The following is a 456,265-nucleotide window of genomic DNA, read 5'->3' as shown; positions in this document are numbered from 1 at the left end:
GCAATTCCACGTGTTCAGTCCCCGTCCCCACAGCGTGCTGAAACGCGACACGGTTACGCTTGGCCCCGTGACACCCTCTCAACATGCCCCGCGGAGTGGGGGCGTGTCAACAACCGACACACCCGCGTCCCGCCGCGCCGAGGGTGCGATCGTGCGTTGGGGAGTGACGGATGCCGCGATCGGCATCGTGCTCGCCGCAGCCTGCTCGCTCGGCTGGTCGTGGGTGACCCGCACCGTCGTGATCGACGAATGGCTGCAGGTGCTCGGCGCCTACCTCACCGTCTGGGTGCCGCTCGTCGCCGTGCTCTGCATCGCGGATGTCGCGCGCGGCCGCCGATCGTTCGCCGCCGACTTCGGCCTGCGGTTCCGCCCGATCGACCTGCTCTGGGGGGTGGGCCTCGGGCTCGTCGCCCGCGGGCTGGTGACCCTGCTCGAACTCGCGTCGACGGGCCGCACGTCGCTCGACGGCGGAGTGCTCGCGCTGCCCACCGGCTTCGCGCTCTGGTTCGGCGTCGTGCTCGCGCCGGTCGTCATCGGCCCGCTCGTCGAGGAGACGTTCTACCGGGGGCTCGTGCTGCGAGCCGTCGAGCGGCGCACCGGCGGTCGGGCGCTCGTCGCAGCATCCGTCGCCGTCGTCGTGAGCGCGCTCGTGTTCGGGCTCGCCCACCTCGCCCAGGGCGCGGCACTGTCGCCGACCGCCGCCGCGGTCACCTTCGCCGGCACGTTCGTGTTCGGACTCGCGGCGGGCGCACTCGCGGCCTCGACCCGACGACTGGGCGGCCCGATCATCGCGCACGCGGTGTTCAACGGGCTGCTCGTGCTCGCGATCGTCACCTAGCCGTCACGGCGGGCGACGGATGCCGCGAAGCCGGGGCGTCTCGATCGGTCGCCTCGTCAGTGACGGCCGTTGAGCACGCCGCCCGACTCCTCGAGATAGCAGACGCCGCACAGCGACTCGTAGGTGACGGTCTCGCCGTCGATCGCGACCTGGTCACCGTCGAACACGAACCGGCCGTCGATCGTGCGGCCGTTGAAGATCGCCTTGCGACCGCAGCGGCAGATCGTCTTCAGCTCTTCGAGGCTGTGCGCGACCTCGAGCAACCGTCGGCTGCCCGGGAACGCGACCGTCTGGAAGTCGGTGCGGATGCCGTACGCGAGCACGGGAATGCCCTCGATGAGGGCGATGCGCAGCAGGTCGTCGACCTGCTCGGCCGTGAGGAACTGCGCTTCGTCGACGAGCAGGCAGCTCACGTCGCGCCCGGTCTCGGCCGCCGAGACGGCCCGCCGCTGCTCGAAGAGCGCGCCCACCGAGGCCGTCGGCTCGATCACGAAGTCGACCTCGCGCACGACGCCGAGCCGGGACACGATGTCGCGATCGCCCTTGGTGTCGATCGACGGCTTGGCGAGCAGCACGGTGTGCCCGCGCTCCTCGTAGTTGAACGCGGCCTGCAGGAGGGCGGTGGACTTGCCAGAGTTCATCGCGCCGTAGCGGAAGTACAGCTTCGCCATCAGCGCGCACCGCCCCTGGTGCGACGGACCTCAACCGATGACATGACGAAACTCCACCGTGACATTCTCCCCCGTGACGGCGACCTCCGCCGACAGGCCGACCGCGCGCGCGACCGACGCGAGGCGTTCGATCGAGCGGCGGTTCGGCGGTTCCGCCCCGAACGGGGCGTCGACCGAGATGCGCACCGCGCGCCCTCGGGGCGATTCCGTGTCTTCTCGTCGCACCTGCGCACGGATCGACGCCACCCGCTGCTCGCTCGCCAGCCAGGTGAGCAGCGCCGTCAGGGCGGCCCGCTGGTCGTCGCGCAGGTTCGCGACGGCCGTGTCGGTCTCGACGACCTCGATCGGGATGCCGCGCCGGCGCTCGAGGTCTCCGGCGACATCGGCGAGCCAGGTGGATGCCTCCTCCTCGCGGAGCGTCGACCGGAGCGCCTCGGCGAGCTGGCGCGCCCTCGCGGCATCCGCCACCGAGATGCGATCGACGTTCAGCATCGAGGCGAGGAACGGCAGCACTTCGCGCCGGATCACCGCGACCCGACCATGATCGTCGGCGTGCGCGAGACCGGCCCGCAGTTCGGCGTCGCGCTGCAGCAGCACCTGGTTGGCCTTGCGCTGCCAGGCGAGCGTGATGTGCACGATCGCCCACGAGTATCCCGCCGCGGCCGAGCTGGCCACGACCGTCGGCGCCACGTAGAAGAGCACCATGACCAGCACCGGGAGTCCATGCCAGGCCGGGCCGCCGGCGCCGGCCACGAGCACCGCGAGCACGGCGGTCGAGAGCGCACCCGAGCTGAGCAGCGTGGCCCAGCTGCAGTACGGGGCCAACGAGATCATGAGCACGCCCACGACGAGCGGACCGAAGTCGTCGTAGACGTAGCGGTCATTGCCGACCGTGCTGAGGTACTCCGCGACGGCCGCGCCCAGCGCGAACACGACGACGATCCAGAGCCGTTCTGGCGTGAACGGCGCCCGGGAGGGGCGGGCCGCGAGCGTCGCGGCGATGGCCGCGACGTTCACGAGCAGCACGGCCAGGACCGCCGCGAACGGCGAGACCACCTCGTGCCAGTGCACGATCGTCATGACGATCGCGATCAGCGACGCCACCGCACCGCCGAAGTGCTGCAGGATCGACGAGGAGGTCAGCGCGACGATCGGGTCGATGTCCTTCGGCGCGAGGCGTGCGGTGCTCATGCGCCTCCCATCGGCATCGCGAGCACGACGGTCGTTCCGAGGCCGATCGCCGACCACACCCGGGTCGAGCCTCCCTCGCGCTCGAGACGGGCGACGACCTCGCGGAGCCCGCGGCGCCCGGCCGGCACGCGGTCGACGTCGAAACCGGAACCGACGTCCATGACCGCCACGGTCACCTCGCCGCCGCCACTGCCGAGCACGATCTCGGCTTCGTCGACGCCCGCATGGCGAGCGACGTTGTGCAGGCATTCGGCGACGGCACCGTCGAGTTCGGCCGCGCGCAGCGGACCCAGCAGGGCGAGCACCGCGAGGTCGCCGGTCATCTGCACGTCGAGCCCGTCATCGGCCGCCATCGCGAACGCCTGGTCGAGCACGGCCATGCCATCGGCCGTCACCACCGGATCCGCGATGCGGGGTTCGCCGCCGTGCCGCGCGAACCAGTCCCGTCCGACGAGCAGCGAGAGGTCGTGGCGGATGTCGGCGCGCAGGCGCTCGTCGATCGGGCCGGAGCCGGTCGAGGCGATGGCGAGCAGCTGCACCATCGCGGTGTCGTGCAGGCGCGTGATCGCCTCGAGTTCGTGGTCGCGCCGGGCCGTCGCCTCGCGGACGGCGACGTTCGCGCGCACCAGCGCCGCCTGGCGGCGGAGTCCTGCGCGCCGGGTCAGCCCGTCGACCGCCCGGATGAGCATCACGAATGCCGCGACCGCCGTCGCCGCGATGCTCACGTGGAACGCTGACCCGCTGAGCATCGCGCCGACCCAGACGGCGAGCTGGCTGACGCCGTACGCCACGGCGACCCAGACGCACGCCACGACCGACCCCGAGCCCGAGCCGCCGACGAGCACGAGTGCGATGCACGGGATCGCGACGACCGCGTTGTCGGTGGTGCCGAGGTCGTAGCCGGAGCGCATCGCGAGCGCGGTCATCCAGGCGGTCGCGGCACCGCCCGCGAGCAGGTACAGCAGGGTCGAGGCGAGCGTGCGGCTCAGGGCGACGATCGACAGCAGTCCGATCATGACGAGTGCGAGCCCGGCAGCGATCCATCCGCTCGGCTCGCCGCCGAACGCCATCGTGAGCGCCACCAGTGCGCCGAGGCCCAGGTACACCCAGCCTGCGACGTGCCCGGCGTGCACGATCGCCCGGCCGACCGAGTCACGCGAGACATCGCCTGGCAGCCCAAGCGTCATGCGGACCTCCGTGCTCATGCCGAGTGCATCGGGTTCACACTGGACTCTCCGGATTATCCCAGCATCGCCCTCGCATCACGCAACTGCCGTGCCGCCGACGGCGCGCCGCAGCCCGTCAGAACAGCACGTCGGGCGCGGCTGCGAACTCGGTCTGCTCGGCCGCCCGGCGGGCCGCGAACCGGGCGGTGGTCTGCGCGGTCGCCGCCGAGCGCACCCCGCCGGTGGCGGGATCGTCCTGCCCGCGTACGAGCCCGTGCGCGCGCAGCAGCGGCGCCACGCGGGCCGCCAGCCAGCGTCGGTACTCCTTCGGCGCGTAGGCGTTCTGGCCGTAGTACATCGACCGGTACTCGGGCACGAGCTCGGGATGCTCGCGTTCGAGCCACTGCATGAACCACGGCTTCACGCCGCCCCGCAGGTGCAGCGCCGAGTACACGACGCTCGTGGCACCGGCCGCCTTCGCCTGTCGCAGCGCGTCGTCGAGATGGGCCCGCGTATCGGTGAGGTACGGCAGGATCGGCATCAGGAAGACCGTGCAGTCCAGACCCGCTTCGCGCACGGCCGTGACGGTCGCGAGCCGAGCCTTGGTGCTCGGCGTGCCCGGCTCGATCGACTGCTGCAGCTCGTCGTCGTAGACCGCGATCGACATGGCGAGGTCGACCGGCACCTGCCCGGCGGCCTCGACGATGAGCGGCAGGTCTCGACGCAGCAACGACCCCTTGGTGAGGATGCTGAACGGCGTGCCGCTCGACGCGAGGGCGTCGATGATGCCGGGCATGAGCCGGTAGCGCCCCTCGGCCCGCTGATACGGGTCGGTGTTCGTGCCGAGCGCCACGGGCTCGTGCCGCCACGACCGCTTGGCGAGCTCGCCAGCGAGCACGTCGGCCACGTTCACCTTCACGATGATCTGCCGGTCGAAGTCGTCGCCCGCATCGAGGTCGAGGTACGTGTGCGTCGGGCGGGCGAAGCAATACACGCACGCATGGCTGCAGCCCCGGTAGGGGTTCACGGTCCAGCTGAAGGGCATCGACGACGGGCCGGGCACGTGGTTCAGCGCCGACTTCGCGAGCACCTCGTGAAAGGTGATGCCCGCGAAGTCGGGCGTCTGCACGGAGCGCACGAGGTTGTTCAGGCGCGCGAGGCCCGGCAGCGTTCCGGCCTGGTCGACGCCCAACTCCTGCCCGCTCCATCTCACCCGATCATTCGAACACATGTTCGAATGTCGCGCAAGCGACGCGCCGGGGCATCCGGATCTCGGATGCCGCCGCGCGCCGCCCGTCAGGCCGGAACCGCCGCGCGCAGGGCGCCGGCCACGCGCCCGCTCGAGAGCTCGAGCTGCTCCCCCGCCCACCGGCGGCGCAGCCACCGATCGTGGCTCGCGACCACGACGCCGCCCGGATACGATCCGAGCGCCTCCTCGAGGTCGGTCGCGAGCGCGAGCGAGAGGTGGTTCGTCGGCTCGTCGAGCAGGAACAGGTGCGGCGGCCTCGCGAACACCAGCGCGAGCGCGAGTCTCCGCTGCTGTCCGACCGAGAGCACGCCGATCGGCCTCGACTCGTCGCGCGCGGCGATGAGCCCGAGACTCGACAGCGGCACCTGCTCGGCCCGCCGCTCGCCGAGCGTGCGCTCGTAGATGCGGCGGACCGGGGCATCCGGATCCCCGAAGCGCACGTCCTGCTCGAGCAACTGCACGCGCAGGCCGCGCCGTCGCCTGACCGCGCCCGCGTCGACGCGCTGGGCGCCCGCGAGCACGTTCAGGAGGGTCGACTTGCCCGCCCCGTTCGCGCCCGTGACGAGCAGCCGAGCCGTGGCCGGCACCTGCAGGGAGGCAACCGCGAGCCGACCGGCCACCTCGGCCCCCATCACCTCGACGAGCAGGCCGTCGACCTCGTCGAGCGCGTGCGACCCCTGCGGGATGCCCGCGAACTCGAGCGGCGCCGGCGGCTTGGGCACCTGGTCGCGTTCGAGCACCTCGAGCCTCAGCTCGACGTTGCGCACACGGCGTGCGACCGTGCGATCGACGCTCTCGCCCTTGAAGTGCCTGATGAACTTGTCGTTGTCGGTCGCGGCGCGGCCGTGGGCGACGGTGCGCGCGGCACCGCCGGAGGCCTCGAGGGCAGCCTGCAGCGAGCCGAGCTCGTGCTGCTCCGACACGTACTGCCGTTCCCAACGCTGCCGCTCCTCTGCCTTCACCTCGAGGAACTCGGTGAAGCCGCCGCCGAAGACGGTGCCGCCTGACGCCGCGAGCAGGTCGTCGTGGCTCGCCCGCTCGGAACTCGCGTAGACCGGCGGACCCGAGCGACCGGCGGCAGGACCCGCCTCGACCGCGGCGACCGCGCCGAGCCGGCCCGGATCCAGGTCGACGAGCCCCGTCGCCACCCGGTCGAGCAACTCGCGATCGTGGCTGGCGAACAGCACCGGCCCGCGCCAGCTGCGCAGCGTCGACTCGAGGAACGCCGCGGCGTCGTCGTCGAGGTGGTTCGTCGGCTCGTCGAGCAGCAGCGCCTCCGGAGCGCGCAGCAGCAGCGCCGCGAGCGCGAACCGGCTGCGCTGGCCGCCCGACACCTCGGACACGCGCCGGTCGAGCGGCACGTGGCCGACGCCGAGTCCGCGCAGCAGCTCGTCGCGCCGTGCATCGGCGCTCCACACCTCGGCGTGCTCGGCCGCGTCGAGCGCCAGGGCATACCGATCGGCGGATGCCGCGGCCGCGCGCTCGTCGGGATCGCGCCCGTCGGCGGCCGACGGGCCGGCGAGCGCGGCCGCCGCCTCGTCGAGCTCGCGCTCGATGGCGCGGACCTCCCGGAGCGCGTGCTCGAGCACGTCGCGGAGGCGGTCGGTCGGCGCGAACGCCAGCTCCTGCGAGAGCAGGCCCGTGCGCAGCGGCCGCGTGATGCGGCCCTCGGCGACCAGGTCGGTCGCGTCGCGTGCGCCGAGCGCCGCGACGCCGGCGTCGAACGGCGCGCCCGAGGCCGGAGGAGCGACCACGGGACGGCCGCCCGCGGCATCCGTCACCGGATCGGTCGGGGCGCCCTCGGCCGCGAGCAGCCGGAGCAGCGTCGACTTGCCCGCGCCGTTCTCGCCGATGAGGCCGAGACGCTCACCGGGGCCGACGGTGAAGGCGAGATCGCTGAAGACGCGGCGATCGGGGTAGCGCGCCGACAGGCCGTCGACGCGGAGATACGAGGAATACGAGACGTGTACCGTCATGCGGTCCGCCTTTCACGAATGCTCCCGAACCGTCGACGGATGCCGCGTGCGGGCGATCGGTCGAGCGGTGCACCGCGCGGTGCCGTCGCGCGCGCATGGCAGCGCCGACGGCCCGGGAGCGGAGAGGGATCCCGCCGGGCATTGCCGAGATGGATGCAGCCGTCACCGTCGCGAACAGTGGAATGGGTACACCCGATGTCTACGGCGCCTCAGGCGCGGGACGGTGGGAGTACTCACTTCATAGCGGGGTCGACGATAGCAGACGCCGTCGGTGAATGTACAGCGCGCATGCGCGGCGCGCCCGGCGAGCGTTACGCCGTGACCTGGAGCGCCTTCGCCGTCTCTGCGAGGGAGGCCTCGGCAGCGGCGACGTCGGCCGAGAGCTCGGTGCCGTAGCTCGGGATCATCTCGCGGAGCTTCGGCTCCCACTCGGCCATGCGGTCGGGGAAGCAGCGCGCGATCACGTCGAGCATGATCGGCGCGGCCGTCGACGCACCGGGCGAAGCGCCCAGCAGGCCCGCGATCGTGCCGTCGGCGCCCGTGATGACCTCGGTGCCGAACTGCAGGATGCCGCCCTGCTCGGGGTCCTTCTTCATGACCTGCACGCGCTGGCCGGCCGTGATGAGCTCCCAGTCCTCAGTCTTGGCCGTGGGCATGAACTCGCGCAGCGCCTGCATCTTCTTCTCGCGGTTCGCCATGAGCTCGCCGACGAGGTACTTCACGAGGTCGAAGTTCTTGAGGCCGACCTGGAGCATCGGCCCGAGGTTGTGCAGGCGGATCGAGAACGGCAGGTCGAACCACGTGCTCGTCTTGAGGAACTTCGGCGTGAAGCCGGCGTACGGTCCGAAGAGCAGGGCGGTCTCGCCGTCGACGACGCGCGTGTCGAGGTGCGGCACCGACATGGGCGGCGCACCGACGGCGGCCTTGCCGTAGACCTTCGCCTGGTGCTGGGCGACGAGCTTGGGGTTCGTGGTCCGCAGGAACTGGCCCGAGATCGGGAATCCGCCGAAGCCCCTGATCTCGGGGATGCCGGAGTGCTGGAGCAGCGCGAGCGCGCCGCCGCCGGCGCCGACGAAGACGAACTTCGCATTCACGGTCTTGGGCGTTCCGCCGACGAGGTGCTTGACGCGGAGGCGCCAGGTGCCGTCCTTCTGACGCTTGAGGCGCGTGACCTGGTGGTTCGTGTGGATCTCGGCGCCGCGGTCCGCGATGTCGGTGAGCAGGTACTTGGTGAGCGCTCCGAAGTCGACGTCGGTGCCCGAGACGATGCGGGTCGCGGCGACCTTCTGCCTGGGGTTGCGCTTCTTCGCGAGCAGCGGGGTCCATTCGGCGATGCGCTCGAGGTCTTCGGTGTACTCCATATCGGGGAACAGCGGCTGGTCCTTCAGCGCTGCGACCCGCTTCTTGAGGTACTCGATGTTCGCCGCACCGCGCACGAACGTCATGTGCGGCGCGGTGTTGATGAAGTTGTGCGGCTCGGGCAGCGCGCCGATCGACACGAGGTACGCCCAGTACTGGCGGCTGATCTGGAACTGCTCGTTGATCGAGACGGCCTTGGCCGCGCTGACGGTGCCGTCGGCGTTCTCGGGCATGTAGTTCAGCTCGCAGAGCGCGGCGTGGCCGGTGCCCGCGTTGTTCCACGCGTTCGAGGACTCCTGGGCGACCTCGCCGAGGCGCTCGTAGACGCGGATGGACCAGTCGGGCTGAAGCCTGGAGATGAGGGAGCCGAGCGTCGCGCTCATGATGCCCCCACCGATCAAGACGACGTCGACCGTTTCCGCTGAATTCACGGATTCCAGTGTATGCGCCGCCGAGGGCACCCCAGACCACGGCCGTTCGACGTCGAGACAGTCTCGATTCCGTCGCTGATCGGGGCGGGATCGGCGGGCGGATGCCGCGGGCGGCCGCGGTGCGCGAGGCGGGCCACCCGCGGCATCCGTTCGCTCAGAGCGCCGCGATGCCGCCGCCGATGAGCCCGACCCCCGCCGTGACGAGGCCGATCGTGAGCGAGAGCGCGCCGATCCAGAGCAGGGCGATCGGGCGGCCGGGCTTCTGCGGGTCGGCTCCGAGCACCGAGAGGAAGAAGCCTGCCGGCATGAGGATCGCAGCGACCGGGGCGCCGAGGCGCGCCACCCACATCCACGCGCCGTCGAGGGCTGCGGACTCGAGCACGCCGAGGATCGCGACCGAGAGCACGAGCAGTACGGCCGCGTGCGCATGCCCGGCGCGGAAGAAGTTCTGCTGCAGGCGGTTCGCGGGTGCGAGCCCCCGCACGACGCGCGTGAGGAAGTACCCGCCGCTCTCGACCGTGACGAGGGCGAGCAGCAGCGTGCCGATGAGGATGAGGTCGATCGCGTGGTCCATGCGGGATTCCTTCGGACTCCATGATTGGATAGCAGTGCTCTTCAATATTAGAGAGCAGCACTATCCAATGCAAGCGATCCGCGGAACGCGGTGCGGATCGTGCCCGGAGCGACGATCGAGGAGTCCCGATGCGCATGTCCGCCCTCGCGGCCGAGGCGGGTCTTCCCGTCGCGACCGTCAAGTACTACCTGCGCGAGGGGCTGCTGCACGCCGGCACGGCGACCGGCGCGACGCAGGCCGTCTACGACGACGGCCACGTGCGCCGGCTGCGGCTCGTTCGCGCGCTCGTCGGGCCCGTCGGACTCAGCGTGCAGCAGGCGCGCACCGTGCTCGAACTCGTCGACGAGCCGGGCGGCGACCTCTACTCGACGCTCGGCCGCGCGGTGGGCACCCTGCCGCCCGCGGCCGTCGCCGCGGGCGAGGCGTCGGACCCGTACCCGCGTGCGCGCGCGGCCCTCGCCTCGCTCGGCCAGGTCTACGACCCCGAGTTCGCCGCCGTCGCCCAGCTCGAGGGCGCGCTCGCCGCCGCCGAGGACGCGGGGCTCGCCATCGACGCCGAGCGCCTCGCCGCCTACGGCCGGGCCGCCGCCGACCTCGCGGCGTTCGACCTCTCGCGCATGCCCGCAGAACCCCGCGCGGCGGTCGAGTACACCGTGCTCGGCACCGCGCTCTACGAGCCCGTGCTGCTGGCCCTGCGCCGCCTCGCCCATCAGGACGCGGCGGTGCGCCGCCTGGGCATCGACGGAGCCGACGCCTGACTCGTCAGGAACGAACCGGCACCGCTTCGCTCGACGCATCGAGATCGCGATCGACGGCGACATCGGCGTCGACGTCGAACCGCGCGATTCCGAGCTCGACGGCCTCGCGCGCCCGCTCGAGCGCCTCGGGCCCAGCCCCGGCATCGGCGAGCGCGAGGAGCGCAGCCCCCACGATCGGCACGGTGTCGAGGATCTCGATGCGGGCCAGCGGTGCCACCAGCGCGAGGCCGGCCGTGATGCCGCCGAGGAGCCGATCGTCGCCCGACCGGACGATGCCGCCGCCGAGCACGATGGGAACCGCACGATCCTCGAGCCCGAGTCGCTGCACGCACGCACGGGCGAAGGCGACGAGCTCATCGGCCTGGCGGTCGACGAGCGCCGCCGCCACGGCGTCGCCCTCGCGGGCCGCGGCGAAGATCACCGGAGACAGCGCCGCGAGGTCGCTCGAGTCGCGTCGGCCGAAGTGCAGGTCCTCGATGAGGTCGGTCACCGACGCGACACCCAATCGCTGGACGATCGCGGCGGTGAGTGCGGTGCGCGGGCCCCGACCGTCGACGTCACGGGCCGCATGCCACAGGGCCTGCTCGCCCAGTCCGCTGCCGCCGCCCCAGTCGCCCGAGAGCGCGCCGAGCGACGGGAAGCGCACGTCGGCGCCGTCGGCGCGCACGCCGACGGCGTTGACCCCGGTGCCGCAGACGATCGCGACGGCGTCGGGCTCGTCGGTGCCGGCTCGGAGCAGGGCGTAGAGGTCGTTGCGCACCGACGTCGACCCGCTCGCCCACCCGAAGCCGGCGATCGCGACGGCGTACTGCTCGACCTCGACCGGCAGGTCGAGCCCCGAGACGTAGAGGCCCGCATGCAGCACGGGAGCCGAGCCGGCGACGGAGTCGACGAGCGCGTCGACGATCGCGACCGCAGCATCGAGACCCTCGAAGTGCGGGCTCGAGCCTGCTCCGCGTGCGAAGGCGACGAGCTCGCCGTCGATCGTGAGGGCGACCGCGTCGGTCTTCGAGCCGCCGCCGTCGACCGCGATGACGACGCCGCTCATCGCGCCCACTCCAGGAACGGCGCGTTCTCGGCCAGGAGCAGGTCGGTGAGCTGCACGGCCCGGTCGTGCTGGAGCACGAGCGGGTGGGCGCGCATGGCTCGCAGCACCCGGTCCCGTCCGCCGTGCACCGCGGCGTCGAGCGCGAGCCGCTCGTAGCCGGCGACCGACGAGATGAGTCCGCGGATGTCGTCGGGCAGCGGCGCGACCGGTTCCGCGACGAATCCCCCGTCGCGGAACACGGCCGGCACCTCGATGACGTGGTCGTCCGGCAAGAAGGGCAGCACACCGTCGTTGCGCAGGTTCACGACACGCGAGCGCGAGCCGCCGTCGCGCATGGCCGCGAGGAGCTCGATCGCCGCCTCGGAGTAGAACGCGCCGCCGCGCCCCTCGAGCGCCGCGGGCTTCTCGTGCTGCGCCGGGTCGGCGTAGAGCTCGAGCAGCTCGCGCTCGATCGCACGCACCGCCTCGGCCCGGGTCGGCTCGTGCAGCTGCTCCCGCAGCACCTCGTCGTGCGCGTAGTAGTAGCGCAGGTAGTACGAGGGCACGACGCCGAGCTGCGAGATGAGCGCAGGCGCGAGGTGCACCTCGTCGGCGAGCTCGCCGAGCCGGTGCTGCAGCAGGCCGGGAAGGCGGTCGTCGCCGTCGACGACGACGCTCCGCTCCCACGTCAGGTGGTTGAGTCCGACGTGGCCGAGGCTCACGCGGTCGTGCTCGACGTCGAACAGCGACGCGAAGCGGCGCTGGAAGCCGATCGCCACGTTGCAGAGGCCCACGGCCCGGTGGCCCGCCTCGAGCAGCGCGCGGGTCACGATGCCGACCGGGTTCGTGAAGTCCACGATCCAGGCGTCGGGCTTCGCGTGGGCGCGCACCACGTCGGCGATGCGCAGCACCACGGGCACCGTGCGCAGCGCCTTCGCGAGCCCGCCGGGCCCGGTCGTCTCCTGCCCGATGCAGCCGACCTCGTGCGGCCAGGTCTCGTCGGCGTGACGGGCGTCCTGCCCGCCGACCCGCAGCTGGATCAGCACGGCGTCGACGTCGTCGACTCCGGCGACGAGGTCGGTCGTGCCGATCACCTTCGCGGGATGCCCCGCATGGGCGAGCATGCGCTGCGACATGCCTGCGACGAGCGCGAGCCGCGACTCGTCGGGGTCGACGAGACGGATCTCCTCGAGCGGCAGCGTGTCGCGGAGGCGGGCGAACCCGTCGATGAGTTCGGGCGTGTAGGTCGATCCTCCGCCGACGATGGCGAGCTTCATTGGTCCTCATTCCGTGCGTGGTACGCCCCGCGCACGGTGGCGCGATGACGGGTTTCAGGGTCGGCGAAGCAGCGCGGAGCAGCATCCGCGAGCTGGAGCCGAAGGTCAGGTGGCCAGGGAGATGTCGGCCTCGAGATGGTCGCGGATCTGCTCGACGAGCTGTTGGCGCGCGCCGAGCAGTACCGGCTGGGCGCCGGTCGCGCTCGTGCGGATGGTGAGCTTGGGATGCGCTGCCGGATCGACCCGCTCGGCGACGAGTTCGGCGAGCCGGTCGCCGCCGGCGATGCCGGTCGGTCCGCCGATCACGATCATCGAGGGGTCGAGGATCGCGAGCAGCGGGCTGACCGCGAGGATCACCCGGTCGGCGAGCGCCGACAGTGCCGCCTCGTCGTCGGTGAGGCGCGGCAGCATCTCCCCGAGCGACTCGCCGGCGCCGCCGAGCAGTCGGGCCACAGCCGGTCCGCCGAGCAGGTCGGTGAAGTCGTTGGCGGCCGGTGCGAGCGGGGTCGCCGCCTTGGGGACGGCGAGGTAGCCGATCTCGCCCGCTCCGCCGGACGCGCCCCGGTGCACCGTTCCACCGAGGTCGACGCCGACGCCGAGGCCGTCGCCGATCCAGAAGAGCGCGAAGCTCGCCGCAAGATGCGCCACGCCCGCCGAGCGCTCGGCCATCGTCGCCAGGTTCACGTCGTTGTCGATGGTGACCTCGATGCCGAGCGCCGACTCGATGCGCGCCCGGGACCCGACGGGGGGCCATCCGGGCAGGGTGTCGGTGAACGAGAGCTCGTCGCCGTCGACGAAAAACGCCGCCTGCACGCCGATGACGACGCGGCTGACGGTGGACTCGTCGATGCCGGCCTCGGCGCACGCGGCGCGGATGGCCGAACGCACGTCGCCCTCGGGGGTTCGACCCTCGGGCTCGGTGGCGATCTGCACGATCGGATGCTCGTGGTCGACCGCATCGACCACGACGGCCTGGATCGAGCGTTCGAGGATCGAGATCGCGACGCCGGTGATGCGGTCGGTGCGCACGCCGTAGGTGACCGCGTTCGGGCCGCGCCCGTTCGAGCGCTCGCCGACGGGGTGGATCAGGCCGACCCGCTCGAGTCGTGCGAGCATCTGCGAGGCGGTGGGCTTGGACAGCCCGGTCAGCTCGCCGAGGCGCGAACGCGTGAGCGGACCGTGCTCGAGCAGCAGGCGGAAGGCCGTGCGGTCGTTGCGTGCCGCGAGCCACGTCGGGGTGCCCGGATCGATCTGGTTCATGCAGGCCGCCTTCCTCTGTCTGTCCTGCTCGTCACTCTATCTGAAAAGAATCTTTACTGATTATTCGGCTCACCCGCCGTTCCGCACCTCGTCGCGCAGCAGTCCGAGCCGGTCCGGGTCGGCCGCCGCCTCGAGCAGCGTCTTGGTGTACTCGTGCTGCGGGTCGAGGATCACCTGCTCGCTCGGCCCGCGTTCGACGATCTCGCCGCGGTACATCACGAGGATCTCGTCGGAGAAGTGCCTCGCGGTCGCGAGATCGTGGGTGATGTACAGCACCCCCAGCTGCTCCTGCCGTTGGAGGTCGGCGAGCAGGTTCAGCACGCCGAGGCGGATCGACACGTCGAGCATCGAGACGGGCTCGTCGGCGATGATGAAGCGCGCACCCGGAGCGAGGGCCCGCGCGATCGCCACGCGCTGCCGCTGGCCGCCCGACAGCTCGTGCGGACGGCGGTCGGCGAACCTCGACGCCGGCGAGAGCCGCACCCGTTCGAGCAGTTCGTCGGTGCGCTCGCGGATCTCGCGCGACGACAGCCGCGGGAAGTGGATGCGCAGCGGCCGCTCGAGGTGATGCCGGATGGGGTGGAACGGGTTCAGCGAACTGAACGGGTCCTGGAAGACCATCTGCACGTCGCGCCGGTAGCGGGCGAGGCCGCCGCCCCGAGTGGCGCTCGGGCGCCCGTCGAGCAGCACCTCGCCCGAGGTGGGCTGCTCGAGCTTCGCCATCATGCGGGCGATGGTCGACTTGCCCGAGCCGCTCTCGCCGACGAGCGCGATCGTGCGGCCCGGTTCGAGGGTGAACGAGACATCCTTGACGGCGTGCAGCGTGCGCACGTTGACGCCGCTGCGGAGCCGGAAGTCCTTCACCAGGTTGCGCGCCTCGAGGGTCATGGCCTCGACCGCCGTGCTGCGCCCGCTCATGCCGCACCTCCGGCGCCCGTGCCCGTGCCCGTGCCCGTGCGGATGAAGTCGCCGCGCTCGCCGCGCAGGCTCGGGAAGCTCGAGAGGAGCCGCCTGGTGTACGGATGCCCCGGGCGTCGGTAGATCTGCTCGGCGTCGCCCTGCTCGATGATCTCGCCGTCGAGCATGATCGCGATGCGGTCGCTGATCTCGATGAGCAGCGGCAGGTCGTGGGTGATGAAGATCACGGCGAAGCCGAGCCGTTCGCGCAGTCGCATGATCTCGCGGATGATGCCGCGCTGCACGACGACGTCGAGAGCGGTCGTCGGTTCGTCCATGATCATGACCTGCGGGTCGAGGGCGAGGGCCATCGCGATCATCACGCGCTGGCGCATGCCGCCCGACAGCTCGTGCGGGAAGCTCGAGAGGCGGGCGGGATCGACGCCGACGAGACTCAGCAGCTCGGCGCTCCGGGTCTCGCGCTCGGCCCGCTTCATGGCCGGGCGATGCGTCGCGAACACGTCGTGCAGCTGCTTGCGCACGTTCATGACCGGGTTCAACGAGTTCATCGATCCCTGGAACACCATCGACACCTTGCTCCACCTGAAGGTGCGGAGCGCTTCGCCGTCGAGCCCGACGATGTCGATGTCGGTTCCGGATGCGTCGTGGAACACGATCTCGCCGCCGGTCATGAGCGCCGGGGCCTTCAGCAACCGATTGAGCCCGTAGGCGAGGGTCGTCTTGCCGCAGCCCGACTCCCCGGCGAGCCCGAGGATCTCGCCGCGGTGGAGCGTGATCGACGCCCCGCGCACCGCCTTCACGGGTGGATCGACCTCGTACTCGATCGAGACGTCGCGGGCGGTGAGCACGGCTTCGCCCCTGACGGTCGCGGGGTTCATGGCGTTCATGCGAATGCTCCGGTGTCGGCGATGCCCTTGCCGGCCTTGGCGGCCTTGCGCTGGCGCTTCGCGTTCTCAGGCGCGAGCCTGAGCTTCGGGTTCACGACCTCGTCGATCGCGAAGTTGATGAGGGACAGTCCGGCGCCGAGCGCGGCGATGATCACGCCCGGGGGCACGAACCACCACCAGGCTCCGGTGCCGACGGCCTGCCCCGTCTGCGCGTCGTTCAGCATCGTGCCGAGCGTGATCGAGCCCGTGGGCCCGAGGCCGAGATACGACAGGCCGGCCTCGCCGAGCACCGCGAAGATGACGCCGAAGATGAACTGCGCGGCCAGGAGCGGCACGAGGTTCGGCAGGATCTCGACGAAGATGATGCGCGCGGGCTTCTCGCCGGCCACCCTCGCCGCCGCGACGTACTCGCGGGTGCGGAGCGAGCGCGCCTGAGCTCGCAGCACGACCGCCGACCCGGCCCACCCGGTGATGCCGAGCACGAGCGCGACGAGCAGCGAACTGCGGGCGAGCGGCCCCAGCCCCTCTGCGTTCTGCACGTATGCGGCGATCACCATGACGACGGGCAGCCCGGGGATCACCAGCACGATGTTGGTGAAGAGCGTGAGCACCTCGTCGAGCAAGCCGCCGAAGTAGCCGGCGAAGACGCCGAAGATCACGGCGAGCAGGAGCGCCACGACGCCGGCGATGATGCCGATGAAGAGCGAGCCCTGCGTGCCCCACGCAAGTTGCGAGAAGACGTCGTACCCGAGCTTCGTCGTGCCGAGCCAGTGCTCGGCCGACGGCGGCTGGAGCGCCTCGTTGCTGGAGTCGCGCGGGGGCTGCGCGATCATCGGGCCGAAGATGCCGAAGAGCGTGATGAGCCCGACGATGACGACGCCCGAGATGAGCTTGCCCGAGCGGCTCGGCAGGATGTTGCGGAACCGGCCGCCGCGACTCGCACGGGCCTCGGCGATCGCCGCCGTCGCGCTCACGTCGCGGTTGGTCTCGCGCACCGCCTCGGCCGAGACCGGCGATTGGAACGGCGCGTCGTCACCGGTCGCGTAGCCGGAGTCGTCGACCGCCGGGTCGAGCGTGGGCTGAATGTCATCCATTGTGTCGCACCCTCGGGTCGATGAAGCCGTAGATGAGGTCCATGAAGAAGTTGGCCGCGAGCACCGTGAGCGTGATCACGAGGAACACGCCCTGCATGAGCGCGTAGTCGAGGCCCTGCACCGCCTGGATCATGAGCTTGCCGATGCCGGGATAGCTGAACACCTGCTCCATGACGATGGAACCGGCGACGACGAATCCGAGGGCGATGCCGAAGCCGGCGAGGCTCGGGATGGCGGCGTTGCGCGACGCGTACCTGGTGCGCACGCGGCGGGGGGTGAGGCCCTTGGCCTCCGCGGTGACGACGTAGTCCTCGGACATCGTCGAGACCATCATGTTGCGCATGCCGAGCAGCCAACCGCCCACCGAGGAGATCACGATCGTGGTCGCCGGGAGGATGGCGTGGTAGATCGCGCTGCCGACGAACGCCCAGCTGAGCTCGGGGCCCGCCGGGAACTCGAACACGTCGTAGCCGCCGACGATCGGGAACCAGCCCAGCTGCACCGAGAACACCGCGACGAGCACGAGCGCCAGCCAGAAGTACGGGATCGACTGGAAGACCGTCGTGATGGGGACGAGATGGTCGAGCTTGGTGCCGCGCCGCCACCCCACCCATGCGCCGACGACGATGCCGAGCACGAATGAGATGACGGTCGCGACGCCGACCAGCGTGATCGTCCACGGCAGGGCCGCGGCGATCAGGTCCGAGACGGTGGCCGGGTACCGCGTCGAGGAGACGCCGAGGTCTCCTTGCAGCAGCCGGCCCCAGTACGCGACGTACTGGTCCCACATGGACATGTCCTTCCCGGCCCCGAGGATCGAGGTGATCGCCTGGATCGTCTCCTCGGAGAGCGGACGCCCGCCGCTCGCACGCCGGAGCTTGCCCAGCATGATCGCGGCCGGGTCGCCCGGCAGGAGGCGCGGAAGCAGGAAGTTGAGCGAGATCGCCGCCCACAGGGTCACCAGGTAGAAGGCGACCCTCCGCAGGTAGAAGCTCATGCCGCCGCCTTCCTCGGGTTGGGAGTGGTTCGTTCCATGTGACCGGTCGGCCTACTTCACCGGCGTGAGGTGCGTGAGCACGACCGCGTTGGCCACCGCGAGGTAGGGCAGCGGTGCGGCGTACAGGTCGCCCTCGGTCGGCCAGCCGCTGAACTTCTCGGTGTTGAAGAAGGACTGCGAGGCGTTCAGCACCACCGGGATGTAGGGCAGGTCGCGGGCGATCTCGGTCTGGATGGCCGCGTACGCCTGCTGCTTCGTCGCGACGTCCTGGGTCGCTCCGGCCGCGAGCACCGCCGCGTCGACGGTCGGGTTCGTGTAGCGCGAGTAGTTCTGCCCGACGAGCGGCATCTCGCCGACCTTCGCGGTCGACGTGCCTGCGAAGTACTCGTGGTAGTTCGAGTACGGGTCCGCGACGAGGCTCTGGGTGAGCCCGTAGAGCGCCATCTGGAAGTCGCCGTTCTGGATCGGCGTCCAGTACTCGGCGTCGGAGACCGTGCGGGCGTTGATGCGGATGCCCGCCTCGGCCGCCTGCTCGGAGATGAGCTTGGCGGCGTCGTTGTAGTCGGTCCAGCCGTCGGGCGAGAACAGGTCGATCTCGATCGCCGTGCCGTCCTTGCCGTAGAACCCGTCGGCGTCCTTCGTGTAGCCGGCCGCTTCGAGGATGGCTCCGGCTCCGGCGGCATCCGCCGTCTGCGGGCTGGTCGCGAGCTCGGGGTCGCTCAGCCACTGCTCGTCTCGCGGCTGCAGGGTGAACGAGGGCGAGGACTCGCCCGCGAGGCCGGCGAACGCCTTCTCGGCGATCGTCGAGCGGTCGATGGCGACGTTGATCGCCTGGCGCACGGCCGGGTCGGTCTGCGGGCCGACGCAACCGAGATCCGCGTTGGCGCAGGTCGTGATGGTGGTCGGGTCCTGCTGCTGGTTGAGCGTGGTGATCTCGCCCGAGGCGGTGACGGCGTCGGGGTTCGCGATGAACTGCCCGACCCAGTCGATCTTGCCGGTCGTCAGCAGGTCCTGCGAGGACTGGTTGGAGTCGAGCCCGACGTACTGCACCTGCTCGACGGCGGGTGCCCCGTCGCGGAAGTACTCGTTGGCCTCGACGGTGTACGCCGCGTCGGAGAAGCTCTTCAGCTTGTACGGGCCCGAGCCGACCGGCTCGGGGTTCGTCTCGGCCATGAAGTCGTCGATGCCGGCCCAGACGTGCTCGGGGATGATGTAGGTCGAGCCGAGCGTGAGCGAGGCGCTCGTGAACTGCGGCTCGCTGTACGTCAGCACGACCGTGGTGTCGTCGGTGGCCTCGGCCGAGACGAACTGCTCGGACTTGTTCGAGCCGTAGCCGAACGTGAAGGCGACGTCGGCAGCGGTGAGCGGCTCGCCGTCGTTCCACTTCAGGTCGGGCTTGATGGTGACCGTGAGCGTGCGGCCGTCTTCGCTGTACTCGTAGCTGTCGCCGACCAGCCCGACCGGGGCGTCGGCGGACAGCTGGTTGAAGAAGAACAACGGCTCGTAGATCGCGCCGAACGTGGCGTGCACCGCGGTGTCGACGGCGAACGGGTTGAAGTTGTTGTTGATGGGCGTGGCGCTGCCCGCCCAGACCCGGAGAACGGCGCTGTCGCTGCCGGAACCTCCGGCGGACGGGGCGCATCCGGTCATTCCCAGGGCGATCGCGGCCGCTCCGGCGGCGAGTGCCACCGCGAAGGAGCGTGTGGTTCGAGTCATCTCCGACATTCCTCTCGTGCTTCGTTGCGTGGAAGGTGGTGCAGTGACGCCGCGTGCAGGATCTCGGTGCTCACGCGTTACTGGAAGCGACCCTAACAGAAAAGGTAGTAACTGGAAACAACTCATTCAGTTTCTGTTTCCCGCGCGTTTCGGCCGCGCGACGAGCTCGCGACGAACAGCGCGCAGGTGCACGCGAAGCAGCGCGGTACCGACCATGGTCGGTACCGCGCTGGAGTGGGTGCAGGAGTCCGGCTACTCCGCGAGCAGTGCGGCGAGCGCAGGCAGCTGCGCCGGGTCCTCGAGCGCCGAGCCGACGGCGACCGTGCGCACCCCGGCGTCGAGGTACGCGCGAGCGTTGGAGGCGTCGATCCCCCCGGTGCCGACGAACCGCGCCTGCGGGAAGGGGCCCGCCATCGCGCGGAACCAGGGCACGCCGAGCAGCGACGCCGGGAACGCCTTCATCCAGGTCAGCCCGAGGGCGAGCGCGGCCTGCACCTCGGTCGCGGTCGCCACGCCCGGCAGCGACGGGAGGCCGGCGGCGGTCGAGGCGCGTACGACCTCTGCGTCGAATCCGGGGCTCACGGTGAACGCGGCGCCCGCCTCCGCCGCGAGCTCCACGTGGCGGGCCGTCAGCACGGTGCCCGCGCCGACGAGGCGGCCCTCGGCGCGACCGGCCGCTGCGACCGCGGCGAGCGCCGCGACATCCGCCTCCGACTGGATGGGCAGCTCCACGAGGTCGATGCCCAGGCTCCACGCGGTGCGGGCGAGCTCGAGGCTGCGCGCCTCGCCGAGGCCGCGGAACAGCGCCATGAGCGGGCGTCCGGCGAAGATCTCGTCGAACGCGGCGTTCGAGACGGGCCCGAGCGGGCGATCGCCCGCGACGACCGCGCCCGGGCGGGCAGACGGGTCGGAGACGGATGCCGGGGCGGCGGTCGGGTTCGTGGTCATGTCGGTCCTCGGGAAGTCGGCGGTGTCGGCGATGGTGAGCACGGCGCGCTCGTGACCGGAACGGAGCCGCTCGGCGGCGGGCCGGCCGGCGAGCAGTGCGTGCAGGTGTCCGGCGGCGAACGCGTCGCCGGCGCCCACGAGCTCGACGGCGTCGACGACGAGGGCGGGCACGTGCACGACGTTGTCGGAGCCGACGCGCGAGCCGCCCGGCCCGCCCGCGGCGCCCGTCCCGCCCGAGGCGTCCGGCCCGCCCGGGGCATCCGTCACCGCCCGCTCGAACGAGGTCGCGCCGACCGCGCCGTCCTTGACGACGAGCTCCCGCACGCCGGGCAGCAGCGCGCGCACGGCCTCCGGCGTGGCGGCGCCCCACAATGCCTGCGCCTCGTCGAGCCCGACGAACACGATGTCGGCACGCGCGGCGAGGGCGAGCAGGCGCTCGGCCGCGGCATCCGTCGACGGCCAGAGCGAGGGCCGGTGGTTCACGTCGAAGCTCACCGCCACCCCGGCTGCGGCGGCCGCGTCGAGGATCGCCTCGACGAGGGCGTCGCAGTCGCCGGAGAGCGCGGGCGTGATGCCCGAGACGTGCACGAGTCGCACGTCGGCGATCGGCAACCCGTCGACGAACGCGGGCCCGAGCCGCGAGGCCGCCGAGCCCGCCCGGTAGTAGCGCACGCCGTTGCCCGGATCCTTCACGTACAGGCCGGTCGGCGCGTCGCCGTCGCGCACCACGAGCGCGGTGTCGACACCGCGATCGGCGATCTGGCGCACCAGCCGGCGCCCGAGGGCATCGTCGCCGACCGCGCTCGCCCACGCGACGGGCGTGCCGAGCGCGGCGAGGTGGGCCGCGACGTTCGACTCGGCCCCGCCGGGGTCGAGGTGGAAGCCCTGCGCCGATTCGAGCGGCTCGGCGATCGAGGGCGTCACGAGCACCATCGTCTCGCCGACGGTGAGGACTTCTGGGCGGGGGGTCATGCCCTTATGCTGACTGGTGTGCAGATTCGGTGCAAGCCGGTTGCAGCATATGCAACACAACGCCGCGACAGCGGTCGAGCACCCGAACGATGAGGAGCAGCGGATGCCACGACGGATCGACGACCTCCGCGACGAGGTGCTCGCCCCGACCGACACGGGCCTGCCGGCTCGCGCAGCGGGCCTGACCGTGCGCGAGTTCCTGGCGACCGAGCCCCGCGTCAGCGAGTTCTGGACCCCGCTCACGGTGCTCGACGCCGAGGCCATGCACGGCAACGCCGCGACCATCCAGGCATGGGCCGAGGCGAACGGCATGGAGCTCATGCCGCACGGCAAGACGACGATGGCCCCCGCGCTCTGGCAGCTCCAGCTCGACCTGGGTGCGACCGGGCTCACGTTGGCGACGCCAGGGCAGGTGCGCACCGCCCGCGCGTTCGGCGTCTCGAGCATCATGCTCGCGAACGCCCTCGTCGCGCCGCCCGCGCTCGCCTTCATCGCCGGCGAGCTGGCCGACCCCGACTTCGCGTTCCGCTGCTGGGTCGACTCGATCGACACGGTCGAGGCAATGGAACGCGGCCTCGCCGAGGCCCTCGACGGAACGGATGCGACGCTCCCCCGCCCGATCGACGTGCTCGTCGAGCTGGGCGCGCCCGGCGGCCGAACGGGCGCTCGCACACTCGAGCGAGCCGTCGCGCTCGCTCGTCGAGTCGACGCCTCCCCCGTGCTTCGACTCGCGGGCGTCGCGGGCTACGAGGGCAGCCTCGGCCACGACCGCTCGCCCGCCGCACTGGCCGCCGTGCGCGGCTACCTCGCCGACCTCGTCGCCCTCCGCGACCTGCTGCTCGACGCCGGGCTGCTGAAGCCCGGCACGATCGCCGCCGACGACGTCATCGTGAGCGCGGGCGGCAGCGCCTACCTCGACCTCGTCGCCGAGGCCTTCGCCCCCGCGATCGAGGCGGATGCCGCGGCCGGCCGTCGCACCCGGTGGATCCTCCGCTCGGGCGCCTCGCTGCTGCACGACCACGGGTTCTACCGCGGCATCTCGCCGCTCGACGACCTGCTCGTGCCGGCGATGCGCGGCTACGCCCGTGTCGTCTCGCACCCCGAGCCCGGCCTCGCCCTGCTCGACGGCGGCAAGCGCGACTTCCCGTACGACGAGGGGCTGCCGGTGCCGCTCGGGGTGGCCGCGACCCTCGACGGTGCGGCGTCCGGCCGTGACGCGCGAGGCCTGCCCGCGACATCCGTCACCGCCCTGAACGACCAGCACGCGTACCTGCGGGCCGACGAGCCGGGCGCCGCGCTGCCCGTCGCGATCGGCGACGTGGTCTCGCTCGGACTCTCGCATCCGTGCACCGCGTTCGACAAGCGCCGCTGGCTGCCGGTCGTCGAGCGCGCCGGAAGCGACCTCGTCGTCGACCTCGTGCGGACGTTCTTCTGATGTCCGACCTCGCTCTCGTCATCCGCGACGTCGTCGTCGTCGACGGCGATTCCGGCCCCGGAGCCGAGCAGGCCGAACCGGTCGACGTCGTGGTCGAGGGCGGGCGCGTCGCGCGCCTCGAGTACCGCGGCACGACCCCCGGCGGCACCGATGTCGCCCACGAGATCGACGGCCGCGGCCGCCTGCTCATGCCGGGCTTCATCGACGCGCACGCGCACGCCGACGGCCTGCTGTTCGACCCCGACGTCCAGCTCGCGCTCCTGCGTCAGGGCGTCACGACCGTCATCGGCGGGCAGGACGGCGTCTCGTACGCACCGGGCGACGGCGCCTACGCGAACGAGTACTTCGCGGCGATCAACGGCCGGCACCCGACGTACGCCGGCGGCGGCATTCGCGAACTGCTCGCGTCGTACGACGGCGCGACGGCCGTGAACCAGGCCCTGCTCGTGCCCGCAGGCACGGTGCGCCGTGAGATCTGCGGTCGGTCGACGGATGCCGCGAGCCCCGCCGCGCTCGACGCCATGCTCGCCCTGGTCGCCGAGGGCCTCGCCGACGGCGCCGTGGGCCTGTCGACCGGACTCGACTACGTGCCGGGCGCGTTCGCGACCACCGACGAGCTCGCGCGACTCGCCGAACCCGTCGCCGCGGCGGGCGGCGTGTACGTGTCGCACATGCGCGGCGGCTACGAGGCCGGGTCACAGGCGGGCATCGACGAGATCCGGGCGATCGCGCAGCACTCGGGCGTCGCCGTACACGTGTCGCACTTCCACGCCGAGCCGCACCTCGTGCACGGGCTCATGGCGGGGCTCGCGGCATCCGGCGTCGATGCGAGCTTCGACGCGTACCCGTACACGCGGGGCTGCTCGATCCTCGCGATGCCCGTGCTGCCCGCGTCGATCACCGTGCGCCCGACCGCCGAGGTGCTGGCCCTGCTCGCCGACCCCGACGAGCGCGCGCGCCTGCTCGACGAGTGGTTCCCGACGATCGTCGACTACCCGAGCCTCGGCCCCGACTGGCCCGAGCAGCTCACGCTCGCGCACATCGCCGGGCCAGAGTTCGCGTGGGCGCACGGCCTCACGATCGGCGCCGCCGCCGCACGCGCCGGCACGACACCGGCCGAGTTCACGCTCGACGTGCTCGCGGCCTCGCGGCTCGAGGTCAACGTCGTGATGGCGGTGCCGTACGCCCGCAGCGACGCCGATCTCGCGTCGATCCTCGCCCACCCGCGCGCGATGGGCGGCTCCGACGGCATCTTCGTCGGCGCCCACCCGCACCCGCGGGCGCGCGGCTCGTTCGCCAGGTACCTGCGCTCGCTCGTCGTCGACCAGGGCGCCATGAGCTGGGCGGATGCCGCGGCGCTCGTCTCGACCAGGGCGGCCGACCGGTTCGGGCTCGGAGATCGGGGCCGCGTGCGACCGGGCGCCGTCGCCGACCTCGTGCTCGTCGATCCCGCTCGCGTCGCCGACCGGGCGACCTACGACGCGCCGCTCGCCCTCGCCGAGGGCATCGACGACGTGCTCGTCGCGGGCGTGCCCGTGCTGGCCGACGGCCGGCTCACCGGGGCGACGCCGGGCCGCAGCATCCGTCGCTCAGGCACCGATCGCGTGGTCGCCGACGGGCTCGAGACCGCACTGCGCCCCTCCTCGACCGGAAGGAAGGCCTGACATGTCGCAGTCCGTCACCCGCGCCGCGCGCATCATCGACGCGATCGCCGCCGACCCGCGCACCGTCGCCGAACTCGCCGAGGCGTTCGACCTGCACCGCTCGACGATGTTCCGCGAGCTGCAGGCGCTCGAGGAGGTGGGCTGGGTGCGCCGCCGCGGCAACGGCCGCTACACGCTCGGCACGCGCCTCGCCGCCCTCTCGAAGGAGGCGCTCGAATCGCTCGACCTGCGCGATGTCGGCGCCGAGCACGTGCGTCGCCTCCAGCGGCGCACGGGCAACACCGTGCACCTCGCAGCCCTCATGGACCGGTCGATCGTCTACGTCGACAAGGCCGAGGACGAGTCGGGCGTGCGCATGTACTCGCGCATCGGCAAGGCGGTGATCCCCTACTGCTCGGCGGTCGGCAAGGCGATCCTCGCGAACCTCGACGTGCCGCGCCGCGACGCCGTGCTCGACGGCGTCACCTGGGAGCGCTACACCGACCTCACGATCACGACGCGCGAACACCTCGACGACGAGCTCGTGCGCGTGCGCGCCCGCGGCTGGGCCACCGACGACCGCGAGTTCGAGCCGTACGTCAACTGCCTCGCCGTGCCGATCGAGAGCCCGCTCGGCGTCGTCGGCGCCATCTCGGTCACCGCTGTGCGCATGGTCGCCGACCTCGACCAGCTGAAACGTCACCTGCCCGCGCTCCGCGAGGCCGCCGCGGCGATCTCCGCAGAGATCGCCTGACCCGCCGACCACAGACCGCTGACCACCGACCGAAACCGAAACACCACCGGAGGAACCCATGCCCAAGACCGCCGTCACCCTCTCGAACGCGCCCAAGCCCGCCGGCCCCTACAGCCACGGCGTCGTCGCGAACGGCTTCCTGTACACCGCGGGCTTCGGCCCCCAGGACCCGGCCACCGGCCTCGTCGTCGAGGGCGGCGCCGCCGAGCAGACCCGCCAGGTGCTGCGCAACATCGGCGCCGTGCTCGCGGAGTACGGCCTGACGTTCGACGACGTCGTGAAGGTCACCGCGCACCTCGAGGACCTCGCCGACTTCGCCGAGTACAACGTCGCCTACGCCGAGTTCTTCACCGAGCCCTACCCCGTGCGCACCACGGTCGGCTCGCGCCTCGCGAACATCCTCGTCGAGATCGACGTGGTCGCCGCGATCCCCCAGGGCTGACGCACGGCACGCCGAGACGACGGATCCGGATGCCGCGGGCGGCCGCCCGCGGCATCCGTCGCCGTCGTCGGCGTGGCCCGCGCTCAGGACCCGGCGCGCGAGCCCGCCCTGCGACGCCGGTCGTTGTCGCGACGCAGGTCCCGGTTCAGGCGACGATCGCCGTGGTACAGGATGCCCTCCCAGTCGACGGGCTTCGGAGCCGCCGGCGGCGCCTCGCCCGCGGGCCCGGCCGAACCGGCCGCAGCACCGGCGACCCCCGCGGCCGCCGCACCCGCACCCGGCGCGCCCGCGGCATCCGAAGCCTTCGCCTGCTTGCGATCGGGCACGTAGAGCCAGTTGAGCATGCCCAGCCAGATGTCGACGAACGAGTTGCGGATGCCGATGTAGGCGCGGATCGCGTAGAACGCGAGCACCGCGTTGAACGCCGCGAAGGCCGCGTTGCCCCAGTTCTGCGCGAGCACGTCACGCCAGAGGGTCAGCAGCGAGAACGCGACGATCAGGTACGGCGTGATGACGTAGATCGCGGGCGCCGCCGTGCGGTCCTTGACCTTCGGGGTGCGCACGAACGGGATCTTCTCGCCGGTGAGCGCCTGCTGCATCGACTTCAGCACGCCCGCGAGGTTCACCGGCAGCAGCACGAGGTTGAACCCGTAGATGCGGAAGATGTCCGAGAACCGGTGCCCGCAGTAGCGCAGGTCGCTGCCCATCGCGATGAAGTACGGCAGGGCAGCGAGGAACACCACGGGTGAGAGCAGGCGGCTGTCGTAGGGGTAGGCGAGCAGGAACAGCAGGCCGAAGCTCGCCCAGGCGATCGACGCCATGTAGTTCGTGCGCAGCCACATCTCGCGCACGAGGATGCGTTCGCGGCGGAACCTGCGGTCGCGCGCCTGCTTCCACAGCTTCGGCATGATGAGCAGGCCGCCGTTCGCCCAGCGCCGCCGCTGCACGACGAGCGAGCCGAAGTCGGGCGGCGTCGCCGAGTAGCTGAGCCGTTCGGGGTAGTTGATGAGGGTCCAGCCGTGCGCGCCGAGGTCGATGCTCGACTCGGTGTCCTCGATGACCGTGCGGTCCTGGATGTACGTGGCGATCTCGAAGCCGCCGACCGTCTCGATCTCGACGATGTCCTCGATCGCGCGCTTGCGGATCACGGCGTTCGCGCCCACCCAGAACGTCGCGCCGTAATAGCTCATGCCCTGATGCAGGATGTGCTGCAGGTCGGTCGTGGCCCCGGCGATGCGCTCGATGCGGGTCGGGGCGCCACGGAACGACGAGTACGGCGTCTGCGTCACCGCGACGCGCTCGTTGCCCGGCTCCTCGAGGAAGTACACGAGCCGCACGCAGTAGTCGCGCAGCAGCAGCGAGTCGGCGTCGAGCGTCAGCAGGTAGGTCGTGTCCGGCACGAAGAAGTCGGCCTGCGAGAGGTCCTCCACGCGGCGCAGCAGCGTTCCGGCGGCGGACTCCTCGGTGCGCCACCCCCGGCCCATGAGCCCGATGTACGCGTTGAGGTTCATCGCCTTGTTCGCCTCGTGCGAGAGCGAGGCGTAGCGCTTGCGCTGGAACGACGACGCCTTCACCGAGAAGATGCGTTCGAGCCGAAGGTGCAGCTCGAGCATGCGGTCCGCCGAGGGCAGCGCCTGCTGGTCGATCGCGGCGCGCAGCGCGAGCAGGCTCAGGCGCAGCTCGGAGGCGAGGCCCATGAGCACCTGGTCGACGAAGAACTCGTCGACGTGGTCGACCACGGGCTCCTCGTCGGCCATCGTCTCGAGCCAGACCGCGGCGGACTCGTAGTCGTCGGCGAGGCCCGCCAGCTGCGACGCCGTGACCTGACCGCCGTCCCGGATGCCCCGCTCGAACGCCTCGCGCGCCCCCGCGAACCTGGCCGAAGGGCCGCGCAGCGCGTCCTCGATCTGCCCGGGCAGGGCGAGCGTGGCCTCGAGCCGCACGCGGTCCTCGTCGGTCTTCGGCACCACGGGATCGTCGACGAGCAGCACGACGCGCAGATCCGCGTACTCCTGCAGCGCGGCCGACCAGAGCGTGCCGCGCACGACGCCCGGCTCCTCGGCGTACGAGGGCACGAGCACCGTGATGCCACCCGCGTGGTGGCGGAAGTGCCGGTCGATCTCGGCCCGCGGCACGCGTCGATGATCGCGGAACCGGTAGAGCGCGCCCTGGCGGGCGAGCAGGTACATCGACGCCGAGAACGTCAGGAACGTCACCACGATCAGGTAGCCGATGGCCTCCATCGTGAAGCGGAACCCGCCGGGCGCCTCGATGAACTCGCGGATGATCGTCGTGACCACGTAGATCAGCCAGAAGACCACGGTCAGCACGATCGCGATGCGACCCCAGGCGATCTTCGCCACGCTCGGGCGCGCGTGCACGATCGACATCGGCTCCGATCGCCGCTCGGCACCCCATTGGCGCTTCCGTGCACGCGGAGCGATCTCGTCGTCGGTCATCCGGCCCCCCGTAACCGTTTCGAATGGAACAACGTCTGTAGGATACGATAGGGGGCTCGAGCATGGTGCGTACGGCTGCCCGCTGCCGTTCCACATCCTCAACCCTGCGAGGGCCATGTCGAAGCGATTCCCCGGGCGTCACGTCTCACCCGTGCGCCTGACCGTGCTGGTCGCCGTGATCGCGGCCCTCGTCTTCGCCGGGTTCCAGGGCTGGCGCTGGTTCGAGGACAGCAGGTCGAAGACCAGCGAGCCGTGGTTCGCCGCGTACGTCGACGTCACGGCCACGCCGTTCTTCGCATTCGAGCAGCCGCGCGGAGAGGCCGACCAGGACGTCGTGCTCTCGTTCGTCGTCGCCTCGACCGACGATCCGTGCGTGCCCTCGTGGGGTGCGGCGTACTCGCTCGACGAGGCCGAGACCACGCTCGACCTCGATCGCCGCATCGCCAGAGTGCAGAAGCAGGGCGGCGAGGTGCTCGTCTCGTTCGGCGGGCAGTTGAACGACGAACTCGCGGTCGCCTGCGCCGACGAGTCCCGCCTCGTCGACGCCTACGCCGCGGTGCTCGACCGCTACGACACGTCGGCGATCGACCTCGACCTCGAGGGCGACGCGCTCACCGATGCCGCGTCGATCGAGCGTCGCGCGAAGGCCGTCGCAGAGCTGCAGGAGCAGCGCGCGGCCGCCGGGGACCCCGTCGACGTCTGGCTGACCCTGCCGGTCACGCCAGACGGGCTCACGCCCGACGGCACCGACCTCGTCGCGAAGATGCTGGCGGAGGGCGTCGACCTCGCCGGCCTCAACGTGATGACCATGAACTACGGCGAGAGCAAGCCCGAGACGCAGTCGATGGGCGACGCCTCGGTCGATGCGCTGCAGGCCGCGCACCGCCAGCTCGGCATCCTGTACGACCGCAACGACACGCCGCTCACCGATGCGACCCTGTGGGGCAAGATCGGCGCGACGCCCATGATCGGCCAGAACGACGTGGTCGACGAGGTCTTCACCCTCGAGGATGCCGCCACGGTCAACGCCTTCGTCGTGCAGGAGCGCATCGGCCGCACCTCGATGTGGTCGTTGAACCGCGACGTGACCTGCGGGCCGAACTACTACGACCTCGAGCGCGTGTCGGATTCGTGCAGCGGCGTCGATCAGGGCGACCAGACCTACGCGGAGGTGCTGGGCGCCGACCTCGACGGGCGACCGCTCGCCGGCGTCGGCGCGACGACGGCGCCCGAGACCCTGCCGCCGGTGCCGACCGACGACCCGGCGACCAGCCCCTACCCGATCTGGGACGAGAGCACGTCGTACCGCGCGGGCTCGAAGGTGGTCTGGCGGCAGAACGTCTACGAGGCGAAGTGGTGGACGAAGGGCGACGTGCCCGACAACCCCGTGCTGCAGGAGTTCGAGACGCCGTGGACCCTCATCGGCCCGGTGCTGCCCGGCGAGACCCCGATCCCGATGCCGACGGTGCCGCCCGGCACGTATCCCGAGTGGCAGGGCGACGCGATCTACAACCAGGGCGACCGGGTGCTCTTCGACGGGCTCCCCTACGAGGCGAAGTGGTGGACGCAGGGCGACAGCCCCCGCGAGTCCGAGGTCGACCCCGACAGCTCCCCGTGGGCCGCGATCGACCCGGCCGACGTGACGGCCGCCCCCGTCGACCCGTCGGCGGCCGTCGAAGAGCCTGCAGCCGACCCGACGGCCCCGACGGCGCGCCGACTACGGAGTAGGTCCCTCGAACTGCTGCATCTCGACGAGCTCGCGCAGCTCCTGGCCGTCGAGCACGGCGCGCGCACCGTGACGTCGAAGGCGCTCAGCCGTCGCATCGACCGTCATCGGCACGCCGTAGTAGTACCCCTGCGCGCTGCGCACCCCGATCTCGCGCAGGGCCGCGGCCGAGGCGGCATCCTCGACGCCCTCGACGACCATCGAGTAGTCGAGCGTGTCCCCGAACTCCTGAAGCGCGCGGAGCACCGCGACCTGCGCCGGCTCGGTCAACGAGTCCGAGAGTGCGCGATCGATCTTGAGGATGTCCATCGGCACCCGGACCAGCGAGGCGACCGATGACCGGTCCGAACCGTAGTCGTCGAGGGCGATCAGGATGCCGCGGGCCCGGAGTCGCGCGATCTGGGCGCGCATCTCGTCGTCGGCCGTGAGCACCGAGCGCTCGTTGAGCTCGAGGCAGAGCTGCACCTCGGGGTACTCCTCGACCACGCCTTCGAGGAACCCGCCGAGCTCGCCGGGCAGCATCTGCCCCGCGTCGATGTTCACCGTCACGCATGCGACCGTCGACTCCAGGGAGACGAACCTCCGAGCGCCCGCGAGGGCCCGATGCACGATCTGCTCGGTCAGCTCGTTGAACCGCCCGAGCTGCTTGGCCGCCTCGACGAACATGTCGGGCGAGATCGGCGAGCCGTTGGCATCGCGCACCCTGAGGAGCGCCTCGAACGCCCAGACCCGGTCGGCGATGAGGCTGACCACCGGCTGGAACGCGAGACGGTGCCCGTCGACGTCGATCATGTGCTCCACGACGTCGTTGATGCGGCCCGATCGTCGGGTCGTCATGCCCACGTTGCCCATCCGCGGCGAGGTCTCCTCCTTCGCCGCGCGCTTGACCGAGAGCATCATGCGATCGGCCTCGTCCACGAGTGCGGCGACGTCATCTTCGCGATGCTCCGAGTACGCGACGCCGACGCTCAGGCTCGGCAGCACGGCCATGCCGTCGAGCTCGATGACCTCGCCCGAGCGCGCCAGGAGCCGGTCCGCGATCGACCGCGCCTCGTCACTGGAGGCGAGCGGCGAGAGGATCACGGCGAACTCGTCGCCTCCGAGTCTGGCGACGACGTCGCCCGGCCGCACCGACTCCACGAGCCTGGCGGCCACGGACTGCAGCACGTGGTCGCCGAACCGGTGGCCCAGATGGTCGTTGAGGTCCTTGAAGTCGTCGACGTCGACGTAGAGCACGGCGAGGCCCGTCGCACCGTCGACGCCCCGTGCCTCGTTCGCGGCCTCGAGGTGGTCCTGGAACGCCCGATGGTTCGGCAGTCCCGTGAGGCTGTCCGAGCCCGCACGACGCTCGAGCTGGCGGATGTCGGCCCTCGACTGCATGACGACCGAGCCCATGTGCGCGAGCGAGTCGAGCACGCGACGGTCGTTCGCCGAGAACGCGAGCGCGTTCAGCGGCCGCGTCGCGACCAGGTGCAGCAGGTCGCCCTCGGCGTCGAGCACGATCGCCTCGATCTCGGATTCCGAGGCCCGTCGCGTGCCGAGGGCGACCGACTCGGCGCGCACCGCCTCCCGCGCCAGGTCGACGAGGTGCGCCTCGACGTCGTCGACCTGCGCCCACGGCAGGTCGCGTGCGGCCTCGACGACGTGGTCGAGGCGCACCGTCGCCTCGCGCAGGCGTCGGAGCGGCGCGACGGCGAGGAAGGCCATGGCGCCCGCGACCATGATCAGCGCGGCCACCAACGACGCGGTCGACACCTCCGGCCATCCGACCACGACGCGAGCGAGTCCCCAGACCAGCACGGCCAGGCCGGTGATCATGGCCCAGACCGCGACGAGCCGCACGGGTCGCACCGCCGAGAACCCGACGCTTCCGTCGAGGGTCCAACGCCAGCGTTGGCGTGCCGCCTCCACCGTGAGGATCACGAGCAGGTACACGGCGACGCCGACGGCGAGCGCGATCGGCGGCGGCCACGCGAGCGCGGTCAGCGCCTGCACCGACCAGAGATAGGCGAACGCCGCGAGCGAGGCGACGCCCGCCGCATAACCGGCTCGCACGGGGCTGCGCAGCAGCACCGAGTAGCCGAGGAAGATGCCGAGCCCGAACACCCCCGCCCCCGCGAGCGGCCACTCCGCGGCCACCGTCAGCACGAGCAGCGACGCCGCCATGCCGACCATCGGCACTGCGGCGGTGTCGGCGATCGCGATCCGGAAGGTCGACGCCGCCGCGATGGCCCCCACCTCGACGGCGAGCACGACGAGCAGGGCGGGGTGCAGTTCGACCAGCACCACCTGCAGCGCCCGCACGACCGACGCGACGAACACCACCCAGGCTGCGACGAGGAACGACAGTTCCCACCGCGAGTACCGCGTCTCCCCCATGTCGGCCAGCATAGGCGGCGGGTCAGAGGCCGATGGCCTGCAACTCCGCGTCCATCCGACGGGCCATCTCGGCGTAGCCGTCGTCGTTCGGGTGCAGGCCGTCGGCGGCCATCCACTCCGGATGCCCCTCGATCCAGTGCGACGCGCCGCCGATCCACTCGGCATCGACGCGTTCGGCACCCGATCGCACCCAGCCGATGATCTGCTCGACCGACTCGGGGCGCTCGTCGGTGTACCAGAACGGCTCGACCACGACGAGGCGGGCGTCGGGCAGGCCCTCCGACAGCCTCGCCAGGTCGCCGTCGATCGCGTCGCGGATCTCGTCGGCCCGCGACGGCATCGAGAAGTTGTCGTTCAGCCCCATCGTGACGAACACGAGGTCGGGCGCCGGCTCGTGCGCGACGATGGCCTCGACGAGGTCGGGCGCCGGGCCGCCGAGCGAGGCCGAACGGTTGTTCACGAAGCCGAGCCCGTTGACGCTCGGGTTGAACTCGCGCCACCCCCGTCCGGCGGCGATGATGCTCGACCAGCGCCGCTCCGGCGAGCTCGCTCCGGTGCCGAGCGTGTACGAGTCCCCGTAGAAGGCGACCACGGGGGCATCGGCCGGCAACGCGTGCTCCGGGCGATCGGATGCCGGTGCGCCGCCGCAAGCCGCGAGCAGCACGCCGAGCACCGCGCCGCCGCCGATGCACGCCGCCGCGACGCCGAACGCCCGCCAGCCTCGAGTTCCGCTCATGCGAGTGGTTCGGGGCCGACGGGCGTTCGGATCTTCGGCTGGATGCCGGGCGGGCCTAGACCGCCGCGGGCAGCTTCGCCGCGATGAGCTCGGCGATCTGCACGGCGTTCAGCGCCGCGCCCTTGCGCAGGTTGTCGTTCGAGATGAAGAGCACGAGGCCCTTGCCGTCGTCGGCCGACTGGTCCTGACGGATGCGACCGACGTAGCTGGGGTCGGTGCCGGCCGCCTGCAGCGGGGTGGGCACGTCGCTGAGCGCGACGCCGGGTGCGGCCGAGAGCAGCTCGGTGGCGCGGTCGGGCGTGATCGGGTTCGCGAACTCGGCGTGGATCGAGAGCGAGTGGCCGGTGAAGACGGGCACGCGCACGCAGGTGCCCGCGACGCGGAGGCCCGGCAGCTCGAGGATCTTGCGGCTCTCGTTGCGCAGCTTCTTCTCTTCGTCGGTCTCGAGGTCGCCGTCGTCGACGATCGAGCCCGCGAGCGGGATCACGTCGAACGCGATGGTGCGCGGGAACTTCTCGGCCTCGGGGAACTCGACCGCACGGCCGTCGTGCACGAGGTTGATCGCGTCCTGCGCGACCGCGGCCTTCGCCTGCGCGAGCAGCTCCTCGCCGCCGGCGAGGCCCGCGCCCGACACGGCCTGGTAGGTCGAGACCATGAGCCGCTCGAGTCCGGCCTCGTCGTGCAGCACCTTGAGCACGGGCATGGCCGCCATCGTGGTGCAGTTCGGGTTCGCGATGATGCCCTTGACGGCCTCGTCGATCGCGTGCGGGTTGACCTCGCTCACGACGAGCGGGACCTCGGGGTCCATGCGCCAGCCGCTCGAGTTGTCGACGACCGTGACGCCGGCCGCGGCGAAGCGGGGCGCCTGCGCCTTCGAGAGCGTCGCACCGGCCGAGAAGATCGCGATGTCGAGGCCGGTCGGGTCTGCGGTCGAGGCGTCTTCGATGACGATGTCTTCGCCCTTCCACGGCAGCGTCGAGCCGGCCGACCGCGCCGAGGCGAAGTAGCGGATCGAGGCGACCGGGAAGTCGCGCTCCTCGAGCAGCTGACGCACGACGGCGCCGACCTGACCGGTGGCGCCGACGACGCCGATGTTCACTCCCTGTGCCATGCGTGATTCCCTATCTCTGCGGGTTCGCGGCCTCACCGCGACCCGGACGATCGTCTCTCCAGTGTGCAGGACGCCGCAGCCGGTTCAGCACCGAATGCGGGCATTCGTCCTGTTCTGGCAGCTTTGCCCCGAAATGCGGCAGTCGACGGATGCCGCGGGCGCGCGCCTCAGCGGCCGGTGCCGCCGTGCACGACCGCGTCGACGTCGGAGTCGAGATCGAACGCGGTGTGCACCGCACGCGCGGCGTCGGCGACGCTGTCGGCGCGCGTGACCACGGTGATGCGGATCTCGCTCGTCGAGATCATCTCGATGTTGATGCCGGCCTCGAACAGCGCCTCGAACAGCTTGGCCGAGACTCCCGACGCGTTGCGCATCGCGTTGCCGACGAGCGAGAGCTTGCCGATCTGGTCGTCGTACTGCAGCGACTCGAAGCCGATCGAGTCCTTCGCAGAGGCGAGTGCGGTGAGCGCCTTCTCGCCGTCGGTCTTCGGCAGCGTGAACGAGATGTCGGTGCGGCCGGTGGTGGCCGCCGAGACGTTCTGGACGATGACGTCGACGTTCGCGTTGGTGTTCGCCACGATCTTGAAGATCTTGGCGGCGACGCCCGGCTTGTCGGGCACGCCGACGACGGTGATCTTGGCGTCGGACAGGTCGACGGCGACTCCGGCGATGACGGACTCTTCCACAGCAGCTCCTTCGGGAAGACGCGAGGGGTCGTAGACGATGGTCCCCTCGTTGTTGTTGAACGACGAGCGCACGTGCAGGGTCACGCCGTGGCGGCGCGCGTACTCCACGGCACGGATGTGCAGGACCTTGGCACCCGAGGATGCGAGTTCGAGCATCTCCTCGCTGGTGATGCGGTCGAGCTTGTGCGCCTTCTTCACCATGCGCGGATCGGATGTGAACACGCCGTCGACGTCGGTGTAGATCTCGCAGACGTCGGCCTGCAGCGCGGCGGCGAGGGCGACGGCGGTCGTGTCGCTGCCGCCGCGGCCGAGCGTCGTGATGTCGCGCGACTCGCGGCTGAAGCCCTGGAATCCGGCGACGATGACGATGGCGCCCTCGTCGAGCGCCTCGCGGAGTCGCACCGGGGTGACGTCGACGATGCGCGCGGCACCGTGCGTGGCATCCGTGATCATGCCGGCCTGGCTGCCGGTGAAGCTGCGTGCGTCGTGGCCCATGCTCTTGATGGCCATCGCGAGCAGCGCCATCGAGATGCGCTCGCCCGCGGAGAGCAGCATGTCGAGCTCGCGAGGCGCCTGGATCGGCGTGACGTCGTTCGCGAGGTCCATCAGTTCGTCGGTCGTGTCGCCCATGGCGGAGACCGCCACGACCACGTCGTTACCCGCCTTGCGGGTCTCGACGATGCGCTTGGCCACGCGCTTGATGCTCTCCGCGTCGGCGACGGAGGACCCGCCGAACTTCTGCACGATCAACGCCACGTGGTCTCCAAGGGGGTGGGAGGGGGCGCCGGGAATGCACCTCGGGACGCCGGAACCCCCATCATACGTGCGGCGCGTATACCCCTCCGGCAATGTGACGGCGCTAGAGTTCGGGCATGACCGAGGCACTCGACGAGTGGTCCGAGTTCAATGTCGCGATGGTGGGCGCGACCGCGGCGCTGGCGGGCCTGCTCATCGTCGCGATGTCCGTGAACATCGGCACCATCCTGAAATCCGCCACGCTTCCGGCACGCGCGGCCGTGGGGATCGCGACCCTCGTGCTCGCGATCGCGGTCACGGGCCTGGCGCTCGCGCCCGAACAGCCGAGCGCGGTGTACGGCGGGGTCGTGCTGGTGCTCACGCTGCTCGTCGGCGGCTTCCAGGTGCACGCGATCCGCGTCATCCGGGCCGACTCGAGCGAGCACCACGGAACGCCCGCGCAGCAGCTCGCGAAGTCGATCGTCGGCACGCTGCCCCTCGGCCTCTACCTCGCCGGCGCGATCGCGCTGCTCGCCGGGGCGGTCGTCGTGGGGCTCTGGCTCCTCGCGGTCGCGACGATCCTCGCCATCGCCGCGGCGATCCTGTACTCGTGGGTCGTGCTCATCGAGGTGCTGCGCTGACGGATGCCGCGGGCGGGCGCGCCGCGTTCAGTCCCGGTGCCCCCGGGCCATGTACCACTCGGTGTACTCGCTGGCCCGGCCGTCGGGCGCGAGCCGGATGATCCAGAGGTTGAGGTAGTCGTTCTTGCGGGCCGGATACACCGTGCGACCCTGCACGACCACGAACCCGTCGCGCTCGTGCAGCACCTTCCAGTCGAAGGCCCAGGTGCCCGGCTCGTCGAGGTCTTCGAGCCACCCCGCGACGATCTCGTCGCGACCGACCCGCGGCTTGGAATCGGGACTCGTGAGGTAGACGGCGTCATCGGTGAAGAGTGCGCCGATCGCCGCCGGGTCGTTCGACTCCCAGGCCGCGACGTAGCCCGCGACCCACTCGGCACCCCGGCTCACGGCCATGCCCCCAGTCCAGTCCACGGCGCGCCGCGCGTCAACCCTCGGCAGAACGAACGGATGCCGCAGCCGGCCCGCCCGGCCGGGCGAGCAGGGCGTCGCGGCGAGCGGTCGGGTCAGCCGACGATGCGGCGGCCCTCGAACGCCCGGCCGAGCGTGACCTCGTCGGCGTACTCGAGATCGCCACCGACGGGCAGGCCGGAGGCGAGGCGCGTGACCCGGATCTCGAGGGTCGTGAGCAGCCGGCTGAGGTAGGTCGCCGTCGCCTCGCCCTCGAGGTTCGGGTCGGTCGCGATGATGACCTCGACCACCGTGCCGTCGGCGAGTCGCTGCATGAGCTGGCGGATGCGCAGCTCATCGGGCCCGATGCCGTCGATCGGGCTGATCGCGCCGCCCAGCACGTGGTACAGCCCGCGGAACTCGCGCGTGCGTTCGATCGCCACGACGTCTTTGGCCTCTTCGACGACGCAGATGAGCGTCGGGTCGCGGCGCGGGTCGCGGCAGATCGCACACGTCTGCTGCTCGGAGACGTTGCCGCAGATCTCGCAGAAGCGCACCTTCTGGCGCACGTCCATCAGGATCTCGGCGAGGCGGCTCACGTCGAACTGCTCGGTCTGCACGATGTGGAACGCGATGCGCTGCGCCGACTTCGGCCCGATGCCGGGGAGCCGGCCGAGTTCGTCGATCAGCTCTTGGACGATGCCCTCGTACACGCGCTACCCCCGCTCACCGAAGCCGGGGCGCGCGGGCGCCTCGACCTCTTCGAGGAACGTGGCGCCGAGCACCTCGCGCACGACGGCCTCGCCGTAGCGCTGGATGCCGCCGCCGTTCGCGGCGCTGGAGCCCGCGTTCGGCCGACCGGATGCACGCGTCGCGCGCGCCGGGGCTCCGGCGGCGCTCGACTCGGCTGCGGCAGCGGCGGTCGGGGAAGAGGCCGCCGGAGCGGTCGCCCGCTGAGCCTGCGGCCGACCGCCGCCGAGCTCGTCGGCCGGAGCACCCCGATCGTAGTCGGGGTCGAACGGCGGCTCCTCGTCGAGCGGAGGCGCGTCGGCGTCGGCGGGCACGCCCGGCTCGGCAGATCGGGCTGCATCGCGTGACGTGGGTTCGGCGACCGGCGCGACCGCAGCGGCGGGCGCGACCTCGGCGACCTGCGGTGCTTCGACCTGGCGTGACGCCGGAGGCTCGGCCTCGCGGGTGAGCACCGCGGTCGCGGTCCCGGCTCGCCCGGTGGAGGTCTGCGCAGCGGCGACCGGCTCGTCGCTCGGGATCGCGACCGTGGCCCACGAATCGACGGGCCCGGAGGACGCGGGGTTCGAGGCTCCGGCCTTCGGGGCTCCGGTTTTCGAAGCACCGGCCTTCGACGAGCCGGCGTTCGAAGCACTGGCATCCGAGGTCGGAGCCTGCTGGGCGTCGCGCGTCGACGGCCGGCCCTTCGAGGCGACACCGGCCGGCGCGACGGCCGTCGGCGCGGGTGCCGACGCCGAAGCGGTGGACGGCGCAGGCGCCGTCGACGCGGAGCTCGATGCCCCGCCGTCGCCAGGACGCCCCGCAGGTGCGGGAGGCGTCGGGGCCTGCGCGCCGATGACCCGCGGAATGAACTTGACCTGGATGCCGAGCACCTCGGTGATCGCCGCGCGCAGCAGCTCGGCGGGGCTCTGGGCGCCGGCCGAACCCTTGAGATCGTTCACGTCGTTCTGGCTGGGGAATCCGAGCACGAGCACGTCGTCGTCGGATCGGTAGTCGATGACCTGCGCGGTGAGCGCGGCCATCCAGGCGGTGCGCTTGACGCGCTGGAGCGCGGCGAGCACCTCGGGCCAGGCGTCGCGCATCTGCTGGAGGGTGACCGGCCCGACGGGCTTCGGCATCGGCACGGACACGCGAGCGGGATCGGGTCCGGCGGCCGGTGCCGACGACGCGGAGGCGGCAGGCTCGGATGCCGAGCCGGCCGAGGCCGGAGCGTCGACCGACGCGTTCACGGTCGCCGCCGCGGCCGAGGGCACGGCATCCGCGGAACGGGGCACCGATGCGACCGGCGCAGGGGCAGGGGCCCGGACGGGAGCCGGCGCGGCGGCACGATCGTCGCGCGACGGCTCGCCCGAGGCATCCGTGACCCCGACGCGACGCTCGAGGCGCTCGACGCGGGCGATCGCGCCACGCTGGGTGTCGTCGATGGCGGGCACGAGCACCCGAGCGAGCATGAGCTCGAGGTGCAGGCGCGGCGAGGTCGCCCCGCTCATCTCGGTGAGGGTCTGGTTGACGAGGTCGGCCACGCGCGAGAGCTCGGCCGCGCCGAAGGCGGATGCCTGCGTGCTCATGCGTGCGAGCTCGTCGGCGGGGACCCCGCGCAGCACGGCCGCGGCGGCCTCTGGAGTCGAAGCGGCGACGACGATGAGGTCGCGCAGGCGCTCGAGCAGGTCTTCGACGAAGCGGCGCGGGTCTTGACCCGTCTGCACGACCCGGTCGGCCGCGGCGAACGCACCGGCGGCGTCGCCCTGGCCGATGGCGTCGACGACCTCGTCGAGCAGCGCGCCGTGGGTGTAGCCGAGCAGGGCGACGGCCCGCTCGTAGTCGATGCTCGTGCCCTCGGAGCCCGCGATGAGCTGGTCGAGCAGCGACAGCGTGTCACGCGGCGAGCCCCCGCCCGCGCGCACGACGAGCGGCAGCACGCCGGGCGCGACCTCGACGCCCTCTTCGGCGCAGAGCTGCTGCACGTACTCGAGCATCGGACCCGGCGGCACGAGCCGGAACGGGTAGTGGTGCGTGCGGGAGCGGATGGTGCCCAGCACCTTGTCGGGCTCGGTCGTCGCGAAGATGAACTTCACGTGCTCGGGCGGTTCTTCGACGAGCTTCAGCAGCGCGTTGAAGCCCTGCGGGGTGACCATGTGCGCCTCGTCGAGGATGAAGATCTTGTAGCGGTCGCGCGCAGGCGCGAACACCGCGCGCTCGCGCAGGTCGCGCGCGTCGTCGACGCCGTTGTGGCTCGCCGCGTCGATCTCGACGACGTCGAGCGAACCGCCGCCGCCGCGCGCGAGCTCGACGCAGCTCGGGCACGTGCCGCACGGGGTGTCGGTGGGGCCCTCTGCGCAGTTCAGGCAGCGCGCGAGGATGCGCGCCGACGTGGTCTTGCCGCAGCCGCGCGGGCCGCTGAACAGGTAGGCGTGATTGACGCGATCGGTGCGCAGCGCCGTCATGAGCGGATCGGTCACCTGCGACTGTCCGATCATCTCGGCGAACGTCTCAGGCCGGTAACGGCGATACAGGGCGGTGACCACGGCTCAATCGTAGTTGCCGCGTCCGACACGCGTTCCGGACGTGGCAGGCGTAGCATGCGGTGACCGGAAGGGGGCGTGATGACGGCGACGACGATGACACCGGCACAGCTCACGAGATTCGAGGCCAGGCTGCGCGCCGAGCGCGCCGACGCCGAAGAGCGCCTGGCAGAGTTCGACGACGCGATGACGGCGGTGCGCATCGCGCGATCCGACGCCACCGCCGACGACGAGCACGACCCCGAGGGCCCGACCATGACGCAGGAGTGGTCGCAGCGCACCGCGGTGCTCGCCGACGTGCGCGCCGAGATCGCCGACATCGACCACGCGCTCGCCCGCATCGCCGACGGAAGCTACGGCTTCTGCACGAACTGCGGCAAGCGCATCACCGTGGCCCGCCTCGACGCCCGTCCCACAGCCGAGCTCTGCATCGACTGCGCCCGCCACGTGCGCTGACGACGCGCGCCGCGGCTCGCGGCGAGGTTCGATGGGCGGATGCCGCGGCATCCGTCATCCGGATGCGCGCGTCGCACCAGCCGACAGACCGCTGAACGCCCGGATGAACAGCGGGCTCGCGCCGAGCACGAGGTAGAGGCAGCCGGCGCCGAGGAGGGTGGGCACGAGGCCGACCTGCTCGACCGCGAGCCCGCCGATCAGCGCTCCGAGCGGCATCGAGGCCGCGACCCCGGCGGTCATGGCGCCGAACACGCGCGCCCGCATGCCGTCGGGCACGGACTGGTACATCGCCGTCGCGATCATCGGGTTCAGCATGCCCGCCGCGAGGCCCGAGCCGACCAGCACCGCGAACAGCACCGGCAGCGGCACCTCGAAGGCCATGGCCAGGTACGGCGGCGTGCCCGCGAGCATGAAGCAGACCGCGAACATCACCCGGCCCGACGCGCGGTGGCCGATCCAGCCGAAGACCGCCGAGCCGGTGAGCGCCCCGACCGCGAAGCACGCGATCATCGCGCCGAGCAGTGCGGGCTCTCCCAGCACGTCGGTCGCATAGACGGGCTTCAGCACGGTCATGCCCGCGGCGTCGATCGCGTTCGTCAGGGTGACGAGCAGCACCACCGCGAGCAGCAACGGCGTGCGCACCATGAATCGGATGCCGGCCACGAATCCGGCTGCGGAGTGCTCGGCGTCGTTCCGACCGCCCTCGACGCCATCGTCTGCACCGGCATGCGCCTCGGCGGCCTTCGCCGCCGCACGCGGCACGAACGCGAGCACGAGCAGCGCCGACACGAGGAACCCGGCCGCATCGAACACGAGCGCCGGCATCGGCCCGACGAGCGCCACGGCCGCGCCGGCGATGCCCGCGCCGATGAGGGTCGCGGTGCGCTGCACGGTCGACTGGATGCCGGCCGCGCGGGTCAGGGGCATGCGCGCGAGCGCGGCGAGATCGGGCACCAGCACGGTCTTCGCGGTGTCGCCCGGCGGGTCGAGCAGGCCGCCGAGGAAGACGAGGGCGAGGAGCACGCCGAAGTGCAGTCCGGTCGTGGCCGCGAGCACCGGGATCGCGATCACCGTGACGCCGCTCGCGACGTCGGCGAAGATGCTCGAGACGCGGTAACCGAAGCGGTCGACGAGCACCCCGCCGAACGCGCCTCCGATCACGAGCGGCACGGTCGCGAAGACCCCGGCGACGCCGGCGGCGAACGGGGATCCGGTCTGCTGGAGCGCGATGATCGGGATCGCGATGAGCGCGATCGCGTTGCCCGTGAGGGAGAAGAACTGCGCCGCGAACAGCGCGAGGATCGGCAGGCGGCGGCGCGCGGCATCCGTCGATCGGGGCGCGGATGTCTCGCCGAGCACCTCGGCGTCGCGGCTCACGACTCGCTCCGCGGGAAGACGTGCGTGATCCAGCGCACGGTGCGGGTGCCGGGTCGGCGCTCGCGCCCACGCGCCCACCACTTCTCGTGCACCGCATCGAGGTCTGCGGTGAGCTCGCGCATCTCGTCGACGGTGAGGTGCGCGGCGCCGTCGCTCGAGTCCGACGCCGCGACCCACTCGGGTTCGAGCGAGAGCTCGGCGTCGAGCGCGTCGAGCAGTTCGCGGTGGTACGACTCGAGCACGGTCCGCCGCATGGCCTCGGCCGCTTCGCGGCGCTCGGGGTCGCCGAGGTAGTCCTCGGCGTGCAGCACGGTGATCTGGTGCGCCGACTTCCACCACCGCTCGCGGCCGTCGCGCTCGCGCTCGGGCGCCGGCACCACGAAGCCGTGCTTCGCGAGCGTGCCCAGGTGGTAGCTGATCGACCCGGATGCCGCGCCCGTCGCCTCGACGAGCATGCCGACCGAGTGCGGACCCTCGAGGCGCAGCAGCCCGAGGATGCGCAGCCGCAGCGGGTGCGCGAGGGCGCGCATGGATCCGGCGTCCTGCAGGTCGACGTGTCCGTCGGCCGCCCGTCGCGTCGCCGGGGTGCGCTCCGGGCTCGGCGAACCCGTCGGGCTCGCCCCCGGGTCGTCACCTCGGCTCGCCGCGGCATCCGACATCGGGTTCTCGCGCTCGTCCATGCCCCGATGCTAGTTCAGCAAGACTTCTTGCACAACATTTCTTGCATAAGATCTCGTGCAGAGGTCCGGAGCCGAGTCGGTCGCACTCAGCCCGCGACGACCTCGAAGGTCTGGCGTGCGATCTCGAGCTCCTCGTTCGTGGGCACGACGAGCACGGCCGTGCGCGAGGCATCGGTCGAGATGCGCCTGGAGCCCCGGTCGGACGAGGTGTTGCGGGCCTCGTCGACCTCGACGCCGAACCAGTCGAGCCCGTCGAGCGCCGCCGCGCGCACGGTCGCGGAGTTCTCGCCGACGCCCGCCGTGAACACGATCGCGTCGACCCGGCCGAGCTGCGCCGCGTACGCGCCGATGTACGAGCGCAGGCGGTGCGCGTACACGTCGAACGCGACGACGGACGCCTCGTCGCCCGCGGCTCGTGCGGCCTCGAGGTCGCGCATGTCGGCGTGCCCGCTGAGGCCGAGCAGGCCGCTCTGCGAGTTGAGCAGGCGGTCGGTCGCATCGGCGTCGAGCGAGGCCCGGCGCTGCAGGTGCAGGATCACTGCCGGGTCGAGATCGCCCGAGCGCGTGCCCATGACGAGGCCCTCGAGCGGCGTCATGCCCATGCTCGTGTCGACCGAGCGGCCGCCGTCGACCGCGCAGGCCGATGCGCCGTTGCCGAGGTGCAGCACGATGAGCTTCAGGTCTTCGACCGGGCGGCCCAGGAACTCGGCGGCCGCGCGCGACACGAACCGGTGCGAGGTGCCGTGGAAGCCGTACCGGCGCACGCGGTGCTTCTCGGCGAGCGCGCGGTCGATGGCGTACGTGTAAGCCGCGGGCGGCATCGTCTGGTGGAACGCGGTGTCGAACACCGCCACGTGCGGCACTCCGGGGAACGCCCGCTGCGCGGCCCGGATTCCGGCGAGGTTCGCCGGGTTGTGCAACGGTGCGAGCACCGAGAGCTCGTCGATGTTGATCTTCACGAGCTCGGTGATGACGGTGGGCTCGAAGAACCGGGCTCCGCCCTGCACGACCCGGTGGCCGACCGCGACGGGCGCGTGGTCGTCGAGCGACGGTCCGTTCGCGGCGAACGCCTCGAGCATGACCCCGAACGCCGCGTCGTGGTCGGGTGCGTCGACCGCGGCATCCCACACCACCGGCTCGCCGTCACCGCCCGCCGCCGTGTGCTTCACGTGCCCGTCGGCGGTGCCGATGCGCTCGATCAGCCCGCTCGCGAGCGGATGCCCCGTCTCGACGTCGAGCAGTTGGTACTTCAGCGAAGACGAACCCGAGTTGACGACGAGGACGATGCTCATGACGCGTCGGCCGCCTGGATCGCCGTGATCGCCACGGTGTTCACGATGTCCTGCACGAGGGCCCCTCTCGAGAGATCGTTCACGGGCTTGTTGAGCCCCTGCAGCACGGGTCCGATCGCGACCGCGCCCGCGGATCGCTGCACGGCCTTGTAGGTGTTGTTGCCGGTATTGAGGTCGGGGAAGATGAACACCGTCGCCCGCCCCGCGACATCCGACTCGGGGAGCTTCGTGCGTGCGACTGCAGCATCGGCCGCCGCGTCGTACTGGATCGGGCCCTCGACCGCGAGTTCGGGCGCCCGCTCGCGCACGATCGCGGTCGCACGCCGCACCTTGTCGACGTCGGCGCCCGAGCCGGACTCGCCGGTCGAGTACGAGAGCATCGCCACGCGCGGCTCGATGCCGAACTGGGCGGCCGTGCGCGCCGAGGAGATGGCGATGTCGGCGAGCTGCTCGGCCGTCGGGTCGGGCACGACGGCGCAGTCGCCGTAGACGAGCACGCGGTCGGCGAGCGCCATGAGGAACACGCTCGAGACGACCTCGACGCCCGGCTTCGTCTTCACGATCTCGAACGCGGGCCGGATCGTGTGCGCCGTCGTGTGCACGGCACCGGAGACCATGCCGTCGGCGAGCCCGAGCTCGACCATCATGGTGCCGAAGTACGACACGTCCTGGACCGTGTCGCGCGCCTGCTCGAGCGTGACGCCCTTGTGCGCGCGGCGCCGCTGGTACTCCTCGGCGAAGCGCGCGACGTGCACGAAGTCGTGGTTGGAGAGCACCGCGGCCTTCGAGAGGTCGAGGCCGAGGCCGATCGCGCGCGAGCGGATCTCGATCTCCTCGCCGAGGATCGTGAGGTCGGCGACGTCGCGCGTGAGCAGCGTGGCGGCTGCGCGGAGCACCCGGTCGTCGTAACCCTCTGGCAGCACGATGTGCTTGCGCGCGCTCCTCGCACGCTCGAGCAGGCCGTACTCGAACATGAGCGGCGTCACGACCTCGGGTGCTGCGACGTCGAGCAGGTCGAGCAGCGCCTGCCCGTCGACGTGCTTCTCGAAGAGCGAGAGGGCCGTGTCGCGCTTGCGCTGGGACTCGGCCGCGAGCCGACCGCGCGTCTGCGTGATCGCGACCGCGGTGTCGTAGCTTCCGAGCGCCGTGCGGATGATCGGCAGGCCGGCGCGCAGGCCCTCGACGAGCCGCTCGACCTGTTCGGAGAGGGGGAACCCGCCCACCAGCACGATGCCCGAGATCGACGGGAAGTTCGCCGAGGCGTGCGCCGTGAGCACGCCGAGCAGCACCTCGCTTCGGTCGGCCGGGATGATCACGACCGAGCCCTCGATGAGACGCGTCAGCACGTTCTCCATCGACATGGCCGCGATCACGACCCCGAGCGCCTCGCGGTCGAGCAGGTCGGGGTCGCCCGTGGCGAGCTCGCCGTCGACGGCGGCCATGATCGAGCGCACCGACGGCGCCACGAGCACCTGGTCTTCGGGGATGGCCCAGACGGCGACGGATGCCCCGCCGCTGGCGTCGTGCCCGGCGGCCTCGGTCGCCGGCACCCGGCCCGCGATCGGCCGCAGGGCGGCCACGATGTCGTCGAGACGCTCGGCGTCGGCGCGGTTGACCACGACGCCGAGGAGCGTGGAGTGCTCGCGCGCGAGCTCCTCGACCGCGATCTCGGCGAGCTGGGCGAGGTCGTCGGGCGTGCGGGCCTCGGACTGCCCCAGGTGCTCGGAGCGCTCGCGCCCACCGCCCACGCGGCCGCCGAGCACGAGCAGCACGGGCGCCGCGAGGTTCGCCGCGATGCGTGCGTTGTAGGCCAGCTCGGTGGGGCTGCCGACATCCGTGAAGTCGGAGCCGAGGATCACGACCGCGTCGCAGCGGTGCTCGATGGCCTTGTACCGGCGCACGATCTCGGCGAGCGCCCCCTCGGGGTCGGCGTGCACGGCGTCGTAGTCGACGCCGATGGCCTCGTCGTAGGCGAGGGGAACGACCGCGTCGTGCGCGAGCAGCAGGTCGAGCACGTAGTCGCGCTCGTCGGTCGACCGGGCGATCGGCCGGAACACGCCGACGCGCGTCGCACGCCTCGTCAACGTGTCGAGCACCCCCAGTGCGACCGTCGACTTGCCGGTGTTGCCTTCAGCAGAACAGATGTAGATGCCGTGCGCCACGTTGCAAGCCTATTGGGCGTCGGCTCGATGCCGTCTGGGAGTCTCCCGCGAGGGCCGGGTCGCGCGCCGAGTCGGGCGCCGAGTCGGGCGCCGGGTCCGGGTTCCGCGGGCCCGCGGCCCGGCATGAGAGCGCGTGCACGGAACCGAGCGTTGTTCGCTTATGCTGGGTCGGCCCGTCAGCCGGGCACTCCCCCACCGCGCCGCCTCCCCAACGGCCCGCACCCAGCACAGGACCACCAGTGAACCCCATCGCCCTCATCGGAGCGGGCCCATCGGGCCTCGCCGGAGCCAGAGCGCTCAGCCGCGCCGGCATCCCCTTCGTCGGATTCGAGGCCGGCCCCGACGTCGGCGGCCTCTGGAACATCGACAACCCGCGCTCGACCATGTACGAATCGGCCCACCTCATCTCGAGCCGCACGACGACCGAGTTCGCCGAGTTCCCGATGGCCTCGACGGCCGACTACCCGAGCCACCGCGAGCTGCTCGGGTACTTCCGCGCCTACGCCGACGAGTACGGCCTGCGCGAGCCCTTCCGCTTCGACACGCGCGTGACCTCGGTCGAGCCGCTGCCCGTCGCCGACGGCGATGCGCCCGGCTCGAACGGCTGGCGCGTGACCGCCGTCGGCCCCGACGGCGAGACGACGGGCGAGTACTCGGGCGTCGTGCTGGCCAACGGCACGCTCGCCGAGCCGAACGTGCCGGGCTTCCGCGGCGAGTTCTCGGGCGAGATCATGCACACGAGCGCCTACAAGTCGCCGAAGGCGTTCGACGGCAGGCGCGTGCTCATCATCGGCGCGGGCAACTCGGGCTGCGACATCGCCGTCGACGCGGTGCACCACGCGGCATCCGTCGACCTGTCGGTCCGGCGCGGCTACTACTTCGTGCCCCGGTACCTCTTCGGCAAGCCCTCCGACACCCTGAACCAGGGACGCCCGCTGCCCGCGCCCATCAAGCAGTTCATCGACAAGCGGGTGCTCCAGGCGTTCACCGGCGACCCGGTGCGGTTCGGCTTCCCGAAGCCCGACTACAGGATCTACGAGTCGCACCCCATCGTGAACACGCTCATCCTGAACCACCTCGGCCAGGGCGACCTGCGCATCGTGCCCGACATCGACCGCTTCGACGGCCGCACGGTGCACTTCTCCGACGGCACCTCGGGCGAGTACGACCTCGTCATGCTCGCGACCGGGTACCACCTCGACTACCCGTTCGTCGATCGCGAGCACCTGAACTGGACGCAGGCCTCGCCGAAGCTCTTCCTCAACATGTTCCCGCCGTCGTTCAACGGACTGTTCGTGCTCGGCATGATCGAGGCCTCAGGCATCGGCTGGCAGGGCCGCTACGAGCAGGCCGAGCTCATCGCCGCCTACCTCGCCGCCCAGCGCGACGCGCCCGAAGCCGCGGCGGCGTTCCGCAGGCGAGCGGATGCCGCGTGGCCCGACCTCAGCGGCGGCTACAAGTACCTCGGGCTCGAACGCATGTCGTACTACGTCAACAAGGACGCCTACCGGGGCACCGTGAAGCGGCTGCTCGGCACGCTGCCCGCGGCATCCGTCACCGAAGCGCCGACCGGCTCCACCGCAGCCCAGGAGGCCCGCGCATGAACATCGACGACGTCGTCCTGAACTTCACGCCCGGCTCGATGATCGCCCTGAACATCGTGCTCGGCTTCATCATGTTCGGCATCGCGCTCGACACCGCGCCGTCGGACTTCACGGCCGTGCTCAAGGCCCCGAAGGCCATGATCATCGCGATGATCGCGCAGATCGTGCTGCTGCCCGCGGTGACGTTCGGGCTCACCCTGCTGCTGAACGTGCAGGCGTCGATCGCGCTCGGCATGATCCTCGTGGCGTGCTGCCCGCCCGGCAACATCTCGCAGGTGCTCACCTACCGCTCGCGGGGCAACGTGGCGCTCTCGGTGTCGATGACGGCCGTCGCGAACGTGCTCTACATCTTCATCCTGCCGATCAGCGTGGTGTTCTGGGGCAGCCTCCACCCGACGGCGTCCGAGCTCGTGCGCACCGTGAGCCTCAACGGCTGGCAGATGCTGCTCGAGATCTTCCTCATCATCGGGTTGCCGTTCTTCGCCGGCCTGCTGATCCGGGCCAAGTGGCCGACCTTCGCGAAGCGCGTGCAGCCGTACGCCCGCTGGATCAGCCTCGCCGCGCTCGTCGGATTCATCGCGATTGCGCTCATCGGCAACTGGGCGGTCTTCATGGCCTACATCGGCGTCGTGCTCGTCGCCGTGTTCCTGCACGACGCGATCGCGCTCGGCCTCGGCTACGCGAGCGCGCGCATCGGCGGCCTGCCGAGCCGTGAGCGCAAGGCGATCACGTTCGAGGTCGGCATCCGCAATGCGGGCCTCGGGCTCGGCCTCGTGTTCACATTCTTCGGGGGCATCGGCGGCATGGCGATCGTCGCCGGCTGGTGGGGCATCTGGGACATCATCGCCGGCCTCGCCCTCGCGACGGTCTGGGCGCGCGTCACACGCAAGGCGGATGCCGCGCGCGCGGCATCGCTCGCAGGCGCCTCGTCGGTGCTGGTCGCCGCCGACGGCTCCCGCCCGGCCGACCCGGAGGCCTCCGCATGAGCCGCGTGCTGGTCACCGGCGGCAGCGGATTCCTCGGCTCGAACGCCGTGCGCGCCCTCGCCGCCCACCCCGGCGTCGAACTCGTCGTGTCCGGAGATGTGCGCCCGCCCGCGGCATCCGTTCCCGACGGCGTGGTCGTCGAGACGTGCGACGTGACCGATGCCGCGACGGTCTCGGCCGTCGTCGAGCGGCACGCGATCGACACGATCGTGCACCTGGCCGCGATCGTGAACCCCGGCGGGCTGAGCGAGGACGTCGAGCGGCGCGTCGACGTCGACGGCACCCGAAACGTGCTCGAGGCGGCCGTCGCCCACGGCGTGGCGCGCATCGTCGTGTCGTCGTCGGGCGCCGCGTACGGCTACCACGCCGACAGCCCCGAGTGGCTGACCGAAGACGATGCGATCCGCGGCAACGAGGAGTTCAGCTACTCGCGGCACAAGCGCATGGTCGAGGAACTGCTCGCCGGGTACCGCGAGTCGCACCCCGAGCTCGGCCAGGTCGTGCTGCGCATCGGCACGATCCTCGGCCCGTCGGTCTCGAACCAGATCACGGCGCTGTGGGAGGGGCGGCGCATCCTCAAGATCCGCGGCTCCGAGAGCCCGTTCGTGTTCATCTGGGTCGACGACGTGGTGGGTGCGATCGTGCAGGGCGCGACGGGCACCGTGACCGGGGCGTTCAACGTCGCCGGCGACGGCAAGGTCACCGTCACCGAGATCGCGGAGGCGTTCGGCACGCCCACGCTCGAGCTCTCGCCGGCGCTGCTCGCCGGCGCGCTGCGCGTCGGACACGCGCTCAGGCTCACGGTGCACGACGCCGATCGCGTCGGGTTCCTGCGCTACCGTCCCGTGCTCGACAACGCACGGCTCAAGGCCGAGCTCGGCTACACGCCCGCGAAGACGAGCCGCGAGGCGTTCGACGCGTACCTCGCGGCGCGGCATCCCGAGCTCGCCGCCCGCGCCTAGTCCCCGCCCTGCCCGGGCTTCGAGCGGTCGAAGTCCGGATGTCGCGGCCGAAACGCCGCGCGCCCGGCGACGCCGCACGGCGCGCCGCAGCCACCGTCCGGAGTTCGGCCGTCGGACCCTGCTCGAACCGTGCGTACTTTTCGGGCGCGCGGCTCGGGTAGACTGTCGGAGGCTCCTCACGTGGCGCCATCCAGGCCAACTCCCCCAGGGCGGAAACGCAGCAAGGGTAACCGGGCTCTGGCGGGTGCGTGAGGGGTCACTGGAGAATTCGCCTAGTGGCCTATGGCGCACGCTTGGAAAGCGTGTTGGGTGCAAGCCCTCGGGGGTTCGAATCCCCCATTCTCCGCCACGACGAAAGCGCTCGCCCGAAGGGTGGGCGCTTTCGTCATTCCTGGACACTGCGGATTCGGGGAGGAGCGAGGCGGAGCCGAGCGACGGAGTCCCCCATTCTCCGCAGATGACGAAAGCGCTCGCCCGAAGGGTGGGCGCTTTCGTCGTCTCCGCCCCGCCGACCCGATTCCCATGGGTTTCCCAGCGGGCGAAACCGGGGGGTATTCCGGCCCGGGAACCGCGGAGATCCGCGGATCTCGCACCCGGTGCGGCCGCCAGCGGCATCCGTGTCCTCATTAATGCGGAATAGCGCGGCCACGGGCCTCTCCCGCATGATTTCAGAGATGTCAGCGGCGCAGATGGATACACGGAGTGGGGACGCAGGGGGCTCCTCCATCGTGGCCGGGGCAGTAAGGGGCGACGGCCTCAGGGTGCACACCCTGAGGCCGCGTCGCACCCTCGGCCGCAACATCGGGTTCTCGATCGCGGCCCTCGTGCTGCCGATCCTGGCGGCCCAACTGTGGGTGCTCGATCCGACCGGAGCCTGGTCGGTGGTCGCCTGGGCGGGCGCGATCCTCGCGGCACTGCTCGTGATCGGCTGGATCTCGTACCAGCGCACGCAGGCGTCCGTCAGCCGCTACGGCATCGTCGAGCGGGGTTTCTTCGGCGGCACCTACACGGTGCCCGCGAGCGACATCGCCACAGTGCTGCGCGTGCAGCTCTACCGCGGCAGCAGCCTCGACACGACGCAGGAACTGTTCGTCGTGAACCGCGCAGGGCGCGGCGTGTTCCGCATGCGCGGACGGTTCTGGAACACCTCGACGATGGACCAGGTCGCCAAGATCCTCGAGGTCGATGAGACCGTGCGGAGCGAACCCGTCACGCTCGCCGAACTGCGCGAGACCGACCCGAACCTGCTCTACTGGTTCGAGCGCCGGTCGCTCACCCGCTGAGGTCGAGCGGGGCCGGTCTCGAGACGCTCCGCTCCTCGGCCGACGGCCGACCGGCCTAGCGGGCGGTCGCGATGCCGAGCAGCGGCGAGTTCGGCTTGCTCGAGGGCAGCTCGGCGAACCCGAGTCGGTCGTAGAACGCGCGAGCGTTCACGTTGCCGGGGTCCATGCTGAGGTGCAGACCGGGCACGCCTCGTTCGGCGAGCGCGTCGCGCAGCGTGTCGATGAGCCCGCGGCCGAAGCCCTGGCCCTGTAGCTCGGGCAGCAGGTCGATGTGCAGGTGCGCCGGGTATGCATCGAGCTCGGCGATGAGCATGCGCTCGGGCTTGCGGCCGGAGTCGAGCAGCTCCTGCTCGGTGAACTTCGGCTCGCGACCGGTCGCCGGACCGGGCTCGGGGTGACGAGCGACGAAGCCGGGAGTCCATTCGCGGTTCCACCAGTCGACGAAGGCGGCCGTGTCGGCGACGCCGAGGATGTAGCCGACCGCCCGGCCCGCTCCGTCGTCGACGATGAACGCGAGGTCGGGCTCGTAGGTGACGTACGGCAGCGCGAAGACCTCGGGCATGAGCAGGTCGTCGGAGTAGACGCCGCTCGCGTCGCCGCCGCCCGCGGCGGTGAGCGTGCAGATGCGCGCGACGTCGTCGCGATCCGTGGCCTGGTACGAGCGGATGAACGGATGCCGCGTGGCCGTGGCGGCTTCGTCGGTCGTCTCTTCGTGCACGAACGGCGAGCCTACGGCATCCGGCCGCCGCGAGCTCATCTGCGACGCCGCGTGCCGAAGATGCCCTGCACGACGCTCGTGAGCACGTCGCGCGTGGCCTTCGAGCCGAGCACCTGCTCGAGCACGGACGCGTCCTTGGCACGGGAGCCGCTCGTGCTGCGCGTCGAGGTGGATCGCGTCGTGCCGGAGGTGCGCTTCATCATGCGGTCGTACTCGGCCTGCGCGGCCTTCTCCTCCTTCGCACGCTGCTTCTCGACGGCGGCCTGCTGCTTGGCGAGTTCGGCGTCGGCCTTCGCCTTCGCGGCGGCGTCTTCGGCGGCCTGCGCGGCCGCCGCGGCGGCGTTCATCTTGGCGGTGAGGATCTCGTGCGCCGACTCGCGGTCGACGGCCGCGCCGTACTTCGCCTGCAGGGGCGAGGCCGCGACGGCGGCGTCGATCGCGGCATCCGGAGTCGGCGACATGAGGGCCTGCGGGGCGCGCAGGCGGGTCCACGCGACCGGCGATGGCGCGCCCTTCTCGTTCATGACCGTGACGATCGCCTCACCCGTGCCGAGCGTCGTCAGCACCTCCTCGAGCGCGTAGCCCGACTTCGGGTACGTCGAGACGGTCGCCCGCAGCGCCTTGGCGTCGTCGGGCGTGAACGCGCGCAGCTGGTGCTGCACCCGCGAGCCGAGCTGGGCGAGCACGTCGGCGGGAACGTCCTTCGGGGTCTGCGTCACGAAGAAGATGCCGACGCCCTTCGAGCGGATGAGCCGCACGGTCTGCACGACCTGCTGCAGGAAGTCCTTCGACGCGTCGGCGAAGAGCAGGTGCGCCTCGTCGAAGAAGAACACGAGCTTGGGCTTGTCGAGGTCGCCGACCTCGGGCAGGTCGTTGAAGAGGTCGGCGAGCAGCCACATGAGGAACGTCGAGTAGAGCGCCGGCTTGTCGGCCACGCCCGGCACCTCGAGCAGGCTCACGATGCCGCGTCCGTCGGATGCCACGCGCAGGAACTCCGCGGTGTCGATCTCTGGTTCGCCGAAGAACACGTCGGCCCCCGACTCCGCGAACGCGACGAGCTCGCGCAGGATCACGCCGACCGTGGCCTTCGAGAGTCCGCCGAGGCCGTCGAGCTCACCCTTGCCCTCGTCGCTCGTGAGGTACTGCAGCACGGCGCGGAGGTCCTCGAGGTCGAGCAGGGCCAGGCCCTGGTTCTCGGCGTAGTGGAAGACGAGCCCGAGGCTCGACTCCTGCGTGTCGTTGAGGCCGAGCACCTTGCTCAGCAGCAGCGGCCCGAAGCCCGCGACGGTCGCGCGGATCGGCACGCCCTTGCCGATGCCGCCGAGGGAGAAGAACTCCACGGGGAAGGATGCCGCCTCCCACGCCTGCCCGATGCCGGCCGTGCGCTTCAGCAGCTTCTCGTTGCCCTCGCCGGGTGTCGCGATGCCCGAGAGGTCGCCCTTGATGTCGGCCGCGAACACGGCGACCCCGTTGGCCGCGAGCTGCTCGGCGAGTCCTTGCAGGGTGCGGGTCTTGCCCGTGCCGGTCGCACCGGCGACCAGTCCGTGCCGGTTCGTCATCGCGAGCGGGATGCGCACCTGCACGTCGGGCAGGGCATCGCCGTTCACGAGCGCACCCATCTCGAGCGCGGCGCCCTCGAACTCGTAACCGGCGCGGATCGCATCGACCTGTGCGGCGTCGAGCGGCCCCGCGGGAGCAGCGGAGGGCGCTGCCGCGGGTTCGGCGGTCGCGGGCGGCTCGGCTCCGGCGTTCGCCCCGGGTGCCGGCTCCGAGGGTGCGACGCCCACTGCGGCATCCGTCGCCTGCTGCGCCTGCTGCGCCTGCTGTTGGGCCTCGGCCGCGGCCTGCGCGAGTGCCGCCGCCTCTTGGGCCTTCGCGATCGCGGCCTGCGCCTGCGCCTGCAGCGCTGCCGCTGCCTCGGCCGCCTCAGCTGCCGCCCGTTGTGCCTGCTCGACCGCGTCGTCCCCCATGTCGCCATGCTAGCGACGTACCTCGCCGGGGCGACAGGCCGCGAGTGCGGCACGCCGTGCTACCCCAGCCGCACGGGCCGAGGGAACTGCTCGGGCTTCGTGATGCCGAGGCGCTTCATGCGCGACGCCGAATGCAGGTAGAGAACGGCGAGCGCCGCCGATTCGAGGGTGCCGCCCACCCTCGTGCCGAGTGCCGGCATGCCCTCGAGGCGGGGCGAGGGCACGTCCGCGAGCGCGATCGCCACGCTGAAGACCCCCAGCGCCGCCACGACGATGAACAGGATGCCGAGCCGCCGACTCAGGGTCGGCCACGCCGTCATGCGCCACCAAGGCCGAGGCGGGTCGACGGGCTCGCCCTGCCCGCGGAAGATGCGCACCCCGAGGGCGAACGCCCCGGCCAGCGTGACCAGGTTGACGAGGTTCACCACGAGCGGCGGCGTGTCGATCGCGACGAGGGCGTTGACGATGACGAAGCCGACGATCCACGCGACGGCGATGTACAGCACCTTGAACTCCCACCGCACGATCCGGAGGTCGAGGATTCGCCGCATGGTGTGCTCCGCGTTCGTCGTTCGGTGGGTCACCCGAACCTACTGCACCCGGCACCCGGTTCCGAGTACCCCGAGATCCGACGCGCCAGGCGCAACCGGCCCGCCGGTCACGACGGGAACGGCAGGGCTCGGCCCGTCTCGATCCACGACTTGAAGCTCGAGAGCACGAGCGGCCAGGTCTCGGCGGTCTCGGCCTCGGCGGGGTGCGCGTCGCTCCACCGGTCGTTCGTGAAGGTGAGCTTGGTGAGGTCGTCGCCGGCGGGCTCGAGGCGCCAGGTCATGCGACTCGTGAGCTCGGCATGGTTCTCGCGGTACGTCGGGCCGGGGTGCTCGGTGAGTTGCAGCAGCGCCCCGGGCTCGGCCGCGAGCACCTCGCCGTAGACGTGCACGGTCTCGTCGCCGTCCTGCCCGGGGCCGACGTACTCGTACCCGCTGCCCGGCGTCAGCTCGCCGCGGAGCGCCGAGCCCCACATGACGGCACGGCTGCCCTCCTCGCCCGTGATCGCGTCCCACACGCGCTGCGGCTCGGCCGCGATGTACAGGGTCATGTCGAAGTCGCTCATCGTCTGCTCCTCAGGTCGTTCCGTCGCGACCGTGCGCCGCGACATCCGCAAAGCTACGGATGCCGCAGGCGGGCGTCTTGCACAAACGCGACGTCGGTCGTGCTCGTCATACTGGGGGCATGCAGCGGGGCGGGCCCACGGGCGACGAGTACTGGCGCACGCGCGCGGGCGCGGCCGTGAAGGGCGTGCTCGCGGGGCCGGCCGACGAGCCCGGCATCGCGCCGCTCGCCGAGGCCGCGTCGACGCAGGCGGCCTCGCCCGAGGCTCCGGTGCGCCTGGCCAGACTCGCGCCGTCGCCCGACCTGACCGGCATCGTGCGGCACTTCTGGGTGCCGCGCTGGCGGCTGCCGGAGGGCGTCGTGATCGAGCAGGGCATCCTCGAGTACCCGTCGGCCAACCTCGTCGTCGAGCCGAGAACGGCCGCACTCTACGGCCCCGAGCGCGGACGAGGCGTGCAGCGTCTCGAGGGGGCGGGCTGGGCCGTCGGCGCGCTGCTGCAGCCCGGCGTCGCGCACCTGCTCATGCCGCGGCCGATGCACGCGCTCGTCGGCTCCTCGGTGCCGGTCGAGCAGCTGCGCGTGCACGACCCCGACCGCCTCGGCGCCCCGGTGCGGGCAGCGGCCGAAGCCGGCGACGATGCGGCCGCCGCCGCCGCCTTCGAGGCCTGGCTGCGCGGCCAACGCGTCGAGCTCGACGACCAGGCCGTGCTGCTGCAGCGCATCGTCGAGCTCGCCGAGACCGACCGCACGATCGTGCGCGCCGACGAGCTCGCGGCGGAGGCCGGGCTCAGCCTGCGCGGCCTCGAACGCCTCGTGCACGCCCGGCTCGGACTCACGCCGAAGTGGCTCATCGGGCGCTACCGCATGCAGGAGGCGGCGCATCGGCTCGCGGGGGCCGAGGCTCCCCCGCTCGCAGACCTCGCGGCCGAGCTCGGCTTCGCCGACCAGGCGCACTTCTCGCGGCAGTTCCGCGCCGTCATCGGCCAGACGCCCCGGGCCTACGCCCGCGCCGCGGCCTCGCGGGCCGACGCGGCATCCGTCATCGACCCGACCGGCGTCGGCTGAGCCGCGCGGTCGACCCTGTCGCCGGGCGGACGCGCGCCATAGTGTGGAACCCGTGAGTCCTTCGAAGGGCGAAGCCACGACGATCGATGTCGACGGGCACGAGGTGCGCATCTCGAGCCCGGGCAAGGTCGTGTTCCCCGAGCCTGGCATCACCAAGCTCGACCTCGTGCACTACTACCTCGCCGTCGCCGAGGGCGCGCTGCGGGGCGCCGGCGGGCGGCCGATGGTGCTCAAGCGGTTCGTGAAGGGCATCGGCGCCGAGGCGTTCTTCCAGAAGCGCGTGCCCGAGAACCACCCCGACTTCGTCGACACGGCGACGCTGCACTACGCCCGCGGCACCTCGGCCGAAGAGGCCGTGATCCGCAATCCCGCGGCGCTCGCCTGGGTCGTGAACCTCGGATGCCTCGACCTGAACCCGCACCCGGTTCGCGCCGAGGACCTCGATCACCCCGACGAGCTGCGCGTGGACCTCGACCCCATGCCGGGCGTCGACTGGTCGCAGATCGTCGACGTCGCCATGGTCGCCCGCGAGGTGCTCGAGGACCACGGGCTCACCGGCTGGCCGAAGACCTCAGGCTCGCGCGGCCTGCACATCAACGTGCGCATCGAGCCGCGCTGGGACTTCCGCGAGGTACGGCTGGCTGCCGAGACCCTGGCGCGCGAGGTCGAGAACCGGGTGCCAGGCATGGCCTCGGCGCGCTGGTGGAAGGAGGAGCGCGGCGAGAGCGTGTTCGTCGACTTCAACCAGAACGCGAAGGACCGCACGGTCGCGTCCGCCTACTCGGTGCGCCCGCTGCCCGACGCCAGGGTCTCGACCCCGCTCGACTGGAGCGAGGTCGGGGGCTCGCATCCCGAGCGGTTCACCGTGCCGACCGTGCTCGAGCGCTACGCCGAGCGGGGCGACGCGGCATCCGGCATCGACGATCCCGCCGCCGTGGGAAGCCTCGAGGGGCTGCTCCGGCTGGCCGAGCAGTTGGGCCCAGCCGAGAAGCCGCCGCGAGCCGGAGACGGGTCGGGGCGGCGCGCGTCGACCATGCCGCTCATCGAGATCGCGCGCGCGAAGACGAAGCCCGAGGCGCTCGAGGCCCTCGACCGGTGGAACGCGAGGCATCCCGACGTCGTCGAGCGCCTGCACCCGGCCGACGTGCTCGTCGACGGCATGCGCGGCTCGAGCTCGCTCTGGTACCGCGTGCGGGTCAACCTGCAACACGTGCCCGAGGGTGAACGCCCCGAGCAGGGCGAGCTCGAGGCCGACTACGACCCCTGGGCGGGCAAGACCTGGGGGTGAGCGCCGGTTCCGATCACCCCACGCCCCGCCGCGGCATCCGCTCGCCGATGTTAGCGTTGACGCCACGGAAGGGGACGGCATGACCAGCACGGCGATGCGGCTGCCCTCGACGGGGCGGCTCTCCGACGCGCGCGACCGCCCGCTGCGCGACCTGCGCATCTCGGTCACCGACCGCTGCAACTTCCGCTGCGTGTACTGCATGCCCAAGGCGGTCTTCGGGCGCGACTACGCGTTCCTCGACCGCGACGAACTGCTGAGCTTCGAGGAGATCACGCGCATCGCGCGCGTCGCCGCGGCCCACGGGGTCGAGAAGCTGCGGCTCACGGGCGGCGAGCCGCTGCTGCGACGCGGACTCGAGGAGCTCATCGCCCAGCTCGCCGAACTCCGCACCCCCGACGGTCGGCCGCTCGAGATCGCCCTGACGACGAACGGCTCCGCGCTCGCCATGAAGGCCGCGTCGCTGAAGGCGGCCGGCCTCACGCGCGTCACGGTGTCGCTCGACTCGCTCGACGACGAGCTGTTCCAGGCGATGAACGACGTGCGGTTCCCGGTGGGCCGCGTGCTCGATGGCATGCAGGCCGCGCACGACGCCGGGCTCGGCCCCGTCAAGGTGAACATGGTCGTCAAGCGCGGCCTCAACGACCACGAGATCCTGCCCATGGCCGAGTACTTCCGCGGCACGCCGTTCACGCTGCGCTTCATCGAGTACATGGACGTCGGCACGTCGAACGGCTGGGAACTCGGCGAGGTCGTGCCGTCGGCCGAGATCGTCGAGCGCATCGGCGAGCGGATGCCGCTGGCGGCCGTCGGGGCCATGGCCCCCGGCGAGACGGCGACCCGTTGGCGCTACCTCGACGGCGGCGGTGAGATCGGCGTGATCTCGAGCGTCACGCAGGCGTTCTGCGGAAGCTGCAACCGCGCGCGCATCTCGACCGAGGGGCGCCTGTACACCTGCCTGTTCGCGTCGGAGGGGCACGACCTGCGCGCGCTGCTGCGCGGCGGCATCGACGACGCGGGCCTCGCCGACGCCATGGGCGCGATCTGGGGAGCGCGCGACGACCGGTACTCCGAGGTGCGCGCGACGCTCACGCCCGAGCTGCGGGCCGCGCGGCCGAAGGTCGAGATGAGCTACATCGGCGGCTGAACCGTCGGATGCCGGCCTCCGTCAGGCGCCGCTCCGTCAGGCGGTCGGCTCGGCGGGGTGCGCGCGTCGCATCTCGTCGGCGAGGCCGGGGTTGCGCTCGTCGAGGTGCGCGATGACGTTCGCCGCGACATCCGGAGCCTTGTTCTGGCTGAGCTTCGCGCGCGCGTCGAACCGGTCGACCCGCATGCGCAGGCCGACGGTGCCCTTCGCGACCCGGCGCGTGCCGGCCTCGTCGTCGGCGAGGCTGCGGCCGCCCGGGTGGTGGCGCTCGAAGTGGTCGGTGAGCTTCGCGAGCATCTCGTAGTTCTCGTCGTCGTCGAGCAGCTCGGGCGTGCCGTACAGGTGGGCCGTGACGTGGTTCCACGTCGGGATCACGTCGCCGGCGGCGTACCAGCTGGGCGACACGTAGTCGTGCGGGCCCTGCACGATGACGAGGATCTCGTGCCGCCCGAGCTCGTGCGCGACCTCGTCGGGTCGGCCGAAATGGCTGACGATCGTGATGCCGTCGGCGTCCTCGTCGAGGATCGCCGGGTAGTGCGAGGCCACGAGCCCCGTGCTCGCGGGCGACACGAACGTCGCCCAGGCGTTGGCCCGGATGAGCCGCTTGACCTCTTCGGGATCGGTCATGAGGTAGCGGGGGGTGTGGCGCATGGGGTTCCTCGGCGTTCGATGATCAGCGTTCGATGAGATCGGCGGCGACCCCGGCGAAGCGGTCGATGCCGCCCACGAGGAACACCACGTCGTCGTGTCCGCGCTCGCGGAGCAGCCTGGCGGCGCGCCGCGAACGGAGGTCCTGCTCGCAGTAGACGACGAGCGTGCCGGTGCCGGGCGCGAGTTCGGCGCCCGCCGCCAGCTCGCCGAGCGGCACGAGCTCGCTGCCGTGGATGCGGCGCAGCGCCGCCTCGGCGGGCTCCCGCACGTCGAGCAGCCGCACGGCCTCGCCGCCGCGAACCAGGGCGAGCACGTCGGCGGCGGTGACCCCGCGCGGGGCCGCGGCCCCGGAGAGCGCGGTGGGCGCGGCATCCGTCGACCCGTGCGCCCCGGTCGCCGGAGCCGGCGCGAGCCCGCAGAAGACCTCGTAGTCGACGAGCGACGTGATCTCCGCGGCATCGGCGATGGCCTGGTAGGCCAGCTCGCGCGAGCGGCCGGAGAGGGCGTCGATCGTCGTGACGCGGCCGAGCAGGGGGTCGCCGATGCCGGTGACCAGCTTCACGACCTCGGTCGACATGAGCGCGCCGACCCACGCGCACACGCTCGGCAGCACGCCGCCCTGCGCGCACGAGAGCACCTCGTCGGGCGAGGGCGGCACGGGGAACAGGTCGCGGTAGGTGGGCCCGTGCTCGCGCCAGGCCACGCCGACCTGGCCGTGGTAGCGCAGGATCGACCCCCACACGAGCGGGATGCCGCGGATCACCGCAGCATCGTTCACGAGGTAACGGGTCGGGAAGTTGTCGCTGCCGTCGACGACGAGGTCGTAGCCGGCGAGCACGTCGAGCGCGTTCGCCGAGGTGAGGCGTTCGCGATGGCGGACGACGCGGCATTCGGGGTCGATCGCGGCGACCGTGTCGGCGAGCGAGTCGACCTTCTCGCGACCGAGGTCGGCGACGCCGTGGCTCACCTGGCGGTGCAGGTTCGAGAGCTCGACGGTGTCGTCGTCGACGATGCCGATCGTGCCGACGCCGCTGCCCGCGAGATACGGCACGAGCGCGCTGCCGAGCCCGCCGGCGCCCACGACGAGCACCCTGGACGCAGCGAGCCGACGCTGGGCGAGCTCTCCGAACCCCGGGAGCATGAGCTGCCGGCTGAACCGCGAGACCTGCCCGGCCGACAGCGGCGGGCCGGGCTCGACGAGCGGTGCGGGACTCATGCCGTCATCCTCGCACGGTCTCCGGGCGGCCCGGCCCCGACGCCGGACGACCGTGGGTAGCATCGAGGCATGCCCCTCGTGACCGTTCGCTACTTCGCGGCAGCCGCCGAGGCGTCCGGCGTCGAGGAGGAGCAGCTCGAGCTCGGCGACGGCGCCACGGTCGGCGCGCTGCGCGACACGCTGCTCGCGCGCTACGGCGCGGCGATGGAACGCGTGATGCGCTCGGGCTCGTTCCTCGTGGGCGGGCGCGTCGAACGCGATCCCGCTGCCGTGCTCGGCGAGCAGGTCGACATCCTGCCGCCGTTCGCGGGCGGCTAGGCGCGCGAGTAGCGGCGCGGGCGGATCAGAGCCCGATGCGCTCGAGCAGGCCGTTGCCGAACACCCGGTCCGGGTCGAGCCGCGCCGCGAGCGAACGGAAATCGTCCCATCGGGCGTAGCGCTGCGGCATCCGCTGCGCTGCGAACCCGACGTCGAACAGCTTGCCCCAGTGCGGTCGCGCGTCGAACGGGTCGAGCGCCGCCTGCAGCGTCGGCAGGAGCGCCTCGACCGCGGGCTGGTCGGGCAGCCAGGTGAAGTGGATGCCGACCGTGCCGCCCCCGTATGACGACGAGAGCCACAGTGCATCGGCCGCGACCGTGCGGATCTCGGTCACCTGCAGGAGCGGCGCGATCGAGTCCGCGAGACCGCGCACCGCGGCGATCGCATCGGCGGCCCGCTCGCGCGGCACCAGGAACTCCGACTGCAGCTCGTCGCCGTTCGACGGCGTGAAGCCGAGCTTGAAGTGCGGCAGCCGCTCGAACCACGCGCCGGGCACGCCGAGCTGGTCGGTGCAGTGCTCGGCCGAGACGCCGGGCAGCGGGTGGCGCTTCGCGGTCGCGGGCCGGACGCCCATCTGCGCGAGCACGTCGCGAGGAGGTGCGGATGTCGCGGCATCCGTTCGCTGCTTGAGCCAGAGCTGGTCGACGACATCGGGCTCTCGCCAGGTCGTGAACAGGCTCGTGGAGGTCGCGAGCCCCGTGACGGCGTCGAGATCGGCGAGCACGGCCTCGAGCGGGAGGCGCTCGAACACCGTCTGCGCGACCTCGTAGTTGGGCTCGATGTCGAGTTCGAGCGCGGTGACGATGCCGAGGGCGCCCAGCGCGACCACGGCGCCGTCGAAGTCGGGGTCGCCGCGGCGGAGCCGGAGCAGCGAGCCGTCGGCCGTGACGAGTTCGAGCGCGGCGACCTGGGTCGCGAGCGAGCCGATCGCGTCGCCCGAACCGTGCGTGCCCGTGGCGACCGCGCCGGCCACGGAGATGTGCGGCAGCGACGCGAGGTTGGCGAGCGCCCAGCCCTCGCGCTCCAGCGCCTCGGCGACCTCGCCGTAGCGCAGGCCCGCCGAGACGCGCGCAGTGCGCGCCTCGGCGTCGATCTCGACGTGCGTCGGCAGGCCCGACGTCTCGACGAGCAGGCCGTCGGTGTCGGCGATGCGGTTGAAGCTGTGCCGCGAGCCGAGCGCACGCACGCACGCGCTCCCCCGCCCCGCCGCCACGACCAGCTCCGCGAGCTCGTCGACCGAGGTCGGCCTCGCCAGGCGCGCGGCGCCGTACGCGAGGTTGCCGGCCCAGTTGCGACCGGCAGGGCCGAGGCCCGCGACCCCGAGGCCTGCAGGGTCGTGTTCGGCGGGGTTTCGCTCGGTCATCGTGCTCCTGTCGTGTCGGCGCCGGCTCGCGGCATCCGCTCGCCCGGGGGCGACGTTACCGGCCTGTGCCCGCTCAGCCGAGCGACACGGCCGTCCAAGACACGGGCGGCAGCGTGATCGTGAGCTCGCCGCCGTCGATCGCGATCGACTCGTTCGGGCTCGGGGCGACCCGCTCGGGCTGCTCGAGCGTGTTCTTCGCGTACACGTCGTCGTCGGTGAGCGTGTGGGACTCGAGCACCGAGACCTCGCCGAGGCCGCTGATGTCGACCGTGACGGTGAGCGCCTCGGTCTGCGAGCGGTTCACGAGGAACACGGCCGAACGGCCGGTCTTGGCGTCGTGCGTGGCGACGGCGTCGACGAGCGGCACCTCGCCGTAGGCCTTGGTCGAGTAGGTCGGGGCGTCGAGCTTGAGCTCGAGCGCCTCGCCCTGCGCGAGGCGCGAGGTGATCGAGAACGGGAAGAATGTCGTCTGGCGCCAGGCGATGCCGCCGGGCTCGGTCATGATCGGCGCGATGACGTTGACGAGCTGCGCGAGCGACGCGCTCGTGACCCGGTCGGCGTGCTTCAGCAGCGAGATCATGAGGTTGCCGAACACGACCGCGTCGGCCACCGAGTAGACGTCCTCGAGCAGGCGCGGCGCGACCGGCCAGTTGTCGAGCCCCTCGATCTTGTCGACGCCGTGGAAGCGCTCGATGTACCAGACGTTCCACTCGTCGAACGAGATGTTGATCGACTTCGAGCTGCCGTTCACGGCCTTCACGTGGTCGGCCGTCGCGACGACCGACTCGATGAAGTGGTCCATGTCGACCGCCGACGCGAGGAACGAGCCGAGGTCGCCGTCGCGCTCCTCGTAGTACGCGTGGCACGAGATGTAGTCGACGTCGTCGTAGGCGTGCGTGAGCACGACGCGCTCCCACTCGCCGAACGTCGGCATGTGCGCGCTCGACGAGCCGCAGACCACGAGTTCGACCGAGGGGTCGAGCTGGCGCATCGCCTTCGCGGTCTGGCTCGCGATCTTGCCGTAATCGTCGGCCGAGCGGTGCCCGAGCTGCCACGGGCCGTCCATCTCGTTGCCGAGGCACCACATCTTCACGCCGAACGCGTCGGTGCGGCCGTTGTCGATGCGGCGCTGCGAGAGCGCCGTGCCGCCCGCGATGTTCGTGTACTCGAGCAGGTCGAGCGCCTCGAGCGTGCCGCGCGTGCCGAGGTTGACGGCGAGCATCAGGTCGCTGCCGACCTTGTCGAGCCAGCCCTGGAACTCGTGCAGGCCGACCTCGTTCGTCTCGGTGGAGTGCCAGGCGAGGTCGAGGCGGCGGGGGCGCTCCTCGCGCGGGCCGACCGAGTCCTCCCAGCGGAAGCCCGAGACGAAGTTGCCGCCCGGGTAGCGGATCGTCGAGACGCCGAGCTCCTTCACGAGGTCGACGACGTCTGAGCGGAAGCCCTCGGCATCCGCGGTCTCGTGGCCGGGCTCGTAGATGCCGTCGTAGACGTGGCGGCCGAGGTGCTCGACGAACCCGCCGAAGACTCGGCGGTCGATGCGGCCGACGGCGAAGTGCGGGTCGACGGTCAGGCGTGCGGTGGTCATGATGCTCATTTCAGGATCGAAGTCGATGGTCGGTCGAGGTCGAGTGGTCGGTGGGTCGAGAGGTCAGTGGTTCGAGAGGTCAGCGGGTCGAGAGGTGGTTCGAAGGGCGAGCGGATGCCGCGGCATCCGTCACTTGATGGAGCCGATGGCCAGGCCGCCCTGCCAGTAGCGCTGCAGGAACAGGAACGACAGCACCAGCGGGATCACCGAGATGAACGAGCCCGAGGTGATGAGGTTCCAGACCTGCTCGCCGCCCGCGCCCGCGTTCGAGAGCGCGGTCCAGCGGTTGAGGCCGACGGTCACGGGCAGCAGCTGCGGGTCGGTGAGCACGGCGAGCGGCAGGAAGAAGTTGTTCCACGTGCCGACCACCGAGAGCAGCAGCACGGTCACGATCGCGGGCTTCAGCAGGGGCAGCGCCACCTGGAAGAACGTGCGGATCTCGCCGGCGCCGTCGATGCGGGCGGCCTCGAGCATCTCGTCGGGCACCGCGTCCTGCGTGTAGATGCGCATGAGGTAGACGCCGAACGGGCTGAGCAGGCTCGGCAGGATCACGGCCCAGGGCGTGTTGATGATGCCGTACTGGCTGAGCAGCATGAACGTCGGGATCACGAGCGCCGTGAGCGGCACCATGACCGAGCCGAGGATCACGCCGAAGACGCCGTTGCGCCCGCGGAAGCGGTACTTGGCGAACCCGTAGCCCGCGAGGATCGCGAGGATCGTGGCGCCGATGCCGCCCGCGAACGCGTAGAGGAACGAGTTGCCGAGCCAGCGCCAGTAGATGCCGCCCTGGTGGGTGAACAGCTCGCCGATGTTCGAGAACAGGGCGAACGTGTCGTCGAACCAGAAGGCCGGGCTGCTGAAGAGGCCCGCGGTGTCCTTCGTGGCGGCGACGAAGAGCCACCAGATCGGCACGATGAAGTAGATCGCGAGGATGATCAGGAAGACGTGGGAGCCGATGCGGCGCCCGCCCCGGCGACGGCCGTTCTCGCCGCGCGCGCCGCGCGGGCCGTGGTAGGCGTGGTCGGGCACGCCCGTGACGGTCGTGAGGGCGTCGGCGCCCGTGCCGCGCGACGAATCGGTGTTGAGGATGGCCATCACTTGAGTCCGCTCTGCTTGCGGGTGAGGAAGAGGAAGAGGTACGAGCCCGCGAACACGAGCGCGCCGAGCGAGAACGCGATCGCCGAGGCGTAGTTGAACTGGCTGTACGAGAACGCCAGCGAGTACGCGTACATGTTCGGCGTGTACGCCGCGTCGATGGCGCCCTGCGCGATGTTGCGCAGCACCACCGGCTCGGTGAAGAACTGGAGCGTGCCGATCAGCGCGAACGTGATCACCATGACCATCGACGACGAGATCATCGGGAGCTTGATGCGCAGCGCGGTCTGCAGGCCGTTGGCGCCGTCGATGCGGGCGGCCTCGTAGATCGACGGGTCGATCGAGCGCAGCGCCGCGTAGATGACGACCATGTAGTAGCCCGACCACTGCCACGTGACGATGTTCACGAGGCTGCCGAAGATCGTGCCCGACGCGAGGAAGTCGGGGGTCGGCAGGCCCACGGCCGTGAAGAGCGTCGCGCTCGGCCCGAACTTCGGGCTGTAGAGGAAGCTCCACATGAGGGCGCCGATGACCACGGGAATGGCGTACGGCACGAAGATCAGCAGGCGCGACAGCTTCGAGAGCCACGAGGTCAGCGAGTCGAGCACGAGCGCCGCGAGGAGCGCGACGATCAGCTGCGCCGGGATCATGACGATCGCGAACGCGGCGACCCGGAGCAGGCCCTCCATGAAGAGCGGGTCGGTGAACGCCTTCACGTAGTTGCCGATGCCCGTGAACTTCGTGCCCGTCGCGAGCGTCGACGTGAACAGGCTCATGCCGAACGCGTAGAACAGCGGGAACACCAGGAACAGGGCGAACACCGCGAGGAACGGGGAGACGAAGAGCCAGCCCCAGCGCTGGCGGCGCTGCTCGAGGCGTGATCCGTGGGGCCTGCGCGGGTCGCGACTGCTGCGCGTCGCGACGGGCGGCGGCCCGGCGGTGGTCTGGGTGGTCATGCTCGCTCTCCTCGTCGAGGCGGTGGGCGGTGGTCGGTGGGGCGTCGGCTTCCGTCGGATGCGGGGGCGGATGCCTCGGGGTCGCCCACGAGGCATCCGCCATGCACCGCTACTTCAACGTGAAGCCCTGCTCGCCCGCATAGGTCTCGAGGGAGGCCTGCAGGTCGTCGAGCGCCTGGTCGGAGCTCTTCTCGCCCTGGGTCATCGCGTAGAGCTGCTCGGTGAGCTGGTCGTACGCGTAGTTCTGGAACGGGCTGAAGGTGAAGCCGGTGTAGCCGGCCGCTGCGTCGAGGAAGACGTCCTTGTTGATCTGCTGACCGCCGAAGAACGGGTACTCGAGGTCGCGGAAGTAGTCGGACTCGAGGATCGGCTTCCAGAGCGGGAACAGTGCGGCCTGCTCGATGCCGATCTTCCACGCCTCTTCAGTGCCGAAGACCTCCTTGGCGACGACCGCGGCCGCCTCCTTGTCCTTCGCCTGGCTCGTCACGGCGAACGTCGAGCCGCCCCAGTTGATCTGCACGGGGTTCGCGGGGTCCCACTGAGGGACCGGCGCCGCACGCCACACGGCGTCGCTGTCGGCATCCGAGAGTCCGCTCAGGTAGCCGGGGCCCCAGGCCGCGGCGACGTAGATCGCGTAGCTGCCGTCGACGAGCTTGGTGTTGTAGTCGGCCGTGAAGGCGTCGTCGGTCGCGACGAGGCCCTTCGAGACGAGGTCGTTCCAGTACGCGTTGACCTTCTTCGAGCCCTCGTCGTTGACGTCGATGCCGATCTCGGTCGGGTTCGCGTTGTCGTACTCGAACGGCACCGAACCCGCCTGGGCGAACAGCGCCTGGTTGTACGCGCGGCCGTTCGTCGGGAAGTCGGCGAGCACGCCGGGGGCGCCCGCGTCCTTCAGGGTCTGCGCGGCTGCGGCGAACTCGTCCCACGTGGTGGGGGCCGTGATGCCGTACTGGTCGAGGATGTCCTGGCGGTAGAGCATGCCCATGGGACCGCCGTCGACCGGGATCGCGTAGACGGCGTCGCCGCTCGAGACGTCCTTCCACGCGCCTTCGGTGTAGTCGCCCTTGACGTCGTTCGCGCCGAACTCGGTGAGGTCGACCAGGCCGTCGCGGATCGAGAAGCTCGAGAGCACCTCGGACTCGAGCATGATGACGTCGGGGGCGCCCGAGCCGGCCTCGAGCGCGGTCGAGAACTTGGTGTACTCGTCGTTGCCCTGGCCCGCGTTCGTCCAGCAGATCTGGACGTCGTCGTGGTTCTCGTTGAACAGGTCGACGACGTCTTCGAAGGCCGGGTACCAGGCCCAGACGCTCACCTGCGTGGCGTCGGCGTTCACGATCTTGTTGGTGCAGTCGGTTGCGGAGGTGGATTCGCCTGCGCTGCAGCCGGTGAGGGCTGCGGCCGCGACGGCGACCGTGCCGCCGAGGGCGAGGAGCTTGCTCTTCATCGTGCGGTGCTCTTTCTGTGTGCGGTGGACGACTCTGTCAGGTGCGCCCGGGTTGCTTGCCCGGTTCTGGTTGTACAACGTTGTAAAGTAAACGTTGTAGAGACATGATGCCCAAGGCGTCCGAGCCTGTCAAGTGCAATCGGGACAGCGGATGCCGCCGGGCGGCGCGCTGGCACGGTGGTGCGGCGGGGCGCGGGGAGGCGAGGGGCGAGCGCCGTCAGGCGGCGGGCGCGGAGACCGCGGACTCGCGCTCGGCGATGCGGAAGTCGGCGAGCAGCAGGCGCGGCGGCCCGACCTCGGCGCCCGACGCGATGCGCTCGACGAGCGTGGCGACGGCGGTCTTCGCGATCCACTTCTGCCCGGGGTCGACGGTCGTGAGCGACGGGATCGAGTACCCCGCCTCGTCGAGGTCGTCGAACCCCATGACGGCCACGTCTTCGGGCACGCGACGACCGGAGGCCTGCAGCACGCGCATCGCACCGAGCGCGAGCGTGTCGTTCAGGCCGAAGACCGCGTCGAACTCGGCACCGCGGGCCAGCAGCTCGGTCATCGACCTCGCGCCGTTCGAGCGGTGCCAGAGCGTCGTGTAGCCGATGATCGAGTCGTCGAACGGGATGCCGTGGGCCTCGAGCGCCTCGAGGTACCCCTGCATGCGCAGGGCGGCCGAACCGACGATCTCGCCCTCGTGCGCGCCGACCACGGCGATGCGCCGTCGTCCGGAAGCGATGAGGTACTCGGTCGCTGCGCGCGCCGCCTCGACGTTGCGCATCGTCACGTGGTCGGTCGGGCCGCCGAAGATGCGTTCGCCGAGCAGCACGAGCGGGTAGTCGACCGCGAGGCTCGAGACATCCGCCTCGCTCATGCCCAGCGCGCTGAAGATGAGCCCGTCGGTCATCTTGAGCCGGGGGCTGCGCAGCAGGTCGAGCTCGCGCTCGCGATCGCCGCCCGTCTGCTCGACGAGCACCACGAGTCCGGCGGCCTCGGCCGCCTCGATGACGGCCGCCGCGAGCTCGGCGAAGTAGCTGAGGCCGAGCTCGGGCACCGCGAGCGCGATCGCGCCCGTGCGACCCGACTTGAGGCTGCGGGCCGTGAGGTTCGGCACGTACCCGAGTTCGGCGATCGCCGCCTCGACCCGCTCCTTGGTCGCGGGGCGGATGTGCGGATACGCGTTGATCACGTTCGACACCGTCTTGATCGACACGCCGGCCACGCGTGCCACGTCGTGCAGCGTCACAGCCATGTCGCCTCCTGGGATCCTGCGGGTACTCTACAACGTTGTACCCCAGTGTTGTCGGCGGAGTCGGCCGCGGCGTGGCTCACCGGCTCAACCAGCCGGCCGGTGCCCCGACGGCGGCGTCACGTGCGACTGCGCGAACGCGGCATTCCGCTCCGAGATGCGCGCCAGCCTCGCGAGACGCTCCCGCTCGAGCGGCACGGCGAGCGCCGCCCAGAGCACGAGTGCGACGCCGGCCCCGACGAGCGCCCCTCCGATCGTGTCGGTCAGCCAGTGCACGCCGAGGTACGTGCGGCTGATCGCCATCAGCACGGTGTAGATCGCGCCGGCGACCCACACCCACACGCGCGGCACGATCACGCCGAGCGCCACCGCGATCGTGGCCGCGTTCGCCACATGCCCCGACGGGAATGAACCGTAATCGCTCGTGACCATCATGTCCTCGGGTCGCGGCCTGCCGTAGAGCTCCTTCAGCACCTGCACGACGAGTGCGCTGGCCGCCGACGCGAGCGCGAAGTACAGCGCCGCCCACGGCCGCCCCAGCACGATCAGCGCGATCGTGATCGCGACCGGAACGACGACCACGCCGAGGATGCCACCGCCCAGCGCATTCATGAACAGCGCGAACGCGTCGGCCGCCGCCGAGTGCGTCTCGGCGAGCTCGAGCGACCACTCCTCGTCGATGCCTAGCGGCAGCCCGCCCGCTCGCACCGCGATCACCAGGCCGAGCAGCGCCCCGAGCACGACCGCCGTGGCGCCCGCGATCAGCGGCACCCGGCGGCCAATGCGCCGCACGCGGGCCGCGCGCTGCGGGGGCGAGAGCGCTCCGTCGGGGGCCGTGGCCTGGGCCTCGGCGTCATCGTGCGCAGTCATGGCCCCACGCTAGCGAGGCGACGGATGCCTCGGCGCACGGCACGCGGCATCTGTCGCCGTCCAGGCGGCGCGCCGCCGCAGTGCTCCGCGCGCCGCGCGCGACTTACGCCTGCGCAACTCCGGACGCAACACGCGACACGCCGCGCCGAGGGCCGCGACACGCGGGCACCGGCCGCCGGCATCCGGAGTTCGGCCGGCCACCGGCATCCGGAGTCCGGCCGGTCACCACCGGATCGTCAGCCGCGCGCGGCCGACCGATCAGTCGCTGAGCGGCGGAACCGTGCGCGGCCGCACGAGCAGCCAGAGCGCGGCGATCGCGACGAGGGCTGCGGCGATCTGCACGATCGCCATGGGCACCGCGCTGCCGACGCCCATGAGTCCGATGAGCGGCGAGATGAGCCCGGCGAGGCCGAAGTTCAGCGCACCGAGGAGCGACGCCGCGGTGCCGGCCTCGGCGCCGTGGTGCGCGAGCGCGAGCACCTGCACGGCGGGGAACGAGAATCCGCACGCGAGGATGTAGATCCAGAGCGGGATCGCGGTGCCCCAGAAGCCTGCGCCCGACGAGTCGAGCACCATGATGGCGGCGGCCATCGCGAGGTGCACGATCGTCGTGATCGCGAGGATCCACTGCGGCGCGACCGAGCCGCGCATGAGGCGCGAGCTCGTCTGCACGCCGATGATGACGCCGACCGAGTTGACCGCGAACAGGATGCCGTACTGCTGGGCCGTGAACGCGTAGACCTCCTGGAACAGGAACGACGAGGTCGACAGGTACCCGAACAGGCCCGTGAAGGTCATGCCGCCGATGATCGCGGCGCCGAGGTAGACGCGGTCGCGGAACAGCGCCTTGTAGCGATCGCCGAGCGTCGAGTGGCCGGCGACGTGGCGGCGCGACTCCGGCAGGGTCTCGACGATGAGGAAGGCGACCGCGAGCACGACGACCAGGCCGTAGACGCCGAGCACGACGAAGATGCCCCGCCAGTCCATGACGCCGAGCAGCTGCGACCCGATGACCGGCGCGAGCACCGGCGCGAGGCCGTTCACGAGCGCGAGGCGCGAGAGCATGCGCACCAGCGGCTTGCCGCCGAAGAGGTCGCGCACCATGGCCATGGCCACGACGCCGCCGGCCGCCGCGCCGAAGCCCTGCAGCAGGCGGAAGACGCTCAGCCACACGATGTCGGGCGCGAAGGCCGCGCCGACGGATGCCGCGATGTGCAGCATCGTCGCGAGGATCAACGGCAGGCGGCGACCGACCTTGTCGCTCCAGGGGCCGACGATGAGCTGGCCGAAGCCGAAGCCGATCATGGTGCCGGTGAGCGTCAGCTGCACGGCCGCGGCCGAGACGCCGAGCTCGCTCTGCAGCACGGGGAACGCGGGCAGGTAGAGGTCGACCGTGAACGGGCCGAGCGCGGTGAGCGCGCCGAGCACGAGCACGTAGACGAGTCGCTGGCGACGGCTCAGCAGGTCGCCCGGGTGGGCGGGGGCCTCGTAGTCGGAGGGTCGGAGGATGGGGATGGATGCGGTGGATGACATGGCGGTGTCCAGGCGTGCTCGAGTGCGGCGGCGCACGCCCTCGGACGCCGGGAGACGGGAGACGGCGCCCGGCAGGGCGCCGTCGTGGTTCGATCCGCAGCCCCACGATGGGCTCGAATCGATTCGACTGAGAGTCGAGTTTACCCGATGCCCCCTCCCCCACCGCAAGTGCGAATCGCATTCGGTTTTCGTCGGCGAGCGCCGCGACCCGCAGCCGCGCAAACGAGAACGGATGCCGCGACGCGCCGCCGCGGCATCCGCTCGTCTGGATGCAGGCTAGGCCGCCGGCACCTCGACCGGCTCGGCCCGGCCGGACGGCGCCTGCTCCGCCGCGGGCGCAGCGACCGGGGTCGCCGGCACCTCCGCCGGGGTGGGCGTCGCCGCCGGAACGGCCGTCGCCGCGTGCACCGCCGCCAGGTAGCCGAACACCGCGGCGGGCCCGATCGTCGAGCCCGGCCCCGGGTAGGTGCGGCCCATGACCGAGGCCGTCGTGTTGCCGGCCGCGTAGAGGCCCGCGATGACCTCGCCCGAGGCGTCGAGCACGCGGGCATGCTCGTCGGTCAGCAGCCCGCCCTTGGTGCCGAGGTCGCCGGGCACGAGCTGCACGGCCGTGAACGGGCCCTTCTCGAGCGCGGCGAGATTGGGGTTCGGCTTCACACGGGGGTCGCTGTAGTAGCGGTCGTAGGCGGTCGCGCCGCGTCCGAAGTCGAGGTCGACCCCGCCCCTGGCCAGTCCGTTGAAGCGCGCGATCGTCGCCGCGAACGTGGCCGCGTCGACGCCCATCTTGCGCCCGAGTTCCTCGAGCGTGTCGGCCTTCACCGCGACGCCCTCGCGGAACAGCAGCTTGCCGTCGCCGAGCAGTGCGCCGAACATGTACCGCTGGCGGTGCCGCTTCTCGACCACGAGCCACGACGGGTTCGCCGGCGAGACCTCGTTGCGCTCGAGCAGGTGGTGTCCGAAGTCGATGTAGCTCTCGGACTCGTTGAGGTACCGCGCGCCCGACTGGTCGACGACGAGGCTGAACGGGTCGGAGCGCTCGTTGAGCACGAACGCCGCCTGCTTGCCCGGGACGGGCACGGAGGCCCCCCACCAGGCGTCGTCCATGAGGGCGACGTCGGCGCCCGCCTCGACGCCGGCCTCGATCGCCGTGCCGAGGTCGCCCTCGGCGGCCGACGTGTACCCCCGGATGCCGTGGTACTTCTGCCGCCACTCGGTGTTCGCGGCGAACCCGCCCGCTCCGAGGATCACGCCGTGCCTCGCCCGGACGCGCAGCGCGCCGCCCGGCGCCGCGACGACCGCGCCGACGACCCGGCCGTCGTCGTCCTTCACGAGTTCGGTGAGCGGGGCATTCAACAGGATCTCGGTGCCCTGCTGCTTCGCGATGAACCCGAGCTGCAGCATGAGGCCGCCGCCGAACCCGTAGAGCTTCTTGCCCGTGACGAGCCCGCCGAGCGTGCGGAAGACGAACCGGGCGCCGCGGAAGAACCCGGACCACGACGACCAGGCGCGCATGAGCAGCCAGACGTCGTCGGTCTGCATGGGCGCGGGGATCGAGTCGCCCGTGCGCGAGGTCTCGCGCCAGTCGCCGAGCCGCTTCGCGTCGAACGGCTTGGACTCGATGCCGCGGCCGATCTTGCCGCCCGGTCGGTCGGGGTAGTAATCGGGGTAGTCCTTCGCGACGGCCCAGCGCACGCCGAGCTGCTCGAGCTTGCCCACGAGCTCGGGAATCGTGTCGACGAACGCCTCGCGCCTGGCCTGCGAGCTCGCGGGGCCGATCGCGTCGACCGGCCCGATGGCCGATTCGAGGTAGGTCAGCGCCTCCTCGCGCGAGTCGGCGATGCCGCGGCGCTTCATGACGGGGTTGTTCGGCATCCACAGCCCGCCGCCGCTGCGCATGGTCGTGCCGCCCCAGCGGTCGGTGCTCTCGACGAGGAGCGTCGAGAGCCCCCGATCGGCGGCGGTGATCGCGGCGGTCATGCCCGCGGCGCCGGTGCCCGCGACGAGCACGTCGACCTCGCGGTCCCAGGATCCGGTCATTGCTTCCTCCTTCAACCGGACATCGTTGTCCGGTAGTCGGTTGTACGCTAACACCCGTGCCCGATTCCCGGAAGAGCGAAGCACCGCCCGCGAAGGCCAACCGCGGCCCCGGCGCCGGCCCCGAGAACCGCCGCGCGATCCTCGCCGCCGCCCGCGAGATCTTCGCGGAATCCGGACTGCAGGTGCCCTACAGCGCCATCGCCAAACGGGCGGGCGTCGGTCAGGGCAGCCTCTACCGTCATTTCCCCGACAAGACGGCGCTCGCGCTCGCGGTGTTCGACGAGAACTTCGACGCGCTCGAGGCATCCGTCGCCCTCCCCGACACGACGCTCGACGCGCTCATCGACGACATCATCGACCTCGCCGCCGTCTCGACGGCGCTCATCGACCTCATCTGGCAGCGCCGGCACGAGGAGCGCGTCGCGCACCTGACGACCCGGCTGGCGGGCGTCGTCGGCACGGTCGTCGCCCGCGACCGTGCGGCCGGCCGCCTCGGCGACCACGTCGCCGACGACGACGTGCTGCTCGCGATCACGATGCTCGTCGACCTGCTCGCCAGGACGGATGCCGCGGAGCGCCGCCCGATGGCCGAGCAGGCGTGGGCGATCTTCCGCAGGTCGTTCGCACCGGAGCGGGGCTGACGCCCGCACCAGCCTCGACCGGCGCCGCGCGCGACGGCGACGCCCGCGCCCGCCTCAGCCGACCAGCGGAACGATCGCCGGGTCGACGAGCGGGTCGGCCAGCAAGCCCGCGAAGGCCAGCTCTGCGGCGCCGATCAGCAGGCGGTTCTCGCCGAGCTCGGCGACCCTGATGTCGAGCCCCTCGGATGCCACGGGCAGCGCGTGCGCCGCGACGGCCGCCTCGAGGGCCGCCGGGTTCCACTCGGCGAGCGTCGCGAGGAACCCGCCGAGCACGATGAGCGAGGGGTTCAGCACGTTGACGGCGTTGGCGAGCGCGGTCGCGAGGATGCGCTGCTGCCTGGCGAGCTCGTCGGCGACCGCCGGGTCGTCGGATGCCGCGAGCAGGCCCGCGAGCGTCGGCTCGTCGGCGCTCGCGCGGCCGACCGCCTCGAGCAGGCGCGAACGGCTGACCTCGTCTTCGAGCACGCCGTCGGGCGCGCGCCGGTCGTCGGCACGCGCGATGCCCGGACGGTTCTGGCCGAACTCCCCCGCGTAGCCGTGCGCGCCGCCGACGAGTCGCCCGTCGACGACGAGTCCGCCGCCGATGCCGCTCGCGCCGCCGTTGAGGTAGACGAGGTCGGCGACGCCGCGGCCGACGCCGAAGAGGTGCTCGGCCGTGGCGCCGAGGGTCGCGTCGTTGGCGACCTGCGTCGGCAGGCCGGTTGCGGCCTCGAACAGCGCGCGCACCGGGGCATCCGTCCATTCGAGGTGGGGCGCCCAGCGCACGAGGCCGTCGCTGTGCCGCACCTGGCCCGGAACCGCGAGACCCACGCCCATGAGCCGCGACTTGGCGAGTTCGTCGCCACGCCACCGCGCGATCGCGTCGGCGACGAGCGCGGCGGTCTCTTCGGGGGTCACGAGGTGGTCGACGTCGATGCGCTCGCGCACGACGATGCGGGCGTCGAGGGTCACGGCGGCGACGGTGACGGCGTCGACCTCGGGGTTGACCGCGATGACCTGCACGTCGGGATGCACGGCGACGACGGGCGACGGGCGGCCGACGCGGTTGGTCGGGTCTGGGGCGCGTTCCTCGACGAGCCCGAGGTCGACGAGCTCGGTCGCGAGCGAGGCCACGGTCGATCGGTTGAGCCCGGTCTCGGCCGTGAGCCGGGCGCGCGACATCGGCCCCTCGAGGTGCACGAGGCCGAGGAGCTTGGCGAGGTTGCGGCGATGCACGCCGTCGAACGTTCCCGCGCGATCTGACACGACACCGAGTCTAGAGCCGGGTGCCGAATATGTTGCCCTTGACCGCAAATCAATGTGCCCGTATATTCGAGGCGTCCAGATCACTTTCGACAAAAGTGTCGAAACTTTCGAGAGGTTCAATGATGAACAGACGCAGCATCGGCAGGCTCACCGCCATCGGCGCGGCAGCAGCACTGGCCGTCGGGGCATTGGCGGGATGCAGCGCCGGCGGCGACGACTCCGGCGACGGGAACGTCACCCTGAGCTTCTGGCACAACTCCACCACCGGCGACGGCAAGGCGTACTGGGAGGCGACGGCGGCGGACTTCGAGGCCGAGCACCCGAACGTGAAGATCGAGATCCAGGCGATCCAGAACGAGGACATGGACGGCAAGCTGCAGACCGCCCTGAACTCCGGCGACGCACCCGACATCTTCATGGCCCGAGGCGGCGGCAAGCTCGCCGCGGTCGTCGAGGCCGGCCAGGCGCAGGACCTCAGCTCCGCACTCTCCGACGAGACCAAGAGCGCACTCGGCGAGGGCGCCCTCTCGGCGTTCACGGTCGACGGCAAGCTCTACGGGGTTCCCTCCTCGGTGCTGCCGGGCGGCATCTACTACAGCAAGGACCTGTTCGAGCAGGCCGGCATCACCGAGACGCCGACGACCTTCGACGAGCTCGGCGACGCCGTCGACAAGCTCAAGGCCGCCGGCATCGACCCCATCGCGCTCGGCGCGAAGGACGCGTGGCCCGCCGCCCACTGGTTCTACTTCTTCGCCCTCCGCGAGTGCGGACAGGACGTCATCACGGGCCTGACGGACGACCCGAGCTTCTCCGACGAGTGCTGGCTCCGCGCGGGCGAGGACCTCGAGGACTTCGCCGGCATCGAGCCGTTCAACCAGGGCTTCCTCACCACCACGGCCCAGCAGGGCGCCGGTTCGTCGGCAGGCCTCGTCGCGAACCACAAGGCCGCCATGGAGCTCATGGGCGCCTGGGATCCCGGAGTGATCGCCTCGCTGACGCCCGACGAGAAGCCCCTCGCCGACCTCGGCTGGTTCCCGTTCCCGGCGGTCGACGGCGGAGACGGCCAGGCCGGCGCCATGATGGGCGGCGTCGACGGCTTCTCGTGCTACGTCGACGCCCCGAAGGAGTGCGGCGAGTTCCTCGAGTTCGCCTCGCAGAAGGAGTACCAGGAGGGCTACGCGAACGCCTTCGTCACCCTGCCCGCCAACAAGGACGCGCAGGGCGTCGTGACCGACCCGGCCCTGCAGGAGGTGCTCGCCGCCGTGAACGAGGCGCCGTACGTCTCGGTCTGGCTCGACACGCTGCTCGGGCAGAACGTCGGCAACGCGCTCAACGTCGGCGTCGTCGACCTGCTCGCCGGCAAGGGCTCCCCGCAGGGCATCGTCGACGCGGTCGACGACGCGATCAAGAAGGGCTAGAGGCCGCACCCATCATGAGCGTTCGCACCCACTCCCCCGCCGAGGGACGAGTCGACGCGAGCGACGTCACGGCCGGAGGCGGCTCGCCGTCTCCGGCCGCCGGCCGGGTCGTCACGACGTCGCCCCGCGCCCGACGTCGCCCCCGCGACCACCGCAAGACCGTCGAGATCGCCGTGCTCGTGGGCCCGGCGCTGCTCGTCTTCCTGGCCTTCGTGATCTTCCCGGTCGTCATGGCCGGCTACTACGGCTTCTTCCGCTGGAAGGGGTTCGGGCCGCCGACCGACTTCGTCGGCCTGCAGAACTACGTCACGATCTTCCAGGACCCGTCGTTCCACGAGGCCCTGACGCACAACGGGATCATCCTCGTGATGTCGCTCGTGCTGCAAGGGCCGGCGGCACTGCTGCTCGCGCTGCTGCTGAACCGCCAGATGCGCGGCCAGTCCGCGATCCGCGTGCTCATCTTCGTGCCCTACGTCATCGCCGAGGTCGTGGTCGGCACGGGCTGGAGCCTCATGCTCCAGAGCGAGGGCGCCCTGAACGGGCTCCTCGAGAAGCTCGGCCTCGGCGCGTTCGCGCAGGACTGGCTCGCCGACCCCGGCATCGCCATGTGGACCCTGCTCGGCATCATCACCTGGAAGTACATCGGATTCGCCGTGATCCTCTTCCTCGCCGGCCTCCAGGGCATCCCGCAGGAGCTCACCGAGGCAGCGCAGATCGACGGCGCCTCGTACTGGCAGATCCAGCGCCGCATCACGCTGCCGCTGCTCGGCCCGACGCTGCGCATCTGGGCGTTCCTGTCGATCATCGGCTCGCTGCAGCTGTTCGACCTCGTCTACATCATCTGGGGCCAGTACGTGGCCTCGACCGCCGGCACCTCGACCATGGCGACCTACATGGTCGCGAACGGCCGCAACGCCGGCAACTACGGCTACGGCAACGCCGTCGCCGTCGTGCTCTTCCTCATCTCGCTCGTCGTCGCGCTCGTCTACCAGCGATTCGTGCTCCGCCGCGACACGGCCGGAGCCCTCACCGAACGGACGGACCGATGACCGCATCGATCGCCCTGCCCAGGCCGCCGAAGGCCCGGCAGTCCGGAAGGCTGCCGTGGGGCAGCCCCGCCATCTACTTCGTCGCCTTCGTCGTGGTCGCGCTCATGCTCGCGCCGATCGCGTACATCATCGTCGGCGGCTTCCGCACGAACTCCCAGATCACGACGGACCCGTCGGCGCTGCCCGCGCCGTGGGTGTTCACCAACTACGCCGACGTGCTCGTGAGCACCACGTTCTGGGGCGAGGTGCTGAACTCGACGGTGGCCGCGGTGGTGACGACCGTCGGCGTCGTCGCGCTCGGACTCATGGCGAGCTACGTGCTCGCCCGCTACCGGTTCAAGGCGCGGGGCCTGCTCTACGCCGTGTTCGCGGCCGGGCTCATGTTCCCGATGACGGTCGCGATCACCCCGCTGTACCTCGTCGTGCGCAACCTCGGGCTGATGAACTCGCTCGGCGGCATCATCCTGCCGCAGATCGCGTTCGCCCTGCCGACGACGATCATCATCCTGGTGCCGTTCCTGCGGGCCATCCCCGACGAGATCGAGGAGGCCGCCTCGATCGACGGGTGCTCGCGCCTCGGCTTCTTCTGGCGGATGGTGCTGCCCCTGGCCCTGCCCGGCGTGATCACGGTCGGCATCCTCGCCTTCATCGCGAGCTGGAACAGCTACATCCTCCCGCTGTTCATCCTCAACGACGAGGCCTCGTTCACCCTGCCCCTCGGCGTGCAGGCGTTCGCGTCGCAGTACTCGGTCGACACGGCCAAGGTGCTCGCGTTCACCTCGTTGTCGATGATCCCGGCGCTCGTCTTCTTCAGCATCTTCGAGCGCCGCATCGTCGGCGGCCTCACCGGCGCGGTGAAGGGATGACCGGCACCATGCACCCCTGGCAGGACCCTTCGCTCTCGAACGCCGAGCGCGCGAGCGCCCTCATCGCCGAGCTCGACCTCGACGAGAAGATCGCCCAGCTCTACGGCATCTGGGTCGGCGCCTCGGCAGAGGGCACGGATGTCGCGCCCAACCAGCACGAGATGACGGGCGACATCGACCTCGACGAACTGCTGCCGCGGGGCCTCGGCCAGCTCACCCGCCCGTTCGGCACGGCGCCCGTCGACCCGGGGGTCGGCGCACTGTCGCTGGCCCGCGCGCAACGTCGCATCGTCGCCGAGAGCCGCCTCGGCATCCCGGCGCTCGCGCACGAGGAGTGCCTCGCTGGCTTCGCGGCCTGGGGCGCCACCGCCTACCCCGTGCCGCTGTCGTGGGCGGCGACCTTCGACCCCGAGCTCATCGAGCGGATGTCGCGGCGCATCGGCGACGACCTGCGATCGGTCGGCGTGCATCAGGGGCTCGCCCCGGTGCTCGACGTGGTGCGCGACGCGCGCTGGGGCCGGGTCGAGGAGACCATGGGCGAGGATCCCTACCTCGTCGGAACCGTCGGGGCCGCCTACGTGCGCGGCCTGGAGTCCGCCGGCATCGTGGCGACGCTGAAGCACTTCGTCGGGTACTCGGCGTCGAAGGCCGGGCGCAACCTCGCGCCCGTCTCGATCGGGGCGCGCGAGCTCGCCGACGTGCTGCTGCCGCCGTTCGAGATGGTGCTGCGCGAGGGCCGGCCGCGGTCGGTCATGAACGCGTACACCGACCTCGACGGCGTGCCGACGGCCGCCGACGCGGCACTGCTGACCGACCTGCTCCGGGGGGTCTGGGGCTTCACGGGCACGGTGGTCGCCGACTACTTCGCGGTCGCGTTCCTGCACACGCTGCACGGCACCGCGGGCTCGCTCGGCGACGCCGCGACAGCAGCGCTCGAGGCCGGCATCGACGTCGAGCTGCCCACCGTGCACGCGTTCGGCGCCCCGCTCGTCGAGGCCGTCGCCGACGGCCGGCTCGACGAGGCCGTGCTCGACCGCGCGCTCGGCCGAGTGCTCGCGCAGAAGGCCGAGCTCGGCCTGCTCGACGCGGACTGGGACGCCACTCCACCCGCACTGCGCCTGCTCGGCGACCGCTCCGACGACGCGGTCGCCGCGCGCGGCGCCGTCGACCTCGACCCGCCCGGCAACCGCGCGCTCGCGGCCGAGATCGCCGAGCGCGCCATCGTGCTCCTGCGCAACGACGGCACCCTGCCGCTCGGCGGCCCGAACGGCGCGGCCCCCGACCGCTCCGCCCCCGCGCGCATCGCCGTCATCGGCCCGACCGGCGACGACCGGTTCGCAGTGCTCGGGTGCTACGCGTTCCCGACCCACGTGGGCGTGCATCACCCCGAGTCCGGCGACGGCATCGAGCTGCCGACGCTCGTCGAGTCGGTCCGCGCGGAGTTCCCCGCCTCGACGGTGACGCACGTGCGTGGCACGGGCATCGACGACGGCGACACGTCGGGCTTCGTCGAGGCGGTGGCCGCGGCATCCGGTGCCGACCTCGTCGTGCTCGCCCTGGGCGACCGGGCGGGCCTGTTCGGCCGCGGGACGAGCGGCGAGGGCTGCGACGCCGAGTCGCTCGCCTTGCCGGGCGCCCAGGCGCCGTTGCTCGAGGCGGTGCTCGACACCGGAACGCCCGTCGTGGTGACGCTGCTGGCCGGACGCCCCTACACACTCGGCACCGCACCCGACCGGGCCGCCGGCATCCTCGAGGCGTTCTTCGCGGGCGAGGAGGGCACTCGTGCGATCGCTGGCATCCTCAGCGGACGGGTGTCGCCCTCGGGCCGGCTGCCCGTCTCGGTGCCCGCCTCGGCCGGGGTGCACCCGTCGACGTACCTCGCCTCGCCGCTGGCGCGTGCGAACGGCGTCTCGAGCATCGATCCGACCGCGCGCTACCCGTTCGGCCACGGGCTGACCTACACGTCGTTCGACTGGAGCGAATGGTCGGGCGACGAGTCGCGCACCGCGACCGATACCGCCGCCACCGTGCGGCTGCGCGTGCGCAACAGCGGCGAGCGCGACGGCGTCGAGGTCGTGCAGCTGTACCTGCACGACCCGGTCGCCTCGGTCGTGCGCCCGGTGCAGCGGCTCGTCGGATTCGCCCGGGTGCCGCTGGGTGCCGGCGAAGCCGCCGACATCCGCTTCACCGTGCCGGCCGACCTGGCCTCGTTCACCGGGCGCGACGGCGAACGCATCGTCGAACCCGGTCGACTCGTGCTCTCGGTCGGCAGGTCGAGCGGCGACCTCGTGTTCTCCCACGAGGTCGAGCTGACCGGTCCGGTGCGACGGGTCGACCACCTGAGGCGGTTGCATCCCGACGTGGGCATCGAACCGACCGAGCGGGTCGAGGCGACGGCGGGCGCGCGCGGGTCCGGCTCCGACGGACTCGCCCCGGCCGCGGCCGACGGCGGGGCCTGAGGGGCGTCGGATGGCCGCGATCGCCCGCAATCCGGTGCTGCCGGGGTGCCGGCCCGACCCCAGCATCTGCCGGGCGGGCGACGCCTTCTACCTGGTGACGTCGTCGTTCGAGTACTTCCCGGGTCTCCCGGTGCACCGGTCGACCGACCTCGTGCACTGGGAGCCCGTCGGGCACGCGATCCATCGCGAGCGCCAGCTCGACCTGTCGGGGGTCGCATCGTCGGGCGGACTGTTCGCTCCGACGATCCGATTCCACGACGGCACCTTCTTCGTCGTGTGCACGCTCGTCGGCGGCACCGGGCGCTCGGGCAGCTTCGTGGTGACGGCGACCGACCCGGCCGGACCCTGGTCGGATCCGGCGTGGATCGACGGCGCCGAGGGCATCGACCCGTCGCTGCTCTTCACGCGCGACGGCCGGGCGTGGTGGTGCGGCACCCGATTGGCCTCCCCCGGAGCCTGGCCGGAGCAGACCGAGGTCTGGGTGCGCGAGTTCGATCCGGTGCGCCTGCGGCTCGTCGGCGAGGAGCGCGTGGTCTGGCACGGCGCGCTCGAGGGCGCCGTCTGGGCCGAGGGACCGCACCTGTTCGAGCTCGACGCCGAGCGCGGCGGCGCCGTGCTGCTGCTCGCGAGCGAGGGCGGCACCGAGCGGCACCACGCCGTGAGCCTCGCGTACGGCCCGTCGCCGCTCGGGCCGTTCACCGGCGACCCCGGCAACCCGGTGCTCACGCATCGCCACCTCGGGCGCTCGGCCGCGGTCGCGAACGTCGGCCACGCCGACCTCGTCGACGACGGGCGCGGCGGATGGTGGGCGACCGTGCTCGCCAGTCGCCGCCTCGACGGCGTCGACGGCCTGCAAGGGCGTGAGACGTGGCTGGTGCCCGTCTCATGGGAGGACGGCCGGCCGGTGTTCGCGCCGGGTGAGGGACGCCTCGTCGAGCAGGTCGAGATCCCGTGGGCACCGACACCCGCTTCGGTCGGGGCGGATGCCGCGGCGGCCCGGTCGATCGTCGAGACCGGCTTCGACGGCCCGGCGCTGCATCCCGACCTGAGCCTCGTGCGCACCTCGCCCGGCGTCGACCGGGCGAGCCTCGGCGCGCGCCCCGGACACCTTCGCCTGCGCCCTGCGTCGCGCAGTCTCGCCGAGGTCGCGGCGCACTCGTTCGTCGGCTTCCGGCTCGAGCAGCCTGCGGCGATCGTCACCGCGGAGGTCGAGCGGTCGGGTGCACCTGGACTCGCCTGCGGGCTCGCACTTCGCCAGTCTGAGGCGCGCCACGTGCGCCTCGAGCTGGTCGGGGAGGCCGTCGTGCTCGTGCGGCACGTCTACGGAACCGAGGAGGTCGTCGGCTCGACCGAGGTCGCCGCAGGGCCGGTCGAGCTGGCGTTGTCGATCGACGGACTCACCGGCATCGCTCGCGTACGTCACGCGGGCGGGACCGCCGACGTCGGACACGTCGACCTCCGCCCGCTCAGCAGCACGCAGGCGGGCGGGTTCCTCGGCATCTGGGCGGGCGTCTACGCCGCCGGCGACGGCGGCCCCGGCGCCCACGTCGACGTGGATGCACTGCGCATCGAGTACCCGGACTCCTGAGCGGATCAGGCCGCGGGCGGTGCCGTGCTCTCGCGCACGACGAGGCTCGTGGCCAGGTCCATGCGCGGCGTGGTGGCCGATCGCGCTGCGGCCGCATCTGCCGACTGATCGACGTCGGCTTCTGCCGCGAGGCGGATGGCGAGGCGCGCCGCCTCCTCGCCCATGCGCCGCAGCGGCTGGTGCACGGTCGTGAGCGGCGGGGTCACCCAGCGGCTGATGGGCACGTCGTCGTAGCCGACGATCGACAGGTCGCCGGGGATGGCGAGACCCGCCGCCCGCGCGGCGTCCATGACGCCGAGCGCCTGCAGGTCGCTGCCGGCGAAGATCGCCGTGGGCCGCTCGCCGTGCGGTAGGGCCAGCAGCTCGCTCGCGTGGTTCCGCCCTCCCGTGACGTGGAAGTCGCCGAAGCGGATCCACGCAGGATCGATCGGCAGCCCGGCCGAGTTCATCGCCGATCGGTAGCCGTCGACGCGCGCGAGCGAGCACATCATGTCGTCGGGTCCGGTGATGGTGGCGATGCGACGATGCCCGAGCTCGATGAGGTGGCGGGTCGCCGCGAGTCCGCCCGACCAGTTCGCCGACCCGACGCTCGGCACCTCGGGGGTGGGGTCGCCCGCGGGGTCGACGATCACGAACGGGATGGCCCGTGCGCGAAGCCGTTCGCGGTGCTCCGGCGCGAGTTCGCTGAAGACGAGCACGACTCCCACGGGCCGGCGCCGGATCACGCCGTCGACCCAGTCGGGGTCGGGCGCGTGCCGGTCGCCCGAGACGGTGAGCACGACGCTGAGGCCGTGCTCCTTGGCGACCTGCTCGACGCCGCCGATGAGCTCCATCGACCAGATCTCGTCGAGTTCGTGGAAGACCAGCTCGATGAGGTCCGCCCGCGCCTCCGAGCGGCCCGCTCCTCGCCGCACGTAGCCGCGCTCCTGCAGCTCGTGCTCGACGCGCTCCCTCGTCGCGACCGAGACGTCGGCGCGCCCGTTCAGCACCTTCGAGATCGTGGACAGGCTCACCCCGAGGTCCTCGCTGATCGCGGCGAGGGTCACTCGACGGTCGGCGGTGTCTGCGGCATCCGGCTTCATGTTTCGAATCATAAGGTCGAAAGTTGCGATCGCGGAAGACTTGCGAACGAGCGTCGGACCGGTTTATGTTGTACGTGCCAACAAATCATCGAAGACGCTGAAAGGCGGATCACCAATGGCCAGCGCGCCCACCCGCGACGACAAGTTCTCCTTCGGCCTCTGGACCGTCGGCTACAACGGCACCGACCCGTTCGGCGGCCCCACCCGCAAGCCCCTCGACGTCGTGCACGCCGTCGAGAAGCTCGCCGAGCTGGGCGCCTACGGACTGACGTTCCACGACGACGACCTCTTCGCCTTCGGCTCCACCGACGCCGAGCGCCAGACGCAGATCGACCGCCTCAAGGGCGCGCTCGACGACACGGGCCTCATCATCCCGATGGTCACCACGAACCTCTTCAGCGCTCCCGTCTTCAAGGACGGCGGCTTCACGGCCAACGACCGCGACGTGCGTCGCTTCGCGCTGCGCAAGGTGTTCCGCCAGCTCGACCTCGGCGCCGAGCTCGGTGCGAAGACGTTCGTCATGTGGGGCGGCCGCGAGGGCGCCGAGTACGACTCGGCGAAGGACATCCGCCAGGCGCTCGAGCGCTACCGCGAGGCGGTCAACCTGCTCGGCGACTACGTGACCGACAAGGGCTACGACATCCGCTTCGCGATCGAGCCGAAGCCCAACGAGCCCCGTGGCGACATCCTGCTGCCGACCCTCGGCCACGCGATCGCGTTCATCGACTCGCTCGAGCGCCCCGAGCTCGTCGGCCTCAACCCCGAGGTCGGCCACGAGCAGATGGCGGGCCTCAACTTCGCCGCCGGCATCGCGCAGGCGCTGTACCACGGCAAGCTCTTCCACATCGACCTGAACGGCCAGCGCGGCATCAAGTACGACCAGGACCTCGTCTTCGGCCACGGCGACCTGCACAACGCGTTCGCGCTCGTCGACCTGCTCGAGAACGGCGGCCCCGGTGGCGTGCCCGCGTACGAGGGCCCGCGCCACTTCGACTACAAGCCCTCGCGCACCGAAGACGAGAAGGGCGTGTGGGAGTCGGCCGCGGCCAACATGCGCACCTACCTGCTGCTCAAGGAGCGCGCCGCGGCCTTCCGCGCCGACCCCGAGGTGCAGGAGGCGCTCGAGGCCGCGAAGGTCTACGAGCTCTCGACTCCGACGCTGAACCCGGGCGAGACCTACGACGAGTTCCTCGCCGACCGCTCGGCCTACGAGGACTTCGACGCCGACGCCTACCTCGGCGGCAAGGGCGGCGGCTTCGTCCGCCTCCAGCAGCTGGCCACCGAGCACCTGCTCGGAGCTCGCTGAGCGTCAGGCCTGAAGCCACCCCTGCGCCGGGTTCGACGACTCGGCGCAGGGGTTTTCCCGTACCAGCACCACCTCGAAGAAAGGGGCGGGCCTTGTCGCTCGTCGCAGGGGTCGACTCGTCGACCCAGTCATGCAAGATCGTGATCCGGGATGCCGCCACGGGAGCCCTCGTGCGCTCCGGGCGGGCGCCGCACCCCGAAGGCACCGAGGTCGATCCGGCCGCGTGGTGGGGCGCCCTGCTCTCCGCGATCGGCGACGCCGGCGGCCTCGAGGGCGTCGAGGCGATCTCGATCGGCGGCCAGCAGCACGGCATGGTCGTGCTCGACGACGAGGGCCGCGTCATCCGCCCGGCCCTGCTCTGGAACGACACGCGCTCGGCGCAGGCCGCGCTCGACCTCATCGCCGAGGTGGGCGCCGACGAGTACGCGCGCCGTACAGGCGTCGTGCCGGTCGCCTCGTTCACGGCGACGAAGCTCCGCTGGCTGCGCGATGCCGAGCCCGATGCCGCGGCGCGCGTCGCCGCGGTCGCCCTCCCCCACGACTGGCTCACCTGGCGCCTGCGCGGCTACGGCCCGGTCGGCGAGTCCCCGCTCGGCCCGGTGCTCGACGAGCTCACGACCGACCGGTCGGATGCGAGCGGCACGGCCTACTGGGGCGCCGACGGCTACGACCGCGACCTCTTCGTACGCGCCCTCGGGCACGACGCGATCCTCCCGCGCGTGCTCGGTCCCGCCGAGGCAGCCGGGCGCACGCCCGACGGCATCCTCGTCGGGGCCGGAGCCGGCGACAACGCCGCCGCAGCGCTCGGGCTCGACGCCGCCTCCGGTGACGTCGTCGTCTCGATCGGCACGAGCGGCACGGTGTTCGCGGTGACGGATGCCGCCGTCGCCGACGCCTCGGGCACGGTCGCCGGGTTCGCCGACGCGACGGGCCGATTCCTGCCGCTCGTCGCCACGCTCAACGCCGCCCGCGTGCTCGACGCGTTCGCCCGCGTGCTCGGCGTCGACCACGACGGACTCGGACGGCTCGCGCTCGAGGCCGAGCCCGCGGCATCCGGCGCCGTGCTCGTGCCGTACTTCGAGGGCGAGCGCACGCCGAACCTGCCGAACGCGACCGCGCACCTCGACGGCCTGAGCCTCGCGAGCATGACCCGCCCGAACCTCGCCCGCGCCGCGATCGAGGGCATGCTGTGCGGACTCGCCGACGGGCTCGAGGCCGTCGCGAGCCTCGGCGTCGCGGTCGACCGGGTGCTGCTCATCGGCGGGGCGGCGCAGAACCCGGCCGTGCGGGCGATCGCCGCGCAGGTGTTCGATGCGCCGGTCGTCGTGCCTGCACCGGGCGAGTACGTCGCCGACGGCGCCGCGCGTCAGGCAGCCTGGGCGCTCACGGGTGCGCGTCCGGAGTGGGAGATCGACGTCGCCGCGAGCCCTTCGCCAGACCATCGGCCCGCGATCCGGGAGCAGTACGCGCGCGTCGCCGGGCGCTGAATCGATTCGAGTCCGAAGAAAGTTCCACCGCCGTCGCGAGCCCCCTCGGGGCCCGCGACGGCGCTCTTCGGCGGTGTGTGACAGTCCCATGCGCCAACCCGCGCGGATCCGAGGATCGCGGTCGGATCCGGCGTCTCGATGTGACGTGTCACATCGGTTGATCGCGTTACTCGATCGTTATCAGCGGGGCGGTTCGGCCCGGCTTACAGGGTCGTAAGTTTCCTTCTGCCGAGGTCAGTGCAGACCCCGGCGGTAGTGATTGTCCTGCACACTCACCAGTCAGAAGGGGAGAACGATGAAGAAGGCTTCATTGATCTCGATCACAGCCCTCGCCGGAGCATCGATGCTGTTGCTCGCAGGGTGTTCCAGCAGCGGCGGAGACGGCGGCAGCACCGACTCCGCCACCGCGACCCGCGCCTGCGTCATCCTGCCCGATGCCGCGTCCTCGCCCCGTTGGGAGAACGGCGACCGCCCCGCGCTCGAGACCGCGATCACCGACGCCGGATTCGAAGCCGACATCCAGAACGCGCAGGGCGACACCAGCAAGTACGCCACGATCGCCGACCAGCAGCTCAGCAAGGGCTGCGGCGTCATGCTCCTCGTCGACTACAACGGTGCGGCCGTGGCCGTCGCCGCCAAGGCGAAGGACCAGGGCATCCCGGTCATCGCGTACGACCGCCCGATCGAGGGCGCCGACTACTACGTCTCGTTCGACAACGAGCAGGTCGGAGCGCTCGAGGGCCAGTCGATCCTCGACGGCCTCGCCACGGCCGGCAAGGACCCGAAGACCGCGGTCGTGGTCTACATGGGCGGCGACCCCGCCGACGGCAACGCGAAGATGTTCCACGACGGCGCCGTGAGCGTCATGGAGCCCGCCGGCATCAAGCCCGCGCAGGAGCCCCCGGGAGTCTGGGACGGCGACAAGTCGGCGACCAACTTCGAGCAGGCCCTGACCGCCCTCGGCGGCAAGGTCGACGCGGTCTGGGTCGCGAACGACACCAACGCCGCGGGCGTCATCACGATCCTCGACAAGAACGGCCTCACCGTTCCCGTCTCGGGTCAGGACGCCTCGGTCGCCGGTCTCCAGAACGTGCTCCTCGGCAAGCAGACCGCCACGGTCTACAAGCCGTTCGCACTCGAGGCCGACGCCGCTTCCGAACTCGCCATCCAGCTCCTGAACGGCGAGACCCCCTCGGTCGACAAGAAGCTCGACGACGGCACCCCCTACATCGCCGTCACGCCGATCCTCGTCGGACCCGACGACGTGCAGACCGTGGTCGACGACGGCAACGCCGACGCCGCCGAGATCTGCACGGCCGACGTGGCCGCAGCCTGCACCGAGCACGGAGTCGGATAGTCCCATCCGATCCGGCGGGAGGCTCCGGGGCGTTCAGTCGCCCCGGGGCCTCCCGCTCCCGCACGACCGCACCACGCGGCATCCGCCCGCTTCCCGCTCCCGCCCCGCGCCAGCGCACGCGTACGCACACCCCGAGCACTCGCACCGCAGCTTCCCGGAACAGCGCAGTTCCCCACAGAAAGGACCCGGCATGGACCAGCCGATCATCGAGCTGAGGGGGGTGGTGAAGAGCTTCGGCCCCGTCGATGTGCTGAAGGGCGTGAACTTCACGGCCTACCCCGGAAAGATCACCGCCCTCGTCGGCGACAACGGCGCCGGCAAGTCGACCCTCATCAAGGGACTCGCCGGCGTGCAGCCCTACGACGACGGAGAGGTGCTCTTCAACGGCGAGCCCGTGAACCTCCACACGCCGCGCGATGCCGCCCACCTCGGCATCGAGGTCGTCTACCAGGACCTCGCGCTCTGCGACAACCTCGACATCGTGCAGAACATGTTCCTCGGTCGCGAGGAGCTCTCGGCCGGCACGTTCGACGAGGGCGTCATGGAACGCGAAGCCGCCGAGACGCTGCGCCAGCTCTCGGTGCGAACGGTCAAGTCGGTGCGCCAGAAGGTCTCGTCGCTCTCGGGCGGCCAGCGCCAGACCGTGGCCATCGCCCGCTCGGTGCTGAAGAAGGCCAGGGTCGTCATCCTCGACGAGCCGACCGCGGCGCTCGGCGTCGCGCAGACCGCCCAGGTGCTCGCGCTCGTGAAGCGCCTGGCCGAGCAGGGCGTCTCGGTCGTCATCATCAGCCACAACCTGGTCGACGTCTTCGAGGTCGCCGACTACATCAGCGTGCTCTACCTGGGCCAGATGGTCGCCTCGGTCGAGACGTCGAAGACCACGAACGAAGACGTCATCGGCTACATCACCGGCGCGAAGACCTACGAAGGAGAGCACGCATGAGCGGCGAACAGGGCACCTCGGCTCCGACGTCGACGCCGCCCACCGATTCGACGACGGCCCTCTCGGCGCTCAGCACCGAGGCGCTCATCGGCAGCGGACAGGAGGGCGGCCTGATGGACCAGGTCCGCGCCTGGCTGCAGCGCGTGCGCGGCGGCGACATGGGCGCCCTGCCCGCGGTCGGCGGATTCGTCGTGCTCAGCATCCTCTTCACGATCCTCAGCCCCTTCTTCTTCACCGAGCGCAACTTCGCGAACCTGCTCACGCAGGCGGCCACGCTCGTCATGCTCGGCATGGCGCTCGTCTTCGTACTGCTGCTCGGCGAGATCGACCTGTCGGCCGGTGTCACGGCGGGCCTCACGATGGTGATCTTCGTGGTGCTCATCGCCGTGGTGAACCTCAACTGGGTGCTCGCGCTCGCGATCGCGTTCCTCACCGGCATCGCGATCGGCACGTTCATCGGCTTCTTCGTCGCGAAGGTCGGCATTCCGTCCTTCGTCGTGACGCTGGGCCTGTTCCTCGGCTTCCAGGGCCTCGAGCTCATCATCATCGGCGCCGGCGGCCTGTACCGCGTCGAGACGCCCGAGATCCTCGCGATCCAGAACGGCACGCTCCCGCCGTGGGCCGGATGGGTGATGCTCGCCGTGATGCTCGCGATCTCGGCCGGGACCTCGTTCCTCGACCGGTCTCGCCGCACGCGGGCCGGAGTGCCGAACCGAACGATCGCGCTCGTTTGGGCGAAACTCATCACGATCCTCGTGCTCGGCGGAATCGTCGTCGCGATCCTCAACCAGAACCGCGGCACGGGCTTCAAGGCCATCGAGGGCGTGCCGATCGTGGTGCCGATCACGCTCGCGATCCTGTGGCTCGGCACGTTCGTGCTCGACCGCACGAAGTTCGGTCGGTACATCTACGCGGTCGGCGGCAACGCCGAAGCGGCGCGCCGATCGGGCGTGAAGGTCGCGACGATCCGCTGGTGCGCGTTCATCGTGTGCTCGTCGCTCGCGGTCGTCGCGGGCCTGTTCAGCATCAGCAAGGTCGGATCGGTGGATGCCGCGGCGGGCCGCGACATCGTGCTGAGCGGTGTCGCGGCGGCCGTCGTCGGCGGCGTCAGCCTCTTCGGTGGGCGCGGGCGCCTGATCCACGCGGCGATCGGTGCGCTCGTGATCGCCGTGATCACGAACGGCCTCGGCCTGCTGAACCTCCCGGCCGGCGTCAACTACGCCGTGACCGGCGGCGTGCTGATCCTCGCGGCCACGGTCGACGCGATCTCGCGCAAGCGGGCCGGCGGCTCGGTCCTGCGAACCTGACGCAGGCTCCTCCAAAGCTGAACGGGCCCGTGCGCTGTCCCCGCACGGGCCCGTTCGCCGTTTCCGGCGGTCGATCCGCACGCCTCCGGCATCCGGAGGCCGAGGCGGATGCCGCGGCCGCCGTCGCCCGCGCTACCGGCCCGCCCGAGCGAGCGCGTTCAGCAGCGCCGCCCCCGTGCGGGCGTCGGCGACCGTCACGACGAGCGGCGGGGCATCCGCTCGCTCGACCTCGATGCCCTGGCCCGAGCGGATGATGATGCCGCGCCGCCCGTGCACGTCGAACCGGAAGCCCCAGCCGCCGAACTCGGCGGGCAGCACCTCGACGTCGGCGGCGGTCACGACGGCCTCGAGCGGCACGCGCGTGAGCCGGATGCCGACGAGGGATCGCACCGTGAGCCCCCGCCGGTCGACCGTGACGCGGATCCACGCGGTCGAGGCGAGCACGAGCACCAGCACGAACACGAGCGTCCAGAGCCACCACGACGAGGGCGAGAGCACGAACGGCACCGTCACCGCGACGAGCGCGAAGCCGATGAGCGCGATGACGGGCCACGGCGCCGACGCGGTCGCGGTCCACACGGCCCGCTCGCCGGGGGCGAGGTCGAGCGCGGGGGTCGCCGACGGGGCGTCGGCCGCGGTGCGGTCGGGAGCCGGCAGCGCGCGCCACGTGATCCACCAGACGAGCGCCCCGACCAGCAGCCCGACTCCGATGACGACGGGAGCGGCCCACTGCGGAGGCACCGAGCCGTCGAGCTGCAGGGCGCCGAGGCCGACCATGATGAGCGAGACCATCGCGATCGTCGCCGGCGCGAACGAGGCCGTCGGACGCACACGGCTGAGCAGGCGGGTGGGCCGGCCCGCATGCGGGCGCAGCGCACGTGCGCCCGCGAACGACGCGATCGCGAGCGCCAGGATGAGCGAGAGCGAGATGACCGCATAGGCGAGCACGGCCCGCTCGGGGGAGGTCCATCGGTCGGGTTCGCCGGCCGCATTCCAGTGCACGGCGACCTGCGCGGGCATGCGCGGGATCCAGATCACCTGGATCACCGTCGACACGAGCACGATCGCGAGCGGCACCCACACGACGACGGCCAGGAGCACGCGGCGGTCGCGGCGGTCGCGCTCGCGTTCGGCGACGGATGGGGCGGGGGTCGGGGCGGTCATCGGGCGAGTTCCTCTCTCACGAGCGCCAGGACGGCGTCTGGGGCGATACCGCGCTCACGGGCGGCGGTGACGAGTTCGGCGGCGAGGCGCCTGGTCTCCTCGAGTTTGGGGGCCGCATCGCGCACGACGGCGCCGCGCCCTCGACGCAGCTCGATGAGGCCCTCGTCACGCAGCGTCTGGTAGGCGTGCAGCACGGTGTGCGCGTTGACGTCGAGCGAGTCCGCGAGGTCGCGCGCGGCCGGCAGGCGCTCACCGGCCGCGACGCGGCCCGCGAGGATCTCGCCGCGCACGGCACGCGCGAGCTGTTCGAACAGCGGGGTGCTCGAGGCGGGGTCGATACGGATGATCACGCATTCATTGTTCTAGTTATCACTAGAACAAGTCAAATTTGAGCGACCGCGAACGGCCGCGCGAAGTCAGGCGCGGCCGCGCGCGAGCGCCGAGCCGGCCTCCTCGAGCCAGTGCACGGGTTCGGCCATCGCCGCCGCCCCCGACCCGGCCAGTTCGCTCAGCGAGGCGGAGGCCGTGAACGCGGAGGCATCCGCCGTGATGGCACCGGCGACGAGCGCGACCGGCACTCCCGCAGCGCGTGCGAGGGCCGCGACCTCGGTCGGCGCCTTGCCCGCCTCCGACTGGCCGTCGAATCGACCTTCGCCCGTGATCACGAGGTCGGCACCGGCGAGGGCGTCGGCGAGCCCGACGGCCTCGGCGACGAGCCGGGCACCGGCGCCCATGCTCGCTCCCCAGGCGAGCAGGCCGAAGCCCGTACCGCCCGCAGCGCCCGAGCCGGGCGCGTCGGCGAGCGCCTCGTCACCCCGGACCACGTCGGCGACGACGCCGGCGAACCGGGCGAGGCCAGCCTCAAGCGATGCGACGTCGGACGCGTCGGCACCCTTCTGCGGCCCGAACACGGCCGCGGCCCCCGACGGGCCGAGCAGCGGGTTCGTGACGTCGCCGAGGATCAGCACGCCGCCCGGCGGCAGCGCGCGCAGCCCCGAGAGGTCGACCGAGGCCGCGGCAGCCAGTCCGCGGCCGCCGAGCGGCACGGGTCGACCGTCGCCGTCGAGGATCCGCGCGCCGAGGGCCCCGAGCGCGCCCGATCCGCCGTCGGTCGAGGCGCTGCCGCCGAGTCCGAGCAGCAGACGCGTGGCCCCGGCGTCGAGCGCCGCGGCGATCGCCTCGCCGAACCCTCGCGTGTGGGCGTCGAGCGGCTGCTGCGGCTGCACCAGGACGATGCCGCACGTCGCGGCGAGCTCGACGACCGCGGTGCCGTCGGGCAGGCGCAGCCACGAGGTATCGACCGGAAGCGTCCCGGGTGCGGGCGGCGCGACCGTGATCGGCATTCGCTCGGCACCCGGAACCGCGGCGGCGAACGCGTCGAGCGTTCCCTCGCCGCCGTCGGCCATGGGCCGCAGCACGAGTTCGTCGCCGGGCCGCTCGCGGCGCCAGCCGCGTGCCAGCGCCGCGGCCGCGTCGGCGGCATCGACGGTGCCCTTGAACGAGTCGGGTGCGAAGACGATCCGGGTACTCATAGGCCCCAATCCTCGCGCACGATCGCCCGCTCGTTACGCCGCGAGCCCGATGCCGTCGACGGTCGCACCGCCCGCCGGGTCTGCTCCGGCCGTCGGCACGCGCACCGCGTCGCCGCCGACCCTCCCGGCGCGCACGCTCAGTCCGGCACACCGGCGCGCGGCAGCGCCAGGTACTGGTGCACGAACGCGATCGCCATGCCCCCCTCGCCCACGCCGGCCGCGACGCGCTTGACCGAGCCCGACCGCACGTCGCCCACCGCGAACACGCCCGGCGCGCTCGACTCGAGCGCGAACGGGCGGCGCTCCTCGGGCCAGGATCCGCTCGCCGCGGCATCCGGGCCCGTCAGGATGTAGCCGCGCCCGTCGCGCGCCACCTCGGGCGGCAGCCACCCGGTCACCGCATCGGCGCCGATCATCACGAAGACGACCGTGAACGGGCGCTCGACGGTCGTGCCCGCGGCCCGGTCGGCCACGTCGACCGAGGTCAGTCCGTCGGTGCCGTGCAGCCCGACGACCTCGCTGCCCGTCTCGACCCCGATGCCCCCGTGCGACTCGATCTGGTCGATCAGGTAGCGCGACATGCTCGCCTCGAGCGAGGGGCCGCGCACGAGCATCGTGACGGAGCGCGCGTGCCGCGAGAAGAACAGCGCGGCCTGTCCGGCCGAGTTGCCCGCGCCGATGATGCACACGTCGGCGCCCTTGGCCACGGCCGCGTCGCTGCGCGCGGCGCCGTAGTAGACGCCGTTGCCGAGGAACCGCTCCACTCCGGGCACCGGCAGGTCGCGCCACTCGACGCCCGTCGCGACGATCACGACCGAGGCGCGCAGCGTGTCGCCGCCGTCGAGCACGATCTCGTGGCCGGCACCGCGGCCGCCGTCGGGGCCCGGCCCGGGCCCGCCCGCCGGGCGGATCGTCTCGACCGTGCGCGTCACGACGATCTCGGCGCCGAGGCGCTTGGCCTGCTTCAGCGCCCGGCTCGCCAGATCGTCGCCCGAGATGCCGAACGGGAACCCCGTGTAGTTCTCGATCCGCGTCGACGTGCCGGCCTGGCCGCCGGGCGCGAGGGCCTCGATGACCACAGTGCGCAGGCCCTCCGCCGCGCCGTTCACGGCGGCCGTGAGACCGGCGGGGCCGGCACCGAGGATCACCACGTCGTACTCGGCCGCGGCCGGCTCGACGTCGAGTCCCACCGCGACGGCGACCTCGCGCATGCCCGGGTCGACGAGTCGCACCCCGCCCGAGGTCTCGAGCACCGGGAATCCGGATGCCGCGGCATCCGCCCCACCGTGCTCTGACCCACCGCGCCCCGTGCCGCCCGGCGTGGCGACCTCGGCGGGCGAGGGATCGAGCGGCATCTCGATCGTGACGCGTTCGAACGCGACCTGGTTGCGGGTCAGGAAGCGTGCGATGCGGTGCGTCCTCGCCTCGTTGCGCGGCCCCAGGAGTCGGATGTCGGTCTCGGGCACCTCGGCGGCGATGACCTGCAGCGAGTCGAGGTAGCGTCGCGCGAGCGAGGCGACTCGCGCCGGGACCGACGGCGCCATGGCGGCGAGCGTGTAGAACGCGCCGGTGTCGAGCTTGATGATGCGCGACGCCTGGCCGGCCCGCCCGCTCGCCGGGAAGGGCGTGCTCAGGGTCATCGGCACCTCGCCGAAGAACTGTCCGGGCCTTCGCGTGCCGATGACGCGTTCGTCGCCGTTCACGATCTTGGTGATCTCTGCGCCGCCCTCGACGACGACGAAGAGGGCACGCTCGTCGCCCTCGTGGGCGAAGTACTCCCCCGGCACGAGCCGGATGTCCTCGACGGCTCCGGCCAGGTAGCCGAGCGCCTCGGCCGGCAGCGGTGCGAAGATCGGGATCGCCCGCAGCACCTCGACCGTGATCACGCGGGCACCGCCGCCGCCGTCGTTCCGGGTCTCGTCATCGCCTCGCCGCTCGCTCGCACCATGCGAACGTATCGACGCCGCGACCGGACCGTCAATGATGGTCGGCACCCCTGAACGCGGGTCGCCGTGGGTACGCTGGGACGATGTTCGATCCCCGCAGCATCCCGGCAGATCAGTCCGCGATCGACGCCCTGCGAGGTCAGGGGCTCGACTACCGGCAGGTCGACCACGACGACGAGGCCGCCCTGCTTGCCTGGGTGCAGGCCGAGACCCGCGGGTTCCATCACGCGCGCCCCGAGGCGCCCGAGCTGCGTCGGTCGCTGCAGGTGGCCAGGCAGCGCAACGTGCGCGCGGTCTACGATCCGACCGCGCACGACGCCGCGGTGCCCGTCGCGACGGTCGACGGCTGGCCGTCGGGTCTCAGCGTGCCCGGTGGTCGCAGCGTCGACGCCTGGGCCGTGAGCGGCGTCACGGTCTCCCCGACGCACCGTCGGCGCGGCATCGCCCGCGCACTCCTCGAGGCGCAGCTGCGCTATGCGCGCGAGGCCGGCGCCGCGCTCGCGATGCTCACGTTGACCGAGGCCACGATCTACGGGCGCTACGGGTTCGGGCCGGCGGCATCCGCGGCCACCGTGGTCGTCGACCGCCGCCGCGTGCGGTGGATCGGACCCGAATCGCCGGGGCGCGTGCAGTTCGTCGAGCCGGCCGACCTCATCGCCAAGGCCCCGGCGATCGCCCGTCGCGCCGTCTCCCGCACGCCCGGCGAGATCGATCGGTGGCCCGGGTTCCTCGAGCGCCACCTCGGGCTCTTCGACCCCGAGAGCGCCGGGTCGCGCGCGATCCGCGTCGCGCGCTACGACGACGCGTCCGGCCAGCCGCAGGGCTTCGTCGCCTACACGATCAGCCGCGAGCCGAACGTGCCTGGCGTCGTCGAGTGCGACCTGCTCGTGGCCGCGAGCGACGATGCCGAACGCGCGCTGTGGCGGTTCCTCGTCGAGCAGGACTTCGTGACCGAGGTCCGCGCGCGCCTCCGCAGCGTCGACGAACCGCTGCCGTGGCTGCTCGAAGACCCGCGTGCGGCGTCGATGCACGACATCGTCGACCACCTCTGGCTGCGCGTGCTCGACCCGGTCGTGGCGCTCTCGGCTCGCGAGTACGGCGCATCGGGCACGCTGACGCTCGAGGTGACCGACCCGCTCGGGCACGCGTCGGGCGGCTTCGTGCTCGACGTGTCGGGCGACGGGCGCGCCGAAGTGCGCCGCACCGACGAGGCGCGCAGCGGCGAGGTCCCGGATGCCCCGGGCAGCGCGTCGCGTTCGGGCCGACGCTCCCGTGCGCAGGCCGCGCACGGGCTGCGGCTCGACGTGCGCGAGCTCGGCTCGGTGTACCTGGGCGGCGTGCGCCCCTCGGTGCTGGCCCGCGCCGGACGCATCGAGGAGCTCTCGCCGGGCTCGGTCGCGCTGGCCGACCGGCTCTTCGCGGCGCCCCGCACGCCGCACCTCAGCATCTGGTTCTAGGCGGGGCCTCGGGCATCAGTGGGAGCACTGATGAGCATTCCTCATCTCGGTCGTACGCTCGCCGTGTTCACCCCGTAGATGCCGTGATGGCGACGCGTGCCGTCGCAGCGCGCGGGCCCCACTCTGGAGGGCGAGAGCCATGCAACACGCGAACGCGCACTCGATCGTGCCGCTCAATGTCCCGCATTCCCGCAGTCACGACGGGCGCTTCGGTCGCCTGTTCGGCCGCGGGTACACCACCTGGTCCCCGCCCGGGGCCACCGACGCCGAGAAGGCCCAGGCGATCCGCACCTTCGCGATCGACGAGATGTTCACCGACGACGAGCCTGCCGACAGCCTGACCCCGGTCGGGTACACCTACCTCGGACAGTTCATCGATCACGACATCACGTTCGACCCGCAGTCCAGCCTGACCAGGCACAACGACCCCGACGGCCTGCAGAACTTCCGCTCGCCGAGGTTCGACCTCGACAGCCTCTACGGCCGGGGGCCCGACGACCAGCCCTATCTCTACGATCACACCCGCGTGCTGCACGACGGCTACGCGGGATTCCTCAAGATCGGCCGGGGCGAGTCCCCGAAGGAGCAGGACGTGCAGCGCAACGACGAGGGCATCGCGCTCATCGGCGATCCGCGCAACGACGAGAACCGCATCGTCTCGCAACTGCAGCTCGCGTTCGTCCTGGCCCACAACAGCACGCTGCAGAAGCTGGCGGATGCCGCGGACCCGACCGTGCAGTCCGGCCGCGACCTGTTCGTCGAGGCCCAGCGCATCACCGTGTGGTTCTACCAGTACGTCGTCTGGAACGACTTCGTCTCGCGCATCGTCGCACCCTCGGTGTTCGCGTCCGCGATCTCGTTCGACGAGGACGCCGGCGATGGCGACGGTCCGTTCTACACCGTGACCTACGGCCTGAAGGACGTCTACGACTGGAGCGAGAACCCGTTCATGCCGGTCGAGTTCTCGACGGCGGCGTACCGCTTCGGCCACTCGATGATCCGTGCCGAGTACCAGTTGAACTTCCCGTTGCAGGGCGGCGTCGGCAAGCAGTTCGGCAAGCCGATCTTCTCGACGCCCGGAGTCACCCAGCCGAGCGTGCCCGTGCCCGGTCCGCCCGACCTGCGCGGCGGCTCGCCGCTGCCCGACCGGCACTCGCTGCAGTGGGACTGGTTCTTCGACTTCCCGTCGTCGGGCGGTCCCTTCCCGCAGATGGCGCACAAGGTCGACACGCATCTCAGCAAGTCGGTCTTCACGATTCCGGGCGGGCCGACGCCGAACCCGCTCGCGGAGCTCAACATCCGGCGAGGCTGGCGCATGGAGCTCCCCCCGGCCACCGAGGTCGCCCACGCGCTGCACATCCGCCCGATCGAGGACCTCGACCCCATGGAGGAGTCGCTCTGGGTCTACATCCTGAAGGAGGCGGCCGAGCAGGCCGACGGCGAGCACCTCGGCGCGGTCGGTTCGACGATCGTCGCCGCGGTGTTCTCCGGCCTGCTGCGCGGCGACGCGTTCTCGTACCTGAACCGGGACCCGCACTGGACACCGGCGAAGGAGGTCGTCGGCGGCGTGCCGCTCTTCGAGAAGGTCTCGCCCGTCGACGGCAAGTGGGAGATCACCGACCTGATCAAGGCATCGGGCCTGCCGATCGACGGCGGCGCGGTCAACACGCTGTTCGCCTGACCCGGAGAGCGGATGCCGCGTCCCGCCGCGCATGCGACGGGACGCGGCGCCCTCACGGGCGATCCGGGTCGGCCCGCACCCAGGCGCGCGCCTCGTGCACGGCCTCGCGGACGCCCGCGCCGATCCACTCGGTTCCGCGCACGATGCCGTGGTCGCCGAGCTCGCTCGCGAGGCCGGTGAGCTCGAGCTGCTCCATCACCCGGTCGTTCGACACGACGAGCACGAGGCGTGATCCGGATGCCTCCAGGTCGCCGGCGTAGCGTCTCAGCACCTCGATCGCGGAGAATCCGAGCTGGTCGATGCCGCGCAGCCTCAGGACGACGACCGAGCGCACGCTGCGCCCGTCGACGGTCGGAAGCTGCGATTCGAAATGCGGCGCGCTCGCGAAGAAGAGGCTGCCGTAGGGCTGGAGCGCGAGGACCTGATGCGGCCCGACGTGGTCGACCGGGTCGAGCTCCCGGATGCGGCCGTCGTCGACGAGCTCGAGCTGGCGCACGCGGATCGAGTTCGACTGGTCTGCGACGTAGAGCACGATGCCGAGCGCGACGCCGACCAGCACCGCGAACTGCAACGGGATCAGGAGCGTCAGCACGAACGTGACGGCCATGATCGTGAGCGGGAAGATGCCCGACCGCGCGACGGAGTTCACACGCGCCGGCTTGATCGCGCCGAATCCGACCACGATGAGCAGGGCGGCGAGCGCGGGCATCGCGACGAGTCCGACGATCCCGGAGAAGAGCAGCAGGACGATCGCCATGACGGCGCCGGCGACGAAGAGCGCGAGCCGCGTCTTCGCCCCGCCCGCGACGATGAGCCCCGTGCCCGACATCGAGCCGCCGACCGGCATGCCCTGGAAGAACCCGGCGACGAGGTTGCCCGTGCCCTGCCCGAGGAAGTTGCGCGAGGCGGGAACCGGGCGGCCGTCGGGGTTCGGGAACGCCGCCGCGACCGCGGCACCCTGCACGAGCCCGACGAACGCCAGCGAGACCGCGGGCACGAGCAGGAAGAGCACGTCGTCGAGCCTCGGCAGGACGGGCGCCGGGAGCCCGACCGGCACCTGCACGAGCTGCTGCAGCGTCACGACGGACGCGCCGAACCAGGCGTCGAGCGCCGCGGCGAGCGCCGAGCCGAGCACGATGGCGACGACGAGGCCGAGCGCGCGCAGCCCCGTGCGCTGCAGCACGACGATGAGCGCCACGGTCACGAACCCGACCGCCGTCGTCGGCAGGTCGATGCGCCAGACGTGCAGGAGCAGGTCGAAGGTGCGCGTCACGCGATTCGCACCCTCGGCCGCGTAGCCGGTGAAGTTGGCGAGCTGGCCGAGGACGATGTTCACCCCGACCGCGGTGATGAAGCCGGTCATGACCGCCGTCGGCACGAATCGCAGCAGGCGACCGGCGTTCAGCAGGCCCGCGACGATCATCACGACCCCGGTCATCAGGGCGAGGGTCGACAGCGCCCGGTCGGGGTCGGTGCGCGTCTCGAGGCCGCTGTCGGCCACGATGAGCGACATCGCGCCCGTGGCCTGCACCGCCATGAACATGCTCCCGGTCGCGAACGCCGCTCCGACCATGCCGAACAGGTAGGCGTACAGGCCCGCGAGCGGGTTGACGCCCGCCAGCAGGCCCGCGGCGAGCCCGTCGGGAACGGCTTCGAGGCCCAGCACGAGCCCCGACGAGACATCCGACTTCAGGGTCCGTCGATCGAAGACCGCGCGCACCGGCCGCAGCACGCGCCCGAGTCGGCTGCCGTGGCCTGGGCCATCGGCACCGCCGCCGCCCGCCGGCCCGGGTGCTTCCGGGGGCGGGTGCTCAGTGGGCATCCTGCCTCGGGAAGATGACCTTCTCGACGATGATGATGAGCGATGCGGCGACCGGGATCGCGACGAGCGCGCCGAGCACGCCGCCGAGCGTTCCGCCGGCGACGGCCGCGATGACGACGAGCGCGCCGGGCACCGCGACCGCGCGGTTCATGATGCGCGGGCTCAGCACGTAGGCCTCGACCTGCATGTAGATCAGGTAGTAGATGATCGCGGCGAGCGCCGTCGCGGGCGACGCGGCGAAGCACACGAGCGAGATGATGATCGCGCCCGTGAGCGTGCCGACGAGCGGCACGAGCGAGAGCAGGAAGGCGATGAAGGCCAGCAGGATCGGCACGGGCGCGCCGATGATCGTCAGGTAGATGAGGCTGAGCACGCCGTTGACCGCGCCGAGCGAGAACTGTCCGATCACGTAGCGGCCGACCGACCCGGTGATCTCGTCCGTCACGTCGGTGAAGCTGCCACGCGAGCTCGCGGGCACGAACTTCACCGAGTAGCGCTTCATCGAGTCGAGCGAGGCGAGGAAGTACAGCGTGAGGATGAGCACGATGGTCGCGCCCGTGAACCCGCCGGCGATGCCCGCGCCGACCGCGAGGATCCCACCGCCGAGCGCGCCGAGGTTCGCGGGGTCGGCGATCCAGTCGCCGGCCGAGGCGATGGCGTCCTTGATGGCGTCACCGCTGCCGGTGATGGCGTTCAGCCAGGCCACGAAGTCGCTGCCCTTGAAGTTCGCCACGATGTCGTCCCAGTTCTGGACGAGGTTCGTGGTCTGCTCGACCACGATCGGCACGATGGTCGCGATGAGGCCGACGAAGATGCCGATGACTCCGACGAAGACGATCAGGATGGCACCCCATCGCGCCAGCCCGCGGCGCTGCAGCCAGCTGACGATGGGGTCGAGGCCGAGTGCGAGGAACAGCGCGAGGGCGACGTAGAGGATCACGGTGCCGAGCTGGGCGACGATGCCGCCGAGCACGAGCGCGAGCAGCACGCCGAGCGCGCCGACGAACCCGATCCGGAACGACCTGATCTTCACCTCGGGCGCGTTCACCGTGGCATCCGTCGTGATCTCGGCCGCCGGCGGGACAGGTCGCGGTCGCGGTCGTGCTCGTCTCCACATGGATGCGACGCTACGCGCTGACGCGCCCCGGCGACAGGGTGCCGCGCCGAAAGCAGCTTTGCTTACTTGGTTAGCAGATTGCTGGTATCATCCGGCCGCGCGACGGCACCGAGCTGCGGAGCACGACGCGCACCGGGAATGAATCGGGTACCGCGGCGCTTGTCCTTGGAGTGGGCGGCACCGTGCGCTCGCGGCGAGGAGGAGCATGGCCGAGACGAGTGCGGTCGGATTCCGATCCGAGCGGGGTCCGGTGCTCATCGCCGTGATGCTGGCCACCGGCCTCATCGCGATCGACTCGACGATCCTGGCGACCGCCGTCCCCTCGATCGTCGCCGACCTCGGCGGGTTCGCCCAGTTCCCCTGGCTGTTCTCGATCTACCTGCTGGCGCAGGCGGTCTCGGTGCCGGTGTACTCCAAGCTCGCCGACACCATCGGCCGCAAGCCGATCATGCTCGTCGGCATCGGGCTCTTCCTCGTCGGCTCGATCCTCTGCGGCTTCGCCTGGGACATGACCTCGCTCATCGTCTTCCGCGCCGTGCAGGGACTCGGCGCGGGCGCGGTGCTGCCCGTTTCGATCACCATCACGGGCGACATCTACACCGTGCGCGAGCGCGCCAAGGTGCAGGGCTACATCGCGAGCGTCTGGGCCGCATCGTCGGTCGTCGGCCCGACGCTCGGCGGCCTGTTCGCCGAGTTCGCCTCGTGGCGCTGGATCTTCTTCGTGAACATCCCGCTGTGCCTGCTCGCCGCGTGGATGCTCATCCGCTCGTACCACGAGTCGGTCGGCCGCGAGAAGCACCGCATCGACTTCGCGGGCGCGAGCGTGCTGACGGTCGCGTCGACGCTCCTGATCCTGGCCGTGCTCGAAGGCGGCCAGGCGTGGGCGTGGCTCTCCTGGCAGTCGATCGGCGCCTTCGCCGTCGGGGCGCTGCTGCTCGTCGTGTTCGTGCTGATCGAGCGCCGGGCCGCCGAACCCGTGCTCCCGCTCTGGGTGTTCTCGCGTCGGCTCATCGTCACGACCTCGCTCATCTCGCTCGGCGTCGGTGCCGTGCTCATCGGGCTGACGTCGTACGTGCCGACCTTCCTCGAGTCCACCGCCGGCGCGTCGCCGCTCGTGTCGGGCCTCGCCGTCGCCGCGCTCACGCTCGGCTGGCCGATCGCGGCGTCGAACGCGGGTCGCCTGTTCCTGCGCATCGGGTTCCGCGCGACCGCGCTCATCGGCCTCGCCGTCGCCGTGCTCGGCTCCGCCGCGCTCGTGGCCGCGTCGCTCACGCCGAACGTCTGGACCACCGCGATCGCCTGCTTCATCGTCGGCCTCGGTCTGGGCCTCGTCGCCTCGCCCACCCTGATCGCCGCCCAGTCGTCGGTGCCGTGGACCGAGCGCGGGGTCGTCACGGGCGCCAACATGTTCCTGCGCTCGATGGGCAGCGCGGTCGGCGTCGCGGTGTTCGGCGCCGTGGCCAACGGCGTGATCGCCCGCTCCGGACTCGGCGAGCACTCGCCCGTCGCGATCCACGGCGCCTCGACCGCCGTCTTCGTGGCCGTGCTCATCGCCGCGGTCGCCACGATCGCGGGCGGCCTCGCGATGCCGAAGGCGCACGTCGACGACATCGAGCACCGACCCGAAGCGGTCAGCGCAACCCCGTCGGAGGCATGACCTCGCCCTCGAGCGTGCGGATCCACCGCACCCGCCGTTCGCGGAACTCCGCGCGGGTCGCGAACCGGTAGCGGTAGGCCCGTACGCGCACGAGCGTCGGCGGCCGCCCGTCGAACGGGTCGTGCGCGAGCAGGCGCAGCGTCGCGGCATCCGCCTCGAGCAGGCGCAGCAGGAACACCTCGAACCACGGCTCCCACATGCGCCCGAGGGGCAGGAACCACATCAGCCAGTCGAGTCGCAGGTGATACGGCGCCCACTGGCGCGGCACGGCGCGCACGTCGCCGGGCTTGCCCTTGAACGCGTACTCGTGCCAAGCGTCGTCAGGGGCGTCGGCCGCGGTCGACTCCGTGCCCTCGACCACGATCTCGATGCGGCGCTTCGTGACGGTGCCGAACGCGCCGTAGGCGTTCACGAGCATCCACCGGTTGAAGCTCGCGTTCATGAGCTGGTGGCGCGACACGAGGTTGCGCAGCGGCCACCAGCTGAGCGCGAGCAGCAGGGCGGATGCCGCGAGCACGACCGCGATCCACCAGGGCGGGCTCGCCGCGACATCCGCCCCGCCCGCGCCGAGGTCGGCCGGGATCACGGGGATCACGGCGTGCCACACCCGGTCGGGGATCGCCGACGCCGCGAGCACGACCGTGATCCAGTTGAGCCACGCGAAGTTGCCGGTCACGATGAGCCAGAGCTGGGTGAGGATCACGACGAGCGCCGCGATCGCGCCCACCGGGGCCCCGCCGATCCAGGGCACGAAGAGCAGGAACGGCACGACGAGCTGCGCGAAGTGGTTGCCGAGCACTTCGCCGCGGTGGAACCAGGGCGGCAGCAGGTGCGCCTGCCGGCTCAGCGGGCCCGGCATCGGCTGCGTCTCGTGGTGGTACATGAGCGCGGTGAGGTCGCGCCACTCCCGCCCGCCGCGGATCTTGATCATGCCCGCCCCGAACTCGAGCCGGAACACGAGCCACCACGTGGCCACGACGATGGTGATCGGCGGCGGCACCTGCGACGAACCGAGGAACGCGACCGTGAACAGTGCCTCGCAGAGCAGCATCTCCCAGCCGAAGCCGTAGAACGTCTGCCCCACGTTCACGATCGACAGGTACAGCCCCCAGAGCACGAGGAACACGAGCAGCGGCACCCACGGCGGCCCGAGCTGCGGCAGGCCGACGACGACGGATGCCGCGAGCACCGCGCCCGCGACCGCCACGACCACGAGCCGGCGATCGCTGTAGCCCCAGCGGAACACGCTCGGCCCGCGCAGGCGCCCATGCGTGACCGCGAGGAGGCGGGGCACCGGCAGCAGGCCGTGCTCGCCGAGGAGCGGCCGGAACTGGTTCAGCGTCGAGACGAACGCGACGAGCGCGAGCGCGGCGACCCCGCGCTGCAGCACCTCGCGCGCGACCTCGTAGTCGCGCGCGTCGAACCAGCCGAACGGCTCCACGCCCTCACGCTACGCCCGGCACGTTCGACGGGCGTCGGATCGGCGCATCGGGTCGTCGGGTCGGCGCATCGGGTCAGCGGATGCCGAACCGGTCGCGCAGGGCGAGCCTGGCCGCCCACCACCCGTTCATGCCGTGCACGGCGGGCCCGGGCGGGGTCGCGCTCGAGCAGAGGTAGACGCCGGGCAGCGGCGTTCGCCACGGCGTGGGCGACACCACGGGCCGCTTCACGAGCTGCGCGAGCGTGAGCGCGCCGGCCGAGATGTCGCCGCCGACGTGGTTGGCGTTGCGCTCGGCCATCTCGGCCGCGCTGCTCGACGCCGAGGCGAGCACCAGGTCGCGGAATCCGGGCGCGAACCGCTCGACCTCGGCGGTGATGAGCTCGGTCGCGTCGAACGTCGACCCGGCAGGCACGTGCGTGTACGCCCATAGCGCGTGACGGCCCTCGGGCGCGCGCGTCGGGTCGAACAGGCTCGGCTGCGTCACGAGCACGTACGGATGCCGCGGCGCACCGCCGACCCCGGGCTGCCGGCCGCGGTGCACGGCGTTCTCGGCCGCCGCGATCTCGGCGCGCGTGCCACCGAGGTGCACGGTCGCGGATTCCGACACCTCCGGGTTCGCCCACGGCACGGGGCCGGCGAGTGCGAAGTCCACCTTGGCCACGCCCGATCCGTAGCGGTACCGCCGCAGCGCCCTGGCGTAACCGGCGGGCAGGTGCTCGCGCAGCAGCAGCTCGGGCGTCGTGTCGAGCAACACCACGCGCGAGTCGCGCACCTCGTCGAGGCTGCCGACCGCGGCATCCGCGACGATCTCGGCGCCGCGCTCGCGCAGCTCGGCGAGGAGCGCGTCGGCGATGGCCTGCGACCCGCCGCGGGGGAACCCCCATCCGACGCCGTGGCCGTGCATCGCGAGCAGCAGCCCGGCCCCGGCGGAGGCGAGCGAGGGCATCGGCCCAGCGGCGTGCGCGACGACTCCCGTCAACAGCGCCTCGGCGGTCTCGCCCGAGAACCGCGTGTTCCAGAGCTGCGGCACGCCCTGCTCGAGGGCGCGCAGCCCGAAGAGGGCCGCCGCGACGGGATCACGGGGCACCCGGAGCAGCTGCGACCCGGTGAATGCCGCGACGCCGCGCTCGCGGGCGAGCAACGGCGCGACGAGCCGCCGCCACGCCGGCCCGTCGGCGCCGAGGCCGTCGACCGTGCGGTCGAGGTCGCGCCAGGCGATGCCCGCCCGCCCGCCGTCGAGCGGGTGCGCGTACGAGGCCTCCGGCACGATCCACTCGACGCGGTCGAGCAGGCCGAGCCGACGGAACACGGGCGACGCGAGCGCGGCCGGATGCACGGCGGACCCCACGTCGTGCCGGAACCCCGGCAGCGTGAGCTCGGCCGTGCGCACGCCGCCGCCGAGCGTCGACGCCGCCTCGAGCACGCGCACCGAGAGGCCGGCGCGCGCCATGACGACCGCGGCGACGAGGCCGTTCGGGCCGCTGCCGACGACCGTGACGTCGGTCACGCGCTCAGAACCCGGCGCCGAGGGTGTTCGTGTAGATCCACGGCAGGCGGTCCATGATGAGGCGGTGCCTGGTGCCGTGCGCGTCGGGTCCCTCGTCGGGCACGGCGTGCGCGTCGGGGCGCTCCGCGTCGGAGTCGAACGCCTCGTCGTCCTGCCAGATCACGGCCGTGCGGTCGTCGCTGTAGCGCGAGACGTAGGGCGTGACCTCGCCGCTCGCGAGCTCGGCGAGCGCTTCGTCGACGGATGCCGCGCCGGTCAGCCCGTGCACCGTCACCCAGGTCGGCGGCCACAGCGTCATGCCGCCCAGCGCGTGGCGTTCGAGCACGTCGTCGGGGCGCAGCCACTCGGCCTGCACGACCTCGTCGGGAGCGAGCACGAGGTCGCCCTCGGGCACGCGCGCCGCGAAGAACCACGTCCGGCGCGGCGACGGCGCTCCGGGCGGCGGCGTCCAGTGCGCGAACGGCACAAGATCGTGGGTGGCGAGCACCAGCCCGACCTCCTCCTGCGTCTCGCGCACGGCCGCGCGCCGCGCGGCTCCCTCGTCGTCTGGCGAGCCGTCTGCGACGTCTTCGGGTTCGACCGCGCCACCCGGGAACACCCAGGCGCCGGGATACCTGCCACGGTGCGGGCGCTCGGCCAGCAGCACCTCGACCCCGCGCTCGCCGTCGCGAAGCAGCACGACCGTGGCCGCGTACCCCATGACCCCATCGTCCATCAGTGCGTCGAGCTCGCCGGACATGCTCCCCACCCTAGAACCGTCGGCCGGATTCCGCACCGTCCGACCTCGCCGCGCGCTCGGGCGGGAGCGACCCGCTCGCGCGTACACTTCGGGCATGGCCGACCTGCTGCCCCACCACGTTCGCCGCGGCATCCATCCGTCGTCCGTCTCGCGACTGGCGACCCGCCTGCTCGCACCGAACCCCGGCCCGATGACGCTCGACGGCACGAACTCGTACGTGCTGCGAGCGCCGGGCGCGCCGGGCGCCGTGGTCGTCGACCCCGGACCGCTCGACGAGGGGCACCTCGAGCGACTCGCCGCGTTCGGCCCGATCGAGCTCGTGCTGCTCACCCACCATCACGCCGATCATCGCGACGGCCTCGTGCGCTTCGCCGAGCTGACGGGTGCTCCGGTGCGCGCGATCGACGCGGCGTTCTGCATCGACGCGGAGCCGCTCGTCGACGGGGAGCGCATCACGGCGGCCGGGCTCGTGATCGACGTGCTCGCGACGCCGGGGCATACCGCGGACTCGGCGTGCTTCCTGCTCGCGGGCGACGCGCCGCACGGCTCGATGCTCACGGGCGACACGATCCTCGGCCACGGCACCACGATCATCGCCGACCCCGACGGCGCACTCGGTCCCTACCTCGAGTCCCTGCAGCGACTGCACGCGATCGGCCGCACGTCCGGCGGCCATGTCGCGGTGCTGCCCGGTCACGGACCCGTGCTGCAGGACCTCGGCGACATCTGCGACGAGTATCTCGCCCACCGCGCCGAACGCCTCGACCAGGTGCGCACGGTGCTCGCCGCGCTCGGCGCCGACCCGGCCGATCCATCGACCGTCGCGAAGGTCGTCGACTCGGTCTACGCCGAGACGGATGCCGCGGTCAGGCCGGCGGCGGAGGCCTCCGTGCGCGCGCAGCTGGCGTTCCTGCGCACGCACGGATGACGAGACGGGTCAGGCGGTCTCGTAGGTGAGGCAGTCGGCGTCGTCGGACGAACCGGCCCCGATGCGCACGGCGGCGGCCGTGCACTCGAGCGAGTCGTTGTGCACGCACTCCGAACGCTGGCAGGCGCCGACGTGCGTGATGACCTTGTCGAGCCCGCCCCGCGTGCCGAGCGGGATGAACGTCGCGCACTCGGCATCTCCGACGGAGCCGGCGATCGTGACCGCCGCGGCATGGCAGTGCGAGTGGTCGTTGTACGAACAGCCGCTCACCGAGCACTCGGCGACGGCGGGAAGTGCATCGAGGGTCATGCTCATGGTGGCCTCCACGTGGCTCGCTGGGTACCGAGATGGTACGCCCGGGCTCCGCGGATCCGCCACGCATTCGGGCCGCTTTTGCCCAGATCAACCGCGGTTTTCTTCTTAGGCGAGCCTCACCTATCCGCCTGCCGCGACGCGCGCGACCTGCCGGGGCGGGGCCTTTACCGACGCATCAGCGCGCGCCACAATGGAGGACACGACCTCGAAGGGATGCGCCATGACGATCGAATCCATGATCTGGTCAGTGCTCGGACTCATCGCCCTAGTCGGAGGCGTCGGGCTGGTCGCGGCGCTCCTCGCGCTCATCCGCGCTCCGCGCTGAGTCGGCGCGGCGGCGCGTCGGTCGAGCAGCGCGTCGGTGCGCCGGCGCGTCGGGGCGGCCGCGCAGCGGCTCAGCGCTTCGGCGGCGTGGTCGACCAGAGCGCCAGCACCACGAGCAGCGGCTGGAACCACAGGCGCACGAGACGCGCACGATCCGTCGTGAGCCCGAACGCATCGCGCCGCTCGCGCCACTGCGCGACGTTGCCCGGGAACACCGCGACGAAGAACGCCGCCACGATCCACCCGATGCGGCGACGCTCCTTCGGCAGCACGACGAGCGCCTTGCCGAGCGCGACCTCGACGACGCCCGAGGCGACCACCACGCCGTCGGCGTCCATCGGCACCCATGTCGGCACCTGCGCGCGGAACTCCTTGCGCGCCCAGAACAGGTGGCTCACCCCCGCGAAGACGAGGCCGCCGGCCAGGAGCCAACGGGTGATGCTGCGCGGAACCGTCGAGGTGCGAACGTCTGAGCCCATGCTCCGACGCTAGGCGGGTGCGCGTCGTCTGTCACCCCCTTGGCGGCGAGCCACGACGGCGGCTCGTCGTCTCGGACTCGGAGCCCGGGTTACGCTGGCGGAGCCGCGCACGTCGCTGCCGCGGCATCCCACCCCTGCGCTTTCCGGAGGCCACCGTGCACGAATCGACGACCGCGACGCCCGCACTCCACCGCGAGACGCGGCTCATCATCGCCGGCCGGCCGCCGCACGTGCCCGACCAGCCCATGAACGTGCCCGTGCACCTCACCTCGACCTACGTGGCCGGCGGAGACCTCGAGTACGCGCGGTACGGCAACCCCTCGTGGACGGCGTTCGAAGAGGCGCTCGGCGGGCTCGAGGGCGGCCGAGCCGTCGCCTTCGCCTCCGGCATGGCCGCCATCACCGCGGTGCTCGACCTGGTGCCCGTCGGCGGCGTCGTCGTCGCGCCCCGCCACTCGTACACCGGCACGGTCGCACAGCTCGACCAGCTCGCCGCGAACGGTCGGCTCGAGGTGGTCTACGTCGACATCAGCGACACGGCCGCCGTCGCCGCAGCGCTCGACGACGCATCCCTCGCCTGGATCGAGTCGCCGACGAACCCCGCTCTCGAACTCGCCGAGATCCCGGCGCTCGTGGCCGCGGCCCACGAGCGGGGTGCGCTCGTCGCCGTCGACAACACGTTCGCGACCCCGCTGCTGCAGCGTCCGCTCGAGTCGGGCGCCGACCTCGTCGTGCACTCGGCCACGAAGTACATCTCGGGCCACAGCGACGTGCTCATGGGCGCCGTGGTCGCGGCATCCGACGCGCTCGTCGAGAAGATCACCGCCTACCGCTCGCTGTTCGGCGCGATCCCCGGTCCGTTCGAGACCTACCTCGCGCTGCGCGGCCTGCGCACCCTGCCCGTGCGCCTCGAGCGTGCACAGGCGACCGCGACCGAGCTCAGCGCACGCCTGCACGGCCACCCGGCTCTCGACGAGGTGCGCTACCCCGGCTTCGGCGCGATCATCTCGATCGTCGTGCGCGGCGGCAAGGAGCCCGCCGACGCGCTCGTGCAGCGCACCGCGCTCTGGGTGCACGCCACGAGCCTCGGCGGCGTCGAGTCGACCTTCGAGCGACGCCGGCGGTGGCAGCTCGAGCAGCCCACGATCCCCGACGGGCTCGTGCGACTCTCGGTCGGCCTCGAGCACGTCGACGACCTGTACCGCGACCTCGTGCAGGCGCTCGACTCGCTCGACGCGTAGGCGCCGAACGCCCGCCCCGGCCGAGCCGAACGGCGGGGTCCCTGCCCGTCGACGACCCCGCCAGGCGGATGCCTCAGGCGGCGTCGACCGCCGCTGCCGCACGCGGCTTCTCGGAGATCGCGATCGCGGCGAGCGCGCCGACGACCACGACCGCGGGCAGCAGCCACAGCGCCGACTGGAAGTCGGCGAGCGTCGGCTCATCGGGCAGCAGAGCGCTCGGGATCGACGTGAGCAGACCGCCGATGATGAAGCAGACGCCGTTGACGATCGCCGAGGCGCTGCCGACGAGGCTGCCGGGAACCGATTCGCCCGCGATCGTGAAGCCGAGCATGTGCGCGCCGGCGAAGAACCCGATGGCGAACATCAGCACGAGCGCGAACCCCTTGCCCTCCACCGGCAGGTAGATCACGAGGGCGATGGCGAGCGCCTGCAGGAGCAGGCCCCAGAACGCCGGCCACTTGCGGCTGTGCCAGCGGTCTGAGACGACGTTCACGATCGGCGCGCCGATCGCGAGGCCGAGCCAGGCGAGCGCGGTGAGCAGCGTCGCGAACCCGGTCTCGGCGCCACGGGCCTCCATGATGCGGGGTCCCCAGAGCGTGCCGACCGCGAGCATCGCGCCGAACGACGCGCCGGCGAGCACGGCGGAGAGGTCGACCCGGATGTCGGCGAACGACTTTCCGAGGTCGCGGAAGATCTCGCCGAACACGTTGCCGTGGGCCGCTTCGACCGGTTCCCCGGGCTGCGGCGCCGGGTTGCGCACGAAGGCGAAGAACAGCACGACCAGCAGCACGCCGAAGCCGCCGAACGCGACCAGCAGCTCCTGCCAGGTCAGGTTGTCGAGCGCGGCCAGGATCACGGGCTGGCCGATCGCCGACCCGAGCGAGGCGAAGGTCTGCACGAGCCCGAACATGAGGCCGTACTTGGCCGCACCGAACCACTTGCCGCCGAGGTATCCGGCACCGACGAATCCGAACGACGAGCCGATCGCGAGCACCGTCTGCGCGATCGCGAGCGTCGCGAAGTTCGTCGTGCCCGCGTAGAGGAACGCGCCGACCGCGACGAACGCCACCGCGATCGCCATGAGCGGTCGCGAGCCGAATCGGTCGAGCAGCGCGCCCGAGAAGAACTGCACGAGCGCGAACACCCACGTGTAGATCGAGGCCGCGAGCCCGATCTGCGCGATGGTCAGGCTCGCCGTCTTCTGGATGTCGGGCGAGACGACCGCGTACCCCGTCTGGATCGCGAACAGCCACACGACGAACGTCGTCGCGAGCACCCAGATGAGCCAGGCCTCAGGACCTCCGATGACGCGGTGACCCGAGAACCAGCCCTTCGAGGCGTGGTGGTAGGCGGCGTGGCCAGTCGACATGTCGTTCCTTCCGATCGGTTGGTTCGTCAGTGCCCGTCGCGGGAGTACGCGACGTCGCCGGCGATGTACGTGGAGGCGACGACCCGGTCGTCGCCCATGACGGCGAGCACGAAGAGCTGCTCCTCGAGCGAGCCGACCTGCCCGCTGCGGAACTCCAGCAGCGGCGTGGCCTTCTTGTCGAGCACGACCAGGTCCGCCTCCTTGCCGACCTCGATCGAGCCGATGCGGTCGGCGAGCCCGAGCGCCTCGGCCCCGCCGAGCGTCGCGAGGTAGAGCATCTTGATCGAGTCGAGCGGGTACTGGGTCAGCTGCGCCACCTTGTACGCCTCGTTCATGGTCGACAGCAGCGAGAAGCTCGTGCCCGCGCCGATGTCGGTGCCGAGCCCGACCTTCACCGGGTGCGCGTGGTTCTTCGCCTGGTGCACGTGGAACAGGCCGCTGCCGAGGAAGAGGTTCGAGGTCGGGCAGTGCGACACCGCGGAGCCGGTCTCGTGCACGCGCAGCCGTTCATGGGCCGTCAGGTGCACGCCGTGCGCGAGCACCGCGCCCGGCCGCAGGAGCCCGGCTCGGTCGTAGACGTCGAGGTAGCCGTCGGCCTCGGGGAACAGCGAGCGCACCCACGCGATCTCGCCGAGGTTCTCGCTCACGTGCGTGTGCATGAGCGTGGTCGGATGCTCCGCGAGCAGGGTGCTCGCGGCGGCGAGCTGCTCGGGCGTCGACGTGGGCGCGAACCGCGGGGTGACGGCGTAGTGGTTGCGCCCCCTGCCGTGCCATTTCTCGATCAGCGCCTTCGAGTCGTCGTAGCTCGACTGGGCGGTGTCGAGCAGGTGCTCTGGGGCGTTGCGGTCCATCATGACCTTGCCGCCGGCCATGCGCATGTTGCGCCTCGTCGCCTCCTCGAAGAAGGCGTCGACCGACTGCGGGTAGACGGCGGCGAAGGTCAGCGCGGTCGTCGTGCCGTTGGCGAGCAGCTGGTCGAAGAACACCTTCGCCACGGCATCCGCATAGGCCTTGTCCTCGAACTTCTGCTCGGCGACGAACGTGTAGGTGTTCAACCAGTCGATGAGCTGCGCACCGAAGGCCGCGATGATGCCCGTCTGCACGTAGTGCACGTGCGTGTCGATGAACCCCGCGGTGATGAGGCCGTCGGGGTGGTGGTCGACGTGCGCGTCGGGGGCCAGCAGGTGCTTCGTCTGGTCGTAGGGCCCCACGGCGGTGATCACGCCGCCCTCGACGATGATGAGCCCGTCGACGTGCTCGACCAGCACGTCGGTCGCGAGGAACGGGTCCCCCGTGACCGTGACGACGTGCCCGCGGATCGCGTGGTCACCGGACGTGGAGCTCGGCAGGTAGTACGGCATGACATCCCCTCATGTATCCCGACTTCGCGTCGACCCTATCGGGGTGGCCTACTCGGGGACGGCGGCTCGCCGCGCGGGCCCTCGATCGCGGAGCAGCGCGGCGGCCACGGCCCCGACGACGAGCACGGCCGGCATCAGCCAGAGCGCGGCCTGGTAGTCGGCGAGCTCGGGGTCGGCGGGCATCAGGGTCGACGGGATCGAGGTGAGCAGCCCTCCGATGAGGAAGCAGACGCCGTTCACGATCGCCGAGGCGCTGCCGATGTAGGCGCCGTCGACCGACTCCCCCGCCACCGTGAAGCCGAGCATCTGCACGCCCGAGAAGAGGCCGACCGCGAACATGAGCGCGATCGCGACTCCTTGGGACTCGGTCGGCAGGTAGATCACGAGGGCGATCGCGGCGGCCTGGAGCAGCAGCCACACGACGGCGGGCACCTTTCGACTGTGCCAACGGTCGGAGACGATGTTCACGAGCGGCGCGCCGATGGCGAGCCCGAGCCACGCGAGCGCGGTGAGCACGGTGGCGAAGTCGGTCGAGGCGCCCCTGGCCTCCATGATGCGCGGACCCCAGAGCGTGCCGACGGCGAGCATCGTGCCGAAGGCCGCGCCGCCGAACACGGCCGAGAGCACGACGTCGCGCGTGCCGAAGCAGTGGCCGAGGTCGCGGAGGATGACGGCGATCACGTTGCCGCGGGGGCCGTTCGTCGGCGCGGCGTCGGCGACGACCGGGTCCCGGACGATCACGAGGAACAGGATCGTCAGCAGCACGCCGAACGATCCGAACGCGAGGAGCAGCTGCTGCCAGCTCAGCGCGTCGAGCAGCACGAGGATGACGGGCTGCCCGATCGCGGACCCGAGGCTCGCGGCCGCCTGCACGAGCCCGAACATGAGTCCGTAGCGCGCCGCGACGAACCACTTGCCGCCGATGTACCCGGCGCCGACGAAGCCGAACGAGGCGCCGACCGCGAGCACGGTCTGCGCCGTGGCGAGCGTCGCGAAGTCCGTGGTCCCCGCGTAGAGGAACGCCCCCACCGAGACCAGCGCGACGGCGATCGCGAGCAGCGGGCGGCTGCCGAAGCGATCGAGCAGCGAGCCGGAGAAGAACTGCACGAGCGCGAACACCCAGGTGTAGATCGAGGCCGCGAGCCCGATCTGCGCGAGCGTGAGGCCCGCGTCCTGCTGGATGTCGGGCGACACGACGGCGTACCCGGTCTGGATCGCGAACAGCCACACGACGAACGTCGTGGCGAGCACCCAGACGAGCCACGCCTCCGGGCCTCCGATGCGGCTGGAACGTCGGGGCGGGGTCGTGGCGGCCTGGTCGCTCATGGAGGTATCCAACACCCTGAGCCGGTGCGCCTGCGGGAGGCGCTGCGGGTCGGTGAGGGGCCGGTGACGGGCCCGCTCAGTGGGCGAGCAGCCAGTCGATCGCGTCTGGGACGACGTCGAGCACCGACACGTGCCCGTCGTCGAGGCGCATCCAGAGGGTCGCGTCGGGCAGGTGCGCGAGCATCCACGACGCATGCATGCGCGGCACGACGCGGTCGCCCTCGCCCTGCACGAGCAGCACGGGAACGGTCACGTCGGCGGGCTCGAAGCCCCATGGCTTCGCGAATGCGACGTCGTCGTCGATGAGCCCGTCGTCGCCCCACGACGCCGAGCGCGCGACATCCGCCCCGAGGTCGGCCCAGGCGCCCTCGAGCGCCGCGAAGTCCCCAGGCAGGAACTGCTCGGGGTCGAACTCGTCGGTCACGGCGAAGCGGGCCCGGGCGGCACGACCGTCGCGCGCGGCTCGCAGCCCGCCCGGCGCCTGCATGCCGCCGAACCAGTCGAAGCGGTCGGTGTACGGTGCGAGGCCCGCGAGGGTCGCGACCGAGATGACGCGATCCGGATGCCGCGCCGCGCCCGCGAGCGCATGCGGGCCGCCGCCGGACGCACCCATCGCGTGGAACCGGTCGACGCCGAGCGCGTCGGCCACCGCGACGGCGTCATCGCCCGCCGACGCCACGTCGCGACCGGGATGCGGCGTCGATCCGCCGTACGAGGGCCGCCCGTACGAGATCACGCGCACGCCCCGCGCCGCAGCGGCCGTCACCACCGGGGCGAGCGGCGCACCCGTCTGCGGCGAGCCGTGGTGCCACATGAGCACGGGGCCGCCCGCGGCATCCGGAACCTCGCCGGTGTCGTGTGCACGGAGCACGCGACCGTCGGGCAGCGGCACGTCGAGCGATCTCGTCATCGCCGCCTCCTCGGGTTGGCGTCGGGCACCGGTACGGCCCTCAGCCTAGGCTGGCCGACGATGATCGAACGGTTCCTGCTCGGTGTGCGCATGCTGCTGCGCGGCTTCGGCTTCTGGCGCCGGCAGCCGGGCGCGATGCTGCTCGGACTCGTGCCAGCGGCCATCGTCTGGGTCGTCGTGCTCATCGGGCTCGTCGCGCTCGGCATCAGCCTGCCGACCATCACCGTGTGGGCGACGCCGTTCGCAGCCGGCTGGGTCGAGCCCTGGGCGACGATCACGCGCACGGCCATCGGCGCGGTCGCGTTCGGCGGTGCGATCGTGCTCGCCGCCGTCACGTTCACGGGACTCACGCTGCTCGTCGGCGACCCGTTCTACGAGCGCATCTGGTTCGCCGTCGAGCGGGACCTCGGCGGGGAGCCGACCGGCGACGGCATCGGGTTCTGGCGCTCGGCGCGTGATGCCGTCGCCTTCATCGGACTCGGCCTGCTCGTCTCGCTCGGGGTCGCGCTGAGCGGACTCGTGCCCATCGTCGGAGGGGTGCTCGCGCCCGTGCTGGGCGTCGTGCTCTCGGGGCGACTGCTCGCGTGGGAGCTCACGGGGCGCGCGTTCGAGTCGCGTGGGATCCCGGCCGACGAGCGTCGCGCGCTGCTGCGCTCGCACCGGGCCCGCCTGCTCGGGTTCGGCGTGGCGACGCAGCTCTGCTTCATGGTGCCGCTCGGGGCGATCTTCACGATGCCGGCGGCCGTCGCGGGTGCGACGATGCTCGCCCGCACGGTGCTCGACGACCGATCGCCGGTCGAGTAGCGCAGCGTATCGAGACCAGCGCCGCGAACACAGGTCTCGATACGGCGCCGGCGCGCCTACTCGACCGGCGGGCCTCCGGGCGCGACGCCCTCGTAGAGCAGCACGGGCACCGGCCCGAACGGCATCGAGCGCACGCGCAGGCGTCGCACGTCGGCGCCTGAGAAGCCCGCGGCCTCCAGCTCGGGCTCGGGATCGCGGTTCCAGTGGCAGCCGTGGTCGAACCACGTCGCGAACGGCGTCGCGACGTTCTGCACGGCCCGCTTCAGCGTGCCTCGGGGCGCGGCGACGTGATCGACGAACACGACCCGGCCGCCCGGCACGAGCACGCGGCGCACCTCGGCGACGGCGGCCGCGACATCCGCCACCGAGCAGAGCACGAAGGTGCCGACGACCGCGTCGACCGAGGAATCCGCCAGCGGGATGTGCTCGGCCGTCGCATCGAGCGGCGTCGACGGGTGCCGCCACTCCCGCGCGCGCGTGGCGAGCTCGGCCCGTCGCCCGGCGTCGGGCTCGAGCCCGGTCCATGCGACGTCGGGATGGAACGCGCCGAAGTTCTCGCCGTCGCCCGCGCCGATCTCGAGCACGCGACCGCGCACGCGCCCGATGAACGCGCGTTCGAGGTCGTCGAGGTCGTCGTCCGAGATGAGCTGCACGCCCGGCACGATACCCCGGGCGTCCGACCGCGTCAGCCCCACGCCGTCGCCGCGCCGGTGCCGGTCAGCCGCGGACTGCGCCGCCGGTCGCCGCGATGCGCTTCAGCAGCGGCGGCTTCGCGAGCACCCAGGCGACGGCCATGACCGCGACGGAGACCGCGAACACGGCGAACCCGAGCCAGTCGTCGGCGTCGCGCGCGAGGTACATCTGGTTGAGCTTGCGGAGCACCCCCGTGGTGAACACGAGCACCACGTGCACGAACACGAAGCCGATGAAGAAGAGCATGACCGGGTAGTGCAGCCTGCGCGCGAGCTTCTCGGGGAACGCCCGCACGAGCGCACCCTCGGCGGGCCACACCGACGACAGGCGCAGACCCGTGAGCAGCGCGAGCGGCGAGGCGATGAACACGACCGCGAAGTACGCGATCTGCTGGAGCGAGTTGTAGACGACCCACGAGTTCTCGGTCGGCCAGTCGAGCGACGCGTACTGCAGGGCCGCGGAGATCGCGTTCGGCACGACCGCCCAGTCGGTGGGAACGATGCGCAGCCACTGACCCGTCGCGAAGAGCAGCACGACGTAGACCACGCCGTTGAGGATCCAGAACGCGTCGAGCCAGAGGTGGAACCAGAGGAAGATGCCGAGGCGGCGCGGTGCGCGCTTCGTGCGGGGCCACCGCGTGTTGTCGCGCGTGAAGAACCCGGGCGGGCGCTGCTTCGACCGCAGCTGGAACCCGGTGCGCACGATGAGCAGCAGGAAGAACGAGTTCAGGAAGTGCTGCCAGCCGAGCCAGGCCGGGATGCCGACCGGCGTGCCCGCGGGCGGCTCGACGATGCCCGGGTACGTCGCGATGAAGCTCTCGCCGCCCGGCGTGCCGCGCAACCAGCGCGCGACGAGCACGACGACGACGACCCCGACGACCGCGGCGAGCGCGGTCCAGCCGACGACGCGACGGCGTGCGCGAACCCAGTCCGCGAGACGGGAGGCCTTCGATGTGGTCTCGGTCATCGCGCGGTGGAGTCCTTCCGGAGGGTGGGGTGGCTGCAACGACGATAGCGCCGCGACCTGAGCGTCGCGAAGTCGGGGCGACACAGGCTGCCACAGAGGGCGGCGAGCGAGCGGATGCCGCGGGCGGGCGTCAGCCCTCGAGACCGGCCGCGCGGCGCGCGGCGCCGACGAACGCGGGCCGCACGCGCTCCCAGCCGTCGAGGTAGCCGCCGACCATGGCGGCGTCGCGGAGGAGCACGAGCTGCCCGGCCGCGAGGTCGGGGTCGCTCGCACCCGCGCCGGTGAGCAGCGCCTCGAGGGTGTCGCGGAACCAGGCGCGGTGCTCCGCCACGGCGACGCGCACGCCGCTGCCCGCCTCGGGGTACTCGGCCGCGGCATTGATGAACGGGCACCCCCGCGTGTGCAGGCGCGAGACGTCGTCTGCGAGCCCCTCGATGACGAGTTCGAGCAGCCGCTCGGGGTCGTCGGTCGCCTCGCCCGCACGCGCGAACGCCTCACGGATCGTGGCGTCCTCGACCCCGAGGTAGGCCTCGACGAGGTCCTCCTTGCCCGGGAAGTGCCGGTAGAACGTGGCACGCGTGACGCCGGCCTCGCCGATGATGCGGTCGACGCCGACGGCATGGATGCCCTCGCGATAGAAGAGCTCGGTCGCCGTGGCGAGCAGCTTCTCGCGCGCCACCGAGGTGCCTGAAGAGGTCGTTCGTGTTGCCATGAAGTAAATGATAGAACGATCTTTCTCTTTTTGCTTGACATCCGCATCGGAACGGGTCTACATTCGGGAATACCAGAAAGCAGACCGATCGTTCTACTTACGGAACGGTCACCGCGAACACCGGGACACCGGAACACACAAGGAGCAGGCATCATGACCACCACCGACAAGACCCCGATCGTCCTCGTCCACGGCCTCTGGATGACCCCCAAGAGCTGGGACACCTGGGCCGAGTACTTCGAGGCCCGCGGCCACCGCGTGATCCGCCCGGGATGGCCCGGCATCGACGACCGCGACGTCGCCGACATCCGCTCGAACCCCGAGGCGCTCAAGGGCGTCGGCCTCTTCGAGATCGCCGATCACTACGAGCGCATCATCCGCGAACTGCCCGTGAAGCCGATCATCATGGGCCACTCGTTCGGCGGCGTGCTCATCCAGATGCTCGCCGACCGCGACCTCGGCTCGGCCTACGTCGCCGTCACCCCCGGCCAGACCGCCGGCATCACGACCCTGCCGCCGTCGACCCTCCGCACCGGGTTCCCGATCCTCTCGAACCCGTTCGGTAAGAACGGCGCCAAGCCGATCTCGAAGGCCCACTTCCACTTCACGTTCGGCAACGACCTCAGCCGCGAGGCGTCCGACGCGCTCTGGGAGCAGTACGCGGTGAACTCGTACAACCGGGTGTTCTTCGAGGGCGTGGCCGCGGCGTTCAACGAGAAGGGCGGCGTGACGCACGTGAACTACGGCAAGACCGACCGCGCTCCCCTGCTCATCATCACGGGCGAGATCGACCACGTCGTGCCGCCGGCCATCGGCAAGGCGATCCTCAAGAAGTACCGGGCGTCGGGCAGCCCCTCGCTCGTCGAGTACAAGGAGTACGCGGGCCGCACGCACCGCATCGTCAGCCAGGACGGCTGGCAGGAGGTCGCCGCAGACGCCCTCGCCTGGGCCGAGGCGCACGACACCAACGCCGCGACCGTGTGAGCGGATGCCGCGTCGCACCGCTCGCACCGCACCACACGATGCCCGCACCGGCCGAGCCGGGGCGGGCATCGGCGCGTCGGGCGCCGAGGGTTCAGACCTCTTCAGTCGGCGCGTCGACCGGCTGCAGTCCGACCCGGTCGGGCACGGACATCGGCACGCGAGGCAGCCACGCATGGACATCTGGCCAGGCGCGTCCGGTCGGCAGCCGCCGCAGCAGGGCCGCGAGCGAGGCGTCGGCCGCTGGCCACGGGATGACGCGCGTCGGCGACTCCGCGGCGAGCACGCCGAGCCACCAGTGCTTCCACGTGACGGGCAGCACCTCGGGGTGCAGCACCACGTAGTAGTCGGGCACCGCGATCTCGCGGCGGCCCGCGGCATCCATCGCGCGTTCGATCTCGAGCTCGAGCACGCCGAACGTCGACTGGTCGTCGAAGAACTCGACCCAGGCCGCGGCCACATGGCCGAGCGGGTCGTGGTCGTGCACCACGTACGGCGCCGATGCGGCGGCCGACCAGCGCGCGACCTCGTCGTCGCTCGCGTCGGTCAGGCTGGCCGCCTGCACGTTCGCGAAGCGCTCGAGCGAGCGGATGGCCTGCGACGCCTCGTCGCCGACCACGACCAGGGTCGTGCTGCCGGGTGCCTCCATTTTCGGAGTCTACGTCTGCGTCGCGGGCGCGGCGCCTCGGCGCGCGATTCGACTCCCAACCGCAACACGAACGTCACGCACGAGTCGGCCGAACCCGGCGGACACCGGTCGAGCCCGCACCACGATCGGCGCGGCAGCGGCAGCGGCAGCGGCCGTCAGCAGCGGTTACGCGGCGCGCTCGGCCTCGGCCGCTCGACGCTCGATGGCGACGGCCGCCTCGAGGTAGGGCACGTCGCCGATCGAGCGGACGTGCCATGCCGCGTTCGCGAACTGCACGACCGACGACGACAGGTTGTCGAAGCGCGGATAGTGGCGCGGGTCGTGGCCGGAGATGGCCGCGAGCGTGTGCCGGATGAAGGCCCCGTGGGCGACGGCGAGCACGGGCCGGCCCTCGTGGTCGGCGGCGATGCGGTGCAGTCCGCGCACCCCGCGCGCAGCGACCTCGCGGTCGGCCTCCTTGCCCGGGATCACCCGGTCGGGCCAGCGCGCCGCGAGCTCGCTCGACGTGATGCCCTCTGCCTCGCCGTACTCCTGCTCGACGAGCTCGTCGTAGGTGCCGGTGAACGGCAGGTCGAGCGCATCGGCCAGGATCGACGCCGTCTCGCGGGCACGCCCGAGCGAGGAGCTCACGACGGCCTCCCAGTAGCCGCCGGCGAAATCGGCGGCGGCGGCCCGCGCCTGTGCGCGCCCCACCTCGTTGAGCGGGATGTCCGTTCGGCCCTGCAGTCGTCCGTCGAAGTTCCAGTCGGTCTGGCCGTGGCGGATGAGGGCGAGCATCGTTCCAGCATATGAGCGCACGGCTGAGCGGATCCTGCGCACGCGTGTGCACGAAGCAGGTCGTTGCAGGACCGTGATCCGGCGCGGCTCGAGCTCGCGGATGCCGCGGTCAGTCGGCGTCGGGTGCCATCGTGCTCGTGCCGTCGGAGAGGATCGGCGAGATGAGTCCGAACACGTTGTGGTCGGGGTCGAGCAGGTAACCGACCCGCCCGATGCCCTGCATGTCGTCGAGCGGCAGCGCCTCGATCGCGCCCAGCTCGAGGCCCCTCGCGAAGGTCGCGTCGATGTCCTCGACGCCGATCACGATGTCGGCCCCGGTCACGGGCGCGCCGATCTCGGGCTTCGGCCCCATGCGCTGCGTGAGCCCGCCGTTGATGCCGAGGCCCGGCTCGCCGGCGACGTTGCCGATCGCCCCCTCGCCCGTGTCGATCGACCAGTACGGCACGTCGCCGAACTGCGTGAACTGCCACCCGAGCAGTTCGGAGTAGAAGTCGATGAGCCGCTGCGGCTCCGACGCGTGGATCTCGAAGTGCACCACGAGGCTTGCCATGATCTCCCCCAAGGTTGGCCGGACACGCGCAGGGTTCGCCGGATACGCGCAGGCTACGCCGGACGCGCACCGGCCGCCACGGGCAGTCGAGGAGCACTGGCGGCGGCTAGCCGCGCAGCAGCCCGCGCAGCGTCTGGATCGTGTCGGCCTCGGCCGCCGGCTTGTCGTCGCGGTAGCGCTTCACCCTGGCGAAGCGCAGCGCGATGCCGCCCGGGTAGCGGCTCGAGCGCTGCACGCCGTCGATCGCGATCTCGACCACCGTGACGGGCTCGACGAAGACCGTGTTCGCGGTGCGCCGGGTCTCGATCTCGGGGAACCGCGCGGTCTGCCAGCGCAGCAGCTCGTCGGTGAGCCCCTTGAACGTCTTGCCGACCATGACGAAGGAGCCGGGCTCGCCGAACTCGCCGACCGCGTCGAGCGCCCCGAGGTGCAGGTTCGAGAGCAGCCCGGTGCGCCGCCCCGAGCCCCATTCGCAGGCCAGCACCACGAGGTCGTAGGTGTGCACGGGCTTGACCTTGATCCAGCTCGCGCCGCGGCGCCCGGCGGCGTACGGCGCTTCGATCGCCTTCACGACGACGCCCTCCTGGCCCGCGGCGAGCGCGTCGCGCGAGACCCGTTCGGCGACCTCTGGATCGGCCGTGACCTCGCCAGGGATGCGGTGGTCGGGGGCGATGCGCGCGAGTTCCGCGATGCGCGTCGACAGCGGCTCGTCGAGCAGGTCGCGTCCGTCGACGTGCAGCACGTCGAAGAACCACGGATGCAGCAGGGTCTCGCGCGCGGCATCGGCGCCGAAGCGCGACATCGTCTCTTGGAACGGACGGGGACCGCCGTCTTCGTCGAGTGCGAGCGTCTCGCCGTCGAGGATCACGTCGCGCACGGGGAGCGCCCGCACGACGTCGACGACCTCGGGCAGCCGGTGCGTCACGTCGGCGAGGTTGCGGGTGAACACGCGCACCTCGTCGCCGCGGCGATGCACCTGGATGCGCGCGCCGTCGAGCTTGTACTCGACTGAGGCCTCGCCGGTCGTCTCGACGGCCGCGGCGGCACTCGCAGCGGTCGCGGCGAGCATGGGCTGCACCGGGCGCCCGACCACGAGCCCGACGGCCTCGAGCTCGTCGGCCGTGCCCGTGAGCGCGAGCAGCGCCGTGGCGCCGAGGTCGCCCTGCAGCATGGCCGCTCGGCGCACGCTCGCGGCCTGCCGGTCGGCCGCCTTCGCTACCGCGTCGGCGAGCACGCCCTCGAGCGCGCCCGTGCGCATCTCGCCGAGCAGCGCCCGTGCGATGAACTCCTGCTCGTCGGCTGTCGCGGCCGTGAGCAGGTCGTGCAGCTCGCGCGTGCGGTCGAGGCTCGATCCGGTGCCGGATGCCGCGGCCAGCCGTTCGAACGCGGTATCGAGCCCGTCGATGGTGAGCGTGGCCTCGGCCGCGGGCTCAGTCGACGCCGTGGCCGACGCGACGCCGCGCCAACCGACGCCGAGGCGCCCCTGACGCGGCTTGCCCACGAGCAGGCCGACGGCTGGCACGACCTCGTCGGGCTCGAGCCGGCCCAGCAGGTCGGCGAGCGCCTCGATCTTCGCCAGGCGCGAGCGCGTGGCGGTGACGGTCTGGGCGGTGGTGACGAGCTCTGCGAGCAGCACCCGGCCAGTCTCGCACCGACGTCCGACACCGAGCGATGGCGCGTGCGGCGGCGGGTGCCGTGGCGAGGTCGGATCGCGCCGAGCAGCCGAAGCGGCCGTCGCCCGGCGTGACCCTGCGCGACACACCCCGCGGACGTGGGACTCGCCCGCCGCAGCACGCGCCACTACTCTGGGCGAACCCGTTCCTAGGAGTCGTATGTCCGAACTTCCCGTCTTCACCATCGCCGATCTCGAAGCCCAGCCGCAGCTCGACGTGCCCTCGTTCGTCAACGACGATGCGGTAGACCTCGGCGTCACGGCCATCGAGGTGATCCGCAAGCGGCACCTGAACCTCGCGGTGCGCATCGTGCTGCGCGGCGACGTCGTGTTCCAGGCGAAACTGCGCGAGACCGGGCGCGAGAACGACGAGTGGCTGGCCGGCAAGGCCGCGGTCGTCGAGCGCTTCGGCGAGCCGTCGCTGCTCGTGCGCCGCCGCCATGAGGAGGCCGGCACGCCGTTCGACGAGCGCGACGACGTCGACCACGACATCTACCGGGCGCACGGCGGCTCGCTGCCGATCCGGGTCGACGGCGAGCTCGTGGGCACGATCACCGTGTCGGGCGAGCCCGACGTGATCGACCACGAGGTCGCGACCGAGGCCGTTCGCCGGTTCCGCGCCCGCTGACCGCGCGGGCGGCCGCCACCGGCATCCGCTCGCCCGGCGAACGCGGCGCCGGTCACACCCCGATCGTGAGCGCGGCCGCGTACCCGGCCGAGGCCGATCCCGACATGTTCGCGATCTGGTGGATGCCGCCGTCGTCGCTGAACACGTTGTCGGTCGACAGGCTCACCTGCGACAGGTTGCGCACGCTCTGCTCGTAGCCGGCGGTCGCGTACACGGCGGCGTCGGTCTCCTGCGGCAGCGCGATCTGCGAGGTCTTCACGATGGGCCCGCTCGCGACGGCGGTCGCGACGTCGGAGTACACCTCGAAGTGGATGTGCGGCCAGCGGCCGGTGTAGCAGGCCGGGTAGATCGAGGTGAACGTCACCGTGCCGTTCGCGTCGGTCTCCTGCACGCCGCGCAGGTAGTTCTCGTTCTCGAGCCCGTTCGAGTACAGCGAGTAGCCGCCGTCGCGGTCGCAGTGCCAGAGGTACACGCCCGCGCCGACGAGCGCGCTGCCCGTCGCCGCATCGCGCACCGTGAGGGCGATCGTGAGCGGCACGCCCTGCGCGACCGTCGTCGACGATCCGAACGACGAGCGGATGTCGCTGCGCACGATGCCCGAGTCGTCGAGCACGTTGACGCCGTTCGAGCCGTCGCCGGGGTACGGCCCGCCGGTCTCGTCGGGCACCTCGTCGATCGGGCCGGACGCGGCGGCGGTCGCGCTCGGAGTGGGCGTCGGGGTGGCGGATGCCGAGGCCGACGCGCTCGGCGATGCGGTCGCCGTCGGCTCGGGGTCGGCCGCGCAGGCCGCGAGCAGCGCCGTGAGCCCGACCCCGCCGAAGATGCCGAGCGCGCGTCGGCGGTCGACGAGCGTGCGGATGTCGTAGACGAGTCCGCGGTGGTCCTCGTCGATCTCGTTGCCCTCTGCGTCGATCCAGCGGGGGTCGGTCGTCATGTCCTGCTCCTTCGGGCGGTGGCCTGCGTGCGACCAGTGTGGCCGCGGCATCCCGCAACCCCCTGTGGAACATCCATGGACTTCCTATGATGGTCGCGCCGGATCCCACCCGGGCGTTCGGTCGACGCGGAATGCGAGGGGGTACGCCATGGGGATCATCACGGTCGACCTGTTCATCACGCTCGACGGGGTCTACCAGGGGCCGGGCGGTCCCGACGAGGACGAGTCGGGCGCGTTCGCGCTCGGCGGCTGGCAGGGCCACTACCTCGACGACGAGAACGGCGCCGCGATCGGCGAGGGCATCGACCGCATGGACGCGCTGCTCCTCGGTCGCCGCACGTACGACATCTTCGCCGGGTTCTGGCCGTACCGCGGCGAGGAGCCCATCGCCGTGAAGCTCAACGCGATGCCGAAGTTCGTCGTGTCGCGCTCGCTCACGGATCCGAGCTGGGCCGGCACCACCGCGCTCGGCGACCTCGACGAGGTGGCGGCGCTCAAGGACCGCTTCGAGGACATCCACGTGATCGGCAGCGGCGACCTCGCGCGCTCGCTGCTCGAGGCCGGGCTCGTCGACCGGCTGAACCTGTTCGTCTACCCGGTGGCCCTCGGCTCCGGCAAGCGGCTGTTCGGCGGCGGGTTCGGGGTGCCCGCCGCGTTCGCCCTCGCGCAGCCGCCGCGCGCCTTTCCGAGCGGTGCCCTGCACCTCGTGTACGAACCTGCGGGTCCCGCGGTCACTGGCTTCGACATGTCGAAGTAGGCAGGCCCGCACCTGGCGGGTGCGGTCCCTGCCAGGAACCGGTCATGACCTGCCAATGGGCCCGCGATGCGTGCCGCGGGCCGTGCCGAGTGCCCGAAGATGGTGGGATGCACGCCGGATTCCGTTTCTCCGCAGACCCCGCCGACCTCGACCACGCGCTCGTGCACCGCTGGCTCTCGACCGACGCCTACTGGGCGCTCGGCCGCACGCGCGAGAAGCAGGAGGCCGCGATCGCGGGATCCCGCAACTACGGCGTGTACGACGAGACGACCGGCGCGCAGGTCGCCTACGCCCGCATTGTGACGGATGCCGCGACGTTCGCGTGGCTGTGCGACGTGTACGTCGACCCGTCGGTTCGGGGCAAGGGCGTCGGCGTCGGGCTCATCGAGGGCGTGTTCGCCGACCTCGAGCCGCTCGGGCTGCGCCGCTCGCTGCTGGCCACCGCCGACGCGCACGGCCTCTACGAGAAGTTCGGGTTCGAGCCCCTGGCCGAGCCCGAGCGGTGGATGGTGCGCTGGCACGACGTGCACGACCGGGGAATCGGGGGTGCAGCGTCCACGCCCGCCGAGGCCGACGCCGGCCTCGCGGACCCATCCCTTGCCGACCCGGCCGCGACGCCGTAGCTTCTGCCGCATGGACGATCGCGAACGCGGCCTCGAGCGCCTCGACCTCGTGACGGGCGAGGCGAGGGCCCGAGCGGATGTCGCGGTCGGCCGCATGTTCGGCTCCGAGGGCTACTCGGTGCGAGGCAAGCTGTTCGCGTTCGTCTCGACCGACGGGCGCCTCGTGGTGAAGCTGTCTGAGGCCCGCATCGAAGAGCTCGCGCTCGAGAACATGGTCATGCGCGGCCGGCCCATGCGCGAGTGGGCCGTGGTGCCGTACGAGGCCGGAGCCGATCGGTGGGCCGCGATCGCCGCCGACGCGCTGGCCTTCGTCGACGGGATCACGCCGTAGTCGCGCTGCGCTCAGCGCTGCTCGGCGAGCCAGGCGTCGAAGGTCTGCGTGCCGAGCACGGCATCCGGGCCGGGCAGTGTGTCGCCTCGGCGCATCGCCGCGAACTGCTTGCCGGGCAGCGCGACGGCGAGCACGGGGCCGCGCAGTCCCCGGGCCTTCGCGAGCCGCCGGATCATGCCGGACACGTCCTCGCGCTGCGGCCCGGCGAAGTCGGGACTGCGTCCGGCGGGGCCCTGCTCGGCGAGCTCGACGAGCCGCTGCCCGACCTCCCACGCGGCGACGGGCTGCGTCGCGATCTTCGGCGCGAGGTGCACGCCCGCGAACGAGAGCATGCCGAGCATCTGCTCGGCGAACTCGTGGAACTGCGACGCGCGCATGATCGTGAACGGCACCGCGCCGGCCTCGACCTCCCGCTCCTGCGCGAGCTTGCCCGCGTAGTAGCCGTAGGGCGCGCGGTCGATGCCGACGATCGAGAGCGTCACGTGGTGGCCGACGCCCGCGGCCTGCTCGGCCGCGAGCAGCGTGCGCGTCGTCGTCGTGAAGAACGCCGTCGCGGCATCGGCCGAGGTGGCGTTCGCGTTCGCCGTGTCGATCACGGCGTCGACGCCCTCGAGCGCGGCCGCGACGCCGGTGCCCGCGACCAGGTCGACGTCGTTCGAGCGGGTGAGCACGACGACCTCGTGCCCGCGCTCGCGCGCGGCTTCGACGACGTGGCGCCCCACGGTTCCGGTTCCTCCGGCGACGGCGATTCTCATGGATGCTCCCTTGGCACGAACGAACGTCAGCGGTCGAGGTCGTCGCGCTCGACGATGCGCTCCTCGTTCCACGGCACGGCCCAGCCGAGCTCGTCGAACATGCGCGAGAGCACGAGCGCGGTGAAACCCCAGACGACCCGGCCGCCGACGGTGAACGCCGGGCCGCGGTAGACGCGCCCCTCGTACGTCATCTGCGTGTTGCCGCGGTTCGCGGGATCGAGCAGGTCGGCCACCGGCACCCGGAACACCTCGACCGACTCGTCGTGGTCGACGGCGGCGACCTGCGAGGGACGCGTCCACCAGGCGGGCACCGGCGTCACGAGGTGGTTGCTCACCGGCACCGGCATCGGCGGCAGGGTTCCGAGCGGCTCGATGCCGTCGGGGTCGACGCCCGTCTCTTCAGCGGCCTCGCGCAGCGCACCCGCGATCGGTCCGTCGTCGGACGCCTCGATGCGCCCGCCCGGGAACGCGATCTGACCCGGGTGACTGCCGAGCGTCGCCGCCCGGCGCAGCAGCAGCACGTCGAGCTCGCGCGCGACGGCGGCCTCGCCGGAGCCGTCCAGGGCCGGACGATCGTCGCCGCCGGCCTGCGAGGGCAGTGCGTCGAGCACCCCGAAGAGCACGAGCACGGCCGCCGGGCGCGTGGCCGCGGCATCCGCTCGGAACCTCGGGAAGTCGGGGTGCCACGTGAGGCCGCGAGCGCAGAGCGCGGCGAGTTCGGCGCGCGCACCCGCGAGATCGCTCACGATCGGCGCCCGTCGTCGTCGTTGTCGAACCGCATGCCTGTCATCCTGCCACCGCGGGCGCCGGCCGTCGGCACGAGACGGCGAGCGCGTGGCGCGGGACCGCCCGCGACATCCGTCATTCGGCGATCACCCGGTGAACCCCCGGCGAACTCGCAGCGCAACCCCCAGCCGAATCACACCGCGGAGTCCTATTCTGAACGGATGCTGGTGATCAGCTACAACCTCCGCAAGCATCGCGCGATCTCCGAACTCGCGGCGCTCGATGAGCGCTACTCCCCCGACGTCGTGTGCCTGCAGGAATGCGACACCCTCGACCTCGCCGAGCACGAGGGCCGGCTGCGGCTCGCGCACTCGACCGTGGGCAGCCGGCTCGGACTCGCCGTGTACTACCGACCCGACCGCATCGAGATCCGAGACCTGCGCACGGTCGCGCTGAAGAAGTCGATGCACGACCGCGTGCTGCGGCCCGCGCACGAGCGTCTGCTCGGCGCGCGCCTCTACGACCGCGTGCACGAGCGCGAGGCCATCGTGGCCTCGTTCCACGCCGCACCGCTCACCGCGCTGAACTCGCTGCGCCGCCACCAGATCAAGGCCGCGCTCGGCGAGCTGCAACTGCTCGGGCCGAACCTGCCCACGCTCATGGTGGGCGACTACAACTACCCGATCTTCAAGGACAACCTGGCCGAGAAGGTGCGCGAGGCAGGCTACGACCTGACCCTCAGCGACAGCCGCACGTACACGCGCTACAAGTTCTTCCGCGGGCACTTCGACCTCGCGACCTCGGCCGGCTTCGACATCCGCAAGGTCGAGACCCTGCCGCGCGGCTCGAGCGACCACCTGCCGATCCTCGTCGACACCGAGTACGCGGATGCCACGGCGACCGTCGCCGACGCGGTCGGCCCTGCGGGCGAGGCCGACGTCGCCTGACCCCGGCGATGCCCGAAACCCCCTGAACCGGTGCTTGCCCCGGTGTCGGCGCCGCCCCTAGCCTGAGCACTACCGCCGCGCGAGCCTTCTCGTGCGGCGGGCGAAACGGCTGGCAGATGTCCTCCGCGTTGTACGCACTCGGTCGATGGGCCTTTCGAGCACGGGTGCGAATGCTCGTGCTCTGGCTCGGCGTGCTCGCCGTCTGCTTCACCGGCGCGGCGCTCATCGGCCAGGGCACCGACAACACCTACAGCATCCCGGGCACCGAGTCCCAAGACGCGCTCGACGCGCTCGCCCGCACCTTCCCCCAGGTGAGCGGCGCCACGGCCCAGCTCATCGCGGTCGCGCCCGACGGCGGCGACGTGACGGATGCCGCATTCGAGCAGGCCGTCGAGGCGGCCATCGCCGACATCGAGGCGATCCCGCAGGTCGAGGGGGCGAGCTCGCCGTACGCCACCCCCGGGTCGGCGAACCTCGCGCCCGACGGCTCGGCGGCCCTCGTGCCGATCCAGCTCTCGGTGTCGACGACGTCGGTCACGCCCGAGACGGCCGACGCGCTGCAGGCCGCGGGCGACGACCTCGAGCAGGCGCTGCCCGACGGGTCGCAGGTCGCCGTCGGCGGGCAGCTCTTCGCACAGACCTCGACGGGCATCAGCATCACCGAGCTGCTCGGCATCCTCGTCGCGTACCTCGTGCTGCTCGTGGCGTTCGCGTCGTTCACGGCCGCCGGCATCCCGCTCGTCACGGCGCTGCTCGGCGTGGGCGTGTCGCTCGCGATCGTGCTGACGGGCACCGGGTTCCTCACGATCACGTCGACGACGCCCCTGCTCGCCCTCATGCTCGGCCTCGCGGTCGGCATCGACTACGGCCTGTTCATCGTGTCGCGACATCGCGACCAGGTGCAGCAGGGCCTCGACGTCGAGGAGTCCGCCGCGCGCGCGGTCGCGACCTCCGGCTCGGCGGTCGTCTTCGCCGCCATGACCGTGATCATCGCGCTGCTCGGCCTCGCGGTCGCGGGCATCCCGTTCCTCACGACCATGGGCGTGGCCGCGGCCCTCGCGGTGGCGACGGCCGTCGCGGTCTCGCTCACGCTCACGCCGGCCCTGCTCGGGTTCGCCGGGTGGCACGTGGTCGCGAAGCGGTACCGACCCGGTGCCGATCCGGCGACGGATGCCACGCAGGTGACGGATGCCTCGGTGGCGACGGATGCCGGTGGTCGGCCGGATTCCGACGAGGGCGCAAGCTCCGACGAGAGCGCACGCTCCGACGAGGGCGCAGACCCCGACGAGGGCGCAGACCACGACCGTGCCTCCGACGGCAGCGACGCCTCTGCGGGATCGGAGTCGGACCCCGCGACGGAAGCCTCGGACGCCCGGCCCGAGACGGCCGAGCCGGCGCTCGATCGCGCGCCCGCGGCATCCGCCCCTCGTGGCTTCTTCGGCGGCTGGGTGCGCGGCGTGACGAGGTGGCCGATCGTGACGGTCGTGCTCGTCGTCGGGCTGCTCGCGCTCGCGACCGTGCCGGCCGCGCACCTGCGCCTGGCGTTGCCCGACGCGGGGTCCCTCGACGAGGGCGAACCCGGGCGCGTGACCTACGACCTCATCGCCGAGCACTTCGGCCCGGGCTTCAACGGCCCGCTCATCGTGACGGGCCTCATCATCGAGTCGACCGACCCGGTCGGGCTCATGGACGACCTGGGGGCGACCCTCGCCGCGGTGCCCGGCGTGGCATCCGTTCCCCTGACGACGCCGAACGAGACGGGCGACACGGGCATCGTGCAGGTGATCCCCGAGGGGTCGCCCGACTCGGAGCAGACGAAGGAGCTCGTGTCGACGCTGCGCGCCATGCACGACGACCTCGAGGCCGAGTTCGGCGTCGACCTCTCGGTGACGGGCTACACCGCAGCGGGCATCGACATCTCGGACCGTCTCGCCGGGGCGCTCGCGCCGTTCGGCCTGCTCGTGGTCGGACTCTCGCTGGTGCTGCTCGCGATGGTGTTCCGGTCGATCGTCGTGCCCGTGACGGCCGCGCTCGGGTACGTGCTCTCGATCGGCGCCGCGTTCGGACTCACGAGCCTCGTGTTCGTCGACGGGGTGGGCGCCGACCTGCTCGGCGTGGCCGACGTCGGCCAGGTGATCAGCTTCATGCCGATCATCCTGATGGGCGTGCTGTTCGGCCTCGCGATGGACTACGAGGTGTTCCTCGTCAGCCGCATGCGCGAGGACTACGTGCACCAGGACGCCGCCGGGCGCGATGCGACGGGTGCCGTGCATCGCGGCTTCGTCGCCTCCGCCCGGGTCGTCACGGCGGCCGCGATCATCATGTTCTCGGTGTTCGTCGCGTTCGTGCCGGGCGGCGACGCGTCGATCCAGCCGATCGCGTTCGGACTGGCCGTCGGCGTCGCGATCGACGCGTTCCTCGTGCGCATGACCCTGATCCCGGCCGTGCTCGTGCTGTTCGGGCACCACGCCTGGTGGATTCCCGCGTGGCTCGACCGGGCCCTGCCCGGGTTCGACATCGAGGGAGAGGGCCTCACCGAGGAGTTCGCCCTGGCGGACTGGCCCGAGCCCGGCGACCGGTACGTGCTCGCGGCCGAGGGCGTGCGCGTCGCCGGACACGACGACGACCCGGGCGACGAGGTCGAGCAGGTCGAGATCGGCGACGAGGAGTCGGTCGGGCGCTCGGCCGGTCGGGCCGGGGCGGTCGGGGCAGCCGACGCCGGTGGGACGGATGCCGCGGGTCGGCCGCGCGGGTTCACCGCGCGCCTCGAGGCCGGCGACGCGCTCGTCGTGTTCGGGGGCACCGTCGGCGATCGCCGCGAACTGCTGCTCGCGCTCGGCGCCAGGCGCGGCATCGCCGCCGGACTCCTCAAGGTGTGCGGCCTGGTGCTTCCCTCGCGAGCCGCGACCGTGCGCACGCGCACCGCGTTCGCCGGCCTCGCCGGATCGCGCGGCGCCGAGCTGGTCGTGCGCACGGCGCTCTGGAACACGCGGGACCTCGTGCTCGTCGACGGACTCGACGAGGTCGGCGACCCCGACGTGCGGCGGCGCATCGCCGCCCTGCTCGCGGAGGCGCACGGGCACGCCGAACGACACGGCGAGCGCCCGCTCTCGATCGTCGTCTCGGCTCGCGAACCCGGTGGGGCGAGCGACGTGCTGCCCGCGGCATGCGCCGTGCGCGCGGCATCCGTCACCGGATCGAGCGCCGAGGCCGTGACCGTCGGCGTGGCGGGTGCCGCGGCGGCGGCCGGATCGGACGCGGGCTGATGCCCGGGCGGTTCTCGGCGACGGCCGGCACCGAGCGGCTCTCGCGGCTGGGCGTGATCGGCGTGCTCGTGGCGCCGCTGCTCATCGGCGGCGTGCTGACCTGGGCGCTCACCGAGCCGACGACCTCGCTCGACCGCGTCACGGCCGCGATCGTCAACGATGACGTGCCCGTCACGGTCGACGGTTCGACGGTGCCGCTCGGGCGCCAGTTCGCGGCGGGACTCCTCGCCGGCGGCGCGACCTCCACCCCGGCACCCACGGCCACTCCGTCGGCATCGGCGTCGCCCTCGGCCGCCGCATCGGCCTCGCCCTCTGCCTCCGCATCGACATCGCCCTCTGCGACGCCTTCGGCGCCGGCGACCCCCGCGACCGACGCGGCCACCGCCCCGGTCGACGACGACAGCGGCAACTTCACGTGGGTGCTCACCAACGACGACGACGCGGCGGCCGGGCTGCGCTCGGGCAGGTACGCCGCGGTCATCACGATCCCGGCGTCGTTCTCGGCCGCAGCGACCTCGATGGGCGGACCGGCGGCGCAGGCCAGGCAGGCCGTCATCGAGATCGCGACCACCCCGGCATCCGCGTACCTCGACCCGGCGCTCACCGAGGTCGTCACGCAGACCGCGGTCTCGTCGCTCAACCGCCAGCTCACGGCGCAGTACCTCGGAAACGTCTACGCCGGGTTCAACGAGATCAACGAGCAGATCGGCAACGCCGCAGACGGCGCCGACCAGGTGTCCGAGGGTGCCGCCTCGCTGAGCTCCGGAGCGGATCAGCTCGCGAGCGGCGCCTCGCAGCTCGCGACCGGGCTCCAGTCGCTCGACACCGGCGCGTCGGCCCTCGACGCGGGACTCGGCGAGCTCGACGCGGCATCCCAGTCACTCCCGGGCGACTCGGCGGCGATCGCCGCGGGCGCCGCCGGAGTCGCGGATGCCACGGCGCAGGCCTCGTCGGCCCTGGGCGACGCGACCGCCCGGCTCGCCGCCGTGGTCGCGGAGATCTGCCGGATCCCGCCTGGTCGCCTCTGCAGCCAGGCGCAGGACGCACTCACGCGTGCGCAGGCCGCCGACGCACTCGTCGGGCAGCTCGCCTCGGGCGCGGACCAGGTGGCCACGGGCTCGGCCGAGCTCGCCGACGGCCTCGTCTCGCTCGTCGACGGACTCGACCAGACCGCTGCGGGTGCGGACGAGGTCGCGGCGGGAGCCGCCCAGGCCGATGCGGGCGCCGCATCGCTGAGTGCCGGCGCGCAGTCGCTCGCCACCGGCGCGGACCAGCTCGACACGGGCGCCGCGCAACTGGCCGACGGGCTCGCGAGTGCGACCGAGCAGATCCCGACGTACTCCGCGAGCGACATCGCGACCCTCTCGTCGGTGGTGTCGCTGCCCGTGCTCGCGGATCACGACGCCGCCACGCGCGGAGTGACGTCGGCACCGCTGTTCGCCGTGATCGCGATGTGGTTCGGCGCGATGGTGCTCGCGTTCGCGCGGGCCGCCGTTCCCCGGAGTCGGCTGCTGACCGGCGCATCGTCGATGGACATCGCCCGTCGCAGCCTCGGGCCGACAGTGGGAGTCGGCGCGGCGCAGGGTCTGGTCGTGGCCGCCGTCGTGCTCGCCGCCGTGCCCCTCGGCCCCTCGGAGTGGATCTGGTTCACGGCCGCGAGCCTCGTCGTCGGGGCGGTGTTCGCCGTCGTCAACCAGGGCCTCGCCGCCGTGCTCGGCGGTGCGGGCCGACTCGTCGCGCTCGCGATCGGACTGGTCGCCCTCGTCGCAGGCCTCACGTCGACCGCACCGAGCGCGCTCACGAGCCTCGCGGATGCCGCACCCACCGCACCCGCACGCACGGTGCTGCTCGCGACGCTCACGGCCGACGCCGCTGGCGGCTGGCCCGCCCTGCTGCCGCTCGCGCTGTTCGGGCTGCTCGGCGCAGGGCTGGTGCTGGCCGGCGTCATGGCGCGCCGCGGCGCGCCGCGCGAACCCGCTGCCGACCGGGAGGACGCGGTCTGATGCCTCGGGAGGTGGCCGGGGCAGGACCGCTCCGGCAGAATCGTGCGATGACCGACCTCACCGCACGGCGCCCCGACGATGCCGCCGACCGGCTGCCCTCGCTCACCGCCGTCGAGACACCGTGGGGTGCGTTCGTCGCCGTCGAGGACGACGGCGTGCAGCGCATCCGCAACATCCGCTACGCCACGGCCGACCGGTTCGGCCGGCCGCAGGCGGTCGAGCCCGACCCGGCGTCGTCCGACGACCTGCAGCTCGCCACCATCGCCTGTCCGCAGCCGCCGAGCCCGAGCGCGGCCGTGCTCGGCGACCCCCTCGAGGGCGCGGTGTTCGACGAGGACTGCCTGCGCATCACCGTGACGCGCCCCGCTGACGCCGTCGGCCCGGTGCCGGTGCTCGTGTGGATCCACGGCGGTGCGCACGTCTCGAACGCGGGCGACCTGCCCGGATTCGACGCGTCGGCGCTCGCCCGCGAGCACGGCGTGCTGGTCGTCGCCCCGACGTTCCGGCTCGGCCTGCTCGGCTTCGCCGGCGACCGGCTCGGTGCCGACTCGCGGCGACCTGCGAACCTGGGGCTGCTCGACGTCGCGACCGCGCTGCGCTGGGTGCGCGAGCACGTCGCCGGGTTCGGCGGCGACCCCGAGCAGGTCACCGTCTTCGGGCAGTCCTCGGGCGCCGACGCGCTCGCCCACGTGCTCGCGGCCGACGGAGCCGAAGGCCTCGTCTCGCGCGTCGTGCTGCAGAGCGCGCCGTTCGGCATCCGCACCGATCGCGACGAGATGCAGGCGAAGATGCGCGAGGCGATCGGGGTGATCCCGACGGATGCCACGACCGACGAGATCGGCGCACTGCAGCTCGTCGCGAAGCAGGCGGGGTCGGGCTACGGCCTGCGTTCGGGCATGAGCTTCGGCCCCGAGGCGGGCCAGGCGCCGCTGCCTGCCGAGGCCGAGATCCCCGGGGTCTGGCGCCGCCGTGCGGCCGGGCTCGACGTGCTCGTGACGTGGACGACCGAGGAGACGATGTTCTTCCTCGGCACCGTGCCGAAGCTCGAACGCCTGTTCCGGGTGCCCCTCGTCGGGCGGCTCGCGCGCCGCGTGCTCGTGGGCGCGACCACGAAGCGCGTCTACGCGCGAGAAGGCCGTCGGTTCGCCGAGCTGCTCGCGGCGGGCGGCGCCTCCGTGCAGGTCGGCGTGTTCGACGCGCGCCCCGCGGGCGGTCCGCTCGGCGCCGCGCACGCGATCGAGCTGCCCCTGCTCTTCCCGAACGAGCCGGCCTGGTCGCGCGCGGCCCTGGTCGCGCCCGACGGCGCCGCGACCCTCGTGGCCGCCGGCGCGCCGCTTCGCGCGGCCTGGGTCGAGTTCGCCCGCAGCGGGCGCATCAGCGAGCAGCACATCCCCGTCGGCGCCGGGTGGCGCGGCGGGCTGACCCTGGAGGACGTCTCATGAACGACCGACCCGTCAAGCCGACCACGGTCGACGAGTACCTCGCCGGCTTCGAGGGCGAGCCGGCCGAGCGCCTCGCGGCGGTGCGCGCCGCGATCCACGAGGTGCTTCCGGGTGCCGAGGAGAAGCTGCGCTACGACATCCCGGCCATCGCCGTGCATGGCCGCTATTGGCTGCACTTCGCCGGCTGGAAGCAGCACATCGGCCTCTACCCGGTGCCGCACACCGAGGGCGAACTCGAGGCGCGCATCGCCCCGTGGCGCGCGGCGAAGGACACCGTGAACCTGCCTTACTCGAAGCCGCTGCCGCTCGATCTCGTGCGCGACATCGCCCGACTCGTGGTGGAGCTCCGCGGGGGCGAACGCGACACCTGATCACCGGGCGTCGGTCGAGGCGCCGCTTGTGGTGCGGCCGAGGAGCCCCTATCGTCGAATTTCCCTGAGGAAATCTCGATATGCAGACGTCGCAACGGAACCGTCGGTCACGTGCGCGGTGGTGGGCTGCCCTGGTCGCCGGCGCGCTCATCGTCGCGGGTGCGACGGCGGCGAGCGCAGCGGAACTCGACACGTGGGGCACCTTCGCCGTCTCGGCCGCGGCCCCGTTCACCGGGACCGTCGCGATGCCGGGCAACTTCCCGGCGACGACGTTCACGTCGACCTCGAGCACCGCGACGGTCGTGAGCGGCGCCTCGACCTGGCAGGCCGCGTCGACGCCGGTCGGCGCCGTGTTCGGGTCGAGCCGGGATCGCACGTACCTCAACCAGCGCCCCGCAGCGAACAACGCCGCCTCGCCCGGCGTCACGACCTACACGTTCGCCCGACCCACCCCCGCGTCGGGCTGGGCATTCGTGCTCGGCGACGTCGATGCCGACCAGGTGACGCTCTCGGCGACGGGCGCCGACGGCGAGCCCGTGCCCGTCGCGGCGCTGGGCTACCAGGAGTCCTACAACTCCTGCCATCGCACCGGCGGACCGTCCTGCGACGCGGCCGACCTGAACGATCGGCCGTCGTGGACCGACGGCGGCTCCACCGGCCTGCTCATCGGCAACGCGCGCGCCGCCGACACCGACGGCGCGACCGCGTGGTTCGCGCCGAGCGTGCCGATCACGTCGCTCACGATGTCGTTCAGGTGGCGCAGCGGGTTCCCCGTGTACCAGACCTGGTTCGTCGCGAAGACCTTCGCCGTCGGCGGCACCGTGACACTCGACGACGCGCCGTTGGCGGGGTCGACCGTGACCGTGCTCGACGAGAACGGCACCGTGGTCGGCACGGCCGTGTCGGGCGCCTCCGGCGCATGGAGTCTGCCCGCGCTGATCGCGACCGGGCCGTACCGCGCGGTGGTCGAGCCACCGCCCGGCATCGCGCCGCTGCCCGAGCGCGAGTTCTCGCTCACCGAGTCGGATGCCGAGGGCGTCGACTTCCCGTTCGTCACCCCGCCCCCGCCGATCGCCGAGGTCGACGCCGCGTCGACGCTCCAGGGCGTGCCGGTGAGCCATCCCCTGCTCGACAACGACCTTCCCGGGTCGGAGCCGTTCCCGCTCGTTCCGGACAGCGCTCGCTTCGCGCTCCCCCCGACCGCCCCGGCGGGAACCGAGCTCTCGGCGGACGGCCGGCTGCTGACCGTCCCGGGCGAGGGCGTCTGGTCGGTCACCGCAGACGGAGTGGCGACGTTCACGCCCGAGCCCGCGTTCACCGGCGCGACCACGACGATCCCCTACGCGGTCGACGACACCCGAGGCGGCACGGCGACCGCGAGCGTCACGGTCGAGGTCGCGCCGGTGACGCCTATGGCCACCGACGACCCGCGCGCGACGCCGATGGGTCAGCCCGAGCGGTTCGCGCCGCTCGCCAACGACCTCGCAGGCGATCCGGCGGTGCCGCTCGTGCTCGACTCGCTCGTCTTCGTGATGCCTCAGGGGGCACCAGCGGGGTCGACGCTGAGTCCCGATGGCAGGCAGCTCGTGATCCCCGGCGAGGGGTCGTACGCGATCGGCGACGACGCCTGGGTGACGTTCACGCCGGACGCCGCGTTCTCGGGCGTCGCGACGCCCGTGGCCTACACGGTGGCCGACGCCAACGGCACCGTCGCCACGGCGACGATCACGGTGACGGTGAGCGCCGCCGGCCAGCCGATCGGCACGGTCGACGAGATCTTCACGCTGCAGGGCACGCCGACCTCGGGCCCGCTCACGGCGAACGACTCGCCGTCCTCGGCGAGCGCCGTGTTCCTGCCGGAGTCGATCAGGTTCTCGCTGCCGCCGGGCGCTCCGCCCGGATCGAGCGTCTCGGCCGACGGCCGCACCCTCGTGATCGGCGGCGAGGGCACGTACACGCTGGATCCGGGGGTCGACTTCGCGGTCTTCACGCCGGAACCGGCCTTCGTGGGCACGACGACCCCGGCGCCGTACTCGGTGCTCGATTCCGAAGGGGCCACGGCGAACGCGACGATCATCGTGCACGTGACGCCCGTGACCCCGACCGCGGTCGCGGATTCCACGACCACGGCGCAGGGCACCGCGACGACCGTCGAGCCCCTCGCGAACGACGAGCCGGGCACGGCCGCCATCGCGCTCGTGCCCGCCACGCTCGCGCTCCAGCTGCCGCCGGGAGCGCCCGCCGGCTCCTCGTTCTCGCCCGAGGGCGTGCTCACCATCGCGGGCGAGGGTGTCTACGCGCTGGACGGGGCGGGCGGCGTCACGTTCACGCCGGTCCCGTCCTTCACCGGCGACACGACGCCCGTGCCGTACACGGTCGCCGACGCGAACGGCACGCTCGCGACATCCGTCATCTCGATCTCGGTCGCCCCCGTCGTGCCGGTGCCGTCACCGGATGCCGCGGCGACCCCGCAGGCGACCCCGATCACGGTCGACGTGCTCGGCAACGACCTGCCGGGGTCCGACGCGGTCGGGCTCGATCCGACGAGCGTGCGCCTGCGCGTGCCGGCCGGTGCCCCGATCGGCACCGCGCTCGGCGCCGACGGGAGGTCGCTCGTCGTGCCCGGCGAGGGCGAGTACACGGTCGACGCCGTCACGGGCGGCATCGGGTTCCGGCCCGTCGCGACCTTCGTCGGCGAGGCGACCCCGGTGCCGTACGGCGTCACCGACGCGAACGGCACGACGGCCACGGCGCTGCTCGTGATCTCGGTGACCCCGGTGACGCCGGTCGCCGGCGTCGACAACGTCGTGGCCGAGCCCGGCGAGTCGACGGTCATCGACGTGCTGGCGAACGACGTCAGCGGCAACGACGCGGGCGGCGGCGCTCCGGCGCCGCTCGTGCCCAGGTCGGTGCGCCTGGAGCTGCCGCTCGGCGCCGACCCCGAGGCGCTGTCGTCCGACGGCCGCACGCTCGCCCTCGACGGCGTCGGCACGCTCACGGTCGACCCGACGACCGGCGCAGTCACGTTCGCGCCGGCCGCGGGGTTCTCGGGAACGACGCCCGTCGTGCCCTACACCGTGCTCGATGCGAACGGCACGCTCGCCCGAGCGAGCCTCCAGGTGGACGTCGCAGCCGCCCCGACCGAGCCGCCGCCGACCGACCCGCCGGGCGAGCCGGTGATCCCGCCGAACCCCGGCACGAGCGGGCCAGGCGCACCTGCCGGATCCGGCGACGCGACGGGACTGCCCGCGACCGGCCCCCGAAGCCTCGAGGCGCTGCCACTCGCCGCCGCGCTCCTCGCTGCTGGCCTGGTCGTGCTCGCGTCGCGCCGGCGGCACGCGCCGACCACGCCGGCATCCCCCCGTCGCTGAGCGACGCGATCGGCCGATCGGCCGAGGCAGGTCGGACCCGCCGACCGATGCCGCCGCGGCATCCGCTCGCGAGCATCGGAGCATGGACGAGAACCCCCCAGCCCCGCCTATGCGCCGCCGCCCCGGATGGCTCGCGCCGTCCGGGCTCATCGCGCTGACGCTCGTGCCCATGGCCGCTGGCTCGAGCCGCCTCGTGCAGCTCGGCACCGGCGCCGAGGTCACGGCCGAGAACGCGCGCTTCTTCGACTCCCCCGTGCCGGTCATCGCGCACATCATCGGGTCCACGGTGTTCCTGCTGCTCGGCGCGCTGCAGTTCGCACCCTCGCTCAGGCGGCGCCGCTGGCACCGGCTCGCCGGGCGGGTGGTCGCGCCGGCCGGGCTCGTGTCGGCGGCATCCGGTCTCTGGATGGCCGTCGCCTACGACCTTCCGGCGAACAGCGGCCCTGCACTCATGCTCATCCGCATCGTGCTGGCGCCCGCCATGGCGGCGGCGATCGTCGTCGCGTTCCTCGCGATCCGGCGCGGCGACGTGCGCGTGCACAGCGCGTGGATGACGCGCGCCTACGCCATCGGGCTCGGTGCCGGCACGCAGGTGCTCACGATCATGCCGTGGGTGCTGCTGGTCGGCGAGCCCGACGAGTTCGCCTACACCGCGCTCATGGCGCTCGGGTGGGCGATCAACCTCGCGGTCGCGGAGGTCGTCATCCGGCGACGCGTGCGCATCGGCATGTTCGGCCCGCGCCGACGCCCGCGCTCGGTCGCGACGCCGCCCCCGACGCCCTCCTCGACGGATGCCGCGCACCTATCATGAGGGCATGACGAGCCCCGTGCGGTCGCTGTGGAACGCGCCTGCCGCGGTGCCGCCGCCGCCCCGCCGGGTGTGGCGCGACTGGGCGCTCGTCGGCGTGCTCGTGCCGCTCGTGGTCGTCGAGGCCGCGCTGCGGCCCGAGGTGCCGTGGCGGTGGGCGTGGGCCGCGGTGCTGGTGCTGCTCGTGCCGACCCTGCTCTGGCGGCGCTCGCGCCCGTTCACGATGCTCGCCGTCGCGTTCGGTGCGGGCACCCTGTTCGGCCTGGTCACGGGCGACGACCCGCAGCTCTACGCGACCGCGTACTTCCTGCTGCTCGTCTACGCCGTCATGCGCTGGGGGTCGGGCCGGGCGATGCTCGGCGGCGGCGCGCTCGTGCTCGTGGGCTGGGCCGCGTCGTTCCTGACCGGGCCGCAGGCGCTCGGCGACGTGATCGGCGGCATCGCGGTCGTGGTCACCGTCTGGTCGCTCGGGCTCGCGTTCCGCTGGCGCGCGGGGGCCAGGGCCCGTGAGCTCGACCGCATGCGCCTGCTCGAGCGCGAGCACCTCGCGCGCGACCTGCACGACACGGTCGCCCACCACGTCTCGGCGATCGCGATCCAGGCGCAGGCCGGCCTGGCCGTCGCCGACGCGCATCCGGATGCCGCGGCCGCCGTGCTGCGCACCATCGAGGCCGAGGCCTCGAAGACCCTCGACGAGATGCGGGCCATGGTGCGCGTGCTGCGACGCGACGACGAGCCGGGCGAGCGGATGCCGGCCCCGGCCGCCTCGGACCTGCGTCGGCTCGCGACCGCCGCACCGGGTTCGCCGGGTTCGCCGGGTCAGCCGGGTTCGCCGGGTCAGCCGGGCGAGCTCGAGGTGGCCGTCACGGTCGAGGGCGATCTCGACGGGCTGCCGTCGGCGGTCGGCGCGGCCGTGTTCCGGCTCGCGCAGGAGGCCGTCACGAATGCCCGCAGGCACGCACGGAGCGCGACGCGCGTCGACGTGCACGTGCTGGTGGACGGCTCTGGCGTGCACCTCGAGGTTCGCGACGACGGCCTGCCCGCGGCATCCGACTCCCCGGTGCGCCCCGGGTACGGCATCACGGGCATGGTCGAACGCGCGACGCTGCTCGGCGGAACGTGCGAGGTCGGGCCGATCGGCGGCGACGACCGCGGAGGGCCCGGCGGCTGGCGGGTCGCCGCGGTGCTGCCGCGTTCCGCATGGGCTGCGAGCAGCCGATCTGGAGGAACGACGTGACGATCCGCGTGCTCATCGCCGACGATCAGGAGCTGGTGCGCACGGGCCTGCGCATGATCCTCGACGCGCAACCCGACATCGAGGTCGTCGGCGAGGCGGTCGACGGCGGTGAGGCCGTCGCGATGGCCCGCGACCTGCGGCCCGACGTGTGCCTCTTCGACATCCGGATGCCGGTGGCCGACGGCATCGCCGCCACGCGCGAGCTCGCGGGCCCGGGCGTCGTCGACCCGATGCCCGTCGTCGTGATCACGACGTTCGACCTCGACGAGTACGTCTACGCGGCGCTGCGGGCCGGGGCGCGCGGGTTCCTGCTGAAGAACGCCGGAGCCGTGCTGCTGCGCGAGGCCGTGCACGCAGCGGCACGCGGCGACGCGCTCATTGACCCGAACGTGACCGTACGCCTCATCGAGGCGTTCGCCGGCAGCGAGCCCGAACCGCGGGCGACGCCGTCGACGCCCCTCACCGAACGCGAGCACGAGGTCGCCGCGGCGGTCGCGCGCGGCCTCGGCAACTCCGAGATCGGCAGGGAGTTGCACATCTCGCTCAGCACCGTCAAGACCCACATCGCGAGCGCGATGGCCAAGATCGGCGCACGCAACCGCGTCGAGCTCGCGATCTGGGCGACCGAGGCTCGGCGCGGCACGGTGGAGCGCTAGGCGATCCGCATCGCGCCGCCGTCGAGCGCGGCCCGCACCGCTTCGAGGGACTGCTCGGCGTCGAGCCCCGTCGTGTCGAGGGCGTGCGGTTCGAGCGCTCCGAGGTCGGCGAACTGGCCGTGCAGGTCGCGCACGACCGCCTCGTCGCGCAGGGCGCCGGCCGAGCGCGCCTTCGCCCGCTCGACGGTGGCGTCGACCGAGGGGCGGAGCACGACGTAGTGCAGCGGCGCTCCGACCTCGCGGGCCGCGTCGACGATCGGAGGCAGGAACCACGGCCCGACGACACCGTCGACGACCACGTCGTAGCCGCCGACGGACCAGCTCGCGGCCGCAGCCGCGATCGTCGCGACGACGACCTCGTTCTGCGCATGCGCCTCCGGGAGGTGGGGAGCGACCGCTCCCGACCGGATCGCCGAGTAGAACCGGTCGGTCTCGAGATGCACGGCGCGACGGCCGGACCGCTCGGCGAGCAGGGCTCCGACGGTCGACTTGCCCGAGCCCGACGGCCCGGTGACCACGATGATGTCACCGAGCGCGGCCCGCTCAGGCGCGGGATCCGGGACATCCGTCGCGTCCGACGCCTGGGGCGCGGGTGCGGGTGCCGGTGCCGGCGCCGGCGCCGGCGCCGGCGCCGATGCATCGAGCTCCTGGAACAGCGTGAGCTGCAGGTCCGCGGGCGCCCGAAGTCGCGAGTTCACCGAGCGCCACGGCGTCTCGCGGGGCTCGGCCTCGAGCTCGGCGCCCGCCGCGACGAGCTCGGCCGTCACCGCGGGCCCGTCGTCGACCTCGAGCGCGATCCTCAGCCGGTCGCTCGGCCGGCCCTCGGCTTCGACACGATCGATGTAGGCGACCTGCGCGGGATTCGACAGTTCGAGCGTCGCGCGGCCCGCGTCGAGGATCACGACCCTCGCGCCGCCCTCGCCGTCGTACGCCTCCTGCTCGGTCATGCCGAGCGCATCCCGGTAGAAGGCGAGCGCCCGCTCGAAGTCCTCGGCGTGCACGACGAGGCGCAGCTGTCGGACGCGTTGGGCAGCGGTTGCGGGTGCACCGATCTCTTCGCTGGTCATGCACTCATTCTGCGAGCCCCGCCCGCTCGGCGCGACCGGTCGTCGCGCGCCCGGGCCAGGATCACGCCGTCAGGCCACCGTCGCGCCGGCCAACGACGAGCCCGCAGCAGCGCGCTCGTCGGCGAGGCTTCGCGCAACCGCGGTGACGAACTCGCGCACGTGGGTGACCTCGTCGTCGGTCGGCACCCAGAAGACGGCCGCGGCGAGTTCCGCCACCAGCTCGCCCGGATCCTGATCGACGCGCACGAGCAGGCACGAGACGGAACACCCGGTGTCGACGAGGTGGCGCGCCGCGCGCAGCCGTTGATCGGGCGCGAGCCCGCCGACATCCGTCGTCTCGATGGCCCGCAGCAGACTCGACGCGTCCAGGAGCCGACCGAACTCGTCCCCGTGGAGTTCGGTCGCCTCGAGGAGTCCGTCGAGCCTCCCGGATGTCGCGGCCAGCCGATCGGGTTCGAGGATGCCCTGGGCGACGAGCGCGCTCCTCACCGTGGCGAACCGGCGGATCTCCCACGACGATCGGATCGGCCGCACCACGAGCGATCGCATGCACGATTCGGTGCCGAGGTGCTTGAGCTCGGGATCCCACTCGGCCATCGAGCGGTACTGGTCGACGAGCTGCGCCGCCTCGACGCGGCGCGCCGCCTCGTCGACGATGTGGGCGTGGGCGTCGCCCTGGGCGGTGCGGGACCGTCGCGCCAGGTAGCACGCGTACGAGTAGCGGATCTCGATCTCGCCCGACGCCTTCGTCTCGGCCAGCCACGGCGTGAGGATGTCGACCGGTTCGCGTGTGGGCCGCGGGCCGCGTGCCGGGCGCACCAGGCGCGGCATCGCAGCCGCCCTCGAGCCCGACGAGGGTGTCGGGTCGGCTGCCGCGACGAGCTGCTCGTGGTCGGGGCCGTCGTCGAAGATCACGTAGCTGAGCGCCGCCCGGGCGCGCATGCGCATGAGCACTCCGGCCGGATCGCGACGCGCGTGCTCGCGACGCTCCCAGGCGCGCCGTGCCGCCGCCGGATCGCGTCGGATCGACGTGCGCGCCGCGAGCCAGACCGACTCCCGGCGCGTGAGCGCGCATCGGGCCGCCGTCTCGACGTCGAGCAGGCGCACCAGCGCGTCGGCGGCCCTGCGGATCCGCTCACGGCGCCCGTCGTCGCCCACCGGATGCGAACCGGGCTCGAGGTCGACGAGCGCGGCCCAGTTGCGCGCAGTGGCGACGTAGAGCAGCAGGGTGCGCAGGAGCATGAGGTGCGGCTCGCCGCGCGGAGGGTCGTCGGGATCCGGCGCCGCGTCGGGGTCGGGCACGGGCGTCACCGCATCCTCGTCGCCCTCGGACGACGGGCTGCGTTCGGCTTCCGTCACGACCTCGAACGGCGGGCGGCCCTCGGCATCCGTCGCCCGTTCCCGAAGCGTGTACTCGTGCCAGTCCCGCGGCGGCGCCTGGAAGATCGTGTCCGTGTCGCACACCCACGCCGCCTGGTTCACGACCGGCTCGAGGCGGTCCATCAGCGCCTCCATGGTGTGCCGGTCGCGCGCGTCGACGAACTCGACCTGCACGCGCGTGTACTCCACGATGAGGCTGCGCGGTTCGATCTCGACCGCGCGGTCGAGGTAATGGTCGCGTTCGTCGTCATCGTCGGCCATCTGCGCGATCGCGAGGTAGCCGAGCGAGCGCCAGTTCGTCGCGCGGTAGAAGCCGCGGACGTCGGGGTAGCGGTCGGCCATCGTCATCGCCGTGAATGCGGCGGCCAGCGCGAGGAGCTTGCGATGCTGATCGGATGCCCCGGCATCCGTCGCCCTGGCGAAGCCGCGCGAGTCGAGCCGCAGATGCACCTCGCCGGCCAGGTGTCCGTTGCGGCGAAGGGTCGCGATCGCCGAGAGCGGATCGACCATGGTGACCTGGAGCATCCACGGAGCGGCGTTGAACAGCACCTGCACGACCCAGGCTGCAACCGAGGCGAGGCCGTTGCCGCTGCGGTCGGCGACCGTGATGAACTCGCCGAAATCTGGCGAGTCCTGTCGGTCGACCCGATGACCCGGGTCGTCGGCGTTGAGGTCGCGCATCTGCAGGAGCGCATCGATCGACCATGCGCTGTTCGTCGAGCCGTCGGGCGACATGACGTGCGCGTCGATGCGGGACCTCGTCGCGAGCCCGAACGCGAGCACCACGACCGAGCCGACCGCGAGTGCGCCGCCGACGAACATCCAGACGAACAGCGCGTCCCGTGCGAAGGCGGTCACGATCACCGTCGCGATCGGCGTCGCGGCGACGAGCGCCCAGCCGACGATGCGGAGGCGACGCCCGGCCGCCCTCGTGATGCGCGGATCGCGCACCCACGGCATGAGCGTCACCAGTCGGGCGGCGACGGCGAGCCCGACCAGCCACCCGGCGACCGCGATGCCGGTGTCGGTCAGCGGTGCGAGGTTGCCGTCGACGAACGCCTCCCACCGCGTGCCGACCTCCGCGAGCCAGGTGCTGATGCTGCCGACGCCGACGGAGGCGGACGCTCCCGCACCGCTCGAGCCGCTCGCGCCGCTCGCGCACGCGCTCAGCAACAGGCTGAGCGCACCGCCGATGACGATGGTCGTCGTCGACCGTCGGAGTCGAGCTGTGACTGGGGTGCGAGGTTCCATGATCCGATCCGCCTGCCCAGACCATCCCGCGGGGCCCGCCCGACCGCGTCAGGGCCTGCCCGGAACAGGGCCGGGGTCCGCACTGAGCACGGGCCGACTCAGCCGGCGCGCGACGCCCCCTGCGCGCGCAGCTCGGGGTACAGCTGCTCGAGCGGCGCCGAGAGCGCGGCCTTCAGCGCCCGGCTCGTCTGATCGGCGAGCACCTCGTGATCGCCCGCCTCGAGTCCGTCGTAGATCGCTGCGACGATGTCCGCCGGGCGCTCCTTGGGCACGTCGAGCCCCGCGGTCATGGGGGTGTCGGTGTAGCCGAGGTGCGCGCCGAGCACCTGCGTGCCCTGCCCCGCGAGCTCGAGCCGAAGCGAGTTGGTGAGCGACCAGAGGGCTGCCTTGGTCGCGCTGTAGACATTGCCGCCAGCGTGCCAGCTCAGTGCGGAATGGACGTCGATCACGGCTCCTCCGCCGTTCGCGGCGAGCACCGGGGCGAGCTGCTGCACGATCGCGAGGGGGCCGAACACGTTCGTCTCGAAGATGGCGCGCACGCCGTCCATCGGCGCGGCGAGCGTGGGCCCGGGCAGACTGATGCCCGCATTGTTCACGACGATGGAGACATCGGGCGCGAGGTCCGCCAGCGATGCGACGGCGGCGGCATCCGTCACGTCGAGCGCGAGCGGCACGACGCGGGCATCGGCCCAGTCCTTCGGCGTGCGGGCGGCGGCGTACACGCGCTGTGCGCCGCGATCGAGTGCCTGGCGTACGAACTCGGTGCCGAGTCCGCCGTTCGCACCGGTGATGAGCAGCGTGCTGCCGTCGATGAGGGTCATGATGGGGTTCCTTCCGGGGTGGGGCGGGTGAGCGGGAGCGGTGACGACGCAGCGGATGCCGCAGCCGCGACGGGAGCCGAGGGTGCGCCCGAATCCGCGCGCCGACGGCCCAGGTTCGCGACGGCGAACGAGGCGAGTCCGATCGCGAGGATGAGCGGCGCTCCGACCTCGAGCGCGGGTTGCAGTCCGTATGCCGTGGCGAGCGCGCCGAGGCCGAAGGCGGCGAGCGCCTGCACCAGGTATCCGACGACGTAGGCGGCGGAGATCACCGCGGCGCGTTCGTGCGCGGGGGCGGTGGTCGTGACGAGCCCGAGTCCGCCCGAGAACATGAGGCTGTACCCGCCGCCGGCGACGAGCGAGGCGGCGATGAACGCGGGCAGCGAGTGCGCGACGCCCGCGTACACGAGCAGGCCGAGGCCGGCGGCCGCGAGGGCGGGTCCGATGGTCACGGCGAGGCGCGGCGGCATCCGTCTGGCGAGGAGCGCGACGACCCCGATGCTGATCGCCGAGAGCGCGATGACGGCGCCGTCGACGAACGCATCGGTCGTACGCACGAGGTCGCGCGCGATCTGGGCGCCGAGCGCGAGGAAGATCGCGCCCATGGCGTAGGCGGCGGCGATGCCGAGGGTGCCAGCGACGAACGGTCGCCGCTCGGCCCGCGGCATGCGAGGGGGGCGCGGTCGCCACGATCCGTTCGCCGGGTCGCGGACAGGGCGGGGCAGCGCCCAGACGAAGGCCGCGACCACGGCGGTGACGCCCACGAGCACCCAGAAGCTCAGGTGCATCGGTGCGGGCGCGTACTGCACGAGGAACCCGCCGAGGATCGTCGACAGGGCGAGGCCCGACGCAGTCGACGCGGTCGTGGCCGAGGCGGCGCGACTCGCACCGTCGGCACCGCCGAACTCGACCATCGCCGCAGTCGCGGGGCTGAGCGAGAGGCCGACGCCGACGCCCATGAGCGCCCGCCCGACGAAGATCGAGGCGAGGTCGGGCGCGAGGGCGAACGCGATCGCTCCCGCCGCGACCGCGGCGAGCCCCATGAGCATGACGGCCCGGCGGCCGATCGTGTCGGACAGGTTGCCGAAGACGATGAGCACGGGCACGAGCACGAGCGGGTAGACCGCGAAGATCGCCGTGGTGACCGTGGGCGGCACGGACCACTCGGCGGCGTAGAGCGGATAGACCACCGTGGGCGCCCCGCTGGCCCAGAGTGCGAGGCCGGCGACGGATGCCGCGGTGAAGAAGCTCGCTCGTCTGCCCAGGCTCATCTCGGTCTCCTCTGGATTGGAAAACCCAAGTTAGCATGCTGACTCCGAATATCCTAGTCAGACTGGTAGACTCGCAGCATGTCCGCCGTCGCCCCCTCCCTGCAGCGCTGCTCCATCGCGCGCACCCTCGACGTGCTCGGCCAGAAGTGGTCGTTGCTCATCGTGCGCGAGGCGCTCTGGGGGCGCACGAGATTCGCGGAGTTCCGCGAGCGGCTCGGCATCGCACCCGACATCCTCACCGACCGCCTCGGGCGCCTGGTCGAGGCCGGCGTGCTCGAGCGACGCCCGTACCGCGACGCGGGCGAGCGCGAACGCGAGGAGTACGTGCTGACCGAGGCCGGACACGCCCTCGTGCCCGTGCTCGCCGCGATGGTCGACTGGGGCGACGAGTTCCGCCCGACCGGGTTCGGGCCCGCCGCCGTCTACGCCTCGCGCTCGACCGGCGAACCGCTGCAGCTCGCCTTCGTCGACGCCGAAGGCGTGCGGCACGACCTCGACGACGTCGTCCCGACGCGGGGGCCGGGCGCGCTCGCCTGAGGGCCACGGTTCACGGGCACGGCGCGGCGCCGACCGGGCGCTGAACCCGCCATCCGATCCGGGGGTTGACCCGATGTCCGCGATCGTCGGGCGCTCGTACCGTGCGACCCATGACCTCCACGAGCACATCCACGAGCACCGACGCGTCGCAGCCGCCCGCGACATCCGACCCCACGGGCTCCGCCGAGTCGGCCGACCCCACCGGCGCCGTCGCAGCCGCCGCCGATCTCACCGCGACGGGCCGACCCGCCCGACCCAGGCTCGGCACGCGCATCGCCTGGGTATGGGTGCTGCTCTCGTCGCTCGGCATCGCGGCGTTCGCGGTGGTGCCGTACCTCACGGCCTCGCTGCGAACGCTCGCCGAGCAGCCGTCGGGCGGACTCGCGGCGAACTACGCCGAACAGCCGTGGCCGATCCAGCTCGCGTTCTACGCACACATCGTCGCGGGCGGACTCGCCCTCGTGCTCGGGCCGCTGCAGTTCTGGCGGGGCCTGCGCACGCGGCATCCGCGGGTGCATCGCTGGACGGGCCGCACGTACCTCACCGCCGTCGGCATCGGCGGGCTCGCCGCACTCGTGATCGCGCCCGTGAACGACGCGGGCCTCGTGGGCCTCTTCGGCTTCGGCGGGCTCGGCGTCGTGTGGCTCGTCACCGGCACACTCGCCTACCGGGCGATCAGGCGAGGGGATGTCGCGGGCCACCGCGCGTGGATGATGCGCAACTTCGCCCTCACCTACGCCGCCGTGACCCTACGCATCTGGCTGCCGCTGCTCATCGTGGCGCAGCTGCCCTTCCTGAGCGGCGGGTTCGACTTCGACGCGGTGTTCGCGAACGCGTACGCCGCGGTGCCGTTCCTCTGCTGGCTGCCGAACCTCGTGGTGGCCGAGTGGCTCATCGCGAGGCGCGGACTGCCCGGGTTCCGGCCCGCCGGCGCGCCGAGCCTGCCGTCGCAGGCCTGACCCGCCGGTCGGGCGGCGGCGTCAGACCGTGGGCCACCACGAGGCATCGGTCCACATCGCGAGCTCGCGCTCGAGCGCCGCGCCGATGCGGAACACCGCGGCGTCGTCATAGGTCCGCCCGACGATCTGCACGCCCGTCGGCACGCCGTTCGGGGCGATGCCCGACGGCACGGCGAGCACGGGCACGCGGCCGATCACGTTGAACGGCAGCGTCATGAGCTTCGAGAAGATCGCCCTGCTGTCGGTGCAGGGCTCGTCGGCGGCGAGGCCCGTGGTCGCGATGGTCGGGCAGACGAGCGCGTCGTAACCGGTCATGAGCTCGGCGAACGGCCGGTAGAACTCCGACTCGGCGACGAGCCCCTCGACGTAGTCGCCGCCGTCCGCCGCCGACGCGGCGAACGCGCGCGTGTACGGCATGAGCTGCTCGGCACGGGCCGGGTCGCCCTCGGCGATCGACTCGATGAACGGGCCCATGACCGCGCCGAAGTGCGGCCACGCGGTCGCGAGCACCCGCTCGGGGCCCCACGGCAGCGTCACCTCGTCGACGTGCGCCCCCGCGGCGACCAGCGCGGCGGCGACCTGCCGCGTGTTCGCCTCGACGATCGGGTCGACGTCGTAGCCGCCGAGGTCGAGGCAGAGCGCGATGCGCGTGCCGCGGAGCGGCGCGACCTCGCCCGAGACGGCCGCGATCTCGCGGAGCGAGGCGGCATCGCCGACCCACGGGCCCGAGATGACGTTCTGCAGCAGCGCGACATCCGCGACGCTGCGCCCCATGGGCCCGTCGGCGCAGTACGTGTCGGAGTTGAACGGGGCCATGCCGGGCACGCGCCCGAACGGCGGCTTGAAGCCGACGACGCCGTTGAACGAGGCCGGGATGCGGATCGAGCCGCCGATGTCGGAGCCCGTGGCGAGCAGGGTCGACCCGGCCGCGAGCACGGCACCCGAGCCGCCGGATGAGCCGCCGGGCGTGTACTCGGGGTTCCACGGGTTGCGCGTGACGCCCCAGAGCTTCGAGTGCGTCACGGGCGCGCAGCAGTACTCGGGCGTGGTGGTGCGCGCGTGGATGACGGCGCCGGCCGCCTGGATGCGCTCGACGATGGGGTGCGTCTCGTCGGCGATGTGGCCCTGCTCGAGCAGACAGCCGTCTTCGAGGAGGCGACCGGCGACGGGCTGTTCGTCCTTCAGCATGAGCGGGATGCCCTCGAGCGCCCCGAGCGCCTCGCCCGCCGCGATCCGGGCTTCGGATGCCGCGGCGGCCGCCCGGGCCTCGTCGATCCACTGCTCGGTGACCGCGTTGATCACGGGCTCGGTCGCCGCCGTGCGCTCGAGCACGGACTCGAGCAGGTCGACCGGGGAGAGCTCGCGTCGTCGCATGAGATCGGCGGCCTCGGTGGCGGTGAGCCGGAACAGGTCCATTCGGTGTTGCCTTTCGGGTATCCGTACGCCGTACGGATCCGTACAGCGTACGGACGATACTGTTGCACGCATGGCGTCCCGTCAAGAGGCAACCCGCACCGCGCTCGAACAGCGTCAGACGCTCACCCGCGCCGACGTCACCTCGGCCGCGATCGCGCTCGTCGAACGCGACGGACTCGAGACGCTCACCATGCGACGGCTCGCCGCCGAGCTCGGCTGCGCGCCCATGAGCCTCTACACGCACGTGCGCAGCCGCGACGACCTCGTCGACGCGATCGTCGCCCAACTGATCGAGCGGCTCGCCCTGCGCGAGGTGCCGGGCGAGTCCTGGCAGGACGCCGTCCGACGGACGCTGCGCGCCTACCGCGAGCTCGCCGTCGATGTGCCCCACGCGTTCGAACTGCTCGCGCTCGCGCCGTACGACGCTGCGCCCGTCGCCCCGCACCTCGCGAACGTGGTCGGCAGCCTTGAGCGCGCAGGCCTCGACCGCGAGCAGGCACGCCAGATCCTCGGCATCGTCGACGGATACGCGACCGGGTTCCTCGTCGTGTGGGCGCGCGGTCGCGTAGCACGCAGCGGCGCATCATCCGCCGGCGAGTCGTCCGGCCCCGGTGCCGCGATCGCCCCCGATGTCGCGGGCATGCGCGACCTCGCGACCTTCGACCAGGGGCTCGAGGCGCTGATCGCCGGACTCGACGCGACCCTCGTGGAGCCGGCGACCGCGCCCCGGCATCCGTAGCCCTGCGTGCAGATCTCCGTGTGCTGCACGGATGCGGCGCCGTCGCGCCCGCACGACACTCGCTCCATCAGTCATCACCGGCGGGCCCAGGACCCGCCGAAACCGGATCGAGGAGCACCGCATGACGGACACCACGGCGATCACCGCAACCGAGGCGGATCGCGAACTCAAGGCCAAGCACCGCAGCATGTGGGCGTCTGGCGACTACCCGACGCTCGCCTCCGACCTCATCTGGGAGCTCGGACCGCGCGTCGTCGCCGCCACCGGGGTGCACCCGGGCGACCGCGTGCTCGACATCGCGGCGGGCAGCGGCAACGCGTCGATCCCGGCAGCGGTGGCGGGCGCCGCCGTCGTCGCGAGCGACCTCGCCCCCGAGCTCTTCGCCGTCGGGCGCCGCAAGGCCGCCGAGGCCGGCGTCGAGGTCGAGTGGCGCGAGGCCGACGCCGAAGACCTCCCGTTCGAGGACGCCTCGTTCGACGCGGCGGTCTCGACCGTGGGCATCATGTTCGCGCCGCACCACGAGGCGGCGGCGAGCGAGCTGCTGCGCGTCGTGCGGCCCGGCGGGCGCATCGGACTGCTGAACTGGACCCCCGAGGGCTTCATCGGCCGCATGTTCGGGGTCATGAAGCCCTATGCGCCGCCGCTGCCCGAGGGCGCGACGCCCGCACCGCGCTGGGGCGACGAGGCGCACGTGCGCTCGCTGCTCGTCGACGGCGCGACCGACGTGGTCGCGGTACGGCAGACGGTCGAGATCGGCCGGTTCGCCAGCGGCGCCGAGTTCCGCGACTACTTCAAGTCGCACTACGGGCCGACGATCGCGGTGTACCGCCGCATCGCCGACGACGCCGAGGCCGTACAGGCCCTCGACGACGCGCTCGCCGCGCACGGCGACGAGCAGCTGCGGGCCGACGGTTCCGGCGCGATGCGCTGGGAGTACCTGCTCGTGACCGCCACCAGGCGCTGACCGGGATCCGGCCCGCGATCCGGCGCGACACCGCGAAATGCAGCACACCCGACAGGAGAGGAGACCACCGTGAACCTCAGCGACCACTTCTGGGTCCACGAGCTCCGGATCGCCGACGAGGCGAGCTTCACCCGAGACCTCGAGCACCGACGCATCGCCCTCGAGCGCACGGCCGAGACGGCGAGCGCGGCCGCCCGACCTACCAGCAGGGCGGATGCCGCGGCCCGCGTCGCGACCGGCGCTGGCGTCCGCGCGCGGCTCGCGGGTCTCGTGCACCGGCTCGCCATGCGGCCGCCCGGCCCCGGGGGACCGCGGCCGGCGATCTGACCCGTGCGGCCGCAGCCACGCAGGCGGGCGGCATCGGTGCGTCGAATCGCACTGGTGCCGCCCGCCCGGCGCGGTCCTAGAATGACGCCGTGTCGAACCCGCGCCTGACACCGCGCGAACGCGCAGTACTCGCCGCCATCGAGCGGCGACTGAACAATCCCGAGATCGCCTCCGAGATGTTCATCTCGGTGCGCACGGTCGAGAGCCACGTCGCGAGCCTGCGCCGCAAGCTCGACGCCGAGACGCGCGCCGAACTCGTGACCGCGTCGATCGACCTGCGCTCGGCATCCGTCCGCGTGCCCGACAACGCGTTCATCGGGCGAGAGGCGGACCTCGGGCGCCTCGCCGCCGCGGTCCGAGCGCGGCACTGGGCCACCGTGACCGGGCCGGGCGGGGTCGGCAAGACGCGGCTCGCACTCGAGTTCGCGCGGGCCTCGACGGTCGAGGGCGCTCCCGTCGTCGTCGAACTCGAGCACGCCGAGCCCGCCGACGTCGTCGCACGCATCTCCCGGGCGCTCGACCTCGAGTCCGCGCCGGGCGTCGACGCGCTCGACGCCGTCGCGACCTCGCTCGGCAGCCGCCCCTACCTGCTCGTGCTCGACAACGTCGACCGCGTCGGCGCCGCGGTCGGCGAGGTCGTCGCACGCGCGACCGCGCACGCACCCGGGCTGCGCGTGCTCACGACATCCCGCACGCCGATCGGCGACCCTGCCGAGGCGGTCATCGCGCTCGCCCCGCTGCCCGCGGACGGCGCCGGCTCCCCCGCCGTCGCCGTGTTCCTCGAACGCCTCGGGCCCGGCGCCGTGGCATCGCCGCCGACCTCCGACGAGCGCGAGCAGGCGGCACGCATCTGCGCACGGCTCGACGGCCTGCCGCTGGCACTCGAGCTCGCGGCATCCGTCGCTCGGCACCTGTCGCTCGCCGAGCTCGCCGAACGACTCGAGCACGACTTCGCGACGCTCGACCGGGCGGCACCCGGCGGGCGGCACCGCACCCTCGAGACCGCCTTCGAGTGGAGCTGGGACCTGCTCGACGCCGACGAGCAGCACGTGCTCCGACGCCTCGCCGCCCTGCCGCGCACGTTCGACATGGACCTGGCGCTCGCCGTCACGCACCCGGGCGCCGGCGGCACGGTCATGCGACTGCTCGACCGGTCGCTCATCGTCTCGACCGGCGGCACGCCGCGGCGGTTCCGACTGCTCGAGGTGCTGCGCGACTTCGTACGGGCGCGCACCGACGACGACCTCACACGTGACGTGCTCGAGCGCCACGCGACGTTCATCGAGGCGATCGTCGTGCCGTTCGCCCGCCGCGCGCGACTCGACGACAGCCTCGAGGCGATGCATGCGTCGGAGATCCTCTGCCCCGAGGTGAACGCGGCCGTGCGCTGGGCACGCGCCGCGCGGCATCCGACCGCCCTGCCCCTGGCGTCCTCGCTCGGCGTCGGCGTCGATCAGTACGGCTCGGACGTCGACAGCGTGCGCACGCTCGCCGCGGTCGCGCGCGACGCCGAGGTGATCGCCGATGCCACGCCGCAGCAGCTGCTCGCGCTCGGCATCGCCCTCACGTTCCTCGACCTCGACGCGGTCGCCGAGCTCGCCGAGCGCGCATCGGCCGTCGCCGTCGAGGACCGCGACCGGCTCGCGGCGCTGCACCTGGCCGGCATGGCCGAGGCGTACCTCGAGCACGAGCAGGCCGCGCTCGAACGACTCGCCGAGGCCGAGACGCTCGCCGAGCAGCTCGGCGACCACTGGGAGCTCGCGGCGACCCGCCAGATGCGCGGCGTCGCACTGCGCCGAAGCTCGCCGGAACGCGCCATGGAGGACTTCGCCGCCGCCATGCGCGACTTCGGCCGCGCCGGCGACGCGATGCACGTCAACAACGCGCGCTACATGATCGCCCTCACGGCCGCCGAGGCGGGCATCGACCTCGACCGGGCGGCCGAGCTCGCCGCGGAGTGCGTCGACTACGCCCGCGCCTCGCACAACGAGCACGAACTCGCGCACGCCGCGATGGTGCAGCAGCTCATCGGACGGGCCGACCCCGAGCTCGAGCTCGACGAGCTGGTGCAGGAGTTCCGACGGTTCGGCGATGCGCGCTGCCGCATCCGCATCCTGCTGCTGCAGGCCGAGCGGGCGCCCGCCACGCCCACGCGCCGGGCGATCCTCCTCGAGGCGCTCGACCTCGCGCAGGCCGTGCACGACGAGCATCGGGAGTCCGAGGTGCTCGCGCTGCTCTCGGTCGCGGCGCCCGCGACCTGAAGACGGATGCCGCGGACACGCGTCCGGTGATTGTGCGCCGCCTCCGACCGGAGGATCCTGAACCCATGAGCGATCGTGAGGAATTCCTGGTGTGGCTGCAGAGCGCGTTCGTACCGGCCGAGCGCGCCATGTTCGACGGCGACGACGGCCCGCGCCGTGCGATCTGGTCGGAGTCGGACTCCGTGACCGTGCTCGGCGCGTGGCGCAACGCCGCAGATCGCGCCGAGCTCGTCGAGGCGTTCGAGGTGCTCTCGCGGAGCTTCTCGGACTGCACCGACTACGCCTTCGAGCTGATCTCGTTCGACGTGATCGGCGAGATGGCGTACACGGTCGGGTACGAGCGGGCCTCGGCGTCGATCGACGGCTCGCCCCGCAAGTTCACGCTCCGGGCGACGCAGGTCTATCGGCGCGAACCCGGCGGATGGCGCGTGGTGCACCGCCACGCCGACCAGGTCTGAGTCCGAGTGGGGGCCGCGCCCTCTTCCGACCTCGTCGCCGGTCCGTTCACGGGCGTGCCGGGCTCGTTCGGTCGGGAGCGCCCGGCTCGTACACCGCGAGGCGTTCGCGCAGCGACCCGGCGTGCAGCTCGAACAGATGGCCGTCCTCGTCGTAGAAGTAGATCGACTCGCCCTCGCCGTCGACCCGCGAGCGCGGTGGTCGGAGGTCGAGTCCGAGCTCGGCGATCCTCGACCGCAGTTCGGGCAGGTCGACGCGCTCGACCTGGAAGGCCACGTGGTTGTAACTGCGGGGCAGTCCGCCGTCGCCCTGCATGATCGCGATCCAGGTCGCCGTCGGCCCGTCGCCGACGAGGAAGAACCGCTCCGCCGAGAGCGAGAAGGTGCGCTCGCCGCTGTCGTAGACGCGCTTCGCCCCGAGCACGGTCAGGAGGATCTGCTCCATGCGATCGAGGTCGCGCACGATGAAGGTCACGTGGCTGAGTCCGCTGCTGGTCACCCACCCCACGCTAGTCAACGGTGCCGGTGCGCTCGATCATGACGACGGATGCCTCGCGCTCGGCGCGACCGACGGCCCGAGCTCGCGGCTCGTCAGCCCAGGATCGCCTGTCCCGGCACGCGTGCGTTGCGCTCGGCGGCGTCCGCCGCCAGTTCGAGCGCAGTGCTCAGAGGGTCGCCGCGGTCGAGCGCGGCGAGCAGGCCGCCGAGGAAGCTGTCGCCGCTGCCGGCGGGGAACCGGCCGATCGCCTGCGGCGCGGGCGCCGGGCCGTCGTGGTCGGGCGCGGACGCCCAGGCGCCGTTCACGCCGTCGGTCACGATCGCAGCTACGCCGTACCGTGCGCGAACCGCGGCGGCCGCGGTCTCGGCGTCGGGCAGGTCGGATCCGAGGAGCTCGGCGGCCTCCGACCGGTTCACCTTGACGAGGTCGGCACCGCCGACGGTGGCCCGCAGTCCCGCGCCCGAACCGTCGACGGCGACGTGGGCGCCGCCGGCACGCAGCGCGCCGAGCAGCTCGGCGAGCTCGTCGAGCGGAACGCCGGGCGGGATCGACCCCGAGAGCGCGAACCACGCGCCGGGCCGCGCGGCGGCGACGGCCCGCACGACCGAGACGTACGCGGACCACTCCGCCGCGGTCAGCGCCGTGGCCTGCTCGTAGACGTCGGTGCTCGTCGCGGAGGCCCGCGACTCGACGATCGCGAGGCACGTGCGGGTCGTCGCGGCGAGCTCGACGGGTTCGACCGCGAGGCCGTCCGCGGCGAGCAGGTCGCCGACCCACTCGCCGGTCGGGCCGCCGAGCGCCGCGACGGCGAGCACGTCGGCGCCGAGCGCCGCAGCCGATCGGGCGACGTTCAGCGCCTTGCCACCCGCGACGCGCGTGACGGCGGTCGGCCTGGTGATGTCGCCGACGGCGAGCGCATCCACCTCGTACGTCACGTCGAGGCTCGGCGAGAGGGCGAGCGCGACGATCACGGGCGGGCGCTCCAGGGCCGCACGACGCCGAGGATGCGCGGGCGGCCGTCGCCGAGCACGGCGAGGGCGAGCTCCGAGACCTCGACGGGCGTGTGCCAGCGCGTCGTGCCGTCGGGCTGCTCGTGCCAGCCGAGCTGCAGCACGTCGTCGGGCACGTCGAGGTCGCCGTTCGCGGGGTCGGCGCCGGCGCTCGTGCGCACGAACGCCACGCGGCTGGCCACGCGCTCGCGCAGCGCCCGCATCGAGGCATCCGTCACCGTGCGACCGTAGACGAGCGCCTCGTCGAAGCGGCGATCGCCGAGCGCGGTGCGCAGGGCCGCGGCATCCGTCGCGTCGACGAACAGCGCATGCACGCCCTCGGGCATGGCGCGACTGCGGCCGATGCCGGTCACGTCGGCGCCGCCGGCCACGAGCGAGGTCGCGGCGGGCGCGAGGATGCCTCCGGCGCCCACCACCAGAACCGTCTTCACGGGCGTCATCCTAGAAGGCCTGCGGGCCGACGGCAGCCCCCGAGCCGCCCTGCAGGAAGTCGAGGTCGAGACCCTCGTCGGCCTGCGTGACGTGCTCGATGTAGAGGCGCGTCCAGCCGCGCTCGCTGCCGGGGACCGTGCGAGGGGCCCACCCGGCGCGCCGGGCGTCGAGTTCCTCGTCGGAGACGTGCATGTGCAGCGAACGGTTCGCCACGTCGACCGTGACCGTGTCGCCCGTGCGCACGAACGCGAGCGGGCCTCCCGCCGCGGCCTCGGGCACCACGTGCAGTACGACGGTGCCATAGGAGGTGCCGCTCATCCGGGCGTCGGAGATGCGCACCATGTCGGTCACGCCCGCCTCGAGGATCTTGCGCGGCAGGGCGAGGTTGCCGACCTCGGGCATGCCCGGGTAGCCCTTCGGGCCGACGTTGCGCACGACGAGGATGTCGTCGGGCGTGACGTCGAGATCGGGGTCGTCGGCGTCGCGCAGGTAGTCCTGCAGCGAGTCCCACACGAGCGCGCGACCCGTGTGCTGCATGAGCTTCGGGTCGGCGGCCGACTGCTTGATCACCGCACCGCGCGGCGCGAGGTTGCCGCGCAGCACCGCGATGCCCGAGCCCACGGGCTTGACCGGGTTGTCGAGCGGGCGGATGACCTCGCGGTTGAACACCTCGGCGCCGGCGTAGTTCTCGCCGAGGCTGCCGCCGGTGACCGTGAGCGCGTCGCGGTGCAGCAGGTCGCCCAGCGTCTCGGCGAAGCCCGCGGTGCCGCCCGCGTACTCGAAGTCCTCCATGAGGAACCGGCCGCTCGGCATCAGGTCGGCCAGCACCGGGATGTCGCGCACGAGCGTGTCGAAGTCGTCGAGGGTCAGCTCGACGCCGACGCGGCGCGCCAGCGCGAGCAGGTGGATGACGGCGTTCGTCGATCCGCCGAGCGCCGCGTTCGCACGCACGCCGTTCTCGAAGGCCTCGCGCGTGAGGATCTTGGACGGGCGCAGGTCCTCCTCGACCATCTGCACGATCCGGCGGCCGGCGAGGTGGGCGGCGGTCGCGCGGCGCGAGTCGTTGGCCGGCAGCGACGCCGTGCCCGGCAGCTGCATGCCCATGAGCTCCGACACGCACGCCATGGTCGACGCGGTGCCCATGGTCTGGCAGTGGCCCTGGCTGCGGGCCATGCAGCCCTCGGCCTCGGTGATCGCGGTGTCGTCCATGAGCCCGGCCCGGTACGCCTCGGTGAACTTCCACACCGAGGTGCCCGAGCCGATGTCGGTGCCGCGGTGCTTGCCGTTCAGCATCGGCCCGCCCGTGATGAGCAGCGAGGGCAGGTCGACGGATGCCGCGCCCATCAGGTACGCCGGGGTGGTCTTGTCGCATCCGGCGAGCAGCACGACGCCGTCGAGCGGGTTCGAGCGCAGGGTCTCCTCGAGGTCCATGGCCATGAGGTTGCGCAGCAGCATCGCGGTCGGACGCACGATCGGCTCGCCGGCCGAGGTCGTCGGGAACTCGAACGGCACGCCGCCCGCCTGCCAGATGCCGCGCTTGACGTGCTCGGCGAGCGCGCGCAGGTGGATGTTGCAGCTCGTCAGCTCGCTCCAGGAGTTCGCGATGCCGATGATCGGCCGGCCGCGGAACGAGTCGTCCGGCAGCCCCTCGCTGCGCAGCCACGAGCGGTGCATGAAGCCCGTCTTGCCCTCGGCGCCGAACCACTGCTGGCTGCGCAGGCCTTCGCCCCACTCGTGCGTCGGCACGCCCGTGCGACCCGCGAACGCGGCGTCGTCGGCGAGGCCCGAGCCGGCGTTCGCTCCGGTTGCGGCCTCGCGCTCCTCCTTGCCGAGGTTGCGGGCGCTCATGCGAACCTCGGCAGGTGCTGCGCCTGGGCGGCGATCAGGTCGTCGGCGAGGGCTGCCGCGGCATCCGCGTCGAAGATCGCACCGTCGGCGATCATGGCCTCGACGACGAGTCCGCGGTCGCCCGTGAGCGCCGCCTCGACCGCGAGGTCGACCGAGGTGAGCCGACGCGCGAGGATCGCGGTGAGCGGCTTGCCGAGGTCGGGCACCGAGATCGGGCGGATGCCGCGGGCGGTCGCCACGCCCGGGATCTCGACGGCCGACCAGTCGGGCAGGCCGGGCACCATGCCGTTGTTCACGACGTTGCAGCTGAACATCTCGCGCGAGTCGAACGTGATCGAGCGGATGATGGCGATGAGCTGCTCCTGCTCGCCGCCCGAGCGCTCGAAGATCGACTGGTCGAGCGGCTCCTCGCCGAGCGCCTGGCGCTTCATGCCCTGGTAGCGGTCCTCGCCCCACTGCAGGATCTCGGGCAGGCTGAACGCGTCGATGCCGAGCTTCTTGCCGTAGTAGTCGCCGTTCGCGAACCGCTCCGGGAAGAACTCGACCACGTGCCGGTCGCCCGCGGCCGCGAACGCGCCGTAGCGCTCGAAGAGCTCCCACGCGAACGGGTTGTGCCACGCGGTGGGCGTCTCGTAGAAGATGTTGCCGATGTCGGCGGAGTCGGGCGCCTCGGCGAGCTCGCGGCGCACGCGCTCGCGGATGGCGGGCCAGGCGTCCTGCCCGTCGAGCCGGAAGTCGTAGATGAACGTGAGGTGGTTGATGCCCGCGTAGAGCGTCGACGTGCGCTCGAACGGGGCGTCGATGAGCTGCGCGAGCTCGCGCTGGATGTGGTGCATGCCGTGGCAGAGCCCGACGACGTCGAGGCCGGTCTGCTGGTGGATGGCCTGCACGTTCGCCGTCATCGGGTTGGAGTAGTTGAAGAAGAACGCGTCGGGCGCGAGCTCGGCGATGTCGTGCGCGATCTCGACGAGCACGGGCGTCGTGCGCAGCAGGCGCGAGATGCCGCCGGGCATGATCGAGTCGCCGACGGGCTGGAAGATGCCGTGCTTCTGCACGATCTCGTGGTCGAGCTGCCACGCGGGCCGCCCGCCCACGCCCACGCACGTGACGATGAAGTCGGCACCGGGCAGCACCGCGCGGCGGTCGGTCGAGCGCACGACGCGGATCTGCCCGCCGACGCCGCGTGCGGCGACCATCTGCTCGGCGAGGTCGGCCGCGACGTCGAGCGCGACGGGGTCGACGTCGACGAGCCGGATCTCCCAGCCGCCGAGGTCTTCGGCGCCGATGAGGTCGGCCAGCAGGCCGCGGGTGAACACGGCGGATCCGGCGCCGATGAGGACGAGAACGCGATCGTGGGCCATGGTGCTCCTTTGCGTGGGTTCCAGCGTGCTACGCGGCGAGGCGCGAGCGGTAGACGAAGCGGTTGCGGAGTTCGCCGATGCCCTCGACGCCGGCGGTCACGACCTGGTCGTGCTGCAGGTAGCGGGGCGGGGTGCGGAAGCCGCCGGCACCCGCGGGGGTTCCGGTGAGGATCAGGTCGCCGGGCTCGAGCGTGACGCCGTCGCTGATGAAGGCGAGCAGGGTCGGCACGTCGAAGATCATCTCGGCGGTGTCGTCCTCCTGGAGCAGCTCGCCGTCGACCTCGGCGTAGATGCGGTGGCCGCTGGGGTCGCCGAACTCGTCGGGCGTGACGAGCCACGGGCCGAGCGGCGTGAAGGTGTCGAACGACTTGCCGCGGGTCCACTGCACGTCGCCGAACTGCACGTCGCGGGCCGAAACGTCGTTCGCCACGGTGTAGGCGGCGACGTCGTCGAGGGTCGCGGGCGTGGCGCCGCCGCACCGGCGGCCGATGAGCAGCGTGAGCTCGGCCTCGAAGTCGACGCCCTGCGTGACGTGGTCGGGCACGACGACGTCGTCGGTCGGGCCGGTGATCGAGGTCGTGTACTTGGCGAAGGTCAGGGGCCGCTCGGGCTGCGCGATGCCCGTCTCGGCGGTGTGGTCGACGTAGTTGAGGCCCACGGCGATGATCTTGCCCGCGCCTGCGACCGGAGCGGTGAGCTGCAGGCGGGCCTCGTCGATCTCGGGCCAGGTCGCCGCGACGCCCGTGCGCGCGGACTCGATCGCGGCGAGCGCGTCGTCGGCGTGGTCGATCGGCGCCAGGCGAACGGTCGAGCCGTCCTTCACGACGATGCGGGCGTGGCCGTCGACGACGGTGCGGGCGATTCTCATGGCTCTCCTTCGGGGTGAATCACGAACATACTGTCACAAACAATCAGAAATGAGCAAGAATAAGCACATGCTTGCAAATTCATCTGCGCTGGTGGGCGCCGATCGGCCCACGGCGGGCCCCGTCAGCCTCGCCCAGGGCGTCTACGGCGCCCGTGGAAACCTCGAACTGCTCGCCTGCGACGCCGACGACGGACTCTGGGTGTTCTGGTTCAACGCCGACCTCGACAGCGACCCGCTCGAGACGCCCGACGTGCCGCCGGGCTCGTGGAGCGCCGGCCTGCACTTCGCGGCCGGACACCGCTACGTCGATGCGCTGATCGTGCAGTCCACGCTCGGCCCCGACCACCTCGAGGTGCTCGCGCTCGACGCCGACGGCGTGCTGCAGAGCTGGTACTGGTCGCCCGGCCCGGGCTTCCAACGCCGGGAGACGGATGCCGCGACGCACGTTGTGCGCTTCGCCGCCGTGCACGCGGTCGGCGTGCTGCGTCTCACCGTCGAGGGCGCCGAAGGCGACGCGCACCACCTCGTCTCCACCGCGGCGGGGTACCCCGAGCGGTCGTGGGCGCCGACGGCGACCGGAGCGCCGCTCGCCGACGAGGCATCCGCTCGCGCCTTGATCGAGGCGGCCGGCGCGGCATCCGTCGGCATCGCGCCGGGCACCGCCCGCACCGCAGCCTCGACGCGCGACGGCGGCACGACCGAGCTCACCTGGCGCGACGACGCGGGGCGGATCCGCCACCTGGGCGTGCCGACGCGCGCGTGATGGTGCTCGGGGCCGCCGTCAGGCGACGGCGGCCCCGAGGTCCGTTCCCGCGTGGAACGCGTCAGTTCACGCGGTGGATCATCGTGTTGGCGAACTGGTACCGGTAGCCGGCATCCTTCACCGCGGCGTCGTGGCGCGGGTTCTGCCCGTACGACGAGCCGTGCAGCCAGACGAACGCGGGCGCCTCCTGACCGGTGACGGCCTCGAGCGCGCGCTTGGACTCGACGACCTCGCGTTCGATGTCGGCATCGGACAGCACGGTGTCGAAGCCCTCGTGATGCGCCGTGTGCGGGAACACGACGTGGCGCTTCGAGAGGTCGGCCACCTCGTCCCAGTCCATGGCGATGCGGCCGCCCTTGGTGTCCTCCTCGACGAGCGAGATCCAGTGCGCCCTGGCGAACGCCTCCTGGTGCTCGACGTCGGCGTCGACGAACGACGTCGCGATCGGGAACCAGCCCGTGAGGCCGAGCTCGTCGCAGAGCGGCGCGGCGACGGTGGCCGAGTTGCGGTAGCCCTCGTAGAACACGGGGATCAGCCCGGGCTTGTCCTTGTGCCAGGTGCCGGTCTCGAAGAGCCGGTCGAGGTCGTCGAGCGTGACGGTCGCGTAGTCGCGGGCGAATCCGGCGAGCTCGCGCGCGAGCTCGTCGCGGGCGCCGTTCGGCGTCGAGTGGTAGTTCACGACGCGGATGAAGTGGCCGCGGCGCAGCTGCTCGCGCTGGGCGGTGAACGACGGCTGGGTCATGCGGAGGCCTCCTCGGAGATGGGCGCCGCTCCGGGCGCGAAGTGCGTGTAGGCGACGACCTGCATCGCGGTGATCACGGCGCCCTCGTCCTCGTCGCGCGCGAACGGCACGAGCGCGTCGGTGTAGCGGTCGAAGACGTCGGCGAAGGCGTTGCCCTCGGCGAGCTGCGCGGCATCCGTCGATGCGGGGATCTCGCGGCGCTCGTCGACGAAGCCGAGCACCATGGGGATGCCCTCGCGCTCGAGGCGGCGGTCGTGGCACGCGCGCATGAGGCCGACGATGTCGCCGGCTTCGAGGAGGGCTGCGGCGCTCGGCTCGCCCTCGTGCGAGCTCGGACCGGACACGGTTGCGGACATGGGTGGTTCCTTTCGTGGTGCTGCGCTCAGCGCGTGCGTTCGGGCACGGTCGCCGGCGCGGATGCGGTGGACGTCGCGGACTCCGGCAACGTCGCGGGCGACGAGATGACCTGCAACAGGTGCTCGACGGTCGCGGCGATCGCCTCGCGGGCCTGCTTCAGCGCGGCCCGCGGGTCGGGGCCGCCGCCGAGACGGGCGGTCAGCGCATCGGTGTACGCGGCCGACAGCTGCGTGCCGACGTTGACCTTGCGGATGCCGGCGGCGACCGTCGCGCGGATCGCGTCGTCGGCGACGCCCGACGACCCGTGCAGGACGAGCGGCACGGGTACGGCCGCAGCGATGCGGGCGATGAGCTCGGTGTCGGGCATGGCGGTGCGCGAGGTCATCGCGTGCGAGGTGCCGACGGCCACGGCGAGCCCGTCGACGCCGGTCGCCCGCACGAACTCGGACGCCTCGGCGGGGTCCGTGCGCACGCCGGGTGCGTGGGCGCCGTCCTTGCCGCCGATCTCGCCGAGCTCGGCCTCGATCCAGAGGCCGCGTGCACGGCCGAGCGCCGCGACCCGAGCGGTCTCGGCGACGTTCAGCTCGTACGGCAGGGTCGAGGCGTCGAACATGGCCGAGCCGAAGCCGAGGTCGGCCGACTCCAGCACGAGCGCGGCGTCCTCGCAGTGGTCGAGGTGCAGCCCGACGCCGACGGAGGCGCGCTCGGCGAGCGCCGTGCAGGCGGCCGCGATGGGCGCGAGGCCCCCGTGGAACCGCACGGCGTTGTGGCTGACCGAGAGCAGCACGGGCAGTCCGGCGCGCTCGGCGCCGGCGACGATGCCCTCGGCGTACTCGAGGGTGATGACGTTGAAGGCGGCGACGGCGGGCAGGCTCCCGCCCACCCCCGCCAACAGGCGAGCGGTGTCGGTCAGCATGTCTCGACGGTCACCCCCGCGTCGCGGAGTCGCTGGAGCACTGCGGCATCCGCCCCGTCGTCGACGATCAGGCGCGAGATGCCCGACGTCGGCACGAGCCGCGCGGGCCCGCGCTGCGCGAGCTTCGAGTGGTCGGCGAGCACCGTGAGGCGCATCGCCGAAGACGCCAGCGAGCGGTCGGTCTGCGTCTCGGAGAGGTTCGTTCCGGTGAGTCCCATCTCGGGGTCCACGCCGAACGCGCCCGTGAACGCCTGGTCGATGCCGAACTCGTCGAGACCCGCGATCGTCAGGTGCCCGAGCAGGCTCATCTCCTGCCGGCGCAGCAGGCCGCCGAGCACGATGATGTCGATGTCGGAGTACTGGGAGAGCCGGTTCACGACGGTGAGGCTGTTCGTCAGCACGGTGAGCCCGCGGATGGAGCCCAGGAACGGCAGCATCGCCTCGGTCGTCGTGCCGCCCGTGATGAGCACCGTCGAGTTCGGGCTGATGTGCGCCGCCGCGGCGCGCCCGATGCGTTGCTTCTCTTCGGCGAACGCGACCTCGCGGATCGGCCGCAGGGGCTCGACGTCGTCTTCGACCTGCGCCGCTCCGCCGTGCACGCGCTCGATGAGCCCGCGATCCTGCAGGTCGTTCAGGTCGCGACGCACGGTCGACGTGCTCACGCCGAGCAGGCGCGCCATCTCGGTGACCGAGCCTGCACCGTAGGTGCGGATGTAGTTGAGCAGCTCGCGCTGGCGCTTCGGGCCGAGCAGGGGTTCAGTAACCGGAGACACGATCAACCTCATTCACGATCGACCGGCCCTCAGCCAGTCGGGTCAGGTTCTCGACCACGAGGTCGAGCGTCTGTGCATGATACTGCGGGGCAAGTCCGGCAACGTGCGGCGTGATGAGCGCGCCGGGTTCCGACCACCAGACCGATTCGGCTCCGAGCGGCTCCTCGTCGAACACGTCGAGGGCGACGCCGCCGATGCGGCCGTCGCGCAGCCGCTCGAGCAGGGCCTGCTCGTCGACGATGCCGCCGCGCGCGATGTTCACGACGAGCGCGCCGTCGGGCAGCAGGTCGAGCTGCTCGGCCCCGATCATGCCGCGCGTGAGCTCGGTGAGGGGCACGACGACCACGAGGATGTCGCTTCGACGCATGACCTCCGGCAGGGCCTCCATCGGGAGGATCTCGGCGCGGTCCTCGCCCGGAGCCTGGCGCCCGGTGTCGAACTTCGCGTCGGCGGGCGCCGGAACGCCGGTGCGGCTGAGGCCGAGCACGTGCATGCCGAACGCGGTCGCGAGGCGCGAGATCTCGCGTCCGATGCGGCCGTATCCGATGATGCCGACCGTCGCGCCGGGCAGTTGCCGCGGCGTCAGCGACGAGAGCCGGTCGGCGTTCGTCGGCCAGGTGCGGTCGGCACGATGGCGTTCGATGAGCGGCATCCGATGTGCGAGTTCGAGGATCGACATCATCGCGTACTCGGCCATGGGCACGGGGGCGATGCCGCCGAGCGTGGCGATCGGCACGCCGGTCTGCCAGAGCGTCGTGCGGCGGACGTGGTCGACCCCCGAGGTGTCGAGCTGCACGCACCTGAGCGCGGGCACGGCGGATGCCTCGGGGAACCACTCGCTCGTGTGCAGCAGGTCGACCCGTTCGAGCAGGGCGGGGTCGGGCGTCTCGCCCGCGGCGAGGCGGTGCACCTCGACGTCGGGCAGGCGCTCGGAGAGCTCGGCGAACCAGGAGTCGGGCAGGGGCAGGGTGCTGAGGTACGTGAGGGTCATTTGATTCCCGCCCGGGCGAAGCCCTGGACGAAGTAGCGCTGGAAGAAGAGGAACAGGAGCACCATCGGCAGCACCGAGATGAGGGCGAGCGCCATGATCGAGTTGTAGTCGGGCGCCGTCTGCCCCTTGAGGTAGAGCAGGCCGATCGGCAACGTGAACAGGTCGTTGTCCTTCAGCGCGATGAGCGGCCAGGCGAAGTCGTTCCAGCTGCCCATGAGCGTCAGCAGCGTGAGCACCGCGATGAGCGGCTTGCAGAGCGGCAGCACCACCTGGATGAAGATGCGCAGGTGACCGGCGCCGTCGATCTTCGCGGCCTCGACGATCTCGTCGGGGATGCCGATGAAGAACTGCCGCGCCAGGAAGATGCCGAACGCCGCGGCCGCGCCGGGCAGGATCACGCCCCAGTAGGTGCCGTAGATGCCGATGCCCGAGACGAGCTTGAACTGGGCGACCATGATCGCCTGCACGGGGATCATCATCGTCGCGAGCGCCAGCAGGAACACGACGTTGCTGCCGCGGAACTTGAGCCGCGCGAACGCGTAGCCCGCGAGCAGGTTGACGACCACGGTGAAGGCCGTCACGAAGACGCCGATCACGACGGAGTTGCCGAACCAGGTCGCGACCGGGTACTGGGCGAAGACCTTGTCGAAGTTCTCGAAGGTCCACGTGCTGGGCCAGAAGCGCAGGCCCGGCTCGAACACCTCGCCGCGGGGCGAGAACGCCACGACGACCATCCAGTAGAGCGGGAAGAGCACGATGATCGCGACGAGCGTGGCGATGAGGGTGCGCCACACGATGCCGCGGCGGGCGCCGATGGTGCTGCCCTTGCGTTCGCGCCGACGCTGGAGCCTCGCCGCCTTGCGGTCGCCGAGCATCTCGGCCTCGGAGATCTCGAGCAGTGCTGTGGTCTGGGTCATGGGATGCTCCTACTCGACCAGGTCACGGGTGCGGCTCGTCTTCCACTGGATGAAGGTGAAGATGAGCGTGATGATGAGGATCACGATGCCGATCGCGGCGCCGTAGCCCTGCTCGCGGATCTGGAAGCCGTTGCGGTACGCGTAGGTCACGAGCACCGAGGTCGAGTTGCCCGGCCCGCCGCCCGTCATCACGAAGATGAGGTCGAAGACCTGGAACGACGCGATGACGTTCATGATCAGCAGGAAGAACGACGAGGGCCCGACGAGCGGCACCGTGATCGACCGGAACTGCTGCCAGCGCGAGGCGCCGTCGATGCGGGCGGCCTCGTAGACCTCGGGCGAGATGCCCTGCAGGCCGGCCAGGTAGATGATCATGTTGAAGCCGATGCGCAGCCAGATCGCCACGACGACGACCGAGATCATGGCCGGCACGCCCTGGGACTGCCAGGCGACCGGGCTCAGCCCGACCGCGGCGAGCACCTTGTTGATGAGGCCGTTCGACTCGTAGAACAGGATGACCGCGACCATCGCCGAGGCGACGCCCGAGATGACCATGGGCAGCACGATGGCCGTGCGGAACACGCCGCGGGCCGGCAGCACCGAGTTGAGCAGCACCGCGAGGCCGAGGCCGCCGATCATGACGACCGGCACGGTGAGGATCGTGAACACGATGGTGTTGCCGAAGCTCTGCCAGAACACCGGGTCGGTGACGAGCTTCACGTAGTTGTCGAGCCCGACCCACTCGGGGGTGCCGAAGCCCTTGGTCTCCTGGAACGACAGCTGCACCGCCCAGACGATCGGGAGGAACAGGAACACCGCCATGAGCAGCAGGTTCGGCGTGAGGAACCCCCAGCCGACGAGGGATTCCTTGATGCGGGCGGCGCGGCGCGCCGCCCGCGGGCGGGCGGGCGCCTGGACGCCCTCCCGGCCGCGGGCGGTGGTGGTGGTCATTACTCTGCAGCTTCCTTGATGGCGTCGTTGAGGTTGGACAGCGTGTCCTTCGTCGACTGGCCGCCGATGAAGGCCGCCTCGAGCTGGTCCTGCAGCGCGGTGTTGATCGCGGCCATGGCCGGCGAGGTGAGCTGCTTGACGTCGCTGGGCTCAATGGTCGCAGCCTGGTCGACGAATGCGGGCATCACGTCGGGGCGAACGGCGAAGTCGATCGCGTCGCCACCGAGGTCGGTGCGCGTCGGCAGTTCGTTCGTCGCGGCGCAGAACTCGCTCATCGCATCTGCCGAGACCATGAACTTCAGGAACTCGGCGGCCAGCTCGGGGTTCTTCGTGTCCTTCGTCGCGACGAGGGCGTTGCCGCCGAGGTCGGTCGCTCCGCGCTCGTCCTTCGGCATCGGGATCGCGGTCCACTGGAACTTCGCGAGGCTGTCGACGTCGGGCACGAGGAACGATCCGAGGAACGCCATGGCCGCGGTGCCCTCGGTGAAGAGCGAGTCGGCGTAGGTCGGCGACTTGGTCGACGAGGTCGGCGGCACCCAGTTCTCGGTGAAGAACGACTTGGTGAAGTCGAGGGCCTTCTCGCCGGCGGCCGAGTCGATCTCAGGGGTCTTGCCGTCTTCGCCGAGGAACGCGCCATCGGCCTGGAACAGCCAGCTCAGCCAGCGCGGTGCGCCGCCCAGCTGCCAGTTGTAGACGAAGGGGTACTTGTCGGCGGGGAGCTTCGTGCGGAGGTCGGCTGCGAAGTCGGCGAACTGGTCCCACGTCCACGCGTCGTCCTGCGAGGTGGGCAGGGTCGACACGTCGATGCCCGCCGCGGTCAGCATGTCGGTGTTGACGAGCAGCGCGGAGACATCCGTCTGGTGCGGCACGCCGTAGGGCTTGCCGTCGTACGAGACGGCCTCCCACATCGCGGGGGTGAACTCGGCGACCTCGTCGTCGGTGAACGACGAGCTGAGGTCGAGCAGCTGGTCCTGGCTGGAGTAGACGCCGAGGTTGCCGTAGTCGACTCGGAAGATGTCGGGCGCGTCGCCCGACGAGAGCTGAGCGTCGATGTTCGAGAACATCTGGTCGTACGGCACCACGTTGAGCTTGACCTTCGTGCCCTCGTGCTGGGCCTCGAACTGGCCGATGAGGTCCTTGAACGCGATCTCCTCGGCTTCGCTCCCCCATGTCGTGAAGGTGAGGTCGCCCGATGCGGAGTCGCCCTCGTCACTGCCCCCGCCGCCGAACCCGGCGCACCCGGCGAGTGCCACGGTGCTGGCCATCGCGATGGCGACGGTGGCGAGCATCTTCCTACTGAGTTTCACGCTGCGATCTCCTCTTGTGATCGGAACGGCGAGTCGCGGTGCTGCGCTGCGCCACTTGGATTCAGGTAGTTTGCAACATCCATCCCAATTCGTCAAGAACTTCCATAATCTGCTCATTTCTGATTGAATCTGCGTATATCACCGCCATCAGCGGTGCTGACATCAAGGAACTCGCAATGAATGACCGTGTTGACGGCCCGGGTGAGATCACCCGTGCCGAGCTGACCAGCCAGCCCGACATCTGGGCCCAGGCCCTCGACCTCCCCGCCGAGCAGCTCGCACTGCTGCCCGCGGCCGGCGAGAAGGTGCTCGTCGTCGGATGCGGCACCTCGTACTACGTGGGCGACGCCTACGCGTACCTCCGCAACGATGCGGGCCTCGGCCGGACGCGCGCCGCGATCCCCAGCGAGATGACCTGGGTCGACGACGACGAGCACATCGTCGTCATCTCGCGCTCGGGCACCACCGCCGACGTCGTCGAGGTCGTCGAGCGCTTCCGCGACACGCACCGCATCACCGCGCTGCTCGGCGACACCGACACCCCGCTCGGCCGCCTCTGCGCCGACCGCACCGTGCACCTCGGCTTCGCCGACGAGCAGTCGATCGTGCAGACCCGCTTCGCCACCACCGGCCTCACTGTGCTGCGCTCCTCGATCGGCGCCGCACCCGAGACGCTCGTGGCCGACGGCCGTGCAGCGCTCGCGCTCGACCTCCCGGCCGACCCCGCCACGCTGCGGCACGTCGTGTTCCTCGGCCACCGCTGGGGCGTCGGCGTCGCCTACGAGGCCGCCCTCAAGGTGCGCGAGTCCGCCGGCTTCTGGACCGAGTCGTACCCCGTCTGGGAGTACCAGCACGGCCCGATCTCGTGCGCCGGCGAGCACTCGCTCGTCTGGTTCCTCGACGACGTGCCCGAGTCGGTCGTCGCCGACGTTCGCGCCACCGGCGCCGCCGTGTACTCGAACGACCTCGACCCGCAGGCCAACCTCGTGCTCGTGCACCGCCTCGCGCTCGCGCTGGCCCTCGAAGCCGGGCGCAACCCCGACACCCCGCCGTTCCTGAACCGGTCCGTGCTGGCCACGAGCTGATGCCGCTCGTCACCGTCACGGCTCCGCCGCACCCCGAGAGCCAGCACCTGCTAGGCGCGGTGGCGGATGCCGTGGCGCAGGCGCTCGCGCTCGGCGACGGCGACGTGCTCGCGGCGTTCGTCGCGGCATCCGCCGTCGTCGCGAGCGGAGCGCCGTCGCACGGATCGGCACCGGACGCCGCGCCGACCAGCGCCTGGCCGATCGTCTCGATCCACGGCGGCGACCGCGGCGTCGAAGCGGTCGACGCCGCCTGCGCCGCGGCCGAGTCGGCTGTACGAGACTGGGGTCACCGCAACGCCATCGAATTCGAAGGAGTCTGGACCGAATGGCTCACGCCTCGTCCCCCTCGCTGACCCCGCTGCTCGTGGTCGGCGAGCTCTGCGTCGACCTCATCATCGAGCTCGACGGCGACCTGCGCTTCGGCCAGCACGAGCAGCTCGTGCCGTCGACGACGCTCACCATGGGCAGCTCCTCGGCGATCACCGCGTGCGGCGCCGCCGCCCTCGGCGTGCCGACCAGCCTGCTCAGCGTGCGCGGCGACGACACCTTCGGCAGCTTCCTCGACGCCGAGCTCGCGCGTCGCGGCGTGGGCACCGAGCTCGTGCGCATCGACGCCGAGCTGCCGACCGGGGCCTCCACGCACCTGACGAGGCCCGGCGGCGACCGGGCGATCCTGACCTCGATGGGGTCGATCGGTCGCATCGCGGCATCCGAGGTTCCGGATGCCGTGCTCAGCCGTTTCGGGCACCTGCACGTCGGCTCGTACTTCCTGCAGGAAGACCTCTGGGCGGATGCCGCCGGGCTGTTCGCCCGTGCTCGCGCGCTCGGGCTGACGACCTCGCTCGACGGCAACTTCGATCCGACCGAGCAGTGGGATCGCGGCGTGCTCGGCGTGCTCGCGTCGGTCGACGTGTTCTTCGGCAACGAGCAGGAGATCTGCGGCATCACGCGCATTCACGACCTCGACGCCGCGGTCGAAGCGCTGCTCGACGTCATGCCCGAGGGCGCGGTCGTCGTCTGCAAGCTCGGCGCCGAGGGTGCGGTCGCCGCACGCCTCTCAGGTGGCCAGACGCAGCGCACCCGCGCGGCGACGCCGACGGTCGAGGGCGAGCTCGTCGACACGGTCGGCGCGGGCGACACCCTCGCGGCCGGCTTCCTCGCCGCACGGCTCTCGGATGCCGGCATCGCCGACGCCCTGGCCCTCGCGGTCGCGTGCGGCACGGCGTCGACGCGCGGCGCCGGAGGCGTGGGCGCGCAGCCCGGCCTCGCGGCTGCGACGGCGCTGGCCGCCACGGTCGAGGTCACGGGAGAGGTCACGGCCGAGGTCGGAGACGCGGCGACCGTTCCGTCGCGCGACTCGCGCGACACCTCGCCCTGAGCCTGCCCACCGGCTGAGCTCCGCCGGACGGCGAGGCCGTCCGTCCGTTCAGCGGCCGTCCGCTCAGCGGGCGGCGGTCAGCGGTCGTCCGCTCAGCGGGCGGCGGTCACGCCGGCGGCGAGGGCGGTGCGAGCGCGGGTGAGCCGCTGGCGAACGGCCGCGTCGGTCAAGCCGAGCTGCTCGGCGATGCCCCGGGTCGAGAGGTCGCGCCCGTAACGCAGTTCGACCACTTCGCGCAGCGCGTCGGGCAGCGATTGCACGGCCCTCGCCGTCACGAGCACGCGGTCGCGCTGCTCCCACTCGGCCTCCGCACTGCGGGAGACGAGCCCGAGCGCCGCACCGAGCCCACCGTCGCGATCGTCGTTCACGGCGTCGAGGCCGATGTCGATGCCTCCGACGAACGCACGTTCACGGTCTCGGCGCCGATACTCGTCGGCGACGACACGGCGGGCGATGGTGTCGACCCACGCGCAGATCACGGGCTCCTCGGCCGATCGCACCTCGGCGACGTGCTCGAGCGCTGCCGTCGCCACCGATTGGGCGGCGTCCTCGGCGTCGTGGTGACGCAGTCCGAGGCTGACGGCACGGCGCCGCAGTCGATGCGGCTGCTCCTCGAACATCGCGCGCAGCGTCTCTGCGGGATCGCTGCGCTCCGGGTTCGCGTCGGCGGTCATGGGTGCTCCGCTCGGGTCGTCGGGTTCGACTTCGGGATGCGGTCGAACGGGTTCCGGAGAATCGTGTCACATTTCGGGGTTTGCTCCGTCACCCCTCTCGGAGGCCCCGTGTCGTTCGCGATCCGAGGCGGCCGTCGGCCGGTGCAACGCTGGATGGATCTGGGGGGATCGAGCGCGCCACCGGCCGGCGGCGCTGGGTCCGAGCCGCGGCACCCCGGCCTGGAACGGATGTCGCGTGTTGCCGAAACGGCACGCGCGCGTGCGCTCGGGGCAGCGGGTTCCTACGCTCGAGGGAGCGAGAGGACACGTCACCCATGAGCCACCACCAGCCCGAGCACTCCACGCACGAGCAGCCGGCGCACGAGCACCCGGCCCACGAGCACCACGAACACGTCGACGCGGGCGAGCACGAACCCGACGGCGCCGGTCGTCAGGGCTCGCCCGCGGCATCCGGCACCCGCGAGATGTTCGAGCCCGACGCGTGGGACGAGCGCTACGCGGGCGACGCGCAGGTCTGGAGCGGGCGGCCGAACCCGCAGCTCGTGGCCGAGGCATCCGCCCTGTCCCCCGGTACCGCGCTCGACGTCGGCTGCGGCGAAGGCGGCGACGTGATCTGGCTCGCGCAGCAGGGGTGGCGGGTGACGGGCGCGGACTTCTCGGCGAACGGCCTCGCCCGCGCCGCCAGGCACGCCGAGCAGGCGGGCGTCGCCGACCGCACGGACTGGTGGCGGGTCGACGCGCGTGCGTTCGACCCCGCGGGCCGCGAGTTCGACCTCGTGACGACGCACTTCCTGCACCCGCCCGAGGCGGGCATGGTCGACGTCACCCGCCGATTGGCGCAGGCCGTCGCCCCCGGCGGGCACCTGCTCGTGGTCGGGCACGCGCCGTCGCCCGTGTTCACCCACCTGTCGGCCAGCCACCACGACGCGATGTTCCTCGCCTCGGACCTGCTGCCCGCCCTGCCCGCCGACTTCGAGGTGCTCGTCGCCGAGCAGCGGCCCCGCTCGGCGGTGCGCGACGGCGTGACCGTCGACATCGAGGACGCCACGCTGCTCGCCCGTCGCTCGCGCTGACCTCGGATCGCCCGCCGCCGACCGCGTCGTCAGTCGATGCCGTTCGCTTCCAGGAGCGGCAGCACCCAGCGCTCGACGAGGGCGGGCGGGAGCTCGCCCCGCCGGCGACTGATCACGCGGAGTGCGGGATGGAAGTCCTCGTCGACGCTCACCCGGGCGAGGCCGCCGGTCGTCCGGGTGTGCCGCACGACGAAGAGCGCCGATTCGAGTCGCGTCCGGTCGGTGCCGTCGACCAGCCGATCGACGATCTCGACGACCTGCGGTGCGTGACGAGCGCTGCCGTAGGCGTGCCCGAGCGCCCGGTGCGCGGCGTTCCGCGTTGTGCGCTGGGCAGGTCGAAGGTCCCCGCGCGAACCGAACCAGCGCGCGGCGACGAGCGTCTCGTATCCGTCGACGACGTCGTCGCTCATCACCGAGGACGCGACGGCGTCGACCACCAGCAGCGCGAAGGCCGACTCGCGGGGTGCGGTCCGCGTCTCCCCCGGGGCGGCCCGATTCGGCTCTGCGCTCCCGCTCCTGTTGCCGCCCTGGTCGAGCAGCCGCAGCGCGGCGACCGCGAGGGTCTCGCCCTGCACCCAGGTCGCGGCCCGCATGAACACGCCGACGAACTCCCCGGCGAACCCGGTCGCGGACGCCGCACCGTCGAGCTGCACGAGCAGTCTCGTCACCGACTCGACATCCGAGAGCTCCAGCTCGTGCGCGTAGCGGTCGACCACCGAGACCAGGTACTGCGAGAGGCCGGATGCCGCGACCTGCGTCGCGACGGCGCACGCGATCCTGACCGCGACGCCGGGGTTCCAGACCCCGTCGGGGGCGACGAGCATCCAGCGGAGGAACAGGTAGACGTCGTGGCCCCCGGCGATCGCCGCGACCGACCGCTTCGCGCGGATCACGAGGCGGCGCTGCGTCTCGACGGAGAGTCGCGGCGCGGCGCCCCAGAGCACGGGGTTGCCGCCCTTGCGGTCCCACAACGCGTCGAGCACCTCGCCGAGGTCCCAGTCCACGGCGCCGTCGGAGTCCAGCCGCACGAGCCATTCGCGCAGCACGGCCTGCCGCAGTCGCGCCACGCTCCGGTCGCCGTCGGCGCGCCACGGTGCCATCGCCGCGATGACGCCCGCCGAAGACGAGACGTCGCCGTCCCAGCCGGCGCCGAGGAGTCGGGAGGCCCACAGCACGTCCCCTCCCGGCTGCAGTCGCTCGCCGTCGCGGCGCAGGATCCGGGCGCCGGTGAGCGCACCGATGATGCGGCTGAACACCCCGACCCGCTCCTCGGTCTCGGGTGCGCCGACGAACCGATGCTCGAGGTCCGCCGCCGGGATCGGCTCGCCGCAGGTCGCCGCGAACCGCTCGTCGAGGAGCGCGAGCACCTGCGCGGCCGACCGCACCATCCACGGCGTCGGGCCGAGGCGCTCGGTCACGAGGTCCCAGTACTCGGCGGCGAACTCCCCCTCGGTGAGCCCGAAGCCCAGCCCCCGGTGCCGGCTCATCTCGACCTGGATCCACGCGGGCAACGGCTGGCAGAGCAGCTCCCACCCGCCGTCGCGCTGTTCGCCGGGCAGGCCGAAGTACGCGTTGATCGACGGCCGGTCGCCGACGGGGGCCGCGGTCACGAGGATGTCGCGCCCGAGCTGCTGGGCCACGTTCGTGCGATCGAGGTCGAGCCAGGTGTCTGGCCGCCCCTCGGTGCCGTACTCGGCCCAGAACCTGGGATTGCGGCGATCGTGCACCGTGTCGAAGTGCTCGACGCTCGTCGAGACCACCCACCGCACGCGGTCGCCGACGGTCGACGCGCTGATCGCGTGCTGCAGGGCGGCGGCGAAGCCGGCCTCGACGCCCCACTCGTGGGCGTCGTCCACGACGACGACGGCATGCCGGTCGAGTTCGCCGAGTTCCGTCGCGAGCTGCGCGGCGGAGGTGATCGGGCGATCGAGCACGGCCGATGCGGCTCGTGCGAGCTCGTCCTCGAAGCCCGCCCGGGCCACCGGCGCGACCACGATCACGAAGCGGCCACGGGTGAACAGCTCGTCGGCCGTGCGTCGCGACACCGTCGTCTTGCCGGTTCCCCAGCCCCCGACGACGGGCAGCACGATGCGGTACTCGGGGGCCGCGCACTGCTCGACGAGCCAATGCAGCGACGTGAGCACGTCGGGATCGATGGCGTCGGCATCCGCACGCCGCGCTGCGGCGGCTCGTGAGAGCAGGTCGGGGAGCCTCGCGTCGATGAGCCGCGCCCGCAGGCTCTCGAACGGCATCGTGGCCTGCGCGAGGATCCGGCGCAGCGGCTCGACGTCGAAGACGCCGTTCGATCCCGCGATGATCGAGCGGAGAGCGCGGTCGACCTGCTCGGACCAGCGCCAGGTGTCGAGCGTGCGTGCCGGCTCCTCAGAGGCATCCCAGCCGACGAGCTCGTGGCGGCCGAACTGGGCGTTGGCCATGCGGTCGAGTCCTGCGCGCGACCGCGTGCGCAGCCGATCGAGTTCGAGCCCGCTCGGGGCGTCGCCGTCGAGCAGCAGGTCGATCTTCGCGCCCAGCGTCTCGACGGCGACGGCGGTGCCGACCTGCAGGTCGAATCCCAGTTCGGCTCGGGCGTCGGCGTCGGCGAGCACCGCGGCGATCACCCGCTCGACGATCTGCCGGCACACCGCCCGCTCGCCCTCCGACGGCTGCGCCCGCTCCGCCAGGGTCAGGATGTCGGCGGCGATCGCCGCGGGGTCGGATCGGAACCGGACGACCCGTTCGGCGGTGAGCGGCCCCCATTCGGCGAGCGCGTCGATCGCCAACTGCGCTCCGGTGTCGAGCGCGTCGTTCGGGATGCCCTCGACGGCGATCCATCGCCTGAGCTCGCGTCTGGCGCCCGCGATCGCCGTTCGTGCGACCGGGGGTTTGTGCCCGTCGACCGCGGCCTTGGCCACGACCTCGGCGATCTTCAGGATCGGTGCGGGCACGAGCCCGGAGAGCACGGTCGACGCGATGTCGATCAGCGGAACGGCGACGGCTTCCCTCGGCATTCGACCCCCTTCGATGCAGGCAGACTACCGAAGGCCCGTTGCGGAGGGCGGCGGCTCCGTCAACCCGGTGTCCGTGCCGGGTGATCGGCGTATCGTGACGCGCATGACGCACCCCACGCCGCTGCCGACCGTTCCGGGCCAGGAGTCCGTGTGGGACTACCCGCGCCCGCCTCGCGTCGAGGCCGTCGACGCACGGGTCTCGATCGCCCTCGGCGGGGCGCCGATCGTCGACACGCGTGACGTGCTGCGCGTGCTCGAGACGAGTCATCCGCCCGTGTACTACCTGCTGATCGACGACTTCGTGCCCGGCACGGTCGTGCCGGCGGCCGGCTCGTCGTTCTGCGAGTTCAAGGGGTCGGCCCGGTACTACGACCTCGTCGCCGGCCCGCATCGAGCGGTGCACGCCGCGTGGGAGTATCCGTCGCCGTCGCCCGGGTTCGAGGAGCTCTCCGGGCGCATCGCCGTCTACGCGGGCCTCGTCGAGGCCTGCACGGTCGACGGCGAGCCGGTCGAGCCGCAGCCCGGCGGCTTCTACGGCGGCTGGATCACGTCGAACGTCGTCGGCCCGTTCAAGGGCGGGCCCGGCTCGTTCGGCTGGTAGCGGATCGCCCGACCGGGCGGAGGTGCGGCCCGCAAGAGGCCTGCCGGCATCACCGACCTCCGCCGTACAGGTCGTCGAGCGTGCGCTGCACGAGGGCCTCGGGCAGCGAGAGCCGGAGGGCGATCTCGTCGGCGCCGAGGGCGTGCGCGGCATCCGCCTCGGAGAGCTCGACGACTGGCGCGACGGACTCGACGACGCTCTTGACGCGCTGCAGCACGCTCGCCGACACCGGTTCACGGGCGTTCGGCATCGACGGCCCGGTGCCGTGCAGGTCGAGGAGGTGCATCGCGTCGAGGCCGCCGACGGCCCCCTCCATGCGGCGCACAACTGCGCCCCCGGTGGCGGCGAGGATGTCGGCGCGCCTCGAGCCCGTGAGGCCGACCGACCGGCCGGCCGACCGACCGCCCGGTGAGCCCGAGCGCAGGAGGCGGCGGGCGGCGGCGCGGGCTTCGACGGCCTCGTCGATCGCGACCGGCCTCCAGAGCAGCCACGGCCGGGACTCGAACCGCTCGCCGACGATCGACTCGACGAGCGAGCCCGGCGGGATCACGTCGGGGTCCACCCGGTCGGCGGCGAGCAGCAGGTCCATGCTCGCACCCAGCATCGGCGGCTCCTCGATCAGCCCGGTCACGCCGGCCTCGGGGATGGTCCGGCCGATCGCGAGGAGGTCGGGCATGTCCCCGAACTCGTCGTGCAGTTGCCGAATCGCCGACGCCAGCTTGGTCGCGGTGCGCCGGCTGATCGGCACGTCGCGGTTCGCGGCGAAGGCGAGCGCGGCGAAGAGCCGGGCGGTCGGGGGCAGGCCCTTGTTCAGCATCGCGGACGCCTCGTCGAGCGAGGCCGGCCTCACCCCGCTGCGCAGGAGGGACAGGCCGAGCTCGACCAGCTCGGCCGGGTGGCCCGCGCTGTCGTAACTCGACCTGGCGCCGAGGAGATGCATCGACATCCGTCCCACCTCGGGGCCGGCGATGCCCTGCGGGACGAAGAACGCGATCTTGCGGTCGGCCGCCGCCCAGACGGCGTGCTCGACCGGGCGCCGCCCGTTCCTGGCCCACCGGAGGCGGTAGGCGCCGGGCTCGAGGTCGAGGCGCCACCCCACCGCCCTGAGCGGCTCGCCCTGCCCCACCGGTTTCGGCAGCTCGACGGTCCCGCCCGACCAGTCGCGTACCGAGGGCAACTGCGTGAAGGACGCCATCGACTCGCCGATGATGCCGCGCTGAACGATGACGAGCACGGACTTGCCCGGCAGCGGGGGCGCCTGCGTCAGCTCCCGTGCGATCAGGTCGTCGTGCTCGTCGGAGGTCGGCAGGCGCAGCACGGGCGCCGCAGACGTCAGCGGGATCTCCAGCGTCACCTCGAGGTCGCCGCCCGGCCGGACGAGTACGTCCCGCGAGACGCTGACCCCCTCGAGATCGCCGATCACGGTGTAGGCGCCGGCCGCGAGTTCGGAGGCGACCGAGCCCACACCGCGCACGCCGACAGGTCGAAGGTAGGCGTCGAGCACCTGCAGGTTCGCGCCGGGCGACGTGATGCGCAGGCGCCCGGAGCGGGCGGAGCCTGCCCCGGCACCCGCCGCGGCACCCGCCGCGGCGCCGGCGCCGGCCCCGGCGTCTGCCCCCGTTCCGATCTCAGAGCTGGACATCGCAGTCCTCCCCCGAGACGGTGAAGAGCCCGTCGGCGGCGAAGCCCTTCGTGTCCATGTCCGTGCCCTCGTGCTGCACGTACCAGGTGCCGTCGTAGAGCCACCTCGTCAGGGGGCCGTCGGCGGTGTCCCAGAGTTCGGTCGATGCGTCGGGTGCGACGAGTTCGACGCGACCGGTGAATCCGTCGGGGAAGACGATCCTGACCTTCCGCTTGGTGCGTCCGGGCGGCGGGGTCCGCTCTCCGTCTCGAGCGGCGCCCGCGGCCTTCCTGGTCGGGCCGAAGGTGAGCGTGCCGCTCGTGTGCGGCGGCGGCACTGATTGCTCGCGGCCGGGTCCGAGTGCCTTCGTCCGTTCGGCGACGATCCGCCGGGCGTAGGCGATGAGTCGATCGCCGGTGAGCTCCCCGGTGTCGGGATCCGTCGCCTCGCCGGCGAGCCCCTGCATCAGCGCACGGCTGAAGTGGCCGCGGTACTGCTCGGCGTCGGTCGCCTTGTCCTCGAAGGCGAGCTGGCCGGCGCTCGTCGAGAGCGCGAAGAGGTAGCTCACGTCGCCCGGCGCCCTGGCGGCCCGTGCGAAGCCGGGCGCACCCGGCTCGGCCAGCAGGTCGTAGCCGCGGCAGCAGTCGGCGAGGATGCAGACCTCGGCGAACTGCCCGTCGCGTCGGAACCAGTCGAGGTACTTGTCGAGGCCGAGGTTCGTCTGCCGGCCGGGTTCCGCCTCGGCATCGAGCAGGGCCGAGTCGCCGCCTTGCGGCATGACGCCATGGCCGGCGACGAAGAGGTAGATCCGCGACTGGTCGCGGAGCGCACTGCGCTGGTCCTCGGGCGCCGCGTCGAGTCGGGCGCGCAGGGACTTGTGGGCACTCCAGAGCGCGGAGTCGATCCGTCCCTTCAGCGGGCTCGCCTCGTCGAGCTTTCGCGGGTACGGGCGCGGCGTCAGCATGAGCGACACGTTCTCCCGGGGCAGGCCCCCCTTGTTCGAACCGGTCAGCCAGGTGGCGAACGCCCGGGCATCCGCCACCGGCCCGCGCAGCAACTTGTACCCGCCCGGGTACCGGTTGATGCCGACGACGACGGCGTAGTGGTAGAGGTTCACGGTCGCCGTTCCGGTTCGCCCGGATCCTCGGCGTAGTCGCGGATGAGGTGGACGACGCTCGCGACCACGAGCGGCTCGTTGTCGAACGAGCCGTGGCTCGTCGCGCCGGTGCGGAATCCGTCCTTCGCGCCGTCGGCGCTCGGCGAGAGCACGACGAAGTCCTGCTGCGCGAGGTATTCGCCGACCGCCTTCAGCTTGGCGGACGTGCCGAGCGGCGAGCCGACCAGTTTCTTCAGCCCTGCCGACTTCGAGTCGAAGTAGCGCGCCATGCCGAGCACGGGCACCATGGCCGAAGCTTCCTTCGAGTCGCGCTCGAGCGCACCCGACACGAGGTAGAGCAGCGATCGGGGATAGACCGCGCCGGCGACCCGATCGGCCCGTTCGTGCTCGTCATCCATCGTGAACACTCGGAAGCGATCGATGAGCGGACGCGCGATGGCGAGCGTCTCGGCGAAGTGCGTGGTCGTCGAGGCGGGCGCCAGGAGGAGCACCTGGAACCTCGTCTTCTCGGGCAGCGGCGAGTCGCCCTTCTCGCGGCGGCGCACGACCTCGCGCAGGAGGTTGTCGATGAACACGGCACCGGTGGAGTGGCCGATGAGCGTGATCTTGACGCTGCCGTCGGCCGGCAGCTCGCGCGAGAGCGCATCGAGGAGCAGCCGCCCGCCGCGGTTTCCATCGGCGGCGAACGTATCCGCGGTCTCCTGCTTCATCGCATCCCAGAGCGCTCCGCCCGCGTCGCCGATGTAGAACGCGCGAAGCAGCTCGTCGACGACGGTCGGGTACATGCCGCTGTCGGTGCCGTCGCGGAATCGCCCGACGACGGCGGTGAGCACCTGGAACGCCTTCTTCGCGAACGCGACGATGCTGAGTCCTCCGCGGGCTCCGTCGGGGCCGATGCCCTCGCCGATCTCGGCGAGCACCGCAGGGTCCATCCGGGTCGGCTCCGGCGGCACGTCGGGCACCCCACGCGACCCCTCCTGGTTCATCGCGACGTTGCTGGCGGCGAGGGCTCCCGCGAGCGCCCGGTTGAGATCCTGATCGGTCTGGATGTCGCGGACGAAGGCGTCCTCGTCCTCCGCGGTCAGCGGGGCGGCGTGCTCGGTGGGTTCGTCCGCGAACGGTTCGGCGCCCGCTTCGGGGTCGTCCTTGCGCTTGCGTCTCGCGAGCTCGTCCTGAACGGACTGCTCTGGCGGAAGGGCGACGCCGCGACCCCCGTCGGTCACGCGCGCCTTGCCGACGGCCCACGACACGACTCGCTTGAGCAGTCGGTCGAACAACTCCTCTTTCGCGATCTCGAAGAGGTTGTTGCGGATGACCTCGTACCACCCCGACTGCCAGACGATATGGATCGGATACGCGCCCGCGCCCGTGAACTCCTTTCCGAGGCGTTCGGCGATCTCGACGCCGGACTTCTCGGTCACGAGCCCGCCGTGGAAGTAGATCACGATGCTTCCGGCCGCCACGGCGTCCTGCACGATCTGGTCGACGCCCTCCACGGTCGGGCTCTTCAACTCACCGTCACCGGTGGTACGGATGACGTGCTCTCCCATCGGGAACCCCCAGCAGCGCCCACGGCCGGGCGCTACCCGACCTCATTGCCGGTCGCGGCGATTCGCACGGCCGACGGCGCGCCCGCGCCCCACATCGCGTGTGCGCGCTGTCCGAAGCGTAACGACGTGCTCATTTGCACCACATGTCCCCAGTCCGGGGGGGGTCTCCGCTCATGGAGCATGCGCCCAGACGAGCCCATCGTGCGACGGTCGGTCACGGCCTGACGTCAGGCAGCGTGCCGCCCGCGTGCGGCCCGAGCGGTGAGGGGCCGCAGCGAGACGGCGCGACGACGGTGGCCGGTCGCATGCCCGGCTCCGAGGGGCAGGTCCGCGGATGCCGCGGCGAGCCCGGCAGACCCCAGCCGCTGGTGATCGGCGACCCGCCCGCAGGCACACGGAAGCGCGGTGCGCTCTCCGAGCGCCCCGGTCACGTATTCCAGGTGGGTCGTCATGGCGTGGATCCTGTTCTCGGTCGTGGGCGGTGGCATCCGCCCTCACCCCTAGAGATGCAGCATGCCCCGGATCATGACGCGGGACATCCGGATCCACCCTGAGAAATCCCGCCCGATACAGTCGAATCGGGCGCATGCCCCTTCCGGAAGGAGCCCCATGACCACGACCGCCGCCCCCGCCCTGCGGGTCCGCCCCCGCATCTGGATCGGCCTGGCGATCTGGCTGGGCTACCTCGCACTGGTCTTCACGATCCAGTCGGCGAGCGGCATCCCGTACCAGGAGTGGGGCGACAGCGCGGGCAACCTCTTCTTCGGCGGCGGGCTGTCGCTCATCGTCGCGACCGTGCTGCTCGCGATCACCACGAGCCTGCTCGGCTGGTGGCGTCCGGCGCTCTTCGATCGACAGCGCAGCCGCCACCGGTGGCCGATCCTCGTGCCGATCCTCGTCGCGGTCGCGGCCGTGATGAACCTCGCCGGCACCGATTGGGCGAGCTACAGCGGGGCGTTCCTCGCGGCATCCGTCGTGCTGATGCTCGTCGGGTTCACCGAAGAGCTCGTGAACCGCGGCCTCATGCTCGTGGCGCTCCGCAGCCGCCTGCACGAGGGATGGGTCTGGTTCATCAGCTCGGCCCTGTTCGGGTTGTCGCACTACATCAACGTGCTGCTCGGCGCGCCCGCCGGCGACACGACCATCCAGGTCTTCGCGGCGTTCCTCGGCGGCACCGCGTTCTACATCCTGCGCCGCACGACCGGCTCGCTTGTCTGGGCGATGGTGCTGCACGGCGTCTGGGACTTCTCGGTGTTCGCGACCGGCGTCGGCCACGCGGGCGACATCGCGGCCATCGCGAACGTCGTGTACCTGTTCACCGGCTTCCTCGGCCTCGCGTTCGTCGCCTTCGTGATCCGCGGTTCGAACGAGCGAACGGATGTCGCGACGGCGCCGTCCGCAGGCGGTGCGAGCGTGCCCTCCGCCTGACCGACGAACGCCCGGCCTTCCAGGTGGAAGGCCGGGCGTTTCGCATCGCGCACGATGGCGCGGGTTCGGCGCGTGCGGACCGATGCGTCAGCCGGCCGCGGGCCGCGCCGCGTCGACCTCGGACGGCGCCGTCGCGGCATCCTCGCCCTTGCTCCGGAACGTCCAGAAGACGAACACGAGTGCGAGCACCTCGCCGATCGTGCCGAGGATGAGCCCGAAGGCCGCTCCGCTCGGCGCATGGCCCACGGCGAAGGTCGTGATGTCCCAGGCGCCGTGCAGCGCCATCGCCCAGATGAGGCTCCCCGAGACGCGGCGCACGATGTAGAAGGCGGTGCCGCCGAGGAATGCGAAGCCGATCTGCTGGAGCGTCGGCACCAGCTCCTGCCCGAAGAACAGGTTGGTGGCGTGCATGAGCCCGAAGAGCGCGCTCGTGGTGAACCACACCCACACCTCGCGCACGGTGCCGCGCAGGCTCGTGAGCAGGATGCCGCGGGTCACGAGCTCCTCGTTGAAGCCGACGAGCGCGCCGAGCAGCAGGAGTCCGGCGAGGTAGCCGCCGTCGATGCCCGACCAGTCGACCCCGACGGCCAGGGAGATCACGATCGAGAGCGCCATGAGCGCGGGCGCGATGATCGGCCAGGCGTGCCGGCTGCGACGCTCCTCGCGGAGCGCGGGCTTCCACCAGCCCAGCACGCTCGTCGCGATGACGAGCAGCACGGCCCCCGCGGCGAGGAACAGCACGGGCGCCCGGAAGAGCGTGTCGCCGCTGTCGCCGTACTGGTCGTACGGCACCCCCGAGAGCAGCCCGACGGTGAAGACGACGATCACGTAGGCGATCCAGACGAGGATGCCGATCCACCAGCGGGGTGCGACGCGCATGCGATTCCTTTCCTCCGAGAGCGTCGCCACGGCAGCGACAGCTCAGTATCGCAGCGCCCCCGTGCGGAGGCTCGGAACCGAGCCGGGAGCGCCGGTCGAGTCGGCCTGGTTCACCAGGCGGAGCCGGCGTCGACCGCCGCATCGACCGCTGCATACGCCGGGCCGAACCACGCCTCGCCGTGCCCGGGCAGCACGACGCGCGCTTCGGACGAGGCGATGCCGTCGAGCGACGTCGCCACCCGTGCAGCATCGCGATGGAACATCGAGGGCAGCAGCTGCGGCCCCTGCAACGGCGACGTGCGGTGCCCCGTGACGAACGCATCGCCGACGACGAGCACGCCTTCGCCCTCGAACTCGAACACGGCGTGCCCGCTCGTGTGCCCGTCGACGAGACGCATCCGGGGCCGCCCGGGCACGTCGATGCGGCCGTCGCGCACCGGGGGCTCCGTCGCGCTCGGCACCCCGAGGTCGGCCCGCCCGTCGAGCAACGGCACGATCGCCAAGGCCCAGGGGGCGACGCCCGGCCGCCAGCCGTTGCGCAGCACCTGGCCGGTTCCGACCTGCTCGAACACCTCCCGATGCACGTTCGCGAGCTCGCGCGGGTGAGCGTGCACCGTCGTGCCGAAGTGCTCGGCGAGCCAGGCGGCCCCACCGAGGTGGTCGGCGTGCCCGTGCGTGATGAGCACGACGTCGACATCGTCGGGCTTCACGCCGACCTGGGCGAGGGATGCTTCGAGCAGCCCCTGCTGGCCGACGTAGCCCGAGTCGACGAGCGTGACCCCGTCGGGCCCCGAGTAGACGACCCAGTTCACATGCTCGGTGTGCGCGAAGTGGACGTGCGCGCTCACGCGATCGACCCGCAGGCCGCTCAGCGCCGCGCCGGCACCAGTGTCACCGTCCATGGGCCCTCCCCGAGCATCACGGTACGCGGTCGGCTCGGCGCGCAGACGCTCCGACACTATCCGCCGAGGCAGTTGTCGCCGAGACAGCCCCCGCCACCGCCGGGGTCGACGGTCGCGGGCGGCGGTTTCGGGTCGAACCGATCCGCCGGAACCGGCATCGCGATGGCGATGACGAGGCCGAGGAGTCCGACGGCGCACGCGATGATGATGAGCGCAGGCCGACGGCTGACCACGGCGAAGACGAACCCGGCGATCAGGGTGCCGAACGTCGCCACGGCGGTCACGACGTACAGATTCTCCTGCTCCGGCGTCAGCGATCTGCTCGAACCCCACGTGGAGAGGCCGGCGGCGAGGGCCTCCCAGAGGAGCAGCATGGCGAGCAGCCAGCTCACCGCGATCAGTCCGCCGGAGATCCGCGCCGACGTGCGCCGTTCCCGTCCGAGGAGCGCCCCGGTGAAGGCGATGCCGAACGCGACGATGAGCGTCAGGATCCCGGCGTCGCTCCAGGAGTCGGCGTCGCCCAGCATGGCGGCGAGTCCGGCGTTCGCGAGGCTCGGGATGCCGCGCACGGCGTTCGCGAGCAGGACCGCGACGGGCGCGGCGACCACGATCAGCGTCCACCGCCCACCACGGCCCATCGACCGCAGCCCGAACTGCACGGCTGCGGTGAGCGCGATCCACACCAGCAGGTTCGGGTCGAACAACGTGACGACGAACGGGATCAGGATGTCGATCGAGCCCTCGACCTGCGACGAGGCGACGAGCAGCAGCACGCCGAGCGCGCGCAGGACGACGACGGATGTCACGAGCACGACGGTCTCGACAGCGCGGGTCCGCAGGTCGAATCCCGGGCGCTCCGAGCCGACCGGTTCGTTCGTCCCGGTGTCGTCGGCGTCGGACAGGGCTCCGCTCATCCGCTCAGCCTCCCCCGGCCGCGGCCCTCACGCCTCAGTGCTGCCCCGGAACCGCCGAGTGCGCCGAGGCCCTAGCGCGCCGCAGCCGCCCAGGCCGTGAGCTTCGGATGCCGCTCCTCCGACGTCTCCTCGTCGAACTGCTCGCCGGCGGGCTCGCCGTCGGTCTGCTCGACGTCGGCCACCGGGTCGACCTCGACTCCGCGCTCGTCGAGCACGTCGAGCGGCACGTACTCGATGAGTTCGTTCTCGAGCTCATCGGTGTCGAGGTACGGCACGAGGCGATCGGGGTCGGCCAGTGCGAGTTCGACGACCGCGGCGCCCTTGCCGATCAGCCACGACCGGAAGTAATGGAACCCGTCATCGCTCAGTCCGCCAGAGGCGGCGTACCCGGCGTCCCACACCGACCACCGGTTGAGCCGCACCAACTGCCGCCGGAACTCCCGGGCGAACGCCTCGACCTCACCGTCGGTACGTTCGCTCAGCAGTTCGAAGAGCGAGTCGGGATCGGCGCTGGGCGACTCGGGCGCGGTGCCATCTCGTGCAGCATCGATGAGGGCGTAGAACTCGACTTCGGTCATGGAGCGAACGTAGGGACACCCACCGTCATCGGGCGCACTCCGGCACTCCGGCACTCCGGCACCGCGAATCCTCAGCGCCCCCGCTGCGCGCGTCGGTCGAGCTTCGCGCGTTGGAGCCGCGCCTCGGCGGCGTGGGCGGCGATCGAGGCGAGGTCGGGGTCGCCCGGCGAGAGCGCGGCGCGCAGCGCGTTCCGTTCGCGCGCCGCGCGCGTGAGGTCGGCGGCGCCGACCGCCGTCGCCACTGCCGTCGCGGCGACGAGGATGGCGAGCGCAATCGAAGTCGCGACGCCCGGGATGCCCAGCTCGGGGTCCACCAGGGCTGCGGCAACCAGGAACACGGCGGGCGGAACGAGCGCGGCCATGACCACGCGCGACGCCCAGAGCCCCGCCCGCTGTCCGAGCAGAAGTTGCTCGGCCACCTCGTCCGGCACGCGCCGCGGCGTGCCGTCGGCCACCCACCGCACCGCCGCCCGCTCGGCACGCCGCGTCTGCACGAGCAGCACGACCGCGAGCACGGCGATGAGCGCCACGATGAGCGCGATCGCGATGCCGCCCCAGAGGCTCAGCCCGTCGATGAAGCGCTCGACCGGCTCGTCGAAATACCGTTCGTCGCAGCGCTTGCACGGCTGCCTGAGCCAGACCGAGACGAACCAGAGCACGAGGGCGACGCCGAGCGCGCACACCGCGATGAGGAGCGGGCGCGCGCTCCGGTTCTTCGCCGACGGGAGCAGCCCGGCAGGCGGTTCGACGGCATCGGATGCCTCGCGACGCCGCCACTCGGCGAGGTCCGCTGCCCCCAACGATCGTTTCCAGGTGAGCTCGAGCGCGAAGGAACGGCCCCCTTGCCGTTCCTCGAGGCGCTGCAGGGAGGGCCGCGCGACGAGCCAGGCGAGTACGACGACCACGCTCACGGCGACGACGGTCCAGACCTCGGGGATGCGCCCTTCCTCGTCGAGGAGCGCGAAGCAGAGGAGGAACCCGCCGACCGCCATCGCGATCACCGCGACCGCGAGCACGGAACGGCGTACGAATCGGGCCGGCGGCGTCGCGAGTCGGGCGCGGTGCGCCGCCGACGGCAGTTCGTTCGGCTTCGCAGCCGTATGGCGTTCGAGGAGGCGCAACGCCGCTGCTGCATCGGCGGCGGCGAGGAGGGAGATCGCAAGCGAGATCACCGCCGCGAGCACGAACAACGGCGGGATCGTCGCCCGGAGGAACGCGTCGAGCTCGAGCTCGCGCTCGCGCGAGAGGCTCCCCAGGGCTTCGTCGCCGACGATCGCGGCGATGAGCAGCAACGCCCAGGCCGCCCCGGCGCCGACGGCGAACGCGATCGACAGGTCGGCCGCGGTACGGGCGATCGCCGAAGCGGTCGTGTCGGGCACCTCGACGAACACGAGGTCGCGCAGCTCGTTCTCGGTGCGGATGCGCGCGGCACGCCGTCGCGCGGTTCGGGCCGCTCGCCCCGATTTGGCCTGCCGCCCGTCGGGCCCCGTCACCGTCGCTCCCCCACGCCCGGCGAACCGACGAGACGGGGACGGGGGCCGTCGACCCGATGGTCGGTGACGAGATCGATCGGGCCGGGCATGACGGTCAGGCTATCGCCTGCGCGGCGGCTCGTCGGCGCAGACCGCAGACGCAGGAATCCCGCCCGTGCGCCGGAATCCCCTGGGGGGAAGGGGATTCCAGCGCACGAACGGGATTCCGTTGTCGTGCAGGCCGCGCGGCAGACGGTGGTTAGGCCGCCAGCGGCACCTCGATCGAACCGCCGGTCACGGTCGCCCGGGGAACCGGCACGACCACGAACGAGTCGTCTGCGGCATCCGCTCGCACGCCCTCGCCGTCGCCCAGCGCACCGCTCACGAGCAGGTCGCTGATGCGGTCGTCGATCTCGCGCTGGATCACGCGGCGCAGCGGGCGGGCACCGTACTCGGGCTCGTAGCCGCGCTCCGCGAGGAGCGCCACCGCGGCATCCGTCACCTCGAAGGTGATCTCGCGCGCCGCGAGGCGAGCCGACGTGGCACCCAGCATGAGGCGCACGATCTGCGCCAGCTGCGGCTGGTCGAGCTTCTGGAACAGCACGATCTCGTCGATGCGGTTCAGGAACTCGGGCCGCATGGCCTCGCGCACCTTGCCCATGACGCGCTGACGCACGTCGTTCATCGACGAGAAGCCGTTGGCCGCGGCATCCGTCGACGCGACGAACCCGAGCGCACCCGAGCGCGACGCGAGGAACTCCGAACCGAGGTTCGAGGTCATCACGATCACCGTGTTGCGGAAGTCGACCGTGCGGCCCTGGCCGTCGGTGAGGCGTCCGTCGTCGAGGACCTGCAGCAGCAGGTTGAACACGTCGGGGTGCGCCTTCTCGATCTCGTCGAACAGCACGATCGAGTACGGGTTGCGCCGCACGCGCTCGGTGAGCTGCCCGGCCTCGTCGTAGCCGACGTATCCGGGAGGGGCGCCGACGAGGCGCGACACCGTGTGCCGCTCGCCGAACTCGCTCATGTCGAAGCGGATGACGGATGTCTCGTCGTCGAACAGGCTCGACGCGAGCGCCTTCGCCAGCTCGGTCTTGCCGACACCCGTCGGCCCGAGGAACAGGAACGAACCCACCGGGCGACGCGCGTCGCCCATGCCCGTGCGACTGCGGCGCACGGCCTTCGCGACCGCGGTGACCGCGTCGTCCTGGCCGATGACGCGCGCGTGCAGCTCGCCCTCGAGGTCGCCCAGGCGCTCGCGCTCGGTCTCGGTGAGGCGGTTCACCGGAATGCCGGTGGCCCGCGAGATCACCGCGGCGATCTCGGCCTCGTCGATGACGGTCGCGTTCGGATCCGCGGATGTCACGGCGCGCCCGGTCTCGGTCACCTCGTCGAGCTTGGCCTGCACCTTGGCGATCTCGTCGCGGATGCGCGAGGCCTCCTCGTAGTGCTCGGCGCCGACGGCGGCGTTCTTGTCGGCCTCGAGCTCGCCGAGTCGCGCGATGAGCGCGGAGACATCCGTCTTCACGCCGAGCCGAAGGCGCAGTCGCGCGCCGGCCTGGTCGATGAGGTCGATCGCCTTGTCGGGCAGCACGCGGTCGCTGAGGTACCGCGCGCTGAGCTCGACGGAGGCGCGAAGCGCGGCATCCGTGTACTCGACGCCGTGGTGCTGCTCGTAGGCGGGCTTCAGTCCGTGCAGGATCAGCACGGCGTCTTCGATGGAGGGCTCGCCGACGCGCACCGGCTGGAACCGGCGCTCGAGGGCGGGGTCCTTCTCGATGACGCGGTACTCCTTCAGCGTGGTGGCGCCCACGAGGTGCAGGTCGCCACGCGCGAGTCGCGGCTTCAGGATGTTGCCCGCGTCGGTGCCGCCATCGCCCGAGCCGCCCGCGCCGACGACCGTGTGGATCTCGTCGATGAAGATGATGAGCTCGCCCTTGTTGGCGGTGATCTCGTCCATCGTCTTGGTGAGGCGCTCCTCGAAGTCGCCGCGGTAGCGGGTGCCGGCGAGCATGCCGGGCAGGTCGAGCGAGATCACGCGCTTGCCGAGCAGCGCCTCGGGCACCTGCTCCTCGACGATCGCGCGGGCGAGGCCCTCGACGATCGCCGTCTTGCCGACGCCGGCCTCGCCGACGAGCACCGGGTTGTTCTTGGTGCGGCGGCTGAGGATCTCGATGGTCTGCTCGATCTCGTCGACGCGCCCGATCACGGGGTCGAGCTCGCCGTTCTCGGCCAGCTCGGTCAGGTCGGTGCCGAACTTGTCGAGCATGGGGGTGTCGGACTCGCCATCCGGCGATCGAGTAGGCGCGCCAGCGCCGTATCGAGATCCCTCGTCGTCATCGCCCTCAGTCGCGTACTCCTCGCGGATCTGCTGCGTCAGCGCCTCGGCGGTGACGCCGGCGCGCGCGAGCACCTGTCCGGCAGGAGCATCCTGCCCGAGCACGAGCGCGAAGAAGAGGTGCTCGGGGTCGATGTAGGTCGAGCCGGCCGAGCGCGCCACCTGGTAGCTGTGGAACAGCGCACGGCTCGCGCTCGGGGTGATCGTGGCGGCGTTGATGTCGGCGACGTCGGATGCCGCGGGCAGGCGCGCCTCGGTCGCGGTGATGAGCCGCTCGGGCGCGACGCCGATGCGGGCGATCGCCTGCTTGACGCTGTCGTCCTCCACGATGACGCGCAGGATGTGCAGGGCGTCGAGCTCGGTCTGGCCGCGCTCGAGCGCGAAGCGTCCGGCGCGCTGCAGGATGCCTTGCGTGCGGGCGGTCAGGAACCGGCTGAGGTCGATCGACCGAGCCTGGCGAGCCTGCTCACCCGCGAGGTACCGGCTCAGAAACTCGTCGAACGAGCTCGCACCGGCTTCGGGGTTGAAGTCTTCGGGCACCAATCCTCCTGGAACTTGAGTGGCGTACGCTCAAGTTCAACGTTCCGGCAGCCTTTCTATTCCCAACCCCACTTCACTCGAGCGCCGTGCGAAAACCGTCGAGGCTGCTTAGGTCGATAGCAGGACTCTGTCGTAGCTCATCCCGAAACAGCGTGCCGGTGAGCGCCTTCTTGAACCGTGCCTGTCCTGTCTGGCGAAGAATCCATCGCCCATCTTCGAGATCCAGGACGTGAAGCCCACGTTTCAATCTGACGTCGGTGTATTCACTCAAGTCGAGCAGATGCGCTTCATACCGCACGCCGCTCTGATGCTGGTCGGAGAGGGAAGCCTGAACCAGGTGCACAAATCGGAGATCAGTGAGCAGCGCCATCAGCTCGTACGCTCGTGAACCTCGCTCGGCACGGTTCACGCGGAAGTACACGTATCCACGCTGCTTGACAGCCGTGGAGAGGCTCTCGAGCGCCTGGAGGATGGCTGCTGAGTTCGACTCGTCGACGTCTTGTTCTAGATCTCGCTTCTTTCGCCGGGCGGAGCGTCCGGCTGCAACTGCCACATCCTCTCGCCCGATTTCTCGCGCACGTTCACGAGTTTGACGGGCGACGACGATTGATGAAGCAACCAGATTGAGGTAGTCGCGAGGAACGCCTCCTGACGCAAGCACGAGGCGCGCCAACGCCTCAGGCTTCGCCAAGCTGCCAAGCGAGCCAACCCCTGCCGCAGCGACATAGTTGATCAGCACAGACTCCAAGAAGCGTTGGGTCGGCCCCGGGTCTTCGAGAGTTACGTCGAGATCAACTTTCGTGGCATCGTGCGGAATCTCAAGGCCCATGTTGGTGGATTGCTCGTACACGCGGCTTAGGCGCTCAATGCTGGCGATCTTCATCCAGCCATCGCAGTCTCTCAGCGCACCAGCAAGGTAGTCGAGAAGGACGGGTTGAACAGCCATTGGAACTAGGTAGAAGTCGTCCAAGTAGAGGTAGGCCCGAATCAGACCGTCTCGCAGAACAGCGCGCAGAGCCGTGTTGAGCTCGGGAAGCCGTTGCTCCACAAACTCCTGCCCGCCATCCTCTGCGCTGAGCTCTACTGCGAGTTCGCCTTGCAGCAAACGCAACCGATCGAAGATTTGGCTTTGTGTGTCGCCACCCTGCCGAACAACGCTCTCCAGCAGCATAAGGATCACAGATGCTGCCGCGGCACCTGCTGTCAGGTGCCGCAGGACATGGGCATTTACCCAAGTCGTCGCGTGTCCGCGCCTTTCAGCATCCGCCTTTGCCTCCAGCAGCAAGGCAGTCTTTCCAACACCTCGCCGACCGAAGATCAGCTGATGCCGGGACGCGCTGATCGCCGAGAGGCCAGCTCGAGGGTCCTCCATGTACTTGAGACTTGGGAGAGCATCGGAGGTTCTCGAACGGGCTTCCAGCAGCTGTACAAGCTGGTCTACGTCGCCGCCAGCGAGGCGTCCCCTCGTCGGATCCGCGGTCGAGCCGGTCGGGATCTCGGTTGGCACGGGTCTGAACACAACCACAACCTGGCTTGCATCTTGGCCGACGGAGGCGTTGATCACCTTCTCAAACGCACCTGCAAGACCCTGTGCGGCAGTGAGACTGTCCGCCGGCAAGAGGACGATCAGCCAGTCCTCCCCGGGAAAGCTCCGTTGCTCAATTCGATCGAAACTCAGTCCAGCGTCAGCCAACAAGTCCCGAAGAGTGTCGGTAGTCTCCATCGTCAAACCAATCCGTTGTCGAGTGAAAAGTCTTCGCAAGCGTTCACAAACTCGGACGCGGTGACGTAGAGAGAGCGCGCGTCAGGCTCCCAATCGGGCGCCAGAGCAGGATAGGGATCGTAGTCAGCCTGATTCCTCAAGAGCCGGGCATCAGTGAGCTGGCTCTCGCGGAGCGCAAGCTGATCGAGACCCCCAGGGAGATTTCGTGGCAGAACACTGTGCTTCTCATAGTCATCGCCTCCATGAGACGCGTACGCAATCGCTCGAGCGGCGTGGTACATCGCGTAGTAGCTTCTGCTGATCGACGAGCGAAACTGGAGACCAGCAAGCAAGTTGTCCGCCGCGCTTAAGTGAACCCCTGCAAGGACGAGTCTGTCTGAGGTAATCTGCGCCAGAATCGTCGAAATCGGTAACGGGTAGCGCCCTCTTGGAATTGCGCTGATTTGATCCAGCTTGAGGGTCGATACGTAGAGCATCATCGAATCGCCAACACTAGGCGTAGGCACTAGATTCCTCCCTCAATATGACACTCCCGCACCCGCGACCAAGTCACTCCGTCGGACCTCATGCGCGAATCGACGCCAGGCCGTGTTTCGAGTGACTCAGCAGCCCAATGAACCTATCGATCCCCCACTGGTCACCTCGACGGAATGCCGCCCCCATTTCGAGGGCCAAAGCGCGACCTCTGGGGATAGTGACAGCAATCGATTCACGGCGTCTTGTCCAGCACGTTTCGACCGGGTGGATCGGCACCTGGGCGGGATACGGTGATCGCGGCGGCGCGCACGCTTCGGGCAAGCAGGGAAGCCATCTGCCCTGCTCTCAAAGTCCCGAGCTTGACTCGCGCGTCAGTGCCGAAGGCGTGTTCGCTATGCAGACCATCGATGAGAGCGGCCATAAAGGTGTCGCCGGCGCCGACGGTGTCGACAACGTCGACCTTCACCGCAGGGATCGCCAACTCAAAGCTCGGCGCAAGTGCGAGGCATCCGTCGGAACCGGTAGTCACTACCACGAGCGCAGAGCCCGACAGCGACCAGCGGCGTGCAACGTCGGCAAGATCTTCGCCGGGGTGGAGCCAGGCGATGTCCTCGTCGCTTGCCTTGACGACGTCGACTCGCTCGATGAGGGAGAGCACCCGGCTGCGCACCGCGTCGCGGTCGTCGATGAGGCTTGGGCGGATGTTCGGGTCGTAGGTGATGAGCGCGCGGCCTCGGTGGCGGTCCACGAGGTCAGAGACGGCGGTTGCGCCGGGATCAAGGGTGGCGGCGATGGATCCAATGTGGAGCGCGTCGGCCAGATCGACGCCGTCGGCCTGGATCTGCCAGGCGAGGTCGAACTCGTAAGTAGCGGCGCCTTCCCCGTCGAGGCGTGCCAATGCGGTCGAGGTTCGAGCGGCGGGTTGGTTCTGCACCCTGACATCCGAGGCAGCCAGCCACTCGCGCACGGCTTGGCCGTGAGGGTCATCACCGATCGAGGTGAGCAAGCGTGGGCTGCGGCCCAAGCGGCCGAGGGCCAGGGCGACGTTGGCCGGACTGCCGCCCGGCGACTCGTCGATCGAGCCGTCGGCGCGGTGCACGATGTCGACGAGGGCCTCGCCGACGACGAGCACGTTGGACTTCGATGCCGGGGCCGTCATCGTTTCACTCCATCCGACTCGAGCTCGCGGGACGCGGCTTCCGGTGCGGGCACGTCTGCAACGAGTGCGGAGACCGGGCCGGGCAACTCGGTGGTGAGTTTCGCAGCGATGGGGCCGGCGCCAAGGATGACGAGATTCGAGACCGTCGTCTCGCCGTCGTTGGCGAAGACCTCGAGCAGGGGGCCGTCAAGACTCACGAGCAGGCCCACGGGATCGTCAGCGGAGCCGGGCAGCGTGACGGTGCTCGTGGACGGGAAGTCGGGGTGCACGCCCTCCGTCGCGGCACCGCTCCGGGTGACGCTGAGCACGTGTGTCGACGGATCGTGCGAGACCTCGACGAGGGCGTCGGCGTCGCCTCGCAGCTGCAGTCGTGGGGCGCCCGTCGCGGCGGGATCCCACGCCAGCTCGAGCAGCGAGTGGCCGCTCAGCGTGAACTCGGCCGGCTCGCTCGCACCGAAAACGGTCGAGGGCGTCGCACCTGCGAGCAACTCCCCCACGAACCCCACCGGCTGCTGCACAAGGCGAACCGTGCCGGCAACGGTGCGCAGCGACATCCGCCGCGGCAGTGACATCGCCCCGCGCCAGGGCGAGGAGGGGATGGCGGCCGCGTAGCGCCAGTTGCTCATCCAGGCGAGCATGATGGCCTCGCCGCCGGGGGCGCTGTCGAAGGTGACGCCGGCGTAGAAGTCGCGGCCGTGGTCGAGGCGCGTGAGGTCGGCGGCATCTGACCGGAACACAGCACCGTCGAACGAGCCGATGACGTAGTGCATCGACGAGCCGTCGGGGTCGGGGTCGTCGCCGACGGGGTTCGTGCTGAGCAGCAGCACCCAGCGGATGTCGGCGGGATCGCCGTCGACCGCGAGGGGCACGAGGTCGGGGCACTCCCAGACGACGCCGGTCTCGCCGAGCGGGCCGAAGGTGCTGACGTGCTCCCACGAGCGCAGGTCGCGCGACGAGTAGAACAGCACCTGACGGTCGTCGGCCTCGACGGTGAGCATGACGTAGCGGGTGGTGCCGGCGGCATCCGTGAATCTGATGACCTTCGGGTCGCGGAACGCGCTCGTGCCGCGGTCGAGCACCGGGTTCTGCGGGTCGGGCTGCCACGTGTACCCGCCGTCGCGGCTCGTCGCCATCGACTGCGCCTGGTGGTCGTCGTCGTAGGCGCTCGTGTAGAACGCGGTGAGCAGGGCGCCGCCGTCGGCCGCACCAGAGCCGGCGCCAGAGCCAGCCGGTTCAGAGCCAGAAGCCGTCGCCACCACCGACCCCGAGAACACCTGCTCCCCCTCGCGGTACCGCAGCGCCACCTCGTGCTCGGTCCAGCGCCGCAGGTCGGGGCTCGTCGCGTGGCCCCAGCTCATGTTGCCCCAGTCGGCGCCCTCGGGGTTGTACTGGAAGTAGAGGTGCCAGAGGCCGCGGTCGTAGACGAGCCCGTTGGGGTCGTTCATCCAGTTGCGCTGCGGCGTGAAGTGGAATCGGGGTCGCGGCACGTGGCCGTTCGGGGCTTGCACGTCGTTGCTCCTAAAGCTCAGTCAGATCGAGTGCCGCAGCACCGGCGGGCACGCGATGAGCTTCGGGCCCGACTCGGGGGCGGGCTCGAGGCCGAGCAGCAGCCGCACGCCCGCGGCGCCGAGCTCGTAGTGCGGCAGCGCGACCGTCGACAGCGTCGGGCGCAGGTGCGCGGCGATGACGTCTTGGTTGTCGAAGCCCATCACCGCAATGTCTTCGGGAATGCGCAGGCCGTGCTCGCGCAGCCCGTCGTAGAGGCCCATCGCCACGCGGTCGTTGTGGCAGAACACGGCGGTCGCCTTCGATTCGAGAATCGCGGATGTCGCGGCGTAGCCGCCCTCCTGCTCGGGCGCCGCCGGGAACACGAGCGACTCGTCGAACTCGATGCCCGCCGCGGCAAGTGCCGAGCGATACCCCGCGAGACGCCCGGTCTGCGCGGGCGACGGCGTCGTCGTGTTGATGAACGCGATGCGGCGGTGGCCGGCGGCGAGCAGCTCTTCGGTCGCGGTGCGTCCGCCCTGCTCCTCGTCGGGCACGACCGCGGGCAGCACGTTGCCGGCGGCGAAGCAGTCGACGAGCACGGTGTCGGTCTGGTGCAGCGCCTCGGGCACCTGGATCTCGCGGTGGTACCAGGTCGAGTAGAGGATGCCGTGCACCTGGTGCTCGAGCATCATCGCGATGGCCTCGTTCTCGGCCGCCGCGTTGCCGTCGGTGTTGGCGACGAGCAGCACGTAGCCGTGCTTCCACGCCTCGTCTTGCGCACCGTGGATGATCTGGCCGGCGAACGGGGTCGTCGCGATCGCGTCGGCGACGAGGCCGATGAACCGCGAGGTGCCCTGCGAGAGCGTCTTCGCGAGCGCATTCGGCCGGTAGCCGAGCTCGGCCACCGCCTCGTGCACGCGCCGCCTCGCATCCTCGCCGATGCGCACACCCTGCTTGTCGTTCACGACGTGCGAGACCGTGGCCACCGAGACGCCGGCGACCTTTGCGACATCCCGCATCGTGACCGGCGACCCGTTTCGGCCGTGCTCCGAGGTGCTCATCCCTTGGTTGCTCCACTCTCGAGACCGTTGATCATCGCCTTGTTCAAGACGAGGAAGACCAGAAGCAACGGCGTCACCGTCACGCAGACGGCGGCGAACGTCGCGGTCCAGTCGGTGTTGCCCATCGCTCCGATGTAGTTTTGCAGGCCCAGCGGGATCGTCTTCAGTCCGTCTGAGAGCACGAACGTGTTCGCGAAGATGAAGTCGTTCCAGATGAAGATGCTGTTCACCAGCACGACCGTGATGATCGTATTGGCCGACAGCGGGAACGTGATCTGGCCGAAGATGCGGTACGGGCCGGCGCCGTCGATCGACGCGGCCTCGTACATCTCGCGCGGGATGTACTCGTAGAACGAAGAGAACAGGTAGATCGACATCGGCAGCGCGAACGCGGCCAGCGGAATGATCATCGACATGTGGGTGTCGAGCAGCCCGATCTGCGAGTAGTCGATGAAGAGCGGCACGAGTGCGATCTGCACCGGCACGATGATGCCGAGCAGGAACAGCGCCTTCACCAGCCCGCTGAAGCGGAAGCCCAGCACCTCGAGGGCGTACGCGGCCATCATGCCCGCGACCACGATGAGCACGCTCGCGCCGAGCGTGACGATGAGGCTGTTCAGGATGTTGAGCCCGAGGTTGCCCGTCGCGAACGCCCGCGCGTAGTTGTCGAGCGTCCACTCCGACGGCAGTGCGAAGGCGTTGCCGCCCGCGAAGTCCGATGCGGTGCGGAAGCTCGTGAGGAACAGCCACACGAGCGGGTACACCTGCACGATCACGATGAGCACGATCGTCACCGTCAAGATCGTGCGCTGCACCCGAAGACGAGGTGAGATCGAGCGGATGCGGCGCCGTTCCGGCCCACCGGTTCGGCGGGGCGGGGTCGGCTCGGGCGGGGCAGACGACACGGCCGGCGTGAGCACGGGGGCGGTCATGAGTCATCCCTTCGGCGAAGGATCAGGAAGATGAGGCCGACGGCGACGAGGCACTCGACCACGATGAACACCGAGATCGCGCTCGCGTAGCCGTAGTCGGTGTGCACGAAGGCGGTCTTGTACATGTAGGTCGTGAGCAGCTCGGAGGCCTGTCCGGGCCCGCCGTTGGTGAGCAGGTACGGGATGTCGAAGCCGCGCAGGGCGAACGTGGTCGCCATGATCGTGGTCGTGATCCATACCGGGCGGATGTACGGGAAGCGGATGCGCCAGAACACCTGCCACCACGAGGCGCCGTCGAGGCGGGCGGCCTCTTCGAGCTCCTTCGGCACGGCGATGAGCGCGGCGTAGATGATGAGCATGTAGAGCCCGGTGAAGCGCCAGCCCTCGGGAATGGACACCGCGGCGAGCACGGTGTCGACGTCGGAGAGCCACGCGTTCTGGAGGTTCTCGAGCCCGACCCACGCGAGGATCTGGTTCAGCAGGCCCACCGGCTCGAGCGAGTAGATGCGCTGGAACAGGATGGCGATCGCGACCGTCGAGATGATCGCCGGCAGCAGGTAGACCGTCTTCACGAGCTCGCGCGCCCGCGGCAGTGCCGTGAGCAGGCTGGCGACGATCAGCGCGCCGCCGAGCTGGAGCACGAGGCAGATCGCGAGGTAGCCGAGCGCGTTGCCGAACGCCGTCCAGAAGACATCGTCGCGCGTGAGCATCTTGACGTAGTTGTCGAACCCGACGAAGACCATGTCGGTGATGCCGTCCCAGCGGAACACGCTGAGGAACAGCGACTGGATGATCGGCAGCAGCACGGCCACGCCGTACAGGAGGAGCGGTGGAACGAGGAAGACCAGCACCGACAGCTTCGACCGACGCGGCAGCATCGACGTCGACATCGGGCGGGCCCGCCGGGGCGAGCGCGGCTTGGCCGCACCCACCCCGGCAGTGGTGACCGTGTCAGCCATTGACGTTCTCCGCGAGGGCGGCATCCATCGTCTCGATGAACTCGTCGGGCGTGATGTCGCCCTGCACCAGGAGGGTCAGCTCCTGCTGGAGGCGGGTGTTGGTCGCCGGGTCGAGCTGCGTGTCCCACGGCATCGCGATGCGCGGGCCGACCTCGTTCGCCTGACCGACCGCACGGGAGTACAGCTCGGTCGCGTTGTCGGGAATCGTGGTCTCGACGTTGGTGGTCGGCGAGAGCGCACCGGTCGCGGCGTAGACCTCGGGGTAGCGGTCGAGGGCGAACGCGAGGAAGTCGCGCACGAGCGGGTCGTACGTCTGCGCGTTCACGGCCATGCCGATGCCCGACGGGGTCACGAACTCATTGTCTTCGGTCACGGCGCCGTCGATGGTCGGCAGCGTGAAGTAGTCGACGTCGTCGCGCACGGCCGGGTCGAGCGCATCCGTCGCGAGGTTGCCGAGTTCCCACGTACCGATGTTGTAGACGGCGGCCTTGCCCGAGGTGAAGAGCGCCTGGGCGTCGGCGTAGCCCGTCGACGAGAAGCCCTGCTGGAAGCATCCGGCCTGTCCGAGGGAGTACAGCCAGTCGGCCGCGGCCTTGCCCGCCGGGTCGGCGAACGACGCGTCGCCGGTCTTCAGCTGCTGCACGTACTCGGGGCCCGCCAGGCGGAACGGGTAGTACGCCATGTAGCGCTCGAGCGGCCACTGGTCCTGCCCGTCGAGGGCGATCGGCGTGATGCCCTTCGCCCGCAGCGCCTCGCACATCGCCGGGAAGTCGTCGAGCGTGGCCGGCACCTCGACGCCCGCGTCGGCGAGCAGGGCCTTGTTGTACCAGAAGAACTCGAGCTGGAACTCGAACGGCACCATGTACAGCGAGCCGTCGTCGAAGCGCTGGTAGTTGAGGGCGGCCTCACGGTACTCGTCAGACAGGCCGAGGTCGTCGAGCAGCGCGTCGACATCCATCATCTGGCCCGACTTCGCGAGCTTCTGGGCGAAGGGCGTCGCATCGGTGTCGAACAGCTCGGGCAGCTTCTTCGCCGCCGCGAGCGTCTCGTACTTCTGGATGTACGACGGCCGGTCGGGCGTCGTGATGAGGTTGAGCGAGAACCCCGGGTGCTCGTCGGCGTACTCGTCGGCGATCTGCTGCATCGCCGTGATCACGCCGCCGTCAGCGGGCCGCGACAGCAGCCACGAGATCTCGCGGGGCACGATCTCGCCCTTCGGGTCGACGTCGGTCGGGTCGGCGCTGCTCGCCGCGCCCGCGCATCCGGTGAACAGGAGTGCTGCTGCGGCTGCGGTGGCGGCAGCGGCGAGGAACGCTCGCCTGCGCTTCGGGGTCGACATGATCGGAATCTCCTTTGATCGAACTGCAGGTGGGTGGGGGTGCTGGGTGGTGCTGCTGTGTTTGCTGTGGTGCTGTGTGGGTGATGCAGAGGTGAAGGTCAGGTGGTGGTTGCGACGAGGTCGGCGGTGTCGATTTCGATGACGGATGTCTCGTGCTGGGCGGACTCTGCCTGCTCGCGTGCGAACACCGAGAACTCCTCGACCGTGACGGTGCCCTCGCCGACGAAGAGGCCGACCCGGCCGCTCGCGTGGTCGTAGAGTCGCGTGCTCAGCACGGTCGCGTCGTCGACCGTCGCGACGCAGAGGTCGCCATCGACGATCACGTCGAGCACGTGCACCCCCGGGTCGAGCCGGCACGGGCGCTCGAGTTCGACCGCGAAGGGCACGTCGCCCGAGATCTGCCACTGCTCGGTGCCGGTCGACCGGCGCGGCCACCGGTCGAAGACCAGGCGCCCGCGCCTCGGCTCGAGCCGGAGCACGTAGCCCTCGTCGCCGTCGGCGCTCGCCCGGAGCAGCACGCCGGTCTCGGTGGTGCCCTCGACGATGTCGAGGCTGACTCGCAGGCGGAACGACGACGGGGCGTCTTCGCTCGTCAGGAGGTCGCGGTAGCCGTCGGGTGCGGCGAGCACGGTGCCGGGGGCGATGGTCTCGCCGACCTGCGCGCCAATCTGTGCGCCGGACTCCGAGCCGGGCTGCGCGAACGCGGGCTCCGAGAACGTCTCGCGCAGCTCCTCGGCCGGGTGGAACGCGAGCGCTCCGTCGGCGCGCTGCTCGGCCTCGAGCACCGACATCGTGCCGGCCCACTGCCAGGCGCCGTCGTCGGTCGCGCCCTCGCGGGAGGCGATCCAGCCGAAGAAGAAGCGCCGTCCGTCGCGCTCGGCCGACTTCGCCGCGTAGAAAGCGCGGCCGTCGATGGTGTCGTGCTCGGGCGTGAGCCATGGGCCGTGCAGGCTGCGCGACATCCGGTACCTGGTGGTGAAGGCGTCGCTGAACTCCGACGAGACGAGGTACCACCAGTCGCCCATCTTGAAGACCTCGGGGCACTCGTGCGCGATGTAGCGGCGCGGGTCCCAGAACGGCGCTGCGGGCTCCCAGGTCGTGAGGTCGGTCGAGGTGCACTGCGCGATGACGCCGCGGCGCCGGGCCGGGCCGTCGACGTGACGGGCGGTGATGAGCATGCGCCAGAGCTGCGCCTCGTCGTCCCAGAAGACGAACGGGTCGCGCCAATCGGCGGTCTCGTACCCGGCGGTCGCCCCGAAGGTGTGCGACGGATGCCGCTGCCACGAGTCCATGCCGTCGGTGCTCGTCGCGTGCATGACGAGCTGCAGCGCGAGGCCGTCGTCGCCGACCTTGGTCGGGTTCTGCCCGGTGTAGAAGGCGTGGTGCGTGCCGTCGGCCGCGAGCACGATGCTGCCCGTGTAGATGTTGAAGTCGTCGGCGTCGAGGCCGCCCGAGGCGATGGCCATGCCGGCATCCGTGAAGTCGACCAGGTTCTCAGTGGTGAGGCGACGCCAGGGCATGCCCTCCTTCGGAGTGCGGCGCGTCTCGTGCAGGTAGAAGAGGTGGAACACCCCGTCTTCCTGCCACGGGATGACGTCGCCGATCCAGGCGCCGTTCGGCTGGGAAAACCCTCGTTGGTTCATCGTCACTCTCGCTTGGTTAATCGGTTATCCAGAACCATAACCGGCGAATCAAGGTTGGTCAAGCGGTTAATCACGGAAAGTGAGTCATGTCGAGATGGAGCCGATGCGACCCCTGCCCGCGCTGGATTCCGTCTCGCGCAGCGCCAGCTCGCCTCATCGGCGAGGGGGAACCGGCATCGCGATACCGCGGAGTCCGCTCGCTCGGGCGGGAGCAGAGCGATTGGTCGTGCGGAGTCGAGCCACGTGGTCGTGGCGTCGGCTACGGCGCTGGCTGCATGCACACCGCGTGGTACGAGAGCTCGTGCACCCCGGTCTCGGGCGAATCACGCACCACCAGGATCTCCGTGTACGGGTCCTCGAGCGGGACGCCCGAGAGGTACGCCATCGATCCGTTGTCCGTGTTCGGGTCGTACCCCTCGGCCCTCCAGAACGAGAGGGCGACCCGAGGGAGGTCCTGCGCCGCAACGCCACCCGCGTGAGCTTCGATCGTGACGACGGGCGCCACCCCCCGACCGGAATCGGCGAGGACGCACGATTCCCGTCTCACCTCGGGCTCCCCGAGCACGGCGAGCTCGAGTCGCTCGGCCATCCACGCGAGGTGGGCGAGGCCCTCAGCTTCGACCGCGGCGGGATCAAGCGATTCCTGGAACGCGACGACGGCATCGTGATCGACCCGCCTGACGGCACTCGCGACGACGGCGACCGTCGTCGAGCCGATGACGAGGCAGACCAGGGCCGTCACGAGCGGAGCCCGGCGAAGCATCCTGCGCTGCTTGCCGAGCTGGCGATGACGGATCATCCAGGCGACGATCACGCTGAGCGGCACTCCCAACGCGATGCTCATCGCGACGATCGCATTCGTCAGGTTCGCCGACGAATCCATGCCCTGGAACGCGTACCGGCCTTCGCCGTTCACCACCAGCACGATGCTCACGACCAACGACCCCACGAGTCCGAGCGAAATCCAGACGGAGGCGGCGAGTCCGCGGGTGCGCGGCGGTGCGACGTCGATGTCGCCGTGTTCCTCAGTCGACTCGCCCGGCTCGACGCCCACGTCCTCCACGGCGTTTCCTCTCAACGCCGGGCTCGGCTCCCACGCGGTGGGTCGACGGTAGCAGGAGGGCGCGCCCACGGCGAGACATCCACCGGGTGCACACCGTGCCCGTGTTCGCGACGGTCGGGTTCCGCGAGAAGCCCATCCGCCCCATCCCGATCGACGACCTCACCGACATCCTCGAGGCAGCGGTCGACGGACGGATGCCGCGGGCCACCGTCTCGGTCGTGGGCGCCGAGCAACTGCTGCTGTCGAAGGCCGTGCGGCGCGTGGCATCCGTCACCGGACGTCGCGTGGTCGTGGTGCCGTGGCCGATCTGGGCGCAGTACGCGCTCGCGCAGGTCACCGAGTGGACCATGACGGTGCCGCTCGTCGCGAAGGCCCAGGTGCGCATGCTCGCCGAGGGCGTGACGGATGCCGCGCCGCCCGCCGACCCCGTGCCCGACGACCTGCTCCCCCGCCGCATGTTCACCGCCGAGCAGATCCGCGCGAGCCTGCCCGAGCCGGGCGGGTTCGGGTGGAAGGACCTGCGCGTCAGTCAGTCCGTTCGTTTGCCGGGAAACAGGCAAGACCGGCCCGCAAGACGCTGAGCGCGGCCCGCGGCGCTTGTTGGTCCGTCACCTCCAACCGCGCGTACGCACAGGGCTGGCGGAATCGGCCGCGCAGCCTCTACATGGGATCGCCCCATTCGATGAACGCATGGTCATCTCGATGCTCGGGCTCATCGCGCACTCGTGTCTTCCGATTGGTCCGCGTAGGTCTTGAATTCCGCGGGCAGGTTGTCACGTTGGATGCCGTCGATCGCTGGCAGCGCCAGTTGCCCTCGCGCCGCCGTTACCAAGTCTCCGACTGCTGCGTAGAGACGCGTCATCGGTGAACGACCGTCCGGTCTAGGGTCCACGCCGGTCGACTGAGCTCGGACGAGCTCGTACGCGCGACTCTGAACGCTGACGGCATGCCTTGCGACCGCTGGGCTCGCCAGAAGGAGCAACTGTCCACAACGCATTCGCAGGTCCATCAGCGCATCCCGCAATGAGTCGGAGTCGGAGTCCTCCCGCGCCGTATCACCGGCTAGATGCATGAGGCGCCGTGCTGCCCCGAGATATTCGGCGAGCAATGTGTACGTGTTCTTGTCCCAACGGTGGCGGAAGACACGTCGTTCACGCAGCCATTCCGAGAGGGTCGCGAACAGGAAGGCGACCAGTGCCGCGATCGCCGCGGTGATCATCGTCTCAAGCACGACGGCAGGTTATCGAAGTGCCATTGGCTGGGTCGAGCCAGGGCGTCGTCGACACGCCAATGGTGCCGAGCAGATCGACGCTCGCTCCAAGAACGACAACGCACGCAAGCCAGGTAAGGAGGTACAATATTTGATAGATCGAATATATAGAGGTGACGCATGAGCGCAGGAAGCCTGATCCGCTCGGCCCGCAAGAGCCGTCGACTGACCCAGCGCGCGCTCGGCCACCGCGCCGAGTTGTCGCAGTCGCACCTCTCCCTCATCGAGGGTGGCCGCCAGAACCCGTCGTTCGATGCGGTCGAGCGCGCGCTCCGCGCAGCCGGTCATCGACTCGTCGCCGTCCCGACGGTTCGCGACGACGCCGCGACCGTCGCCACCGACATCCGCTATGCCGTGCGCGATGATCGCGAGGACCGCGCGCTGCGCCGGTTCATCCAGCTCAACGACAACCTGGCCGCGGAGCATGGCGCCACGCGATTCGCGCTCACGATCTCCGAACCCGAGTCCACCGGCAGCAAGCAATGGGATGCCGCGATCGCCGCGCTCGTCGCACACCACCTGGTCGCCGAGAACCTGCCCGTTCCCGACTGGGCGAACAGCGAGACCCGCGCGCTGCGCCGGCAGTGGGCGATCGGTGAAGGCCCGTACACGCTGACGCCGCGGCCCGAACAGGTTCCGCCCGAATTCCTGCGGCGCGGAGTACTCGTCGATGCCGACACTCTGGTGAGCGCATGACGACGCGGTTCGAACGTGACGACCTCATCGACGGGCTTCGGCAGTTGGTCACGAAGCTCCAAGCAGCCGACGGCCCGATCGGTCTTCGAATCATCGGCGGTGCTGCCCTCTCGCTTCGCTACTTCGACCGCGAGTCGACGGTCGACATCGATGCGCGGCCTATCGGCGATGCCGAACAGGTGCTCGCTGCCGGCCAGGCGATCGCCATCGAGAACGGCTGGCCCGACGATTGGCTCAACGCGAAGGCGTCGGGCTTCATCCCCCGATATGGCGTCGAAGCCGAATGGCACACCATCTACGACGATGCGACGGTCGTCATCCAGGTCGCCTCGGCCGAGGCGATGCTGGTGATGAAACTGCGCGCGAACCGCCCTGGCCGAGATGAGCGCGACATCGCCGAGCTCATGGCGATCTGCGAAGTCGACTCGCTCGACGAGGCTGAGTCGCTCTACGAGTCGTACTACCCCGCAGATCTGCTCAGCGACCGCGCCGTGCGCATGGTCGAACGGATTCTGAGCGTCGGATTGCCGCCGAAGGCCGTTGCGCCACCGCAGCCCGACCTCGGGAGCTGAACGGTCCGTCGGTGAGGCGGAACTGGCATGTCGATTGATCACTCGGGGATGAGCGCGGCCTCCCGTCGCGCGCCTGCGAGGATCGACCCATGACCACTCCTGCGCCAGTACCCGTCGACCTCGAGACCTGGCCGCGACGGGAGACGTTCGAGTACTACCGGCACCAGGTTCCGTGCACGTACGCGATCACGGTCGAGCTCGACGTGACGGCGTTCGTCGCCGCACTGCGGCAATCGACGAAGAAGACGTACCCCGCGCAGATCTGGGCGATCGCGAACATCGTGAACCGGCATCCGGAGTTCCGCATGACGCTCACCGACGAGGGCGCGCCAGCGGTCTGGCCCGTCGTGCACCCGGCGTTCACGGTGTTCCAGCCCGAGCGCGAGACGTTCGCGGCCGTGTCGGTCGCGTACGACGCCGACTTCGCCGCCTTCCACGCCGCGGCGGTCGAGGCGCTCGCGAGCGCGTCGCACGCGACCGGGATGTTCCCGCAGGGCGAGCTGCGCGCCGACGCGTTCGACATCTCGAGCCTGCCGTGGACGAGCTTCACCGGGTTCACGCTGAACATCGACGGCGGCTCGAACCACTTCGCACCGATCTTCACCCTCGGACGCTACGTCGAGCGCGACGGGCGCACGCTGCTGCCGCTCGCGCTGCAGATCCACCACGCGTCGGCCGACGGATTCCACACGTCGCGTCTCCTTCGCGAGCTCGAGGAGTTGCTCGCCGAGCCGTCCTGGTTGGGGTGACGGCGAGCCCGCGGCATCCGCTCAGGTGAAATGTTCGGCGACGACCTCGACGAACGATTCCGCACCATGCCACGGACGCTGCGTCGCGAACAGCTGTCGGCGTCGCGAAAGGGCGCGTAGCGTCGGCGCGGAACCGCCGAACCGCGGAACCACCGAACCGCCACGCCGCACGAGGGGGCCATCATGGCGAACCTGCCGATCATCTACGAGACGACGCATCGGGTCGCGTTCTCGGAGCTCGACCCGTTCCAGCACCTGAGCACGGGCAACTATGCGAGGTACTTCACCGATCACCGCATGGAGGCGCTCGCGAAGAACGTCGGCTGGACGCTCGCCAACCTCGCCACGCTCGGCTTCATGACCTGGGTGCGGCGTCTCGAGATCGACTTCATCAGGCCGGTCGACGGCGATCAGACGGTGTCGATCACCTCGTTCGTGCGCGAGTTCCGCGAGCGCGACGCCCACATCGAGTGCACGATGACGGATGCCGCGGGCACGACGCTCGCGACGTGCGTCATGGTCGTGGCCTACGTCGACGGGGCCACTCGGCGGGCCGCCGACTGGCCCGATTCCCTGCAGGAGCTCTTCTTCGCGCCCGCGCCGTCGTGATCCGACCCCACTCTGGACTTATACGCACATAGGTGCGTATACTCCCGAACATGCCAAGACGACGCCCCGGAGTGCTCCTCCCGATCGAGCTCGCGATCCTCGACGCGGGCCTCACGATCCAGCCGCGAGAGGGCTCGTTCTTCGGCTTCGCCCTCGCGCGCACCCTCGCCGAGAGAGACGGGTCCGCATTGATCTCGCACGGCACGCTCTACCGCGCCCTGAACCGCATGGATGCCGCGGGGCTGCTCGAATCCGAGTGGGAGGCCCCCGAGCTGGCCGAGGCCGACGGCCGCCCGCGCCGCCGGCTGTACCGCGTGACCGGAGTCGGCGAGGCCGCCTTCCGTGCCGCCGCCCAGAGCGCCGCCGCCCAGAGCGCCGCCCGGGCTGGGCAGCTCGGCACCGCGACCGGCGAGGCCCTCGCATGACCGGCCGGGGCGAACGCGCGGTGGAACGCGCCTCGCGTGCCACGCTGCACTGGTCACTGCGATACACGGGCGGCCTCGATCCGGTCGTCGCGGCCGATCGGCAGCACGAGATCCTCTCCGACCTCCATGAGCATGCGGCGTGGGCCAACGAGGCCGGCATCAGCGAGCGGGCCGTCGCCCGATCGATCAGGGCGCGGATGCTCCGCGGCATCCCGGCCGACCTCAGCTGGCGTCGCACGCAGCTCACCGGTGAGGAGCGTGCCATGTGGAGCGCACCGCGCGTCGACGGGCTGCTGCTCGCGGCGGTCGCCCTCATCGGCATCGTGCAGGTCGCTGTCGGCGCGTTCGTGGCGGCCCGCCAGACGCGCGCGCTGCTGATCGACGACATCGACTTCATCCCGACATCCGCGGCCTTGACCATCGCACTCGGCTCCGTCGCGCTCGTCGCGACCGTGCTGCTCTGGAACAGGAACACCCGGCACTGGGGTGCAGCGCTGCTCGCCGTCACGGGCGTGCTGATCTTCGCGCAGAGCGTCGAGGCCCTGTACTACCTCAGTGCGACGGCGCTGCTCGTGATCAACGGCGTGACCTGGCTCGAACCGGCGGCCTACGCCATCGGCTTCGGCGTCGCGATCGTCTGCCTCGCAGCCGCCGGCCAGTGGGCGAAGCCCGTGTCCCTGATCTCGGCCGCGCCGGCCCGGAAGGAATCGTGATGGACCTCCAGCACCTGCTCGACGACGAACGCCGGCGCAAGGACCGGCGCACCGGACGACGGATGCCGCGGCATCGCGTCGCGCTCCTGCTGGGCGCGCTCGGGGCGGTCATCGTCCTCGGCACCGGCACGGCGCTGACCGCGGCCGCCGTCGGCTCGATCACCGAGTACGACGAGCTGAACGCGGCCGCGGAGGCGTCGACGCCCGTGTTCTCGCCGCCCGCGTCCGTGCCGCCCGCGGAGCTCGAGCCGGCACCGACGGAGCCGACTGCGACCGCGACTGAGGCACCGGCGGCCGCCGTGGTCGGGGAGACCACCATCGACGGGAACGTCGTCGAACCGGCTCCCGGTGGAATCGCCGTCATCCTCGGGCACACCGTGTACGACGAGAACACCGACCTCGCGCTCATCCCCAGGCCGTCGGCGGAGTACGTCGAGAGGTGGGGGGCGTTCGACGTCGAAGTGAGCCTGATGCAGGACCACCTCGACGCGGTCTGCATGGCCGAGAAGGGGTTCAAAGCCGCGTACGTCCCGCTCTGGGAGACGTGGGAGCTGGGCGACACGATGGAGGTGGTCGATGCGCTCGACGCGTTCAACGAGTCCCGGAATCCCGAATGGCAGGAGGCGTTCTGGGGCGCCGACGACCAACCGCTCGGTGACGCCTACGACTGGCAGCAGGCCGGATGCCACGGGGCATCCGTTCACTACACCGGAATGGACGACGCCAACTAGGGCCGAAGGAACGGTAACTAGGCCCGACGGAACGGTGCGGGGCTTGTCCGACCGCAGTGCGGCAACTAGCCTCGCCCCGATGACTGTTCCAGCCGGCACGATCCAGCCCTACGACATCCGCCACCTCACCGGCCCCGAAGAGATCGACTTCTTCTCCGGAATCCCGTACGCCCTCAACCACGAGCTCGCAGACGACCTCGACGGCGGCCGCCGACGACCCCCCTGGGCCTGGTTGGCGGTGCGCGACGACCACCTGCTCGGCCGACTCGCGCTGTGGGCCCCGGCCGGCGCCGCGACGCCGAGCCAGCTCGACCTGTTCGACGTCGAACCATCGCTGTCCGAGCACGAGCAGCGCGACATCGGCACCGCACTGCTCGAAGCGGCCCACGCCGAGGTGCTGGCGGCGCTCGACACCCCGCCCGAGGTAGCGCTGTACCTTCCGCCCGACTGGCGCGAGCATCCGGCCACCCGTCAGGCCACCGAACTGCGGCTCGAACTGCTCGAGCAGGCGGGCGCGCGCTTCATCGTCGAGCGCCTGCGGTTGCACTGGACTCCGGCCGATGGCATCCCCCAGCCCGACGAGCGCCTGTCGTTCCGGCCGTTCGACTCCGACGACGAGTTCCTCGACCTCACCGCTCGCGTGCTCCCGGGCACCCTCGACGCCCACAGTCGGGGCGAGCTCGTGGGTTCCACACCGCAGGCGGTCGCTCGCGAACAGTTCGACGACGAGTTCGTGCACTACACCAGCCCCCGCGAGTGGTGGCGGGTCGCGACGGATGCCGACGGCCACCCTCTGGGGTTCGTGGTCCCGGCGCGGAACGCCTACAACCACATCGTCGCCTACATCGGCGTGCTGCCCGAGCATCGCGGCAATGGGTACATCGACGGCATCCTCGCCGAGGGAACTCGGGTGCTCGCCGAGGCCGGCGCACCGCACATCCGGGCACAGACCGACGTCGGCAACATCCCGATGGCCGACGCCTTCGCCCGCGGCGGGTACGCGACCATCGAGCGGCTCGTCAACCTCGCCTGGGAGTGACCCGCACCGCCGGGCTCAGGCGGCGAGCCCGGCGACTGCCGCCGCAACGTCCTCGGCGACGAGGTCGGCGTTGAGCGCACCGGCGACGAGCGAGCCGAGCCCGAGCGACACCGAGACGTTCGCGCGCACGTTCACGACGTTGCCGACCGCCCAGACGCCCGCCACCGAGGTGCGCCCGTCGTCGTCGACGTCGACCCAGTCGCCGAGCTCGCTCGTCGTCGTGGCGGCGCCCAGCGATCGAAGCAGCGCGTCACGCGGGCGCATCGTCGGGCCGGTGAAGACCACGCCCACCGCGACGGGGCGTCCGTCGACCTCGACGCCGGTCATCGTCTCCCCCTCGGTCCGAAGGCCGGTGACGGCACCCGATTCGATCCGGATGCCGCGGCTCACGAGCCGGTCGAGGTCGGTTCCGGATGCCGCACCGACGACGTTCTCGAAGTACACGACCCGATCCGACCACTGCCGCAGCAGCTGCGCCTGCTCGACGCTGCGCGGTGAGGTCGCCACGATGCCGATGACGTCGTCACGGTGCTCCCACCCGTCGCAGTACGGGCAGACGACCACGCCGCGCCCCCACTGCTCGCGGAACCCGGGGATGTCGGGCAGCACGTCTTCGAGACCCGTCGCGACCAGGAGCCGACGCGTACGGGCGGCGCCCTCGACCGTGTCGATCTCGATGACGTCTCCAACGGCACGGGCCGCTCGCACCTCGCCGCGGATGAACCGCACGCCGTAACCGGCCGCCTCCGCGCGCCCGCGTTCGAGCAGCACGAGCGGCGAGAGGCCGTCGTGTCCGAGCACGCCGTGCATGTGCGCGGCGAAGCGGTTTCGCGGCGTTCCCGAGTCGATGACGACGACGCGACGGCGTGCCCGCCCGAGGGAGAGTGCGGCACTGAGGCCGGCCGGTCCACCGCCGACGATCACGACATCGGCATCTTCCAGTTCGCTGTGTTCCATGTGTCGATGCTCGCGTTCCGTCGCGGCATCGGCAATGCTCGTTGCTGGAACGGCAACAAGGAGGCGGCGATGGAACAACGCGACGAACTGGCCGGCATCGGCGAACGACTGCGCGCGATCCGCGAGTCCCGCGGCCTCACCCTGCGGGCTGTCAGCGAGGCCAGCGGCATCTCGACGAGCACGCTCTCGCGCCTCGAATCGGGCGCCCGACGCGCGCAGCTCGACCTGCTGCTGCCGCTCGCCCGGCTCTACCGCCTGCCCCTCGACGACCTCGTCGGTGCGCCGCCGCTCGGCGATCCGCGCATCCACCCGCGACCGAGGCTGAAGCACGGCGTCGTCACGGTGCCGCTCTCGGGCGGGTCCGGCCCATGGGAGGCGTTCAAGCAGGTGCATCCGCCGGCGCCCGACACTCCCATCCGCCAGTTCGTGCACCCCGGCTGGGACTGGATCTACGTGATCTCGGGCCGCATGCGCCTGCTGCTCGGCGACGACGACCTCGTCATCGAGGCGGGCGAGACCGCCGAGTTCGACACCCGCGTGCCGCACGGCTTCGCCAATCCCGGTCCCGACCTGCTCGAGGTGCTCTGCCTGTTCAACTCGCAGGGCGCGAAGGTGCACACGCGCGCGTCGGCGTGAGCCTCGGGCCGGCCTCGTGCGGGTGCGGGCTAGCTCTCGTCGCGCCGCGCCCGATGGAGGTCGGAGAGCGCACTCCAGCCCGCATGGTCGCGACGGTCGAGCATCTCCCAGAGCTGTTCCGCCGGGACATCCGGGATGCCGCCGAAGAAGTCGTAGATCGCGTACGCGCTGCGCGTGAGCTCGTCGCGCCGCCGCGTGTACCGCCGTTCGGCGATCCGGAGCGCGAGCAGCCAGCCTCGGAACGCGATGGCGAAGGCGAGGACGATCAGGACGACGGGCGGCCAGAGCATCCGCATCCAGGTCGGTACGGGACTCTCCACGGCGAGGATGACGGGGAGCACCGGCACTCCGGCCACCGCGCCGGCCGACAGCGCGACGACGACGCCGAGTGCGGTGCCGCCGATCTCGGTCAGGCGCCGCGCCCGCAGCGCAGCCCGCATCTCGGGTTCCTGCCCGGGCCGTACCAGGCGGTAGCCGTCGACGATCATGCGCATCCTCTCCCACCGATCCAGACCACGGTATACGCGTGTGGATGCATGGGCGACCGCGTCACTGCTCGACGTTCGGATGCCCCACGACCTCGGCGAGCGCGTTGCCGATGAAGACGGCCGGGTCGGCGCACGTGCCGGTCGTACGACCCCCGTCGACGGTTCCGGTGCCGTCGGGACACTCCCCCGACTTGATGTCGCTGTTGGCCATCACGATGAGCGTCGTGCCGGACTCGAGGTGGTGCTGCAGCACGGTGTTGAAGCCGGGCATCGTGCCGTCGTGGCCGTACCAGCCGAGCGCGAGGCCGAGGCCGAGGCCGTAGGCGCGAGCCTCGGTCTGCGGGGCGGTGGTGCCCTCGCCCGTGTACACGGGCAGCGAGAAGTCGAACGAGTCGATGCGCTGCTGCTGCCACTCCGGGGCGAGCAGTCCATCGCCGGTGACCAACGCCTCGCTCCAGGTGAGCAGGTCGTCGAGGTCGGAGATGACCGAGCCGGCCGTCCAGCCCCATGACGGGTTCCAGTCGGTGGTCTCGACGGGCACGCCGTCATCGACGCCCTGGAGCGTGTACCCGTGGGCGTGCGGTTCGGGGAACGAGGCATCCGTCGGGAAGATCGTCCGGTCGAGGCCCAGCGGCTCGAAGATCTGCTCCTGCAGCACGTCTTCGATCGGCTCGCCCGTGACCTGCTCGATGACCATGCCCAGCAGCACGGTGTTGGTGTTCGAGTAGAAGGTCATGGTGCCCGGTGCGAACATCGGCTCCTCGCCGCGCACGATGTCGACGAGTGCCTCGGGCGTCCAGACGAAGTTCGGGTCGGTGAACAGCTTCTGCTCGAACTCCGCGTCGAACGTGTACGACGGGATGCCGCTGCGCATGGCGCCGAGCTCGAAGAGGGTCGCGTCGCCGTTCGGCATGCCCGGCACGTACTGCTCGATCGGGTCGTCGAGCGAGAGCTCGCCCTGCTCGGCCAGCTGCATGAGCGCCGTGACGGTGAACGTCTTCGTGACGCTCCCCACGCGGTGGTTGACGTCGGCGGCCATCGGCACCGTCTCGTCCCAGTCCTCGAACCCGATCGTCGCGGCCCACGTGCCCTCGGGCGTGCGCACCCCGATGACGGCGCCCGGAGCGCTGATGCCGGCGAACGCCTCGGTCGCAGCGCTCGCGAGCTGCTCGCCGAGCTCTGCACCGAGACCGTCCTCGACGACCACGAGTCGACCATCGGATGCCTCGGCAGAAGCGGACTCCGAAGGTGGCGCGTCGCTCGCGGGACCCGAACAGCCGGCGGCGCCGACGACGAGCGCACCGAGCGCGAGGGTCAGCAGGGCTGTGCGGATGATGCTCGGCATGTCGTTCCCCATTCGATCAAGACCGGGCTGCGCCCTCACTCTATGGGAGGGCACGTCGCGATCGGCCGCCCACCCCCTGAAGTGGGGCCGTCCCGTTCGGCCGCGCCGCGCGACCGCGGCGTAGGGTCGCGAATGGGGGCACGGGCTCCCGAACTGCGTCTTGCGCGAGGCCCGAAGGGCTGGTCATGCGGAACTCCAGATGGGCGGGCGCAGCAGTCGCAGCCGCCACGGTCCTCCTCCTCGGCGGGTGCGCCGCCACGACGGCTTCGGATGCCGCCACGAGCCCGCCCGCGACATCCGCCCCGATCCTCGACACGGAGCTGCGCACGCAACTCGAGGCAGCGCTCGACGAGGGATTCGCGGCATCCGGGATGCCCGGGGTCATCGTCGGAGTGTGGGTGCCCGGTGAAGACGAATGGGTCTCGGAGCGCGGCGTGGCCGAGGTCGGCACCGACGAGCCGATGGGCCGCGACAACCAGCAGAAGATCGGCAGCATCACCAAGACGATCGTCGGAACGGTGATGCTGCAGGTCATCGGCGAGGGCGGGTTCGACGTGAGTCTCGACGACACGCTCGACCGGTGGTATCCCGACTTCCCCGAGGCGTCGAACATCACGGTGCGGATGCTGCTCAACCACTCGAGCGGCATCGGCGAGGCCGGCCGGGCCCAGGTCGACCGCATCTGCGCCGCCCCGTACGCCGTTCCGACCCCCGATCAGCTCATCGCGGTCAGCGCGGAGACTCCGCGCGCCGACTTCGCGCCCGGCGAGGGATTCGAGTACGCCAACGGCAACTACTTCCTGCTCGGCGGCATCCTCGAACAGGTCACCGGCGAAGACCTCGCGACGCTCATCCACGACCGCATCACCGAGCCGTTCGGCATGGACCGCAGCCGGTTCGCGCCCGACGGCGAGGTCACCGCCCCGCTGACCCACGGCTACTCCGAGTTCTGCCCCGAGCTCGGCGAGACGGTCGACACCGTCGAGTGGTCGAACGGCGAGAGCTGGGCGGGCGGCGCCATGGTGTCGACCCTCGACGACCTTCACGCCTGGGGCGAGGCCATCGGTGCCGGCGCGGGCGTGACCCCCGAGCTTCAGGTCGCCCGGTATGCGGATCGCGCGATCATCTCCGAAGAGACCGGATCTGCGTACGGCCTCGGTGCGGGGGTCGTGTACGACGCCGCCACCGGCTGCGTCCTGATCGTCTCCCACGCCGGAGCCGAACCCGGCTACGGCACGAACATCGCGTACTACCCGATGACCGGTGCCGTCCTGGCGATGCTCGGGAACGGCGACGGCGGCGACGGCGACGCTGCGACGGAGGTCACGAAGGCGCTCGCGCCGGTGCTCGGTCCGGTGCTCTACCCGACGCCGACCGAGCCGTGCGCCGCGCCGTGGGGGTGAGGGGCAGCTCGCGACGCGAAACCCTGACGATTCGACGCCCGCGACCGTTCGGCTGACGGCTGTTCGGCTGCGACTGTTCGGCTGACGACTACGCGGCTGCCGCAGCGGCCCCGACGGCGGCGATCGCCTCGGCGGCGACGGCGTCGAACACGGCGAGGTCCCGCTCGGCGCGGGCCAGCACGACCGCGCCTTCGCTCGCCCCGAGGAGCATCGCCGCGAGGCCCGGCGAACGATCAGGTCCGACACCGCCTTCGGCCAGCAGCTCCGCGAGTCTGCCGCGCCACGCCCGGAACACCTCGCCCGCGCGTTCGAGCAGGGCGTCCGACTCGGCGTCGACGGTGACGGCCGCCACCGCGCATCCGACACCGAAGTCGGTCGCGGTGAGCAGGCTCCGCCACATGCCGAAGAACCGCGCCGCGACCTCGCCGGCGGCAAGGCCGTCGAAGTCGGCGAGCTGAGCCAGCGACCGGGTGCCTGCCGCTTCGAGCGCGGCGTGCACCAGCTGCTCCTTGCCCTGGGGGAAGTGGTGGTAGAGCGACCCACGCGGGGCTCCGGATGCCTCGAGCACCTCTGAGAACGAGGTGCCGCGCGATCCGTGGCGCGCCAGGAGCACGGCTGCGCTGTCGATCATGTTGCGACGGGTGTCCGTGGCCATCTGCCCTCCAGAGCCTTGACTATGATGCTCGTCCTAATCTACAGTTATGACGCTCATCATAATCTGAGACGAGGAGCCTGCTCATGCCGATGATCGATCTCTACGCCCCCCGCGGCACCTTCGCCGACACGCATGACGTCGCCGTCCGCGCCGCCGACATCGTGAAGAACGTCGAGCAGGTGCCCGACATCCCGATGTTCCGCGACAATACGGCCGCCTTCGTGCACGAGCTCGAGGCGACCGCGATGTCGGATGCCGCAGGAGCAGGTGACCACGCGCGCGTCCAGGTGCTCACGAACGCCGGAGCCCTCGACCGCGACAAGCAGCTCGCGGTGGTCTCCGAGCTGACCGCGCTCGTGGTCGATGCGTCTGCCGGCCGCATTCCGGCCGAACGCGTCTGGGTACTGCTCACCGAGGCGGTGCCCGGCGGGTGGGGCCTCTTCGGCCACGCCCACACGAACGACGAGATCGTCGAAGCCGCACGCGCCGAGATCGGTCGGTTGCAGTCCGGACGATGAGCTCGACGGAGGTCGGGTTCAGCGTCGAACCGGGCCCTCCTGCAGATCAGCGCGCGACGACGCGACGGCCCGCACCGCGTCGAGCACGGCCTGCAGCGCCGGCGAGTCCGCCTGGCTGCGCCGGTGCACGGCCGACACCCCGCGCGTCGAGGCCGGTCGCACGGTCGGCACGGCGACGAGATCGGGATGCAGCGGCGGACGCCCCATACGAGGCACGAGCGCGACGCCGAGGCCCGCGCGCACGAGCTCGAGGTGGTTCTCGAACTCCATCGACTCGTGCACGATGCGCGGCGCGTTCGAGACGCCGTCGAACAGTCGTCGCAGCCACTGGCGGCAGATGGTCGAGTCGAAGGTCGCGATCCACGGCTCGTCGGCGAGGTCGGCGGGGGTGAGCTCGGCGGTTCCGGCGAGCGCGAGCGGGTGATCGCGCCGCAGGATCACGTCGGCGACATCCGTGAACAGGGGGGTCTCGACGAGGTGATCGGGCATCGCGAGCGCCACGCCACCCCAGCGGTGCACGATGCCGAGATCTCGCTGGCCCGACGCGACGAGCGCGATCGTCTCCCACGGCTCGCTCTCTCGCAGGGGCACGCGCAGGTCGGGATGCTCGTTGCGCAGGCTCGGCAGCACGTCGACCAGCAGCCCGCGCACCGCGGTCGAGAACGCGCCGATGCGCACCTCACCGGTGATCGGGCGGCGAGCGGCGCCGTCGAGGCCGTCTGCTCCGGGCGCACCGCCGGTCAGTTGCAGGTCGGCCTCGATGCGCTCGAGATCGGCGAGCACCGTCGCCGACGACGTGACGAGATGGCGACCGGCATCCGTCAGCACGACGCCGCGGCCCGCGCGCTCGAGCAGCGCGACCCGGGTGCCGCGCTCGAGGCGCTTGATCTGCTGCGACACCGCCGACGGGGTGTACCCGAGCGCATCGGCCGCCGCCGCGACGCTGCCGTTGGTGGCCACGGCGCGCAGTGCGACCACGGCTTCGAGATCGATCATGCAGCAATGCTACCGATTCAGTGGCAGAAATGATTGCTGGTGTTTCCGGATGCCGCGGGCGAGCCTTGAGACATGACGAGACGCGACATGCTGCTGGCCGCCGCCGTGGCCACCCTGTGGGGCTTCAACTTCGTCGTGATCGACTGGGGCATGCGCGGCATTCCGCCGCTCTTCTTCGTCGCCGTGCGCTTCAGCGTCGTCGCCCTGGCCGCGGTCGTCGTGCCCAGGCCGCTCGCGAACTGGAAGACCGTCGTCGGGGTCGGCCTCTTCATGAGCCTCGGACAGTTCGGCCTGCTGTACACGTCGATCGCGCTGGGGCTGCAGCCGGGCATCGCCGCCCTGCTGCTGCAGGCGCAGGTGGTGCTGACGATCGTGGTCGCGGCCCTCGCCCTGCGCGAGCGACCCAACCGCATGCAGACGATCGGCGTGCTCGTCGGCACCGTCGGCCTGGGCGTCGTCGCGCTCGGCCGCGGCGGTGACGCGCCCGCACTCGCGGTCGTGCTGTGCCTGCTCGCCGCGCTCTCGTGGGCGATCGGCAACGTCATCTCGCGTCAGGCTGGCCCGGTCGCGCCTGCGAAGCGCCTCGGCGCGCTGTCGCTCACGGTGTGGTCGTCGCTCGTGGTGCCGCTGCCGGCGCTCGGGCTCTCGGCGCTCATCGAGGGGCCCGATGCGATCGCCGCCGGCATCGCGGCGTTCGGCTGGCGCCCGATCCTCTCGACGCTCTACACCGCGGGCCTCTGCACCCTCGTCGGCTATGCGATCTTCAACGCCCTGCTCGCACGCAACCGCTCGGCGTCGGTCGTGCCGTGGGTGCTGCTCGCACCCGTGGTGGCGATGGCATCCGCCGCGCTGCTGCTCGGCCAGGTGCCGAACGCGTGGGAGACGGCCGGCGGGCTCGTGCTCGTCGCCGGCGTGTTCGTCGCGAACGCGCCGGTGGGGCGACGAGCCGTGCGCGGCGGCCACCCCGGGCGCGACCTGCCTCGAGCAGCCGCCACGGAGTCGGCTCGTACCGCGAGATGACCTGGATGCCGGTCGCGGCCGCGGGCTTGTCGACGGAGCATCCGGCGTCGTACGCGGCCTGCCGTGCAGACGACGGATGCCGCGAAGCCCCCCGACCTCGCGGCATCCCGACGCCGCGGAGTCCCCCCGACCTCGCGGCATCCCTTCGCCTCCTCGAGCAGGTGCGGTCCTACCGCACGCTCTCGAGGAAGTTGCGGGTGCGCTGCCGCTGCGGCGCATCGATCACGGCCGACGCGGTGCCCGCCTCGACGACGACGCCTCCGTCCATGAACACGACCTGATCGGCGACGCCGCGTGCGAACCCGATCTCGTGGGTCACGACGATCATCGTCATGCCCTCGCGCGCGAGCTCGCGCATGACGTCGAGCACGTCGCCCACGAGTTCGGGGTCGAGCGCCGAGGTCGGCTCGTCGAAGAGCATGAGCTTGGGGTCCATCGCGAGCGCCCGGGCGATCGCGACGCGCTGCTGCTGGCCGCCGGACAGCTGCGACGGGTAGTGCCCGGCGAAGTCCGCCAGCCCCACCCGGTCGAGCAGCTCGTGCGCGCGCGCCTTCGCCTTCGCCGACGGGATGCGCGCGATCCCGACCGGCGCCTCGACGATGTTCTCGAGCGCGGTCATGTGCGGGAACAGGTTGAATCGCTGGAACACCATGCCGATGTCTCGACGCTGGCGGGCGATCTGACCGGGCGTCATCTCGTGGATGTTGTGCCCGGCCTGGCGATAGCCGATGAGCTCGCCGTCGACGATGATGCGCCCGCCGTCGATGGTCTCGAGGTGGTTGATGCAGCGCAGCAGCGTGGACTTGCCGGAGCCCGACGGCCCGAGCAGCACGGTCACGGAGCCCTGGGGCACCTCGAGCGAGATGTCGCGCAGCACCTCGTGCGCACCGAAGCTCTTGCGCACACGGCGGATCTCGACGAGCGGGCGAGCGGATGCCGCGGCGGGCACGCCTGCGGGAGCGGTGACGGTCATACGGCTCGGACCTCCTTGGTCACGGGGGCAGGTTCCGGCCCGGGGCGCCGCGAGGCGAGGGCCCGGCGGAGCCGCTGGAACGGCGTGGGCGGAAGGGCGCGGCTCGAGCCGCGCCCGTAGCGGCGCTCCAGGTAGTACTGCGGGATCGACAGCACGCTCGTGAGCAGCAGGTACCAGAGGCTCGCGACGATGAGCAGCTCGACCTGCTTGAGGTTCTGCGACGAGATCATGCTCGCCTGCGTGTAGAGCTCGAGCACCGCGATCACCGAGAGCAGCGACGTGTTCTTCAGCATCGAGATGGTCTCGTTGCCCATCGGCGGGATGATCACGCGCATCGCCTGCGGCAGCAGCACCCGACGGAACGTGTACAGCGGCGACATCCCGAGCGAGGCCGCGGCCTCGCGCTGGCCCTCGTCGACCGAGAGCATGCCTGCGCGCACGATCTCCGACGAGTACGCGGCCTGGTTGAGCGTGAGGGCGAGCAGGCCTGCCGTGAACGCGCTGATGAGGGCGTTCGTGTCGGCTTGCCAGAACACCACGTCGGTGAACGGGATGCCGATGCTCAGTTGCTCGTACAGCAGGCCGAGGTAGCCCCAGAGCACGATCTGCACGAGCAACGGCGTGCCGCGGAACGCCCACACGTAGAACCACGCGACCGATGAGAGCACCGGGTTCGTCGAGAGCCGCATGGCGGCGATCACGATCGCGAGGAACGTCGACACCAGCATCGAGATGAGCGTGATGAGCAGCGTCAGCCCGACGCCGTCGAGGATCCGGGGGTCGACGAGGAACGTTCCGATCGCGGCGAAGTCGAGGTTGGGGTTCGTGAACACCGACCAGGCGAACCAGGCGGCGAGGAGCAGCACGAGGGCCGCGCCGATCCACCGCCACGGTCGGCGCAGCGGGATCGCGACGACGTCGTCGTCGGTGGCGGCGACATCCGCCGCCCGCTCGTGCACGACCGTCACGAGCCCGCGCCCTGGTTGGTCTCGGCCGACTCGACCGCGTACGCGCCGATGTCGTTGCGCTCGAGCACGGCCTGGTAGGCGCCCTCGTCGATGAGCGCCTGCAGCGCCCGGCGGATCACCTCGACGAGCTCGGCGTCGTCCTTCAGGATGCCGATGCCGCTGTACACGGGCGCGAAGCCGGCCGGATTCTCGGGGTCGCGCACGACGTCGAACGTCTCGCCGTCGTCGGTCGTCGCGGCCGCGTACTCGGCGACCACGGCGTCGGCGACGTAGGCGTCGGACTTGCCGGCGCGGAGCGCGGTCTGCGCGTCGAGGTCGCTCGGCAGCTCCGTCACGACGACCGGGTCCGATCCGCAGTCCATGCCGCGGAGCAGGTCGCCCTGCACGGTCGCCTTCTGCACCGAGACGGTCTTGCCGCACAGGTCGGTCTGCGTGGCGATGGCGGTGTCGCCCGCGTTCACGAGGATCGCGAAGCCGCCATGCGTGTAGTCGACGAAGGTGACGGTCTCCTGGCGCTCGGGGGTGTCGTTCATTCCGCTCATGATGAGGTCGTTCTTGCCGGCCTGCAGCGACGGGATCACCGAGTCGAACGCCTGCTTGTTGATCGACACGTCGATGTCGAGCTTCTGCCCGATGAGGCGCGCGAGCTCCGGGTCGAAGCCGACGGCCCGATTCGTGTCGTCGTACATCGCCATGGGCGGGAACGGGATGTCGACGGCGATGTCGAGCCGCCCCTTCTCGACGATCGGGGCCGGCAGCAGCTTCGCGAGCTCCGGATCCGCGGTCGTCGAGACCTCGTCGCCGACGGGCAGGTCGGATCCACCAGCGGCCTGGGCTCCGGAGCCCGTGATGCCGGAGCATCCGGTGAGGGTGAGCGCGGCGACGGCGGCGAATGCGGCGGCGAGCGCGGCCGAGCGGGCTGCGACGGTTCTGGCGGCGTCGGTTCGGGTGGTGGTGCTGGTGATCATGCGGACTCCTTCGTCGGGGTGATCTGGTCGGTGGTCGGCGGAGCGTCTCAGACGAGTGCGTTCTCGAGCGCCGGTGCGTGGGTGGCGAGCAGGTCGTCGTAGGTCTCGCGGCGCGCGACGAGCCGTGCGACGCCGTCGGCGACGAAGACGATCGCGGGCTTCAACGCACCGTTGTAGTTGTTGGACATCGTGTAGGCGTACGCGCCGGTCGCGGCCATCGCCACGAGGTCGCCGACACGTGCGGGCGGCATGGCCGCGCCGTCGACGAGGAGGTCGCCCGACTCGCACTGACGGCCGACGAGCTGCACGGTCTCGGTCCACGGCTCGAGCAGGCGGTCGGCGAGCACGGCCTCGTAGCGCTGCCCCGTGAGCGCGATGTCCATCTGGTCGGCGAGGCCGCCGTCGACGGCGACGAAGGTGCGGCCGGTGCGCTTGACGGTGGTCGTGCGATAGAGCGTGACGCCCGAACGCCCGACGATCGACCGGCCCGGCTCGATCATCAGGCGTGCGCCGGCGGGAAGGTGCGCCTTCGCCGAGGCGACGACCGCGTCGAGGTAGTCGTCGACGCTCGGGGCGACCTCGTCGTACGTGTAGGCGATGCCGAGTCCGCCGCCGACGTCGTAGGTGCCGAACGTGCCGACCGTCGAGATCTTCTCGACCGCCTCGGCGAACTGGGTCTCGTCGAGGATCTGCGAGCCGATGTGCAGGTGCACGCCCTCGAATCGCATGAGCGGGTGCGCCTGCATGCGGCGGATCGCGCGCTCGGCCTGGTCGATGGGCAGCCCGAACTTGGAGTTCGCACCGCCGGTGGCCTGCGACGCGTGCGTCTTCGCCTCGACGCCCGGGATGACCCGGAGCAGCAGCTTCTGGGGGCGCTCGAGCAGCCGCTCGAGCCGGTCGAGTTCGTCGTCGTTGTCGACGATGATCGTGTCGATGCCCGCGTCGAGCGCCATGCGCAGCTCGGCATCCGTCTTCGCGTTGCCGTGGAAGTGCAGGCGTGCGGGGTCCACGCCCGCGGCGAGCGCGAGCCGGAGTTCGCCGCCGCCCGCGATGTCCACCGACAGCCCCTCCTCCTGCGCGATGCGGTACATGCCGACGGCGGGGAGCGACTTCGACGCGAAGAGCACCTCGGAGTCCGGCCACCTCGCCTGCAGGCCGTCGACGAACCTGCGGATCTGTCGCCGCAGGCCCTGCTCGTCGTAGACGTGCAGCGGGGTGCCGAAGCGCTCGGCGAGTTCGGTGACGGCGACGCCCCCGATCTCGAGCACGCCGTCGGCGGTGGCGGTCGCCTCTTCGGGCAGGATCCGCCACAGGTCGCCGAGGCGGGTGCCGCTCGGGTCCGGCCGGTTCGCAGTCATCGTTCCTCCTCTGCGGGCGTCTTCGCCGTCGCGTCGGCCAGCCTAGGAAGATCGGCCCGGCCGCTGGTTGGAGATCTGAGATAGATTCGCGGCATGGATGCAGCGAATCCTCCAACGTCGTGGCCGGCCCTCGTGCCGCGCGTCTCGCTCGCCGAGCTCGTCGACCAGCTCGGACCGAGCACGATCACGGTCATCGGCGGCGTCGCGGCATCCGTCGCCGTCACCGGAACCGAGTTCGTCGACATCGCGGACGAACTGCCGGATGCCGCGGGCATGCTCCTGCTCGCCCCGTCGACGAGTTCGCTGAGCACCGCCCGACTCGCGGCGCTCGCGGCGGCCGCCGTCGATCACGGTGCCGCCGGGCTCGCGGTCAAGTGCAGCGCCGATCGGATCGCCGCGATGGCCGCGATCGCCGAATCGACCGGTCTCACGGTGGTGCGCATCGCCGATCGCATCAGCTGGCGGCTCCTCGACGCGCAGCTCACGCGGCTGCTCGGCGAGTCCGACGCCTCCCTCGCACGCGCGCAGGATCGTGGGGCCGAACCGCTCTTCGCCATCGCGAACGAACTCGCCGAGCACTTCGGCGGCTCGGTCGCGATCGAGGACCTGAGTCGCAACATCCTCGCGTACTCGTCGGTGCCCGGGCAGCTCATCGACGAGTTGCGCACCCACGGCATCCTCGCGCGGCGCGTGCCCGCATCGCCGTACAACGACGACCAGTACCGCACCGTGCTGCGCTCTGACACACCGGTGAAGTACCCGCGTCTCGGCGACGAGGAGCCGCGCGTCGCGTTCGCCGTGCGCGCGGGCACCGTGCCCCTCGGCAGCATCTGGGCGATCGACGCGTCGGGCGATGCCGGGCTCACGCCCGAGCAGGACGGGCGGATGCGTCGCGCGAGCGCGCTCGCGGGTGCGCACCTGCTCGACGACCTGCGCACCCACGCCACGAACCAGCGCCCGCGCGAGGACCGCCTGCGCACCCTGCTCACCGGCATCGACCTGACCGGCACCGAGTTCGCCGAGCTCGGCATCCCCGAGGAGCGCGGTGCCGCGGTCGTCGCGTTCGAGGTGCCGAGCGCCGGACCCACGGCGATCGCGCAGTTGCGCTCGACGGTGATCAGGCACCTCGTGCTGCACCGGCCCGACACGGTCGCGGTCGCCCACCGAGGGCGCGTCTACGCCCTGTTCACCGCGGGCGACGTCGCCGAGGCCGTGCGCGCGTGCGAACCGCTGCTGCCGCTCGTCGACCGCCTCGTCGGCGAGGGCACGCGCATCGCCGTCGTCGACCCGGTGCATCGCTCGGGCGAGGTCGCGGCTGCGCGCGATCTCGCCGACCGGCTGCTCGACGTCACGGCGTCCGACCCGATGCCACCCACTCGGGTCCGCGCCGATCGGGCGGGCTCCGACCCCGGCCTCGACCTGACCCGCGTGATCACCGTGTCTGACGTGCGGCCGCGCCTGGTGATCGAGCGGGCCGCCGTGCTGCTCGCGGCATCCGACGAGCTGCGCGATCCCGCGATCGACGCACTGGTCACCGACCCTGCGACGACCGCGACCGCCGAGACCCTGCTCGCGTGGCTCGAGTGCTTCGGCAACGTCGCCCAGGCCGCCGACCGGCTCGGCGTGCACCAGAACACGGTGCGCCACCGCCTGCGCCGGGCCGAGCAGGCGCACGGCATCCGCATCGAGCGCGCCGACCAGCGACTCGCGGCCTGGCTGCAGCTGCGAGCTGCGGGCGTCGACGCGGGCTGAGCCGAACGTCCCCTGAAGTGGGCGGGGCAGCGGCCCGCCCCCGCGGGATAGGGTCGCGAGTGGAGCAGGCATGCGCAAACCGGGGTGGGCGGTTCTCAAGGGCGCGGTCGCCGCTGCGGTCGCCGTCGTCCTGCTGAGCGGATGCGCCTCCGCGACGCCGACCGTCGCCTCGGCCCCGCCGACCGCCTCCGTGACGCCCTTCGATACCGCGTTGCGCGTGCAGCTCGAGGCCGCGCTCGACGCGGGGTTCGCGGCATCCGGGATGCCCGGCGTCATCGTCGGGCTGTGGATACCCGGCCAGGCGGAATGGGTCGCCACCCGCGGCGTCTCGGATCTCGCCACGAACGAGCCGATGGACCGCGCCAACCAGTCCAAGATCGGCAGCATCACCAAGACTCTCGTGGGCCAGGTCGCGCTGCAGCTCATCGGCGACGGAACCGTCGGGCTCTCGCTCGACGACACGATCGACCGCTGGTACCCCAAGTTCCCCGATGCGGCCGAGATCACCCTGCGCATGCTCATGAACATGTCGAGCGGCATCGGCCCGCCCGGCCAGACGCAACTCGACCGGATCTGCGACGACCCGTACTCGACGATCACGCCCGACGAGATGATCGCCATCGGTGCGGCGACCCCTCGCGAGCCGTACGCACCGGGCGAGGGCAACACCTACTCGGGTTACAACACCTTCATCCTCGGGCGCATCCTCGAGCGCACGACCGGCAGCGACCTGGCCACGCTGATCGACGAGCACCTGCTCAGGCCTCTCGGCATGAGCCGAAGCCGCTTCGCACCCGACGCCGAACTGGCGGAGCCGTTCGACCGCGGCTACTCGGAGTTCTGCCCGCAGTACCCGCAGCCCACCGACACGACCGACTGGACCAACCACGAGGCCTGGGCGGCCGGCGCCATGCTCTCGACGATCGACGACCTGCACACGTGGGGAATCGCGCTGGGCGAGGGCTACGGGCTCACGCCCGAGATGCAGACCGCACGCCTCGAGGACCGCGCCCCCGGCCTCAGCGACACGGGCTACGGGTACGGGCTCGCCGTCAGCGTGCACGTCGATCCCGACTCGGGATGCGTCCTCGACGTGAACCACAGCGGCGCCGAGCCCGGCTACGGTGCGCACGTGCAGTACTTCGAGGGCTCGCGCGCCGTGCTCGCCCTCATCGGCAACGGCGACGGGGGCACGGGCGAGGCGTTCGCCGAGGTGCTGAGGGCACTGATCCCAGTGCTGCCCGAATCGGTCGCGGCGACCTCGAGCACGGCCTGCCTCGGCTGACGGGCGACACCGGCGAGCAGACCCGGCACCGGTCGCCCGCGGCATCCGGCCTTCGTGCCCTACGCCCAGCCGAGCTCGCGCAGCCTCGCGTCGTCGAGGCCGAAGTAGTGGCCGATCTCGTGCACGAGCGTGATGCGCACGCGGGTGCGCAGGGCGTCGAGATCGGCGCTGTGCTCCTGCATGTTGTTCTTGAACAGCGTGATGCGGTCGGGCAGCTCGCCGTAGCCGTAGACCCCGCGCGTCTTCAGCGGGCGTCCGCTGTAGAGGCCGAACAGGCGCGGGCGCTCCCCGATCGGCTGGTTCGCAGTGAGGATCGCGACGTTTTCGAGCCCCCTGACCATCTCGTCGGGCAGCGCATCGAACTCGTCGGCGACCATGCGCTCGAAGTCGTCGTCCGAGATCTCGACCATGCGTTCATTCTGCGCCGCGTGCCGGTGCAGCGGTCGGGTGTTCGCCGTGGGCATGTGCAGGACGGATGCCGCGGGCGGCCGCTCAGTACGTCTGCGCGACGATCGCCTGGGCGACCGCCTGGGCACCGTCGCCCTGGATCTCGTAGAGCGTGCCGCCGATGCTGAGATACGCAGGCGACGAGGGTCCGTCGTCGGTCACGGCGACGACGGCCGCCGCATCCGCCGGCGCATCGGCCAGATCGAACGGTGCGAAGCCGACGTCGCCGTCGGGAGCCCGCAGACGATCGAACAGCGGCGAGAAGCCGCGCGCCGTCGTGATCGTGACGAGCGGCAGCGCGTCGACCCACAGGTCGCAGGTGAACGTGCGCGCCGCGGCGCGCACGGCGTCGCTGAAGTAGGCGGGCGCCTCGGTGGTCGGGTCGAGGGTCTCGTACTCGACGGATGCGTCGGCCGGCACCTGCTCCGCGGCGAGGATGCCCTGCTCGTCGAGCCCGCCGTTGCACACCGCATCGGTCTGCCTGAGCTCGACGGCGGGCCAGGCGAGCTGCTCCGGCGACGCCTGCTGCACCGCGGTGAACGCCGGCCCTGCGACATCCGCGAGCCTGTCGATCATCACGTCGCCGCCGAGCCCCGAGAAGCGACTGCCCGCCCCGGTCAACCCCGCCGCGCTGATGCTCAACACGACCCAACTGTCGCCGACCGGCGCCGAGACGGACCAGCCGCGGTCGCCGCCCGAGACGGAGGCCTCGATGCCCTCGATCGTGCGAGTGTCGGTCGACGGCGCGTCGCCCGCCGACAGCGGCACCCATTGCCCGGCGGCCCCCGGCAGCACGTCGATGCGCAGGTACGCCCAGTCGCTCGGCGTGTTGTACTCGGGCATTCCTGAGCCGACCCGCCATGAGCACGGCAGCCCGCCCGCGCCCTCGAGCAGCACGCCGTCGAAGGCGTCGTAGTCGTTCACGGCGGGCACCGGCTGCGCCGCGACCCCGTCGGCTCCCTCGAGCGTCGTGGCCACGAGGTCGGCGGACGCGAGGTCGTCGCAGGTCAGGAGGGTCGGAGCCGGCGCGGATGTCTCGGGCGCGACCGTCGGCGTCGGGGTCGTGGCGGCATCGTCGGCGAGCCCCACGCATCCGGTCAGGGCGAGCAGCAGCAGCGAGGCGGTGGCGACGACGGCCGGTTTCGGATGCACGGTGCGAGCGTAGTGGCCCGGGCATCGCCGGGGAACAGGGTCTGCACCGTTGCGGCCGGCGAGCACGATGCCGGACCGCCGGCGCGTGACGGCGCCCGCTTCACGGGCGTAGCGTGTGCGGCGACCGGTGAGCGAAGGGGTTTCGATGGGCGGGTCGGGCGACGCGATGCGGGCCGTGGCGTGAGCACCGCGACCTCCGACCAGGAGAACCGGGCCGTGAGCGACCGCGACCCGTCGCGCGCGCACTGGATGGAGCTGTTCTTCGACCTCATCTTCGTCGCGCTCGTGGGGCAGCTCGCGCACGGGCTGCACGAGCATCCGTCGGTCGAGGGGCTGGTGCTCTTCACGGCGCTGTTCGCGTCGGTGTGGTGGTCGTGGGTCAACCTGACCTTCACCGTGAACATCATGCCGTCGCTCTCGAGGCGGCAGCTCGCGCTCGTGATGCTGGCCGCGATGTTCGCGGTCGGGGCGATCGCCGTCGCCGCCCCCGAGGCGACGGGCGAGCGGGCGTGGCTGTTCGCCGCGGGCAATGCGGCGCTGCGGCTCGTGCTGCTCGGCCTCTGGATCGCATCGTCCTGGGGCGTCGGCACGGCCTCGCGCGTGCGCCTGCTCGTCTACAACGGGGTGACCGCGGTGCTCTGGATCGTGTCGATCTGGCTGCCGAGCCCGTGGATCTTCGTGCTCTGGGGCCTCAGCATCGTCGTCGAGGTGACACTGCTCGTCGCGAGCAGCAGCGCGTGGGCGGCTCGCATGCTGCCGCGCATGAACACCGAGCACCTCGCCGAACGGTTCGGGCTGCTCGTGGTGATCGTGCTCGGCGAGTCGGTGCTCTCGACCGTCGGCGCGCTCAACGAGAGCTGGAACCTCGCCTCGGGGCTCGTCGGTGCGCTCGGCCTGGCCATGATCTCACTGCTCGCGTGGTCGTTCTTCATGTACGGCACCGATGCGATGCGGGTCGGGCTCGACGCGCTGCGCGAGGCGGGCGACTACCGGGCGATCCGCGACACCGTGGCGTTCCTGCCGTTCCTCATCGTCGTCGGCGTGACGGCGATCTCGGGAGCGCTCGACCGTGCGATCCAGCATCCGGCCGAACCGCTGCCCCAGGCTTCGGCGATCGCCCTCAGCGGCGGCATCGCCGTGTTCTACCTGACGAACGCCATCATCTCGCTGCGCTTCGGCCGCCCGCTGCGCGCAGTGCTCGGCTGGGCGATCCCGGCGCTGCTGCTGACGGTCGCGCTCGGGTTCGCCGCGGCGTTCTTCGACGCCGCGGTCGCGATCGCCTGTGCGGTGGTCGTGCTCGTCGTCATCGTCACGACCTCGGAGGTCACCAACCGACGGCGGATGCGGGCTGCAGGCTGACCTGCGCCGCCGCAGCCTGCCCGCGATACCACGCGATCTTCTCGTGCAGGTGCCGCTGCTGCTCGAGCAGCAGGTCGATCGAAGCCTGCACCTCGCGGTCGTGGCGCTCGAGCAGCTCGATGCGCTGCGCGAGGGTCGACTCGTCGTCGGCGAGCGCCGTGTAGCGCTTGAGGTCGGCGATGGGCATGCCCGTGTCGCGCAGGCACCTGACGAGCCCGAGCCAGTCGAGGTGCTCCTGCCGGTACGTTCGACGCCCGCCCGCGGTGCGGTCGATGGGCCCGATGAGCCCCTCGCGTTCGTAGTAGCGCAGGGTGTCGAGGCTGAATCCGGTGCGTTCGACGACCTGTGCCGGAGTGAATTCGGCCATTCTTCCTCCCGGGGCTTGAGCTGGAGTGCACTCCAGCATGCACCGTGGAGACATGAACACACCAGCACTCGCCCTCGGCGCCATGATGTTCGGCACCGAGATCGACGAAGACACCTCGTTCGCACTGCTCGACCGCTTCGTGGAGGCCGGCGGCGTATGGATCGACACCGCGGACTGCTACTCCTTCTGGGCGAGCGAGTCGGGCTACGGCGGCCAGAGCGAACTGCTGCTCGGCCGGTGGCTCGCCGCCAGGCCCGGCATGCGCGACCGCGTGCGCCTCTCGACCAAGGTCGGCGCGGAGCCGACGGATGCCGCGGACTGGCCGGCCTCGCGCGAAGGCCTCTCGACGGCGGCCGTGCGCACGGCGCTCGAGGGCAGCCTGCAGCGCCTCGGCACCGATCGCGTCGACCTGCTCTGGGCGCACATGGAGGACCGGAGCGTGCCGATCGAGGAGACGGCGGATGCCTTCGCCGACCTCGTGCGCGAGGGCAAGTCCGTGCGGCTCGGCACCTCGAACCACCCCGCCTGGCGCGTGGAGCGGGCGCGTGCCCGGGCGATCGCGACCGGCGGGCAGCCCGTCGATGCGATGCAGCTCAGCCGCAGTTACCTCGCGCCCCGACCCGGCGCCCAGCCCGAGGGCCAGAACCACCGCTTCGGCATGATGAGCGACGAGCAGGTCGACTTCGCGCACGAGAACGGCCTCGAGCTCTGGGCGTACACGCCGTTGCTGAGCGGTGCCTACGACAACCCGGCCAAGGCGATTCCGTCGGCGCACGAGCACGCGGGCACCGACCGGCGCCTCACCGCGCTGACCGAGGTCGCCGCCGAGCTCGGCATGCCGAGAGGGCAGGTCGTGCTCGCCTGGCTCGTGGGCGGCACGCCGTCGATCCTCCCGATCCTCGGCGGCAGCAAGCTGCACCAGCTCGAGAGCGCCCTGCAGGGCGTCGCACTCGAGCTGCCCGCCGAGCTGCGGGCGCGGCTCGACGCGGCCGAGGCGTAGAGGCGTCGATGCGTAGGCGGGGTCGGGCCGGGTCGGACCAGGCGGGCGCTCAGCCCTGGAGCGCCCGTTCGACCGCCGCGAGCCGCGTCGCCCGATCACCGCTGACCTCGATCACGCGCACGTGCTCGCCGACCAGGTCGGGGTCGTCGACGAGCTCGAGCAGCGCCTCGTCCATCGCCGCGCGCAGTTCGGGGTCCTCGTCATCGCCGACCGGCAGGTCGTCCCGGTGGTGCAGCGGCAGCACGACCAGCAGGTCGACGCGCTGCATCGCCGAGGCCGTCACCTCGAAACCGCGTGCGGACAGCGACGACGACCGTCCGCCACGGCGCAGCGCCTCGAGCGCGCCGAGATAGGCCAGGAAGTCGATCGGCCCGCGCTCGGCGACGACCGTTCGGCCCCCGGCATCCGTCATGAGGCGACGCGCACTCGACACGAGCTGCTCGAAGAACGTCGACGCGTCGGGCTCGTCGAGCGCGTCGTCGACCAGCTCGAACGGGTCGCCCCACCGCTCGAACTCGGGATGCGCGGCCACCAGGTCGTCGATCAGGGTGGTCTTGCCGCTCGCATGGGTGCCCGAGACGACGATGCGCATGCGGGCAGTCTAGGGCGGCCGATCCACGCGTGCCCGCGGCATCCGTCACCGCTGCTCGAAGAAATCCTCGCGACGGATGTCGGATCGGGGCAGGCTCGTTCGTAGCACTGGTGAGAGGCCGCCCACCCCGGGCCGGCCGAAGGAGGAAGCGGCGATGAAGCTCGTCACCAACACCCAGATCACCGTCGACGGCGTGATGCAGGCGAACGGGGGCAACAACCCCGAGCTCGATCCGGGGTTCGACCGAGGCGGCTGGGCGATCCCGCTCGGCGACGAGGAGTCGGTCGGCTTCATCGGCGACTGCTACCTGCGGGCCGACGCGTTCCTCTTCGGACGGCGCACCTACGACCTGTTCGCGAGCTACTGGGGCGTGCAGACCGACCTGGAGAGCCCGTTCGTGCGGTCGCTGAACACGCGGCCGAAGTTCGTCGCGTCCGACACGATCACCGACCCGCAGTGGGCGGACACGACGGTGCTGCCCGGTCGCGGAGCCGACGGCGAAGGTCGTGAGCTCGAGGCCGCGATCCGCGCGCTCAAGGCGCGACCCGGCGGCGAACTGCAGGTGCACGGCAGCGGGCAGCTCATCCGCTGGCTGCTCGAGCGCGAGCTCGTCGACGAGATGGTGCTCATCGTGTGCCCCGTGATCGTGGGCGCCGGAAAGCGACTGTTCCCCGAGGAGGGGCGCGACGTCGCCCTCGAGCTGCTGGAATCGCGCACCTTCCCGACGGGAATCGTCGCGCAGACCTACCGCCCCGGCGGCCGCCCGCAGTATGCATGAGGGAGGCGCCTCGCGTCGGCGCGACCGCACAACGGCGAGCGCCGGCATCCGTCACGACACGAATTCTGGAGGACTGAGATGCAGTACCTGGTATCGGTGATCGACGACAAGACCAATTCGGGCACCGAAGAAGAGGCGGTCGCGATCGACGCGTTCAACGACCGGCTCCGGTCGGGCGGGCATTGGGTGTTCGCGGGCGGGCTCGCCGCCCCCAGCACCTCGACCGTGATCGACGGCCGAGGCGAGCGGCCGGTGTTCACCGACGGCCCGTTCATCGAGTCGAAGGAGCACATGGCGGGCTTCTGGATCATCGAAGCCCCCGACCTCGACGTCGCGCTCGCGCTCATGGCCGACGGGTCGCGGGCCTGCAATCGTCGCCTCGAGGTGCGGCCGTTCCTGGAGCCGGGGTCCTGAGCGACACGCGGGCCGCGCTCGCCCGCGCCCACCGCGACGAGTGGGCACGGGTGGTCGCCTCGCTCGCCCGACGCTTCGGCAGCCTCGACCTCGCCGAGGAGTCGGCGGCCGAGGCGTTCGCCATCGCGGTCGAGCGTTGGCCGGCCGACGGCGTGCCGCCGAACCCGGGAGCCTGGCTCACGACGACCGCGAACCGCAAGGCGATCGACCGCATCCGCCGCGAGCGACGGCGGGACGACAAGCACCGGGAGGCGATCATGCTCGACGGCTCATCCGGCGGGCACGGGTTCGACGACCCGCTCGACGCGGTCGGGGCGGTCGACGCGGCCCTCGCCGTCGACGACGACCGGCTGCGGCTGATCTTCACGTGCTGCCACCCCGCGCTGTCGATGGAGTCGCGGATGTCGCTGACCCTCCGTCTCGTCGGCGGCCTCACCGTCGCCGAGATCGCGCGCGGGTTCCTCGCGCAGGAGAGCGCCGTGGGGCAGCGCATCACTCGCGCCAAGGCGAAGATCGCGGCCGCGCGCATCCCGTACCGGGTGCCGACCGCCGCCGACCTGCCCGGTCGCGTCACGGGCGTGCTCGCGGTGTTGTACCTCGTCTTCAACGAGGGCTACCTCGCGACCGGGCCCGACACCGATCCCGTGCGCGCCGAGCTGACGGGCGAGGCGATCCGGCTGACGCGCCTCGTGCACGCGCTGCTGCCCGACGACGGCGAGGTCGTCGGCCTGCTGGCGCTCATGCTGCTCACCGAGGCACGTCGCCCGGCTCGCGTCTCCCCCGAGGGAGCGCTCATCCCGCTCGGCGAGCAGCAACGCAGCGCGTGGGATGCCGAGCTCATCGCCGAGGGCCACGGACTCGTGCAGGCGCGGCTGGCGTCGGGCGTCACGCCCGGCCGCTATCAGCTGCTCGCCGCGATCAACGCCGTGCACACCGACGCGCCCGAGGCACGCGACACCGACTGGTCGCAGGTCGTCGCGCTCTACGACCAGCTCGCCGCTCTGGACCCGTCGCCCGTCGTCGCGCTCAATCGCGCGATCGCGGTGGGCGAGCTCGATGGGGCGGATGTCGCGTTGCCGGCCGTCGACGCGCTGGCCGATGCGCTCGACGGCTACCACGCCTTCCACGTCACGCGGGCCGAACTGCTCCGCCGGCTCGGGCGGACCGCCGAGGCGCGCGCGGCCTACGACCGGGCCATCGCCCTCGCGGGCAACACGGCCGAGACGGCGTACCTCGAGCGTCGGCGGAGCGAGCTCGACGAGCGACCGTCCTGACCCGGCCTCACGCGCGCTCACGCGCGATCGAGCACGATCGCCGCCGGGAACCGCTTCAGCACCGGACGGAACGGCGCCTTCGCCAGTCGCTGCGCCTCGGTCCCGTCGATGATCCGCGGACGCGAGAGCGCGACCTCCCGGCCCCTGAAACGCAGGGTCGTGCCGTCGGCCGCCACCACGTTGCGCGCCCAGTTCGTCTTCGCACCCCACGGAAGCCCGATCATCACGATCGAGGCCTCGGTCGTCGGCACGACCGCGATCGGGGTCTCGTACGCCGTGCCGCTCCGGCGCCCGCGGTGCCGCACGACGCCCCAGACGGGCATCCAGCGGCGGCCGGCGAGCGCTCGGGCGACCGGCGCCGTCGCGGTCACGAGCCGGCGGGGAGGTCCGCCGGGTGCGGTGCCGGCGGGGACGGCAGCGGCGGGGCGTTCGGGGTGACGGGAGGTCTCGTTCATACCCATGGGACGATCGGGCCGCCCCGAATGTGACATCGCGCGCGGAGCGCCCGACATCCGCTCGCCCCTGCCGTCCGGATCCGCCCTTGCCGTCACACCGGCCGTGGGTGGATCGTCATCTTGTCATGACCGATTTCGCCGACCTGTGGACCGAGCACCGACGCGTCGTGCGCGACGTCGCCTACCGAGTGCTCGGCTCCGTCGCCGACGCCGAGGACATCACCCAGGAGACGTACGTGCGATTGCTCGCCCGGCTCGCGGACCCCGACGCGGCGCCGCTCGACGAGCCGCGCGCCTGGCTGGTGACGGTCGCGTCGCGCCTCGCGATCGATCGGCTGCGCGCCCACGAGCACTCGCGCCGCGCCTACGTCGGCCCGTGGCTGCCCGAGCCCGTCGTCACCGACGAGCGCACCCTGCCCGAGGATCGCGTCACGCTCGACGACTCGGTGCGCATGGCGCTGCTGGTCGTGCTCGAGCAGCTCTCCCCGGCCGAGCGCACCGCCTTCCTGCTGCACGACGTGTTCGACCTCGGGTTCGATCGCGTGGCCGAGGTGCTCGGCGTCAGCCCGGCGAGCGCACGGCAGGCGGCATCGCGGGCCCGCAAGCGCATCGCGGCGCAGGGAGAGGCGAGGTTCACCGTCGACCCGGCCGTCGCCCGGCGACTGTCCGAGCGGTTCGCGCGAGCCGCCTCCGACGGCGACCTCGACGGGCTCGTCGCCGCGCTCGCCTCGGATGCTCGCGGGCACTTCGACTCCGGCGGCATCTACCCGGATGCCCCGACGCAGGTCGTCGTCGGCGCCGAGACGGTGGCACGGCAACTGCTCGCGGGTGTCGGCGGACTCGGCCTCGAGTTCGAGCCCGCGGTCGTGAACGCCGAGCCGGGAATCGTGGCCCGCCGTCGCGGACGGGTCGTCTCGGTGCTCGCGCTCGAGTTCGCCGACGACCGCATCTCGGTGATCCACGGCATCGGCAACCCGAAGAAGCTCGGCCACCTGCAGCCGCCGCGCTGAACCTCGATCTCAGTGCTGCTCCGTGTCGATCTCAGTGCAGTGCACGGATGCCGCGGCCCCACCCCCGCCCTACGGTGCTCGGCATGAACTCAGAAACCGGCGTCCGCGAGACGCCAGAAACCTCACCCGTCCGATCCGCGCGCGCCCTGTTCTGGGTGCCGGTCGCGGTTCCCGTGCTCATCGTGGCCGCCGGTGCGGCCCTCATGGGCGGCGCCGTGACCGCGATCGCCCCACCACCGGCATCCGTCGACTCGCTCTGCACCTCGGCGATCGAGGTGAAGCTGGCGTCGCGCGGGCACACCGGGGTCGACGTCGCCCGGTCGCTGCGGGTCACCGATGCCGACGGCGCCAGGCGGGTGTCGGGGTCGGTCACCTCGGTCGACCCAGCGGGCCGCGTCGACTACGCCGAGCTCCGCTGCGTGGTGCGCGGCGACGGTGCTGCACTGCGCGTCGTGAGTGCCCGCGTCTCCGACTGATCGAACGTCTCGGAGGGGCGGGCCGATGGCGGACCTCGGTTCCGCATGTGGCGGCCCCGGCTTCCGGTAGCACGACGACCGGTGATCGGACACCCCCTGCGGATGTCGGCCGTCGGGCATAGCCTCGGCCCATGACCGTGCTCCGACTCGACAATGTCGCCATTGTGGTCGACGACCTCGACGCGGCGATCGCGTTCTTCGCCGCGATCGGGCTCGAGCTCGAAGACCGGCAGCCGATCGAGGGCGTCTGGGCCGACCGCACCGTCGGGCTCGACGGCGTGCGCAGCGAGATCGCGATGATGCGCGTCGTCGAGGGGCAGGGCCGGCTCGAGCTGACGTACTACCACTCGCCCGCGGCATCCGCGGTGTCACCCGCGAACCCGCCGTCGAACACCCTCGGACTCCACCGCGTGATGTTCGCCGTCGACGACCTCGACGACACCCTCGAACGACTGCGACCGCTCGGCGGCGAGGTCATCGACGAGGTCGTGAACTACGAGAACGTCTACCGCCTCTGCTACCTGCGCGGGCCGGCCGGCATCATCGTCGCCCTGGCGCAACGGGTCGGCTGAGCGCGGTCCGCACCGAACCGAGAAGACCGAACCGAAGCGAACGGAGCCGCCATGGCCGACGTCCTGATGTTCCACCACGCGCTCGGGCCCAACGAGGGCCTGCGCGCATTCGCCGACGAGCTGCGCGCGGCCGGGCACACCGTGCACACGCCCGACCTGTTCGAGGGCCGCACCTTCGAGACCATCGACGAGGGCGTCGCCTACGCCCGCGATACCGGCTGGGGCGAGATCCTCGGGCGCGGCGAGCGTGCGGCCGAGGCGCTGCCGAAGGGGCTCGTCTACGCGGGCTTCTCGCTCGGGGTGCTCCCGGCGCAGATGCTCGCGCAGACCCGCGCGGGGGCGAAGGGGGCGCTGCTCTTCTACTCCTGCGTGCCCGCTTCGGAGTTCGGCGAGTGGCCGGCCGGGCTGCCCGCGCAGATCCACGGGGCCGATGCCGACCCGATCTTCATGGACGAGGGCGACGTCGACGCCGCACGCGAGCTCGTCGAGCACGAGCAGCAGGTCGAGCTGTTCCTCTACCCCGGCGACCAGCACTACTTCGCGGACTCCAGCCTGCCGAGCTACGACGCTGCCGCGACGCGGCTGCTCACCGAGCGCGTGCTCGAGTTCCTCGAGCGCGTGGGCTGACGGGCGAACGACCGCCGCTCGACGCGGGCACCCGACGCCCGGCAGTGAGCTCCGTCAGGGCGCCGGGGCCGGTCAGCCGAGCCCGGCCCGCTGCTCCGCGGCATCCGATTCGCCCTCGACCGGCCGGCTCGACAGCCCCACCGAGCCGCGACCCTCGCCCGTCGACAGCGCGGCCGAGACCGCGACCGACTCGTCGACGGCCGGGTACTGCGGGCGCAGCTGCACGGGGTGGCGCCGGCGCTGCTCGCGCTTGGCCTTGCGCGATGCGGCGATGAGGTTCAGCGCCTCGACGAGGATCGCGAACGCCATGGGCGCGTAGATCAGTGCCTTGTCGATGTGCACGCCGAAGCCCTCGGCGATGAGGAACACGCCGATCAGCAGCAGGAACGACAGGGCGAGCATCTTCACGGTCGGGTGCGCATTCACGAACGTGAAGATGAAGCGGGCCGCGAACAGCATGATGCCGAACGAGAGCACGACGACCGTGACGATGACCACGAGGTTCTCGGTCATGCCGACGGCCGTGATGACCGAGTCGAGCGAGAACACGATGTCGAGGGCCAGGATCTGCGCGAGCACCGAGCCGAACGTGATGCGCTTGGGCGCCCCGCCGTGTTCCTCTTCAGCGCCCTCGAGCTTGTGGTGGATCTCGGTGACGGCTTTGTAGACGAGGAAGAGGCCGCCCGCGATGAGGATCAGGTCCTTCACCGAGAAGCCCATGCCCCAGAGTTCGAAGATCTCCTCCTTGAGCGTGATGATCCAGCCGGCGAAGAACACCAGCACCACGCGGATCAGCATCGCCAGAGTGAGGCCGAGGTTGCGCGCCTTCGCCTGCTGCTCCTTCGGCAGCTTCGACGCGAGGATCGAGATGAAGATCACGTTGTCGACGCCGAGCACGATCTCGAGCACGAACAGGGTCACGAAGACGGCGATCAGGTCGGGCGTGAAGGCGAAGGAGAAGTCCACGCGTTCATGCTAGGTGCGACGAGCGCACGGATGTCGGTGGGTACGACGAGAATCGAGTCGTGGCCGTTTCAGATTCCGATGACCTGCTCAGCGATTGGGACACCGAGTTCGAAGAACTCGAGAGGCTCGACGAGCGCTTCCTCGTAGCCGCGTCGAACGCGCCGGCGTAGCATCGGCCCCATCCAGAGCCGACCCGAGCAATGACGATCGGAGCATGCCATGACCGGCAGCGGAACGGCCGACGACCCGTGGCGGCTGACCACGGCACCGGGCACGAGCACCTACACGATGTACCGCGACGAGTCGGCTGATCCGCCCGCGCTGGTGTGCCAGGTCGGGTCGACGAAGCTGACCTACCGGCTCAGCGCGATCGACGACCTCGCCTCGTGGCTGCGCGAGCAGGGCGACTGGGTCGACCTCGGCGCCGCTGACGAGCAGAAGCCCGCGCAGGCGGGCACCGTCGAGGCCTGGGGCCGCGACGAGGGCAACCCGGTCGGCGGCTGGTACGGGCTCCGCAAGGGGTATCGCGGGCGCTTCGGCATGTACCTGCCCCCGCTGCTCGAGGCTCTCGGGCTCGCCGAACTCACGCACGAGAAGCGCAACAACCGCATCCGCGCGATGTGACGCGGCTCGCGCCCGCCCCACAACCAGCATGACGTCCCGAGCATTCGTCGCCCTCCTGCGGGGCATCAACGTCGGCGGTCGCAACCCGGTCGCCATGCCGGACCTCGTGGACTGTCTCGAAGCCGCCGGGTTCGCCGACGTGCGCACGCACCTGGCGAGCGGCAATGTGCTGTTCACCGCACCTGGCGATCGCACGAGCGAGGCGAAGCTCGAGGCCGCGGTCGAGACCGCGCTGCGCGAGCGCTTCGGGTTCCAGGTCCCGACGATCGTGCGCTCGCGCGACGCGTTCGCCGCGACGATCGAGCAGGCGCCGGCCGACCACGGATCCGACTCGCTGCGCAGCGACGTCTTCTTCCTCAAGGCACCGCTCACCGCGGCAGAGGTCCTCGCCGAGATGCCCGAGCTCCGCGACGGCGTCGACTCGATCGCACCCGGCCCCGGTGCGCTCTACTTCTCGCGGGTGAAGGCCCGCGCCACGAAGACCCGCATCCAGAAGCTGATGGCGATGCCCGTCTTCGCGCAGATGACCGTGCGCAGCTGGAAGACCGCGACGCGGCTGCTCGAGCTGCTCGAGCTGCTCGAGCTGCTCGACGACGGTACCTGAGCCGGCCCGAGCGCCCGAGCCCGTCCGAGCGCCTGGGCGCTTGCCCGCACGGCGACTCGCCTGCCACGATGCAGGAAGCCCCTACGCGACCGACGCCCGAGCGGAGACCCGATGCCCGAGACCCTCGAACGCCCGCCGGCCGATGCCCTCTCGACGCTGCCGGGTGCGCCGATCATCCGCCGCATCCGGCGCCTGCTGGTCGTGGCCGGCGCGACAGGGCTCATCTACGGCGTGCTGGGCACCGCCAGCAAGGGCGGGTGCCCGGGCGGAGTCACGGGCGACGGCGGATTCCTCGATGCGAACGGCGACCCGACCGGCGTCGTGCCCATGTGCGCGACCCTCACTCTCCGGCCCGCCCCGATCGTGTTCCTCGTCATCGTCGCGATCGTGCTCATCGCGATCAGTCGGGTGCTGCGCCGCGCCGGCTCCGAGACCGCCGCACTGCGCACCCTCGATCTGGCGGCGGTCGCCATCGTCGGGCTCACGGCCGCCTGGTGGGCCCTGACCCTGGTGTCGTTCCTCTCGGTCGACGTGCTCGCATGGGACGGCGTCGGTCCGTTCCCGTACCCCGACTTCATGCTCGGCGACATCGACATCGACCTCTCGCCGATGCAGACCGGCACGAATCGATGACGGATGCCGCGGCGAACGCCACGCGTCGCATCGAGCTGAACCTGCGCAAGCCGTGGTTCGCGCTGCACTGGGGCGTGAAGCCCACGCTCGTGATCGGCGGCCGCGGCCAACCGGTGCAGTGGGGACGCGGAACCTGGCAGGTCCCGGCCGACGAGTCGGTCGCCGTCGGCGTCTTCCTCTTCAACCGCATGTGGCGCTATGGCCGCGCGGAGTTCGCGCTCGAACCGGGGCATCCGCCGGCGCTCGAGTACCGGGCGCCCGCGCTGCCCTTCGGGCCGGGGCGGATCCGAACGGTCGACGGCGGCCGCTGAGCGGTCGCAGCCGAGCGGTCGGCGGCTACCCGACCGAGGCGAACACCACCCGGGGTTCGAGTCCGAGGAAGGCGGCGTAGCGAGCCGAGGCGTCGTGGATCGCGTCCAGTTCGGGTTCGGCCAGCGCACGGTGCGGGCGGAGCTCGAACGTCGCCGCCTTCGCGGTGAGCGTTCGACGCATGGCGGCCACGAGCTGCGCGTCCACGAGGGCCATGCCGATTGCCGTCTCGCGTTCGCGCGGCACGACGCCGTCGGCATCGAGCAGCCAGCGCGAGTCCTGGTATCCGCGGTACATCTCGTCGAGCACCTGCAGCAGGTGCGCGGTCGGCCCTTCTTGGGCATCGGATGCCGCGACGGCCGCCTCGGCATCCGCTGCGTGCAGGAACGTGCGCCCGTCGTGCTCGAACGACGCGAGCCCCTCGCCGGCGGCGGAGATGCCTCGACGCACGTCGCCGAGGGTGAGCGTCGCCCAATACGCGAGGTCGCGCTCGGTGGCCGGGCCGTGCGACGTCAGGTAGCGAACGGCGAGCTCGGCGAGCGCCTCGTCGCGTTCGAGCCTGCGGGGCCGGCGCACGCGCTCGGCGAACAGCGCATACGTGTGCTCGCCGTCACGAGGAGCACCGCTGCAGACGAGCAGGTGCAGTTCGAGGTGCGCGAGCAGCAGCATCAGCTGCTGCCCCGTGAGTGCCACGCCTCGATCGGCGAGCGCGGTCGACAGCTCGGCGCGCGTTCGGCCGGGCGTCTCGGCGAGGATCGCGACGACGAGGTCGGCGAGCGCCGTCAACTCGTCGGCGAGCGGCCGCAGCTGCTGGTCGATCGTCGGCAGCACGCGCGGCGCCGTGAGCTCGATGAGCCAGGCCGCGTCGTCGGCGTGCACGTAGTGCCAGGTCGGGCGCAGCACGTGGGTGCGCAGGACGCGCCCATCGGCCAGGGCTGTCTCGAGGTCACCGGCATCCGGCGCCGCCGTGCGCGTCGCGACCGCCCACGCCGACTGCGACGGATTCTCGGCCTGCACGCCCAGCAGCGAGCGCACGACCTGCTCGGCGTCGGCTGCGGGATCGGAGAGGTGCTGCGAACGCAGACGCCGTCGGGCGAGGTCGCGATCGGTGGTCATCCCTGCAGCCTAGGGGCGACCCGCGGAGCGGCGTCCGATCCGCGGGTCGGCGACCGATTCGCGGGTCGGCGACCGATTCGCGGGTCGGCGACCGCAGCGGGGCAGCGGGGTCACGCACCTGCGGCACTCCGCACCGCACGATCGGCATCACGCGGGCGCGTACCTCGCCGCGATGATGCCCGACTCGGAAGCCTGCGCCCCGAGAAGTCGCAGCCCGACCGGCTGCGGGGACCGCAGGCGGATCTCGCCGTCGCCGACGATGAACGGGTGGATGCCCGCGTGCACCTCGTCGACGAGCCCGGCGGCCATGAGCGTCGAGGCGAGCTGTCCGTAACCGTGCGAGATGATCGAGGCGTACCGATCGCGGAGGCCGCGCACCGCCTCGGCGACGTCGCCCTCGATGAGGGTGGCGTTCCAGTCGAGGGGGCCGGTGAGGGTGGTCGACGCCACGTACTTGGGCAGCGCGTTGTAGTGGGCGGCGAACCCGCGGTCGTCGGTCTGGGCGGGCCAGTACTCGCGGAAGAACTCGTAGCTCTCCCTGCCCAGCAGCACGGCGTCGGCGCCGAACACCAGCGCGTCCGACGCGCGTTGCACGCTCGCATCGTCGGGGTCGAACCACTGCTCCATCTGGTCGAACACTCCGTCGAGCGTCATCTCGAACGAGATCGTCACGGTTCCCATGCCCTCCAGCATGCGCCGACGGCGAGCGGATGTCACGGGCCGGCGCCCGCGCTCAGGCGGCCACCGCGTCGAGCCAGGCCTGCCAGCGCGCGGCGGCTGCCGCGGCATCCGTCTCACCGAACAGATGGTGACCGACGCCCGCAGCCCAGTGGCCGCGGAAGAACCTGAGGAGCCCATCGGCGGAGCGCACGCCCAGCGTCTCGGCGGTCACGAAATCGACCACGCCGGTGATCGGCTCGAGTCCGGTCGGGGCGAGGGCCACCGCGTCGCCCACCGCGACGTCCGGGCGACCGCCCCGGGGCGACTCGGATCCCGCGACGCCGAGGTCTGCCAGCATGGCCACCCAGCGCCGGTCGTTGTCGCCGAGCGGCGTCGAAGCCGCGACGGCGATGCCCGGGCGTCCGCTGAAGTGCTCGAGGTACTCGACCAGCGTGTGCCGGTACTGGCGTCCGCCGGCGACCATCGCCTCGTACTCGTCCTCCCAGTCGTCGCCCGGCAGGAATCCGCTCGAGACGATGCGCAGCACCGTGCTCGAGGAGTCGCGCGCCTCGATGAGGAACTCCATGGCGAAGAACCGCCCGTCGGGGGCCTCTGCACCGCGGAAGGCGAACCGGCGACCCGGGTCGTCGGCGACGATCGTCGAGTCCTGCGAGTAGTCGCCCATGCGCGTGCGCACGACGCCCTGCTCACGATCGACCTCGGTGGCCCCCATGAACCACGAGGTGAGCCCCGGGCCGGTCGCGATCGCGTTCCACACGGCGTCGGGCGTGAGCTCGAACGAGAGCTCGGCGGCATCTTCGAATGCGTGCGACGTCACCCCTCGTCGGTCCGGCGCGGTTCGGCGCTCGGGTGCAGTGCGACGACCAGTCGGTAGTCGCGACCTCGCGGTGCCGACCCGTCGTGATAGCGATTCGCGAGCGCCATGACCGCGTCGCCCAGCTCTTCGGCGAACGCGGCGCGATCGGATGCCGAGGCGAACCGGATCTCGCCGTCGAGCGCGAACGTGGCCAGGGGCTTCGAGGCACGCTCGGCGCCCGAGATGATCGAGCCGACGTCTTGCACGAGCCGCGCTGCGAGCGCGAGCAGCCAGCGCGCCGACAGTCGGTCGGGCGCCCGGCTCGGATCGGGGCGGACCGATGCGAGCGCGGACGGCGTGATGACGTACGACGCGGCCTTCGCGCGCATCACGCGCTCGACCATGTTGCCCTTCTTGCGCTCCTCGACGAGTTCGATGAGCCCGTGCTGCTCGAGCGCGCCGAGGTGGTAGTACACCTTCTGCCTGGGCAGGCCGAGCATGGCCCCGAGCGTGCTCGCCGAGTTCGGTTCGACGAGTGCTGCGAGCAGGCGGGAGCGGATGGGGTCGAGTGAGGCGATGGCGGCATCCGGGTCCTCGATGGCGGCCACGTCGGGAAGCGCGACCGGCTCGGCTCTCCCATCGACGAGGACGGTCATGCGCCGGAGGCCCGGGTCTCGCCGGCAGCATCGCCGGCCTTCGGCCGCAGCGTGCGCACCGTGACCCCGTTGGGGTACTCGACCGCGTCGACGAGGTCGAACGCGATGCGCGTCGTGAACAGCGGCAGGCCACTGCCGAGCACCACCGGATGCACCGTGAGCCGGTACTCGTCGATCAGCCCGTGCGACGAGAGGTACTGGGCGAACGCCGCACCTCCCGAGGCCCCGATGGGGCCGCCCGGCAGCGCCTTGAGCCGCGGGATCTCGTCTTCGGGCGCCGCGGTGGCGAGCGTGGAGTTGACCCAGCTCGCGCGTTCGAGCGTCTTCGAGAAGACGACCTTCTGCACGCCGTTCATGACCTCGGCGATCGGCCCGTCGGCGTTCGCCCAGCTCTCGGCCTGGCCCTCGTAGTTCTTGCGGCCCATGAGCACCGTGTCGAGGCCGCCGAGCACCTGCTGCGTCGAGGCCATGAGTTCGGGGCTGAAGTTCGGGAAGACCCAGTCGAGCCCGCCGTCGTCGGTGGCGACGTATCCGTCGAGGGACACGTTCATTCCGAGAGTCACTGTTCGCATGATCGACCTCCGTGTCGGGTGGGCCTCCGCCGGAATCCCCCCGGTCCGTGCTCACAGGACGAGTCTCCTCTTGACAAATGAATTTGTCAAGACAAAATCTCTTGTCTAACCCGGATGCTCACCGCACGGCTCGTGCCGACGCGGTGACGGCCGCGATCACGGGCGGCCACGCTCGGGGCGGCAACTCGTGACCGACCCCGTCGAGGGCGACGAACCGGGCTCCGGGGATGTCCGCGGCGAGCGCCTCCCCGTTGCCGATCGGGAACAGCGGGTCATCGGTGCCGTGCAGCACGGTCGTCGGCACGCGGATCTCCGAGAGCCGCTCGCGCCAGCGCGCCGGCTCGACGATGACGTCGGGCTCCGGCTCGTCACGGTGGCGATCGGGCGACCTGCGCACGGTCGCGGTCCAGATGGCGCGTTCGTGCGCCTCGTCGAACTCCGTTCCGGCGTAGGCGCGGTCGACGTCGACGTGGTACTCGACGACAGATGCCTCGTCGGCCCAATCCGGCTCGGGCACCGGGTCGGCCCACGCGCGCATCATGCGCTCCGAGACCGGAGGCAGGTCGACATCCGGGTCGTACGGGCTCGCCGGTCGGGTGGCGATGAGCGTGAGCGACAGCACGAGTCCCGGATGCTCGATCGCCACCACCTGCACCGCGAACCCGCCGGCCGAGAGTCCGAGCCAGTGCGCCTGCGCGCGGCATCCGTCGACCTCCGCGACCGCCTCGAGCACCGCGATCGCGTCGTCGACCGCCGTGCCGAGCCCGCCCAGCCGCTCTCCCGCACGGCCGCGGGTGGTGCGGCCCGTGCCGCGCTGGTCGTAGCGCGCCACGCGGAATCCGCGCTCGACGATCGCGCCGCAGAACTCCGGCCGCCACCAGTCCATCGAGCACTCGGCGCCGGCGACGAGCAGGACGAGCGGATGCCGGGCGTCACCCGCGACCTCGGTCGCGAGCACGGCGCCGTCGGGACGCTCGACGCGCAGCGCTCGCAACGCGGCATCCGTCACTCCGGCCTGATCGCGCATGCGACCATGATGCCCGGGCGGGCACGCCGCGTCACGGGGTTGCGCAGCGCCGTGCAGGGCCCAGCAGCCCTCCGTCACCGCACCAACGACGCCTCGGCGTCGAGCCGACCCAGCTTGTGCGGGTTCGCGATCGAGAAGATGCGCGTGATGCGCCCGCCCTCGACCTCGAAGCAGATGGCTCCGGCGAGTGCGCCGTCGACCTCTCCACGGATCGCCGGATGCCCGTTCACCCACGTCGGCCGCGCCTCGAACGGCAGCCCGAGCTTCGCGAGCCCGCCGAGCAGGTAGCGGGCGATCTTGTCGGCCCCGACGATGGGGCGGCGCGCGGCGCCCTTCACGAACCCGCCGCCGTCGGCGACCGACACCACGTCGGGCGCGAGCACGTCCATGAGGCCCTGGAGGTCGCCCGAGTTCACGGCCGCGACGAACCGGGCGACGACGGCCTCCTGCTCGGCGCGCTCGACCGTCACCCGCGGTCGCCGTGCGGCGACGTGCTCCTTCGCGCGGTGCGCGATCTGCCGCACCGCCGCCGGGGACTTGTCGACGGCCGATGCGATCTCGTCGTACGGCACGTCGAAGACCTCCCGCAGCACGAACACCGCGCGCTCGGTCGGCCCGAGGGTCTCGAGCACCGTGAGCATCGCGATCGAGACGCTCTCGGCGAGCTCGACGTCGTCGGCGACATCCGGGCTCGTGAGCAGAGGCTCGGGCAGCCACTCCCCCACGTACGACTCGCGAAGGCGCGCCCTCGCGCGCAGGTGGTTCAGCGCCTGTCGCGTCACGACGCGCACCAGGTACGCGCGAGGGTCGCGCACCTCGCTGCGGTCGGTCGCATCCCAGCGCAGCCACGACTCCTGCAGCACGTCTTCGGCGTCGGCCGCGGAGCCGAGCATCTCGTAGGCCACCGTGAAGAGCAGCCCACGATGGGTGACGAACGGGTCGTCGTCGATCATGAGCCAGAGCCTACGACGGATGCCGCGGCATCCGTCGATGCGACCGTCGCGCGCTGCGCGAGCGGGGGCAGCTCGCACGCGTCGGCGTAGCCCTCGGAGTGGATGCCGAGCGCCACGTTCATGCGCGAGCTCATGTTCATGAACGCGACCTTGGCGGTGAGCTCGATGAGCGCTGCCGGCCCGAGTGCCGCGAGCAGCGCGGCCGAGAGCTCGTCGGTGACGGCAGGCGGGGTCTGGCTCATCGCCTCGGCGTACTCCATGACGTCGCGTTCGAGCGGGGTGAACGCGGTGGATGCACGCCAGTTCGGCACCTCCCGGGCCTTGTCCTCGTCGAGGCCCTCGTTGTGCGCCTTGTAGTAGTTGAAGTCGAGGCACCAGCTGCAGCCGATCGTCGCGGCCGTCGCCATCACGGCGTAGCTCGCGAGGTTCCGGTCGAGCTCGTGCATCGCCTCGACCTTGCGGCCGATGCCCATCGATGCCCGCATGAGCGCGGGATGATGCGCGAGCACGCCCATCGAATCGGGCACCCGGCCGAGCATGCGGCGGGCGGCGACCTTCACGACGGCGCCGAAGACTCCGGTCAGCTCGGTCGGGGGGATGCGGGTCTGGGTGGTCATCGTGTCCTCCTGCGATCATCGACGGCCGGGGTTCGGTTCCCGGATGATCCGTCGACATGGAGACACCAGCCGACGCGCGCGTGTGACATCCGTCGTGGAGGAACGTTGGGACGAGGGCCCGGTAACCGTCACACCGTCGACGTGTGCTGCGGTGATGGCGTCGATGAGTCGGGCCGACTCAGGAGTCGACCGGTGCGGCTGCCACCGCGCCGCCTGCGCGTGGCCGTGAACATCGCCAGCAGTTCCGCCCGAGCGAGCCGGTACTGCTGAGTGTCGAGATACCCGTTGTGGCGGGCGACGGTCCACAGGTAGGTCCTCGGTGCACGTTCGGTCGCGCCGCGGTCGATCAGGTTCCCCTTCGATCGATAACTCGACACCGGGAATCCGAGGTAGTCGGTGCGGCGCCAGAGGCTCCGCCAACGCGGTGCCTGTCTTGATTGAAGGTCGCCGCCGAGCAGATCGACCAGCGATGGCGGTTCCTCCGGCGCGGGGATCGGTTGCTGGCGGTCGATCCACTCACGTCGGACCTGCTCCTCCCATGGGTCGAGCGCGAACAGCTTCGGACCGACCGTTCCGTGTACCCCGAGCACCCGGGCTCCGAAAACCTCCGGGAAGAACCTGCTGAAGTATGCGCGGAGCTGCACGCCGTAGGTGAGCAATGCGATGCGCGACGTATCGGGGGGCCCGAGCGGCTCTCCGGCCTCCCGCCGACGCTGGGCCTCCTCCAATTCAGCGCCGTGCATGGCGAAAATTGCCGCGACAGCGAGCGTCGCACCCATCGAGTGCGCCGCGATGATGACCCGACGACCCTCCGAGCCTTCGCCATGGAGCCATTCGCCGAGGCGCTCCTGCATCTCTGGCACGGTGCGCTCCGCGTAGCACGGCGGCGTGAACGGGTGGCCGGCCCGCGGAAAGAAGCAGATGATGTCCCAGACCAATCCGAGTGGTCGTTCGGTGGACGTGGCCGCGTTCGTGACGACCCACGCCACCGCTGCCAGCGAGAGAAGCCCGAGCGCCCAAGACGATAGGTCCGTCAGCCGTTGCCAGAATTCCTGGCCTGCAAGGTATTCGGCGGCGTATGGAACCGCGAGCGGCACCAATGCGACCGCGGTGAGGATCGCGAGCAACCGCAGCATCGGCTCGCCTCGGTGCGCGAGGCTCGCGACTCTTCGCGCCGAGACGACCTTGCGATCCTTCTCGTCATGGTCCTTGAGCCCTCGGGGGTAGTCGGCCGTCGGATCGGCCGTTCCGGCACGATTGCGGTCCGGCGAGGTCGCGGCGTTCGCGGCAGGAGGTCTGAGGGTCGGCACGGTGAACCGCGCATAACGGCGCAGGGCACTGCTGGCCCCGATGGCCACGACGACGATGAGGATGCCGAGGATCGCGACGAGGCTCGCAGCAAAGCGCTGGTAGAAGAGCGGCGGATCGAGCGGTGGTTCACCGGGCTCGAGGATCGCTCGACGGAATCCGCTGATCTTCGGCGATCCCGCGGGCGCTGCGAGCCAGGCGTATGCCCCGACGACCATCAGGCTGGTGATGACGAGTGACGCGAAGAGCGCGACCAGCAACGCGACCGCTGCTGCGTTCCCGTGCCATCCGAGTAGCCTCCTCGCCGTCTTTTCGTGCCTCGAGTGCAAGGTGTAGCCGGCGATCACGGCGAGGAGTGTCAACCCGATCGCGGCGATCGACCACCAGCGCTGCCATGCCGAGCCGAACTGCTCGCGCCAGACCTCCGCCACGACGACCGAGACGAAGGCGCCGGTAAGCAGCACCCACGCGATCGGTCGCTGCCAGCCGTAGCCCCATGTCAGGCTGGCGACGGCGATGAGGGCGCAGATCGTGCTGATGACCCCCGGGGCGATCGCCAGGCCGAGTGCCTTGCCGTCGTCAGGGACATCGGTCGAGTCGGGCATGAACGTCCAGATCAGCCAAGCCAGGTAGGCGCAGACCGAACCGACGAGGAGGACGGACGACCACGCACGCTTGGATCTCGTCGACCACCGGGCGTTGGACAGTCCGGCGGCCGCGGTCATGACCAGCGATCCAGCGAGCAGCGCGGCCCCCGCGAGGACACCGATGAGCGGCACCAAGTGCCCAGCCGGATCCAGCGACAACCAGGACGCCGGGTCCCACTCATGCCCGTTGCCCGCCGCCCCGATCCACGCATCCCAGGCGAGCAGGAACAGCACGAGCGCGATCGATGCAGCGAAGTGCGCACGTTCTGAGGTATGCGCCACCTTCGAACGGCGCCAGAACCCCTTCGATTCGAGCAGCGGCGGGAACTCCCCCGGCTTCGGGCGTTCGCCGCGCATCCAGCGCAGTGCGTTGCTTCGCTGCTTCCGATCCTCCGCGGCCTCCGTCCGGGTGATCGTGTCGGAGACGTCGCGGTTCGGGTCGAACTGTCCTCTCGCCCGCAGCCCGATCAGGTAGATCACGAGGATGACCAGTATCGGGAGGATGCCGAACACGGCGGACCGTTGCAACGGGCCGAGGGCTGCGATGCCGTCGAGCCACCCGGGCAAAGCAGCACACGGCTGGTGATCGCGGAGGCACTGGACCGCGATCAGGTCGACGCTCACCGACATGAAGGCGACGACGTAGAAAAGTGTCTGGAGGACAGCGAACATGCGGATGGCGATCGCTCCGGGCCCGCCGTCCCACCATCGGGAGCTGGCTTCCTCGCCGGGGATCTGGCGTCTGGCCCAGTATGCGAGATTGCACAGCCCGAACGGGAGCACGAAGAGCCAACCGAGGTGCACGAGTGCACGACTGATCACCGCGAGTGCCGAGCCGCCACTACGGGCGAGATTGCCCCACGAGTAGGCCTCGGTACGGAGGTCCGATTCGTCTTCCGGAGGGTCGGCAGCCATCCAGAACGAACCGAATTCGTCGCCGTCGACGCGAACAACCTCGTCTTCGGCGACGCAGAGCATCGCCGCAGGCGGCGCGTTGGCGATCCCGTGGACCCGCAGTTCGAGCACCGTCGGCTGCCGGTTCATCGAACCTCCCCCCGGGGCTGATGACGACCAGATCCTATAACCTGACAAATCCTCACGAGAAGCCCCCAGAGCGAGGGCGCCTGCTCGAGGACGTCGCGGATTCGCTCGTACGGGCTGGACGGACTCGGCTAGGGTCGCCGGTATGAGCGACCAGTCCGATCCGACGCTCGACCCGCCGGACGAACCGGCCGTCGAGGTCGAGACGGGTCTGCGTCACGCGCCGCACCGCCCGCCCGCAGAGCTCGTCGTGGCGGTCGTGCTCGGGTACGTCACGGGCATCGCGCAGATCGTCGCGGGCATCGCGGTGATGTTCGGCCGCTACCTGCCCGACACGAGCGCGAGCGAACGCTTCGTCGTCACCGTCGTGGGGGCCTGCGTCGTGCTGCTCGGCCTGTTCGTGATCACGATCGCCGCCGGGCTCACGCGTGCGAGGCGCGACGCCCGCGTGCTCGTGACCGTCCTGCTCGGCCTGACGATCGCACTCGACGCGGTCATCCTGATCGCCTCGCCGGATCAATGGTTCGTGATCGTGGACCTCGTGCTCGTGGCCGGCGCGATCACGGTGCTGTGGACGGGTCGAACCGCGCGGTTCTTCGCACGTAGCGCAGGTGCACGAACCTGATCACCTCGATGAGCGCGATGCTCACGACCGACACGACGAGCACGAGCGCGGCGGTCACGATCGACGGATCGACGAAGACCAGGAACTCCGTGACGAGCGGCACCGAGTAGACGAGGATCAGGCCGAGCATCATCGACCCGATGATGAGGATCTTCCAGCCGTCGATCGGACGCGAGAGCACCGTGAGGATCCAGAGCCCGATGATGGTCAGCAGCAGCGTGGATCCGGTGCGCAGCTCGTCCTGACCGATGCCGGCCTGCGTCGCCAACCAGCTGTAGACGAAGAGCGCGACCGCCACGACGACGCCCGTCGGGATCGCGAAGCTCAGCGATCGCCGCAGGAAGCCGGGCACGTACCGGCGCGCGTTGGGCATGAGCGCGAGGAAGAACGCCGGGATGCCGATCGTGAGCCCGTCGATGACCGACAACTGGCGCGGCAGGAAGGGGAACTGCAGCACGAACAGGCCGAAGAGCACCGCCAGCCCCGTTGCGTAGACGGTCTTGGTGAGGAACAGCATCGAGACGCGCTCGATGTTCGCGATCACCTGCCGCCCCTCGGCCACGACCCTCGGCAGGTGCGAGAACCGGCCGTCGAGCAGCACGATGCGCGCGACCGCCTTGGTGGCCGCGGCGCCCGACTCCATCGCGATGCCCATGTCGGCCTCCTTGATGGCGAGCGCGTCGTTCACCCCGTCGCCCGTCATCGCGACCGTGTGGCCCGCCTCCTTCAGCGCGACCACGATGGCCTTCTTCTGCTGGGGCGTCACGCGGCCGAACACGAGGTGCCGCTGCAGCAGCTCGGACAGCTCCGCGGGGTCCTCGGGCAGCTGCCGCGCGTCGAACCCGACCGCCGCGTCGAGGCCGACGCTCCGGGCGATGGCCGCGACGGTGTCGGGGTTGTCGCCCGAGATGATGCGCACGGCGACGCCCTGCTCGGCGAAGTACGCGAGCGTCTCGGCGGCGTCGGTGCGGATGCGCTCGCGGAAGGTCAGCAGCGCGACCGGCGTGAGCCCGGCCGGAAGCGCCTCGGCCTCCTCGTCGAGCGGCGACGTCGAGTGTGCGAGCACGAGGGTGCGGAGCCCGGATGCCGCGAGCTCGCGCGCATCGCCCGCGAGCCGGTTGTCGGGGAAGACCATCTCGGGCCCGCCGAGCACCCAGCTGCCCGCGGCATCCGTCGGGGCATCCGTCGCCGCATCCGAACCGGCGGCGAACTCGAAGGCGCTCCACTTGCGAGCGGACGAGAACGGGATGCGTGCGATCGGCTCATGCGAGGGTGCGTCGCGGTACGCCTCGGCGAGACAGCGGGCGGTGGCGTTCGCCTCGGGATCGCCGCCGGCCCATGCGAGCGCGCGGCGCCAACCGTCTGGGGTGACGCCACCGTCGACCGGGTGCTCGGCGTCGAACGCGATGGTGCCCTCGGTCAGAGTGCCGGTCTTGTCGAGGCAGATGAGGTCGACCCGCGCGAGGCCCTCGACTGCGGCGAGTTCCTGCACGAGCACCTGCTGTCCGGCGAGCTTCACCGCGCCGACCGCGAACGCGATGCTCGTCATGAGCACGAGTCCGAGCGGGATCATCGCCACGAGCGCAGCGATCGTGTTCACCGCGGCCTGGCGCCAGTCCCCCGACTCGAACGCCTGCTCCCAGCCGCCGAACACCATGATCTGCGCGTTGAAGACGAGCAGCGCGATCGGCCCCACGATCCAGCTCACGACCCGCAGCACCTTGTCGATCGACGAACGCAGCTCGCTCGCGACGAGCGAGAACTTCTTCGCCTCGGCGGCGAGCTTGTTGGCGAACGAGTCGGCGCCGACCCTGACCACGACGGCCTCGCCCTCGCCGGCGATCACGATCGAACCCGACAGCACCTCGTCGCCCGGCACCTTGTCGACCGCGTCCGACTCCCCCGTGAGCATCGACTCGTCGAGCTGCAGGTGGGCGGATGCCACGACGCGCGCGTCTGCCGGAACCTGATCGCCCGCGCGCAGCACGAGCAGGTCGTCGAGTACGACGTCGGCGACGGCGATCTCCTGCGCGTCGCCGGCGCGACGCACCCGCGCACGCGGCGCGTGCAGGAGCGCGAGCTTGTCGAGGGCGGCCTTGGCCCGGAACTCCTGCACCGAGCCGATGATCGTGTTCGCGATCGCGCTGAACCCGAAGAGCGCGTCCTGCCAGCGGCCGAGCAGGAGCAGCACGAGGAAGCACGCGGCGATGATGCCGTTGAACAGCGTGAGCACGTTCGCGCGGATGATGCTCGCGGCGCTGCGGCTCGACTGCTGCGAGAACGCGTTCGTGCGTCCGTCGGCGACGCGCTGCGCCACCTCGGCTTCGGTCAGGCCCACGGGAGTCTCGACATCCGTCGCGCTCATGGGGCGAGACTACCGGCGGGCGCGCGATCGGGGCAGTGCGGGGCGGAGCGCGCGCTCGGCTGAAGTGGGCTCTACGCGGCCGGATCCGTCGTGTCGTCGATGGTGACGTAGAGCTTGCGAACGGTTTCGAGCACGTGCCAGACGCCGCGCCATCCGCTCGGCATCACGAGCGTGTCGCCGGCGCCGAGCGTGATCGGCGCCTCGCCGTCGACCTCGATCACGACCCGCCCCTCGAGGAACTGGCAGATCTCGGTGTAGCCGTCGCGGGTCGCGGTGAAGCGCCCGGGCGTGCACTCCCAGTAGCCGACGTCGAGCCCGGCACGGGCCCACAGGGTCGCGGACGCCTCGAGCACGCCGTCGGTGGTCGCGGTCGGCTTCGGCGTGCGGGCGCCGAGGTCGCGAGCGAGCGGGTCGAGGCCGGCGACGGTCGCGATCGAAGGGCGGGGTGCGGATGTCTCGGGCATGGAGTTCTCCTCTGCGGGGTCGGAGCGGGGTCGGGGCGGGGTCGGAACGGAGCCGGCGCGAGGTCGAGCCGGGGTCGGGGCGCGCCTCAGCGCCCGGCGACGAGGTCGGCGACGTGCGCGATGGGCGAGGTGGTCGCGCGGCCGCGCAGCTCGGCGCGATCGGCCGCGTGGTAGGCGCCGTAGATCGCCTGCACGGCGAGCCACCGCAGCGGCTCGACCTCCCACTTGCGCGCGCGGTGACCCACCCACGGCAGGCGGGTGAGCTCGGTGTCGTGCCCGAGCACGAGGTCGCGCAGCGTGCGGCCGGCGAGGTTCGTCGCGGTGACACCCGTGCCGACGTATCCACCGGCCCAGCCGAGGCCGGTCGCCGGGTCGTGGCCGACGGTGGCCGCCCAGTCGCGCGGCACGCCGAGCACCCCCGACCAGGCATGGTCGATCGCGGCATCCGCTGCACTCGGGAAGAACCGCGCGAGCAGCGCGCCGAGGCTCTCGATCGTGCGCTCCTGGGTGCGACCGTCCTGGTCGACGCGCGAGCCGTAGCGGTAGGGCACGCCGCGCCCGCCGAACGCGATGCGGTCGTCGGCGGTGCGCTGGGCGTACATGTACACGTGCGCCATGTCGCCGAGCGTGTCGCGCTCGTTCCAGCCGATCTCGTCCCAGACGGATGCCGCGAGCGGCTCGGTCACGATGAGCGAGGAGTTCATGGGCAGCCACGTGCGGTGCTCGCCGTGCAGGTCGGGCGTGAAGCCCTCGGTCGCGCGCAGCACGTGTGCGGCGCGAACGGTGCCGTGCTCGGTGCGCGCCTCGCCCGGGCGGATCTCGGTGACGGTCGTGTTCTCGTAGATCGTGACGCCGAGTCGCTCGACGGCGGCGGCGAGGCCGAGCACGAGCTTGGCGGGGTGCACTCGCGCGCAGTGCGGATGCCAGGCCGCGCCGAGCACGCCGAAGACGTTCACGCGATCGGCGGCCTGCCGGGCGTCGAGCAGCACGAGGTCGGTCGCGGGCCAGTCCTGCTCGGAGGCCGCGTAGCCCCGCAGCCGCGCGAGCTGGGCGGGCGTGGTCGCGACGTTCAGCTCGCCGCCCTTGCGGATGTCCGCGTCGATGCGCTCGACGCCCGCGACCCTGATGACCTCGTCGACGGCCTCGTTGAGCGCGACCTGCTGGGCGATGGCGGCGTCGCGGCCGTGCTGCTTGACGTACTGCGCGCGGCCGCCGGTGACCGAGTTGGTGAGCCAGCCGCCGTTGCGGCCCGACGCGCCGTAGCCCGCGAAGCGGCGTTCGAGCACGGCCACCCTGAGGTCGGGCTGGTCGCGCTTGAGGTAGTACGCCGCCCAGAGGCCGGTGTATCCCGCACCGACGATCGCGACGTCGACGTCGAGGTCGCCGGGCAGGATCGCACGGGGGGTCGGCATGCCGACCTGCTGGAGCCAGAACGAGACGCCGCCGTTCGTCGTCATGGGGGTTCCTTCCGGGGGCGGGTCGCCGAGGCATCCGCGTCGCTGAGATATCCGCCTGTTTTACAACAGTGTTTTGAAACGTAGCGGCGACATGGCAGGCTGTCAACCGAGGCCGACGAGCGGATGCCGCGGCCGCCCCCGACCGCAGAGGAGCGCCCGTGCCGATCGACGTCGACACCGACGAACGCCTCGCCGACATCGCCCGCGCAACGGTCGAGGTCGCGCGCGAACGCGGCACGCGCGCCGTCACCCTGCGGGCCGTCGCCGAGCGGCTCGAGCGCTCGACCGCGTACATCACCAACTTCGTGCCCTCGCGCGCGCACCTCATGGCCAACGCCCTCGACCACGCGCGGACCCAGTGGGACGTCGAGCGCCGCGAGCACCTCGGCGACCTCGTCGGCGTCGAGCGCCTCGCCGCCCTGACCCGCTGGATGTGCTCCTCCTCCCCCGAGGAGAACGTGCTGCGCAGCCTCTGGATCGAGGTCATCGCCGACGTGCGCGGCGCGAACCGTCACGCCTACGAGGTCGTGCGCGGCGTCACGGATGCCACCTACGGCAAGTTCCTCGACGGCGCCGGGCATGTCGCCGCGAACGACGGCGAGCCGGTCGACCACGAGACGGCGGCGCACATCGCCGACATCCTCTACCTCTACTGCCGCGGCTACGAGGTCAAGGCCGTCGAGGATCCCACTGTCTGGACCGACGAGCGCGTGCAGGCCTCGCTCGAACTGCTGCTGCGCACGCTCGTGTTCGACGACGCGCTCTCCCGCTGATCGACCGCCGGCACGTCACGCCGTCGCGAGATGCGACACCTGCTCGGCGACGAGCACGACGGCGAGCACGACCATCGCCGCCCCCGAGACGCGCGAGACCACGTTCAGCGCGGTCGGGCGCGAGCGCAGCACGGCCTTCGCGCCCGCACCGACCACCGAGTACACGATCGCGCAATTGCCGACGAAGATCAGGCCGAGCACCGCGAGCTGCACCGGGATCGGCCACGCACCCGCGGTGTCCGTGAACTGCGGCAGCAGCACGACGAGCACGAGCAGGCCCTTGGGGTTCAGCCCGCTGACGCCCGCGCCCTGCGCGAGTCGCAGCCAGGGGTTCGTCGCAGACCGGGGAGGGGCGGATGCCGCGGGCGGCCCGGCGGCCTCGGCAGGCCCTGCGCCGATCACCGCCACGGTCGCCGCGGCATCCGGAACCGCGAGGACATCCGGAACCCCGGCGGCGATCGTCGCGACCTCCGGAGGCCGCCGCAGCACCCGGATGCCGAGCCAGGCGAGGTACCCGGCCGCGCCGAACGTGAGCACGACGAGCACGAGGGGCAGCGCGGCGACCGCCGCGCCGACGCCCACGGCGACCGCGACGACGGCCGCGAGGTAGCCGACGAGGATCCCGGCGAGGGCGGGCACGATCGACCGGTCGTGCAGGCCCGCGGCGATGATGTACGCCCAGTCGGGGCCGGGCAGCACGACCATGAGCGTCATCATGCCCCAGCAGGCGAGCAGCAGCTCGGGGTTCATCGTGGAGCCTCCTCTCGCGCGACCGGCTCGGTCGACACGACGAACCTAGGCCGGATCGCCCGGAAGAGGCTTCCGAAGTTCACCCCGCAGCGTTTGCTTCGTGGAAGGATTCACCCCATGGACGCGATCGATCGCAGAATCCTTGCCGAACTGCAGCTCGACGGGCGGCAGAGCCTCACCGAGCTCGCCGAGCGCGTGCAGCTGAGCATGTCGCCGACGCACCGCCGGCTGCGCGCGCTCGAGACCTCCGGAGCGATCACCGGGTACCGAGCGGTGATCGACCCCGAGGTCGTGGGGCTCGGCTTCGGCGCGCTCGTGTTCGTGACGATGGAGTCGGCGAACCAGGCGACGATCCCGGCCTTCGACGAGGCGGTCGCGAAGATCCCCGAGGTGATCCAGGCGCTGCGGCTCTTCGGCGACCCCGACTACCTGCTGCGCGTCGCCGTGCCCGACCTGCCCGCCTACCAGCGGCTGTGGGACGAGCGGCTCTCGGCGCTGCCCGGCGTGCGCCGCGTCGAGTCGACCCTCGTGATGAAGACGATCGTCGACGACCGGCCGCTGCCGATCTGAGCCCCGCTCGCTCATCGCGCGGACCCGAATGGTCGCCTCAGAGGTGTCGAGGCGACCATTCGCGTCCGCGCGTGAGGTACTGGGTGACGGTTGCCGGGTGACGGGTGCCGGGTGACGGGTGACGACCGGGAGCGGGTCAGCCGAGCCCGCCCTCGAAGCGCGTCGGGCCGTCGCCGGCGAGGGCGACGCGGATGCGCTCGACGTGCCATTCGGGCACCTCGCCGAGGTCATCGAGCGCGAACCAGCCGACCTCGGTCATCTCGCCGTCGGCGGGGTACGGGTCGCCGTCGATCCACGTGCAGCGGAACACGAGGTCGAGGTAGTCGACCTGGTCGCCGTTCACGTGCGTCGTGCGCGGCATCTGGTGCACCCAGGCGAGGTGCTCGACGCGGATGCGCACCCCGGCCTCCTCGAGGGCCTCGCGTGCCGCGGCATCCGCCGGCTCCTCGCCCGGGTCGACGATGCCCGTGATGGGCGTGAGCGCACCGTTGTCGGAGCGCCGCCCGAGCAGCACCTCGTCGCCGCGCACGACGACCGCGGTGATGCCCACGAGCGGGATGGGCGCGTGTCCGATGTGTCGGCGCAGGTCGAGCACGAATTCGGGAGTGGCCATTCGGCCACGCTACGCGAGCGGATGCCTCGGCGGCACGTTCGGCCGCCGCGGCATCCGCTCGCTCTCCGACGTCATGCCGCGAGCCGCCCGACCGCGCGGGCGCGGATGAGCACGGCCTGCCCGTCGATGTACGACACGGGCAGCTCCTCGATCGCGACGACCTCGATCGTGTCCGGGTCCGCACCCGCGAGCCGCGCTCGCTCGGCGGCCTCGCGACCGGCATCGGCGACGGACTCGCCGCGGTCGCCGTCGGTGCGGTAGATGCGCTCGACCTGGCCGGCGATCTCGCCGAGGGCGGCGCCCACCGCGTTCGCCGCGCCGAAGTGGTCGGGGCGGATGAGTTCGCCCACACTGTCGAGCTCGTCGGGCGCGATGATGCTGCCGCCGCCCACGAGGATCACCGGCACGGGTGCCGCGCTCGGCTTCATGCGGTCGATCGTCTCCTCGAGCAGCTCCCGGATCGCCCGCCAAGCGGCATCGCCGACCCGGCGGTCGATCTCGGGAGCCGAGACGCCGTCGATGCGTGCGCCGCCCACGGCGAGCGCGACGTCGGTCGCGGTGAGCGTTCCGCCGCCGAACGCGAGCGCCTCGATGGGCAGCCGGTAGCCAACGCTGTCGGGCCCGAGGGCGACGACCGGCGCACCCGGCCCGCCATCGCCGACGACGGATGCCGCGGCATCCGCTCGCACGACGGTGCCGCCGCCGAGGCCGACCGAGAGCACGTCGGGCATGCGGAAGTTCGTGCGGATGCCGCCGATGTCGACGGCGTGTGACGACTGGCGCGGGAACCCGCCGACGAGCACGCCGATGTCGGTCGTGGTGCCGCCGATGTCGACGACGAGCGCGTCACGGGCGCCCGAGAGGTGCGCGGCGCCGCGGATCGAGTTCGTCGGCCCGCACCCGATCGTGAGCACCGGGAACTCCAGCGCGTACTCGAGCCGCATGAGCGTGCCGTCGTTCTGGCCGAAGAACGGCTCGGCCGGGATGCCGCGGGCGGAGAGCGCCGCGACGAACCCGTCGGCCATCGACCGCAGCGTGCGCATGAGCGCCGCGTTCAGCACGGTCGCGTTCTCGCGCTCGAGCAGGCCGAGCGAGCCGATGCGGGCCGAGCGCGAGACGGGCACGTCGAGCACCTCGGCGACGAGCTCGGCGACGCGCTCCTCCTGGCGTTCGTCGATGGGCGAGAACACGCCGACGACGGCGACCGCATCGACCTCGCCGCGCATGCGTTCGCACACCTCGCGGATCTCGAGCTCGTCGACCGGCGCGAGCACGCGGCCGTCGACCTCGTAGCCGCCGCCCACGAGGTACGCGTGCTCGCCGATCGCCGCTCGAAGGTCGGCGGGCCACCCCTCGAGGGGCGGCACGGCGGTCGTCGCAGGCGCACCGAGACGCAGCACGCCGACGCGGCCGAGGCCACGCCGTTCGACGATCGCGTTGGTGCAGTGCGTCGTGCCGAGCATGGCGTGCGTGATCGTCGCCGGGTCGACTCCGGATGCCGCGAGCACGGCGTCGATCGCCGCGGCGACCCCGTCGCCCGTGTGCTCGGTCGTGGGCGACTTGACGGACGCGACGACGCGCAGCGCCTCGTCGAGGATGACGGCGTCGGTGTTCGTGCCGCCGACGTCGATGCCGATGCGATGTCCCATCAGGCGGCGTCCTCTCGTGCGGGTTCGGGTGCGGGGGTCGGGGCGGGCGCTGCGAGTGCCGCGGGTGCGGGGGCTGCGGCCTCCGTGGCGGCTCGCGCCGCGGCGAGCGCCTCGACGGGCGCCCAGTCGACGTCGTAGCCGAAGTGCGCCGGGCCGGCGTTCGCGAGCCCGACCTCGGTGCGCCACTTCTCGTTGCACGGCATGCCGATCACGGTCACGCGGGCGCCGTAGCGCAGCGCCTCGGTCGTGATGGGGTGGCCGGTCGCCTGGTCGAGCACCGCGATCAGGTCGGGCGTGACCGCGGCGAGTTCGCCGTCGCGGCGCGCGAGCAGCATCTCGTTCTGGAAGTCGAGCCGGAACGCGTGGCCGCGGTCGCCGCCCGTGCCCTCGAGCTCGGCGGCGCCCTTCGTGAACCCGCCCTCGAACTGGCGGCGCAGGTCGACGACCTTGCCGTCGAAGAGCCGCACGGCGTCGAGCTCGGCGCACAGGGCGGCGACGCGCTCGTCGTCGCGCAGCGCGTTCGCGCCTCGGCCGAGCAGGATCCGCCCGATGCGCCGCGCGACCTCGAGCGTGCCGGGGATCGCGCACTCTCGCACGACGTCGCCCCCGTAGGCGTAGTCGACCATGGTCGCCGCACCGCCCATCTCGATGGTCACGGCGCGCGCGAGCCGCTCCGACCAGACCCCGTCGACGGGCCTGCTCACGACCTCGTTGCCGTGGTGGTCGACGAGCACGGTCGTGCCCGGGCCGTAGCCCGCGAGGTGGAACGTGACCATCTGCGCCTCGGGGAAGGCCCGGCCCATCGCGTCGGCGTCGACGATCGGCAGGCCGCTCACCGCGGCCGCGGCGATCGGGATCATCGAGTTGCCTCCGCCGATCTCGATCGGCATGACCGCGGTCGGCGTACGCCCCGTGACGCGTTCGAGCGCCGCGAGGGCGAGCCCCAGCTCGGACTCGGCCATGATGCGCTCGATGTCGACCGAGGGGGCGCCGATGCCGCCGATGGGCACGACGTAGTCGTCGTCGCCCAGGTCGTCGACGCCGATCACCCGCACGGGTCCGTGCAGGCGGATGAGCCGCTTCGCGATGAGCGAGCCGACGTGCGGGTCGCCTCCTCCGCCGGTGCCGAGCACGGCGGCGCCGAGCGCGATCTCGTCGACATCCGCCTCGGTGATGAACCGCTCGGCGATCACGGCGTCGCCGCGGGTCACGAGGCGACCTCGTCGGGCTCGCGCTCGGCCGGGGCGGGAGCCGCGGCATCCGACCGGACCCGTCGGGCGACGAGCCCGAGCACGAGGTAGGCGACGAAGCCGGCCAGCAGGCCGTCGAGCGCCGGGATCGTGGTGAGGTCGAACAGGCCGAGGCCGAGGCCGTCGGCGGGATGCGTCGCGGCGAGGGCGACGAAGATGCCGATCGCCCAGGCCGCGATGGCCAGCGGATGCACCGCGCGCTCCTGCTCGGCCGGCGTGAACCGGCCCGCACGGTGGTCCACGACGAACGCGGCGACGTACACGCCGCCGAACGGGGCGATCACGATGCCGATGGCCGAGATGAACGGGATGAAGCCGTCGGCCGCGCCGAGCACGGCGATCAGGATGCCGACCACGCCGCCGATGACGGTCAGCACGCGGCGGTTGAGGCGCCCGTCGACCGACGCGAAGCTGAGGGCGGCCGAGTAGATGTTCGAGGTGTTCGTGGTCCACTGCGCGAGGATCAGCACGATCACCGCGGCGCCGCCGAGCCCCAGCAGGAAGAAGATCGTCATGAGCTCGGTCTCTCCCATGACGCGCGCCAGCACGAGTGCGACGACGACGATGATCGAGTTGCCGAAGAAGAACCCGACGAAGCCCGCGGCCATGGCCTGCCTGGGCGTCTTCGCCCAGCGCGCCATGTCGGGCGCCGTCACGACGCCGAGGATGAAGATCGCCATGACCAGCGAGACGGCGCCGCCGAAGGTGAAGACGACGTCGACCGGTGTCGAGAGTCCATCGGTCCCCTGCGTCGCGAAGCCGACGATGACGCCCAGGAGCAGGAGCACCAGCAGCGCGGGCACCGCGAGGGAGCTGAGCTTCGAGATCGAGCGGTACCCCCACAACGCGGTGAGGGCCATGAGGGTGCCGCCGACCAGCGTGAAGATCCAGACCGGGAGGTCGAGTCCGGTGAGCTCGCCGAACGCGATCTGGGCGTTCGAGCCGAAGAAGCCCGCCTGCACCGCGAACCAGCCGAGCAGGCTGAGGCTCAGGGCGATGGCGAGCACGGCGCCTCCGATGCGGCCGAAGACCACGCGCGAGATCATCGCGGTCGACAGGCCGGAGACGGCGCCGACGTAGGCGCACGCCATGGCCATCAGGCCGAGCAGGGTCGAGCCGACGAAGGTCGCGAGCATCGCCGCGCCGAAGTCCATGCCCGCGGCGAGCTCGATGCCGAGGAACGCGCCCGAGAGGTCGATGCCGATCGCGATCCAGACGGCGGCGATCGACCACCATCCCTTGCGCTGGTCGGCGGGGACGACGCCGTGTTCGTAGTCGGTGGTGTTCATGCTGATCCTTCGGGGGAGGATGCGAGCAGCGAAGCGAGGTGGCGCCAGGCCAGGTCGAAGCGCTCGCGGTAGACGTCGGGTGAGTAGTGCGTGAGCTGGAGGAACAGCCCGTCCATCACCACGAGGAAGAGGGCGGTGAAGCCTTCGGAGTCGTCGACGGCGAACCTGCCGTCGGCGACTCCCTGCTCGTGGGCGTGCTTGACCGCACTCGCGAGGGTCGATTCGGAATCGAGGAAGATCTCGCGGAGCCCCGCACCGCTCGCCCCGGATTCGGCGATGGCGGCGCGCAGGCTGAACTCGGCGAGGTCGGGGCGGTCACGGTAGTACGCCTCGATGCCGCCGAGCAGGTGTCCGAGTCGTTCGAGCGGCGGCATCTCGGAACTCGAACGTGCGAGCTCCTCGAAGTACGCGGTGTGCTCGACGGACACCTCGGCGTAGACCGCCTCGTACAGCGCCTCCTTGCTGGGGAAGTGCGCGTACAGCGAGGGCGTCTTGATGCCGACGGCCCCGGCGATCTCGCGCAGGCTGGCCTCGGCGTACCCCTTTCGCGCGAACACGGTGCGTGCTTCGGAGAGGATGTCAGCTCTGGTCATCTGCCTGCCTAACGATCATTAGTTAGGGAGACTGTAGACCCACGGATGCCGCTGCGCAAGCGTTTCGTCGGAGGCCTCGCGCACGACCGCGCCCACCGCGACGGATCACGGCTCGCCCGAGCCGGCCGAACGCGAAGCCCGGGCGCTGCGTGGACGCACGGATGCCGGAACGGCCCGCGCGGCGTATGGTGTGGCACGAATCGCCGTCGCCGGCGCATCGGCGTGACGACCGCACATCGTTGCCGAGAGTGGGAGGGCGACATGGACGAGCACGGCAGAGCCCGGGGCACGAGGTGGATCGCGGTCGTCGTCGGCGCGGTTGCGGGCCTGGCCTGGGCCGGCGCACTGCGGGCCTGGATGGCAGAGCTCGCGGGCTACGAGTCGCAGTTCAGCTGGGGCACCTTCGTCGGGGTGCTGCTGCCCGGCCTGCTCGTCGGAGCCGCGTTCGGGTGGGCCTCGAGCGTCGGATCGAGCCCGACGAAGGCGGAGCGGCGCCTGCTGCGCTGGTGCGCCGCCGCTCCCCTCGCCTTCGCGATCGCACCGCTGCTGCGCCCGGGTGCGGTCGCCGAGCTGTTCACGAACGGACTGGGCGGCGGCGCCGTGTACGTCGCCCTCGCCGCGATCGCGGGCGGCTACGCGCTCGGGGGGCGGAGGACCTGGGCGAGGATCGTGTGCGGCGTGCTCGCGCTCGGCTCCGCCCTCGCGGGCGCGCTGCTCGCCGGTCCGATGGTGCGCGGTCCGATGCTCGCACTCGACACCCCGCGCGGCGCCTGGCTCGCCGTGCTCGACCTCGCGCTCCTGCTCGTGCTCTACGCCGCTGCGAGCATCCCGTTCCGGCGGCTCGCGGCGAGCGCACATGCCGAAGGGGCAGGGCGCGTGAAGACGGCGGAGACGACGGATGTCCCGGCAGCACGTGCTGCCGGGACATCCGCTGATTCGACGCGCTGAGGCGCGCGGTTACTCGGCCCCCGCCTGCGCGCGACGACGACGCAGCACGACCGCGCCCACGCCGAGCAGGAGCAGCCCGCCCGCGACCGAGAGCGCGAGCCACGGGTCGGCCCCGGTGTCCGCGAGCCCGCCCGTCTGGCCCGACGACGCGGTTCCCGAACCCGTGGTGCCCGATCCGCTGCCGCTGCCGGCGTCGACCGCCGTCACGGTCACGGGTGCCCATCCGATGAGCGTGCCGTCGGCCGCCTGGATCGCGACCTTGTGCTCCCCCGCCGGAAGCGAGGCGGGCAGGGTCACCGTCACGACGCCGTCGAGGCCGACCGACGCGGATCCGAGGGAGACCGGGGTCGAGTAGACCGTGCCCCAGACCGTCTCACCCGCGTGCGCGACGCCCACGTTCACGGGGAGCTTCGCCCCGGGAGTCGCCGTGGCCGGCGCCGTGACGCCGCCTCGGTTCGCCTCGGTGAGCAGCGACTCGTCGATCGGCGCCGGCGCGGTGCCGGGGTCCGTCGGGTCCGTCGGATCGGTCGGGTCCGTCGGGTCCGTCGGGTCGGTCGGATCGGTCGGGTCCGTGACGACCGCACCGGGCAGCGTGCCGGTGCGCAGCGCGCCAGGGCGCTCGCCGTCGGCGAACCACCACACCGGGCGGGTCGTGACGAGCGACGGCGCCGGGTCGGCCGAGCTCAGCGACGCGGGAGCGGTCGCGAAGCCCTCGTTGTTGAGGTTCGGCATGCCCGCGGGGCGGGCGACGTGCACGATCGTCGGCTCGGCGCCCGTGAACGCGATGCGCGCGGCCTCGCCCTCGCAGCCGTTGTCGCACACGGCCCAGAGCTGGTCGAGCACGGTGTCGTAGTCGAGGGCCATGACGCCGCCGAGGCCCGGGTCGATCGAGGCGACCTGGGCGAACGATCCGTCGGCGTTCAGCGCGTACGCGTAGACCACGCCGTTGTCCTCGACCGCGACGAAGAACAGGCCGTCGCCGTGGCCGGGGTAGTCGGCGGGGTCGTAGATCGCTCCCGTGTTGGCGTCGACGAGTCCCTTCAGGTCGCTGTCGGCGACCCACTCGACGGCCTCGAGGCCCGTGTTCGCGGCGACCTGCGGAAGCGAGGCGGTGAGGTCCCACTCCTGTGCTGCGACGACGTCGGGGCCGGCTGCCTCGGGGTCGACCGCGAGGATCGTGTTCTGGTTGACGCCCTTGTTCGCGTTGTCCCGCTCGGAGGCGATGTAGATGCGGCCGTCGCCCGCAGCGGTGATGCCCTCGGTGTCGGGGCCGGCCTTGGCGGGGGCGTCGGCGTCGCGCTGGAACCGCACGCGCTTGCCCTCGGTCCACCCGTCGGCGAACGAAGCGCTGCCGTCTGCCGCCACGTCGAGCTTCCAGAACGTGCCGGTGCCGTTGTCGACGGCCCAGAGCACGACGCCGTCGGCCGTCTGCTGGGTGTCGAGGCCCGACGAGTCGCTCAGGAACATCGCCGCCTCGTCGACGACGGTCACGTCAGCCGCGCCGGGCCAGGCGAGCACCTCGGGGTCGGTCGGGTCGGTCGGATCCGTGGGATCGGTCGGGTCGGTGCCGCACGCGTTCGCGGCGCCCTTGGTCGAGGTCGTGCTGTCGGCGAAGGCGCCCGTGCCGTCGGGGCAGCGCGCCCACGTGACGGCGGCGTGCGCCGACCACGAGTACTCCGCGACCGTGGTGCCGGCTGCATTCCGGACCGTCGCGACATCCGCCGCGCCGAGGCCGAACGAGAAGTGCGTCGCGCCGTCGAACACGAATCGCGCGCCCGGTGCGAGCACGGTCCCGGATGCCACGGGCGTGACGTCGGCGGCATGACCCACCGGGTCGTTGTCCATGACGGTCCAGCCGGACAGGTCGACGGGCGTCGTGCCGGTGTTGACGACCTCGACCCAGTCGGTCGCGTCGCCGTTGGACTCGACCTCGTTGATCGCGATCGCGGGCAGCACGCAGTCGTTCGCCGCGCCGGGCGTGACGCGCGCGAGGGCGAAGTCGCCGGTGGCGTCGGGGCAGCGCGCCCAGCTCGCCGCAGCCTCATCGCCGTCGATCGCCGGGTGGCCGTTCCACGAGTACTCGTCGAGCAGGACGCCGGTCGTGTCGAAGAGGCGGATCGAGTCGGACCCCCCGATGCCGATCGCGGCCTGGAACTCGAGGGCCTTGCCCGTGGCATCCGCACCGATGGTCGAGGCCTCGACGACGAGACGCTGGCCTGCCGCGATCGACGAACCCGCTGCGAAGAACCAGCGGTGGTCGTCGCTGTTGTCGCGCACCTCGTAGCCGCTCAGGTCGACGGCCTCGGCGCCCGGGTTGATGAACTCGATCCAGTCCGCGGGACCGGAGTCGATCTCGTTCAGCAGCACCGAGCCGGGGGTCGCGGGTTCCTCGGGCTCGGCGCAGACGTTCGCCGCCCCGAGCGTGACGGCCGTCGCATGCGCCCAATCGCCGCCGTCGGCGCAGCGCGACCAGTCGGCGAGCGGCGCGGTGGCCGCGTAGGCGTAGGAGTCGACGACCGCATCCGCGGCGTCGACGAGCACGACCTCGTCGCCCTTGCCGAGCCCGAACGGGAACCCGAGCGGCGTCGCGTCCTTCTGCAGCACGAGGTACCCGCCCGCCGCGAGCGTCGTGCCCGCCGGGATCGTGCCGCGGTCGACGCGCTTGTCGTCCATGACGGCCCAGCCCGAGACATCCACCGGGGCGGATGACGCGTTGAAGAGCTCGATCGAGTCGACGGTGCCGTGCGAGGCGGTGTCGTAGACGATCTCGTTGACGACGACGCCGGACGCGCCGTCTGCCGCGAGCGCGGCGCCGGGCATCGCGAGCAGGGCGGCGCCGGAGGTCACGGCGAGCGCCGCGACCATCGCGGACGCGCGACGGATGGATGGGGGGAAGGGCATGGAGGGGCTCCTGACGAGATGTGAGGGGTCGCCGCCTACTCGACCGTTCGGCGCTGAACGGAGGGTGTCGACGCGGTGAACCCCCGGGGGCGGCACCATGTCGAGGTGTCGCGGACCCGGGCCCGCCCGGACTCAGCGCAGCACGGACCCGCTGATCGCGAGCGCCGCGCGTCTCGGCAGGAACCGCACGAGGCCTGCGTTGAGCGCATTGCCTCCGCCGGAGACGACGCTCGGCGGGGTGCTGCGTCGATCGAGTTCGCGGAGCGCGAGCCCGACGACCTCGGCCGGCGTCTGGAACCGACCGACCGCGGCGTCCTCGGTGCCGACGACCTCGAAGAACTCCGTGCGCGTCGCGCCGGGGCTCACGGCGAGCACCCGGAGACCCGTGTCGCGCGTCTCATGGGAGAGCGCCTCGCTGAAGCTCAGCACGAACGCCTTGGTGGCGCCGTACACGGCCATGTTCGGGCACGGCTGGTAGGCGGCCGTGCTCGCGATGTTGACGAGCACACCCCGGCCGTCGGAGACGAGGTCGGGCAGGAACTCGCGCGTGATGCCCACGAGCGCGGCGACGTTGAGGCTGACCATCTCCGCGATGCGCGCCGCATCGGCCTCGGCGAACGCGCCCTTCATGCCGAAGCCGGCGTTGTTCACGAGCGACTGCACCCGGATGCCCCGTTCGTCGAGCGCCGCACGCAGCGCGGCGGGTGCGTCGAGCTTCGCGAGATCGAGCGCGATCGACGTGACCCGCACGCCGTGATCGCGCTCGAGTCGCTCGGCGAGCTCGACCAGCCTGGCCTCTCGACGGGCGACCAGCACGAGGTCGGAGCCTCGGCGGGCGAGGCCGGTGGCGAACTCGGCGCCGAGCCCGGAGCTGGCTCCGGTGATGAGAGCGGTCGTGCCGCGGTAGGTCCTGGTCATGCGCACCAATGTAGACAGCGACAGCATTGTTGTCAATGCCTACATGCCGCTAGAGTGATCGGGTGACCGCGCGCACCTACCATCACGGCAACCTCCGACAGGTGCTCCTCGACCACGCCTGGCGCACACTCGACGTCGACGGACTCGCCGCGCTCTCGCTCCGACAGCTCGCGCGCGACGCCGGCGTCAGCCACGGGGCATCCGCGCGACACTTCCGCGACAAGCAGGCGCTGCTCGACGCGCTCGGCATCGCCGGGTTCGCTCAGCTCAACGGCGACCTCGCCACGGCGGCCGCCGGCCCGGCCCCCTTCGAAGAGCGGTTCCGTCGCGCAGGCCTCGCCTACGTCTCGTTCGCCGTCGAGCACCCGGCGATCCTCGCGAACATGTACTCGGCCAAGCACCATGCGGACGCCTCGGCCGACCTCGTGCAACTGAGCCACGCCGGCATGGCCGCCCTGGTCGACCTCATCAACGACGCCCAGCACGCGGGCGCCGTGCTCGCCGGCGACGCCGCCGAGCTCGCACTCGTCGCGTTCGCGGCCGTGCACGGCGTCGCAACGCTCGCCGTCGACGACCTGTTGAACGGCACGTCCTGGCACGATGCCGCCGAGGCCACGATCTCGTTCATCTGGCGCGGCCTCGCCGACCCCACGAGCGCGGTGGGCACATCACGGTGACGAGCACCTCGAGCGCCTCGAGCCTCGCCGTGGAGCCGCTCTCGAGGTGACGTCTCGGCTCAGTCGAGCGCCGGAGGCCGGTCAGGCGCCCGGCGCCCCGGCCGGATCGCCCGGGCCGGCCTGGGCGGCCGCACCCGCTGCGCACAGTCGCCGGCGAACCCAGTCGCCCGCATCCGCCTGCGCGAGCTCTCCCGACCGCACGAGCCGCACGAACTCGATCGCCTCGGCGCTCAGCCGCCCGTCGGCCGTGTCGGGCGCGTCGCGCAGCACGTGCGTCGTGAGCCACTGCGACAAGCGCCCGCCGATGCGGACCGTGACCGCGACGGTGCCGGCGAAGTGGCGCGCCTGCCCGTCGGTGTCGTCGTCGACACGACGGCGGAACCCGCGGCCGCGCAGCCGGTTGCTGCCGCCCGATCCGGCATCCGTGATCCACATCGGGCCGCGGCGCACCCCGCCGATACGCCCGAGCTCCTTGAGGAACCGGCGGTTCGAGTACCCGCGCGCGGCGAGGCGCTCGATCGACTCCGCGAGGGCGGCGCAGGCATCCATCCGTCAACCGTAGCGTCGGGTGCCGTGGCCCGTACGCAACTCCGGATCCGCAGCGCGACCCGCGGAGATCGGATGCCGCTTCTCGGCGTTTCGCGCGCCGTGTCCGGAATCGCGCACGTCGAGTCCCAGGTGCGCGAGCCCCGGGCGGCCGCCACCGGCATCCAGCGCTCAGAGCCCCTCGGCGATCTCCTTGATCGCGGCGAGGCGGCGGTCCCAGGCGGCGCCGATCGCGTCGAGGCGGCGCGCGGTCTCGCCGAGCTGCGCGCCGACCACGCGGAAGCGCACCTCCCGGCCGACGCGCACGGGTTCGACGAGCCCGACCTCCTGCAGCACGGCGAGGTGCTTCGCGATGGCCTGCCGCGTGACGGGCAGGCGCCCGGCGAGGGCCGACGCCGAAGCATCGCCCTCGCCGAGTGCGGCCAGGATCGACCACCGCGTCTCGTCGCCGAGTGCGGCGAACACGGGAACGAGGGTGTCGGTGCTCACGCGCCGCCCTCGAGCAGCGCGACGAGCTTGTCGAGTTCGGAGACCCACCCCTCGGCGTGCTCGGACAGGTTGCGCAGCGGATTCGAGGTGCGGTCGAAGCCGCGCTCGACGACGGTGAGCAGCGTGCCGCCGTCGACGGGCTCGAGCGTGAACGTGAAGTCGGTCGCGTGGTCGTCGAGCTCGTCGCGCAGGTGCCCGAGCGCGTCGTCGTTGCCCCACCGGTACGTGATGCTTCGGGGCGCGTCGACGGCCTCGATCGCGAGCGGCACGCGGCCGTAGCCCTCGAACGTGATGCTCCCCTGCGCCCCGGGGCCGGAGCCGTCGAGCTCGGTGCGGCCGAACCAGCGCGAGATCTGCTCGGGTTCGGTGACTGCACGCCACACCTTCTCGACCGGCGCGGCGATGCGGATGGTGCGACGCACGGAGAAGTCGGCCTCGTCGACGACGGATGCCTGGTTGTCGGTCATGCTCATGATTCTGTTCCCTTCGCTGAATACGTGCAACTCCAGAGTTGCATGTGCATCCGCGATGCGCAACCCTTGAGTTGCACTTTGCTGGGTCCGTGAGATCAGACGCGCCGCACCGGCTGTCGCAGCACCGTGCGCAGCTTCTCGGGTGCCGTGCGCCTGGCGTCGCTGAGGTAGATCTCGTGGTGCGGGCCGTTGAACGTCAGGCCGTGCTGCGGCATCCACTCGTCGTGCAGTCGCGCGAGGGTCGGCGCCTCGTCGTCGTAGGAGCCGACGTGCAGGATCTGCACCGATCGCCCCTCGTCGAGCAGCACGAGCCGCAGCAGGTCGAGCGCCGGACTCGGCTCCGACTTCGCCTTCGCCCCCTTCGCGCGCACGGCGTCGACGGCGTCGGCGACCGCCGACTCGTCGATCCACTCGGGCTGGTGCACGAGCATCGTCCAACTCCACGCCGACTTGTCGCGCGCGACGAACGCCGCCGGGTCGTCGGCTCGCCAGAGTCCCTCGAGCGGCGCGACCGTGAAGTCCCGCCCGACCTCTCGCCTGCTCGCGAACTTCAGCGCGTACGCCACCCCGAACAGCGCCTCGACCGCCTGCACGTAGGCCGCCGACGTGTTCGGATCGCCGTGCCCGTCGACCGCGAGGTACTGCATCGGCGGCACGTCGACGTCGACGAACGCCTTCGTCGACGGGGCGTACAGCGCCCGATGCGCGCGCTTGACGTCGTACTTCTCGGTCGTCGGCTCGGTCATGCCGCCGAGCGTACGCCGCTCCCCGGTCACGAGCTGTCCGGATGCCCCGGATGCCCCGGATGCCCCGGATGCCCCGGATGCCCCGGCCGGCACGGTTGCGGATCGCGGATGCCGCGAGCGGCCGTCAGCGCGCGAGCGCCGTGGATCCGACGACCGCGTCCTCCCACGACATGCCCGTGGTCTTGACCACGAAGGGCCGCATGCCGGCCGCAGCGCCGACCGCCGCGCCACCCTCGGCCTCGCCGGCGCGCCCGGTCACGACACCGGACAGCGGAACGAGGGATGCCGGATCGAGCAGCCCGTCGTGCACGGCCAGTACGACGTCACCGGCTTCGCGGAGGGCTGTCGCGACGTCTTCGACGACCACCGTCGCACGCGCGAGCAGCGCGGAGTCGAGTTCGCGTGCGTCGGCCTCGTGCGAGCCGACGGCGACGACGACCGCATCGTCGCCGAGCACCGAGGAGTCGAAGAGCGGCTCGCGCGCCGTCGTCGCGCAGATCACGAGCCCGGCCTCGGCGAGGGCCCGGGTGACGGATGCCGCGTCGGCCGCCGCGACGAAGTCCGCGCCCTGCAGCACGGCGGGGTCGGCGGGCGCGTGGCGGGCGACGTGCGTCACAGACCCGATCTCGAGCTCGGGGCAGACCTCGCGCAGCGCTTCGACGTGCGCGACCCCCTGCGGCCCGGTGCCGAAGACGACGACGTGCAACGCGCCGAGGTGGTCAGCGCCGGAGGTCGCATCGCGCAACGCGTCGCGGGACGCCGCGCGCGACCCAGCGCGAGCCGCGAGCGCCCGTCGGATCGCCGCCAGCGACACCGCGGGCGTGCGCACACTCGTCAGGGCTGCGCCGTCGAGCACGAGCGCGGGCGCCATGGTGACTGCGTCGAACACGAGGTGCACGCCCTGGATGCGCGGCAGCCCGCGTGACGGATTGCCCGGCGCGACCGTGAGCACCTTCACGCCGACCGCGTCGCCGACGGCAGACGGCATCAGCAGCGCCTCGGCGGTGCCGAGCGGCACTGCGCTGCGCGCAACATCCGTCGCGGGGTCGAACCCGGCGAGCAGCGCGGCCTCGAGCGCCTCGACGGCCGAGCGGTACCCGAGCCGAGCACGGGTGGCCGCGGCATCCAGCACCTCGATGCGGCCGCTCATCGCAGCACGAATCCCGGTACGAGCGGGTCGCGCGGGTCGACCGTGAACGTCGACGTGCCCGTGCGGTACGCCATGCCCGTGACGACGGGCACGACGGCATCGAAGCCGTCGACGACCGCGCGCTCGACCGCCCGAGCATGGAACCGCGAGCCGACGATCGAGTCGTGCACGAGGGTCTCGCCGAATGCGAGCTCGCCCTGCGCCGTGAGTGCGGCGACGCGCGCCGCGGTGCCCGAGCCGCAGGGCGACCGGTCGAGCTCTCCGTCGGCGAAGACCGTCGCGTTGCGCTGGTGCAGGCGCCCGTCGGCGTCGCGCCCGAGGCGCTCGAACAGGATCGTGCCGTAGACCCCGCTCAGGCGCGGGTCGCTCGGATGCTGTGCGGCACCCGAGTCGTTCAGCAGCCACTTGACCTCGCGGCCAAGGGCGATGAGCTCCGAGACGTCGCCCGGCTCGATCGAGAGTCCGACCTGCGCGACGTCGAGCATCGCGTAGTTCGCGCCGCCGTAGGCGAGGTCGACCGTCAGCTCGCCGCGGCTCGTCGACACGTGCAACCCCTCGGCGACGAGCCGGCTCGGCACGTTCACGAAGTCCACGCTCGTGACGGCGCCCGCGCCATCGGTCGAGACGCGCGCGACGACCCGGCCCGACGGCACGTCGATGACGACGTCGGTGACGCCGCTCGGGTCGACCGCGACCAGCCCGGTCTCGACGGCCCACGCGCCGAGCGCGATCGTGCCGTGCCCGCACGCCGTCGAGAAGCCGTCCTTGTGCCAGAACAGCACGCCGAGGTGCGCGCCCGCGTCGTCGGGCGGCGTGATGAAGCCGCCGTACATGTCCGCGTGCCCGCGCGGCTCGAAGCAGAGCAGCCGCCGCAGCCCGTCGACGGCCGGGTCGCCGATCGCGTACTCCCGGCGGTCGGCCACCGTCGCCCCCTCGATCGCCATGCCCGGCTCGGCGATGATCCGGAAGGGCTCGCCCGCCGTGTGGTAGTCGATGGTGCTGATCGGGTGGAGGGCGGCGCCGCCGAGGGCGGCCGCGCGCTGGTGCTGCGTCATCCCCCCATTGTCCAGCCCGGCGCCCGCCGGTGACATCCGCGCCGCTCGGGCGTAGCGTGAGCCGCGACGCGATCCGGCCGAACGTGCCCGGCGCGCCGAGGGGGTCACGATGGCCGAGGTCTCGCCCATCCAGCCGTGCCTGTGGTTCGACAGCCAGGCCCGCGAAGCCATGGAGTACTACGTCACGGTGTTCCCGAACTCGCGCATCCGCTCGATCGAACCCTACCCCGACGAATCCCTCGACGAGCACTTCGAGGGCATGACCGACAAGGTGCTGAACGGCCAGTTCACGCTCAACGGCGTCGACTTCGCCTGCCTCGACGGCGGCCCGCTGTTCATGTTCGACGAGGCGATCTCGTTCGTGGTCTCGTGCGCCGACCAGGCCGAGATCGACCACTACTGGGCGGCGCTCTCGCACGTGCCCGAGTCGGAGCAGTGCGGGTGGTGCAAGGACCGCTTCGGCATCAGCTGGCAGGTCATCCCGGCGAACATGGGCGAGCTCACGAAGCGGCCCGAGCAGATCCAGGTGATGATGCGCCAGAAGAAGGTCGTCATCGCCGAGCTCGAGAACGCGTGAGCGGATGCCGCGGGCGGCCGCCCGCGGCATCCGTCACCGCCTCGATCGCTCAGCTCCTCGCGCCGCCGCCCCGTCGCGCAGCACGGGTGCGTGCCTCAGGTGCGCGCTTCGAGCGCCAGACGACCGGCGAGCAGCACGTAGGTCGCGGCGAACGTGCGCCGCATCCAGGCCACGACGCGCGGGCGGCCGATCACCTGGCTGCGCATGGTCGCGGCGAAGACGCCGTAGATCGCGAAGACGACGAAGGTGACCGCCATGAACACCGAGCTCAGCAGCACCATCTGGAGCGTCGCGTCGGGAGCCGTGGCCGGCACGAACTGCGGCAGGAACGCGAAGAAGAAGATCGTGAGCTTCGGGTTCAGCAGGTTGATGAGCACTGCCGTGCCCGTGACCCGCCAGAACGAGACGGGGGTCCGCTCGGTGTCGACGGCGATCGTCGAGCGATCGCGGATCGACTGCCAGGCGAGGAACAGCAGGTACGCGACGCCCAGCCAGCGCACGATCTCGAACGCCACGGCGCTAGCGTGCAGCAGCGCCGCGAGCCCCGTGATCGCGGCGATCATGTGCGGCAGCACCCCGACCGTGCACCCGAACGCGGCGATCAGGCTGGCGCGCCGGCCGCGCGACAGTCCGGCGCCGATCGTGTAGACGGCTCCCGTGCCGGGCGTCGCCACGACCACGAGCGTCGTGAGCAGGAATGCGATGGTCACCGGGCCCCCTTCGGTCTGGCCCATCCTGCACCCTCGCGCCGACACCCGCCAGCGCGGGCCTGCGCGCCCGGGTCAGCGCCCGTTGACCTTCTCGATGTCCATGACGAGAATCACCCGGTCGGCACTGTCGGCCGGCGCCTGGGCGTGCGGGTCGCCGTAGCGCTGCCCGAGGCGCACGTAGAACGCGCCCTCGGGGTCGGGAATCACCTCGGCGAGCCGTCCGCGGACCTCGACGTAGCGGTGCGGGTTCTCGGGGTCGAGCGCCTCGAGCGTCATGTTCGGGTCGGCCTGCAGGTTGCGGAACTTCGCACGCTTCGTCGTGTGCGTGAAGCGGATGGTGCCGGATTCGGCGTCGTGCTCGAACCACATCGGGTTCACCTGCACGCCGCCGCCGGGTCGCACCGTCGCGAGGTGTCCGAAGACGGGCGCAGCGAGGATGCGGGTGGCGTGATCGTCGAGTTCGTTGGTCATGACAGGCACAACCGGGTGGGCGCCGCGTGCATTCCGCCCGGCGCATGCGTCGCGCTCGGTCAGATCTCGGTGTGGCCGAGGTCGGCCGCGGCGAGCGTGCGCACCACCGGGTCGGCGAAGCCCTCGAACTCGAGCACGACGACCTCGTTCGCCCCGGCTCGCGTCACGGGCGCCGGCACGATGAGCGTGCGCTGCGGGCCGCGACGCCAGTACCGCCCGAGCAGGAACCCGTTGACCCACACGAGGCCCTTGCCCCAGTGCAGCGTGTCGAGGAACAGGTCGGCGGGCGCGGCGAGTTCGAGCGTTGCGTGCGCGAACGCGGGGCCCGCGACGGGCACGGAATCGTGCGCGACTGCTGCACGCTCGCCGACGACGGCGGGCACGCGCTCGAGGTCGATCGGCCGGACGCGCCAGCCCGTGAGCTCGACGCCGTCGAGCTCGACTCCGCCGATGAGGCCCTTGTGCTCGCCGAGGCGCGTGCCGTAGTCGACGCGTCCCTGGTCCTCAACGAGGATCGCGAGCTCGCCGTGCGTGCGAGGCAGCACGATCGAGCGCTCGTGCGCGTCGCGCGACATCACGCCGACGGGCACGCCGTCGAGCAGCACCCAGGCGCGGTCGCGCACCTCTTCACCGACGGTGAGGACGCCGGGAGCGTCGGGCGATCCCTCGAGCGCGGTCGCGAACAGGGCGAGTCCTCGATAGTGCTCGAGCGCATCGAACGTCGGCACGCGATCGTGCCGCTCGTCGACGCCGAGCTCGCCCGCCTCGGCCGCCGACAGCAGCGACGGCCCCACGGCGAGCGGTGCCTCGAGCACGGGCGCCGGAGCCGCGGCATCCGGAACCTCGTCGGGCACCGGCGCGTACCGCGAGATCACCTCGCGGAACGCCCAGAACTTCTCGGTCGGGTGCCCGGCCTCGTCGAGCGGGGCGTCGTAGTCGTAGCTCGTCGTGATCGGCGCGTAACGTCCCTTGTCGTTCGCGCCGTTCGTGAGCCCGAAGTTCGTGCCTCCGTGGAACATGTAGATGTTCACCGACCCCCCGGCGGCGAGCAGCAGGTCCAGTTCGTGGGCGGATGCCGCGGCATCCGTCGTGTGGTGGTGCGAGCCCCAGTCGTCGAACCAGCCGCACCAGAACTCCATGCAGACGAGCGGGCCGGTCGACTGGAACTCGCGGAGCGTCTCGAGGCGCTCGAGCGTGCGCGAGCCGAACGAGCCCGTGAGGTGCAGTCCGGGCAGGCTGCCGTCGGCGAGCATCTGCGGCGTCGGTTGGTCGATGGTCGTGAGCGGCACGGTGATGCCGGCCGCGCGCGTGACGTCGACGAGGTGCTCGAGGTAGCGCTTGTCGGATCCGTAGGCGCCGTACTCGTTCTCGATCTGCACGAGCACCACCGAGCCGCCAGTGTCGACCTGACGCGGCACGACGATCTCGTAGACGTTCCGCAGGTACTCGGTCACGGCCTCGAGGTAGCGCGGCTCCGAGCGGCGGATGCCGACCTCGCGGTCGCGGAACAGCCACGCGGGCAGGCCGCCGTTGTCCCACTCGGCGCAGATGTACGGACCGGGGCGCACGATCGCGTGCATGCCCTCGGCGGCGACGAGATCGAGGAACCGGCCGAGGTCGAGTCCGCCCGAGGCGTCCCACTCGCCCGGGTGCGGGGCGTGCCGGTTCCAGGCGACGTAGGTCTCGATCGTGTTCAGGCCCATGAGCCGCGCCTTGCGGATGCGATCGGCCCACAGGTCGGGGTGCACGCGGAAGTAGTGGAGCGCACCCGAGAGCACGCGGAACGGGGCTCCGTCGAGTTCGAAGTCGGTCTCGCCGATCGCGAAGCGGCTCTGGGGAGGCTGGGCGGTCACGGGGCATCCGTTCTGGGATCGACCGGCTGGGCCGGCGGCGGTGGTGTGGTCGTGCGGTGGTGCGGGTGGTGCGCGGCGGGGCCGGCCGACGAACGCCGACCGACCCCGCCGAGGGTGCTACTCGTTGACGCTGAAGCCCTGGTCGTTGCCGTACGACACGAGCTGGTCCTGCCAGTTCGCGAGGGCGTCGTCCAGGTCGGAGCCGTTGGCGTACGCCTGGCCGACGGTGTCGCCGAAGATGCTGTTCGCGTAGACCTGGTAGGGCAGGTACTGCCAGCCGGTCGAGACGTCCTTCGAGGCCTGCGTGAGCACCTCGTTGATCTTCTGGCCGCCGAAGTAGTCCGACTCGTAGGCGAGGAAGTCGGGGTCGCTCAGCTCGGCCGTGGTCGACGGGAACCCGCCCGACTGCAGGAACACGTCGATCGAAGCCGGGTCGGAGTTCAGCCAGCGCAGGAACGCCGCGGCGAGCGCCGGGTTCTCGGACTGCTTGGTGACCGACTGGCCGCCGCCGCCGTTCTCGGCGGCGACGGGGGTTCCGTCATAGGTCGGCATCGGGGCGACCGCCCAGTCGCCGGCCGCGTCGGGCACGCTCGACTCGAGCACGCCCGGCATCCAGGCGCCGATCACGAGCGAGGCGATCGAGCCGTCGCCGAGGCCCTTGTACCACTCGTCGCTCCAGCCGGGGGTGTCCGAGAGCAGGCCGCCCTCGATGAGCTGGTTCCAGACGCCGGTCCACTTCTGGGTGCCCTCGTCGGCGAGGTCGATGGTCACGTCCGTGCCGTCGGCCGAGAACGGGCGGCCGCCGGCCTGCCAGATCATGCTCGTCGTGAAGCCCGAGTCGCCGGTGTCGGCGGTGATGTACTTCGTCGGGTCTGCGGCGTGCAGGTCCTTCGCCGCCTGCACGTACTCGTCCCACGTGGTCGGCACGGCGATGCCGAACTCGTCGAAGACCTTCTTGTTGTAGAACAGGGCCATGGGGCCCGAGTCCTGCGGCAGGCCGACGAGCTGGTCGCCGACGTTCACGGCGCCCCAGGTCGAGGCGCTGAACTGGTCCTCGAGGCTGTCGAGCCCGTACTGGCTCAGGTCGACGAGCGAGTCCGAGAGGGCGAACTGCGGAATGGCGTAGTACTCGATCTGCACGACGTCGGGTGCGCCGGAGCCGGCCTTGATCGCGTTCTGGAGCTTGGTGTACTCCTCGGTGTTCGTGCCCGCGTTGACGAGTTCGACGTCGACCTTCGGGTAGGCCTTCTCGAACGCGGCGACCTGGGCCTCGGCGCTGGGGGTCCAGCTCCAGTAGGTGAGCTTTCCGCCGGCCTCGAGGGCCGCGTCGAGGTCGGAGGCCGAGCCGCCGGCGTCGGAGCCGCTGCCGCCGTCGCCCGAGGAGCACGCGGCGAGCGTGCCGATGAGCGCTGCGGCCGCGACGACCGAGAGGCCGCGCCTGACCGTGGAACGAGAGATGCGCATGGTGGTTCCCTTCACTTCGTTGTGTTCGTGATGTGCTGTACGGCTCGGGGCAGGACGCTCCGACGAGCGGATGGTGCGGTGGAGCCCGTCGTGCAGTGCCGCTCGGTCACTGCTTGACGCTTCCGGCGCTGAGCCCCGACTGCCAGAACCGCTGCAGGCCGAGGAACGCGACGACGATGGGGACGATCGTGAGCAGCGAGCCCGTGATCACCAGGTTGTAGATGGGCTGCGCGGCGACGCCCGAGGCCTGCGCGCTCCACTGGTTGAGGCCGACCGTGAGGGGGTACCAGGTCGGGTCGCTCAGCATGATCAGCGGCAGGAAGTAGTTGTTCCACGTCGCGACGACGGTGAACAGCAGCACCGTGACGATGCCGGGCGCGAGCAGGCGGATCGAGATCGTGAAGAACGTGCGGAACTCCCCCGCGCCGTCCATGCGGGCCGCCTCGAGCAGTTCGGTGGGCACCGAGTCGACCGCGTACACCCAGATCAGGTAGAGGCCGAAGGGGCTGATGAGCGACGGGATGATGATCGCCCACGGCGTGTTCGTGAGGCCGAGCTGGCTGAACATGAGGAACGTCGGCACCGCAAGCGCGGTGCCGGGCACGGCGATCGCGCCGAGCACGACGGCGAACACGGCCTTGCGCCCCGTGAAGCGGAACTTCGCGAGCCCGTACCCGGCGAGCGTCGCGAGCAGGGTCGCCCCGCCCGCGCCGACCACGACGTAGAGCAGCGTGTTCCCGAGCCAGCGCACGAAGATGCCGTCGTTGTACGTCAACGTCTCCCAGATGTTCTGGAACAGCACGAAGTCGTCGCCGAACCAGAGTCCGAAGCTCGAGAACAGGTCGCCTTGCGTCTTCGTGGCGTTGATCACGAGCCAGATGAGCGGCACGAGGCTGTAGACGACGAAGATGCCCATGAGCAGCGTGAACGCGACCGACTTGCGCGGGCGGAGCGGCGACGAGTACTTCGGGCGGTAGGCGCGCCGGCGGCGGGCTCCGGAGGAACGGCCGGCCGCGGCATCCGTCGTGGTCATGACCTCGGTCATGGTGCTCATCGCTCTTCCTTCCGCGAGCCGCGCAGCTGCACGACGTAGGCGATCACGGCGGTGAACACGCCCATGACGATCGCGACCGTGGCCGAGGCGTTGTACTGCTGGCCGTTGAACGAGAGGTTGTAGGCGTACATGTTCGGCGTGAAGTAGGTCGTGATGATGTTCGGCGCGAGCGTGCGCAGGATGTTCGGCTCGTTGAAGAGCTGGAAGCTGCCGATGATCGAGAAGATCGTCGCGATCACGATCGCTCCGCGCAGTGCCGGGAGCTTGATGCCCGTGACGACGCGCATCGGGCCGGCCCCGTCGAGCTCGGCGGCCTCGTAGAGGTCGGTCGGGATGACCTTGAGCGCCGAGTAGAAGATGAGCATGTTGTAGCCGACGAACTCCCAGGTCACGATGTTGCCGATCGAGACGAGGATCCACTCGCGGGCGAACGGCGTGACGATCGTCGAGCCGAGCCAGTCGTTGAGGTTCGCGGCGAGGCCGAAGTTGTCGCCGTAGATGAAGCCCCACATGAGCACCGCCACGACGGCGGGCACGGCGTAGGGCAGGAAGATCACGATGCGGAAGAAGCCGGATGCGTGCAGGCGGGCGCTGTCGATCGCGAGGGCCGCGACGAGCGCGAGGCCGAGCATGACCGGCACCTGGATGAGCAGGAACAGGGTGACGCGGCCGAAGCCCTCCCAGAACTGCGGGTCGCCGAAGAGCGCGAGGTAGTTCTCGAAGCCGACGAACGCGTTGCCGCCCACGAGCTGCTCGCGGTAGAGGCTGAGATGGATCGAGTAGGCGACCGGCGCGATGAAGACGAGCAGGAACACGACGAGGAACGGGGCGACGAACGCGAGGCCCTTCCATTCGCTGCGGGCGCGGGTTCGCCGGCGGGGCGGCGGTGCTGCGGGTGCCGCGGTCGACCGTGTCGCCGCGGGTACGGACGTCGTTGTCATCGGATTCTTTCTGATCGCCGGGATGTTTACGTCAACATCTCGTGTCGACACCGTAGCATGTTGACGTGAACATGCGCCAGTCTTCTGCAAAGGCGCAGCGAGGGAGCACCCCATGACGACGACCACAGGCCCGGGCACCGCCCCCGGCCGCCGCCGTGCGCCGTCGATGGCCGACGTCGCGCGCGAGGCCAACGTGTCCGGCCAGACCGTGTCACGTGTGTCGAACGGCCGCGACAACGTCGACGCCGCGACGCGCGACCGCGTGCTCGCCGCGATGGCCAAGCTCGGCTACCGCCCGAACAGCGCCGCCAGGGCCCTGCGCACGGGCCGCTTCCGCAGCATCGGCGTCATCATGTTCACCCTCTCGAGCTTCGGCAACATGCGCACCCTCGACGCCATCACCACCGCCGCGAGCGACGCGGGCTACTCGCTCACGCTCATCCCCGTGCCGCACCCCACGAAGGGCGAGCTCTCGGTCGCCTTCGACCGGCTCGCCGACGCCGCTGTCGACGGGGTCATCCTCGTGGTCGAGGCGCACCTGCTCGACGAGTCCGACGTCGAGCTGCCCGACGGCCTGCCCGTCGTGATCATCGACGCCTCGGGCGACGAGCGCTTCCCCGGCGTCGACACCGACCAGGCGCACGGCGCGCGCCTCGCCGTGCAGCACCTGCTCGACCTCGGCCACGAGACCGTCTGGCATCTCGCCGGCCCCGAGCGGTCGTACTCGGCCACGCGCCGACGCGACGCCTGGGCGGCGACGCTCGCCGAGCACGGGGCATCCGCACCGCCCGTGCTCGTCGGCGACTGGTCGACCGAGGCCGGCTACGAGTTCGGGCTCGAGCTCGCCGCGAACCCGGCCGTGACCGCCGTGTTCGCCGCCAACGACCAGATGGCGCTCGGCGTGCTGCGCGCCATGCACGAGACGGGCCGCGCCGTGCCGGGCGACGTGAGCGTCGTCGGCTTCGACGACATGTCCGAGTCGAGCAGCTTCTGGCCGCCGCTGACGACCGTGCACCAGTACTTCGGCGAGGTCGGCCGCCGATCGGTGGAGGCCCTGCTGCACGAGGTCGAGGCAGGCGAACGCCGCGGTAATTCGCTCGTCGACGTCGAACTCGTGGTCCGGCAGAGCACCGCCGCGCCGCGCCGCTGAGACTTCTGCGTGCGCGTTCCGCACGCGCGGACGCGAATGGTCGCCATTCCGCCCGCCGAACGACCACATGCGTCCGCACGATCGGAGTTGCGGCGATGCGGACACGGGCGATGGGCGACGTGGACGTCGCGCAGGCCTGCGGGGCGCACCGCGCGCGCCCGCGGCATCCGCTCGATCAGGTGACGGATGCCGCGTCGGCCGCCCTGCGATAGCGATCGGCGTAGACGCGCAGCAGGTCGCGCAGCTCGGGCGGCGACTCGACCGTGAAGTCCATGCCGAGCATGCCGATGTAGGCCGCGATCGTGTCGAGGCTGTCGGCGCCGGTCACCAGCATCGACTCGTCGGGCGAGACCGCCTCGACGATGCCGACCGCGGAGTGGATGCGCTCGAGCACGGCCGAGGCCGGTGCCGCGATGCGCAGGCGCGCGTGCACGATCCATCCGCTCACCGCGACCTGCCGCATGGTGAACGCCGTGTAGTCGCCGCCGGGCACGAGCCGCGGATCGAACCGGCGCCGCGTGGGCATGCGCGGGCGCATGCGGTCGGCGCGGAAGACGTCCCACTCCCCCGATTCCGGGTCGCGTGCGACGAGGTACCAGCGGCGGAGCCAGGACAGCAGCCGGTACGGCTCGACGAGGCGCGGCACGTCGCTGCGATCGTCGCCGCGGTCGCCGTCGCCACGGTCGCCGTAGTCGAACCGCAGCCACTCGACCGAGCGGATCGCCGTCGCGATCGCGCGCAGCACCTCGGGGTCGACCTCGGGGTCGGGGGCATCGGTGTCGTTGTTCGCCGGAGCGTTGTCGACGACCGTCGCGAAGGCCTCGACGGTGGGTCGCAGGCGCGGCGGCAGCACCTGCTCGAGCTTGGCGAGCGCGCGGCGGCTCGACTCGGCGACCCCGGCGACCCCGGTGGCGGCGCGCAGGCCGATCGCCACCGCCACGGCCTCCTCGTCGTCGAGCAGCAGCGGCGGCAGGCGCCCGCCCGCGCCGAGCCGGTACCCGCCGATGGAGCCGCGCGTCGCGGCGACGGGGTAGTCGAGCGCGCGCAGGCGCTCGACGTCGTTGCGGATCGTGCGCGTGGTGACGCCGAGCCGCTCGGCGAGCTCGGGCCCCGACCACGACGGGCGCGACTGCAGCAGGCCGAGCAGGGCCAGCAGGCGACCGGCCGTGTCCGTCATGGAATCCTCCGACGAGTTCGGTTCATCAGGAACGATACTTTCCGCTATCGACCGTACCGTCGAAGACATGAACAGCGCAGCCGACACCACCGCATCCACGTCCGCCACCGACATCCGCCCCTTCATCGTCGACGTGCCGCAGGCCGACCTCGACGACCTCGCCGATCGCCTCGCGCGCACCCGGCTCCCCCAGCCCGCCCCCGGCGACGACTGGGCCACCGGCACCCCGAACCACTACCTGCGCGACGCCGTCGAGCAGTGGAAGGCGTTCGACTGGCGCGCGGTCGAGGCCCGGCTCAACGCCGTGCCGCACTTCATCGCCGAGGTCGACGGGCAGCCGATCCACTTCATCCACGTCGTCTCGCCGCACGCCGACGCGACGCCGCTGCTGCTCGCGCACACCTATCCGGGCTCGTCGGCCGACTACCTCGACGTCATCGACCGCCTCGTCGACCCGGTCGCGTACGGCGGGCGTGCCGAAGACGCCTTCAGCGTCGTGATCCCGGATGCCCCGGGCTTCGGGTTCTCGAACCCGGTGCGCGAGTCGGGCTGGACCATGTCGCGGGTGGCCCGCGCGTACGACGCGCTCATGCGCCGACTCGGCTACGAGCGCTACGGCGTGCACGGCTCGGACAACGGCGCGATGGTCGCCCGAGAGCTCGGGCTGCTCGAGCCCGAGGGCTTCCTCGGCCTGCACGTGCTGCAGCTCTTCTCGTTCCCGTCGGGCGACCCGAGCGAGTTCGAGCGCCTCGAGCCCGCCGACTACGCGGGCCTCGAGCACATGCAGTGGTTCCAGAAGGTCGGCGGGTACAACACCATGAACGCGTCGCGGCCGCAGACCGTCGCGGCCGGGCTCAGCGACTCGCCCGTCGGGCTGCTCGCCTACAGCGAGCTGTTCGAGTCCTTCGGCAACGGTACGTCGATGGTGCCGCTCGAGAAGATCCTCACGGCCGTCAGCATCGCCTGGTTCACCAACTCCGCCGCGGGCATGAGCCGGGCGTACTACGAGAACGCGCAGGTCGAGGCCAAGCCCGTCGTGAACCACGCCCGCACCGGCGTCGCCGTCTTCGCCGACGACTTCCAGACCATCAGGGTCTTCGCCGAGCGCGACAACGACACCATCGTGCACTGGAGCCGGTTCGCCGAGGGCGGGCACTTCGCCGCGCTCGAGGTGCCCGACGTGCTCGCGGCCGACATCGCGGCGTTCTTCGCGGGGCAGCGCTGAGCGGGCTCGCAGACGCCTGACGAGGGCGAGCGGATGCCGCGGCCACCGGGTTCGTCCCGGCCGACCGCGGCATCCGCTCGCTCCTTTCGGCGTGGTTCGGGCCCCGCTCGGCGCTCAGCCGAGCAGGAGCGGGATCAGCTGGATGCCGATCGCGCTCGCGACGAACCGGTTGCGCCGATCGGCCGTGAGCTCGCCGACCCACCCGAATCGGCCGATGTCGACGAGCTCGACGAACGTCCCATCGTCCGTGCACACGCCGAAGCCCACCCGGAGGCCGTCGTAGTAGGTGCCGGCGAGCGGTTCGCGCACGACCTCGACGTCGGGCCATCGCGCGACGATCGCCGCAGCGACCCGGTCGCCGAGCACGTCGCGGTCGCCGAGCGACTCGCGGTCGCCGAGCGCGTCACGGTCGCCGACGGTATGTCGGCCACCCGACGAGGTGCGTACGATCGCCCGCGGCGCACTCCCGGCGCCCAGCCCGGCCGACGCCGCGGCCTCCAGCAGCGTGCGATACACGTCCAGGTGCGCGAGCACCGCGTCGACCTCGAAGCCGTCATCAGGGCGGGCGCGCCCGGCGTCGGCGAGGGCGAACAGCCGGAAGTGCGCCGTGTGGCCCGCGGCCCGACCGACCGGCTGCATCCGGAGCGTCTGGTGCAGCGTGCAGAGCCGCGCCTCCGCGCCGGGCGCCCGTCGCATCCGAGACGCAGCCTCGAGGGCGAGCACGTTCGTCGGGTCCGACACGACCTCGACCGGGCGGATCGTCGACAGCACGCGGTCCTGCGAGGTGGGCGCGAGCACGGACGTCGAGCCGAGCGGCGCGACCGGCGACAGCAGCAGGGCGTCGTATCCGGATGCCGCGTCGAGCGCGATCGCGTCGAGGGCCACGCTCGTGCGCAGGCCGACGGGCGAGACGGCGACGAGCGGATCGTCGGTCCACTGCGCGAGCAGCCGGGCGGGGCGACGTCGGGCCGCGGAATCGCGCACCTCGGCGAGCAGCCGGCCGCGACGGTCGTGCACGGCGGGGCGAACGGATGCCGCGTGGCGGTCGTCGGCGTTCATCGCCCCATCATGGCGCGTGCCCACGACCGGCGCACGCGGCATCCGTCACCGCGCTGCACGCCGGCTCAGACCAGCGCGAGCGGATGCGGCGCGCCGATGGCATCCGCCGAGCGGTCGCGTTCGGCCGGGCCGGATGCGACGCGCCGGACGGCACCCGCCGAGCGGTCGCGTTCAGCCGCTTCGGAAGCGGCGGTAGCGCCCGATCGCGACCGCTCGACGCGTTCAGCGGGGCGTGGCGCGGCGCGCGGCGGCACGGCCGCACGGCCGCGCGGCGGGCTCAGCCCAGCAGGCCTCGCGCGTTCACGCCCGCGACCGTGCCGCCGTCGACGAGCAGGTCGATGCCGCTGATGAAGCTCGCGACCTGCGGGTCGAGCAGGAACGCCGCCGCGGCGGCGATGTCGTCGGGCGTGCCGAGGCGCTTCGCGGCCGAGGCGGCGACCATGCCGCGCATCTGCTCGCCCGAGTCGCCGGCGAGCTCCTCCTGCCCCATGGGCGTCGAGATCACGCCGGGGCTGATCGAGTTGATGCGGGCGCCGTGCTCGCCCCAGGCGACGGATGCCGCGGCCACGCGCAGCTGGTTGGCCCGCTTCGCGACGCTGTAGGCGGCACCCGGGTTGGGCAGCCCGGCGAGGAACGACAGCGCGAGCAGCTCGTCGGTCGGCGTCGTCGCGAGCGCTGCGCCGAGCTCGGCCGGCAGGGTGGGCGCGGCGAAGTACGCCGACATGCTCGAGATGACCACGCCCGCACCGCCGGGGGCGATCACGCGCGGGAACTCGTCGAGCACGTGCGCGACGCCGAGCAGGTCGACGGAGAGGATGGCCTGCGTCGGCGCCTGCATGGGCGAGAGCCCGGCGGTGTGGGCGACGTGGGTGACGCGCCCGGCAGCGGCCGCGGCATCCGCGAGCTCCGCGACCGAGGCGCGGTCGGAGACGTCGACGCGGCGCGTGACCACGTCGTGGCCCTCGCCCGTGAGCTGCGCGGCGGCGGCTTCGAGCGTCGCGAGGTTGAAGTCGGCGAGCACCACCCGTCGCCCGTTCGCGATGCGCCTCGCGATCGCGAGCCCCATTCCTCCGACACCGATGACGACGGCGACGTCCTTCTGCATGTTGACCTCCATGTCAATAACGAGACGCTGTGTAGCGTAAATCAGCGCGGCTGAGAATACAATCGACGCCGTGCAGCAGAGTCGAACGAGAGGGCGCCCGCGCAACACCGAGGCCGATCGAGCGATCCTCGAGGCGACGCGCGACCTGCTCGTCGCCGACGGCTACGACGCGCTCACCATGCAGGCCATCGCCGATCGGGCGGGCGTCGCACGCCAGACCGTCTACCGGCGCTGGCCGTCGAAATCGCGGCTCGTCGCCGACATGATGCTCGACGGGCGGTTCGCGGTCGGGTTCGAGGCGCCGACGGATGCCGCGGGCGGCCGCGCCCACGACCGGTCGGGCTCGACCGCGCCCGACGCCGTGCGGGCCTGGCTGCACGCCGCAGCGCTGCAGGTGGAGGACGCCGAGCAGGTCGCCGTGATCCGGGCGCTCGCGTCGGTCGCCGCCGAGAACGACGACGACGGCCGCCTCTACGCCGCGTTCACGGCACCCGGGCGCGCGCACCTCGTCGGGCTGCTGCGCGCGGGCGTCGGGGCCGGAGACCTCCGCGCCGACGCGGATCTCGACGCCGCGGCCGACGCCATGATCGGCGCCGTGCTCTTCACCGCGCTCACGCGCACGCCCGCGCGCCCCGGCAGCCTCGATGCCCTGGCCGACGTGCTCATCTCGGGGCTCGCCGCGCGCTGAGCGCCCTGCACGACGCGCCGCTCGGCGCGCCGCTCGGCGCGCCGCTCGTGCGTCGCTCCCCGTTCGCCCCGCAGCCCCGCGGCGGGCGTCAGGCGCGCCGGGCGAGCTCGAGCGTGTAGTAGACGCTGTTCGGGTCGAGCGAGTAGGAGCCGAAGGGCGGGCACTCGGCGAATCCTGCCTTCTCGTAGAGCGCGCGGGCCGGTGCGAAGAACGGCTCGGTGCCCGTCTCGAGGCTGACGCGCGCGTAGCCGCGTGCACGCGCCTCGTCGAGCACGTGCTCGAGCAGGCGGCGACCGAGGCCGCGGCCGCGCGCCGCGGCATCCGTCCGCATCGACTTGAGCTCGCCGTGCTCGGGCGAGAGCTGCTTGAGCGCGACGCAGCCGAGCAGGTCGTCGCCGTCGGCGACGGCCCAGAACGTGATCGACGGGTCGGCCAGGCCCGAGACGTCGAGCGCGTGCACGCTCTCGGCGGGCGACGTGGCGTGCATGTCGGCGAGGTGGTCTTCGAGCAGGCGCAGCACGCGCGGGTCGGTGAGGTCTCCGGGGGCGATCACGAGTTCAGGCACCGGACGATCCTCCCACCCGCATGCGTCGGGCAGGTTTCGCGGGGTTCGCCTCGACTCCCGGCGCCGGTGAGCTCAGACCCTGGGAGCTCAGACCTCGACCGCGACCCCGTCGACCAGCCACACGGCCCGGTCGTGCACGGATGCCGCGGACGCGTCGATCGCGTCGCGCAGGCCCGCCTCGCCGTCGACGAAGTGCGACCAGCCGTCGTAGTGCGCGAACGTCGCGACCCGCGGAGCCGCGATGCCGACGAGGTCGACGACGTCGCGGCCGGTCATGGTGAACCGCAACGGGCCGGTCACCCCGAACCGCACGCCGCCCACGTTCGCGAGCATGACGTCGATCGAGAGCTCCTCGGCCACCCGCCGAAGCGGCCCGAAGAGCACGGTGTCGCCGGTGATCCACAGCGCGACCTGCTCCTCGCCCTTGCGACGCACGGCGAACCCGATGACGTCGCCGACGATCGGGTGCGTCAGCGGCGGCCCGTGCCGGCACGGCGTCGCGGTGATCACGAGCGTCGGCAGGCCGGGGCGCGGCGCGGCCAGCGTGACCGTCTGCCCCGCCACGAGTCCGTGGAGCCGGTCGGCCGGCACCCGACGACCGGGCTCGCCCTGCGCGAGCCGCCCGGCACCGCTCGCCGTGGTCACCACGGCGCCGGCGGAGGGCAGCATGGCACGCCCGGCGTCGTCGAGGTTGTCGTCGTGATGGTCGTGGCTGACGAGCGCGACGTCGATCGGTCCGAGGTCGTCGACGCCGATCGCCGGACCGGCCGTCTTGGTCGAGCCGGTGCCCCAGCCGAACGAGTAGTGCCGGCCAGCGGGGTCGAACGTCGGGTCCACGAGCAGGCGCCATCCGTCGAGTTCGACGAGCACGGTCGGCCCGCCGATGCGCGTCAGCCTCATGCCGCGAGGATAGGCCACGTTGCACGGCCGCGTCGATGCCCAGTTCGGGCGACCGCGTGGTGCATCAGCCCTCGGCCGAGCTTCCGGCGCGCAGGTCGAGACGCGCCGGCCGCCGACCGCGTGAGAGCAGGAGAGCGAGCAGCAGGGCGACCACGAGCGGGAGCACCGGGACGAACCCGAACTCGCCCAGCAGCCACGACGGGCTGTCGTCGAACGCGCCCGGCAGCAGGTCGGCGACGACCACGTTCCACAGCCCGTGCGCGATCGCAGGCATCCAGACGTCGTGCGTGAGCTCCCAGAGTGCGCCGATCGTGAAGGAGAACAACGCCAGGTTCACCGCGAACCAGAGGAGTGCGACCACAAGGGGCCGATCGGTGGGCGCGTACGCCGCCCACAGGATGATCGGCAGGTGGAACAGGAACCAGACCCCCGCGACGACGGCGTTCGCCGCCCAGAACCCCGTCACCCGACGCAACTGCGGCAGGAGGTACCCGCGCCAGCCGAGCTCCTCGCCGAGCGCGAGCGCGATCGAGGTGGGGATGCCGATGGCGAGCGACACCGGGTCGGGCGACGCGTCGCCCGTTCCTTGAAGGATGCCGGCGAGGCCTCCGAGGAGGTACCCGAGGCCGACGATCGCGATGAGTCCGACGGGGAGGACGAGGCTCCGCCACCCGAACCGCCCGAACCGCGGCCGCACGCCCGAGATCGGCCAGGCCAGGAGCGCCGACGCCGCGGGCGCGAACATCACGGCGTAGACGTAGGCCGTCTGTTCGGGGTTCGCGATGACGAGGGTGGAGAGGAGCGCGACGAGCGGGATCAGGACGATGAAGTACGCGATCAGCGCCGCGCGTGCCGTTCCTCGCGTCATGGGATCCCCTCCGGTTGCGGTGGGCCCATCATCTCGGCCGGCGCGCGTGAGGGCAATGGCCGGAGCGGCGCGCCTACGCTCGTGGCATGGAGCGAACGAACGCGAACCCGGATGCCCTTGCGGAGCAGAGCCGGAAGGCCGGCGAACATGCGACGTCGATCGCGACGACGCGCCCCCTCGTCAACTGGCACGACCTCGCCGAGCAACGTCGACGGTTCGGCGAACGCGCCGCCGACGCGCTTCGGAACGGCATGGGCAGTTGGGCGTTCGTCGCCACCTTCATCGTGTTCATGGTCGTGTGGGCGATCCTGAACACGATCGACGGCGTGGCGTGGGACGTCTACCCGTTCATCCTGCTGAACCTGTTCCTGAGCATGCTCGCTGGCCTGCAGGGCGCGATCCTGCTCATCGCGGCGAAACGGCAGGATGCGCTCTCGGCCGCCCTCGCGCAGCACGACTACGACACGAACGTCGCGGCCGCGGCCGACATCGCCGAACTGCGCAAGACCAACCTCGAGCAGACGGCGATGATCCAGGAGCTGCTCGCGTTCCTGCGTGAGGAGCAGGCTCGTCGAGAGTCCGGCGGCGCGGGCGCAGTCGCCGGCAGCGCCGGCGCAGAGACCGGAAGCGTGGGCCGCCCGGAGTCCTGAGCGGCCCGCGCGAGCTCGCCGCTACGCGCTCGCCGCCACGGTCGACCTGGCGTTCGCGAGCGCCCATTCGAGGGCGTGGTCGGCGACCTCCTCCCAGCCGGGCTCGGCGCAGATCCAGTGCGAGCGGCCCGGGAACTCCACGTACTCGGTGAGCGCGGGCGACTTCGCGTAGTGCTTGGCGTTCGACTTGTTCACGCTCGGCGGCATGATGTGGTCCTTCTCGCCGCCGATGAACAGGAGCGGCGCGCGGTCCTTCGCGTAGTCGACCCACGTCTCCTGGTGGCCGGGCTTGAAGTTCGCGATGAGCCCGTAGGCCCAGATCCAGTTGCCGGGGGCGGGGATCGCGAACTCCTCCCAGACGGCGTCGGAGTCCTCGCGCGAGAGCGTGTTCGCGAATGCGTAGTGGAACTCCTCCGGCGTGAACGCGACCGCGCGGTGGAGGTTCGCGGGGTTCTTCAGCGCCGGGAACAGCGACTTCGCCTGCGACAGCGGCGTCATGCGCACGCCCTCGGTGGGCGCCGAATCGACGACGACGCCGGCCGCGCCGAGCCCGCGGGCCAGCAGCAGTTGGGTGAGGGTGCCGCCGAAGGAATGCCCGATGATGATCGGCGGCTTCGGCAGCGCCTCGATCTGGGCGGCGATGTGGTCGACGGTCTCGGGCACGGTGAGCTTCGCGATGAGGTCGGGCTGCTCGCGCAGGGCCTCGACCTCGATCTCGAACCCCGGGTAGGCGGGCGTGAGCACCGTGAATCCCTTGGCCTCGAAGCGCTCCTTCCAGCCGCGCCAACTGCGCGGGGTCATCCAGAGGCCGTGCACGAGCACGATCGTGTCGGGGGCGTCGGGGGTGATGTCGTCGGTCATGAGCGGTGTCCTTTCGAGGCGGTGAGGCGGTCGGGCGGAGAGGGTGCGGGGAGCGGAGCGGGACGGATGCCGCGGGCGGCCGCCGCGGCATCCGCTCGCTCAGGAGTCGATGAAGGCGAGCAGGTCGGCGTGCAGCCGGTCGCGGGCGGTGTCGGGCAGGCCGTGGGCGCCGCCCTCGTACACGAGCAGGGTGGCGCCGTCGACGAGCTCGGCCGAGCGCGCGCCGCCGACCTCGAATGGCACGATCTGGTCGTCGTCGCCGTGGATCACGAGCGTGGGCACGTCGATCTTGGCCAGGTCGGGCCGGAAGTCCGTGGCCGAGAAGGCGGCGATGCACTCGTAGGCGGCCCGGTGCCCGCACGCCATGCTCTGCAGCCAGAACGCGTCGCGCACGCCCTGCGACACGTCGCCCGAGCGGTTGTTGCCGAAGAACGGCCCGTCGGCGAGGTCGCGGTAGAGCTGCGAGCGATCGGATGCCTCGCCTGCGCGGATGCCGTCGAACACCGCGATCGGCAGTCCGCCCGGGTTGTCGTCGGTGGCCAGCATGAGCGGCGGCACCGCCGAGACGAACACGAGCTTCGCCACGCGGGCCGACCCGTGCCGGCCGACGTAGTGCGCGATCTCGCCGCCGCCGGTCGAGTGCCCGACGAGCGTGAGGTCGGTGAGGTCGAGGGCGTCGATGAGGCAGGCAAGGTCGTCGGCGTAGGTGTCCATCTCGTTGCCGTTCCACGTCTGGCTCGAGCGCCCGTGGCCGCGCCGGTCGTGCGCGATCGCGCGGTGCCCGTGCTCAGCGAGGAACAGCGCGGCGGCCTCCCACGCGTCGGCGTTGAGGGGCCAACCGTGACTCAGCAGCACGGGCGTGCCGCCGGATCCCCAGTCCTTGTAGAAGATCTGCGCGCCGTCATCGGCGGTGACGTAGGGCATGGCGCCTCCATCCTGCTGGCGACTCGCGGGTGCGACTCGCGGATGCCTCGATGCTGGCGCGCGGCGGCACGGCACCGAACCACGTGGTGCGCGTAGTCATGAGTCGTCACGCGCGGACCCGCCGGCCGAGGAGGCGCGCAGCGGCATCGCGAGGCCTTCGATCAGCCCGCGGGATACCGCTCCGCGAGTTGGCGGCGCGACGTGATGCCGAGCTTCCGGAACACCTTGCGCAGGTGGTAGTCGACCGTGTTCGCGCTGATGAACAGCTCGGCGCCGATCTCGGCGTTCGTGCGGCCCGCCGAGGCGAGTCGGGCGACCGTCGCCTCCTGCGGGGTGAGGGCGTCGGCCGTGGACTCCCCCGGCACGTGGGCGACGACGTGCTCGCCGGTCGCCTCGAGCTCGCGACGGGCGCGTGCGGCGAACGCGGGCGCCGCGACCCGTTCGAAGATCGCGAGCGCGACGCGCAGCTGCTCGCGCGCATCACGACGGCGCTTCACGCGTCGCAGCCACTCGCCGTAGACGAGGTGGGCGCGCCCGAGCTCGCCGCGAGAGCCGGTCGCGGCGAGATACCCGATCGCCTCGCGGTAGAGCGCGTCGGCGTCGGCGTCGGCCGCGAGGAGCGCAGCGGCCCGTGCCGACACGCCCCTGATCCACGGCGTGCCGCTCACCTCGGCGAACCGCGCCAGCCGGGCCGCGGCGTCGCGCACGGCGGGCTCGTCGCCGCGACCACTGCGCGCGCCCGCCTCGACGAGCTCGGGAAGCTGCTGGTACGTCACCTGCAGGAAGTCCCGCGCGACCATGGGCGCGAGGCGGGCGTACGCGGCATCCGGTCGTCCGTCGGCGAGATCGCGCGTGCTGAGGCCCGTCATCGCGATCGTGTGCGCCCCGACGAACCCGCTGGCGAGTGTGCCCTGCGCCACCTGCTCGACGACCTCGACCGGCGCGCCGGCCCAGGCGAGCACCGCGGCGTTCACGACCTGCTCGGCGTCGTAGCCGATGGCGCGACGGAGCTCGCGCACCTCCTCGACGTAGCGAGCGGATGCCGCGGGGTCGCCGCGCACGAGCTCCACCTCGCCGAGCAGCCACAGGGTCGTGTCGAGCACGCGCAGGTTGCCGGTGTCGCGAGCCGCGGACGCGGTGCGCTCGAGCAGGTCGATGCAGGCCTGCTCGTCCCAGAGGCCCATCGTCAACGCGATGCCGAAGTACCCGAGGTCGAGCAGTTGCGCGTCGTCGGAGGCCACGAGCATCTCGACGGCCGCGCGCATGGGCGGCACCGCCTGCTCGTAGGGCAGCAGGATGTGCGCCGCGAGGCCGCGCAACGCGATCGACCTCGGCCCGTCGGCGACGTCGGCGCCGGCCGCGAGCCGCTCTCCGAGCTCGGGCAGCGTCGCACCCGCGACCGCCCACTCGGCCGTCAGCTCGACCTCGAACGCCCGCACGAGGGCACGCTGCTCGAGCTCGGGCGCGAGTCCGTGGAACAGCTCGGCGGCGCGCAGCAGGTTCGCCGTGCCGCCGAGCACCCCCTCGGCGTCGGCCACGAACAGCGCGAGCATCGCACGCAGCAGGAGCAGGCGGCCCTCGGTGACCGGGTCGGCGGTCGCCGGGTCGATGCGATCGAGCAGCTCGAGCGCGAGCTGCGCGGCACCGGCCGCCGCCGCGGCCTCGGCCGCCGCGATGAGCCGGGCGTCGCGCAGGGGGCCGGGCGTCGTGAGGTCGGCGGCCCCGGCGAGCAGGCGCGCTCGTGAGGCGGTGCCGCCGCGGCCGCCCGCGGCATCCGCCGCCAGTTCCATGCGGTCGGCGACCGCGTCGTCGACGCCCGCCGCGGCCGCAGCCGCATGCCAGACCGCGAGATCGGGCCGCCCGTGCGCGTCGGCCACCTCGCGCAGCATCGCGTGCACCTCGCGTCGCTCCGCGGCGGGCATGGCGTTGTAGACCGCCGCGCGAACGAGCGGATGCCGGAACCGCACGCGTTCACGCACCGACACGAGCCCGGCGAGCTCGGCCGGGCCCGCGGCATCCGCCCCCGCCCCGAGCCGCGCGGCCGCCTCGTCGATGAGTTCGGGGCGCCCCGTGGACTCGGCCGCCGCGATGCCGAGCCAGCGCCGGGTCGGGTCGGGCAGCGCCTCGACCCTGCGCAGGTACGTGGACTCGAGGCGCAGGCCGATCGGCACCGGCCCGAGCGCGAGCGAGGAATCGGTGAGCTGCTGGGCGGTGAACTCCCGGCCGAGGTCGATGAGCGCGAGCGGGTTGCCGCCGGTCTCCTCGGCGAACCGCGTCGCGAGGTACGGGTCGACCGGTTCGTCGGCCGCCCGGTTCAGCAGCTGCACCGACGTGGGCCCGTCGAGCCCGCCGAGCTCGAGCACGGCGACCCCGGCCGCCGTGACATCGACCCGGGCGTCGGGCCGCGTCGCGAGCATCAGTGCGACGGACTCGGCCTCGAGCCGACGACCCACGAACGCGAGCACCTCGAGCGACTCGACGTCGACGAGGTGCGCGTCGTCGATCACGCACACGAGCGGCTGCCGCTCGGCCGCCGCCGCGAGCAGCGAGAGCATGCCGAGCCCCACGAGATAGCGGTCGGGCGGCGGGCCGTCGTCGACGCCCGCCGCGATGCGCAGTGCCGCCGCCTGCCGTTCCGGAAGCGACTCGACGAGCTCGGTGAACGGGGCGCCGAGCCGCTGCAGCGCCGCGTAGGGCATCGCCTGCTCGGCCTCGAAGCCGTGGGCGCGCACCACCCGCGCGCCGACGACCTCGCGCGTGGCCTCGTCGAGCAGTGCCGTCTTGCCGATGCCCGGCTCGCCGCGGATCAGCAGCGCCGAACCGCGCCCGTTGCGCGCCGAACCGACCAGCTCGGCGAGGCGCTCACGCTCGCCGGCACGGCCGAGGAGCGCGGACGGTCTCGTGTCGATGCTGACCACCGTAGTGGAGCGCTCTCACCCAGCGCCATCGCGGGTTTTCGAGGAACGGCCCGCGCCTAGAGCGCCCCGGTGGCCGGCGTCTCGCGCACGCGCCCGCCGCCCTCGAAGACGAGCAGCCGGTCGGCGAGCTTGTCGACGAAGAAGCGGTCGTGGCTCACGACGACGACGGCGCCCGGGAAGTGCGTGAGGGCCCGCTCCATGACCTGCGTCGAGGTGATGTCGAGGTGGTTCGTGGGCTCGTCGAGCACGATCACGGCCGCGCCCGAGAGCAGGCACTGGGCGATCGCGACCCGGGCACGCTGGCCGCCCGAGAGGGTGCCGATCTTCTGCTGGAGGTCGGCCTCCGAGAACTGGAGCATCGCGAGGAACCGGTTCACCGACTTCTTCGTCGCGGTGAACGCGAGCGAGTCGGGGTAGGCGTTCACGGCGTGGCCCACCGAGTCGTCGAGATCCAGCTCGGCGTAGACCCGGTTGTACGACACGAACCTGGCGCCCTTCGCCCAGCGCACGCTGCCGGCATCCGCCTCGGTCTCGCCCGTGAGCACGTCGAGCAGCGTCGACTTGCCCGAGCCGTTCGAGCCGAGCACCGCGACGCGGTCGCCGCGGTGCAGGTCGAACGAGACGCCCTCGAAGAGCGGCTCGCCGCCGAATCCCTTCGACAGGCCCGTCACGGTGAGCAGGTCGTTGCTGACGCGCAGGCCCTCGTAGATGCCCGTGATGATCTGGTCGATCGGGCGCGGCGCCTGCCGCTTCTTGATGTCGGCGAGGCGTCGGGCGACCGCGTTCGAGGGGTTGCGGGCGGCCTCGCGGCGGGCGGCCGAGGCGGCCTGCTCGTAGGCCAGCAGCTCCTCTTCATGCGCGAACTGCTTCTCGAGCATCTTCAGTCGCGACTGCTTCGCGTGCACGTAGGCCGAGTAGTCGCCCTCGTACTCCTGCAGGCGGTAGTTCTCGAGCTCGATGATGCGCGTCACGACCCCGTCGAGGAACTGGCGGTCGTGGCTGACCACGAGCACCGCGCCCGCGAAGCCCTGCAGCCAGTTCTCGATCCACTTGACGCCGTCGAGGTCGAGGAAGTTGGTCGGCTCGTCGAGCAGCAGCACGTCGGGCGCCTGCACGAGGATCTGCGCCAGCGCGGCGCGGTTGCGCCATCCGCCCGAGAGCCGGTCGACCGGCAGCGCCCGGCGTTCGGCGTCGAAGCCGAGGCGCGTGAGCACGGTGTCGATGGTCGTCTCGTACGTCCAGCCGCCGATGTGGTCCATGCGCTCGAACAGCCCGCCCTGCTCGGTCAGCAGCCGCGTCATCTCGTCGTCGCCCATGGGCTCGGCGAGCGCCAGGCCGATCTCGTCGAGGCGCGCCTGCGTCTCGTGCACGTCGGCGAAGTGCCCGCTCAGGATCTGCTGCACGCTCTGCTCGCCGTCGAGCTCCGAGAACTGCGAGAAGTAGCCGATCGTCGTGCCGAGGGTGACGTCGCGCGTGCCGCTCTCGGGCTCGCGTCGGCCGAGCACGACCTCGAGCAGGCTCGTCTTGCCCGTGCCGTTCTTGCCGATGAGGCCCACGCGGTCGCCCTGCTTGAGCTTGAGGAACGCCTCCTTCAGCACGGGTCGCCCGTCGAACTCGATGGCGACGTCGTTCAGGCGGATCAGGCTCACGGGGGTCCTCTCGGTGGCGGCTCGCGTCGGTCGCGGCGGCGGCGATCTCGATGAGCGGATGCCGCGGGCCGAAGTTGCGGCGCCCACCAGCGTACGTGCCGTCGCTCGGCGGCGGCGCCGGGGCATCCGCCACGCACTGCCGTCTTCTCCCCTGCCGGCGGAGGAGATTCGCGCGAGCGGAGGACGCCTCGGCGAGAACGGCCCTCCGCCGGCGCGAATCTCCTCCCGTCCTGTCCCGTCCCGTCCTGTCGCGCACTCGACGCCCGGCCGTGACGATGTCGGATGCCGCGGGTAACGTGTGCGGCGGACGAGAGGGGCTCCACCGATGACCGATGCCCGCGCGACCGCGCTCGAAGACCTTCGCTCGACCCTGACCGGCACGCTCGTGCTGCCCGGCGAACCCGAGTACGACGCCGCGAGGTCGCCGTGGAACCTGGGGGTCGACCAGCGGCCGGCCGCCGTCGCGACGCCGGCCGACGTCGCCGATGTGCAGGCGATCCTCGCGACCGCCCGCGCCACGGGCCTCGGCGTGACGACGCAGCCCAACGGGCACGGGGCGACCGACGCGCTCGAGGGCGTCCTGCTCGTCAGGCCTTCGGCGTTCGACGAGATCACGGTCGACGTCGAGGGCCGCACGCTGCGGGTCGGCGCCGGTGTGAACTGGGGCGCCGCACTGCAGGCGCTCGACGGCACCGGGCTCATCGGCCTCGCGGGGTCGAACCCCGAGGTCAACGTCGTGGGCCTCGCCCTGAACGGCGGGCACTCGATGTTCAGCCGCCTGCACGGGCTCACCGCCCGGTCGATCGTCGCGGTCGAGCTCGTCGACGCATCGGGCGAGGTGCGGCGCGTCACCGACGCCGACGACGCCGAACTCGCGTGGGCGCTGCGCGGCGGCGGCGGGCTCTTCGGCGTCGTCACGGCGATCGAGCTCGAACTGTTCGAGGCCGACGTGCTCTTCGGCGGAGGCCTGGTGTTCCCGTCCGAGAGCGCGGTGCCCGTGATCTCGGCCGCGTTCGCGCTCGCCCGCGACGTGCCCGAGCTCGGCCTCGACGTCGGCATGATGCAGTTCCCCGACCTGCCCGTCATGCCGCCCCACCTGCGCGGCCGCGTCGTCGCGTCCGTCGGCCTCGTGCACGTCGGCGACGAGGCATCGGGGCGGGCGCTCGCCGAACGGCTGCTCGCCGTCGCCGAGCCCATCGCGAACTCGCTCACGGCGTTCACCATCGGTTCGCTCGCGGCCGTCGCCGCCGAGCCGACCGACCCCATGCCGACCGCCGATTTCGGCGCCTCGATCGGCAGTGACGACGACGGCTTCGCGGCCGCCTTCGTCGAGGGGTTCCTCGCAGGCGCTGCGCACGGGCTGACCCGCGCCGGCCTGCGGGCCATGGGCGGCGCGACGGCCGAGGAGCTCGGCTCCGAGCTGTCGGCGGTCGGGGCGGTGCACGCACCCCTGCTGCTGAACGCGGGCGTGCTGCTCATGGGGCCCGCCGTCGACCCCGTGGTGGCGCTTCAACCGCTTCGCGACCTCGACGCACGATACGGCGTGGCGGGCGGCGTGCCGACGATGCTCGGCCCCGGCCCGCTCTCCCTCGCCTATCCGCCCGAGGTGCTCGAGCGGCTCGCCGCCGTCAAGCAGCGGGTCGACCCGTCGGGCGTCATCCGGAGCAACCGGGCGATCACGGGCTGACCGGCGTGCATCGGCTCGATCGGGCGACGGCGCGACGCGTCGCGGTGCACGCCCAGCTGCTCACCGCCGATCGGCCGACCGACCTGGTCGCCATGGTGCACCACCTCACCCTGCTGCAGGTCGACCCGACCGCGGCGGTCGCACCGAACGCCGACCTCGTCTCGTGGAGCCGCCTCGGCTCGGAGTACCGCCCCGCCGAACTCGTCCGTGCGGTCGAGCACGACCGCACGCTGTTCGAGTTCGATGCGCTCGTGCGCCCGGTCGGCGACATCCCCCTGTTCCGGGCCGAGATGGCCGAATGGCCGACCTGGCCGAGGGCCCGTGAGTGGCTCGAGCAGAACGCGTCGTTCCGCCGCGACATCCTGGAGCGATTCGAGGCCTCCCCCGAGCCGTTGACGTCGCGCGAGCTCGACGACACCAGCGTCGTGCCGTGGCAGTCGACCGGTTGGACCCACAACCGCAATGTCGGCCGGATGCTCGAGTGCCTCGCCATGCAGGGCGAGATCGCCATCACGGGGCGCCGCGGGCGAGAGCGGCTCTTCACGATCGCCGGTCGCGTGCATCCGTCGTTCGATGCCCCGCCGGCCCTCACGCTCGAGCAGGCGACCGCCGAGCGCGACGCCCGACGACTCACCGCACTCGGCATCGCGAGGGCGAAGTCCACGAAGATGCCGCTCGAGCCCGTCGACGTCGGCGCCGCCGGTGAGCCTGCCGAGGTCGAGGGGGTGCCCGGCGAATGGCGCGTCGACCCCGCCGCGCTCGACGCCGTCCGATCGGGCTTCGCCGGCCGCACCGCACTGCTCTCTCCGTTCGACCGCCTGGTCTACGACCGGGTGAAGGCGCAGCAGCTCTTCGACTTCGAGTACACGCTCGAGATGTACAAGCCCGAGGCGAAGCGCCGGTGGGGGTACTTCGCGCTGCCGATCCTGCACGGCGACCGACTCGTGGGCAAGCTCGACGCCCGGGCCGACCGCAAGGCCGGCGCGTTCACCGTGCATGCGGTGCACGAGGACGAGCCGTTCGATCGCGCCACTCGGGCGGCCGTCGACGCCGAGATCCGCGATCTCGCCGCCTGGCTCGAACTCGAGCCGGTCTTCGCCGGGCGCTGACCCGGGCCGCCGACGCACGGCGCGAGAGCGGCAGCGCACGAGCGGCAGCGCGCGAACGACAGCGCGAGAACGACAGCGCGAGAGCGCCGAGCTCTAGGCCTCGTCGAGGAAGGCGATCGCGCCGTGGCGGAACTCCCGCGAGACGGGCGCATTGAAGTGGTGGCGCCTCGGCAACTCGAGGAACCTGCTGCCGGGCGTCGCGGCCGCGAGCAGGCGAGAGCGTTCGAGGATCGCGTCGTCGCTGCCCGTGGCGAAGAGCACGGGCTGCCGCGGCGGGTTCGCGACATCGGGATCGGCGTCGCCCAGCCGCATGCCCTCGGCGAGCGCGATGAGGGCGCCGAGGTCGTTGCCCGGCACGCGCTCGGTGAGCATCACGTAGTTGCGCGTGACCGCGTCTTCGACGGGCGTGCCGTGTTCGAGGTAGGCACGTGCCTGGTCGATCTGCAGCCGGGCGAGGGGGCGCCCGTCGGGGATGCCGCCGAGCACGGCCCGATCGACGCGCTCGGGGTGCACGACGGCGACCTGCCAGCCGACGCGCGCGCCGAGGGAGTAGCCGATGTAGTGCACGTTCTCGAGCAGGTAGGTGTCGAGCACGGTCACGACGTCCTCGACGAAGAGGTCCATGACGTAGGCGAGGTCGAGGTGCGGCTTGTCGCTCGCTCCGTGCCCGCGCTGGTCGATGGCCAGCACGCGGTACCCGGCGCGCGTGAGGTCGCGCACCCATCCGGTGATCACCCAGTTGTCGCGCGCACTCGACGCGAACCCGTGCACGAGCAGCACGGTCGGCGCGTCGTCGTCGCCCCACGTGTACGTCGCGATGCGACGCCCGTTGGTGCTCATGACGAACTGCGGGGCTGGCATGTCGGTCATGCCGGGGATGTCTGGCGCCATACGCCCATCATGCCCTGCGGATGCGTTCAGTCGAGATGGAAGACCTCGGGGATCTCCATCCACCACTCGCCCGCAGCGCGCTCGGCGAACGGCCGCTGCAGCGGCTCGCACACCGACCACCAGCGCTGCGTCTCGGGGTCGGCGGCGATCGCGGCCATGTCGGCCTCGAGGTCGTCGCCGACGTACTCCATGTAGGCGAAGAGCACCTCGCCGTGTCGGAAGATCGAGTAGTTGCGGATGTTGCTCGCGGTCAGGCGCTCGAGCACGGCGGGCCAGACGTCGGTGTGCAGGCGCTCGTACTCCTCGCGGTCTGCGGCGGCCAGGCCGATGACCGAGGCGAGGCGCTTCACGCGCGGGCCCCGGCCGGGCGCGGGCGCAGGTGCGAGACGCCGCCGTCGACGTCGAGCGCGGTGCCGGTCGTCGAGACCGAGACGGGGCTCGCGAGGTAGGCGATGGCGGCCGCGACCTCGGTCGGGTCGACCATGCGGCCGGTGGCCTGTCGGGCATCGAGTGCCGCGCGCTCGGCCACGGGGTCGGCGAAGCCCGCCAGCATCCGCTCGACGAAGGGCGTGAAGACGGTGCCGGGGCAGACGCAGTTGACGCGGATGCCCTCGGCCACGTGGTCGGTGGCCATCGCGTAGGTGAGCGCGAGCACCGCGCCCTTCGACGCCGAGTAGAGGGCGCGCTGCGGCAGGCCGTTGAGGGCGGCGATCGAGCTGACATTGACGACGGATGCCGCGGGCGAGCGTCGCAGCCACGGCAGGGCCGCACTCGTGACGCGGGCCATGCCGATGACGTTCACGTCGAGCACGCGCGCCCATTCGGCGTCGTCGTTCTCGGCGACGGTGCCGACGGCACTGATGCCGGCGTTGTTCACCACGACGTCGATGCCGCCGAAGCGTTCGGCGACCGCGGCGACCGCGGCCTCGACCGACGCGCGGTCGGTGACGTCGGCCGTGAACCCCGTGAGCCCGGCGCCGACGGTGCCGCCGTCTGCGTCAGGGGCGTCGAGGCCGTCGAGTGCCCGGTCGAGCACGGCGACCGTGGCGCCGCGCGCGGCGAGCGTCCGGGCGGTCGCGAGGCCGATGCCCGAGGCCCCGCCCGTGACGATCGCCACGAGTCCGCCGAACTCGGCGCCGCCGGCGCCCGTGGCGCCCGTGGCGCCTGCCGTGGCGCTCATGCCTGCACCAGCTTCTGGCTCGCACGGCCGAGGCCGTCGATCTCGAGCTCGACGGTGTCGCCCGCCCGGAGGTACGGGTTGCCCTCGATGCCGAGTGCGACGCCCGCCGGGGTGCCCGTGTTGATGAGGTCGCCGGGGCGCAGCACCATGAACTGGCTGAGGTACCAGATCACGTGCGCGACCGAGAAGAGCATGTTCGCGGTGCTGCCGTCCTGGCGCGGCGTGCCGTTGACCCAGAGGCGCAGGCCGAGCGCCTGCGGGTCGGCGACGTCGTCGGCCGGCACGAGCACCGGGCCGAGCGGGTTGAACGTCTCGCAGCTCTTGCCCTTGTCCCACTGGCCGCCGCGTTCGAGCTGGAACTCGCGCTCCGAGACGTCGTGCGAGACCGCGTAGCCGGCGACGTGCGCGAGCGCCTCGTCGGGCGAGGCGAGGTAGCGGGCGGTCGTGCCGATGACCACGCCGAGCTCGACCTCCCAGTCGGTCTTCGTCGAGTTGCGGGGAATGAGCACGTCGTCGAACGGGCCGACGACGGTCGACGGGTCCTTCATGAAGATCACGGGCTCGGCGGGCAGGGCCGCGCCCGTCTCCTCGGCGTGATCGCGGTAGTTCAGGCCGATGCAGACGACCTTGCCGGGGGCGGCGATCGGCGCGCCGATGCGCAGGCCGGCGACCTCGGCGGCATCGAGCTCGGGCAGCTCGCCCAGCGCGGCCGCGATGCGGGCGACGCCGTCGGCGGCGAAGAAGGCACCGTCGAAGTCCGCGGTGACCGGGCGGGCATCGAACGTGCGGTCGCCGACGCGCACCACGGGCACCTCGCTTCCGGCGTCGCCGAGGCGGGCGAGGGTGAACTGGTCGGTCATGCGGTGGTCTCCGATTCTGGGAGGGAGTAGAACCTGCGGGCGGTTCCCGCGAGGATTTCGGTGCGCTCGGCGTCGGTCAGGTCGTCCACGAGTTCGGCGATGCCGTGCCAGACCTGCGCGTAGCCGCCCGCGATGAGCGAGACGGGCCAGTCGCCGCCGTACATGAGGCGGTCGGAGCCGAACACGGCGAGCACGTGCTCGAACACGGGGCGCACGGTGTCGACCGTCCAGGCGGCCGGGTCGCCGGTCGCGGCGTAGAGCCCCGAGACCTTGCCCCGAACGCGCGGGTTCTCTGCGACCGCCGCGATGAGCGTGGCCCATGGCTGCCAGACACCGGTGCCGAACGCGTCGTCTGCGCCGATCGGCGGCTTGTTGAGGTGGTCGATGACGATGTCGAGTTCCGGATGGCGCTCCGAGATCTCGAGCACCGCCTCGAGGTGCTCGGGCAGCACGCCGACCACGTCGAACGGCACGCCCGCGGCGGCGAGCAGCCCGAGGCTCTCGTCGACGTCGGGGCGGCGCAGCCAGCGCGGGTCGGGCCGGTCGTGGATCAGGTTGCGCACGCCGCAGAACAGCGGGCGGCCCCGCAGATCGGCGAGCCGCTCGGCGGCGCGTGCGGGTTCGTGCAGCGGCACGTAGCCGACGATGCCGCGCACGAGGGGCTCGCGGGCGGCGACCTCGAACATGTGGTCGGTGTCGTCGTCGTTGTCGGCCGACTGCACGAGCACGGTGCCGACGACGCCGGCCGCGGCGAACTCGGGCAGCACCTCGGCCATCTCGATCGTGCGGTGCAGCACGCCGGCCTCGGGCGTGAGCCAGCCGTACTCGGCCCGTTCGAGATCCCACACGTGCTGGTGGGCGTCGATGATGCCGGTCATGCGGCCTCCTCCAAAGATCTGACGAATTCACGGGGCGGATGCGACCGGTCGCCTAGGCTGTGCCCATGACGAGCGAGAACACTCCCGATGCCGGCGCCGGCCGATCGCGCGCGCAGGTCGTCATCGACGGCATCCGTCAGATGATCACGAGTGGCGAGCTCGTCGCCGGGTCGCGCCTGCCGGTCGAGCGCGAGCTCGGAACCCGCCTCGGAGTGTCGCGCGGGCCGCTGCGCGAGGGCGTGCGCGCGCTCGTCATCCTCGGCATCCTCGAGACCAGGCAGGGCGACGGCACGTACGTGACCTCGCTCGAGCCCGGGCAGCTCTTCGAGCCGCTCGGCATGCTCGCCGAACTGCAGAGCCCCGAGAACAGCGTGCACCTGCTCGGCGTGCGGCGCGTGCTCGAGCCCGAGGCCGCGGCGCATGCCGCGCTGCGCATCAGCGACGAGGATCTCGCCGAGGCCGCGCGCATCCTCGATCGCGGCGAGGCGCTGCTCGCGGGCGACGAGATCGACCTCGAGGGCACCATCGACGTCGACACCGCGTTCCATCGGCTGATCGCCAACGCGAGCGGCAACCCGGCGTTCGCCGCGATCATCGAGGCGCTGGTCGGTCGCACGGCCAGGGCACGGCTCTGGCGCGCGATCCACCAGCAGGGTGCCGTGCACTCGACCCAGCAGGAGCACCGCGCGATCCTCGCCGCGCTCGCCGCGCACGACCCCGACCGGGCCCGCATCCGCATGCAGGTGCATGTGCTCGGCGTCGAGGAGTTCACGGCCACCGACTACCCGACGGCACCGGTCGACGAGACGGACGCGGCGGGCGGGGCGACGGATGCCGCGGCATCCGTCGAGGCCACGGTCGGCCCTTCCGTCGAGGCTCGCTGAGCGCTCAGGCATCGCGCAGCAGCCCGCGTTCGGCGAGCGTCGACCAGAGCTCGTCGGGCACCTCGACGGCGAACCGCTCGATGGTCTGCTCGACCTGCTCGGCGGTGCGCATGCCGACCACGACCGACACGACCGCGGGGTGGCGCAGCGCGAAGGCGAGTGCGGCTTCGGGCAGCGTGATGCCGAGCCGCTCGCAGACGTCGGCGATGGCGTTCGCTCGGGCGATGACCTCGGCGGGAGCCTGCTGGTAGTCGTAGCGCGCGTCGGCCGGAGGCCGCGGCCGCGACAGCAGCCCGGAGTTGTACACGCCCGCGGCGACGATGCCGACCCCGCGAGCGGCCGCAGCCGGAAGCAGGTCGTCGAGCGCGCCCTGCTCGAGCAGCGTGTAGCGGCCCGCGAGCATGACGAGGTCGATGTCGTGACGCAGCACGAACTCGGTCGGCATCGCCGACTGGTTCATTCCCGTGCCGACCGCGCCGACGACGCCCTCGTCGCGCAGTTCGATCAGCGCCGGGATGGCGCTCGCGTGCGCCTCGGGGCCGTACGCGTCCGGGTCGTGCAGGTAGGCGATGTCGATGCGGTCGAGTCCGAGCCGCTCGAGGCTCTCGTCGATCGAGCGGCGCACGCCGTCGCGACTGAGGTCGTACCGCCGGCGCAGGTTCGCGGGCACGTCGAAGCCTTCGTCGTCGCGCGCCGCGCCGTCCCACGCGTCGTTCGGCTCGATCAGCCGGCCGACCTTCGTCGAGACCACGTACTCGTCGCGGGGATGCGCCGCGAGCGCAGCGCCGAGTCGCCGTTCCGAGAGTCCCAGCCCGTAGTGCGGGGCCGTGTCGAAGTATCGGATGCCGCTGGCGTACGCAGCGTCGACCGCTGCGGCGGCCTCGGCATCCGTCGTCTCGCGGGCCAGGTTTCCGAGTTGCGCGGCGCCGAAGCCGAGTTCGGTCAGCGACAGGCCGCCGCGCAGCGTGCGACTCTTCATCGAGTTCCTCCAGGCGTGAAAGCAATTGGCTAAAGGTTAGATGATTCGACGCCCTGATGCCATTCCTCTGGCATAATCGACACGAACAGCGCGGATTGGTCTCCTCAATCGGCGTGAATCGATCTTGGAGGATCAATGCTGACCGCCACGTACACGGGCGACCGCGCCATCACGATCGCCGAGGCCGCGCCGCAGCCGCCCGCACCGGGCCAGGTGCGCCTGCGCGTCGCCTACGTCGGGCTCTGCGGCACCGACCTGCACATTCTGCACGGCAGCATGGACGCCCGCGTGCAGACCCCGCTCGTGTTCGGCCACGAGATGAGCGGCACGATCGACGCCGTCGGCGAGGGCGTCGACGGCTGGCGGGTCGGCCGATCGGTCACCGTCATGCCGCTCGCCTGGGACGGCACCTGCCCCGCCTGCCTCGCAGGCAACGAGCACATCTGCCAGAACCTCGACTTCATCGGCATCGACTCCCCCGGCGCACTCCAGGCGTTCTGGAACGTGCCGGCCGACGTGCTCGTCGCGCTGCCCGACGGCGTCGCCCTCGATGCGGCGGCCCTTGTCGAACCCGTCGCGGTCGCCGTGCACGACGTGCGCCGCGCCGAGATCACGGGCGGCGAGAAGGCCGTCGTCATCGGCGGCGGCCCCATCGGCGTGCTCATCGCCACCGTCGCCCGCGCGTTCGGCGCCGAGGTCGCGGTGATCGAGCTCGACGCCAACCGCCGCGAGCAGATCGCCGGACTCGGTTTCGCCACACTCGACCCCCGAGCGGTCGACCAGGTCGCCTGGGTCGAGCAGTGGACGGGCGGCGCGGGCGCCGACGTCGTCTTCGAGGTGTCCGGCGCCGCGCAGGCCGTGCTCGGCGCGACCTCGCTCGCCAAGGTTCGCGGCACCCTCGTGGTCGTCGCGATCCACCCGACGCCGCGCGAGATCGACCTGCAGCGCGTGTTCTGGCGGGAGCTCCGCATCCTCGGCGCGCGCGTCTACCAGCGCACCGACTTCGAACGCGCGGTCGAACTGGTCGCCGACGGCACGATCCCGAGCGACCTGCTCATCACGAAGATCGTGCCGCTCGCCGAGACCCGCGCGGCGTTCGACGACCTCGAGGCCGGGCGCGCCATGAAGGTGCTCGTCGACGTGCAGGCCGGGCAGCCCGGCACCGACGAGGCGACGGATGCCGCGGCATCCGTCGGCTCCGCGGCGCAGGAGGTCGGCGCATGACCGTCTCGTTCGACCTCACCGGCACCACGGCCGTCGTCACGGGGGCCAAGCGCGGCATCGGCTTCGCGATGGCCGAGGCCCTCGCCGAGGCGGGCGCCGACATCATCGGCGTGAGCGCCACGCTCGAGCCCGAGGGCAGCGCGATCGCGGCCGCCGTCGAATCCCACGGCCGCCGCTTCGAGGCCCGCACCGTCGACTTCGCCGACCGCGAGGCCGTGGTCGCGCTCGGCGCCGAGCTGCGCGAACGCGAGATCGGGGTGCTCGTCAACAACGCGGGCACCATCGAGCGGGCGCCCGCGGCGGAGCATCCGCTCGACTGGTGGGACCGCGTCGTCGAGATCAACCTGTCGAGCCAGTTCGTGCTCACGCAGGCCGTCGGCAACGGCATGCTCGACCGCGGCCGGGGCAAGGTGATCTTCACGGCGAGCCTGCTGAGCTTCCAGGGCGGCATCAACGTGCCCGGCTACGCGGCCGCGAAGTCGGGCATCTCGGGCCTCGTCAAGGCGCTCGCCAACGAGTGGACCGGGCGCGGAGTCACCGTGAACGGCATCGCCCCCGGCTACATCGCAACCGACAACACCGCGAACCTGCGCGCCGACGCCGACCGGTCGCAGGCGATCCTCGACCGCATCCCGGCCGGCCGCTGGGGCAGGCCCGACGACCTCGCCGGGGCCACGGTGTTCCTCGCGGCCCCTGCATCGGACTACGTCTCGGGCATCATCCTGCCCGTCGACGGAGGCTGGCTCGGCCGCTGACGCCGTTCGGGCGTTGCGCGGACGCGAATGGTCGCTTCACGGGCTCGTGAGCGACCATTCGCGTCCGCGCAGCACGCGCGTCACGCGCAAACACTCGCTGCACGCGCAGGCACGCGGCTCAGGCGAGCTGCAGCACCCCGTCGACGCGACGCGGGATGCCGCGGAAGTCGTCGCGCAGCTCGACGGGCAGCATGGCCTCGGGCGCATCCTGATAGGCCAGCGGCCGCAGGAAGCGGCGGATCGCGCTCACGCCGACCGACGTGTGCTGCGAGTTCGTGGCCGGCCACGGTCCGCCGTGGTGCTGCGCCCACGAGACGCGCACCCCCGTCGGGTAGCCGTCGAACACGAGGCGCCCGACCCGCGGCGCGAGTTCGGCGACGAGCGCGGAGACGGCCTCGACCTCGTCGGCCTCGCTGTGCACGGTGGCCGTGAGCGAGTCCGGCACCGCGTCGAGCGCGGCGACGATGTCGGCGTCGACGTCGTAGCGGGCCACGACGATCAGCGGCCCGAACGCCTCCTCGGCGACCTCGGCCGTGAGGTCGCGGGCGGCGACCCCGAGCACGGTGGGCGCAGCGCTGAATCCGGCTCCGTCGCCGTGCTCGCTGCCGCGGGCGAGCAGCTCGACCGCGCCCTCGGCGACCAGGCGGTCGCGGATCTCGTCGAACGAGTCCGCGATGCGCGCATTGAGCAGAACGGATGCCGCGGCATCCGTCGCGCGTTCGACCAGGCGTGCGACGAGCGCGTCGCCGTCGGGCCCGTTCGGCACGAACGCGATGCCGGGCTTCGTGCAGAACTGGCCGCTGCCGAGCGTGAACGACCCGAACAGGCCGTCGGCGATGCCCTCGGCGCGAGCGGCCGCGGCCCCTCGCGTGACGACGAGCGGGTTCAGGCTCGAGAGCTCGCCGTAGAACGGGATCGGCTCGTCGCGGTCGGCGATGAGGTCCATGAGCGCCTGCCCGCCCCCGAGCGAGCCCGTGAAACCGACGGCCCGCACCAGCGGGTGCGCGACCAGCGCGGCGCCCGCGCCGGTGCCGTAGACGATGCCGAGCAGGCCGGCCGGCGCGCCGTACGCCACGGCCGCGGCCGAGAGCACCGCGAACGAGCGGGCCGAGGTCTCGAGGTGCGATGAGTGCGCCTTCAGCACCACGGGGTTGCCGCCCGCGAGCGCGGAGGCGGTGTCGCCTCCGGCGACCGAGAACGCGAACGGGAAGTTGCTCGACCCGAAGACCGCGACGGGGCCGATGGGCACGAGCAGGCGCCGGATCTCGGGTGCAGGCCCGAGTGCGGTGGGGCCCCCGTGGTCGATCGCGGCCTCGAGGTATCCGCCCTCGCGCACGGCTTCGGCGAACAGGCGGAACTGGAACGCCGCACGCGAGACCTCGCCGTCGAGCCGCACGGGTCCGAGCCCGGTCTCGCGGTCGGCGACCTCGACGAGCGCCGTGCGGTCGGCGTCGAGCGCGTCGGCGAGGGCGTCGAGCAGGCCCGCCCGCCAGGCGCGGTCGCGGGTCGCCAACTGCGCGAAGGCCGCCTGCGCGGCGCGCACGATGGCATCGGTCTGCTCCGGAGCGGTCGCGTCGAGCGTGGTCGCGGTGACGGCACCGGTGCGGGGGTCGGTGGTGGTGAGCATGCGGGTCTCCGAGATCAGTGGTCGGCGGGGTCGGCGGGGTCGGCGGGGTCGGCGGGGTCGGCGGGGTCGGCGGGTCGGCGGCTCAGCCCAGCAGGCCGCGCGCGGCGAGGGAACGGTAGAGGGCGTCGATGCCGAAGGTCCACGGCTCGGCGTCCGCGGTCGAGCGCACGCGGTTCACGAGCGCACCGAGACGCGGCTCGGCGATGCGCACGAGGTCGTGGTCGTGGTGGGTGAACCCGCGGCCGGGCACGTCGCGATCGTCCACCGGCGCGAACATCGTGCCGAGGTAGAGCACGAACCCGTCGGGGTACCGGTGGTGCTCGCCCACGACCTGCGCCACGAGGTCGACCGGATCGCGGCTGATGCGCGCGAGCTCGCTCGTGCCCTCGAGACGGTAGCCGTCGGCCCCGTCGATCGTGAGCGAGACGACCGAGGCGCGCAGGTCGTCGAGCGAGTACCCGTCGTCGAGCAGTCGGATGAACGGGCCGACCGAGGCCGAGGCGTTGTTGTCCTTCGCCTTGCCGAGCAGCAGTGCGCTGCGGCCCTCGACGTCGCGCAGGTTCACGTCGTTGCCGAGGCTGGCGCCGACGATGCGGCCCTCGGAGCTCACGACGAGCACGACCTCGGGCTCGGGGTTGTTCCACTGCGACGCCGGGTGCACGCCCACGTCGACGTTCGGACCGACGGTCGCGAGCACGGGCGCCTTCGTGAACACCTCGGCGTCGGGCCCGATGCCGACCTCGAGGTACTGGCTCCACCAGCCGCGCTCGAGGAGCAGCGCCTTGAGCGCGGCGGCCTCCTCGGATCCGGGCTTCAGCTCGTCCAGGCTGCCCCCGATGGCGCTCAGGATGTCGCGGCGGATCGTCGCAGCGGCGTCCTGGTCTCCGCGGGCGCGCTCCTCGATGACGCGCTCGAGCATCGACACCGGGAACGTCACGCCAGCGGCCTTGACCACGTGCAGGTCGATGGGCGAGAGCAGCCACGGGCTCGCCGGGTCTCGGGTCTCGGGTGCGGTGTTCGCCACGAGTTCGTCGAGGCTGCCGACGCGCACGGCGCGGCCATCTGGGCTCGAGACCAGCGCGGCGATCGCAGCCGCCGGGTCGGTCGTCTCGGTGAGCGCGCGCATGGTGGGGAAGGCGACCGACACGTCGAGCACGTCGTCGCCGCGCAGGGCGACGACGGCCGGCCCCGCGGCATCCGCGGGTCCGTTCGAAGGTGCGGGCAGCCAGGCGCGACCGACGAGGGTCGCGGCTTCGGCGTCGACGGGCAGCAGGTCGCGGGCGACGGGCCAGGTGGTCATGGGGCTCCTCAACGTCGGTGGAAGGTCGCTGCGCGCTTCGCGGCGAAGGCCGCGCGGCCCTCGTCGGCGTCGGCGGTCGCGAACGTGACGGTCTGCAGGTCTCGTTCATAGCGGATGGACTCGTCCTGCGTCATGTTGAACGCCGCGCGCAGGTTGGCCTTCGCGGTCTCGGCCGCGATCGGCGGGCGGGTCGCGATGACCGCGGCCAGCTCCTGCGCCCGCGCGACGAGGCGCGACGGCTCGACGAGCTCGCTCACGAGCCCCCAGCGCAGCGCCGTCTCGGCGTCGATCGGGTCGCCCGTCATGAGCATCACGGCCGCGTTCGACGGACCGACCGAGTGCGCGAGGAACGTGCTCATGCCTCCGCCGCCGATCCAGCCGAGCTTGATCTCGGGCGCGGCGAAGCTCGCGGTCGTCGAGGCGATGCGGATGTCGCAGCTCAGCGCCGTCTCGAGCCCGCCGCCGAACGCGTAGCCGTTGACGGCCGCGATCACGGGCTTGCGGGCGGCGCGGATCGCGTCGCAGTAGTCGGTGCGGTTGCGGAACTCCCACGGCGTCGCGTACGCGTCGAGCGTGCGGATGTCGGAGCCGGCGCAGAAGGCTCGCGCCCCGTCGCCGGTCAGCACGATCGCGCGGACCTCGTCTGCGGCATCCGCCCACTCGATGACGGCGACGAGCGCCTTGGACATCTCCTGCGTGACGGAATTGAGCTTCTCGGGGCGCGCGATCGTGATCGTGACGACCGCGCCGTCGACCTCGGCCCTGACGTGCTCGTGCTGCGGTGCGGTCATGCGTGGCTCCGTTCGGTGATCGACGCGAGGGCGTCGAAGCTGGCGTTGACGGCGGCGATCGTCGCCGTGGGCGAGTCGCCGTCGAGGATGGCGCGGCGGACCATGGCAGACGCCTCTGACTGGAACGGCGTGAAGCCGGGCACCCGCGGGCGCACCCACGACTGCTCGATCGTCGCGAGCGTGTCGCGGTAGAAGCCGCCGGATGCCGCGTTCACGGCGCCGTCGAGCCAGGCGGAACGCAGGCTCGGCTGCCCGTCGTGCTCGGGGATGAACCCGGCCTGCGCCGCGGGGGACAACAGATCGCCAAGGTGGTCGAGCAGCGCGCGCGACGGCTCGCGGCGGGTCGTGAACGCGATGCCCGTGCCGCCGATCGTCGAGCCGCGGCGTCCGAACGGCGTCGTGGCGGGGGCATCGTGGAAGCGCAGCGTGCCGCCTGCACCCGCCGCGTAGTTCACGTACCCGTAGATCAGGGGGATGTAGGCGATGTCGCGGTCGCGCCGCATGCGCTCGAGCAGCCCGATCGGGTTCAGCTCGGCACTGCCATGCGGCGCGTGGCGCGCGATCGCGGCGAGCAGGTCGATCGCGGCCGTCGCGACCTCCGCGTCGAGCAGCCCGTCGCCCGGCACGGTCGCGGGCTCCCGCCCGAACGCCACGCACACCGACATCAGGCTGAGCAGCGCGTGCGGGCCGGCGAGGCTCAGCGCCACGGGCGCGGTGCCCTGCTCGGCGAGCGCCAGCACGTCGCTCCAGGTGGTCGGCGCGGCGTCGAGCCGCTCGGGCAGGCGCACCGCGACCTGCGTCGCCGCGTCGAGCGGCAGCGCCCACAGGCGGCCGTCGAGCGTGTACGACGGCGTGCTCGGGCCGACTGCCGCCGACCGCAGCCCTGCGACGAACGTCGGCGGGTAGAGCTCGTCGATCGGTCGCAGCACCTCCGCGGCGAGCGCGTCGCCGAGGTGCGGGTGGTCGAGGACGATCACGTCGTACCTCGCGGCGAGCTCCTCGATGGGCGCCGACTCGAAGCCCTCGAGCGAGTGCACGTCCCACGTGATGAGCGGCTCGAGCGAGGCGCCGGTCACGGTTGCGGCTGTGGCTGCGGCTGCGGCTGCGGCTGCGGCTGCGGCTGCGGTCGACCGCGCCTCGGTCGCCGCGGCCTCGAGCGCGTTGCGCCCGCGCGGGTGGTCCCACGTGAGCCCCCGGTACCCGGTCATCAGACGCCGGCGACGGCCGCCGCGGCATCCGTCGCCCGTGCCGCGCCTGACGCGAGCAGCGCCTCGATCGCGGACTCGTCGAACCCGGCCTGGGCGAGCACCTCGCGGGTGTGCTCGCCGACGCGCGGCGCGCCGCGGTAGAGCTGCGGCGGCGTGGCCGAGAAGCGGTACGGGAAGCCGGGCGTCTTCACGGTGCCCTCGGTCGGATGCTCGTACTCGATGAACGTGCCGTTGTGCACGATCTGCGGGTCGTCGACGAGGGTCGCGTAGTCGTTGACGGGGCCGATCCACATGCCGGCCGCGCCGAGCTTCGCGATCCAGTGCGCAGCCGTGCCGGTGCGCAGCTTCGCGGCGGTGCGGGAGTGGATCTCGTCGCGGCGGGTCCACCCCTCGACCTCGCTCGACCAGCCCTCGAACGCGGGCTCCTCGATGAGGCGGCCGAGCTCGTGCAGGTCGGCGAAGGCGAGCGCCACGTAGCCGTCGCTCGTCTCGAAGACGCCGTACGGGGCGCGGATGTAGACGTGGGCGTGCGGTTCGGCCGAGCGCTGCTGCGCCTTGCGGCCGACCGTGAACACCGAGAGCTCCTGCATCTGCAGGGTCGTGAGCGCGTCGAGCATGTTGACCGTCACCAGCTGGCCCTCGCCCGTGCGCTCGCGGTGCAGCAGTGCGGCGAGCACGCCCTCGAAGGCCGTCGATGCGGTGATGGCGTCGGCGAGGTACTGGCCGGCGGGCGACGGCTCGTCGCCGTCGCGCCCAGCCGAGTACATCGCGCCCGACATCGCCTGCAGCAGCAGGTCCTGGCCGGGGCGGTCACGGTAGGGGCCGTCCTCGCCGTAGCCCGAGATCGACACGTAGACGATCGACGGGTTGATCGCTCGGAGTGATTCGTAGTCGACCCCGAGCCGCGCGGCCACACCGGGCCGGTAGTTCTGCAGGAACACGTCGGCCCCCGCGACGAGCTCGCGGAGCGCGGCCTTGCCGTCGTCGGCCTTGAGGTCGAGCGCGACCGAGCGCTTGTTGCGGTTCAACGAGAGGAACGACACGTTGATCTCGTTGCCTGCGGCTCCGCCCGCGGCGGCGTGGCGCTGCCACTCCCCCGTCGTCGGCTCGACCTTGATGACGTCGGCGCCGAGGTCGCCGAGGCGCTGGGCCGCGAAGGGCCCGGCCATCGCGATCGAGCAGTCGATCACCCGGTAGCCGTCGAGCACGCCCCGTCGGTCGGTCATGCTGCCTGCTCCTCGTCATGCACGTTCACTTCTGCTCCTCCCGCAGCGGCGCTGCGAAGCATGGCGTCGATCAGTTCCACCGAGCGGGCCGCCACCTCGACGTCGGAGTTGTTCTCGGTACTCGCCCCGGTGATGAGGTCGATGAACCGGTTGGGCGGCACGACGCACTCGTAGGCGCCGTCGCCCGGCTCGACCTCGAGGTCGAAGCGGGTGCCGTCGTAGCGGTGCAGCCAGGCGCGTTCGCGCTCGGTGTCGAGCATGAGCACGCCCTCGGTGCCGAAGATGCGGATGTCGACCTGGTACGGGTCGCCGTCGGGCACGGTCGCCGCACCCGAGAGCGCGCCGAGCGCGCCGCCGTCGAACGTGACCACCGCCGCGTTGAACAGGTCGACCGCGGCGCCCCCGTTCGACACCTTCGCCATGACGGATGCCGCGCGGAGGCCGCTCAGCCAGAACAGCAGGGCGCTCGAGTGCGTGACCTGTCCGTGGGCGTACCCGCCGCCGCGGGCCGGCGACTGCCAGGTGCTCGGCTCCGGACCGCTGGTCTCGGAGTCCCAGAGCGCGCGGATGTGGTTCGTGTCGCCCGCGAAGAGGCCGCGGGTGGGCGAGGCCATGTGGCAGAGCACGTGCTGGATCTCGCCGAGGTGCCCGGCCTCGACGAGGCGCTTGGCGGCGACCGTGAACGGCTTGTAGTTCCAGCCGTAGGGCGCGAGGAAGTGCACGCCGTGCTCGTGGACCTTCGCGGCCAGGTCCCACCCCTGCGCGGCATCGAGCGTGACGGGCTTCTCGACGAGCACGTGCAGGCCGCGTTCGATCGCCGCGACGGCCTGCGGGTGGTGCAGGTCGTGCGGCGTCGCGACGACCATCGCGTCGAGGTCCTGCGCGAGCAGCTCGTCGTAGTCGGTCGTGGCCATGCCGAAGCCGAACTGCTCGCGCACGGTCTCGAGCTCGGGGCCGATGCCGCAGACGCCGACGAGCTCGACGTCGTCGCGGGCCGCGAAGATCGGGAAGTGGTTGCTCGTCGCCCACCAGCCGGCGCCGACGGCACCGAGCCGCACCCTCGCGGTCATCGGGCCCACCGCCAGGTGCGGCGTCCGTCGGCTTCGACGGCGGATGTCACGAGCCCGCGTCGTTCGAGCCGCTCGAGGTTGCCCGTGACGGGGAAGACCGAGTAGTCGAGCGCGTCGGCGCCCCACGGCCCGAGGGCGGAGCCAGCCTCGCGCACGAGTTCGAGCGTGGTGGCCGGCTCGGTGCGGGCCGCCAGCAACTCGGACATGAGCTCGTCGATGCGCTCGGTGTAGGCCTCGCTCTCGACGAGGAACCGGGCGACGCCCTCGCCCTCGTACACGGGGTAGTGCGCGGTGAGCAGCAGGTCGGCGTCGAGCGCGCGGAACGCGCGCAGGCTCTCGACGTAGGGGTCGGTGTCGCGGTACGTCGGCGGGAACGCCGGGCTGCCGTCGGCGAACAGCACGCTCTCGCCGAGCGTCGCGTCGCCGATGAGCAGGGCGCGGTTCGCCTCGTCGTGGACGGCGACATGTCCCGGGCTGTGCCCTGGCACGTGCAGCACGCGCACGGTGCGGCCGCCGAGGTCGAACTCCTCGCCGCCCTCGACCCGCAGGTCGATCGGCACCAGGTCGGAGACGCTCCGCAGGTAGGCGGTGGTCTCCGGCGGGTCGTCGAATCCGTCGGTCTCGCGGAACTCGCCGTACCGCTCGTCGATGAGGCGCTGCACGTCTTCGACGAGGTCGGCGTCGAGCCCGTGCGCGACGAGCTGCACGCTCGGGATCGCCGCCTTGAGCGCACCGTTGCCGCCCGTGTGGTCGTAGTCGCAGTGCGTGTTCACCGCCCAGCGAATCCGCTCGCGAGGGATGCCTGCGGCATCGAGGTAGGGCAGCAGCGTGTCGGTGATGCTCTCGCGCACGCCCGTGTCGACGAGCAGCGCCGCGTCGTCGCCGACGAGCAGGTACAGGGCGACGAAGCGGTCGCCGAGCGGGGCCTGGATGCGATGCAGTCCGGGTCGGAGTTCCATGGTCTTCCTTCTGCGCTCGAGGGTCAGCGCTCGACGCCATCGAGCACGACTCGCAGGCCCGCGCGCGTCGGACGCATGTGGGGGCCGGCCGGGTCGGCCCAGCCTCCGCCGTCGCGCCGGGCGTCGATCAGGGCCTCGTCGATCGAGATGCCTGCGCCGGGCGCGTCGCTCAGCACGATGCCGCCGTCGGCGAACTCGTGGTCGACGAGCACGCCGTCGGCGAAGTCGAGCGCCTGCACCTCGGTCGTGAGATGGTTCGGCACCGCCGTCATGACGTGCGCGACCGCGGGGTTGGCGTTGTAGCCGACCGGGCTGACCGGAAGGTCGCGGGCCGCGGCCGCGAACGAGAGACGGTGCAGGTGCGAGACGCCCCAGATCGCGCCGGCCTGCACGATGTCGGGCGCGCCCGCGTCGAACAGGGGCCGGAACTGGTCGACGCCCGTGAGGTTCTCGCCCGTGGCGACGGCCGCCTTGATGCCGCTGCTGAGCCGGGCGTGCCCGGTGGCATCCCATCGGCGCAGCGGTTCCTCGACCCAGAGCAGGTCGACCTGCTCCTCGATGGCCGACACGTAGCGCACGGCCTGCTTGAGCTGCCACGACTCGTTCGCGTCGAGCATGAGGCCCGGCCTGCTGGTGTTCACGCGCAGCGCATCGGAGAGGATGCCGAGGCGGCGCAGGTCGGCGTCGAGGTCGAGCCCGCCCTTGAGCTTGCCCGCGACGAAGCCCCGCTCGGCGAACTCGGCGTAGAACGTCGTGAGCTCGTCGTCGTCGAGCGCGATGTCGAGCCCCGACGCGTACCCGGGCACGAACCGGTCGCGCCCGCCGAGCAGACGCCAGAGCGGTTCGCCCGCGGCCTTCGCCTTGAGGTCCCAGAGCGCGGCGTCGAGCGTCGCGAGGCCGCCGTACGTCGCACCGGCGTGCCCGCTCTTGAACACCTGGGCGAGCATGCGGTCGAAGAGCGCGGAGGTGCTCCTCGGGTCTTCGCCGTCGAGCGCGGGGAACAGCCGCTGGAGATCGGCGTGCGAGCCGATGCCCACGCCCTCGAGCCCTGCGTCGGTCTCGAGGATGACGATGGGCACCTCGGTGACGGCCTCGGTGATGTGCCCGTTCACGTCGCCGATCGAGCGGCGCCAGTGGTGCTGTGCGGTGACGGTGCGGTATCCGGTGATCTTCATGGGGTCCTCTTCGTCATTCCTTGGTTCCGCCGGCCGTCATTCCCTCGACGAGGAAACGCTGCGCGAACAGGAAGATGAGCAGGATCGGCGCCACCGAGATGAGCGTCGCGAGGGCGAGCGTCGGCAGCTGGATCACGATGCTCGAGGCCGTGGTCGGATTGAAGGCCGGCACGTTCGCGAGCAGGTTCGCGAGGCCCACCTGCACGGGGATCTTCGTTCCGCCGACCACGAGGAACGGCAGGAAGTAGTTGTTCCAGTTCGCCACGAAGCTGAAGAAGCCGACGAGGGCGATCACGGGCGTCGCGAGCGGCATGGCGACCTGTGCGAACACCCGCACCTCGCCCGCGCCGTCGATGCGGGCCGCGTTCAGCAGGTCGCGCGAGACGGCGGTCGAGAAGTAGATGTAGGTCAGGTACACGCCGAACGGGAAGAACGAGAACGGCAGGATCACCGCGAGCGGGCTGCCGATGAGCTTCGCGGCGCTCAGCTCGAGGAAGATCGGCAGCACGAGGGCGGTGTTCGGGATGAGCATCACGATGAGCGTGGTGACCAGCAGCAGGCGACGACCCTTGAACTCGATGAGCGCGAGCGCGTACCCGGCCGGGATGCTCACGATCAGGGTGATCACGAGCGCGGTGAACGAGTAGAACGCCGAGTTGCCCATCCAGGTCGTGAAGACGCCGCTGCCGAACGCGAACAGCTCGTTCCAGTTGGCCGCGAGCTGGTCGAGGGACCCGAAGCTGAACGGGCCCTCCTGCAGCAGCTGCGAGTTCGTCTTCGTCGGTGCGAGCACCAGCCAGATGATCGGCAGGATGAAGAAGGCCGCGAACACGAGCAGCACGAGCACGACGACGGCGCGGCCGATCCACTGCCCCGGGGTGAGCGCGTGGCGCTCCCGGCGCTGCGGGGCGCCGTTGGTCACGATGGTGCGGGTGGTCAGGTCAGTCACGTTCGAACAGCTTTCCTCGGAAGATGAAGATCGCCGAGAGCCCCAGCGCGACCACGAGCAGCATCACCGAGATGGCGGCCGATCCCGAGAAGTCGTTCTGCCGGAAGGCGTAGAGGTAGGCGAGCTGGTTGAGGGAGTAGTCCTCGGGCACGATGTTCTTCGTCGCCTGCGCGAGGATCTTCGGCTCGACGAAGAGCTGGGTGCCCGCCGCAAGCGACATGACGCCCATGTAGCTGATCCACTTGGTGAGCATCGGCAGCTGGATGTACCACGCCGTCTGCACGGGGCCGGCTCCGTCGATGCGGGCGGCCTCCATGACCTCGACCGGCACGTTGTTGAGCGCGCCGAACATGATGACGATCCACGAGCCCGCTCCGGCCCAGAAGGCGATGACGGTGAAGACCACGGGCAGGTTGCCGACGGCGACCACGTTGATGAGCGACTCGTAGCCCATCGCGTGCAGCAGGGCGGAGACCGGGCTGACCGACGGGTCGAGCACGAAGAGCCAGAGCAGCACGCTCGAGGCGCCGGCGATGGCGCCCGGGATGTAGAAGAGGAACCGGGCGGTGTTGCCGAGCCAGCGCACCCGGATGCCGTGCACGATGATCGCGAGCACGACGACGAGCACGATGAGGCTCACGAGCCAGAAGAGCACGTACAGCGCGACGTGCATGACCGCCGGCAGGAACCGGTAGTCGCCGAAGACGCGCACGAAGTTGTCGAAGCCGACGAAGACGCCGTTGCGCGTGAACGAGAGGTACAGGGCGTAGAGCGTGGGCAGCAGGCCGAAGGCCAGCAGCAGCAGGGTGTACCCGCTGACGAAGACGTAGCCGTAGCGCGACTGCCCCGCATTCACGCGAGACGCGCGCCGGCCCTCCGGCCGGCGCCGCCCCGAGGGGACGGCGTCGACCGGAACCGGAGGTGCGGTGACGGTCACGTTACTCGACCGAGTATCCGTTGACGGTGGCCTCGTTCTCGAGCTCCTGCTGCCATGCGGGCAGCAGCGACTCGATGGTCTTCCCGTCGGCGATGCCGGGGATCACGATCTTCGCCCAGGCGGTCTCGGGGCTCCACGAGGTGACGTTCCAGCCCGACCAGACCTGGCCCGCGGCATCCGACATCACGGTCTTGAAGTCGTCGTTCACGAAGTAGCCGGCCTCGGCCTGCTTGTCGAGCCACTTCTCGGCGGCCGACGTGTACGCCGGGTAGCCCGACGAGGCGTCGACCTGGAACTCGTCGGCGCTCGTGACGAACTCGAGGAACGTCTTGACCGCATCGAGGTTCTTCGAGTGGCTCGAGGCGTACCAGACGCCGCCGCCCACGTTGCCGGCCGCGACGTCGCCGCCGTCCCACTTGAGCGGGGCGCTGACGCCGATCTGCCCGGCGGGCACGGCGAGCGCACCCTGGAAGATCGCACCCGTGTACCAGACCGGTCCGGGCACGCCCACGAGCTTGCCCGCGTACTTCGAGGCGAAGTCGGCGCTGAAGAAGCTGTCCTGCACGAGCGTGCCGTTGGCGAGCATGCCGTCGAGGATCTTCGAGATGCCCTCGGAGTTCGCGTCGGCCGTGTCGGAGTGGAAGACGTTCGCCTCGGGCGACTGGAACACGGGCGACTCGGAGCCGCCGTAGTAGACGTAGGTCATGAAGCTGTCGCCCATGCTGCCGAGGATGTACCCCGGGTGCTCGGCGGCGAGCTTGTCGCCGAGTTCGCCGTACTCCTCCCACGTGGTGGGCACGTCGTAGCCGAACTGGTCGAGCAGCGTCTGGTCGTAGTAGAAGACGGTCTGCGCGAGGTCGTTGCGCAGACCGTAGACGGTGCCGTCGATGGTCGTGTAGTCGAGCGACCCCGCCGCGAAGCCGTCGAGGAAGTCCTGGTCGATGAAGCCCTTGTTGAGCGGCGCGGCGAAGCCCTGCTCGCCGCCGGTGGTCTGCTTCGACGCCCAGATCGCGTCGTTCTGCTGGGTCGAGAACACGACATCGGGCCAGCCCTCGCCGGCCTGGTCCATGAGCGAGATCTTGCTCTGGAACGATCCGCTGCCTCCGGCGTTGCCGTCGTAGGTCTCGAGGTTGACCTCGATGTCGGGATTCGCATCCTGGAAGGCGGTGACGGCGGGCTCGCGCGAGGCGTCGACCCACACGGTGATCGGGCTGTCGGCGACCTGCTCGGCCTGGGTGAAGCCGAGCGAGGTGTCACCGCCGCCCGAGGCGTCTGACGAGCAACCGCTGAGCGCGAGGAGCCCCGCGGTGGCTGCGGCGGCCACCGCGACGAGCCGTGCGGCCCGGCGGTGGGAGGACGAGTGCTGTGACATTTCGCATCCTGTTCTGGTCGGCGTCTCTGACGACATGCACCCCAGGGGGCGGGGCAGAAGTGATTACATCATACGTCTTATCAAGTCCACAAGAGACGTCATAGGTATTACCAATATTCGTCGGTATGCTGTGACCCATGTCCGATACGTACGCTGCGCCGGGGCAGCTCGCCGAGTACCCCACGATCGCCTCGCGCACGCGCGCGCCGCGCCTCGGGGTGACGGTCGTGAGCGCCCTCGTCGACGCGATCGTGCGAGGCGACCTCGAGCCCGGCAGCTCGCTGCCGCCCGAGGCCGTGCTCTGCGAGCAGTTCGGCGTCAGCCGCACCGTCATCCGCGAGTCCGCCAAGCGCCTCGAGGAGAAGGGCCTCGTAACCGTGGCCCAGGGCCGAGGCACCCGCGTGCTGCCACCGGCCTCCTGGAACATGGTCGACGCGACCGTGCTCGCCGCACTCGTCGCCAACGACGCCACGCTCGGCGTGCTCGACGAGCTGAGCGCCGTACGCGCCGCACTCGAGGCCGTCATCGCGCGCGACGCCGCCGCACGGCGCACTCCCGCCGAGCTGGAGCGCCTGCGCGAGGCCCTCGTGCTCATGCGCGAGACCGTCGGCGACGAACCGCGCTTCAGCCAGGCCGATGTCGACTTCCACCAGCGCGTCGGCGAGATCACCTCGAACCGGCTCGCCGACAGCATCGTGCGCACGCTCTTCGCCGAGGCCCGCGAGAGCGCCCGCTTCCACCTGCACAGCGAGCTCGACGTGACGCTGCGCGAGCACGAGCGCGTCTTCGCGGCGATCGAGGCCGGCGACCCCGACGAGGCCGAGGCGGCCATGCGCGCGCACATCCTCGACGCATGGGAGCGGCGGCGCCCGCCGAGCCCCAAGCGCTGACGCCCGCGCGCTGACGCCCGCGCGCGGGCGCCGGCCGCGGCGACGCGGGGCCGACCGCCCGCCGACCCACCGCATACGACGAGAACGGCCCGGATGTCGCATCCGGGCCGTTCCGCGTCAGCGTCGGATCAGCGGCGAGCTCCGGCCTCGGCCATGACCGTCTTGGCCTCCTCGGGCCAGTCCTCCTGGGCGATGCCGTTGAGCTCGACCTCGTCGGTCCAGTACGTGCGGTATTCGGGGAACCGCACGTACCGCTCGTTGCCGCCGGTCCACCAGTTGCCCGTGAACTGCAGGTCGAGGGTGTTGAAGATCTCCGGCCCCTTCGTGTCGGCGTTCACGTAGATGTACCGGCTCGAGTCGAGGATCACGTTCTCGCGCACTTCGATGTACCGCGAGCCCTGGTCGATCAGCATGCCGAAGGTCTCGCGGCTGTCGAAGATGTAGTTGCGTTCGATGAGCGTGCCCGGGCTCGCCGACAGCGTGTAGATGCTGCCGCCGTCGTGCATCTCGTTCTTGGTGTCGTGGATGAGGTTGTACGCCACGTGGTTGTCGCGGAACGTCGTCGGCGTCTCGTACCGCGGCTGGATCTCGTACCGACCTGCCTTCTCGTAGTACGCGTTGCCGCCCGGGTCGTTGATGCCCCAGCCCCAGCCGATGTCGATGCCGTCGTAGGGCAGTTCGGTGAGGGTGTTGTGCGAGATCTCCGCACGGGTCACGTAGGTCGAGAGGATGCCGGCGCTGTCGCGGTAGCTCTGCCCGACCCGGCTGATGGTGTTGTCGACGATCGTGATGTCGCGAACGGTCATGCGATCGTCGCTCGGGTGGTGCGCGTCGGGCTGCACGCCGCCGACGACGATGCCCGACCCTCCGAGGTCGGTGAACTCGTTGCCGAGCACCCGGATGTCGTTCGCGCCGTACCCGACGCCCGTCTCGTGCGCGTTCGGGTCCATGCCGATGCCGAGGCCGACCGAGCCGAGCTGGTCGAACCGGTTGCCGTCGAAGGAGATGTCGCTCGCCGCCGAGACCTGGACCGCACCGGGCACCTGCCACCACTCATCGCGGGTCTGCTCGAACTCCGGGCACCCGTCCTGGCAGGTCGTGAGGTAGTCGGCGGGCGGCGAGTAGTCGCCGACGGCGTGGGCGCCGGACTGCTGGTCGGCGTATCCTTGCTCCGAGCTCGGCCGCAGCCAGGTCGTGTGCGCGAACTCGAGGTTCTCGAACGAGAGCCCCTCGATCGGGTCGTCGTAGGTGCCGCCGACCTCGACGAGCGTCTCGAGCTCGGGCAGGCGCACGTCGACGCCGTCCATCGTCGCTCCGTCGGGCGCCTTGTAGTAGACCTTTCCGGCGGGTGAATCGAGGTACCACTCGTCCGCGTTCGCGAAGAACTCGTACGCGTTCACGAGGTAGAGGGCGCCACGGTTGTAGGGCGACTTCAGCGTGTCGTAGCCGAAGTTATTGTTCTGCCAAGCCGGCTGCACCATCCGGATCTCGTTGCCGATGATGGATTCGACGGGCGAGATGCGGTCGGTGAACGAGCCGAGGCTGACGATCTCGAGGTCGGCCTGGTTGCGGAGGCCGCTGAGGTCGCCGTATCGACCCTGGTCGACCGTGAGACCCGATTCAGTCCACGTGAGCTGTGCACGGTCCTTCTTGTCGGCGGCGAGCAGCAGCTTGGTCTTCTCGGCGGGCTGGCCGTCGACGTAGAGCTGACGCGACTCGGTGCCCGGTGCGACCTCGGCCACCCAGATGTTCTGCTCGGCATCCTGGAGACGCCAGCCGGTCACGCGGTGGCCGCCCGAGAGCACGGCACGCTCGCCGTCGGCGCTCGTCCAGGTCACCGTGTGCCCGTTCGACCCGCCGTCCTTCGGACCGAACCGGAGGGGCTCGTCGAGTTCGTACGTGCCGCCGTCGAGTACGACGCGGACGTCCCGCTTCTTGCCCTTGTTCTTCGCGACCGACTTGGCCGCGTCGATGGAGGTGACGACGATGTCGCCGGCGGGCGCGCCCTTCTTGCCGTGCGGCGCCACCACGATGGTCAGGGCGTCCGTCGCCCCGTCGCCGCGCCCGGCCGTCGGGGTCGCCGAGGCGGAATGCGCGCCGACCACCGCCCCGCTGATGGCGAGTGCCGCAACCGCCAACGCGGCGAGCGACCGTTGAGTGAGCATCTTCATTGATTTCTCCCGGTTTCGTATGTCGAATGACATCATATGAATTGCACCGTAAACCCCTCGAACGGGGGACGTCAACGACGTTGCAGCATGCGCAACACTCGAGAGTCATGAGCTCGCGACGAACTGAGATCAGCTGTGCGGCGCCGAGAACACGAAGCGGCCCGGATGCACATCGCATCCGGGCCGCTCCTGCACGTGGTCGTCAGTCGACGAGCGCGCCCGCCGTCAGGTTCGAGACGACTCCCGTCATCGACGCCGCACGATCGGATGCCGCGAACGCGAGGTACTCGGCCACCTCGTCGAGTTCGGGCAGCCGCCCGAGCAGCGTCGTCGACGCCAGGCCGTTCCACCAGTCGTCGAGGCTCGTGCCACCGGCATCCGCGATGCGCCCGAACATGTCGAGCGTGTACGACTCGGAGGCGTCGCGGAACGCGTGCGGGCGCACGCACACCACGCGCACGCCGGCCGGGCCGAGCTCGCCGGCGAGCGCCCGCGAGAAGCCCTCGAGCCCGGCGCTCTGCGCGGCGTTGCCGATCAGCCCCCGGCCAGTGAGGCGTGCGCCCGGCGTCGAGATCGTGAGGATCACGCCGCCCCCCTGGGCGATCATCGCGCGCGACGCGGCCTTCGCCGTGACGAAGTTCGTCTGCAGGTAGCCCGTGATGGGGTGCAGGTAGTCGGCGAGCGTCGTGTCGGCGATCGCGAGCCCCTGCACGTGGTCGAAGCCGACCGCGTTGAGGGCGATGTCGAGGCGCCCCTCGCGTGCGACGACGGCGTCGACGTGTTCGTCCACCGCCGCCTGGTCCATGGCGTCGACGACCGCGATCTCGACGCTCGCACCGGTCGCACGGATCGCGGATGCCGCGGCCTCGAGCCGTGGCAGGCTGCGCCCCGCGAGATGCAGGCGCACGCCCTCGCGGGCGAACACGCGTGCCGTCGTCGATCCGATCGATCCCCCGCCGCCGTGGATCACGGCGACCTTCCCTTCGAGCAGCATCACGCCGCCTCCTCTGCGTAGCGCCGGGCGAACCCGGACATGATCTCGGTCCATCCCTCGGCGTGCAACCGCACGGCGAGCGCGTCGGGCAGTCGCTCGTGCCGCACCTCGACGAGGGTCCCGTCGCCGTCGGGTTCGAAGCTCACGCGCACGACCGAGTCGGTGCCGTGCGTCGCATCCGACCTCCACGTGAACTCGAGCCGGCGAGGCCGGTCGATCACCATGTAGGTGCCGCCGTGCAGGAATGCGCCCTGCGGGTCGTTCATCGTGATCGCGAACGTCCCGCCGACGCGCGGGTCGATCACCGCCGTCGAAGGCTCGCTGCCGTCGCGTCGCATCCACACGGAGAGCGCCGCGGGGTCGAGCCACGCGTCGAAGAGCCGGTCCGCGGATGCCGCGATCCGCCGACTCACCGTCACGACGGCGCTCATCGGGCACCGCCTCGCTCGTGCGGCTCGTCGCCGTCGGGCACGTCGCCGGTCGACCCGTCGCCGGTCGCGACGCTTGCGATGGCGGTCGGGCCGGTGGCGGCATCCGGCCCGCCGTCGACGGCACCCGAACCGTCTGCGGCCTCCGGCTCAGCCGGCTCGCCCGCGACATCCGTCTCGCCCGCGACATCCGGCTCGCCCGCGACATCCGACTCGTCGGACATGACGAACGCCTCGAGGGCGGCGAGCCGGTCCTCCCAGAACGCCTGGTAGCGCTGCATCCAGGCGACGGCGTTGCCGAGCGACTCGGCCCGCAGCGACAGCACGTGCTCGCGGCCCCGCACCTCGCGGTGCACGAGCTCGGCGCGCTCGAGCACCTTGATGTGCTTGCTCGTGGAGTTCAGCGAGATCGGGAACTCGCGCGCGAGGTCGGTGACCCGTGCCTCGCCATCGAGCAGGCGGTCGAGGATCGCGCGCCTCGTGGGGTCGGCGACGGCGCCCAGCACCGCATCCAGTTGATATTCACCCATGCGGGTGAATATACGCCGACGACCCCCGGGCGTCAACCGCCCGGTGCGCAACTCCGGAGCGACAGGGCGACACGCCGCCGATGCACCCGATCGGGGCGGCGTGTCGCGCAGATCTCCTGAGTTGCGCACGCCCGCCGCGCTGCCCTCGAACGCGGGAGCACCGGACCAGCGCCGTCACCGGTGGCCGGTCGCCGTCGCCGGTCACCGGTCGCCGTCGCCGGTCGCTGGCCGCCGGTCGCCGGCCGCGCCGGCCGCCCCTACAGCGTCGCCCCGACGACCGCCTCGCCCAACGGCGTCCGCAGGTGCAGCACGCGCGCGCCGTCGCGCCGGCTCGCGACGAGCCCGCTGCCCCGGAGCACGGCGAGGTGGTGCGACGCGGTCGAGACCGCGAGGCCCGAGTCCGCGGCCACCTGCGAGGTCGTGCGCTCGACGTGCGCGCCGAGCAGGATCCCCGCCCGCGCCGGTCCGAGCAGCGCACCGAGCGCGTCGGCGGCCGTCTCGGTGTTGCGCGCCCACGTCTCGGTCACGCCCTGCGCCGGGTAGAAGAGCGTGGGCTGCGCCGGGGGTTCGGTGAGCACGGAGCATCCGCGGGTCCAGCTCATGACCGTCGGCACGAGCACGAGCCCGCTCCCCCGACAGTCGAGCACCTCTCGGTGCATGCGCAGCTCGACACGCACGGCATCGTCGCTCCAGTCGACCGACCGGTGCAGCGCGCCGACCATGCCGCCGAGCCCGTCGGTCGCGATGCGTCGGGACCGAACCGCGATGTCGGCGCGCAGGATGCGCTCGAGCTGCGGCCACACGGGGGCGAGCACCGCCGTCCACATCGCCTCGAACGCGTCGGCGAGCATCGCCCGCGCGCGCAGCGGATCGTCGTGCATGTGCCGGATGGCGCGGTGCCGCTCGCCTGTCGATCGCAGGAGCATCTTCGCCAGGTCTGCGCGCATGAGCTCGGGCGGCACCTCGCGCAGGCGGGCGAACTCGTCGGCGGGCTGCATGTCCCACGTCGGCGTCGACGTGAAGAAGTCGGGGAAGTACCCCTCCGCCCCGATGACGGTGCGCAGCAGGTCGAACGGCTCGCGCGGCATCCCCGACCTGACGCTGCGCAACCACCCCCACTGCAGCGGATGCCCCTCGGGCCGCTGGAGCACGCGCATCGCGTTGCAGAGCTCGTGCCCTGGCGAGACCCCGAACCTGATGGCCGAGATGTCATCGGGCGCGAGGCGGAACTCCACGAGGTTGCGGTCCACCGCGTCCCGCCCCGACGCGATGCGGTCCGTCAAGTTTCGATCCACATCGAAATGCTAACGCCGACGGATGCCGCGGGCGGACCCTGTTCTCATCCCAGTCCACCGAATCGAGGAACCCATGACCACCTCATCCACCCCGGCCGAGATCCTCCTCGCGCCGTCCGAGTCCGCGGCCTCCGCCCCCGGGATCGTGCACGCCTCCGAACTGCTCATCGGCACCGGCCGGACGCGACGGTTCGTGGGCATCGAGCACGGATCGGGCATCTCGTACTTCTTCGTCGACTACGAGACCGGTCAGGGCACCGACCTGCACTGGCATCCGTACCCCGAGACCTGGGTCGTGCTCGAGGGCGAGGCGTCGATCACGATCGGCGACCGGCAGCTGACCGCCCGAGCCGGCGACACCGCCACGGTGCCGAGCGGGGTCTGGCACCAGTTCGCCAACACGCGGCCCGAGCGGCTCAAGGTCTTGTGCATCCACGCCTCGCCCGTCATCATCCAGACGTGGGCCGACTGAGCCGGCGCCCGACCCACCGACACCGAAGGGAACACCATGACGTTTCAGGCCTACCTCGACAACATCGAGGCCAAGACCGGCATCACCCCGCGCGCCTTCATCGAGCTCGCCCACGAGCAGGGCTTCGACGAGACCACGAAGTCGGCGCCCATCGTCGCCTGGCTGAAGGCCGACTACGGCCTCGGCCAGGGCCACGCGATGGCCCTCGTGCACGTGATCACCAAGGGCCCGCAGATCAGCGACAAGCACGTCGGCACGGGCACGGCCCACAGCGACCCGAGCAACATGCTCTGGCTCGACGGGGCCGCGACGAACCCGAACCCCTGATGACCGAGATCGACGACGGCGTCGTGACGGCGTTCCGGGCGGGCAGGACGCCGCCCGGCATGCATCGCGAACGCCTGCTGCTGCTCACCACCACGGGCCGCCGCAGCGGCGAGCCGCACACGACGCCCATGATGCGGCTGCCGTTGCCCGACGCCGACCACGTCGTCGCCTCGGCGAACGCCGCGCCAGAGCATCCGGAGTGGTACCGCAACCTCCTCGCCGACCCGCACGAGCACGTCGAGGTCGACGGCGAGGAGTACGACGCGATCGCTCAGGTGCTCGCCGATGCCGAGCACGACTTCGCGTGGGACTGGATCCTCCAGTCCGCGCCGTTCTTCGCCGATCACCAGGCGCGCGTCGACCGCACGATCCCCGTCGTGCGACTGCGTCGGGTGCAGCCGGGCGACGACGCCTGATCCGCACCATCCGGGCCGTGACCGCTCGCGGCCCCGGACCCCGGACGTCGGATGTCGGTGGGCGCTGGCATCGTGGCCGCATGGCGATCGAGGTGCGACCGGCAACCGTGTTCGAAGATGTCGCGACCATGGTGGGGCCCAAGCGACCCGATGCGAACGTGTGCTTCTGCCTGAGCTACCGCATCGGCTCGAAAGAGAACCTGGCGCTGAAGGGTCCGGCCCGCGGCGAACGCGTGCGCGAGCTCTGCGCCGAAGACCCTCCGCCCGGCGTGCTCGCCTACGACGGCGGCGAGGTCGTGGGCTGGGCGGGCGTGCATCCGCGGGCCGACACGAGCTTCTCGCGCAACCGCAAGATCCCGCACGTCGACGACCTCGATGTGTGGTCGGTGTGGTGCATCCGCGTGCGTCCCGGGCATCGTGGCGAGGGCATCTCCCATGCATTGCTCGCGGGGGCCGTCGAATTCGCGCGCGAGCGCGGCGCCCCCGCGATCGAGGGCTACCCGGTCGACAACCGGGGCGAGAAGGTCGACCTCACGATGGCCTACGTCGGCACGCGCAAGCTCTTCGAGCGTGCGGGCTTCGCGAAGGCGGCCGACACCGAGTCGGTGATCAACGGGTTCCCGCGGGTGCTCATGCGCCTCGGACTCGGTACTTGAATCCGATGTGCGAGCCCACGAAGCCGAGCCGCTCGTAGAAGCGGTGGGCGTCGACGCGCGCGGCATCCGAGGTCAGCTGCACGAGACTCGAGCCGAGGGCCGGCGCCGCGACCTCCGTCACCCAGCGCATCATCGCGCCGCCAATGCCGGCGGAGCGCAGGTCGCTGCGCACGCGAACGGCCTCGACGAGCAGGCGCGTGCTGCCGCGCCGCGCCATGCCCGGAATCCTGGTGAGTTGCATCGTCGCGGCGAGCTCCCCCGCATGACCCTCGACGACGAGCAGGTCGTTGCCCGCATCGCGGAGGATCTCCTCGAGCGCGGCCCGGTAGGCGGGTTCGTCGTCCGACGACGCGACGTCGCCGCGCGAGGCGCTGATCGGGTCGTCCGAGAGCAGCGCCATGAGCGCGTCGAGGTCAGCCGGGTCGGCGCGACGCAGCAGCACCGTTCCGGTTCGCGTGTCGAGCGTGGCCGGGAGGTCGAGCGAAGGGAGCATGGGTCCAGTCTGCCGTCGCAACCCCTTGGCTTCGTCGGTGGGGCACGCCACGATGGAGCGATGGACGTCACCGACTGGCTGCTCGAGTCCGACCCCGCGGTTCGCTGGCAGGTCATGCGCGACCTGCTCGACGAGCCCGACGACGTGGTCGCCGCCGAACGCTCGCGCGTCGCGACCGAGGGCTCCGGCGCGCGACTGCTCTCGTTGCAGACCGCCGACGGCTACTGGGGCGGCGAGGCCTACGGCATCGACGGCGACCGGCGCAGCGTCATGTGGACCCTGCAGTCCCTGCGCCGCCTGGGCGTCGATCCGGCGGCCGATACCACGCGCACCGCGATCGATCGCGTGGTGGAGGGGGTTCGTTTCAGCGAGCACGACGGCGGTCGCCCGTTCTTCGACGGCGAGGTGGAGGCCTGCGTCAACGGCGGCGTGCTGGCGGCTTCGGCGTACTTCGGCGTGCTCGGCGACGGCGCCGATCGCATGATCGGGCTGCTGCTCGACGGCCAGCTCGACGACGGCGGGTGGAACTGCGAGCCGATCGAGGAGTCCGTGCGCTCGTCGTTCGACTCGACGCTCTGCGTGCTCGAGGGTCTGCTCGCCTACGAGGCGGCCGTCGGCGATGCGACAGACGCCGCCGTGGTCGACGCCCGCCATCGCGGCGAGGAGTACCTGCTCGAGCGCAACCTCTACCGCCGCAGGTCCACGGGCGGCATCGTGCGCGAGCGCTACGAGAACTTCATCTTCCCGCCGTACTGGGTCTACGACGTGCTGAGGTCGCTCGACCACTTCCGCGAAGCGAGTCTCATCGACGGCACCGAGCCCGACCCTCGCGTCGGTCCTGCCGTCGACCTGCTGCTCGAGCACCGCCGTGACGGCGGAACGTGGGCGGCCGGCGACCCGTGGAACGGCGCCGTGTTCCTCGCGCTCGACGCCGCACCCGGCGAGCCGAGCCCGTGGAACACGCTGCGCGCGCGCCGGGTGCTGCGCTGGGCACGCCCCGACGCGCTCGACGAGCTGCCGTCGGCCGAGTAGTACGCCGCCGAATGCCCCACCGCCGCTCTGCACTCGTCGCGACCGCGCTGCTCGCCTCCGCGACCGGCGTCGCGCTGTGGTGGCGCTGGCTCGCACGACGTCAGCACCACTGGCGCACCGCGTTGGCCGAATCGATCCCGGTCAACTCCGCGTACTGGCGCGAGCAGCGCGCCGGGCCGGGTGAGCTGCTCTACGTCGCCATCGGCGACTCGGCCGCGCAGGGCATCGGCGCGAGCAGGCCCGGCCACAGCTACGTGGGATTCATCGCACGGGCGATCGCCGCGGCATCCGCTCGACCGGTGCGCACCGTCAACCTCGGCATCTCGGGGGCGACGCTGCGCATCGCGATCGACGACGAGCTGCCGGTGCTCGCACGCCTCGAGCCCGACGTGCTGACGGTGTGCATCGGCGCGAACGACATCGCGGACTTCGACGTCGAACGATTCGAGCGGGAGATCCGCGAGCTCTTCGGGGCGCTGCCCGACCATGCGATCGTGGCCGACCTGCCGAGCTTCTACTTCCCGCCCGCGCAGGCGAAGGTGCGTGCGGCGAACCGCAGGCTGCGAGCGGCCGCCGCAGCGCGCGGGCTCGCGGTGGTGCCGCTGTTCGCCCGCACGAACCGCCAGGGCATGTGGGGCGTCTCGACGCAGTTCGCGGGCGATCTGTTCCATCCCAACGACCGCGGGTACCGCATCTGGGCCGACGCGTTCCGACCGGCGGTCGAAGCGCGTCTGGCCCAGTTGCCGCCGGTCGAGTAGCGCAGCGTATCGAGACCGGCGGTGGGCGGCTCTCGATACGGCGCCGGAGGCGCCTACTCGACCGGCGAGGTGCGCGCGGCGGGCGTGGCGACCGCGGCCGACTCCCAGGCGAACCCGTCGGGGTCGGTGACGGAGACGCCGCCGTCGCCGACGAGCACGAGGCGGTGCGAGCCGCTGCCCTCGATCGGCACGCCCGCGTCCTTCGCGAGCGCCTTGCGGGCGTAGAGGCCGAGACGCACGGGGCTGTCGTCCATCTTGAACTCGGCGTAGGCGCCGAAGCTCTTGCCCACGGCGAGGCCCTGCTCGGTGTAGAAGCGCTTGGCCGCGCCGACATCGGTGCAGCCGAGCAGCACGACGATCGCCTCGACGTCGCGCGATGCGGGTGCGGTGTCCTTCTTCGACGTGGTGGCGATCTTCCAGGTGGTGCCGTCGGGTGCCCGCAGGCTGCCGCCGACGCCCCAGATCGACTTCGTCACGGGCTTGACCGCGGTCGCGCCTGCGGCGAGCGCGGCGTCGAAGAGGGCTGAGACGTTCGCCGGCTGCGAGACGACGAGCGAGACGGTGAATCCGCGGAACCCGCTGCTCGCGGCGTCCGATCGACGCACGCGAACGCGGTCGCCGAGCCCGAAGGCGGTGGCGTAGAAGGCTTCGGCGGCCGTGACGTCGGTCGCCTCGATGATGATGTGGTCGATGGTGTTCATGGTGTTCACGCTACGAACCGGCCGGTGCACCCCGCTTCTCGATTCCTGACCGGATGCCGCCGTGCGATCGACCCCGGGAGTCCTGGACGATCTGGTCCGAGGCGGCCGCCTCCCAGCCGAAGTGCGTCAGACTGGAAGTGCGCCGCCGTCCGCGAACCCCGCGCGCGCCGGGCGCAGGAGAACACACGTGACCTTCAACCCCCTGACGGCGTCCGAGCCGCTCGACGTGGCGAGCATCCGCGGCGACTTCCCGTACCTCGCGCAGGAGCTCAACGGCTTCCCGCTCGCGTACCTCGACTCGGGCGCGACCGCCCAGCGGCCCGTGGCCGTGCTCGACGCCGAACGCGCGTTCCTCGAGCACGCCAACGCGGCCGTGCACCGGGGCGCTTCGACGCTCGTCGGCACCTCGACGATGGCCTTCGAAGACGCCCGCGCGACGGTCGCCCGGTTCGTGGGCGCCGGCGAGCGCGAGATCGTCTGGGCCGAGAACGCGACCGACGCGATCAACATCGTCGCGCTCGGCATGGCGGATGCCGCGGCCGGCCTCGGCGGCGCAGAGGCCGACCTGTTCCGGCTCACCGCGGGCGACGAGATCGTCGTGACCGAGGCCGAGCACCACGCCGACCTCATCCCGTGGCAGCGGCTCGCCGCGAAGACGGGTGCGACGCTGCGGTGGATTCCCGTGCACGACGACGGAACGTGGAACGCCGACGACGCGGCATCCGTCATCGGCCCGAAGACGAAGCTCGTGGCCTTCGCGCACGTCTCCAACGTGACCGGCCACATCGCCCCCGTGGCCGACGTCGTCGAGCTCGCGCACCGTCACGGCGCGCTCGTGCTGCTCGACGCCTGCCAGTCGGTGCCCCACCGTCCGACCGACTTCGCGGCGCTCGGCGTGGACTTCGCCGCATTCTCGGCGCACAAGATGCTCGGACCGAACGGCATCGGCGTGCTCTACGGCCGCGAGCACCTGCTCGACGCCCTGCCGCCTGCGCGCACGGGCGGTTCGACGATCACGACCGTGACCATGCAGACCGCCGAGTTCCTGCCGTCGCCGCAGCGCTTCGAGGCGGGCACGCAGCCCGTGTCGCAGGCCGTCGCACTCGCCGAGGCCGTGCGCTACCTCGAGCGGCTCGACATGCGCCGCGTGCACGAGCACGAGGTCGAGCTCGCCGCCCTGCTCGTCGACGAGGTCTCGCGCCTCGACGGCATCCGGCTCGTGGGCAGCGGCCCCGGCGTCGAGCGCGGCGCCCTCGCGAGCGTCGACGTGCCCGGCGTGCACGCGCACGACGTCGGCCAGTTCCTCGACTCGCGCGGCATCGCCGTGCGCGTCGGCCACCACTGCGCGCAGCCGCTGCACCGCCGGCTCGGCCTGCGTGCCACGACCCGGGCGAGCGCCTACGTCTACACGACCGCCGAAGAGGTGCGCCGCTTCACGGCCGCCCTCGCCGAGGTGCGCGCGTTCTTCGGGGTGAACGCATGAGCGACCTGTCCGGGCTCTACCAGGAGCTGATCCTCGACCACTCGAGGCGCCGCGTCGGCGACGGGGCGCTCGCCGACCCGCAGGCCTCGCACCACGAGCTGAACCCGACCTGCGGCGACGAGATCACGCTCGGCATCCGCCTCGACCCCTCGGGTACCACCGTCGAGGCCCTCGGCTGGGAGGGCGACGGATGCAGCATCTCGATGGCCTCGGCCTCGGCGCTCACCGAGCTGGTGGTCGGCGCCGACACCGCCCACGTGCGCGAGCTCATCGACGGATTCCGCGCGATGCTGCGCTCGCGGGGCGCCGGCGAACCCGACGAGGAGCTGCTCGGCGACGCCATCGCCTTCCACGGCGTCTCGAAGTACGTCATGCGCGTCAAGTGCGCGATGCTCTCGTGGGTCGCGCTCGAGGCGTGCCTCGTCGAGGCGGGGGCTTCGGTGCCGTCGACCGATGCCGCCGCATCCGATGCCTCGTAGCGCCCATGCCCTGAGGGGTGTCGACGGTGCGGTGAAGACGCCCAGCCAAGAGGCTTAGGCTCGTACCACCGCCGACGCCGATCTGAAAGAGGTCCCCCCTGCCATGAGCGACGAACTCGAAGTCTTCAACCGCCGCGAGTCCGAGGTGCGCGGCTACGTGCGCGCGTTCCCGGTGGTGTTCGACCGGGCCGTGGGCTCGACCCTGGTGGGCGAAGACGGCCGCGAGTACCTCGACTTCTTCGCCGGCGCCGGCGTGCTCAACTACGGGCACAACAACCCCCTCTTCACGCGTGCGCTCATCGAGTACCTCGAGCGCGACGGCATCATCCACGGCCTCGACATGGCCACCTCGGCCAAGAAGGCCTTCATCGAGGCGTTCGAGCGCCTCGTGCTCGAGCCGCGCGGGCTCGACCACAAGCTCCAGTTCACCGGCCCGACCGGTGCGAACGCCGTCGAGGCGGCGCTCAAGGTCGCCCGACAGGCCACCGGCCGCACCAACGTCGTCGCGTTCACGAACGCGTTCCACGGCCTGAGCACGGGCGCCCTCGCGGCGACCGGCAACAGCCACTACCGCGGCGCCGCGGGCATCACGCTCGACAACGTCACGCGACTGCCCTACGACGGCTACCTCGGGGCGGATGTCGACACCCTCGACCTGCTCGAGAAGATGCTCGACGACCCGGGCTCGGGCGTCGACCTGCCCGCCGCCGTCATCGTCGAGGCCGTGCAGGGCGAGGGCGGCATCAACGTCGCGAGCGCCGCGTGGCTGCAGCGCCTCCGGGCGATCACGGCCGACCGCGGCATCCTGCTCATCCTCGACGAGATCCAGGCGGGCGTCGGCCGCACGGGCGCCTTCTTCGCGTTCGAGGAGTCGGGCATCGTGCCCGACATCGTGACGGTCTCGAAGTCCATCTCGGGCTCGGGCCTGCCCATGTCGCTCGTGCTGCTGCGCCCCGAGGTCGACGTCTGGAAGCCCGGCGCCCACACCGGCACGTTCCGCGGCAACAACCTCGCGTTCGTCTCCGCTCGAGCGGCGCTCGAGAACTACTGGGCAGACTCCGCGCTGGTCGACGGCGTCGCCGCCAAGTCGGCGCTGCTGCGCGGCGAGCTCGAGCAGATCGCCGCAGCGCACCCCGAGCTCGGCTTCGTCGTGCGCGGTCGCGGCCTCATGTACGGCCTCGCGTGCGACGCCGACCGCGGCCTCGCCGCCCGCATCTCGAAGCAGGCCTTCACGCGCGGACTCGTCATCGAGACCTCGGGCGCCCACGACGAGGTGCTGAAGTTCCTGCCCGCGCTCACGATCTCCGAAGACGAACTGCTCAAGGGCCTCGCGATCGTGCGCGAGAGCCTCGCAGCCGCGCTCGCCGGCTGAGACCGAAGCGATCCGCATGGTCGAACGGGCGGTCGTGGGCGACGGATGTCTCGACGGAGACTCCGGCGTCGACGGCCGCCCGTTCGCGTCGTCCGCGCCTGCGCTCGCGGCCGCGGCCGCGCCTTCGCACCCGGCTTCGCGCCCGCGCGTGCTCGGACCCATCGTCGACGAGCAGACCCGCTGCGTGCACTACCGCACCGAGCTCGACGTCGTCGCGATGAAGTTCTTCTGCTGCGGCGACTACTACCCGTGCCACCTCTGCCACGAGCAGGCGGCCGGGCACGCGGCATCCCAGTGGCCCGTGCATCGACGCGACGAGCAAGCCGTGCTCTGCGGGGTCTGCAGCTCGGAGCTCACGATCGACGAGTACCTCGGCGCCGTCGGGTGCCCACGTTGCACCGCGCCGTTCAATCCCGGGTGTGCCCTGCACACGCACCTGTACTTCGAAGTCGTGGACTGAGCGGCCGGCGGCCGGGGCCGATGGCCGATGGCCGATGGCCGATGGCCGATGGCCGATGGCCGATGGCCGATGGCCGACCGATGTTCGCACCGAACGCAATGAGGCCCCTCCATCAGGAGGGACCTCACCGCCGACTGCGTGGGGTCGCTAGTTCAGCGTGAACACCACGGTCTGCACGTTGCCGGCGACGTCGTAGACCAGCATCGTGTTCTCACCGCGCACCGCGCCGAAGACGCCGGGCTTCAGGTAGTTCACGTCGGACCACTGGTTGTCGGACAAGTCCTTGACCTTGCCGTTGATCACGACCCGATCGACCTTGCCCGCATCGAAGAGCTTGTAGCTCACGACGTCGTACGACGCGCCGGTCGCCACCGTGAACGAGGCGCCGTCCTTCACGGTGACCGTCGGCTTGGTCGCGTCGATGGTGAACGCGAAGGTCGAGGTCGTGGAGATGTTCCCGATCAGGTCCTGCGAGTTGTACTTGACCGTGTAGCTGCCGTCGGGCAGTTGCACCGTCGCGGTGTGGGTGCCGCTCTTCGCGCCGCCCGGCACCGCCGTCTGCGTGCTCTTCACGAGCGCACCGTCCCGGTAGATGTTGGCGACGATCCGCTGCAGGCCCGCGTTGTCGGTCGCGTCGACCCGCACCGAGAGCGACGGGAACGGGCCGGCGGAGACCGGGGCGACGAGGGTCGCCGTCGGCCGCTCGGCGTCGCGTGCCACCGAGAGCGTCGAGGTGCAGTCCGCGCAGGTGCCGCCGAGCGTCGCGACCGTCGCGGTCGCCGTGAGCTGGCCGCCCGGTGCAGCCGCCTTGACGGTCGCAGCGAACGAGATCGACGCGGCCGGGGCGCCGACCGGTGTCGCCGGCACCTCCCAGGTGAGCGTCGAGCCTTCAAGCGTCGCGCCGGCCGGCAGCGAGGCCGGATCGATGGCCGCCTGGGCGAGCACGCCCGCGACGTCGACCGCCACGACCGAGGACGCCAGCGGGACGCGGCCCGTGTTGGTGGCGCCCAGCGTGTAGGCCACCACGTCTCCGGCGCGCACCACGCCGGATGCGGGCACGCTCGCGAGCGAGGCCGTGAGCTTCTCGGGCCAGGCCGGCTTGTCGCCCTCCAGGATCCAGTCCGCGTAGAAGGCGGTGAGGTCGCGGCCCGAGAGCTCCTCGGCGAGCGCCTTGAGATCGGCACCCGACCTGCTGGTGCCGCCGTGGCGCGTCTGCCACTCCTCGATCAGTGCGAAGAACGGCTGGTCGCCGATGGCCACCCGCAGCGCGGCCCAGAACTGGGCGCCGCGCGTGTAGGTCTGGTACTCGTACAGCTCGCTCGAGTCGGTCTGCGCGCCGGGTGCGACCGACCAGTTCGGGCTACTCGCCGCCGAGTTGTTCCACGAGTTGAAGTAAGTGAGCTCGGTCGGCGTCGCCCCGGTTCCGAAGCCCTCGCTGGAGTTGTAGTACGCGGGACCCCAGGTGGCCATGCCCTCGTTGATCCAGATGTCCGTCCAGGTGATGGGTGACACGTTGTCGCCGTACCACTGGTGCACGAGCTCGTGGATGAGCGTGTTCCCGCCGACCGATCCCGCGGACGGGAAGAACGAACGGTCCTGCGTCTCGAGCGCGTAGTTGATGCCGCTCGGCACGGTGTCCACGATCACGCCGGTGCTCCTGCCCGGGTAGGGCCCGTAGAGCGTCTCGAGGTTCCGGATGATCGTGCCGAGCTGCGCCTCGCGCGTGCGGATGGTGTTCTTGTTGGCCGCCGAGAGCGCGAAGTCCATGAACGACCACGACGGGATGGTGCTGCCGTCGCTGAGCACGAAGTCCGACCGGATCACGTCGTAGCGGCCGATCGAGATCACCGCGAGCTCCGACGCCATGGGCTTCGTCTGCTCCCAGACCCAGGTGGTGCGCGCGCCGTCGGTCGACGCGGTCTTCGACACGAGCTCGCCGTTGCTCACCGCTGCGGCCTCGGCGGGCGCCGTTCCGGCCACGTTGTTCAGGATCGTCGGGATGTCGAGGGTGAACGTGTACGTCGCCTTGTCGGCGGGCGTGTTGTTGTGGGGGTATCCCGTCATCATGCCGATCGGCTGACCGAGCAGCGTGGCACCGTCGGACGTGCGGTTCCATCCCTCTGAGGAGCCGTCGAGGTCGGTGTGCGAGCTGGGGGTGCCATGGTACGCCACCGCCACCTCGAACTCGCCGCTCACGGGCGTCGCGGGCGTGACGACGAGCTTGTACTTGATGGCGGCGGGGTCGACGTCGCGCGTCCAGGCGGCGTCGACGCCGTCGACGGTGACCGAGTCGACGTCCAGCCCCTCGAAGTCGAGGGAGAAGCTCTTGAGCGGCTGCGGTGCGGTCGCGGTCATGGTGCTCGTCGCCGCGATCGTGCCGGCGATCGTCGAACCCGACTGCGCCGCGTTCGGCGTCCAGGCGATGGCGACGTCGTAGTCGAGCGCGTCGTACCCGCCGTTGCCGACGTTCGGGAACATCGGGTCGTTCGAGGTGCGCGCGCCGTCGATCGGCTCGTCTGCGGATGCCGCAGCGGCCGGTGCCGCGGTGAGCAGCGCCGCCGCGAGCAGGCCGGGCACGGCCAGCGCGACGAACCGCCGTCGTCTGGGGTCGGGAAGGGGTCGGGACGTCATCAGCTCTCCTTCGTCGCGGAGGCCGCGGTTCGGGCCTTCCGATGCCTTCACCGTATCGGCGCCGTATTTCGCCTGCATAGCAGATGTGTTGCGTCGAAGCTGCCCGACGCATGCGAAACACGCGTGAGGGCGTCGTCCCGACGCAGTATTCCGTGCGTCAGGATTTCGCGGGTCGATGGTCCCGCGAGGGACGACCCGGTTCGGCGAACCGCCGCCGGTGAGCCTTCCCTAACCTGAGCCGCCCTCGGTATCGTCTCGATATGGCCATCACGGGGGTAGACGGTCCAGCTTCCGACGCGCTGCTGCGCGTCGGAAGGTTCTTCACGAGGTGGGACGAGACGCCGGATCACCGGGCGGCGTTCCTCGAGGGGGGTCGGCAGGGCGACGCCTTCTACCGTGACCGGTGGAGCCACGACAAGGTCGTGAGGTCCACGCACGGCGTGAACTGCACGGGCTCCTGTTCGTGGAAGGTGTACGTCAAGGACGGCATCATCACGTGGGAGGCCCAGCAGACCGACTACCCGAGCGTCGGCCCCGATCGCCCCGAGTACGAGCCCCGCGGATGCCCCCGTGGGGCCGCGTTCTCGTGGTACACCTACTCCCCCACCCGGGTGCGCTACCCGTACGTGCGCGGCGTGCTGCTCGACGCCTACCGCGAGGCGAAGGCCCGCACCGGCGACCCGGTGCTCGCGTTCGCCGAGGTGTCGAAGAACCGCGAGACGCGTCGCCGCTACCAGCAGGCCCGCGGCAAGGGCGGACTCGTGCGAGCCACCTGGGCCGAGGCGGTCGAGCTCGTGGCGGCCGGCTACGTGCACACGATCAAGGAGTACGGTCCAGACCGGGTCGCCGGTTTCTCGCCGATCCCGGCGATGTCGATGGTGTCGCACTGCATCGGCACGCGGTTCACCCAGCTCATCGGCGGGGTCATGACGAGCTTCTACGACTGGTACGCCGACCTGCCGGTCGCGAGCCCGCAGGTGTTCGGCGACCAGACCGACGTGCCGGAGTCCGGCGACTGGTGGGATGCCACCTACCTCATGATGTGGGGATCGAACGTGCCGGTCACCCGCACGCCCGACGCGCACTGGATGGCCGAGGTGCGCTATCGCGGAACCAAGGTGGTCACGGTCAGCCCCGACTACGCCGACAACACCAAGTTCGCCGACGAATGGCTGCCGTGCCAGGCGGGCACCGACGCCGCCCTCGCGATGGCCATGGGGCACGTGCTGCTCAAGGAGCACTACGTCGATCGCCGCGAGCCGTTCTTCGTCGACTTCTCGCGGCAGTACACCGACCTGCCGCACCTGGTGACCCTCGTCGAGCATGCCGACGGCGGCCTCGTGCCGGGCAAGTTCCTCATGTCCGCAGACCTGCCCGGCGAGGCATCCGCCCCCGAGGAGTCGTGGAAGACGGTGCTGATCGAGGCCGCGACCGGTGAGCCCGTCGTGCCGAACGGCTCGATGGGGTTCCGCTACGCGGAGTCCGGCGAGGGCAGGTGGAACCTCGACCTCGGCGACACGGTGCCCGCGTTGTCGCTGCGCGACGCGAAGCTCGACACCGAGGACGTCGAGGTGCTGCTGCCCAGGTTCGATGCCGCAGACGGGTCGGGCGCCGTGGTGCGCCGCGGCGTGCCGACGACCCGCGTGAACGGCCGACTCGTCACGACCGTGTTCGACCTGCTGCTCGCGCAGTACGGCGTGGGCCGGCCCGGTCTGCCCGGCGAATGGCCCGCCGGCTACGACGACGTCGAGTCCCCTTACACGCCCGCCTGGCAGGAGGACCTCACGGGCGTGCCCGCCGAGGCCTGCATCCGCGTGGCGCGCGAGTTCGCGCAGAACGCGATCGACTCGGGCGGGCGCTCGATGATCATCATGGGCGCCGGGATCTGCCAGTGGTTCCACGGCGACGCGACCTACCGGGCGATCCTGTCGTTGCTGATCCTCACCGGGTCGATGGGTCGCAACGGCGGCGGCTGGGCGCACTACGTGGGGCAGGAGAAGTGCCGCCCGATCACCGGCTGGCTCTCGCTCGCGAACGCGCTCGACTGGGTGCGACCACCGCGCACCATGATCGGCACGGCGTACTGGTACATGCACACCGACCAATGGCGCTTCGACGGCTACTCGGCCGACGCGCTCGCCTCGCCGCTGGCCGAGGGCAACTTCGACGGCATGCACACGGCCGACGCGATCGCGCAGTCGGCGCGGCTCGGCTGGATGCCGTTCTACCCGCAGTTCGACCGCAACCCGCTCGAGGTGGCCGATGCCGCCACGGCCGCGGTGGCGGCGGGCGAGGCGGCCGACGCGGCCTCGTACGTGGCGGCCAGGCTCGGCGACGGCTCGCTCCAGCCGGCCATCGCCGACGTCGACGCCCCCGAGAACTGGCCGCGACTGCTGACGCTCTGGCGCTCGAACCTCATGGGCTCGTCCGCCAAGGGCAACGAGTACTTCCTCAAGCACCTGCTCGGCACCCACAGCAACGTGATGGCCACCGACGAGGCCTCGGTGCGCCCGAACGACGTGAAGTGGCACGACGAGATCCCCGAGGGCAAGCTCGACCTGCTCGTCTCGGCCGACTTCCGCATGACCTCGACGACGCTGCTCTCCGACGTGGTGTTCCCGGCAGCCACGTGGTACGAGAAGCACGACCTCTCGTCGACGGACATGCACCCGTTCGTGCACGCGTTCACGCCGGCGATCGACCCGCCGTGGGAGGCGAAGAGCGACTTCGACCTGTTCCACGCGATCGCCCGCGAGTTCTCACGGCAGGCCGCGACGCACCTCGGCACGCGCAAGGACCTCGTGTCGGTGCCCATGCAGCACGACACCCCCGGCGAGACCTCGCAGCCCGGCGGAGTCGTCCGCGACTGGGCGAGGGGCGACGTACCGGCGGCCCCCGGCAGGACCATGCCGAACTTCGCGGTGGTCGAACGCGACTACACGGCGATCGCCGACCAGCTCGCGACCGTCGGCCCGCTGGCCGACAGGCTCGGCTTCACCACGAAGAACGTCACCTACGACCTGAAGCACGAGGTCGAACGGCTCGCCGGAATGAACGGGGTCATGCTCGGCGGCGCGGCCGACGGCAGGCCCGCGATCGACACCGACATCAAGATGGCCGAGGCGATCCTCTCATTCTCGGGCACGACGAACGGCGAACTCGCCGTGCAGGGATTCAGGACCCTCGAGAAACGGGTGGGCAAGCCGCTCGCCGACCTCGCCGAGGGCTCGGAGGAGAAGCGCATCACGTTCGCGATGACGCAGGCCTCGCCGCAGCCGGTCATCACGAGCCCCGAGTGGTCGGGTTCCGAGACCGGCGGCCGCAGGTACGCCCCGTTCACGGTGAACATCGAGCGCCTGAAGCCGTTCCACACGCTCACCGGCCGCATGCACTTCTACCTCGACCACGACTGGATGCGCGACCTGGGCGAGGCCATGCCGATCTACCGGCCGCCCCTCGACATGCACCGGTTGTTCGGCGAGCCCAAGCTCGGGCCGAACGGCGAGCAGCAGGTGGTCGTGCGCTACCTCACCCCGCACTCGAAATGGTCGATCCACTCCGAGTACCAGGACAACCTGTTCATGCTCTCGCTCTCGCGCGGCGGCCCCACGGTGTGGATGAGTCCGGCGGATGCCGCGGCCATCGGGGCATCCGACAACGACTGGGTCGAGTGCGTGAACTCGAACGGCGTGCTCGTGGCGAGGGCGATCGTCTCGCACCGCATGCCCGACGGCGTGGTCTACGTGCACCACGCGCAGGAGCGCACGATCGACGTGCCGAAGTCGGAGGCGACCGGGCGGCGCGGCGGCATCCACAACTCCGTCACGAGGCTGCTCGTGAAACCGACGCACCTCATCGGCGGGTACGCGCAGCTGTCGTACACGTTCAACTACCTCGGACCGACCGGCAACCAGCGCGACATGACGGCGACGATCCGCCGCCGGTCGCAGGAGGTGACGTACTGATGGATGCAGTTCGCGAGCGCAGCACGGCCTCGGGTGCGAAGCGCCGGGGGGTGAGCCGCTGATGCGGGTGATGGCCCAGATGGGCATGGTGATGAACCTCGACAAGTGCATCGGATGCCACACCTGCTCGGTCACGTGCAAGCAGGCGTGGACCAACCGCGCCGGCACCGAGTACGTGTGGTTCAACAACGTCGAGACGAGGCCCGGACAGGGGTATCCGCGCCGGTACGAGGACCAGGAGCAGTGGAAGGGCGGGTGGGAGCTCAACGGCCGCGGTCGCCTGAAGCTCCGCACCGGAAGCCGGCTCAAGCGCCTGCTCACGATCTTCTCCTCGCCCGTGCAGCCCAAGCTCGAGGACTACTACGAGCCGTGGACCTACGACTACCAGACGCTCATCGACGCGCCCCTCGGCGACGACTTCCCGGTCGCTCGGCCCAAGTCGCTCATCACGGGCGAGGACACGAAGATCACCTGGTCGGCCAACTGGGACGACGACCTGGGCGGCACGAGCGAGATGGGCCACCTCGACCCGGTGGTCGAGAAGGTGCGCCGCGAGTCCGAGGACAAGATCAAGTTCTCGTTCGAGCAGACGTTCATGTTCTACCTGCCGCGCATCTGCGAGCACTGCCTGAACCCCTCGTGCATGGCGTCCTGTCCCTCCGGCGCGATCTACAAGCGCGAGGAGGACGGCATCGTGCTGGTCGACCAGGACCGCTGCCGCGGCTGGCGACAGTGCATCACGGGCTGCCCGTACAAGAAGATCTACTTCAACCACAAGACCGGCAAGGCCGAGAAATGCACCATGTGCTACCCGCGGCTCGAGGTCGGCATCCCCACGGTGTGCTCCGAGACCTGCGTCGGGCGCCTGCGCTACCTGGGGCTCTTCCTCTACGACGCCGACAAGGTCACCGAGGCGGCCGCGACGCCCGACCCGCAGGACCTGTACGAGGCGCAGCTCGACCTGATGCTCGACCCGGACGACCCCGCGGTCATCGCCGCGGCCCACGAGCAGGGCATCGCCGACGACTGGATGGAGGCCGCCCGGCGATCGCCGGTCTACGCCCTCGCGAAGAAGTACCGGGTGGCGCTGCCGCTGCATCCGGAGTACCGCACCATGCCGATGGTCTGGTACATCCCGCCGCTCTCGCCCATCGTCGACCTGCTGAGCGAGCAGGGCCACGATGCGGAGTCCGCCGGCACGCTGTTCGGCGCGATCGAGGCGCTGCGCATCCCCGTCGAGTACCTCGCGGAACTCTTCACCGCCGGCGACACCGACCTCATCACGAGTGTGCTGAAGAAACTCGCCGCGATGCGCGCCTACCTGCGCGACATCACGCTCGACCGTCCGCGCGACGAGTCGATCCCGGCGGCCGTCGGCATGGACGGCGGCACGATGTACGAGATGTACCGCCTGCTCGCGATCGCGAAGTACGACGAGCGCTACGTGATCCCGACGGCGCACTACGAGCGGGCGCACGAACTCGAGGAACTCGGCTGCTCGCTCGACTTCGACGGCGGGCCGTACGAGAACGGCGACTCCGGTCCGTTCGGCGAGGCGAGCGGACGGCCGGTGCCGGTCGCGGTCGAGACGTTCCAGGCCCTCCGCGAGCGGCAGACCTCGGATCGGGCCGCTGACTCGCAGTCGATGCGGGGCCGGGTGAACCTGCTCAACTGGGACGGCAACGGGGCGCCGTCCGGCCTGTTCCCGCCGCCTTCGAAACGCGAGGAACCACCGGGCGATCCGGATGCCGCCGGCGGCCGGTCATGAGTCGCAGCGACGCCCGGCGACGAGTGGTCTACCAGGCCGCCTCGATCTGCCTCAGCTATCCCGACGAGCAGGTCCTCGGCCTCGCGGACGTCATCGGCGACGCGCTCGCGGAGACCGACCGTGCCGCTGCGGCGGCATTCGCGCCGCTGCTCGACTGGTGGGCGGCGACTCCGGCCGCCGAGGTCCAGCGCGGCTACGTCGAACTCTTCGACATGTCGAAGCGCCACGCGCTCTACCTGTCGTACTGGACCGATGGCGACACCCGCCGTCGCGGCGTCGTGCTCACCGAGTTCAAGCAGCGCTACCGCGACGCGGGCGTGGTGCTCGGCGAGACCGGAGAGCTGCCCGACCACCTGCCCCTCGTGCTCGAGTTCGCCAGGCACCGGCCCGACGACGGCGCCGAGCTGCTGCAGGCCTATCGGGCGAGCCTCGAGCTCATCCGCCTCGCCCTCGCCGAACGCCGCTCGCCGTACGCGGGCGTCGTCTCCGCCGTGTGCGCGACCCTCCCCGGGCGATCGCCCGAGGACCGGCAGCAGGCCATGGCGATGGCCGCGGCCGGTCCACCCTCGGAGTCCGTCGGGCTCGACCCGTACGATCCGCGCCTCATTCCCCTGCAGCCGACGGGAGGCCGCTGATGGACGTCGTGCTGTGGGGCATCCTGCCCTACGTGATGGTGGCCGTGCTCGTGGGCGGCACGATCTGGCGCTACCGCTACGACCAGTTCGGGTGGACCACCCGGTCCTCGCAGCTCTACGAGTCGCGGCTGCTGCGCATCGGGTCGCCGCTGTTCCACTTCGGACTACTGGTGGTCATCATCGGCCACGTCGTCGGCCTGCTGATCCCCAAGGCGTGGACCGAGGCCGTCGGAGTCAGCGAGGACATGTACCACGTCATGGCCCTCGGCCTCGGCACGATCGCCGGCATCGCGACGCTCGTGGGCGTGGGCATCCTGATCTGGCGTCGTCGCACGACCGGACCGGTCTTCATGGCGACGACGAAGAACGACAAGACCATGTACGTCGTGCTCGTCGCGGCGATCGTCGCCGGGCTCGCGACGACCGTGATCAGCGTGTTCGGCCCGCACGAGGACGTCACCTATCGCGACACGGTGTCACCGTGGTTCCGCTCGCTGTTCATCCTGCAGCCCGACGTCCAGGCGATGTCGGAGGCCTCGTTCGCGTTCCAGCTGCACACGCTCATCGGCATGCTGCTCTTCATGATCTGGCCGTTCACCCGGCTCGTGCACGCGTTCACGGCCCCGGTGCACTACCTGTTCCGGCCGTACATCGTCTACCGGTCGCGAGACGCCAGGCCGAGCCCGAGCGCAGGCATCCGCCGGGGCTGGGCACCGATCGGAACGCCCGACCGCGAACGCGATCGAGCCAAGGACCGCACCAGAAGGGGAACACGATGACCAGCTCGGCCGCATCGGCACCCGCGGCAGCGCCGCCCGCCCTCGAGGGGCGAGGCCGCAACCTCGGCCTCGCCCTGCTCGCGTTCACGATCACGTTCTGGGCCTGGAACATGATCGCCCCGCTCGGCGTGAGCTACGCGCAGGAGCTCGGGCTGGACTCCACGCAGCAGTCGTTGCTCGTCGCCACGCCGGTCATCGTGGGTTCGCTGGGTCGGATCGTCACCGGCGCCCTGACCGACCGTTTCGGCGGCCGGCTCATGTTCACGGTGCTGACCGCGTTCTCCGCGATCCCCGTGCTGCTCGTGATGTGGGCCGGGGATGCCGGCTCGTACGCGTTGCTCATCGTGTTCGGGTTCCTGCTCGGCATCGCCGGAACGACGTTCGCAGTCGGCATCCCGTTCGTGAACGCCTGGTACGACCCGACCCGACGCGGCTTCGCGACCGGACTCTTCGGCGCGGGCATGGGCGGCACCGCGCTCTCGGCGTTCTTCACGCCCCGGTTCGTGCAGTGGTTCGGGTACGACGCGACGCACTGGATCATGGCGATCGCGCTGGTCGTGGTCGCCGCGGTCGTATGGCTGTTCATGCGGGACGCCCCGACCTGGAAGCCGAACACCGACAAGGTGCTGCCCAAGCTCGCGGCGGCGTCGAAGCTCGCGGTCACTTGGCAGATGGCGTTCCTGTACGCCATCACGTTCGGCGGCTTCGTCGCGTTCTCGACCTACCTGCCGACCTACCTGCACGAGGTCTACACGTACGACCTGGCCGACGCCGGTGCGCGCACCGCCGGCTTCGCGATCGCGGCGGTGATCGCACGGCCGCTCGGCGGCGTGCTGAGCGACCGGATCGGACCCGCGAAGGTGCTGATGATCTCACTCGCCGGCACGGCGGTCATGGCCGTCGTCGAGACCTTCGTGCCGCCGCCCGAGATTCCGGCGGGTGCGTCGTTCGTGCTCATGGCCGGCTTCCTGGGCCTCGGCACCGGCGCCGTGTTCACCTGGGTCGCACAGAAGTCGCCGGCCGAGCGCGTCGGCACGGTGACGGGCATCGTCGGTGCCGCCGGCGGCCTCGGAGGGTACTTCCCGCCGCTCGTCATGGGTGCGACGTACGGCGCGACGGGCAACTACGTGCTCGGGCTGCTGCTGCTGTGCATCGCCGCGCTCGTGGCGCTCGTGTTCACGATCTTCCTCGCGCGGCGCACCCCGAAGGAGAACGCAGCGGGGTAGCGCACGCGGCCGACGCGCGCTCCGCCGACCGCGCTCGGCGGGCGGGCGGTGTCCCTCCGCCGACCAGGAGGATCAGGACTCGGCGTCCGCGAGATGGCGCGCGCCGTGGCTGAGCACCTTGACGACGATGCCGCGGCGGCGCAGCGCCGCGATCGTGCGCACCTCCTCATCGGCCGTGCGGCCGAGCGCGTGCTGGTTGGCGACCACGAGCACGTCGCCGGACTTCAGCGTGCCGAAGAACCGCTCGAGGCGCTGCTCCCAGTTCTCGACGCTCTCGGGCGCCGGGTGACGGAAGTCGAAGATCGCGACGCCGAAGGCCGCGAGGTCGTCGCGCTGCTCGGTGACCGACGGCATGTCGGGGCGGGAGACGACGAGGCCGACCAGCCGCGAGCCCTCGGGCCTGGCCTTCCACCATTCGCCGTCGGGCTGCAGTTCGAGGAAGCACTCGGGGCAACCCTCGGCCTCGTGCGCGTGCGCGTGTCCGGCCGTGCGGCCGGCACCCGCGGCCACGGTCGCGCCGTTCGTCGCGGCATCCGTCTGGTCAGTCATCGCCCGTTCCTCATGCATCCCGACCATTGTCGCCGTTCCGGATGCCTCGTGGGAAGTCGAGTCGCCCTCGATCAGTGCGGCTCGTCGCTCAATCGTCGCAGCAGCCTCGAGAGCGTCGCCTGCTCGTCGCGCGTGAGGGCCTCGAGCTCGACGGCCTCACGGGCGACGAGTCCGCGCATGGCCTCGTCGACGCGGGCCGTTCCCTCGTCGGTGAGGCGCACGAGCACGCTGCGCCCGTCGCGGGGGTTCGGGCGGCGCTCGACGAGCCCGCGGGCGGCGAGGTTGTCGAGCCGGTTCGTCATGGCCGCGCTGCCGATCATGGTCGCAGAGATCAGGTGCGCCGGGCTCAGCTCGTGCGGGTCGTCCTGCCGACGCAGCGCGGCGAGCACGTCGAACTCCCATGACGCGAGGCCGGCGTCGCTGAACGCGGCGGCGCGCAGCTTCGACAGCCGGTTCGCCGCACGACGCAGGCGCGACATGACGTCGAGCGGCGACAGGTCGGCGTCGGGCAGCCGGCGTGACCACGCGTCGATCAGCAGGTCGACCTCGTCGTCTCGCTCGCTCGGTCTGGGGTTCACGCTCTCGACAGTAGCGAACCGCGGGGCCTCGCACTCCTGCCCTGGCCCGCCCCTGCGCCCGGCCCGGGCGCTCACGACGCACTGGCGTGCTGACGCCGAGCGGTCACGATGTGCTGGATCCGGATGCCGGGAACCAGCACATCGCGACCCCTCGGTGGGGTGGGTGCGGCGTGTCGCGCGCGAAGGTGCAGGGCGCCGGGGCCGCCCCGCAGCGAGGAACACGCGTCAGGCGCTCACAGGCGCGCGCAGCGAGAGCGCGTCGAGCACCGTCGTGAGCGTGTCGGGGTCGCCGACGTTGCCGGGCACGACGACGTAGAGGATCTCGCGGCCGTCGTGGGCCCGGAGACTCCACACCGACACGCCCGGCACGACCTGGCCGAGCACGACGGCCGAGGTCGCGCCGATGCCGGTGCGCGCGACCTCGGCCGAGGTGATGCCGCCCTTCGACACGACCACCGAGACCTCGGGCAGCAGGTCGCGCACCGCGGTCGTGAGGGCGCGCATGACGCGTTCGCCGTGGTCGAGGGTGTTGTGCGTCGCGGAGCGCTCGCGCTCGGTCGTGACGATCGCGAGCGGCCCGGCATCGAGGCGGGCGTGCGCCGCGGCCGCGGCCGCGTGCCCGGCTGCGACGGCATCGGCCAACGCCGCGGCGGTGTCGATGACGGATGCCGCGCCCCAGGCGGCGACGACGGGCTCGAGCTGCGCGGTCGCGCCGGCCGTGTGCGAACCGCACACGAGCAGCACGGGGCCGGGCTCGGCGACGAGCGGGGTCTCGAGCAGGCCCCGGCTCGCAACGCCGGCGAGCTCGGCCGCGAGCGGCGCGGCACTGCGCACGACGATGTCCGCGCCGGCAGCGGTGGCCGCTTCGACGGCGCGGGCGATCGCCGAGATGTCCTCGGCCGTGGCCGCGTCGGGAGCGATGACCGTGCCGGGCGTCGCCGCGGCGAGCACGTCGGCGAGCCCGCCGGCGCGAACCTCGTCGAGGCCGACCGTGCGCGCGGCGCGCGGCGACTTCTCGGCGAGGTAGTCGAGCATGACCCCCGTCGTGAATCCGAACACGGGGTCGTCGGCGTACTCGCTCTCGTGCGCGGGCACGTCGACGCCCGCCACGCGCACGTGGTGCACGCCGTCACGCGTCGTGCGGCCGCCGTCGGGGAACGCCGGCACGAACAGCATGATCGCGTCGCCGTCGAGGAACACCTCGGTCTCGGCGAACACGTGGCCGCGCAACGTCGAGTCGCCGCGCAGCACGAAGCGCACGTCGACGCCGAGCCGCTCGGCAGCGGCCTCGCCGTCGGCCCGGATGCGGCGCGTCAGGGCGACCGCCTCGGCCTCGGGCAGGGCGCGGCTGTTGGTCTGCACGTACACGCTGTCGGCCCGGCCGAGCGCCTCGGCGAGCAGGTCGGCGCTGCTCTCGAGCAGCACCGTGACGCCCGTCGCGGACTGCGTGCCCGTGGGGTCGTCGTCGAGGACGATGGTCTTCATGGCGTGATTCCTTCGATGAGCGGAATGGCTTCGAGCGTGCCGAGCGACGACGGTCGCCCGCGCGACGCGGGGTGTCGGTGGGGCGGATGCCGCGGCATCCGCCCCACCGCTCGTTCAGGACGAGCGGGCGATGATCGCGTCGACCTCGGCGCGCTCCTTCTTGCCCCACGTCTCGCGGGTGAGCACGGTTCCGATGAAGCCCAGCAGGCCGCAGGCGAGGTAGACCCACGCGACGCCGCCCCAGCCGAGCGGGATCGCGACGGCCGTGGCGATGAGCGGGATGAAGCCCGAGATCGCCGCAGAGAACTGGTAGCCGATCGAGGCGCCCGAGGAGCGCACGTTCGTGCTGAACAGCTCCGAGAACCAGGCGCCCTGCGTGCCGGCGAGGGAGTCGTGGATGATCGACATCGCGATGATGTAGACGAACACGATGAGGTAGGGCACGCCCGTGTTGACGAGCAGGAACATCGGGAACGCGAACGCCATGAGCGCGATCGTGCCGACGAGGTACACGGGCTTCCGGCCGACGCGGTCGGTGAGCGCGCCGAACAGGATCGTCGTGAAGAGGCCGAGGGCCGCAGCGGTCACGAGTCCGGTGAGCGCGGTCGCGCGGTCGGTGATCGGCTGGTCGCCCGACGTGAGGTACGAGAGCATGTAGGTCACGATCACGTAGAAGCCGCCCGACTCGGCGAGGCGCAGGGCGATGACGCGCAGGATCGTGCGCCAGTCGTTCTTGAAGACCTCCTTGAGGGGGTTCTTCACCGTGAGGCCGGCGGTCTTCGTCTCGACGAACTCGGGCGACTCCGAGACCTTCGCGCGGATGATGAGGCCCGCGACGATGAGCACCGACGAGAGCAGGAACGGCAGGCGCCATGCGAGTTCGTTGTCGAGGTTCGTGGACCACAGGAACACGAGGTTCGCGAGGAGCAGGCCCAGGGGCACGCCCGCCTGCGGGATCGCGGTGTACTTGCCCCGCTTCTTCCAGGGCGCGTGCTCGAAGGTCATGAGGATCGCGCCGCCCCACTCGGCACCGAACGCGATGCCCTGGATGACGCGGATGAGCACGAGGAGGATCGGCGCGAGGAGTCCGACCTGCTCGTAGGTGGGCAGGATGCCGATGAGCACCGTCGAGATGCCCATGAGCAGGAGCGCGCCGACGAGCACGGGCTTGCGGCCGATGCGGTCGCCGAGGTATCCGCCGATCACGCCGCCGAGGGGGCGCATCGCGAACCCGATGCCGAACGTGGCGAAGCCGAGCAGGATGCCGACGACGGGGTCCTCGGCGTGGAAGAACACGGTGTTGAAGTACAGCGCCGCAGCGGTGCCGTACGCCAGGAAGTCGTAGTTCTCGATCGTCGTGCCGACGGCGCTGCCGATCGCGGTCTTGAGCTTGTCGGGCGAGCCGTCCTTGGCCCGCTGCGCTGGTTCGATGGTCATGGTCGTCATGGTCGGTTCATATCTCCCTTGATACTGAAGCCGTTCGGCCTCGAGCCGGCGGGAGCCGAACCGGGGTGACTAGGTTCGGGCGTTCCCGCCGTGAGCGGTGATCTGGTAGAAATCGGTGATGTGGCGTCGCACGTGCTCGGCCGCTGCCGCGCCGTCTCCGGCGACGATGTCGTCGAGGATCTGGCGGTGCTCGGCGCGAACGGTCTTGGCCGTCTCGCGCCAGTCGACGAGTTCGGCGTAGACCTGCACCATCTGGCGATGGATCGCGGTGCGCAGCGAGCCCATGAAGTGGGCGGTGAGCGCGTTGCCGGTGGCCTCCGCGATCCGCAGGTGGAACGCGGCGTCGAGTCGGTTGAACTCGGCGGAGTCGATGTCGGGGGCGTCCATCCGGTCGAGGATGGCTCGGAGCTCTCGGTGGTCGTCATCCTGGGATCGGTAGGCGGCCTCCTCGACGCTCCAGGCCTCGAGCGCGAGGCGGGTCTCGAGGACATCGGTCCAGTTGAAGTGCGCGAGCGCGATCTGCAGCTTGAGCAGGTTGACCATGCCGTCGCCGGGCGTCGAGAGGAGCACAGCTCCCCCGTCGGGCCCGCCGCCACGACGGATCTCCACCACTCCGAGCGCTTCGAGCACTCGCAGCGACTCGCGGAGCGAGGGCCGGGAGACCCCGAGCGAGACTGCGAGGTCGCGTTCGCTCGGAAGGTGGTCTCCCGCCTTCAGCCGGCCGTCGAGGATGCGTTCCTCGATCTGGGCCATCACCTGCTCGTACGTTCGAATGCGCTGCACGGGCTCCCATGCGTCGTTCGCTGCCATGCGTCATCCCCTCCGATTGCCGGAGGCCACGAGCGGTGAAGTCCGGTGACCCCATCGTAGTTTCCATGGTCGGACGGTCAGACCGGATCAGGCCGCGACGACGGCGTGTTCGGCGCGGAACTCGGCCTCGAGCTCGCGGCGGATCTGCACCGCGAACTGCGACTCGTCGAGCTGCACGTCGTCCCACGAGACCGTCTGGTCCTTGGCGACGTCGCGGATGAGCTTGGCGCCGTGCGCGAGGCCCAGGGGCAGCGCGTTGCGGTCGAGCGAGAGGTGTGCGGGCGCGAGCTTGCCGAAGACCGTGTAGCCGCCTTCGCCGTCGAGCGTGTCGCCGGCGCGCAGGTCCTTCTTGGCCGTCGTCACGACGTCGCCGCGGAACCCGGTGGGGGCGCCGGTCGCCTCGTTGCGCAGCACGGCTGCGGCGATCGAGACGCCGAGTTCGAGCCCGATCATGTGGTACGGCCGGTAGAGCGAGCCGTAACGGCCGGTCTCGTCGGTGTGCACGCCGTACTCCTTGAAGCACTGCACGGCGTAGTCGGTGGTGGCCTCGAAGGTGACGTAGACGCCCCAGCGCAGGTTGTCGGGCACCTCGCGCCCGTCGCGGTACATGCTCGACGCGATCTCGACGGTGCCGCGGCGCGTGAGGCTGCCGCCGCGCAGGCGGTTCTCGCGGAACACGGTCGGGAGGTCGTCCTTGCTGGCGGCCGGGAAGAGCAGGCCCTCGTCCTGCGGGATGAGGCCGGTGCCGTTGGCGACGGCCGCCATCTCGATGGCGGACTTGGTGCCGTCGAGGAACGAGTTGAACATCTTGGGGTTGTAGTCGCCGCTCGCGAGCTGCTCCTCGCTGAACCCGTAGTAGTTCCACACGGTGTCGGGCGTCGAGTAGTTGTACTCGGGCAGGTACTTGGTGCCCTTGCCCGCAGCCACGACGTCGAAGCCGACGGTGCGGCACCAGTCGACGAGCTCGCAGATGAGGGCGGGCTGGTCGCCGTACGCCATCGCGTAGATGACGCCCGCGGCCTGGGCGCGGCGCTGCAGGATCGGCCCGACCATGCAGTCGGCCTCGACGTTGACCATGATCACGTGCTTGCCGTGGTCGATCGCGGTGACCGCGTGGTAGGTGCCGACGAGCGGGTTGCCGGTGATCTCGAGGATCACCTCGACGCTCGGGTGCGTGATGAGGGCGGTGGAGTCGTCGATGACCGCGGTGCCGCCGGTGCGGACGGCCTCGTCGAGCGACGCCGCGGCGTAGCGCTCGGCCGGCCACCCGGTGCGGGCGAGGGCGTCCTTCGCCTTGGGCACGTTGATGTCGGCGACGCCGACGACGTGGATGTTGGCGCTGCCGACGGCCTGCGTGAGGAACATCGAGGCGAACTTGCCTGCGCCGATGACGCCGACTCGGATCGGGCCGGCCTCGGCCGTGCGCTGCTGCATGAGCGTGAAGAGATTCACGAACCACTCCTTTGTAGTGCTCCCGACGAGGGCGATGCCAGGCGGAACTTGCGGAAACTTGTATCGGAATGATGGTCAGACCATCACCGTTTCAAGGAGTGTAGGCATTGGTCTGACCATCTGTCAAGCAGGCCGATCAAAGTGGCAGAGCGGGCTCCGGATGCCGTGGGCACGCGAAAGGGCGGGGCGGATGCCGTAGCATCCGCCCCGCCCTGAGCACGCCGTTGAGGCGTCGCGACTGTCCGGGTTACTGCACCGACCAGCCGCCGTCGGAGGCGAGGATCGCGCCGTTGATGTTCACGGCGTCATCGCTCAGGAGGAACGTGATCGACGCGGCGAGCGCCTCGGCGGTGGCCACCGTGGGGATCGCACCCTGGAACGGAGCCAGTCGGGCCGAGCCGACCTCGGACACGTGCGGGGGGAACGGGATGCCCGTGGCGACGCCGCCCGGTGCGACGGCGTTCACGCGCACGCCCTGGAGCGCGTACATGAACGCGGCCGACTTGGTGAGGCCGACGACGGCGTGCTTCGAGGTCGTGTAGGCGTTGCCCGACGCGTTGCCGCGCAGGCCCGCCTCGCTCGCCACGTTGACGATCGAGCCCTTGCCGGCCTCGAGCATGAACGGCACGACGGCGCGCGTGAGCTTGAACGTGCCGGTGACGTTGACGGCGATGACCTTGTCCCAGATGGCGTCGGGGGTCTCGTGGATCGGCGAGAAGTCGTCGTTGATGCCGGCGACGTTCGCGAGGCCGTGGATCTGCTCGCCCGCAGCGGCGACGATCGCGTCGATCGACTCCTGCTTGGTGATGTCGCCGGCGACGGGCACGATCTCGGCGCCGGGGATCGAGGCGGCGAACTCATCGAGCTTCTCGGCCGAGATGTCGACGGCGACGACGCGGCCGCCCTCGCGCGCGATGCGGCTCGCGGTGGCACGGCCGATGCCCGAGGCTGCACCCGTGACGATGACGGTCTTGCCGGCGAAGCGGCCGGAGGTGATCTTCTCGGCCCAGGCCGTCGACTCACCCGACTCCTCGGGGATGACGCCGCCGTTGACCGCCTTGACGAGCTCGTCGACGGCCGACTGGGGCATCTGGCCCTGGCTCATGACCACGAGCTGCTGCAGCGGGAGGCCCGCGATGGGGGCGAGCTGGTCGGTCGAGCCGCCGCCCTGGCCGACGAGGCCCTCGAGCGCAGCCTTGCCCGCGGGGTCGGCGAGCCACTCGGCGATGGTGGAGTTGGCGGTGAGGGCCATGATGGGTTCCTTTTCTACTCCGAACTGGATGCCTCCAGCCTAAACAACATCTGTCGGATATCCGACAATTGTCGGCGAAGTCACGGTTTCGACGTCCAATCGGTGCGAGAATGCGTGAGTGGCGGAATCGACCGACGACCGAGTGGATGCGCGCGTCGAGCGCACCCGGCGGGCGCTGCAGCAGGCGGCGCTCGAACTCGCGCGCGCGGGCCGGTTCGACGACGCGACGGTCGCCGACATCACCGATGCGGCCGGCGTCAACCGTTCGAGCTACTACCAGCACTACGACGACCGCGACTCGCTGCTCGCCGACGCGATCGAGGCCGCCGAGATCGAGGCCGCAGCCTCGGCGCCCACCCCGACCTCGGTTCCTGCGCAGCTGCCGCCGTCGATGATCGCCGCGCTCCGCCATTTCGAGACCGACGCCGACCTCTATCGGCGCCTGCTCGGCGAGCGCGGCTCCCCCATCGTGGCGGCGCGCATCCGATCGCGGTTCGAGGCGCAGGCGCGCGCGGGCGTCATCTCGTCGGGCACGACCGCCTTCGAGGGCCTGCCCATCGACATCGTCGCCGCCGGCATCGCCGGATCGTGCCTCGCGGTGATCCAGGCCTGGCTCGAGCTCGATCCGCGTCCGAGCATCGAGACGGCCGCGGACTGGGTCTGGCGCGTGCTCGTCGGGCCGGGCGAACCCATCTCCGCTCCCGAGCGCGACGGTGCTCAGTCGAGCCGGTAGGCGTCGTACACGACCTCGTGCGGCCCGCGCGCCGCGGCCCCCACGATGAGCTGCCGCTGCAGCTCGGCGAAGGCGGGGGCGGATGTCTCGACCTCCACGTGCAGCCGGAACGTGTACCGCTCGGGCGGCACGATCTCGCCGCGGCCGAGCGCCGCGAGCGCCTCCGGCGATCCGGAGCGGATGCCGTGCGTGCGCAGGTGCAGCAGGTCGCCGTCGCTCGTGCGTGCCGAGTAGCGCGTGTCGATCTCGATCGTGCCGTCGGGGCGCACGACCTGCCAGTCCGCTCCCCCGGGCAGGATCTCGGCGTCGAGGCCGTCGCTGATGCGTCCGCCGGTGATCGGCACCACCCGGCGATGACCGGCGCTCGTCACGCCGTGATCCTCGATGCCGCCGACCAGCACCGCGACGCGGAAGAGCTTCACGAGTCGCGTCGCGGGCGGTTCGACGGCGCTCATGCGCGGGTCCAGACCGGCAGCGTGATCGACGACGGGCGGACCGGTTCATGGAAGACCTCCTGGTTCGCGGCCAGCAGCTCGGTCTCGGTCGCGGCCGGGCCGCCGGTCCCGCCGTTGCGCGCGTAGCGCGGGAATGCGCCCGAGCTCACCTGCACGCGCACCCGGTTGCCCGCCGCGAACCGGTGCGCGGTCGGCCAGAGCGGCACCTCGACCTCCCACGCCCCGTCGTCGGTGCGCACCGGATCGGTGTGCCGCGTGCCCGGCGCACCGATGCGCCGGATCGCGTCGGTCACGCTCATCGAGCGTCCGTCGGGGTGCACCTCGGTGAGGCGCACGAACACGTCGACACTCGGGCGGTCGCTGCGCAGCCAGATCTTCGCGACGGGCGTGCCCGTGACGTCGAGATCCGCGGTGAGGGGCTCGCTCGTGAAGGTCGCGACATCCGCCCGCTGCTCGTGCTCGCGGTCGTCGACCGCGCCGCCGTCGCCGCGCAGCACGGGACCGCCCGTCGAGGGCGTCGGGTCTCCGGCCGGGTCGTAGCGGAACGCGGTCGGCGCACCCGGCGCGGTCGGCGCCTCCTTCCCGATCCGTCCGCCGGCGCCGAGGTACCACTCGACGGGCTCGGTGCCGACGGGCGGCCACGCCGCCGAGTCGTGCCACTCGCCCGCACCCGCGCCACCCGCACCCGGGCCGCCCGCGACATCCGCACCCTGCAGGTAGAACCGCACGGGCTCCGCGCGCGGGTTCGGGATGCCGCGGAACTGCTCGTCCCACATCGCGATCGCGTTCTCGATGTCGGCGATCGACGAGTCGGCGGAGTCGTGGCCCCACGGGCCGATCGTGAGCAGCGGCTGCCTCCCCTGCGCCACGAGGTCTTCATAAGTGCCGATCTGCCACGGCAGGAAGATGTCGTACCAGCCGGTCGTCATGCTGACGGGCGCGGTCACGTTCGCGACATCCGCGCGGTACGACTGCTCGGCCCAGTACGGATCGCGGAGGTCCTCGTGGTGCAGCCAGTCGTCCCACCACGGGATGTCCGCGCCGGTGGCGGCGCGGTCGGCACTTCCGAGCGGCGTGTGCGTCAGCGCGGCCTTGAACTTCGTGTCGGGCCCGATCATGGTCAGGATGATCCTGGCGCTCTCGATGACCGTCATCATGCGGCTCCACGTCAACGAGTTGCCGAGCGAGAACGCGCCGTGATCCCACGTGATCGCGCCGAAGTCGGGCATCGTCACGGCGAGCGACATCGACTCGGCCGCCGTCTCCGGCTCGCCGGCCCGCAGCGCCGCAGCCGTCGCCGACCACTGCGTGAAGCCGAGGTAGCTGCCGCCCGCCGACACGAGGTGGCCGGTGAACCACGGCTGCCTGCGCACCCAGCGCAGGGTCTCGAGCCCGTCGGACGCCTCGTTGCGCTGCGGCACGAACTCGCCGCCGGAGCCGAACGTGCCGCGCACGCTCTGCAGGAGCACCGGGAACCCTCGGCTCGCGAGCGGCAGCGGCAGCCGTGCCCGGAACGCCGAGGAGCGACCGTACGGCGTGCGCATCACGACCGTCGGCGTGCCGGGCTCGATGCGGTCGGGCATGAGCAGGTCGCCCACGAGCACGGTGCCGTCGGCCATGGGGGTCTCGACTCGCGAGATCTCGACGTGCCGGTCGCCGGGCTCGAAGCCCTTGAGCGTGCGGCGCATCATCGCGGCGCCGATGCGGTCGGAGAGGGTGCGTCGGGTCATTCGTCTTCCTTGACGGTCGGGTGGGGCGGGCTCGGGGCGGCGTGCGGGGGCGTTTCGGTCGTGCGGTGCTCGGCTACCCGGCTTCGGTGGCCGAGCGGATGCCGCGGGCGGCCCGCGAGCGATCCTGCAGGGCGTCGCGCAGCCGTTCGAGGGCGGGCAGCGCGGATGCGAGCGCGACGGCGTCGGCCGGATCGAGGTCGGCGATCGCCTCCCCCACGAAGCCGGCGCTGGCCGCGTCGAACCGTTCGAGCAGCCGGTGGGCCTTCGTCGAGGCGCGCACTTCGACGCGACGGCGGTCCGCGACATCCGGCGCCCTTGTGACGAGGCCGGCGGCCTCCATCGACTTCAGCAGGTTGCTCACGGTCGTGCGGTTGAGGCTGAGGTCGTCGGCGAGCTCGACCGGGCTGCGCGACGTGCCCGCCGGGAGGGCGCGCAGCACCTCGATCTGCGCGTCGGGGATGTCGGGCAGGTGCTCTGCTGCCCGTGCGGCTCGCAGCAGGCTCCTCCGCAGCGGCGAGATCAGCCCGCTGAGCCGTGCGACGTCGAGCGCGTCGGATGCCTCGGCGGGGCTCATGCGCGCACCGCGGGCGTCAGCGACGACCGCTCGTTGAGCAAGTCGGGGTGGAACCCGGCCGCGACCTTGTAGGAGTCGGCGATCTGCCGCAGCTCGGCCTCGGGGATCACGTCGTGCACGTCGGCGAAGCCCTGCGGCGCGCGTTCGAAGGCGAGCTGCATGACGCGCTCGGGCCCGAGCCGCCTCGTCATCTCGTTGAGCCTGGTGGTCGCCGGGCGGCGATCGGCCTCGTAGGCGGCGAGCGCGGTCTCGATCGCGGCCCGGCCGGTGGCGTCGGCCCCGCCAGCGCCAGCGGCCGCCCCGACCGCGCCCGCCAGGTGGAATGCGAGCGTCCGTGCGTCGATGACGGCCTGCGACGCGCCGTTCGACCCGTTCGGGTAGAGCGCGTGCGCGGCATCGCCGAGGAGCGTGGTGCACCCGACCGTCCAGCGCTCGAGCGGATCGCGGTCCACCATCGGGTACTCGAGGATCTCGTCGGCCGCGGCGATGACGCCCGGCACGTCGAGCCAGTCGAACCGCCAGTCCGCGAAGAGCTCGACGATGGGCGCCGGATCGACGGCGTGGTTCCAGTCGGCCGTCTCGTCGACGCCCTCGGGCGCGCGCCGTTCGGCGATGAAGTTCACGCGGATCGTGCCGTCTGCTGCACCCTCGGCGCCTTCGTCGGCGGCGCCCTCGTGCACGAGCGGGTAGGCGACGAACTTCTGCTCGGCGTCGCCCGCCATGATCATCGTGCGGCCGTCGAGGTAGGCGGGCACCACGGCCGTGCCGCGCCAGAGCACGAGGCGGTTCCACGGCGGAGCGCCCTCGCCCGGATTGTGCTGCGCGCGGATCGCTGAGTGGATGCCGTCGGCGGCCACGACGACGTCGGCATCGAGCACGAGCTCGTCGCCCGCGGCATCCGCGAAGCTCACGCGCTCCTGGGCACGGATGCCGCCGCCCGCCGCCGCGACCTCGACGCCGTGCTCGACGCCGGTCGCGCGCCACCCGAGGCGGATCGCCTCGTCGCCGAACCGCTCGCGCACGGCCTCGACGAGCAGGAGTTGGAACTCGCCGCGGTGCACCGAGAGCTGCGGCCACCGGTAGCCGGCCTCGAGGCCGCGGGGCTCGCTCCAGACGGGCTGGCCGAAGCGGTTGAAGTAGGCGAGCCGGCCGGGTGCGGTGCCGATGGCGGTGACGCGGTCGCCGAGGCCCAGCTCGGTCAGCTCGCGCACCGCGTGCGGCAGCAGGTTGATGCCCACGCCGAGCGGCCGCAGCTCGGCGGCCCGTTCGACGACGGTCACGTCGTCGAACCCTGCTCGTCCGAGACTCAGGGCGGTCGCGAGACCTCCGATGCCCGCACCGATGATGACGATCTTCACATTGCCTCCTTGCACGTGTGAATTGAGTTTGGAACAAACACAATTCACTGTCAAGAGGCATCTTCGGCACGGGCACGGCCGGGACGGTTCACGCGCTGGTCGAGTGCTCCAGCGACGCGACGGCCAGGTGCGCACGCAGGGGGTGCGCGTCGTCGAGGTGGGCCAGTGCCGCCGCCCCGTCGAGCCCGCTCCCCAGCGGCGCGATGATCTCGACGGCCGGAACCGCCTGCCTCACCTGCTGCTCGAACCGACTGCGGATGCGCGCCGCGCGGAACACGCCGCCGATCGCGGCGAGCCGCGGCCTCGCGTCGCCGCCGGCCTCGCCGACCTCGCGCAGGGCCGCGACGACCGAGCCCGCGAGCTCGTCGGCCGCTCGCCGGCAGATGTCGGCGGCGACGTGGTCGACCGAGGCGAGCTCGGCGACGCGCACGGCGAACGACGCCACGACGCTCACCCGGTGCGGGTCGGCCTGCAGGTCGATGTAGGCCTGCTCGAGGTCGGGCCAGCGGTCGGCGACGAGCCCGCTCAGCACGGTCGAGGGACCGCGGCCGTCGTACGACCGCATCGCCGCGTCGAGCGCCTCGCGCCCGATCCAGTACCCGCTGCCCGCGTCGCCCATGATGTTGCCCCAGCCGTCGACCCGGCGCACCGCGTCGCGACCGACGCCGAGCGTGACCGAGCCGGTGCCCGCGGCGATGACGGCCCCGCGCTGATCCCCGAGCGCCCCGACGAACGACGACACGGAATCGTGTGCGAGCAGCACGCGCCGCACGCCGAACGGTCGCACGGCCTCGAGCAGCGCGTCGGCGTCGGCGTCGGCGCGGGTCAGCCCTGAGACGCCGGCCGCGAGCACCTCGATGCGTCCGGATGCGTCGGCCTGCGTCGCGGCGACCCGCGCCGTCGCCTCGGCGAGCTGCACGAGCAGCGGCTCATGCGTGCGGATGCCGGGCAGCACCGTCTCGATCGACCCGCCCGCGGCATCCGCGACCCGGGTCTTGATGCCGGTCTGGCCCGCGTCGATCGCGAGCACGGAGCCGGTCACGCCGTCACCCCGGCCGCGGTGGCGGACGCGTCGCTCGATGCCTCGGCCGCCCACGCGCGGTACTCGCGCACCATGACCGCTGCCGCGGGTTTGCCGTAGGGGCAGTAGTCGTCGTTCGCGGCCGCATCGGCCGGTGCGTAGAGCGTCGCGGGCCAGTCCCAGAGCATGAGCCCGCGCACCCAGGGGCGCGCACGGCACGCGTCGAACATGGCCTCGAAGTACCGCGCCTGCTCGGCTCCCGACGGATCCCCGACGAGGTTCCAGTCGTTCGGCAGGTCGGCCGAGCCCTCACGCGACGGGCAGCCCGCCTCCATGAAGAAGAACGGCTTGCCGTGTGCGGCGATGACGGGCTCGATGCGGTCGAGCTGCTGCTGCCACGAGTCGATCGGGTAGTAGCCGCTCGACGAGATCACGTCGACCGCATCCCACCAGGTGACGCGGTCCTCCTGGTACTTGTCGCAGTTGTAGGTGATCGGGCCCGAGTAGACGGCCCGCACCTCGGCGATGAGCGCCCGCCAGTGGGCGTCCTGCCCGTCGGCGCGCACCATCTCGCAGCCGATGCAGAGCATCTCGCACCCCTCGGCCTCGGCGATGCGGGCCGCGTGCACGATGAATCGCGTGTACGACTCGAACCACTGCGTCCAGCTCGGTTCTCCGGGCACGTCCCAGTCGAAGAAGCCGATGTGGGCGCGCCAGGTGCCGTCGCCCACGTTCACGACGGGCTTCAGGCACACCTTCAAGCCGAGCGCGTGCGCCTGCCGGATGGCGCCGACGATCTCGTCGTCGGTCACGGTCGGTTCCGACTCGAACGGGATCTCGGTCGAGAACGGCGTCGCCTGCTCGGCCGCGTACGCGAGCGCCGTCCAGGTCACGGCGTGCTCGGCCATGAGCCGCATGGACTCCTCTGCGGCGGGGGTCGACCAGGTGCCGCGCACACCGGTCCAGCCCCAGGTCATGCCGCAGACGGGTTCGCGCAGCAGGTCGCCGCTCACGCGGTCACCAACTGGTTGCCGCTGCGGAGCACGCGGGGATCGGCCACGGCCCGCGCTTCGAGTGCGTCGACGCCCGACACCGTGAACACGTGCGACTCACCGGGCAGCAGGGTCACGAGTCCCGAGTCGACCGAGGCGCGCACGTCGAGCTTGTCGACGAGCAACGTGAGGTCGCGCACGACCGAGCTCCCGGCAGTGACGGTCGCCGTGACGACGCCGGCACCGGCCGAGGCGGTTTCGACCTCCACGTCGGCGGCGGCGAGCGCGCTGTCGCGCGGCTCGGCGAACCACCAGAGCCCGCGCACCTCGCCGAGCGTCACCACGAGCAGCTCGCCCGCGGCATCCGTCGCCTCGGCGACCTCGACGGGCACCGGCACCGTGAGCGCATCGCGCGCCGCCACGTCGACGGATGCCGCGGCGCGCGCGAGCACCGACCCGTCGAAGCCGCGACGCTCGAACACGAGCTCGCCCGACCAGGCGTCGTCGGTGTCGTTGCCGACGATCGCGGCCAGGCCCGGCGCACCCGATTCGGCGGCTCGCGGCTGCACCGACACCACGCGCGGTGCGAACGCATTGCGGATCGCGTGCAGCAGCGGCTTGGCGTGGCCGTCGCCGTCGATCGCGGCCCACGACGTGACCGGCCAGCAGTCGTTCAACTGCCACACCACGGCGCCCGCGGTCTTCGGCCAGTGCGAGCGGTAGTGGTCGAGGGCGCACGAGATCGCGTTCGCCTGGTTGAGCTGCATGGCCCAGTGCCAGGTCTCCATGTCGTTCGGCACGCGGTAGTGGCGCACGAGTCCCGCGGTGAGCTTCGCGTTGCCGTCGATCGCCTTCTGGTGCACGATCATGCCGGGCGACTCGGGGGTCAGCGGGTCGTCGCTGATCGCCCTCGTGAGGGTCGACCACGCGGGCGGGCCCTGCCAGCCGAACTCGGCCACGAACCGCGGCTCGAGGTCGCGGTAGTGCGGCCAGTCCTTCTGGTTCCAGAGGTCCCAGACGTGCATCGTGCCGTGCGCCTCGGCGTTCGGGTGCTCGCCGGCGTGCTCGACGCCGGGCTCGCCGCCGTGCTCGCCGCCGCCGGGGCTGAACGGGCTGCCCGGCGCGTACGGCACGTGCGGAGCGAGCTCGGCCACGAGCTGCGGGAACAGCTCGTGGTAGTAGTACGCGCCCCAGGTCCTGCCGTCGAGCGCGAGCTTCCAGCCCCAGTCCTCGTAGCCCCAGAGGTTCTCGTTGTTGCCCGTGAGCAGCGCGAGCGACGCGTGGTGCGCGAGGCGCACGATGTTGTCGCGCGCCTCGGCGGCGACCTCGGAGCGCAGCGGCTCCTCCTCGGAGTAGGCCGAGCAGGCGAAGAGGAAGTCCTGCCAGGTGAGCAGGCCGAGCTCGTCGGCGAGCTCGTAGAACGCGTCGGCCTCGTAGATGCCGCCGCCCCAGACGCGGATCAGGTTCAGGCCGGCGGATGCCGCCTGCTCGAGCCGTGCTCGATAGCGGGCGCGGTCGACGCGAACGGGGAACGCGTCGTCCGGGATCCAGTTGACGCCCTTCACGAAGACGGGCCGGTCGTTGACCACGAGCTGGAACGGCGTGCCGTCGGCGTCGGGCTCGGTGTTCCAGCGCAGGTCGCGGAACCCCACGCGCCGCGTCGTCTCGTCGAGCACCCATCCGTCGACGCCGAGCCGCACCCGCACGTCGTGCAGCACGGGCTCGCCGTAGCCGACGGGCCACCAGCGCTCGGCCTGCTCGAGGTCGACGCGCACGACCGCCTCGCGCTCGCCCGCCGGGATCTCGACGGCGGTGCGCACGCCCGCGATCTCGAGGTCGACGTCGAGGGCGACATCCGCCCCCTCGTCGTCGGAGCCCGCCGCGCGGGTCACGCGCACGACGGCCTCGACGTACCCGCCGTCGCCGTCGGGCGTCGCCCGCACGAGCACCTCGCCGAACCGGGCGGTCGACCACGACTCGAGCCGCACCGGGCGCCAGATGCCGCTCGTCGCGGTCGCGATGCCCCAGTCCCAGCCGAAGCTGCACGCCGACTTGCGGATCGCGTCGAACGGCGTCGGGTACGGGCGGGGGCGGGCGCCGAGCGCGAGGCTCTGGGCGTTCGCGTGCTTCACCGGGCTGCGGAAGGCGACGACGAGGTCGTTGCCGCCCGCGCGCACGAGCGCGGTCACGTCGATGCGGTGCGTGCGGTGCTGGTTCGCCACCTCGGCGATCGCGGTGCCGTTCAGCGACACGGTCGCGACGGTGTCGAGCCCGTCGAACACGAGCTCGTGCACGGATGCCGCGGCGAGCTCGCCCTGCGCCAGATCGAACGTCGTCTCGTAGGTCCAGTCGACGAGGCCGATCCAGGCGAGCGCCGACTCGTGGTCGTCGAGGTACGGGTCGGGGATGAGCCCCTCCCGCATGAGATCGAGGTGCACGACCCCCGGCACGGTCGCCGGGATCGAGGTTGCGGCGATGTCAGCGGGCACGGGGCCCGACACCGCGCGCACGCGCCATCCGGTGTGCAGGGGTCGCTCGACCCTGGGCAGGTGCTGCTGTGCTGACGAGGTCATGATCTCCGGGTTCACTTGACGGCTCCGGCCACGAGGCCCTTGTAGATCCAGCGTTGCAGGAAGACGAACGCCAGGAAGGTCGGGACGATCACGAGGATCGTGCCCGCCGCGATCACCTCCCACTGTGCACCGAACGGGCCCTTGAAGTTGAAGAGCGAGGTCGAGATCATGCCCTCCGACGGCAGGTAGAGGAACGGGAGGTAGAACTCGTTGTAGATCGCGATGCCCTTGATGATCACGACCGTCGCGATCGCGGGCTTCAGCAGGGGCAGGATGACGCGCCAGTAGATCGTCCACCGGTTGGCACCGTCGATCATCGCGGCCTCGTCGAGCGAGACCGGGATGCCGGCCATGAACTGCAGGAAGATGTAGATCGCGATGATGTCGGTGCCGAGGAAGAGCAGCACGAGTGCCGCCTTCGTGTTGAACAGGCCGAGTCCCGCGATGATCTGGAACGTCGCGACCTGGCTCGTGACGCTCGGGATGAGCGTGGCCACGAGGAAGAGGCCCATGATGAGCTTGCGCCCGCGGAACTGGAACCGGTCGATCGCGTAGGCCGCCATCGTGCCGATCACGATCGTGCCGGCGAGCGAGATGACGAGCACGATCGTCGTGTTGACGAACCCCTCGATCATGTCGCCGTTCGTGAAGGCGATGCCGAAGTTCTCGAGGTTGAACCAGTTCGACGGCGGGGTCAGCGGTCCGGTCGACCCGTACTCGGCCGTGGTCTTGAAGCTGGCGAACAGCACGACCGAGAGGGGCAGGAGCACCACGACCGCGGCGATGATGAGCGAGGCGTACTTGCCGACGCCGGAGAGCACGCGGCTCATGTGAGGTCCACCTTCTCGTCGGGGAAGAGCTTTCGTTGGATCCAGGTGACGATGAGCACGATCACGAGCAGCACGACCGCCATCGCCGAGGCGAGGCCGACCTGCCGGTACGAGAACGCCGTCTGCAGGGTCTGGATCACGAAGGTCGCGGTGCCGTTCGCACCGCCGGTCATGATGAACGGGATCTCGAACACCGACAGCGCGCCGGCGACCGCGAGGATGAACGAGAGCCCGATGATGCGCCGGATGCCCGGGAAGATGATGTACCGGAACTGCTTCCACCGGTTCGCGCCGTCGAGCTCGGCGGCCTCGTACAGCTCGCCCGGAATCGACTGGATCGCGCCGAGGAAGAGCACGAAGTTGAGGCCCGTGTACCGCCACACCGAGGTGCCCGCGAGCGAGTAGTTCGCGATCGACGCGTCGCCGAGCCACTGCGGCGGGTCGGCGAGCCCGAACCATCCGAGCACCGTATCGAGCGTGCCGCCGGGCTGGAACAGGTAGAGGAACACGAAGCCGATCGCCACGCCGTTGATGAGGTACGGGAAGAAGATGACCCCGCGGAAGAAGTTCGAGAACCGCGTGCTGAAGCTGAGCAGCGTCGCGAAGTAGAGGGCGATCGCCATCTGCACGAACGCGCCGACGAAATAGTAGAGGCTCACCCCGAAGACCGAGAAGATGCGCGGGTTCGTGAAGACCTCGACGTAGTTGTCGAACCCGACCACGTTCTCGATCGGGCCGAGGCCGCTCCAGTCGGTGAAGCTGTACCAGATCATGTTGGCCGCGGGCAGGTACGTGAGCAGCAGCAGCAGGCCCACCGCCGTGGCGACGAAGAGGTACGGGGTGAGTCGCGTGAGCCGCGCGCGGCCGGCCGGGCCAACGCGGCGAGGGCCGCGAACGGCGCGGACCGCGCGGGTCGGCTGCGGATCCGTCCCGGGTTCCTGCATCGGCACGACGCCGTGCAGCGGGCCGGAGATCCCCACGGGATCCGGTCCTGTGGTCGACACGGACATGGGCTACTCCTTCGGCTGATGCTGGTTGGTACGGCGCGACGTGCGGCACGGCGTCCGGCACCTCGGCGTGGACGCGAGGTGCCGGACTCCCGTGACTACTCGGCCAGTTCGTCGACCGCCGCACCCCACTGCTCGTTGAGCTGTGCGAAATACGACTTCTGGTCGCCGTCGGCCTGTCCGCGGGCGATGTCGATGAGCTTCTGGCGGTAGATGTTGCCCCAGACGTCGACCTGGCTCTTGTCGGCGGTGTCGCTGAACAGCGATTCCTCGCCGGCGGGAGCCGCCGCGATCTCGAGCAGCTCGACGCCCGAGTCCTGCAGGCCGCTGAGGTTCGCGGGCAGGTCGGCTGCGCTGACGGCCGAGATCATGCCCTGGGTGTCGGTGAAGCCCGAGTCCTCGATGAGCCAGTTCATCCACGCCTCGGCCGCGGCCTTCTTCGACGAGTTCTTGTTGACGCCGAGGAAGTAGTCGCCCGCGATGGTCGCGTACTGCTGGCCGTCGACGTTCGTCGGGAACGGCATGAATCCGACGACGCCCGGGTCGACCCCGGCATCCGTCGCGGCGGCCTGGAACTGCGAGATGGCCCACGACCCGAGCACCATCGCACCGATCTTGCCGGTCGCGAAGTCGCCCTTCGACTGCTCCCAGTTCGTGGTGAGCGGGTCGGCCTCGGTGAGCCCGTCGTGCACGGCATCGAAGAGCAGCGAGTCGAGCGCGTAGATGTCGGTGCCCTCGGTCCACGGGGCCCGGTCGTGCGCCATGACGGTCTGCGCGGTGGGGTCGGCCGTGACCGCGCCGATGATGTTGGTCCACTGCCCGCCGAGCGGCCAGCCGTCCTTGTAGTTCGTGTACAGCGGGGTGACGCCGTTCGCCTTGATCGCGGCGAGGTCGTCGAGGAACTCGTCGGGCGTGGTGGGCAGGTCGGTGATGCCGGCGTCGGCGAAGACCTCGGTGTTGTAGAGCACGCCGTTGGCGTTGCCGCCGAGCGCGAGGCCGTACTGGGTGCCGTCGACCGTCTTCGGCACGAGGAACCGGTAGGTGTCCGCGAGGTCGGCGGCGTCGCCGAGCGGCTCGAAGAAGTCGGCGTACTGATCGGGGGCCACGCCGTTCGGGATGAGCAGCACGTCGCCGTAGCCGTTCGGGGTGCTGAGGCGCGTCTTCACGTCGTCCTCGTAGTTGGTGATCGCCTCGACCGTGACGTTGACGTCGGGGTTCGCCTGCTCGAACTCCGCGACGTACTCGTCCCAGGTGCCGTCGGTCTCGAGGTCGGTGCGGTTGGTGAGGAACGTGATGTCGCCCTTGACCTCGCCGGAGTCGCCGCTGTCGTCGGAACCGCCAGCGGCGCACGACGTCAACAGCAACGTCGCTGCGGCCACGGCTGCGAGGCCGACGTATGCCTTGCGTGATGCCATGTGAACTCTCCCTTGTGTGTGGTCACCCTCGGATCGCTGCTGAGGATGCCCTCGACAGCGGGGGTGGCGAGAGCGAGTGTATGGTCTTCTAAAGCGCTTTAGCAAGTCGGGATGTCATCGCTGTCTTGTTCTGTCGCATCGACTGGACCGGCTGCGTTTCTCGTCATGATCAGTGCTTTACTCGCATCACGGTCTCGCTGAGACACCCGAATGTCTGTTTGAATGTCCTACGACGGACATTCCCCGACCCGCGCCGGAGGGTGCCATGACCGTACAGACCAGGGCGACGCTCCAAGACGTCGCGCGCTTGGCAGGGGTCAGCGCCAAGACCGTGTCGCGCGTCTACTCCCAGCGCGAACTCGTCTCGCCCGAGACCGTCGAGCGCGTGATGGCCGCAGCCAAGCGACTGCGGTTCCGGCCCAACCTGCTCGCCCAGAGCCTGCGCCGCGGGGGCGGTTCGACGACGGTCGGCTTCATCATGGGCGAACTGCTGAACCCGTTCTACTCGACCCTGGCCGCCGGCATCGAGCGAGAGCTGGCCGCGCACGGCTTCACGCTCATCGTCGCGACCACCGACGACTCCGTCGAGGGCGAATCCCGCGTGGCCGACATCCTGCTCTCGCAGCGGGTCGCGGCGCTGCTCATGATCCCCGTGGGCGAGGACCAGTCCTATCTCGAGGGCGAGCGCCAGCTCGGCACGCCCGTCATCGCGATCGACCGCCCCGCGCGCGACCTCGTCGCCGACTCGGTCGTGCTCGCCAACCGCTCCGGCGCCCACGAGGCGACCACGGCGCTCGTCTCCCACGGGCACCGCCGCATCGCCTACGTCTGCAACCCGGCCTCCGCGTACACCCAGACCGAGCGCGTCGCCGGCTATCGGGCAGCGCTGGCGGATGCCGGCATCGCCCCCGATCCGCGATGGGAACGCCTGCTCGACGACGCGTCCGCCGCGCCCGAGTCCGTCGTGGCCGACCTGCTCGCGCAGCCCGAGCCGCCGACGGCGATCATCGCGGGCAACAACCGCGTGTGCATCGGCGCGCTGCGGGCGATCCGCGACCGGCCCGCACCTCCGGCCCTCATCGGCTTCGACGACTTCGAGACCGCCGACATCCTCGGGGTCAGCGTCGTCGGGCACGATCCCGTCGAGATGGGCCGCCGGGCCGCGCGGCTCGCCGTCGAACGCATGGCGAACCCCACCGGCTTCACGACCCAGGTCGAACTGCCCACGCGACTCATCGCGCGCGGCAGCGGCGAGCGCCCGCCCGCCTAGGCCGTGGGCGCCGGGCCGGTCGAGCCGCGCACCACGAGGTGGGGCGTCTCGTCGAGGTACGCACCGCGTTCTGCGCCGTCGATGAGGTCGAGCAGGCGGCGCACGACGTGGGCCCCGAATCCGACGACGTCACGGCGCAGGGCGGTCAGCTGCGGATAGGTGTGCTCGCAGAGCACCGAGTCGTCCCATGCGACGATCGACACGTCGCCCGGCACCGACATCCCGAGCTCCATGGCGACGCTGAGCCCGGTCACGGCCATCACGTCGTTGTCGTAGATGATCGCCGTCGGGCGATCCGGCGATTCGAGCAGCGCCCGGGTCGCGACCCGGCCCGATTCGGGCAGGTAGTCGGTGCGGGCCACGGATGCGGCGACCCCGAGCCGTTCGGTCTCGTCGAGGAACGCGATCTCGCGCACCGCCGTGTGCGCGAACCGTCCGAGGCCCGCCACCCGGGCGATGCGCGCGTGTCCCAGACCCGCGAGGAACCGCACGGCGCGGCGCATGGCCAGGTCGTCATCGGTCGAGACGCTCGTGAGTCCCGCCGCGACCTCGGCGTCGCCGACGACCACGGTCGGCAGGGCGTCGCCGTCTGCGAGCAGGGAGACCCGCGGATCGTCGGGCTCGAGGTCGACGAGCAGCAGGCCGTCGACCCGCCGCGTCGCACGCCACTTCGCGATGGCGGCGAGCCCGGCCTCGGGCGTCGGCACCAACTGCAGCAGGAGCGCATAGCCCCGCTTGGCGAGTTCGGACTCCATGCCCGCGATGAACCGCATGTAGAACGTCTCGACTCCGAGCGTGTCGGGGTCGCGCGCGAGCACGAGTCCGATCGTCTCGGTGCTCGAGACGGCGAGCGACCGGGCGGCGGTCGACGGCGCCCAGCCGAGCTCGTCGGCCACCTGGCGCACGCGTTCGCGCGTGGCCTCCGACACTCCGTCGCGTCCGTTGAGCGCGAACGACACCGCGCCGATCGACACGCCCGCGCGCTCGGCGATGTCCTTGATCGTGACGCGCCGCTGCGAGTCCCGCCGCACGGGTCGTCTGTCGTCCACCCGCCCAAATGTACTCACGGTCGGTCAGTCCGTGCGGGACGTCGCCGCCTCGATGATGCGGGCGGACGCCGCGGCGCCGTCTTCGTCGGCGAACGCGCGCTGCACGCGCACGGCCGCCGCACGCATCGCGGGGTCGGCGAGCACGCGCCGAACGGCGTCGAGGAACTCGGGCCGCCCGACGTGCTTCGGCGGCACGCGCAGCGCGTTGCCCTGCGCGACGCAGACCTCGACGTTCCACGTCTGCTCGGGCTGGAGGCCGAGGCCGACGAACGGGATGCCGGTCGCGCACGCGGTCTGCACGGTGCCCTGTCCGCCGTGCAGCACGGCCGCGTCGACGAGTCCGCCGAGCAGGTGCGCGGGCAGCAGGTCGGTCACGTGCACGTTCGGCGGCACGACGTCGCCCGGCTCGAGGTAGTGCCCGATCGGCGCGACGACGTTGACCGGCAGGCGCCCGAGCTGCTCGGCCGCGGCGAGCGCGAGCGCACGGTCCGCCGAGGAGCCGAGTCCGAGGTACACGAGCGGCTCCGGCGCGGCCGCGAGCTCGGCCACGATCGCCGGCAGCTCGCCGTCGAGCCGGGCGAAGATCGGGCCCACCCTCCGGTAGTCGTCGGGCAGTCCGTAGCCGTCGAGCTCCCACGGCATCACGGTGAGCAGGTTCACGTCGGCCTCGAGCATCGAAGCGACCGTGCGCAGGGGCGGCACGCCGTTCGCCTTCGCGACGCTCGAGAACGCCCGCGGCGCGACCGGCGCCCGCGTGTAGAGCCACCGGAACGCGCGCGTCGCGACGAGGTCGGCCAGCCGAGCGACCCGGCCCGAGCCCGCGATGAGGTGCATCCGCCGGGTCTGCGCGACCTGCGGCCCGGTGAGCGCGAACGGCACCGGGTAGAAGAGCGGCACGCCCTCGGCACGGGCCGAGATGAGCGACGTGATGTTCGAGCCGATCACGACGGCCGAGGCATCCGTCGCCCGGATCATGCGCCGTTCGACCTCGACGCGCGCCGCGACCAGTTCGCGCGTGAACGGGCTGCGCATCGCCCGACCCTGGTCGAAGTCGATGGCCTGCTGTCGTTCAGCCGCGCTCCAGGCCGGCTCGCACGCGCGGTACTCGAACCCGGCCGCCTCGATGAGGTGCACGTACTCGTGCTCGTAGGCCATGAACACCGCACGGTGCTCGGGTGCGAGCGCACGCGCGACCTCGATCATGCGGGTGGTCTCGGCGAGGTTGAACGTCACCGGAACGAAGAGCACGGTCGCCATGCGCCGATCCTGTCATGGCGGCGACCGCGGGGCGACGAGCGCGCACCGACCGGCGAGCGGATGCCGGTGGGCGAGCGGATGCAGGTGGGCGAGCGGATGCCGGTGGCCGGCCTAGGCGGGAACGGCCGCCGTGGCATCCGGAGCCGTGTCGGACCCGTCGGACTCGGTCGACCCGACGTTGCACTGCGTGGCGGACATGCGCCCCTCGGGGTCGAGCCGGGCGAGGATGCGGGAACTGATGGCGGCGAGCTGGTCGAGTTCGGCGGGTTCGAGCGCGTCGAGCACGTTCGATCGCACGGTCGCGACGTGGCCGGGTGCCGCGCGATCGAGCACGGCGAGGCCTTCGGAGGTGATGCGCGCGTTGGTGGCCCGCTTGTCCTGCGGGCACGGGAAGCGTTCGAGCAGGCCCTTCTCGTCGAGGCGCCGGGCGACGTGCGAGAGCCGGGGAAGGGTGGCGTTGGTCTGCGATGCGAGCCGGGTCATGCGGCTGGTCTGCTCGGGCGAGGCCGCGAGCACCGACAGCACGAGGTACTCGAAGTGCGTGAGCTCGACGTCGCGCTGCAGCTGCGCGTCGAGCATGGTCGGCAGCAGTTCGCTCACGGCGACGAGCCTCGCCCAGGCCGTGGCTTCGGCCGGCGAGAAGGGCTGGATCGAGGTCATGCGTCGATTCTAGCGCATTGGTTGTACATGCAACCTTTCTCGTGCTACCGTTTAGTTGTTCCAACAAGTAAACGGCCGGCAACGGCACCAGAGGAGAAGCACATGACCACGGTCAGCATCATCGGAAACGGCAACATGGGCACGGCCATCGGCGGCCTCATCGCCGACGGCGGCACCACCGTCGAGTACGTCGCACGCGACGCCGACACCATCTCGGGCGACATCGTCGTGCTGGCCGTGCCGCACCCCGCGCTCGCGCAGATCGTCGCCGAGCGTGCCGACCAGCTCGCCGGCAAGGTCGTCGTCGACATCACGAACCCGCTCGACTTCAGCACCTTCGACAGCCTCGTCGTGCCCGCCGACGGCTCGGCCGCCTCCGACCTCGCCGCCGCACTCCCCCAGTCGCGCGTGCTCAAGGCCTTCAACACCAACTTCGCGAGCACGCTCGCCTCGAAGACCGTCGGCGGCACCCCCACCACCGTGCTGATCGCGGGCGACGACGCCGACGCCAAGGCCCTGCTCGCCTCGGTCGTCAGCGCGGGCGGCGTGAAGGCCGTCGACGCCGGTGCGCTCAAGCGCGCCCGCGAGCTCGAGTCGCTCGGCTTCCTGCAGCTGACGCTCGCCGTGCAGGAGAAGATCTCCTGGACGGGCGGATTCCCCCTCGCCGCGTAGGCCGCACCCGAAGCGAAACACCCCGAGCGGGCGAGGCCGTCGACGACGCCTCGCCCGCTCGCGCATTCCCGAGCGGACGAGATCTCGAAGATCCCTCGCGAAACGCACCCGTGGCGGCTCCCCGAGCGCTACTCTGACCTCGATGTGGTGGAATCGGAAGAACCCGAAGCCGGCGCCCGAGGCGGCGCCCACGGCCGATGCGGTGCCCTCGACGGTGAACCGCAACGCGCTCCTCCTCGCGGGACTCGGCGGCGGCGTGCTCGCCGTCTTCGGCCTCGCCGCGGTCTCGTCGATCGTCGCCCCGGTCTTCCTCGCACTCGTGCTGACGATCTGCGCGAACCCCGTGCGCACCGCGCTCGAACGTCGCCGCGTGCCCACCGGCATCGCCACCGGCATCGCCATCGTGACGGTGCTCGCGCTCATCGTGGTCTTCGGGTACGCGGTGGCCGTCGCCTTCAGTCAGTTCGCCAGCCTCCTGCCGCAGTTCGCGCCCCAGATCCAGGCCGCCGTCGCGAGCCTGGGCGAGGCGCTCGCGAAGATCGGCATCGGATCCGACCAGATCTCCGCAGCCATCGGCAGCTTCGACGCGGGCTCGATCGTGAGCGTGATCTGGGGCCTGATCGGCGGTCTCGCCGGGGCCACCACGACCTTCGTCATCATCTTCACGATGGTGCTCCTCATGGCGATGGATGCCGCGCTGCTGCCGGGCGTGCTCCGCCAGATCGAGCCGCACCGGGCCCTGCTCGTGCACTCCCTCCGCGACTACGCGCGGAACGTGCGCCGGTACATGGTCGTCACCACCGCCCTCGGCGTCGCGCAAGGCCTCATCAACTGGTTCGTGCTCGTGCTGCTCGGCGTTCCGGGCGCATTCATCTGGGGACTGCTGTCGTTCATCTGCAGCTTCATCCCCAACGTCGGCTACTTCATCGCGATCATCCCGCCGATCATCTTCGGCGCCCTCACGGGCGGGTGGCCGACGGTCATCGCCGTCATCGTGCTCTACGGCATCGTGAACGCGGGGGTGCAGTCGATCGTGCAGCCCCGGGTGGTCGGCAATGCGGTCGCCCTCAGCCAGAGCATCACCTTCTTCTCGGTGCTCTTCTGGGCGATCGTGCTCGGTCCGACCGGTGCGATCCTCGCGATCCCGCTGACCCTGCTCGTGCGCATGCTGCTCGTCGACACCAACCCGCGCATGCCGTGGATCAAGCCGCTGCTCGGCGACAACACCGCGTCGAAGCTCGCCAAGGCCGAGGCGAAGGCCGCTGCCAAGGCCGGCACCACGGGCACCCCCTCGAGCGGCGACGCTGCCGCGGCCGGCGACGCCGCCGACGCCGCCGCCGACGGGCCCGATGCCCCGGCCGCACCCGCCATCGGCTGAGGTTCCTGCGACGATGCTCGCCGCCATCGGCCATCTGCTCCCGATCGCGATCGCCATGGCGCTCAGCACGGTTCCGATCATGGCCACGATCGTGCTGCTGCTCTCGGCCAATCGGGAGCGCACGGCGCTGCCGTTCCTCATCGGCTGGATCGCCGGGCTCCTGATCGTCGTGTCGGCGTTCACGATCTTCGCCCAGTTGATCCCGACGCCGGGACTCGGTCTCCGACCCAACACCGCGATCGGGGCGTGGGAGATCGTGATCGGCCTCGCCCTGATCATCGTCGCCATCGTGTCGTGGGTGCGCTCGCGCCGAACCGAGCGAACCGAACTGCCCGCGTGGCTGCGCGGACTCGATCGCCTGGGGCGGTGGGCCGCCGTCGGCTTCGCCCTGCTGCTGAACGTGCGGCCCAAGGCGCTGCTGCTCGCGATCGCGGCCGGGCTCGCCATCCGCGCCGAGGACCTCGACGTGACGGAGTCGGCGATCGCGATCGGCGTCTACGCGGTGATCTCGGCCTCGACCGTCGCCGTGCCGATCATCCTCACGCTCGCGGCACCCGACCGCATGGAGCCCAGACTGCGCGTCGCGCAGGAGTGGCTGGCGCGCAACAACGGCATCGTCGGCTCGGCCATCCTGCTCATGATCGGCGTGGTCGTGCTCGGCAGCGGTCTCAGCAGGTTCTGAGACGCGCCCCGCGCGGCGCGCCGCGCGAACGACACCGGCTACCCCGTCGGCTCAGGCAACGAGATGACGACGCCGGTCACCCCGTGCAGCACCGCCGCCACGCCCGCAGCGATCGCCGCGGCCGCCCGGTCCGAGGTGACCGCCGCGGCATCCTGCGCGTCGTCGGTGATGCCGGTGCCGCGGAAGGTCGCGCCAGGCCAGATGACCGAGGTGACGTTCTCGGTGGGCTCGCCGAGCTGCGCCCCGACGACGAGATACTGCTGCTCGAGGCTCTGGGCCGTGCCGTACGCGAACTCGTCGACGACCCCGCTCCCCGCGCCGATCACGAGATCTGCGCCGAGAGCGGTCGCCTGCGTGAACCGCTCGCCGAGTTCCGCCGCGTCACCTGCGCCCGGGAGCACCTCGAGTTCGACGCCGGCCTCGCCGGCCCACGATGAGACCGCGGCGACCAGGGTGGCGGTCGCCGGATCGTCGGCAGCGGACACCACGACCGCGCGATAGCCGGGAGGTACCTCGACCCGCTCCCACGAACCGGGCTCGGGCGCGATCGTGGCCTCGGGCGACGGCCTGACGTCGCCGAGGAATCCGGCGTCGAGCTCGCCGATCGCGCTCGCACCAGACACCGCGGGCCGATCCGCACCCGATGCGGCGAGCGCGCACCCGCTCGCGCCGACGAGCATGGCGAGTCCGAGCCCCAGGGCCGCGAGCCCGACCATCCCGATCGGTCCGGAGGGTCGATGCGAAGGGCGGATGCGGGGCGGAAGCACTCGCCGATGCTGCCGCCGCCGCACGACGCGAATCCGACGCCGGAGTGCAGCGGAGGTGAACGGCGGCGGAACGCTCGTCCGTTCGCCTCACGTCCGCTCCACGTTCACCCGGCTGGGGCAGGGTACCCGGCGACCCGAAGGAGTTCCCCCGATGCACCACGCCTCCGACCATGCGATCGCGCGCCGCCCCGTCGGCCGCCTCGCCGCCGCGATCGCACTGCTCGCCGCGCTCGGGATGCTCCTCGTCGCGGGCCCGGCCTCCGCGCACGGCTTCTCGTCGACCGTGTACGTCGAGGCGACGGCGACGGCGACGGGGTTCCGCGCGGACCTCGACCTCGAGTACGACCTGCTCGTCGTCTCGGCCGCCGAGAACGAGCACGACGACGCGTTCTTCGACGACGGGATGTCGCTCTTCGAGACGGGCAGCGAGGCGGAGGCCCTGAACGCCCATACCGAGACCGTGGTCGACTACGTGACCGAGCGCTTCACGGTGTCCGCCGACGGGGTCGCCTGCACGCCCGGCCTTCTGGGCGACCTGGGCGCACACGAGCGCGACGGCGTGCCGTACGCGCAGCTCGCCCTGCGCTTCGCCTGCCCCGGGGCATCCGGAACCGAACCGGTCGTCGCGGTCCGCAGCACGCTCTTCCCCGACGACGAAGGGTACGTCACCGGCACCGAGACGATCCTCGAGTACGCGTTCGGCGATGCGTCGGGCAGCGCGGCGCTCAACGCCGGCGACCCCGAGTTCTCGACTGGGCAGGCACCGGCCGAGCACCTCGGCGAGTTCTTCCTGCTCGGCGCCGAGCACCTGCTCTCGGGGGCCGACCACCTCCTCTTCCTGCTCGCGCTCATCGTCGGATCCCGGCGCCTGCGCGATGTCGTGCTCGCCGCGACGAGCTTCACCATCGCCCACTCCGTGACCTTCCTGCTCGCGGCGGTCGGCGTCGTGAGCGTGCCGGCGTCGATCGTCGAGCCGATCATCGCGCTGTCGATCGCCGTCGTGGCGCTCGTGTACCTCTGGCAGGTGCGGCGACAGCGCGGCCGGGCCCTCGTCGCGCCGACGGCGCCGGCCGATCGTCTCGGCCTCACCCGCACCGACCGGCTCCGGCTGGCCGTGGTCTTCGGCTTCGGGCTGATCCACGGTCTCGGCTTCGCCGGCGCCCTCGGCATCGACGAACCCTGGTCGTGGGCGCTGCTCGGTTCGCTCCTGGTCTTCAACGTCGGCATCGAGGCCGTGCAGATCGCGATCATCCTCGTGGTCTTCCCGGTCCTGGCAGCGATCCGGTCGCGGACTCCGCGCGCCGGGTTGTGGGCGGGCGTGGCCGTCTCCGCGGCCGTCGCGCTCATGGGACTGGCGTGGTTCGTCGAGCGCCTGCTCGGCCTCGGGTGACCCTGCGCGGCATCCGCCGGGGATTCGGCTCCGGGCCATCGACCGTCGGACGGATGTTCAGGTCCGGTTCACGCCGCCGGACCACCGTGGGCCCGCGCACTCCGCGCACCTCACACGCATCCGAAAGGTGTTGCATCCCTTCATGAAGATCACAAGCGAAGCGGGCGGGCGGATGTCCCGTACCTCACGCAGAGCGATCGCGACCGGCACCCTGATCTCGTCGCGGGATCGGTGGCCGTGGGCGCACTCTCGGCCGCCGCGGCCGAACTGCCCGCGACCCTCCTCACCACGGCTTCCGCCTGGAAGTTCTCCGACAACGGCACCGACCCCGCAGCCGGCAACGCGAACTGGCTCGCCTGGACCGTCGCCGGCTACGACGACGCCGCCTGGAAGTCCGGCACCGGCGCCTTCGGAGCGAAGAACGGGGCCGCGGTGCCGAACCTCGGCAGCGGATTCCCCGTGACGACGGTGCTGAACCAGTACCTCGACCCGACCGCGGCGACCAAGGTCGACGTGCCGACGTACCACTTCCGCACCACGTTCGAGCTGACGAACGACCAGCTCGGCGCGATCTCGGGCCTCAGCGGCTCGGTCGTCTACGACGACGCCGTGCAGATCTTCGTGAACGGCACGAAGGTCGCGGGCTTCGCCGACGACCGCGTGAACGCCGCCGACCCGGCGACGCAGAACCTCACCTACGCGGGCAACGGCCTGAGCGACCCCGTGACGAGCGCCTTCACGGTGCCCGACGCGGTGCTGCACTCGGGCACGAACACCGTCGCCATCGCGCTGTACCAGGATCGCGCGACCTCGAGCGACATCTACCTCGACCTGAAGTCGCTCGCCCCCGTCGCCGAGCAGGTGGGCGCCGCGTCGCTCTCCGACCTCGTGCTGGGCGTCGGCTCCGACGAGACCCAGCGCAACCTCGCGTGGTACTCCTCGGCCGACACCGCCCAGGTCGTGCAGTTCGCACCGGCATCCTCGTACACGGGCGGCGTCTTCCCCGCCTCCGCGACGAGCGTCGCGGCGACCGGCGGCCCGACCACGAGCGGCGAGTTCAACCGCTTCGCCACGATCTCGGGGCTCGCCTCGAACACCGCCTACGTGTACCGCGTCGGCGCCGAGGGCGCCTGGTCGGCCGTCGAGTCGTTCCGCACGCAGGACTTCGAGGGCGCCTTCGACCTGCTCTTCTTCGGCGACCCGCAGATCGGCTCGTCGGGCAACGTCGCGAACGACGCGGCGGGCTGGCTCGACACGGTCAACGTGGCCACGCAGACCTACCCCGACGCCGAACTGCTCTTCTCGGCGGGCGACCAGGTCGAGTCGGCGTCGAACGAGGCGCAGTACCAGGCGTTCCTCGGCCCCGACCAGCTTCGCGAGGTGCCGTTCGTCGCGACGAACGGCAACCACGACGTCGGCTCGAAGGCCTACGAGCAGCACTTCAACACCCCGAACACCGACCGCACGGCGGGCGCGGGCACCTCGACGGCCTCGGGCGGCGACTACTGGTTCGTCTACAAGGACGTGCTGTTCATGAACCTGAACTCGAACAGCCGCGACTACAGCACCCACATCCCGTGGATGCAGCGGATCGTGGCCGAGCACGGCGACGAGGCGAAGTGGAAGGTGCTGGCGTTCCACCACTCGATCTACTCGGCCGGCCCGCACGCCACGGACAGCGACGTGGCCGACCGCCGCGCGAACCTCCCGACCGTGATCTCGGACCTCGGCATCGACCTCGTGCTGCAGGGCCACGACCACAGCTACGCACGCAGCTACCTGCTCCGCAACGGCGAGAAGGCGAACGCCGACGAGGCCGCGGGTGCCGACCAGGTCGTCGCCGGCCCGGGCGGCGTGCTCTACGTGACCGCGAACTCCGCCTCGGGCTCGAAGTACTACGGCCTGCAGGCCTCGGGCTTCCCGTGGCTCTCGGTCTCGAACCAGGAGAACGTGCGCAACTACTCGGCCGTCGAGATCAGCGACGCCGCGATCACCGTGAAGACCCTGCGCTCGCAGGCGAGCGGCAGCGCGAAGCCGGTCAACAGCATCGTCGACCAGGTCACCCTGACGCGCGAGGCCGACGACTCCGGCGTCGCGCAGCAGGTGCAGGTCACGGTGCCCCAGGCCGCGGCGGGCGAGTTCGCCTGGAACATCGACGGCACGAACGGCCTCGTCGACCTCGGCACGGCGGTCCAGCAGGCCGACGCCTTCGAGGCGAGCGGTGCGATCAACCCGATCCGCGTCTCCGACACCCGACGGGGTGCGCCCGTCTGGTCGATCTCTGCCCAGGCCGGCGACTTCGCCGCAGGCGGCGAGACCTTCTCGGGCAAGTACCTCGGCTGGACGCCGAAGGTGACCGATGCCGGCGGCGGCGCGACCGCCGGCGCCGCGGTCGGCTCGGGCTTCGATGCGGGCGAAGGCCTCTCGGTCGCCTCGACGCTCGGTTCGGCGGTCGCCGGTCACGCGTTCGGCGCGGCCAAGCTCGGCGCGGACCTGTTCCTGAAGGTCCCGTCGAACATCGCCGAGGGCACCTACACCGCGAAGCTCACCCTCACGGCGCTGAGCTAGTCGTTCCCCGGCCGGGGCGGGCGACCCCGCCCCGGCCTCCCGCACTCCAGATCCAACGAGGACCCCATGTACGAACTCCACCCGTCGACCGCAGCACGAGCCGGCCGCCCGAGCCCCGCGCGCCGCATGGCGAACCGCTCCCTCACCGCTCTCGCCGTCATGGCGGCACTCGCCGCACTCGCCGGTGTCGCGGCAGCGCCGGCGGCAGCGGCCGACGACCCGGTCGGCTGGGGCGTGCGCACCGCGTCGAACGCCCTGGGCGCCGAGCGGGCGAACTACGCCTACGTGCTCGACCCCGGCACCGCCCTCGAGGACGCGATCGTGGTGACCAACAACGACGACGTCGCGGTCGACCTCGACCTGTCGGCCGCCGACGGCTTCACGACCGAGACGGGCGTGCTCGACCTCGTGACCTCGGACACCCCGTCGACCGCGGTCGGCGCGTGGATCACGCTGTCGGCGATGTCGGTGCACCTCGAGGCCGGCGAGTCCGCCGAGATCCCGTTCCGCGTCGAAGTCCCGGATGGGATCGCTCCCGGCGATTACTCGGGCGGCATCGTGACCTCGCTTCCGGTGCCCGACGCCTCGTCGGGCGTGAGCGTCGACCGACGCCTCGGCATCCGGGTGCAGCTGCGCGTCGGCGGCGAGCTCGCTCCCGCGCTCGCGATCGAGGATCTGCGCGTCGAGTACTCCGGCAGCGTCGACCCGTTCGCAGCGGGATCGGCCACCGTCACGTACACCGTGCACAACACGGGCAACGCGCGGCTCGCTGCCGGCCAGGCGATCGCCGTGGCCGGGCCGTTCGGCATGCTCCGCGTCGACGCGGCCGGCCTCGATCCGCTGCCGGAACTACTGCCGGGCGACACCTGGGACGTCACGGCGACTGTGCCCGGCGTCGTGCCGACCGGACTCCTGACCGCGACCGTCGACCTCTCGCCGCGGCTCCCGGCCGAGGGAAGCACGACCGCCAACGCGCCGCTGCCTCCGGTGCAGGCGACCGCCACCGCATGGGCCGTGCCGTGGACACTGCTCGTCCTCGCGCTCGTGCTGGCGACGGCCGCGATCCTCGTCGTGGTGCAGCGGCGGCGACGCAAACGCCGCGAGGCCGCGCGCATCGATGCGGCCGTCGCCGACGCCCTGCAGCAGCGCGAGGCCGAGCGGACCCCGGTGGCCTAGGCCGACCGACGGCCAGGGGACACGCAGCCGACGCGAGTGAGGGGCGGATGCCGCGGCATCCGCCCCTCACGTGACTGCGGGTGCGGCCCGCAGGCGCGGGGCCCTCAGCGGGCGATCTGGAAGTTGAACACGTCCTGGTCGAAGTGGTTGTACGCCTCGTAGTCGACGAGGTCGTAGAGGTCGGCGCGGTGCTGCATCTCGCCGAGCTTCGAGGTGAGGTGGCCCTCCTCGATGATCGTGTCGAGGCCTCGGCCCGCGGCGCCCATGGCGATGCGCAGCAGCGAGACCGGCCAGATCACGATGTTGACGCCGACGTCGCGCAGCTGGTCGACCGAGAACAGGTCGCTCTTGCCGAACTCGGTCATGTTGGCGAGGATCGGCACGTCGAGCGCCTTGCGCATCGCCTCGAACTCGCCGAGGTCGCGCATCGCCTCCGGGAAGATCGCGTCGGCGCCGGCGTCGACGAGCGCCTTAGCCCGGTCGATCGCCGCGTCGAGCCCCTCGACGGCGCGGATGTCGGTGCGCGCCATGATGAGGAAGTTCGGGTCGCGACGGGCATCGGCCGCCGCGCGGATGCGCTTGATCGCGGTGTCCTCGTCGACGACCTGCTTGCCGTCGAGGTGGCCGCAGCGCTTGGGGTTGATCTGGTCCTCGATGTGGGTGCCCGCGATGCCGGCATCTTCGAGGGTCTGGATCGTGCGCGCCACGTTCATCGGCTCGCCGAAGCCCGTGTCGGCGTCGATGATGGCGGGCAGTTCGGTCATCCGCGCGATCTGCTGACCGCGACCCGCGACCTCGGTGAGGGTCGTGAGCCCGATGTCGGGCAGCCCGAGATCCGCCGCGAGCACGGCGCCCGAGATGTAGACGCCCTCGAAGCCCTTGCGTTCGATGAGACGGGCCGAGAGCGGGTTGAACGCGCCGGGGAACCTCAGCAGCTCGCCCGACGAGAGGCGCTCGCGGAACAGTCGTCGCTTCTCGGCGGCAGGAGTCTGGGCGTAGAGCATCGAAGGCGTCCTCTCGTGGGTGCACCCGGCACCGCTCGTCGGGCCGCGGGTGCACTGCTCAGGCTACCCGCCCGGTGGGGCCCTGCCGCCGATCGGATCGGAGCCGGGCCGGGGCGAGGCCGCGGCCGGTGCGAGGCCGCGGGCGTGCCGGGGGCAGCGCCCGCCCGCCGTCAGCCGACGATGCGGATGCCGAGGTGCTCGGCCAGCCGCGTGGCGATGAGCGCGACCTGCAGCTCGTCCATGATCACCCCGGAGAGCCCGCCGACCCCGGTCACGTCGAAGTCGAGACCGCGCAGGTCGACGTCGACCAGGCGGGCGTCGGTCGCGTCGAGCGCACGTACCTCGGATGCCGCGAACGCCACCCGCTCCGCCCGCGCGCCGCCCAGGTCGAGCTCCTCGATCGTGCAGTCGGTGAAGAGCACGTCGCGCACGGTCGCCCCGCGGAGGTTCACGAAACCGAGCTTGCACCCGACGAAGTGCACCGACTGCCACGTGCTCTCGAAGAACTCGACCGAACCGAGGCGCGTGTTCGACACGACCACGTCTCGAAGGGTCGAGCGCGGCGCGCGCAGCACGGGAGCGTCCCAACGGTCGAACACCGACTCCGCGACATCCGCGCCGCGCAGGTGCACGTCGCGGGCGGTGACGTCGGAGATCTCGGACTCGCGCAGGCGCAGCCCGGTGAGGTCGCGTTCGGAGAGGTCGCCGCCGGCGATGCGCACGCCCTCGAGGTCGGCGCCCGAGACGAGCGCCGCGGCATCCGCATCGTCGAGATCGGGCAGCGCGATGCGGTCGATGCGCGGGGAACCGGAGCGGGACTGCCTCGCCATGATCAGAGCAGCACGATCACGCCGACGACGACGGATGCCGCGGCCAGCACGAGTGCGATCGAGATGAGCACCACGTGCACGGTGTAGAACGGCGTGCGACGGCCGTCGGCGTCGCGGGCCCTGGGGTCGTTCGCGATGCGCGGGTAGAACCGCGGCCAGACGATCGCGTTGAAGGCGGCGTTGACGAAGAGCAGCACGGCTGCGAGCACGAGGGACGACACCGCTCGATCCTAGGTCGCCACCCTCGGGGCGTCTGTCAGGATGGTGCTGTGAACGCTCCCATCGACGCCGGCGTCGGCGTGCTCCTGCCCCGTGACCTCCCGATCGACCAGGTGCTGCCCTACGCGCGCCGGGCCGAGGAACTCGGCTTCGACGAGGTGTGGCTGGTCGAGGACCTCGGGTTCCGCGGCGGCCTCGCGCAGACGGGGGCCGTGCTCGCGGCGACCGAGCGCATCACCGTCGGCGTCGGCATCCTGCCCGCAGGGGCTCGCAATGCGGCCTTCACCGCCATGGAGCTGAACACGCTCGCGCTCATGTTCCCCGGACGGTTCGTCGCCGGAATCGGGCACGGCATGCCCGCCTGGATGCGGCAGGTCGGCGCATGGCCGAAGAGCACGCTCACGCTGCTCGGCGAGTACACGACCGCCGTGCGCGCACTGCTTCGCGGTGAACCCGGACCCGCTGCGGGTCGCTACGTCGACGTCGAGGCCGTCGAACTCGTCGAGCCCGCCCCGGTCGTGCCCCCGGTGATCCTCGGCGTCCGCGGCCCGAAGTCGCTCGCGGTCGCCGGCGCCACCGCAGACGGGGTCGTGCTCGCCGAGCCCGCCGCTCCCCCGTACATCGCCGCTGCGATCGAGCAGGTGCGGAGCGGGGCGACGGATGCCACGGCGCCGCTGGTCGTGACCTACGACGTCGCCGCGGTCGACGCCGACCCCGCCGCCGCGCTCGCCCGCGTGCGCCCGGGGCTCGCGTGGTACGGGGAGCCCGACTGGGCGCCGCACCTCGTCGGGCAGCCCTTCGCCGAGGACCTCGCGCGCCTGCGGGCGACCTGCTCGTCGCCCGAGGAGTTCGCGCGGCGACTGCCCGACGAGTGGGTCGCCGAACTCGCCCTCGTCGGCACCGCCGAGCAGGTTCGCGAGCGCATCGCCGCGCGACATGCCGCCGGCGCGACCAGCGTCGTGCTCACGCCCGTCGGAGACGACCGGCTCGGCGAGCTCGAACGCTTCGCCGAGGTGCTGCCCGGCTGATCGCGATCGCTCAGCCCGGCAGCGGACCTGGCCCGTGCGGGATCGACGTGTCGGCCGATTCGGGATCGCAGTGCAGCGCCGAGAGGTTGGTGCCGTCCATGACCGAATACGTGTACGGGAACGGGTAGTCGAGGGTGATCGTGCCGGGCGCCATCCAGAGATCGAAGACGTGGCCCCATGTGCCGGCGGGGCAGCTCGACACGTAGGCCCCCAGCGTGGTGACCACCAGCGGCTGCGGGCACCACGGCGTCGACGTCGTCGAGTCGGCGCAGTCGATGAGTGGGCCGGGCCCGCCGTCGGAGGAGCCGCCGTCGGAGTCGCTCTCGGCCTCTTCGGCGGCTTCGGCCGCAGCTCGCGCGACCGCCTCGGCGTGACTCGCCTCCGCTGCCTCGACGCGCGCCCGCATCGGGGCGAACCCGGCCGCGAGCGCCGCACGCTCGGAAGCGGACGCCGCGCGCACCGCCGCGACCGCGTCGCGCGCGCGCTGCGCGAGCGCGGCGTCCGCCGACGCCGCCGCGGCGATGCGCGCGTCGGCGTTCGCCGCGAATCGTTCGACGATGCCCGGGAGCGCCTCCCGCACGACCGCCGTCGCGGCCACGACGTCGGAGGTCTCGTCGCCCGAGAGTGCCGCGTCGAGCGCGGCGATCGCCTTGCGCGCATCGGCGAGGATCGCGGCATCGGCGAAGCCGTCGAGCTGCTTCACCGCGGCACGCAGCGGAACCACCGCGTCGAGTGCGCCTCGGCGCGCACCGGCGAGCGCCGTCGAGACGACGTAATCGCGCTCGGCCGAGTAGACGACGACCGGCTCGGCGGGATCGGCGGCCTCGGCGTTCTCGGGCGCGATGATCGTGAACCCGACCCAGAGGCCGAAGGTGATGAGCAGCACCGCGAGCACAGGGGCGACATCGCGGACGAGGACCTGCTTGAGCGGCGTTCGAGCGCGTTCGGGCGCGTTCGGTGCTTCCGGCATCGGGGCTCCGTCGAGGTAGGGGTTCGGGTTCCGCGCGAGCGCGGCGGGCCGAGCCTACCGGTGCGCGGCGCCACGGCGCCAGCCGCGAACCCCCCGGGACCCGCCGGCCCCGCTAACGGCCCTGCCCGATGCCCAACCAGCCGCCCGCGGCATCCGATCGCCCTGCTGCATCCGCTCCGGATGCCGGTGCGCCGCCCTTCATGGCCTGCAGCTGGCGCTCGATCTCGGCCTGCGCCGAGATGACGGCGAGCTGGCGCTCGATGTCGGCGTCGGGGGCGGCGGTGAGGTCGGTCAGGGCGCCGCTCGCGAGCAGTTCGTCGGTCGCGGCCGCGCGCGCCTGCATCTGGGCGACGCGGTCGCGGGCGCGGTCGAGGCTCGAGCCGACATCCTCGATGGAGTTGCTGATGCCCGAGACGGCCTCGTTCGCCTTCACCTGCGCGGCGGATGCCGTGTACGTGGCCTTGATCGTCTCCTTCTCGATGCGGAAGGCGGCGACCTGGTCGGTGAGGCGTCGTTCTCGCTCCTGCAGCTGCGCGGTCTGGCGGTCGAGCGCGGTGAACTGCTGCTGCAACGCCGCGACCTGGCTCTCGAGCATCGCCCGGCGCTCGAGAGCGGCTCTCGCGAGGTCTTCACGGCCCTGCGCGAGCGCCTCGGAGGCCTGGGATCCGAGGCGCTGGTAACGCGCGCCCATCTCCTCGCCCTGCAATTCGATGCGCTTCTTCGCGGTCGCGACGTCGGCCACCGCGACCCGGACCTGCTGGAGCAGCTTCACCTGCTGGTCGTAGCTGTCGTCGAGGGTCTCTCGCGGGTCCTCGATGCGATCGAGCGCCTTCGTGGTCTTGCTGCGGAAGATCGTGCGCACCCGCGCGGAGTTGCTGCTACTGCTGCTCATGGTCGGTTCCCCTCGTCTCGAACGGTTGAAGTCGTGGTCTGCGGCCGGAACGCGGCCGCTGCGCGCCCGCCGTCGCGGCGATTGAGCGCCTGCAGTTCGTCGATACCCGCACGCAGGGCCGCGACCTCGCGGTCGACCTCCGACCTGAGCGCGGCCAGCGAATCGTCGGTCGTTCCGGAGAGGCCGGATGCCACGGCGGACCGCACGTGGCGAACGAGCTGCTCGACCTGGTCGACGCGTTCACGTGCGGCGGCGCGTTCCCGGGCGAGCACGGCCTGGTCGCGTTCGGACTCGAGGAGCCGGAGCTGCAGGTCGAGCACGGCGCCCTCGTCGCGGATGCGCCCGAACAGGCGAGGCAGCTCGCCGCGGCTCGTGGACACGAGTTCGATGGCCGCTGCTCCGCTGCGCAGCGACTCGTCGAGGCGGACGCGCAGCGCGAGCACCTCGCGCTGCGGGCCGCGGCTCACGCGCGCCCTCGCCCGCAGGGCCGCGCCGCTCGCGACCCGCTCGCGCCGCACCCGGCGCACGACGGCTCGCACGACGAGCACGAACGTCACCACGACCGCGATCGAGAGCAGCACGATGCCCCCGAGCACGCTCAGCACGACTTCGATGCCGGTCACGAGCACCACCCCCTGCCTCTGGACGCCATCATCGCAAGACGCGATATAACGCGTGTCGTCACGCTACCCCCGAATCGCCCGATCCGGGAGTGCCTGAAGCTGATTCGCAGGATCGACCAGCGTTCGCGCACGTCTCGCGAACGCCTCGTGCTCGTCTCGCGCTCGTCTCGTGCTCGTCTCGCGCTCGCCTTCCGAACGACCGGTGTCAGCCCGGCATCGACGGGAACGCGCGACGGGCGAGCAGCACGACCAGCGCGCCGACGAGCACCAGGGCGGCGCCGCAGAACGGCACCCAGCCGAGCCCCGCACCGGCGAGCACCGCTCCGCCCAGCGCCGCTCCGCCCCCGATGCCGACGTTCGCGGTGGCGTTCACGAGCGCGCCGATGACGTCGGGAGTCGCGCCGCGGGTGCGGATCGCCGCAGTCTGGAAGCTCGACGCCACCGCACCGACGCCGACCGCCCACAGCACGGACGCCGCCAGCATCCCCACGAGGTTCGGGAACGTGAAGCCGAGCGCGGCCAGACCCAGCACGATGGCCGCGAGCGCGACCAGGAGGCTGGCGCGAGGGCGGCGATCGAGCGTGACGCCGGCGAACCAGGTGCCGGCGAGGCCGAGGCCGCCGAGCACGAGCAGCACGGGGCCGACCCCGCTCGCCGAGAGGCCCGCCGCGAGCAGGACGACGGCCACGTACGTGTAGAAGGTGTACTGCCCGAGGTAGACGAGTGCGTTCGCGGTCGAGACCATGGCGAGCCGTCCGCGACGCTCCCGCCGCTCCGGATCGGCCCCGACGGCGGCCGGTTCGACCTCGACCGACGGCAGGAGCAGCCAGACGAGCAGGAGCGCGGCGGCGCAGGCGAGGGCGAGCGTCGCGAATGCGACCCGCCACCCGACCGCGGTGCCGAGCGAGGTCGAGAGGGGAACGCCCAGCACGAAGCCGGCCGATGCGCCGGCCGTCACGAGCGCGAGCGCGCGCCCGGTGTGGGCGGCGTGCACGAGCCGCGAGCCGTAGGCGATGCTCAGCGAGAAGAACAGCGCGTGCGCGATGCCGCCGAGTGCGCGGCCGGCCGCGACGACGGCGAAGGTCGAGGCCAGGGCGACGACGACGTTGCTCGCCGTGTAGGCGGCGATGGTGCCGAGGAGCAGGCCCTTGCGGGGCAACCGCCGGGTCCAGAGGGTCAACGGCACCGCGAGCGTCGCGACCATGAACGCGTACACCGTCACGAGCAGCCCGGCGATCGACTCCGAGACGCCGAGCTTTTCGCCCATCGCTGGCAGCACGCCGACCGGCAGCATCTCGGTCGTCACCGCGAGGAACGTCGCGACCGTGAGCGCGAGGATGCCGCCTGCGGCGTCGCGCACGGTTCCGGGACGCCGCGTCGTCGCGTCGCGTGAGGCTTCCATGGTGCGAGGCTACCGAGCCGGGCGGCTCAGACCGCCGTGACCTCGAGCAGCAACGCGTTCTCGGGGGCGAGCAACGGCATGGCGAGCCCGGTCTCGCCGAGCACCCGCCCCGACAGCACGACCTCGCCCGCCGCCCACCAGGGCGGGGGCGCGTCGGCGATCACGGGCGGCGGCCCGCCGACCTCGACGGGGCGCACGCGGTAGCGGCGGTCTGGGTCGAGTCCCGGGATGCGAGCGGGTGCGGGCAGTGCCGTCTCCGCCGAGTCCAGCGCGACGCGCGCGTACAGCGCCCGCGATCCGTCGGGAGCCACCACCCCGTGCCCGAGCACGCCCGGGTCGGCGTCGTCGCCGCGCACGACGACGCCCGAGTGCAGGAACCCGCGCTCGCGCTTGAACAGCGCGATCCAGCCGGCGACGGCCTCGCGCTCGTGCGGGGCCGCCTCGGCGAGGTTCCACTCGATGCCGGCGGACCCGAACAGGGCCGTGATCATGCGGAACGACAGCGAGGAGCTCCGGCCCGTGGTGTGCGCGTGCGCGGCACCGAGGTGGCCGCCGAGATACTCGGGGGGCACGACGAGCGACGTGAAGCGTTGGATCCGCTGCCGCACGAGCGGGTCGTTGGTGTCGCTCGTCCAGACGCGTTCGACGCGCTCGAGCACGCCGAGGTCGATGCGCGCCCCACCCGAGGCGCACGACTCGATCTCGACCTCGGGGTGCGCGGCCCGCACCGCGTCGACGAGCCGGAGGAACGCCCGCGTCTGCCGGTGCGCATCGATCGCGAGCAGGTCGCGGTTGTGATCCCACTTGAGGGAGGCGATCGGGTGCTCGGAGAGCAGCGCGTCGAGGCGCTCGAACAGGTACGCGAAGGCCGCCGGGTTCGCGAGGTCGAGCGTGTTCTGCCACCGCCAGGTGGGGGCGCCGACGGGCTGCAGCACCCAGTCGGGGTGCTCGCGGGCCACGTCGGAGTCGCGGCTGACCATCTCGGGCTCGACCCAGAGGCCGAAGTCCATTCCCGCCGCGACCACGCGGTCGATGAGCGGCCCCAGCCCGTCGGGCCAGGTCCCGGCGTCGACGAACCAGTCGCCGAGGGCACGACGGTCGTCGGTCCGGCCGCGGAACCAGCCGTCGTCGAGCACGAACCGCTCGACGCCGACCTCGGCGGCCGCGTCGATGAGCGGCTGCAGGCCGTCGAGCGACTGGTCGAAGTACACGGCTTCCCAGGTGTTGAGCACCACCGGGCGCGGGCGGTCGATCGTCGACCACGAGCGCACCCACGGGTGCAGTCGCGCCGAGACCCCGTCGAGTCCGGCGTCCGACCAGGCGAGCACGAGCCAGGGCGCGTCGTACGTCTCGCCTTCGGCGAGCACGACCTCCCCCAGGCCGAGCAGCTCGCCGCCGCCGATCGTCGTCGGGCCGAGCGCGCTGCGTTCGAACCAGAGGGCGCGATCGCCGCTCCACGCGACATGCGCCGCCCAGACCTCGCCCGTGCGGAAGCCGAAGCCCGGAGTGCCGGCCGCGAGCAGGAACGCGTCGTCGTGCCCGGGACGGCCGTGCCGCGACTCGCGCGTCCACACGCCGTGCCCGGGGGTGAGGCGCTGCGGGCGGCGTTCGTTCGCCCAGAGCCCCGAGAAGTCGAGCAGCTCACGGGCGCGATCCGGCACCGGCACGACGGATGCCGCGGCGCCGAGGTGCAGCGTCGCCTCGCCCACGTTCGTCACCACGTGACGCATGCGCAGCACGCCCTGGGGGGTGAGCTCGAGGGCGATGGCGAGATCGACGGATGCCGCGGCATCCGTCACCGAGATCGCGAGCCGGTCACCGGCGGAGTCGGCGATACGTTCGCACGAGCGCAGTGCGAGCGCGAGGTCGACGGGGCGTTCGCCGGCGACCGCGAGGCCGGGGCGGCCGCTCCAGCCGTCGGCGAGCGACGGTGCGAGCGAGAGCCGGAGCGGCACGTCGATCGAGCTCGGCGACACGGCGGGCACGACGGCGTCGGCGAGGGCCGCGAGTGCTGCGTCGTCGAGTTCGCCGAGGTCGCGGCCCCAGTGCACGATCGCGGGCACCCCCGTGCCTCGGGCATCGACGAGCACGCTGACGCCCGAGGCACAGAGGTGGTGGATCATGCCGCGACTACTCCTTGACCGGGATCGACTGCGCCTTCAGCGCGTCGATCGTCGTGGACTGACCGTTCTCGAGCGCCTCGAAGAGCGTGCCCTGGCCGCTCGCGGCGGCCTTGAAGCCGTCGGCGACGTCGGCGTAGGTCTGCGTCATGGTCGGGCCCCACACGAAGTCGGGGTTGACCTGGGTCGCGGCGTCCTTGAACACGTCGTAGATCTTCTGGCCGCCGTAGAACTCGACGCCCTCCTGCAGCGACGGCAGTTCGAGGCCCGCGGTCGTGGCCGGGTAGATGTTCGCCGTCGTGTTGAGGGCGGTGAGGGCCTCGTCGGAGGTGTTCAGCCAGAGTGCGAACTTCGTCGCCTCGTAGAGGTGCTCGCTGCCCTTGAACACGGCGATCGACGAGCCGCCCCAGTTGCCGGCCTTCTCGTCGCCCGCGTTCCACTGCGGGGCGAGCGCGACCGACCACTTGCCCGACGTGTCGGGTGCGCCCGACGCGATCGAGTTCGCGCCCCAGACCGCGGAGTTCCACGACCAGACCTCGCCCGAGTTGTAGGCGTTGTTCCACTCGTCGGTCCAGGCCGGGTACGTCGAGACGAGGTCCTCGTCGATGAGGTCCTGCCAGTAGTCGGCGACGGCCTTCGACTGGTCGCCGGTCAGGTCGACCGTCCACTCGTCGCCGTCGTTGGCGAACCACTGGCCGTCGGCCTGCCAGACGAACCCGGCGAACTGGTTGATGTCGGTCTGCGAGAAGTTGGTGATGTACCCGCCGAGGGCGCGCACCTGCTTCGCCGCCTCCTTGTACTCGTCCCACGTCGTGGGAACGGCGATGCCATTCGCCTCGAACAGGTCGGAGCGGTAGAACAGCGCCATGGGGCCCGAGTCCTGCGGCACGCCGTAGACCTCGTCGTCGGTGCCGAGCGTCACCTGGCCCCAGGTCCACGGCACGAACTCGTCCTTCGCGGCGACGACGTCGGCGCAGGCCGCGAGGTCCTCGAGGCCGTCCTGCACGCGGAAGTTCGGCAGTGCGTCGTACTCGATCTGGCCGAGGTCGGGGGCGTTGCCCGCCTTCAGCTGGTTGAAGAAGTTCTGGTAGGTGCCGCCGTTGCCCGAGGGGCCGGTCTGCACGGTCACCTGGATGTCGGGGTTCTCGTCGTTCCACATCTGCACGGCATCCTCGATGCCCGGGATCCACGAGGTGAACGTGAGGTCGACCTTGCCGTCGCTCGGCGTGCAATCGCCGGCGGCGCTGGTGCCGCCGTCCCCGCTCGCCGTCGAGCATCCGGCCAGTGCGAGCGAGCCGACGAGCGCGAGCGCTGCGAGGGCCTTCTTCGTGTGCTGCATACTGATCCTTCTCTTGGTGGGGATGTCACCCGCACGGCGCGGGCGACATGGGTGGTGCGTTCTGGTGCTACTTGAGCGCGCCGGCTCCGAGCCCGTTGCGCCAATAGCGCTGGAGGGCGAGGAAGGCGACGATGAGGGGGACGATGGAGAGCATCGCCCCGATGAGCACGTAGCTGCGCAGCTCGGGAATCTGGTTGAGCTGCGAGTTCCACGTGTAGAGGCCGAACGTCACCGGGAACAGCTCCTCGCTGCGCAGCATGATGAGCGGCAGGAAGAAGTTGTTCCAGATCGCGACGAACTGGAAGAGGAAGACCGTCACGAGGGCGGGCGACATGAGCCGGATCGACACCGTGAAGAACGTGCGCACCTCGCCGGCGCCGTCGATGCGGCTGGCCTCGATGAGCTCGTCCGGCACGGATGCCGCCGCGAAGATGCGGGTGAGGTAGACGCCGAACGGGCTCACGATCGAGGGCAGGAAGACGGCCCAGAACGTGTTCGTCAGGCCGACCTGGCTGAACATGAGGAACAGGGGAAGCGCGAGGGCCGTTGCCGGGACGAGCACGCCGCCGAGCACGACGTTGAAGATCACCTCCCGACCGGGGAACCGGTACTTGGCCAGGGCGTACCCGCACATGGCCGCGATGAGCGTGCCGATCAGGCCGCCGAGTCCCGCGTACAGCACGCTGTTGCCGAGCCAGCGCCAGTAGACGCCGCCGCGGTAGTCGAAGAGCGCCGCGACGTTGTCGAGGAAGTTGAGGTCCGCGAACCACAGGCCGGGCGTCGTGAGCAGCTGGCCGGGGCTCTTCGTCGACGCGACGAGCAGCCACCAGATCGGCACCAGGAAGTACAGCGTGAACACGCCCATGACCAGCATGGCCGCCGTTCGCGACGTGAGCTTCTCGCGGGGGCCGCGGGCGCGCGGCGCCCCGGCTCCCTTCGGGCCCGTGACTCCGGGCATCGCGGTCGTGGCGGTCATTCGGCGGCATCCTTGCGCTGGGTGATCTTCAGGAACGTGAAGCTGAGGGCGAACGTCGCGAGGGCGAGCACGACCGAGAACGCGGCCGCCAGGCTCGAGTTCGGCACCGACGCCGTGGCGTAGATCGTCATGTTCGGCGTGTACGTGCTGATCACGGCCGACGAGAACGAGGCGAACACCTGCGGCTCGGCGAGCAGCTGGAGCGTGCCGATGATCGAGAACACGGCCGTCAGCAGGATCGCGGGCCGCACGAGCGGGATCTTGATCGACCAGGCGATGCGCATCTGACTCGCGCCGTCGAGCCGCGCGGCCTCGTAGATCTCGGCGGGGATCGACAGCAGCGACGAGTAGATGATGAGCATGTTGTAGCCGACGAACACCCAGGTGACGACGTTCGCGATCGACCACAGCACGAGGTCGGCCCCGAGGAAGTCGATGTTCTTCGTGAGCGCCGTGAACGGCGACAGGTTGGGGCTGAACATGAAGCCCCACATGATGGCCGCGATGACCCCCGGCACGGCATACGGCACGAAGAACGCGAGGCGGAAGAACTTCTTGCCCTTCACGAGCGGCGAGTCGAGCAGGAGCGCGAACAGCAGCGCGAGGCCGAGCATGACCGGCACCTGCACGATGCCGAACGTGAGCACCCGGAGCACGGATGCCCAGAAAGGCCCGTTCTGGAACACCAGCGCGTACTGGGCGAGCCCTCCGAAGACCTCGGTGGCCTGCCCGTAGGTGCCCTCGCGCTCGACCACGAGCAGCGACTGCCAGATCGCCTGCAGGATCGGGATCAGGTAGAAGAGCACGAACAGCACGCCGAACGGGGCGATGAACACGGCGATCGCGGCCTTGTGGGGCACCGGGACCCGGCGGCGCGGCGCCGGCCGGTCCTCGAGCGCCCGTGCGGCGACGTCGACGTTGACGGGAGCGGTGGTCATGCCGCCTCCTCTCTGATGATGCGGATGCCGTAGCCCGGCACGGTCGCGTCGCCGTCGACGGACCCGGTGGTGACGAGGTCGAAGCCGGTCGCGTCGATGACGACCGGTTCGGCTCCGTGGTTGATGGCGAACACGTAGCTCCGGCCGTCTCCTGCACGGCGCAGGATCTCGACCTCGGGGCCCGCGCCGACGGGCCGGCCGACGCCCGCCTCGTCGGCGATGCGTGCGACGAGTCCGCGGTAGTCGGCGGCGTCCGGAGCGGTCGCGAGGTACCACGCGGCACCCGATCCGTGCTCGTTGCGCGTCACGGCGGGCACTCCGGGCACGGGTCCATCGACGAACGCGTCGATCGCCTCGGCCGTGGTGAGCGCCAGGTGCTCGGCCCAGAGCTTCGCCGTCGCGCCCGATGCGAGGCGTGCCTCGTCGCCCGGGCGGAGCGGAGCGAACTCCTCGACGCGGATGCCGAGCAGCTCGGCGAATGCGCCGGGGTAGCCGCCGAGGCGCACGCGGTCGTGCTCGTCGACGATGCCGCTGTAGAACGTGACGAGGGTCGTGCCGCCGGCCGCGACGAACGACTCGAGGTTCGCCGCGGCCGAGTCGGTGACGCTGTAGAGCGCCGGCACGACGACGAGGCGGTACCCCGAGAGGTCGGCGTCAGGGTGCACGACGTCGACCGAGGCGCCGGTTGCACGGAGGGCGGTGTAGGCGGCGTGTACCTGCTCGAGGTACTCCACCGAGTGGCTCGGGCGGTTGTCGGCGTCGGTGGCCCACCAGGCGTCCCAGCTGAAGAGCACGGCCGTGTCGGCGACCACGCGGGTTCCGGTGACCTCGTCGAGGCGGTCCAGGAGGGCCCCGAGCTCGACGACCTCGCGCCACACGTCGCTGTCGGTGCCGGCGTGCGGCAGCAGGGCCGAGTGGAACTTCTCCGAGCCCTGGGCCGAGGCGCGCCACTGGAAGAAGCAGATGCCGTCGGCGCCGCGGGCGATGTGCTGCGCGGCATTGCGCGTCATCTCGCCCCTGGCCTTCGCGATGTTGTGGGGCTGCCAGTTCACGGCGCTGGTCGAGGTCTCCATGAGGATCCACGGCGCGCCGCCCGCGATGCCCCGGGTGAGGTCGGCCGCGAAGGCGAGTTCGGTCGTCGGGTCGGCGAGGCGGTTGTCGAGGTAGTGGTCGTTCGCGACGACGTCCATCTCGGGGGCCCACGAGAAGTAGTCGAGGTTGCGGATGTGAGCCGTGACCATGAAGTTCGTCGTGATCGGCGCCGTGCTGCGGGCGCGGATCACCTCGGCCTCGGCCCGGTAGTAGCCGAGCAGCTCCTCGGAGCTGAACCGGTGGAAGTCGAGCACCTGACCGGGGTTGCGCGTCGAGAGGGTGCGCATGGGCGTCAGGATCTCGGCCCAGTCGTCGTAGCGCTGGCTCCAGAAGCTCGTGCCCCACGCGCGGTTGAGTTCGGCGATGGTGCCGTAACGCTGCTCGAGCCAGCGTCGGAACGACGCCGTGCTCTCGACGCAGTGGCAGAGTGCGTTGTGGCAGCCGAGCTCGTTCGAGACGTGCCAGAGCTCGACGTTCGGGTGCGAGCCGTAGCGATCGGCGACCTGCTCGACGAGGGCGAGGGCGTAGCGACGGAAGACCGGCGACGACGGGCACCAGGCCTGGCGTCCGCCGGGGTACCGGGTCGTGCCGTCGTCGGCGACCGGCAGGATCTCGGGGTGCAGCGTCGTCAGCCACGGCGGCGGCGATGCGGTCGCGGTTCCGAGGTTCACGCGGATGCCGGCGTCGGCGAGCAGGTCCATGACGGTGTCGAGCGCCGCGAAGTCGAAGGTGCCCTTGCGGGGATTGACCTGCGACCAGCCGAAGATGTTGATCGCGACGAGGTCGACCCCGGCCTCGCGCATGAGCCGCACGTCTTCGGGCCAGACCTCCGGGTCCCACTGCTCGGGGTTGTAGTCGCAGCCGAACGCGATGCCGTCGTGACGCCAGGTGGGGCGCGCCGCGCGGTGCTCGGTGTGCTCGGTGTGCGGCTGCATGGTCTCCCCGACTGCGTCGTTGCTTGTTCTGTGAACGTGCACAGAGTCGAGGGCGAAAGCTCCGCGCTGAGATTCTGTGAACGTGCACAGAGTAATCACGGCACGAGCCGGATGTCAAACACGACACCGTTGCGCCCCGCCGGTACAGTGAGCCTCATGCCGGAGAACCCCACCCGTCGCAAGCGCGCAACGGTGCACGACGTCGCCGTCGAGGCGGGCGTCTCCCGGGGCACCGTGAGCCGCGTCGTCAACGGCGAGCGCTACGTCTCCGACGAGGCGCGCAAGGCCATCGAGGCCGCGATCGTGAAGGTCGGCTACGTGCCGAACACGGCCGCGCGAAACCTCGTGATGCAGCGCACGCAGGCCGTCGCGTTCATCGTGCACGAGCCCGGCCCGCTCTTCGTCGAGGACCCCAACATCGGCGAGATCCTGCTCGGCGCGAACGCCGCGCTCTCCGACGCCGACTACCAGATGGCGAGCATCCTCGTCGATTCCGAGCGCGACACCGAGCGCGTCGCGCGGTTCCTGCGCGGCGGCTTCGTCGACGGCGTGGTCATGGTCTCCGCCCGCACGAACGACCCGATCACGCGCGTGATCGAGCAGCTCGAGCTGCCCGCGGCCTTCGTCGGGCACCCGCCGGGCCTCACCGCCGCGTGGGTGGGCATCGACAACGTCGGATCCGCGCGGGCGGTCACCGAGCGACTCGTCGCGACCGGCCGTCGACGCATCGGCATGATCGCGGCGGCGCTCGACCGCGACTCCGGCGTCGACCGCCTGCAGGGCTTCACCGAGGCGCTGGGCGACCGCTTCGACGCCGACCTCGTCGAGTCCGTTCCGCTCTACTCCTACTCGGCGGGTGTCGACGGCATGCGCGCACTCCTCGCGCGACATCCCGACCTCGACGGCGTCTTCGCCGCCTCCGACGCGGTCGCCGCAGGAGCCCTCGAGTCGCTCCGCGAGGCCGGCCGGCGCGTGCCCGAAGACGTCGGCGTCGTCGGCTTCGACGACAGCGCCTGGGCCACGCGCACGCACCCGGCCCTCTCGACCGTGCGCCAGCCCGCCGCCGGCCTCGGCCGCGCCGCCGCCCTCAGCGTGCTCGCGCAGATCCGCGGCGAGGAACCCGCGGTCGACGGCATCATGGTCGAGACCTCGGTCGTCTGGCGCGGGTCGGCCTGAGACTCAGCCGCCGCTGCGACGACCGGTGCGGAGACGCTCGATCGTCTCGCCCGCGGCGGCCGCGACGAGCACGAGCGCCGCGAGCACGCTCATCGGCAGCGGGTCGAGCAGCGGGCTCACGACCGCCAGCACGACGAGCAGGCCGAGGCCGGCGAGTTGCGAGCGCATCCAACGGCCCTCGAGCACGCGACGGAACAGCAGCGTGCCGCCGAGGAACAGCAGCGGGCCGCCGATGACCGTCACCGCTGCCGCCGTGCTCTGCTCGTGCGGATGCGCCAGCACCTCCTTGTCGCCGACGCCCAGCATGACGATGCCCGCGACGATGATCAGGTGCACCCACGAGTACGCGGTGCGGGCCAGCCGCGCGGGCGCCTCGTGCTCGGCGACGGCCTCGGGGCCGACGCGTTCCCCGTGGTCGAAGTAGATCCACCAGCACGCCGCCGCCGCGACGAACGCGGTCACGAGCGCGACGGCCACCTCGATCGAGGCCTCGGCCTCGACGACCTGGAAGCCCGTGACGAGCAGCCCCTCGCCGAGCGCGATGAGCACGAACAGGGCCGAACGCTCGGCGATGTGCGGGCCCGAGACATCCCACGCCCCGACCTCGACCCGGCCGAGCCGGGGAACCGGGTACCCGAGCACGCTGCCGACGAGTTCGACGCCGAGGGCGGCCGCCCAGAACGGCAGCTGGGCCGGCAAGGGCAGCAGCGCGCCGACGAGCCAGAACGCCGATCCAACCGCGGTCCAGACGAGCACGCACGTGAAGTCCGCGGCGAGCGCCGCGTCGTGCCGTGCCGCGGCCAGCACGATGAACACCGCGCGGCCGAGCTGGAGCACGACGTAGGCGATCGCGAACGCCCAGGCCCGATCGCCGAACGCCTCCGCGATCGACACGCTCAGCACGAGCGCGACGAAGGCGAGCGCGATGACGGCGCCGCGCACCGGCAGCTTCACCGGGTCGAGCCAGTTCGTGAGCCAGGTCGTCGAGATCCACGCCCACCACAGCGCGGTGACTGCGAGCGCGCCTTCCAGTGCCCCGAGCGGCGTCTGGTTGGCGGAGAGATACGTGCCGAGCTGCGTCAGCCCGAACACGAACACGAGGTCGAAGAACAGCTCGACGAACGAGACCCGGTCGGCGCGCTCCGAGCCCGAGGGCCTCAGGAGATCGCGGCGGAAGCCGAGGTGCGCCGTGGTGACCCGCCGACCGCCTGCATCGCCCATCGACGCACCACCTCCGCAGCCGAGCGTATCCGCCTCCCCGTCGACTCCGCCCCCGCCGCATCGCCCCTCGCCGGGCGCGCCGTCAGCCGGCCTCGTCGGCGACGACGACCGCGACGCCCTGCGCGGGGAGCCGCAGCCCCGAGGCGGACTCCCCCGTCAGCAGGTCGGTCCCGTCGACGAGCACCTCGGCCTCCTCGGCGCCGTGGTTGATGACGAACAGCGCCGATCCGCGCCGCACGGCCTCGACCTGGCCGCCGCGCGTCGCCGCGGGCGGCAGCTCGATGCCGGCATCGCGCGCCGCCGACTCGGCGATCAGCCGCAGCGCGTCGGGTTCGGGCAGGGTCGCGACGTACCAGGCGCTGCCGCCGTCGGTGCGCCGCCGGGTGACCGCGGGCCATCCGCGCAGGGCGCCGTCATCGAAGGTCGCGAGCGTCTCGGCGTCCTCCACCCGCACGACCTCGCCCCAGACCGTGCCGAGCGCGGCGCCGCCGACGAGCTCGCCGGCGAGCGCCGACGCCGGGGCGACCCTGCCGCCCGCATTCGCGAGGTCGGGAGCGGCCGGGGGTGCGAACTCCTCGATCCAGACGCCGAGGGCGCGGCGCAGCGGCTCGCCGAGATACCCGCCCAGCCGTACATGCAGGTCCTCGTCGAGCACTGCGCTGCCGAATCCGACGATGAGCGTGCCGGTCTCGGCGAAGGCCGCGAGGTTCGTGACCTGCGCGTCCGTCGCGACGAGGTGGGCCGGCACGACGACGAGGTCGTACGCGGTCAGGTCTCCCTCGGCGCGCACGAAGTCGACGACCAGCCCCAACGACGTGAGCGCGCCGTGCCAGGCACCCAGCACCTGCACGTACGGGACATCCGTCGGCGATGCCGGCTGCTCGATCGCCCACCAGCTGTGCCAGTCGAGCGCGATGGCGACGCGCGAGGCCACCCGACCGCCCGCGATGGCCTCGTCGCCCGAGCGGGCCGAGAGGGCGGCGAGCTCCCCGCCGAGCTGCTCGACCTCGCGCCACACGCGCGTGTCGGTGCCCGCGTGCGGCACGAGCCCGGAGTGGAACTTCTCCGACCCCGCGGCGGACTGGCGCCACTGGAAGAACAGGATGCCGTCGGCGCCGCGCGCGACCGACTGGTACGACCACGCGCGCATCTGGCCCGGCGCCTTCGCGGCGTTCTGCCTGCGCCAGTTCACGGCGCTCGGCGACTGCTCCATGAGCAGCCAGGGCGCGCCGCCGCCGAGCGAGCGCATGAGATCGCGCACCATCGCGGCGTACGCGGGAGAGTCGGGATCGGCCGGGTCGGGGTAGGTGTCGTCGCTCACGACGTCGACCTCGGTCGCCCACGACCAGTAGTCGACCGGCTTGAAGAACCCCATGAAGTTGGTCGTGACGGGCACCGACGACCGCTCGCGGATGATCGCCTTCTCGGCGCGGAAGCACGCCAGCAGCTCATCGCTCGAGAAGCGATCGAAGTCGAGCAGGTGGGTCGGGTTGCGGAAGGTCGGGGCCGCCCGCGGCGGCTGCACCTCGTCGAACGAGTCGTAGCGCTGCGACCAGAACGCCGTGCCCCACGCGCGGTTCAGCTCGTCGACCGTGCCGTACCGGTCGCGCAGCCACTCGCGGAACGCCGCGGCCGACACGTCGCAGTAGCACCGGCTGACGTGGCATCCGTACTCGTTGTTGATGTGCCACAGCTCGAGCGCGGGGTGGTCGGCGTAGCGCTCGACGATGCGGCGCACGAGCTCGCCCGCCCGCTGGCGGTACACCGGCGAGCTCGGGCAGTACTGCTGGCGGCTGCCGACCGAGAGGGTCACGCCGTCCTCGGTCACGGGCAGGGTCTCGGGATGCCGCGCCGCGAGCCACGGCGGCGGAGAGGCCGTCGCCGTCGCGAGGTCGACCCGGACCCCGCCCGCGTGCAGCAGGTCGAGCACCTCGTCGAGCCACGCGAAGTCGTACTCCCCCGGGCGCGGTTCGAGCCGCGCCCACGAGAACACGCCGACCGTCGCGAGCGAGACGCCCGCCCGTTGCATGAGCTTCACGTCCTCGTCCCAGACGGGCCGCGGCCACTGCTCGGGGTTGTAGTCCCCGCCATACCAGATCGTCATGATCACTCCTTCACGCTTCCGCTGGCCAGCCCGGACTGCCAGTACCGCTGCAGGAACAGGAACGCGAGCACCAGCGGGATGATCGACACCAGCGAGCCCGTGATCACCGTCGAGAACAGCGCCTGCGAGCCGCCGCCCTGGCTGGCGGCCGCCTGCATCTGCGCGAGGCCGACCGTGATGGGGTACAGCTCCGAGCTGTTCAGCATGATCAGCGGCAGGAAGTAGTTGTTCCACGTCGCGACCAGCGAGAAGAGGAACACGGTCACGAGCCCCGGCCCGAGCAGTCGCAACCCCACCTGCCAGAAGATGCGGAACTCGCCCGCGCCGTCGACCCGCGCCGCCTCGATGAGGGTTGCCGGGATCGCGTCGGCCGCGTAGACCCGCATGAGGTAGACGCCGAAGGGGCTGACGAGCGAGGGCACGATGACCGCCCACGGCGTGTTCGTCAGGCCCGCCGCGGTGAACAGCAGGTAGGTCGGCAGCGCGAGGGCCGTGAGCGGGATCATGATCGCGCCGAGGGTCGCGCTGAACAACGCCTTCTTGCCCGGGAAGTCGTACTTCGCGAACGCGTAACCCGCCATGGTGGAGAGCAGTGTCGCGCCGAGGGCCGCACTGATCGAGTACACGAAGGTGTTCCCGAGCCACCGGGCGAACATGCCGTTGCGCACCGTGAACAGCGTCTGCAGGTTCTCCCAGAGGGAGAAGTCGCCGCCGAACCACAGGCCGAACGTCGAGAAGAGCGCGGCGTTGTCCTTGGTCGCGGAGACGATCAGCCACCACAGCGGCAGCACGAAGTACAGCACGCACAGCCAGAGGATCACCGTGAGGAGCGTGCTCCGACGCCGCTCGGGCGCGAACCGGTTGCGGGAACGGCGCGATCCGGTGGCGCCGATGGTCACGGCCGCCCGGGTCTCGGTCGAGGTCATGACAGGCTCCGTTCACGTCGCTCGCGCCGTTGCGCGCCGAGCTGCACGATGTAGGACACGACGGCGATCACGAGTCCGAGCAGGAATGCGATGGATGCCGCGTAGTTGAGCTCCTGGTTCACGAAGGCCAGGTTGTAGGCGTAGAAGTTCGGCGTGTAGGAGTTGATCACCACGTTCGGCGCGATGATCGAGAGCAGGCTCGGCTCGGCGAACAGCTGGAACGACCCGATGATGGAGAAGATGACCGTCAGCATGATCGCCGGGCGGATGGCCGGGATCTTGATGCTCCACGCCATGCGGAACTGGCCCGCTCCGTCGATCTCGGCGGCTTCGTAGAGCTCAGCCGGAATCGACCGCAGGGCCGCGTACATGATGATCATGTTGTAGCCGACGAACTCCCACGTGACGATGTTCATCATCGAGCCGAGCATGTTCTCGGCCGAGAGGAACTCGGGCGTCCCGAGGCCCGCGGCTCGGGCGATCTGCGCGAGCGGACCGAAGTCGGGGCCGTAGAGGTAGCCCCACATGAGCGTCGCGACCACCGCGGGCACGGCGTAGGGCATGTAGATGAGCAACCGGATCGCCTTCGACCCCCGCGCCCGGAAGGTGTCGAGCGCGAGGGCGAAGAAGAGCGCCAGCCCGAGCATGATCGGCACCTGCACGATGAAGAACAGGCCCACCCGGCCGAGGCCCTCGAGGAAGAGCGGGTCGGTGAGCGCCCGCACGTAGTTGCCGAGGCCGTTGAACGCCTGGCCTCCGATGAGCTTGCTCTCGAACAGGCTCAGGTAGCCGGCGTAGACGAGCGGGACGACCAGCATCGTGATGAACACGACGAAGAACGGGACGAGGAACAGGTAGGCGGCCCGGTACTGCCGGCGCTTCGTGGTGCTCGTGCGCCGCCGGGGCGGCGGGGCTGCGGGGCGCTCGGCGGTGAGCGCCTGAGTGGCTGACATGGCGGCTCCTTCTCTTGGCGGGGTCGGGGGATCTCGCGGATGGTGCTGAGGGGAACGGGGCGCCCGCCGTGCTGCGGCGGGCGCCCCGCGAGCCTCACTCGACGGTGAAGCCCTGGTCCTCCGCGTACTTCACGAGCTGGTCCTGCCACGTGTCGAGCGCCGCGGCGATGTCGCCCTTGTCGGCGACCACGGTACCCATCGTCTCCTCGTAGGTGGAGTACACGTAGTCCATGAACGGCACCCACTGGAAGTCGGTGTCGACGGTCGTCGAGATCTCGGCGAAGAGCTTGTTGACCTGCTGACCGCCGTAGAACTCCGACTCCTGGTCGGCGAACGCCGGATCCTCGAGCACCGAGACCTGCGGCGGGAACAGGAACTGCTCCGTCGCGAGCTTCATGGCCGAGTCGTGGTCGTTGTTGATGAACTTCGCGAGCTCGTAGGCCGCGATGGGGTTCTTCGACGACGCCAGCACCGCGTCGGACGAACCGCCCCAGTTGCCCGAGACCTCGTCGCCGGCACTCCACTGCGGCAGCGGCGCGGCCCTCCACAGACCCGACGTGCTCTCCGCGGTGCCCTGGAGGAAGATCGGCCCCCAGGCCGCGGTGAGCCAGCCCGCGTACTTGCCGCTCGCGAGGCCCTGGTACCAGGTGTCGTTGAAGTCGACGTCGGTCGAGATCAGGTCCTGCTGCACGAGGTCGGTCCAGTAGCTCGCGACCTTCTTCGCCTCATCGCTGTTCACGTTGATCGAGACGGTCTCCTTGCCGTCGTAGCCGAACGGCTTGACGCCGGCCTGCCAGAAGAAGCCGATCATCTGCCCGGCCTGGGTGGCGCCGAGGTTCGAGATGTACGAACCCGTCTTCTCCTTCACGGCCTTCGCCGCGGTCGCATAGTCGTCCCACGTGGCCGGGGGCTCGGTGATGCCGGCCTCGGCAAGGATGTCCTCGCGGTAGAGGTTGCCCATGGGGCCGACGTCCTGCGGGATCGCCCAGACCTCCTTGTCGGGCGCGACCTGCTTCCACGCCCAGTCGACGTAGTCGCTCGAGAGGTCGCCGGCGCCGTAGGGCGTCAGGTCGAGCAGGGATTGGTTGAGCACGAACGAGGGGATGTACTGGTACTCGAGCTGCGCGACATCCGGTGCTCCCTCGCCGGCCTCGATGGCACTGCGGAGCTTCTGGTAATGCGGAAGGCCCTGGCCGACGTTCTCGACGGTGACGTCGATCGCGGGGTACTTCTCCTCGAAGAGCTTCACCTCGTTCTCGATGTCGGGAACCCAGGTCCAGAACGTGAGCTTCGTAGGCGTGGTCATCGCCGTGTCGATGTCGTCCTGACTGACGGTCTCGGTCGAGCCGCCGTCGCCCGAGCTCGGCGTGCATCCGGTCAGGAGCAGTCCGATGGACACGGCGCCGCCAACCAGCGCCAGTGCTGTTCTCCGTGTCTTCTTGATCATGATGACTCTTTCTGTGGGTGTGGTCGGATCGCAGGATCCCGTGGTGCTCACCGGCTGAGGAAGGTCCGCGTCGACCACGCGGCCAGTGAGACGTCTGTTCCCGCCTGGAGCTGCGCTCCCGTGACGGTATCGGTGACGGATGCCGCGAGCACGAGGTTCTGCGGCTCCCATCCCCAGTTGAAGGCGAACCAGGCCCGACGCCCGTCCGGCAGCGTGCCGGAGGTCACGGTGACGGGGCCGGCGGTCTCGCCCGCGAGCTCGTGCGAGGTCGCGTCTGGCGCGGCCCAGCGGATGACGCCGCTCGCGAGGGCGGGGCTGGGCACGCAGCCGACGACGGTGACGCGACCATCGCCGACTGCGTGGCTGGTGACGGCGGGGAAGTCGCCGAATCTGAGGTGCACGTGGCGTGCGAGCACGTCGGCATCGTCGACGATGAGGCCGTCGATCCAGAGGCGTGCCGCGGCGGTGCCGTCGAGGTGCAGGGCTTCGGATGTCGCGACGACCGGCACCTCGTGCTCGAGGTTCGAGTACTCGTCGTAGTGCACCCCCGCGAGGTCGGCCAGTCGCACGGGCGAGACCTCGACCCGCGCACGGGCCTCCTCGTCGGCGTAGCCGGTGCGGGGGCCGACGACGAGGTGTCCGCCGGCGGCGACGTAGTCGCGCAGGAGTGCCAGCTCGGCATCCGTGGTCACGTAGACGCCCGCGGCGACGAGCACCGGATACCGCGCGGCGAGCGCCTCGGCGCCGATCGCACCGGCCTGGTCGAGGTGCAGCAGGCGGGTCTGGCGTCCGGCCTCGACTGCGCCGCGGTGGAAGGCGTCGAAGATCTTCTCGTACGACTCGGGGTCGGGCCCCTCGTCGACGCGGAGCGGCGGCGTGAACTGCATGGCGTAGCGGCTCGCGTTCGACCAGAGGATCGCGACATCCGCATCGGGTTCGAAGCCGTCGAGCGTCGTGCCGATCGCCGCGAGCTCGGCACCGATCTCGGCGACCTCGCGGTAGACCCGGCCGGGCACGAGGCTGTGCGGGAGCACGCCGCCCCAGTAGGTCTCGATGCCGTAGGGCAGCGTGTGCCAGTGCCAGTACTCGATCATCGCCGCGCCGCGGGAGATGAAGGTGTACGCGGACTGCTTCAGTTGGCCGGGGTAGGGCGGGAAGTTCGTGTCGGAGTGCCCGATCGACTGCGCGTTCGTCTCGGTGACGAGGTAACGGCCCTGCTTCGAGGCGAACATGCGATCGGCCGCTCGGAAGAGGGCGGGGACGCCGGTGGTGGTCCACTGGCTGAGCTGGGAGCGCTCGAGGGTCGCGTCGAGGCGGTCCTGCATGCCGTAGTACGGGTTGCCCGAGGTGATGTCGAGCGCGCGGCTGACCCGTTCGTCGTCGAGCGCCGGTCGACCGTACTGCAGGCAGGTGGTCACGAACTGGTCGGCGCGCGAGTACTCGCGCACGAGCTCGGCCTGCCACGCGATGAACTCGGTCGTGAGCTCGGTCTGGAACCGCCGCCACGCGAGGTCGTACTGCGGGAACGAGTTGCCGTCGGGCCGCCACATCTCCGACCAGTCGGCCAGGCGGTGCGACCAGTAGGTGAGGCCCCATTCGCGGTTGAGGGTCTCGACGTCGCCGAACTGCGCTCGCAGCCGGTTCACGAACTCCTCGAAGACGTGGTCGTTGTGGAAGAGCTCCATGCCGGGCTCGTTGTCGACCTGGAAGCCGATGACGGCGGGGTGGCCGGCGTAGCGGCCGACGACGGCGCGGATGACGCGCTCGGCGTAGGTGCGGAACACGGGGTGCGAGAAGTCCGTCTCCTGGCGCGCGCCCCACGGGATCGGCTCGCCCGTGCGGCGCTCGGCCGCGATCTCGGGGTGGGCGACCTGCAGCCACGGCGGCACCGCGTAGGTGGGCGTTCCGAGGATCACGCGGATGCCGCGGCGGTGCGCCTCGTCGAGCACAGGGGCCAGCCACTCGAGCTCGAACTCGCCGTCGCGGGGCTCCCACGTCGACCACACCGACTCCCCCACGCGGATCACGTTGATGCCGGCCTCGCGCATGAGGTCGAGGTCGGTCTCGACGCGGTCGGTGAGGTGGTACTCGGGGTAGTAGGCGACGCCGAAGAGGAGTCCGCTCGGGGACGCGACGGGCAGCGGTGACTTCATCTGATTCGTACTCCGTTGTAGGTCGGCAGGGCCGCTCTGGTGGAACATCATTCGAATGTTTTCGACAACATTGGGTGAAAGCAAGCATGTTGCCGATAACATCGATCTGTCAAGCACTATTTTCAGCGGAAGAGCACCGCGGGCCGCAGATGCGCAGTCCGCCGCCGAAGCGGCACCGGAGAGGGTCCAGATGAGCACGAGTCCAGCGTCGTCCGACGCCGATTCCGCGTCCGGCGCCGCCTCGGGCGGCACGGGCGCCGCGGGCGCCTCTCGCGACGCCGGCGCCTCTCGCGACGCCGTCGCGGCGGACGCCGGCTACGACGCTCGCGCGGCGACGTCTCCGCGCACCAAGGCTGCGACCATCTACGACGTCGCCCAGGCCGCCGGGGTCTCGCACCAGACCGTCAGCCGGTTCCTCAAGGGCTTCGAGGGCATCCGCCCCGAGACCCGCGAGAAGGTCGAGCAGGCCCTCGACGAACTCGGCTACCGACCGAACCTGACCGCCCGCAGCCTCAAGTCGGGGCGATCGCACCGCATCGGCGCACTGACCCACGAGATCTCGCAGGTCGGCCCCGGCCGCATCGTCGAGGGGGCCAGCGCGGCTGCACGCGAGGCCGGGTACGTGCTCGACATCATCGCGCTCGACGCGCGCAATCCCCGTGCGATCGAGGAATCGCTCGCCATCATCACGCAGCACGACCTCGCCGGCGTGCTCGCCCTGGCCTCGACCGACGAGATGACCCACGCCTTCGAGACGACCGCCTTCCGCGTGCCGGCGTACGTCGCCGCCGAGTCCGACGGCGTGCCGGACGACCCGCGCACCAAGCTGTCGAGCGTCGGCCTGCCGGCGGTCGTGGCCCACCTCGCCGAGCTCGGGCACCGCCGACTCGCGCACATCGCCGGCCCGCGCACCTGGTCGGCGTCGCGCAACCGACTGCGCGCGTTCGAGTCGGCCGTCGAGGCGCAGGGCATGCACGCGGTCGCGATCCTGCACGGCGACTGGTCGGCGAAGTCGGGCTACGACGCGATCGCCGACCTCGCAGTGCTGCCCGACGCCACCGCGTACGTGGCCGCCAACGACCAGATGGCGATCGGCGCGATGCTCGCCCTCAAGGAGCGCGGGCTGCGGATTCCCGAAGACGTGAGCGTCGTCGGCATCGACGACATCCCCGAGGCGGCCTACCTCGATCCCCCGCTCACCACGCTGCGCAACGACTTCGAGGCGCAGGGCCGCGCCGCCGTCCACGAGCTCCTCGCCCGCATCGAGCAGACCGAGCCGCGCCCGGTCACCGTGCCGCAGCCGCTCCTCGTCGTGCGCCGGTCGTCGGGCCCGGTGCTGCAGTCCCGGTAGCCCGCAGGGCCGGCCCGCGGCATCCGCTCGCCCGCGTTCGCCTGCGACGCGGCCGACGGCCCCGACCGCTCCGGCCGACGTGATCGCCCCGACCGCTCCGATCGCTCCGCCGACGCGCGTCGGCGGCGACCGTCACCGCACGAGCGAGGACGCGACCTCCCGCGGCATCACCGTCGGGTCCGCGAGCGTCTGCGCGAAGACCAGCTCGGCGGCGCCGATGAGCAGCAGCTCGTCGTTCAGCCGTGCCCCGACGATCTCGGGCTCGCTGCCGCCGCCCGGCAGCGTCGGCGCGATCCGGCGGTGGATCTCGTCCTCTCCGACGACCGCGAGCAGATGGGCGAGATGCCCGCCGAGGATGATCGTGCGCGGGTTGAAGATGTTGACGATCGATCTGAGCGCGACGGCCAACCGGCTCACCTGGCGGTCGATCTCGACGGCGCCGGCGGCGTTCCGGTCGAGCCACGAAGCGGCCATCGCGTCGAGCACGGCACCGGGCTCGACGTCGCCCAGTCCCGCCGCCTCGACGAACCGGTCGCGACGGACCTCGGTCTCGAGGCATCCCGTCGCCCCGCAGTGGCATCGACAGCCCCTGGTCGAGACCGCCGTGTGCCCGAACTCGCCGGCGTTGCCCCCCTCGCCTCCGACGAGGCGGCCGTTGATGACGATGCCGCCGCCGATGCCGCTGGCACCGCCGTTGAGGTAGATGACCACGCCGTCGCCGCGGCCGGCCCCGAACGTGCTCTCGGCCACGACTCCGCAGTTCGCGTCGTTGCCGACGACCACTCGCATGCCCGTCGCCTCCTCGACCAGCAGGCCGATCGGCGCATCGCGCCAGCCGAGGTGCGGGGCGAGGATCGCCGACCCGTCGACCTCGCGCACCAGGCCGGGAAGGGCCACGCCGACCCCGAGCACCGCGGTGTCGCCGAACGCCGGTCGCATGCCCTCGATGATGGCGCTCACGACGTTGACGAACTCGCCCACGGTGGGCGTGCGCTCGTTGCGGTACCTGACCCGGTGCAGCACGCGCCCGCTGAGGCCCACGAGCGCGACGTCGATCGCGTCCACCTCGGGGTTGACGGCGATCGCGGTCGCCTGGTCGGAGGCCGCGACCGACGGGCTCGGCCGCCCGACCTTGCGCACCGCCGCGGCCGGATTCTCGACGACCAGCCCGCGGTGGGAGAGCTCGCTCACCAACCCGCCCACCGTCGATCGGTTCAGCGCCGTCGCCTTCGTGATCTCGGCCCGCGACATCGGGCCGTCGCGATGCACCAGGCGGAGGACCTGCGCGAGGTTCTGCCTTCGGATGTCGTCGATCGTCGCCCCGAGCGTCGAGCCCGACGCATCCGTCCTCGCCCCGTCCATACCCACCCTTTCGGAAGTCCCGGCGAAGCGCGCCGGGGCGGCGGACTGCACGGCAGCCCGTCGCCCCGGCGACGCCTCTCGCCCAGACTGTCAGTTGCTGCTGAAGGCCGCGTCGAACGCCGCCGACGGCGGCGTGATCGCGTTGAGCCTGCGCACGAACGCGAGCGCCTCCGGCGCGCCCTGGAGGCGGTCCATGCCCGCATCCTCCCACTCCACGCTGGTCGGCCCGTCGTAGCCGATGGCGTTCAGGGCGCGGAACACGGGTTCCCACGGCACCGCCCCATGGCCGGTGGACACGAAGGTCCACCCACGGCGGGGGTTCGCCCACGGCAGGTGCGAACCGAGCACGCCGTTGCGGCCGTCGAGGTTCGTCACGGACTCCTTCACGTGCACGTGGAAGACGTGCTCGGCGAAGTCGAGCACGAACGCCACGCTGTCGAGCTGCTGCCAGACGAAGTGCGACGGGTCGAAGTTGAACCCGAAGCTCGGCCGGTGCCCGATCGCCTCGAGGGTGCGCTTCGCGGTCCAGTAGTCGTACGCGATCTCCGACGGGTGCACCTCGAGCGCGAACCGCACGCCGACCTCCTCGAACACGTCGAGGATCGGGTTCCAGCGGTCGGCGAAGTCCCGGTAGCCGGCCTCGATCCAGTCATCGGAGGCGGGCGGGAACATCGCCACCGCCTTCCAGATGGACGACCCCGTGAACCCGTTCACGGTCTTCACGCCGAGCTTCGCCGCGAACCGCGCCGTGTCCTTCAGGTCCTCCGCGGCGCGCTGCCGCACGCCCTCGGGGTCGCCGTCGCCCCACACGCGGTCGCTCAGGATGTCGCGGTGGCGCTCGTCGATCGGGTCGTCGCACACGGCCTGCCCGGTCAGGTGGTTCGAGATCGCGAAGACCTCCAGGCCGTTGCGCTCGAGGATGTCGAGGCGCGACTGCACGTAGGCGTCGTCGTCCCACCGCGAGACGTCGAGGTGATCGCCCCAGCAGGCGATCTCGAGGCCGTCGTAGCCCCAGTCCCCTGCGAGCCTGGCGACCTCCTCGAACGGCAGGTCGGCCCATTGGCCGGTGAACAGTGTGATCGGTCGCGTCATCGCGTCTGCTCCTTGTTTCGGTCGATCTGTGGACGGCGGGCCGGCATCAGTTCACCGGCTTCCAGGCGGAGCCTTCGCTCGAGCTGTGCTCGACCGCGTCGAGCACGCGCTGGAGGTGCAGGCCGTCGGCGAACGATGGCCTCGGGGCGGTGCCCTCGGCGATCGCGGTCACGAGCTCGACGACCTGGTGCGAGAAGCCGTGCTCGTAGCCGAGCGTGTGGCCCGGAGGCCACCACGGTGCGAGGTAGGGATGCCCGGGTTCGGTGACGAGGACTCGGCGGAACCCCTGCTCGAGATCGGGGTCGGCGACGCTGTACACCTCGAGCTCGTTGAGCCGTTCGAGGTCGAAGGCGATGGCCCCGCGCGACCCCGACACCTCGATGGTCAGGGCGTTCTTGCGGCCGGTCGCGAACCGCGTCGCCTCGAACGTGCCGATCGGGGCGAAGCCGCCCTGCTCCTCGAAGCGTCCGGTGATGAGGGCGACGTCGTCGACGGTCACGGTGCCGACCTGGTCGGATGCCGTGCCCGAGAGTCCGACGCGGTCGCCGAGGAGCGGCCGCTCGCTCACGATCGTCTCGAGGATCCCGGAGACGCGTTCGAGCCGAAGCCCGGTGATGAACTCGGCGAGATCGATGGCGTGGGCTCCGATGTCGCCCAGCGAGCCCGATCCGGCCCTGGCCTTCTCGAGCCGCCACGTCATCGGGCCGGTCTCGTCGCGAAGCCAGTCCTGCCGGTAGGCGGCGCGGACCTGCCGCACCACGCCGATCCGGCCGGCCGCGACGAGGTCGCGGGCGAACGTCACCGCCGGGACCCGGCGGTAGGTGAGGCCCACCATGCTGAAGACGCCGCGCTCGGCGGCCGCGTTGGCCGCTTCGGCCATGGCGGCGGCCTCCTCGACGGTGTTCGCGAGGGGCTTCTCGCAGAGCACGTGCTTGCCGGCCTCGAGGGCGGCGATCGCGATCTCCGCGTGCGTGTCGCCCGGGGTGACGATGTCGACGAGGTCGATGTCGTCGCGGGCGATCACCTCGCGCCAGTCGACGGATGCCTCCGCCCATCCCCATTTCTCGGCGGCCTGCTCGACGGCCGCGCGGTCGCGGGCGGCCAGGACCTGCATCGTGGGCTTCACGGGCAGATCGAAGAACCGGGGGGCGACGCGCCAGCTCTGGGAGTGCGCTGCGCCCATGAATCCTGCGCCGATCATCGCGACGCGGAGCGTGTCCGACATGTCATCCTTCCTGTCGTTGCCTGGTCGTTTCCGGACGGTCGATGGCGGGGTGCCCGGCGCGACGGCCGGGCACCCCGCGAGCACTCAGGACTCGAACGCGAGTCCGATGTACTGGTCGACGTTCTCCTTGGTGACCACCGGTGCGTCGAGGACGATGCGGTTGGGCACGCTGGGCGTGATCAGGTCGCTCATCGTCTTGCCCTGCGCGATGAGACGCGCCAGGGCGATGCCGTCGGCGGCCTGCGTCGACGGGTAGATGATGGTGGCCTTGAGCACGCTGTCGTCGGCCTCGATGGCCTCCATCGCGTTCTTCGAGCCGGCGCCGCCGACCATGAAGAACTCGTCGCGTCCGGCGGCGTTGATGGCCGCGAGCACGCCGATGCCCTGGTCGTCGTCGTGGTTCCAGATCGCGTCGATCTTCGGGTTCGCGGCGAGCAGCTGCGAGGTCGCGGCCTCGCCGCCCTGCACGGTGAAGTCGGCCGCGACACGGGCGCCGACCTCGAGGCCGCAGTCGTCGAGCGCGTCGGCGAAGCCCTGCGAGCGGTCCTGCGTGAGCGGCAGCGAGTCGATGCCGGCGATCTCGGCGACGACCGCGTTGTCCTGGCCGTCGAGCTGCTCGCAGATGTAGGTGCCGGCCGAGACGCCCATGCCGTAGTTGTCGCCGAGCACGGTGGTGCGTGCCGCGAACGGGCTCGAGAACTCGCGGTCGACGTTGATGACCGGGATGCCTGCCTCCATCGCCTTGGTCGCGACCTCGGTCAGCGCCGCACCGTCGCTCGGCAGCAGCACGATCGCGTCGACGCCCTCGTTGATGAAGGTCTCGACGGCCGCGATCTGCGCGTTCACGTCGTTCGTTCCCTCGGCGAGGCTGAGCTCGACGTCGTCGAAGCCCTCGGCTGCCGCGATGGCGCCCGAGTTGATGGCGCCGAGCCAGCCGTGGTCGGCGGCCGGGCCCGAGAAGCCGATGGTCACCTTGTCGCCGGTCGAGGCGTTCTCTTCGCTGCTGGTGCCCTGTTCGGTGACGCTCTCCTCCGTGCCTCCGCCGGTGCAGCCGGCGAGGAGTCCGATGGCGAGGACGGACGCCCCCACACCGAACAGCGCGCGCTTGGCGAGCGTGTGATTCCGTGCCATGAGTTCTCTCCTTTGAGGTGATTGCTGGTGTGATCGCACGGCGGTGCGGGGTAGGGCATCGCCGTTCTCCGGCGTTTGTTTTTAGTCACATCAAATAACGCCGTGGGAACCATACCAACCCGAACTAGCGCTGTCCACAGGCATTTTCCGCGCACCAGAACCTCTCGCACGACGCCGTATGGCGGGGATGTGGAGGATTTCGGCCGGACGAAAGGTCTGATATGTTGCGACCATGATCAAAGTCGACCACCCAGTGCTGCTCGACGCCCGGGGACTCCAGAAGTCCTTCGCCGGCGTGCGTGCGCTGAAAGACGTGAGCCTCGAGATCCTGGCCGGCGAAGTCCACTGCATCCTCGGCCAGAACGGCGCAGGCAAGTCCACGCTCATCAAGACGCTCGCAGGCGTGCACCAGCCCGACGACGGCGAGATCCTCTGGCTCGGCGAACCGGTGGCGATCCCCGACCCCCAGGCCGCCCTCGAGCTCGGCATCGCGACCATGTACCAGGAACTCGACGTCGTCGACGGCCTCACCGTCGCCGAGAACATCTTCCTGGGCCACGAGCTCGCGAGGGCCGGATTCACCAGCCGCGGGCAGGCGTACCGCCGCACGCGCGAGCTCATGCAACGCCTCGGCCACGGCTCGATCTCGCCGAACACCGAGGTCGGCTCGCTGAGTGCGGCCAACAAGCAGATCGTGAGCATGGCGCGCGCACTCTCGCACGACATCAAGCTCATCATCATGGACGAGCCGAGCGCCGTGCTCGACTCCGAAGAGGTCAAGAACCTCTTCGCGGTCGTGCGCGAGCTCACCAACGCGGGCATCGCGGTCGTGTACATCACGCACCGCCTCGAGGAGATCCGCCAGATCGGCGATCGCATCACCGTCATCAAGGACGGCCGGAGCATGGCGCACGGGCTCGCGGTCGCCGAGACGCCGACGACCGAGCTCATCCGCCTCATGACGGGCCGCAACGTCGAGAACGTCTTCCCCCCGTCGGTGCCGTTCCCGGACGACGCCCCCGTGATGCTCGAGGTCGAGTCGCTCGAGCTGCCGAGCGTGTTCTCCGACGTTTCGTTCACGGTGCGAGCCGGCGAGATCGTCGGACTCGCCGGACTCGTCGGCTCCGGCCGATCCGAGATCCTCGAGACGGTCTACGGCGCGCGCCGATCGGCCGGAGGTCGCGTCGCCGTCGCGGGCAAGACCCTCCCGCGCGGCTCGGTCGTGGCCGCGGTCGCCGCGGGCATGGGCCTCTCGCCCGAGGAGCGCAAGAGCCAGGGCCTCGTGCTCGAGGAACCCATCTACGTCAACGTCACGCTGTCGTCGATCACCCGCTTCGCCAAGGCCGGCTGGCTCGACACGCGCGCGGAGCGCAAGGCCGCCAGGGCGCAGATCGAGGCGCTCGAGCTCCGCCCTGCCGACCCCGATCGCGCCGCCATCACCCTCTCCGGCGGCAACCAGCAGAAGATCCTCCTCGCCCGCTGGCTCGTGCACGGCACCCGAGTGCTCCTGCTCGACGAACCCACCCGAGGCGTCGACGTCGGCGCCCGCACCGAGATCTACGCCCTCATCCGCCGCCTCGCAGCCGCAGGCAACGCCATCGTGATCGTCTCCAGCGAGATCGAAGAAGTCCTCGGCCTCGCCGACACCGTCCTCGTCATCGCCGACGGCCGCGTGCTCGACACCCTCCCCGCCACCGCAATCGACGAGCACGGTGTGCTCGAACTGGTCATGAAAGGAGCTGCCGCGTGAGCGAGCAGACCACCCCCGGCACCGATGTCGCCACCCCGCCCGGTCCCGAGACCACGACGACCTCGGTCACCGAGATCCCCCAGCAATCCTCGTTCCGCCGACTCCTGAGCGGCCCCGTGGGCCGCAACGCCGGGCTCGTGGTGGCCCTGCTCCTGATCGTCGTGGTCGGCGCGATCACCGCCGGCGACACCTTCTTCCAGGTGTCCAACATGCTGACGATCCTGCGGCAGGCGTCGATCATCGGCGTCATCAGCGTCGGCATGACGCTCGTGATCACCGCAGGCGGCATCGACCTCTCGGTCGGCTCGGTCATGGGCCTCGCCTCGATCGCCGCGACCCTGGCCGTGGCGCAGGACCTCGCCGAGAGTTCCCACTGGATCGTCATGGTCGTCATCGCGCTCGCGGTCGGCCTCGCCGCCGGCCTCGTGAACGGGGTCGTGATCGCCTACGGCAACGTCGTCGCGTTCATGGCGACCCTCGCGATGCTCGTCGCCGCCCGCGGCCTCGCCGAGATCCTCGCCGAGCGGCGCACGCTCGTCGTCGAGAGCCGCGGGTTCATCGAGTTCATGAACGCGGACTTCCTCGGCGTCGACATCCTGATCTGGATCTTCGCGCTCGTCGCCGCCGCCGGTTGGCTGATCCTGAACCGCACCACCTTCGGTCGCCGCACCGTCGCGATCGGCGGCAACCGCGAGGCCGCACGCCTGGCCGGCATCGACGTGAAGCGCCACACCATGTGGCTCTACGCCATCGCGGGCCTCTGCGCGGGCATCGCCGCCGTGATGATCCTCGGCCGCACCACGGCCGGCACGTCGACGCACGGCACGCTGTACGAACTCGACGCGATCGCCGCCGTGGTCGTCGGCGGCACGCTGCTGATCGGAGGCCGCGGCACCATCACGGGCACCGTGTTCGGCGTGCTCATCTTCGCGACCCTGACGAACGTGTTCGTGCAGAACAACCTCTCGTCGTCGGTGCAGGCCGTCGCGAAGGGCGTCATCATCGTCATCGCGGTGCTTCTGCAGCAGCGCTTCTCGAAGCCGAGCGGGGCGCGCGAGTAGCGCGACCCCCGACCCGCGCGCAGCGGCCCGTCACGGCTCGATCGAGCCCGGCGGGCCGTTGCCGTTCCCGTCGGCGACGACCGACCGGCGGTCGACGGCGTCTCAGCTGGCGGCGACGTGCTCCGCGGCCGGAACGGCACTCGTCGAAGCGGACGTCGGATCGCGCAGGATGGTGCGGAAGACGAGTTCGCCGGCGCCGATCAGGACGTTGTCCTCGAGGGTGGACGAGACGATCCGCACCTCGGAGGCCGGCCCGGCGAGGGCCGACCGCTCGACGTCGTCTTGCAGACGCGTACCGGTCGTGTTCCGGAGCGCCCCGAGGAACCCGCCGAGCACGATGACGCCCGGGTTGAAGATGTTGACGAAGTTCCGCAGCGCGACGCCCAGGTAGGTCAGCTGACGATCGACGAGCTCCGTCACACCCTGATCGGTGCCGTACGCCTCGCGCAACCGCTGCTCGAGCAGGCTCGCCTCGGCGTCGCCCAGGCCGAGCGCGCCGAGCAGGTCGTCGCGGTTCACCTCGGTCTCGAGACATCCGAGGGCACCGCAGTGGCACTGCCCGCCGTCGGAGTTGACGAGCATGTGGCCGAGTTCGCCGCTGTAGCCGTTCTCGCCCGAGAGCAACTGCCCGCCGACGATGACCCCGCCGCCGATGCCGCCGGCGCCGCCGTTCAGGTAGACGACGTTGTCCTCGTCGACGCCCTGGCCGAACTGCCCCTCGGCGACCACGGCGCAGGTCGCGTCGTTCGCGGCCCACGTGGGCAACCCGGTCGCCTTGGCGACCATGTCGACGAGGGGCTCGTCATGCCAGTCGAGGTGCGGGGCCACGCGCACGACCCCGTCGCGCGCGCCCACCAGGCCGGGCACGCCGATGCCGATGCCGAGGACCGTGCCGCCGTCGGAGAGCTCCAGGCCGCGCACGAGCGCGTGCAGCGTGTTCACCGTGTGCACCGCCGACGGCGCCTGCTCGACGTCGAACCGGAACTCCCGCAGGACACGGCCGCCCATCGCGACGATTCCGATCGCGATCGCGTCTTTGTCAGGATGCACCGCGACCGCGATGTGGCGCGGCGACGGCCCGATCACCGTGCTCGGACGGCCGACGCGCTTCGTGTCGACGGGCTGCGACACCGTGACGAGGTCGAGCGACTCGAGTTCGGTGACGATCGTCGCGACCGTCGAGCGGTTGAGGCCGGTCGCGTGGGTGAGGTCGGCGCGGGTCATGGAACGGTTCGCATGCACGAGCGAGAGCACCGTGCTCAGGTTCTGCCGACGGAGATCCTCGAGGTTCCTGCCCTTGGACCCGACACGCGAGGTGCCCCCGATCGGATCCTTCATCCCACCTCCAAATGGGTGATCTCGTCTGCGGCGTGATGCCTGGCGGACGATGACTGGTTCCGATGCTACTCGGATTGTTGGAATCGAGGACGAAAGCACGGGCCGCCCGGCAGCAGGTCCGGCGGGTTCGGTGCGGCCGGAACTCAGGCTGAGAGCGCTCTCATCGAGTCGCCCCAGTGTATCCCCGAACGCTCGAGACCGGGAGGGTCGATTGCGTCGGATGACGGCAGGATCGGCCTTTTGTTGTAATTCCAGTCATAATCGCGTCCCGATCGGGCGGACGGGAAGGACGTCGTCCCCTGACGCCGCGCGTCAGGCATCGACCCGATCCGGCGCGGAGGGCGCCGTCCAGGCCTCGCGGCGCCCCTCCTCCCTCGCCTGCTCGACCAGGTCGGCGACCGCCCTCCGGCTTCGACGCCGACGCGCCACCAGGGCGACCACGATGAGCCCGAGCGCGAGGAGCACCGCGAGCTGCGGCAGCGGCGGCGCCCAGGTCGTGAGCGACACGGACTCTGCGGCGCCCGGTGAAGGCTCCCAGCTGCCCGCGGCATCCGCGACCTCGACCGATGCGGCGATCCGCGTCGGGACGAACAGCAGGGGCCACACGTCGTCGAGCACGACGGAGACCTCTCGACGATCGCCGGGCAGCAGCTCGATCGCCTCGCCCGAGGGCGTGAAGGCCGCCGTAGCACCGGCCGCATCGACCTGCCCGGCGACCGACAGTCGCGTGTTGCCGGTGTTCTCGACGGCGAAGGCGACGGCGATCCGCCCCGGGGTGAACGGATTCCAGGAGACCCGGTAGTCGGAGGTCGCGTCGGCGACGGCGAGCGCAGGCGCCAGCTCCCCCACGACGCGCGTGAGCACGCGGAAGCCGACCCGGCTCTCGATGCCGATCGTGGCGCCGTCGTCGGAGCCGATCGACGTGATCGACGCCGCGACTCCGGCCGCGTAGTCCCCCGGCACGGCGCGGTCAGGGACGGCGACGGTGAAGGGCACCACCACGGTGCCGCCGGCCGGCACGCTGACGCTCGCGGGCAACTCGATCCAGAGTCCGGCCCCGGTCGACGGGGTCGAGGCGGGCAGCATGTTGAAGCGACCGGAGTCGGTCAGGTAGCCGTCGGCGGCCGACAGGGCGAACGTGACCTCCGACGCACCCAGGTTCCGCACCGCCAGGTGCTCCACCCGCGTCTCCCCGGGGTCGAGCGACTGCTCGACCCACGACCGGCCGTCGGGGCCCCCGGCATCGGCCGGCGTCACCGACCAACTCACCGCGGGGTCGTCGGCGGCGGATGCGGCCGGTGCGAACACGGCCTGGCCTGCGACGGATGCGAGCACCGCGACCACGGCGCCGAGTCCGACGCGCTTCGCGAACCTGCTGAAGGACCTCATCGTCCGCTCCTCGATCGTCGACCGCCCGGTCTGTATGTTGTGACTCCAGTCATATTACCCATAGCCTGCTGTCGTCGCATCGATGCGACGACAGGTCCCACGACACGATCGACCCGACGCCGGGCCGTGTCGGCGACGTCCGGGCCACCCGGACACCAGACAGGAGCACCATGACCTCGACCCCACTCGCCCAGACCGCCTCGCCCCTGCGGGTCGGGCTCCTCGTCGGCGCGGTCGCCCTGACCGCGTTCAACCTCAGGACGGGCGTGACCGGCTTCAGTCCGCTCGCCGATCGCATCGGCGAGGACCTCGGGTTCGGTGCGCCCGTGATCGGCGCCATCGGCACCATCGTCACCGCCTGCTTCGCGGTCTTCGGCCTCGTGGCCCCGACGGTCGCCAGGTGGATCGGCCTCGAACGGGCGATGGTGCTCGCCCTCGCCGTGTCGACCCTCGGCACGCTGCTGCGATCGGCTTCGCCCTCGACCGGCCTGCTCCTCGCGTCCAGCGTGCTGCTGTTCGCGGGCATCGGCATGGCGAACGTGCTGACGATCCCGCTCATCAAGAGCTGGTTCCCCGCGAAGCTCGGCACCCTGAGCACCGTGTACGCCGTGCTCCTCCAGGTCGGCCAGGTGGTCGCCCCGATCGTCTCGGTCGCAGTGGCCGAACCGCTCGGCTGGCGCTGGGCCCTGGCGATCTGGGCGATCCCGCTGGCGCTCGCGGCGGCGCTGTGGGCGGTGCCGGCAGCCCGCCCCGCGCGAGCCGGGACCCGCACCGCCCCGCAGCGACTCGACGCCGCGACCCGACGTCGGTACTGGTCGACGCCGACGGTCCGCGGGCTCGTCATCCTGTTCTCGATGACGGCCCTGCACACCTACACGATCGTCACCTGGCTCCCGAACATCGCGATCGACGCCGGGCTCGGCGAGGGCGCGGGCGCCGCCCTGCTCGCCTTCTTCTCGGTCTTCGGCATCGCCGCCGGATTCGTGATCCCCGGGCTCACGCTCCGGATGGCGAACCCGCGCTGGGTGGTCGTCGCCTGTGCCGCCCTGCTCGCCTGCGGCTACCTGCTCCTGGCCGTCGACGCCACGGCCAACGCCTGGATCGCGACCGCCGCGCTCGGGCTCGGCGTCAGCACGTTCCCGCTCTGCCTCGCGCTCGTGCACCGGCGCTCGACCACCCCTGAGGGCGGCACGTTCCTGTCTGGCTCGATGCAGGGCGTCGGCTACGGCGTCGCGTGCATCGGCCCGCTCTGCGTCGGCTGGGTGCTCACCGCCACGGGCAGCTGGATCCCCGTGTACCTCGGACTGATCGCGACCCTGGCGCTCACGGTCTACGGCGCCGTGCTCGCCTGCCGCCCCGGTTCGGTCGAGGCCGACGCGGCCGCCGGTCGCTGAAGCCGCTCGGCCGCTGACGGCGGCCCGGGTCGCCGTCAGCAGCGGCACGCAGAAGGAGACGGGGATGCCGCGGCATCCCCGTCTCCTCGTTCGTTCACCGGAGTCACGCCGAGACGCGAGACCTCCGGAACAGCAGCATGCCGACCACGAGCACGGCCGCGACCGCGGCGACGCCGAGGCCGACCGCGAACCACGAGCCGAACTCCGCCGCGGGAGCGGAATCGGATGCCGCCGCCGCGGGCGCCACGTAGTCCTCGGGCACCACGTCGGCCATGACGATCTCGATCGGGGCGCTCGTCTCGTACGCGATGGGATCGGTCACCCTGACGGTGACCTCCCACTCGCCCGCGGGGAAGGTGCCGGCCGGCACCCCCCAGATGCCCGAACCCTGGCTGGCGGACACCAGCGGAACGGGCTCGAGCACCTCGCCGCTCGCCGACCGGCCCTCGACCGTCCCGGCGAGCAGCGCCTCGACGGGGTGGCCGTCCTCGGTGTAGGCGAACGAGACGTACACGCCGCCCTCGCCGTCCTGTGCGATCTGTCCCTCGAAGGGCCCGCCGTGCGCGCTCGCCGGACCGGCACCGAGCACGAACAGCTGCGCGAAGAGCATCGCCAGGACGGCGACGAGCAGCGCAGCGGCCCGCTTGCGCGAACCCGTCGTCGCGATCATCGTCGAACCCATGTCGGTCACTCGAAGAGCGAGAGCGTGAGGGTCGAGGTGTAGCTCCCGGGAGCCACCGTCGCAGGCGTGCGCAGCGACAGGTCGGCCGTCGCGGTCCACTGGCCCTCCTCGGCGATCTCCTCGGACGAGGCCGCCATCGCGAGCAGCTCGACGTCGACGAGGCCGGGTCCGGCATCCAGGCTGCCGTCGACGGGGTCGCCCGCACCGACGAGACCCGATTCGCCGCCGTCGATCAGCTCGGGCGCCCAGCCGAGCAGCGAGGCCGGGATCGCAGGCTGCCCCGCGGTGCCCTGGAAGTCGGTCGCGGTGCCGAGCACGTACCAGAACGCGTCGTCGGGGATCTCCGCGGCGGTGCGGGTGTCGGTCACGGTCACCGTCGGCAGCGTGCCGGTGAACTGGCGGACGGTCGGGGTCGAGCCCGACTCGGTCAGGTCGACGGCACCGCCGGCGACCGTGAGGGCGAGCACGCCGGGCTCGTCGATCTGCGCGATCTCGACCGACACGTCGATGTCGTCGCCGCCGTACTGCTCCTCGGCGGATGCCGCGGTGGCGACGCCCGCGAGCACGAACACACCGGCCGTGACCAACGCGCACCGCGCGACGACTTCTCTCCTACGCATGGGGTTCTCCTTCTCATGGACCGGCGACGATCGCCGGAGGTTGGGGGGGGTGGGGTGATGGGCGGCCCGCCGTCTCCGGCGGACCGCCCATCGGATCAGCCGCAGCTGTACGCGGGGTACTGGACCTCGATCGTGCTGGTGACCGATGCTCCGTCGACGACTCCCGTCACCGAGACCGTGGCGGTCCCGGCGGGCAGTTCGACGAGGCGGGTCGTGAACGCATGGAACGCGTTCTTGCCGGGCGCGACGGCGGCGAACGACTTGGCGCCGTAGGCCGTCGTGTACGCGACGGTCAGCGGAACCTCCTCGTTGTTCGTCGTCTGCAGCGTGAGCATCGCCTTGCCGGCGACGCAACGGGCGCCGGCCACGACGGTCACGTCGAGCGGGGCGTCGACGGCGGGCACCTCGAGGCTCGCCACCTCGCTCGTGTTGCCGGCGACGTCGGTCGCGCGGTACTCGACCGTCGAGGCAGCCGTCGGCAGCGCGACCGGGTCGCCGTAGGCGGCCCACTCGGCGTCGCCGATGCGGTACTCGATCGAGTCGACCCCGCTCGTGGCGTCCTCGGCTGCGAGCTCGAGCGTCCGCAGCGTCGGGTCGGCCTCGTCGGTCACGACCGACGCGGTCGGCACGGGTGCCGTCCGGTCGATCTTGAACGAGACCGACTGCACCTCGGTCGAGCCTGCCGAAGCCGTCGAGGCACGGTACTGCAGTTCGTGCTCGCCCTCCTCGGTCACGACGACGGGCGCCGTGTACTCGACCCAGCCCGCACCGTCGAGGTTGACCTCGCGGTAGACGGTGCCGCTGCTCCCCTGTGCTTCGACGGCGACGGTGACGTCACCCGTGTACCACCCGTTCTCGCCGGTCGGCGATTCGGGGGTCACGGCCGCCGTGACCTCCAGCGGCTCCTCGACCACCTTGAAGTAGTCGAAGAAGGCGGTGTTGGACACCTGGCCCTGCGCGGAGTTGCCCAGGGCGTACAGGCCGACCTTGGCGTCCGCGAGCGCGGTGTTCGACACCGTCTGCGCGATCGCCGTCCAGTTCACGCCGTCGGTGCTCGAGTATCCGGTGAAGGTCGTTCCGGCCTTCTCCAGACGCAGCCAGACGAGCCCGTTCGCCGGCGCCGGAGCGTTCGGCTGGGGGTTCTGCACGGCATTGCCGATCTCGCTGCGCATCTCCAGGTTGCGTGCGATCGCCTGACCGGCCTCGTTCGTCGCGAGGATGTCGAGCTTCACGTAGTTGGCCGAATCCTTGTAGAGGATCAGGCCGCCCTGCTGGTAGCGCCGGTCGAACTCCGAGGCGTCGACCTTCGTCTCCACGACCCAGTCGGTGGCCGGCTGGGGCTGGAGGACGAAGTTCGTCACGCCGGTGTCGCTGTTGTAGATGTCGAACGGCGACGTGTCGATCTGCAGTCGGCCGTCCGCGACGCGGTAGCCGGAGGCATCCTCGTTCACGACCTCCCATCGGCAGGCGTCCAGGGCCGCGCCGTCGAACTCGTCGTTCGGCGTCTCGGCCGTGGCGGTGTCGTCGGGCGTCACCTGGAACCAGTCGACCTTCGCGTTGATCACGCCGTACGCCTGCGAGGGCGCACTGTTGGAGCCGAGCGCGAGCAGGCCGATCTTCGGGTTCGAGATGCCCGCGAGGGTGAACGTGTCCGTCATCGTCGTGAAGTCGGTGCCGTTCGCCGAGTACGACGCGGTGACGGTGGTGCCGTCGCTGGCCAGCCGCACGTAGTACGTGTCGGGGAAGTCAGCTCCGAGCGCTGCCGTGTTGCGTTCGACCGGCGTCGCGTCGTCCTCCTTCAGGAACTGGAACACGCGGTTCGCGGGGTCCGACGTCTGACCACGTGCCATCTGCACGAGTTTCAGGTAGTTGTCGTCGTCGCCGTAGATCGTGAGTCCCGCCTGCTGGTACTGCACCCGAGCCGGGAAGTTGATCTTCGCGGTCATCGAGAAGGCACCTTCAGGGATGTCCTGCAGGACGATGTTCGACGTTCCCGTGCCGGCGGCGTGGATGTCCGTCAGCGAGGCCGGGATCGTGAGCGCACCGTTCGCGACCTGCGCGAACTGGTCGATGCGCACCGAGCGGTTCCAGCGGTTCGTCGTGTCGAGCGACGTGCCGTCGAATCCGTCGGAGCGACCGCTGTAGCAGATGCCGATGGGCGCCGAGTCGACGGTGATCGTCTGCTTGAAGTCGCGGTACGCGCCGCCGCCGTCGGTCACGCGCACCGTGAGGGTGTACGCGCCGGGGGTGGTGTACGTGGTCGCGAACTCCGAGGTGCCGCTGACGAAGCCGCCGCCGGTTCCGGCATCCCACTTGTAGGTGAGGAGGCTGGAGTCGCCGTCGGGGTCGGTCGCGTCGATGGAGGCGTTCACCGCGAGCGGCGGTTCACCGCTCGTCACGTCGACCGTGAGCTCGCCGGTCGGCGAGGCGTTCGTGTCGACGCCGTCTCCCTCGAAGACGAGGTTGTTGACGTTGGCACCGCCCGAGGTGAGCACGAAGTACAGCGTGCCCGTCTCGCCGTTCGTCGCGGCCGTGTCCAGCGTCATCGGGAAGTCCCGATACGTCTGCCAGGCAGGCTGCCCGTTCGCGCCGTTCGTCGGCTGGAAGGTCACCGTGCCGAGCGTGGGCCCGGTCGGCGAGTTCCAGCGCGCCGCGATGGTGCCGTCGCCGGCGAAGCCCTTCGCGATGCGCAGCGACACCGAGTCGATGCCCTTCAGGTTGATCGGCTCGTACGACCACCAGTCGTTCGTCTCGATGTGGCTGACGTTGCGTCCGCCGCCGGCCGAGTCGCCCGTGGTCTCGGTGCGAACCCCGTCATCGGCTCCACCGGTTCCGCCGATGCGGCCGGTCTCGTCGAAGTACTCCGCCTGGAAGTACTTGGGGTTGAGGATGTTCGTGCCGAAGCCGGTGAGCGGGACGCCTGCGGCGCCGCCGTCGTCGGCGTAGTTCACGTTGATCACCCAGAACAGGTTCGCCTCGAGGCCGTGGCCCGCGTCGCGGATCGTCTGGATGCTTCCCTCGCAGCCGTGCTGCTCACCGAAGTCGTGGTTGTGCGAGTCGTGGCCGAGGGCCGCGACGACCGTGACGTTCGAGCAGTCGATGGGACCCGAGGCATCCGGGTCGTTCACCGTCACCTCGTAGCGCACCTGGTCGCCCCACTCGAAGAACCCGCCCTGTTCGGGGAAGGTGATCTGCACGGTCGGAACCGCGTTGCCGACGACGATCTGCACGTTCGCGACCGCCGAGTGGCCGAGTTCGTCGGTCACCGTGAGCTGGGCCGTGTACTGGCCCGCGCCCTCGTAGGTGTGCGTCGGGTTGGCCTCGCTCGAGGTCGCCGTGCCGTCGCCGAAGTTCCACTCCAGCGTGTAGTCGAGGGCGAGCGGATGCCGCGTGCCCTCGGAGCTGAAGTTGACCGTCAGCGTCTCGTCGGGGCCGTTCGTCACGTCGGCCGAGGCGCGCGCGATCGGCGAAGGGCTGCCCTGGACGTAGTCGATGCGGTAGACGCCGGAGTCGGCCGTCGAGCCGCCGAAGTCCGAGCCCCAGTCGATGACGTAGAGCGCGCCGTCTGGGCCGAACTCGAAGTCCATCGATCGGTGCCAGTCGCCGCCGCCGTCGAAGATGCCGGGCAGGATCCGGTTGATGTCGACGATCTCGGAGCCGGTCTCCTCGTCGAGCTGGATCGAGTACTGCTTGCCCTGGTTCCACTCGCCGAAGATCGCCTTGCCGTCCCAGTAGGCCGGCCACTTGGTGTCGGACTCGAGGTCGGGGTCGAACCGGTACACCGGGCCGCCCATGGGCGCACCGCTGTTGCCGATCTCGGGGTAGAGCGCCGCCGTGCCGTTCTCGGTCCACCACTCGGGCTGGATCACGGGCGGGAGCGTCGTCAGGCCGGTGTTGTTCGGGCTGTTGTTGATCGGCGCGGCCGGGTCGAACGCGGGGCCCGCGGTCGAGGTCGCGAAGTTCCAGTCCCGGTAGCACTTGATGCCCACGCAGAGCGGCCAGCCGTAGTTGCCCGGCTCGTCGACGATGTTCCACTCGACCGTTCCGCCGGGGCCGCGGTTCGCGTTCGCCGATCCGGCGTCGGGGCCGTAGTCGGCGACGAACAGCTTGTTCGTCTGCGGGTCGAGGCCGATGCGGAACGGGTTCCGGAAGCCCATGGCGTAGATCTCGGGACGGGTCTTGCTCGTCGCGTCATCCGCTTCGTCGAACAGGTTGCCGTCGGGGATCGTGTAGGTGCCGTCGGCCTGCGGGGTGATGCGGAGCACCTTGCCGCGAAGGTCGTTCGTGTTCGCCGACGACTTCTGCGCGTCGAAGTCCGAACGGCCGGTGCGCTCGTCGATGGGCGCGTAGCCGTCGGACTCGAACGGGTTGGTGTTGTCGCCGGTCGCGAGCACGAGGTTGCCGTCGTTGTCGAACAGCATGTCGCCGCCCGCGTGGCAGCAGGTGTTGCGCTGCGTCGTCACCTTCATCAGCACCTTCTCCGATGCGAGCGACGCCGTCTTCGTGTCGAAGTCGTACGTGAACCGCGAGAGCCGGTTGTGGGGACCGTCGCCGCCGACGTTGTTCGGGGCGTAGTAGAGGTACACCCAGCCGTTCTCGGCGAAGTCGGGGTCGAGCACGACGCCGAGCAGGCCGTCTTCATTGGCCTGGGTGACGGCGAGCGTCAGCGCGGTCGTCGTGGCGTTGGTCTCGGGGTCGATCTGCTGCAGGCGACCGTTGCGCTCGGCGTAGAACACCTTGCCGTCGGGCGCGATGTCCATCGCCATCGGGTTCTGCGTGTTGTCGTCGAGCGTGACCTTCTCGTAGTTCGCGCTCTGCGTCGCCGCGCAGCCGGAGGGCACGACGCCCGCCGCGATCTCGATGCCGCCGAGGATGTGCTGGCGGAACGCCGGGATCTCGTAGTTCGACTCGATGTGGCCGAGCCCCGTGTACCACGAGCGGCCGCCTTCGTAGTCTGCCTGGCACCAGGCGATCGGGTGATCGGCGCCCTGGGTGCCGCCCGTGTAGCTCGTCTCGTCGAGCGACAGCAGCACGTGCACGTTGTCGCGCGTGAAGTTGCGGTAGTTGTACCACTCGTCGCTGAGGAGCCAGGTGTCGCCCTCGAGGTGCATGGTCGACGGGTTGACCTTGTCCTCGATCTTCACCGTCGCCTGCTGGGGCGCCGGGTGGCCGTTGAAGTACCCGCCGACGAGACCGCCGTAGAAGGGCCAGTCGTACTCGGTGTCGCTCGCGGAGTGGATGCCGGCGTAGCCGCCGCCGCCGCGGATGTACTCCTCGAAGGTGGTCTGCTCGTCGGCGGTGAGCACGTCGCCCGTGGTCGAGTTGAAGACGACGGCGTCGAAGAGGGCGAGCTCGGCCGCGTTGGCGGGCGCGAACACGCTCGAGTCCTCGGTGAAGACCGCTTCGAAGCCGTTCTCCTCGGCCAGGTCCTCGATGAGGGTGTTCGCCGGGGTGATCGACCCGTGGCGGAAGCCGGCCGTCTCCGAGAACACGAGGACGCGGAAGTCGGCCGTCGCCTCGAGGTCTGCGGCCTGCGCCGCCGGTGGTGGGCTCCACAGCGCCGGCAACGCGAGGCCGGCTATGACCGCGAAGGCGGTCGCGAACGCCGTCGTACGCCGACGGGTTCGTGGGATGGGGACTGCTCTGTGCACGATGCGCTCCTGAGTGTCGTCGGTCGGTCGCGCTCCAGCGACGACCAGACCTCGGTCGACAGTGACAGCGCTCGGGCCGATGCTATGGACCGTTTTTGTTGTTTGTCAAGCAGAATTAACGGATGCCCCGGATTCAAGCCGATCGCGCGCTCCATGCCCGTGCCGAGACCCGGGCTGCGGCGAATCATCCTGATTCACAACAATTCGGGTTCGCGCGTGCGACCGACGCGCCCAGGGCTCCGAAGGCGCCATGGACGCCGGCCGCAGGACCGCCGGATGCCGCGCCCGTCACCGGGCTCGAGCGGTCAGGCGACGCCGTCGAGCGCGGCGAGCATCGGCCACATGTGGTCGCCGAGGCTGGTCGGGAGCATCTCCGCGCCGGATCCCGCGACGAGCGGGGCCCGGTACCGACCGGCGCGGACCTCGGCCGGCGTCACGAAATGCTCGTGGTATCGATCGACGTACTCGATCGAACGCCCCTCCATCGACCCGCTGACGGCGACGTAGTCGAACATGGCGAGGTGCTGCACGACCTCGGAGAGGCCTGCGCCGCCCGCGCGCGGGCAGACCGGCACCCCGGTGCCCGCGGCGAGGAGGAGGGTCGCGATGTTCTCGTTGACGGCGGTCGCGTCGATCTGGAGGTAGCCGATGGCGTTCAACTGCAGCAGCTGCTTCACCATGACCGGGCTCAGCGCGTGCTCCCCGGTGGCGATCGGCACCGGGGTGACGGCGTGGGCGATGGCGGCGTGCCCGAGGATGTCGACGGGACTGGTGGGATCCTCGACCCAGTGCAGGTCGAACTCGCTCAACGCGGAGATCCACCAGACGGCCTCGTCGACGCCCCATCGGCGATCGGCGTCGACCGCGATCGCGATGTCCGGTCCGCACACCTCGCGGGCGATCGCGAGCCGACGACGGTCGTCGGCGAGGTTCGCGCCCACCTTGAGCTTGATCTGCGTGAACCCGTCGGCCATCGCCTCACGGCAGAGCCGCTCGAGCAGCTCGTCGGAGTACCAGAGCTCCCCGGGTGATGCGGCGGCGGCCGGATACCCGTCGGCGAGCAACCGCCGCTCGCGCTCGGCCCGACGCGGCAGCGCCCCCTCGAGGATCGCCAGCGCCTCCTCCACGGACAGTGCGTCGGACAGGTAGCGGAAGTCGACGAGGCGCACGATCTCCGACGAGGGCATGCCGGCGAGCAGGCGCCACAGCGGGAGCCCGGCACGTTTCGCCTTGAGGTCCCAGAGCGCGTTGATCACGGCGCCGGCCGCGCGGTGCGCCAGGCCGCCGTCGGGCGCGAGCCATCCGCGTCGGGTGTGATCGACGAGCGTGCGCCAGGTCTCGCCCATGTCCGCGAGGAGGGAGTCGAGCCTGCGATCCTCGATGATCGCCATCACCGCCTCGATCGCCGCGAGCTGCACGTCGCCGCTGCCTCCGACCGAGAAGACGAAGCCGTGGCCCTCGGGGCCGTCGATCGCATCGTCGCTGATCGTCAGGTAGGCGGCAGCGCAGTCTGCATCACGGCTCGCGGCACCTGCGCCGTCGAGCCGGGATGGGGAAGCGAATCGTATTTCACTCGTGAGATATGAGAATGCTGCACCCATGCTGGCCTCCGATGGCCAGTAAACATCTGATCTATGCCCTCCGTCAACCGGCGAGGTGCCCGACATCAAATCCACGCGCCGGGCGCCGCGACTTTCGAAGCAATGCTCGAAATTTCCGGAATCCGCGATTTGCTTCGAATCATCCGACGGCCTCGAGCGTCGCCTGTGGCGGATCGCGTTTGCAGCCGCGTATTTGTTGAAGAAATCCCCAAATTCATCTTCCTGTGCCCTATTTGAGCGCCAAGTGTCCTTGACACATCGGATGTCTGGTCGATACACAGGGTGTCGGCGGGGGCTGAAGCTCGCTGCCTGACGACGACGTCCGGAGGCCGATGATGACCGAAGACCACGAAACCAGGGCGAACGCCCGACCCCGCGGCAGCACCGCGAGATCGCATCCCTCGCGCTGGGTGCGCAGTGCGACGGCCGCGGGGCTCGCGGCCCTGCTGGCGATCCCGATCTCCGCGGCGGCCGCGATGCCCGCAGCCGCCGCGGAGCAGGCACCACCCGAACGCATCGCGGGCTCGCCCGACGTCGTGTGGTTCGACGAGCCGCTCTCGACCACGGGCGACCAGCAGCGCAACTGGGAGCAGCGGGCGCTGCCGATCGGCAACGGCGCCCTCGGCGCCGTCGTCTACGGAGGGGTCTCCGACGAGCGCATCCAGTTCAACGAGAAGTCGCTGTGGTCGGGCGGACCCGGAGCCCAGGGCGGGTACGACTTCGGCAACTGGTCCGACGGTCGAGGCCCGCAGACGATCCAGCAGGCTCGCGACCTGATCACCGCCTCCCCCACCGGCGGCGTCGCCCCGACGGCCATCGCGAACCTGCTCGGCCAGCCGAAGAAGAACTTCGGCTCGTACCAGACGTTCGGAGACCTCAACCTCACGATGACCGGCATCGGCGCGGCGACCGACTACCGACGCCAGCTCGACATCGGCGAATCGCTCGTCACCACGAGCTTCACGGCCGACGGGGTCGACTACACGCGCGAGTACTTCGCCTCGGCCGCCGACGACGTCGTCGTGGTGCGCCTCACCGCCGACCAGCCGGGTCGCATCGGCTTCACGGCGCAGGTGGCCCTCCCCGGCGGCCGCAGCAACGTCTCGCACGCTGCGCAGGCGGGGCGGCTCACCACCTCGGGCACACTCTCGAACAACGGGCTGCGCTTCGAGTCGCAGCTCGCCGTCGACAACGACGGCGGGTCCGTCGCGAACAACGGGAACGGCACGGTCACGGTCACCGGAGCGAACGAGGTCACCCTCGTGCTCGGTGCCGCGACCGACTTCGCCATGGACTACGCCGACGGCTACCGCAGCGGCGTGAACCCGCACGCGCCGGTCACCGCCGCGGTGGACGCGGCGGCGGCGCGCTCGTACGACGAGCTCCTCGAACGGCACCAGGACGACTATCGATCGCTCTTCGACCGCGTGGAGCTCGACCTCGGCGGCGCCGAACTGCCCGACATCCCCACCGACGAGCTGCTCGCGGCCTATCGCGGCACGATCGACGCCGAGAGCGCACGAGCGCTCGAGTCGCTGTACTTCCAGTACGGCCGCTACCTGCTCATCTCGTCGTCACGGGCCGGCTCGCTCCCCGCGAACCTCCAGGGCGTCTGGAACCGGGTCAACAACCCGCCGTGGGACGCCGACTACCACGTCAACATCAACCTCCAGATGAACTACTGGCCGGCCGAGACGACGAACCTGACCGAGACCGCCGACCCGTTCTTCGACTACGTCGAGTCCATGGTGCCCGCGGGCACCGTGACCGCGACCGACATGTACGGCGCCGACGGCTGGGTCGTCGGCAACGAGACGAACCCGTACGGGTTCACGGGCCTGCACAACTACGCGTACTCGTTCTGGCAGCCCGACGCCGCGGCCTGGCTCGCCCAGCACTTCTGGCAGCACTACCTGTTCACCCAGGACGAGGAGTTCCTGCGCGATCGGGCGTACCCGATGCTGAAGTCCGTGTCGGAGTTCTGGATCGACTTCCTCGTCGAGGACGCCGACGGCACGTACGTCGTCACGCCGAGCTACTCGCCCGAGCAGGGCGACTTCACGGTCGGCGCGTCGATCTCGCAGCAGATCGTGACCGAGGTGCTCACCTCGACGGCTGCTGCGGCCGAACTCGTCGGCGAGGACGACGACGACTACCTCGCGCAGCTCGGCGACAAGCTCGACCACGTCTACCCCGGCCTCGCGGTCGGCTCGTGGGGGCAGCTCAAGGAGTGGAAGGTCGAGCAGGCCCTCGACAACCCCGGAAACCAGCACCGGCACGTCTCGCACCTGTACGCGCTCTTCCCTGGGTCGGCCGTCTCCCCCGCAGAGACGCCGGAACTCGCGGCCGCGGCGCGCACCTCGCTCGAGGGCCGAGGCGACGGCGGAACGGGCTGGTCCAAGGCGTGGAAGATCAACTTCTGGGCCCGCCTGCTCGACGGCGATCGTGCGCACAAGCTCCTCGGCGAGCAGCTCAAGGGCTCGACGCTCGACAACCTCTGGGACGACCACCCGCCGTTCCAGATCGACGGCAACTTCGGCGCCACGTCCGGCGTCGCGGAGATGCTCCTGCAGAGCCAGGCCGGGCGCATCGACGTCCTTCCGGCACTGCCCTCGGCCTGGCCCGACGGCTCGTACTCTGGCCTGAAGGCCCGCGGCGACGTCGAGGTCGGCGCAGCATGGGAGGACGGGTCCGTCCGGGAGATCACGATCGCCCCCGCCCGCGACGGCGAGGTGCGGATCGCGAACCAGATCCTGAAGCCGGGGTTCTTCACGCTGAAGGACGCCGACGGCACGATCATCGAGCCGACGCTCGACGACGGCGTCGCGACCTTCGACGGCGAGGCGGGCGAGGTCTACACGATCACGGCGGAGGTCGCGCTCGCGATCAGCGCACCGGCCTCGGCCGTGAGCGGTGACGAGATCCCGGTCGTGGTCCGCGTCGACGCGATCGGCTCGGAGCCCGTCACGGGCGCGAGCGTCTCGGTCGGCGTGCCGACCGACACGGCGCCCGGGGTCCCCGCCTGGTCGGCGACGCCCGCCACGGTCGAGTTCGACCCGATCGCGGCCGGATCGTCGGCCGAGCGCACGGTGACGGTCACCGTCGGGGCCGGCAACGCGGCCAGGCAGTCTCCGATCACGGCGACGCTCACGCGCGACGGCGCGACCGTCTCGACGACGACGATCGTCGCGGTGAAGCCGCCGACCCCGTGTCCGGTGCCCGACCCCGACAGCACGCTCGTCGCGTGGAACCTCGGCGGCGACGCCGACGGCGACAGCTCGCCCTTCGACCGCGACTGGCGGGTCCAGGGCTCGCTGCCGACGCTCGCCGAAGGTCCGACCGGTGCCGCCCAGCGCATGAGCAGCGCCGGGTACATCACGAGCGTCGACCCGTTCGCGCTCGGCTACCTCGAGCAGTCGACGTTCGCGGCCGAGTTCAAGATCGATCCCGGCCAGTCGGGCCACCGACGTCTGTTCGACCATCGGGCCGCGAACAGCGACTCCGACGGCATCCTGATCGACCTGACGCCGTCGAACAACGTCCGCATCATCACCGCGGGCGTCGGCACGACCACGACGGCCGTGGTCCCGACCGGGCGATGGGTCTCGCTCGCCGTGACGTTCTCGACGAGCGGGCTCATCACGGTCTACGTCGACGGCACCCAGGCCGCCACGGCCACGATCGGCGGGTACCAGGCCGCCAACGCCTGCACGTCGCGCACGCTCCACATCGGCGCCAACCGCGACGGCGGCGAGCGGCAGTCCGGCGGTGTCGACCGACTCGCGATCTTCGGTCGGGCGCTCACGGCCGCCGAGGTCGCCGACTGGCAGGCGCTCGCGTTCCCGCCTGCTGCTCCGACGCTCGACGTCACGGCGACGGCCTCCGCACGCTGCGTGGCGGGCAAGGTCGTGGCCACGGTCACCGTGAAGAACGAGGACGAGGTGCCGATCGACGTCGCGGTCGCCACGCCCTACGGCACCAAGGCGTTCGCCGCCGTCGCGCCGGGCAGGAACGCGTTCCACGGGTTCACGACCCGCGCGGCGAGCATCCCCGCCGGCGAGGCGAGCGTCGACCTCGCCGCGACGGTGGACGGCGAGGAGGTGACGCAGACGGTCGCGGTGCCGTTGGCGGCGCACAGCTGCTGAGCGATCCGAGGGGGCGGCGGCACGGCTCGTGCCTCCGCCCCCTCGGTCTGCCCGCGCGTCAGCCGAGCAGGCTGCCCATCTGCTTGGCGATGAGGGTCGTCGCGTACTTGGGGTTGATGCGCGAGATGCGGTCCATGGCCGCGGCGTCGGAGCCGATCGTGGCGCGGAACCGCCCCTTCGCGAGCGCGTCGACGACGACCCGGCCCGCCACGATCGGGCTCGTCGTCTTGTACGAGGATGCCTCGGCGGCCGCCTCCCTCGTTTCACCGCCCGCCAGGGTGACGCCCGAGTTCGCGGCGATGTCGGTGCCGATGGCTCCGGGGAAGACCACGGTCACCTGCACGTTCGTGTCGAGGAGCTCGGCGTAGAGCGCCTCGGTGACGAGCTTGACCGCCGCCTTCGAGGCGCCGTAGACCGCCTGGCCCGGAACCGGCGCGTAGGCGCCCATGCTCGCGACGTTCAGGATCGCCGCCTCGGGGCGCGCGAGCAGCGTCGGCAGGAACGCCTTGCACATGTTCATGACCCCGCCGAAGTTGACGCTCATGACCTTGTCGATCTCGGAGAAGGGCAGGTCGACCACCTTCACGAACTGCTGGATCACGCCCGCGATGTTCAGGATGCCGTCGACCCGGCCGTGCGCTCGCTCGACCGCGGCGGGCAGCGCCTCGACCGCCGCCCGATCGGTGATGTCCACGAGGTGCTGCGAGAACCGGTCGCCCGCATCGGCGAGGCGCGCGGTCTCGGCGAGGCCGGCCTCGCTGAGGTCGACTCCGGCGACCGAGGCGCCTCGGGCGAGCAGGTGCATGGTCGCTTCGCGGGCGATGCCGTTGCCGGCGCCGGTGACGACGAAGACGTTGCCGTCGATCTTCATGGGTGGGGCTCCTTGCCGGCCGCGGCCGTCGGGTGGGGTGCCGCGCGTCGGGAGTCGCCGCGCGGGTGGGCACGGCGCCGGGTATCGCCGTCCGGCGATGCTATACGGCCGAACGGATGCCGCGGCATCCGAAGCGCTATCCGGCCGCGTCAGCGTACTTCTGGGCGGCCTTCGCGACCTTGTCGACGTAGTCGTTGTCGTGGTTGTACGAGAACACGGCGGCGCGCCACCCCTCGGCGCTCGTCATCGAGCCCGACGCGCAGAGGTAGTTGGCCGTCGCCAGCGCCGCGTCGTCGATCTGGTTCGGATCCGCCACGCCGTCGCCGTCGCCGTCGGCGCCCCACTTCGCCCACGTCGACGGGATGAACTGCATCGGGCCGACCGCACGATCCCAGGTGGCGTCGCCGTCGAGCGCTCCCCCGTCGGTGTCGCCGATCTTCGCGACGCCGTTGCCGTCGAGCGCCCGGCCGATGATCGGCGGCTGCGCATGGCCCGACTCGTCGAGCGAGGTGTCGCCGTGGCTGCCGTGTCCGGACTCGATCGATCCGATGGCCGCGATCGTCGCCCAGTCCACCCCGCACTCGGGCTGCTCGGCGGAGACGATGACGTGCGCGAGCGCGTAGGCGAACAGCGCGCGCTCGGGAATGCCGGTCGCAGCGGCGACGTCGACGAGCCACGTGTCGTCGACCATCGGCATCGAAGCGGATGAGGGGGTGAACCCCGAGAGGTCGGTCGGTTCGTCGACGGCCTCGCCGTCGCCCTCGGCGACCGTCTCGTCGTCGGCGGGCTGGTCGGACTCGGCTGGCTCCTCGGACGCGGAGGCGACCGGCGGCAAGGCGACGTGCGGGCCATCGGCGGAGGGCGCCGCGAAGCCGCCGGGATTGGCGGCCTGTCCGATGACGTTCACGGCGACGACCGCGCCGATCACGAGCGCCACGACGCCGACGACGGCGCCCGCGTAGGCGCCGACACGACCGACGAGCCTCCAGCCGCGCGCCTTCGGATCGTCGACCTGTGCTCGGGCGTGCCGATGCCCGCCGAGCTCGTCGGCGTCGAAATCGTCGTCCCAGGACATCGTCGGTGCTCCCCGCGGGCGGTGGTTCAGGGCTGCCCGCCGGGCCGTTCGCGCCGGCCTCTGGAGCCCGGCGCCGTCGACCCGTCCGTCCACCCTACGCGCGCTCCGCGCGGAGCGCACCCGGTTGCCCCATGATGCACGGGTCGGTGCGATCAGCCCTCGCGGACGGCCCGCACGATGAGCGAGCGGATCTCGGGCGCGAGCTCCTCGACCGGACCGTCGACCGCGAGCGCGGGTGCCACCGTCGTGATGGCCAGGGGTGCGACCGCCGAGGGCGCGCTGCCCGCATTCCGCCGCCATCCGGCGATCTGCTCGGCCGATGCGACGTAGGCGATGCGGCCGAGGCCCACCCAGGCGTGCGCCGCCGAGCACATCGCGCAGTGCTCTCCCGACGTGTACACCGTCGATGCGGCGCGCTCGGCGGGGGTCAGGTTCGCGACGGCCCAGCGCACGATCTCGAGCTCCGGATGCCGCGTCGGGTCGCCCGTGCTCTGCTCGCGGTTGCGATCGGCGAACCGCTCGACGCCGGCGGCGTCGACGAGCACCGAGCCGAACGGCCCGTCGCCCGCGTCGGCGGCCTCGCTCGCGAGCGCGACGGCCCGGCGCAGGTGGATGAGGTCGGATTCCGAGATCGCCATGCCCCGAGTCTGCCGTGCCCGGCGCCCGACGTCACGGAACCTGTCGCAGACGCGTGCCGGCACGGCCGCCCGGCGGCACGGCCGGGGCGCCCTCCCCGCGCCCCGGCCGGTCGCACGCCCCCCGGCGCGCGACACGGACACCGGCCATGCGCCGGCGTGCGCCCCCTCGCAGCAACGCCCGCGCACCGGCATCCGCCGATCTCCTCCGCTCAGTCGCGCGGGGCCATCGCGCTGATGAGCTCGTAGGCGACGTGCGACGCGGCGACGGCCGTGAGCTGCGCGTGGTCGTACGCCGGGGCGACCTCGACGACGTCGGCGCCGACGATGCGCTTGTCGGCGAGCGAGCGGATGATGCGCAGCAGCTCCCGGCTCGTGAGGCCTCCGGCCTCGGGCGTGCCCGTGCCGGGCGCGTGCGCCGGGTCGAGCACGTCGATGTCGATCGAGATGTACAGCGGTGCGTCGCCGATCCGGGTGCGGATCCGCTCGATCGCGGCCGCGGCGCCGTGCTCCTCGAGGTCCTCGCTCGTGACGATCGCGAAGCCGAGCCGCTCGTCGTCGGCGAGGTCCTCGACGCCGTAGAGCGGCCCGCGCGTGCCGACGTGCATGCTCGCGGTGAGGTCGATCAGCCCCTCCTCGGACGCCCGGCGGAACGGGGTGCCGTGCGTCACGGGAGCGCCGAAGTAGGTGTCCCAGGTGTCCAGGTGCGCATCGAAGTGCAGCACCGCGACCGGACCGTGCTTCGCGTGCACGGCGCGCAGCAGCGGCAGCGCGATGGTGTGGTCGCCGCCGATGACGACGAGGCGGTCGGCCCGGTCGCCCAGCGCACGGGCGCCGGCCTCGACGTCGGCGACGGCCTCGTCGATGTCGAACGGGTTCACCGCGAGGTCGCCGGCGTCGGCCACCTGCTGCGCGGCGAACGGCGAGACGTCCTGCGCCGGGTTGTAGGGGCGCAGCAGGCGGGAGGCCTCGCGCACGTGCGCCGGTCCGAACCGGGCGCCTGGGCGGTAGCTCACGCCGCTGTCGAAGGGCACGCCGAGCACCGCGATGTCGGCGCGCGGCACGTCCTCGAGGCGCGGCAGGCGTGCGAACGTGGCGATGCCCGCGAAGCGGGGCACGCGGCTCGCGTCGACCGGGCCGACGGGTCCGCCGGGCACGCCCACGCGGGGCTCGGCGCCGAGCCCGCCGTGCGTGCCGCTCCCGGGCTCGGGCGTCTCCGCCTGGGCGGCGGCATCCGTGGGATTCATGGTGGTTCCTTCCGAGGTCAAGGGGTCGTCGAGACGGTCAGGCACCGGGCTGGCGCACGTGCACGAGCTGCACGCCGCCGACCGCGACGGCTTCCCGGATCGCGTCGCCGAGGTCGTCGACGCGGTCGACGCGGCGCCCGGTCGCGCCGAACGCGGTCGCGAGCGCGGCCCAGTCGGGCTGCACGAGCTCGACGCCGATGGGGCGGATGCCGCGGTCGACCTCGTTCTGGCGGATCTCGCCGTAGCCGCCGTTGTCGACGCACACGACCGTGAGGTCGAGGCGCTGCTCGACCGCGGTCGCGAGCTCGTTGACGGCGAACATGAGCGCCCCGTCGCCGAGCACGGCGACGACCGGGCGATCGTCCTGCGCGACGCGCGCGCCGATCGCCGCGGGCAGGCCGTAGCCGAGGGTGGCGTAGGTCGGCGTGTAGAGCAGTCCGTGCGGGCGGTCGCGGCGCAGCACGCTCGCGAGCGCGAGGTAGACGATCTGCGACGAGTCGCCCGCGACGATCGCGTCGGCCGGGATGGCCTCGGCGATCCGTTCGGCGAGCGCGACCGTCGCGGGTTCGGTCGCGGCGACCTCCGCGTCGATCGCGGCGCGGGCGGCGGCGAGGCCGGGGGCGGGGCTCGTCGGCGCACCAGCTCCGGTCGGAAGGCCGTCGCCGAGCGCCGCAAGCAGGTCGTCGAGCACGGTCGCGCAGTCGCCCACGAGTCCGACGGTCGCGGCGAGGTTCTTGTGCACCTGCGCCGGGGAGATGTCGATGCGGATGACCGGTCCGCGTGCCTCGAGCGACGGCGCCCAGAGCTCGGCCTCGCCGAGCTTCGAGCCGAGCACCACGAGCACGTCGGCGGCCTCGGCCACCTCTCGCGCAGCGGCGATGCGGAGGTTGGATCCGAATGAGAGCGGGTGGTGCTCGTCGAGCACGCCCTTGCCGTTCAGCGTCGTGAGCACGGGTGCGCCGAGGCGCTCGGCGAGCGCGGTCACCTGCGGGGCGGCACGCGTCGAGCCGCCCCCCGCGACGATCACGGGCGACTGCGCGGCGGCGAGGAGCGCTGCCGCCTCGGCCACGGCGGACGCGTCGGCTCGCGCGGGCGCCGGCATCGGGCGGGCCGCACGGGCGTCGGCCGGGACATCCGCGGGCGACTCGAGCACGTCGAGCGGGATCTCGATGTGCACCGGGCGGGGGCGACCGGTGCGGAACAGGGCGAACGCGTCGTGCACGGCCTCGACGGCCTCCGACGCCGAAGTCACGCGGCGCGACCACTCGGCGATCGCGGCGACCATGGCCGAGGCGTCCTTCGTCTCGTGGAGGGTGCCCACGTCGCTGAACTCGGCGCCGAGCGCGACGCCCGGCGAGAGCACGATGAGCGGGCGCGACTCGCAGAACGCCGTGCCGATCGCGCTCATCGCGTTCTGCAGACCGGGCCCCGAGGTCGTGATGACGACGCCAGGCAGGCCGGTCTGCTGCGCCCAGCCGTCGGCGCCGTAGCCTGCGCCCTGCTCGTGCCTGGTCGTCACCGCGCGGAAGCCGAGGTCGCCGAGCGGCCGGTACAGCTCGAGGTTGTGCGTGCCGGGGATGCCGAACACCGCCGTCACGCCGTAGGCGCGGATCGTCTCGAGCACCGCGCGCCCGGCCGTGTCGGCGTAGGGCGCGGCGAGCTGCTCCATGGTCTCGTCGAGCAGGGGCTGGTTCATCTCGGGGTTCCTTCCGCTCAGGCCCGGTGGCGGCGCTCGCCGTCCACCCAGGTCTCGAGCACGGTGATCTGCGTGATGCGCTCGGGGTCGACCTCGAGCGGGTCGTCGGAGAGCACGGCGAAGTCGGCGTGCTTGCCGACCTCGAGCGAGCCGAGGTCGTCCTCGCGTCCGAGCGACACGGCGCCCTCGTAGGTGTGCGCGCGGAGTGCCGCCGCCGCGGTGATGCGCAGGTCGTCGGGCCCGAGCTTGTGGCCGCGTCGGGTCACACGCGTGACCGCCGTCTGGATCGCCTCGAGCGGGATCGGCTCGGCGACGGGCGCGTCCGACGAGATCGTCACGGGCACGCCGGCGGCCGCGAACTCGCCGAGCGGGTTGAACCGCTCGCCCGGGGTGCCGATGGCCTCCTCGACGCCCTCACCCCAGTTGTAGTAGTGCTGGGGCTGGTTCACGGGGCGGATGCCGGCCGCGGCCATGCGCTCGATCTGCTCGGGCGTCGGCAGGCCGCAGTGCTCGATGCGGTGGCGCGCGTCGGCCTCGGGGCGCTCGGCGAGCGCAGCCTCGATCGCCGACACGACCATCTCGATCGCGGTGGGCGACTGGGCGTGCGTCGCGGTCTGCAGGCCGGCGGCGTGCGCCTTGCGGATCAGCTCGGCGTAGGCCGCGGGCTCGTGGTAGAGCTGCCCGGTGCGGCAGGGGTCGCCCACGTACCCGTCTGGGAAGTACGCCGTCCACCCGCCGAGGGTGCCGTCGGCGTAGAACTTGATGCCCGCGAAGCTCAGGTGCGCGTTGCCGAACTGGCCGACGAGGCCCATCTCGAGCGCGTCGTCGAGCAGGTGCGAGAGCAGGTACATCGACACGCGCAGGTCGAGGCGCCCGGCCTCCGCGAGGCGCAGGTACATGTCGAACTCGCGCCGCGAGACCTGGGCGTCGCCGATCGCGGTCACGCCCCCGGCGAGGAACCGCTGGGTCGCGAGGTCGAGCTGGCGGAGGTGCTCCTCGGGCTCGTCGGCGAGGTGGAAGTTCGGGCCGTGGTGGCCGACCTTCACCCCGTGCACGCCGGTGAGGATGTTGCACGCGGCATCCGACAGCTCCCCCGTGAGCTCGCCGTCGGCGTCGCGGAAGAACTCGCCGCCGTCGGGGTTCGGGGTGTCCCGGTCGACGCCGGCCCGCTCGAGCGTGACCGAGTTCACGACGCCGCCGTGGCCCGAGGCGTTCATGAGGTAGACCTCGCGGTCGGCCGCGACCTCGTCGAGTTCGAAGCGGGTCGGATGCCGCTTCTCGGCCAGGTTGCGCTGCTCGTAGCCGTAGCCGCGAACGGGGCGACCTGCGGGCAGATCGGCCGCGGCGGCGCGGAGCAGGGCGACGATCTCGGGGATGCTGCCCGCCTTCGCCGGCCCGCAGTCGACCCAGGTCATCATCTGCCCGTACATGAGCGGATGCGCGTGGGCGTCGACGAACCCGGGCACGATCACCGCGTCGCCGAGGTCGACATGCTCGGGGGCCAGGCCCGCTGCGGCTGCAGCGGCCTCGCACTCGGCGAGCGTGCCGACCGCGAGGATGCGTCCGCGGTCGGCGAGCATCGCGGTCGCGATGGCGTCGGCCGCGTCGACGGTGCGGATGCGGCGTGCGGTCAGGATCCTCGGCGCCGTCTGCACGGGCCGGTCGAAGGCGGTCAGCTTCCTCACGGCATCGTCGTCGCCGTCGTGTCGGTGCGCGCGGTGAACGAGGCCGTGACGGGCGCCTCGTCGGAGTGCTGCGGGGCGAGCCTCGTGCAGATGCCGGCGATCACGGCCATCCCGGTGAACATCGCGATCACCGACCAGACGCTGCCCGTCCACGCGATGAGCTGGGTCGCGAACCAGGGCGAGAATCCGGCCCAGATGGCCGCGCCGACTCCGTACGACAGGGCGAGCGAGGTGTAACGGGCCTGCGGGCGGAACATCTGCGCGAGGATCGCGGCGAGCGGGGCGTAGGTCGCGCTCATCGCGATGCGCACGAGCGACGCGAAGAGGAAGATCAGCGGCTCGACCTTGCCGGGCAGCAGCAGCATGAACGGCACGAACGTGAGCACCGAGGTCACGAGGCCGAGGTACATGATGTTCTTGCGGCCCCACTTGTCGCCGAGCCAGGCGACGGGCAGCGTGACGACGAACTCGATGAACGAGGCGATCGTCATCGCGTCGAGGATGACCTGCGCGTTCATGGAGATCGGCTCGCCGGTGGCGTACGCGGTCGCGAACGTGGTGGCGAGGTAGTAGCCGCCCGTCGAGATGGGCAGGATGCCGATGCCGAGCAGGATCGTCCGCCAGTTGCTGCGCAGGGCGAACGCGAGCGGCATGGACTGCTTGCGGCCCTCGATCTTCTGCTCGAAGACGGGCGATTCCTCGACGCGGTAGCGCACCCAGAGTCCGACGCCGACGAGCACGATCGAGAGCAGGAACGGGATGCGCCATCCGCCGTTCATGATGAAGTCGTCGCCCATGCGCGACATGATCGCGAAGATGCCCGACGCGAGCAGCGCGCCGGCGGGGTTGCCGAGCTGCGTGAAGCCGCCGTAGAAGGTCTTGGACTTCTCGGGCGCGTGCTCGACGCTCATGAGCACCGCGCCGCCCCACTCACCGCCGACCGCGAGGCCCTGCAGGGCGCGAAGCAGGATCAGCATGATGGGCGCCGCGATGCCGATGGTCTCGTAGGTCGGCAGGCAGCCGACGAGCACGGTCGCGACGCCCATGAGCAGCAGCGTGATGACGAGCGAGACGCGGCGGCCGAGCTTGTCGCCGATGTGGCCGAAGACGATGCCGCCGATGGGGCGCACGAGGAACGCGATCGCGAACGTGGCGAACGCCGCGGCGGTCTCGGCGAGCGGGTCGTCGCTCGGGAAGAAGAGGGGTCCGAAGACGAGGGCTGCGGCGGTCGCGTAGACGTAGAAGTCGTACCACTCGATGGTGGTGCCGACGAACGCCGCGATGCCGGCGCGGCGCGCTCGGCTGTGCGTGGGGGTCATGGCCGCTCCTTTGCGGATGAGACGGGGCCGGCAGGGTCCGGCAGGTTGGACGACGCGTTGGATGTTACGAGCGCCCACGCGGGTGCCGCAACTACGGAACTCCAGTCACGAACACGTCTGACTGGTGTTCTGTACAACGGATGTCTCATCCGAGCGTTCCCGTCACCTTGATCGCGCTCTACACTGTGGAAATGGCGCACTCGCCGCACGTTCCGAGGTATCTGACCGATTCGAGGCCGACATGGTGGATTTCGACGCCGACCTGATCCGCACGCTCCAGGACGACGGGCGCACGAGCATCCACGACCTCGCCGCCGCGGTCGGCCAGCCCCGGGCCGCCGTGTCGTCGCGGCTTCGGGCCATGCGCGCCGACGGGACCGTGCGCGTCGTCGCGGCCGTCGACCCCGCGTTCCTCGGCCAGCACGTGCTGGCCCACGTCGCGGTGCGCACCGACGGCACGACCGATCATGTCGCCGCGCACCTCCGCGACCTCGACGAGACCGTCTTCGTGTCGGCGACCGGCGGGGTGCACGACCTCGTGACCGAGATCCGCGTGGGCACGATGCCCGCCCTGCACGGGCTGCTGGCGCGCATCCGCTCGCTGCCGGGCGTCGCCGACATCAGCACGCTCATCTACTCCACCGTGATCAAGGGGTTCTTCGTCTCGGAGTACCGCGGCGGCATCCGCATCGACGCGACCGACACCGCGCTCATCGAACTCCTGCAGACCGACGGGCGCGCGAGCTTCCGCGAGCTCGGCGAGGCCGTGCGGCTCTCCCCCTCGGCGGTGGCGACCCGCGTCGATCGGCTCATCGAGGGCGGCGTCATCAAGATCAGCGCCGTCGAGGCTCGCGGCCTCACGCAACGGCAGCTGGCACTCGGCGTCGGCCTCTCCCTCGCAGGCGACGACGACGCCGTGATCGACGCCATCCGATCGTGGCGGGGCGTCGACTTCGCGGCGCGGTCGCTCGGACGCTTCGACCTCATCCTCACGCTCGTCGAGCCTTCGGCGAGCGCGCTCTACACGAGCCTCGAGCGCATCCGCGCGCTGCCGGGCGTTCGGCACACCGAGTCCTGGTTCCATCTCGCGGTGCTGAAGGAGGACTACGCGCGCACGCTGAGGCCGGCCGATCTCGCGGCCGCGAGTGCGGGCGGCGGCGCCGACGGCGGCACCGGCGCGGCTTCCGGCGGGCGCGCCGGCGGCCTCAGCCGATGACGTCGCCCGCCTCGACGACCGTGAGCCGCTGGGTCGGGCGGGTGAGCGCGACGTAGAGCCGCTTCCACGTCGCGACCGAGACGGCGTCGGGCGAGGGCATCGGCGGCACGGCGACGACCACGGCGTCGAACTCGAGGCCCTTCGCGTCATCGGGCGTGCCGATCCAGAGGCGAGCGGACGTGCCTTCGGCCGCGGCCCGCTCGGCCTCCGCCGTGCGCACGTCGCGCAGCGCGCCGTGCACCCCGAGCGGCGCGATCACGCCGACCGTGCCGTCGCTCTGGGCGAGCGCCTCGGCGGCCTCGCGCGCGGCCGCGGTGCCGAGCTCAGATGCGGTCACGCGCACGATGCGGGGCTCGTGCTCGCCGTCGCGGGCCGAAGCGGGCTCGGACACTCCGGCGTCGATGCGACGCAGCACGCCGGTCGCGAGGCGCATGATGCGGCCCGGCGTGCGGTAGTTGACCGTGAGGTCGGTACGGCCCCACCGCGGCACCTGCGGGTCGAGCAGGCCGGCCCACGTGAACGGGGAATCGGTCGCGGTGTACTGGTTCGCATCGCCGACGAGGGTCATCGACCGCGTCGGGCAGCGGCGGATGAGCGCGCGCAGCAGCATCGGGCTCGTCTCCTGCGCCTCGTCGACGATGACGTGGCCGTAGACCCACTCGCGGTCGGCCGAGGCGCGCTCGGCCGGCGTGCGACCGTCGCCGGCCATCTGCCGGTCGGCGAGCGTCGCAGCGGTCACGATCGACACGGGTGCCGCGAGGTGGTCCTCGTCGGCGTCGGCGTCCTCGACCATGTCGAGCACGTTCTGCGCGTACGCGAGGTCGACCGCCCGATCGGCGCGCGCCCGCGTGGCCGCGGCCGCCGCCGGACGCGGGTCCTCGCCGAGGAGTTCGGCGAGCTCGTCGACGAGCGGGATGTCGGCGGGCGTGAGTCCGTGCTCTCGCGGACGCAGCAGCGCCGAGCGCAGCGCAGGCTCGAGGTGCGGGAACGCCTCGTCGAGCCGCGCCGGATCGGCGAACAGGTCGCGCACGACCTCGACCGGGTCGAGCAGCGGCCAGAGCTCGTCGAAGAGCTCCTGCACCGCGGGATCCTCAGCCCAGTCGGCCCGCCGCTCCCAGTCCTCCATCGCCGAGGCGCCGTGCTCGGCATCCTCGAGGCGCAGGATCTCGGTCAGCAGCGCCTTCTCGAACTTGGGCCTGGCCTCGTTGTGGGGGGTGCCGTTCGACCGGCCGCGCGTGCGCACCCGGTGCAGCAGGCGCACGTCGAGGTCCATCGCCTTGAGGCCCGCCGGGCGCAGCACGCGCGTACCCGCGTTGGGCACCTGGAACCCCTGCACCGCATGCTTCAGCGCCCCGACGATGTCGAGGCGGCCCTTGAACTCGGCCGCGAGGGGCGACTCGGTCGCGGTCGCCGTGACCCCGGGCACGAGCGTGCTCGGGGTCACGAGCACGGCCGAGTCCTCGCCGAGCGAGGGCAGCACCTGCGAGATGTACTCGAGGAACTTGAGGTTCGGGCCGACGATCAGCACGACCGACTTCGACAGCCGGTTGCGGTGCTCGTAGAGCAGGTAGGCGGCCCGCTGCAGCGCCACCGCGGTCTTGCCGGTGCCGGGGCCGCCCTGCACCACGAGGGTGCCTGCGAGCGGGCCGCGGATGATCGCGTCCTGCTCGCGCTGGATCGTGCCGACGATGTCGCTCATGTGCGCGGTGCGGGGCCGATCGAGCGCGGCCAGCAGCGCGGCATCCTGCACCTCGGCCTGACCGTCGAGGCCGTCGAGCTCCTCGAGCAGCAGCGACTCGTCGTAGACCGCGGTGACCGTGCGGTCGGTCGACGAGATGCGGCGCCTGGCCTTCACCCCGTCGCGGTGCAGCGGCGTCGCGGTGTAGAACGGCCGCGCGACGGGCGCGCGCCAGTCGACGAGCAGGCGTTCGCCGTCGTCGGGGTCGCTCAGCCCGATGCGACCGATGCGGTAGCGCTCGCCGTCGTCGGTCTGCACGCCTCCGAGCAGCAGGCCGTACGAGGCGGTGCGCAGGCCCTGCAGCCGCTGCGAGTGGTGGGCGACGAGCGCGTCGCGCTCGGTGAGGTTGAGCTCGTCGCTCGGGCGCCCGAGCATCGCGCGGAGGTACTCGGCCTCCTGCGCGACGAGTTCGGCGACGACCTCGCGGATGCGGTCGAGCGCCGTCTGCTCTTCGGCGACGGGGGTGGTGGAAGTGCTGCTGGTGATGACGGTGCTCCTCGTGCGGCGGACCGTCGATTCTACCCGTGACGGATGCCGCGGCGGCGCGCCCGGCGAATTCGGGCCGCCCGACCGCACGCGCCGCAACGTACGGAGCGGTGGGTCTGCGCCGTGGAATCCGCCGGAGTGGCGATATCGGGCGGCGCGCGAGTAGCGTAGCGTCGCCCCGCTCGATCGAAGGCGACGACAGGAACCCCCATGACCACCTCCGCACCCACCGCTCACCCCGTGAAGCTCCGGCGTTCGCTCGGGCTCTGGGCGATCGTCGGCCTCGGCCTCGGCTACATGACCCCGATGACCGTGTTCGACACGTTCGGCTACGTCTCCGACGAGAGCGGCGGCGTGGTGCCGCTCGCCTACCTCTTCGCGCTCGTGGTGATGCTGTTCACCGCCATCAGCTACGGCCGCATGACGCGCGTCTACCCGTCCGCCGGTTCGGCCTACACCTACGCGTCGGAGACGATCCACCCGAACGTCGGCTTCCTCGTGGGGTGGACGGCGCTGCTCGACTACCTCCTGCTCCCCCTCGTGAACGCACTGCTGCTGCGCCAGTACTTCGAGGCCTTCTTCCCCGACATCTCGGGTTGGGTCTGGGTCGGCGCCTACGTCGCGCTGATCACGCTCCTGAACCTCTGGAGCATCACCTCGACCTCGCGCGTCAACGGCACGCTGCTCATCTTCCAGGTCGTGCTCATCGTCGTGTTCGTGGGCCTCGCGTGGGGGGCGCTCAACGCGGGCGCCGGCAACGGCACGCCGTTCAGCATCGAACCGCTGTACCACGCGAACGTGCAGATCGCGACGGTCATCAGCGCGGCCACGATCGTCTGCTTCTCGTTCATCGGCTTCGACGCCATCACGATGTACACCGAGGAGGCGAAGGACGCGAACACCGTGCCGAAGGCGATCGTGCTTTCGCTCCTCATCGGCGGCGCGCTGTTCTTCGTCGCCGGGTGGTTCACGCAGTCGCTCTTCCCGAGCGTCGAGGGCCTCACCGAAGGCACTGCGCTGCCCGAGCTCGCCTACTCGGTCGGCGGCATGCTCTTCCAGATCCTCTTCGTCGCGGCGGCCGTCGCGGCGGTCGCCGCCTCGAGCCTCGCCTCGCACGCGAGCGTCTCGCGCATGATCTACGTCATGGGCCGCAACGGCACCGGCCCGATCAGCCGCAGCCTGTCGTACGTGCACCCGCGGTTCCAGACCCCCGCGGTCGCGATCGTGCTCGTCGGCGTCGTCTCGCTCGCTGCGGCGGTGGCCGACCTCGACTTCATCTTCTCGCTCATCAACTTCGGCGCGCTCATCGCGTTCACGGTCGTGAACATCACGGTGATCCTGCACTTCGCGGTACGCCGCCGCGAGGTGAGGTCCGCGTCGCAGATCGTGCGCAACATCGTGCTGCCGGTCATCGGCGTCGTGCTCACCGTGGTGCTCTGGCTCAACATCAGCAGCGACGCGATGATCTACGGCCTGCTCTGGCTCTCGATCGGCCTCATCATCCTGCTGGCACTGACCCGCCTGTTCCGGCGCCCGATGCGCCTCTCGCTCGAGGAGGACGAGGTCATCGCCGAGGGCGCCGAGGGCGAGGACGCCCTGCTCGCAGAAGATCGTCGTCGCCTCGACGCCGCCGAGTAGACGCGGGTCGGGCGCGTCAGTCCGGAGACCCGAGCGGGCCGGTCGCGGTGCCGTCGGGCACGGTCGTGACGGAGAGGAGTTCCTCGCGGCCGGCTCCGCCCGAGACGGTCACCGTGAGCACCGGCCCGACGCCGGGAGCGTAGAACTTGAGCTCCTCGACGGCGGGTTCGAGCGGGGTCGTATCGCGGGTCAGCAGCGCGCCGGTGAACGCACCGTAGGGCACCTCGACGAGCTCCTCCGTGCCGAGCACGGCACCCTGGTCCTCGGCCTCGCCCTGCAGGTACTCCTGCCGGTACTCCATGCCCGGCACCGGATGCGCGGGCACCACGATGCCCGCGAGGGCGCCGTCGACGCCCGCCTCGAAGCTGCCCTCGCGCGAGACGATCACGCCGTCCTCGAACTCGGCGGTGTCCTCGCCGAGGTACCAGATCGCGCCGGCGGCATCCTGCGCGTACCAGTCGAAGGTGTCCTCCACGAGCTCGTCGCCGCGCCGGACCGAGTCGCGCACGACGCGCGCCTCGATGCCGTTCGCGATCTCGCGGGTCTCGCTCGTGACGGTGACCTCGACCGTGAGGTCGCCGTCGGGATCCGTCTCGCGATAGGTCCAGCGCGTGCCCGGCTCCATCGGCCAGTACGGGTTGTCGATGACGGTGCTGAACTGCGACGGGTCGAGCTCTACAGATGCGTCGCCGGTCGGCAACGCCTCGCCGGTCGGCGACGGGGCCGGGGACACCGCGGTGCACCCTGCGAGCGCCGCCGCGACCGTCGCCGCGGCTGCGATCGTCACGATCCGCGCATGCGCGATGCCCTTCATGACGCGATCAAGGCTACGCGCGCGAGCCCCGAACCGCCATGGTCGGGGAGCCCGTCAGCGGCCTCGGTTCACGCCGACCACCACGGCCGCAGCGGAAGCCCGCCGTTGCCGCCGCGCTCGTCAGGCCGCACGGCGAGCACCTGGTGCAGCTGGATGCCGCCGGTCTCGAACGCGAGCCGCGAACCCGCCATGTAGAGCCCCCAGATCTTCGCGGTGGGCAGGCCGACCTCGGCGACCGCCTCGTCCCAGTGGGCGACGAGGTTCGCGCACCAGTCGCGCAGGGTGAGCGCGTAGTGCTCGCGCAGGTTCTCCTCGTGCAGCACCTCGAAGCCGACGTCCTGGGCTTCGCGGATGATGCGGCCGGAGCCCGTGAGCTCGCCGTCGGGGAACACGTAGCGGTCGATGAACCCGCGCGCCGAGGCCTGCGAGGTGTTGTCGGGGCGCGTGATGCAGTGATTGAGCAGCAGGCCCCCGCTGCGCAGCCTCGACTGCAGGAAATCGAAGTACGACGCGTAGTTGCGCACGCCGATGTGCTCGAGCAGCCCGATCGAGGAGACCGCGTCGAAGCCGGTCTCCCGGATGTCGCGGTAGTCGCCGTAGCGCACCTCGGCGAGCTCGCCCAACCCCTCGTCGGCGATGGCCTGCCGCGCCCACGCGGTCTGCTCCTCGGACAGCGTCACGCCGAGGGCGCGCACGCCGCGCCGCGCCGCGTAGCGCACCATGCCGCCCCAGCCGCAGCCGACGTCGAGCAGCCGATCGCCGGGCTTCAGCCGCAGCTTCTCGAACACGAGCCGGTACTTGTTCTCCTGCGCCTCGTCGAGCGAGGCGTCGAGGCTCGGGTAGCACGCGCAGGTGTAGGTCATCGAGGGGCCGAGCACCCACTCGTAGAACGTGTTCGAGACGTCGTAGTGGTGGTGGATCGCCTCGGCGTCGCGCGACCTGCTGTGCCGGAGGCCCTCGGCGACCCGCCGCCACCTGGGCGGCACCTCCTGCGGGGGCGGTGCGATCGGGCGCAGGTGCTCCACGCCGATCGAACGGACGACCTGCGCCACCACCCGCGGAGGCGGCAGCTTGAAGACGAGCTCGTCGGCCAGCGCGGCCAGCAGTTCGTATGGGTCGCCCGGGTGCACGCCGTGCACGTCGAGGTCCCCGGCGATGTATGCGCGGGCGAGGCCCAGGTCGCCGCGCCCGGTCGCGAGGTAGGTCGTGCCGCGCGGCGTCAGCAGTTCGATCCCGAGTGCGGCGTCCGCCGGCCCGGCCGAGCTCCCGTCGTAGGCCGTGAACCGCAGCGGCAGGCGGCCGCCCGCGAAGATCTCGAGGATCTCGGCGAGCGAGAGCCTTCCGGGGTCGTGCGGCTCGCCCGCGGCATCCGCTCGCCCTGCCTGTTCGTGCGCGCCCGCGGTGTCGGCCGTCGGGCCCTTGGTCGTCGTCATCGTCGTCGTACCGCCTTCGCGTAGAGGTCGAGGAGTCGGGAGTCCGGGTCGTACCGTCGTTTCGCGGCCAGGTACGGTTCGCCGCCGTAGAGCGCGTCGAACTCCTCGCGTGCGTAGAACGAGTCCGAGTAGAGCGACTTGTGCCCGTCGAGCGCACCGACCTCGCGCTCGATCAGGCGGTTCGTCTCGCCCTCGGTGGCGCCCACCGGCACGGTCGACCAGAAGCCGACATTGACGTACGTGCGGCCCTTGCCGAGCGGGTACAACGGCCAGCCGGCCTCGTCGCGGAGCCGCAGCGGGCACAGCCAGATCGGCTCGATCGGCACCCGCTCGAGGAACCAGTCGAGGAACTCGACGCACCGGTCGATCGGCACCTCGACGTCCTGGATGACGCGTTCGCGCGCCGGTCGGCCGTGCAGCCGCTCGAGGCGGTCGCCGAGGTCGAACCGGCGTTCGAGGCGCATGAGCCTGCCGTAGAAGCTGCTGCGCAGCAGCCGCCTGGGCCAGAGGCGTCGGGCGAGCGGATGCTGCGCACCGAACGCCTGCGAGCACCAGAACCAGTCGGCGTCCCACCGCCAGAGGTAGTCGTGCGTCGTGAGCCGGTCGTGCGCGACCCCGTCGGCGTGCTGGATCGAACGGTAGTAGATCCGTCGACCGGTGTAGTCGGCGACCGGGCCGGCCTCCGCGGTCTGCGTGCCGAGGCACAGGTAGCCCTCGTCGGCGCCGAACACGACGCCGTCGAGGAAGTCGACGCGCAGGCCCTCGGAGGCGCCGGTCTCGGAGGTGCCGGTCTCGAACGTGCCTGTGTCGAATCTGCCGGTCTCGACGATGCGATCCATGGTCGCCACCAGATCGGCGAGGTCGTGGAAGCGCACGTGCGTGAGCGCGACGAAGGGCAGCACGGGCTCGAGCTCGATGCGCAGCCGCACGGCGTATCCGAGCGTGCCGTAGGAGTTCGGGAAGGCGCGGAACAGGTCGGCGTGCTCGCTGCGGGTCGCCGTGACCACCTCGCCCGCGCCGGTGAGGATGTCCATCTCGAGCACCGACTCGTGCGGCAGTCCGTTGCGGAACGACGTCGACTCGATGCCGAGGCCCGTCACCGCGCCGCCGAGCGTGATCGTCTTCAGCTGCGGCACGACGAGCGGCACGAGTCCGAACGGCAGCGTCGCCGCGACGAGGTCCTCGTAGGTGCACATGCCGGCGACGTCGGCCGTGCGCGCATCGCGGTCGACCGAGATGACGTGGGTCAGTCCGGACGTGTCGAGCCTCGCGGCATCCGCCTTCGCCCGGGTCCTGAAGAGGTTCGACGTGCGCTTGGCCAGTCGCACCGTCGAGCCGGCGGGCACGGCCCGATAGCTCGCGAGCAGGCGCTCGACGCCTGCGTCGTGGGCGGTGCGTGCGTCGGTCGCAGCAGCGGACACGCGACCACGCTAGCCCTCGCGGGCTGCCGCGACCACCACGACGCGGCGCGCCGCGGACGACGTCGGTGATGCGGCACGGTACGCGGCATCCGGCCCTCGCTCCACCGTGATCGGCGTCGTGACCCGACCGGGGCGCTACGTGTGCCGCTTCGACGTGACCGCGCGCTGCAGCAGCACGAACACGAGCAGGATGCCGCCGGTGATGATGGTCGTCATCTCCGGCGGGATGCCGCCGTCGCGCGTGATGAGGACGTTCATCAGGCCGAGCACCAGCGCGCCGACGACGGAACCCAGCACGTAGCCGTATCCGCCCGTGAGCAGCGTGCCGCCGATCACGGTCGCGGCGATGGCGTCGAGCTCCCAGCCGATGCCGGTGATGTTCTGCGCGATGCCGAGGCGCGAGGTGTAGACCACTGCGGCGATGCCCGAGAGCGTGCCGCTGATGACGTACACGAGCACCTTGGTGCGCGGCACCGCCAGGCCCATGAGCGCCGACGAGCTCTCGGAGCCGCCGATCGCGTACACCGTGCGACCGGTGCGGGTGCGGTGCAGCACGAAGAACGCGACGAGCACCACGAGCAGGGCGATGATCACGCCGGGCGTGATGACGACGTCGTTGACCTTCGGCCCGTCGATCAGCTTGAACTGCTCGCCGAGCCAGAGGATCGGCGAATCGTCGGCGAGGCGCTCGGGCTGGGTGCTGAGCAGCGAGGCCAGGCCGCGGCCGAGGAACATCATCGCCAGGGTGGCGATGAACGGCTGCACGTTGAAGTACTGGATCAGGATGCCGCTGGCGAGGCCCGAGCACGTGCCGATGAGCACCATCAGGAGGATCACGACCCATGGGTTCCAGCCCGCGTTCGCGAGCATCACGCCGGCGACGCTCGAGAGCGCGATGACCGAGCCGACCGAGAGGTCGATGCCGCCCGTCAGGATCACGAAGGTCATCGCCACCGCGAGGATGATGAGGTGCGCGTTGTTGATCAGCAGGTTCGACAGGGTGTTGTACTGCACGATGCGGCCGTAGGCGAGCTCGCCGTAGATCACCATCGCGATGAAGATGACGATGGCGGCGACGGTGGGCAGCACCGACGGGTTGGACGCGACGACCCGCTTCACCCGGGCCACGAGCCTGGCGACTCCGGACTCCTGGGCGGGCGCGTCGACCTGGGGGGTCTGCACGACGGTCATGCGGAAACCTCCTGCTTCGACGGGGCGGGGATCGACTCGGTGCGCAGCAGCGGTGGCTTGCGCCGTTGGACGAACCAGCTCCGCACCCGCTCGGACTGCAGCAGGCAGAGCACGACGATGACGATCGCCTTGAAGGCGGGCGTCGCCGACGACGAGATGCCGAGGAACACGATGGTCTTGTCGAGGGTCGCGATGAGCAGGGCGCCGACGACGGCACCGCCGATCGAGAACTTGCCGCCCGAGAGCGACGTGCCGCCGATGACGACCGCGAGGATCGCGTCGAGCTCCATCTGGTAGCCCGTCCGAGAGACGTCGACCGTCATCACGGTGCCGACCGACATGATGCCGGCCACGCCCGCGAGCACGGCGCTCAGGATGTACACCGTGAGCAGCAGTCCGCTCGGCTTGATGCCGGCCATGCGGCTCGCCTTCGGGTTGATGCCGATCGCCTCGATCATGAGGCCGAGTGCGCTGCGGCGCACCACGAGGCCGACGACGATCACGATCGCGATCGCGATCAGGAACACCACTGGCAGTCCGATGACGAACCCGTTCGCGATCCAGCGGAACGGATCGTTCGTGGCCGACGTGTTCTGGCCCTCGGTGATGACCTTCGCGATGCCGCGGCCCGCGAGCATCATGATGAGCGTGCTGATGAACGGCTGGAGGCCGATGTAGGCGACCAGGATGCCGTTGATCGCACCGAGGATCGCGCTCACCAGCAGGGCGAGTCCGATCGCGCCGAGCGCGACGCCGACCGAACCCGACTGGCCGGCATCCTTCATGAACACCATGGCGACGGCGCCCGAGACCGCCATGACCGAGCCGACCGAGAGGTCGATGCCGCCTGTGGCGATGACGAGCGACATGCCGACGGCGATCATGAGGATCGGCGCCGATGCCCGAAGGATGTCGATGACGTTGCCGACGAGGTTGCCGTTGACCGGGTTGACCGTAATGGCGAGGTAGTTCGGGTCCTTGAGGACGTTCAGGGCGAGCAGCGCGAAGATCGCGATCACGCCCCAGAAGAACGGCTTGCGGATGAGCTCGCGCAGCCAGGTCGTGCGAGCAGCGTTGCTCATGATTCCTCCTCCGTCGCAGCGTACGCGTGGGCGTTCGCGTGCGGGGGCTCGCTCGGGTGCGATGGTTCGGTCGTGTGCTGGGTCTCGGCATCGATGATGCCACTCTCGGAAGCCGCCTCGACACCGTGCGCCGCGATGACGTCGACGATGTGCTGGGCCGTGATCTCGGGGCCGTTGACGATCTCGCCGATCTTCTGGTGGTCCTTCAGCACGACGATGCGCTCGCTCAGCCGCACGACCTCCTCGAGTTCGGACGAGATGAAGACGACCGAGACGCCGTTCTCGGCGAGTTCGGCGACGGCCTCCTGGATCTCGGCCTTCGCGCCGACGTCGATGCCGCGGGTCGGCTCGTCGAGGATCAGCAGCTCGGGGTTCGTCGCGAGCCAGCGGCCGAGCAGCACCTTCTGCTGGTTTCCACCCGAGAGGTTCTTGATGAGCCGGTTCGGGTCGGCGGGCCGCACGTTCAGGGCGGTGATGTACTTCTCGACGAGCTCGTCCTGCTCCTTGCGCGGGATGGGCTTGGCCCAACCGCGCTCGGCCTGCATCGCGAGGATCATGTTCTCGCGCACCGTGAGGTCGGCGATGATGCCCTCGTCGCGGCGGTTCTCGGTCGAGAAGGCGATGCGCTTCTCGAGGCCGTCCGCGGGGTTCTTGAGGTCGACGCGCTTGCCGTGCAGCACGACCTCGCCCGCATCGGCGCGGTCGGCGCCGTAGAGCAGGCGGGCGAGCTCGGTGCGGCCGGAGCCGAGCAGGCCGGCGAAGCCGACCACCTCGCCGCGGTGGATGTCGAGGTCGGTGGGCTCGATCGAGCCCCGGCGGCCGAGGCCCTTCGCCGCGAGCAAGGGCTCCTCGGCGGCGTAGTCCCGGTCGTCGACGCGGCGGTTGCCGCCGAGCGACGAGAGCGCCCCGAGGTCCTTCCCGATCATCTTCGAGATGAGGGCGTGGCGGTCGAGGTCGCGCGTGAGGTACTCGCCCTCGTACCGGCCGTTGCGCAGGATCGTCAGGCGGTCGCTGATGGCGTAGATCTGATCGAGGAAGTGCGAGACGAAGAGGATCGCGACGCCCTGGTCGCGGAGCGTGCGCATGACGCGGAAGAGGCCCTCGACCTCGGCCGCGTCGAGGCTCGAGGTCGGCTCGTCGAGGATGAGCACCTTCGCCTTGATCGCCATCGCGCGACTGATCGCGACGAGCTGCTGCATGGCGATCGAGAGCGTCGAGAGGGGCTTGTGGGTGTCGAGGTGCTCGAGCCCGAGCCGGGCGAGCGCCTCGGTGGCGGCGGCGTGCGTCGCGCGCCAGTTGACGCCGAAGGCGCCGCGGATCTCGTGGCCGAGCATGACGTTCTCGCCGATCGAGAGGTTCGTGACCAGGTTGACCTCCTGGTACACGGTCGAGACGCCGGCACTCTGCGCGTCGCGCGTGCCGTGGAACTGCCGCTCCTGGCCCGCGACCACGATCGAGCCGCCGTCGATCTTGTAGACCCCGGTGAGCGCCTTGATCAGCGTCGACTTGCCGGCGCCGTTCTCGCCCATCAGCGCGTGGACCTCGCCCTGGAAGAGGCGGAAGTCCACCCCGTCCAACGCCTTGACGCCCGGGAACTCGATGGAGATGTCGCGCATCTCCACGATGGGCAGTGATTCAGTCATGGCATTCGCATCCTGTGCTTCGACCGCGGCATGGCGGCCGGCCGTTCATTGGAGCGGTGCGGGGCCGCTCGAGGAGCGGACCCCGCACCGTGTGCGTCGCACGCCGCGATCGGCGGCGTGTTCAGCCGATCAGTACTTGCGGTCGGCGAGCACGGCCTGTGCGGCCTCGGGCGAGTCGAACGCCTCGCTCGGCACGATGATGTACGAGTCGACCGACTCGCCGGCGAGCGTCTTGTTGACGACGTCGAGGGCGGTCTCGCCGAACAGCGGGTTGTACTCGTGCACGTAGCTGAGCTGGCCGGCGGCGAGCGCCTCCATGGCGGAGAGCGTGCCGTCGATCGTCGCGATCTTGACGTCGACGCCAGGCTTCAGGCCCGCCTCTTCGACGGCCTGTGCGGCGCCGAGGCCCATCTCGTCGTTCTGCGCGAAGATGAGCTGGATGTCGTTGCCGTTCGCCTTGAGCAGTGTCTCGGTGACCGACTTGCCCTCTTCGGCCGACCAGTTCGCGGTCTGCGCGGCGACCTCGACGAGGCCGGAGCCGTCGACCGACGCGTCCCAGCCCTCGTTGCGCTCGTTCACGACGCCGACGCCCGCGGGGCCTTCGAGCGTGATGTAGTTGCCGCCGTCGGGGAACTGCTCGACGGCCCAGGCACCGACCTCCTTGGCGACCTCGACGTTGTCGGGCGCGATGCGGGTGATGTAGAGGCTGGGGTCGTCGGGGTCGATGCCGCGGTCGAGGAGGATCACGGGGATCTCGGCCTCCTGCGCACGCTCGAGCGAGTCCTCCCAGCCGGAGGCCTCGGTGGCCGAGAGCAGGATCACGTCGACGCCCTCGTCGACGAACGACGTGAACGCGTCGATCTGCGACTTCTGGTCGAGGTTGGTGGCGGGCGCGTACTTCAGCTCGAAGCCGGCGTCCTCGGTGAACGTCTCCTGGACGTTCTTCTCGTTGGCTTCGCGCCAGGCGCCCTCGGGGCCGACGGCGACGAAGCCGACGGTCGTGAGCTCGCCCGCGTCGGCGCTGTCGCCGCTGTCGCCGCCGCTCGAGCACGCGGCGAGGCCGACGGTGAGTGCGCCGACGGCCGCCAGGCCGAGGAACTTCGTGAAACGCCTCTGAACTGACATGTGATCTCCTCCTTGAGACCCGGCACCACGGCGCCGGTGTTTTCCGCTGAGCGGATTCCGAGTGATTGCGGCGACGCTTGGCGCGTCCCGACGTTCAGAATGTTACCGGGAACAAACTCGGGAACACAAGCAGTTTGTTCCCGGAAACATAACATTCCGGAAACACCGCGCGCGAGCCCCCGTCGCAAGGTCGGCGGACAGGGGCGATACCGGCATCCGTCGCCCGTACCAGCCCGCGCCGGCCTGCTCGGGCCCGCGCCTCAGCTCAGGCGTCGTCCTCGTCGTCGGCGGCGATCATCTCGATGATGGTGTCGACGCTCAGGCCCGGGCCGTTGCTGACCTCGCCGATCTTGCGCCGGTCCTTGAGGATCGCGATGCGGTCGCTGAGGCGCACGACCTCGTCGAGCTCGGACGAGATGAAGACCACGGCCATGCCGTCGCGGGCGAGCTCCGCCACGCGCGCCTGGATCTCGACCTTCGCCGCGATGTCGATGCCGCGCGTGGGCTCGTCGAGCACGAGCAGGTGCGGACGCGTCGCGAGCCACCTCGCGAGGAGCACCTTCTGCTGGTTGCCGCCCGAGAGCTGCTTCGCCGGCGCGTCGAGCCCCGGCGCGACGATGCCGAACGACTCGACGAACCGCTCGACGAGCGCGTCGCGCTCGGCGTGGGAGATGGGCCTGGCCCACCCGCGGATCGCCTGCAGCGCGAGCACGATGTTCTCGCGGACGGTGAGCTCCTCGATGATGCCGCCGTCACGGCGGTCCTCGCTCGCGTACGCGATGCGCCGACGCAGGGCGGCCGCGGGGTTCGGCAGCCCGACGGGGCGGCCGTCGATCGAGAAGGTGCCGGAGTCAGCGCGCTCGACGCCGGCGAGCAGCTGCCCGAACTCGCTGCGCCCGGAGCCGCGCAGGCCGCCGAGCCCGACGACCTCGCCGCGATGCACCTCGAAGTCCGTCGCCTCGAACTCGCCGCGTCGCCCGACGCCGACCGCGCGGAACACGGGCTCGCCCGTCGGCTCGGCGCGGTGCGCGCGCCGGTCGGAGCCGATACGGCGCAACTCGGTGAGGTCCTTGCCGATCATCTTCGAGATCAGCACCGCGCGATCGAGCTCGCGCGTCGCGTACTCGCCCTGCCCGTAACCGTCGCGCAGCACCGTGATGCGATCGCTGATCGCGTACACCTGCTCGAGGAAGTGCGACACGAAGAGGATCGCCACGCCCTGCTCCCGAAGCCGGCGGATCGCCCGGAAGAGGGTCGCGACCTCGTCGACGTCGAGGCTCGACGTCGGCTCGTCGAGCACGAGCACCTTGGGGTGGGTCACCATGGCTCGGGCGATGGCGACGAGCTGCTGGATCGCGGGCGGCAGCGTCGACACCGCCCGACGCGGATCGAGGTCGCCGAGGCCGAGCTCGTCGAGCACCGTGACGGCCCGCCGCCGCGTCGCGGGCCAGGAGATGCCGTACCAGCGGCGCTCCTCGTGGCCGATCATCACGTTCTCGGCGATCGAGAGGTTGCCGCACAGGTCGACGTCCTGGAACGCCGCGGCGATGCCGGCCGTCTCGGCCGCGGCCGGGCCCGAGAGCACGACGGGCTCCCCCGCGATGAGCACCTCGCCGGCGTCGATCCGGTAGGCGCCGCTCAGGGCCTTGACCAGCGAGGACTTGCCCGCGCCGTTACCGCCCATGAGCGCGTGCACCTCGCCGGCGAACAGGCGCAGGTCCACGCCGTGCAGCACGGTCGTGCCGTCGATGTCGACCGTGATGCCCGTCATCTCGACGACGGGCGAGCCCTCGGCGACCGGCCGTGCCGAGGCATCCGAGGCACTCATGACGCCCTCGGCGGGGCGGTCGAGGCGCGCACGACGAGCTCGCTGGGGATCTTCGAGCGCTGCGGGATCTCGCGACCCTCGAGCGCCGCGCGCAGCACCTCCATGGCCTTGACGCCGAGCGCGTGGAAGTCCTGCGTCACGGTCGTGAGCGGGGGGATGAAGTGGCGCGACAGCGGCAGGTCGTCGAAGCCGATCACGCTGACGTCTTCGGGCACGCGGATGCCGCGGTCGTGGAAGCCGTGCACCACGCCGAACGCCATCTCGTCGTTCGCGATGAACATCGCCGTGTACTCGGGCACGCCCTTGAGCCCCACGGCGTAGTCGTAGCCGAAGTCGGCGGTCCAGTCGCCGACGACGATGGGCCGCACCTTGAGGCCCCACTGCTCGATGCGCGCGTGGAACGCCCGCTCGCGGCCGCGGGCGTCGAGCCAGTCGAGCGGGCCCGCGAGGTGCAGGATGTCGCGGTGCCCGAGTGCGACGAGGTGGTCGACGGCGAGCGTGGTGCCGAGCTGCTGGTCGACGCTGACGGTGAGGAAGTTGGGATCCTTCGCGGCCTTGACCACGAGCACCGGCACGTCGATCGAGATCCGGCGCAGCGCCGAGACCGACGACGAGCGAGGCGCGACGATGCAGAGCGCGTCGACGCCCTCGGCGATGAGGTGGCCGACGGCGCTCTCGGGCGTGAGGCTCGCGTCGTCCTGCATGGCGACGGAGGTGACCGAGTAGCCGCTCGAGCGGGCCGCGAACTCGAGCCCGCGCAGGGTGCTCGTCGGCCCGAACTCGACCGAGCTGTCGACGATCACGCCGATGCGCTGGGTGCGCTGGGTCGCGAGGGCCCGCGCAGCGCTGTTCGGCTTGAAGTCGAGCTGCTCGATGACGTCCATCACGCGCTGGCGCGTGGCCGGCCGGATGTTGGGGTGTCCGTTGAGCACGCGGGAGACGGTCATGTGCGAGACGCCGGCGAGCACGGCGACCTCGCGGATGCCGAGCTTCTCGGGGCGGTCCCCGCTCTCGACGTCACTCACCACCGGTCTCCTGTCTCGCAGAGTCGTCGCCGCTCAGGTGCACCGGGATGCCGAACGCCGACCTCGACCGCTTCTCGACCGGTCGACGGGGAACAGCATATGCGTTCGAGTCCCCCGGATCACGTGTTGGAGCGGGCGGGGCGCCCCGCGCGATGATGCTCGCACGAGGCACCCCATGACCATGCTCAGCAGCTCCGCGTCGGGTAGGCGGTGCTGCCCGAGAAGCTCGCCCCTGCGGCCGTCGCGGAGACGCCGACGAATCCGGCGTCCATCGAGGCGGCTCGCGTCGAGAAGGCCTGCGAGACGGTCTTGCCCGGCAGCACCCCGACGAAGGTCTTCGTGCCGTACGCGGTCTCGACCGAGACATCCGCGGTCCTGGTGTCGACGTTCTTCACGGACGCCACGAGGCTCACCTTGCCCGCGACGCACCGCGAGGTCGCCGTGGTCTCGACGGCGACGTCGGGGTTCGTGCCCACGCCCGCGTAGTGGAACACGACGCGCTGGTACTCCTGCGCGGTGATCGGCATGATGCCGCCGTGGCGCTTCTTGAGCGTGCCGAGGTTCACGTTCGTCGCCTTCGACCACACCGACGCGGACGTCGAGTTGAGGTCGGTCGTGCGGAACGGGAGGTATCCGCGACCGGTGGCGTACTGGTCGGCGAGCAGGCCGTACAGCTCGGCCGCCGCGCCGCGGTCGTCGTCGTTGTAGGCGAAGAACTCCGGGCCCTCGAGGCAGGCGCCCGTGTAGTTCAGTCCGCCCGCGCACGCGCCGCTGCCGCTCAGGATCGACTGCAGCGTGCCGACGAGCACCCATTCCTGGTCGGTGCCGGTGGTCTTCGCCGTCGCCGAGGTCGTGATCGCGTCGAGCTTCTTCGAGCGCTCGATCGTGATCTGGCCGTCGCCGGAGGCCCGGTAGAACCAGTCGCCGACCTTGATGACGCTCGTATCGATGATCGAGCCCTGCCGGTCGATCCACTTGACCGGGGTCGAGAAGGTGCGGAAGTCGCGCGTCGTCGACAGGTACATGTCGACGCTGTCGCCGAGCTCGGTGTTGCCGTCGGCACGGGTCGCCCAGAACACGTAGTACTGCTGCGTCACCTCATCCCAGACGGCCTCGGGCGCCCACGCCATGCCGGCGTTCGGGATCTTGCTCGCGACGTCGGCGAAGCGCGGCTCGCTCCAGTTCACGAGGTCGGTGGACTCCCAGATCACGAGGTCCTTCGAGCCCGTGACGGTCGCGTTCGCCGAACCCCAGCCGCCGCGGTAGTGGATGCTGAGGTCGGTCGCGATCAGGTAGAACCGGTCGCCCTCGGGCGAACGCACCACGAAGGGGTCGCGCACGCCGCCGTCGCCCTGGCCCTTGGCCAACGCGAGCACCGGGTTGCCGTTCGCGCGCGTGTCGGTGAAGGTGGCCGCGTCGCGGCTGGTCGCGAAGTAGATCTGCTCGTCGGTGGGAGCACCCTCGGTGCCCGTGAAGTGCGCGAACAGGTAGTCGGTCGTCTCGGCGAGCTCGAACGCCTTGCGAACCGTGAGCGGGATGTCGCGGGTCGCCGTGACGCCGTCCTTCGACGCCGTGACGGTGAGCACGACTCGCGTGTCGCCGTTCGCCGGGCGCGTGACGACCCCGGGGGCGACCATGTCGGTGCCCTCGACGTCGACGATCGCCGGGGCCGACGAGCTCCACGAGAGTGCCGAACCGAATCGCGGGCCGTTCGTCGGGAGCGCGAGGTCGGAGCGCACGTCGTCGGCGTACGGAAGCGCGATCGCGTCGAGGTCGCGCTGGACGACCTCGGCAGCGGTGGGCGCCCGGAGCACCGTGACGGTGAAGGACTTGGTCGCGGTCTGCCCGCGCACGGTCGACGTCGCCGTCAGGGCGACCTCGGTGTCGGATGCCGGTTGGGTGACCGTGCCGTCGGCGCCCACGATGCCCGCGGGCGACGAGGTCCACGTCACGCCGCCGGCCGTCGGCAGCACGAGGTCGGTCTCGACCTTCGAGAGGTCCTGCGCGTTGACGGACGCGAGGTCGAGAGCGGCCGCGGTCTCGCTCGCGGATGCCGAGGCATCCGTCGCTGCGATCGTCGTCAGGTCGGCGGCGGTCAGCGCCTCGGAGTACACCCTGAACGACGACACCCCGCCCTGGTAGAGCGAATCCGCCGCGTAGGCGCTCTTGCCGATCAGGTTCGTGGTGTGCGTCGTCAGGTCGCTCAGGTTGACGGTCGAGTTGGTCTTCTCGGCGACCTGCACGCCGTCGATGAAGAGGCGGAGCGTCGACGTCGTGTTGTCGGCGTTCTTCGCGATCGTCGCCGCGACGGACTGCCACTTGCCCTGGGCGAGGGTCGTCGGCGAGGTCACCGACTGCTCCCCCGACCAGTTGGTCTTCGTGATCGCCACGCGCGGGGCGACGGGTTGGATGAAGAACTGCCCGGTTCCGGATGACGAGGAGGCCGAGCCGCCGATGTTCCACAGGAACTTCGCGCCGGTCAGCGCAGTCGGACTCGTCTCGATCACGATCGTCGCGGCCGACCGACCCGCGAGCAGGCCGTCGGGCAGCTTCACGTGGTTCGACCCGGTGAACTGCATGAACCCGCCGCGCCACGCCTCGCCGCCGACCACGGCGCCATCGCGACCGCCGCCCGACAGGTCGTGCACGACCGTGCCCGACGACTCCGAGAAGTCGTACGACGCCAGCAGCGATGCGGGCTCCGCGCCCCATGCGGCACCGGGACCGAACATGGCCAGGCTTCCCGCCGCCAGCAGCGCACTCGTCGCGCCGGCGACCCATCGCCGTGCACGACGTGCGCGCGGCGTTGCTTCTCGAACCATCAGAACCTCCTGTGAGCGTGTTCGAGCCCGATTCCGGGCACGACGGATGGAGCCGCGCGGGCGTTCGATCCCGCGAGGTGGAGCAGTGCGCCTCCTTCAGCGGCGCGGGCGTCCGATCGGATGCCGGGTGAGGAGCGTGTGCGCGATCAGCACCGCTCCTCCGATCAGCAGTGCGCCGGCCCAGGCGATCGCATCAGCGGCCACTCCCGTGGAGGGCAGCGACTCCGGCGCGCAGAGCCGATCGCAGGGCAGCGGCGGGATGTCGACCCGGAGGACCAGGCTGCCGAGCGGCACGCCTTCCGACGCGCCCGCGCCGACATCCGGCGATCCGTCCAGCTGTGCGAGCCATCGGCCGATCACCCGCGTCCCTCGAGGGCCGGCTCGCGACGTCCCTCTTCGCGTGCCTGCTCGAGCATGGCGTCGAGCCGGCGCCTGGACCGGCCGCGGCGCCAGAGGAGGGCCGTCACGAGCAGCGCCGTGCCGACGACGACCAGCAGCTGCGGCCACGGCACGGCCCAGACGAACACGCCCGTCGAGGACGGAGAGACGGCCGTCTCCTCGCCACCCGCCGTGGTGACGGTCGGCGCGAGTTCGATCTCGCCGGGGAGCGCGAGCAGCGGCCAGACCTGGTCCACCGCCAGCGAGAACGACCGGCTCTCTCCCGGGAGGATCTCCTGCGGCCGCTCGTTCGCGCCCGGGAAGGCGATGCTGCGACCCGCGATCTCGAGCACGCCGGCCACCGCGAGCCTGGTGTTGCCCTCGTTGACGACGTCGAACGAGACGTCGATGCTTCCGGGCCGGATCGGGTTCCACGAGGTGGTGTAGCCGGTCTCGACGTTCGTGACGGCGTATGCGGGCGCGAGCTCGCCGGTGACCCGGGTCATCACCCGGAATCCGACGCGGCTCTCGACCCCGACGCCTGCGCCGTCGCCCTGCTTGAGCGAGAGCACCGATGCGGCGATGCCCGCGGCGTGGTCGCCGGGCTCGGCGTTCTCGGGCACCGCGACGGTGAACGGCACGACGACCGTGCCGCTCGGCGGCACGGTGACGCTCTCGGGCAGGTCGATCCAGGTGCCCGCGTCGACGGATTCCTGGTCGGACGGCAGCATGTCGAACCGCCCGTTGTCGTTGTAGTACCCGTCGGCGGCCGAGAGGCGGAAGGTGACCTCCTCGGAGCCGAGGTTCCGGACCGCGAAGTGATCCTGCGTCTCGGCTCCGGGATCGATGTCGTGATCGACGGACACGCGTCCGTCGGGACCGGCCGCGTCGGCCGGGGTGACCGACCAGGACACCGGGGTCCCCTCCTCCGCGACGGCGGGTGCGGCCGTCACGGCGACGAGGCCGACGGCGAGCGCGAGCGTGACGACGGCGGGGCGGAGGAGGTCTCGGATCATGGTGCGTCCTGGTCGAGGTGATCGCGGCCGGGCCGGCGGTGTCGCGCCGGCCCGATCGCGGGTCGGATGGGTCAGTACTGGTCTTCGAAGAGCGACAGCGTCAGGAGCGACGTGTAGCTGCCGGGTGCGACGTCGACCGGCGTCTTCAGCACGAGGCCGGCGTTCGCCGTCCACTGCCCGGACGCGGCCGATGCGGACTCCGAGTCGAGCGAGAGCGCGAGCAGCTCTTCGCCCGTGAGGCCGACGTTGTTCGGCGCGGCGTCCAGCGCAGTGCCCACGACGTCGCCCGCGGCGACCTCGCCGTCGTTGTCGGTGAGGAGCGCCGGCGACCAGCCGAGGTGGTCTGCGGTGATCGCGGGCTGGCCGTTCTCGCCGGTGAAGCTGCCGGCCTGACCGGTGACGTACCAGAAGACGCCCGCCGGCACCTCGTCGCGGGTGTCAGTGACGGTCACGTCGGGCAGCGCACCGGTGAACTGGCGGTACTGGGCGGTCGAGCCGGTCTCGGTCAGGGTCGTCTCGGTGTTGGCGACGGTGAGGCTCAGCGCACCGTTCTCGACCGACGCGATGTCGACCTTCACGTCGACCCCCGAGCTGCCCTCGGGGTCGGGGTAGGCCGCGAACGCGGCGCTTCCGACGCCCACGAGCATCAGCCCGCCGAGAACTCCCGCCGCGCAACGCGCTGCAGCACCTTTGCTGATCATGATTCCTCCAGTTTCTCGGTCGGCGTGCGCCGAGCCGAATCGTCGTGCAGTACAGGGGCTGGCACGTTCGTTTGCGTGGCTCGGGAGAGACGACCGAGGTCGGCGCCCTTGCCGGTGGCGGTCCTTCGGGGGACCGCGATCGTCCCGAGAATGTTCCCGGGAACATTTACAGGATAGGCATGCACTCGAATGCCGTCAAGACGTCGCCCGATTGCGTTCACCGCGCTCACCTCGACCCCGGTCGACGGCCGGATGAGGCGGCCTCGATCGGCGTGGCAGAGGTCGTCGTGGCAGACGTCGTCGTCGACTCCATGATCGTGCTCCTCGTGGTGCCGTCGGTCGGTAGGTGGTACGACGGCCGCCACCGAGTGCACGATGACGGCCGCCGGGTCTGGTCAGCCGCAGCTGAGGGCGGGGTACGCGGCGGCGACGTCGGTCGAGACGTCTCGGCCTTCGAGCGATCCGGTCGCGGTCACCGTCACCGAGCCCGCGGAGATCGCGGCGACGCGGGTCGAGAAGGTCTTCGAGACCGTCTTGCCCGCCGCGAGCGAGGCGGTCGCCGTACCGTGGGCGGAGGTCTCGACGAGCTCGACCGGCACGTCGTCGCCGTTCGTGGCCTTCACGACGATCACGGCCTTGCCCGCCACGCAGCGCACGCTCGCCTCGGCGGTCACCTCGAGCTCGGGCTCGGGTACGGCGCGAACGATGCGGACGGTGTACGCGACCTTCGTCGCGTGGTCCTGCGCGGTGGCCTCGACCGCCAGGACCTTCGACTCGGTTCCGGCGGGGAGCGCCACGACGCGGGGCTCGGTGTCGTCGATGAGGATCCCGTCGACGCGGACCAGTCCGCTCGGCACCGCCGGATCGAAGTCGAGCTTCACGCTCGTCGCGCCGAGCGGCGCGGTGACCGTGTAGTCGTGCGTTCCGGCAGCCAGTGCGGGCGAGAGCGTGCCGCCGTCGACCGCGATCCTCGTGAGCTCGGCGTTCGTGCCGTAGCTGTCCGAAGACGAGGTGTACACGCCGAAGACGCCGCCGACGAAGCTCGTGCCGTTGCTCTGGAACCGCACGGTCACGACCGGGATCTTCTCGCCGTGCTCGTCGAGCACGAACTGCCCGTTCTGGTCGCGCTTGTAGCTGTCCTTCGCCGCGATGCCGTCGAGGATCGACTGCGGGATCCGGTCGTACTGGACGTACCAGCTGGTCGCGCCCGCGGCGTTCGTGATCGTCTCGTGCTTCAGCAGTACGTCGTTGAGGTACACGTCGAACGTGCGGCCGACGTCGCCGCCGTAGTAGCGCACGCCGAGGTGGTTCTTCGGCAGCGACGGGTCGACGATCAGGTCGTACTGGAAGTACGCGCCCGCCGCGGCCGGCGCGTGCCGGAACCCCTGGCCGTTGTAGACGCCGACGGTCGAGTTGTTGACCTGGTAGTTCTTGTCGGCCTCACTGTTGTTGTCGTCGAACGAGGTGAGCGAGTCGATCGTCGTCTCCGCGGTGCGCAGTTGCTGCTTGCCCTTGAGGATCAGCGCCTGCGCCTCGGCCGAGTCGGGCTCGACCAGGGTCATGTACGTCGCATACCGCGCGTCGTACAGGCTGTAGTACGGCTCGAAGGTGAGCGCGGCCGAGGTCTGGTCGACGCCGTGCAGCTTGAACCGCATGGTGGTCAGGCCGTTCGCGTTCATGCCGTCGGCGATGCGCTCGATGTTCGCCGCGGCATCCGCCTTCCAGGCTTCGGCGTCGGCCACGATGACGTTCGAGTTCAACGACTTGTCGGCCACGCCCATCTCCACGAGCACGCCGGCCGTGTAGCTGGCGTTCACGTTCTCGCGGCTGAGCTCGGTCGCGAGCAGCACCGGGCCGTACGTGAAGGCGACCCAGTTCGGGTTCTCGGTGTCGTCGTCGACGGTCACCTTCGCGGGCAGCGTGTAGGCGATCTCGTCACCCGCGGCGACCGGCACCTCGAGGTATCCGTCGACCTCGAGCGCCGCGACATCCCGAGCCTCGCCGTTGACCTCCAGCGTCGGGGTCGAGGCGACCCAGCTCGGCACGCGCAGCTTCACCACGGTGCCGTCGGCGACGTCGCCGCCGTCGAGCGCGCTCACCTCGAACGCCACGTCGGGGCTCGCCGGCACGTCGGCCGTCTGCACGAGCCGCAGGTTCTGCGACTCGGAACGCAGCTCGGAGCTGCGGAACTGGTTCACGTACACCGAGGTCGAATCCGTGAAGTAGATGGAGTCGCCGAGCTTCGTGAAGCTCTCGATGCCCGTGCCGTGGTCGCACCAGAACTGGTCGATCGGCGTGCCGAAGACCTTCGCGTAGCCCGCGGTCTGCGGCTGGAAGTACGTGACCATGCCGGTCTCCGGGTTCTGCGAGGCGAGGATCGTGTTGATGAACGTCGATTCGTAGTAGTCGGCGTACTTGACGTCCTTCGTCACCGCGAACAGCGCGTGGCTGAGCTTCAGCATGTTGTACTCGTTGCAACCCTCGGCCGTGGAGTTCTCGCCGTAGCCCGAGGTCACGCCGTTGGTGGCGAACTGGTAGAGCGTGTCGGCGCCGTGGAAGTGCTCCGACTGGCTGTTCGCGCCGTTCGCGTACGTGTGGTCGTCGATGACGATCTGCCAGAACTTCTCGGCCGCGGTGCGGTACATGGGCAGCGCGTCCTTCTCGGCCTGGGTGAGGGTCGCGTACAGCTCGGGGTCGTCCATGAACACCGTGTAGCGCTTGAGCGCGCCGACCAGCTTCGGGATCGTCGTGTTGGCGTGCTTGCCGTTCAGCACGTCCTGCCCGTTCGCGAGCTGCTGGAAGAGCGTCACCTCGTCGAAGTACTCGGCAGCGCGCTTGTGCGTCGGGTTCTTCGTGATGCTGTACAGCTCGTACAGGGCCTCGTTCATGCCGCCGTACTCGGTGTTCAGGATGACGGCGGGGTTCGCGAGCGAGGCCGCGTAGTTCTTCACCCACGTGCCGAATCCGGATGCCACCGCGAGCGCCTGGTTCGAGACCGGGGTCGGGGCGTACTCGTGGGCGTCGAGCAGGCCGGCGAGCACCTTGTGCAGGTTGTAGAACGGCACGAGCAGGCCGTCGCGGCCGCTCGGCAACGCGTTCAGCGCGAACGGCGCGACATACCCGGCGCTCGAGGGGTTCGCCGCGGCCCAGGCGTCCTGGCAGCGCTTGAGCCCGTCGACCGCCGCCGTGAGCTTGCCGAGCAGCTGCGCCTTGACCGCGGCATCCGTCGTCGTGGCGTAGGCCTGCGAGAGCGCCGAGACGTAGTGGCCGAAGAAGTGGCCCTGGAACCGGGTGCCGGTCGAGCGCTCCCACCCGCCGTAGCCGCTCGAGGTGGTCGGCGTGAGGCCGGCCTGCACGTACCAGGAGTAGAGGAACTTCTCGGGGTCGAGGCTCAGCAGGTAGTCGACCGTCTGCTCGTTGGCGTTCTCGAGATACCCGTCGGTGACGGTCACGTTCTCCAGCCCGGCGTCCTCGAGGTACTGCGAGATCGCCTCGCCGGCCGGCTGCACGACGACGTCGAACCCACGTGTGACCTGGTCGCTGCCGCCGTAGCTCGCG

Annotated in this window: 403 protein-coding genes, 1 tRNA gene, 1 other RNA gene and 1 pseudogene (2 of these 406 running past the window's edge); 140 read left to right on the top strand and 266 right to left on the bottom strand. The window is 71.4% G+C overall.

Annotation, left to right across the window (positions count from 1 at the left end; genetic code table 11):
* A protein-coding gene (locus BM342_RS06565; protein ID WP_092964621.1) for a tyrosine-protein kinase domain-containing protein crosses the window boundary here: on the bottom strand, positions 1 to 10 show its beginning. Its footprint begins 1,448 nt before the window's first position; only the first 10 of its 1,458 coding nucleotides appear in the window; the start codon lies at positions 8 to 10; the stop codon falls past the left edge of the window.
* Positions 11 to 151: 141 nt separating this feature from the next.
* Here BM342_RS06565 and BM342_RS06560 point away from each other — a divergent pair, with 141 nt between their 5' ends.
* A complete protein-coding gene (locus tag BM342_RS06560; RefSeq protein WP_177232082.1) occupies positions 152 to 838 on the top strand; it encodes a type II CAAX endopeptidase family protein in 687 nt (228 codons plus the stop codon).
* A 56-nt stretch (positions 839 to 894) separates the two neighbouring features.
* Here the strand turns inward: BM342_RS06560 and BM342_RS06555 are convergent, their stop codons facing one another.
* The 7 genes from BM342_RS06555 to BM342_RS06525 form a co-directional block, all read right to left on the bottom strand.
* Positions 895 to 1,509, bottom strand: a complete 615-nt coding sequence (locus BM342_RS06555; protein WP_092964620.1) for a thymidine kinase — start codon at positions 1,507 to 1,509, stop codon at positions 895 to 897.
* A gap of 30 nt (positions 1,510 to 1,539) precedes the next feature.
* Positions 1,540 to 2,700, bottom strand: coding sequence for a hypothetical protein (locus BM342_RS06550; protein ID WP_092964619.1), 1,161 nt, complete (start codon positions 2,698 to 2,700; stop codon positions 1,540 to 1,542).
* Complete coding sequence (locus tag BM342_RS06545) at positions 2,697 to 3,887, bottom strand: sensor histidine kinase (RefSeq protein ID WP_177232081.1); 1,191 nt, start codon at positions 3,885 to 3,887, stop codon at positions 2,697 to 2,699. The genes BM342_RS06550 and BM342_RS06545 overlap by 4 nt, the downstream gene beginning before the upstream one ends.
* Positions 3,888 to 4,002: 115 nt before the next feature.
* On the bottom strand, positions 4,003 to 5,079 hold the full coding sequence (locus BM342_RS06540; RefSeq protein ID WP_092964617.1) for an Rv2578c family radical SAM protein: 1,077 nt from the start codon (positions 5,077 to 5,079) through the stop codon (positions 4,003 to 4,005).
* Between the two features lie 83 nt (positions 5,080 to 5,162).
* A complete protein-coding gene (locus BM342_RS20255) occupies positions 5,163 to 7,091 on the bottom strand; it encodes an ATP-binding cassette domain-containing protein (protein ID WP_304528491.1) in 1,929 nt (642 codons plus the stop codon).
* Between the two features lie 311 nt (positions 7,092 to 7,402).
* The gene (locus tag BM342_RS06530; RefSeq protein ID WP_092964616.1) at positions 7,403 to 8,881 is read right to left on the bottom strand and encodes a malate:quinone oxidoreductase; all 1,479 of its coding nucleotides are present in this window, start codon (positions 8,879 to 8,881) and stop codon (positions 7,403 to 7,405) included.
* Positions 8,882 to 9,035: 154 nt separating this feature from the next.
* Complete coding sequence (locus tag BM342_RS06525) at positions 9,036 to 9,455, bottom strand: hypothetical protein (RefSeq protein ID WP_092964615.1); 420 nt, start codon at positions 9,453 to 9,455, stop codon at positions 9,036 to 9,038.
* Positions 9,456 to 9,583: 128 nt separating this feature from the next.
* On the opposite strand from BM342_RS06525, the gene BM342_RS06520 reads away from it, so the two are divergent.
* Positions 9,584 to 10,213: a MerR family transcriptional regulator gene (locus tag BM342_RS06520; RefSeq protein ID WP_092964614.1), complete on the top strand. Its 630-nt coding sequence runs from the start codon at positions 9,584 to 9,586 to the stop codon at positions 10,211 to 10,213.
* 4 nt (positions 10,214 to 10,217) lie between these two features.
* Here BM342_RS06520 and BM342_RS06515 read toward each other — a convergent pair whose 3' ends face one another.
* From BM342_RS06515 to BM342_RS20145, 9 genes are all read right to left on the bottom strand, one after another.
* The gene (locus tag BM342_RS06515) at positions 10,218 to 11,261 is read right to left on the bottom strand and encodes an N-acetylglucosamine kinase (RefSeq protein WP_092966629.1); all 1,044 of its coding nucleotides are present in this window, start codon (positions 11,259 to 11,261) and stop codon (positions 10,218 to 10,220) included.
* A complete protein-coding gene (locus BM342_RS06510) occupies positions 11,258 to 12,517 on the bottom strand; it encodes a family 4 glycosyl hydrolase (RefSeq protein WP_092964613.1) in 1,260 nt (419 codons plus the stop codon). Before BM342_RS06510 ends, BM342_RS06515 begins: the two co-directional genes overlap by 4 nt.
* Positions 12,518 to 12,622: 105 nt before the next feature.
* Positions 12,623 to 13,777, bottom strand: a complete 1,155-nt coding sequence (locus tag BM342_RS06505) for an ROK family transcriptional regulator (protein WP_092964612.1) — start codon at positions 13,775 to 13,777, stop codon at positions 12,623 to 12,625.
* A 69-nt stretch (positions 13,778 to 13,846) separates the two neighbouring features.
* The gene (locus BM342_RS06500; protein WP_255368576.1) at positions 13,847 to 14,695 is read right to left on the bottom strand and encodes an ABC transporter ATP-binding protein; all 849 of its coding nucleotides are present in this window, start codon (positions 14,693 to 14,695) and stop codon (positions 13,847 to 13,849) included.
* Positions 14,692 to 15,573, bottom strand: a complete 882-nt coding sequence (locus BM342_RS06495) for an ABC transporter ATP-binding protein (RefSeq protein WP_092966625.1) — start codon at positions 15,571 to 15,573, stop codon at positions 14,692 to 14,694. Before BM342_RS06495 ends, BM342_RS06500 begins: the two co-directional genes overlap by 4 nt.
* Before the next feature lie 5 nt (positions 15,574 to 15,578).
* On the bottom strand, positions 15,579 to 16,676 hold the full coding sequence (locus BM342_RS06490; RefSeq protein WP_092964611.1) for an ABC transporter permease: 1,098 nt from the start codon (positions 16,674 to 16,676) through the stop codon (positions 15,579 to 15,581).
* On the bottom strand, positions 16,669 to 17,673 hold the full coding sequence (locus BM342_RS06485; protein ID WP_092964610.1) for an ABC transporter permease: 1,005 nt from the start codon (positions 17,671 to 17,673) through the stop codon (positions 16,669 to 16,671). The genes BM342_RS06490 and BM342_RS06485 overlap by 8 nt, the downstream gene beginning before the upstream one ends.
* A 51-nt stretch (positions 17,674 to 17,724) precedes the next feature.
* The gene (locus BM342_RS06480) at positions 17,725 to 19,389 is read right to left on the bottom strand and encodes an ABC transporter substrate-binding protein (RefSeq protein ID WP_092966623.1); all 1,665 of its coding nucleotides are present in this window, start codon (positions 19,387 to 19,389) and stop codon (positions 17,725 to 17,727) included.
* 252 nt (positions 19,390 to 19,641) lie between these two features.
* Positions 19,642 to 21,309: a PfkB family carbohydrate kinase gene (locus BM342_RS20145; RefSeq protein WP_255368574.1), complete on the bottom strand. Its 1,668-nt coding sequence runs from the start codon at positions 21,307 to 21,309 to the stop codon at positions 19,642 to 19,644.
* A gap of 103 nt (positions 21,310 to 21,412) precedes the next feature.
* Between BM342_RS20145 and BM342_RS06465 the strand changes: the two genes are divergently transcribed.
* The 4 genes from BM342_RS06465 to BM342_RS06450 are packed head-to-tail and all read left to right on the top strand — an operon-like array spanning position 21,413 to position 25,583.
* Positions 21,413 to 22,744, top strand: a complete 1,332-nt coding sequence (locus BM342_RS06465; protein ID WP_092964609.1) for a type III PLP-dependent enzyme domain-containing protein — start codon at positions 21,413 to 21,415, stop codon at positions 22,742 to 22,744.
* On the top strand, positions 22,744 to 24,408 hold the full coding sequence (locus BM342_RS06460; RefSeq protein ID WP_092964608.1) for an N-acyl-D-amino-acid deacylase family protein: 1,665 nt from the start codon (positions 22,744 to 22,746) through the stop codon (positions 24,406 to 24,408). Before BM342_RS06465 ends, BM342_RS06460 begins: the two co-directional genes overlap by 1 nt.
* A 1-nt stretch (position 24,409) precedes the next feature.
* Positions 24,410 to 25,141 carry an IclR family transcriptional regulator gene (locus BM342_RS06455; protein ID WP_092964607.1) on the top strand — a complete coding sequence of 244 codons (732 nt, stop codon included), beginning with the start codon at positions 24,410 to 24,412 and terminating at the stop codon, positions 25,139 to 25,141.
* Between the two features lie 58 nt (positions 25,142 to 25,199).
* Entirely contained in the window at positions 25,200 to 25,583 is a 384-nt protein-coding gene (locus BM342_RS06450; protein ID WP_092964606.1) for a RidA family protein, read from the top strand.
* 83 nt (positions 25,584 to 25,666) lie between these two features.
* Here the strand turns inward: BM342_RS06450 and BM342_RS06445 are convergent, their stop codons facing one another.
* Positions 25,667 to 28,042, bottom strand: a complete 2,376-nt coding sequence (locus BM342_RS06445) for a glycosyltransferase family 2 protein (RefSeq protein WP_255368571.1) — start codon at positions 28,040 to 28,042, stop codon at positions 25,667 to 25,669.
* Between the two features lie 115 nt (positions 28,043 to 28,157).
* Between BM342_RS06445 and BM342_RS20260 the strand changes: the two are divergent.
* Positions 28,158 to 29,648, top strand: a pseudogene (locus BM342_RS20260) (chitinase); the annotation flags it as partial.
* A gap of 111 nt (positions 29,649 to 29,759) precedes the next feature.
* On the opposite strand, the gene BM342_RS06435 reads toward BM342_RS20260, so the two are convergent.
* From BM342_RS06435 to BM342_RS06420, 4 genes are all read right to left on the bottom strand, one after another.
* Positions 29,760 to 32,147: a putative bifunctional diguanylate cyclase/phosphodiesterase gene (locus BM342_RS06435; RefSeq protein ID WP_177232080.1), complete on the bottom strand. Its 2,388-nt coding sequence runs from the start codon at positions 32,145 to 32,147 to the stop codon at positions 29,760 to 29,762.
* Positions 32,148 to 32,169: 22 nt separating this feature from the next.
* A complete protein-coding gene (locus BM342_RS06430; protein WP_092964604.1) occupies positions 32,170 to 32,883 on the bottom strand; it encodes an SGNH/GDSL hydrolase family protein in 714 nt (237 codons plus the stop codon).
* A 55-nt stretch (positions 32,884 to 32,938) separates the two neighbouring features.
* Positions 32,939 to 33,994: an aspartate-semialdehyde dehydrogenase gene (locus tag BM342_RS06425; protein WP_092964603.1), complete on the bottom strand. Its 1,056-nt coding sequence runs from the start codon at positions 33,992 to 33,994 to the stop codon at positions 32,939 to 32,941.
* A gap of 167 nt (positions 33,995 to 34,161) precedes the next feature.
* The gene (locus tag BM342_RS06420) at positions 34,162 to 35,436 is read right to left on the bottom strand and encodes an aspartate kinase (protein ID WP_092964602.1); all 1,275 of its coding nucleotides are present in this window, start codon (positions 35,434 to 35,436) and stop codon (positions 34,162 to 34,164) included.
* Between the two features lie 116 nt (positions 35,437 to 35,552).
* Between BM342_RS06420 and BM342_RS06415 the strand changes: the two genes are divergently transcribed.
* Positions 35,553 to 36,056: a hypothetical protein gene (locus tag BM342_RS06415; protein WP_092964601.1), complete on the top strand. Its 504-nt coding sequence runs from the start codon at positions 35,553 to 35,555 to the stop codon at positions 36,054 to 36,056.
* Between the two features lie 27 nt (positions 36,057 to 36,083).
* Here the strand turns inward: BM342_RS06415 and BM342_RS06410 are convergent, their stop codons facing one another.
* From BM342_RS06410 to BM342_RS06400, 3 genes are all read right to left on the bottom strand, one after another.
* Positions 36,084 to 36,449 carry a nuclear transport factor 2 family protein gene (locus BM342_RS06410; RefSeq protein WP_092964600.1) on the bottom strand — a complete coding sequence of 122 codons (366 nt, stop codon included), beginning with the start codon at positions 36,447 to 36,449 and terminating at the stop codon, positions 36,084 to 36,086.
* A gap of 110 nt (positions 36,450 to 36,559) precedes the next feature.
* Positions 36,560 to 37,156, bottom strand: coding sequence for a recombination mediator RecR (gene recR / locus BM342_RS06405; protein WP_092964599.1), 597 nt, complete (start codon positions 37,154 to 37,156; stop codon positions 36,560 to 36,562).
* 3 nt (positions 37,157 to 37,159) lie between these two features.
* A complete protein-coding gene (locus BM342_RS06400) occupies positions 37,160 to 39,715 on the bottom strand; it encodes a DNA polymerase III subunit gamma and tau (protein WP_092964598.1) in 2,556 nt (851 codons plus the stop codon).
* 78 nt (positions 39,716 to 39,793) lie between these two features.
* Between BM342_RS06400 and BM342_RS06395 the strand changes: the two genes are divergently transcribed.
* Complete coding sequence (locus BM342_RS06395) at positions 39,794 to 40,168, top strand: TraR/DksA family transcriptional regulator (protein ID WP_255368569.1); 375 nt, start codon at positions 39,794 to 39,796, stop codon at positions 40,166 to 40,168.
* A 54-nt stretch (positions 40,169 to 40,222) separates the two neighbouring features.
* Here BM342_RS06395 and BM342_RS06390 read toward each other — a convergent pair whose 3' ends face one another.
* From BM342_RS06390 to pta, 4 genes are all read right to left on the bottom strand, one after another.
* Positions 40,223 to 41,545 (bottom strand): MFS transporter, encoded by a 1,323-nt coding sequence (locus BM342_RS06390; RefSeq protein ID WP_177232079.1) that lies wholly within the window; start codon positions 41,543 to 41,545, stop codon positions 40,223 to 40,225.
* A complete protein-coding gene (locus BM342_RS06385) occupies positions 41,542 to 42,225 on the bottom strand; it encodes an ArsR/SmtB family transcription factor (protein ID WP_218154895.1) in 684 nt (227 codons plus the stop codon). The genes BM342_RS06390 and BM342_RS06385 overlap by 4 nt, the downstream gene beginning before the upstream one ends.
* A gap of 86 nt (positions 42,226 to 42,311) precedes the next feature.
* Positions 42,312 to 43,517 (bottom strand): acetate/propionate family kinase, encoded by a 1,206-nt coding sequence (locus tag BM342_RS06380; protein ID WP_092964596.1) that lies wholly within the window; start codon positions 43,515 to 43,517, stop codon positions 42,312 to 42,314.
* Entirely contained in the window at positions 43,514 to 45,679 is a 2,166-nt protein-coding gene (gene pta / locus BM342_RS06375; RefSeq protein WP_092964595.1) for a phosphate acetyltransferase, read from the bottom strand. Before pta ends, BM342_RS06380 begins: the two co-directional genes overlap by 4 nt.
* A gap of 239 nt (positions 45,680 to 45,918) precedes the next feature.
* On the opposite strand from pta, the gene BM342_RS06370 reads away from it, so the two are divergent.
* The 6 genes from BM342_RS06370 to BM342_RS06345 all read left to right on the top strand — a co-directional run bounded on the left by BM342_RS06370 (position 45,919) and on the right by BM342_RS06345 (position 50,514).
* Positions 45,919 to 47,283, top strand: a complete 1,365-nt coding sequence (locus BM342_RS06370; protein ID WP_092964594.1) for a flavin-containing monooxygenase — start codon at positions 45,919 to 45,921, stop codon at positions 47,281 to 47,283.
* Positions 47,280 to 48,269, top strand: a complete 990-nt coding sequence (locus tag BM342_RS06365; protein ID WP_092964593.1) for a bile acid:sodium symporter family protein — start codon at positions 47,280 to 47,282, stop codon at positions 48,267 to 48,269. Before BM342_RS06370 ends, BM342_RS06365 begins: the two co-directional genes overlap by 4 nt.
* A complete protein-coding gene (locus tag BM342_RS06360) occupies positions 48,266 to 49,231 on the top strand; it encodes an SDR family oxidoreductase (RefSeq protein WP_092964592.1) in 966 nt (321 codons plus the stop codon). Before BM342_RS06365 ends, BM342_RS06360 begins: the two co-directional genes overlap by 4 nt.
* A 167-nt stretch (positions 49,232 to 49,398) precedes the next feature.
* Positions 49,399 to 49,495, top strand: an RNA gene (ffs, locus tag BM342_RS06355) — signal recognition particle sRNA small type.
* A tRNA-Ser gene (locus tag BM342_RS06350) sits at positions 49,493 to 49,580 on the top strand. The genes ffs and BM342_RS06350 overlap by 3 nt, the downstream gene beginning before the upstream one ends.
* A 379-nt stretch (positions 49,581 to 49,959) precedes the next feature.
* Complete coding sequence (locus tag BM342_RS06345) at positions 49,960 to 50,514, top strand: hypothetical protein (RefSeq protein WP_143109773.1); 555 nt, start codon at positions 49,960 to 49,962, stop codon at positions 50,512 to 50,514.
* Positions 50,515 to 50,569: 55 nt separating this feature from the next.
* On the opposite strand, the gene BM342_RS06340 is transcribed toward BM342_RS06345, so the two are convergent.
* The 4 genes from BM342_RS06340 to BM342_RS06325 all read right to left on the bottom strand — a co-directional run bounded on the left by BM342_RS06340 (position 50,570) and on the right by BM342_RS06325 (position 54,316).
* Positions 50,570 to 51,232, bottom strand: a complete 663-nt coding sequence (locus BM342_RS06340) for a GNAT family N-acetyltransferase (RefSeq protein WP_255368568.1) — start codon at positions 51,230 to 51,232, stop codon at positions 50,570 to 50,572.
* 35 nt (positions 51,233 to 51,267) lie between these two features.
* Positions 51,268 to 53,202 carry a helicase HerA-like domain-containing protein gene (locus BM342_RS06335; RefSeq protein WP_092964589.1) on the bottom strand — a complete coding sequence of 645 codons (1,935 nt, stop codon included), beginning with the start codon at positions 53,200 to 53,202 and terminating at the stop codon, positions 51,268 to 51,270.
* Positions 53,203 to 53,261: 59 nt separating this feature from the next.
* Positions 53,262 to 53,753, bottom strand: coding sequence for a hypothetical protein (locus BM342_RS06330; RefSeq protein WP_143109772.1), 492 nt, complete (start codon positions 53,751 to 53,753; stop codon positions 53,262 to 53,264).
* A 107-nt stretch (positions 53,754 to 53,860) separates the two neighbouring features.
* The gene (locus tag BM342_RS06325; RefSeq protein ID WP_092966613.1) at positions 53,861 to 54,316 is read right to left on the bottom strand and encodes an SRPBCC domain-containing protein; all 456 of its coding nucleotides are present in this window, start codon (positions 54,314 to 54,316) and stop codon (positions 53,861 to 53,863) included.
* A gap of 119 nt (positions 54,317 to 54,435) precedes the next feature.
* Between BM342_RS06325 and BM342_RS06320 the strand changes: the two genes are divergently transcribed.
* The 3 genes from BM342_RS06320 to moaA all read left to right on the top strand — a co-directional run bounded on the left by BM342_RS06320 (position 54,436) and on the right by moaA (position 57,812).
* On the top strand, positions 54,436 to 55,380 hold the full coding sequence (locus BM342_RS06320) for a helix-turn-helix domain-containing protein (protein ID WP_177232078.1): 945 nt from the start codon (positions 54,436 to 54,438) through the stop codon (positions 55,378 to 55,380).
* A 52-nt stretch (positions 55,381 to 55,432) separates the two neighbouring features.
* Positions 55,433 to 56,668 (top strand): DNA polymerase domain-containing protein, encoded by a 1,236-nt coding sequence (locus BM342_RS06315; protein WP_092966611.1) that lies wholly within the window; start codon positions 55,433 to 55,435, stop codon positions 56,666 to 56,668.
* 79 nt (positions 56,669 to 56,747) lie between these two features.
* Complete coding sequence (gene moaA / locus BM342_RS06310; protein WP_092964586.1) at positions 56,748 to 57,812, top strand: GTP 3',8-cyclase MoaA; 1,065 nt, start codon at positions 56,748 to 56,750, stop codon at positions 57,810 to 57,812.
* A gap of 36 nt (positions 57,813 to 57,848) precedes the next feature.
* Here the strand turns inward: moaA and BM342_RS06305 are convergent, their stop codons facing one another.
* Together BM342_RS06305 and BM342_RS06300 are read right to left on the bottom strand one after the other, a co-directional pair.
* Positions 57,849 to 58,463 carry an FMN-binding negative transcriptional regulator gene (locus BM342_RS06305; RefSeq protein WP_092964585.1) on the bottom strand — a complete coding sequence of 205 codons (615 nt, stop codon included), beginning with the start codon at positions 58,461 to 58,463 and terminating at the stop codon, positions 57,849 to 57,851.
* Between the two features lie 22 nt (positions 58,464 to 58,485).
* Positions 58,486 to 59,679 (bottom strand): ThiF family adenylyltransferase, encoded by a 1,194-nt coding sequence (locus tag BM342_RS06300; protein ID WP_092964584.1) that lies wholly within the window; start codon positions 59,677 to 59,679, stop codon positions 58,486 to 58,488.
* A gap of 69 nt (positions 59,680 to 59,748) precedes the next feature.
* Between BM342_RS06300 and BM342_RS06295 the strand changes: the two genes are divergently transcribed.
* Positions 59,749 to 59,997 (top strand): MoaD/ThiS family protein, encoded by a 249-nt coding sequence (locus BM342_RS06295; protein WP_092964583.1) that lies wholly within the window; start codon positions 59,749 to 59,751, stop codon positions 59,995 to 59,997.
* Positions 59,998 to 60,022: 25 nt separating this feature from the next.
* Here BM342_RS06295 and BM342_RS06290 read toward each other — a convergent pair whose 3' ends face one another.
* From BM342_RS06290 to BM342_RS06250, 9 genes are all read right to left on the bottom strand, one after another.
* Positions 60,023 to 61,360 carry an FAD-binding protein gene (locus tag BM342_RS06290; RefSeq protein WP_092964582.1) on the bottom strand — a complete coding sequence of 446 codons (1,338 nt, stop codon included), beginning with the start codon at positions 61,358 to 61,360 and terminating at the stop codon, positions 60,023 to 60,025.
* A 73-nt stretch (positions 61,361 to 61,433) separates the two neighbouring features.
* Entirely contained in the window at positions 61,434 to 62,945 is a 1,512-nt protein-coding gene (locus tag BM342_RS06285) for an arabinosylfuranosidase ArfA (protein ID WP_092966609.1), read from the bottom strand.
* A 129-nt stretch (positions 62,946 to 63,074) separates the two neighbouring features.
* Positions 63,075 to 64,040, bottom strand: coding sequence for a carbohydrate ABC transporter permease (locus BM342_RS06280; RefSeq protein WP_092964581.1), 966 nt, complete (start codon positions 64,038 to 64,040; stop codon positions 63,075 to 63,077).
* Positions 64,040 to 64,996, bottom strand: a complete 957-nt coding sequence (locus BM342_RS06275; protein WP_092964580.1) for a carbohydrate ABC transporter permease — start codon at positions 64,994 to 64,996, stop codon at positions 64,040 to 64,042. The genes BM342_RS06280 and BM342_RS06275 overlap by 1 nt, the downstream gene beginning before the upstream one ends.
* Before the next feature lie 109 nt (positions 64,997 to 65,105).
* Complete coding sequence (locus tag BM342_RS06270) at positions 65,106 to 66,440, bottom strand: ABC transporter substrate-binding protein (protein ID WP_092964579.1); 1,335 nt, start codon at positions 66,438 to 66,440, stop codon at positions 65,106 to 65,108.
* A 217-nt stretch (positions 66,441 to 66,657) separates the two neighbouring features.
* On the bottom strand, positions 66,658 to 67,680 hold the full coding sequence (locus BM342_RS06265) for a LacI family DNA-binding transcriptional regulator (RefSeq protein ID WP_092964578.1): 1,023 nt from the start codon (positions 67,678 to 67,680) through the stop codon (positions 66,658 to 66,660).
* Positions 67,681 to 67,764: 84 nt separating this feature from the next.
* Positions 67,765 to 68,547 carry a phosphatase PAP2 family protein gene (locus BM342_RS06260; RefSeq protein ID WP_092964577.1) on the bottom strand — a complete coding sequence of 261 codons (783 nt, stop codon included), beginning with the start codon at positions 68,545 to 68,547 and terminating at the stop codon, positions 67,765 to 67,767.
* 258 nt (positions 68,548 to 68,805) lie between these two features.
* Entirely contained in the window at positions 68,806 to 70,080 is a 1,275-nt protein-coding gene (locus BM342_RS06255) for a multidrug effflux MFS transporter (RefSeq protein WP_092964576.1), read from the bottom strand.
* A gap of 276 nt (positions 70,081 to 70,356) precedes the next feature.
* Entirely contained in the window at positions 70,357 to 72,117 is a 1,761-nt protein-coding gene (locus BM342_RS06250) for an FAD-binding protein (protein WP_092964575.1), read from the bottom strand.
* Positions 72,118 to 72,173: 56 nt separating this feature from the next.
* Here BM342_RS06250 and BM342_RS06245 point away from each other — a divergent pair, with 56 nt between their 5' ends.
* On the top strand, positions 72,174 to 72,758 hold the full coding sequence (locus BM342_RS06245; RefSeq protein WP_092964574.1) for a TetR/AcrR family transcriptional regulator: 585 nt from the start codon (positions 72,174 to 72,176) through the stop codon (positions 72,756 to 72,758).
* 54 nt (positions 72,759 to 72,812) lie between these two features.
* Here BM342_RS06245 and BM342_RS06240 read toward each other — a convergent pair whose 3' ends face one another.
* Positions 72,813 to 74,003 carry an ROK family transcriptional regulator gene (locus BM342_RS06240; RefSeq protein WP_092964573.1) on the bottom strand — a complete coding sequence of 397 codons (1,191 nt, stop codon included), beginning with the start codon at positions 74,001 to 74,003 and terminating at the stop codon, positions 72,813 to 72,815.
* A gap of 122 nt (positions 74,004 to 74,125) precedes the next feature.
* On the opposite strand from BM342_RS06240, the gene BM342_RS06235 reads away from it, so the two are divergent.
* From BM342_RS06235 to BM342_RS06215, 5 genes are read left to right on the top strand one after another with little or no spacing between them, the layout of a single operon-like run.
* Positions 74,126 to 75,421, top strand: coding sequence for an extracellular solute-binding protein (locus tag BM342_RS06235; RefSeq protein ID WP_092966607.1), 1,296 nt, complete (start codon positions 74,126 to 74,128; stop codon positions 75,419 to 75,421).
* Between the two features lie 14 nt (positions 75,422 to 75,435).
* Positions 75,436 to 76,470, top strand: a complete 1,035-nt coding sequence (locus BM342_RS06230; protein WP_092964572.1) for a carbohydrate ABC transporter permease — start codon at positions 75,436 to 75,438, stop codon at positions 76,468 to 76,470.
* On the top strand, positions 76,467 to 77,336 hold the full coding sequence (locus BM342_RS06225) for a carbohydrate ABC transporter permease (protein WP_092964571.1): 870 nt from the start codon (positions 76,467 to 76,469) through the stop codon (positions 77,334 to 77,336). Before BM342_RS06230 ends, BM342_RS06225 begins: the two co-directional genes overlap by 4 nt.
* Positions 77,333 to 79,795, top strand: a complete 2,463-nt coding sequence (locus BM342_RS06220; protein ID WP_092964570.1) for a beta-xylosidase/alpha-l-arabinosidase — start codon at positions 77,333 to 77,335, stop codon at positions 79,793 to 79,795. The genes BM342_RS06225 and BM342_RS06220 overlap by 4 nt, the downstream gene beginning before the upstream one ends.
* Positions 79,796 to 79,805: 10 nt before the next feature.
* Positions 79,806 to 81,383, top strand: a complete 1,578-nt coding sequence (locus BM342_RS06215; RefSeq protein WP_092964569.1) for a glycoside hydrolase family 43 protein — start codon at positions 79,806 to 79,808, stop codon at positions 81,381 to 81,383.
* A gap of 5 nt (positions 81,384 to 81,388) precedes the next feature.
* On the opposite strand, the gene BM342_RS06210 is transcribed toward BM342_RS06215, so the two are convergent.
* On the bottom strand, positions 81,389 to 82,465 hold the full coding sequence (locus tag BM342_RS06210; protein WP_092964568.1) for a LacI family DNA-binding transcriptional regulator: 1,077 nt from the start codon (positions 82,463 to 82,465) through the stop codon (positions 81,389 to 81,391).
* Positions 82,466 to 82,580: 115 nt separating this feature from the next.
* Here BM342_RS06210 and xylA point away from each other — a divergent pair, with 115 nt between their 5' ends.
* From xylA to BM342_RS06185, 5 genes are all read left to right on the top strand, one after another.
* Positions 82,581 to 83,771 (top strand): xylose isomerase, encoded by a 1,191-nt coding sequence (gene xylA, locus BM342_RS06205; RefSeq protein WP_092964567.1) that lies wholly within the window; start codon positions 82,581 to 82,583, stop codon positions 83,769 to 83,771.
* A 92-nt stretch (positions 83,772 to 83,863) separates the two neighbouring features.
* Entirely contained in the window at positions 83,864 to 85,258 is a 1,395-nt protein-coding gene (gene xylB, locus BM342_RS06200; RefSeq protein WP_092964566.1) for a xylulokinase, read from the top strand.
* A 295-nt stretch (positions 85,259 to 85,553) separates the two neighbouring features.
* A complete protein-coding gene (locus BM342_RS06195; RefSeq protein WP_092964565.1) occupies positions 85,554 to 86,615 on the top strand; it encodes a sugar ABC transporter substrate-binding protein in 1,062 nt (353 codons plus the stop codon).
* A gap of 190 nt (positions 86,616 to 86,805) precedes the next feature.
* Entirely contained in the window at positions 86,806 to 87,558 is a 753-nt protein-coding gene (locus tag BM342_RS06190) for an ATP-binding cassette domain-containing protein (RefSeq protein ID WP_092964564.1), read from the top strand.
* A complete protein-coding gene (locus BM342_RS06185; protein ID WP_092964563.1) occupies positions 87,555 to 88,865 on the top strand; it encodes a sugar ABC transporter permease in 1,311 nt (436 codons plus the stop codon). The genes BM342_RS06190 and BM342_RS06185 overlap by 4 nt, the downstream gene beginning before the upstream one ends.
* Before the next feature lie 132 nt (positions 88,866 to 88,997).
* Here the strand turns inward: BM342_RS06185 and BM342_RS06180 are convergent, their stop codons facing one another.
* From BM342_RS06180 to BM342_RS06165, 4 genes are all read right to left on the bottom strand, one after another.
* A complete protein-coding gene (locus BM342_RS06180) occupies positions 88,998 to 90,029 on the bottom strand; it encodes a DUF1648 domain-containing protein (protein ID WP_092964562.1) in 1,032 nt (343 codons plus the stop codon).
* Positions 90,026 to 90,379, bottom strand: coding sequence for a GntR family transcriptional regulator (locus tag BM342_RS06175; RefSeq protein WP_092964561.1), 354 nt, complete (start codon positions 90,377 to 90,379; stop codon positions 90,026 to 90,028). The genes BM342_RS06180 and BM342_RS06175 overlap by 4 nt, the downstream gene beginning before the upstream one ends.
* 66 nt (positions 90,380 to 90,445) lie before the next feature.
* On the bottom strand, positions 90,446 to 91,561 hold the full coding sequence (locus BM342_RS06170; RefSeq protein ID WP_092964560.1) for a glycerate kinase: 1,116 nt from the start codon (positions 91,559 to 91,561) through the stop codon (positions 90,446 to 90,448).
* 137 nt (positions 91,562 to 91,698) lie between these two features.
* Entirely contained in the window at positions 91,699 to 93,555 is a 1,857-nt protein-coding gene (locus tag BM342_RS06165) for an FAD-dependent oxidoreductase (RefSeq protein ID WP_255368566.1), read from the bottom strand.
* Between the two features lie 35 nt (positions 93,556 to 93,590).
* On the opposite strand from BM342_RS06165, the gene BM342_RS06160 reads away from it, so the two are divergent.
* Both BM342_RS06160 and BM342_RS06155 read left to right on the top strand, forming a co-directional pair.
* Positions 93,591 to 94,964 (top strand): GNAT family N-acetyltransferase, encoded by a 1,374-nt coding sequence (locus BM342_RS06160; RefSeq protein WP_092964558.1) that lies wholly within the window; start codon positions 93,591 to 93,593, stop codon positions 94,962 to 94,964.
* Between the two features lie 139 nt (positions 94,965 to 95,103).
* Positions 95,104 to 96,645, top strand: coding sequence for a peroxidase family protein (locus BM342_RS06155; RefSeq protein ID WP_092964557.1), 1,542 nt, complete (start codon positions 95,104 to 95,106; stop codon positions 96,643 to 96,645).
* A gap of 52 nt (positions 96,646 to 96,697) precedes the next feature.
* Here the strand turns inward: BM342_RS06155 and BM342_RS06150 are convergent, their stop codons facing one another.
* Both BM342_RS06150 and BM342_RS06145 read right to left on the bottom strand, forming a co-directional pair.
* On the bottom strand, positions 96,698 to 98,377 hold the full coding sequence (locus tag BM342_RS06150) for a SulP family inorganic anion transporter (RefSeq protein WP_255368565.1): 1,680 nt from the start codon (positions 98,375 to 98,377) through the stop codon (positions 96,698 to 96,700).
* Between the two features lie 79 nt (positions 98,378 to 98,456).
* Positions 98,457 to 99,515 (bottom strand): AI-2E family transporter, encoded by a 1,059-nt coding sequence (locus BM342_RS06145; RefSeq protein ID WP_255368564.1) that lies wholly within the window; start codon positions 99,513 to 99,515, stop codon positions 98,457 to 98,459.
* Positions 99,516 to 99,789: 274 nt separating this feature from the next.
* Between BM342_RS06145 and BM342_RS06140 the strand changes: the two genes are divergently transcribed.
* Complete coding sequence (locus BM342_RS06140) at positions 99,790 to 101,241, top strand: MDR family MFS transporter (RefSeq protein WP_092964555.1); 1,452 nt, start codon at positions 99,790 to 99,792, stop codon at positions 101,239 to 101,241.
* On the opposite strand, the gene BM342_RS06135 is transcribed toward BM342_RS06140, so the two are convergent.
* The 3 genes from BM342_RS06135 to BM342_RS06125 all read right to left on the bottom strand — a co-directional run bounded on the left by BM342_RS06135 (position 101,216) and on the right by BM342_RS06125 (position 104,928).
* Positions 101,216 to 102,682, bottom strand: coding sequence for a lipase maturation factor family protein (locus BM342_RS06135; RefSeq protein WP_092964554.1), 1,467 nt, complete (start codon positions 102,680 to 102,682; stop codon positions 101,216 to 101,218). The two genes, BM342_RS06140 and BM342_RS06135, sit on opposite strands and share 26 nt — an antisense overlap.
* A gap of 73 nt (positions 102,683 to 102,755) precedes the next feature.
* The gene (locus BM342_RS06130) at positions 102,756 to 104,189 is read right to left on the bottom strand and encodes a phytoene desaturase family protein (protein ID WP_092964553.1); all 1,434 of its coding nucleotides are present in this window, start codon (positions 104,187 to 104,189) and stop codon (positions 102,756 to 102,758) included.
* A 4-nt stretch (positions 104,190 to 104,193) separates the two neighbouring features.
* Positions 104,194 to 104,928 carry an NUDIX hydrolase gene (locus BM342_RS06125; protein WP_177232076.1) on the bottom strand — a complete coding sequence of 245 codons (735 nt, stop codon included), beginning with the start codon at positions 104,926 to 104,928 and terminating at the stop codon, positions 104,194 to 104,196.
* Between the two features lie 94 nt (positions 104,929 to 105,022).
* On the opposite strand from BM342_RS06125, the gene BM342_RS06120 reads away from it, so the two are divergent.
* Positions 105,023 to 105,856 (top strand): MBL fold metallo-hydrolase, encoded by an 834-nt coding sequence (locus BM342_RS06120; protein WP_092964551.1) that lies wholly within the window; start codon positions 105,023 to 105,025, stop codon positions 105,854 to 105,856.
* A 9-nt stretch (positions 105,857 to 105,865) separates the two neighbouring features.
* On the opposite strand, the gene BM342_RS06115 is transcribed toward BM342_RS06120, so the two are convergent.
* Both BM342_RS06115 and BM342_RS06110 read right to left on the bottom strand, forming a co-directional pair.
* Positions 105,866 to 106,171, bottom strand: a complete 306-nt coding sequence (locus BM342_RS06115) for a DUF1540 domain-containing protein (protein ID WP_092964550.1) — start codon at positions 106,169 to 106,171, stop codon at positions 105,866 to 105,868.
* A gap of 395 nt (positions 106,172 to 106,566) precedes the next feature.
* Positions 106,567 to 106,974: a DoxX family protein gene (locus BM342_RS06110; protein ID WP_092964549.1), complete on the bottom strand. Its 408-nt coding sequence runs from the start codon at positions 106,972 to 106,974 to the stop codon at positions 106,567 to 106,569.
* Between the two features lie 155 nt (positions 106,975 to 107,129).
* On the opposite strand from BM342_RS06110, the gene BM342_RS06105 reads away from it, so the two are divergent.
* Complete coding sequence (locus BM342_RS06105; RefSeq protein ID WP_092964548.1) at positions 107,130 to 108,215, top strand: trans-sulfuration enzyme family protein; 1,086 nt, start codon at positions 107,130 to 107,132, stop codon at positions 108,213 to 108,215.
* 73 nt (positions 108,216 to 108,288) lie between these two features.
* On the opposite strand, the gene BM342_RS06100 is transcribed toward BM342_RS06105, so the two are convergent.
* The 4 genes from BM342_RS06100 to BM342_RS06085 all read right to left on the bottom strand — a co-directional run bounded on the left by BM342_RS06100 (position 108,289) and on the right by BM342_RS06085 (position 113,181).
* Positions 108,289 to 109,584, bottom strand: coding sequence for an MFS transporter (locus BM342_RS06100; protein ID WP_092964547.1), 1,296 nt, complete (start codon positions 109,582 to 109,584; stop codon positions 108,289 to 108,291).
* 26 nt (positions 109,585 to 109,610) lie between these two features.
* Positions 109,611 to 110,945: a guanine deaminase gene (gene guaD / locus BM342_RS06095; protein WP_092964546.1), complete on the bottom strand. Its 1,335-nt coding sequence runs from the start codon at positions 110,943 to 110,945 to the stop codon at positions 109,611 to 109,613.
* A 48-nt stretch (positions 110,946 to 110,993) separates the two neighbouring features.
* Positions 110,994 to 112,271, bottom strand: a complete 1,278-nt coding sequence (locus BM342_RS06090; RefSeq protein ID WP_092964545.1) for an MFS transporter — start codon at positions 112,269 to 112,271, stop codon at positions 110,994 to 110,996.
* Positions 112,272 to 112,347: 76 nt separating this feature from the next.
* A complete protein-coding gene (locus BM342_RS06085) occupies positions 112,348 to 113,181 on the bottom strand; it encodes an alpha/beta fold hydrolase (RefSeq protein WP_092964544.1) in 834 nt (277 codons plus the stop codon).
* Between the two features lie 60 nt (positions 113,182 to 113,241).
* Here BM342_RS06085 and BM342_RS06080 point away from each other — a divergent pair, with 60 nt between their 5' ends.
* Positions 113,242 to 113,985, top strand: coding sequence for an EI24 domain-containing protein (locus BM342_RS06080; protein WP_255368562.1), 744 nt, complete (start codon positions 113,242 to 113,244; stop codon positions 113,983 to 113,985).
* A gap of 56 nt (positions 113,986 to 114,041) precedes the next feature.
* Here BM342_RS06080 and BM342_RS06075 read toward each other — a convergent pair whose 3' ends face one another.
* The 3 genes from BM342_RS06075 to BM342_RS06065 all read right to left on the bottom strand — a co-directional run bounded on the left by BM342_RS06075 (position 114,042) and on the right by BM342_RS06065 (position 116,356).
* The gene (locus BM342_RS06075) at positions 114,042 to 114,638 is read right to left on the bottom strand and encodes a class I SAM-dependent methyltransferase (RefSeq protein WP_177232075.1); all 597 of its coding nucleotides are present in this window, start codon (positions 114,636 to 114,638) and stop codon (positions 114,042 to 114,044) included.
* A gap of 64 nt (positions 114,639 to 114,702) precedes the next feature.
* Complete coding sequence (locus BM342_RS06070) at positions 114,703 to 115,644, bottom strand: cytochrome b/b6 domain-containing protein (protein WP_092964542.1); 942 nt, start codon at positions 115,642 to 115,644, stop codon at positions 114,703 to 114,705.
* A 130-nt stretch (positions 115,645 to 115,774) separates the two neighbouring features.
* Positions 115,775 to 116,356, bottom strand: a complete 582-nt coding sequence (locus BM342_RS06065) for a TetR/AcrR family transcriptional regulator (protein WP_092964541.1) — start codon at positions 116,354 to 116,356, stop codon at positions 115,775 to 115,777.
* Positions 116,357 to 116,509: 153 nt separating this feature from the next.
* Between BM342_RS06065 and BM342_RS06060 the strand changes: the two genes are divergently transcribed.
* Positions 116,510 to 117,340 carry an alpha/beta hydrolase gene (locus BM342_RS06060; protein ID WP_092964540.1) on the top strand — a complete coding sequence of 277 codons (831 nt, stop codon included), beginning with the start codon at positions 116,510 to 116,512 and terminating at the stop codon, positions 117,338 to 117,340.
* A 91-nt stretch (positions 117,341 to 117,431) separates the two neighbouring features.
* Here the strand turns inward: BM342_RS06060 and BM342_RS06055 are convergent, their stop codons facing one another.
* The 4 genes from BM342_RS06055 to BM342_RS06040 form a co-directional block, all read right to left on the bottom strand.
* Complete coding sequence (locus BM342_RS06055; protein ID WP_092964539.1) at positions 117,432 to 117,986, bottom strand: hypothetical protein; 555 nt, start codon at positions 117,984 to 117,986, stop codon at positions 117,432 to 117,434.
* Between the two features lie 165 nt (positions 117,987 to 118,151).
* Positions 118,152 to 118,763 carry a histidine phosphatase family protein gene (locus BM342_RS06050; protein ID WP_092964538.1) on the bottom strand — a complete coding sequence of 204 codons (612 nt, stop codon included), beginning with the start codon at positions 118,761 to 118,763 and terminating at the stop codon, positions 118,152 to 118,154.
* 109 nt (positions 118,764 to 118,872) lie between these two features.
* A complete protein-coding gene (locus BM342_RS06045; RefSeq protein WP_092964537.1) occupies positions 118,873 to 119,313 on the bottom strand; it encodes a VOC family protein in 441 nt (146 codons plus the stop codon).
* 106 nt (positions 119,314 to 119,419) lie between these two features.
* Positions 119,420 to 120,949: an ATP-dependent DNA ligase gene (locus BM342_RS06040; protein ID WP_092964536.1), complete on the bottom strand. Its 1,530-nt coding sequence runs from the start codon at positions 120,947 to 120,949 to the stop codon at positions 119,420 to 119,422.
* 196 nt (positions 120,950 to 121,145) lie between these two features.
* On the opposite strand from BM342_RS06040, the gene BM342_RS06035 reads away from it, so the two are divergent.
* On the top strand, positions 121,146 to 121,613 hold the full coding sequence (locus BM342_RS06035) for a heme-degrading domain-containing protein (protein WP_092964535.1): 468 nt from the start codon (positions 121,146 to 121,148) through the stop codon (positions 121,611 to 121,613).
* Between the two features lie 52 nt (positions 121,614 to 121,665).
* Here BM342_RS06035 and BM342_RS06030 read toward each other — a convergent pair whose 3' ends face one another.
* Entirely contained in the window at positions 121,666 to 122,547 is an 882-nt protein-coding gene (locus BM342_RS06030) for a dioxygenase family protein (RefSeq protein WP_092964534.1), read from the bottom strand.
* Positions 122,548 to 122,695: 148 nt separating this feature from the next.
* Here BM342_RS06030 and BM342_RS06025 point away from each other — a divergent pair, with 148 nt between their 5' ends.
* The 3 genes from BM342_RS06025 to BM342_RS06015 all read left to right on the top strand — a co-directional run bounded on the left by BM342_RS06025 (position 122,696) and on the right by BM342_RS06015 (position 124,258).
* A complete protein-coding gene (locus BM342_RS06025; RefSeq protein WP_092964533.1) occupies positions 122,696 to 123,304 on the top strand; it encodes a dihydrofolate reductase family protein in 609 nt (202 codons plus the stop codon).
* A gap of 107 nt (positions 123,305 to 123,411) precedes the next feature.
* Positions 123,412 to 123,927: a GNAT family N-acetyltransferase gene (locus BM342_RS06020; protein ID WP_092964532.1), complete on the top strand. Its 516-nt coding sequence runs from the start codon at positions 123,412 to 123,414 to the stop codon at positions 123,925 to 123,927.
* Between the two features lie 10 nt (positions 123,928 to 123,937).
* Complete coding sequence (locus tag BM342_RS06015) at positions 123,938 to 124,258, top strand: hypothetical protein (protein ID WP_092964531.1); 321 nt, start codon at positions 123,938 to 123,940, stop codon at positions 124,256 to 124,258.
* Positions 124,259 to 124,269: 11 nt separating this feature from the next.
* Here BM342_RS06015 and BM342_RS06010 read toward each other — a convergent pair whose 3' ends face one another.
* Together BM342_RS06010 and BM342_RS06005 are read right to left on the bottom strand one after the other, a co-directional pair.
* Complete coding sequence (locus BM342_RS06010; RefSeq protein WP_092964530.1) at positions 124,270 to 125,013, bottom strand: SDR family oxidoreductase; 744 nt, start codon at positions 125,011 to 125,013, stop codon at positions 124,270 to 124,272.
* Positions 125,014 to 125,039: 26 nt separating this feature from the next.
* Positions 125,040 to 125,762, bottom strand: a complete 723-nt coding sequence (locus BM342_RS06005) for an NUDIX hydrolase (RefSeq protein WP_092964529.1) — start codon at positions 125,760 to 125,762, stop codon at positions 125,040 to 125,042.
* A 198-nt stretch (positions 125,763 to 125,960) separates the two neighbouring features.
* Between BM342_RS06005 and BM342_RS06000 the strand changes: the two genes are divergently transcribed.
* From BM342_RS06000 to BM342_RS05960, 9 genes are all read left to right on the top strand, one after another.
* A complete protein-coding gene (locus BM342_RS06000; protein ID WP_092964528.1) occupies positions 125,961 to 126,686 on the top strand; it encodes an endonuclease/exonuclease/phosphatase family protein in 726 nt (241 codons plus the stop codon).
* Positions 126,687 to 126,856: 170 nt separating this feature from the next.
* Positions 126,857 to 129,952 (top strand): MMPL family transporter, encoded by a 3,096-nt coding sequence (locus BM342_RS05995; protein WP_255368559.1) that lies wholly within the window; start codon positions 126,857 to 126,859, stop codon positions 129,950 to 129,952.
* The gene (locus tag BM342_RS05990; RefSeq protein ID WP_143109770.1) at positions 129,952 to 131,955 is read left to right on the top strand and encodes a hypothetical protein; all 2,004 of its coding nucleotides are present in this window, start codon (positions 129,952 to 129,954) and stop codon (positions 131,953 to 131,955) included. Before BM342_RS05995 ends, BM342_RS05990 begins: the two co-directional genes overlap by 1 nt.
* A 47-nt stretch (positions 131,956 to 132,002) precedes the next feature.
* On the top strand, positions 132,003 to 133,397 hold the full coding sequence (locus tag BM342_RS05985) for a carboxylesterase family protein (protein ID WP_177232074.1): 1,395 nt from the start codon (positions 132,003 to 132,005) through the stop codon (positions 133,395 to 133,397).
* The gene (locus tag BM342_RS05980; protein WP_092964524.1) at positions 133,394 to 133,768 is read left to right on the top strand and encodes an iron chaperone; all 375 of its coding nucleotides are present in this window, start codon (positions 133,394 to 133,396) and stop codon (positions 133,766 to 133,768) included. The genes BM342_RS05985 and BM342_RS05980 overlap by 4 nt, the downstream gene beginning before the upstream one ends.
* An 80-nt stretch (positions 133,769 to 133,848) precedes the next feature.
* Positions 133,849 to 137,139, top strand: a complete 3,291-nt coding sequence (locus BM342_RS05975; protein WP_092964523.1) for an Ig-like domain-containing protein — start codon at positions 133,849 to 133,851, stop codon at positions 137,137 to 137,139.
* A gap of 82 nt (positions 137,140 to 137,221) precedes the next feature.
* Entirely contained in the window at positions 137,222 to 137,950 is a 729-nt protein-coding gene (locus tag BM342_RS05970) for a DUF2306 domain-containing protein (protein WP_218154894.1), read from the top strand.
* Positions 137,951 to 137,954: 4 nt separating this feature from the next.
* On the top strand, positions 137,955 to 139,184 hold the full coding sequence (locus BM342_RS05965; RefSeq protein ID WP_092964521.1) for a sensor histidine kinase: 1,230 nt from the start codon (positions 137,955 to 137,957) through the stop codon (positions 139,182 to 139,184).
* Positions 139,181 to 139,840: a response regulator gene (locus BM342_RS05960; RefSeq protein WP_092964520.1), complete on the top strand. Its 660-nt coding sequence runs from the start codon at positions 139,181 to 139,183 to the stop codon at positions 139,838 to 139,840. The genes BM342_RS05965 and BM342_RS05960 overlap by 4 nt, the downstream gene beginning before the upstream one ends.
* Here the strand turns inward: BM342_RS05960 and BM342_RS20140 are convergent.
* The 4 genes from BM342_RS20140 to BM342_RS05940 all read right to left on the bottom strand — a co-directional run bounded on the left by BM342_RS20140 (position 139,837) and on the right by BM342_RS05940 (position 145,627).
* Positions 139,837 to 140,907, bottom strand: coding sequence for an AAA family ATPase (locus BM342_RS20140; protein ID WP_255368558.1), 1,071 nt, complete (start codon positions 140,905 to 140,907; stop codon positions 139,837 to 139,839). The genes BM342_RS05960 and BM342_RS20140 overlap by 4 nt on opposite strands.
* A gap of 69 nt (positions 140,908 to 140,976) precedes the next feature.
* Entirely contained in the window at positions 140,977 to 143,538 is a 2,562-nt protein-coding gene (locus BM342_RS05950; RefSeq protein ID WP_092964519.1) for a hypothetical protein, read from the bottom strand.
* Between the two features lie 98 nt (positions 143,539 to 143,636).
* A complete protein-coding gene (locus tag BM342_RS05945; protein WP_092964518.1) occupies positions 143,637 to 144,359 on the bottom strand; it encodes an SDR family oxidoreductase in 723 nt (240 codons plus the stop codon).
* Positions 144,356 to 145,627, bottom strand: coding sequence for an MFS transporter (locus BM342_RS05940; RefSeq protein ID WP_092964517.1), 1,272 nt, complete (start codon positions 145,625 to 145,627; stop codon positions 144,356 to 144,358). The genes BM342_RS05945 and BM342_RS05940 overlap by 4 nt, the downstream gene beginning before the upstream one ends.
* Before the next feature lie 78 nt (positions 145,628 to 145,705).
* Here BM342_RS05940 and BM342_RS05935 point away from each other — a divergent pair, with 78 nt between their 5' ends.
* The gene (locus BM342_RS05935) at positions 145,706 to 146,164 is read left to right on the top strand and encodes a winged helix-turn-helix transcriptional regulator (RefSeq protein ID WP_092964516.1); all 459 of its coding nucleotides are present in this window, start codon (positions 145,706 to 145,708) and stop codon (positions 146,162 to 146,164) included.
* A gap of 110 nt (positions 146,165 to 146,274) precedes the next feature.
* Positions 146,275 to 147,123, top strand: a complete 849-nt coding sequence (locus BM342_RS05930; protein WP_092964515.1) for a DUF2306 domain-containing protein — start codon at positions 146,275 to 146,277, stop codon at positions 147,121 to 147,123.
* A 21-nt stretch (positions 147,124 to 147,144) separates the two neighbouring features.
* Here BM342_RS05930 and BM342_RS05925 read toward each other — a convergent pair whose 3' ends face one another.
* Positions 147,145 to 148,539, bottom strand: coding sequence for an amidase (locus tag BM342_RS05925; protein WP_092964514.1), 1,395 nt, complete (start codon positions 148,537 to 148,539; stop codon positions 147,145 to 147,147).
* Positions 148,540 to 148,609: 70 nt separating this feature from the next.
* Between BM342_RS05925 and BM342_RS05920 the strand changes: the two genes are divergently transcribed.
* The 5 genes from BM342_RS05920 (at position 148,610) to BM342_RS05900 (ending at position 153,288) form a co-directional block, all read left to right on the top strand.
* Entirely contained in the window at positions 148,610 to 149,278 is a 669-nt protein-coding gene (locus tag BM342_RS05920) for a TetR/AcrR family transcriptional regulator (RefSeq protein ID WP_177232073.1), read from the top strand.
* Between the two features lie 121 nt (positions 149,279 to 149,399).
* Positions 149,400 to 150,242 (top strand): class I SAM-dependent methyltransferase, encoded by an 843-nt coding sequence (locus BM342_RS05915; RefSeq protein ID WP_092964513.1) that lies wholly within the window; start codon positions 149,400 to 149,402, stop codon positions 150,240 to 150,242.
* 69 nt (positions 150,243 to 150,311) lie between these two features.
* Positions 150,312 to 150,569, top strand: coding sequence for a hypothetical protein (locus BM342_RS05910; protein WP_092964512.1), 258 nt, complete (start codon positions 150,312 to 150,314; stop codon positions 150,567 to 150,569).
* Between the two features lie 89 nt (positions 150,570 to 150,658).
* Positions 150,659 to 152,830, top strand: coding sequence for an ATP-binding protein (locus BM342_RS05905; RefSeq protein ID WP_092964511.1), 2,172 nt, complete (start codon positions 150,659 to 150,661; stop codon positions 152,828 to 152,830).
* Positions 152,831 to 152,895: 65 nt separating this feature from the next.
* A complete protein-coding gene (locus BM342_RS05900; protein WP_092964510.1) occupies positions 152,896 to 153,288 on the top strand; it encodes a nuclear transport factor 2 family protein in 393 nt (130 codons plus the stop codon).
* 46 nt (positions 153,289 to 153,334) lie between these two features.
* Here BM342_RS05900 and fosX read toward each other — a convergent pair whose 3' ends face one another.
* From fosX to BM342_RS05875, 6 genes are all read right to left on the bottom strand, one after another.
* Positions 153,335 to 153,784 (bottom strand): FosX/FosE/FosI family fosfomycin resistance hydrolase, encoded by a 450-nt coding sequence (gene fosX, locus BM342_RS05895; protein WP_255368557.1) that lies wholly within the window; start codon positions 153,782 to 153,784, stop codon positions 153,335 to 153,337.
* Between the two features lie 92 nt (positions 153,785 to 153,876).
* The gene (locus BM342_RS05890; protein WP_177232072.1) at positions 153,877 to 154,755 is read right to left on the bottom strand and encodes a 1-phosphofructokinase family hexose kinase; all 879 of its coding nucleotides are present in this window, start codon (positions 154,753 to 154,755) and stop codon (positions 153,877 to 153,879) included.
* Positions 154,752 to 155,225: a Rossmann-fold NAD(P)-binding domain-containing protein gene (locus BM342_RS19435; RefSeq protein ID WP_143109768.1), complete on the bottom strand. Its 474-nt coding sequence runs from the start codon at positions 155,223 to 155,225 to the stop codon at positions 154,752 to 154,754. Before BM342_RS19435 ends, BM342_RS05890 begins: the two co-directional genes overlap by 4 nt.
* Before the next feature lie 10 nt (positions 155,226 to 155,235).
* Positions 155,236 to 157,074 carry an IlvD/Edd family dehydratase gene (locus BM342_RS05885; RefSeq protein WP_092964508.1) on the bottom strand — a complete coding sequence of 613 codons (1,839 nt, stop codon included), beginning with the start codon at positions 157,072 to 157,074 and terminating at the stop codon, positions 155,236 to 155,238.
* The gene (locus BM342_RS05880; RefSeq protein ID WP_092964507.1) at positions 157,071 to 158,435 is read right to left on the bottom strand and encodes a family 4 glycosyl hydrolase; all 1,365 of its coding nucleotides are present in this window, start codon (positions 158,433 to 158,435) and stop codon (positions 157,071 to 157,073) included. Before BM342_RS05880 ends, BM342_RS05885 begins: the two co-directional genes overlap by 4 nt.
* A 28-nt stretch (positions 158,436 to 158,463) precedes the next feature.
* Complete coding sequence (locus tag BM342_RS05875) at positions 158,464 to 159,303, bottom strand: fumarylacetoacetate hydrolase family protein (RefSeq protein WP_092964506.1); 840 nt, start codon at positions 159,301 to 159,303, stop codon at positions 158,464 to 158,466.
* A gap of 67 nt (positions 159,304 to 159,370) precedes the next feature.
* On the opposite strand from BM342_RS05875, the gene BM342_RS05870 reads away from it, so the two are divergent.
* Positions 159,371 to 160,066 (top strand): hypothetical protein, encoded by a 696-nt coding sequence (locus BM342_RS05870; RefSeq protein WP_143109767.1) that lies wholly within the window; start codon positions 159,371 to 159,373, stop codon positions 160,064 to 160,066.
* A gap of 61 nt (positions 160,067 to 160,127) precedes the next feature.
* Here the strand turns inward: BM342_RS05870 and BM342_RS05865 are convergent, their stop codons facing one another.
* Genes BM342_RS05865 through BM342_RS05830 form a run of 8 tightly spaced genes read right to left on the bottom strand, consistent with a single transcriptional unit; the run spans position 160,128 to position 167,020 of the window.
* Positions 160,128 to 160,808 (bottom strand): polysaccharide deacetylase family protein, encoded by a 681-nt coding sequence (locus BM342_RS05865; protein ID WP_092964504.1) that lies wholly within the window; start codon positions 160,806 to 160,808, stop codon positions 160,128 to 160,130.
* On the bottom strand, positions 160,805 to 161,164 hold the full coding sequence (locus BM342_RS19800; RefSeq protein ID WP_092964503.1) for a hypothetical protein: 360 nt from the start codon (positions 161,162 to 161,164) through the stop codon (positions 160,805 to 160,807). Before BM342_RS19800 ends, BM342_RS05865 begins: the two co-directional genes overlap by 4 nt.
* 26 nt (positions 161,165 to 161,190) lie before the next feature.
* On the bottom strand, positions 161,191 to 162,081 hold the full coding sequence (locus BM342_RS05855; protein WP_092964502.1) for a class II fructose-bisphosphate aldolase: 891 nt from the start codon (positions 162,079 to 162,081) through the stop codon (positions 161,191 to 161,193).
* The gene (locus BM342_RS05850) at positions 162,075 to 162,854 is read right to left on the bottom strand and encodes a DeoR/GlpR family DNA-binding transcription regulator (protein ID WP_177232071.1); all 780 of its coding nucleotides are present in this window, start codon (positions 162,852 to 162,854) and stop codon (positions 162,075 to 162,077) included. The genes BM342_RS05855 and BM342_RS05850 overlap by 7 nt, the downstream gene beginning before the upstream one ends.
* A complete protein-coding gene (locus BM342_RS05845; protein ID WP_092964500.1) occupies positions 162,838 to 163,845 on the bottom strand; it encodes a D-2-hydroxyacid dehydrogenase in 1,008 nt (335 codons plus the stop codon). Before BM342_RS05845 ends, BM342_RS05850 begins: the two co-directional genes overlap by 17 nt.
* Positions 163,842 to 164,762, bottom strand: a complete 921-nt coding sequence (locus BM342_RS05840) for a carbohydrate ABC transporter permease (RefSeq protein ID WP_255368556.1) — start codon at positions 164,760 to 164,762, stop codon at positions 163,842 to 163,844. Before BM342_RS05840 ends, BM342_RS05845 begins: the two co-directional genes overlap by 4 nt.
* A gap of 9 nt (positions 164,763 to 164,771) precedes the next feature.
* Positions 164,772 to 165,713 (bottom strand): carbohydrate ABC transporter permease, encoded by a 942-nt coding sequence (locus tag BM342_RS05835; RefSeq protein ID WP_092964499.1) that lies wholly within the window; start codon positions 165,711 to 165,713, stop codon positions 164,772 to 164,774.
* Positions 165,713 to 167,020, bottom strand: a complete 1,308-nt coding sequence (locus tag BM342_RS05830; RefSeq protein ID WP_177232070.1) for an ABC transporter substrate-binding protein — start codon at positions 167,018 to 167,020, stop codon at positions 165,713 to 165,715. The genes BM342_RS05835 and BM342_RS05830 overlap by 1 nt, the downstream gene beginning before the upstream one ends.
* Positions 167,021 to 167,196: 176 nt before the next feature.
* Between BM342_RS05830 and BM342_RS05825 the strand changes: the two genes are divergently transcribed.
* From BM342_RS05825 to BM342_RS05815, 3 genes are read left to right on the top strand one after another with little or no spacing between them, the layout of a single operon-like run.
* Complete coding sequence (locus BM342_RS05825; protein WP_092964497.1) at positions 167,197 to 168,105, top strand: SIS domain-containing protein; 909 nt, start codon at positions 167,197 to 167,199, stop codon at positions 168,103 to 168,105.
* Positions 168,105 to 168,458: a hypothetical protein gene (locus tag BM342_RS05820; RefSeq protein WP_092964496.1), complete on the top strand. Its 354-nt coding sequence runs from the start codon at positions 168,105 to 168,107 to the stop codon at positions 168,456 to 168,458. The genes BM342_RS05825 and BM342_RS05820 overlap by 1 nt, the downstream gene beginning before the upstream one ends.
* Entirely contained in the window at positions 168,431 to 169,483 is a 1,053-nt protein-coding gene (locus BM342_RS05815; protein WP_092964495.1) for a carbohydrate kinase family protein, read from the top strand. Before BM342_RS05820 ends, BM342_RS05815 begins: the two co-directional genes overlap by 28 nt.
* A 92-nt stretch (positions 169,484 to 169,575) precedes the next feature.
* Here BM342_RS05815 and BM342_RS05810 read toward each other — a convergent pair whose 3' ends face one another.
* Positions 169,576 to 170,157 carry an RNA polymerase sigma factor gene (locus tag BM342_RS05810; protein WP_092964494.1) on the bottom strand — a complete coding sequence of 194 codons (582 nt, stop codon included), beginning with the start codon at positions 170,155 to 170,157 and terminating at the stop codon, positions 169,576 to 169,578.
* 314 nt (positions 170,158 to 170,471) lie between these two features.
* Between BM342_RS05810 and BM342_RS05805 the strand changes: the two genes are divergently transcribed.
* Positions 170,472 to 171,230: a class I SAM-dependent methyltransferase gene (locus BM342_RS05805; RefSeq protein ID WP_092964493.1), complete on the top strand. Its 759-nt coding sequence runs from the start codon at positions 170,472 to 170,474 to the stop codon at positions 171,228 to 171,230.
* Positions 171,231 to 171,259: 29 nt separating this feature from the next.
* Here the strand turns inward: BM342_RS05805 and BM342_RS05800 are convergent, their stop codons facing one another.
* Positions 171,260 to 174,238: an ATP-binding protein gene (locus BM342_RS05800; RefSeq protein ID WP_092964492.1), complete on the bottom strand. Its 2,979-nt coding sequence runs from the start codon at positions 174,236 to 174,238 to the stop codon at positions 171,260 to 171,262.
* A 103-nt stretch (positions 174,239 to 174,341) separates the two neighbouring features.
* Here BM342_RS05800 and BM342_RS05795 point away from each other — a divergent pair, with 103 nt between their 5' ends.
* Positions 174,342 to 174,839, top strand: coding sequence for a DUF427 domain-containing protein (locus BM342_RS05795; RefSeq protein ID WP_092966592.1), 498 nt, complete (start codon positions 174,342 to 174,344; stop codon positions 174,837 to 174,839).
* 49 nt (positions 174,840 to 174,888) lie between these two features.
* On the opposite strand, the gene BM342_RS19795 is transcribed toward BM342_RS05795, so the two are convergent.
* From BM342_RS19795 to BM342_RS19415, 4 genes are all read right to left on the bottom strand, one after another.
* Entirely contained in the window at positions 174,889 to 176,481 is a 1,593-nt protein-coding gene (locus BM342_RS19795) for a hypothetical protein (protein WP_092964491.1), read from the bottom strand.
* Complete coding sequence (locus tag BM342_RS05785) at positions 176,468 to 177,577, bottom strand: caspase family protein (protein WP_092964490.1); 1,110 nt, start codon at positions 177,575 to 177,577, stop codon at positions 176,468 to 176,470. Before BM342_RS05785 ends, BM342_RS19795 begins: the two co-directional genes overlap by 14 nt.
* Positions 177,574 to 179,127: a hypothetical protein gene (locus BM342_RS19790; protein ID WP_177232069.1), complete on the bottom strand. Its 1,554-nt coding sequence runs from the start codon at positions 179,125 to 179,127 to the stop codon at positions 177,574 to 177,576. The genes BM342_RS05785 and BM342_RS19790 overlap by 4 nt, the downstream gene beginning before the upstream one ends.
* Positions 179,128 to 179,354: 227 nt before the next feature.
* Positions 179,355 to 179,579 carry a hypothetical protein gene (locus tag BM342_RS19415; protein ID WP_143109765.1) on the bottom strand — a complete coding sequence of 75 codons (225 nt, stop codon included), beginning with the start codon at positions 179,577 to 179,579 and terminating at the stop codon, positions 179,355 to 179,357.
* 157 nt (positions 179,580 to 179,736) lie between these two features.
* Here BM342_RS19415 and BM342_RS05775 point away from each other — a divergent pair, with 157 nt between their 5' ends.
* Positions 179,737 to 180,555 (top strand): CPBP family intramembrane glutamic endopeptidase, encoded by an 819-nt coding sequence (locus tag BM342_RS05775; RefSeq protein WP_255368555.1) that lies wholly within the window; start codon positions 179,737 to 179,739, stop codon positions 180,553 to 180,555.
* An 87-nt stretch (positions 180,556 to 180,642) separates the two neighbouring features.
* On the opposite strand, the gene BM342_RS05770 is transcribed toward BM342_RS05775, so the two are convergent.
* The 16 genes from BM342_RS05770 to BM342_RS05695 form a co-directional block, all read right to left on the bottom strand.
* Positions 180,643 to 181,434 (bottom strand): CPBP family intramembrane glutamic endopeptidase, encoded by a 792-nt coding sequence (locus tag BM342_RS05770; protein WP_092964488.1) that lies wholly within the window; start codon positions 181,432 to 181,434, stop codon positions 180,643 to 180,645.
* A gap of 110 nt (positions 181,435 to 181,544) precedes the next feature.
* A complete protein-coding gene (locus BM342_RS05765) occupies positions 181,545 to 182,336 on the bottom strand; it encodes an MBL fold metallo-hydrolase (protein WP_092964487.1) in 792 nt (263 codons plus the stop codon).
* Between the two features lie 56 nt (positions 182,337 to 182,392).
* A complete protein-coding gene (locus tag BM342_RS05760; protein ID WP_092964486.1) occupies positions 182,393 to 183,250 on the bottom strand; it encodes a hypothetical protein in 858 nt (285 codons plus the stop codon).
* Between the two features lie 71 nt (positions 183,251 to 183,321).
* A complete protein-coding gene (locus BM342_RS05755; protein ID WP_092964485.1) occupies positions 183,322 to 183,828 on the bottom strand; it encodes a DUF4240 domain-containing protein in 507 nt (168 codons plus the stop codon).
* Positions 183,829 to 183,899: 71 nt separating this feature from the next.
* Positions 183,900 to 185,321, bottom strand: coding sequence for a hypothetical protein (locus BM342_RS05750; protein WP_092964484.1), 1,422 nt, complete (start codon positions 185,319 to 185,321; stop codon positions 183,900 to 183,902).
* Between the two features lie 238 nt (positions 185,322 to 185,559).
* Entirely contained in the window at positions 185,560 to 188,178 is a 2,619-nt protein-coding gene (locus tag BM342_RS05745) for an ATP-dependent Clp protease ATP-binding subunit (protein WP_092964483.1), read from the bottom strand.
* Between the two features lie 73 nt (positions 188,179 to 188,251).
* Positions 188,252 to 189,901, bottom strand: coding sequence for a hypothetical protein (locus BM342_RS05740; RefSeq protein WP_092964482.1), 1,650 nt, complete (start codon positions 189,899 to 189,901; stop codon positions 188,252 to 188,254).
* 2 nt (positions 189,902 to 189,903) lie between these two features.
* Positions 189,904 to 190,380, bottom strand: a complete 477-nt coding sequence (locus BM342_RS05735; protein WP_092964481.1) for a HEPN domain-containing protein — start codon at positions 190,378 to 190,380, stop codon at positions 189,904 to 189,906.
* Positions 190,381 to 190,610: 230 nt separating this feature from the next.
* Positions 190,611 to 191,537: a carbohydrate kinase family protein gene (locus tag BM342_RS05730; protein ID WP_092964480.1), complete on the bottom strand. Its 927-nt coding sequence runs from the start codon at positions 191,535 to 191,537 to the stop codon at positions 190,611 to 190,613.
* Complete coding sequence (locus BM342_RS05725) at positions 191,534 to 193,045, bottom strand: glycoside hydrolase family 32 protein (RefSeq protein ID WP_092964479.1); 1,512 nt, start codon at positions 193,043 to 193,045, stop codon at positions 191,534 to 191,536. Before BM342_RS05725 ends, BM342_RS05730 begins: the two co-directional genes overlap by 4 nt.
* 21 nt (positions 193,046 to 193,066) lie before the next feature.
* Positions 193,067 to 194,086 (bottom strand): LacI family DNA-binding transcriptional regulator, encoded by a 1,020-nt coding sequence (locus BM342_RS05720; protein ID WP_092964478.1) that lies wholly within the window; start codon positions 194,084 to 194,086, stop codon positions 193,067 to 193,069.
* Entirely contained in the window at positions 194,083 to 195,018 is a 936-nt protein-coding gene (locus BM342_RS05715) for a carbohydrate ABC transporter permease (RefSeq protein ID WP_092964477.1), read from the bottom strand. The genes BM342_RS05720 and BM342_RS05715 overlap by 4 nt, the downstream gene beginning before the upstream one ends.
* Positions 195,015 to 195,896, bottom strand: a complete 882-nt coding sequence (locus BM342_RS05710) for a carbohydrate ABC transporter permease (protein ID WP_092966588.1) — start codon at positions 195,894 to 195,896, stop codon at positions 195,015 to 195,017. The genes BM342_RS05715 and BM342_RS05710 overlap by 4 nt, the downstream gene beginning before the upstream one ends.
* A 73-nt stretch (positions 195,897 to 195,969) precedes the next feature.
* Positions 195,970 to 197,316: an ABC transporter substrate-binding protein gene (locus tag BM342_RS05705; RefSeq protein WP_092964476.1), complete on the bottom strand. Its 1,347-nt coding sequence runs from the start codon at positions 197,314 to 197,316 to the stop codon at positions 195,970 to 195,972.
* Between the two features lie 98 nt (positions 197,317 to 197,414).
* Entirely contained in the window at positions 197,415 to 198,959 is a 1,545-nt protein-coding gene (locus BM342_RS05700; protein ID WP_092966586.1) for a family 43 glycosylhydrolase, read from the bottom strand.
* 259 nt (positions 198,960 to 199,218) lie between these two features.
* A complete protein-coding gene (locus tag BM342_RS05695) occupies positions 199,219 to 200,022 on the bottom strand; it encodes a hypothetical protein (protein ID WP_092964475.1) in 804 nt (267 codons plus the stop codon).
* A gap of 86 nt (positions 200,023 to 200,108) precedes the next feature.
* Here BM342_RS05695 and BM342_RS05690 point away from each other — a divergent pair, with 86 nt between their 5' ends.
* The gene (locus BM342_RS05690) at positions 200,109 to 200,603 is read left to right on the top strand and encodes a Rossmann-fold NAD(P)-binding domain-containing protein (RefSeq protein ID WP_092964474.1); all 495 of its coding nucleotides are present in this window, start codon (positions 200,109 to 200,111) and stop codon (positions 200,601 to 200,603) included.
* 131 nt (positions 200,604 to 200,734) lie between these two features.
* Here BM342_RS05690 and BM342_RS05685 read toward each other — a convergent pair whose 3' ends face one another.
* Positions 200,735 to 201,253, bottom strand: a complete 519-nt coding sequence (locus tag BM342_RS05685; RefSeq protein WP_092964473.1) for a hypothetical protein — start codon at positions 201,251 to 201,253, stop codon at positions 200,735 to 200,737.
* 159 nt (positions 201,254 to 201,412) lie between these two features.
* On the opposite strand from BM342_RS05685, the gene BM342_RS05680 reads away from it, so the two are divergent.
* The 8 genes from BM342_RS05680 to BM342_RS05645 all read left to right on the top strand — a co-directional run bounded on the left by BM342_RS05680 (position 201,413) and on the right by BM342_RS05645 (position 206,826).
* Positions 201,413 to 201,988: a helix-turn-helix domain-containing protein gene (locus BM342_RS05680; RefSeq protein ID WP_092964472.1), complete on the top strand. Its 576-nt coding sequence runs from the start codon at positions 201,413 to 201,415 to the stop codon at positions 201,986 to 201,988.
* A complete protein-coding gene (locus BM342_RS05675) occupies positions 201,985 to 202,560 on the top strand; it encodes a DUF6036 family nucleotidyltransferase (protein ID WP_255368554.1) in 576 nt (191 codons plus the stop codon). The genes BM342_RS05680 and BM342_RS05675 overlap by 4 nt, the downstream gene beginning before the upstream one ends.
* Positions 202,561 to 202,649: 89 nt before the next feature.
* Positions 202,650 to 203,309 carry a CatA-like O-acetyltransferase gene (locus BM342_RS05670; RefSeq protein WP_092964471.1) on the top strand — a complete coding sequence of 220 codons (660 nt, stop codon included), beginning with the start codon at positions 202,650 to 202,652 and terminating at the stop codon, positions 203,307 to 203,309.
* Positions 203,310 to 203,492: 183 nt separating this feature from the next.
* The gene (locus BM342_RS05665; RefSeq protein WP_092964470.1) at positions 203,493 to 203,918 is read left to right on the top strand and encodes an acyl-CoA thioesterase; all 426 of its coding nucleotides are present in this window, start codon (positions 203,493 to 203,495) and stop codon (positions 203,916 to 203,918) included.
* Positions 203,919 to 203,968: 50 nt separating this feature from the next.
* A complete protein-coding gene (locus tag BM342_RS05660; RefSeq protein ID WP_092964469.1) occupies positions 203,969 to 204,343 on the top strand; it encodes a PadR family transcriptional regulator in 375 nt (124 codons plus the stop codon).
* Positions 204,340 to 205,056, top strand: a complete 717-nt coding sequence (locus BM342_RS05655; RefSeq protein WP_092964468.1) for a hypothetical protein — start codon at positions 204,340 to 204,342, stop codon at positions 205,054 to 205,056. Before BM342_RS05660 ends, BM342_RS05655 begins: the two co-directional genes overlap by 4 nt.
* Complete coding sequence (locus BM342_RS05650; RefSeq protein WP_092964467.1) at positions 205,056 to 205,787, top strand: hypothetical protein; 732 nt, start codon at positions 205,056 to 205,058, stop codon at positions 205,785 to 205,787. Before BM342_RS05655 ends, BM342_RS05650 begins: the two co-directional genes overlap by 1 nt.
* Positions 205,788 to 205,866: 79 nt before the next feature.
* Positions 205,867 to 206,826: a GNAT family N-acetyltransferase gene (locus BM342_RS05645; RefSeq protein WP_092964466.1), complete on the top strand. Its 960-nt coding sequence runs from the start codon at positions 205,867 to 205,869 to the stop codon at positions 206,824 to 206,826.
* 15 nt (positions 206,827 to 206,841) lie between these two features.
* Here BM342_RS05645 and BM342_RS05640 read toward each other — a convergent pair whose 3' ends face one another.
* Positions 206,842 to 207,783, bottom strand: a complete 942-nt coding sequence (locus BM342_RS05640) for an NAD(P)/FAD-dependent oxidoreductase (protein WP_092964465.1) — start codon at positions 207,781 to 207,783, stop codon at positions 206,842 to 206,844.
* A gap of 69 nt (positions 207,784 to 207,852) precedes the next feature.
* Here BM342_RS05640 and BM342_RS05635 point away from each other — a divergent pair, with 69 nt between their 5' ends.
* Positions 207,853 to 208,419, top strand: a complete 567-nt coding sequence (locus tag BM342_RS05635; protein ID WP_092966582.1) for a helix-turn-helix domain-containing protein — start codon at positions 207,853 to 207,855, stop codon at positions 208,417 to 208,419.
* A gap of 29 nt (positions 208,420 to 208,448) precedes the next feature.
* Here BM342_RS05635 and BM342_RS05630 read toward each other — a convergent pair whose 3' ends face one another.
* Together BM342_RS05630 and BM342_RS05625 are read right to left on the bottom strand one after the other, a co-directional pair.
* Complete coding sequence (locus BM342_RS05630; RefSeq protein WP_143109764.1) at positions 208,449 to 208,907, bottom strand: hypothetical protein; 459 nt, start codon at positions 208,905 to 208,907, stop codon at positions 208,449 to 208,451.
* Positions 208,908 to 208,968: 61 nt separating this feature from the next.
* The gene (locus BM342_RS05625) at positions 208,969 to 210,252 is read right to left on the bottom strand and encodes a serine hydrolase domain-containing protein (protein WP_092964463.1); all 1,284 of its coding nucleotides are present in this window, start codon (positions 210,250 to 210,252) and stop codon (positions 208,969 to 208,971) included.
* Between the two features lie 185 nt (positions 210,253 to 210,437).
* On the opposite strand from BM342_RS05625, the gene BM342_RS05620 reads away from it, so the two are divergent.
* Complete coding sequence (locus tag BM342_RS05620; protein ID WP_092964462.1) at positions 210,438 to 211,655, top strand: serine hydrolase domain-containing protein; 1,218 nt, start codon at positions 210,438 to 210,440, stop codon at positions 211,653 to 211,655.
* A gap of 88 nt (positions 211,656 to 211,743) precedes the next feature.
* Here BM342_RS05620 and BM342_RS05615 read toward each other — a convergent pair whose 3' ends face one another.
* Positions 211,744 to 212,310, bottom strand: a complete 567-nt coding sequence (locus BM342_RS05615; RefSeq protein WP_092964461.1) for a TetR/AcrR family transcriptional regulator — start codon at positions 212,308 to 212,310, stop codon at positions 211,744 to 211,746.
* 83 nt (positions 212,311 to 212,393) lie between these two features.
* On the opposite strand from BM342_RS05615, the gene BM342_RS05610 reads away from it, so the two are divergent.
* On the top strand, positions 212,394 to 212,828 hold the full coding sequence (locus BM342_RS05610) for a hypothetical protein (RefSeq protein WP_092964460.1): 435 nt from the start codon (positions 212,394 to 212,396) through the stop codon (positions 212,826 to 212,828).
* A gap of 18 nt (positions 212,829 to 212,846) precedes the next feature.
* Here the strand turns inward: BM342_RS05610 and BM342_RS05605 are convergent, their stop codons facing one another.
* The gene (locus tag BM342_RS05605) at positions 212,847 to 213,824 is read right to left on the bottom strand and encodes a LysR family transcriptional regulator (protein WP_092964459.1); all 978 of its coding nucleotides are present in this window, start codon (positions 213,822 to 213,824) and stop codon (positions 212,847 to 212,849) included.
* A 72-nt stretch (positions 213,825 to 213,896) separates the two neighbouring features.
* Between BM342_RS05605 and BM342_RS05600 the strand changes: the two genes are divergently transcribed.
* Positions 213,897 to 214,844: an EamA family transporter gene (locus BM342_RS05600; RefSeq protein ID WP_092964458.1), complete on the top strand. Its 948-nt coding sequence runs from the start codon at positions 213,897 to 213,899 to the stop codon at positions 214,842 to 214,844.
* A gap of 169 nt (positions 214,845 to 215,013) precedes the next feature.
* On the opposite strand, the gene BM342_RS05595 is transcribed toward BM342_RS05600, so the two are convergent.
* From BM342_RS05595 to lysA, 4 genes are read right to left on the bottom strand one after another with little or no spacing between them, the layout of a single operon-like run.
* A complete protein-coding gene (locus BM342_RS05595; RefSeq protein ID WP_092964457.1) occupies positions 215,014 to 215,817 on the bottom strand; it encodes an amino acid ABC transporter ATP-binding protein in 804 nt (267 codons plus the stop codon).
* The gene (locus tag BM342_RS05590) at positions 215,814 to 216,785 is read right to left on the bottom strand and encodes an amino acid ABC transporter permease (protein ID WP_092964456.1); all 972 of its coding nucleotides are present in this window, start codon (positions 216,783 to 216,785) and stop codon (positions 215,814 to 215,816) included. The genes BM342_RS05595 and BM342_RS05590 overlap by 4 nt, the downstream gene beginning before the upstream one ends.
* Positions 216,782 to 217,753, bottom strand: a complete 972-nt coding sequence (locus tag BM342_RS05585) for a transporter substrate-binding domain-containing protein (protein ID WP_092964455.1) — start codon at positions 217,751 to 217,753, stop codon at positions 216,782 to 216,784. The genes BM342_RS05590 and BM342_RS05585 overlap by 4 nt, the downstream gene beginning before the upstream one ends.
* A gap of 47 nt (positions 217,754 to 217,800) precedes the next feature.
* Positions 217,801 to 219,111, bottom strand: coding sequence for a diaminopimelate decarboxylase (gene lysA, locus BM342_RS05580; RefSeq protein ID WP_092964454.1), 1,311 nt, complete (start codon positions 219,109 to 219,111; stop codon positions 217,801 to 217,803).
* 93 nt (positions 219,112 to 219,204) lie between these two features.
* Between lysA and BM342_RS05575 the strand changes: the two genes are divergently transcribed.
* Both BM342_RS05575 and BM342_RS05570 read left to right on the top strand, forming a co-directional pair.
* Positions 219,205 to 220,863 carry a PucR family transcriptional regulator gene (locus BM342_RS05575; protein ID WP_092964453.1) on the top strand — a complete coding sequence of 553 codons (1,659 nt, stop codon included), beginning with the start codon at positions 219,205 to 219,207 and terminating at the stop codon, positions 220,861 to 220,863.
* Between the two features lie 70 nt (positions 220,864 to 220,933).
* Entirely contained in the window at positions 220,934 to 222,148 is a 1,215-nt protein-coding gene (locus BM342_RS05570; RefSeq protein WP_092964452.1) for a serine hydrolase domain-containing protein, read from the top strand.
* Positions 222,149 to 222,207: 59 nt separating this feature from the next.
* On the opposite strand, the gene BM342_RS05565 is transcribed toward BM342_RS05570, so the two are convergent.
* Positions 222,208 to 222,558 (bottom strand): metallopeptidase family protein, encoded by a 351-nt coding sequence (locus tag BM342_RS05565; RefSeq protein WP_092966580.1) that lies wholly within the window; start codon positions 222,556 to 222,558, stop codon positions 222,208 to 222,210.
* Between the two features lie 82 nt (positions 222,559 to 222,640).
* Entirely contained in the window at positions 222,641 to 223,747 is a 1,107-nt protein-coding gene (locus BM342_RS05560) for a hypothetical protein (RefSeq protein WP_092964451.1), read from the bottom strand.
* A gap of 180 nt (positions 223,748 to 223,927) precedes the next feature.
* Between BM342_RS05560 and BM342_RS05555 the strand changes: the two genes are divergently transcribed.
* Positions 223,928 to 225,106: a low temperature requirement protein A gene (locus tag BM342_RS05555; RefSeq protein WP_177232068.1), complete on the top strand. Its 1,179-nt coding sequence runs from the start codon at positions 223,928 to 223,930 to the stop codon at positions 225,104 to 225,106.
* Here BM342_RS05555 and BM342_RS05550 read toward each other — a convergent pair.
* A complete protein-coding gene (locus tag BM342_RS05550) occupies positions 225,072 to 225,473 on the bottom strand; it encodes a MerR family transcriptional regulator (RefSeq protein ID WP_092964449.1) in 402 nt (133 codons plus the stop codon). The genes BM342_RS05555 and BM342_RS05550 overlap by 35 nt on opposite strands.
* A 52-nt stretch (positions 225,474 to 225,525) precedes the next feature.
* Here BM342_RS05550 and BM342_RS05545 point away from each other — a divergent pair, with 52 nt between their 5' ends.
* Positions 225,526 to 226,473: an aldo/keto reductase gene (locus BM342_RS05545; RefSeq protein WP_092964448.1), complete on the top strand. Its 948-nt coding sequence runs from the start codon at positions 225,526 to 225,528 to the stop codon at positions 226,471 to 226,473.
* A 49-nt stretch (positions 226,474 to 226,522) separates the two neighbouring features.
* Here the strand turns inward: BM342_RS05545 and BM342_RS05540 are convergent, their stop codons facing one another.
* Entirely contained in the window at positions 226,523 to 227,065 is a 543-nt protein-coding gene (locus BM342_RS05540; RefSeq protein WP_092964447.1) for an AAA family ATPase, read from the bottom strand.
* Positions 227,066 to 227,219: 154 nt separating this feature from the next.
* Here BM342_RS05540 and BM342_RS05535 point away from each other — a divergent pair, with 154 nt between their 5' ends.
* The 3 genes from BM342_RS05535 (at position 227,220) to BM342_RS05525 (ending at position 229,531) form a co-directional block, all read left to right on the top strand.
* Positions 227,220 to 227,843, top strand: a complete 624-nt coding sequence (locus BM342_RS05535; protein ID WP_092964446.1) for a dihydrofolate reductase family protein — start codon at positions 227,220 to 227,222, stop codon at positions 227,841 to 227,843.
* Positions 227,844 to 227,921: 78 nt separating this feature from the next.
* Positions 227,922 to 228,257: a YciI family protein gene (locus BM342_RS05530; RefSeq protein ID WP_092964445.1), complete on the top strand. Its 336-nt coding sequence runs from the start codon at positions 227,922 to 227,924 to the stop codon at positions 228,255 to 228,257.
* Positions 228,254 to 229,531, top strand: coding sequence for an RNA polymerase sigma factor (locus BM342_RS05525; RefSeq protein WP_092966578.1), 1,278 nt, complete (start codon positions 228,254 to 228,256; stop codon positions 229,529 to 229,531). The genes BM342_RS05530 and BM342_RS05525 overlap by 4 nt, the downstream gene beginning before the upstream one ends.
* Before the next feature lie 17 nt (positions 229,532 to 229,548).
* On the opposite strand, the gene BM342_RS05520 is transcribed toward BM342_RS05525, so the two are convergent.
* A complete protein-coding gene (locus tag BM342_RS05520; protein WP_177232067.1) occupies positions 229,549 to 229,992 on the bottom strand; it encodes a nitroreductase family deazaflavin-dependent oxidoreductase in 444 nt (147 codons plus the stop codon).
* A gap of 119 nt (positions 229,993 to 230,111) precedes the next feature.
* On the opposite strand from BM342_RS05520, the gene BM342_RS05515 reads away from it, so the two are divergent.
* The 4 genes from BM342_RS05515 to BM342_RS05500 all read left to right on the top strand — a co-directional run bounded on the left by BM342_RS05515 (position 230,112) and on the right by BM342_RS05500 (position 232,671).
* Positions 230,112 to 230,996, top strand: a complete 885-nt coding sequence (locus BM342_RS05515) for a sigma-70 family RNA polymerase sigma factor (RefSeq protein WP_092964443.1) — start codon at positions 230,112 to 230,114, stop codon at positions 230,994 to 230,996.
* A gap of 83 nt (positions 230,997 to 231,079) precedes the next feature.
* Positions 231,080 to 231,472: a hypothetical protein gene (locus BM342_RS05510; protein ID WP_143109762.1), complete on the top strand. Its 393-nt coding sequence runs from the start codon at positions 231,080 to 231,082 to the stop codon at positions 231,470 to 231,472.
* A 131-nt stretch (positions 231,473 to 231,603) separates the two neighbouring features.
* Positions 231,604 to 232,044, top strand: a complete 441-nt coding sequence (locus tag BM342_RS05505; protein WP_092964441.1) for a VOC family protein — start codon at positions 231,604 to 231,606, stop codon at positions 232,042 to 232,044.
* A gap of 51 nt (positions 232,045 to 232,095) precedes the next feature.
* Positions 232,096 to 232,671, top strand: coding sequence for a dienelactone hydrolase family protein (locus BM342_RS05500; protein ID WP_092964440.1), 576 nt, complete (start codon positions 232,096 to 232,098; stop codon positions 232,669 to 232,671).
* Positions 232,672 to 232,743: 72 nt separating this feature from the next.
* On the opposite strand, the gene BM342_RS05495 is transcribed toward BM342_RS05500, so the two are convergent.
* Complete coding sequence (locus tag BM342_RS05495) at positions 232,744 to 233,637, bottom strand: TerC family protein (RefSeq protein WP_092964439.1); 894 nt, start codon at positions 233,635 to 233,637, stop codon at positions 232,744 to 232,746.
* A 219-nt stretch (positions 233,638 to 233,856) separates the two neighbouring features.
* On the opposite strand from BM342_RS05495, the gene BM342_RS05490 reads away from it, so the two are divergent.
* The 4 genes from BM342_RS05490 to BM342_RS05475 all read left to right on the top strand — a co-directional run bounded on the left by BM342_RS05490 (position 233,857) and on the right by BM342_RS05475 (position 235,809).
* Complete coding sequence (locus tag BM342_RS05490; protein WP_092964438.1) at positions 233,857 to 234,261, top strand: DUF6855 family protein; 405 nt, start codon at positions 233,857 to 233,859, stop codon at positions 234,259 to 234,261.
* 28 nt (positions 234,262 to 234,289) lie between these two features.
* A complete protein-coding gene (locus tag BM342_RS05485; RefSeq protein ID WP_092964437.1) occupies positions 234,290 to 234,865 on the top strand; it encodes a DUF1697 domain-containing protein in 576 nt (191 codons plus the stop codon).
* A gap of 111 nt (positions 234,866 to 234,976) precedes the next feature.
* The gene (locus tag BM342_RS05480) at positions 234,977 to 235,498 is read left to right on the top strand and encodes a hypothetical protein (RefSeq protein ID WP_092964436.1); all 522 of its coding nucleotides are present in this window, start codon (positions 234,977 to 234,979) and stop codon (positions 235,496 to 235,498) included.
* Positions 235,495 to 235,809 carry a hypothetical protein gene (locus BM342_RS05475; protein WP_092964435.1) on the top strand — a complete coding sequence of 105 codons (315 nt, stop codon included), beginning with the start codon at positions 235,495 to 235,497 and terminating at the stop codon, positions 235,807 to 235,809. Before BM342_RS05480 ends, BM342_RS05475 begins: the two co-directional genes overlap by 4 nt.
* A 25-nt stretch (positions 235,810 to 235,834) precedes the next feature.
* Here BM342_RS05475 and BM342_RS05470 read toward each other — a convergent pair whose 3' ends face one another.
* From BM342_RS05470 to BM342_RS05430, 9 genes are all read right to left on the bottom strand, one after another.
* Positions 235,835 to 236,923 carry a winged helix DNA-binding domain-containing protein gene (locus BM342_RS05470; RefSeq protein WP_092964434.1) on the bottom strand — a complete coding sequence of 363 codons (1,089 nt, stop codon included), beginning with the start codon at positions 236,921 to 236,923 and terminating at the stop codon, positions 235,835 to 235,837.
* Positions 236,924 to 237,070: 147 nt separating this feature from the next.
* Complete coding sequence (locus BM342_RS05465; protein WP_177232066.1) at positions 237,071 to 237,604, bottom strand: dihydrofolate reductase family protein; 534 nt, start codon at positions 237,602 to 237,604, stop codon at positions 237,071 to 237,073.
* A 52-nt stretch (positions 237,605 to 237,656) separates the two neighbouring features.
* Positions 237,657 to 238,421, bottom strand: a complete 765-nt coding sequence (locus tag BM342_RS05460) for an SRPBCC family protein (protein ID WP_092964432.1) — start codon at positions 238,419 to 238,421, stop codon at positions 237,657 to 237,659.
* Positions 238,418 to 239,056 carry an ArsR/SmtB family transcription factor gene (locus BM342_RS05455; RefSeq protein ID WP_092964431.1) on the bottom strand — a complete coding sequence of 213 codons (639 nt, stop codon included), beginning with the start codon at positions 239,054 to 239,056 and terminating at the stop codon, positions 238,418 to 238,420. The genes BM342_RS05460 and BM342_RS05455 overlap by 4 nt, the downstream gene beginning before the upstream one ends.
* Complete coding sequence (locus tag BM342_RS05450; protein WP_092964430.1) at positions 239,053 to 239,628, bottom strand: dihydrofolate reductase family protein; 576 nt, start codon at positions 239,626 to 239,628, stop codon at positions 239,053 to 239,055. Before BM342_RS05450 ends, BM342_RS05455 begins: the two co-directional genes overlap by 4 nt.
* 118 nt (positions 239,629 to 239,746) lie before the next feature.
* Complete coding sequence (locus BM342_RS05445; protein WP_092964429.1) at positions 239,747 to 240,655, bottom strand: alpha/beta fold hydrolase; 909 nt, start codon at positions 240,653 to 240,655, stop codon at positions 239,747 to 239,749.
* A gap of 74 nt (positions 240,656 to 240,729) precedes the next feature.
* Positions 240,730 to 241,608 carry an RNA polymerase sigma-70 factor gene (locus BM342_RS05440; protein WP_092964428.1) on the bottom strand — a complete coding sequence of 293 codons (879 nt, stop codon included), beginning with the start codon at positions 241,606 to 241,608 and terminating at the stop codon, positions 240,730 to 240,732.
* Positions 241,605 to 242,225 (bottom strand): carboxymuconolactone decarboxylase family protein, encoded by a 621-nt coding sequence (locus BM342_RS05435; protein ID WP_092964427.1) that lies wholly within the window; start codon positions 242,223 to 242,225, stop codon positions 241,605 to 241,607. The genes BM342_RS05440 and BM342_RS05435 overlap by 4 nt, the downstream gene beginning before the upstream one ends.
* Before the next feature lie 128 nt (positions 242,226 to 242,353).
* Entirely contained in the window at positions 242,354 to 245,224 is a 2,871-nt protein-coding gene (locus BM342_RS05430) for a hypothetical protein (protein ID WP_092964426.1), read from the bottom strand.
* Between the two features lie 142 nt (positions 245,225 to 245,366).
* Between BM342_RS05430 and BM342_RS05425 the strand changes: the two genes are divergently transcribed.
* A complete protein-coding gene (locus tag BM342_RS05425; RefSeq protein WP_092964425.1) occupies positions 245,367 to 245,846 on the top strand; it encodes a hypothetical protein in 480 nt (159 codons plus the stop codon).
* On the opposite strand, the gene BM342_RS05420 is transcribed toward BM342_RS05425, so the two are convergent.
* The 3 genes from BM342_RS05420 to BM342_RS05410 form a co-directional block, all read right to left on the bottom strand.
* The gene (locus tag BM342_RS05420) at positions 245,782 to 248,211 is read right to left on the bottom strand and encodes an HAD-IC family P-type ATPase (protein WP_092964424.1); all 2,430 of its coding nucleotides are present in this window, start codon (positions 248,209 to 248,211) and stop codon (positions 245,782 to 245,784) included. The genes BM342_RS05425 and BM342_RS05420 overlap by 65 nt on opposite strands.
* Before the next feature lie 71 nt (positions 248,212 to 248,282).
* A complete protein-coding gene (locus BM342_RS05415; protein ID WP_092964423.1) occupies positions 248,283 to 248,675 on the bottom strand; it encodes a cupin domain-containing protein in 393 nt (130 codons plus the stop codon).
* 86 nt (positions 248,676 to 248,761) lie between these two features.
* Complete coding sequence (locus tag BM342_RS05410) at positions 248,762 to 250,132, bottom strand: NAD(P)/FAD-dependent oxidoreductase (protein ID WP_092964422.1); 1,371 nt, start codon at positions 250,130 to 250,132, stop codon at positions 248,762 to 248,764.
* Positions 250,133 to 250,290: 158 nt separating this feature from the next.
* Here BM342_RS05410 and BM342_RS05405 point away from each other — a divergent pair, with 158 nt between their 5' ends.
* A complete protein-coding gene (locus BM342_RS05405) occupies positions 250,291 to 250,905 on the top strand; it encodes a TetR/AcrR family transcriptional regulator (protein WP_092964421.1) in 615 nt (204 codons plus the stop codon).
* Positions 250,906 to 250,920: 15 nt separating this feature from the next.
* On the opposite strand, the gene BM342_RS05400 is transcribed toward BM342_RS05405, so the two are convergent.
* Positions 250,921 to 251,655: a LysE family translocator gene (locus BM342_RS05400; protein ID WP_092964420.1), complete on the bottom strand. Its 735-nt coding sequence runs from the start codon at positions 251,653 to 251,655 to the stop codon at positions 250,921 to 250,923.
* A 117-nt stretch (positions 251,656 to 251,772) separates the two neighbouring features.
* Between BM342_RS05400 and BM342_RS05395 the strand changes: the two genes are divergently transcribed.
* On the top strand, positions 251,773 to 252,225 hold the full coding sequence (locus tag BM342_RS05395; RefSeq protein WP_092964419.1) for an Lrp/AsnC family transcriptional regulator: 453 nt from the start codon (positions 251,773 to 251,775) through the stop codon (positions 252,223 to 252,225).
* A gap of 136 nt (positions 252,226 to 252,361) precedes the next feature.
* Here the strand turns inward: BM342_RS05395 and BM342_RS05390 are convergent, their stop codons facing one another.
* From BM342_RS05390 to BM342_RS05370, 5 genes are all read right to left on the bottom strand, one after another.
* Positions 252,362 to 252,838, bottom strand: a complete 477-nt coding sequence (locus BM342_RS05390) for an NUDIX hydrolase (protein ID WP_092964418.1) — start codon at positions 252,836 to 252,838, stop codon at positions 252,362 to 252,364.
* A 71-nt stretch (positions 252,839 to 252,909) separates the two neighbouring features.
* Positions 252,910 to 254,487, bottom strand: a complete 1,578-nt coding sequence (locus BM342_RS05385) for a hydantoinase/oxoprolinase N-terminal domain-containing protein (RefSeq protein ID WP_092964417.1) — start codon at positions 254,485 to 254,487, stop codon at positions 252,910 to 252,912.
* On the bottom strand, positions 254,487 to 255,698 hold the full coding sequence (locus BM342_RS05380; protein WP_255368545.1) for a DUF917 domain-containing protein: 1,212 nt from the start codon (positions 255,696 to 255,698) through the stop codon (positions 254,487 to 254,489). Before BM342_RS05380 ends, BM342_RS05385 begins: the two co-directional genes overlap by 1 nt.
* Positions 255,695 to 257,026 (bottom strand): cytosine permease, encoded by a 1,332-nt coding sequence (locus tag BM342_RS05375; protein WP_092964416.1) that lies wholly within the window; start codon positions 257,024 to 257,026, stop codon positions 255,695 to 255,697. The genes BM342_RS05380 and BM342_RS05375 overlap by 4 nt, the downstream gene beginning before the upstream one ends.
* The gene (locus BM342_RS05370; protein WP_092964415.1) at positions 257,023 to 257,619 is read right to left on the bottom strand and encodes a TetR/AcrR family transcriptional regulator; all 597 of its coding nucleotides are present in this window, start codon (positions 257,617 to 257,619) and stop codon (positions 257,023 to 257,025) included. Before BM342_RS05370 ends, BM342_RS05375 begins: the two co-directional genes overlap by 4 nt.
* 261 nt (positions 257,620 to 257,880) lie before the next feature.
* Here BM342_RS05370 and BM342_RS05365 point away from each other — a divergent pair, with 261 nt between their 5' ends.
* Positions 257,881 to 258,567, top strand: a complete 687-nt coding sequence (locus BM342_RS05365) for a hypothetical protein (RefSeq protein ID WP_092964414.1) — start codon at positions 257,881 to 257,883, stop codon at positions 258,565 to 258,567.
* A 9-nt stretch (positions 258,568 to 258,576) separates the two neighbouring features.
* Here the strand turns inward: BM342_RS05365 and BM342_RS05360 are convergent, their stop codons facing one another.
* Entirely contained in the window at positions 258,577 to 261,468 is a 2,892-nt protein-coding gene (locus BM342_RS05360; RefSeq protein WP_092964413.1) for a lamin tail domain-containing protein, read from the bottom strand.
* Positions 261,469 to 261,600: 132 nt separating this feature from the next.
* Positions 261,601 to 262,386 carry an SDR family NAD(P)-dependent oxidoreductase gene (locus BM342_RS05355; RefSeq protein WP_092964412.1) on the bottom strand — a complete coding sequence of 262 codons (786 nt, stop codon included), beginning with the start codon at positions 262,384 to 262,386 and terminating at the stop codon, positions 261,601 to 261,603.
* Positions 262,387 to 262,448: 62 nt separating this feature from the next.
* Here BM342_RS05355 and BM342_RS05350 point away from each other — a divergent pair, with 62 nt between their 5' ends.
* The gene (locus tag BM342_RS05350; protein ID WP_092964411.1) at positions 262,449 to 263,063 is read left to right on the top strand and encodes a TetR/AcrR family transcriptional regulator; all 615 of its coding nucleotides are present in this window, start codon (positions 262,449 to 262,451) and stop codon (positions 263,061 to 263,063) included.
* 81 nt (positions 263,064 to 263,144) lie between these two features.
* Here BM342_RS05350 and BM342_RS05345 read toward each other — a convergent pair whose 3' ends face one another.
* The 6 genes from BM342_RS05345 to BM342_RS05320 form a co-directional block, all read right to left on the bottom strand.
* Positions 263,145 to 263,612, bottom strand: a complete 468-nt coding sequence (locus BM342_RS05345) for a hypothetical protein (protein WP_092964410.1) — start codon at positions 263,610 to 263,612, stop codon at positions 263,145 to 263,147.
* A gap of 168 nt (positions 263,613 to 263,780) precedes the next feature.
* Entirely contained in the window at positions 263,781 to 264,098 is a 318-nt protein-coding gene (locus tag BM342_RS05340) for an ArsR/SmtB family transcription factor (protein WP_092964409.1), read from the bottom strand.
* Positions 264,095 to 264,565, bottom strand: coding sequence for an SRPBCC domain-containing protein (locus BM342_RS05335; RefSeq protein WP_255368543.1), 471 nt, complete (start codon positions 264,563 to 264,565; stop codon positions 264,095 to 264,097). Before BM342_RS05335 ends, BM342_RS05340 begins: the two co-directional genes overlap by 4 nt.
* A 101-nt stretch (positions 264,566 to 264,666) precedes the next feature.
* Positions 264,667 to 265,317, bottom strand: a complete 651-nt coding sequence (locus tag BM342_RS05330; protein WP_092964408.1) for a GyrI-like domain-containing protein — start codon at positions 265,315 to 265,317, stop codon at positions 264,667 to 264,669.
* 124 nt (positions 265,318 to 265,441) lie between these two features.
* Positions 265,442 to 266,467 (bottom strand): ornithine cyclodeaminase family protein, encoded by a 1,026-nt coding sequence (locus BM342_RS05325; protein WP_092964407.1) that lies wholly within the window; start codon positions 266,465 to 266,467, stop codon positions 265,442 to 265,444.
* Positions 266,464 to 267,522: a proline racemase family protein gene (locus BM342_RS05320; protein ID WP_092964406.1), complete on the bottom strand. Its 1,059-nt coding sequence runs from the start codon at positions 267,520 to 267,522 to the stop codon at positions 266,464 to 266,466. The genes BM342_RS05325 and BM342_RS05320 overlap by 4 nt, the downstream gene beginning before the upstream one ends.
* Positions 267,523 to 267,631: 109 nt before the next feature.
* On the opposite strand from BM342_RS05320, the gene BM342_RS05315 reads away from it, so the two are divergent.
* Positions 267,632 to 268,099, top strand: a complete 468-nt coding sequence (locus BM342_RS05315) for a VOC family protein (protein ID WP_092964405.1) — start codon at positions 267,632 to 267,634, stop codon at positions 268,097 to 268,099.
* Between the two features lie 95 nt (positions 268,100 to 268,194).
* Here the strand turns inward: BM342_RS05315 and BM342_RS05310 are convergent, their stop codons facing one another.
* The 6 genes from BM342_RS05310 to BM342_RS05285 all read right to left on the bottom strand — a co-directional run bounded on the left by BM342_RS05310 (position 268,195) and on the right by BM342_RS05285 (position 274,592).
* Entirely contained in the window at positions 268,195 to 268,809 is a 615-nt protein-coding gene (locus BM342_RS05310; protein WP_092964404.1) for a LysE family translocator, read from the bottom strand.
* Positions 268,810 to 268,881: 72 nt separating this feature from the next.
* A complete protein-coding gene (locus tag BM342_RS05305) occupies positions 268,882 to 269,280 on the bottom strand; it encodes a PPOX class F420-dependent oxidoreductase (protein WP_092964403.1) in 399 nt (132 codons plus the stop codon).
* 59 nt (positions 269,281 to 269,339) lie between these two features.
* Positions 269,340 to 271,133: a glycoside hydrolase family 35 protein gene (locus BM342_RS05300; protein WP_092964402.1), complete on the bottom strand. Its 1,794-nt coding sequence runs from the start codon at positions 271,131 to 271,133 to the stop codon at positions 269,340 to 269,342.
* Positions 271,134 to 271,250: 117 nt separating this feature from the next.
* The gene (locus BM342_RS05295; protein ID WP_092964401.1) at positions 271,251 to 272,597 is read right to left on the bottom strand and encodes an ABC transporter substrate-binding protein; all 1,347 of its coding nucleotides are present in this window, start codon (positions 272,595 to 272,597) and stop codon (positions 271,251 to 271,253) included.
* Between the two features lie 106 nt (positions 272,598 to 272,703).
* A complete protein-coding gene (locus BM342_RS05290; protein ID WP_369823107.1) occupies positions 272,704 to 273,651 on the bottom strand; it encodes a carbohydrate ABC transporter permease in 948 nt (315 codons plus the stop codon).
* On the bottom strand, positions 273,648 to 274,592 hold the full coding sequence (locus tag BM342_RS05285) for a carbohydrate ABC transporter permease (RefSeq protein ID WP_092964400.1): 945 nt from the start codon (positions 274,590 to 274,592) through the stop codon (positions 273,648 to 273,650). The genes BM342_RS05290 and BM342_RS05285 overlap by 4 nt, the downstream gene beginning before the upstream one ends.
* Positions 274,593 to 274,704: 112 nt before the next feature.
* Here BM342_RS05285 and BM342_RS05280 point away from each other — a divergent pair, with 112 nt between their 5' ends.
* A complete protein-coding gene (locus tag BM342_RS05280; RefSeq protein WP_255368542.1) occupies positions 274,705 to 275,742 on the top strand; it encodes a LacI family DNA-binding transcriptional regulator in 1,038 nt (345 codons plus the stop codon).
* Between the two features lie 175 nt (positions 275,743 to 275,917).
* On the opposite strand, the gene BM342_RS05275 is transcribed toward BM342_RS05280, so the two are convergent.
* On the bottom strand, positions 275,918 to 276,919 hold the full coding sequence (locus BM342_RS05275; protein ID WP_092964399.1) for a helix-turn-helix transcriptional regulator: 1,002 nt from the start codon (positions 276,917 to 276,919) through the stop codon (positions 275,918 to 275,920).
* A gap of 67 nt (positions 276,920 to 276,986) precedes the next feature.
* Between BM342_RS05275 and BM342_RS05270 the strand changes: the two genes are divergently transcribed.
* Positions 276,987 to 278,144, top strand: coding sequence for an epoxide hydrolase family protein (locus tag BM342_RS05270; RefSeq protein WP_092964398.1), 1,158 nt, complete (start codon positions 276,987 to 276,989; stop codon positions 278,142 to 278,144).
* Positions 278,145 to 278,258: 114 nt separating this feature from the next.
* On the opposite strand, the gene BM342_RS05265 is transcribed toward BM342_RS05270, so the two are convergent.
* Entirely contained in the window at positions 278,259 to 279,203 is a 945-nt protein-coding gene (locus BM342_RS05265; RefSeq protein ID WP_092964397.1) for a hypothetical protein, read from the bottom strand.
* Positions 279,204 to 279,480: 277 nt separating this feature from the next.
* Positions 279,481 to 280,308, bottom strand: a complete 828-nt coding sequence (locus BM342_RS05260) for an SDR family oxidoreductase (RefSeq protein WP_092966568.1) — start codon at positions 280,306 to 280,308, stop codon at positions 279,481 to 279,483.
* Between the two features lie 70 nt (positions 280,309 to 280,378).
* Between BM342_RS05260 and BM342_RS05255 the strand changes: the two genes are divergently transcribed.
* Positions 280,379 to 280,996 (top strand): TetR/AcrR family transcriptional regulator, encoded by a 618-nt coding sequence (locus tag BM342_RS05255; protein WP_092964396.1) that lies wholly within the window; start codon positions 280,379 to 280,381, stop codon positions 280,994 to 280,996.
* Positions 280,997 to 281,084: 88 nt separating this feature from the next.
* On the opposite strand, the gene BM342_RS05250 is transcribed toward BM342_RS05255, so the two are convergent.
* The 3 genes from BM342_RS05250 to BM342_RS05240 all read right to left on the bottom strand — a co-directional run bounded on the left by BM342_RS05250 (position 281,085) and on the right by BM342_RS05240 (position 283,329).
* On the bottom strand, positions 281,085 to 281,561 hold the full coding sequence (locus BM342_RS05250) for a GNAT family N-acetyltransferase (protein WP_255368541.1): 477 nt from the start codon (positions 281,559 to 281,561) through the stop codon (positions 281,085 to 281,087).
* An 87-nt stretch (positions 281,562 to 281,648) separates the two neighbouring features.
* On the bottom strand, positions 281,649 to 282,461 hold the full coding sequence (locus tag BM342_RS05245) for an MBL fold metallo-hydrolase (RefSeq protein WP_092964395.1): 813 nt from the start codon (positions 282,459 to 282,461) through the stop codon (positions 281,649 to 281,651).
* A 64-nt stretch (positions 282,462 to 282,525) separates the two neighbouring features.
* Positions 282,526 to 283,329: a CPBP family intramembrane glutamic endopeptidase gene (locus BM342_RS05240; protein WP_092964394.1), complete on the bottom strand. Its 804-nt coding sequence runs from the start codon at positions 283,327 to 283,329 to the stop codon at positions 282,526 to 282,528.
* A gap of 86 nt (positions 283,330 to 283,415) precedes the next feature.
* On the opposite strand from BM342_RS05240, the gene BM342_RS05235 reads away from it, so the two are divergent.
* On the top strand, positions 283,416 to 283,979 hold the full coding sequence (locus tag BM342_RS05235) for a DUF1003 domain-containing protein (protein WP_369823106.1): 564 nt from the start codon (positions 283,416 to 283,418) through the stop codon (positions 283,977 to 283,979).
* 21 nt (positions 283,980 to 284,000) lie between these two features.
* Here the strand turns inward: BM342_RS05235 and BM342_RS05230 are convergent, their stop codons facing one another.
* The 4 genes from BM342_RS05230 to BM342_RS05215 all read right to left on the bottom strand — a co-directional run bounded on the left by BM342_RS05230 (position 284,001) and on the right by BM342_RS05215 (position 290,331).
* Positions 284,001 to 284,840, bottom strand: a complete 840-nt coding sequence (locus BM342_RS05230; protein ID WP_092964393.1) for an alpha/beta hydrolase — start codon at positions 284,838 to 284,840, stop codon at positions 284,001 to 284,003.
* 99 nt (positions 284,841 to 284,939) lie between these two features.
* Positions 284,940 to 285,764, bottom strand: a complete 825-nt coding sequence (locus BM342_RS05225) for an alpha/beta fold hydrolase (protein ID WP_092964392.1) — start codon at positions 285,762 to 285,764, stop codon at positions 284,940 to 284,942.
* Between the two features lie 161 nt (positions 285,765 to 285,925).
* Positions 285,926 to 288,682: an AAA family ATPase gene (locus BM342_RS05220; protein WP_255368540.1), complete on the bottom strand. Its 2,757-nt coding sequence runs from the start codon at positions 288,680 to 288,682 to the stop codon at positions 285,926 to 285,928.
* A 56-nt stretch (positions 288,683 to 288,738) separates the two neighbouring features.
* Positions 288,739 to 290,331: an ABC-F family ATP-binding cassette domain-containing protein gene (locus BM342_RS05215; protein ID WP_092964391.1), complete on the bottom strand. Its 1,593-nt coding sequence runs from the start codon at positions 290,329 to 290,331 to the stop codon at positions 288,739 to 288,741.
* A gap of 325 nt (positions 290,332 to 290,656) precedes the next feature.
* Between BM342_RS05215 and BM342_RS05210 the strand changes: the two genes are divergently transcribed.
* Both BM342_RS05210 and BM342_RS05205 read left to right on the top strand, forming a co-directional pair.
* On the top strand, positions 290,657 to 292,018 hold the full coding sequence (locus BM342_RS05210) for an FAD-binding oxidoreductase (protein WP_092964390.1): 1,362 nt from the start codon (positions 290,657 to 290,659) through the stop codon (positions 292,016 to 292,018).
* A 5-nt stretch (positions 292,019 to 292,023) separates the two neighbouring features.
* The gene (locus BM342_RS05205; protein WP_255368538.1) at positions 292,024 to 293,127 is read left to right on the top strand and encodes a DNA glycosylase AlkZ-like family protein; all 1,104 of its coding nucleotides are present in this window, start codon (positions 292,024 to 292,026) and stop codon (positions 293,125 to 293,127) included.
* Between the two features lie 93 nt (positions 293,128 to 293,220).
* Here the strand turns inward: BM342_RS05205 and BM342_RS05200 are convergent, their stop codons facing one another.
* The 5 genes from BM342_RS05200 to BM342_RS05180 are packed head-to-tail and all read right to left on the bottom strand — an operon-like array spanning position 293,221 to position 296,936.
* Positions 293,221 to 293,997, bottom strand: a complete 777-nt coding sequence (locus tag BM342_RS05200) for an alpha/beta fold hydrolase (RefSeq protein ID WP_255368537.1) — start codon at positions 293,995 to 293,997, stop codon at positions 293,221 to 293,223.
* A gap of 47 nt (positions 293,998 to 294,044) precedes the next feature.
* The gene (locus BM342_RS05195; RefSeq protein ID WP_092964388.1) at positions 294,045 to 294,368 is read right to left on the bottom strand and encodes an L-rhamnose mutarotase; all 324 of its coding nucleotides are present in this window, start codon (positions 294,366 to 294,368) and stop codon (positions 294,045 to 294,047) included.
* Positions 294,365 to 295,198, bottom strand: coding sequence for an SDR family NAD(P)-dependent oxidoreductase (locus BM342_RS05190; protein WP_092964387.1), 834 nt, complete (start codon positions 295,196 to 295,198; stop codon positions 294,365 to 294,367). Before BM342_RS05190 ends, BM342_RS05195 begins: the two co-directional genes overlap by 4 nt.
* A complete protein-coding gene (locus BM342_RS05185; protein WP_092964386.1) occupies positions 295,195 to 296,058 on the bottom strand; it encodes a fumarylacetoacetate hydrolase family protein in 864 nt (287 codons plus the stop codon). Before BM342_RS05185 ends, BM342_RS05190 begins: the two co-directional genes overlap by 4 nt.
* Positions 296,055 to 296,936: an amidohydrolase family protein gene (locus BM342_RS05180; protein WP_092964385.1), complete on the bottom strand. Its 882-nt coding sequence runs from the start codon at positions 296,934 to 296,936 to the stop codon at positions 296,055 to 296,057. Before BM342_RS05180 ends, BM342_RS05185 begins: the two co-directional genes overlap by 4 nt.
* A 65-nt stretch (positions 296,937 to 297,001) precedes the next feature.
* Here BM342_RS05180 and BM342_RS05175 point away from each other — a divergent pair, with 65 nt between their 5' ends.
* A complete protein-coding gene (locus BM342_RS05175; protein ID WP_092964384.1) occupies positions 297,002 to 297,820 on the top strand; it encodes a FadR/GntR family transcriptional regulator in 819 nt (272 codons plus the stop codon).
* 4 nt (positions 297,821 to 297,824) lie between these two features.
* On the opposite strand, the gene BM342_RS05170 is transcribed toward BM342_RS05175, so the two are convergent.
* Entirely contained in the window at positions 297,825 to 298,799 is a 975-nt protein-coding gene (locus tag BM342_RS05170) for an aldo/keto reductase (protein ID WP_092964383.1), read from the bottom strand.
* 135 nt (positions 298,800 to 298,934) lie between these two features.
* Here BM342_RS05170 and BM342_RS05165 point away from each other — a divergent pair, with 135 nt between their 5' ends.
* Positions 298,935 to 300,023, top strand: coding sequence for a zinc-dependent alcohol dehydrogenase (locus BM342_RS05165; protein ID WP_092964382.1), 1,089 nt, complete (start codon positions 298,935 to 298,937; stop codon positions 300,021 to 300,023).
* Positions 300,020 to 300,778, top strand: coding sequence for an SDR family oxidoreductase (locus BM342_RS05160; RefSeq protein WP_092964381.1), 759 nt, complete (start codon positions 300,020 to 300,022; stop codon positions 300,776 to 300,778). Before BM342_RS05165 ends, BM342_RS05160 begins: the two co-directional genes overlap by 4 nt.
* A gap of 118 nt (positions 300,779 to 300,896) precedes the next feature.
* Here the strand turns inward: BM342_RS05160 and BM342_RS05155 are convergent, their stop codons facing one another.
* The 11 genes from BM342_RS05155 to BM342_RS05105 form a co-directional block, all read right to left on the bottom strand.
* The gene (locus BM342_RS05155) at positions 300,897 to 302,405 is read right to left on the bottom strand and encodes an aldehyde dehydrogenase family protein (protein WP_092964380.1); all 1,509 of its coding nucleotides are present in this window, start codon (positions 302,403 to 302,405) and stop codon (positions 300,897 to 300,899) included.
* A gap of 82 nt (positions 302,406 to 302,487) precedes the next feature.
* The gene (locus BM342_RS05150; protein ID WP_092964379.1) at positions 302,488 to 303,705 is read right to left on the bottom strand and encodes a fumarylacetoacetate hydrolase family protein; all 1,218 of its coding nucleotides are present in this window, start codon (positions 303,703 to 303,705) and stop codon (positions 302,488 to 302,490) included.
* Positions 303,706 to 303,713: 8 nt separating this feature from the next.
* The gene (locus BM342_RS05145; protein WP_092964378.1) at positions 303,714 to 304,496 is read right to left on the bottom strand and encodes an enoyl-CoA hydratase/isomerase family protein; all 783 of its coding nucleotides are present in this window, start codon (positions 304,494 to 304,496) and stop codon (positions 303,714 to 303,716) included.
* The gene (locus tag BM342_RS05140) at positions 304,493 to 305,704 is read right to left on the bottom strand and encodes a hypothetical protein (RefSeq protein WP_092964377.1); all 1,212 of its coding nucleotides are present in this window, start codon (positions 305,702 to 305,704) and stop codon (positions 304,493 to 304,495) included. The genes BM342_RS05145 and BM342_RS05140 overlap by 4 nt, the downstream gene beginning before the upstream one ends.
* Positions 305,704 to 306,930 (bottom strand): CaiB/BaiF CoA transferase family protein, encoded by a 1,227-nt coding sequence (locus BM342_RS05135; protein ID WP_092964376.1) that lies wholly within the window; start codon positions 306,928 to 306,930, stop codon positions 305,704 to 305,706. Before BM342_RS05135 ends, BM342_RS05140 begins: the two co-directional genes overlap by 1 nt.
* Complete coding sequence (locus BM342_RS05130) at positions 306,927 to 308,000, bottom strand: Gfo/Idh/MocA family protein (RefSeq protein WP_143109761.1); 1,074 nt, start codon at positions 307,998 to 308,000, stop codon at positions 306,927 to 306,929. Before BM342_RS05130 ends, BM342_RS05135 begins: the two co-directional genes overlap by 4 nt.
* Positions 307,997 to 308,959: an MBL fold metallo-hydrolase gene (locus BM342_RS05125; protein WP_092964374.1), complete on the bottom strand. Its 963-nt coding sequence runs from the start codon at positions 308,957 to 308,959 to the stop codon at positions 307,997 to 307,999. Before BM342_RS05125 ends, BM342_RS05130 begins: the two co-directional genes overlap by 4 nt.
* Positions 308,960 to 308,982: 23 nt before the next feature.
* Positions 308,983 to 310,134 carry a mandelate racemase/muconate lactonizing enzyme family protein gene (locus tag BM342_RS05120; protein WP_092964373.1) on the bottom strand — a complete coding sequence of 384 codons (1,152 nt, stop codon included), beginning with the start codon at positions 310,132 to 310,134 and terminating at the stop codon, positions 308,983 to 308,985.
* Positions 310,135 to 310,147: 13 nt separating this feature from the next.
* Positions 310,148 to 311,083: a carbohydrate ABC transporter permease gene (locus BM342_RS05115; RefSeq protein WP_255368536.1), complete on the bottom strand. Its 936-nt coding sequence runs from the start codon at positions 311,081 to 311,083 to the stop codon at positions 310,148 to 310,150.
* The gene (locus BM342_RS05110; RefSeq protein WP_143109760.1) at positions 311,076 to 312,020 is read right to left on the bottom strand and encodes a carbohydrate ABC transporter permease; all 945 of its coding nucleotides are present in this window, start codon (positions 312,018 to 312,020) and stop codon (positions 311,076 to 311,078) included. Before BM342_RS05110 ends, BM342_RS05115 begins: the two co-directional genes overlap by 8 nt.
* A gap of 1 nt (position 312,021) precedes the next feature.
* Positions 312,022 to 313,392 carry an ABC transporter substrate-binding protein gene (locus tag BM342_RS05105; RefSeq protein WP_092964372.1) on the bottom strand — a complete coding sequence of 457 codons (1,371 nt, stop codon included), beginning with the start codon at positions 313,390 to 313,392 and terminating at the stop codon, positions 312,022 to 312,024.
* 137 nt (positions 313,393 to 313,529) lie between these two features.
* Here BM342_RS05105 and BM342_RS05100 point away from each other — a divergent pair, with 137 nt between their 5' ends.
* A complete protein-coding gene (locus BM342_RS05100; RefSeq protein WP_092964371.1) occupies positions 313,530 to 314,282 on the top strand; it encodes a FadR/GntR family transcriptional regulator in 753 nt (250 codons plus the stop codon).
* Positions 314,283 to 314,410: 128 nt separating this feature from the next.
* Here BM342_RS05100 and BM342_RS05095 read toward each other — a convergent pair whose 3' ends face one another.
* The 5 genes from BM342_RS05095 to BM342_RS05075 form a co-directional block, all read right to left on the bottom strand.
* Positions 314,411 to 316,453: a right-handed parallel beta-helix repeat-containing protein gene (locus tag BM342_RS05095; protein ID WP_177232063.1), complete on the bottom strand. Its 2,043-nt coding sequence runs from the start codon at positions 316,451 to 316,453 to the stop codon at positions 314,411 to 314,413.
* Positions 316,454 to 316,655: 202 nt separating this feature from the next.
* Positions 316,656 to 317,447, bottom strand: a complete 792-nt coding sequence (locus tag BM342_RS05090) for an SDR family NAD(P)-dependent oxidoreductase (protein WP_092964369.1) — start codon at positions 317,445 to 317,447, stop codon at positions 316,656 to 316,658.
* A complete protein-coding gene (locus BM342_RS05085) occupies positions 317,447 to 317,878 on the bottom strand; it encodes an SRPBCC family protein (protein ID WP_092964368.1) in 432 nt (143 codons plus the stop codon). The genes BM342_RS05090 and BM342_RS05085 overlap by 1 nt, the downstream gene beginning before the upstream one ends.
* Positions 317,875 to 318,405 (bottom strand): ArsR/SmtB family transcription factor, encoded by a 531-nt coding sequence (locus BM342_RS05080; protein WP_092964367.1) that lies wholly within the window; start codon positions 318,403 to 318,405, stop codon positions 317,875 to 317,877. Before BM342_RS05080 ends, BM342_RS05085 begins: the two co-directional genes overlap by 4 nt.
* A gap of 257 nt (positions 318,406 to 318,662) precedes the next feature.
* The gene (locus BM342_RS05075) at positions 318,663 to 319,688 is read right to left on the bottom strand and encodes an ArsR/SmtB family transcription factor (RefSeq protein ID WP_255368535.1); all 1,026 of its coding nucleotides are present in this window, start codon (positions 319,686 to 319,688) and stop codon (positions 318,663 to 318,665) included.
* 85 nt (positions 319,689 to 319,773) lie between these two features.
* Between BM342_RS05075 and BM342_RS05070 the strand changes: the two genes are divergently transcribed.
* From BM342_RS05070 to BM342_RS05055, 4 genes are all read left to right on the top strand, one after another.
* A complete protein-coding gene (locus tag BM342_RS05070) occupies positions 319,774 to 320,172 on the top strand; it encodes a cupin domain-containing protein (RefSeq protein WP_092964366.1) in 399 nt (132 codons plus the stop codon).
* A gap of 36 nt (positions 320,173 to 320,208) precedes the next feature.
* Positions 320,209 to 320,499 (top strand): DUF4287 domain-containing protein, encoded by a 291-nt coding sequence (locus BM342_RS05065; RefSeq protein WP_092964365.1) that lies wholly within the window; start codon positions 320,209 to 320,211, stop codon positions 320,497 to 320,499.
* Positions 320,499 to 320,915 (top strand): nitroreductase/quinone reductase family protein, encoded by a 417-nt coding sequence (locus BM342_RS05060; RefSeq protein WP_092964364.1) that lies wholly within the window; start codon positions 320,499 to 320,501, stop codon positions 320,913 to 320,915. Before BM342_RS05065 ends, BM342_RS05060 begins: the two co-directional genes overlap by 1 nt.
* Before the next feature lie 80 nt (positions 320,916 to 320,995).
* The gene (locus BM342_RS05055; RefSeq protein WP_092964363.1) at positions 320,996 to 321,571 is read left to right on the top strand and encodes a GNAT family N-acetyltransferase; all 576 of its coding nucleotides are present in this window, start codon (positions 320,996 to 320,998) and stop codon (positions 321,569 to 321,571) included.
* On the opposite strand, the gene BM342_RS05050 is transcribed toward BM342_RS05055, so the two are convergent.
* Entirely contained in the window at positions 321,546 to 322,064 is a 519-nt protein-coding gene (locus BM342_RS05050) for a GNAT family N-acetyltransferase (protein ID WP_092964362.1), read from the bottom strand. The genes BM342_RS05055 and BM342_RS05050 overlap by 26 nt on opposite strands.
* A 60-nt stretch (positions 322,065 to 322,124) precedes the next feature.
* Here BM342_RS05050 and BM342_RS05045 point away from each other — a divergent pair, with 60 nt between their 5' ends.
* Together BM342_RS05045 and BM342_RS05040 are read left to right on the top strand one after the other, a co-directional pair.
* Positions 322,125 to 323,096, top strand: a complete 972-nt coding sequence (locus tag BM342_RS05045; protein WP_092964361.1) for a prenyltransferase/squalene oxidase repeat-containing protein — start codon at positions 322,125 to 322,127, stop codon at positions 323,094 to 323,096.
* Positions 323,097 to 323,107: 11 nt separating this feature from the next.
* Positions 323,108 to 323,854: an SGNH/GDSL hydrolase family protein gene (locus BM342_RS05040; RefSeq protein WP_092964360.1), complete on the top strand. Its 747-nt coding sequence runs from the start codon at positions 323,108 to 323,110 to the stop codon at positions 323,852 to 323,854.
* Positions 323,855 to 323,907: 53 nt separating this feature from the next.
* Here BM342_RS05040 and BM342_RS05035 read toward each other — a convergent pair whose 3' ends face one another.
* Complete coding sequence (locus tag BM342_RS05035) at positions 323,908 to 324,555, bottom strand: VOC family protein (RefSeq protein ID WP_092966552.1); 648 nt, start codon at positions 324,553 to 324,555, stop codon at positions 323,908 to 323,910.
* Between the two features lie 187 nt (positions 324,556 to 324,742).
* Between BM342_RS05035 and BM342_RS05030 the strand changes: the two genes are divergently transcribed.
* The 4 genes from BM342_RS05030 to BM342_RS05015 all read left to right on the top strand — a co-directional run bounded on the left by BM342_RS05030 (position 324,743) and on the right by BM342_RS05015 (position 328,349).
* Positions 324,743 to 326,038, top strand: coding sequence for a SufS family cysteine desulfurase (locus BM342_RS05030; protein WP_255368533.1), 1,296 nt, complete (start codon positions 324,743 to 324,745; stop codon positions 326,036 to 326,038).
* Positions 326,035 to 326,517, top strand: coding sequence for a Fe-S cluster assembly sulfur transfer protein SufU (gene sufU / locus BM342_RS05025; protein WP_092964359.1), 483 nt, complete (start codon positions 326,035 to 326,037; stop codon positions 326,515 to 326,517). Before BM342_RS05030 ends, sufU begins: the two co-directional genes overlap by 4 nt.
* Before the next feature lie 103 nt (positions 326,518 to 326,620).
* A complete protein-coding gene (gene ectB / locus BM342_RS05020) occupies positions 326,621 to 327,889 on the top strand; it encodes a diaminobutyrate--2-oxoglutarate transaminase (protein ID WP_092964358.1) in 1,269 nt (422 codons plus the stop codon).
* Positions 327,890 to 327,905: 16 nt separating this feature from the next.
* A complete protein-coding gene (locus BM342_RS05015) occupies positions 327,906 to 328,349 on the top strand; it encodes a CHY zinc finger protein (RefSeq protein WP_092964357.1) in 444 nt (147 codons plus the stop codon).
* A 147-nt stretch (positions 328,350 to 328,496) separates the two neighbouring features.
* On the opposite strand, the gene BM342_RS05010 is transcribed toward BM342_RS05015, so the two are convergent.
* A complete protein-coding gene (locus BM342_RS05010; protein WP_177232062.1) occupies positions 328,497 to 330,980 on the bottom strand; it encodes a M1 family aminopeptidase in 2,484 nt (827 codons plus the stop codon).
* A gap of 260 nt (positions 330,981 to 331,240) precedes the next feature.
* On the opposite strand from BM342_RS05010, the gene BM342_RS05005 reads away from it, so the two are divergent.
* The 5 genes from BM342_RS05005 to BM342_RS04985 all read left to right on the top strand — a co-directional run bounded on the left by BM342_RS05005 (position 331,241) and on the right by BM342_RS04985 (position 339,353).
* Positions 331,241 to 334,945 (top strand): nitrate reductase subunit alpha, encoded by a 3,705-nt coding sequence (locus BM342_RS05005; protein ID WP_092964355.1) that lies wholly within the window; start codon positions 331,241 to 331,243, stop codon positions 334,943 to 334,945.
* A gap of 61 nt (positions 334,946 to 335,006) precedes the next feature.
* Positions 335,007 to 336,713, top strand: coding sequence for a nitrate reductase subunit beta (gene narH, locus BM342_RS05000; protein WP_092964354.1), 1,707 nt, complete (start codon positions 335,007 to 335,009; stop codon positions 336,711 to 336,713).
* Complete coding sequence (narJ, locus tag BM342_RS04995) at positions 336,710 to 337,348, top strand: nitrate reductase molybdenum cofactor assembly chaperone (protein WP_092964353.1); 639 nt, start codon at positions 336,710 to 336,712, stop codon at positions 337,346 to 337,348. The genes narH and narJ overlap by 4 nt, the downstream gene beginning before the upstream one ends.
* On the top strand, positions 337,348 to 338,127 hold the full coding sequence (gene narI / locus BM342_RS04990; protein ID WP_092964352.1) for a respiratory nitrate reductase subunit gamma: 780 nt from the start codon (positions 337,348 to 337,350) through the stop codon (positions 338,125 to 338,127). The genes narJ and narI overlap by 1 nt, the downstream gene beginning before the upstream one ends.
* Positions 338,124 to 339,353: a nitrate/nitrite transporter gene (locus tag BM342_RS04985; RefSeq protein WP_092964351.1), complete on the top strand. Its 1,230-nt coding sequence runs from the start codon at positions 338,124 to 338,126 to the stop codon at positions 339,351 to 339,353. The genes narI and BM342_RS04985 overlap by 4 nt, the downstream gene beginning before the upstream one ends.
* A gap of 72 nt (positions 339,354 to 339,425) precedes the next feature.
* Here BM342_RS04985 and BM342_RS04980 read toward each other — a convergent pair whose 3' ends face one another.
* The 7 genes from BM342_RS04980 to BM342_RS04950 form a co-directional block, all read right to left on the bottom strand.
* Entirely contained in the window at positions 339,426 to 339,902 is a 477-nt protein-coding gene (locus BM342_RS04980; RefSeq protein ID WP_177232061.1) for a recombinase family protein, read from the bottom strand.
* Positions 339,903 to 339,973: 71 nt separating this feature from the next.
* Positions 339,974 to 340,480: a MarR family winged helix-turn-helix transcriptional regulator gene (locus BM342_RS04975; protein ID WP_255368531.1), complete on the bottom strand. Its 507-nt coding sequence runs from the start codon at positions 340,478 to 340,480 to the stop codon at positions 339,974 to 339,976.
* 225 nt (positions 340,481 to 340,705) lie between these two features.
* Positions 340,706 to 341,965: a four-carbon acid sugar kinase family protein gene (locus BM342_RS04970; RefSeq protein WP_092964350.1), complete on the bottom strand. Its 1,260-nt coding sequence runs from the start codon at positions 341,963 to 341,965 to the stop codon at positions 340,706 to 340,708.
* A 114-nt stretch (positions 341,966 to 342,079) separates the two neighbouring features.
* A complete protein-coding gene (locus BM342_RS04965; protein ID WP_255368530.1) occupies positions 342,080 to 343,402 on the bottom strand; it encodes an MFS transporter in 1,323 nt (440 codons plus the stop codon).
* Between the two features lie 78 nt (positions 343,403 to 343,480).
* Entirely contained in the window at positions 343,481 to 344,221 is a 741-nt protein-coding gene (locus tag BM342_RS04960) for a FadR/GntR family transcriptional regulator (protein ID WP_092964348.1), read from the bottom strand.
* Between the two features lie 87 nt (positions 344,222 to 344,308).
* On the bottom strand, positions 344,309 to 345,673 hold the full coding sequence (locus tag BM342_RS04955) for an NAD(P)H-dependent oxidoreductase (protein WP_092964347.1): 1,365 nt from the start codon (positions 345,671 to 345,673) through the stop codon (positions 344,309 to 344,311).
* A gap of 247 nt (positions 345,674 to 345,920) precedes the next feature.
* Complete coding sequence (locus BM342_RS04950) at positions 345,921 to 346,925, bottom strand: SDR family NAD(P)-dependent oxidoreductase (RefSeq protein ID WP_092964346.1); 1,005 nt, start codon at positions 346,923 to 346,925, stop codon at positions 345,921 to 345,923.
* A 118-nt stretch (positions 346,926 to 347,043) separates the two neighbouring features.
* Between BM342_RS04950 and BM342_RS04945 the strand changes: the two genes are divergently transcribed.
* Positions 347,044 to 347,658, top strand: a complete 615-nt coding sequence (locus BM342_RS04945; RefSeq protein WP_092964345.1) for a TetR/AcrR family transcriptional regulator — start codon at positions 347,044 to 347,046, stop codon at positions 347,656 to 347,658.
* Here BM342_RS04945 and BM342_RS04940 read toward each other — a convergent pair.
* The 10 genes from BM342_RS04940 to BM342_RS04895 form a co-directional block, all read right to left on the bottom strand.
* Positions 347,643 to 348,113, bottom strand: coding sequence for a DUF3237 domain-containing protein (locus BM342_RS04940; RefSeq protein ID WP_092964344.1), 471 nt, complete (start codon positions 348,111 to 348,113; stop codon positions 347,643 to 347,645). The genes BM342_RS04945 and BM342_RS04940 overlap by 16 nt on opposite strands.
* Positions 348,110 to 349,843: a CocE/NonD family hydrolase gene (locus BM342_RS04935; protein WP_092964343.1), complete on the bottom strand. Its 1,734-nt coding sequence runs from the start codon at positions 349,841 to 349,843 to the stop codon at positions 348,110 to 348,112. Before BM342_RS04935 ends, BM342_RS04940 begins: the two co-directional genes overlap by 4 nt.
* A gap of 73 nt (positions 349,844 to 349,916) precedes the next feature.
* Positions 349,917 to 350,417: a MarR family winged helix-turn-helix transcriptional regulator gene (locus BM342_RS04930; protein ID WP_092964342.1), complete on the bottom strand. Its 501-nt coding sequence runs from the start codon at positions 350,415 to 350,417 to the stop codon at positions 349,917 to 349,919.
* Positions 350,414 to 351,775: an FAD-dependent monooxygenase gene (locus BM342_RS04925; RefSeq protein WP_092964341.1), complete on the bottom strand. Its 1,362-nt coding sequence runs from the start codon at positions 351,773 to 351,775 to the stop codon at positions 350,414 to 350,416. The genes BM342_RS04930 and BM342_RS04925 overlap by 4 nt, the downstream gene beginning before the upstream one ends.
* An 88-nt stretch (positions 351,776 to 351,863) precedes the next feature.
* Complete coding sequence (locus tag BM342_RS04920; RefSeq protein WP_092964340.1) at positions 351,864 to 352,817, bottom strand: N-acetylglucosamine kinase; 954 nt, start codon at positions 352,815 to 352,817, stop codon at positions 351,864 to 351,866.
* Positions 352,814 to 353,773 carry a glycoside hydrolase family 113 gene (locus tag BM342_RS04915; protein WP_092966546.1) on the bottom strand — a complete coding sequence of 320 codons (960 nt, stop codon included), beginning with the start codon at positions 353,771 to 353,773 and terminating at the stop codon, positions 352,814 to 352,816. The genes BM342_RS04920 and BM342_RS04915 overlap by 4 nt, the downstream gene beginning before the upstream one ends.
* 32 nt (positions 353,774 to 353,805) lie before the next feature.
* Entirely contained in the window at positions 353,806 to 356,361 is a 2,556-nt protein-coding gene (locus tag BM342_RS04910) for a glycoside hydrolase family 2 protein (RefSeq protein WP_092966544.1), read from the bottom strand.
* Between the two features lie 11 nt (positions 356,362 to 356,372).
* The gene (locus BM342_RS04905; RefSeq protein WP_092964339.1) at positions 356,373 to 357,191 is read right to left on the bottom strand and encodes a carbohydrate ABC transporter permease; all 819 of its coding nucleotides are present in this window, start codon (positions 357,189 to 357,191) and stop codon (positions 356,373 to 356,375) included.
* A complete protein-coding gene (locus BM342_RS04900) occupies positions 357,188 to 358,201 on the bottom strand; it encodes a carbohydrate ABC transporter permease (protein WP_255368528.1) in 1,014 nt (337 codons plus the stop codon). Before BM342_RS04900 ends, BM342_RS04905 begins: the two co-directional genes overlap by 4 nt.
* A 95-nt stretch (positions 358,202 to 358,296) precedes the next feature.
* On the bottom strand, positions 358,297 to 359,613 hold the full coding sequence (locus BM342_RS04895; RefSeq protein WP_255368527.1) for an ABC transporter substrate-binding protein: 1,317 nt from the start codon (positions 359,611 to 359,613) through the stop codon (positions 358,297 to 358,299).
* Between the two features lie 265 nt (positions 359,614 to 359,878).
* On the opposite strand from BM342_RS04895, the gene BM342_RS04890 reads away from it, so the two are divergent.
* Complete coding sequence (locus tag BM342_RS04890; protein ID WP_092964338.1) at positions 359,879 to 360,883, top strand: LacI family DNA-binding transcriptional regulator; 1,005 nt, start codon at positions 359,879 to 359,881, stop codon at positions 360,881 to 360,883.
* On the opposite strand, the gene BM342_RS04885 is transcribed toward BM342_RS04890, so the two are convergent.
* From BM342_RS04885 to BM342_RS04875, 3 genes are all read right to left on the bottom strand, one after another.
* A complete protein-coding gene (locus BM342_RS04885) occupies positions 360,880 to 361,932 on the bottom strand; it encodes a LacI family DNA-binding transcriptional regulator (RefSeq protein WP_255368526.1) in 1,053 nt (350 codons plus the stop codon). The genes BM342_RS04890 and BM342_RS04885 overlap by 4 nt on opposite strands.
* 24 nt (positions 361,933 to 361,956) lie before the next feature.
* Positions 361,957 to 363,189, bottom strand: a complete 1,233-nt coding sequence (locus BM342_RS04880) for a glycosyltransferase (RefSeq protein ID WP_092964336.1) — start codon at positions 363,187 to 363,189, stop codon at positions 361,957 to 361,959.
* Positions 363,190 to 363,300: 111 nt separating this feature from the next.
* The gene (locus BM342_RS04875; protein WP_092964335.1) at positions 363,301 to 363,849 is read right to left on the bottom strand and encodes a MarR family winged helix-turn-helix transcriptional regulator; all 549 of its coding nucleotides are present in this window, start codon (positions 363,847 to 363,849) and stop codon (positions 363,301 to 363,303) included.
* Between the two features lie 102 nt (positions 363,850 to 363,951).
* On the opposite strand from BM342_RS04875, the gene BM342_RS04870 reads away from it, so the two are divergent.
* The 3 genes from BM342_RS04870 (at position 363,952) to BM342_RS04860 (ending at position 366,581) form a co-directional block, all read left to right on the top strand.
* On the top strand, positions 363,952 to 364,521 hold the full coding sequence (locus tag BM342_RS04870; RefSeq protein WP_092964334.1) for an NADPH-dependent F420 reductase: 570 nt from the start codon (positions 363,952 to 363,954) through the stop codon (positions 364,519 to 364,521).
* A 142-nt stretch (positions 364,522 to 364,663) separates the two neighbouring features.
* Complete coding sequence (locus BM342_RS04865; RefSeq protein WP_092964333.1) at positions 364,664 to 365,899, top strand: AI-2E family transporter; 1,236 nt, start codon at positions 364,664 to 364,666, stop codon at positions 365,897 to 365,899.
* Positions 365,900 to 365,912: 13 nt separating this feature from the next.
* The gene (locus BM342_RS04860) at positions 365,913 to 366,581 is read left to right on the top strand and encodes a GAP family protein (RefSeq protein WP_177232060.1); all 669 of its coding nucleotides are present in this window, start codon (positions 365,913 to 365,915) and stop codon (positions 366,579 to 366,581) included.
* Positions 366,582 to 366,619: 38 nt separating this feature from the next.
* Here the strand turns inward: BM342_RS04860 and BM342_RS04855 are convergent, their stop codons facing one another.
* A complete protein-coding gene (locus BM342_RS04855; RefSeq protein ID WP_092964331.1) occupies positions 366,620 to 367,297 on the bottom strand; it encodes a hypothetical protein in 678 nt (225 codons plus the stop codon).
* 202 nt (positions 367,298 to 367,499) lie between these two features.
* Between BM342_RS04855 and BM342_RS04850 the strand changes: the two genes are divergently transcribed.
* From BM342_RS04850 to BM342_RS04840, 3 genes are all read left to right on the top strand, one after another.
* Positions 367,500 to 368,738 (top strand): HupE/UreJ family protein, encoded by a 1,239-nt coding sequence (locus BM342_RS04850; RefSeq protein ID WP_092964330.1) that lies wholly within the window; start codon positions 367,500 to 367,502, stop codon positions 368,736 to 368,738.
* Between the two features lie 237 nt (positions 368,739 to 368,975).
* The gene (locus tag BM342_RS04845; protein WP_304528490.1) at positions 368,976 to 371,306 is read left to right on the top strand and encodes a purple acid phosphatase family protein; all 2,331 of its coding nucleotides are present in this window, start codon (positions 368,976 to 368,978) and stop codon (positions 371,304 to 371,306) included.
* A 66-nt stretch (positions 371,307 to 371,372) separates the two neighbouring features.
* On the top strand, positions 371,373 to 372,482 hold the full coding sequence (locus tag BM342_RS04840) for a WxL protein peptidoglycan domain-containing protein (protein WP_218154893.1): 1,110 nt from the start codon (positions 371,373 to 371,375) through the stop codon (positions 372,480 to 372,482).
* A 104-nt stretch (positions 372,483 to 372,586) separates the two neighbouring features.
* Here BM342_RS04840 and prpB read toward each other — a convergent pair whose 3' ends face one another.
* The 3 genes from prpB to BM342_RS04825 all read right to left on the bottom strand — a co-directional run bounded on the left by prpB (position 372,587) and on the right by BM342_RS04825 (position 374,537).
* Complete coding sequence (gene prpB / locus BM342_RS04835) at positions 372,587 to 373,486, bottom strand: methylisocitrate lyase (protein ID WP_092964328.1); 900 nt, start codon at positions 373,484 to 373,486, stop codon at positions 372,587 to 372,589.
* 170 nt (positions 373,487 to 373,656) lie between these two features.
* On the bottom strand, positions 373,657 to 374,316 hold the full coding sequence (locus tag BM342_RS04830) for a pentapeptide repeat-containing protein (RefSeq protein WP_092964327.1): 660 nt from the start codon (positions 374,314 to 374,316) through the stop codon (positions 373,657 to 373,659).
* A gap of 2 nt (positions 374,317 to 374,318) precedes the next feature.
* Complete coding sequence (locus BM342_RS04825; RefSeq protein ID WP_092964326.1) at positions 374,319 to 374,537, bottom strand: SCO4848 family membrane protein; 219 nt, start codon at positions 374,535 to 374,537, stop codon at positions 374,319 to 374,321.
* A 48-nt stretch (positions 374,538 to 374,585) separates the two neighbouring features.
* On the opposite strand from BM342_RS04825, the gene BM342_RS04820 reads away from it, so the two are divergent.
* On the top strand, positions 374,586 to 375,563 hold the full coding sequence (locus BM342_RS04820) for an LLM class flavin-dependent oxidoreductase (protein ID WP_092964325.1): 978 nt from the start codon (positions 374,586 to 374,588) through the stop codon (positions 375,561 to 375,563).
* Between the two features lie 10 nt (positions 375,564 to 375,573).
* Here the strand turns inward: BM342_RS04820 and BM342_RS04815 are convergent, their stop codons facing one another.
* From BM342_RS04815 to BM342_RS04775, 9 genes are all read right to left on the bottom strand, one after another.
* The gene (locus BM342_RS04815; protein ID WP_092964324.1) at positions 375,574 to 376,533 is read right to left on the bottom strand and encodes a hypothetical protein; all 960 of its coding nucleotides are present in this window, start codon (positions 376,531 to 376,533) and stop codon (positions 375,574 to 375,576) included.
* 112 nt (positions 376,534 to 376,645) lie between these two features.
* The gene (locus tag BM342_RS04810) at positions 376,646 to 377,425 is read right to left on the bottom strand and encodes a PspA/IM30 family protein (RefSeq protein WP_092964323.1); all 780 of its coding nucleotides are present in this window, start codon (positions 377,423 to 377,425) and stop codon (positions 376,646 to 376,648) included.
* Positions 377,422 to 378,048, bottom strand: coding sequence for a hypothetical protein (locus BM342_RS04805; RefSeq protein WP_143109759.1), 627 nt, complete (start codon positions 378,046 to 378,048; stop codon positions 377,422 to 377,424). Before BM342_RS04805 ends, BM342_RS04810 begins: the two co-directional genes overlap by 4 nt.
* Before the next feature lie 205 nt (positions 378,049 to 378,253).
* Complete coding sequence (locus BM342_RS04800; protein WP_092964321.1) at positions 378,254 to 379,450, bottom strand: MFS transporter; 1,197 nt, start codon at positions 379,448 to 379,450, stop codon at positions 378,254 to 378,256.
* A gap of 26 nt (positions 379,451 to 379,476) precedes the next feature.
* Entirely contained in the window at positions 379,477 to 381,573 is a 2,097-nt protein-coding gene (locus BM342_RS04795; RefSeq protein ID WP_092964320.1) for an alpha-galactosidase, read from the bottom strand.
* Between the two features lie 7 nt (positions 381,574 to 381,580).
* Positions 381,581 to 382,909, bottom strand: coding sequence for an ABC transporter substrate-binding protein (locus BM342_RS04790; protein WP_092964319.1), 1,329 nt, complete (start codon positions 382,907 to 382,909; stop codon positions 381,581 to 381,583).
* A gap of 67 nt (positions 382,910 to 382,976) precedes the next feature.
* Positions 382,977 to 383,885 carry a carbohydrate ABC transporter permease gene (locus tag BM342_RS04785; RefSeq protein ID WP_255368524.1) on the bottom strand — a complete coding sequence of 303 codons (909 nt, stop codon included), beginning with the start codon at positions 383,883 to 383,885 and terminating at the stop codon, positions 382,977 to 382,979.
* Positions 383,882 to 384,823: a carbohydrate ABC transporter permease gene (locus tag BM342_RS04780; RefSeq protein WP_092964318.1), complete on the bottom strand. Its 942-nt coding sequence runs from the start codon at positions 384,821 to 384,823 to the stop codon at positions 383,882 to 383,884. The genes BM342_RS04785 and BM342_RS04780 overlap by 4 nt, the downstream gene beginning before the upstream one ends.
* On the bottom strand, positions 384,820 to 386,850 hold the full coding sequence (locus BM342_RS04775; RefSeq protein ID WP_092964317.1) for a beta-galactosidase: 2,031 nt from the start codon (positions 386,848 to 386,850) through the stop codon (positions 384,820 to 384,822). Before BM342_RS04775 ends, BM342_RS04780 begins: the two co-directional genes overlap by 4 nt.
* Before the next feature lie 156 nt (positions 386,851 to 387,006).
* Here BM342_RS04775 and BM342_RS04770 point away from each other — a divergent pair, with 156 nt between their 5' ends.
* A complete protein-coding gene (locus BM342_RS04770) occupies positions 387,007 to 388,026 on the top strand; it encodes a LacI family DNA-binding transcriptional regulator (protein ID WP_092966534.1) in 1,020 nt (339 codons plus the stop codon).
* Positions 388,027 to 388,029: 3 nt separating this feature from the next.
* Here the strand turns inward: BM342_RS04770 and BM342_RS04765 are convergent, their stop codons facing one another.
* The 6 genes from BM342_RS04765 to BM342_RS04740 all read right to left on the bottom strand — a co-directional run bounded on the left by BM342_RS04765 (position 388,030) and on the right by BM342_RS04740 (position 396,830).
* The gene (locus tag BM342_RS04765) at positions 388,030 to 389,247 is read right to left on the bottom strand and encodes a low temperature requirement protein A (RefSeq protein ID WP_092964316.1); all 1,218 of its coding nucleotides are present in this window, start codon (positions 389,245 to 389,247) and stop codon (positions 388,030 to 388,032) included.
* Positions 389,248 to 389,329: 82 nt separating this feature from the next.
* A complete protein-coding gene (locus BM342_RS04760) occupies positions 389,330 to 391,351 on the bottom strand; it encodes a beta-galactosidase (RefSeq protein WP_092964315.1) in 2,022 nt (673 codons plus the stop codon).
* Between the two features lie 2 nt (positions 391,352 to 391,353).
* A complete protein-coding gene (locus tag BM342_RS04755) occupies positions 391,354 to 392,277 on the bottom strand; it encodes a carbohydrate ABC transporter permease (protein WP_092964314.1) in 924 nt (307 codons plus the stop codon).
* Positions 392,274 to 393,230 (bottom strand): carbohydrate ABC transporter permease, encoded by a 957-nt coding sequence (locus tag BM342_RS04750; protein WP_092964313.1) that lies wholly within the window; start codon positions 393,228 to 393,230, stop codon positions 392,274 to 392,276. Before BM342_RS04750 ends, BM342_RS04755 begins: the two co-directional genes overlap by 4 nt.
* Before the next feature lie 94 nt (positions 393,231 to 393,324).
* Positions 393,325 to 394,677: an ABC transporter substrate-binding protein gene (locus tag BM342_RS04745; protein WP_255368522.1), complete on the bottom strand. Its 1,353-nt coding sequence runs from the start codon at positions 394,675 to 394,677 to the stop codon at positions 393,325 to 393,327.
* 47 nt (positions 394,678 to 394,724) lie between these two features.
* Complete coding sequence (locus BM342_RS04740) at positions 394,725 to 396,830, bottom strand: beta-galactosidase (protein WP_092964312.1); 2,106 nt, start codon at positions 396,828 to 396,830, stop codon at positions 394,725 to 394,727.
* A gap of 190 nt (positions 396,831 to 397,020) precedes the next feature.
* Between BM342_RS04740 and BM342_RS04735 the strand changes: the two genes are divergently transcribed.
* On the top strand, positions 397,021 to 398,181 hold the full coding sequence (locus BM342_RS04735; protein WP_092964311.1) for a LacI family DNA-binding transcriptional regulator: 1,161 nt from the start codon (positions 397,021 to 397,023) through the stop codon (positions 398,179 to 398,181).
* A 132-nt stretch (positions 398,182 to 398,313) separates the two neighbouring features.
* On the opposite strand, the gene BM342_RS04730 is transcribed toward BM342_RS04735, so the two are convergent.
* The 4 genes from BM342_RS04730 to BM342_RS04715 all read right to left on the bottom strand — a co-directional run bounded on the left by BM342_RS04730 (position 398,314) and on the right by BM342_RS04715 (position 402,991).
* On the bottom strand, positions 398,314 to 399,543 hold the full coding sequence (locus tag BM342_RS04730) for an ROK family transcriptional regulator (protein WP_092964310.1): 1,230 nt from the start codon (positions 399,541 to 399,543) through the stop codon (positions 398,314 to 398,316).
* 90 nt (positions 399,544 to 399,633) lie between these two features.
* Complete coding sequence (locus tag BM342_RS04725; RefSeq protein WP_092964309.1) at positions 399,634 to 400,635, bottom strand: sugar phosphate isomerase/epimerase family protein; 1,002 nt, start codon at positions 400,633 to 400,635, stop codon at positions 399,634 to 399,636.
* A gap of 46 nt (positions 400,636 to 400,681) precedes the next feature.
* On the bottom strand, positions 400,682 to 401,860 hold the full coding sequence (locus tag BM342_RS04720) for a Gfo/Idh/MocA family protein (protein WP_255368521.1): 1,179 nt from the start codon (positions 401,858 to 401,860) through the stop codon (positions 400,682 to 400,684).
* An 84-nt stretch (positions 401,861 to 401,944) separates the two neighbouring features.
* Positions 401,945 to 402,991, bottom strand: a complete 1,047-nt coding sequence (locus BM342_RS04715) for a substrate-binding domain-containing protein (RefSeq protein WP_092964308.1) — start codon at positions 402,989 to 402,991, stop codon at positions 401,945 to 401,947.
* 232 nt (positions 402,992 to 403,223) lie between these two features.
* Here BM342_RS04715 and BM342_RS04710 point away from each other — a divergent pair, with 232 nt between their 5' ends.
* On the top strand, positions 403,224 to 404,741 hold the full coding sequence (locus tag BM342_RS04710; protein WP_092964307.1) for a sugar ABC transporter ATP-binding protein: 1,518 nt from the start codon (positions 403,224 to 403,226) through the stop codon (positions 404,739 to 404,741).
* The gene (locus BM342_RS04705; RefSeq protein WP_092964306.1) at positions 404,738 to 405,802 is read left to right on the top strand and encodes an ABC transporter permease; all 1,065 of its coding nucleotides are present in this window, start codon (positions 404,738 to 404,740) and stop codon (positions 405,800 to 405,802) included. The genes BM342_RS04710 and BM342_RS04705 overlap by 4 nt, the downstream gene beginning before the upstream one ends.
* 102 nt (positions 405,803 to 405,904) lie before the next feature.
* Here the strand turns inward: BM342_RS04705 and BM342_RS04700 are convergent, their stop codons facing one another.
* Positions 405,905 to 407,140, bottom strand: coding sequence for an ROK family transcriptional regulator (locus BM342_RS04700; RefSeq protein WP_092964305.1), 1,236 nt, complete (start codon positions 407,138 to 407,140; stop codon positions 405,905 to 405,907).
* A gap of 312 nt (positions 407,141 to 407,452) precedes the next feature.
* Positions 407,453 to 408,529: a hypothetical protein gene (locus BM342_RS04695; protein WP_092964304.1), complete on the bottom strand. Its 1,077-nt coding sequence runs from the start codon at positions 408,527 to 408,529 to the stop codon at positions 407,453 to 407,455.
* Positions 408,530 to 408,699: 170 nt separating this feature from the next.
* On the opposite strand from BM342_RS04695, the gene BM342_RS04690 reads away from it, so the two are divergent.
* A complete protein-coding gene (locus BM342_RS04690) occupies positions 408,700 to 409,923 on the top strand; it encodes an MFS transporter (protein ID WP_092964303.1) in 1,224 nt (407 codons plus the stop codon).
* 103 nt (positions 409,924 to 410,026) lie between these two features.
* On the opposite strand, the gene BM342_RS04685 is transcribed toward BM342_RS04690, so the two are convergent.
* The 4 genes from BM342_RS04685 to BM342_RS04670 all read right to left on the bottom strand — a co-directional run bounded on the left by BM342_RS04685 (position 410,027) and on the right by BM342_RS04670 (position 418,477).
* Complete coding sequence (locus BM342_RS04685) at positions 410,027 to 410,605, bottom strand: hypothetical protein (RefSeq protein WP_092964302.1); 579 nt, start codon at positions 410,603 to 410,605, stop codon at positions 410,027 to 410,029.
* A gap of 5 nt (positions 410,606 to 410,610) precedes the next feature.
* The gene (locus BM342_RS04680; RefSeq protein WP_092964301.1) at positions 410,611 to 411,225 is read right to left on the bottom strand and encodes a hypothetical protein; all 615 of its coding nucleotides are present in this window, start codon (positions 411,223 to 411,225) and stop codon (positions 410,611 to 410,613) included.
* A gap of 95 nt (positions 411,226 to 411,320) precedes the next feature.
* A complete protein-coding gene (locus tag BM342_RS20250) occupies positions 411,321 to 416,876 on the bottom strand; it encodes a ThuA domain-containing protein (RefSeq protein WP_092964300.1) in 5,556 nt (1,851 codons plus the stop codon).
* 305 nt (positions 416,877 to 417,181) lie between these two features.
* Entirely contained in the window at positions 417,182 to 418,477 is a 1,296-nt protein-coding gene (locus BM342_RS04670; RefSeq protein ID WP_092964299.1) for an enolase C-terminal domain-like protein, read from the bottom strand.
* Between the two features lie 335 nt (positions 418,478 to 418,812).
* On the opposite strand from BM342_RS04670, the gene BM342_RS04665 reads away from it, so the two are divergent.
* Positions 418,813 to 422,622: a glycosyl hydrolase family 95 catalytic domain-containing protein gene (locus BM342_RS04665; protein WP_177232059.1), complete on the top strand. Its 3,810-nt coding sequence runs from the start codon at positions 418,813 to 418,815 to the stop codon at positions 422,620 to 422,622.
* Between the two features lie 58 nt (positions 422,623 to 422,680).
* On the opposite strand, the gene BM342_RS04660 is transcribed toward BM342_RS04665, so the two are convergent.
* The 7 genes from BM342_RS04660 to BM342_RS04630 all read right to left on the bottom strand — a co-directional run bounded on the left by BM342_RS04660 (position 422,681) and on the right by BM342_RS04630 (position 431,150).
* Entirely contained in the window at positions 422,681 to 423,493 is an 813-nt protein-coding gene (locus BM342_RS04660) for an SDR family NAD(P)-dependent oxidoreductase (RefSeq protein ID WP_092964297.1), read from the bottom strand.
* A gap of 136 nt (positions 423,494 to 423,629) precedes the next feature.
* Entirely contained in the window at positions 423,630 to 424,568 is a 939-nt protein-coding gene (locus tag BM342_RS20120; RefSeq protein WP_255368519.1) for a lytic transglycosylase domain-containing protein, read from the bottom strand.
* Positions 424,569 to 424,720: 152 nt separating this feature from the next.
* Positions 424,721 to 425,206 (bottom strand): nucleoside deaminase, encoded by a 486-nt coding sequence (locus BM342_RS04650; RefSeq protein ID WP_092964296.1) that lies wholly within the window; start codon positions 425,204 to 425,206, stop codon positions 424,721 to 424,723.
* A 209-nt stretch (positions 425,207 to 425,415) separates the two neighbouring features.
* Positions 425,416 to 426,450, bottom strand: a complete 1,035-nt coding sequence (gene speB, locus BM342_RS04645) for an agmatinase (RefSeq protein ID WP_092964295.1) — start codon at positions 426,448 to 426,450, stop codon at positions 425,416 to 425,418.
* Positions 426,451 to 426,487: 37 nt separating this feature from the next.
* A complete protein-coding gene (locus tag BM342_RS04640) occupies positions 426,488 to 428,146 on the bottom strand; it encodes a thiamine pyrophosphate-binding protein (protein ID WP_255368518.1) in 1,659 nt (552 codons plus the stop codon).
* A 17-nt stretch (positions 428,147 to 428,163) separates the two neighbouring features.
* Positions 428,164 to 429,831, bottom strand: coding sequence for an amidohydrolase (locus tag BM342_RS04635; protein ID WP_092964294.1), 1,668 nt, complete (start codon positions 429,829 to 429,831; stop codon positions 428,164 to 428,166).
* Positions 429,828 to 431,150 carry an MFS transporter gene (locus BM342_RS04630; protein ID WP_092964293.1) on the bottom strand — a complete coding sequence of 441 codons (1,323 nt, stop codon included), beginning with the start codon at positions 431,148 to 431,150 and terminating at the stop codon, positions 429,828 to 429,830. The genes BM342_RS04635 and BM342_RS04630 overlap by 4 nt, the downstream gene beginning before the upstream one ends.
* Before the next feature lie 241 nt (positions 431,151 to 431,391).
* On the opposite strand from BM342_RS04630, the gene BM342_RS04625 reads away from it, so the two are divergent.
* Positions 431,392 to 432,366, top strand: coding sequence for an Lrp/AsnC family transcriptional regulator (locus tag BM342_RS04625; RefSeq protein ID WP_255368517.1), 975 nt, complete (start codon positions 431,392 to 431,394; stop codon positions 432,364 to 432,366).
* On the opposite strand, the gene BM342_RS04620 is transcribed toward BM342_RS04625, so the two are convergent.
* Entirely contained in the window at positions 432,356 to 434,680 is a 2,325-nt protein-coding gene (locus BM342_RS04620; protein ID WP_092964292.1) for a HelD family protein, read from the bottom strand. The two genes, BM342_RS04625 and BM342_RS04620, sit on opposite strands and share 11 nt — an antisense overlap.
* 120 nt (positions 434,681 to 434,800) lie before the next feature.
* Here BM342_RS04620 and BM342_RS04615 point away from each other — a divergent pair, with 120 nt between their 5' ends.
* A complete protein-coding gene (locus tag BM342_RS04615; protein WP_092964291.1) occupies positions 434,801 to 436,228 on the top strand; it encodes an APC family permease in 1,428 nt (475 codons plus the stop codon).
* A 16-nt stretch (positions 436,229 to 436,244) separates the two neighbouring features.
* Here the strand turns inward: BM342_RS04615 and BM342_RS04610 are convergent, their stop codons facing one another.
* From BM342_RS04610 to BM342_RS04545, 14 genes are all read right to left on the bottom strand, one after another.
* A complete protein-coding gene (locus BM342_RS04610) occupies positions 436,245 to 437,042 on the bottom strand; it encodes a hypothetical protein (RefSeq protein WP_092964290.1) in 798 nt (265 codons plus the stop codon).
* 68 nt (positions 437,043 to 437,110) lie between these two features.
* On the bottom strand, positions 437,111 to 438,475 hold the full coding sequence (locus BM342_RS04605) for a class I SAM-dependent methyltransferase (RefSeq protein ID WP_092964289.1): 1,365 nt from the start codon (positions 438,473 to 438,475) through the stop codon (positions 437,111 to 437,113).
* Positions 438,472 to 439,896 carry an FAD-binding oxidoreductase gene (locus tag BM342_RS04600; RefSeq protein WP_092964288.1) on the bottom strand — a complete coding sequence of 475 codons (1,425 nt, stop codon included), beginning with the start codon at positions 439,894 to 439,896 and terminating at the stop codon, positions 438,472 to 438,474. The genes BM342_RS04605 and BM342_RS04600 overlap by 4 nt, the downstream gene beginning before the upstream one ends.
* A 135-nt stretch (positions 439,897 to 440,031) precedes the next feature.
* Positions 440,032 to 441,087, bottom strand: coding sequence for an ABC transporter permease (locus tag BM342_RS04595; protein ID WP_092964287.1), 1,056 nt, complete (start codon positions 441,085 to 441,087; stop codon positions 440,032 to 440,034).
* Positions 441,084 to 442,169: an ABC transporter permease gene (locus BM342_RS04590; protein ID WP_092964286.1), complete on the bottom strand. Its 1,086-nt coding sequence runs from the start codon at positions 442,167 to 442,169 to the stop codon at positions 441,084 to 441,086. Before BM342_RS04590 ends, BM342_RS04595 begins: the two co-directional genes overlap by 4 nt.
* Positions 442,166 to 443,812 (bottom strand): sugar ABC transporter ATP-binding protein, encoded by a 1,647-nt coding sequence (locus BM342_RS04585; protein ID WP_092964285.1) that lies wholly within the window; start codon positions 443,810 to 443,812, stop codon positions 442,166 to 442,168. Before BM342_RS04585 ends, BM342_RS04590 begins: the two co-directional genes overlap by 4 nt.
* 129 nt (positions 443,813 to 443,941) lie before the next feature.
* Positions 443,942 to 444,937 carry an ABC transporter substrate-binding protein gene (locus BM342_RS04580; RefSeq protein WP_092964284.1) on the bottom strand — a complete coding sequence of 332 codons (996 nt, stop codon included), beginning with the start codon at positions 444,935 to 444,937 and terminating at the stop codon, positions 443,942 to 443,944.
* Between the two features lie 265 nt (positions 444,938 to 445,202).
* Positions 445,203 to 446,765 (bottom strand): sugar ABC transporter ATP-binding protein, encoded by a 1,563-nt coding sequence (locus BM342_RS04575; RefSeq protein WP_092964283.1) that lies wholly within the window; start codon positions 446,763 to 446,765, stop codon positions 445,203 to 445,205.
* The gene (locus BM342_RS04570; RefSeq protein WP_092966522.1) at positions 446,762 to 447,790 is read right to left on the bottom strand and encodes a LacI family DNA-binding transcriptional regulator; all 1,029 of its coding nucleotides are present in this window, start codon (positions 447,788 to 447,790) and stop codon (positions 446,762 to 446,764) included. The genes BM342_RS04575 and BM342_RS04570 overlap by 4 nt, the downstream gene beginning before the upstream one ends.
* A gap of 185 nt (positions 447,791 to 447,975) precedes the next feature.
* Positions 447,976 to 450,612 (bottom strand): immunoglobulin-like domain-containing protein, encoded by a 2,637-nt coding sequence (locus BM342_RS04565; RefSeq protein WP_092964282.1) that lies wholly within the window; start codon positions 450,610 to 450,612, stop codon positions 447,976 to 447,978.
* Positions 450,613 to 450,708: 96 nt separating this feature from the next.
* Complete coding sequence (locus BM342_RS04560; RefSeq protein WP_092964281.1) at positions 450,709 to 450,972, bottom strand: LPXTG cell wall anchor domain-containing protein; 264 nt, start codon at positions 450,970 to 450,972, stop codon at positions 450,709 to 450,711.
* The gene (locus BM342_RS04555; protein ID WP_092964280.1) at positions 450,969 to 452,006 is read right to left on the bottom strand and encodes a WxL protein peptidoglycan domain-containing protein; all 1,038 of its coding nucleotides are present in this window, start codon (positions 452,004 to 452,006) and stop codon (positions 450,969 to 450,971) included. Before BM342_RS04555 ends, BM342_RS04560 begins: the two co-directional genes overlap by 4 nt.
* 71 nt (positions 452,007 to 452,077) lie before the next feature.
* On the bottom strand, positions 452,078 to 452,707 hold the full coding sequence (locus BM342_RS04550) for a hypothetical protein (protein ID WP_092964279.1): 630 nt from the start codon (positions 452,705 to 452,707) through the stop codon (positions 452,078 to 452,080).
* A gap of 395 nt (positions 452,708 to 453,102) precedes the next feature.
* Positions 453,103 to 456,265 carry the 3' portion of a beta-L-arabinofuranosidase domain-containing protein gene (locus tag BM342_RS04545; RefSeq protein ID WP_092964278.1) on the bottom strand. Its footprint extends 992 nt past the window's final position, so the window shows 3,163 of its 4,155 coding nt (coding positions 993–4,155); its start codon lies off the right edge, out of view; the stop codon is at positions 453,103 to 453,105.

Source organism: Agromyces sp. CF514, from assembly GCF_900113185.1.
GTDB lineage: Bacteria > Actinomycetota > Actinomycetes > Actinomycetales > Microbacteriaceae > Agromyces.
Note: the sequence above shows the minus strand (reverse complement) of the source record. Positions and strands in the feature narration are given on the sequence as shown.

Bases quoted from the DNA above. Each gene is read 5' to 3' on its own strand.
- BM342_RS05445 (WP_092964429.1), bottom strand. From the start codon at position 240,655: ATGCGCGATCAGGCCGGAGTGACGGATGCCGCGTTGCGAGCGCTGCGC.
- BM342_RS06120 (WP_092964551.1), top strand. From the start codon at position 105,023: ATGGCCGACCTGCTGCCCCACCACGTTCGCCGCGGCATCCATCCGTCG.
- BM342_RS06505 (WP_092964612.1), bottom strand. From the start codon at position 13,777: ATGAACCAGATCGATCCGGGCACCCCGACGTGGCTCGCGGCACGCAAC.
- BM342_RS05550 (WP_092964449.1), bottom strand. From the start codon at position 225,473: ATGGCCGAATTCACTCCGGCACAGGTCGTCGAACGCACCGGATTCAGC.
- BM342_RS05870 (WP_143109767.1), top strand. From the start codon at position 159,371: ATGCTTGCAAATTCATCTGCGCTGGTGGGCGCCGATCGGCCCACGGCG.
- BM342_RS05305 (WP_092964403.1), bottom strand. From the start codon at position 269,280: ATGACCAACGAACTCGACGATCACGCCACCCGCATCCTCGCTGCGCCC.
- BM342_RS05810 (WP_092964494.1), bottom strand. From the start codon at position 170,157: ATGACCGCCGACGCGAACCCGGAGCGCAGCGATCCCGCAGAGACGCTG.
- BM342_RS04840 (WP_218154893.1), top strand. From the start codon at position 371,373: ATGTACGAACTCCACCCGTCGACCGCAGCACGAGCCGGCCGCCCGAGC.
- BM342_RS05535 (WP_092964446.1), top strand. From the start codon at position 227,220: ATGAAGCTCGTCACCAACACCCAGATCACCGTCGACGGCGTGATGCAG.
- BM342_RS05995 (WP_255368559.1), top strand. From the start codon at position 126,857: ATGCTCGTGCTCTGGCTCGGCGTGCTCGCCGTCTGCTTCACCGGCGCG.
- BM342_RS06305 (WP_092964585.1), bottom strand. From the start codon at position 58,463: ATGCGCCACACCCCCCGCTACCTCATGACCGATCCCGAAGAGGTCAAG.
- BM342_RS04780 (WP_092964318.1), bottom strand. From the start codon at position 384,823: ATGACCACCGCTCCCGTCAACGTCGACGTCGCCGCACGGGCGCTCGAG.
- BM342_RS05425 (WP_092964425.1), top strand. From the start codon at position 245,367: ATGAGCGACCAGTCCGATCCGACGCTCGACCCGCCGGACGAACCGGCC.
- BM342_RS06525 (WP_092964615.1), bottom strand. From the start codon at position 9,455: ATGGACCACGCGATCGACCTCATCCTCATCGGCACGCTGCTGCTCGCC.
- BM342_RS04890 (WP_092964338.1), top strand. From the start codon at position 359,879: ATGACCGTACAGACCAGGGCGACGCTCCAAGACGTCGCGCGCTTGGCA.
- BM342_RS06020 (WP_092964532.1), top strand. From the start codon at position 123,412: ATGCACGCCGGATTCCGTTTCTCCGCAGACCCCGCCGACCTCGACCAC.
- BM342_RS06185 (WP_092964563.1), top strand. From the start codon at position 87,555: ATGAGCGGCGAACAGGGCACCTCGGCTCCGACGTCGACGCCGCCCACC.
- BM342_RS04630 (WP_092964293.1), bottom strand. From the start codon at position 431,150: ATGACCCCCACGCACAGCCGAGCGCGCCGCGCCGGCATCGCGGCGTTC.
- BM342_RS04680 (WP_092964301.1), bottom strand. From the start codon at position 411,225: ATGCGTAGGAGAGAAGTCGTCGCGCGGTGCGCGTTGGTCACGGCCGGT.
- BM342_RS04965 (WP_255368530.1), bottom strand. From the start codon at position 343,402: ATGACCATCGAACCAGCGCAGCGGGCCAAGGACGGCTCGCCCGACAAG.
- moaA (WP_092964586.1), top strand. From the start codon at position 56,748: ATGACCAGCACGGCGATGCGGCTGCCCTCGACGGGGCGGCTCTCCGAC.
- BM342_RS06250 (WP_092964575.1), bottom strand. From the start codon at position 72,117: ATGACCGGATCCTGGGACCGCGAGGTCGACGTGCTCGTCGCGGGCACC.
- BM342_RS06160 (WP_092964558.1), top strand. From the start codon at position 93,591: ATGTTCGATCCCCGCAGCATCCCGGCAGATCAGTCCGCGATCGACGCC.
- BM342_RS05035 (WP_092966552.1), bottom strand. From the start codon at position 324,555: ATGAACACCATCGACCACATCATCATCGAGGCGACCGACGTCACGGCC.
- BM342_RS04775 (WP_092964317.1), bottom strand. From the start codon at position 386,850: ATGCAGCCGCACACCGAGCACACCGAGCACCGCGCGGCGCGCCCCACC.
- BM342_RS05775 (WP_255368555.1), top strand. From the start codon at position 179,737: ATGACCACGACCGCCGCCCCCGCCCTGCGGGTCCGCCCCCGCATCTGG.
- BM342_RS05730 (WP_092964480.1), bottom strand. From the start codon at position 191,537: ATGACGGCCCCGGCATCGAAGTCCAACGTGCTCGTCGTCGGCGAGGCC.
- BM342_RS04870 (WP_092964334.1), top strand. From the start codon at position 363,952: ATGACCACGGTCAGCATCATCGGAAACGGCAACATGGGCACGGCCATC.
- BM342_RS04555 (WP_092964280.1), bottom strand. From the start codon at position 452,006: ATGATCCGAGACCTCCTCCGCCCCGCCGTCGTCACGCTCGCGCTCGCC.
- BM342_RS06335 (WP_092964589.1), bottom strand. From the start codon at position 53,202: ATGGGGGACGACGCGGTCGAGCAGGCACAACGGGCGGCAGCTGAGGCG.
- BM342_RS05520 (WP_177232067.1), bottom strand. From the start codon at position 229,992: ATGGGTATGAACGAGACCTCCCGTCACCCCGAACGCCCCGCCGCTGCC.
- BM342_RS05950 (WP_092964519.1), bottom strand. From the start codon at position 143,538: ATGGAACCTCGCACCCCAGTCACAGCTCGACTCCGACGGTCGACGACG.
- BM342_RS05040 (WP_092964360.1), top strand. From the start codon at position 323,108: ATGCCCCACCGCCGCTCTGCACTCGTCGCGACCGCGCTGCTCGCCTCC.
- BM342_RS04800 (WP_092964321.1), bottom strand. From the start codon at position 379,450: ATGGAAGCCTCACGCGACGCGACGACGCGGCGTCCCGGAACCGTGCGC.
- BM342_RS06110 (WP_092964549.1), bottom strand. From the start codon at position 106,974: ATGGGCTCAGACGTTCGCACCTCGACGGTTCCGCGCAGCATCACCCGT.
- BM342_RS04810 (WP_092964323.1), bottom strand. From the start codon at position 377,425: ATGAGCAGCAGTAGCAGCAACTCCGCGCGGGTGCGCACGATCTTCCGC.
- BM342_RS05400 (WP_092964420.1), bottom strand. From the start codon at position 251,655: ATGAACCCCGAGCTGCTGCTCGCCTGCTGGGGCATGATGACGCTCATG.
- prpB (WP_092964328.1), bottom strand. From the start codon at position 373,486: ATGCTCTACGCCCAGACTCCTGCCGCCGAGAAGCGACGACTGTTCCGC.
- BM342_RS05475 (WP_092964435.1), top strand. From the start codon at position 235,495: ATGACGGATGCCGCGGCGAACGCCACGCGTCGCATCGAGCTGAACCTG.
- BM342_RS05645 (WP_092964466.1), top strand. From the start codon at position 205,867: ATGACTGTTCCAGCCGGCACGATCCAGCCCTACGACATCCGCCACCTC.
- BM342_RS05975 (WP_092964523.1), top strand. From the start codon at position 133,849: ATGCAGACGTCGCAACGGAACCGTCGGTCACGTGCGCGGTGGTGGGCT.
- BM342_RS06055 (WP_092964539.1), bottom strand. From the start codon at position 117,986: ATGGAGGCACCCGGCAGCACGACCCTGGTCGTGGTCGGCGACGAGGCG.
- BM342_RS05885 (WP_092964508.1), bottom strand. From the start codon at position 157,074: ATGAGCGCCCGCAACCTCGGCAAGGAGGAGCGCGAGGCCGCAACCGGA.
- BM342_RS04665 (WP_177232059.1), top strand. From the start codon at position 418,813: ATGACCGAAGACCACGAAACCAGGGCGAACGCCCGACCCCGCGGCAGC.
- BM342_RS06270 (WP_092964579.1), bottom strand. From the start codon at position 66,440: ATGAAGAGCAAGCTCCTCGCCCTCGGCGGCACGGTCGCCGTCGCGGCC.
- BM342_RS05760 (WP_092964486.1), bottom strand. From the start codon at position 183,250: ATGAGCGGAGCCCTGTCCGACGCCGACGACACCGGGACGAACGAACCG.
- BM342_RS04575 (WP_092964283.1), bottom strand. From the start codon at position 446,765: ATGAGTGCCTCGGATGCCTCGGCACGGCCGGTCGCCGAGGGCTCGCCC.
- BM342_RS06550 (WP_092964619.1), bottom strand. From the start codon at position 2,700: ATGAGCACCGCACGCCTCGCGCCGAAGGACATCGACCCGATCGTCGCG.
- BM342_RS04610 (WP_092964290.1), bottom strand. From the start codon at position 437,042: ATGAAGGGCATCGCGCATGCGCGGATCGTGACGATCGCAGCCGCGGCG.
- BM342_RS06265 (WP_092964578.1), bottom strand. From the start codon at position 67,680: ATGGCTGTGACGCTGCACGACGTGGCACGCGTGGCCGGCGTGTCGATC.
- BM342_RS05710 (WP_092966588.1), bottom strand. From the start codon at position 195,896: ATGCTGCCGCGTCGGTCGAAGCTGTCGGTGCTGGTCTTCCTCGTTCCA.
- BM342_RS05095 (WP_177232063.1), bottom strand. From the start codon at position 316,453: ATGAAGATGCTCACTCAACGGTCGCTCGCCGCGTTGGCGGTTGCGGCA.
- BM342_RS04915 (WP_092966546.1), bottom strand. From the start codon at position 353,773: ATGACCTGGGGCTGGACCGGTGTGCGCGGCACCTGGTCGACCCCCGCC.
- BM342_RS06320 (WP_177232078.1), top strand. From the start codon at position 54,436: ATGCAGCGGGGCGGGCCCACGGGCGACGAGTACTGGCGCACGCGCGCG.
- BM342_RS05285 (WP_092964400.1), bottom strand. From the start codon at position 274,592: ATGACAACGACGTCCGTACCCGCGGCGACACGGTCGACCGCGGCACCC.
- BM342_RS04615 (WP_092964291.1), top strand. From the start codon at position 434,801: ATGACCACCTCCGCACCCACCGCTCACCCCGTGAAGCTCCGGCGTTCG.
- BM342_RS05835 (WP_092964499.1), bottom strand. From the start codon at position 165,713: ATGACCACCACCACCGCCCGCGGCCGGGAGGGCGTCCAGGCGCCCGCC.
- BM342_RS05965 (WP_092964521.1), top strand. From the start codon at position 137,955: ATGACGAGCCCCGTGCGGTCGCTGTGGAACGCGCCTGCCGCGGTGCCG.
- BM342_RS04785 (WP_255368524.1), bottom strand. From the start codon at position 383,885: ATGACCGCCACGACCGCGATGCCCGGAGTCACGGGCCCGAAGGGAGCC.
- BM342_RS05490 (WP_092964438.1), top strand. From the start codon at position 233,857: ATGACCGGCAGCGGAACGGCCGACGACCCGTGGCGGCTGACCACGGCA.
- BM342_RS05500 (WP_092964440.1), top strand. From the start codon at position 232,096: ATGGCCGACGTCCTGATGTTCCACCACGCGCTCGGGCCCAACGAGGGC.
- BM342_RS05265 (WP_092964397.1), bottom strand. From the start codon at position 279,203: ATGAACGCCGACGACCGCCACGCGGCATCCGTTCGCCCCGCCGTGCAC.
- BM342_RS05505 (WP_092964441.1), top strand. From the start codon at position 231,604: ATGACCGTGCTCCGACTCGACAATGTCGCCATTGTGGTCGACGACCTC.
- speB (WP_092964295.1), bottom strand. From the start codon at position 426,450: ATGAATCCCACGGATGCCGCCGCCCAGGCGGAGACGCCCGAGCCCGGG.
- narH (WP_092964354.1), top strand. From the start codon at position 335,007: ATGCGGGTGATGGCCCAGATGGGCATGGTGATGAACCTCGACAAGTGC.
- BM342_RS04985 (WP_092964351.1), top strand. From the start codon at position 338,124: ATGACCAGCTCGGCCGCATCGGCACCCGCGGCAGCGCCGCCCGCCCTC.
- BM342_RS05630 (WP_143109764.1), bottom strand. From the start codon at position 208,907: ATGATCGTCGACGGCTACCGCCTGGTACGGCCCGGGCAGGAACCCGAG.
- BM342_RS05315 (WP_092964405.1), top strand. From the start codon at position 267,632: ATGGCCGAGGTCTCGCCCATCCAGCCGTGCCTGTGGTTCGACAGCCAG.
- BM342_RS04880 (WP_092964336.1), bottom strand. From the start codon at position 363,189: ATGGCGACCGTGCTCTTCGTTCCGGTGACGTTCAACCTCGCCGAGACC.
- BM342_RS04590 (WP_092964286.1), bottom strand. From the start codon at position 442,169: ATGAGCAACGCTGCTCGCACGACCTGGCTGCGCGAGCTCATCCGCAAG.
- BM342_RS06260 (WP_092964577.1), bottom strand. From the start codon at position 68,547: ATGACTGCGCACGATGACGCCGAGGCCCAGGCCACGGCCCCCGACGGA.
- BM342_RS04640 (WP_255368518.1), bottom strand. From the start codon at position 428,146: ATGAACCAGCCCCTGCTCGACGAGACCATGGAGCAGCTCGCCGCGCCC.
- lysA (WP_092964454.1), bottom strand. From the start codon at position 219,111: ATGACTGCGAACCGGCCGGACCCGAGCGGCACCCGCCTCGGCGACCTG.
- BM342_RS05100 (WP_092964371.1), top strand. From the start codon at position 313,530: ATGTCCGATACGTACGCTGCGCCGGGGCAGCTCGCCGAGTACCCCACG.
- BM342_RS06415 (WP_092964601.1), top strand. From the start codon at position 35,553: ATGACCGAGGCACTCGACGAGTGGTCCGAGTTCAATGTCGCGATGGTG.
- BM342_RS06060 (WP_092964540.1), top strand. From the start codon at position 116,510: ATGACCACCACCGACAAGACCCCGATCGTCCTCGTCCACGGCCTCTGG.
- BM342_RS05875 (WP_092964506.1), bottom strand. From the start codon at position 159,303: ATGAGAATCGCCCGCACCGTCGTCGACGGCCACGCCCGCATCGTCGTG.
- BM342_RS04605 (WP_092964289.1), bottom strand. From the start codon at position 438,475: ATGACGACGACCAAGGGCCCGACGGCCGACACCGCGGGCGCGCACGAA.
- BM342_RS04850 (WP_092964330.1), top strand. From the start codon at position 367,500: ATGCACCACGCCTCCGACCATGCGATCGCGCGCCGCCCCGTCGGCCGC.
- BM342_RS04745 (WP_255368522.1), bottom strand. From the start codon at position 394,677: ATGATCAAGAAGACACGGAGAACAGCACTGGCGCTGGTTGGCGGCGCC.
- BM342_RS04855 (WP_092964331.1), bottom strand. From the start codon at position 367,297: ATGGTCGGGCTCGCGGCCCTGGGGCTCGGACTCGCCATGCTCGTCGGC.
- BM342_RS05230 (WP_092964393.1), bottom strand. From the start codon at position 284,840: ATGACCGACGACATCACCCCCGACGCCCCCGACACGATCGTGCTCGTG.
- BM342_RS05805 (WP_092964493.1), top strand. From the start codon at position 170,472: ATGAGCCACCACCAGCCCGAGCACTCCACGCACGAGCAGCCGGCGCAC.
- BM342_RS06495 (WP_092966625.1), bottom strand. From the start codon at position 15,573: ATGAACCCCGCGACCGTCAGGGGCGAAGCCGTGCTCACCGCCCGCGAC.
- BM342_RS05840 (WP_255368556.1), bottom strand. From the start codon at position 164,762: ATGACCCAGACCACAGCACTGCTCGAGATCTCCGAGGCCGAGATGCTC.
- BM342_RS04685 (WP_092964302.1), bottom strand. From the start codon at position 410,605: ATGGGTTCGACGATGATCGCGACGACGGGTTCGCGCAAGCGGGCCGCT.
- BM342_RS06385 (WP_218154895.1), bottom strand. From the start codon at position 42,225: ATGGACGAGCGCGAGAACCCGATGTCGGATGCCGCGGCGAGCCGAGGT.
- BM342_RS04725 (WP_092964309.1), bottom strand. From the start codon at position 400,635: ATGACGCGACCGATCACACTGTTCACCGGCCAATGGGCCGACCTGCCG.
- BM342_RS06325 (WP_092966613.1), bottom strand. From the start codon at position 54,316: ATGAGCGACTTCGACATGACCCTGTACATCGCGGCCGAGCCGCAGCGC.
- BM342_RS06330 (WP_143109772.1), bottom strand. From the start codon at position 53,753: ATGCGGCGAATCCTCGACCTCCGGATCGTGCGGTGGGAGTTCAAGGTG.
- BM342_RS06450 (WP_092964606.1), top strand. From the start codon at position 25,200: ATGCCCAAGACCGCCGTCACCCTCTCGAACGCGCCCAAGCCCGCCGGC.
- BM342_RS05260 (WP_092966568.1), bottom strand. From the start codon at position 280,308: ATGCAGAAGGACGTCGCCGTCGTCATCGGTGTCGGAGGAATGGGGCTC.
- BM342_RS06030 (WP_092964534.1), bottom strand. From the start codon at position 122,547: ATGACGACCGACCCCCGCTGGATCGACGCAGAGGGCAACGAGATCGAC.
- BM342_RS05180 (WP_092964385.1), bottom strand. From the start codon at position 296,936: ATGACCGGCATCATCGACGCCCACCAGCACGTGTGGGATCTCGAACGG.
- BM342_RS05980 (WP_092964524.1), top strand. From the start codon at position 133,394: ATGAACGACCGACCCGTCAAGCCGACCACGGTCGACGAGTACCTCGCC.
- BM342_RS05915 (WP_092964513.1), top strand. From the start codon at position 149,400: ATGACGGACACCACGGCGATCACCGCAACCGAGGCGGATCGCGAACTC.
- BM342_RS04980 (WP_177232061.1), bottom strand. From the start codon at position 339,902: ATGACTGACCAGACGGATGCCGCGACGAACGGCGCGACCGTGGCCGCG.
- BM342_RS06220 (WP_092964570.1), top strand. From the start codon at position 77,333: ATGACCGGCACCATGCACCCCTGGCAGGACCCTTCGCTCTCGAACGCC.
- BM342_RS05120 (WP_092964373.1), bottom strand. From the start codon at position 310,134: ATGAAGATCACCGGATACCGCACCGTCACCGCACAGCACCACTGGCGC.
- BM342_RS05410 (WP_092964422.1), bottom strand. From the start codon at position 250,132: ATGACGACGAACGGCGGCGTCTCGTTCTGGCTCCAGCAGGTCGGCATG.
- sufU (WP_092964359.1), top strand. From the start codon at position 326,035: ATGAGCGACCTGTCCGGGCTCTACCAGGAGCTGATCCTCGACCACTCG.
- BM342_RS05565 (WP_092966580.1), bottom strand. From the start codon at position 222,558: ATGGTCGAGATCTCGGACGACGACTTCGAGCGCATGGTCGCCGACGAG.
- BM342_RS06365 (WP_092964593.1), top strand. From the start codon at position 47,280: ATGAACATCGACGACGTCGTCCTGAACTTCACGCCCGGCTCGATGATC.
- BM342_RS05450 (WP_092964430.1), bottom strand. From the start codon at position 239,628: ATGCGAACAGTGACTCTCGGAATGAACGTGTCCCTCGACGGATACGTC.
- BM342_RS04700 (WP_092964305.1), bottom strand. From the start codon at position 407,140: ATGAAGGATCCGATCGGGGGCACCTCGCGTGTCGGGTCCAAGGGCAGG.
- BM342_RS05415 (WP_092964423.1), bottom strand. From the start codon at position 248,675: ATGCCCGAGACATCCGCACCCCGCCCTTCGATCGCGACCGTCGCCGGC.
- BM342_RS06280 (WP_092964581.1), bottom strand. From the start codon at position 64,040: ATGGCCATCCTCAACACCGATTCGTCGCGCGGCACGGGCGCCGACGCC.
- BM342_RS04585 (WP_092964285.1), bottom strand. From the start codon at position 443,812: ATGACTGAATCACTGCCCATCGTGGAGATGCGCGACATCTCCATCGAG.
- BM342_RS05940 (WP_092964517.1), bottom strand. From the start codon at position 145,627: ATGAGCCTGGGCAGACGAGCGAGCTTCTTCACCGCGGCATCCGTCGCC.
- BM342_RS04830 (WP_092964327.1), bottom strand. From the start codon at position 374,316: ATGGCGAGGCAGTCCCGCTCCGGTTCCCCGCGCATCGACCGCATCGCG.
- guaD (WP_092964546.1), bottom strand. From the start codon at position 110,945: ATGCCGTACTACCTGCCGAGCTCCACGTCCGGTGACCACGCGATCCGC.
- BM342_RS05510 (WP_143109762.1), top strand. From the start codon at position 231,080: ATGAACTCAGAAACCGGCGTCCGCGAGACGCCAGAAACCTCACCCGTC.
- BM342_RS04900 (WP_255368528.1), bottom strand. From the start codon at position 358,201: ATGTCCGTGTCGACCACAGGACCGGATCCCGTGGGGATCTCCGGCCCG.
- BM342_RS05465 (WP_177232066.1), bottom strand. From the start codon at position 237,604: ATGGGAACCGTGACGATCTCGTTCGAGATGACGCTCGACGGAGTGTTC.
- BM342_RS05155 (WP_092964380.1), bottom strand. From the start codon at position 302,405: ATGCTCACCACCACCGACCCCCGCACCGGTGCCGTCACCGCGACCACG.
- BM342_RS05385 (WP_092964417.1), bottom strand. From the start codon at position 254,487: ATGGGACATCGCATCGGCATCGACGTCGGCGGCACGAACACCGACGCC.
- BM342_RS05660 (WP_092964469.1), top strand. From the start codon at position 203,969: ATGCCAAGACGACGCCCCGGAGTGCTCCTCCCGATCGAGCTCGCGATC.
- BM342_RS06480 (WP_092966623.1), bottom strand. From the start codon at position 19,389: ATGACTCGAACCACACGCTCCTTCGCGGTGGCACTCGCCGCCGGAGCG.
- BM342_RS05330 (WP_092964408.1), bottom strand. From the start codon at position 265,317: ATGACCGAGCCGACGACCGAGAAGTACGACGTCAAGCGCGCGCATCGG.
- BM342_RS06545 (WP_177232081.1), bottom strand. From the start codon at position 3,887: ATGACGCTTGGGCTGCCAGGCGATGTCTCGCGTGACTCGGTCGGCCGG.
- BM342_RS05655 (WP_092964468.1), top strand. From the start codon at position 204,340: ATGACCGGCCGGGGCGAACGCGCGGTGGAACGCGCCTCGCGTGCCACG.
- BM342_RS06380 (WP_092964596.1), bottom strand. From the start codon at position 43,517: ATGAGCATCGTCCTCGTCGTCAACTCGGGTTCGTCTTCGCTGAAGTAC.
- BM342_RS05335 (WP_255368543.1), bottom strand. From the start codon at position 264,565: ATGACCGACAACCAGGCATCCGTCGTCGACGAGGCCGACTTCTCCGTG.
- ectB (WP_092964358.1), top strand. From the start codon at position 326,621: ATGAGCGACGAACTCGAAGTCTTCAACCGCCGCGAGTCCGAGGTGCGC.
- BM342_RS06410 (WP_092964600.1), bottom strand. From the start codon at position 36,449: ATGGCCGTGAGCCGGGGTGCCGAGTGGGTCGCGGGCTACGTCGCGGCC.
- BM342_RS05635 (WP_092966582.1), top strand. From the start codon at position 207,853: ATGGAACAACGCGACGAACTGGCCGGCATCGGCGAACGACTGCGCGCG.
- BM342_RS04970 (WP_092964350.1), bottom strand. From the start codon at position 341,965: ATGAAGACCATCGTCCTCGACGACGACCCCACGGGCACGCAGTCCGCG.
- BM342_RS06460 (WP_092964608.1), top strand. From the start codon at position 22,744: ATGTCCGACCTCGCTCTCGTCATCCGCGACGTCGTCGTCGTCGACGGC.
- BM342_RS06190 (WP_092964564.1), top strand. From the start codon at position 86,806: ATGGACCAGCCGATCATCGAGCTGAGGGGGGTGGTGAAGAGCTTCGGC.
- BM342_RS06295 (WP_092964583.1), top strand. From the start codon at position 59,749: ATGCCCCTCGTGACCGTTCGCTACTTCGCGGCAGCCGCCGAGGCGTCC.
- BM342_RS04735 (WP_092964311.1), top strand. From the start codon at position 397,021: ATGAGCACGAGTCCAGCGTCGTCCGACGCCGATTCCGCGTCCGGCGCC.
- BM342_RS04755 (WP_092964314.1), bottom strand. From the start codon at position 392,277: ATGACCTCGACCGAGACCCGGGCGGCCGTGACCATCGGCGCCACCGGA.
- BM342_RS05105 (WP_092964372.1), bottom strand. From the start codon at position 313,392: ATGTCACAGCACTCGTCCTCCCACCGCCGGGCCGCACGGCTCGTCGCG.
- BM342_RS05085 (WP_092964368.1), bottom strand. From the start codon at position 317,878: ATGAGCGCCGTCGTGACGGTGAGTCGGCGGATCGCGGCATCCGCGGAC.
- BM342_RS04940 (WP_092964344.1), bottom strand. From the start codon at position 348,113: ATGAGCGCCGTCGAACCGCCCGCGACGCGACTCGTGAAGCTCTTCCGC.
- BM342_RS04695 (WP_092964304.1), bottom strand. From the start codon at position 408,529: ATGAGGTCCTTCAGCAGGTTCGCGAAGCGCGTCGGACTCGGCGCCGTG.
- BM342_RS05325 (WP_092964407.1), bottom strand. From the start codon at position 266,467: ATGAGCGGCCGCATCGAGGTGCTGGATGCCGCGGCCACCCGTGCTCGG.
- BM342_RS05545 (WP_092964448.1), top strand. From the start codon at position 225,526: ATGAACACACCAGCACTCGCCCTCGGCGCCATGATGTTCGGCACCGAG.
- BM342_RS06485 (WP_092964610.1), bottom strand. From the start codon at position 17,673: ATGAGCTTCTACCTGCGGAGGGTCGCCTTCTACCTGGTGACCCTGTGG.
- BM342_RS06070 (WP_092964542.1), bottom strand. From the start codon at position 115,644: ATGACCGAGACCACATCGAAGGCCTCCCGTCTCGCGGACTGGGTTCGC.
- BM342_RS06360 (WP_092964592.1), top strand. From the start codon at position 48,266: ATGAGCCGCGTGCTGGTCACCGGCGGCAGCGGATTCCTCGGCTCGAAC.
- BM342_RS05150 (WP_092964379.1), bottom strand. From the start codon at position 303,705: ATGACCACCTGGCCCGTCGCCCGCGACCTGCTGCCCGTCGACGCCGAA.
- BM342_RS05715 (WP_092964477.1), bottom strand. From the start codon at position 195,018: ATGACCGCCCCCGTGCTCACGCCGGCCGTGTCGTCTGCCCCGCCCGAG.
- BM342_RS06195 (WP_092964565.1), top strand. From the start codon at position 85,554: ATGAAGAAGGCTTCATTGATCTCGATCACAGCCCTCGCCGGAGCATCG.
- BM342_RS04750 (WP_092964313.1), bottom strand. From the start codon at position 393,230: ATGTCAGCCACTCAGGCGCTCACCGCCGAGCGCCCCGCAGCCCCGCCG.
- BM342_RS04625 (WP_255368517.1), top strand. From the start codon at position 431,392: ATGGTGGATTTCGACGCCGACCTGATCCGCACGCTCCAGGACGACGGG.
- BM342_RS05275 (WP_092964399.1), bottom strand. From the start codon at position 276,919: ATGACGGACACGGCCGGTCGCCTGCTGGCCCTGCTCGGCCTGCTGCAG.
- BM342_RS05375 (WP_092964416.1), bottom strand. From the start codon at position 257,026: ATGAACACCACCGACTACGAACACGGCGTCGTCCCCGCCGACCAGCGC.
- BM342_RS05795 (WP_092966592.1), top strand. From the start codon at position 174,342: ATGACGCACCCCACGCCGCTGCCGACCGTTCCGGGCCAGGAGTCCGTG.
- BM342_RS05570 (WP_092964452.1), top strand. From the start codon at position 220,934: ATGCGCAAACCGGGGTGGGCGGTTCTCAAGGGCGCGGTCGCCGCTGCG.
- BM342_RS05970 (WP_218154894.1), top strand. From the start codon at position 137,222: ATGGACGAGAACCCCCCAGCCCCGCCTATGCGCCGCCGCCCCGGATGG.
- BM342_RS04580 (WP_092964284.1), bottom strand. From the start codon at position 444,937: ATGTCAGTTCAGAGGCGTTTCACGAAGTTCCTCGGCCTGGCGGCCGTC.
- BM342_RS06035 (WP_092964535.1), top strand. From the start codon at position 121,146: ATGTCCGAACTTCCCGTCTTCACCATCGCCGATCTCGAAGCCCAGCCG.
- BM342_RS05070 (WP_092964366.1), top strand. From the start codon at position 319,774: ATGACCACCTCATCCACCCCGGCCGAGATCCTCCTCGCGCCGTCCGAG.
- BM342_RS04670 (WP_092964299.1), bottom strand. From the start codon at position 418,477: ATGGGTGCAGCATTCTCATATCTCACGAGTGAAATACGATTCGCTTCC.
- BM342_RS19415 (WP_143109765.1), bottom strand. From the start codon at position 179,579: ATGACGACCCACCTGGAATACGTGACCGGGGCGCTCGGAGAGCGCACC.
- BM342_RS19795 (WP_092964491.1), bottom strand. From the start codon at position 176,481: ATGTCCAGCTCTGAGATCGGAACGGGGGCAGACGCCGGGGCCGGCGCC.
- BM342_RS05440 (WP_092964428.1), bottom strand. From the start codon at position 241,608: ATGATCGACGACGACCCGTTCGTCACCCATCGTGGGCTGCTCTTCACG.
- BM342_RS04550 (WP_092964279.1), bottom strand. From the start codon at position 452,707: ATGATCAGCAAAGGTGCTGCAGCGCGTTGCGCGGCGGGAGTTCTCGGC.
- BM342_RS05575 (WP_092964453.1), top strand. From the start codon at position 219,205: ATGGATGCAGCGAATCCTCCAACGTCGTGGCCGGCCCTCGTGCCGCGC.
- BM342_RS06010 (WP_092964530.1), bottom strand. From the start codon at position 125,013: ATGAGAATCGCCGTCGCCGGAGGAACCGGAACCGTGGGGCGCCACGTC.
- BM342_RS04930 (WP_092964342.1), bottom strand. From the start codon at position 350,417: ATGAGCCCCGCCGAGGCATCCGACGCGCTCGACGTCGCACGGCTCAGC.
- BM342_RS06490 (WP_092964611.1), bottom strand. From the start codon at position 16,676: ATGGATGACATTCAGCCCACGCTCGACCCGGCGGTCGACGACTCCGGC.
- BM342_RS05540 (WP_092964447.1), bottom strand. From the start codon at position 227,065: ATGCGCATCGTCGTCTCGGGCACCCATGCGAGCGGCAAGACCACCCTG.
- BM342_RS06520 (WP_092964614.1), top strand. From the start codon at position 9,584: ATGCGCATGTCCGCCCTCGCGGCCGAGGCGGGTCTTCCCGTCGCGACC.
- BM342_RS05140 (WP_092964377.1), bottom strand. From the start codon at position 305,704: ATGACCGGGTACCGGGGGCTCACGTGGGACCACCCGCGCGGGCGCAAC.
- BM342_RS04730 (WP_092964310.1), bottom strand. From the start codon at position 399,543: ATGGACGGGGCGAGGACGGATGCGTCGGGCTCGACGCTCGGGGCGACG.
- BM342_RS04865 (WP_092964333.1), top strand. From the start codon at position 364,664: ATGTGGTGGAATCGGAAGAACCCGAAGCCGGCGCCCGAGGCGGCGCCC.
- BM342_RS05815 (WP_092964495.1), top strand. From the start codon at position 168,431: ATGGCTCACGCCTCGTCCCCCTCGCTGACCCCGCTGCTCGTGGTCGGC.
- BM342_RS05925 (WP_092964514.1), bottom strand. From the start codon at position 148,539: ATGGACCTGTTCCGGCTCACCGCCACCGAGGCCGCCGATCTCATGCGA.
- BM342_RS04760 (WP_092964315.1), bottom strand. From the start codon at position 391,351: ATGACGATCTGGTATGGCGGGGACTACAACCCCGAGCAGTGGCCGCGG.
- BM342_RS05010 (WP_177232062.1), bottom strand. From the start codon at position 330,980: ATGACGTCCCGACCCCTTCCCGACCCCAGACGACGGCGGTTCGTCGCG.
- BM342_RS05625 (WP_092964463.1), bottom strand. From the start codon at position 210,252: ATGCCGAGCATCATCCGCACAGCCCTGCTGACCCTCGCGCTCGGTGCG.
- narJ (WP_092964353.1), top strand. From the start codon at position 336,710: ATGAGTCGCAGCGACGCCCGGCGACGAGTGGTCTACCAGGCCGCCTCG.
- BM342_RS05640 (WP_092964465.1), bottom strand. From the start codon at position 207,783: ATGGAACACAGCGAACTGGAAGATGCCGATGTCGTGATCGTCGGCGGT.
- BM342_RS05670 (WP_092964471.1), top strand. From the start codon at position 202,650: ATGACCACTCCTGCGCCAGTACCCGTCGACCTCGAGACCTGGCCGCGA.
- BM342_RS05935 (WP_092964516.1), top strand. From the start codon at position 145,706: ATGTCCGCCGTCGCCCCCTCCCTGCAGCGCTGCTCCATCGCGCGCACC.
- BM342_RS04895 (WP_255368527.1), bottom strand. From the start codon at position 359,613: ATGGCATCACGCAAGGCATACGTCGGCCTCGCAGCCGTGGCCGCAGCG.
- BM342_RS05355 (WP_092964412.1), bottom strand. From the start codon at position 262,386: ATGACCAGGACCTACCGCGGCACGACCGCTCTCATCACCGGAGCCAGC.
- BM342_RS05395 (WP_092964419.1), top strand. From the start codon at position 251,773: ATGGACGCGATCGATCGCAGAATCCTTGCCGAACTGCAGCTCGACGGG.
- BM342_RS06435 (WP_177232080.1), bottom strand. From the start codon at position 32,147: ATGGGGGAGACGCGGTACTCGCGGTGGGAACTGTCGTTCCTCGTCGCA.
- BM342_RS05845 (WP_092964500.1), bottom strand. From the start codon at position 163,845: ATGACCCTCACGTACCTCAGCACCCTGCCCCTGCCCGACTCCTGGTTC.
- BM342_RS05530 (WP_092964445.1), top strand. From the start codon at position 227,922: ATGCAGTACCTGGTATCGGTGATCGACGACAAGACCAATTCGGGCACC.
- BM342_RS05700 (WP_092966586.1), bottom strand. From the start codon at position 198,959: ATGAACCAACGAGGGTTTTCCCAGCCGAACGGCGCCTGGATCGGCGAC.
- BM342_RS05135 (WP_092964376.1), bottom strand. From the start codon at position 306,930: ATGACCGACCGACGGGGCGTGCTCGACGGCTACCGGGTGATCGACTGC.
- BM342_RS05210 (WP_092964390.1), top strand. From the start codon at position 290,657: ATGACCGATGCCCGCGCGACCGCGCTCGAAGACCTTCGCTCGACCCTG.
- BM342_RS06050 (WP_092964538.1), bottom strand. From the start codon at position 118,763: ATGCTCGCCCTCATCCGCCACGGCCAGACCGACTGGAACTTCGACGGA.
- BM342_RS05245 (WP_092964395.1), bottom strand. From the start codon at position 282,461: ATGAGGCTGACGCGCATCGGCGGGCCGACCGTGCTCGTCGAACTCGAC.
- BM342_RS06255 (WP_092964576.1), bottom strand. From the start codon at position 70,080: ATGTCATCCACCGCATCCATCCCCATCCTCCGACCCTCCGACTACGAG.
- BM342_RS05740 (WP_092964482.1), bottom strand. From the start codon at position 189,901: ATGGAGACTACCGACACTCTTCGGGACTTGTTGGCTGACGCTGGACTG.
- BM342_RS04765 (WP_092964316.1), bottom strand. From the start codon at position 389,247: ATGGGCGATGCAGGCGGTCGGCGGGTCACCACGGCGCACCTCGGCTTC.
- BM342_RS06000 (WP_092964528.1), top strand. From the start codon at position 125,961: ATGCTGGTGATCAGCTACAACCTCCGCAAGCATCGCGCGATCTCCGAA.
- BM342_RS05050 (WP_092964362.1), bottom strand. From the start codon at position 322,064: ATGCTCCCTTCGCTCGACCTCCCGGCCACGCTCGACACGCGAACCGGA.
- BM342_RS05600 (WP_092964458.1), top strand. From the start codon at position 213,897: ATGACGAGACGCGACATGCTGCTGGCCGCCGCCGTGGCCACCCTGTGG.
- BM342_RS05650 (WP_092964467.1), top strand. From the start codon at position 205,056: ATGGACCTCCAGCACCTGCTCGACGACGAACGCCGGCGCAAGGACCGG.
- BM342_RS05235 (WP_369823106.1), top strand. From the start codon at position 283,416: ATGGAGCGAACGAACGCGAACCCGGATGCCCTTGCGGAGCAGAGCCGG.
- BM342_RS05880 (WP_092964507.1), bottom strand. From the start codon at position 158,435: ATGGCCCACGATCGCGTTCTCGTCCTCATCGGCGCCGGATCCGCCGTG.
- BM342_RS06285 (WP_092966609.1), bottom strand. From the start codon at position 62,945: ATGACCACCGCACGCCTGACCGTCGACCCGCACTTCGCCGTCGGCCGC.
- BM342_RS05620 (WP_092964462.1), top strand. From the start codon at position 210,438: ATGCGGAACTCCAGATGGGCGGGCGCAGCAGTCGCAGCCGCCACGGTC.
- BM342_RS04815 (WP_092964324.1), bottom strand. From the start codon at position 376,533: ATGCCGGAAGCACCGAACGCGCCCGAACGCGCTCGAACGCCGCTCAAG.
- BM342_RS04795 (WP_092964320.1), bottom strand. From the start codon at position 381,573: ATGATCCACCACCTCTGTGCCTCGGGCGTCAGCGTGCTCGTCGATGCC.
- BM342_RS05480 (WP_092964436.1), top strand. From the start codon at position 234,977: ATGCCCGAGACCCTCGAACGCCCGCCGGCCGATGCCCTCTCGACGCTG.
- BM342_RS04860 (WP_177232060.1), top strand. From the start codon at position 365,913: ATGCTCGCCGCCATCGGCCATCTGCTCCCGATCGCGATCGCCATGGCG.
- BM342_RS06275 (WP_092964580.1), bottom strand. From the start codon at position 64,996: ATGACCACCCAGACCACCGCCGGGCCGCCGCCCGTCGCGACGCGCAGC.
- BM342_RS06065 (WP_092964541.1), bottom strand. From the start codon at position 116,356: ATGGCAACACGAACGACCTCTTCAGGCACCTCGGTGGCGCGCGAGAAG.
- BM342_RS06510 (WP_092964613.1), bottom strand. From the start codon at position 12,517: ATGAAGCTCGCCATCGTCGGCGGAGGATCGACCTACACGCCCGAACTC.
- BM342_RS04935 (WP_092964343.1), bottom strand. From the start codon at position 349,843: ATGACCCGACGCACCCTCTCCGACCGCATCGGCGCCGCGATGATGCGC.
- narI (WP_092964352.1), top strand. From the start codon at position 337,348: ATGGACGTCGTGCTGTGGGGCATCCTGCCCTACGTGATGGTGGCCGTG.
- BM342_RS06045 (WP_092964537.1), bottom strand. From the start codon at position 119,313: ATGGCAAGCCTCGTGGTGCACTTCGAGATCCACGCGTCGGAGCCGCAG.
- BM342_RS05615 (WP_092964461.1), bottom strand. From the start codon at position 212,310: ATGGCCACGGACACCCGTCGCAACATGATCGACAGCGCAGCCGTGCTC.
- BM342_RS06395 (WP_255368569.1), top strand. From the start codon at position 39,794: ATGACGGCGACGACGATGACACCGGCACAGCTCACGAGATTCGAGGCC.
- BM342_RS06115 (WP_092964550.1), bottom strand. From the start codon at position 106,171: ATGAGCATGACCCTCGATGCACTTCCCGCCGTCGCCGAGTGCTCGGTG.
- BM342_RS06225 (WP_092964571.1), top strand. From the start codon at position 76,467: ATGACCGCATCGATCGCCCTGCCCAGGCCGCCGAAGGCCCGGCAGTCC.
- BM342_RS06290 (WP_092964582.1), bottom strand. From the start codon at position 61,360: ATGACCGAGCGAAACCCCGCCGAACACGACCCTGCAGGCCTCGGGGTC.
- BM342_RS05165 (WP_092964382.1), top strand. From the start codon at position 298,935: ATGCTGACCGCCACGTACACGGGCGACCGCGCCATCACGATCGCCGAG.
- BM342_RS05080 (WP_092964367.1), bottom strand. From the start codon at position 318,405: ATGGGTGAATATCAACTGGATGCGGTGCTGGGCGCCGTCGCCGACCCC.
- BM342_RS05240 (WP_092964394.1), bottom strand. From the start codon at position 283,329: ATGACGCGAGGAACGGCACGCGCGGCGCTGATCGCGTACTTCATCGTC.
- BM342_RS05595 (WP_092964457.1), bottom strand. From the start codon at position 215,817: ATGACCGTCACCGCTCCCGCAGGCGTGCCCGCCGCGGCATCCGCTCGC.
- BM342_RS05185 (WP_092964386.1), bottom strand. From the start codon at position 296,058: ATGACCGACCAGTTCACCCTCGCCCGCCTCGGCGACGCCGGAAGCGAG.
- BM342_RS05720 (WP_092964478.1), bottom strand. From the start codon at position 194,086: ATGAGCACCTCGGAGCACGGCCGAAACGGGTCGCCGGTCACGATGCGG.
- BM342_RS06100 (WP_092964547.1), bottom strand. From the start codon at position 109,584: ATGTCGACTGGCCACGCCGCCTACCACCACGCCTCGAAGGGCTGGTTC.
- BM342_RS05090 (WP_092964369.1), bottom strand. From the start codon at position 317,447: ATGCTGCTCGAAGGGAAGGTCGCCGTGATCCACGGCGGCGGGGGATCG.
- BM342_RS05485 (WP_092964437.1), top strand. From the start codon at position 234,290: ATGACGTCCCGAGCATTCGTCGCCCTCCTGCGGGGCATCAACGTCGGC.
- BM342_RS05865 (WP_092964504.1), bottom strand. From the start codon at position 160,808: ATGACCCAGCCGTCGTTCACCGCCCAGCGCGAGCAGCTGCGCCGCGGC.
- BM342_RS05225 (WP_092964392.1), bottom strand. From the start codon at position 285,764: ATGCCCTACGTCACCGCCGATGACGGCGCGCAGATCTTCTACAAGGAC.
- BM342_RS04660 (WP_092964297.1), bottom strand. From the start codon at position 423,493: ATGAAGATCGACGGCAACGTCTTCGTCGTCACCGGCGCCGGCAACGGC.
- BM342_RS06210 (WP_092964568.1), bottom strand. From the start codon at position 82,465: ATGAAGCCGGATGCCGCAGACACCGCCGACCGTCGAGTGACCCTCGCC.
- BM342_RS06455 (WP_092964607.1), top strand. From the start codon at position 24,410: ATGTCGCAGTCCGTCACCCGCGCCGCGCGCATCATCGACGCGATCGCC.
- BM342_RS05045 (WP_092964361.1), top strand. From the start codon at position 322,125: ATGGACGTCACCGACTGGCTGCTCGAGTCCGACCCCGCGGTTCGCTGG.
- BM342_RS04690 (WP_092964303.1), top strand. From the start codon at position 408,700: ATGACCTCGACCCCACTCGCCCAGACCGCCTCGCCCCTGCGGGTCGGG.
- BM342_RS05270 (WP_092964398.1), top strand. From the start codon at position 276,987: ATGAACAGCGCAGCCGACACCACCGCATCCACGTCCGCCACCGACATC.
- BM342_RS05295 (WP_092964401.1), bottom strand. From the start codon at position 272,597: ATGCGCATCTCTCGTTCCACGGTCAGGCGCGGCCTCTCGGTCGTCGCG.
- BM342_RS06180 (WP_092964562.1), bottom strand. From the start codon at position 90,029: ATGACCGCCCCGACCCCCGCCCCATCCGTCGCCGAACGCGAGCGCGAC.
- BM342_RS06140 (WP_092964555.1), top strand. From the start codon at position 99,790: ATGGCCGAGACGAGTGCGGTCGGATTCCGATCCGAGCGGGGTCCGGTG.
- BM342_RS05920 (WP_177232073.1), top strand. From the start codon at position 148,610: ATGGCGTCCCGTCAAGAGGCAACCCGCACCGCGCTCGAACAGCGTCAG.
- BM342_RS05825 (WP_092964497.1), top strand. From the start codon at position 167,197: ATGAATGACCGTGTTGACGGCCCGGGTGAGATCACCCGTGCCGAGCTG.
- xylA (WP_092964567.1), top strand. From the start codon at position 82,581: ATGGCCAGCGCGCCCACCCGCGACGACAAGTTCTCCTTCGGCCTCTGG.
- BM342_RS20140 (WP_255368558.1), bottom strand. From the start codon at position 140,907: ATGACCAGCGAAGAGATCGGTGCACCCGCAACCGCTGCCCAACGCGTC.
- BM342_RS06015 (WP_092964531.1), top strand. From the start codon at position 123,938: ATGGACGATCGCGAACGCGGCCTCGAGCGCCTCGACCTCGTGACGGGC.
- BM342_RS05820 (WP_092964496.1), top strand. From the start codon at position 168,105: ATGCCGCTCGTCACCGTCACGGCTCCGCCGCACCCCGAGAGCCAGCAC.
- BM342_RS05360 (WP_092964413.1), bottom strand. From the start codon at position 261,468: ATGCCCTTCCCCCCATCCATCCGTCGCGCGTCCGCGATGGTCGCGGCG.
- BM342_RS05365 (WP_092964414.1), top strand. From the start codon at position 257,881: ATGGACGAGCACGGCAGAGCCCGGGGCACGAGGTGGATCGCGGTCGTC.
- BM342_RS05125 (WP_092964374.1), bottom strand. From the start codon at position 308,959: ATGGAACTCCGACCCGGACTGCATCGCATCCAGGCCCCGCTCGGCGAC.
- BM342_RS06465 (WP_092964609.1), top strand. From the start codon at position 21,413: ATGCCACGACGGATCGACGACCTCCGCGACGAGGTGCTCGCCCCGACC.
- BM342_RS05160 (WP_092964381.1), top strand. From the start codon at position 300,020: ATGACCGTCTCGTTCGACCTCACCGGCACCACGGCCGTCGTCACGGGG.
- BM342_RS06230 (WP_092964572.1), top strand. From the start codon at position 75,436: ATGAGCGTTCGCACCCACTCCCCCGCCGAGGGACGAGTCGACGCGAGC.
- BM342_RS05675 (WP_255368554.1), top strand. From the start codon at position 201,985: ATGACGACGCGGTTCGAACGTGACGACCTCATCGACGGGCTTCGGCAG.
- BM342_RS06215 (WP_092964569.1), top strand. From the start codon at position 79,806: ATGGCCGCGATCGCCCGCAATCCGGTGCTGCCGGGGTGCCGGCCCGAC.
- BM342_RS05680 (WP_092964472.1), top strand. From the start codon at position 201,413: ATGAGCGCAGGAAGCCTGATCCGCTCGGCCCGCAAGAGCCGTCGACTG.
- BM342_RS05345 (WP_092964410.1), bottom strand. From the start codon at position 263,612: ATGGATGCCTGCGCCGCCCTCGCGGAGTCGATCGAGCGCCTCGCCGCG.
- BM342_RS05665 (WP_092964470.1), top strand. From the start codon at position 203,493: ATGGCGAACCTGCCGATCATCTACGAGACGACGCATCGGGTCGCGTTC.
- BM342_RS05900 (WP_092964510.1), top strand. From the start codon at position 152,896: ATGAGCGATCGTGAGGAATTCCTGGTGTGGCTGCAGAGCGCGTTCGTA.
- BM342_RS20255 (WP_304528491.1), bottom strand. From the start codon at position 7,091: ATGACGGTACACGTCTCGTATTCCTCGTATCTCCGCGTCGACGGCCTG.
- BM342_RS04565 (WP_092964282.1), bottom strand. From the start codon at position 450,612: ATGGTTCGAGAAGCAACGCCGCGCGCACGTCGTGCACGGCGATGGGTC.
- BM342_RS05420 (WP_092964424.1), bottom strand. From the start codon at position 248,211: ATGAGCGCGACGGATGTCGAGACTCCCGTGGGCCTGACCGAAGCCGAG.
- BM342_RS04715 (WP_092964308.1), bottom strand. From the start codon at position 402,991: ATGGCACGGAATCACACGCTCGCCAAGCGCGCGCTGTTCGGTGTGGGG.
- BM342_RS06235 (WP_092966607.1), top strand. From the start codon at position 74,126: ATGAACAGACGCAGCATCGGCAGGCTCACCGCCATCGGCGCGGCAGCA.
- BM342_RS05705 (WP_092964476.1), bottom strand. From the start codon at position 197,316: ATGTCGACCCCGAAGCGCAGGCGAGCGTTCCTCGCCGCTGCCGCCACC.
- BM342_RS06515 (WP_092966629.1), bottom strand. From the start codon at position 11,261: ATGAGCGGCGTCGTCATCGCGGTCGACGGCGGCGGCTCGAAGACCGAC.
- BM342_RS05435 (WP_092964427.1), bottom strand. From the start codon at position 242,225: ATGACCACCCAGACCCGCATCCCCCCGACCGAGCTGACCGGAGTCTTC.
- BM342_RS04650 (WP_092964296.1), bottom strand. From the start codon at position 425,206: ATGGCGATCTCGGAATCCGACCTCATCCACCTGCGCCGGGCCGTCGCG.
- BM342_RS05585 (WP_092964455.1), bottom strand. From the start codon at position 217,753: ATGATCACCAGCACCACCACCCGAACCGACGCCGCCAGAACCGTCGCA.
- BM342_RS06555 (WP_092964620.1), bottom strand. From the start codon at position 1,509: ATGGCGAAGCTGTACTTCCGCTACGGCGCGATGAACTCTGGCAAGTCC.
- BM342_RS05060 (WP_092964364.1), top strand. From the start codon at position 320,499: ATGACCGAGATCGACGACGGCGTCGTGACGGCGTTCCGGGCGGGCAGG.
- BM342_RS05610 (WP_092964460.1), top strand. From the start codon at position 212,394: ATGCCGATGATCGATCTCTACGCCCCCCGCGGCACCTTCGCCGACACG.
- BM342_RS05175 (WP_092964384.1), top strand. From the start codon at position 297,002: ATGACGAGCGAGAACACTCCCGATGCCGGCGCCGGCCGATCGCGCGCG.
- BM342_RS05855 (WP_092964502.1), bottom strand. From the start codon at position 162,081: ATGCTGACCGACACCGCTCGCCTGTTGGCGGGGGTGGGCGGGAGCCTG.
- BM342_RS19790 (WP_177232069.1), bottom strand. From the start codon at position 179,127: ATGGGAGAGCACGTCATCCGTACCACCGGTGACGGTGAGTTGAAGAGC.
- BM342_RS06155 (WP_092964557.1), top strand. From the start codon at position 95,104: ATGCAACACGCGAACGCGCACTCGATCGTGCCGCTCAATGTCCCGCAT.
- BM342_RS06125 (WP_177232076.1), bottom strand. From the start codon at position 104,928: ATGTCCGGCGAGCTCGACGCACTGATGGACGATGGGGTCATGGGGTAC.
- BM342_RS06080 (WP_255368562.1), top strand. From the start codon at position 113,242: ATGATCGAACGGTTCCTGCTCGGTGTGCGCATGCTGCTGCGCGGCTTC.
- BM342_RS05170 (WP_092964383.1), bottom strand. From the start codon at position 298,799: ATGAAGAGTCGCACGCTGCGCGGCGGCCTGTCGCTGACCGAACTCGGC.
- BM342_RS06090 (WP_092964545.1), bottom strand. From the start codon at position 112,271: ATGAGCGACCAGGCCGCCACGACCCCGCCCCGACGTTCCAGCCGCATC.
- BM342_RS05770 (WP_092964488.1), bottom strand. From the start codon at position 181,434: ATGCGCGTCGCACCCCGCTGGTGGATCGGCATCCTCGTCTGGATCGCC.
- BM342_RS05735 (WP_092964481.1), bottom strand. From the start codon at position 190,380: ATGATGCTCTACGTATCGACCCTCAAGCTGGATCAAATCAGCGCAATT.
- BM342_RS04790 (WP_092964319.1), bottom strand. From the start codon at position 382,909: ATGCAGCACACGAAGAAGGCCCTCGCAGCGCTCGCGCTCGTCGGCTCG.
- BM342_RS06025 (WP_092964533.1), top strand. From the start codon at position 122,696: ATGGGGATCATCACGGTCGACCTGTTCATCACGCTCGACGGGGTCTAC.
- BM342_RS05190 (WP_092964387.1), bottom strand. From the start codon at position 295,198: ATGAGCGCCACGGCAGGCGCCACGGGCGCCACGGGCGCCGGCGGCGCC.
- BM342_RS20145 (WP_255368574.1), bottom strand. From the start codon at position 21,309: ATGACCCCCCGCCCAGAAGTCCTCACCGTCGGCGAGACGATGGTGCTC.
- BM342_RS04905 (WP_092964339.1), bottom strand. From the start codon at position 357,191: ATGAGCCGCGTGCTCTCCGGCGTCGGCAAGTACGCCTCGCTCATCATC.
- BM342_RS06430 (WP_092964604.1), bottom strand. From the start codon at position 32,883: ATGAGCGGAACTCGAGGCTGGCGGGCGTTCGGCGTCGCGGCGGCGTGC.
- BM342_RS05145 (WP_092964378.1), bottom strand. From the start codon at position 304,496: ATGACCGCACCGCAGCACGAGCACGTCAGGGCCGAGGTCGACGGCGCG.
- BM342_RS04740 (WP_092964312.1), bottom strand. From the start codon at position 396,830: ATGAAGTCACCGCTGCCCGTCGCGTCCCCGAGCGGACTCCTCTTCGGC.
- BM342_RS05280 (WP_255368542.1), top strand. From the start codon at position 274,705: ATGACGACGACCACAGGCCCGGGCACCGCCCCCGGCCGCCGCCGTGCG.
- BM342_RS06445 (WP_255368571.1), bottom strand. From the start codon at position 28,042: ATGACCGACGACGAGATCGCTCCGCGTGCACGGAAGCGCCAATGGGGT.
- BM342_RS05390 (WP_092964418.1), bottom strand. From the start codon at position 252,838: ATGGCCACTCCCGAATTCGTGCTCGACCTGCGCCGACACATCGGACAC.
- BM342_RS05290 (WP_369823107.1), bottom strand. From the start codon at position 273,651: ATGAGCACCATGACCGAGGTCATGACCACGACGGATGCCGCGGCCGGC.
- BM342_RS06085 (WP_092964544.1), bottom strand. From the start codon at position 113,181: ATGACGAGATCGCTCGACGTGCCGCTGCCCGACGGTCGCGTGCTCCGT.
- BM342_RS04960 (WP_092964348.1), bottom strand. From the start codon at position 344,221: ATGGCAGCGAACGACGCATGGGAGCCCGTGCAGCGCATTCGAACGTAC.
- BM342_RS05320 (WP_092964406.1), bottom strand. From the start codon at position 267,522: ATGACGCAGCACCAGCGCGCGGCCGCCCTCGGCGGCGCCGCCCTCCAC.
- BM342_RS06500 (WP_255368576.1), bottom strand. From the start codon at position 14,695: ATGAGCGGGCGCAGCACGGCGGTCGAGGCCATGACCCTCGAGGCGCGC.
- BM342_RS04595 (WP_092964287.1), bottom strand. From the start codon at position 441,087: ATGACCGTCGTGCAGACCCCCCAGGTCGACGCGCCCGCCCAGGAGTCC.
- BM342_RS05985 (WP_177232074.1), top strand. From the start codon at position 132,003: ATGACCGACCTCACCGCACGGCGCCCCGACGATGCCGCCGACCGGCTG.
- BM342_RS05930 (WP_092964515.1), top strand. From the start codon at position 146,275: ATGACCTCCACGAGCACATCCACGAGCACCGACGCGTCGCAGCCGCCC.
- BM342_RS05455 (WP_092964431.1), bottom strand. From the start codon at position 239,056: ATGACCGTCCTCGTCGATGGGAGAGCCGAGCCGGTCGCGCTTCCCGAC.
- BM342_RS05065 (WP_092964365.1), top strand. From the start codon at position 320,209: ATGACGTTTCAGGCCTACCTCGACAACATCGAGGCCAAGACCGGCATC.
- BM342_RS05005 (WP_092964355.1), top strand. From the start codon at position 331,241: ATGGCCATCACGGGGGTAGACGGTCCAGCTTCCGACGCGCTGCTGCGC.
- BM342_RS05430 (WP_092964426.1), bottom strand. From the start codon at position 245,224: ATGAACCGGCAGCCGACGGTGCTCGAACTGCGGGTCCACGGGATCGCC.
- BM342_RS05765 (WP_092964487.1), bottom strand. From the start codon at position 182,336: ATGGACGGTGACACTGGTGCCGGCGCGGCGCTGAGCGGCCTGCGGGTC.
- BM342_RS05055 (WP_092964363.1), top strand. From the start codon at position 320,996: ATGGCGATCGAGGTGCGACCGGCAACCGTGTTCGAAGATGTCGCGACC.
- BM342_RS04770 (WP_092966534.1), top strand. From the start codon at position 387,007: ATGCCGGAGAACCCCACCCGTCGCAAGCGCGCAACGGTGCACGACGTC.
- BM342_RS20120 (WP_255368519.1), bottom strand. From the start codon at position 424,568: ATGTCCTGGGACGACGATTTCGACGCCGACGAGCTCGGCGGGCATCGG.
- BM342_RS06300 (WP_092964584.1), bottom strand. From the start codon at position 59,679: ATGAGTCCCGCACCGCTCGTCGAGCCCGGCCCGCCGCTGTCGGCCGGG.
- BM342_RS04720 (WP_255368521.1), bottom strand. From the start codon at position 401,860: ATGTCGGACACGCTCCGCGTCGCGATGATCGGCGCAGGATTCATGGGC.
- BM342_RS19800 (WP_092964503.1), bottom strand. From the start codon at position 161,164: ATGTCCGCAACCGTGTCCGGTCCGAGCTCGCACGAGGGCGAGCCGAGC.
- BM342_RS05200 (WP_255368537.1), bottom strand. From the start codon at position 293,997: ATGACCGACATGCCAGCCCCGCAGTTCGTCATGAGCACCAACGGGCGT.
- BM342_RS04910 (WP_092966544.1), bottom strand. From the start codon at position 356,361: ATGACCTCGTCAGCACAGCAGCACCTGCCCAGGGTCGAGCGACCCCTG.
- BM342_RS05470 (WP_092964434.1), bottom strand. From the start codon at position 236,923: ATGACCACCGATCGCGACCTCGCCCGACGGCGTCTGCGTTCGCAGCAC.
- BM342_RS04950 (WP_092964346.1), bottom strand. From the start codon at position 346,925: ATGGCCCTCACCGCCAACTCCACCATCGCCGAGTGGCTCGCCGACCCC.
- BM342_RS05605 (WP_092964459.1), bottom strand. From the start codon at position 213,824: ATGATCGATCTCGAAGCCGTGGTCGCACTGCGCGCCGTGGCCACCAAC.
- BM342_RS06170 (WP_092964560.1), bottom strand. From the start codon at position 91,561: ATGAGTACCCGGATCGTCTTCGCACCCGACTCGTTCAAGGGCACCGTC.
- BM342_RS05990 (WP_143109770.1), top strand. From the start codon at position 129,952: ATGCCCGGGCGGTTCTCGGCGACGGCCGGCACCGAGCGGCTCTCGCGG.
- BM342_RS05945 (WP_092964518.1), bottom strand. From the start codon at position 144,359: ATGACCCTCATCGACGGCAGCACGCTGCTCATCACCGGTGCGAACGGC.
- BM342_RS06425 (WP_092964603.1), bottom strand. From the start codon at position 33,994: ATGGCACAGGGAGTGAACATCGGCGTCGTCGGCGCCACCGGTCAGGTC.
- BM342_RS05755 (WP_092964485.1), bottom strand. From the start codon at position 183,828: ATGACCGAAGTCGAGTTCTACGCCCTCATCGATGCTGCACGAGATGGC.
- BM342_RS05015 (WP_092964357.1), top strand. From the start codon at position 327,906: ATGGTCGAACGGGCGGTCGTGGGCGACGGATGTCTCGACGGAGACTCC.
- BM342_RS05515 (WP_092964443.1), top strand. From the start codon at position 230,112: ATGACCGATTTCGCCGACCTGTGGACCGAGCACCGACGCGTCGTGCGC.
- BM342_RS05130 (WP_143109761.1), bottom strand. From the start codon at position 308,000: ATGACCGCGAGGGTGCGGCTCGGTGCCGTCGGCGCCGGCTGGTGGGCG.
- BM342_RS05370 (WP_092964415.1), bottom strand. From the start codon at position 257,619: ATGACCAGAGCTGACATCCTCTCCGAAGCACGCACCGTGTTCGCGCGA.
- BM342_RS05800 (WP_092964492.1), bottom strand. From the start codon at position 174,238: ATGCCGAGGGAAGCCGTCGCCGTTCCGCTGATCGACATCGCGTCGACC.
- BM342_RS04710 (WP_092964307.1), top strand. From the start codon at position 403,224: ATGATCAAAGTCGACCACCCAGTGCTGCTCGACGCCCGGGGACTCCAG.
- BM342_RS04875 (WP_092964335.1), bottom strand. From the start codon at position 363,849: ATGACCTCGATCCAGCCCTTCTCGCCGGCCGAAGCCACGGCCTGGGCG.